We start from the raw sequence: 461,373 nt of genomic DNA on the forward strand, positions 1-461,373 counted from the left end.
TTGCCAGTCGTCAACCTCCCAATTTATTGTCCAATGTCGTGGATGCTCTGTCGTCATACGGTTACTGCTAACGGTCTGGCGATACACGCTGGACCGCCAAACCAACGTTTACCAAAAGTAAAAAATAATTATTAATTACCGAAAAAATTAAAATAGAATCAAGAAGTTGAAGGCGGTATGGCGTGTGTAGCCTGTTACTGATTCGTGATGCTGTTCCAACAAGTGAAAAATTTAAGGATGTAAAATTAAGTGCGACGCAAAGTTGAATATAAAGCCAAACAAGAGCGATATGAATTCAGAGTACAATCATTCTGGCGTCCCTCTTGCATCATGTGAAGTAACGGTCTGGCAGTACACGCTGCACCGCCAAGGGGAAGCTAACCAAAAGTAAAAAATATTTATTAAACAACCGAAAAAAATTAGGAGTAAAACCTAAAATTGATAGCGGTGTAGCGTGTAGTGCCTGTTAGGGTCACGTGATGCTGTCCCAACAAGTGAAACTTTTTAAACTGCCAAAAAAATCCGCTGCAATTTATTTTTAAAGGCCAAGCAATAGCGACATGAATGGAACCCAAAAGCTTTCTTAAAAAAATTCTTGCATCATGTGCGCTAACGGTCTGGCAATACACGCTGCACCGCCAAACGCATTTAAACCAAAAGTAAAAAATTATTTTTATAACCGAGAAAAATTAAAAGTAAAACCAAAAGATGATAGCGGTGTAGCGTGTAGTGCCTGTTAGGGTCACGTGATGCTGTCCCAACAAGTGGAACTTTTTAAACTGCCAAAAAAATCCGCTGCAATTTATTTTTAAAGGCCAAGCAATAGCGACATTAATCAAACAAAAATGCTATCTTAAAAAAATTCTTGCATCATGTGCGCTAACGGTCTGGCAATACACGCTGCACTGCCAACCGCATTTAAACCAAAAGTAAAAAATTATTTTTATAACCGAGAAAAATTAAAAGTAAAACCAAAAGATGATAGCGGTGTAGCGTGTAGTGCCTGTTAGGGTCACGTGATGCTGTCCCAACAAGTGAAACATTTTAAACTGCCCAAAAAAAATCCGCTGCAATCAATTTTTGGAAGCCAAGCAATAGCGACATTAATCGAACCACTAAGCTTTCTTTAAAATATTCTTGCATCATGTGCGCTAACGGTCTGGCAATACACGCTGCACCGCCAAACGCAAGTTGACCAAAAGTAAAAAATAATTTTTAAAAACCGAAAAAATTAAGAGTAAAACCTAAAGTTGATAGCGGGGTAGCGAGTAGTGCCTGTTAGGGTCACGTGATGCTGTCCCAACAAGTGGAACTTTTTAAACTGCTAAAAAAAATCCGCTGCAATTTATTTTTAAAGGCCAAGCAATAGCGACATGAATCGAACCCAAAAGCTATCTTAAAAAATTCTTGCATCATGTGCGCTAACGGATTTGGCATAGACGCTGCACCGCCAAATGTTTAGCAGCCAAAAATAGGAAATTAGTTTTTCATTACTAAAAAAATTAAAAGAGAATTATTCATGATGCCTGGTGGGGTAGAGTCTATGCCGTGTTACTGGCGGTTTATTTATTGCTCTTTGAAATTAATTAAGACTTTTTGAATTTGAATTACTTTCTAATTTTCCTCATATTTATCGTTACGTTGTGTTTTCTAAACCAAGTGATATCTCCATTTTCCATTATTTCGTAATACTCAATTCCATGATAATATTTAGTTTTGAATATTGTTTTATTAGCGTTTAAGAATTCTATTTCTTTATATTCCACGGCAGAATTTAAAAATCCAAAATAGTAATTTTCATTTTCATGTTTAAACATTTGGCATTTTTCACCTTCACCTCCTCTTGGGATTACAATATCATTGTAGCGTAATGTATCCCTTGGTGTAAATATTTGCCAAATACCTAAATTACTTCTATGCCCTTTTTCAAAGGAATGGAATCTATTCAACTTCAATAACAATTTATGGATATCTATTGTATCACTTAAATTCAATTGTAATTTATAGAAGAGATCATTTAAACTTATATTTTGGTAGTTATCATCTATATCAAATTCTTGGGTATACATTCCACTGATAAAGTAATTGACCAAATCGTTATACTCAATGAGCCCCGATTTAAAACCTTTCATTATTATTGGAAATGTAAATTTTTCCATATCCAAATATTTTGTATGTACCCAAATATATGAAGCAATATATCCATTATTTCCACTTCTTTTTGGATCTGGAAATCCGTATTTATTAATATACATACTTGCTAAAATCAAATTGCGCTCAAAAATTGAATCATGGTTTCCACCTTTTTGCGCCAGTGTTTGATCAATTTGGTACAACTTATCCCAAAAAATTTTGTGCTGTTCAGGTGTTTTTAACTTATTTATAATTAATTTTAGTTCAGTAGTATCATGGAACTGACTACGAACTAAATCAATGTTTATAGTTAAGAATAATGAAATAATAAAAAATTTACTATTCATGAAATAATTTTAATAAATCGCCAGTAACGGGTTTGGGATAGACGCTGCACCGCCAAATCATTAGCAGCCAAAAATAAAGATTAAGTTTTTCATTACCGAAAAAAATTAAAAGTGAATGACTTTTGATGCTTGGCGTTGTAGAGTCTATGCCATGTTGGCAGCAGATTTTATCCGCTTTCACTGTTTGATAATCATTCCAGTTTTTCGTGTTCTATTATTGCTCCTTACCTCATAGAAGTAGATACTAGGTGGCAAAAGTTCCGTATTTATTGTAGCGTAGTTTGTAAATATTTGATCTAAAACACACTTTCCCATTAAATCATAAAGAGTAACCCTTGTTTGTATGTTGTTTAAGAATTGGAATGTAAGATTATCGAAAAAAGGATTCGGAAAAACTTTCAAATTTTCAGAAGCAGTCTGATCGTCAACACCTGTAATAATTAAATTGCAGTCCTGGTGCCATGCTGAATCCCTATTTCTATAGTAATATTGGTTTTTATAAAGACCAAGGATACTATCTTTATAGCATCTTAAAGGTCCAATACCTAAGGTGTGATGGACAACTGGAAACATGCCATATGTATTACCGATTCCTTCAATTACAAATCCAGAAAATCCAATAAGCAAGTCGGATACTAAATAATCAAAGCGTTTTCGCTGATGCCCATTAATTGTAATTGTGTCAACAGATAAAACTTTTACTACTGGCTGGACGAGTGCCCCATGAAAACAATTCAGTACGAATGTATCACCTTGTTGTGCATTAAAGTCATATATTAAACACCAACTCGTGCCACTATAAAAATAAACCCGGTTGCTATCTGAATATGTGTATTGTTGTGAGGTGTCCGACCAACCAGGTCCATAGTGTTCAATTATTGTTAAGATCTTACAACTTTGTCCATCTATAACTGTATCTGCAACCGACTCAAATGTTGTGAATGTTGTATAATTGGGATTGATTGTACCTTGTGTGTAAGTCCATTTTGCACCAATTGGAGCCCATGTCTGGGTTAAGGCTAGGTTCGGTAGAATAAGAAAAAGTAGAAGCGACTTCATGGTAAATAAAATTAGTTTTATACGATGCCTGTTGTTTTAAGTTAAATTTGCTGCCAACGGATTAGTATACACGCGGTACCGCTGCTTGGAAGCAGCCAAAGTTACGGATTACTTTTATTTTTTTTGTAAGCCAAAAGTAAAAAAATAAATACGGATCGGCGGGATCGAGTGTATACTGTGTTAGTGCCAGTGCTTTCTATAAGTTTAAGAGTTGCTCAATTTCTTTTTCCAAATTCGGAATGTCACGAACAATGATTGACCACACAATATCTTCTGAAACGCTATCATAACCGTGGCTAATTCTATTCCTAGTATCTACAATTTTCCGTGTATTTGTCAATTGAAATTCTGGCTTTACTTTTAATATTCTGTTTACAGCTTCACCAATAATTTCAATATTTCGTTCTATTGCCCGTTTAGTTTTTAAATCCTTTTGAAACTTCAAGAAATTTTTCTTGTCTGGCTGGAATTGATAAATTTCTTGTATTGCTTGTTTAATATCGTTAAGCCAAACCTTAATATCATTTTCCATAGATAAGTACTTTAGTCTGATCTATTTCTTTTCTTAAGTAGGGATTTTTAATTGCTTTTTGTTCCAACAGATCAATATGTCTTTTGAACAGATTTTCAAGTTGTAATTTAAGGCTGAAATAATAGTCAGAATAATTAATAGGATCACTTTCGTCAATATCAACGACTAAATCAATGTCGCTGTCTAAGTTAAATTTGTCAGTTGTAACTGAGCCAAATGCAAAGAGAGCTTTTACTTTGTTGGAAAGGCAAAGTTTATTTATTTGATCTATATGTGTATTAATTTCTTTCATTACTAGTGCAAAGTTACGTATTTATTAGGATATATTATGGCATTGGCAGTAACGGTCTGGCAATACACGCTGCACCGCCAAACGCAAGTTGACCAAAAGTAAAAAATAATTTTTACAAACCGAAAAAATTAAGAGTAAAACCTAAAGTTGATAGCGGGGTAGCGTGTAGTGCCTGTTAGGGTCACGTGATGCTGTCCCAACAAGTGGAACTTTTTAAACTGCTAAAAAAATCCGCTGCAATTTATTTTTAAAGGCCAAGCAATAGCGACATTAAACGAACCCAAAAGCTATCTTAAAAAAATTCTTGCATCATGTGCGCTAACGGTCTGGCAATACACGCTGCACCGCCAACCGCATTTAAACCAAAAGTAAAAAATTATTTTTATAACCGAGAAAAATTAAAAGTAAAACCAAAAGATGATAGCGGTGTAGCGTGTAGTGCCTGTTAGGGTCGCGTGATGCTGTCCCAACAAGTGAAACATTTTAAACCGCAATATTAAATCTGCTGCAATTGATTTTTAAAAGCCAAGCAATAGCGACAGTAATCGAACCCAAAAGCTATCTTAAAAAAATTCTTGCATCATGTGCGCTAACGGTCTGTCTATACACGCTGGACCGCCAAACGAACGTTAACCAAAAGTAAAAAATAAATTTTAAATACCGAAAAAATTTAAAATAGAATCCGGGAGTTGAAGGCGCTATGGCGTGTGTAGCCTGTTACTGATTCGTGATGCTGTTCCAACAAGTGAAAAATTTAAGGATGTAAAATTAAAATCGACGCAAAGTTGAATATAAAGCCAAACAAGAGCGATATGAATTCAGAGCACAATCATTTTGGCGTCCCTCTTGCATCATGTGCAGTAACGTTTTCGGGCTTGGCGAAGGTGGCGATTTTCAGCACAAATGTTGATGCGGAGAACCAATGTTTGATTAACCACAAATGTGTTTGCGGAGCACTGAACCGCCACTTTTGCCAAACCCGTGTTATAGCCAGTGGTTCTTTCTCGTCCGTTAGTTTTCATTATATCCAAATTGTCTGCTTCGTAAAACTTCTTTCCACCAACTTTCTCTGTCAATTATGGTTTGGTCGTCTGTAGTTGATTTATAAATGTCAAGAATTGAGTATCTGAAATTTTGTTTTATATGATCAAATGCTAATGCTTTAAGTCCAATATTACCACCGTGTCCATTGTTTACGTAGGCTCTCCAACGTCCTAAAATCATATGTTCACCGTAGGCGGAACCAACATACATTTTTCCATTTGAAATGTCGGTCATTAGGTAAACACCTTTTTGGTTTTGAAGTGCAGTTTTCCAATTGTCCTTTTCGATTACTCTTCTTAACTCGTCCCAAGAAATATTTACCTTTTCATAACCAGGAAATAAGTCATTGTCAAAAGTGTCAGGTAAAATTTGAGATACATAACAGTCGTCAATTACTGATTCGGCATTACGAATCATTGTCTGTGCTTTGTTCTTAAATTTTACGATTAAACGACCAACATATTTTTTGTATTCGGGCAGGTCTTGATATTCATAGCCAACGCCATTGAGTATATTCAAGTCCTTAGTTACTTGTCCAATATGAAACAACAACCAAAAATCTTCATTTGGCTTTATCTTAACGAGTCCAACCGTGATTTGCCCCGCTTTGTATGATTTGTTTTTGTTGTAATTCCAATATTGCCCATCAAGCATTGTTGAAATGTCACCATTTTTAAAAAGTTCAATCGGATTCCAATTCTGGGCAAACATCAAATTGAAACGAATCTTAACATTATTAATGTTATCAAGTCGTAATAAGTCGTTTAATTTAATGCTGTCCATTTTCTACAATTTGTTGTTTCGCTTATTTTTATTCTTGGTCTGTTGGTATGTGTTTGTCCTTGCAATATTTTTCTACTTCTGTGTCGTTTGCAAAGTAGTCGTCACAAAATTCGTCAAGTTCTTTTTCTGCTCCGGGAACATACTTTTCGTCTGCGGTCATTAGTTTTTCTGTGTGCACAATAAATGATTTAAATTTCTCATTCATTTTACAAAGTTTATCTATGGTCTTGAAGTCCAAGTTGCGATACTTTGGTTGAAAGAGAACTTTGCTTTGATACGGATTTGCATTTAATTCAATAACTCCAATTCCAAATGCCTGATTTAATCTTTCCATTTCTTCGGTTAAACTGTCGCTAAATTCAAACGCAACTAAATACCCGAAGTTTGCCCAACTTGAATTCGAAACCGCTTGAAAAAATGCTTTTTAAGTTCGCTGTCGCTATTGATTTCTTTTTTTATTTCGTATGAGCTAATTTTAAAGGTGTCAACTTGGTTAATTGCTTTAAGAAAATTTTGACTTTCCTTCGTTTGTAATTTCAAAAAACGAATACCAACCATATCGGGATGTGTCCATATTTGATTGTTATCAATACCTGTTTTTGATTCTTCGTGAAATATGGTCTTTGAATAGATACCTGTATTTTTCAAATAGCTACTTAGGAGTTTATGTAAATCTCTTTCGATATAGCTCGCTGTTTTGTCTGTCTTTTTTGTTGATACTGTAGTTGTGGATACTGTTGCACCGCTTAAAACATCAAGTCCAATGGTTTCTTCATTTTTTGTTAAGTAATAACCATAGCCGCCTCCTTCTTGTTTTATTCTTTTTACACGAGTGTCGCCATTTCGGATATATTCACCTAATGATGCTGATATTGTCGCTGCAGGTGTTTTCGCTGCACCAAAGTCGAAATACTTTTTAGCAATAATGTTATTACATACTTCTAAGTAATTAGTTATTCCACCTAAGTCCTCAAGACTCTTTAAAACAGCTTCTTTTATTGTCATAATATTTCGATTTTAGTTGTAATGTTCATTTGTCCTACCATTGGCTATAACGGTCTGGCAATACACGCTGCACCGCCAAACGCAAGTTGACCAAAAAGTAAAAAATAATTTTTACAAACCGAAAAAATTAAGAGTAAAACCTAAAGTTGATAGCGGGGTAGCGTGTAGTGCCTGTTAGGGTCACGTGATGCTGTCCCAACAAGTGGAACTTTTTAAACTGCTAAAAAAATCCGCTGCAATTTATTTTTAAAAGCCAAGCAATAGCGACATTAAACGAACCCAAAAGCTATCTTAAAAAAATTCTTGCATCATGTGCGCTAACGGATTAGTATAGACGCTGCATCGCCAAACCTTTCGTAACCAAAAGTATAAAATAAAATTTTCATTACAGGAAAAAATTAAAAGAGAATGATTTAGGATTCCTGGCGGTGTAGAGTCTATGCTGTGTTAGTGGCAGCCGTTTGGTTTTTCATTATTTATTTACTAGGCTTTTTATTATGATTTCTAAATGATTTGTTTTCTTAATACTAAAGATAAACTCATCCGTTGCTTCATACAATAATATTTTATTTGAATAAGCGCGACGTTTGTTGTCATTTAAAAATAGAACTAGTTTGTCTTCTTTGTTGTATTCTTCCCAACAACCTATAGCTTTTGGTTTACTAATTCTGTAAAAATCATTGCCAATACAAGGAACTGTTCTAGTAATCGTAATTTCTCTAAAAGAAGTTGATTCGAAATTCAATCTTGGTTTTCCTTTGTATACAGAGTCAATTACAAAATCATAAGTGCATTCGAATATACCGGGTTCATTAGTATTACAAGTAATAACTAATACAGAGCCAGATACAATCAGAATACTTTCTTTGCACAACACTTCTAATGCGACTCTATTAATTTGAGCTGAGCAATAAGTTAGAAAATTAAAAAATGTAATGATTAATAAAAAGTTGCTTGTTTTAAATGAGCGCATTAATCTGATGGTTTTTCTTTACAAATATTTCCTATCATTAGGTTGCCGCTAACGGTCTGGCAATACACGCTGCACCGCCAAACGCAAGTTGACCAAAAGTAAAATATAATTTTTAAAAACCGAAAAAATTAAGAGTAAAACCAAAAGATGATAGCGGGGTAGCGTGTATTGCCTGTTAGGGTCACGTGATGCTGTCCCAACAAGTGAAACGTTTTAAACTGCCAAAAAAATCCGCTGCAATTGATTTTTAAAACCAAGCAATAGCGACATTAATCGAACCACAAAATCAGATTTAAAAAATTCTTGCATCATGTGCGCTAACGGTCTGGCAATACACGCTGCACCGCCAAACGCAAGTTGACCAAAAGTAAAATATAATTTTTAAAAACCGAAAAAATTAAGAGTAAAACCTAAAGTTGATAGCGGGGTAGCGTGTAGTGCCTGTTAGGGTCACGTGATGCTGTCCCAACAAGTGAAACGTTTTAAACTGCCAAAAAAATCCGCTGCAATTGATTTTTAAAAGCCAAGCAATAGCGACATGAATCGAACCACTAAGCTTTCTTTAAAAAATTCTTGCATCATGTGCGCTAACGGTCTGGCAATACACGCTGCACCGCCAAACGCATTTAAACCAAAAGTAAAAAATTATTTTTATAACCGAGAAAAATTAAAAGTAAAACCAAAGATGATAGCGGTGTAGCGTGTAGTGCCTGTTAGGGTCACGTGATGCTGTCCCGACAAGTGAAACATTTTAAACCGCAATATTAAATCTGCTGCAATTCATTTTTAGAAGCCAAGCAATAGCGACATTAATCAAACAAAAATGCTATCTTTAAAAACCTCTTGCATCATGTGCGCTAACGGTCTGGCAATACACGCTGCACCGCCAAACGCAAGTTGACCAAAAGTAAAAAATAATTTTTAAAAACCGAAAAAATTAAGAGTAAAACCAAAAGTTGATAGCGGGGTAGCGTGTATTGCCTGTTAGGGTCACGTGATGCTGTCCCAACAAGTGAAACATTTTAAGCCGCAATATTAAATCTGTTGCAATTAATTTTTAAAGCCAAGCAATAGCGACATTAATCGAACCACTAAGCTTTCTTTAAAATATTCTTGCATCATGTGCGCTAACTCGTTTATACACGCTACAAAATATCTTTTAGCCAGCAATAGTGGTTGGCTAAGCGAAGCTTTGTTGCGTCTTATACAAATATAGGCATTTCTATAAATCATCATAGGGCATCTTGATTTTGGATAGGCTTTGCTCACTGACATGGGTGTAAATCATTGTAGTTTTTGGTGAATTGTGGCCTAGCAAACTTTGAATGTATCTTATGTCGGTTCCGCTTTCTAATAAATGGGTTGCAAAACTGTGCCTTAACCAATGCAGCGTTACGGGTTTTTTAATTCGGGCCTGGATCAAGGCTTCTTTTAATACCAATTGTAAACTTCTTGCACTGTAGGGCTCACCAATTCGTTGTCCTTCAAATAACCAGGTTTTTGGTTTGTACATTTTGAAATATTCCCTCAGCTCTTCAATTAATTTTACTGTGATCGGGACATACCGGTCTTTTTTACCTTTCGCTTGTCGAATAATTAAAAAATTCCTTTTAGAATCTACATCACTCAATCGTAAATTTAATAATTCACCGCATCGCAATCCACATGCATAAATGGTAACCAACATCATGCGATGTTTTTGATTACGTAAACTGCTCAATAACTGCTTTACTTCTTCTTTGCTTAAGACATTCGGTAATTTGCGCTCTCTGAAGGGTCTCTGAATGCTTTCAATTTCCATGCTTCGGTGTTCCATTCGCTCAAAAAATAGTTTCACGGCATTGATAAGCTGGTTTTGATAGGATCCTGATAGTTTTTCTCCAATAATCTTTTTATGATTAAACCGAATCAAATCATCCTGACTAATTTCTTCAATGGGTTTTCCACACCATGTCAGAAATTTTTGAATAAGCAGACAATAGGTATTAATCGTATTGCTTGAATAGCGTCGCTGTTCTAAATAGATTTTGAACGAGTCAAGAAATTTAGCATAACTGGCGTCTTTGCGAACTTCATTCTTTAATTCCCCAACAGCTTCCGCTTCCTTTATCATGCCTTGTTTTAAATAGTCGGCATATTGCTGAGTAAAGCCTGAATAATCCGGATAAAACTTGTGTTCTTTTATATGGTTTACTAAGGTTTTAAACCGCTGTTCTTCAAACTTTAAATAATAACATGATTTGGTTTTACTGAATAGGATGCCATCTAAACTTCGGACAAAATTTCTAATACCGGTATCCCGTTCAAACTGAATTCCAATACAGGCCATCTCCCGATGTTCAAAAAAAATAAGTTTTATGCGTTTCTTTTGATCTGCACTGAGTTCATGGAAATAGTTCCACGAAAAATAAAATAAGGCTATCATAATTGTTAGGGTTCATCTTTCAGTTCTCATGCCTTTATGCCTTCCTGTCTAATATGGCTTCGCCGTACCCAGTCCCATCCAGAATTGAGCATATCGGTGTGTGTTTGGGTGTTATTTTTCAAGGTAAAACTAATAAATACCTGGAAATTTACCAAGGTACCTTTTTGGCTTGCCTGGTAGAGAAAAGAAGCAAAAAAGCAAGGAACTAAGGAAGCAAAAAAATGCAACAATTCCTCCTATCAACTATCACCTAACAACTATCAACGAATTGGATTTCTCGCGAAGATGTGGAGACGTGGAGAAGCAAAGAAGCAAAGAAGCAAAGAAGCAAGGAAGCAAAGAAGCAAAGAAGCAAGGAAGCAAGGAAGCAAAAAAATGCAACAATTCCTCCTATCAACTATCACCTAACAACTATCAACGAATTGGATTTCTCGCGAAGACCCGGAGACGTGGAAAAGCAAAGATGTAAAGAAGCAAGGAAGCAAAATGGTTAGCGGCTGGCTATTTTATTTTTCTGGAGGAATGATGTATTCGGAGTATATATACATTTCCCCTTTGTGTTTTATAAAATATTCTGTAGTTTCCTTCAATCAATTCGCGAATTGATGGGTCTTCTTTCTCGGGAACAATTCTACCCGATTCAGGAAAATTTTGTAATTGATCTACTCTTAAAACGATCTTACTAATATATTGATTTGCATAGAATCTTGAATCCAAAGAAATGTATTCATGTATTGATTTGAGATCTTTTGTGGCTTTTTTACCCCATTTTATTTTTGCCATCGATTAACCATTTTCTTTAATGATTCATGGCTAATGGTTTTTCCTTCTTTGATATCCTTCAATCCCTCATCAATTTTTTCTATTACAATTAACTTTTCAAGAAAATCCTCCAATACAAATTCTCTTGGAAAATCATTCAATGTTGTAAGAACAGCGGATTTTTTCATAGCCTCAAAAATACAAACAATTTCTAAGGGAATTAAAAAATAAATACCAGTGCTATTGCATTTTCGGTTCGCTGCAATTACCTAACAACTTTCATCTATTTAAAAATTACATCTTTCCCCATATTTCTTCAACCAGGCTTCTGCTTTTTGGTATTCTGGCATTACTTTTTCCACCACTTTCCAATAAGCTGCAGAATGATTCATGTGTATCAGATGGGCTAATTCATGGACGATGATGTAGTCGGTTATAAATTGGGGTGTCAATAACAATCGGGAGGAGAGATTGATCGTTTTTTTTGTGCTGCAACTTCCCCAATTGCTGAGGTTTAATTTTAAACGGACTTGTTTAACTTCTTTCTTAAAAAAGCGATCGTTGATTTCGTGTACGCGTTTTGTTAATTCCGGTAAAAACACATTCGATAAAATGCGACTGATGATCGTACTGCATACTTGCTGTCTTTGACTGGCATTGATGCCTGCGGGTAATTCAATTTTAATAACAGGTCTTTCCAGTTTTCCCAATGCAGATTTGCGATCTGATTTTTCTTTTATTTCTAATATAAATTCGCGTTCCCGCAATTGAATTTTTTGACCTGTTTGATAGTCTTTAGGAGTATATCGTTGGCGCAATACAGGATCTTGTTCAAATTTTTTAATCACCCAATTCCTGGCCCATTCCTGGTTTTTTTCTTTTTGTGCTGAGGTCAGGAGGAGTGGCTGTCGTAAAATTGCGTGGTGCTTTCCAAGGCTGATTCGTACAGATTTCCGGTGTTCGTAAATGGTTTCAAGCCGGAGCTTTAACTCATTATAGTGAATGATCGAAAATTCGGATGCAATCTTAAGATTAGGCATGCTTTAATTCAAATTCTTTCATAATCTCTACCAATGCTTCTACACTATCTTGGGTCAAAGCATTGTACAAAGAGGCTCTGAATCCACCAACAGAGCGGTGACCGGCCAATCCAACGCAACCGCCTGACTTACACATTTCTAAAAAAGTGGACTCGAGTTCTGGTTTTTTAGCTGTAAAAACAACATTCATCCAACTGCGGTCTTCAGGATTGACCGGAGAGATGAAACAGGTGTTGCGATCAATTTCAGCATACAGGGTTTCTGCTTTCTTGCGATTGCGGGCTTCAATGCTTGCTAAACTTTGTGCTTTGATCCATCGAAGGGTTAACAGGGTCACATAAATTGGAAAAACCGGTGGGGTATTGTACATACTTTCTTTTTCCATTTGAACCGCATAGTTTAAAATGGTCGGAAATTTCCGTTGGGCCCGGTTGAGCAACTCTTTTTTGATCACCACCACAGTGACTCCGGCTGCACCCATATTCTTTTGAGCTCCTGCATAAATCAATGAAAATTTAGAAAAATCCAGCCGGCGGCTGAAAATATCGCTGGACATATCACAAATCAAAGGGATAGGTGATTCGGGCCAGCTGTGGTATTGGGTTCCGTAAATGGTGTTGTTAGAGGTAATGTGCAGATAGACCGCATCTTTCTGAATTTGATAGTTTTTTGGAATGTGTCTGAATTTATCCTCTTCCGAACTGGCAAGTACATTCACCTTGCCAAAATTTTTAGCCTCTTTTATGGCTCCACTGGCCCAAACTCCGGTGTTTATGTAACAAGCAGTTTCATTATCATTTAAAAGATTCATGGGAATCATAAAAAACTGGCTACTGGCACCTCCGGATAGAAGTAACACCGCATATTCATCGCCAATACCCATGAGTTCTTTGACTAGGTGCTCAACTTCGGCTACCACCGACTCAAACTGTTTCGTCCGATGAGAAATCTCCAATAAAGACAGTCCCATGCCCATGAAATCATGCAGGGATGCAGCAGCTTCTTCAATGACTTCTTTCGGTAAAATGGCCGGTCCGGCGTAAAAATTATGCTTTTTCATTGCTGAATTTATGCCGCAAAGTTAAACGCTTCCGGGTACCTGTGAAAGATATTATACTTTGTTTTAATGTGAAGATTTTTAAACGGTAAATAAGGGAATTCATCCTTTTAGATTGTGGTTTAAGATAATTCGTTCCTTTTGCCTTGCCCACCCATTTATTTTTGAATCCGAAAACGGAAAACTTTAAAATTATGGACAAGACCATCGTACACCTTTATACCCATGACCGCCAAATCCAAAATTTGGTATTGTTGGTAAATCGGCTGAGTTTATTTGTAGTGTTTTTTTGGTTTGGCTTGCTAAAAGTTCTTGGCTTGTCACCCGCTGAAGCGCTGGTAACACATCTTCACAATGAAACCATTGGAAACTTGCTGTCAGCGTCTAATTTCTGTTTGATTTTGGGAATAGTTGAATGTACCATCGGAATCCTTTGGTTGTTTCCTAAACTCACAAAATTTGCATTCTTCTTGTTTTCTGCACAAATGTGTACAACGTTTTTGCCTTTATTCTATTTGCCCGGTGACACCTGGCAAAATGGATTTGCATTGACACTTACAGGACAATACATCATTAAAAATGTCGTGTTGGTAGCCAGCGCAATGACCATCTTATTTTATCATCGAAATCAATCTACTCTTTAACTCATATTTTTTAGCTCATGAAACTCAATAACTTAAATGCTTTTTTTCTAATTCTTGGATTTTGCATAGCACAACAATCTGCTTCTGCGCAGGGTTGTGTAGCAGTTCGCCAAATGGGTGGACTGAATATGTGCTCATCCAGTTCCTACAATATTCACAAAGGTGATTTTCAAATTGGAACCAATTATCGATATTTCCATTCATGGAGACATTTTGTAGGTACCGAAGAACAACCACATCGTCAAACAACTGGTGGTGGTCACGATGCAAACGGGAATGAACGTGGCAATGCGGTTAATATTTATTCTCATGCATTGGATTTTAATTTTTCTGTTGGCTTGACCAATCGCCTTCAATTGAATGCTACCATTCCGTACGTTCACAACGAACGCTCACAAGTATTGCGCCAAACAACTCCTGTAAAAGATACGTTCCGCTACAGTGTATTCGCTTCAGGAATCGGTGATTTCAGAATCGGTTTAAATTATTGGGTGTTTAATCCTGAAACCGCAAGCAGAGGCAATCTGATGCTGGGCTTAGGGGTTAAATTGCCTACAGGTCGCTACGATGATACCGATAACAAAGTGCCTCAAACCAATGGGACTACTTTAGATTTTGTGGTAATGGATCAGGCATTGCAGCCTGGTGATGGAGGTTTGGGAATTTCTGTTGAATTGCAAGCTTTCAGACAACTGTTTAAAAATATTTATGGCTTTGCAAATGGCTATTACCTATTTAATCCTAAAGAATCGAATGGCGCGTATAAATCAGATCCAAATTTATATGTAAAAAATCCATTAGACACTAAAGTAAATATGGACACCTTTTTAGGTTATAATATTTATGCTTGTCCAGATCAGTATTTTGTAAGAGCCGGTGTGATGACTTCATTATTGAAGAACAATAACCTATCCGTTTCATTGGCTGCAAGATGGGAAGGAATTCCTGCTTACGATGCCTTCGGTGGACAAAACGCGTATCGCCGTCCTGGATACGTGGTGTCTATTGAGCCGGGTGTTGCATATCGTTTAGGAAATCACAGTTTCTCACTTTATGTACCAAAAAACTTCATCCGCAACAGAATTCAAAGTGCCAACGATATTACTACAACCAATACGCAGCGCACATTAAAACCAGATGCTGAAGCGGCCCATGGAGATGCTGCCTTTGCTGATTATTCGATTAGCTTTGGATATACCTACCGCTTTCATAGAATGTAATTAAAAATATAGAGAAACCCTAAACCGATGCGCCCAATAGAAGCCTGAAAAACGTATGTGATTTCGGGCTTCTGTTTTTTTGCTGCGAATGGTTTCATTTGCCACAGCCACCCACACATCGAATCTGGTTTGAACAACAAGATGTTTATGAATTACAGTCTTTTAAACCTGATATTTAAAAGCGTTGTTCTAATACAATAGTCTGTAGTTATCTGTTGTAAGAATTGACAAATAACTAGCAACAATTAATTAGTCCAACGGGATTATTATTTTTAATTCTAGCAGAGCGTGTAACTTTGCTGCAAGCACAGCCCATTTGAAATGCCCAGGATATCAATTACTGTTAAAAATGCCTTCGTTTATTTCTTATTGTTGATACTGACTTCAGTATTTCTTGGATATTCCATTTACAAGGTCAGTTCTAACAAAATTATTGAAAATGCCACGTTGTCATTAAATCATAATAACGAACTGGTATTGATTCAATTTAAAACGTTTTTGGATGATATTAGAAAAGACGTTTTGTTTTTGTCTAAAGATCCTTTTTTATACCAGTTTTTAGAAGAACCGGATCATTTAAAATTAAAAGAGAATCTTTCCAAAGAATACCTGGCGCTCTTATCAACCAAAAGTCATTACCTTCAGTTGCGATTTATTGGTGTAGACCAAAATGGCAAAGAGATCATTCGTGCAGAAAAGTTTTCCGATCGAATCGGATTGGTATCGGATGAACACTTGCAAATTAAAGGAGATCGCGATTATTTTCAGGAAACGGTTCGATTGCCTAAGGATTCCATCTACTTTTCAGATATTAATCTGAATCAGGAATTTGGTAAAATTATTCTTCCGATGGTTCCAACCATGCGGGTTGCTAAATCTATTTATCACAACGACAGCCTCTATGGAATCATTATCATCAATGTGGATCTGAGTTTTGTTTTTAATGAATTGAAAAAAACCGCGGGCAATCCTTACACACTCAATTTAATCAATTCAAAAGGTTATTTTTTAATCCATCCGGATAGTTCAAAATTGTTTGGATTTGAATTCAACAAATTACCTGAACTTGATTTTAGTAAGGGCAAGCAATCTGTTGAACAAATTAGTTCAGCACGTGCCAATGAATTGTTTTCCGTAAGAACGTATGAATATCCAAGGCAAAATGAGGTTTTATATTTTACACTGAGTGCATCGAAAGACATTTTATTATCTGTATTTAACCAGTGGAAACGGGACCTGTTTTTGTTGACAGGCATCATGACCTTGCTATCGCTGCTGATCGCAATTTGGTGGACCCAACGGCAGACCAAAGAATTTAAATCCATCGCACAAACAATTACAGATTTCGGTCGAAATCCGGAAATGGTAAATCTGGACATTGACCGCGACGATGAAATTGGGGATTTGGTTAATTCATTTAAAGACATGTCGGGCAAGATAAACCAACATTTGGATGAACTAAAAATTGCGCGATCGGAGGCCATTGAAGCCAATAAAGCAAAATCAGAATTTTTGGAAAACATGAGTCATGAGATCCGAAATCCCTTGCAATCCATTTTGGGAATGACCGGCATGTTGGAACAAAATAAGCCTCGACCCGATCAACAGGTTTTTATAGATACCTTGAAGTTTAGTTCGGAAACTTTATTGACATTGGTAAACGACATCCTGGATTATCGCAAATTAATTCATGGTCAAATTGAATTGCAGTACCAGGATATTTCCATGTCTGATTTCATTGAAAAAATAATTAAAAGCCATCTATATGATGCAGCAAGCAATAAAATTAAATTAAAATTTCATCTGGATCCGGAATTGGAACAAAAAATGTTTCAAACCGATCCTGTGCGTTTGGCACAGATTCTCCACAATTTAATATCAAATGCCATTCGGCATTCGGTTTCATTTGGGGAGGTGATTCTTGATTTGAATCGCGTCGCGGAAAATCAAGTTCAATTTTCTGTTAGAAATTTTGGCCCGTCTATTAGTGAAGAAAACATTCAAAACATCTTACAACAAAAGCAGGTAACAGGTTCCTCCCGATTGACTCAAAATGTAGGACTTGGATTGCCCATTGTAATCAATTTATTAAAACTATTTGATTCAGAACTTAAAATTGAATCGAATGCACAAAAAGGCACGAGCTTTAATTTTATTCTGACTCGAAGCATTTCAAATGCAGATGCCGTAAAAGGGGTATCTTCCGAGCAGTACCTCGATTTCAGCGAATTGATTTCTAAGGTAGCCTGTATCGATGACGATGTACAAAATTTATTTTATTACGAACAGTTATTCGAGCGATTTAATATTAAGTCTCATAATTTTCATTCAATGAATGAATTTTTTGAAGGAAATCCAAAGGATTTCGATCTGATCATTACCGATTTAAATTTTCAGGAGGATATTGCAACAAACAGAATTCAGGAATTTACTAAGGCACTTTCACTAAATGGAATCTTGCTTTTAATTACAGCTGCAGATGATCTGGTTGGATTGTCCAATTCCAGAGGCTTTGACGCGGTATTACAAAAACCAGTACAGGGTATTAAATTTTATCGCATGATTGGCGAACAACTTTTCCTGAAAAATTACAACCGCCCTGTATTTGAAAATGTTTACGCCAATTACGATTTCGAACACGATAAAATTAAAAAAGCACTCGAACTCACCTTGTCTGAGTGGAAAGAAATGTCGGTCAAATTAGTAAGCGCTATAAAGAAAGTGGATATAGAATTATTTGATAAAGTATATCACCGCATGATTAATACCTTGCGTACGTTTCAACTAAACACATTTCAAAAATTACTTGACGACTGCAGGCTTCAAATGATTACACCAAATTTTAATTCCAAATCACAACTTCCAAAAATCAATTTTGGATTAAAATCCTACCAGCAAATACTTGAGGATGAAATTGGAAAAATGAGAAAAGGTTGAGGGAATTACGAATTACGAATTACGGATTACGAATTATGGGAGCTTAGCGTACATCCCGCATACTTGTGGAAATATTTTAAAATTAAAAATTGATAAAAAAGCTTAACAGCTTAACAGCCCAATAGCCCAACAGCCTAACAGTCCAACAGCCTAACAATCCAACAGACTAACAGTCCAACAGCCTAACAGTCTAACAGTCTAACAGCCTAGCAGCCTAACAGCCTAGCAGCCTAACAGCCTAACAGCCTAACAGCCTAACAGCCTAACAGCCTAACAGTCTAACAGCCTAGCAGCCTAACAGCCTAACAGCCTAACAGCCCAACACCAATCACCTATTCAAAGCTCCTGAATTCGATTTAACAAATCTGCTTTGTATTTTTCTCCGATGGGAATGTGTTTGTCTTTAATGACCAGGTCATCTTGGAGGATGATTTGAATTTTTTTAATATTTACAATAAAAGAACGGTGCACGCGAACAAATTCTGCAGGCAATTTTTCTTCCAGTTCTTTCATGCTTATGAGATTCATCGTTTGACTTTGTTCTTGTATGAAGTTGGCATAATTTCCTTCTGATTTAATATACAAGACTTCATCAAAATTTATCCGGACCAATTTGAGTCCGTCTTTGACAAAAATTGTTTTGTCTTTTGAATGTGTTTTTGGAGCATCGTGACTTTGCAAGTCCATTCTTCCAAGCGCTTTCATAAAACGGTCAAAGCTCAAAGGTTTTACCAGAAAATCCAGGACTTGTTTGTATTCATAAGATTTTGCGGCAAATTCAGATTCTGAGGTAACCATGATGACGGGTAATTCCGCTTGCATGAGTTCGAGAAATTCCTGTCCTTTCATATCGGGCAAGTTATAATCCAGGAAAATGAGATCCAAGCCTCCGGCAGCCAATAGTTTAAGACCATCGGTAGCATTTTCAGCCTGGATGCAAAAGCTCACCAAGTCTGTTTTTGAACAAAAGTGCTTGATGAGATCCCCGATAAGCGGATCATCGTCAATTACCAGACAGCGTAGCCCCATAAAATCATTTCATTTATGCCATCAGGAATCATGCCATGATTTCAGATCAAAAACAGGCATGTTTATCAGAAAAACGCGGTATTTCGTAAAAAATCTGGCTTAGATGGGGTGTTTCAGAATAAATTTGTGAGGTAATTAGATTAAAGGATACCAAAAGAGGCCCTTAATTACAATTCCGCCAGAATCTTGAAGTAGCTTTTGACGGCACAATCAAAATATCTTTCTGAGTTAGTTTTGGATAACAATCTCAGTCATTCAAATATATAAAGCGTTAAGCTTCATGGTATTGGTTTTTGGATGACTGAGAGTTTTTTTTACGAATATCTGAACCCTGAGTCGATAAAAACCGAAATATGATAAGACAAACTACATTTACGCTGATCATTTTAGTCCTTTTAGGTACGAGCCAATCGTTTAGCCAAACTAAGAAATCAACGATTTACCTTCATTCAGTTGCCAATCAATGGCTTGACATTGCACTGGAGGCCACAGCCAATGAGGTGGATCGGGTAGGAGCAAAACCTACTATCCAATCCAGAACGCTTGGTTTAGCAGTAACTGCTATGTATGATGCCTGGGCAGCTTACGATGCTAAAGCAGTAAGTACTTGTATGGGTGGTAAATTGAGAAGACCGCTTGCAGAACGTACCCGTAAAAACAAAGAAATTGCCATTAGTTTTGCCGTTTATAGAGTATTGCAGGATATCTATCCGGTAGATAAAGCTTTCTTTGACAAGGAATTTAAAGCCAGGGGCTTTAATCCGGCCAATTTTACAACAGATCGCACCAAACCGGAAGGAATTGGAAATATCGTGGCCGCTGCCATTTTAAAAGACAGACATCACGATGGTTCCAATCAATTGGGAGATGAAATTGGTGGAAATGGCTCACAATATTCAGATTATACTTATTACAATCCGATAAATAGCTATAAAAAAGTCATCAATCCGGATAAATGGCATCCGCTTCCTTTTGTAGATGGGAAAGGAGATACCTTCCTGGTTAACTTTTTAACGCCACATTGGTATCGGGTAAAACCTTTTGGATTAAAACATTCAGCACAATTCCGTGCACCAGAATACCCAAAATTTGGATCAGAGCAATTGAAAAAAGAAGTCGATGAAGTTATTGATTTCAATGCCAATTTAACTGCTGAGCGCAAAGCTACTATTGAGTTTATGCGCGATGGACCTAGATCCACCGGACAATCCGGCCATTGGTTGCGTTTTGCGCAAATGGTTTCTTTAAGAGATAAAAACGATTTGGATCGCGATGTAAAAATGTATTTTGCAGTTGGGAATACTGCCATGGATGCTTTTATAGCATGTTGGGAAACCAAACGCTTTTATGACAGTTCCAGACCCTGGACCTTGGTTAGACAATATTATGCTGGCAAACAAATAAAAGGATGGGGTGGTCCGGATAAAGGAACAATTGACATGCCTGCAGAAATGTGGCATCCTTATTCACCGGCTAATTTTGTGTCTCCTCCATTTCCAGCGTATGTTTCTGGACATAGTACCGTAAGTGGAGCGTGTGCAAAAATGTTGGAATTATTTACCGGCTCTGATAAATTTGGAGAAACAGAAATTCGCCGTCCCGGTATTATTACAGAAACACCCGGAGATCCGGTGTCTTTGCCATTACCAACCTTTACAGCCACCGCAGACATGGCTGGAATCTCCAGAGTTTTAGGAGGTTACCACATACAGGCAGATAATATAGCCGGTTTAAAAATGGGTCGCGACATCGCTCAGTATTTGTGGAAAGATGTAATTCAAAAGTACTTTGATGGTACGTATAAAAAATAAACGAACCGTATAGGTTCAAAAAATTAATTTCAGGTTTAACAAGCAATGGTAGACTTTTAACGTAAAGTCTACCATTCTTTTTTAAAATCCTTCTCAAAGGACCTGTTTCAATAAACACTATATAATGTGCAATGTGAATTCAATTCTGCAATGTTTCAATCCTGCAATTCTGCAATCTTTCAATGCTACAATTTTTTAAAATATTAAAAAGAACTACTTCAATATTCATTGAAAATTGAGCATTGTTTATTGATCATTAATTCACATGCTTTGAAGAAAAATTTATAATGTTCAATGAACAATTATCAACTTCCTCCTATCAACTATTCTTCAGCCTCTAGCCCCAAAATCAGTAGTCTGTAGTTAACAGTTAGTAGTCAGTGAATGTTGGACCTGCAAGATTGATGCTTTTAAGCTTAACCAAATTGCAGCATTGCAGCATCGAAAAATTGCAGCTTTTTTCCTCTAGCCTCTAGCCTCTATCACATGATTGATGCTTTTGAGCTTAACCAAATTGCAGCATTGCAGCATCGAAAAATTGCAGCTTTTTTCCTCTAGCCTCTAGCCTCTAGCCTCTAGCCTCTAGCCTCTAGCCTATCACCTATCACCTATCACCTATCACCTGCCCCCTATCTTTCCCGCTCTAAATGAATGGCCGCTTTAGGTCCAACCAGAATTGGTACGATTTCTTCTTCGACATTGGACATCTCCAATCCAAAATCTTCAACTGCAGGTAAGCTGAATTTTTTAATCATGCGATAGGTGCGAACTACCCATTGTTCGAAACCGGTCAATGAGGTATCGGCAGAGACGCGGGTATGCAATAATATAAATTTAAAATCTGCATCAATGTGATGCTTGCGTATAGATGGATATGGACTTTTTACACTGACTTCCCCACTGGCAACCATTTGGTCAACAATTTCGTGAAACATCGAATTCACGCGATGTTCTACTTTAAAGCCGAAGCGAAGGTGTACGAAAAAAACTTCTTTCGGTACAATCGTGTCAACATGATAAGATTTCGTGTACGGTTCATCTAAAATTTGAACGTGAACAAACCAATACACATCTGCTCGTTTTGGTTTTTTTCGAAGGATGGAATACATGATGTTGGAATCGATGTATTGTTTGTTTTCAGACATCGACAAATACACCAAATGACTGGAATCTTTAGAAACGGTATTATCATCCTGCAAATCTTTTAAAATCGGGACGTAATCTTTTAATTGGACAAAGCGCGTATGTTTATCGCGTATTTTTTGCGCATTGTATAATACAAATACCATAGTGGCAAAAACCAAGGTCAACAATAAGGTGAACCATCCCCCATGCCACAGTTTATCAAAATTTGAAATAAGAAAAATTGTTTCAAATCCCAGGTAAAATATCAATAAAGTTAAACCAAGCCAGGTTTTATGAAATCTGATTTTGTAATAATAACTAAGCAGCATGGTGGTCATCAGCATATTAATGATAATTGCTAATCCATAAGCCGCTTCCATATTTTCAGATGTTTGGAAGATTAATTGTACCGCAATACATCCAAGCATTAAAAACCAATTGATACTTGGAATGTAGATCTGACCCTTCATGGTCGATGGAAAATTAACCCGCATCCGAAACCACAGATGCAACTTCATTGCTTCATTGACCAGGGTAAAAACACCACTTATTAAAGCCTGACTTGCAATAATGGTCGCAATGGTGGCAACAATAATTCCGATCGGCAAAAACCATTCCGGCATCAACTGATAAAAAATTCGCTGACCTTCACCGATGGGTTGCCCATTTAAATTACTGAGTAGCCAGGCGGCTTGTCCAAAATAATTGAGCAATAAAGCGATGATCACAAAACTCCACCCAATCCGTATGTTTTGTTTTCCGCAATGCCCCAAATCAGAATAAAGGGCTTCTCCTCCTGTAGTACATAAGAATACCGCACCCAATAACCAAAAGCCTTCCGGATAATTTATTAATAAATTAATCGCATAGGAAGGGTTAAGCGCTTTTAATACTTCGGGATACATCTGGATATTATAAAATCCTAATATTCCCAACATAATAAACCAGCAAAACATTATTGGTCCAAATGTTTTTCCGACAGTTGCTGTTCCTACTTGTTGAAAAGCAAAAATGGCGATGATAATCCCAATTACTATGGGGACCGTTTGGATATTAGGATATAATATGGTGAGTCCCTCCACAGCAGCAGAAATAGAAATTGGAGGTGTAATAAACCCATCAGCAATCAGGGTAGCACAACCAATAATCGCAGGGTAAATAACCCATTTTGCATTGTAGCGTCTTACCAGGGCGTATAAGGCAAAAATCCCTCCTTCCCCTTTATTATCTGCATTCAGAGCAAGATAGATGTATTTAATGGTCGTAAGAATGATTAAGGTCCAAAAGACACAACTGACACCTCCCAAAACCAACTCCGGTGAAATGACTTTCCCTTTGGTAATAGCCTGCATAACATACAACGGGGAAGTCCCAATATCTCCGTATATAATTCCTAAAGTAATTAAAAGACCTGCTACACTGAGTTTGTGGTGTTGACCGGCAGAAGCCATTAGATGAAGTTAGAGTATGTATATTTCAAAACAACGGGTAAAAATACACTGGGATGCCAATTTTTTAAGAAAAAATAACAAAGTCTTGTTTTTTATTGAATTCAAGACAATTTTAGCCTTCAGTCTACTAATACATTTCACAAAGTTTTAACCAGTAAAACAGATCGCTTTGGATAGTTTTGTGGTTCTAATAATAAAAATATATGAAATACCTTCTTTTTACATTTTCGGGCTTGTTTCTGTTCAGTTCTTGTAATGCCCAATTTGGCAAACTGCTAAAGCAAGTTACCGGTCAGGATATCAGCACAGACGATGTAGCGAATGGCTTGAAAGAAGCCCTTTCCAAAGGAACCAACAAAGGCACCGAATTGCTTTCCCAAAAAGATGGGTATTTTAAAAGTATCTATAAAATTATGCTTCCGGAAGATGCAAAAAAGGTTTGTGATAAATTGCGTCCGGTACCAGGTTTTGCTTCCATTGAGGAGGATGTCATTGAAAAATTAAATCGCGCGGCCGAAGATGCTGCCATTAAAGCCAAACCAATATTTCTAAGCGCAATTAAATCCATGTCGATTGCTGATGCCTGGAATATTTTAAAGGGTAAAGACAATGCAGCAACACAATATCTCCAATCCACTACAACGGATCCCTTATATGCAGAATTTAAACCAATTATAACGGAATCAATGGAAAAAGTAGGCGCAATCCAAGTTTGGTCATCGGCTGTAAGCAAATACAACCAAATTCCATTTGTAAAAAAGGCCAATCCAGATATGACCGATTACGTGACGCGCAAAGCACTCGAAGGCTTGTTTAAAAAAATAGAGGAAGAAGAAAAAGACATTCGTCACAATCTGTCTTCACGTACCAGCGATTTGTTGAAAAAAGTCTTTTCAAAACAAGACAAGTAGATCAATGCTGCAATGCTACAATGCTGCAATTTTCCAATCAAATATTGCAGGATTGCATCATTGAAAAATTGGAACATTTCTTTCAATGTTCACTGGATGTAAAAAATTGAATATCGGGAAAATTTTCTTGAACCAATTTAAGGGTCCACGCAGATTCTGCTAAGAAAACCAGTTTGTCATCTTTGTCACGTGCAAGATCTTTTTTACGGCGCGCAATAAATTCATCCAGTTTTTTTACATCCTCGCATACAACCCAACAGGCTTTATGCAATTGAATGGCATCGTAACTGCATGCAGCACCGTATTCGTGTTCCATTCTGTATTGGATTACATCAAACTGCAAAACGCCTACAACTCCGATGATTTTTCGTTGGCTGTCTACTTTAATAAACATCTGCGCAACGCCTTCATCCATTAATTGATCCAGTCCTTTTGCAAATTGTTTAAATTTGGACGGATCGGTATTGTTTACAAAACGAAAGATCTCGGGTGAAAATCTGGGGATGCCTTTAAAATGTAATGATTCCCCTTCAGATAAGCTATCTCCGATTTTAAAATTTCCACTGTCAAACAATCCAACAACATCTCCGGGATATGCTTCATCAACAACTTCCTTGCGAGCTGCCATAAAAGAAGTTGGATTGGAAAATTTTAAATTGCGCTGCAAGCGGACGTGGTAGTAATTTTTATTTCGTTCGAAAACACCTGAACAGATTCTGAAAAAAGCAATCCGGTCACGATGTTTGGGATCCATGTTGGCATGAATTTTAAAAACAAAACCGCTCATTTTAGGTTCGCTGGGTTCGACCACACGCTCTTCGGTTTCACGTGCCAATGGAGTGGGTGCAATTTCAACAAAACAATCTAACAATTCACGAACCCCAAAATTATTTACAGCGGAACCATAGAAAACCGGACAAATTTTGCCAGACAAATAATCTTCGCGTTTAAATTCCGGATAAACTCCTTGAATGGTATGTAGCTCTTCCAAAAATTGTTTGTGTGGACGTTGACCCACGATTTCAGATAGCCTTTGGTCTTCAACGCGGTCAATAGACACACTGTCTTCTGTATCCTGCTTTCCATGTGGGCGAAAGTGGATGAACTTTTTTTCATACAGACTGTAAACCCCCTGAAAACTTTGACCCATTCCAATAGGCCAGGAAAGTGGGGTGACTCTTAAATTTAATTTCGTTTCAACTTCATCCAATAAATCGAAAGCATCTTTTCCTTCGCGATCGAGTTTGTTTATAAAAACGATAATTGGAGTGTGCCGCATACGACAAACTTCCACCAGTTTTTCCGTTTGTTCCTCTACGCCTTTCGCTACATCAATGACCACAATGACGCTATCGACTGCTGTTAAAGTTCTAAAGGTATCTTCTGCAAAATCTTTGTGTCCGGGAGTATCCAGGATGTTTATCTGTAAATCACGATATGGAAATGCCATCACGCTGGTTGCCACCGAAATGCCCCGTTGGCGTTCAATCTCCATAAAGTCTGAGGTCGCATGTTTCTTTATTTTATTGGATTTTACAGCACCTGCCGTTTGAATGGCACCCCCAAAGAGCAATAACTTTTCAGTAAGGGTAGTTTTTCCAGCATCCGGGTGTGAAACGATCCCAAAGGTTCGTCGCTTCTGTAATTCTTCAATTTGGCTCATGAGGGCGCAAAAATACTCCAGACCGCGTGCTGTAAATAGAAAACAAGCTTATTTATAAAGAGAATTCAATAGAATCGCTGCAATCAATGGATTTAATATGGATTTTCAAGGGCATTCTTAATATGTGCCAGGTGATGTCGTCCATGCCAGGAATACATTCCAATGGATTCCTGTATACTGATGCTTCGCTGATGTTCCGGATGAATGTAGATTCTGGTATATTCTTCGGGATCAAGTGATTTTAAAAAGACCGACCACCTTAAATGCAGGTTTTTAAGTAGTTGAAGCGAGGCTGTTACGGGCACAGTCTGAACATCTTCCAATGTTGCCCAAACGGATTCAAGATACGGATTGATGGTAGGCTCAACTTGGGTAATCGTCAATTTATGCCGGATGTACCCATTCATGTGGCTGTCTGGAATATGATGGATCACTTGTCGAATGGTCCAACCATCTGGCCGATACTTGAAAATCAATTGTTCGTCCTGTAGATCTTTTAATAGTTCATCCAGCTGTTCCGGTAATTGTGCAATGTCTTGAATCCATTCCCGGACTTCAGATTCCTGGTAAACCAATTTAGATTTCCAACGACCTATCGGAAATTTTAAAACTTCTAGATCCATAGCGTATCAGGGTAAATGGTGAATATTTATCAAGCTGATTCTCAAAATTAACGTCACAAAATGGAATTTGTTGGGAATTGTCAGACCAAACCTTTCGTTAACCACTCCAGACGCTCAGCCCTCCAGACCTCCAGCCCTCCAGACCACCAGACGCTCAGCCCTCCAGACCACCAGACGCTCAGCCCTCCAGACGTTCAGCCCTCAAGACGCTCAACCCTCCAGACGCTCAACCCTCAAGACGCTCAACCCACCAGACGCTCAGCCCTCCAGCCCCCAGACCTCCAGACGTTCAGCCCTCCAGACGCTCAGCCCTCCAGCCCCCAGACCTCCAGACGTTCAGACCTCCAGACGTTCAGACCTCCAGACGCTCAGCCCTCCAGACGCTCAGCCCTCCAGACGCTTAGCCCCCCAGCCCTCCAGACGTTCAGCCCTCCAGACGCTCAGCCCTCCAGACGCTCAGCCCTCCAGCCCCCAGACCTCCAGACGTTCAGCCCTCCAGACGCTCAGCCCTCCAGCCCCCCAGACCTCCAGACGTTCAGACCTCCAGACGTTCAGCCCTCCAGACGCTCAGCCCTCCAGCCCCCCAGACCTCCAGACGTTCAGCCCTCCAGACGCTCAGCCCTCCAGACGCTCAGCCCCCCAGCCCTCCAGACCTCCAGACGTTCAGACCTCCAGCCCCCCAGACCTCCAGACGTTCAGACCTCCAGACGCTCAGCCCTCCAGACGCTCAGCCCTCCAGACGCTTAGCCCCCCAGCCCTCCAGACCTCCAGACGTTCAGACCTCCAGACGCTCAGCCCTCCAGACGCTCAGCCCTCCAGCCCCCAGACCTCCAGACGCGCAGCCCTCCAGACGCTCAGCCCCCTAGTCGATCCTATTAAACATAAATAACAATTGATTTACTAAAAACCCTCATTCATAGGCTTAAATTTGTCCGAAATATTTCAATATGGAGGCATTTGATCTGATAAAAAAATTGGTGGGTCGGGATGAAATCAATCATCTGGCAAAATTTACCGGAGAATCTGATTTGATCTGCTCTAAAGCAATGGACAGCTCAATTGCCCTGATTTTAGCAGGCATTTCAGCAAAAGCAAACGATTCAACTAGTTCTATGAAAATCTGGAATCTGATCCGTTTGTTTTCAGGAACTGCAAATTGGAAAGATCAAACGCCTTTGTTGTTTAGCGGACAATTACCAGACAGTTTGCCAGGATCCACTGGATCAGATTTACTTGCAATGTTGTTTGGAGGAAATTCCAGCAGTTTAAAATTTATAAGTCAGGTAGCTGGATTTAAATCAGACAATGCAGCTGGAAAAGTACTTTCGATTGCAGCACCGCTGGTATTGCATGTTTTAAAAGAACAAATCAGCCACGGACAGATGGAGTTACCGGGATTTTATGCCTGGTTGGAAAAATCCAAAGAAAAATGGGATTCTATCTTGCCATCTGGATTCAGCAGTTTATTAAGTTTAACAAAAAAATCAAGCCATACCATAGAATCTAAAACGCAGGTTGAAACAGCTCCATCTGGTTCCTTGTGGTGGCTGTACCTTACAGGACTTGTAGCATTGATTGCAAGTTTGTTTATGTTGTTGCAAAAATGCAACCGGGAAGAACTGACTGATAAAGCAAATCGTGCAGTACAAGTGATGTCGGCAGTGGCAGATTCAGCAAAAATAAGAGCGGAATTGGCTGGAAAACAAGCTCAACAAATGTTGGATTCAACAGGTCTTCGGTTTAAAGAAAGTTGGAAATCACTCGGAAATCAAATGAACATTCGTTTGGGTGAATTTGAATTAAAACTTCCTGAAAAAGGAATTGAAATTAAATTATTGGATTGGATTCAAAGTAAAACCACCAAAGTGGATAAAACCACCTGGTTTAATTTTGACCGAATTCTTTTTGAAACCGGCAGTGCTACTCTAAACAATGTTTCATCAGAGCAAATTGAAAACATTGCTAAAATCATGAAAGCGATTCCTGTAGTTGAATTTAAAATTGGAGGCTATACAGATGCAACTGGAAATCCAGATGCAAATAAGAATTTGTCGCAAGCACGTGCAGAAGCTGTGATGCATGCACTTATCGAACAAGGAATTGATGCTTCCCGTTTATCAGCTGAAGGTTATGGCTCTGAATTTCCGGTTGCAGACAATAATACCCCGGAAGGAAGAGAACAGAACCGACGGGTGGCAATACGAGTTACGAAGAAGTAAATTTTATCAGGTATTATTCTGATTTAGTTTGCCTCCATTCCTGTAGAAGCTATTCTAAAATTATTTTTTGAAAATAAACGGATTTGCCATTCGAGCTTATTCGTGCCAAGAGTATTTTATCTTTTATAAAATTTAATGGAATTGATTCTGTTAACTGATTTAGTATTGATTTATAAATCAATTGACCTTGTAAGTTATAGAATTCAACAAAACTCTTGTTAAAATCAAAGTGATTGGGTAATTGAATATAAATAAAATCAGTCGCAGGATTCGGGTAAATGCTGAATGTCGAATTTACATCAACATGCTTATTTTGAACAATTTCATTGGAATACTTTGCAATATAAGCCCTGTTTGGAATGGAGTAATCTGAAAGTCCTGCGGTGCCGGTAACATAGTAATTTCCTGCTGAATCTAACGCCAGTTCATTATTTGAATTGCCTTCATGTAAGAAGGCTTTTTTATCTTCCCACAAGACGTCTCCGAATGTAGAGAGTTTAATAATAATTGAATTGCTAATAGGTCCTGTAATGTAGGATCCTTCTGTTCCAACGATCAAGATAACTGAATCGGATGATTCTTTTAAATCAGTAAATATTTTAAAAGGTCTACTTCCTCTACTTGGTTTCTCAGGTCTAAACGTTTTACGCCATTTCAACTGACCTGTTGTATCAAATTTACAAATAACTCCATAAATGGTAGAGTCCAAAGCATAACCCATTAAATAATATTCATTACGATTTGATAAAATTGCTTTTTGAAACGTTTTAAAGAAGGTATCAATGCGAATCGAAACTACGGCTGTGTCATAAGGAGCAGTAAAATGTTCAAAATACAAGCTGTCGTTTTTTCGAAGAGAATACATACTGTGATAATTAAAAAATCCTCCAATAGCTGTATATGGATATTTCAAATTTCCTTTAATATTTGAATAACTGTTGTTGTAAAAAGAGTATTCAAAATACAGCGTGTTAGCATCTGTGTTGTATCCGACGACGCATAGCGTATCGTGTTTTAAATAAGCTTGATAAATGGTTACAGGCTCCCAAAAATAGGTTAGAATATCCGCAAGGCTGGAATCTATTGAGTAATCAAACGGATTAATACGCATGAGTCTTCCATCATAGAGCAACAGGGCTATTTCTCCATTTGGCAGCACCCCCTGAAAAGCAACAGAACTTGAATAATTTCTATTTTCAAAAGTATATGTTTTTAAATGTTGGCCACTTGAGTCAAATAGACCACAGAATATTAAATTGGAATGTTCCATATACCCTGATACAATATAAACCTGATCCGAAACTTTGTTGATCTTATGTGCCCTAGATACCGTTTTGTAGGTATAAATCCAATCCAATTTTTGGCTATTCAGAGCGCTCTGAAAAACAAAAAACAATAGAATTAATAAGCAACAAGGTTTAGTGTACATAGTGAATAGCTTAAACGTATTTTTTAAATATCAAACCAAAGCAAAGCATGCAACGGATCAATTGAATGCCAAAACCTTACGAAATACTTAAAAAGGCTTAAAAAAAATTGATTAATTCAAAATAAAAATACAAAAAAGTTTGCAACTATTAAAAACTGTTTAAATTTGGGACAAATTAGTCTTAATTGATGTTCTGATATGCGCGCACTCTCAAAAGCCACTATATATTGCCTCCGGGCGCTCATGTACGTAGCATCAAAGAACGAACAGGACAATTATGTAAGCATTGGAGAAATCTCTGATGAACTGGATATTTCATTTCACTTTTTGACTAAAACCTTTCAGACTTTGAATCAACATGGATTGTTGGAGTCGCACCGGGGTCCACACGGAGGGATTATTCTGAAAAAACCAAGTAAGGATATTTATCTAATTGACATTGTGCATATTCTGGAAGGGGAGGATTTTTTTGATAAATGTTTGTTGGGTTTACCTGGCTGTGGCGAACGGGAACCTTGTCCTGTTCACAACTTTTGGAAAAATGTAAAGGGCAATTTGCAAATGGAATTTAAGAAGACTTCCTTGCAACATTTGGCTAAAGCTATAAATATGGGTAAAATGCGCTTGTAAGGAGGGCTATTTTTTTGCATCTAATTAAGATAAAATAGTCTTAAATAGATTAAAAACTTTAAATACTAATTTATAATATAAAAATTCATAAAATGGAATCAAACGGACAAAATGGCCAGGGAAGCAATGGTGCTTCAGCCACTAAAAATATTAGCTACATCATGAATACAAAAAATTGGCGAGGGCCGCTGATTTTTATATTGATTATAAGTATCCTGGGTGTAGGGATGATTGGATTTCAGACTTACATCGATGCCCCTCCGATGACTGGTTTTAAAGATGCAACCGGAGCCGTGGTGATCGATCAAAATACAATTGAACGAGGGCAAGAAGTCTTTCATAAAAAAGCACTGATGGAGTATGGCAGCTTTTTTGGTGATGGTGCGCAGCGAGGTCCTGATTATACAGCTGAAGCGTTGCATTGGATTACGGTCTACATGAATGATTATTATATCACTGAAATAAAATTTAAAACAGGAAAAGAGGTTGACTTGTATGAAGTAAAACAAATTAATGAAAAAGTTAAAGTCGAATTAAAAGAAAATGCGTTTAATAAGGCGGAAAATATTGTTTCACTTTCAGTGGCACAATCCTATGCCTTACAACAATTGAAAAAACATTACACAGATATATTTATTGATAAAAATTCAGGAGCAGGTTTTCCTCCTAAAAATTATATAGCCAACCGGGAGGATGTGGCGGATTTAGCATCCTTTTTCTTCTGGGGTGCCTGGGTGTGTGTGACCCAAAGGCCGGGCAGTTCGTTTAGTTATACCCACAATTGGCCCTATGATCCACTTGCTGGGAACACCCCAACGTCTCCTGTAATTTTGTGGAGTGTATTGGGCTTGTTGGCCTTTGTGTTGGCTTGTGGTGTGGTCCTATATTTTATTGGTCAGTACAATCAATTGCCCAATAAATTTTTCAAGCCTCCGAAAAGGGATTTATTTACTTTGGAACGTGTAGCTGCATTTAAACCTACAGCTACCCAGAAAGCTACCTTCAAATTTTTCTTTGTAGCCATCCTATTATTCTTTTTACAAGTTTCAAGTGGATTATTTACCATCAATGATTTTATAAACTGGATGTCTTATTTGGGCATTCACATTACAGAGGATCTACCGGTTACAATTTCCAGATCCTGGCATCTTATGTTGTCTTTGTATTGGATATCAACTTGTTGGATCGCTTCCTCTATTTTTATCTTGCCGATCTTAGCCAAGAAAGAAGTGCCTGGGCAATTGCGAATGATCAATACCTTGTTTGTTCTATTGTTTGTTTTAGTAGGTGGTTCATTGCTCGGTATGGTTTTAGGTCCTCTCGGATTGATGGGAAAATGGTGGTATTGGCTTGGACATCAAGGATGGGAATTTGTTGACTTTGGTAAAATGTACCAGGTTTTACTAATGGGTATATTTATCCTCTGGGGAGTGATTGTATATCGGGGAATAAAACCAGCTTTTATTGCAGGTCAGCCTTGGAATTTACCAAACTGGATTATGTATTCTGTAATTGGGATTCCCCTTTTATTTTTATCTGGATTTGTTGCAAAGCCAGAAACCAATTTTGTAATTGCTGATTTTTGGAGATGGATGGTGATCCACATGTGGGTAGAAGCATTTTTCGAGGTATTTATCACCGTGATTGTCAGTTACCTGATGGTGTTGATGGGATTGGTGAGTCGACAAGCTGCGATCCGGGTTGTTTATTTTGCAACTATTTTATTTTTAGGAACGGGCTTGCTTGGTATTTCACATAATTTTTATTGGAACGCCAAACCGGTGGCAACCATGGCATTGGGATCTGTTTTCTCCACCTTGCAATTTGTACCATTAATTCTGTTGACTGTTGAAGCATGGAGATTTAAAAACATGCCTAAGATTGCAGTGGGTGATGTTGATCATAAATCACTTCAAAATTTTGGGTTCCCGGAAGTTTTTAAATTTTTAGTAGCTGTCAATTTTTGGAATTTCTTTGGTGCAGGGGTATTGGGCATTATCATTAATTTGCCTATCATGAATTACTTCGAACACGGAACCTACCTCACTGTAAATCATGCACACGCAGCCTTAATGGGTGTTTATGGAAATATTTCACTGGCCGCTTTATTATTTGCATCCCGTTTATTGATAAAAAGTGGACGATGGAATGACCGGGTTGTAAATTTCTCCTTTTGGTCTATCAACGCCGGATTGATGTTGATGGTAGTCCTGGATTTATTTCCTGCTGGATCCATCCAATTTAAAGCAGTAGTCGAACAAGGATTGTGGTATGGTCGTTCGCATGATTTTGTTGATTATGGAATATTCAATTCACTCACTTGGATGCGGGGTATCGGTGCTTCTGTTTTCTTTTTTTGGAGGCGTCATTCCATTGACCTGGTTTATCGTGTCACGGGCAAATGCGCTGAAAACAAAAGCAACAGACATTAAACAAATGGATGAAGCAATTCATGAAGAAGTAGATGAAAAAGTATTGGAAGAAGTAGTTATGTAATTCAATAATTAATGGCATTCATGTTAACTTTTATCGCCACGAATGCACGAATTGAAGACGAATAAATTTCATTTTTTCATTATCATTCGTCCTCCACTCGTGCATTCGTGGCATTTCTTAATTCTAATTTGGCAATTAAGATCCTTATTTATAAATCAATAAATATTTAGCGATGATTAAATAAATAGAAGAAAAAAATTATTCTATTTAAAAATTAAATATTACAATTTTGTTATATATTTGAGATATAATTGTCTTAATAATAATTTGACTCTTCAATGGGTCAGAATAGAATTACTTTTTCAAATTTTAAATATGCCAGACTGGGTCATCAAACGAAATGGAGAATACCGTCCTTTTCAATTTAATAAAATTGAAGATGCGCTGCAAAAAGCATTTTTAGGACAAAACAAAGCCTTGAATTTAAAATGCTTGCGTACCATTCAAAACTATTTAAATACAAAAACCTGTTGGGCAGTTGAGGATATCCAAGATCTCATAGAAAAGACCTTATTTGATTTTATTGAATTTGATGTCATGCGGGCGTTTATGCTGCATCGGCACACACGTAAATTGCAACGGGAGCATGTACTTGGTTTAAACGATGATACCAGCTATATTGATTGTTCGCAAACTGTAAATGAATATGTTTACCAAACCGATTGGCGCATTAATGCAAATGCAAATACTTCCTATTCCAGTGCCGGATTAATCAACAATGTCGCCGGTAAAGTGATTGCTAATTACTGGTTGGATAAAGTATATACAAAAGAAGAAGGGTATGCGCATCGAAATGGAGATTATCATATCCATGATTTAGATTGTCTTACAGGCTATTGTGCAGGTTGGAGTTTGCGCATGCTATTAAATGAAGGTTTTAATGGAGTACGGGGCCGCGTGGAGAGTCGGCCTCCTGCTCATTTTAGAGAAGCTTTGGGTCAAATGGCTAATTTTCTTGGTATTCTTCAAAGTGAATGGGCCGGAGCACAAGCATTTAGTTCGTTTGATACTTATTTAGCTCCATATGTTTTTAAAGACCAACTCAGTTTTGCAGAAGTATTAAAAGCAATTCGGAGTTTTGTTTATAATTTGAATGTACCTGCCCGCTGGGGACAATCACCTTTTACGAATATAACCTTGGACTGGACGGTCCCAAAAGATTTACAAGATCAATTTCCAAGTCGCAAGGACCAGCATCTTTTTAAAGACATACAGGATGAAATTATTTTAGCTAAATCGAAAGATCGGGGTGTAAGCAAGCCAGATGAATTGTGTTACAGGCATTTCCAGGCTGAGATGAATTTAATAAACAAAGCGTATTATCAAGTAATGACAGAAGGCGATGCAAATGGACAGCCTTTCACCTTTCCCATTCCAACTGTCAACATTACAGAAGACTTTGATTGGTATGGTGAAAATACCGACCTCCTTTTTGAGAATACAGCAAAAATTGGTTCATCATACTTTCAAAATTTTATAGGGAGTCAATTTATGTTGGATGAACAGGGAATCCGGGTTGAAAACCCGAATGCCTACAAGCCCAATGCCATTCGCAGCATGTGTTGTCGACTGCAATTGGATTTGCGCGAATTATTAAAACGGGGTAATGGCTTATTTGGAAGTGCGGAAATGACTGGAAGTATAGGCGTCGTAACAATTAATATGGCACGCTTGGGGTATCTCTATCAAAATGATGAAGCCGCTTTAATGCTCCGCTTGGATCAGTTACTTGAATTAGCCAAGTCGAGTTTAGAAAAAAAGCGCGAATTTATTCAGGGTTTATTTGATCGGGGATTGTATCCTTATACGAAGCGCTATTTGAAAAACTTGAAAAATCATTTTGCAACCATCGGTGTAAACGGAATGAATGAAATGATCCGTAATTTTTCAAAAGATCGCCATTCCATTGCGGATGAATGGGGTCGTGATTTTGCACTTCGAATTTTGGATTTTATACGCAGTCGTATATTAGAATTTCAAGAGATCACCGGCAATTTATATAATTTGGAAGCGACCCCGGCAGAAGGCACTACGTATCGCTTTGCAAAGGAGGATAAAAAGCGATTTGAAGACATAATTCAGGCAGGTTTTGGTGATAATATTTATTATACGAACAGTTCGCAGCTCCCTGCACATTACACTGAAGATCCATTTGAGGCACTGCTCCAGCAAGATGAATTGCAATGCAAATACACAGGAGGTACCGTACTTCATTTATATATGCGAGAAAAAATTAGTTCGCCTGAAGCTTGCCGAAATCTGGTTCGAAAAGTACTTTCAAATTTCAGATTGCCTTATATCACAATTACACCGGTCTTTAGTATATGCAATACACATGGTTATTTAAATGGCGAACACAGTTATTGCCCAAAATGCGATGCACATATTTTACAATCGATTTTCAGTGAAACTAAAAACTAATTATATGGAAACCAAATTTAAAAATGGATCTGAATCAGAGTTTCTTGAATTGCATCAGGAAAAACGAAGCAAATGTCTTGTGTTTACCAGGGTAATGGGCTACCATCGGCCGGTTGAGAGTTTTAATATTGGTAAAAAGGGTGAACATACAGAACGAAAGCATTTTGTTGAAACAAGCCGTGACTAATTCCATCTATCATATCACACCCTTTACGTTATTGGATTTTCCACATAAGACAGCCTGTATTATTTGGTATGCAGGCTGCAATATGCGTTGCCATTATTGTTATAATCCTGATATCGTAAAAGGTAAAGGGACTATTTCACATGAGGATGCTTTTAAGTGGATTTCCAGCCGAAAGGGATTTTTGGATGGAGTCGTATTAAGTGGCGGTGAATGTTTGATGGATAAAAAGATTGAATCGTTTATTCAAAATTTAAAAGAACACGGTTTTCTGATAAAATTAGATACCAATGGGTCTTATCCAGTGCGATTAAAATCCTTAGTTCAAAATCAACTCATTAATTATATTGCATTAGATTTTAAAGCACTACCAAATCAATTTTATAAAGTAACCCAATCTGGTTTGTTTAATAAATTTCAACAAAGTCTTGAGTTTTTAATTAAAATCAATGCACCTTTTGAAGTCCGGACGACAATCCATTCTAAACTCTTGAGTCCGGATGATTTATTACAAATGGTCCACTATTTAGAGTCCAGAAATTATTCGGGAACCTACTACCTTCAAAATTTCTTTAACAATTGCAAAACCCTTGGTGAACTTCCAAACGATTACCAATTCATTAAACAAGGGGACTTCAGTTCGACTAAATTTGAGATCATCGTGCGGTCTTAAATTATAATTTAAGGTATTGAATGAAAGCCAGAAAAGGGCTTCGCTGCAGCCAAAAAACCTAAAACAAGCTAAAAAGGTCTTAAATAATTTAATTTTTTAAAAATTAAATTTAAAAGTTTTTTATAAACAGGTTCAACTCCTATTTTTGTATAAATAAGACAAACAACTCTTAAATAAATATTAAAATAGTTTTCTATGAAAATCTCGACACGTGTATTGTTTTTGGCCATCGTTTTTTTAGTGGGATCTACGATGTCCTGTAATAAATCGGAAAATACTTCTGGTACCGATGATCTCATGCAATCGCTTGACAATTCGGTGTATCACGAATGGGTTCAAGTGTTTATGGAATTGGACCGCTATGCAGCGTTTTTTAGACCTGGACCAGCTCCAAGAGCATTGGCTTATTTAGGCTTAAGTGCCTATGAAGCTAGTTTAGGAGGAATGCCGGATTACCAATCCCTGCAATATAAAATTGGTATTTCTGATATGCCTGCCATCAAAAAGAATTTGTATTGGCCGGAAGTCATCAATGCATCGTATGCATACCTGATGAACAAATTTTTTGAGGATGTAACTTTTAAAGATAGAAACGGAAATGTGTTGAATAAGCAGGATTATCTAAATATAATTGTCAATAAAGAAAAAGAACTGCGTGCAAAATATCGAAATGCAGCATCTGAAGAATTATTAAATAATTCAGAAGCGCATGGCCGGGAAGTCGCAACGGCTATTTGGAGATTTTCGATTTCGGATCCTATTGGTCACAATGCACATCTCAATCCTTTTCCTGTACCAGTAAATGCCCAAGGTTGTGAATGGATTCCTACGGATCCAATTACTGTTGCAGATCGTGGTTTGTTTTCTCAATGGGGTAAAGTGAGAAGATTTGCAGTAACACCTGGTGATATGGATGCATTGGTTTCTCCTTATACCTGTAATTCCGATACAAATTCAGTAATTTATGCACAGGCTTACGAAACGTATGTAGTTACAAATCTTGCACGCAAAGAACCTAAAGGGGACATGGAGCACATGGCCGAATTTTGGAGTGATGATCGGGTAGGTTGGACTTTTAGTCCGCCTGCAAGAATGGTAGCAATTGCGGATCAAATAGTCAATGAGGAAGATTTCAATTTGGAGAAAACTTGTTTATTATATGCCCAAATTGGGATGGCATTAAGCGATGCTGCCGTAATTTGCTGGTACAATAAATATAAATACAATGTGGAACGCCCCATTACCTATATCCAAAGAGAAATTGATGCAAAATTTACCATCCCTTGGTTGGGTTTTACACCACCATTCCCAGCTTACCCTTCAGGACATGCAACATTTGCGTTTTCTGGAGTGGGTATTTTAGAAGCTTTTGTAGGCGGCAGTTATCCGTTTACAGATTTTTGCCACCAACAACGAACAGATTTCAATGGACATCCTCGTGCCTATAATAGTTTGCGAGACCTTGCAAATGAAAATGCTTTCAGTCGCTTGCCTCTTGGCGTTCATTACCGCATGGATTACGAAGGCGGCAATTATTGCGGAATTTTAACTGCAAGACGTGTACTCCAATTACCCTGGAGAAGATAAAATTTTTTTATACGTAATTGGCTTAGAGGGCTGTCATACTGGCAGCCCTCTATTTTTAAAAATTCTTTGAACACAGCTCAATTATATCTTCCATTGAACATTGCAAATTGAGCATTGCTCATTGAACATTAAAAATCATGCTTCGAAGAAATAATGCTCAATACCAATAGAGGATTGCCACGAATGCACGAATGGAGGACGAATGGAAGAATGAAGAATTGCCACGAATGCACGAATTGAGGACGAATAAATTTTATATTTCAATTGAACATTGCTCATTGAGCATTGCTCATTGAACATTAAAAATCATGCTTCGAAGAAATAATGCTCAATACCAATGGAGGATTGCTACGAATGCACGAATTGAAGAAATAAGAATTGCCACGAATGCACGAATGGAGCACGAATTGAGGACGAATTGAAGAAGGAAGATTTGCCACGAATGCACGAATGAAGGACGAATAAATTTTATTTTTCAATTGAACATTGCTCATTGAAAATTGTACATTGAACATTAAAAATCATGCTTCGGGGAATAAATGCTCAATATTCAATGCTCAATGTTCAATGACTAATGAGGTCTATCTTGAAACATTGAACACCTACCACTAACAACTAACAACTATCAACTAACAACTATCAACTATCACCTAAATCACCTAAATCACCAATCCTTCCAACTGGTACACAGGATTCCATCTTACAACACACACATCCTTGGATTTTGGATCTTGTCTTAGAATTTTAGCAGGCATATCATTTGATGGTGGAGATCGTTTGATTCCATGGATTGCCATTGGATTTTGATTAAAGGGTCTTTTTACATGTTTCCAGTCAAATTTTAAACCACTCAACTTTTCTATTTCTTCCAATCGAACTTGATAGGTTTGACCATCCTTAAATTGAATGTGTTCAAAAAAATCATCGTCCGTCATTTTACAAAGTAATTTCGAATTTACAGTTAATGGTTTTTGTATGATACCATCTTCAATTAAAAAGGATTCCTGACTTTGTACAAAGCCAACAGCGTATGATTTATTATCAGATTTTTTCCATACAACCACCTTCCAAAATAAATTTGGTATTTGTATGTAATGATTATCAAGAGGTGTAATAAAACTTCCATCGGTAGGTGCTAATATAGGTCCTGTAAATACGCACACTTTTACATTCAATGTATCTGCACCTGTATGTAAAATATTTGCCTCTAGGTCGGCCCAAATATCCCTGTTTAATTTTTCATGCTGGGGCGCACAATTGGTAAAAATGAATGTTTGTGCGCCTGCTTTTAAACTGATTTCTTTATCGCCCCATTCCGGATCTTCCCTGCGAACCAAATGCCCTTTGTCAAATTTACTTTGTTCTGCACGATACAGTTTATTGCCAAGCTGCTCATGATTTGCGATTCTTTTCTCCTCTTTCCAGGATCCTTCTCTGGAATTGTTTTGCCAGCAGGATCCGTCAATATTTACAGCAGTAAAATACGCAAGCCTTCTGCTTTTACACATCACGACACTGTAATGAATATAATCTAATTTGTATTTCTTGCCTTCATATTTGATCATATCCTGTTTTTGGCTGGCAGATAATTTTGGAAGCGGGAGATAATACGCTCTTCCTAAAAATCGTGGGTTGTATCCAATATGTGAATCCATAGCTCCCTATTAAAAAGCTCCTGTATCAAACCAACCTGCTTTTACTAAAGACCAAATATCTTCGGCCAGTCTATTTTCAAAATATTTATAAGGCAACCAGCCATAGCCATCTTTACCCCATTCAGTTCCCCATGAATTTCGAATCATAAAGGCTCCGGTTGTTTTGGAATTATCATCTTTATTGACAATTACTTTTTTATCATCATATCCAATAGCAATCACTGCATGACCACCTACCACGGTATCGGTATTTTTTGGATAAGGAATTGCACCACCATTTGTGGTTGATTGATCCAAAACGCTTTGGTAACAGGTAAATCCGAACATGCTGGGCAATCCAGCGGCCATATTCTTTTTCATACTGGCAATCGCAGCAGTTGGTGTAGTGTTTCCAGAATCCAATCTGTAATATTTTAAGCCTTTATAACTTTGAGCAAATGAATAGCAAAATGCAGAAGGTTCTTCTTCAAATTTTGAAATCACATAGGGATAATATTTTTCAGGAGGTGTACCAAAAGCAGCTAGTGCTTGCATGGCTGTTCGTAAATAGGCACCGGTATCTCCGGTCCACATCAGTAATTTCCTCGAAACTTTATATAAAAACAATCGACTTCCATCAATGTATTTTCCATAAGCACGTTGTTCGAAATATTCTAACAAACCAATCGCGGCATGCGCAGTGCAGGCACCCAGACTTTTTTGATCTTCAATAGGCGAACAATAGGAACTTAGGTCAATAGAGATAGGAACCTTTAATGGCTTTTCTGTCTTTTTACTTCGTTTACTTAAATGTAAACCATGTACATTTTTTAGTTGGTCAACAACTAGTGGTGTTTCCGGAGTAAAGGCACGGCAATCTGGGCGAGCCGGTATCCAACCCATACCCTTTGCAATTAAATCCATATAACAATTTTAAAATGAACAATCGTAGAGGAAGCTTGATAAAAACGGATCGTATTCATTGAAAGTCCGGCTATCAGAATCCGGACACAAAATCGCACTTAAGATAGTAAGAACTTTTAAACTGAATCCAATAAAATTTACATTAATGAATTTATTTTTGCATGAATGCTTGTAAATCTGTTTATTAGATAGAATTTGGGTTTTTAAATTATAGTCCAAAAGGACCAACAGAATGCTTCTTTAGTAAAATAAACCTTCAATTCCCTTTAGTTAAATGGATTCTGTTCCAAATTTTATAATCGTTATAATCTCTCTATCTTCACCCTTGTAATGACTATGAAAAAATTATTTTTATTGGATGGCCATGCATTGGTTTACAGAGCCCATTATGCATTTATAACAAGGCCCCTCATCAACTCAAAAGGATTAAATACTTCAGCCATATCCGGATTTACCAGGACCCTGTGGGATATTATCCAAAATGAGAAACCAACACATCTCGCAGTTGCATTTGATTTGTCAGGACCAACCTTTCGGCACAAAGAATTTCCAGCATATAAAGCAAACCGGGAAGCACAACCAGAAGATATCAGTAAGGCATTTCCTTATATTGAAGAATTGGTTAAAGCGTTTAACATTCCAATTATTACAGTAGAGGCTTTTGAAGCAGATGATGTCATTGGTACCATTGCAAAACAAGCAGCCAGAGAAGGCTTTACAGTTTATATGGTTACTCCGGATAAGGATTACGGACAATTGGTTGAAGAACAAATATTCATGTATAAACCATCCCGTCAAGGAAATGGAGTTGATATTTTGGGTCCGAAAGAAATTACAAGTTCATGGGGTATTCAACGGGTAGATCAGGTGATTGATTTATTGGGATTGATGGGGGATGCAGTTGATAACATTCCAGGAATCCCAGGCGTTGGTGAAAAAACTGCGGTTAAATTATTGGAAGAATTCGACACGATTGAAAATTTAATCAAACACAAAGATCAATTAGCGGGTAAACTAAAAGAGAAAGTAAATGAACATGCTGATTTAGCCTTGCTAAGTAAAAAGCTGGCAACGATTGATATCCATGCGCCAATCCAGTTTGATGAAAAAATGTATCGGATTGAGGGATTTGATAAAACCAGATTGGCCGAATTATTTCGTCAGCTGGAATTTCGTACCCTTGCACAAACAATTTTAGGTACCGTAGAACCAGTGCAATCCAGCTTATTTGGTGAACCTCCTGAACAAAAAAGTGAAGTACCTGAAAAAGAATACAAAGTAGCAGATCATGATATTTCAAATACAATTCACACATATCATTTAGTTCAGACAGATAAACAAATTGAAGAATTGCTTGCATCATTAAATAAGGCCGATATCATTTCATTTGATACAGAAACCACTGGGATTGATGCCAATCAGGCAGAATTAGTTGGAATGTCTTTTTGTATAAAAGCAACGGATGCATATTATGTCCCGGTTCCGGATGATGCGAATCAAGCAAACGCATTGGTTAAAAAATTTAAACCATTATTGGAAGATAAATCTAAAAAATTTATCGGCCAGAATATCAAATACGATATGTTGATGATGCGCTGGTATGGTGTTGAAATGCCAGCTCCGGAATTTGATACCATGATAGCCCATTATTTATTGGAACCGGATCACAGACACAAGTTGGACTATTTAGCTGAGGCTTATCTCAATTATAAAATGGTTGCCATCGAAGAATTAATTGGCAAAAAGGGATCCTGTCAAGGAAGTATGCGTTATGTGCCTTTAGAAAAAATTAAGGAATATGCTGCCGAAGATGCAGATATGACCTTGCAGATATATAAAATATTAAAAGAGGATATCGTGAAAGAGAATCTTGAAAACTTAATTCATGATATAGAATTACCCCTAGTGTCCGTGTTATGCGAAATTGAATACGAAGGTGTTAAAATTGATGGTAAGTTTTTAAATGATTACAGTAAAGTACTGGAAACTCAGATTATTGATGCTGAAAAATTAATCTACAAGAAAGCTGGCGCGCATTTTAATATTGCAAGTCCGAAGCAAGTAGGAGAGATTTTATTTGATAAACTGAATATTCCGTACAAGTGGAAGAAAACAAGTACCAATCAATATTCAACCGATGAAGAAAAGTTAACCGAACTTTCAGAAGATTTTGAGATCGTAAACGATATATTAAACCATCGTAAACTTTCCAAATTAAAATCAACATACGTTGATGCCTTACCCTTAATGATTAATCCTAAAACAGGTCGAGTTCATAGTTCGTTTAATCAGGCACGCGCTGCAACCGGACGACTTGCATCTGAAAATCCGAATTTGCAGAATATTCCAATCAAAGATGAAGCGGGTCGAGAAATTCGTAAGGCTTTTGTACCAAGAGACGAAGGCCATGTATTGGTGTCTGCCGACTATTCTCAAATTGAATTGAGACTGATTGCAGAAATTGCACAGGAAGAAATGATGTTGGATGCTTTTATAAAAGGGCAGGATATTCACCGGGCCACTGCAGCAAAAGTTTACAATGTACCTTATGAAGAAGTTACTAGTGATCAACGCAGAAATGCAAAGACGGTAAATTTTTCTATTTTATACGGTGCCGGGTCAACCAATATTTCCAGGCAATTGGGAATTTCCAGAGGAGATGCTAAAACCTTGATTGATCAATATTTTAGTACCTATAAAGACTTAAAATCATATATGGCCAATGTCGTTGAAAATGCACGTACCAATGGATACGTTAAGACCTTATTGGGGCGTAAACGGGTTTTGCGGGACATTAATTCCAAAAATGCATTGGCGCGTACGAACGCAGAGCGCGTTGCGATCAACACGCCCATCCAAGGGACTGCTGCCGATATGATAAAAATTGCAATGGTCAATATTCACAAGCGCTTGCACAAAGAACATTTAAATACAAAAATGATTTTACAGGTGCATGACGAATTGGTTTTTGATGTCCCAAAAATGGAGTTGGATACCATTAAAGAATTGGTGAGCTACGAAATGCGTCACGCAATTCCAAATTTAAAAGTTCCAATTGAAGTTGGAATTGATTCTGGTTTAAATTGGTTGGAAGCACATTAATAATTAATATGAAATTAAGCAATCCAATTCCTGTAAAGCAACTGGCAGATCGATTTAATATGAAGTTAATCGGAAATCCGGATCAATTAATTTATGGGATCAATGAAATCCATAAAGTGATCTCGGGTGATTTGACTTTTGTTGATGTGGAGAAATATTATTCAAAATCGATTCACTCAGATGCAACGGTTATTTTAATTAATAAAGAAACGGATTGTCCCGATGGTAAAACTTTATTGATAACCCAAGAACCATTTGAGATTTACAATCAACTGGTTTTAGAACATAGACCTTTTATAATTCAAAATCATGCTATAGCTGAGACCGCCTATATTCATCCAACGGCTATCATTGAATCGCAGGTTGTTATTGGCCATCATGTAGTCATAGGTGCACACAGTCATATTCAAAGCAATGCAGTATTGGGTGAATACACAGTAATAGGCAACCATGTCACAATTCAATCTGGTGCGCTATTAGGTACAGATGCTTTTTACTTTAAGAAAACAGCTCAAGGATACCGCAAATGGAGATCTTGTGGTAGAGTCATTATTCACGATCAGGTAGATATTGGTGCTGGCTGTACAATAAATAAAGGAGTCTCAGGGGATACCATCATTGGAGAAGGAACCAAAATAGACTGTCAGGTTCATGTAGGACATGGTGTCGTTATCGGTAAACAATGCCTGATCGCTGCTCAGGTTGGAATTGCAGGTAAAACAAAAATAGGAAATCAAGTCACGATCTATGGTCAAGTTGGCATCGCACAAAATATTGAAATCGGTGACAAAGTAGTTTTATTGGCACGTTCAGGAGTTGGAAAGAATCTTGAAAGCGGTAAAACATATTTTGGCACTCCATGCGAAGAAGCTCGTAGCATGATGAGAGAAATGGCTACCGTTAAAAAATTAGTCGAAGAATATCAAAATAAAAAATAGCCTAACATCCTAACATCCCAACATCCCTCCAGCCCTCCAGCCCTTCAGCCCTTCAGCCCTCCAGTCCTCCCTACAGCCCTCCAGCCCTACATCCCTCCAGCCCTTCAGCCCTTCAGTCCTCCCTCCAGCCCTTCAGCCCTTCAGCCCTTCAGTCCTCCCTACAGCTCTCCAGCCCTACATCCCTCCAGCCCTTCAGCCCTTCAGTCCTCCCTCCAGCCCTCCAGCCCTTCAGCCCTCCAGACCTCCAGACCTCCAGACCTCCAGACCTCCAGACCTTCCCCCTTCCTTCAACTACATTTCCTTGCCACCAAATGACTTAGTTTTTCAATTAAAACAAAAAAGAAATAAGAAGCGATTACCACACAAGGAATCGCAAGTAATATCAGTTGGATGCGATTTTCATTGGGATAGGTTCTTAAACAAGCATCTATCATAGACCAACCAATCTGAAGATGTATTAAATAGAAGGAATACGATATTTTTCCAAGAAACTTAAGGGGTTGTATAGACAAGCTAAAAAACTTGATAAAAAATACGGCAAAAACAACTGCTGATAAATGATAGATGTCAAAACACCAATACGTTAAGATAAATAATAGGGTGATTGCAATCCAAAAATGTTTAGAAGTGATGGTTCCGATATGCGCATTAAAAAGGATAATGCCAAATGCAAAGTGACAACCGTAATACATTACCGTGTGATTCCATTCTAACCACCGACCGAGACAAAATACGAGCAATACAGAATAGCTGACCCATTTGTTTTTAAATAAAAGCAAGGGAAAAATCAAAGCCATTAATAAATAATATTGGATCTCAATGGCTAAACTCCAATAAATTCCTTTCATCCAGGCTTGATTTACAAAATCATTGATATGTAACAAATGATAGAAAAGATCTTTGAAATCAACGGTTATCACTTTGTCTTCATAATGTCTGAAAAAGGTAGAGAAATAGTCTATAATAAATATCAAAATAATACTACACCAATAGGGTGGCTCGATTCGGGCAAGTCTTTTTAACATGAATTTTCCGGATTGCCGTAAATCATAATGACTTTTGTACATGGTGTAGGGGATGACAAATCCTGAAATCACAAAAAAGATCTCGACCCCTAGATAGCCTCTGGAAAACAAATACCGGAAACTGCTTTCAAGTGGTAGAAAGCCTTCTGTAAAATGGTAGAGGCATACAAGCAATGCTACAATGCCCCTTAACATGTCAATAGAATCCAGATGCCTTTTATGCATAGAAGTCCTAAAGATAAAAGGGAAATTAATATGAGATCAAAGCTTATTTTTACGCAATGATGCTTTACCAGTTAAAACGATCTTTGTTTAAATGCATTTTCTTTATAGGTCTCTGTTATGTACGATTGTTGGGAGGGAAAGTAGATACGATTTCCATTCCAAGTGCAGCGATGAACAAATCCTTCAATGCCTTGGTTTTTCTTCCTTCCAATTATGAGCAGAGCAATAAATCGTATCCAGTGCTTTATTTATTGCACGGCCATAGCAGCGATCCTTCCAGTTGGTATTTTGTGATTCCTAAAATTCGTGAATGGGCAGATCGATATCAAATGATTTTGGTATGTCCGGACGGAGATTATGACAGTTGGTATCTGGATGGTCCAAATAAAACAGATCGTAAATTTGAAACCTATATTGCACTCGAAGTGCCGAAGTTTATCGATCAATGTTACAGAAGTCTAAAAGGCAGAGAATCCAGAGGAATTAGTGGAATCAGTATGGGCGGACACGGCGCTGTTTATTTGGCTCACAAACATCCCGATCAATTCAGTTGTATTGGAAGTAGCAGTGGAGGTCTGGATTTAATTCCTTTTTACAGAGAATGGAATTTATACAAGCTATTAGGCGATCCTATAAAAAACAGAACCCGCTGGGAGCAATCCAGTTGCTTATATCTTTTAAATCAACATGCTTTTAAAAATCAAAAACTGTATATAGATTGTGGAACAGAGGATTTTTTTTTGGAAGTCAATCGAACGTTTCATAAGAAATTAGAAGAATTACGCATCCTTCATCGCTACGTTGAAAGTAAAGGGGATCATAGCATTCCTTATTGGAGATCCGCATATGAAAAGCAAATCCTATTCTTTGATAAAAATTTGGCCAAAGGCAATTGATATTGAATTAACATAAGCAACAAATGAAGATTCCATATGCATAAGACAAAATCAAAGGCAAGATTATTATAGAAAAGCAAGAGAATAAATTTTGCTTTTTAAATTTTCAAATTCAAATAAATTATTTTTATTATATTGGGCTGATCTGAATTTATGGTTTTTTGAACATTATAATAATCAATTAAGGGATCGCCTGATTTAAAAAAATGGAAATGATTCGGTCATTGGCCAAAATGTGTAATGTAAAACTGAGTACATCTTACATTCATATGTTCAATTTTATCTTGAACAATGGCTATTCGTATTAAATTTGTGCATAAATTGACAAGCGGTATTTTGAAAAAAGTTTTAATCATAGACGACGAAGAAAAGTTAAAAACTTTATTAGCACGAATTATTAGTTTGGAAGGCTTTGAGGTTTTGCTAGCAGGTGATTGCAAATCAGCTTGGAAAAACTTAGAACAAAATGAAGTGGATGTGGTACTTTGCGATGTAAAACTTCCTGACGGCAATGGGGTTGAATTCTCAAAGAAGATTAAGGACGAATTTCCATTACTTGAAATCATTGTGTTGACAGCTTATGGTTCTATTTCTGATGGTGTGCAAGCCATTAAAAATGGGGCATTTGACTACATTACAAAAGGGGATGACAATAACAAAATCATTCCATTGTTATACAGGGCTATGGAAAAAGTGGTTTTAGCCAAACGAGTTCAGCTATTAGAAAAGCAATTAAGCAATAAATACTCATTTGACAAAATAATAGGCAAATCAAAGTCCATCCTAAAAGCCATCGAATTGGCTCATAAAGTGGCTGCAACCGACACCTCAGTTTTATTGACGGGTGAAACAGGGACCGGCAAAGATGTATTTGCACAGGCAATCCATCAGGAAAGCAACAGGTCTAAGTATAATTTTGTCGCTATCAATTGTTCTGCTTTTAGCAAGGATATATTGGAAAGTGAAATGTTTGGACATAAAGCAGGTTCTTTTACAGGAGCATCCAAGGACCAAAAAGGACTTTTCGAAGAAGCAAATAATGGAACTATCTTTTTAGATGAATTAGGTGAAATGGCTTTGGACTTGCAAACGAAATTATTGAGAGTTTTGGAATCTGGCGAATTCATTCGTGTAGGTGAAAACAAACCAATAAAAGTAAATGTTCGTATCATTGCAGCTACCAATAAAGATTTGCTAAAGGAGATCGAACAAGGTCATTTCAGGCAAGATTTGTTTTACCGCATTTCCGTTTTTCAAATTCATTTACCACCATTAAGAGAGCGGGTTGTTGACATAGAACCATTAGCTCTTGAGTTTTTAAACACATTTGCAATTAAAACCAATAAAAGAATTAAATCCGCTTCAAAAGACTATTTGGAAGCATTAAAGCAACATCAATGGAATGGAAATATTAGAGAATTGAAAAATGTAATTGAACGGAGTGTAATTCTTTCCAATGATGAATTGACAATCGATAGTTTGCCAATCGAACTTCAAAATTATTCTAAACCTGATAAAAACAATAAAACACTGTCTGCATTTGATTTGGCCAGTGCAGAAAAAATTCACATCCAAAAAGTGTTAAATTATACAAACGGCAATAAAACCGAAACTGCACGACTGCTGAATATTGCCACCACCACCCTTTACCGCAAGCTGGACGAGTACAAAATCGGTTAAAGTATAGCGAAACGCTATACCCAACCATTGCAAAATGCAACGGTTTTCCTTATCTGAATTTTAGCGTATACCTCTTAACGCATTATCTGCCAAGGGTTTCAATGTTTTACAGCACAATTGGAATGGCTGTTGCAATCCTTTAATGTAGAAAACAAGTAACACGATGACAAACAATAAAATTGATAAACATTGTCTTAATGCTTGTCTGACTATAAGTTAACTTTACAAAAATCAATAAAACCATGTTTACACTAATTCTAGTCACAGTCGGGCTGTTATGCTTCGGGCTGTTTTTTAAATCCATCAACTTCTTTGAAAAAATTTAAACCATGATAGCACTATTCATCGTCGCCATTTTCTTGTTCGGTTACATCGTTTATGTATTACTCAAACCAGAAAAATTCTAAACATGAGCAAAGAGAAAATAAAGCAAGTAATCGCTTTTATTCTCTGTGTGCTTTTTGCACTGTCCATGCTTTATATCGTTTACTGGAAAACCAAAATCCTATTCAAATTCTAAAACAGCAATTAAAATGAATACAGAAATTCTCGGAACAATCCTAATGTATGGCTTAGTGGTTCTATTTGCCATTCCGCTTGGCAGATACATCGGCAAAATTTTCAGCAATGAAGAAACATGGCTGGATAAAATATTCAATCCGCTTGATAAACTTTTTTTCAAACTCAGCGGCATTGACATTACCAAAGAAATGACATGGAAGCAACACTTAATCGCGTTGCTCACTATCAATGTTTTTTGGTTTCTCATTTCTATGTTCACGCTTACTAATATGAGTTGGCTGCCGCTCAATCCTGACAGCAACCCATCCATGTCTGCCGACCTTGCTTTCAATACTTCCGTGAGTTTTGTTACCAATACCAACCTGCAACACTATTCAGGCGAAAGCGGTTTGTCTTATTTGGGGCAACTCATTTTAATGCTTTGGCAATTCATCAGTGCTGCTTGCGGGATTGCTATTTGTGCCGTTGTATTTCTTTCAATGCGAGAACGGACAGCACCAACCCTTGGCAATTTCTATTTCTATTTCGTACGTTCTTCCACAAGAATTTTATTGCCCCTTGCTTTTGTAGTGGCTTTGCTTCTCGCTTTCAATGGCACACCCATGACTTTTGAGGGAAAAGATACGATCACCACCTTGCAAGGCGACACCGTTCAAGTAAGCAGAGGTCCGGTTGCTGCTTTTGTAGCTATCAAACAGTTAGGAACAAACGGTGGAGGTTTTTACGGACCCAATTCAGCGCATCCACTAGAGAACCCAAACTACTTCACAAACATCGTTGAAACCATTTCCATTCCTTTAATCCCTATTGCTATGGTTTTTGCAATGGGCTTTGTGTTGAAGCGCAGAAAATTGGCATGGACAATTTTCGGAGTAATGACTATCGGTTTCATGTTTTTAGTTATCCCTTCCATCTATTTTGAAATGCAAGGCAACCCAGCCATTTCCAATTTGGGCATCACACAAACTATGGGTAGTATGGAAGGAAAGGAAATCCGTTTCGGCTCTGCCGCCTCAGCCTATTGGGCAATCAACACTACTTGTACAAGCAACGGTTCTGTAAATGCCATGCACGACAGCATGACACCGCTCACAGGACTGTTCACACTTCTTGGAATGATGATAAACAGTTTTTACGGTGGCGTTGGAGTTGGCTTTCTCAATTTTTATGTGTTTATCATTCTTGCCGTTTTCATCAGTGGTTTGATGGTGGGAAGAACACCTGAGTTTCTTGGAAAGAAAATAGAAGCTAAAGAAATGAAGATTGCCATGTTGATTGCTTTGTTGCATCCGTTTCTGATTTTAACAGGTACAGCATTGGCAAGTTTTCTTTTCGCCAACAACCCCGAAGCATATTCAGCTTGGTTGGCAAATCCGGGTTTTCACGGCTTAAGTGAAATGCTTTACGAGTTCAGTTCTTCATCAGCCAACAATGGAAGCGGCTTTGAAGGACTTGGCGACAACACACCGTTTTGGAATATCGCATGCGGAATTGTGATGTTGCTTGCGCGTTATTTGCCCATCATTGGACCCGTTGCCATTGCAGGAATTTTAGCAAGCAAAAAATTCATTCCCGAAAGTAACGGAACACTCAAAACCGACACCGCCACTTTTGGTTTAATGGTGTTTGCAGTGATTGCGATTGTTGCAGCCCTTTCATTTTTTCCTGCACTCACCCTGGGACCGATTGCAGAATATTTCTCAATCTATTAAAATTCAGAACTCATGTCAATTGAAAAAAATACATCTTTGTTTCAGAAAGAATTGTTAAAAGAAGCATTGAAACAATCTTCCATCAAACTCAATCCGAAAACCATGTTCCGCAATCCGGTCATGTTTACCGTTTGGGTAGGAACTTTCATAATGCTTATTGTTTCTGTGTGGACTTTATTCGGTGCAAGCGGACAAGGTTCATTCGCTTACAATTTTATCGTGTTCAATGTGCTGTTGCTCACGTTGCTTTTTGCAAACTTTGCAGAAGCAATAGCAGAAGCAAGAGGAAAAGCACAAGCAGACAGTTTAAGAAAGACAAGAGAAGAAACGCCTGCTAAGAAAATTTCCGCTGTCGGAAAAATTCATTCGCACGAAGTGGAAATTATTCCTTCCTCACAGTTAAAAAAGGATGACCTATTTTATTGCGAAGCAGGCGACATCATTCCAACTGATGGAGAAATAATAGAGGGACTTGCCACCATTGACGAAAGTGCTATCACAGGCGAAAGCGCACCAGTTATTCGTGAAGCTGGTGGAGATAAAAGCTCGGTAACTGGTGGAACAAAAGTGCTGAGCGACAAAATTACTGTTTGCGTTACAACACAACCGGGCGAAAGTTTTTGGACAAAATGATTGCATTGGTTGAAGGCGCTTCGCGTCAAAAAACGCCCAACGAAATTGCGCTTACAATTCTATTGGCAGGGTTCACACTGGTATTCATTATCGTATGTGTAACGCTAAAACCGTTTGCTGACTATGCAAACACACCCATCACCATCGCAGCATTCATTTCACTTTTTGTTTGTTTAATTCCTACAACAATAGGAGGACTTCTTTCTGCAATTGGCATTGCGGGAATGGACAGGGCTTTGCGCGCCAATGTAATTACAAAGTCGGGCAAAGCTGTTGAAACCGCAGGTGATATTGATGTGTTGCTGTTGGACAAAACAGGAACTATCACCATAGGCAATCGTAAAGCGACAAATTTTTACCCCGCTCAGGGTGTAGATGAAAAACATTTCACCGAATGCGTTGTGCTTGGTTCTATGAGCGACAGTACACCCGAAGGAAAATCAATCATTGAGTTAGCTAAGGTAAATCCATTGAGTTTCAAAATTGAAAATCCACGCTTTATAAAATTTACTGCTGAAACAAGAAGTTCGGGTATTGATTTTGAAAACACTCGCATACGCAAAGGTGCAAGCGATGCAATCAGAAATTTTTGCGAGAAAGCAGGAAACCCTTTTCCAAGCGAAACCACTGAAATAGTAAACAGGATTTCAAGCAACGGAGGAACACCGCTTGTAGTTTCAGAAAACGAAAAAGTGATTGGCGTAATTGAATTACAGGACATCATTAAACCGGGTATTCAGGAACGCTTTGAACGGCTTCGTAAAATGGGAATTAAAACAGTGATGGTAACGGGAGACAATCCTTTGACCGCAAAATACATTGCCGAAAAAGCAGGGGTAGACGATTTTATTGCCGAAGCCAAACCCGAAGATAAAATGAATTACATTCGCAAAGAACAAGGCGAAGGGCGATTAGTTGCCATGATGGGTGACGGAACAAATGATGCACCTGCACTCGCGCAAGCCGATGTTGGAGTAGCTATGAACAGCGGAACGCAAGCCGCAAAAGAAGCAGGCAACATGGTTGACTTGGATAACGATCCCACTAAACTTATTGAAGTAGTAGAAATCGGAAAACAACTTTTAATGACACGAGGAACACTCACCACTTTTTCAATTGCAAACGATGTGGCAAAGTACTTTGCCATCGTTCCGGCTTTGTTTATTGCTTCAATTCCTGCCCTTCAAGGATTGAACATTATGAAGCTTCACTCACCCGAAAGTGCCATTCTTTCAGCAGTAATTTTTAACGCCATCATTATTCCATTGCTCATTCCGCTTGCATTAAAGGGCGTTACCTACAAACCTATCGGTGCAAGCGCATTGCTTCGTAGAAATCTTTTCATCTATGGTTTAGGCGGTGTCATTGTTCCTTTCATTGGCATAAAACTTATTGACCTTTTTGTTTCACTTTTCTTCTAAAAAATCAAATTAAAATGAAAGCAAATATTCTTCCAGCCATCAAACTCACACTAATATGTTTGGTATTCTTTAGCGGCATTTATACCTTGACCATTTTCGGTATTGCACAACTTGCACCCAACAAAGGCAAAGGCGAAATCATTTTGCACAACGGAAAAACATTTTACAGTAACATCGGGCAAAGTTTTACGGATGATAAATATTTCTCCTCACGCCCTTCGGCAGTTGCTTATAATGCAGCCGGGAGCGGAGGAAGCAATAAGGGTCCTTCCAATCCCGATTACCTTGCACAAGTGCAGGAGCGCATTGAAACATTTATAGTTCATAATCCCGGAATTGACAAATCAGAAATTCCCGCTGACTTGATAACCGCAAGCGGCAGCGGACTTGATCCGCACGTTTCCGTACAAGCCGCCACAGTGCAGGTAAAACGCATCGCTAAAATTCGCGGCATTTCCGAAGCCAACATTCATCAACTCATTATTTCCAACACCGAAAATCCTTTGCTCGGAATGTTCGGAACAGAACGTATCAATGTTCTCAAACTTAATATTTCTTTAGATAATCTTAAATAAACATCAATATGAAAACTTCTTCCAAAAACATCATTTCCTTTTTCATTCTCATCGTTCTCTTTTCAACTTTTAGTTTGCTGAAAGCACAAACAACTTTATCTGAAGCAGACCGCCGAGCCATTATTCTGCAGGTGAAAAATGAAGTGCTAGACAGTTTGAAGAACGAACCCACCAAACCAATCGGACAAATTTCAAAGGCACTTACCATCTCTGGCTACCTCGAAACTTATTACAGTTACGATTTTGCTAATCCCACAAACCATGTTCGCCAGCCCTTTGTTTATTCATACAACCGCCACAATGAATTCAATTTGAATTTGGGCAACATCAAATTGGCTTATGCAACCGATAATGTTCGCGCCAACATTGCACTTATGGCAGGAACATACAGCAACGATAACCTTTCAGCCGAACCTGGTGTGTTGAAAAACATCTTTGAAGCAAACACAGGTTTCAAAATTTCAAAAACGAAAAACTTGTGGATTGATGCAGGAATATTTGCATCACACATTGGCTTTGAAAGTGCCATTGGAAAAGATTGTTGGAACCTAACCCGAAGCATATTAGCCGATAATTCACCTTACTATGAAACTGGTGCAAGAATTTCTTATAATACAGACAACGGAAAATGGTTTGTAAGCGGTTTAATCTTGAACGGCTGGCAGCGTATTTACAGGCGCGATGGAAATAATTTTCCTGCCTTCGGACATCAACTCACTTTTAAACCCAATTCAAAAATTACGCTCAACAGCAGTTCCTTCATCGGCAGCGACATGCCCGACACCAATAGGCAGATGCGTTACTTCCATAATTTTTACGGACAGGTTCAGGTACATGAAAAATTCGGAATGATTATAGGCTTTGACATTGGTGCACAGCAGCAAAATAAAAATAACAGCACTTACAATACATGGTATTCTCCTGTTCTAATTCTGAAAGTTAGTCCTACTAATAAATTCAGCATGGCGGCAAGGGGCGAGTATTACAGCGATGCAAGCGGAGCAATAATTCCAACCGGAACTCCAAACAATTTTAAGATCTTTGGATATTCATTAAACTGTGACTATCTCATTCATAACAATTTTTTATGGCGTATAGAGGGAAGGGGATTTTCAAGCAAGGACAAAATATTTATACTAAACGATAAGCCAAGTAACAATAATTATTTTTTAACTACTTCATTTTCAGTTTCATTCTGATGGAAGAAACAAAAAAGTCAGCGGAAGAATTTCTTAACCTCATTAAAAAATCGAGGCGTGGAAAATTTAAAATCTACATCGGTATGAGTGCTGGTGTTGGTAAAACGTTCCGCATGTTGCAGGAAGCTCATGCGCTGATGCGCAACGGGATTGATGTAAAAATAGGATACATCGAAACCCATTTACGCAAAGAAACGCATGACTTGCTGGAGGGTCTTCCGGTTATTCCGCGAAGGAAACTATTTTACAAGGGAAAGGAATTGGAAGAGTTAGATGTGCAGGCAGTAATCAATCTTCGTCCGGAAGTAGTGATTATTGACGAACTTGCACACACAAATATTCAGGGTAGCAAGAACGAAAAACGCTGGCAAGATGTACTCGAAATTTTGGAGGCGGGAATAAATGTGATTAGTGCTGTAAACATTCAGCATATCGAAAGTTTGAACGATGAAGTTAAAGCTATTACGGGAATTGAAGTGACAGAACGCATACCTGACAAAGTGTTGGCTTTGGCTGATGATGTAGTAAATATTGATTTAACAGCCGGAGAACTCATCATCCGTTTGAAAGAAGGGAAAATTTATCAAGCGGAAAAAATTCAGGCAGCATTAATCAACTTCTTTAAGCCTGAACACATTTTGCAGTTGCGCGAATTGGCTTTGAAAGAAGTGGCTTCACAAGTGGAGCGCAAAGTGGATATTGAAGTGCCAAAGAATGTAGCGCTGCGCCACGAAAGATTTTTAGCATGCATCAGTAGCAATGAAAAAACTGCCAAAAAGGTTATTCGTAAAACCGCCCGTCTGGCAAATTATTATCACAGCAAGTGGTTTGTGTTATATGTTCAAACCCCAAATGAACGATCGGATAAAATTGCTTTGGACAAACAAAGGCATCTTATCAATAATTTTAAACTGGCCACAGAATTAGGTGCTGAAATAATTAAAGTTGAGAATAGCTCTCTTTCAAAAGCGATCATCGAACAAGCAAACGAACGAAAAATCACGACGATTTGTATTGGTAAACCACACTTAAATTTGTTCAAAATTATTTTGGCAACAAGCGTTTTTAATGAACTTCTTAAAAATCTTAGCTCAAATGATATTGATCTAGTAATTTTATCTTAAATGAGAATTAAAACAAAACTGACACTTGGTGTTGGGCTATTATTCTTTTTAATTATACTGCTAAGTCTTGTTGGGGCCAGGTATATTAATGATTTGAAAAATGATACCGAGAATATTTTAGTTGCTAACTACAATACATTAGAGTATAGCAGAAATATGTTGGTATCATTGGAAGACAGTTCGCTGAAGGCAATGCAAATTTTTGAAATTAACTTGATTCGTCAAGAGAATAACATTTCTGAAATTGGTGAAAAAGAAGCAACAGCTGACTTAAGATCCAAGTTTGAATCCTATAGGCAAAATTCATCCAACAGATTTGTTTCTGCTGAAATCAGAAAAAATATATTCAAATTAATGGATTTGAATATGCAAGCGATTCAAAGGAAAAGTGAGGTGGCCAAAGCAACCGCAGATAAAGCTGTTTTCTGGATTGCCATTAGTGGTACCATGTGCTTTTTAATTGCTTTCATTCTATTGGTTAATTTGCCAGCTAGCATTGCAAATCCTATTAGTGAATTAACGGAAAGTATTAAACAAATCGCCTCTAAAAACTATAAAAAGAGAGTGGACTTTGAAGGACATAGTGAATTTGGACAGCTTGCCAGCTCGTTTAATACCATGGCCCAGAAACTTGAAGAATACAACAATAGCAATGTTGCAAAATTGATGATTGAAAAATTGAGGGTTGAAACACTTATCAATAATATGCAAGATCCTGTAATAGGATTGGATGAAAATTTAACGGTAATCTTTGCGAATGAAGCAGCAATAAAAATCATTGGAATCAAGCAAGAAGAAATGATGGGTCATAATACCCAGGAATTAGCAATTAGAAATGACCTCATTCGAACCCTTCTTCAGGACTTAATGAATGGGGATAGCGAAAATGATACAAAATCCAAAACAATTAAAATTTATGCGGACAACAAAGAAGGTTATTTTGAATTAAAAATGCTACACATTTCAATTGTACTCACTGGCGAGGAATTAAAAAAACTCATTGGACATGTGATCATTCTGAGAAACATTACCGAATATAAGGAACTGGATTTTGCTAAAACAAATTTTATTGCAACCGTATCGCATGAATTTAAAACTCCAATTTCATCAATTAAAATGAGTTTACAGCTACTTGAAAAAGAGGAAATTGGAAATCTTAATACTGAGCAAAGAAATTTACTTGATAGCATTAAAGACGATGCAAGCCGACTTTTGAAGATTACCAGTGAATTGTTAAACATGACGCAGGTGGAAAGTGGAAACATACAGCTTTCAATCCTACCTGCAGATCCAAAGGAAATTTTAAGGTTTGCAATTCAGGCTACTCAAACACAAGCAGACCAAAAAAACATCAAGTTTGAAATTGAATGTCCTGCATCAATTTCCAAAGTTCAGGCTGATACTGAGAAAACGGTTTGGGTACTGACATATTTAATTTCAAATGCAATTCGATATTCCTATGAAAATGCGACCATTTACCTGATTTTAAAAGAGGTAAATAATATGATTGAAATTTCCGTTCGGGATACAGGACAAGGAATTGCCCCTCAATATATAGACAGAGTATTTGATCGTTATTTTAGGGTACCAGGTACAAAAAATGAAGGGACCGGACTGGGTCTTGCCATCAGTAAAGAATTCATGGAAGCACAAAACGGGAAAATAAAGGCCGAAAGTGAATTTGGAGCTGGAAGTACTTTTACCGTATCATTAAACTCCTTAACTTAAAATGATGTTTCAATTCTATATTAGAGAATAAAATCCATATTGTTTGATGGTATAGATGTTTGATCAAGCTTAATTTTCTTCAAGTACATTAATAAAATATATCAATATTTATTTAAGTAGCGTTTTATAAACCTATTTATAAATCTGACATCCACATTGTGTTTTTAAGCCCTTACCTACAGATTGCAGCATTTGGATAATAAAATAATGCAGTGAAATTAATCCTAAGAAATTGACTATATTCTTTTCATCAATTGCGGAATTTTAACCAAAGCTTACTATTACTCCTATATTCAATGAATCCATTATAATATTTTCAGTCTTCTGCTTACCTTCGCCACCCATAACATGAAAACAGTTCTACTATTTATAAGTATATTTTGTGTTCCTATTTTAGGAATTTCACAAGCATCTGATACAGATATTAATATAGGAAATAAAACCATGGGCTTAACTTCTTTGCATAAGGGAAGTTTTTATTTTTATTGGGGTTACAACAGAGAATGGTATACCAAAAGTGATATTAAATTCAATTCATCTACTTGTCATTTTACGCTCTCAGCGGTTCGTGCTAAGGATCGGCAATCCGGTCTGGGATTTAAAAACTATGTATATAACATCACCATTCCTCAATTTAATGTTCGGGCGGGATACATGTTGAGTGATCGATTTGGGATTAGTTTTGGTATGGATCATATGAAGTATGTTGTAGCACAAAAACAACAAGTAAAAATTAATGGTAGCATTGCACCAACTACGAATCAAGTCAAGTATGCGGGTGTTTATTTAGATGAGTTAATTAAAATTGATTCTCCATTTCTAAGATTTGAACATACCAATGGACTAAATTATATTTCTATGGATGGAGAATATTATTTAGAATGCTGGCACCGAAAAAATCATGCGCAATCCCTTGGATTAGTTGCCGGCTTATCGTTTGGACTGTTATATCCGAGAAGTGATGTCGATGTGTTTGATATTGAAGGTGTTAATATTTTTCATACTGCAGGTTTTGGAATCAGTGGAATTTTAAATGTCCGATTTCAAGTAGTAAATCATTTATTTCTTATGTTTCAAAACCGTTTCGGTGAAATTATTTTAAATGATATCTTGATTTCAGAGGGGTTTCAAGCAAAGCAACATTTTGGTTTTTACCAAACGGCATTTATGTTGGGTATAAATTTTAATTTATTCTAATCTTCCAAAGACTTCAAATAGCTTTTTTACTTTTTCCGGATCTGCCCGTTCTTCATTCCCAAGATCCATAATGGATTTCTCACTAATTTGATTGATACGAACCGATGCATGAAATCGATTTAAACCGCTTTCTTGCAGTATAAAACGTGCATTGGCGTGATCAATGCCTCCTGCAGCCATAAATTCTATTTGAGTTCCAAATTTCTGATTCCATTTTCTTAATGTGGAAATTCCTTCTGCTGCTTTTGATGCGCATCCAGAAGTTAAAATTCTATCAAATTTTAAATCAATGAGTTGTTGAATTTGGGATTCAGGATTTTTACATATATCAATTGCCCGATGAAAACTAAGTTTTTTTAAATTGCTGCATGTGCGTAGTTGAATGGCAAAAGATTCATCAATGGATGCTTCAACGGTCATTCCACCTGCAACCACGGTATCAATGCCTTCTGAAATAGCCCATTCAATATCTTTTAAGATGAGCTCTTTTTCTAAGGCATCGTACACAAAGTTTCCATTGCGTGGTCTAAAAAAAACGGCCATTTCTTTTCTAAAAATCGCTCGTGCTTTTTGAATAAGTGCATGACTGGGCGTTAATCCGCCATGATCCAGATCACAGCAAAGTTCGATCGCATCGGCATCATATTCATGTGCCAATACCACTGAATGAATGTTAGCACAGCACAATTCAATTATTGGCCGTTGATTCATTTAATAAAAAAATAATAGGAATTTATTTAAATTGATTGTAGCGTTTTTCTGCGTACTCCCAATTTATGACATTAAAGAATCCAGAAATGTAATCTGGACGACGGTTTTGATATAATAAATAATATGCATGTTCCCATACATCCAATCCAATGACAGGCATTCCACCACACCCAGTGTTTGGCATTAGAGGATTGTCCTGATTAGGGGTTGAACAAATTTCAAGTTTACCACCAGGATGCACACACAGCCAAGCCCAACCTGAACCAAATCTGCCGATGGCAGCTTGTGCAAATTTTTCTTTGAAAGCTTCAAGCGATGTAAAATCACGGTTAATTGCTTCACTAAATGAACCGTTTGGATTTCCACCACCATGTGGAGACATCATTTCCCAAAACATACAATGGTTGTAATAACCACCTCCATTATTTCGAAGGGGCATATTGCTCATGTCCAGGGTTCGTAAAATTTCCTCAATACTTTGGTTTTCCTGCGGCTTATCCTTTATTGCAGCATTGAGGTTATTGGTATAGGCTGCATGATGCTTCCCATGATGAATTTCCATGGTTCTGGTATCAATATGCGGCTCAAGTGCTTGGTGTGGATAAGGTAATTCTGGTAACAGGAATGGCATAAATTATTGTTTCAATCCGTAAATGTAAAAAACGAATCGTAATCTATAAGACAATTAGGATAATTAATTTGTTCTAAATCGATCAAATTTCTTTTCAAGATACGGATGTAACAAAACGCTTGTTAAAATAATAAATACACCAATATAAAATGGCAGGTTTAATTGTCGGTGTTCTTTTAAAACGGCAATGGCCAAAATAATCCCATAAACAGGCTCCATATTAAATGCGAGCATGGCAGTAAATGCACTTAGATTTTGCAAGGACCTGATTACAAAAACATAGGCAACGACGGTGCAGAAATAGGAAAGAAATAATAAATAGAACCAATCATTTCCACTGGGGAAAAATTTAAAATTCGGGTCGAATAAATAGACCACAGGCATTAAGAGGCTCATTAAGCACCAAACAGAGAAAAGTTCAATCCAACTTATTAGAATTTCATCAGAAGTTTTAATAAATTTCTTATTTAGTGTAGCAAATGCAGCTGAAAAAATAGCTGCTAAAATCCCAACACCAAAGCCCAATCGATAGGAAAAGTCAATATTTTGAAGAATCAGCCACATGCCGGGAAGTATTATGAGTCCTGTTCCGATATCCAGAGTTTTGATTTTCTTCTTTTGAAATAGGGCTTCAAAAAATGCCGTTGATAATGGAATAAATGCTAAACAAATCATTGCTACCGAAGAATTTGCCAATTTTATCGAACCATAAAAGCAAATCCAGTGGAGCCCGACCAATAAACCAATCCACATGAATCGTTTGAAGGTTTTGGCATCCATTTTTTGAAAACCCTGAACACGGTACATTTTAGGCAACATCAAGACCCAAGTAAGTAATGAACGCCACCAAACCAGGACTAAAGCAGGTAAAAGAATCATTTTACCTAAAATTCCAGTGAATCCGAACAAAAAAATGGCCAGATGGAGGAGGAAAAACGACTTTTTTACACTATCCATTTAAGATTATGAAAATTGAAACAAATATCTAATTTTGTGCCCTTAAATTTTTATACATGAGCAGTTTACATTTAGGTGAAAAAGCCCCCGGGTTTACCTTAGTTTCTTCAGATAAAACGGAAATCCGATTAGCTGATTTTCAAGGACACAATGTATTGCTTTTGTTTTTCCCATTGGCATTTACAGGAACTTGCACACAAGAAATGTGTCAAATGAGGGATGATATGACCCTTTACGAATCATTGGATGCCCAAATTTTAGGGATATCTGTAGATTCTCCTTACACTTTAGCTAAATTTAAAGAAGTAAACAAAATTCCATATCCATTGCTTTCAGATTTTAATAAAATTGTGTGTAAAGCGTATGACTGTATAGATGAAGTTTGGAATTTAGGACTTCGGGGTGTTGCAAAACGTTCCGCTTTTGTACTTGACAAAGAAGGACATCTTCGATATATGGAAATTTTGGATAATCCAGGAAATTTACCTAATTTCGAGGCGATAAATCATGTATTAAAAAATCTCAATTAATATCCTGCTTATGATGCAAAATAATCCGGGAACCTGGGAAGCTATCGAAGAAGATGTAATGGTTGAAGATCAATTGGGCAGTCTTTCTGAACTGATTGTTTATAACGATGATGTAAATACATTTGATTGGGTAATTGAAAGTTTGATGGATATTTGTAAACATTCCTTTGAGCAAGCTGAACAACTATCTATGATTGTTCATTTTAAAGGAAAAGCAATCGTTAAAACAGATAGTTTTAATATTTTAAGACCAATGAAAGATGCTTTATGTGATCGGGGCCTTTCTGCAGTTATAGAATCCATCAAAGTATAATTAATCTTGCCGGTTGCCTTTTTACCGGAATTTCCGCTGTACTTTCCCCATCCTTCTAAAGCAGATCGACACGGCTTGCTGGCCATAGGGGGCAGTCTCACTGCAGAACGAATCATTCTGGCCTATCAAAATGGAATTTTTCCCTGGTATAATTTAGGTGAACCCATTATGTGGTGGAGCTTAAGCCCAAGATTGGTCTTAGACCCAAAAAAGATTCACGTTTCAAAAAGTATGCATCGTGTATTAAACAACAAATCATTTTCTGTGACAGCGGATAAAGATTTTGAACAAGTAATGCGGAATTGTGGGTCAATAATGCGTCAAGGTCAAAATGAAAGCTGGATTCATGAAGAAATGATACAGGCATATATTAATTTGCATCAAATGGGAATTGCACATTCAATAGAAGTGTGGAAATCAGAAGAACTTGTAGGAGGTATTTATGGATTGGCAATTGGAAAAATGTTTTGTGGAGAATCGATGTTCTCTAAAATTTCGAACACTTCAAAACTTGCTATGATAAATTTGGCAAACTTTTTAAGTGTAAAAAAATTTGACTGGATTGATTGCCAGCAGGAATCGGATCACATGAAGCGCATGGGTGCTTCTATCATTCCACAAGCAGATTTTTTAAACTATTTAGAACAAAATAAGCGCAATTCACTGGTAACCGAAAACTGGTCAGGAGAATTTAACAATTTCTAACAGGAATGGACTAATTTTAGGTATTAATATTGAATTATGTTAAAAAATATCTTTCTCACTTTTACTTTGTCTGTTTTAGTGAATCTGAGCTTTGCACAGGAACAACCCGGACGCATACATTTAGATTCCAGCGCTCCGGTATTCATGCATTTGATTTTTAAACCCTTGCCAAATGTTTTTTTAGTTGAAAAAGCATATACAGAATATTATAAAGAACGTGAATTTGTTAAAAACTCCTACACACAATATTACAAATTGTGGATGCATTGGGCACAAAAGTTTATGGATACCAATGGAACCATTTATATCCCAACACCGCATGAAACATTAACTGAAGAAAGCATTCGATTGCAACTTCGAAAAAATAATTCAATCCATAGAGCACCTGCAGCCAATTGGAAATTTGTCGGTCCTTCAAAAACCTATCATACAGATGGAATTACAAAAGTGACCTGGCAAACAAATGTCTATTCAATAGATATTGCACCCAGCGATTCTACAATTTTGTATGCAGGTGGAGAAAGTGGTGGACTGTGGAAAACAACCGATCATGGAAAAAACTGGCAATTGACCACTTCCAGTATTTTGCATGATGCATTTGGAGCCGTTCGGATTCATCCAAAAAATCCTGATACGGTTTATGCTGCAACCAGCGGAAAAATTATTAAAACAAATGACGGTGGAAAAACCTGGGCAACGGTCTATTCAGAAAGTGGCTTATGGGTCAATGATCTTGCAATCAAACCAAACAATGGACAAATTATTTTAGCAGCGAGCAATAAAGGGATGTTGCAGTCTGTAAATGGCGGATTAAATTGGAAAAAAGCATTTACAGAAGAATGTTGGACAGTAAAATTTAAATTGAATGCACCCAATACAAGTTTTTGTGTTCGATTAAATGGCGTAATATCCGATTTTATGAAATCCACCAATGAGGGAGTAAATTGGTCAAGCGTTTCTCCAATTTGGTCCAACCCAGGAGCGGGAGAATCCGTTACCGGTGCCCACATTGCACAGTGTCCAAGTAACACAAAAAAAATCTACGTTTATTTATGTGGTACCGGCGGTACATTAAATGGGTATGTAGGTGTATTTGTTAGTTCGGATGACGGACTCATTTGGAACAATACAAATCCGTCGGGACTTGTAGGAGGGACCTACACCATTCCATCTCATACAAATTTGATGGCCAATAATGGAACCACAGGATTTAATCAAGGATTTTATGACATGGCGATCATCGTAAATCCAAAAAATGAAAATGAATTAATTGCAGGCGGTACCTCTTGGTTTAAAAGTACAGATGGTGGAGCAAACTGGAGTAGTCTTGGAGGTTATGTTGGTAACTTACCTTGGAGTCATCCAGACATTCAGTGTTTAGCTGCACGTGGATCTGATTTATGGATTGGGAGTGATGGTGGTATCAATTATTCAAAAGATTTTGGACTTAGCAGTGAAGCGCGAATGGATGGAATTTCAGGTGCTGACCTTTGGGGTTTTGATTCCGGTTGGAATGAAGATATTTTAGTTGGAGGAAGATACCACAATGGAAATATGGCTTGGCATGAATCCTTTCCCGCAAATACATATTACCGCATGGGTGGAGCCGAAGCTGCTACTGGTTATGTAAATCCGGGACCTGGACGCAAAACTTATTTTTCTGATATCGGAGGATATGCCCTGAAGTCCGGTTTACAAAATGGAGTTAGCTATTTTCCGGTTGGCCTTTTCCCAAATGAATCGTATGCCTATTATGCAAATAGCCAAATGACCTGGCATCCACAATGTTGGAATATTATTTACCTGGGAAGAGAAAATAAAATCTGGAAAAGCACAGATGGCGGTGCAACCTTTCAGTTGTTATATAGTTTTCCGGGAAACACTACAAACACTGTTTTTGAAATCGAAGTTTCAAGAAGCCATCCTGAGGTTATTTACTGTTCACAATGGGATGGAACAGATGATTCCATGTGGAGAAGTTCAGATGGTGGAATGTCCTGGAAAAAATTAGCTCCGCTTCCGTTACCTAATAATAACGACCGGGTTAAAATGAGTTTAAGTGCAAGCAATCCAAATGAATTGTGGGTTGCACTTACTTATGGTTCAAATGGCAAGAAAATTTATAAAACCATTGATGGAGGATTATCCTGGATCAATTTGACAACTTCGAAATTGGATAATGTTACCATTTCGGATATATTACATCAATTGGGTACACAAGGAGGAGTTTATCTTGGAACAAAACGCGGGGTGTATTATAGGAATGATCTCATGACGGAATGGGAAGCCTATTCAGACGGTTTACCTGTAAGTGCAGAAACAAATCGATTGAAACCCTTTTACAGAGATGGAAAAATCAGAAATGGTTGTTGGGGATTTGGAGTTTGGGAAACGGATCTCTATGAAAACTCCACTGTGATTCCACAAGCCATGGCAAATAAATTAGAATCTTTTTGCATTCGGGATACATTTTATTTTGATGATTATTCTAATGTGAATCATAACGGAGCAAGCTGGACCTGGAACATTGCTGATGCACAGTATCTGGCTGGACAAAATACAAGAACGCCTAAAGTAATTTTCAAATCAGTAGGTGTTAAGCAAATTATCATGAATTTAAAAACACCTTCCGGCACTTTTAAAGATACCATGTATGTAAGGGTAAACAATGAATGTGAAAAAGATAGTTTGCCAGGGCATGCTCTTTCCTTAACTGGATCAAATGGATATGCACAAATTCCTGCATTTGGAATTCAATCCAATACGTTTACCATGATGGCTTGGGTAAAATCAACAGCAACACAAAGTGATTTTGCTGGAATTTTATTTATGCGTGGTGGCAGCTCAACATCTGGTTTAAGTGTATTAACAAATGGAGACCTCCGATACCATTGGAATAATAATGGATACAATTGGGTTTCTAAAGCTCGATTAATCCCAGGAGTTTGGACGCATTTAGCTTTAGTTGTTACACCCAATTCACTTACGATTTACAAAGATGGAGTGGCCTATACCCAATCAGGCGTATTTGATCCTTCCAACTTTGATAGTCCGATTACTATAGGAGCTGATCTTAATGGTGGAAATCGTTTTTTTAGAGGTGAAATAGACGAAGTATGTGCGTACAATCGGAGTTTAAGCATTTCAGAGATTCGTGAAATCATGCACTTGAGCAGAACCCATACAGCAAATCCCGGAATGCTGAGTTATTTTCAATTCAATGAAGGACCTGCAAAAATTTTGGATAAAGAAAATTCATTTCACGGATCCTTGGGAGGCAATGCTATTTTAATTCCATCAACAGCACCAATTGGTCCGGGTACCAGTGTGCGTATGGATATTCGGTCTAAGGGAATTTATTCGTTTGGACTTACAGGCCTTACTGTAGAAACAGAAGACAGCGGCGTATTCCCAAATGGGGAATTGTGTGTAAGCCGCATAAATTACATTCCACCCTCAAACTTTAATCCTGACAATAGACCGGTAAGTAATTCATACTGGATCCTCCATAATTATGGATCGAATCTTTCGCACACCCCATTCAAAATCTTGAGTTTTGATCATATTGGTCTGGTTCGGGCACAAACCCAGGCTGGCGAATTAAATTTATTTAAAAGAGGCCCTAATGAGGACACCACAAGTTGGGTACTTGCAATTAATGGAAGTAGTTTGCAGTCAGGCCCAAACGCATCTGCTCAATTTACTAAAACGAAAGTGCAGGAAAGCAGCCAATTGCTCATCTCTAAAACTGTAGGAGATACCATGTTAGTCGCTGTTAAAAATCCGGTTCGAAATGTAAATGAAACGCTAATCGAAATTTCTCCTAATCCATTAAATTCACAAGATCCACTATCAATTAAAACCACCATGGATGGTGAAATTGTTGCAAAACTTATGGATGATCGTGGGCGGATTCTAAAAATTATTAAATTTAATAATAATTGTGAAACCCGGATTCCAGAATTAAAACCGGGAACATATTTATTGAGTTTTGAATCAAAGAATCAATTGGTATTTAAAAAATTATTGGTTATCGAATAAGCTTTTTGTTCTTTACATGAACTATAGAGAAACCCTTCAATACATGTATGATGCCTTACCTATGTTTCATAGACAGGGAAAAACGGCTTATAAAAAAGACCTTACCAACATTCGGGCCTTATGTGAAGCATTGGATAATCCGCAACAAAAATTAAAATGCATCCACATTGCCGGTACAAATGGCAAAGGTTCTGTATCACATATGATGGCAGCTATTTTGCAGGCGCATGGTTATAAAACGGGTTTGTACGTATCGCCTCATTACAAAGATTTTAGGGAGCGTATTAAAATCAATGGACGCTATATTTCGCGAAACTACATAACCCGTTTTGTAGAAAAAAATAGGGATTTGTTTAATAAGGTGGCTCCTTCTTTTTTTGAGATGACTGTGGCAATGGCCTTTTCCTATTTTAAAAAGCAAAAAGTTGACTTTGCAGTTATAGAAACCGGTTTAGGAGGGCGTTTGGATTCGACAAATATTATTCAACCGCTGTTGAGTATTATTACAAATATTAGTTGGGACCATAGCGACTTGTTGGGCGACAGTCTTGAAAAAATTGCTCAAGAAAAAGCAGGTATCATTAAAACGAATACACCGGTAGTAATTGGTAGAAAACAAATAGAATCAGAACCTGTTTTTAATAGTTTTGCAAAAGCGATGCATGCGCCCATTTACTATGCTCAAGATCATACAAAGATTGAAAGCAAAGAAGGCCCAAAGGGTCTGGATCGTATAAGCTTTGAATTAGGTGGAAACGAGATGGTTGTAAAGCCTTCCTTGAATGGCATTTATCAATTGGAAAATATTAATACCGTTTTATCAGCATGTCAGGTATTAAATGCGTTCAAAATTGTACAACTGGAATCTAGTAAAATTGCAATTGGCATCGAAAAGACCAGTGAATTAACCTGTATGGTTGGAAGATGGCAACAAATTGCAAGTGATCCGGATGTTTTTGTTGATAGTGCCCACAATGAAGATGGAATAAAATATTTAGTTCGTCAAATAGAAGGAATCCATTTCAACAAACTGCATTTTATTTGTGGTTTTGTAAAGGATAAACCAATTGATAAAGTACTTGTTCAGTTACCTAAAGATGCTTCCTATTATTTTGTCAAGGCTTCAATTCCAAGGGCTTTGGATGAACAGGAGCTTCAGCAACAAGCAAAAGCGTATGGCTTATCCGGAAGCTGTTATAGCAAACCAAAGCAAGCCTTACGTGCAGCCAGAAAGCATGCTGGAAAAGAGGATCTGATTGTAGTGAGTGGAAGTATTTTTGTCGTAGGTGAATTTTTATAAATTGTAAGATATGAAATTAGTAATTGCAATTGGAGGAGCAAGTGGTTCAATTTATGCAAGGTTGTTGCTCGACAAATTAATGGAAATGCCAGCAATGGAAATTTCAATGGTACTCAGTAAAAACGCAAGCTTTAATTGGGAATTAGAAAATGAAAACTACCCGCTTGGAAAATACCCTTTTCAGAGATTTGAAAATGATGATTATTCAGCTCCATTTGCAAGTGGTTCAGGAAAATACGATGCGATGATTATTTGTCCTTGTTCTGCAGGCCAACTTGGAAGAATTGCAAACGGATTGTCTGATGATTTAATCAGCAGGTCTGCTGATGTGATGCTCAAAGAAAGAAAAAAACTGGTTCTTGTTTTTAGAGAAAGTCCCTTAAGTTTAATCCATATCGAAAATATGCGATCGGTCACCTTAGCAGGCGGTTTGATTTGTCCAGCAATCCCATCTTTTTATTCTAAACCTGAATCCATGGATGCATTGGCAGCTACGGTAAGCAATCGGGCATTGGAATTAATAGGATTGGATACGAAGTCATTTAGTTGGGGAACCGCTTAAGTTTGATTGAATTTATAATGCCTATTTATCAACATATAAAAACTTTAAATGAATCAGATATTTATATTTGGAAAATTGAGGAACCTGCAACATTTTTCTTAAATGAAGTCTCTTGGGAAGAAAGGCAAATCAATTGGTTGGACACCATCCATCCTTCCAAACGCTTAGAGTATCTTGCATCCAGGTTTCTAATTTTTCATATTGCTGGAATACTTGATAGTCATTTATATAAAAATGAGGCTGGAAAAATTTATCTAAAAAGTAAACAACAACACATTTCGATTTCACATTCATCAAACTTTACAGCCGTTGCCTTATCGAAAAAAACCATCGGATTTGATTTACAATGTTATTCAGAAAAGATATTCAGAGTTGCACAAAGATTTTTAAGCAGACATGAATCTGCTGCTTTAAAATCTTTCGAAACAATTCAAAGTTTATCCTGTGCCTGGACTGTCAAAGAGGCTGTCTATAAGGCATATGGTCAAAAAGGGATTCATTTTGATAAACAGATAACAATTGATGTAATTGCTCCAAAGGATGGAATTCAAAAAACAAACGCGCGCTTGATCAATAATCAAATTGAAACACATTATGAAATCTATTCTCAAATTCACTCCGACTTTTGCTGGTCACTTGCTCAGGAAGTTTGATTGGTATTTTATAGTTTTCTCAGGAGTCTTTTTATTCTCTTGTAAAAACAGTCCAACTCGACCTGTTGATAGTCAGGTACAGGCGATCACGGGGCAAACTCAATTTGAGCAGCTTCCAGAATCCTTTAAGGCATTTTATATTAAATTTCATGAAGACAGTTTGTTTCAAATGGAACATATTGTTTTTCCTTTAGAGGGACTCCCGGATCATGCAGATCCTGAAGATGTGCAAGTCAATCCATTTTATTATACAATTGACCAATGGATGCTTCATAAATTATTTGATCCAAAGTCCAATACCATCGTTTATTTAGAATTAGGAGGTATCATCATTGAAGAGCGAATTACAGAAAAAAAGTATGGCTTAACCATTATTCGCAGATTTGCAAACTCATCAAGCGGCTGGCGATTGATCTATTATGGGGGTTTAAATAAATATGTAAGTAATTAATTTTTCTTTAGGACTATTGAAGGAAATTGGATTATTCAAGAACCTAATTGCTGCGTTTTAAGGGTATGGGATTTGAATAAGGTAGCGTTTGGTATTTATAATTTGGTCAATTTCTATTCAATTTGGGGAACTTTCCTCAATATTTCTGAATTTATATACTAGAAAACGAAGCTGATACAGATGGAATTTTAAAACAAAGTGTTTGACTTTGTGTTAGTTTGTTTTATATATTTAATGGGTGTTCAGAAAACTCTTCAGTCGGGCATTAAGTTTATTAAATTCCGAGTTTAAGGTTGTAAATGAGGTATTTAAGAAAATTTGGCGCTGTAAGTAGGTTTTTTATTAGAATTTCCCTCAAGCAATCAAAATCAGATAGAATATGAGTCAGGAACTAATGTTGTGGGGTGGGTTCGTGTTATTTATTGTTTTGATGCTCGCCTTGGATTTGGGCGTTTTCCACAAAGAAAATCACGAAATTAAATTAAAGGAAGCCTTGATGTGGACCATGTTTTGGGTCAGTCTGGCTTTGATATTTAATATAGGGATCTACCACTTCATGGGGAGTGAAAAGGCACTCCAGTTTCTTACAGGGTACCTGATTGAAGAGTCATTGTCTATTGACAATGTGTTTGTCTTTATGTTGATTTTTTCGTACTTTAAAGTCCCGCCAAAATATCAACATAAAATATTGTTCTGGGGCATTTTGGGTGCTATGTTGATGCGTATAACATTTATACTGTCTGGCATCCTTTTGATAGAAAAATTTCACTGGATCATTTTTGTTTTTGGAGGATTTTTAGTCATTACGGGCATTCGCTTAGCATTTCAGGATGAAATTTCAATTAAGCCAGATTCAAACCCGGTTATTCGATTATTTAAAAGATTTTTTAGAATCACAGATACCTATCATAAAGATAAATTTTTCATTCGTGAAAATGGGGTATTGCTCGCAACACCCATGATGGTTGTTCTTATTTTTATTGAAGTTTCAGATTTAATTTTTGCTGTAGACAGTATTCCAGCTATTTTAGCCATTACGTCTGATCCTTTTATTGTATTTACTTCAAACGTGTTTGCTATTTTAGGTTTGCGGTCGCTATTCTTTGCAATATCTGCAATTTCAAAATACTTTATTTATTTAAAATATGGTTTGGCAGCAATATTAACCTATGTTGGAACGAAGATGTTGGTTTCAGATTATTATAAAATCGATCCTCTTTACTCTTTATTGGTGATCTTAGCCATTTTATCCTTGTCAATATTTACTTCCATGCTTGCTGTAAATAAGAAATTGTAAAGCTTTTTTTTTGAGGGAAAGAACACTTTTTAAAATCCAAATTCAGATTCATCAATACAGTCAAGAGGAAATTCGAATCCTGTAGAATTAAGGCAAATTAACCTTCTAAATCCTGATCCCAGAATGATCATAGGGATTTGTAGTAATTAAATTGTAATAAGACAAGGCGCCCTGTAAGAAATTCGAGCAGCTGTGAAATAGAATATTCATTGAACACGAATTTCGAGTTAAGCACTGACTTTGAAGCTATTCCAAGTCAATATAAAACTCTAATGAACCTAATGAGTTGATGCAAGATGTATATTCATAGGCTTATTAGAGCTTCCCTTTAATTTTTTAAATTGCCTTTGAAAGCATACTGGATATCAGCTTGTCCTGCTTTTTTCCAAATAAAGCTTCCAGAAATTTCATGATCTTTAACTGTGCCGGTAAACTGCATTTCTCCTTCTGTACTGCTTTTTGTAGTTGAACTAAAGCTGTATACTCCATCTTTATAAGTGCACTGGTAAGGACTGGCAGAGAATCCATATTGATGGCAACTTTCAGAATCCATCGTATTGTTTTTAAATACAATAATATCCGGATCTTGTTTTTCAGGATGATTGATATCCCATGCACTTATTTGATAAGAGTTTCCATCCAAATTTTTAGTTGTGTTTTGAACACATGCGATAAAGTTTGACAAAATTACCAGGCAGATTAATTGAATTATTTTCATATAAAATTGTTTTTATTTAATTTTAAATTGTCTTGAATTGCATCAAAATTCCATTACTTCATAAACCCAAGTATCTTTTAAATTCGCTTAGCTCCCAATGAGCTTATTTACATTTCAATCAGTTTAAGCAATTCGCGATTCGAACTTTTAACATGAGGTTTAAATCCCTCATACCAAGCTTGCCAAGCTGGATCTTTCATTCCATTGACTAACATGTTTTCATATTCTGCTAAGGTATTGAATTGCATTTCAATAATTATCCGGTACGATTCACCTGTAAAGTCGGTTAGAATTTTTGTACCGGCCGCTGGAAATAGATTTTGGCTTATAGCAGCCCGTAAACCTGGAAGCACATTTTTAAAGGCTCCAAATTGAATGTGAAATGTGTCTCTTGCTATATACATATTGGTCTTTTTTAGTTTTTAATATTTATGCAAAATTGTGAAAGTATTGTCAAATTACAATCCCATAATTATGGGAAATTATCTAAATATATTTTTTCATCGACATTTTAGAAGCAGCTTCGGTTGCGGAATGTACCTGAAGTTTCTCATAAATTTTTTTAATGTGCGATCGAACCGTTTCCAGAGAAATGAAGCACTTTTCTGCAATCATTTTATAGCTAAAACCGGAAGTTAGCAAATCCAAAACTTCTTTTTCACGTGGACTGAGTCCAAATTGATCTTCAGCAGGTAATGTCAGCTTATGAAACAAGGTCAGTACTTTTTTCGCAATTGAAGGCGTCATCGGAGCTCCACCGTTTGCAAGATCCCGGATTGATTCAACGATTTTCTGCGTTGACGCACTTTTAAGTAAATAGCCTGAAGCGCCATGGCATATAGCTTCAAATATATTGTCATTGTCTTCAAAAACGGTCAACATCATTACTAAAGTTCCCGGAATATTTTTCCGGATCAATTTGAGTCCTTCCATGCCATTAATCCCTGGCATCCCAATGTCCATAAGCACAACATTCGGCCTTAAGGAAGTAATTTGTTCAACCACTTCATTGCAATTTTCAAAGGCTCCAACTACCTGCATGTCTTCAAGAAGGGCAAGGCTATCTTGCAAACTAGTCCGCAAGAATGCATTGTCTTCATAAATAACAAGGGTAATGGTTTGCATGCGTCAATCGATTGAATAAAGATAGATACTAAAAGCTAGATTTAAATCCCATAATCATGTGATTAGCGGAATCGTTAATTTTATGGTGGTACCATGCCCGGGAATTGATTCTATAGAAATTTTAGCGTGTAATCGATCGGAACGATCCTTCATATTTTTTATACCATTTCCAGTTGTCGGTTCTAATGAATTAAAGCCTAATCCATTGTCAGCAATTGTCAATTCAAATTGTTTTTTATTTACTGAGATTTCAATGTGAGCCAGACTCGCACTGGAATATATAGCTAAATTGTTAATTGCTTCCTTAAATATCATAAGCAAATCTTTTCTTTTGTCCAGGGGCAAATCAACGTTGCTAGTGAATTCCAAAACTTCAAATTTGAATGCAATTTCAGCAGCTTCTAAAATTTCAGATGCGTATTGTCTCATCCGGATAAATAACATATCCAAAGCATCATTTTTTGGTTGTACTGACCAGATGATTTCATTCATCATTTCAATTGCTTGTTTTGATGCAGATTGAATTCGATTTAATAATGAAACTTGCTGTGTATTTTGTTGCAATTGTTTTTCCAATAAATTACTATTCAGTTGAATGCTGCTGAGGGTTGATCCGATTTCATCATGTAAATCCCGAGCAATAGAATTGCGTAATTGCTGTAATTTTATAATCTGTTGAATTTTAATTTTATAATAAGAATAACCAAGACCAACAATTAATATACAACAAAGTGCTAAAAACCAGGCTGTTTTCCAAAATGGAGGGTGAACAATCAATTCAAGGGGGTCAATGACTGTGCTCCAAATTCCATCATTATTAGCAGCTTTAACTTTAAAAGTGTAGGTTCCTCCGGGTATGTTTGAGTAATTTGCAATGGAATTATTGCCACTGTAAATAAATCCATTGTCATAACCCTCTAATGTATAGGCAAATTTATTCTTAGTACTATTTGTAAAGCTTAGTGCAGCAAATTCAGCTGTAAATATATTTTGCCTGTAATTTATATGAATTGGTTTTAATTTATTTTTAATACGTTGCGACGGAACATCTTCTCCGTATACTTTTACGTTACTGATGTAAACCTTTGGGGGAATTGTATTTTTAATAAATTGGCCTGTTTGGCTCCAACTCATCATGCTGTTGGTAGAAAAATAAATACTTCCATCGGTTCCTGTATAACTGGCTCCATCCATTCGGTTCGTGGCAAGTCCATCCATTTGTACATAAACCTGGATGCTTCCGTTGGAACCGTTTAAAACTGCAACTCCTTGATTGGTTGTTAACCATAAGTTTTGATGCCTATCCGGAGTAATCGAACTTATATTGTTATTGGGCAATCCTTCGGATATAGTAATAATTTTCATTTTTTGATTGCTTGGATCCAAGCGGGCTAAACCATTTTCAGTTGCGATCCAAATAAAATTTAGATTGTCTTCATAAAGATCATAAACTGCATTATCAGGAAGAGACTGTGGATTGTTTTTATCATGTTTGTAATATGTGAAACGAACATCTTTTGCATCGTATTTACTCAAACCTGAGTTTTGGGATCCGAACCAAATAGTTCCTTTGTGATCTTCCAATATGCAAAATATTGCATTATCCTGTAAGGAATTTGTCGTATCAGGATTACTTAATAAATGATTACAAATTTCAAAGCTTGAGTCTAATTTATAAACTCCGGAAGTAGATGAACTAATCCAATAATTTTTATTTTTATCAATCTTTAATTTTCGGGCGTTTTCAAACTTACAGGATTTACTTGAATTCAATACAACCATGCTTTGATTTCTAAAATCATATTTAAGCAACCTGCTAGATTCCAATATTAATAATTCATTCTTATTAATAAATTCTAATTGATAAATCTTATTTCCGAAAATTCCATTAGGCCCAATGTATTTGCTTAATACTTGTTTGAATTCACGTGTTTGCTTATTGAAATTTAAGATTCCCAATCCAGGTATTGAAATTAAAAGACTGCGCTCTGGAATATCCTGCAAATTGGCTACAATGCTGTATGGATTTCGATAAATGGATATTTCATTATTTTGTAAAGGGATTTGGATTGTTGAAAATTGATGTGACCTTGGATCATATTTATTTACACCATCTTGTGTGGCAACCCAAATGGCACCTGCTTCGTCTTTAAACAGTTCATGAATATAATTAGAGCTGAGACTATACCCATTTCCAGGATCATGTTTTATACTTCGATAATACCTGCTGGTTTTAGGGTTATAAAAGGATATTCCAGCACCAAATGTCCCAATCCACCAACAACTATCATTTTGGATTACAATGCCTGTTACAATATTGCTTTTTATATCGATATCTTGCTTGGCATCTAAATGAATTGCTTTCAATTTTACATCGCTGTAGTTTAGTTGATTCAAGCCACCTAACCAGGATCCGACCAGTAAACTGCTATCATTAAATTTAACCAACAGTCTTTGCGTTGTTGTAGAACGAATTTCTTTTGAATGCCTTGATGCTATATTTACACTTTTCTGTACATCGGTACAAAGATTATATTGGATGACTTCACTTTGATTTGTACCAATAAATAAATTTTCGTTGATATCTAAATAGATTGATTTTATTACCAGATTATTTTTTTCAGAGGGGTGATAAGAAGCTTCCACATCAAATGAATCTCCTAATCGATGGACGGCGGTTTTGGTGGCAAACCAAATTCTTCCAAACGCATCCATCCGAATGCAATGCACTCTATATAAGTCAGATTTTTCCAGAGTTTGAGGAAGTTTAATTCTAACAAATCGGGCTATTTCATAATCATAGTAACAGATGCCACCATTCGTTGCAATCCAAATTCGGTTATAGGTATCAACTATTAAATCATTTATTATATTATTGGGGATGCTGGTGCTATCGCCTAATTTTGAATTGTAAAGTTTGAAGTTTTTGCCGTCAAATCGGGCTAATCCATCGGAGGTACCTAGCCAAATATACCCAAAATGATCTTGTGCGATTTTATAAACTGGTGCAGGGAGCCCCTTGGATTCTCCAAACCGTTCAAACGGAATTAGTACATCTTGGGTGTAAATTGGCTGCTGTAATAAGCAAAAACTAATAAACAACTGAACGCAAAAACTTTTGTATTTGGAGCCAGAAAATATTCTTGAAGAAGCTACATACATTCATCAAAAATATAAAAAAAGTAGTGAATGATCCAGACTGGGGGACCGAATTGCCTTTAATTAGATTCCGAAAACACTTTTTCTATATTTTTATCAGGAATAATCCACATCAAGGCTACAAAAACGAATAAGATTCCTGATAGCGGGGTGTAATAAAAAGCCAACACAATTGCTAAAATATAGCATACCAATGAAATTTTCCCTTTTACATTTTGCTTCTGATGCGCTTGTTGGAACGCTTCAGCATGCAAATGATGTTTTACAACCAATGTTTGAAGAATATAATATGCAAGTGCAGGCATCAGAAGTGCAACCCCATATAAGGAAACTGTAATCGGCGCAAAATGGTTTTCACCCATCCAACCGGTTGCAAAAGGAATTAAGGATAACCAAAAAAGCAAATTTAGATTTGCCCAAAATACCCCACTGGTAACTTTTGAAATTGAATGAAACAAATGATGATGATTTCCCCAATAAATACCTAAATAAATAAAACTCAATAAATACGAAATAAAAACAGGAAGCAATTCCAACAAACTCTCAATATCCGCCTTGTGTGGAACTTTAATTTCCAATACCATAATGGTTATAATAATTGCCAGTACACCATCGCTGAATGCTTCAAGTCTTGTTTTATTCATTCGGAATTATTTATTGTTGGCTGTATTTTTCGTTAAGTGCTTTTATCATTTCGTTTGTTATGTCCAGGCTGGGATCTGAATAAAATATATTTCCTTCACGGGCAACTGAAAAAATGAATTTGTACTTTTTAGTTGCATTAAATTCTTCCAGATAAGAAATCACTTTTTTATGAAGGGCTTCATTAAATTCAGCAGTTTCTTCAGCAAATTGTCCGGAAAGTTTTTCTTTACGTTCCATTAAATCACGTTCCATTCCACCAAGTCGCTTTTGAGCATTTTCCATTTCATTGCGGGTCATGTTTTCTGCATTTTTCTGTAACTTCTGGACTTCCCGTTGCATGGCTTCTTCCTTTGCTTGAAGCTCTTTCATCATGCTTTCTTGTTTTTTCTTAAAGGTAGCTTCACTTTCTTTGAAAAATTTTAATTGTCCCAGCAAGCTGTCTGAATAAAAAAATGCAGCCTGAAAATCACCAGGGCTCGCTGCTGCATCAGAATCCTTTTTTGTATCATTGGCTGCTTGACAATTTCCTGAGCATGAAAATTGTTTATATAGTAAAAATAAAATGGCAAGTAAAGACAAGCCATGTAAAATCCAATTGATAGGTTTCATTTAAATCATTTTTTTTTTAAAATTCAGCATTCCCGGGAAATCTTGGAAACGGAATAACATCCCGGATATTTGTCATTCCTGTTACAAATAATACAAGCCTTTCAAATCCCAAACCGAATCCTGCATGTGGACAGGAACCATATTTACGCGTATCCAGATACCAGTACATTTCTTCAGTTGGAATGTGCATTTCCTGCATGCGGGTTTCTAATTTTTCCAGCCGTTCTTCACGTTGAGAGCCTCCAACAATTTCTCCTATACCTGGAAATAGAATATCCATGGCTGCAACCGTTTTGCCATCTTCATTTTGACGCATATAAAACGCTTTGATCTCTTTGGGATAATCAGAGAGGATCACAGGCTTTTTGAAATGCTTTTCTACTAGGTAGCGTTCATGTTCCGATTGCAAATCGGTTCCCCAGTTTTCAACCGGGAACTGAAACTTGCCTTTTTTATTTGGATTGGAATTTTTTAATATGTCAATTGCCTCTGTATAACTAAGCCGTTCAAACTTATTTTCTACACAAAATGTTAAACGTTCCAATAAACTGAGTTCGTTTCGCTCATTTTGTGGTTTTTGTTTATCCTCCTCTTGTTCGCGATCATTCAAGAATTTTAAATCATCCGGACAGTCAGTCATAACTTTTTGAATCACGTATTTCAAGAGAGCTTCTGCAAGATTCATGTTGTCATTCAGATCAGCAAAAGCAACTTCTGGTTCGATCATCCAGAATTCAGCAAGGTGTCTGGGTGTATTTGAATTTTCTGCGCGAAATGTCGGACCAAATGTATATACTTTTGATAAGGCCATTGCAGCTAATTCTGCTTCTAACTGACCCGATACTGTTAAATTGGCTGGCCTTTCAAAAAAATCCTTTTTAAAGTTTATACTTCCATCATCATTTTTAGGAATGTTATTTAAATCCAAGGTACTTACCTGAAACATTTCACCTGCACCTTCTGCGTCTGAAGCAGTTATAATTGGCGTGTGTAAATAATAAAATCCTCGGCTATTGAAAAATTCATGAATCGCAAAAGACAAGGTATGACGAATTCTAAAAATTGCACCGAATGTATTTGTGCGAAATCTTAAATGGGCAATTTGTCTTAAGAATTCCAAACTGTGTTTTTTTGGTTGGAGCGGATAACTTGAAGGATCACAATCTCCAAGAATATTCAATTTAGTAATTTGCAATTCCATGGTTTGGCCACTGCCTTGGGAAGAAACCAAGAGGCCTTCTGCTTCAAGTGCTGCTCCAACAGAAATTCGTCGGATCAGTGATTCATCAAATTGTGTAAAATCAATTACCAATTGTAAATTAGCTTGTGTGGATCCATCATTTAAAGCAATAAATCGATTGCTTCGAAAAGCGCGTACCCAGCCCTGAACCTTCAATGGATGTCCAAATTCCTGAGAAGCTAATATATTTTTAATAGATCGAGTTACCATGGTTAAAATTAATCCGCAAAGATAAAATTTTAAACCAAATCATTGAGAATTTCGTATTTAATCCCTTGTAATTTAGATGGATAGCTCATCCAGCCGCGCGATACGTGCTTGCAAATCCTTCAGTTTTGTTACATCCTGGATTCCACTGTATTTCATCGCTTCTAACTGTTGAATTAGGTCTAAAAAGGATATTGGTTTTGTATCGTCCTTAATGATAAAATTTAAATACATTTTCGCTTCAGTCAAGGACTTAAAACGGGTATCCTTTTTAAATACCTTGTTTATCTTTTGAAGAAGTTGAATTTCTAATCCATCTAAATTTAATTCACCCGGATCGGTAGTTTGAAATTCAAATGAATCGGGATCCAGTTGCTTCTTTTTCAATCGGGTATTTCTAATCAGCCCGATACACAATAAGGCAATTGGAAAAAGACTGAGCAGCCATATTTTTGGATCATTGAATAAATAATCATGCCCGGCAATGAGTTTAGGGTGTTCGATAATTGGATCCAATATCGCATCTGGTGCATTGTTTTTTGCAGTTTCGTGGCCGGGACTTATCTGGAGTAAAAAACTGTCTTGCAAGTGAATGTATTTTTTTAATTCGGTATTAAAGTATACAAAGCCCGGTGCTAGTATAAATTGTCCGGATTTTTTTGGCAATAAGAGAAAGTCAAATTTTCGGGTATTTGTTAAACGGGGTTCATCAGTAACTTTAATGATATCTCCACTTTTGGAATCTGTAATTTCAAAGCTGGAATCCAATTTAATAAAATCCGGATTCAAGGTATTAAAGTTGGCATCTCCCTGAAGTTGAAGTCCTAAATGAATGGCATCATTTAATGAATAAGTCCTGTTTAAAGGACTGAATTGAATGGACATGGATCCCACTGCACCGCTATAATTTTCAGGAATGGGTTGAGGTAATTCTTTAATCAGAATTTCCAAATCATTTGTGGAAACATTGACAACTTCAGAACGAAACATAGATGTCATTCCAACTCCAAAGGGATCGCGTTCCCCTTTTACAAATCGATATACCGAAGGATCAATATGGATCCGACCGCTTTTGACTGGAAACAAAATGGTTTTAGAAAGAATTTTTGTTGTGTACTCCTTGCCGTTATAAATTTCACGCAAGGTAGGATTGTTCAACATATTAACAGCCTGGTCCTGAAATGCATCCAAATTAGGATGTGTTCCCATTTCCATATTGTCAATATTAACCTGGGTATATAATTTATAAGTCAAACAAATTTGTTCTCCAAGATAGGCTTCAGTCTTATCCAAAAAAGCTCTTACAATTATTTCGGCGCCATTGCTTGCATTGGCTTGCGCTTTAACAACCTTAATCGTAATGGGCTTGCTATAGAGAACTTTTCCATTAACTAAGATATTGGCAGGTTTAATAGTAAAGCTTCCAACTTGATTACATGCAAGTGTATATACATATCCTATGGAGGACGTCATGGCTCCATTGATAATACTGGTTTGCATCGAACGGGCCGGACCTGCAATTACCTGAAACGGACTAAAATCAGGTGCATTAAAATTCGATCCTTGTGCATTACTGAGTTTAAAACTCAACTGGAAACTACTGTTTTGTAAAACACTTTGAGCATCCGTGATGACTTCAAAGCTTACTTGCCCAAACAGAAGTAAACTAAAACATACAAATACAACAGTCAGATGTTTTTTCATCAGAGTTTGGTAACTTTTCTTTTTTCTTAGGCTCTGTTGATGGTACCGACTCTTCAGGTACAATGCGTTCTTCTTGTTTGGTTTTTGGGCGTTGCCTAATGCCTTCTGGATTTTGAAATACAATAATTTTTACCGGAGGTGTTTTGTAGGTTTTTTCTTCAGTTTGTAAATTTCCTGACTCAATTATAAATTCACCATCTGAAGGAGCTTCTAAATAATAAGTATATGAACTGGTCTGACTAACTTGTCCGTTCATAAACGAATAGCTGGACGCCGTATTTGGACCTGAAACAAGGTTCCAGCCTGAAAAATCAGGTGGTAAAAACTTGCCTGAACCATTTTTAATTTCAAATTTTACTTCCAGGTAATTTCCTAATAAAAGGGTGTCATTGCTTACAGAAACATTAAATTGCAATTCCTGTGAATGCACGAGTTGAATACCAACAAATAAAATAAAAAGAATTGTTTTCATGCCAATTGAAATTTAAAGTTTACCAATCTTTAACGCGTTTACGAGATTTACTTTGCATTTTTTGAATTCGCTCCCTTATTTTTTTATCCTGATCATCTACCATCCGCAGTAATTGTTCAGCCTGATCTTTGCTCATTTCCTTTGGTTCTTCACCGCTGGATGGATCCTTTTCTTCAGGTTTTTCATTCTTGTTTTCAGATTGTTCATTTTTTGAATTTTTTTGTTCCTGCTTTTTAGCCTGATCTTGCTTTTGTTGTTCTTGTTTGTCTTTTTGTTCTTGATTTTCTTGTTGCTGCTGTTGTTGTTGTTGTTGCTGTTGCTGTTGCTGCTGTTGTTGTTGAACTTGCAATTGTTTTTTAGCCAACACCAGATTATTTTTTGCTTCTAAGTCATTCGGGTTTCGCTTCAGGGATTCTTTGTAAGCTTCAATGCTTTTATCGTATTGTTTTTGATTAAAATACGAATTACCTAAATTGTAATAGGCTTTTGATTTAATAGCTTCTGAATTCGATGAACTAATACTTTTTTCGTAATAATCAGCTGCTTCTTTTGTGCGGCCTTGATTGTATAAACTGTTGCCAATGTTGTATTGATATTTAAATTCTGGCCTAAGTTCATTGGCTTTTCTGTAGGATTCTTCGGCTTCCATAAAAGCTGAATCTCTGAAAAATTTATCTCCTTTTAATGCAAATATTTTAGGATCCTGCGCATGGATCACGATTTGAAAGCTGGCAAAAATGAAAATAGGTACTATGTTTTTAACCATTTTTCCTCCTGATTGTAAGCGTTTCAAAAATTAATACAGCCAATGCCAAAAACAAAATGTATTGAAAATAAGATTGATACGTACTAAAAGATTGATAGGTTAGTTCTTTCTTAGCTAATTGAGCAAAGCGATTTTTTAGTTGGTTAAATCCATATTCGCTGTTTTCTAATTCCAACAATTCACCTTGTCCTGCTGTTGCAATTTCTTCCAGCAGTTTTCGATTGGGTTTAGTAATAATAAGTTGACCGGATTCATCCGTCCGGTAGTTTTCTCCTGCATTTCCAAAAACAGGCATAGGGCCACCTTGTTCTGTCCCTACAGGAATTGTGATTACGCTAATTCCTTTTTGTGCAGTTTTTTTTGCTGATTCGATCGCCTCGCCCTCATGATCTTCTCCATCTGTCAGGATGATAAGGATTCGATGAAAACCTTGTTCCTCTCCAAATGATTTTATAGCCAGTTCAATGGCATCAGAGATTGCAGTTCCCTGTGTTCCGATATTTTTGGGTCCGGCCATCGAGCTCATTAATTGAATGGTAGCCAAATCAGTAGTAAGAGGTGAATTTAAATAAGCACTGCCGGCAAATGAAATAAATCCAATGCGCTCACTTTTAAAACGATCCAAAAATTGTTTAATCCATACTTGAGCACGCGCCAACCGATCAGGTTTAATATCAGAACACAACATACTTGTAGAAACATCCAATGCCAGAAATACATCTACATTTTGTGATTTTACTTTTTCTTTTTTCTTTCCAAATTGCGGATTGGTCAAACTTACTACTGAAAATAAAATTACTAAATTAAATAAAATGAATTTGCGTTTAAAAAGTCTTCCAGAACCTAGCATGGATTGTTTCAAAGTATCTGCATTTCCAAGTTTACTCCAGGAATTTTCTAGTAATTTCTTGTAGTTAAGGAATAGCAAATAAAATACCGGTATTGCCAGCAGCAGTAATAAATAATATCCTGATTCCAATCTAAACATATTCAGATAGAATTTTCAGTTTAGTAAATTTTAAAAGCCACTCTATGCATAAGATTATTAAACCTGCTAATAAAAAGAATCGAAATTCTTCTTCATATCGTTTAACATACCGCACTTCTATTTTTGTTTTTTCAAGTCGATCAATTTCTGTATAAATTTCTTTTAATTTTTCAACGTTAACTGCTCGGTAATATTTGCCACCTGTAGCTGTTGAAATTTGATGGAGCAAGCCCTCATCAATGGTCACAGGAGCCATTCCAAATACATATTCTCCATGTTGACTTCGACCAATTGGTGAATACGCTTCTCCGACAGTCCCCACTCCAATCGAATAAATTTTTATTTGATAGGTCTTTGCAAGCTCTGCTGCTAATTGAGGTGAAATTTCACCTGCATTGTTTACTCCATCGGTTAGTAATATAATTATTTTACTTTTAGCTGAATCTTCTTTCAAGCGATTTATTGCTGAAGCCAATCCCATCCCGATAGCTGTTCCATCTTCCAGAAATCCGCATTTGAGTTCAGCTAATAATCCATTTAAGGCTTCGTGATCCGTTGTTAAAGGACATTGAGTAAAGCCCTCTCCTGAAAATGCGGTTAAGCCGATGCGATCATAAGGTCTTTTTGAAATAAAATCCATTGCTACGAGCTTACTAACTTCTAAACGATTGGGATCAAAATCCTGACTTAACATACTGGAGGATAAATCCATAGCAAGAAAAATCGCAATGCCTTCTGCATTAATTTTTTCTTCTTTCAACACCCAGCGAGGTCTGGCTAAAGCCAAAATAAACAAGGCGATGGCCAACAGTCGAAAATAGTTTAAAAATTGATAGTATTTTATCTTCCAATTGCTTTGTCTTTTGATTCGATTTAAACTAGGGTATTGTAACGCATTGGTTGTCCGTTCCGAGTTTTTAAATAAAAAATACCAGATCCATGGCAAGGCCAGTAACAGCAAAAACATCCATGGGGATTCCCATTCTAACCGATCCAATCCAATCCAACTCATTTAACTTCTTTGATTAAAATAAGTTTGTTATTTGGTGAAAGTGCGAAAATCCCTCTGGAAAAAATAGCTTCTTTTTTCCAAATACCTATTAATATCAAAAAGGGTAAAAATAAACTTATAAAAGGTAAGACAAAAAGTAATAACAGAATCTGTAGTATTTTAGAATTGGAAATATTTAAAAGACTGTGATGCCATCTATTAAAAGTCCCCGATTCTCTTAAATGTAATTTCAGCCAATCTTCAGGAATTTCAAATTGGTGTTTTATTAAAAGATTTTGAATTAATTCCAGTTTACCCATTCGCACGGAGCTGTAGGTTTGAATAAATGCATCTGGAACATTTTCATAGGGGTATTCAAATTGAGAAGCTTCACGTTCACCCATGAGGGCAATCCAATGAACTCGCTTTTCTTCTAATATTCGTTCAGATAATTCCTTGTTGTTTCTAATAAATGTAAAGGCAAATTCCATCCAATGCTCATTAGCTGTAAAATCAGGCATTGCATTTGCAAATTTTACATAATCGCTTTGTATAAAGCATTTTTTTAATTCATCTTTTTGATCTAAAACCAATTCAGAATTTGAAATAGAATCAATAATCTCAGAGGAGGTGGATTCTAATGCAGGCAATTTAAGTCCATTTGCAAGGTAGTCTCTCAATATATGATTTAATTCGTCATAATATTCCTTAACTTTATTTTGTTGCCACAACTTTTGTTCCTTCAATTGATATAATGCATCCAATGATTTTTCCCAAACCTTTTTTTCAGGCACCAGCTGAAAATTTATTGGCTTCATACGATCTGCTCTAAAAAAATGCCAAAGCACAAACAGCATTCCAATTAAAATCAACGAACCAAACACGATTAAATACAACAATCGATTGGGATTGTCTGTCTGTTCAATATCTTTTATCGGACGAAGCACTGCTAAACTGTCGGATGGGTTATTAACATAGAGATACAAGGGATTTCCAGCATACCCGCTGCTGTCAGGAATTCCTGGACCAAATAATACAGGAATGCGATAAGAGCCACTATCAAAAACAGTAAATAAAATACGGCGTTCGAAAAGTTTATCTTTTTGCTGCCAACTTCCTTTGTCCAATACTTGAAACCAAGTTAAGGTATCTAAAAATTCAAAAGCTTTGTCTCCTAAAGTAGCTTGATCTGTAATTAAACTAAGATGCTGTTGGTCTCCTATCAGCATCGCAGTTGAATCAAGCTTTTGCTGAAATACACTTTGAGCTTGCACATAGGATTGCAGGCAAAGCAATAAACACCATCCGATCCAATTGCTAAATTTCAAATCAAGTTCTTTTTTTGAAAAAATTTAAAAGTGTTTTTATATAGGAGTCCTGAATATCTAAAGTTAGAAAATCGGCATTTGCGCGATTAAATAATTGCTTGGTTTTTATTGATTGAAGTTTCTGTTCTTCTTCAAATGTTTTGAGCCAATTTTTATCAGAAGTGTCTATCAGGATCTCATCACCAGACTCTGCATCTTTTAATTGAATTAGTCCAATGTCTGACCATTTTTTTTCCAAGGGATCCAAAATTTGTAATCCAATGACATCGTGTCTCCGGGATACAATTTTTAAACTGGCCTCATGTACGGGATCATGAAAGTCAGAAATCAGAAAGCAAATATTTTTTTTAGTCTGAACTCGATTTAAATATTGCAGGGGAATGTCAAATCGGGTTTTACCTGAATCTGGTCGCAACACTAAAAGTTCACGAATCATTCGAAGTATATGTTGTTTCCCTTTTTTCGGGGGAACGTATAGATGAATTTTGTCACTAAATAAAATCATTCCAACTTTATCATGATTTTGAGTTGCTGAAAATGCCAGTACTGCACTGATTTCAGTCATCCATTGCATCTTGGTTTGATCCAGTGATCCAAACAACGTTGAACGGCTGATATCAACCAAAAGCATCAGGGTCAATTCGCGTTCTTCTTCAAAAACTTTAATTTGTGTTTGACCGGAACGTGCTGTAACATTCCAATCGATGTGGCGGATGTCATCACCAAATTGATATTCACGTACTTCAGAAAAGGACATGCCACGTCCTTTAAACGTACTGTGATAAGCACCAGAGAACAAGTGATGACTCAGTCCTTTGGTTTTTATTTCTATTTGTCTGACTTTTTTAAGAATGTCCTGCGTCTCCATATCAATACAACTTTCTTAAAGGGCCTGTTTTTCGGATGTGCTCTTGCAACAACGCATAGGGCACTATTATTTTCCGGATTCCATAGATAGAATTCCATTCGGAGGTAAAACAAAATCCTTCAGGTCGCAAGGTCCAGGGGCTAAAAAATTCCTGATCCATGTACATTTTAAATCGTCCTGAAGAATTGATAGACATCATTTCTTTCTTTTTCCAGCTGATGTATTCTGCGAAATATGCTTTGTAATCAAATTCTTTGTCAAATAATTCTTCAATACTGACAATTCGATTGAGTTTCCGGTCAAAATTGAAAGACAAACTTCGTTCAGCATCTGTCCAGGGTTCTGTAAATCGAAAAATACCACAAACCCAATCCGAACTGATCCAATCAATATCCATAGATGCATTTGCAGATTTTAAACCCCGGATGGGACCGGTTTGATAAAACGAAACCACTTGCTCTGTCCATTTTTGAATAAAATCATCGAGCCAGTTATCAAATTCCCGATCATTAATCTGGATATATTCCGCATGCAATCGAATTCCCGGATAACTTTGATTTTTACACTTGAAGCGAAATTTAGATTCTGCATTCCAAATTTCAGTAAGCTTGTATTTATCTTTAAAGTTTTCTTCTACCTGAATTTGATTTGGATTCAGAATACTTGTTTGCAATTCTTTATAACGTTCGCCATAATAATCATGTACAGTCAATACCATTTTTTCACAGACAATGTCATCGCAGGTTCCTGCAATTAAATAGCCACTCAATTTATCCGGCAAACTGATGCTGCCTAAAATCCGTTGATCATTTTCTTTCTTCAGCTGGACAAAAATGGGATTGCGATCCATAATACCATGGTAGGATTGATACCAAACCTCAGACGGACAATCAAAAATTTTAAAACCCTCACGACTCATTTTTTGAAATTCTATATATTCTCCTTTTTCTTTATTGTGATCCAGAATTTGGAGAAGAATTCCATTTGGCATGACCGTTCCCAAAAGAAATCCAACATGATCCAGGGTACTGTCAATCAATACCAATTTAATGTTTTCAAAATGATACGCTCCTTCAGCGGTCCAGTGAATGTTTGTCTGAAGGTTTTGAAGGATGGCACGGTATTCACGTCCATTATGCCCTAAACTAAAAATGTAAGCATCCCCATTCTTTGAAATTCCTGAATATTGTTGGACCCATATCCCCTGATGATTTTGGCCAAACAAATCCATCAGTTCCTGAATTTTTAATGAATAACTGACCGTTTGAGTGAAACTCACACCAAACGTAAAAAGCGAAAATAATATGCAGAGTAATTTATGCATTAAGGAACTTCAACCTTTGATAAAATGCGTGAAATAATTTCATCTTGATTGATATTTTCTGCTTCCGCTTCATAACTTAATCCGATCCGATGTCTTAAAATATCACGACACACATTTTGAATGTCGTCTGGAATTACAAAACCACGATGTTGCATAAATGCATGTGCTTTGCTAGCAAGTGCCATAAATATACTGGCACGTGGAGATGCACCATATTGAATCCATTGAGTAATTTCTTTCAATTTAAATTGTTCTGGCCTTCTGGTGGCAAAGACAAGATTAATAATATATTTTTCGATGCGTTCATCCATATAAATTTTTGAAACCGCGGTCCGTGCTTTCAAAATATCGTTTGGATGAATGATGGGTTCAATTTTTTCATCAATCTGTTTGTTGAGATTGCGACGCATGATTTCCCGTTCTTCATCTTGTGTGGGATAATCAATGAGTACTTTCATCATAAAACGATCGGTTTGTGCTTCCGGTAATGGGTAGGTTCCTTCTTGTTCGATTGGATTTTGGGTAGCCAAAACCAAAAAGGGTTCTTCTAACTTAAAACTTTCTTTTCCAATGGTGACCTGCTTTTCTTGCATGGCCTCCAACAAAGCGGATTGGACCTTGGCTGGAGCCCGATTGATCTCATCTGCTAAAATAAAATTGGCAAAAATGGGACCTTTTCTGACAGAGAAATTCTGATTCGCGGGATTGTAAATCAAAGTACCTATGATGTCGGCAGGTAACAAATCCGGAGTAAATTGAATTCTATTAAAACTTGCATCAATAGATTGTGCCAAAGTTTTGATAGCCAACGTTTTAGCTAATCCGGGCAAACCTTCTAACAGAATATGACCGTTGGTAAGTAAACCAAGAATCATCCGGTCAATCATATGTTTTTGACCAACCACAATGCGTTTTTGTTGCTCAATGAGTTTATCCAAAAAGGCACTTTCAATACCAATCTGTTGATTGAGGGATTCAATATCAAGATATTGCGACATAAGTAAAAAATATAAAATTAAAGACTATGAATTGTTGATTTTTGCGTTCTTATTGTATAGAATGCAAAAGCAAGGCTAAAAACGTAAAAAATAGAGAATCTGATTATATGAAATGGGGCTTTTATTATTTAATTAACATATTAGGACTGGTATCGATATGTGCACAGGACAAAGGGATCATATACAGGGATGGGTCCAGCATCCTTCAGTTAAAAAATTCAACACTATTGGTTTGTCTGGAATCCAATCAAAACAAGCTACTCCATTATGAAAAAGCAGCAAACGCGTCCGATTGCAATGCCAAATGTAAACAAAAAATAGCCGAAACCATTGCTGAAATAAAAACAAGCCGGGATCAATTTAATAAAGCATTTATTAAAGCCTTTAAAAACTATTATCGATTTAATCCGTATGCCTTTTGTTATGACAAAGATTTAGCGGATTTGAAAAAAAGTCGCTTTCAGGGAAATTATTTTCTGAATGATTCATTGATTCTTGAAAATCAACAAAAAATCAATCCGGACAGCTTATTTATATTAATTAAAACCACCAGCCCAAATGGGGGATCGGAAGTTTGGATGTTTCAGACTTCGGATGGGGTATTATTGGAGCATGGGTTTCCATTCATCAATGAAAATAATTTCAAATCAAATTTAACTCGGATATCATCATCTGATCACATTCAAAAGAATGTAAAAAATTGGTTGCGGCGTCTCAATAAAGATTTGTTTAAATTTTATAATAAAATTCAAATTAAAAATGCGGAAGCAGCTTTTGAATTTGAAAAAATGTAAATTGAGCTAATAAGCTAATAAGTTAACAAGTTAATAAGCTTAACAGCTAAATAGCTACTTACTTTAAAAATTTCTCGTATATCCAATCAACAGCTGCTCAATAAAATTTACCCGTTTACCTATGCCTTTGAAGCCGCCGACTGCATTGGAATCGCTGATGCTGTTTCGTTTGTCATCATCGTAATAGAGGTCTCCGCGAAGGCTCAGATTGAGTCCTTTGAATAATTCAATGCCAATGCTATTGGTCCAGACCACATCGATGTTTTGTGGTTTATCCAAATAATCTGAAAACAAAGAAAGTTCTGTGTTGAAATTTAATTTTTCAAAATACGTATTGCTGTATCCACCTTTAGCCAATGCACCCAAAGCAAATTTGGAAGTTTTGTATTCATTGGTACTACCATCCTTTAGTTTGGTTCCATGAATTCCTAGATTGGCAATATTTTGATCGCTTACGAATAGAATTTGTCCGGCAACAGGAGAAAGAAAAGCATAATATTTTTTTCCATGCGTGTATTTAACTCCTGGTGCCAAGGTAATTAAGGCAGGAGAAAATAGCTTGGAGACTAAATTTGTGTTGTATGGATTCACATGCAATTCTTTTAAATAAATTTTACTGCTTGCAGAATCTTGATGCGAAGAAAGTACTTGGGTACGCAAGCCCAAATCAAAAGAATATGCCCAGGGTGAAGCCTCACGGACTTGATAGGCAAAATTGCTGTTGAATGTTAATAGATCCAGTGCTTTTTCAAAGGGCAATTTATCATTTGAACCTGAAGCAATGGTTCCCGATCCGATGCGTTGGGTAGATAAACTAAACAACAGGTCATTAGACCAAGTGAATTTTGATTTTTTATATTGAAATTTATAGTTCACGGCACCACCCAATCCCAGACGGTTTGAACCAGATCCTACGTATGGGTTGATGTTGAGTAATTGACCCAGGTCCAATCCAATGCCAGCTTTCTGATTCCAACCATCAGCAACTTCCATTTTCATGGATTCTTGCATTTTTTCCATTCGTTTTTTTTCCTGTTCAGCATTTTGTTCGCCGGTTTGGGCATAGGATGTCATTTGACTTGAAAAAATGACAATAAAGATCATAACTAAAATAGGCGCATTGAATTTCATAAGAATTTGATTCGATTTGATGACTAAATGAATGAATGTAAACGGATTCTTGTAATTTTGGAACAAATTAGCAATTTGTAAACGTATTCATAAATTATAAAACAAAGAATCCATGCTTCGGTTTAATATTAAAAGTGCTGTTTGTTTAGTGTTCATTTGTAATTCAGTGATTTGCTTTTCTGTTAAAGCGCAAAATAATAGAGAAGATTCTTTATTCATCAAAAAAATATATAATCAGGCACTTGAGGAGCAGATTGCTTATAAATGGTTGTATTATTTATCTGAAACGATTGGGCACCGCATAGCAGGATCGCCTCAAAATATGGCAGCCATTGAATTTACGCATCAAATTTTAGACAGTATTGGTTGTACGAAAGTTTGGAAGCAGCCTTGTACTATTAATTATTGGTACCGGGGAACTCCGGAAGTCGTAGAAGTTATTAATCACCCTTTAGTGGGTACCAAAAAAATACATGCTTTGGCTTTGGGTAATTCTGCCGGAACTCCTGAAGTCGGAATGTCAGGAGATGTCATTGAGGTAAAAACCATTGAAGAAGTTAAAAAATTGGGAGACGCCCTAAAAGGTAAAATTGTGTTTTTCAACCGGGCGTTTCACGATGCCGATTTTCATACATTTACCAGTTATGGCTCTTGTGTAGATCAACGGGTTTTCGGACCCAATGCGGTTGCTAAATTTGGAGCAAAAGCATGTTTGGTTCGATCCATGACCGGTCGCAGAGATGACGTTCCACATACTGGAACCAGCATTTTTGATGAAGGCGTGGAGGCGATTCCATCATTGGCTATTTCCACCAGAGATGCAGATTTATTGAGTCAATGGCTTGCTGTAAGTCCAACTCTAATTTATATCAAAACGAATTGTGAGCAAAGAGGCCCAAAACAAAGTTACAGCGTGATTGGTGAAATTAAAGGGAGTGTAAAACCGGAGGAAATTATTGTAGTTGGAGGTCATTTGGATTCCTGGGATGTCGGTGGAGGAGCCCATGATGACGGAGCCGGTTGTGTTCATTCGATGGAAGTACTTCATTTATTTAGAAAATTGGGATACCAACCCAAACGAACCATTCGCTGTGTTTTATTTCAAAATGAAGAAAATGGCTTGGCAGGAGCGCGAACCTATGCACAAGTTTCAAACGATAATAAAGAGTTTCATTTAGCAGCAATCGAGTCAGATGCTGGCGGATTTACGCCGCATGGATTTAGTTATGATGCAGATTCTACCGTCATGGTTAAATATGAAAAAGCCTTAATGAAGTGGAAGGACTTGTTGTCAAAATTCGAACTCAAACTTCAAAGAGGCGGTTCCGGTGCCGATGTTGGCCAATTAAAAAGTCAAAAAGGCTTGTTACTTGGCTTAAGACCGGACTCTCAGCGCTATTTTGATTACCACCATACTGAAATTGATCGAATCGAAGCAGTACATCCCCGTGAATTGGCTTTGGGTTCAGCTGCCATGGCCAGTTTGGTTTATTTGATGGATAAATACGGGCTGGGTGATTGAAATTCAATTAGTTGACAAAAAATTTCAGCTGTTTATACCCAACGCCAGGATCCTTGACAAAATTGATGAGTTAGCCCAACAAATCAACAGAGCGTATTCCGGACAGCAACTTGAAATTCTTGTGTTGTTGGACGGAGCTAAAATGTTTGCCGATACCATTTTGCCACGATTAAAATTTAATTACAATGCACATTATCAGCAAGTTAAGTCATATCAAGGCATGCATTCAGGTGGAGCAATTCAGTTTGACAGGGAATTTTTAAACCAGTTTAAGGGTAAAAATTTGCTTATTTTAGAGGATATTGTTGATACTGGAAATACCTTAAAGCATTTGTCTACAGTTCTAATGGCTCAAAATCTGGAGCAGCTGGCGATCGCTACATTATTGTACAAACCCCGTCAAATGAAGCATTCAATCCCACTAAATTTCATTGGATTTGAGATTGGACCTGAGTTTGTAGTCGGATTTGGAATGGATTACAATGAGTGCGGAAGGGAATTAAAAGATATTTATCATTTAAAAAGCCAATAAAGGCCTTTCCAATTTAATAAAACTGCTTATTTTTGCCCTCCGTTTAGAAATTGACCCATGGTGTAACGGTAGCACTAGTGATTTTGGTTCATTCAGTTAAGGTTCGAATCCTTATGGGTCAACAAAATTCGAACGCAGACGATGCAAAGCATGTCTGCGTGCCGACATCCAAAGAAACAATATAATTTTAAGAGCAAGCCCGCTTGGATCGTCGGCATCCTTATGGGTCAACAAAATTCGAACGCAGACGATGCAAAGCATGTCTGCGTGCCGACATCCAAAGCACAATTATTTATTTTAAAGGATACATTCTTGGATCGTCGGCATCCTTATGGGTCATCAATCCAGTAAACAAATAAAGATATTAAGCTAAATACCTTAACAGTTTAATAGCTTAATAAGCCAAATAGGAGTAACAGGAACCTGTAAAAACATCTTATAATTAGGTAATCAATTTTTTAAACTTCTCATTGACAGGAGTAAACACGACGTAAAAAAATTGAAAGTCTCGTCTTAAGAGTTTTTAGAGATCCCTAAAAAATGAACTTGCATTTTCAGTCATAAAGTACAATTTTTTATTCTTTTACAAGCATTAATTGTTAAAATATATGTATTTTTAATTTTTAATTATTAGAAATGATTCGAAAGGAAAAAATAATTGCTGAATTAGAGCATTTGCCAGATCAGTTTCCCATTGAAGAATTCATAGAAAAATTAATTTTTCTTGAAAAGCTTGATTTAAGGATTTCAGAATCTGAAAATGATCAGGTGATAGATGAAGAAGTGGTAAATAAGGAAATAGAAGGGTGGTTCAAATAAAATGGCTTAAATCGGCAAAACAAGATCTAAGTGAAATTTATACATACATTTCATATGACTCTAGTAAGTATGGAAAGTTGCAACTTATAAAAATTCAAAATAAAATTAAGATCTTAAAAAAGAATATTATGATAGGAAAAGCTGTTCCTGAATTAAATAGACCAGATATCAGAGAATTAGTTGAAGGAAATTATCGAATCATTTATCGAGTTATTAATAGTTCATGCGTTCATATACTATTAATTCATCATTCAGCGCGTGACATCAGATCAAGAAAATTATAAAAAAAGGGATGCATTGTGCTTCCTGCCTTGAATATCCCCGAATTATTTTTTATTTCGATAGCGCAACGTCATTCCATGATAAACCACATTTTGATTAAACCATTCTTCATCGCTTAAGCCACTTTGGTTGTTAAGACGAATCAATGTATTATTAATTTCAATTTTTTTAATGTTAGCGCGTTTTAATTCTTCTGAAAAATGTCCGGCAACAATGCCATCCAGATTTGTTAAATTGACTTTAAAAGGTTCTCCTTCAATATAGACATCCCCAATAAATTCATATCCTGCAGTTGGGTCAATGCTGGAACTTAAGTCAACGATGAATTTGGAATTATCGCAAATGTTGTTTAAGGTGGCTTTATAAATAAAAATACTTTTGGATCCTGATACAGCATAACTTGTTTTATAGTCCGCACCATCAACCGTCATATCCAAAACTAAAAATTCTTGCCAGTTATGAGCATAGCAGTCAGCTAAAATTTCAGCATCACATTCATTGGTTCCATTGACATTGGTTTCTTCCTGGTCGCAGGAAGAGCCGATTGCTAGTATAAAAACAGGTAAAAGCAGTTTAAAAGTTTTCATATGCCGGATTCATTTATTTTAAAAAGACAGTCGAATATAGCATGATTTTAGCAATTTTCAATTTTTATTTGACTTGGTATGAAAATTCGTCCTTTGGCTGGATTCATATCATGGTTGACCATAAATAGTAGCTAGTAGGCTTAATCATGTAAAATTAAAGAATTATTAAATGCTTCCTAGACGAGGCAAGCGCATTATTTTAACCCCAAAAACTGCCATTGTAGATAAATTATTTAATATTGTGTTATGAATAAATTCCTAAGTAGTATTTTATTGTTTTTAACATTGCAAAATTTTGCACAGACAGTCGATACGTTTAAGATTCGCTTAGAAATTGATAGCCTTATTGAACTTAACCAATCATTCAGTAATACCAGAAAATTTGACCAGGCAATTGCAATCATTGAATTAGCAGAAAACAAAGCTTTGGAAACATTTGGTAAGTTTCATAGTATATATGTAGATTGTATATACAATCATGCAGCTACTCTTTATTCTATGCGCAAGTTGAGTAAAGCTGAAAATTTCTATTTATTATCAAAAGAAATTGTCGAAAAGTCAATGGAAGTTGAGAGTCCGCTTTACAGCAACATATTAAATAATTTAGGATTGATCTACTTGGATATGGGCCGATTTAAAGAAGCAGAAATGTTGCTTTTGAAAGCGAAAAATATACGTGAATCCAAATTAGGGAATCGAAGCAGCAAGTACATAGCAAGTCTCCAGAATCTGGCATACTTATATAGTGAAATGAATCGATATGATTTAGCACAAGCCTATTTTACAGAATCTTTAAAATTGCATGAAACAGCTTTTGGAAAGTTAAATTTGGAATACGCCGCCAATTTAAATAATCAGGCTTCTATGTATATGGATATGGGTCGCTACTTTGAAGCAGAAAAAATCTATTTAGAGGTGTTATCCATTTTTAAAATGATTAAAAAGGAGGATTCCAATGATTTCTGTATGACCTCCAATAACCTTGGAAATTTGTATAAAAAAATGGGCAGATATGAATCCAGTGAAAAATATTATCTGCTTGCAAAAAAGATCCGAGAGCAAATCAAAGAAACAGAAACCACTTCGTATGCAAATTCTTTAATCAACATCGGCACCCTAAAAGCTGAAATTGGGCAATTGGAGAATGCAGAACCCTTTTTGCTCCAGGCAGAAAGCATTATTTCAAAAGCAATCGGTAAGGCAAATCCACAATATGCAGGCTGCATTCGAAATTTGGGAATACTCTATAAAGGGTTAAATAACTATCCATTAGCGATGCAGTATTTTTTGGAAAGTAAAAAGATTATTGAAGATAAATTAGGAACTGAAAATTTGAATTATGCAAACGCAATTGCCAATTTGGCCGATATTTATATGAGATTATATCGGTTTGATTCTGCACAAATTTTGTATTCCAATTCCCTTGCAATTATTGAAAAGAAAAACAAGAGTAAAGGAAGTTTGGATTACATCAGAGGGTTATCCAATTTGGCTCTTTTGAAGGAAAAGATGGGATTTACTAGTGAAGCTGAACAACTGTATCAAGAAGGAATTAATTTGTTTGAATCTACTTTTGGAGAGAATAGTTTAGACTTTGTTTCAATTTTTAAACCATTTAAGTAACTTGTATTGGAAAATCGGTCGATTTGAAGATGCTTCAGAATTAATGCTGCGTTCCGATACTATTCAAAGAAGTTTACTTGTTTTGGGAACCAGGCATCTATCTGAAGCAGAATTGCTCCAATACAATGGACGATTTTTAAAACATATGGAGCAATGCCTATCTCTTTTGTATGAGCACCCGCAAGAAGCTGAACGTTTGCAATCCGTTTGTTATCATGATGCCGTCTTTCATAAGGGTTTTTTTCTAACTGCGAGTAAACGAGTTAAAAATCTAGCATTAAATGATTCCTTGCTTGCCGGCAAATACGAATCATTTAATTTATTAAACCGGCAATTGTTTAGAGAATATTCTAAAGGGAGAAAGGAACAAGATGCAGCGCAGATAACAAATTTGAAAGAATCCATCAGCATCCTTGAAAAGGAACTGGTTATTTTAATTGCAGGAAGCAAGACTGATTTCCAACAAATCGCTGTAGATCAAATTAAATTAAAATTGCATCCCAATGAAGTTTCCATTGAGTTTGTTAAATTTAATGTATACAGACCGGATCGAGCAGATCGAGTGATGTATGCAGCCCTCGTGCTGACTCCGGAAAAGGAACAGCCGGTATTTATTCCTCTTTTTGAAGAATCCCAATTGCAACAATTGTTAGCTGCATCCAATCGGATTGAGTCAATAAGTAATTTGTATGCAAGTCGAGGAGCCAATCCAATGAGAGTCTCTACTCCAACTGGATTGTATGAGCTGATTTGGAAACCTTTACTTGCTGAAATAGCTAATAAGAAGACAATTTATTATTCGCCAACTGGATTATTGCATCATATAAATTTTGAAGCAATAACAGTAGATCAGAAACAAATACTTTCAGACCAATTTGATTTGATTAGACTGGGAACCACCCGTGTAATTGCTGAGTGGGAGCCGCAAAAAGCACAAAAGACTGGAAATGCTTATTTGTTTGGTGGGATTGATTATGTTTCTTCTAACTCGCTGCCAATAGATGCGTTAAAACAAACTGAGTTTGTTAGTTCACATCACGATGAACTTAGTTTTTCGTATGCCGAAAGAAGCCAACAAGGAAACCGAGACTGGACTTACTTACCTGGCACTCTCAAGGAAGTTGAAAGCATTTCAAAAATACTGAGCAAGGCAAAAATTCCTGCAACTACATTTATAGGATCCAGTGCATCGGAAGCAGCATTCAAAAGTATTGGTCGAAGTATGAAAGCGCCAGGAATTTTGCATATTGCAACCCATGGTTATTTTTTTTCTGATCAAGTAAGTTCTTCCGGAGAAAAAAAGGCACTCGACAGTGTAAAAAACATGGAGCAAGTCAGCCCAATGGATGAAACTAAAAAAGCAGCATCCTCAAATTCAAAAGGGGAGTTCGAATCAAACGAACCCGTATTCAAAATCTCGGATCATCCTATGTTGCGTTCAGGATTGATACTGGCTGGTGCGAATGCAAGTTGGATGGATAAATCTAATTTAGAAAACGGAACAGAAGATGGGATTTTGACTGCGTTTGAAATCAGCCAAATGAATTTGTCAAACACAGAATTGGTTGTTTTATCAGCTTGCGAAACAGGCCTCGGAGAAATCAAAGGGCACGAAGGCGTTTACGGTTTACAGCGTGCATTTAAAATAGCAGGTGTAAAATATCTAATGATGAGTTTGTGGCAAATTCCAGATGTTGAAACAAAAGAATTCATGGTAAGTTTTTACAAGCATTGGCTGACAGACAAACACAGCATACCGGAAGCATTTAACTTGGCACAACAGGAAATGAGAATAAAGTTTGGTGAACCCTATAAATGGGCGGGATTTGTCTTGTTGGAGTAAAATGATATTTTGACATGGTTTGAAATTCAATTTTTTAACTTGGAATGCAAGAATTTTAAAAACGGCAGGGCATTTCAATCACAATTACTTGCAACCCATATCGTAAAGGATGCAATTGGCAGCATGTTTTGATCAGTTTTGAATTGCTTTCATTTTTTAAACAACATGTATATTTTAATGCAAGCATATTAGAAAGAGTAAAGCCATTTCTTCGAAATATGAAATTTTTATTCTAAAAAATTCAATTTCCAATTTCATTCAAATAATGTGTTCGAAGAAACGCTAATTGATGTGAATTTTACGCTATGCATTCTGGGAAAATAATCTATGTATTTTGGGAAAATACATTTAGAATGTGCTATAAAACATTTATAATCAATTAAATAGGTATTGTATTTATATATTATTATATATAGATATATATTAATAATTCTTAACAATTTTACAAACAAACGTTTTCTCGGAATTTTGAAGTTTTATGAGATACATGCCACATGGTAGTGTAGCTAAATTCAATACCGTTTGATTTGTTGGATTTAGAATCATTTTTTCAAATTGACAGCTTCCATTCAAATCAAAAAGTTGGATTTTAAGTGGCTTAACATCTTTACTTGATACGATATAAAGTTGATTTGTAAATGGGTTTGGCCAGATCTGCAATTTAGTTTTTTCAACAATTCCAGTGGAAGTTATTGGTTCACATAGTATGTTAATGTTTGTTAGAATGCTGTTTTTTGTGTAGGCTTCCAATGCAGTGATTGAGCTATTCATTTGCAAGGCATTGCACAGATCGCCGGATGATTTAGTTTTAAAAGTCAGACTGAAAATTTCTGCAGTATCCTGCATACTGATTCCTTCACCGGTTGGATCATACCAACAAAACGTCAAATAACCATCTTGTGCATATCGATTGGAAAAACTTGCGTCCGACATTCCAATTAACTTAAAATTTCCAACTTTAAAAAATTCCAAACGGTTGGTATCAAATTGAATGGTGCCCTGTATTCCAAACTTATTTTTAAATTCCTTTACATTCAAATCAAGAGTTATCAATTCATTTGATTGATAGGTTTGATCTTTGTAAGTAAAGTTAATCAGATCTGATTCAAATAGAGGAGGAGTATACTGTTCAGGCATAGAAAAGTCATTTACATCTCCCGTTTTCACCAATCTAAAATCAATGCTGCGTTTTATATTACCTCCCATCTAGAAATTTACAGAATCTTTAAAACCAGTAAACAAGGTGTCATTGTAGCGCACCGGAATGCAATACCAATCCTTACTGCTTTCCATACTGTCAATAGCATGGAGTATCAGGTTTTGGATGCGATTTAAGTCTGCCTGATTTATGGTATCATTGGGCAGTGCATCTGCCGCAAAATTTTGGAAGCGATTTGTAAACAATTCTTGCCCATTGAGATGTTGCTGAATCTTAATCAAGTCCCAACCGGAAACATGTTGATATGGGTCACCGTATTTAACACCTTTTAGCGTGTAGCTTCCAAAATCATGCAATCCTAAATAATAGCTAGGCCTGGCCCAATCATAGGCAATTTTAATATTGTGTTGGTTAATACATTGTACATCAACCCATGGCCCAGAAATTGAATCTCGGCCATTTGAAGAGATTAATATTTTACCTTCAATCGAACTTCTTGGAATCAAGTCGCAACAAAGTTGAAATACATCTTCGATTAAAATGCCAACTGGCATATAATCATAATTTCCGGATTCGTCAATTACAAAAAGTGCTTGGTTAAAAAAGTCAGTATAACAATCTTCAGATCTTAAGAAATCATCACAACAATAACTGATTACAGTATCCATTAACTGGTCACTAAATGAATACCGCAAATTGTTTTTTGGAGTACAATTATCAGACGCATCAAATTTTAATTGATTGGCATTTATTTCTATACATCTGGAAATTGGAATTTTAAAATGATGAATTTTGTATGGTGCATTGAAAATTGGACTTTGGCAATCCACAATTTCAAAAAGTTGACATATGGCCCCAACATTACCGCAACTATCTGTTCCAAACCAACAAATTTTATGGAGGCCAATTGGATACGTGCCATCAGCAAGTTCAGTTTGGTTAGAGTCCACTGCAAAGGGATTGTGTCTATGCAACGGAATAATACCCTTTTTATAATCTTCAATGCTTAAGGGTCCGACCTGGATATCGTAGCCATTATAAATCCCTATGTTGTCATAATAAAGATCAATTTTATATTCCAACTTAATTTGGTCGCTGGGAGTTTCATTGTCAGTAGCTTTTACATTCAGCTTAAAAAATCCTGCACAGCCACCTGTCAGGCTGTCAAATCTTGCCGGAGTGCAAGTTCCTAGTATAATTTCCAGAATTGGTTTGTCGGTGTCATTACAAGCGATGGATTCTTTTGCAAATACAGACATTGGATTAAGCTCTTGATAAAATGGTTTTAAGCCAAAAAGCAAGATGACTACTAAAATTGAAAACCGGTTTCTGTTGGGCAGTACGGGTAGGGTTTTCATGGTGAAGTGTTATTTACAAATCTAAGCATTTTATTGGTTAACCCAGATTTTCAGTTAAGTTTCGTAGTGAGAGTCAAAAGTCCAATAAAATCAAACACTCACGGAATATTTTTACCGCAGGCATAGTCTTAATTATGTTGAGGATAAAAATACGAGTAAGTGCTTGAGTTTGAAGGAATTTTGGCTGGGAACAGAAAATTAACTGAAAATCTGGGTTAAAATGCCTGATCCCGTTGTTTTATATGGTTAATGTCTGGGCTTTCCCAACAAAATCTTCAAATTTTTTATATAATTTTTCTATATTTGCAAGCGTTGGATTTCTTTCTATGGAGAGTAAAATCTGACATTGTAAACATTATTTATATATAAAGGTCTGTTTTACAAGAAATTGTAATTAGTCCGGGGGATATGTGGTGCTTGGTTAAAGGTTGTTTTATTAAAATCATAATAAATAGAGTTTTGTCATTATTCGCTAAATCTGAAAACACCTGAAGGGAAACAGAAAATGAAATGCCACAATCGGCAATTCTATGGCTGCATGACATAAAGCTTTTCTACCACCACATTCTGATGGCAAGACCTGCTTAAAACATATCAGAATGCAAGATGTACTTGTAGCAATTATTGGGGGCCTCATGGCCGGAATGGGAATCGGATATTTTATCGTTCACGCCATTCTCAAACGTTCCAATCAACGAAAACTAGAAGAAATTAACCGGATCAGTGATCTGGAAATTGAAAAAGCACGGGTAACCGCGCAACGCATGGTCTCTGAAGCTGAAATGAAGGCAGAGAAAATTGTCTCTAAAGCCGAACAGAAAAATGAAACCATCAAACAACAAAAAATTCAGGAGTCCCGGGATAATTTCGCCCGGCTGAAAGCTGATTTTGAAAGTTATAAAACTACACAGTCCGTTGAACTCAAAGAACGTGAGTTGAAAGCCGTGGCCATCGAAAAAGAAATTCTGGCTAAAACTCAGGATATAGAAAGTCGTGAGGGTGAAGTCAAAATGTTGCGTGAAAATCTGGATCTACAGTTAAAAATTGTCAACAAGAAAAAAGAAGAATTGGAATTTGCCAATGAAAAGCGCATCAAGGAATTGGAACAGATTGCACGCATGAATGAATCTGAGGCAAAAGAACATCTCTTGCAAGCGGTTAAAGCAAAAGCAAGCAACGATGCGATGATTATTGAACGAGAAGTCATCGAACAAGCCAAAACAAATGCAAATAAAGAAGCTAAGAAAATAGTCATCCAAACCATTCAACGGATGTGTGCTGAATACACCATTGAAAATTCAGTTTCTGTATTTAATCTGGACAGCGATGACATCAAAGGACAAATCATCGGACGTGAAGGCCGGAATATCCGTGCCCTGGAAGCTGCTACCGGAGCTGAAATTGTTGTTGACGATACTCCGGAAGCCATCGTAATTTCCAGCTTTGATCCGATCCGACGTGAAATTGCACGCCTTTCATTAAAAAGATTGGTGGCAGATGGAAGAATCCACCCGGCTCGTATTGAAGAAGTCGTTGCGAAAGTGAAAAAACAACTCGACGAACAAATTGTAGAAATCGGAGAACGGACTATCATTGATTTGGATATTCATGGACTGGATCCCTATCTGGTTAAAATGATCGGTCGGATGCGTTTCCGTTCGTCCTACGGACAAAACTTGTTAAAACACTCCTCAGAAACTGCAAACTTGTGTGCTGTGATGGCAGCTGAATTGGGTCTGAATCCCAAGCAAATTAAATTGGCAAAACGGGCCGGACTCTTACACGATATCGGAAAAGTTGCGGAAGAGGAATCTGAATTGTCACATGCTTTATTTGGCATGAAGCTGTGCGAAAAATACAATGAAAATCCAATCATCATCAATGCAGTAGGTGCACACCACGATGAGATTGAAATGAATAATATCATCTCTCCAATCGTGCAAGCCTGCGATGCAATCTCAGGTGCTCGTCCTGGTGCCCGTCGGGAAATTCTGGAATCCTACCTCAAACGGATTAACGAATTGGAAGAATTAGCGATGACGTATGAAGGCGTACAAAAAGCATATGCCCTCCAAGCCGGACGCGAATTGCGTGTAATCGTAGAAAGCGAAAAAGTAACCGACCAATATGCAGATGATCTCGCATTCATGATTTCTCAAAAAATTCAAGACGAAATGCAATATCCCGGTCAAGTAAAAGTGACCGTTATCAGAGAAAAACGGGCAACGGCGTTTGCAAGATAAATTCAATTACGAATTACCAATTACGAATTTGTGAATTTTATTCGTAATTGATAATTCGTAATTCGTAATTAATCCTTAAACATACCCCAGCCACCAATACGAATTCCGTTTCCGGTACTCGCTAAACCATTTGCAAAGAGGATATAAACTGATTACAACCAGGATCCATACCAGGTACACGATACCTAAAGAATAGCCTTCGCCGGAAACCATAAATGCAAAGGGAGGGCCATTGGGAATAATATCCGGTTCAGACCAGGCGTGACCTCGGGTAAAATATAAAACCCCTGCAATGAGGTGAATTAAATAAAAATGAAGAATGTAATAGAAGAACGGCACACTGCCGTATATGTTGAATATTTTAACCAGTTTATTCGATGATGCAATGGAAGCATTTATGGAATCGGTTAAACTGAGGACAATCAATGCCGGTCCGAGTGTAATGCATAAAAACAATAAGGAAGGCGGATATTTATTGATATTGAAAAAAGATAAGAGCGTATGTAGAAAATCATTCTGTGCACTCCAGGGAATTGGATCACCATAATAATTTGTCCAACGAAGTAGAATAAAAAACAAAATCAGTCCGATCCCTTTTATTAATAAAAAGTTTCTTCGAAAATCTACTGAAATCGTTTGCTCATATAATTTACCAAGGCAATAGCCAAGCATCATAACTCCCAACCATGGTAAAAATGGATACACAATCACCAAGGTGTGATCTTGGTTTATTGCATGCGCTGCAAAGTGCCCATTGTGTAAAACATCCCAGAAAAAACCCTGATGTGTTGAATTGATTCCATCCAACACATTGTGCAAGCAAACTATTAGCGAACCCGTAATTAATATTAAAATATAGGGTAAATGAATAAGAACACTCATAAATACCATGGAGATTCCAATTGCCCAAATAACTTGTAAGAAAAACATGGGAAACTGAAAATTAAAACTCCATAAGAAGCCCATTATAATAAATTCAACAAAAATCAACCAAAGCCCTCGTTTAAATAAAAATTTACTGAGATCAATTTTTGATTTTCTAAAACTTTGAAGATAGATCGAGACGCCAGACAGGAAAATAAAAATAGGTGCACAAAAATGCGTGATCCATCTTGTAAAATACAAAGCCAGACTGGTTGTTTCAATATCCAGGGGATCATGTAAGAATGCATCGTAATGAATAAAATCCCGGGTATGGTCTAATGCCATAATGACCATAATGATTCCACGCAAAAGGTCAATGGAATAAATTCGTTTGTTTAATTTAAGCTCAGCTGATTCCACCAGATTGTATTTTTTGTTAAAATTAGAATATTTGAACAAATTGGATAAAATAAATAATTTTGTTTGATCTAATGAGATCAATGTTGCACTTGTACATTCATGGCTTCATTACATAGCTTATACATGCTTAATGATTTAAACCAAATAAATTCCAAAACCAATTAGATAAACCATTGAACCACCCAAGCCAAATACCGTTTCAGGATCTTAAAAATCAACTTGCAGGCGAATTGCACACCGATGCACTGCATTTAGGAATTTATGCCACCGATGCCAGCAATTACCAAATTCTACCTTTAGCCGTTGCGCTTCCAAAAAATGAAGCTGATGTACTTGTAATTTTACGCTGGTCAAATTTGAATAGAGTTCCAGTGATGGCGCGTGGTGGTGGAACCAGTTTGGTTGGTCAAACAGTTGCCAGAGCCATTGTCATTGATTTTACAAAATACATGGATTCCATTCTGGAATTTAATCCGCAAGAACGATGGGCCTGGGTAGAACCCGGAATTGTGCGGGATGTATTGAATCAGAATTTGAGTTCATATCAACTGCACTTTGCACCAGATCCTGCAACCACTTCGCGCGCAACCGTAGGCGGGATGATCGCAAACAATAGCAGTGGGACCCGCAGCATACGCTATGGAAAAACACTGGATCATGTTATTGAATTAAAAATTGCCCTGGCAAATGGGAAGATCATTCAGTGTAAAAACCTAACCACTGTTGAATTGGAGGAAAAACTTGAATTGCAAGATGAAGAAGGCCATCTTTATCGTGAATTGTTTAAACTTATTCAGGAAAACAGAACAGAAATCGAAGCACGTTTTCCAAAAGTCATGCGACGTGTAGGAGGATACAATCTCGATGAATTTTTAAGCAATGAATGGAATCTCTGTGATTTAATTACTGGCAGTGAATGCACCCTTGCTTTGATTCTTGCTGCAAAAATAAATCTGGAGCCCACTCCAAAACATCAATGTTTGTGTGTAGTTCATTTTGAAGATTTTTTTGAATCCATTGCACATGTATCAGAAATTGTTGCATTCAAACCGGCTGCCGTTGAATTGTTGGACCACATGTTGATTGAACGCAGCCGTGAAAATTTAGAGACCAAACATTATTGCCATTTTATACAAGGAGATCCTGGGGTGTTTTAGTGGTTGAATTTTATGGTGAAACACAAGAAGAAGCCATTGAACATGCTAATGCATTGGCAAGGCATTTGCAAAATCAACAGAAAGGATATGCCTGGCCTGTTATTTCAAACAAGCAGGAAATCGAGGCAGTGTTTACGGTTCGTAAGAAAGGACTTGGTTTATTGATGGGCGTAAAAGGACATCGCAAACCCATTGCATTTATTGAAGATGCAGCCGTACCGCTCGAACATCTTTCAGATTACATCCGGGAAGTGTTTGAAGTATGTAAGTCAAATCAGACCCCTGTCGTTGCCTATGCACATGCAAGCGTTGGACTTCTCCATGTAAAACCATTATTGGATCTTCGGGATGGAGAGGATATCGAGCGTATGAAAAAGATTTCGTCGCAGGTGTTGAAATTGGTAAAAAAATACAAAGGGTCGTGGAGCGGAGAACATGGAGATGGATTGGCACGAAGTCCTTATAACGAAGAATTTTTTGGCAATCAATTGTACCGTGCATTTCAAACTGTGAAAGCCGTTTTCGATCCGATGAATTTATTAAACCCAGGTAAAATAGTAGATGCACCAGCGGTTGATTCCAATTTGCGTTATGGGACAACATACAAAGACCTGGAATTTCAATCCATGTTTCACTATCGCAATGAAGGTGGTTTTGCAGATGCAGTTCATTTATGCAACGGGGTTGGTGAATGCAGGAAGCATACCGGTGGAACCATGTGTCCAAGTTTTCGGGCTACTCTTGAAGAAAAGGATAGCACGAGAGGTCGCGCCAATGCCTTGCGCTTGGCTATGAGCGGACAATTGGATCCGTATGGACTGGACAGTCCTGTTTTACAAGAAGTTTTGGATTTATGTTTGTCATGCAAAGCTTGTAAATCAGAATGTCCCAGCAATGTGGACATGGCAAAATTAAAATCTGAAATCTTGAACGTACATGTGAAAAAGAATGGACTTTCAATATCAGATCGACTGATTGCATGGCAAGATTTGTTTGGAAATATGAATAGCGGTTTGATGGCTGGAATGGTCAATGGCACGATGAAATTAAAACCATTTAGAAAGCTGCTGCAAAAAATTTCAGGATTGGATCAGAGGCGCATTTTACCTGAATACACATCAAAACCTTTTAAAGCCCGATCCACTTCCACAACATCAAATCCATACAACAAAGTAGTTTTATTTGCAGATACCTATATGAAATTTCATGAGCCAGGGATCGGTATTTCGGCAAAAAAATTATTAGAGCAATTTGGATACGAAGTCATAGTCTACGACAAACAATGTTGTCAACGTCCGGCAATTTCTCATGGATTGTTAGATCAGGCGAAGACAAAAGGCAGTCAGTTGTTCAATGATTTAAAACCCTGGTTGGATCAAAAAATTCCAGTGCTGGTATGTGAACCATCGTGTGCATCTGCTCTAAAAGATGACATTCCGGATTTAATGGACTCAGAATGGGCCCGCGATGCATCGGAACACATCTACCTGATAGAAGATTTTATCAGCAGGGAAGATAAAATGTTAAGCCATTTAAAATTTAAAGAAGGGGATTATTTGTTTCACGGGCATTGTCATCAAAAAGCAATGTTTACAACAAAATCCATTCATTTATTATTTTACAATCATGCATTTTCTGAAATCAATTCCGGTTGTTGTGGTATGGCCGGTTCCTTTGGTTACGAGAAAAATCACTACGATTTATCAGAGCGTATCGCAAAATCCAGTTTAATTCCAGCCATAGAAAAATCCAAACCGGAAACACACCTTATTGCCAATGGATTCAGTTGTCGTCATCAGATCGAACATTTCGGAAATCGTAAATCAAGACATTGGTTGGAGTATTTGGAACTTTAAAAAATCATAAAATATTTTTTTAACGTTTTTTCTATTTTATTGGTTTTAGAAAATATGTACATTATTTAATTTGGTATAGCAATAAATATTTATTAACATTAGAAGTTAGAGCGTTATCAGGGATATCGAATGGAAAGTTAGGTGATTGATAATATTTTTCCATTACTGCAAGATCTAATTCGTCACTGGAAAATTTTTGTGATAGCCAGTTTTCAATTTTGGACTCACTGAAACTACCATTAACAAACCCTCGAACAGCAAAGAGCATAAGCTTTAATCCATTTGTAAACTCCATTACCCAAAAACTAAATGTATTGTAAGAGTCATAAACATCAACATCAATTGGTTCCTTAAAAAAACTTAATTTTTTGTCATAATCCCATTTTCTTTCTCTTTTGATTCCATAAATATTCAGTGTTTTAAGAATCATTAACTCTTGCTCTTGAAAATTTAATGTTGATGGAAAGGTTGGAGGCATATAGCACATACTTCCCATTTCAATAGGAGATATGTAAAAACCTAAGAAATTTATATCATCACTAACAATTTCATTAAAATAATATGGTGCTCCAGAAAGATTTATTTGAAATTCTTTTAGATCCTCACTCCTAAAATGCATAGAAACATCATCGAATACAAATTCGTTTGAACCAAAATTAAAGCTCATGCTTTTTCCATTTATGAAAAGCAATCTACTATTTAGTATTTTATTCAATTGAAAAATTTGGGTTTGATTGTATAAATAGGTAACTTCTAAAACCATAAATTATAATGGATTTAAACGAAATTAGAAATAAATAATTTATTAAAATTAAAACTTTGAAATCTACATAACTAAAAAGCCACCTTGGTTTCCCAAAGTGGCTAAAAGAAGTGTTTGTTTTTAAGCTGCTTTTTTAAATAGGCCACCTAATAATGAACCTGCTGATCCACCTAAAAGGGCGATGATGATATTTATAATATTGATTCCACCGCCGTCGCCTGCACTGTTTGCAAAAAGTCCCAGGGCGGTCGTAATCATAGGTAACACATTACCGCCGGCTGCACCTGCAATAAGGTTGCCAACCATACCCAGTCCGTTTTTCTTAAGCATATTGCCCAACCAGCCACCGCCTGCGCCGGCAATCGTGTTGATTAAAATTGAAGTTAAGTCCATGTTCGTTTGTTTTGAAGTTTAGAAAAGGTTTTACATTCCAAGGTAAGAATTGCGCTTCCAATTTGTTAATAATTATTATATAAATAAATATAATATATATAAATATCAGATAAACAATAATATATATTGATTATAAAATTAGTCTGGGAATGCTTAATTTCACAATTCAAACACCAGATACTGCATTTGTATGTCAAAAAATTTAAGCCATTTATCAGGAAGACAGGGACTCCAGAATAATCTGTTTGAAAACATCGGCAATCACTCTGAGCAATTGGGCCCCCTTTCTAAAGAAGAAATCGCAAAACTTGCAGATGATTTCCTTATGGGTACGTCTAGTATTTTTGGAACTGCAAGTTTTTATGATTTTACCAGGGAGAGTAATCGCGGTAAAAAAATTTATGTTTGCAATGGTTCAGCCTGTCTGACTGCTGGTACACAAAATGAGCTCATAGATAAAATTTCAGGCCATTTCGAAAAATCTGAAATTGGAGAAATGTGTTGTCTGGGTCGCTGTCATGAAAATGCAGCTTTTAATTTTGATGGCGCGAATTATTCTGGGAATGCAATCGAAGAATTAGAGCAAATCAAAAGAAGTTCAAAACGGATTCGGGATCGCTATCATGTCAAACACAAAGGGAAGCAAATATTAACAGGCGAACCTCCTTCTATTGATCAAATTAAAATTGATTTGACTAAATTATTTCAAACGCATCCGGATTCGGTATTGCAAGAGATAAAATTATCTGGATTGAGAGGACGCGGCGGTGCAGGATTTCCCATCGGCATAAAGTTAGATACCTGTTCGAAAGTCAGTGGAAAACAAAAATTTATTGTTTGCAATGCAGATGAAGGGGACCCTGGTTCATATTCAGATCGGTATATTTTAGAACAACAACCGTATTTACTTTTAATAGGAATGTTGATAGCAGGTTTTGTAACCGGCGCATCCAGAGGGGTTATCTATATACGAGCTGAATATCCAGAATCGGTGGACCGGATCAATGAAGCTGTAGAAGAATTTCGAAATGCTGGCTTGACGGGTGAGCAGATTTTGGGCAGTTCATTTCAATTTGAATTTAAAGTGATCAAAGCCCAGGGTGCCTACATTTGTGGAGAAGAAACGGCTTTGCTTTCATCCATCGAAGGCCAAAGACCAGAAGTGCGAGTGCGTCCGCCATTTCCTGTATATGAAGGTTTGTTTCGTCAACCCACTGTAGTCAATAATGTAGAAACACTTGCCAACCTTTATGATATCGCAATCAACGGAGGAAAACAATTTGCAAGCATTGGAACTGCAAAATCCAGCGGAACCAAGCTGATGTCATTGGATAGTTTTTTTAACAAACCAGGTATTTATGAGGTTGATATGGGCACTCCATTAAATGAAGTGGTTTATCAATTAGGTGGAGGCTTTCATTCAAAAGTAAAAGCACTGCACATTGGCGGTCCATTGGGTGGACTGGTCCCAATTCATAAAGTAGATGCATTGACTGTGGATTTTGAATCATTTGCACAAAATGGATTTATGTTAGGACATGCATCCATGGTTTCGGTGCCGGATAGTTTTTCAATGATCAGTTATCTCGAACATTTATTCGCCTTTACTGCCCATGAAAGTTGTGGAAAGTGTTTTCCATGCAGAATAGGCTCCACTCGCGGTAAAGAATTATTACAAAAAGCCCAAAAGGATTCTGATTATAAAATCGATTTGGAATTGCTGCGCGATTTGTTAGATACGATGAAACGTGGTTCGCTTTGTGCTTTAGGGGGTGGGATTCCATTGCCTGTATACAATGCGCTGGATTATTTTTATGATGAACTTAAATCTTACTTTTCAGAATCGAATATCTTAGCCCGATAATACGTTTATCAAATTAACTACTGATTTCTGACCACAAATTACGAACCACATGCAGGAAGCATATATTGTCGCTTATTCACGTTCCGCTTTTACTAAAGCAAAAAAAGGAAGCTTTCGCTTTACGCGTTCAGATGATTTAGCCGTATACCTTATTAAAGAGTTGATTAAAAAATATCCTTCCCTGGATTCTAAAATGATAGACGATGTGATCGTGGGTTGCGCCAATCCGGAAGGAGAACAAGGATTACAAATTGGACGACAAATTTCCATGAGAGCCTTAGGAAAAGAAGTTGCCGGAATGACAGTAAATCGCTACTGTGCTTCAGGTCTTGAAACCATTGCAATTGCAACAGCAAAAATCCGGGCAGGAATGGGACATTGTTATCTTGCCGGTGGAGTAGAAAATATGAGCATGATTCCTATGGAAGGTTACAAATTTGCACCCAGCTATGAATTGGCAAAAGAGCATCCAGATTATATCGTTGGGATGGGATTGACTGCTGAAGCAGTTGCAAAAAAATTTTCAATTAGCCGGGATGTACAAGATCAATTTGCATTGCGTTCGCATCAACTGGCGGCGAAAGCTCAAGATAATGGTTTTTATAAGCGGGAAATTACTCCAGTTTCCATCACAGAAGTTACAGTAGAAAACAACACTCGGGTAGAGAGAAGTTTAGAGATAGCCAAAGATGAAGGCATTCGAAAAGATACCAATCTGGAAGCTTTGCATGAACTTAAACCTGCATTTGCATTAAACGGATCCGTAACTGCGGGGAACGCGTCACAAACTACCGATGGTGCAGCATTTACACTGATCATGAGTGAATCGATGTTAAAACAAACCGGTCTCCAACCGATTGGAAGACTCGTTTCTTGTTCGGTTGCCGGTGTTGAACCGATTCACATGGGTATTGGACCCTGTGCTGCAATTCCAAAAGCATTACAACAGGCTACTATGAATCTGCAAGACATTCAATTAATTGAACTGAATGAAGCATTTGCAGCACAAGCTTTGGCTGTAATTCAGGAAGCAGGCTTAAATCCGGAATTGGTCAATGTAAATGGAGGAGCCATTGCATTGGGTCATCCATTGGGTTGCAGTGGGACCAGACTGACCATGACAATTTTAAATGAATTGGAATTGCGAAATCAAAAGTATGGAATCGTAACAGCATGTGTCGGTGGTGGTCAAGGAATTGCTGCTGTTATTGAATCAATTTCCTAAATTAGATGTTGATGATCATATGATGTACTGGAAATTAAAACATGCGCCAGTGTTTTTTTGATTTTAAGACTATATGAATTATTTGATTAACAAATTTATTTTTTTACTTTTTACAAATACACTGCTCCTTGTTTTATCGAGTCAGGATGTATTTGGACAAAATATAAAGCTTCGCGGTAAAATAGATTTTTACAGTAAAGCGCCCCAGGAAGAAATCAAAGCCATTTCAGATAAGTTGCATGGTTTAATTAATTTACATGAAAATAGTTTTGCATTTGTTGTGGATATTAATTCATTTGATGGTTTTAATAATCCACTTCAGAAAATTCATTTTAATGAAAATTATATGGAATCCGGTTTATATCCGCAGGCTAAATATTATGGTAAAATTATCGATCAGGTAAATTATGATGTTGTTGAAGATGAAGTCATTCGTGTAAAAGGGAATTTTGATATACACGGCACTGTTCAAGAACGAATTCTTACAGTTCATATATTCCGGAAAAACGGAATCTTGCATTTCGATTCTGAATTTTTTATTAGCCTGGAGGATTTTAAAATAAGCGTTCCAAGAATCGTACATCAAAAATTATCAAACGAAATCAAAGTTCATGTTAAAGGCCGGTTTAGCAAATAAATGGACTTTGTTTTTGTGCCTGTTTTGGTGCCATGCAGTATTTTCTCAAAATGGCTTGCAATCCATTCTGGTTAAACATCCTTTTCAAACCTTGACAGCTCGTACCAGCTATCAAAACATGTATCAAGATCAAAAGGGTTGGTTTTATGTTGCCACTTCAGATGGAATTATCATGTATGATGGAATCAATGAGTGGTTTATTCAACATTCTGAAGTAATTGCAGAACATCACATTAGTGCCATTGCAGAAGTATCAGATGGAGTGTTATTAATGGCCAGTTATGATGGGAACATTTACATGATTAATGACCGGGAATTTTCAGATTGGAAGCCTAAAAATTTTCCAATTAATGTGGCCATTTCGAAAATAGTTATTGATCAATTAAATAATGTATCACTCAAGTAAATATTCCTGGCTTGCCTCAGGAAGATCTTTTTCAAAACATTGTAAAATCAAATGATTCCTATATTGTTAATAGTCTATCAAAAGGACCTTTGGTATGGAGTCCAAATGAAAACAGGATTCGCAATTTATGGCCGGAATGGAATAAAAGAACCATTCTTAAAATTACAAATCAAGACAAGCTGACATTTTTTTTAACTGAAAAATCCTATGTTTTTGGATTGTCCGAAGGTGTTTTAACAGAATGTATGGATCCTGGTATCGCGTTCGAATCTGTGGAATCCATGTTAATTGACAGGATGAACAATGTTTGGATTTTACATAAGTCAAAAGGCTTGTTTTCTTTATATACACCTGTGTTACAGTATGACTTACCAAACATGAATGTGCAATGTTTGTATTTAGACACCAGCAGTCAGATTTTACTTACAGGGACTACCAAAGGTCTTTATGACATCGATATTTATACTGGCAAAATTCTCAAGAAATCTTTACTAGATTATAATTTAAATTCTATTTTTCCTTCTACTGAAGTCCCGTGGATTTGGCTTGCGAGTTACGGTAAGGGTTTAATCTATTACAATTATCAAAGCGGCCAACAAATTTCATTGACTAAAAAGCAGGGATTACCTGATAATAACTTGCTGCAAATAACAGGAAACGAAAAGTATATTTGGATCAGTACCCTTGGAGGAATCGTGAGACTGCCAAATAGGAGGCCGGATTCACGGAATTTACAAACAGAGATGCAGGTGTATACGCAATCTCAAAATTTACCGACAAATTTTATTTATCAAATTGTTTCAGATCCTTCTGATAATTTATATGTAGCCTCAGACGGTTATGGAATTTCTTATCTTGAATCCGGAAGCCAAAACTTTAAACCACTTGTTTCCGAATTAAAAGCTACCAGTATATTAAGTATCGAACAATTTCGAAAGAATCGAATGGTTGTAAATGCACCCAAAAAAGGCATCGGTATTATTAATCTTGGTATTGATACGATTCATTGGTTACAATCTGATTTGAGATATGGTGGTTTTGAAAGTAATTGTTTATTAAACGATTCGGTTTTGTTGGCAGCAAGTATTGGATACATTACACTTATAAATTTGAATTCAGAATACAGTTTGACATTGGATGAAGAATTAGGACTGTCAGATATGAGGCCTTCGGTCAATGCAATGTACAAGGACCCAATGGGAATCGCCTGGATTGCTTGTCAAAATAAGATCTATCGGATTTCACCCGAAATTGTGAATACGATTTTACCTCCTCAGTTTTCATTTAAAAAGATTCAACAATTTGAGAAAAGTGTTTCAATAGATCAAGACACACTATTTGAATCAGATCAAAACCAATTTTCATTTGAATTTGCAGCAATCCACTATTTGGCTACAGATCATCTTCAGTATAAGTATACATTGGAAGGATATGAAAAAGTATGGCATTATGCGAAAGAAGGCAAAGTGAGTTATTCGAATTTGAATCCTGGAAAATATAAATTGATTATTCAGGCAAGTACAGATAAGAGTTTTATTTGCAACAGTCAAATTCAGTATTCATTCTTTATTCAACCTCCATTTTGGAAACGTTGGTGGTTTCTTTTATTTGCAACTACGATCTTGGTTGCAAGTTTTAGATATGTATTGCATTTTAGAGAAAAACAACGGATTAAGGCAGAAGAAACGAAACGTAAAACAGCTGAATTAGAATTTGAATTATTAAAAAACCAGGTAAATCCACATTTTTTATTTAATAGTTTTAATTCGTTGATAGCTCTTATTGAAGAAAATCCAGCAAAGGCTATTGAATTTACAGATAAGTTATCTGATTATTTCAGAAATATGTTGTTTTACCGCGATCAGCCTTTGATTGAGTTGCGAGAGGAATTAAAATTGCTAAGAAATTATTTCGATTTACTAAAATTGAGGTTCTCGGAAAATATTTATTTAAAAGTAAGCGGGGAGGATTTCAATTGCAAAATTGCCCCACTAACTTTACAGCTTTTATTGGAGAATGCAATTAAACACAATGATTTTAGTAAATTTAAACCCATGTATATTTTTGTTGATATCAATGAACAACGCATTCTATTTAAAAACACTTTAAACAGGAAGAAATTGATGCGGGATTCAACGGGCTTTGGATTGGAAAGTATTCGGATCCGTTATCAACTATTGACTGAGAATTCCATTAGTGTTTCTCAGGATGATTCTTTTTTTACTGTTATTATTCCAGCTATAAATTAAAACCAATGCGAGTAATTATTTTGGAAGATGAAAAGTTAGCATCCGCCCGTTTGATCCGGATGCTTAATGAATTAAATCCTCAAATTGAAGTTGTTGCCAACCTCAGTAGTTTGGAAGAAGCTCAACAGTTTTTTGCCCAGAACAAGCACAGTCAGGCAGACATTCTATTCTTCGACATTCAATTAGGTGACGGAACTAGTTTTGAGTTGTTTGATCGATTTAAATTTGAATGTCCGGTAATCTTTACTACTGCTTATGATCAATTTGCATTGCCTGCAATTAAAGTTAGAGCAAGTGATTATTTATTAAAGCCAATTAAAATGGAGGAATTAGATCAGGCAATAAAGCATGTCATTGAATTAGCAGTTCACAAATTAGAAACCACACCCGAAAAGCAAGATGTTCGGAATTCCAGATTTTTAGTCAAAATGGGAAAATCGCTTAAAATTTTGACCCTGGAGGACATTGCATATTTTTATTCTGATCAGAAAATTACCCTTATTTATAATTGGGCAGGCAGAAAATTTCCAATTGATTTGTCATTAAATCGAATTGAAGAAATGCTACCACCTGAAACTTATTTTCGTCTTAACAGAAGATTAATAGTGCATCTCAAGGCAATAGATGACATGCAAGTGTATTCAAAATCACGAATTAAAATTAATTTAAAACCTGTTTTAGACGAAGAAATCCTGGTGAGTACTGAGAAAGCGGGATCTTTTAAGCGCTGGTTGGGTGGAACCATCCCTGGAATGGAATAAAGGAATGGTTGCCCTATGCCTTCGTTTTACCACTTCATCCAGCTTATTAGCCATTTTAGTTGCTCACCGCCTGATTGCCAGCAATTTCTGTAATAATTTTGTCGTATAGTATGGTGATGAAGGTGATTAGTATTGTTGTTTTAGTTTGCTTGGTTGCAACAGGAAGTTTGTTTATCAATGGCTGTGTTCATGATCCGGAGATTACAATCAACAATCCTGTGGATACAACAGGCAATCCAATTGATACCAATCCTTGTGATAGCACGAAAGTTTATTTTCAAAATCAAATTGCACCCATATTTTATTCCAGTTGTGCGTTAAGCGGATGCCATGATGCAATAAAACATGAAGAGGGCATTATTTTAGACAGCTATGAAAATATAATTCGAACTGGAAAAATCAAAGCATTTGATTTGAATAGTGGCGAACTATTTGATAAAATTATTGATTCGGATCCAAAAGACCGGATGCCGCCTCCACCAATGAATGCATTGACTACTGAACAGAAGAACCTGATTGCACAATGGATTTTGCAAGGTGCAACCAATGACAGTTGTTCGAATTCTAAAAATTGTGATACAATTGCTGTGAGCTATTCAAAAGAAATTGCTCCAATAATGAATACAAATTGTAAAATTTGTCATTCAGGCAATCCACCACTAGGGAATTTATCTTTGACAAATTATAATGAAGTAAAACGAATTGCTTTAGACGGAAGCCTGGTCTGTGTAATTAATTGGAGAAACGGCTGTGTCCGAATGCCAAAAGGTGGTAAAAAGCTGGATGCGTGTTCAATTTCAAAAATCGAAGCCTGGATAAGCCAGGGCCTCCTAAATAATTAATTCATGCTAAGAATACTGATTGGCTTTGCTGTCCTTATTTTAAGCCTGGAATCTTGTTTTTACGATTCAGAAGAGCATTTATACCCAAATCCTGCGCTTTGTGATACGTTAAATGTAAGTTATAATTCAGATGTGAATCCCATTCTACAAAATCGCTGTTATGTGTGCCATGGAAATAATAATACAATTTCCGTTTATGAATTTGAAGGATATTTGGATTTAGTAAATTTTATAGAGAAAGGAAAGTTTTTAGGTGCAATAAAGCGGGAAGGTGGATTTCTGGCAATGCCACAAGGAGCTGATAAAATGCCAGATTGTGAAATTAGTATATTGGAAGCCTGGATTAATCAAGGAAGAATGAATAATTAAATATATGAAGAAGTATTATTTGGGTATCAGTTTAATCATTTTTTGTATAGCAGGGTTTTATGTCTATAGTACATATAATAAACCGCACAAAAATCTATTAAACCAAAAGGCTGAATTTGTAGTCAAACCGGATGAATGGATTTTAGAGTTTGATACAGATGAAGTAAAGGCATTGAACAAATATCTAAATAAAATCGTTGAAGTAGAAGCTACCTTATTGGATGTTCAAACCATTGAAAACAAGACATTATGGACTCTTAAAACAGGAAGTGAACTGGTTAATATTCAATGTGAAATGGACCCACGATTTATAAAAGATGCAATGAAGCATGCTAAAAAAGGGGAGCGGGTAAGAATACAAGGACTTTGTTCCGGAAAACTGATGGACATCGTACTTAGTCAAGTAGTTTGTTTAAATTAAATTAAATAATAGATATGAAAAGTTTAAAAGTAATAGTAGCCCTTGTGTTGATTGTTCAGATTGGACAAGCACAAAAGTATTTTTCAAAAAATGCTGTATTGAAATTTCATTCGGATTCTCCCATGGAAAAAATTGAAGCAGTCAATTCAACCGCATCTACTGTATTTGATTTGGCAAGTGGAAAAATAGAATTTGCAGCATTAAATAACGCTTTTGTATTTGAAAAGGCTTTGATGCAAGACCATTTTAATGAAAATTATATGGAGTCTACAAAATTCCCAAAAACAGTATTCAAAGGCACTATACAAGATGTTGCAAAATTAAATCTAGCCGTTGCCGGCACGTATAAAGTCATGATCCAGGGTGATATGATTATGCATGGAGTTACAAAATCTATGACAGTACCCGCAGAATTTGTTGTCGATTCGAAAGGAATTCATGCAAACACTAAGTTTACTGTTAAGTGTAGTGATTTTGATATTAAAATTCCAGCTGTTGTTAAAAATAATGTTTCCAATGAAGTTGTAATTACTGTAAAAGTGGATTATAACCCGCTGAATCTCTAAAATGATTTTGCGACCGTTTCGCTGTATTTTAATTATTGGACTGTCCTGGGTCTTTTTACCCTTGTTTTCCCAAGAAGATTTATTGAGTTTATTAGGTAAAGATGCTCATACGTATTTAACCACTGCAAGTTTTAAAAGCACGCGGATCATCAACAGTCAAAGCATTGAAAATACTGCGCGCGGGGTGCTTGATATAAAAATACAACACCGTTTTGCATCTATAGAAAACGGTGTTTCCGATTTTTTTGGATTGGATGGAGCTTCCATCCGATTGGGTGTTGAGTATGGCGCAAGCAATCGACTGATGTTGGGATTTGGAAGATCAAGTTTGGATAAAGCACTTGATGCTTATTTTAAATTTAGAATTTTACGACAAAGTTCGGGTAAGAAGCAGGTGCCACTTTCTATTTCTGTTTTTTCATCTGTTGAAGTTAAAACCACTCCTTTTTCTGATACCAAAAGGAAAAATTATTTTTCAAGTAGATTGTATTACAGTTATCAGATATTACTAGCAAGAAAATTTTCTGATGGTTTCAGCTTACAGCTTATGCCTACTTTGGTACATCGCAATCTGGTAAAGTTGGAATCAGATCATAATGATATTCTAAGTCTTGGTGTAGGTTTTCGCCAAAAATTGACCAAGCGAACATCATTAAATTTAGAATATTTTTATATTTTGCCAAACCAGTTAGAACCCAATTTATATGCTCCTTTATCAATAGGCTTTGATATTGAAACCGGGGGCCATGTTTTTCAATTGCATTTTACCAATGCAACCGCAATGATTTATAAGGGCTTTATTACCGAATCACCGGATCGATGGTCCAAAGGCCAAATTCATTTTGGTTTTAATATCTCCAGGGTATTTACCCTTTCAAAGTAATCACAACTGTTTGTTCCCATCAACTGATTTTTAATCAATCACCCAGAAAAACCTGAGATTTTTTTTTGATATTTATATTATAACTTACCATTATGGAATAAAGCCTGATTTCCAAAATGCAATGCAATAGATATTGTTTTCATATCTTAATTGCTATGATGTATTCAATCATTCAATGGTCTAAATCAAATCAACTGAAATACAAATGACTGATTATTAATCTATTCCAACTTGTGATCTGGATTCCAGTGGGCTTTTATCGGAGTTCATCAATTATTTGCTACTGTTTATCCACAAATCAGGCGAATTGGAATAAGCTAATAAGTCATCCATCCTCCTGCATTTACTTTTACGCCTCTTTTAATGGAACTCGGATAAAAGCCTGCGAGCTCTTATTTGAATATTAGTAAATGCTTAAAATTATTTAAAATGAATTTTACTCAACCAAGATCATTTATAGGTATGCTATGCATACTTGTAAGCACAATGATCAGTTTGCCAAATTCAGGAACTGCACAAAGTCCAACGGATGCAGTCATGATGGAAGGAAAACGAATTTGTGTTGCCGGAATGTTTAACCAGGATAAATGGGATGAATATTGGGAAGGCACACTGCTTAGAAACAATGGCAACATTGGCGAATTAACCAGAAATACTTACAGCCTTATGGCCGCCGTGGGCATTACGGATAAGATTAATTTTTTATTCAATGTGCCTTATGTAACTACTGAACCTTCAGGAGGACAATTTAAAGGGGCAAAAGGACTACAAGACTTAGGCTTATGGGCAAAAGCAGAATTGTTTAAAAAACAAGTAGGACCTGGTATGTTTACTACACTTGGCGTATTGGGATTGTCTTTTCCAATTTCAAATTATTTGCCAGATTATGCTCCTTTTAATTTAGGCTTAGGTTGTACTGAAGGTCAGGCGCGTCTGATGCTTCAATATTTATTTGATTTTGGTACCTATGTGCGGGTAAGTGGAGCTTATTTTAAAAGAGGTACTTCGACCATAGAGCGCAATTATTATTATGACACACACGGAAATTATACCAATAAAGTAGATGTACCCAATGCTAACCATTCTATATTTACTTTAGGTCAATGGCTATTTAATAAAAGTCTAAAATTGGATGTGAGTTATGAGATTTTTAATACCATTGGCGGCTTTGACATCAGAAGACAAGACGCTGGTTTTATTTCAAATAATATGGAAGCAACCAGTTTTCAAGCACAGGTTCAATATTTTATTCCTAAAACAAATGGCTTTGGAGTAATTGCAAATTACGGTCAGGTATTAGAAGGCCGAAATGTTGGCAAATCAACTTCATTCATGGGTGGGATCCTCTACCAATTTGGAATTTGTAAATCTAAAAATGCACAACAATGAAAAATTTAAAAATACCTTTTTTAGTGACTTTGTTTTTTATGAGCTTTCTCATTTCATGTGATGAGGACATCCCTCAAAATGTATCATTTGATGCATATTCATTTGCTAATTCAGATAATGGCGCTGGTGACTGGAAAGCCATCTTGCTAACTGGAAACGAACAAATTGCAATTGCAGCTCCAAACGATGTTTCATCGACCGAATATAAAGCAGAATTGAATACTTTAAAAAGTACCACTTCCAATTTAACAGGAGATCAAAAAAACGCAGTTAAATATTGGACTAATAATCCGATTTTACGTTGGAATGAAATCGCAAGAGAATTAGCTGCTAAATACAACCTGGCGCCTGCACCCAATGCTGATGGAAGTTATCCTGCACCCAATTCGGCAACGCCTGATAAATATCCATTATTCCCATTTGCACATCCACCGTATTCCTGTCGTGCCTTTGCTTATGTGGCTGTAGCACAATTTGACGCATTGATTTCTTGCTGGCATTATAAATTTAAGTACAACCGCACAGAACCCGTTGTAAACGATGCAAGCATTCCTCAATTGTTGCCAAAAGCAAATATTCCCTCCTATCCTTCTGATGGCGCAACCATTGCTTCCGTATCGCAAGCCATGTTGGCGGCTTTATTTCCTTTGGAAAAAGAGTATCTAATTAGAAAAGGAGATGAATGCCGTAACAGCTTTTTATGGGCGGGAGTAAATGTGCAAAGTGATGTGGATGCAGGAAAATTATTGGGAGAAGAAGTTGCAAAAGTAGCATTAGACCGTGCAAAAACCGATGGAATGGGGGCCGCACAAACACCGAGACCCATATCCGATTCTTTAAAACAACTTGCATTCAACACCTTTGGATGGTCCTGGACCAATCAGGAAACCCCACCAAGACCTGTCGGTATTACACCGTATTTTAGTAAAGTAAAAACCTGGGCTGTTTCAAACATCGCAGCAATCAGACCTCCAGTTCCACCTAAACCAGGTTCAGCTGAATTTAATGTTGCAGCAGATGAATTGAGAAAAATTTCTGACGACTTAACAACCGATCAGCGCAAAATTGCGAATTGGTGGGCAGATGGCTTAGGAACATATACACCTCCTGGTCACTGGAATCGTTTTGCCTGCGATCAGATTTCCAGTGCCAAATTAAGTCCGGTTCGTTCTGCAAGAGTACTGGCTTATATGAATATGGCCATTCAAGATGCAGGAATCACCTGTTGGGATGCTAAATATTTTTATCACTATCCAAGACCTGTGGAAGCCATGCCAGGTTTTAAAACCATCCTGGGAACACCTAATTTTCCAAGTTATGTATCAGGCCATTCCACGTTTTCAGCAGCAGCTGCAGATGTGTTGTCGCATTTCTTTCCATCGCAAGCTGCAACATTTAATGCATATGCAAAGGAAGCTTCGGAGTCAAGAATTCTTGCCGGCATTCATTTTCGTTTTGATTGTGAAGCAGGTTTGGTTTTAGGAAAGAAAGTAGCCGAAGCAACACTCGCTATTGCTAAAGTTGATGGCGGCGAATAATTTTATAACCCAAAGAAACTCGTTTCATATTTAAGGCTTTTTATTTTGTAAGGGATTCGAATATTAGAGTAAACAAAAACCCTTGGTGTCTCTCCTTCACAGGAGGGACATTTTTTTTATATTGCAGTCTTTAAAGACTGCATGGAAATTCGAATTAAGCATTTTAATGAACTAAACAAATTGGAATTATATCGCATAATTCAATTTCGGATCAATGTGTTTATTGTCGAACAAAATTGCCCTTATCCTGAACTGGATGATAAAGATTTAGTGAGCTATCATGTGATGATCTGGGAAGGGGAAGCTTTAATAGCAGTTACACGACTGGTCCCACCGGGTATTTCATATACAAACTATGCTTCCATCGGGCGCGTTGCTACGCATGTAAATTATAGAGGCAGCGGACTGGGAAAATTAGTAATGACTGAAAGTATCAAAGCATGCGAAGAATTGTTTCCAGGATATAATATTAAAATCTCCGCACAAGCCTATCTCGTTTCATTTTATGAAGCGTTTGGATTTGACAAAATTGGAGCGGAATATCTGGAAGATAATATTCCACATCTGGCAATGATCAGACATTCAATTCAGCGCGCGTCAGGTTGAGGATCTGTTGTACTTCTTCCATATCTTTACCTTGCGCATAAATACGCAAAACAGGCTCTGTTCCTGAAGTCCGAATCATCATCCATGCATCGTCTTCAAAATAATATTTAGCTCCATCTAAATTCTCGAAGCGTTTAACTTGTAATGGACCCCAGTTCGTTTTTTCTTTTTTTAAAGCCTCTTTTATTTCTGCGATTTGTGGATCTGTTAAATGTAAATCAAGCCGATCATATGCAAAAGGCCCAACGATTGAATACACTTCTTCTATTAATTGGGTAATGCTTTTACCGGTTTCTGCCATAAATTGTAAAATGGTCAAAGCAATAAAAATACCATCTCGTTCCGGAATGTGTCCTTTAATTGCCAATCCACCTGATTCTTCTCCTGCAACTAAAACGTCTTCGGTAATCATGTATTCGGAAATGTATTTGAATCCGATTTTAGTAATAATGCATTTCATATTGTAATGGGCTGCCAGTTGTTGTAACTTATTGGTCACAGAAAAACTAACCACAGCTGCGCCATCCATTTTTTTAAAGCCTGCCAGATAATGCATTAATAGCAACAGTATGTGATGAGAATCAATCATGTTTCCATATTCATCCAACATGGCCAGTCGGTCTGCATCTCCATCATTTGCGATTCCAATGTATTGACCATGATTGCTTTGGAGAAATTTTTGGATTTCCAATAAATTTTTTAAGATCGGCTCTGGCGCTCTGTTCTGAAATCCCGGATTGTGCTCGCAATGAAAAGCTTTCATTTCGGGAAATAATTTTTTCATTACGTTTTGACCAGCGCCAAACATGGCATCGTACGCAATTTTATTTTTACTTCGTATTTGAGGAATATCAAATGACTTGTAAATGTGATCCAGATATTCTGTTTCCGCATCAATAAGTATCGGCTCTTTTAAATTGACATTGCCTTCGATGTTCGCTAAAGAGTTCAGCTCAACCCGATCGGGAATCATGGCTTCCAGTTCGGCAATATCTGCAGGGATTGTTGGTCCGCCATAAGAAGACTTTAATTTATATCCGTTGTAGCTTGGAGGATTGTGACTTGCTGTTATTACAATTCCCAGGTCTGCTTTGTGATTCACCACAGCCAATGAAACCATCGGAGTGCTGATAAAATTTTTATTGATCAAACATTCGATTCCGCCCTGCGAAAGAATGTTTGCAATTTCTTCCTGAAATAGGGGGCCACCGAAACGACAATCAAAACCGATGACCACCCGTTTATAGGCTCGCTTTTGCATCCAGGCTAAAGTACCAACAGCAATGCGGCGAACATTTTCAACGGTGTAATCTTTAGCAATGATGGCCCTCCAGCCGTCTGTTCCAAATTTTATTGAATAAACCATAAATCTTTAAAATGGGAGTACAAAGATTGGGAATTTCCACTGGAGTTTAATTCAAAAAACATATTAAATTAATATTATATATATTTGTTGCAAAATCAAAGATTTGGATAGTTACAGGCATAAGGGATTGCGAGCACAATTGGTGGCTGAATTAAAGCAAAAAGGCATTCGCAGCCAAAAAGTCCTGGATGCTGTGATGGCAGTGCCGAGACACCTGTTTTTGGACAAAGCCTTTGAAGAATGGGCGTATAAGGACAATGCCTTCCCAATTGATTGCGAACAAACCATCTCTCAACCCTATACGGTAGCAGTTCAAACTGAATTGCTGGATGTTCAGCCAAAAGATAAAATTCTTGAGATTGGATTGGGTTCAGGGTACCAGGCGTGTGTCTTATTTGAATTAGGCGCTAAAGTGTATTCTATTGAACGACACAAGCAGCTTCATGATAAAACAGCAGCACAGCTAAAGAAAATTGGATATGGCGCCATCCGTACCTTTTATGGAGATGGATTTATTGGACTGGAACGATTTGCCCCATTTGACAAAATACTGATTACGGCTGCGGCCCCTGAAATTCCACAAGCCCTTATAAATCAACTGAAAATTGGTGGAATTTTAGTAGTTCCACTTAATCAAGGCGCTAATCAAAAAATGATCCGTCTGATTAAACAGGATGAAAATAAACTGATCAAGGAAAAACACGGTGATTTTCGTTTTGTACCTATGTTGAAAGGGACCGAGTAAAGACCTATTTCTGTAGAAGCTTTCTATCTTTGAGCTATGTCAGAAGAACCGAAGGCAAAATTGGTCGAAGGAAAAGCAACTCCAAGAGGCAAATTTCCCCATATACGCCGGGCAGGCGATTTTCTATTTGTTTCTGGAACCAGTTCGAGGCGAAATGACAATAGTTTTGAAGGAGTTGAAGTAGATTCTTTTGGCACGACTTCGCTAGACATTAAGTTACAAACTCGGGCCGTTATAGAAAACATTCGGGATATCCTTCAATCGGTTGGAGCCGATTTGTCAGACATTGTTGATGTCACCACCTTCCTGGTGAATATGAATGATTTTGGAGGGTACAATGAAGTGTACAATAGTTATTTTGATTTTACAGGGCCCACTCGTACAACAGTTGCTGTTCACCAATTGCCACATCCACATTTATTAATTGAAATTAAAGTTACTGCATACAAACCCCTATGAGTGATCAAAAAAAATACAGCTCGATTCATTATACTTCTTACCTCCAATTGGAAAAAATACTGGATGCACAATCACCCAGAAGTAAAGAATTAGGCAACGAAGCGCACGAAGAAACCTTATTCATTATTGTACATCAGGTTTATGAATTGTGGTTTAAACAAGTATTGCATGAAATGGAATCTGTAATGAAACTATTTCAAACAAATAATGTAGACGAGAAAAATATTGACATTGCTGTTTCTAGATTAGAGCGTGTCAATGAAATTGTAAAGTTGATGATCCAACAAGTGCGGATTATTGAAACAATGACGCCCTTGGATTTTTTAGATTTCAGATCGTATTTATTTCCTGCATCTGGTTTTCAAAGTTTTCAGTTTCGCAAATTGGAAGTGATGTTGGGTTTAAGAAAAGAAAAACGAACCAGTTATACAGCCTATCCTTACTATCACGAATTCAGTCAAGAACAGCAAGATGAAATTTTGCGATTAGAGGCCAGTCCGAGCTTATTTGTATTATTGGAATCCTGGTTAGAACGTACGCCATTTATTGATATTCAGGGATTTGATTTTAAATCCAAATACATGCAAGCGGTTTCCAATATGCTCAATCGGGAGCGGGAAGCAATTGAAACCAGTGATTACCTGAGCGATCAGGAAAAGACCATGCGATTAAAAATGAATGGAGATACGGATACGTATTTTGCAAATATTTTCAATGCAGCATTTCATGAACAACAAATTGCAGAAGGAAAAATGCGTTTGAGTTTTAAAGCAACCATGGCTGCATTATTAATTCAACTCTATGGCACCGAACCATTATTACAATTGCCGTATCGTTTATTGAATGTAATTACCGAAATGGATGAATTGTTAACCAGCTGGCGCTACCGGCATTCTCAAATGGTGATGCGAATGTTAGGGCGTAAAACAGGAACGGGTGGTTCTTCGGGGCATTCTTATTTAATGGAAACGGTCATCAAACATCAGATATTTATCGATTTTCACAACATTTCTACTTTATTAATTCCACGTTCGGAATTACCCCCTTTGCCGCCAGAAATGAAGCAAACCCTTGGTTATTATTTTAATCATTCTTGACGTACTGATGAAAAAAATAGATATACATACACACATCATTCCGGAACATTTACCTAAGTGGGCTGAAAAATTTGGCTATGGTGGATTTGTAAACCTGGATCATCATACCAATTGCGCTGCAAGAATGTTGATTGACGATAAATTTTTTCGTGAAATTCAAAGCAATTGCTGGGATCCTAAAACACGAATTGCTGAATGCGATCAACACCAAATCCAATTGCAAGTACTAAGTACGATTCCAGTACTGTTTTCTTATTGGGCACAAGCTAAAGATGCCTGGGATGTTTCCCGTTTTTTAAATGATCACCTTGCCGGGGTAGTAAGAGAATTTCCAGATCGATTTATCGGACTCGGTACTTTACCCATGCAAGATCCACAGTTAGCCATTCGTGAAATGGAACGTGCATCTTCTACGCTTGGAATTGCAGGTTTTGAAATCGGGTCCCACATCAATGACTGGAATCTGGATGCAAAGGAACTCGATGAATTTTATGAAGCTGCAGAAGATTTGGATGTGTGTTTATTTGTACACCCCTGGGATATGATGGGCAAAGAAAAAATGCCAAAATACTGGTTGCCCTGGTTGGTTGGAATGCCAGCAGAAACTTCATTGGCTATTTGCAGTATGATCTTCGGGGGCATCTTTGAAAAATTTCCAAAACTTCGGGTTGCATTTGCACATGGAGGGGGTGCTTTTCCCGGATCCTACGGTCGCATCAAACATGGTTTTGAAGTAAGACCTGATTTAGTCGCAGTCGATAATCCAAATCATCCGGATCAGTATCTTGGAAAATTTTGGGTAGACTCCTTGGTGCATGATATTGACATGCTGGATAAATTAATCAGTTTATTTGGAATTGATAAAGTGGCATTGGGCAGTGATTATCCATTTCCATTAGGAGAATTAAATCCCGGCAAATTAATCGAATCATCCGGATACGATGCCGACGAAAAATCTTGGTTGAATTATCGCTCTGCAGAAGAATGGTTGATGGGAGGAATGGGTAGTTAAGTTATTTTTTACAAATCCATTTTTAAAACAGACTGGTCCGCACCATTTATGCGAATTGGAGATATGCCAGCTCATGAGGGCATGACTGCTCCTAGTGATGAAGATAAAAATAAAATCATGCACGTTGCAATCCAATCCTTGCTGGAATAGAAATTATGGCAACGGATACCCTCGAACGTATGGGGCATCATACCCTCATTGGAAATAACACAACGATCAATTTGGAACCAGACTCTAAAGAAGAAACCATTTACCGCTTCAATGCCTTGTCTGAGGGGGCTACAGAAATTGCTCCATTTCAAGACCAGTTTTGGGGGGCTCTTTGGGGTTGCTGTTTGAATAGATATGGCATCCGCTGGATGTTTAATTATGCTGAGAATAACTCCTAGCATTTTTTAAATAATTGGTTTTGGGTTTAAAACATATTTCAATGGTTAAAAATCTAAAATTATTAATGACTCAGTGTAGGAGTTCATCCAAATCCTAATAGATTATTAAAAGCCTGATTTTAAGCGTTCTATGTGCTATTTTCAAAACCGTCCTTGAGTGAAAACAAGCTTTTACATTTATGTTACATGGTTTTACAGCCAATATGAGACTCGCTTTTGGCTTGCCTGTACTTTTGGCTCATTGTTTAATTTAAATTTTTAGCCATGCAAATCCTTATGATCGCGTTTTTTTTCTTTTTTCAGTCCTTCCTTGTTAAGGTACAACAGCAGGAATGTAAGAGTCCAGTTGCTTCTAATATTATATACCAATCCAAAGATGGTGGGCGGACCTGGCAGGATATCAGCGCAGGTCTTCCTCCAAAATTCAATGCACAGGGTGTTTATACAGAAGAAGGCAAATTAATTTTAAGTTTTGATAAAGGTTTATACCGTTGTAATACCAATAATTCCATTCCAAATTGGACCCCGGAGACTTTTTTTAATCGCCCTGTTTCAAATGTTTATAAGTGCAATGGTGGACTTTTTGCACATAATTATGAAGAAGGATTATATCAAGAGATTGTGGGAGGAGGCATTTGGGTACCCGTATTTTCTAAGATGAATGGGAATCGTGTCAGTAGCATTATGAATGCACCGGATGGGAGTATGTTGTTAAGTACTGAAAAGGGTGTTTTTAAATCAAATGATAAGGGAGTTAATTGGAGACAAGTGTGTTCAGAGATCGGTGTATTTAAGATTATTTTGGGGGATGGCGTTCTGTTAGGAGCAACGAATAAAGGATTGATTCGCTCAACAGATTCTGGAGAACATTGGGAATTGACCCTTGAAGAAGGCCGCTCCATTCGGCAAACAAAATTTGCTGCCGGGCGATTTTTTGCAATAAGCAATTGGTCTGGTACATTTAAAGAAGTTATGGCAAATCCGGCTTTATACGGTAACAGACTGACAGTTTCTGAAGATAAAGGAAAAACCTGGCGTAGAATAGATGAAAATCTGACTCCTATTAGATTTACAATTACTCCGGATGAGGGTAAAATGCAAGCTCCATCCATCAACGACGTGGAGCAAGTTGGGGAATCCCTCTTTTGCAGTATGGACAATGGAATTTTCAAATCCAATGACCTTGGAAAAACCTGGAAAATGGTATTGCCAAATTCAGGAAGACAGTCATTTCGATTTGCGGTTTCTGGAAATGTAATCTATGCAGTCTTAGTATTTTCTGGTTGTTAAGAAAATCGTGCTAATTTTCGGGATGTTTTCTGTTCAACCTATTAATGCGTTCCAAATCTTCCTTTTTATTGGATTTCTTTTGTTGACTGGGTTTCCTGCCTTTGCAACATCAGAAAAAATGGAAGATTTGGATCCTGAAAAAGTCAACCTTGCACTGCGTCGAACTGCAGATGGATTGTTGCGAATTACAGGAGACAGTATCAGTAGAATCCCTGCAGTTGAGCAAGCAGGGCCATTAATCTGGCGGATTCGACTTGAACAAGCATTTCGATACGAATTGCTGCCGATGCTTTTACAAAACGCACTTGATTTATATGACATTCAGCGGGCTTATCAAGTGGCAATCAAACGATGTGAAGATGGAGGAATTGATTTGGGATACCATCAATTTGATTTTCTCCAAAATAAAAACGTTCCTTGTTCGGGCAGAGAACTATCAACAACTTGCCATTATATTGAAATTAGTTTTTTAAAAGCTGCCGGAGAATCCCGCTTGTGGTTAGCAAAAAGTGGATTTCTTTTATTGATTTTAGCAAGTGTCTTTGGATTTTGGTTTTTTTACAAAAGAAAATTAATCGATAGTAAATAATCCTACAGAATCAGAATACTTGAGTTTGGGAAATTCCCAACTTGATGTAAATGGCCAACAATTGATATGTGGTAAATTGCGCCAATCCCTGACATTTAGAGAAACAAAATTGTTGCGATTGTTTGCAAGCAGTCCGAATCAATTACTTGAACGCGATTTTATCTTAAGTCAGGTCTGGGCTGATGAAGGGGTTTTGGTTGGTAGAAGTATCGATGTGTTTGTTTCGAGATTGCGCAAAAAAATAGCAGCCGATCCCTCCATTGGCATTGTAGCCATTCACGGAATAGGCTACCGCCTGGAAACCGGAAAATTATAGAATCCAATATGGCTAAAACCCAAAAAACACTTCGTCCATGTTAAGCAGTAGGTTTTGGATACGGGAAGCAGGCAAACGAAATCCAAAACGATTCATGGAATTTTTAGATAAACATGCGACTACAATGCCACGAGTTACTTTGCGATATGCAGTTGAAAAATTAAATCCAAAATTGAAGGCCCATTATATGTCATTGGTCAACTAATTAATTGCTATATTAGTTTTTATAGAATAAATAGAGACAGGGCAATTCCGGGATAAATGAAACAATTACAAACGCCACCAATTGTAAGCTTTTCTGTTTGATAAATAATTAAGATCCTTTTCATAAGCATAGGCTTCCTGTTCAAAGCGGATATTAAAATAAGAAGTTCGTGGATTCATTCCTTTTCTTCGATTGCGCAAATAGTCGAATGCGTAAATAAAGTAAAAAAATATAATGAGGGTTTCTAATTGTTGTTTCAAATGTATTTTCTCATGATTTAACAATATTGGATCTTTGGTGTACCGTTGTTCGCGTAAAAATATAAAAGGCCATATCGTGATTGCCGATGCAAATTCACCAGTCAGGATACGTAAAATATATTTATTAACCAGGATCATGTAAAATTATCATAAAAGTAATTGGATAATCCGGATCTTTGGTTCTCTTAATTTTAGTTCAAGTTTATTTATGAAAATGCTTAAATACCTCCTCCTGATTGGACCTATTATTGTTTGCGCTCAGTCCACACCACCTGCTTTTGTTACCGACAGTTTGGAAATTTACGTACAACGTGCATTAAAGGATTGGCAGCTTCCAGGATGTGCGGTAGCAATCATTAAAGAGGGTCAAATTGTCTTGACACGGGGTTATGGTTTTCGGGATCTAGAGCAGCATCTTCCGGTAGACGAGCACAGTTTATTTATGATAGCCTCTAATTCAAAGGCAGTTACCGGGTTGTGTTTAGCAAAACTCGAACAAGAGAAAAAATTAACATTGAACGATAAGGTACAAAAATGGCTCCCATCTTTTAAATTGTATGATCCAAATGCCAGTGCGTTGGTGACTATAAAAGATGTGGTTTCACACCGAATTGGATTTGAGACCTTTCAAGGAGATTTTTGTCACTGGGCCACCAACACAAGTAGAGAGGATGTCATTCGCAGAATGGGATTAATCAAACCGGTTTATAATTTTAGAGATAAATGGGGTTATTGCAATGCAGGGTATGTGGTTGCAGGAGAAATTATTAAAAAAGCAAGTGGTTTAAATTGGGAAGATTACATCCAGGAAACATTTTTTAAGCCTATGGGAATGTCTGAAACAAAATCACTTACACGTGATTTTGAACAGAGTCCCAATCATTGTTCACCCTATACCTTATATTTAGATAGAGTAGTAAAATTGGTTGTGCCTCAAATTGATAATCTGGCACCTGCAGCGAGTATCTGCAGTTCGGTTTCAGATTGGGCTAAATGGGTCAAAATGATTTTAGATAAAGGGCAATGGAATGGACAGCAGATTTTACCAGAAGCTGCTATCAATCAGACGATGACACCGGTATCCATTCGAGGGAACTTTAAACCTCCATTCAATACAGGCCATTTTTCTATGTACGGAATTGGTTGGGATATCGTAGAATATTGTGGACGAAAAGTGGTTTCACACACCGGAGGTGCTGATGGATTTGTAACATCTGTAAGTTTAATTCCGGAGGAGCGACTGGGGATCATCGTCTTTACCAATTCCGATGCCAATGCATTTTACCAAGCATTAAAATGGGAAATCACGGACGCTTATTTAGATAAACCGTATCGAAATTACAGTGGGGTATATCTTAAAAATAATCTAAAAGCGCTTCAAAAAGATCGGGAGTGGCATCAAGCGGTCAGGGATTCCGTTTATAAAGCTGGAGATACACCCATTCCAATAAGAAAATATGCAGGTGTGTATCAAAATAGCGTATATGGAGAAGTGGTTTTAAAGACTGAAGGAAAAAACCTGCGGATGACAATGCAACACCATCCAAACCAATCAGCGTTATTGGAGTATCTGGGTTCTGATCGTTTTTTATGTACCTATACCAATCCAACCCTTGGAATCAAAGTATTTCCATTTGTAGTAAAGAAAAACAAGGTTAAATCGTTCACGTTGGCATGTGCAGACTTTGTAGAATTCACTAACTACGAGTTTATAAAGAAACATTAAAAATATTCTTTATCAATGCGTTTCAAATCCTCAAGTTTGTTTTAGATTTGTGCTACCCATGATCAGGGAGTAATCCCCATTTTTCAAAACTTCTAAATCAAGCTGTGAATTGTAACAAATTCATATTAGTACTGGTATATCTATTGGTGATCATTGGTAAGCTAATCGGTCAATCACTGGCGTCTGTCGTCAGGCCTGAAATTATTGGGGATCATTTTGATACCATCCGGTATATAAATTCAAATGAAAAGGAAGAATTTCACCTAATTAAGTCCACTTTATACAAACGGGTAGAAAAAATGCCCGTATTTGCCGGTTGTGAAACAGACCTGGATCCTGAAGAATGCAGTAAAAAACGATTGATCGACTTGCTATACAACCATATCAAGTATCCGGTAGATGCAAAAAAACAACGAATACAAGGAGTCGTTTATGCAAAATATGTAGTTCGTACTGATGGAAGCCTAACAGGAATTCGTATCGAACGAGGCATTGGTGGTGGCTGCGATGAGGAAGTTTTACAATTTATCAATCAACTACCCAGATATATTCCAGGCTACCAGGATGGCAAAGCAGTACCCGTTCAAGTCACCCTACCTGTCAAGTTTAAGTTGATGAAATAGGGGGAGGGAGAATTTTCCAATGCTGCAATGCTAAAATTCTGCAATCATGTAATGGTAAAATGCTACAATGTAGGAGAGAGTCTAGAGTCTGTAGAGAGGAAGTCTGGAGGCAGTATCAATAACCAACCCATTATCCCCTTATCAGCTTTATAGCTTAATAGCTCACTCCCCTCCGCTCCTCCTTTCCTCCGCTCCTCTTTGCCTCCTTTCAAATCATTCACTTTTTATTTAATATACCGTTTTCAAAATATGACAGGGAGCGCTTACCTTTGCAGCGATTTTAAAAAGGCCTTTCAAATTGGCTTATGAAGCAGATTAAAATTTTGTTTTTATTGGTATTTATTGGCATTGGCAAAATTTATTGCCAGGAAAATGGCCATAGCGGGACTAATTCTTCTGCTACTGGACATGAACATGCTCCCGGTGATGGGCACAACCACGGGCAAGAAGCTCAGATGGCAAGTCCAGGAGCTCCCGTTGCACATGCTGTAGACCATGGTAGTGCCAAATTTGATCCAAAAGCCACGGCTTTTCATCATATTTCTGATTTAAATGTGTACAGCATTGGTCCTTGGAATTTTCCACTGCCCTGTATTTTATATGCACCGGCAAAAGGTTGGTCTGTATTTTCTTCATCTAAATTTCATATTGACAATGCCCATCATGGATCTGGACATTTAGCGATTGAAGGGTATGTGCTCAATCATGGACGGGTAAATCATATAGCCGATCCGGCTTTTACTGAAAAAGAGGCAGCCATTCAGGAAATTATTACTAAAAAGCAAACAGTAGACGGAAAAGAAAAAGATCGTGACTTTGCAGTGATCAATGGGGTAGAATATGTTCTTGATAAGCCCAGTACTGCTGACGGCGGATTGTTTCAAGGTGGAATCAGCTCATTTTATGATTTTTCGATTACAAAAAATGTAATGAGTATGATTCTGGTATTTATACTTTTAAGTTGGGTCTTCATTTCCATGGCCAGACAATACAAAAAAGCTCCGGGTACTGCACCAAAAGGTGCTCAATTATTATTTGAGCCAATGATATTATTCATACAAGATGAAGTAGCTAAACCATTTCTAGGACATAAATGGCAACGTTTTTTGCCTATGTTGTTGGCTATATTCTTTTTTGTACTGGCTTTAAATTTATTTGGTCAAATTCCTTTTCTGGGTGGTTCAAATGTTACTGGTAATTTATCATTTACAATGGTAATTGCTCTGATCAGTTTTTTTATTGTCAATATCAACGGAAATAAACATTACTGGCAACATATATTTTGGATGCCTGGAATACCAGCTTGGGTAAAAACAATACTTACTCCGGTTGAAATATTAGGTGTATTTATAAAGCCATTGACTTTAATGCTGCGATTGTTTGCAAACATAACAGCTGGTCACATGGCAATTTTGATATTTATTAGTTTGATTTTCATATTTGGGAATTCAGGTGCAAACTTAGGCGCAGGTCTAGGAGCATCCATCGGTTCGGGTTTATTAACTGTTTTTATGATGTCTATTGAATTATTGGTAGCCGTCATACAAGCATTTGTGTTTACATTATTGACTGCTTCTTATATCGGAGCTGCAACAGAGGAAGCACATCATTAAACCAATTGAAAATCAGAAGAAAGATTTTAAAGAGTAACTATATAAATTTTTTATTATGGGAGGTTCAATTGCTGCAATTGGTATGGGTTTGGCTGCTATCGGCGCCGGAATCGGAGTAGGAACTATCGGTGGAAAAGCATTAGAAGCTATTGCACGTCAGCCAGAAGCATTAGGCGATATTCGCGCTAATATGATTTTGACTGCTGCTTTGGTTGAAGGTGCTGCATTGATTGCTATTCTTTTTGCATACCTCGTAGCCTAAACGAATTTGATTGGTATCCGGCGGTTGGCTTGGGTACCTTTCTTTTAAAATTTAAATGAAAGAAAATGCTAAATACGTTTCATAGTTTTTTTCTGGTTGATTTTTCACCGCTTAAACCTGATTTTGGTTTATTGTTTTGGTCCAGTTTATTTTTTATTTTATTCTGGACACTCATAGGAAAATTTGCTTTTAAACCAATAGTAAAAGCACTAAAAGACCGTCAAGATGAAATTCAAAATTCATTGGATGCAGCAAAAACGGCTCGTTCAGAAATGTCCAATTTAAAAGCTGAAAATGAACGTATATTGGCTGAAGCCCGTGAGGAAAAAATGAATATTATTAAGGAAGCCAAAGAATCAGCTACCTTATTAGTAACTGAAGCACGGGATAAAGCAAAAGAAGAAGCACAACGATTATTGCAACAAGCAAAATTGGATATAGAGACGGCCAAGAAAGCGGCTATGGTGGATGTTAAAAATGAAATTGGAGTGATGTCCTTGCAAATTGCAGAAAAAATAATACGCAAACAACTGACAGACCAAAAAGCCAATGTAGAGTATGTTGAAAAATTGGTAGACGAAATTAAGTTGAACTAGAATTAATAAAAATTAAGACACAGTATGTCGCAAATTCAAATAGCCGAACGTTATGCCAAATCATTAATTGAATTGGCACAAGAGCAAAACAAACTGGCTCAGGTCAGTGAAGATGTTTTATCTCTTGAAGCCGTTTGCAATCACAAAGAATTTGCAGCCATGCTTCAGAGTCCGGTAATCAACTCAGATAAAAAATCAGCCATTTTTAAACAGTTGTTTACTGATAATATGGATACATTGAGTTATCAATTTATCCAGTTACTTCTTTTAAAAGGTCGTGAATCTTTATTGCCTTCAATCTGTTCAGCTTTTATCCAACAGTATAGAACCATTCGTAAAATCAGAATCGCACGGGTTCTTTCAGCTACAGTTTTAAACGAAGCTGAATTGGTTAATATAAAGAACCGTTTTTCAGCATGGTTAAAACCAGGTGAAACGATGGAGCTTCACCAAAAATTAGAGCCAACTTTAATAGGTGGATTTATATTTGAAATGGGTGATCAGAATTGCAACGCGAGTATCAAAAGACAACTTGAAGAAATGAAAGAAAGTTTATACGATAAGAGTTATATCAGTTTAGTAGAAAAAAGATAATCAAAGTAAAAAACAAATCAACTCACTAACAACTAGCACCTAACAACTATCAACTATCAACTACCAACTATCAACTTCCAACTAACAACTAACAACTAACAAAAACAATATGGTATCAATCAGACCAGAGGAAATTTCAGCAATACTCAAACAACAAATTTCCGGAGCAAATAGCGCAGCTTCATTAGAAGAGGTAGGAACCGTACTGCAAGTCGGAGATGGAATTGCCCGTGTTTATGGATTGGCTAATGCACAAGCTGGTGAATTAGTGGAATTCGAAACAGGCGTGCAAGCCATTGTATTAAACCTTGAAGTCGACAACGTGGGCGTTGTATTAATGGGCCCATGGGATGGAATCAAAGAAGGCTCTAAAGTTAGAAGAACGGGAAAAATTGCATCTATAGAAGTTGGGGAAGGAATGGTAGGTCGTGTTGTAAATCCATTGGGTCAGGCAATTGATGGAAGAGGCCCAATCACGGGCACTAAATATGAAATGCCCTTGGAGCGCAAAGCACCGGGTGTAATTTTTCGTCAACCGGTAAACGAACCACTTCAAACCGGGATCAAAGCCATTGATTCAATGATTCCGATTGGTCGCGGTCAACGGGAATTAATTATTGGTGACCGTCAAACTGGAAAGACGGCCATTGCATTAGATACTATTATTAACCAGAAAGAATTTTACGATCGAGGCGAACCTGTTTATTGCATCTATGTTGCTTCTGGTCAAAAATCTTCAACAGTTGCTAAAGTTGCTAGAACACTCGAAGAGTATGGCGCAATGCCCTATACAGTAATCGTATCTGCATCTGCTTCTGATCCAGCTCCACTGCAATTTTTTGCGCCATTTGCCGGTGCAGCAATTGGTGAATTTTTTCGCGATACAGGAAGACCGGCATTGGTAATTTATGACGATTTATCAAAACAAGCAGTTGCATATCGCGAAGTATCCTTGTTGTTACGTCGCCCACCAGGACGTGAAGCGTATCCAGGGGACGTATTTTATTTGCACTCTCGTTTATTGGAGCGTGCTGCTAAGGTGATCAATAATGATGACATCGCACGAAATATGAATGACCTTCCAGATTCCTTAAAAAAAGCTGGAATTGTTAAAGGTGGTGGTTCATTGACTGCATTGCCTATAATCGAAACACAGGCTGGTGACGTTTCTGCTTATATTCCAACCAATGTGATTTCAATTACAGATGGTCAGATCTTTTTGGAATCAAATTTATTCAATGCAGGGATTCGCCCGGCAATCAACGTGGGAATCTCGGTATCACGGGTTGGTGGAAACGCGCAGATTAAATCTATGAAAAAAGTTGCCGGAACCTTAAAATTAGATCAGGCTCAGTTCCGTGAATTGGAAGCTTTTTCAAAATTTGGTTCGGATCTAGACGCTGCTACGAAGGCGGTATTGGATAAAGGTAAACGCAACGTAGAAGTTTTAAAGCAATCACAATACAGTCCTGTTTCAGTAGAAAAACAAGTTGCAATCATCTATTTAGGTACAAATAATCTATTGAAAGATGTTCCTGTTGAAAAAGTAAAGGATTTTGAAAATGTTATTTTAACAGAACTGGAACAAAGACATCCTTCCATTTTAGATAATTTCCGGAAAGGATTGATGAATGATGAGGATATTAAAACACTTCGTGGTATAGCAAATGAAATGAGTTCGCAATACCGCGATGCATAAGGATTTATTAAAAGCAGAATTTTAAAACATGGCAGCCAATTTAAAAGAAGTCAGAAATAGAATTAAATCTGTAATCTCTACACAACAGATTACAAAAGCTATGAAGATGGTATCAGCTGCTAAATTAAGAAGAGCCCAACAAGCAATTCAACAGTTCAGACCGTATGCAAATCGCTTGAATGTTACTTTAAGTCATATCATGTCTGGCGGGGATGCCGGTGCAGGATTGTCTTTTGGAAAATCAACAGATAAAAACAAGGTCTTGTATGTTGTAGTTACATCAGATAGAGGGCTTTGCGGCGCATTCAATTCAAATATCTTGAAGGCTGGCTATTCTTATTTGAAAGAACATTATACAAATCAGTTGGCTTCCGGAAATGTAAGTTTCTTATGTATTGGAAAAAAGGGATTTGAATATTACAGAAGACGCTTTCCCAATGCACATTTTATTACGGAATATCAACATTTATATGCGAATACAGATTTTGAATTGGTTTCACGTCTTGCAGATCGCCTCATGGTAGATTTTAATCAAGGCACATTTGATCAAATTGAATTGTATTATAGCCGTTTTAAAAATGCAGGCACACAGTTTCCGGAACGTGAACAATATTTGCCTGTAGCAAAATTAGCCACTGCATCCGAAACGGCTTCTCAGACAAGAGCTGATTATATTTTTGAACCCGATCAACAGCAATTACTGGAAGAATTAATCCCTTCTATTTTGCAATCGCAATTATATAAATGTATCTTAGACACACAAGCATCTGAACATGGTTCGCGTATGACTGCAATGGATAAAGCTACCGAAAATGCTGAGGAAATGTTGGGCGAATTAAAAATCAACTATAACAAAGCACGCCAGGAAGCAATCACCAAAGAACTTTCCGAAATCGTTGGGGGCGCTGCTGCTTTGGCAGGATAAGAAAGTATTCTGCAATCTTGCGATCATTTAATAAGTCCTAATATTCTTAGTAGCATTTTATCAATGGCATTGAAAGTTGAGCATTGGATATAGAGCATTACGCTACATGTTTCTAAGAAAAATCTATAATGTTCCCCACCTAAACCGCCTGATTAATATTCTAACTAAAATTATAAACGGATGTGCAGGCAAGTGAAAATTAGAAATGTTCAATTAAGAATCACAAAGCCTCAACATCTAGCCTTTAGCCTCTAGCCTTTAGCCTCTAGCCTTTAGCCTTTAGCCTTTAGCTCTAGCCTCTAGCCTCTAGCCTCTAGCCTCTAGCCTCTAGCCTCTAGCCTCTTGCCTATCGACTTTCACCTATCAACTATTTTTCATCTTACTCCTTCATCCATTTCATTGAAAACTCCGATTTGCCTTGCTGGAACTTTAAAATATAAATTCCTGCACTGGGAAGGACTATTTCAACCGTGTTAAATTTTTTGTATTTAGCAATGATTCGACCTTCCAGATTGTAAATGATACATTCATCTATTTGCTTTTCTGATCTAATTTCAACTCCTTGCTTTGTATTTAACATTTTTAGTGTTTGTGCAAATTCAGAATCGTTTGAACTTATAATGTTTAAAGAGCCTTTTTTAAATCGTATCGAATTATCATTTTGATCTTGCCAGCATAAATAAAAGTTACCTGAATGATAAGCTATATCTGGTGTAGTTTGTGTTCCATTGATGTCTTTATTAATTCGAATGGTATGTGTGATCAAATCAGAAGAATTGTTTCCAAGAAAATAACTGAAGAAAATATCCATAGTGTTTACCAATTCATTCCAAACGATTCCAATGGTATCATTCTTTCCAGCCATTCGTGGATAGTTTTGTTGGAAGTTTCGTCCCTGGGTATGATTCATGATTTGCAATCCTTCTATTTTATTAGATAGCAAATTGTATTTTGAATAAAAAACTTTTGAAATTCCTGTTCGTCCACTGGACCAGACACTGTGTAGTTGATCACCATTAAAAAATCCATCTCCCCCAGTAGACGGACAAGATTGTAAAAACCAATCCGCAGTGTCTAATTCCTGAGTAATGTCATAACTAATTCCATTATTGGTTGATATAGAAGCAGTCATATTTCGAATGTTATTTCGATTGTTGCGATAAAATACCACAATCTTATCTCCTTCTGTCTCCATGGATACCGGACAACAATCACAGGCTTCTCCTTTTAATTTGTCGGTTACTTCTGTAAATGCATCAAAACTGTCACCAAAATCTTTAGATCGGATACTTACATATTCAGGTTGGGACCAATCTGTTTTAAAACGCATATAACTTACTATCGGTTGTAAATCTTTATCAATGGCAATTCCTGGAAATCTACTGTAAAACCCATTGGGAATTACAACCGGAATCGGATCACTGAAATTTTTACCAAAATCCATGGATCGAACTAAATAAATTTTTCCGGTTTCAGCTGGATCTTCTTTGTAAATAATATAAACTACTTGATTTCTTCCTGCAATTTCGGTACTTGCCCAACTGGTAATAAATGCCTTGGACTGTTTCATGTTTATATTTTGGATTCCAGCTAGCGAGTCACCTTCCCAAAGAGCATAATGGATACTTTGACTCCGATCATTTCCCCAAACAATAATACCATGCTGGGGATCAAGCGCTAAAATTCTTGGACGAATGTTTGATCCAGAACCACCCGTAAGAATTTTTTGGTCTGCGGTCCAATTGATATCTTGAGCATGAACCACGATGGTGTAGATCTGGAGAAATATCAAAATGAGAATCAAGTGAAACCTATTGAACATGGTGATTGATTTATTTATTAGTAAATATAGCATAAAACATAGCAGAATCCCATCTCAATAAAAACCAGAGCAAAGCATTGGGTCCAACACAGTGATTTTAATCCTAATTTTAAACAATTCGGCCTGTTTTTTGCATGAGTACCATTCTATGAAAGCCATTATACCGGTTGCCGGAGCAGGAACAAAGCTCCGACCGCTTACTTATACCCAGCCGAAACCCTTGATTCCGGTGGCAGGTAAGCCAATTATCGGATATATTTTAGACCAGCTGGTCGAATCGGGCATTGAAGAATATGTGTTCATTTTAGGTTATTTGGGCGAGAAAATCAAAGAATTTCTAGAGGACTCGTACCCAAAAATTAAAAAACAATATGTAATCCAGTCTGAGCGGGAAGGTTTGGGTCAGGCAATTTACCTGTGTGGTGAATTTATTAAAGACGATCAAGAGGTTTTGATCCAGTTAGGAGATACCATTCTGGATATAGACATTCAGGTGTTCATGCATTCTAAATTCAATACGCTTGCAGTCCGGAAAGTTCAGGATCCACGCGAGTTTGGAGTGGTTGAACTCGATGAGCAAGGAATTGTCTGTAGAATGGTTGAAAAGCCACAAATACCCGTTTCAAATCTGGCCATCGTTGGATTGTACCTGGTCAAGGAATGGCCTAAACTGATCCATTGTCTGGAAACAAATATTAAAACCGGCAGAAAAACGAAAGGAGCTTTTCACCTTACAGATGGTTTGATGTGTATGCTGGAAAACAACAGCCGATTTGAAATCATGGAGGTTAAAAACTGGTATGACTGTGGCAAAAAAGAAATTCTTTTGTCAACAAATGCTACCATGCTAAGCCGAAGGTCTAAATCAATTGATTTCAACGTTCCAGGTTCTATTCTAATTCCTCCGGTAAGCATTGGTCAAAATTGTAAAATCAATCATTCCATCATTGGCCCAAATGTCTCTATTGGAGATAACAGCCTGGTAAATAATAGCATCCTGAAAGATGCAATCATTGGCAATTTTACCAGCCTGGATGACGTTGTATTACAGCATTCCATCATTGGCAATGATGCTGTTATAAAAGGGCGAACCCAAAGTTTTAATATTGGGGACAATACTGAAATTGACATGATCTAGTAATTGCTGTATTTTTGCCTTTCGTTCAAGCTAATCTTGCCTTTTGAGATGTTTTACTTAGAATTTAATGTATGATCCGACGTGTTTCAAAGCCAGTTTTCTTACTTTTAAATTGCCTGGTTCTAATCTTGGCAATTGCTTGCAATTCAAATGAAGACTGTCCGCCAAATCAACTATTGGGAAGGCTTTCGCTAAGCCAGGAGTCAAGACCTTTTTTACCCTATGAAAGCATTCATTATTTAATGTTTTTTGACAGTGCAGCCTTAGACACTGCGTTATTGATTAATCCACAAGGATTGGTTATTGATAGCAGTTGGACTGTTGTTGAAAATATTTGTATTGAAGATGAACTCAGAGCAGATAAATATTATTTATCAGAGCATCGGACGGCAGACTACTTTGATACTGATACCGCCCGGAAATTCAGAATCATTGGAAATTTGAATATCAACGAAGATTTTCTTTCCAGAAATTCAACTCCAGCCAATCCGGTACTTTATGATGAATTGAAACTTACAGTACACCGAACGAACCCAAGCATCAGCTCCGGAGTTGCGACTACTGAATTTGTTGCTGCCGACCGTGGTAATTCCGGAAATTTTAGTGACTCATTAAAATCGCGCGTTCAGCGATTTGCTCTAATACCTCAAATTACAATTCTTGATTCTACTTACCAAAATGTGTTTGAATTCAAGTATAGAGATACCGCAGTGTTCTATTTTAAATCAGGACGCGGAGTGGTTGCGTTTCGTGATATCAACAGCAAATGGTGGAATTTGCATAAAGCGTTTTAAAGAGGAGAGTCTGTAGAATGGAAGTCTAAAGGTTTTTGGATTTTAACTAACAGCTTTTTAGCTTAATAGCTTATCAGCTTTCCCACTAAATCGCATCAGTCTCTTCATCTTCATCTTCAATTTCTGTCAAATGAAAGACCTTACCTGCATTTATATAATTGCACCAATCACATTCTATTTTTCCACAACCCGGTGTAAACTCCCGGTTAAGAATTTTTGTATAACTAGTTTTTATTAAGGTTCCTAAAAATTCAAGATCCTCTGTGGTTGGATTAATTTCAATATGTTGAAACGTATCTTGCGCATCGGGCATTACAAAGTATAAGGTTGATGTGCAAGATGCGGTGGCTGTCTGAGAATAATTTTTAAGCAAAATGGCATAAAAGACAAGTTGCTGCCAATAATCTGAACCATTGGGATTTTTATCAGAAGGTACTTTGACTCTGTTTTTATTTGGTTTACCTGTTTTGTAATCCATCACTCGAATGCCCGAAGGGATCCAATCAATTCGATCCAATTTGCCGGATAATGGAACCCCCTGAAATTCAGTAGGAATTTTAAATTCTGTTTTAAAATCTATTGAACTCAACCAAGACGCAGCATGAAACGCTATAAATTTAGGCAATACGTTTTTACCTTCTTCAAGATAATTTTGAAATTCAAGAGTTGTAAAGTGGGATCTGTATTTTTCCATCCCTTTTTCGAAATATTTTATAACAGCATCAAAATTTCCTTGTTTAAGTAAGGCTCGGTTGTTCATATAATATTCAAGTGCAGTATGAACCGCATTTCCAAATCCGAGTGAAGGGGTACGTGCACTTGGTATTTGTAATACTTTTTCATAATAAAAGGCAAGTGGACATTCCAGAAATTTAGATAAGGCGGTTGGGTTCAGTCTGAATTTATGGATAAAACGTTCAAACATTTGATCTTCCAATTGTTTGTAGTCTTTTTTCATCGGACTCATGTCGATAATCATTTTGTCCAATAAGTCCGATTCATCAATTTGTACTTTTTGAGATGTTATGGTGTCTTTATGGATCATCTCAGTTACAAATTTGGATAGCGTATTTTGTTTTTTCTCTTTACTTTTATATTTATAATAACTTAGATACAAATGCAATTTTGCTCGGGTAACTCCTACATAAAAAAGTCTTCGACGATCTTCTTCTGAATCAATTTTTTCATTAATATAACCATCAATGAGTTTAAATCCACTTTGACGGGAAGGACTCCAGTATTCTTGTGAATTATGAATCATAAACACATGCTCATATTCCAATCCTTTGGCTTTATAGATCGTAGACAATACAACTCCTTGACGACTGCCAATAAATTGATTCAATGGCAGACTGATATTATTAATAATGTATTCATGAAGCAAATCGGTAAAATCAGATAAACTGGATTCCGGATGTTTTTGTGTTTCAGATTTAAGAAATTCGAAAAAGGTATTTAGAATTTGCAGGTATTGAATCTTGTCAACGCTGCCCAGAAGAAATGGCAACACATTAAAATCTTGTAATATTCTTTCCAAAGCAGTTTGTGGACTTAAATCCAAGACAGATTTTTTCAATTCTTGAATTTTATGGGAAAGTTCGAGAATGGCAATTGAATCTTGAATTCCAGATTTTTTAAGTTCTGCGTCGTTACCCATAAGTTCAAGAAGGGACAAGCTGATTTCCTTCAAAGGATCTTCTTTAATTTCGCTTCTTTTTTCTTGTAAATACCAGGCTAATTTTGAAATGTTGTCTGAAGTGATTGAAATAAAGGGTGCATGCAGGATTTTATATAGGAGATCATCGTTTTTAAATGGATCAATGAATTCATGACAAATATAATTCAGGATGTTAATTAAATGTTTAATGAGCGGCTCGTGGAGCACATTGATTTGCTTACTGGTTTGATAAGGAATTTTTTTGATTTCAAACCATTTAATAAATGGTTCGGCATCTGCATTTTTTAGAAACAAAATGGCGATTTGATTTCCTGGAATTTCTTGATCTAATAATAATTTGACTTTTTGACATATATAAATGATTTCATGTTCTTCAAATTCAAATTCATTAAAATGAGGTAAGGCAGTATAACTCTTTGAAATTCCAGATGCAATTAAGTTTTTACTTAACGCGGCATCCAAATTCACCATACGTTCGGTATTGTTATTTATTACTGCGTCAGCCGCATTTAAAATAAGTTGTGATGAACGATAATTTTCTGTCAACTGGGTGTGTCAAAATACGATAACAATTGACTCAAGACTTGATTTTGGGCTCCATTGGTATCTTGAAATTCATCAACTAAAATGTATTGATACAACTCCTGATATTTTGCCAATAATAAATCGTCTGTTTGGAATTTAGTGAGCACCCAACGGATCATGTCCTCAAACTCATAGCGTTCCAGTTGATCGAGTGCTTCCTGATACTTTGTGTATAAAGAAATGGCAGCTTTTGTTTTATCTAATTTCGCTTTCTCTTTGTCGTAGGCTGCTTGTTTAAAATCTCCAGGTTTATTAGTTCCTGAATTTCTTTTATAAATATAGTCCGGATTGTCTTTTTCTTTTTCTAAAAACAAATCAATATCCAGCAGCATTTGATCTGGATTCCAGTTTTCTTTTTAATTTTTCAAATAACTGGGGCAGCGCAAATAACTCACGTCGATAATTTCTGTTGTAGCGATAGAACAAATGGCTTCGATCCAAATCATCTAAAATATTTAATATCAGTTGATTTTTTTCTAAATAAGAAATGACTTCATAACTGCTGTACTGTTCAAAGCTCTCCGGATTTTCCCGGATGACCATATTGCAAAATGAATGAAACGTATGGATGGCAATTTCATAGGCTGTAGGGCCGATAAATTCCAATAAACGGTCCCTCATATTGATTGCTCCGGAATCTGTAAATGTAAGGCATAAGATATTCCTTGGATTAAGATCGGTATTGAGTAAAATATTACCGATTCGGATGGCAAGGATCTGGGTTTTGCCAGTTCCGGGTCCTGCAATTACCAATAAAGGCCCTTCAAGACTATCGACAGCTTGTTTTTGTTTAGCATTGAGTTTTTGATATGCGGACTCAAATGAAGGATTGTTTTTAATATGTTGCGTCATCGATCGATTTATTGTTTTGCGTTTGTGGATTAATATTTATAATCAAAAACTAATTCTATTAATTACAATTGTGCTTCTTGTTTAGTTTATTAAAATTATATGGATCCAATTTTAATAATTAGATATTTAGTAATGATTTAAAATTTAACAATCCAAACAACTTTAACAAAGTTATTGCCATAATAAAGTATAAAAACCGGTACGCCCAGGTTTCTGCATTGGGTATTTTATTTGCATAGTGAGCGGTCATCCAACCTCCCAATCCTTGTCCAATCGCAATGGTCAGTCCGATGGTCCAATTTACCATTCCATAAACATGAAAAATGCCAAGTGCAATCAGTGTATAACCAGAGACCATAATAATTTTAAGCGCATTTGCTTCCAGAATATTGTATTTCATAAACAACATCATAAATGCCAAAAGAAATATACCCATACCCATTTGTATAAATCCACCATAAAATCCAAAGCAAAAAAACACCAAACTATATATCCATGGAGATAAATAATTGGTTGCAATGTCATTTTTCCAGGCTTTATTTCCACGAATAATCATAAAAACAAACAAAGCCAACATCAAAAACTTGTATACCGTATAGAAAGATTGCGGGGATAAGTAAATTGCTGAAAAAGTACCTATAATGGCACCACCAACACCCCAGAGCAAGAATCTCCAGGAACTATCCAGAGGAAGTCGATTTGCTTTATGAAACGACGGCAGGCTGCTTAACCCTTGAATTACGATCCCTACTCGGTTGGTTCCGTTTGCAAGATTTACAGGGATTCCAAGTATTTCAGTTAAAAAACCAAGCGTAATCACTGAACCATTGCCAGCCAGTGTGTTTACACAGCCTGCAATAAATCCACCGACAATAGCATACGTAATTTCAAATGGACTCATCTAGAGGGATTTCCTGACAGAGTTCAATTAAAACACCGTGGCTTGATTTCGGATGCACAAAGCAAACCAGTTTGTTATCTGCTCCTCGTTTAGGTCGATCATTTAATAAAACGAATCCTTCTTGTTGGAGTCGGGTCATTTCGCTGTAAATATCATCCACTGCAATTGCGATGTGATGGATACCTTCTCCTCTTTTTTCAATAAATTTTGCAATGGCGCTGTCTGGATGGCTGGCTTCCAGTAATTCTATTTTATTGATACCCGTTTTAAAAAATGCGGTAACTACCTGTTCGGAGAGTACGCTTTCTGTTTTATATACTTTTTGATCAAGTAATTTTTCATAAAGGGCAGTAGCTGTTTCTAAATTTTTTACTGCGATGCCTATGTGTTCAATGTGTTGGAGCATGAGAATGTTTTATAACAATTAATTTATTTTACATTATACTGTAAAAAATCCTAGTATGACTGTAATGACAAGCGCTAATAATAAAAAGATACTGTATGTAAACATTAAGAATAACGATTTTATGAAAGTGCGAAATCTGCTTTGATCGTAGTTTAACCGGAGTGATTTTACGAGGTAGATGTATAATAGTAGAACTCCAGTTAAAAAGAAATAATAATCGAGTTCAATAAAAATATTAATTAAGAAAAGGATTCCCAGTACCAAAAACACGACAATGTGTAAGTGTAAGGAAAATATAAGGTATTCATAATAATTTCGTTTTCTTCGAAAATACAATAAGTACAATAAAAAACCAAAAATGGGCATTAAAAAGAAAAAGGAGCCGGAGGAAAATTTTATTATTTTTTCAGTCATCCGATGCACATAATCTTCCCCTCCATTGGCCAATTTCAGTGTTTGTTTTACTGCAATACGGTTAAAAAAATGAGGCTCTTGATTTTTACTGCGAATAAATGAGTCAATTAATTCATCTGATCCGGATTTTAATTTATTAAATTCACTTCTGGTTAAATCCAATTTAATATTTCCAATATTTATATTTACTGAATCCTGCTCGTTTTGCATTATTTTAAACAACGAATCCAGGCTTACTGGATAATTTTTAAATTCAATGTGTTTACGCTCAATTGAATCCAATTTTAATCTAGTTGAATCAATCAGTCTCCACTGCATTCGCCCCGTTTTTGTCAGGGAATCATTTATTAGAGTGGATTGTTTGCTAAAGCGTAGGGAATCTGTCCGGTATGTTAAGTAAGCACTATTTAATGAATCCAGATAAATTTGTAATTCTCTTTTAGATTCATCAAAATATTCATCTAATTCTTGTTTGTCAAGTTCTTTTTTGTTACTTGAATCATAAACATGGGGTGCCTGCAGACTGACAAAAAACACCAAACTCACAAACACATACAATCGAATGGGGGGCATGTAGCGGGCCCGTTTATTTTCATTGTATTCTTTGGTAATCAAGCCGGGATATCTCAGGATAACCCATATTGTATGAAAAAACTTTGAATCCAGATGTAGTAAGGTTTCAACCAATTCAACAAGATAGTGCTTGATGGGTTGATTAGGAGTATGGTTTTCTTGCCCACATTTTGGACAAAAATTTTCATCCTGACCAAAATAATGGCCACAATTAGCGCAAACTTGTTGTTTAATTTTATTTCGGGCCAAAGACTGCAATCGTTAAATTACTGGAAAATTAATTCATTTTCAGCAATTCCGACCCAAAGCATTCAATTGGAATCGTTTGTGAGTTGGCTTTATTTTTTTATTCCTAATTCCTTCCGGATTTTTGAAACATAATCCAGTTTTTCCCAGGTAAATAATTCTACCTGCATGGTTTTTTCATTGGGTTTGCCAGCATTGAAGGTTTTCGTAACGGTTTCATTGGTTCGTCCCATATGCCCATATGACGCAGTTTCAGAATACATGGGCGATCTTAATTTCAAACGTTGTTCGATAGCATAAGGACGCATATCAAAGAGCTTTTCAATTTTTTTAGCAATTTGACCATCTGTCAATTTTACCTTAGCAGTGCCTTTGGTATCAACAAACACATTGCAAGGTTTTGCAACCCCAATTGCATAAGAAACTTGCACGAGCACTTCGTCACAAAGTCCGGCAGCAACCATGTTTTTTGCGATATGTCGGGTCGCATAAGCAGCAGAACGGTCCACTTTTGATGGATCTTTGCCACTAAATGCACCACCGCCATGCGCACCTTTACCGCCATAGGTATCTACTATTATTTTACGTCCGGTCAATCCAGTATCCCCATGTGGACCTCCGATAACAAATTTACCGGTTGGATTCACATGATACGTGATATCATTGTTGAATAACTTTTTTATATGAACGGGTAATTTTCTTTTTACACGTGGGATTAATATGTTGATTACATCACTTTTAATTTGATCCAACATTTGAGCATCGGCTTTTTCCTGATTTTTTGAAGCCCTTCCACCATTAATAAATTCATCATGCTGTGTTGAAATTACGATGGTATCAATTCGGATTGGTTTATTGTTGTCACCATATTCTATAGTAACCTGACTTTTCGCATCGGGTCTCAAATAAGTCATAACCCGACCTTCTTTTCTGATTTTTGCTAATTCTTCTAAAAGTTGATGAGCCAAACTCAATGCAAGTGGCATATAATTATCGGTTTCATTGCTTGCAAAACCAAACATCATCCCCTGATCTCCAGCACCCTGGGCTTTTGCTTTTGCTTCAAAACTTTGAAGCTTTACTTTCCGATCCACACCCCGGTTGATGTCTGCAGATTGCTCGTGAATTGCTGAAAAAACACCGCAACTGTTGGCTTCAAACATATATTCAGAACGGGTATATCCAATTTTACGGATGACTTCCCGGGCGATTTCCTGTACATCCAAATAGGCTTTTGATTTAACCTCACCGGCTAAGACAACCTGCCCTGTAGTAACCAGCGTTTCACAAGCAACTTTTGAGTCTTTATCATAAGCTAAAAAATGGTCTATGAGTGCATCCGATATTTGGTCAGCTATTTTATCCGGATGGCCTTCAGATACGGATTCAGAGGTAAATAAATAAGACATAATGGGGTTTTGATAAATTAAAGGGCAAAGATAATCGACCTGATAAACTTAATTGCGTTTTAAAGGGCAACCTTAACCGGATTTTGTCCGTATCAACTTTAAATGCATTGTTAATATTATGTACTTTTACAAAAAATCCAAGTTATGGGAAGCATAAAACCTTTTTCTGGGCCCTTTGGTAAGCCCGAATTAATTCACCTACTTAGAAGAACCATGTTTGGGGTCAAAAAATCGGACCTAAATTTCTTCAAAACTAAAAATTTGGATGAAGTTTTACAAGTGCTGGTTCCTACAACCCCCAAAGCTCCAGAACCTCCATTGAGAGCCTATTACAATAATGTGGATCCAACCAAAGACAATTTAGATACTTTAGTTCCATTTGGAAAAACATGGGTTGACACCCCGGCACAAGCTTCGCAACCTGCAAATCCATCAGGAAGTAGAAGAAATAGCCTTAAGCAATGGATGACTGGTTTGCAGTTGCATCAAGATCGTTCCGTATATGAAAAAATGATCATGTTTTATCAGACATTGCTGGTAACAGAAGATGCTGTTGTAGAAAACTCTCATGCCATGTACAATACCCAAAGTTTATATCGAAAATATGCTATGGGCAATTACAAGCAATTGATTAAAGAGATCACCTTGGATGCAGGGATGCTTCGTTATTTAAATGGCGAACGAAATACCAAGTCAGCACCTGATGAAAATTATGGTAGAGAATTACAGGAGTTATTTTGTATAGGAAAAGGACCTGGCTCAGGATATACGGAAGACGATGTAAAAGCTGCAGCAAAAGTTCTGACAGGTTGGTATGTAATTTATAGTGAAAAAATAAATAATGTTACTACCAATGTAATTCCACGTAAAGCATTTAATAAAAATAACCACGACGTAAATCCGAAAAACTTTTCTGCGTTTTATAACAATGCGGTGATAAAACCAAATTTAACGATTACAGATCCAGCACCGTTTGCAACGATTGACGAACGAAGGGCATTTGATGAAATCGAACAGTTAATCACCATGATATTTGCTACAGATGAATTATCAAAATACATCTGCAGAAGGTTATGGAATTATTTTGTTTATTACGAAATAACTCCAGAAATTGAATCAGAAGTGATCGAACCATTGGCTGAATTGTTCAGGCAATATGTAGACCATCCAGACCAAATGTACTTTGTAGTTAATGCATTGTTGGGTTCTGATTATTTTTTCAAATCAGAGCATCGGGGTTGTATGATTAAAAGTCCGGCAGATTTTCATATTGGAATGGCCCGCACATTTGATTTTCCAATTCCAAGACAAAGTACAGACCCATCAAAAGATTATACGAATCTTGAAGCACAGTATTATATGTGGAATATATTCAGAACATATAATGTCAATGCCGGCCAGGATGTCAATGACCCACCCAATGTAGCTGGCTGGGCTGCATATTATCAAACCCCTTCATTTCATGAAATATGGATAGACACTGCCACATATCCATTTCGGAAAGGGGCTTATGAAGCCATAGGAAGGTCCAATTTTACACTAAAAGTGGCAAATACCTACGATGGAAAGTCAGGTTTTCTAAATAAGATGAATTTTGTGGATTTTGTTAAACAGTTTGACAATCCTTCCGATCCAAACGAATTAATAAGGGAAGCAGTTGAATTGATGTTTGGACCTCCTCTTTCACAATCAACAAAAGACCAGTTAAAAACCAATTACCTGTTGTTGGGGCAAGCAACAGATTATTATTGGACCGATGCCTGGGATGTTTACCTTGCAAATCCAAGTACAACGGATCCAGAATCGAAAAAAGTTCCTCAAATGTTACAGGATCTGTTTGTGTACTTAATGTCTGCTGCAGAATTCCATATTTGTTAATTCCATTAATCTCTTTTAATTAAAATTATATGAAAAGAAGATCATTTATACAATCTGTTCCGGTTGCAGTTGGAGGTATGACCGTTACGGCTCATGGTGCCAGTCCACTGTTGTCAGCATTGACCAATGCCTTGGGTGATACCGATCGGGTTTTAGTTATTATTCAATTGAATGGTGGTAACGATGGATTAAACATGGTGATCCCATTAGACCAATATGCGTCCCTTGCACAAGCAACCATTCGCCAAAATATACTATTACCAGAAGATAAGGTTTTAAAATTAGGAGGAACGAACAATGCAACTGGATTGCATCCTGCCATGAATCGTTTTTATGATTTATACAATGAAGGGAAAATGGCGGTAATTCAAAGTGTAGGTTACCCAAAGTTTAGTTATTCACATTTTCGCGCCACGGATATCTGGATGACAGGTGCTGATTCAACAGAATACCTTAACTCCGGTTGGGCGGGTCGCTACCTTGCATATGAATATCCTAATTATCCAGTGGGCTTTCCCAATACAGTAATGCCTGATCCGCTGTCAATTCGGGTAGGAGGAAATATTGTTTTAGGATTGCAGAATCAAGGAGTACCTATGGCAATTTCTATTTCTAATACGAATGATCCATTAAATTTAAATGGCAGTTTATTTCAGGATCCTGCTCCAGGAAATTACATGGGAAAAGAATTGGCCTATGTTCGCGAAGTTCAAAGACAAACTGATAAATTTGGAGATTCGGTTAAAAATTCTGCGGATAAAGGATCCAATTTATCAACACTCTATCCAAAAACAAATACTGAATTAGGTTATACACTGGGACAACAATTGTCTATCGTAGCTAAATTAATTTCAGGTGGAATTAAAACGAGAATATTCTGGCTCAGTACAGGTGGATACGATACGCACGCTGGCCAAGTTACAGCGGCAGACCATACTACAGGCGCACACGCAAATTTATTGAAAGGCTTGTCAGATGCGGTTGGTGCATTTATGAATGATATTAAATTATTAGGCCTGGAAGACCGTGTTATCGGAATGACTTTTTCAGAATTTGGAAGACGAATTATATCAAATGCTTCAGGTGGCACAGACCATGGAGCTGCACAACCAATGTTTGTGTTTGGTAAAAAAGTAGTTGGAGGAGTGGTGGGTGCAAATCCAATCATTGATCCAAAATCAACAGTTGGATCAAACTTACCAATGCAATACGATTTTCGCTCTGTGTATGCTTCCATATTAAGTGATTGGTTTTGTGTACCAGATCCAGATCTTCAACAAATTTTATTGCGCAATTATCAAAAACTTCCAATCCTCGATCCAGGAAATTGCATCCCAACTTCTGTTCATGATCAAAACAATCGATTGGGTGAGAACCTAGTTTATGCATATCCGAATCCATTTGTTCAAGCTACTAAAATAAAATTTGAAACGAAAGGTGGCCATACGCAAATTCAAATTATAAACAACGAAGGATCTGTAATAAAAACCCTTTTAGATCAAGATATGCAATCAGGAAAATATACCCTGGATTGCGATCTTGAAGATGCAGCTGCTGGAATCTATTATGTCAGACTTCAAAATGGAGTTTTACAACAAGTGAAGTCCATGATGAAAGTCAAGTAATAGCAATTACGAATTATTAATTGATTCGTTATTTTGCGATTAATATAAAGTCTCTAGCCTCTAGCCTCTAGCCTCTAGCCTCTAGCCTTTAGCCTCTGGTCTTTAGCCTCTAGCCTTTAGCCTCTGGTCTTTAGCCTCTAGCCTTTAGCCTCTGGTCTTTAGCCTCTAGCCTCTAGCCTTTAGCCTCTATTCCTTATATTTACCACATGAAGGCGATGCGGAATGATTTAATTTTTTATTTGATATTGCTATTGCTTGTGTTGCATTATATGTTCAATCCCTTTGAATTGCAACCAGTAGCGTTAAAAGTAATAAGTGCCGGATTGGTTATGATCTCTTTGTGGATTTTGGAATTAATCCCTATGCCTGTTGTTGCTTTATTGCCTTTGATTCTATTTCCATTGTGGGGTATTGAAAGCTTAGCGGAAACAGCCAGGAATTATGCAGATCCAATTATTTTTTTATTTATGGGTGGCTTTTTTATTGCACTTGCAATTGAGAAATGGAACTTGCACCAACGGATCGCATTGAGTATTTTGAAAAAGTCGGGTGGGAAGGGAAACCACATTTTACTTGGTTTTATGGCTTCAAGTTTCTTAATCAGCATGTGGCTGAGCAATACGGCTACAACCATGATGATGTTTCCCATCGCATTGTCTGTATTGAATGTTATGGGTTCAAATTTCAAAGGAACTGGATTTAAAAAATTCTCAACTTCTGTATTATTAAGTATAGCCTATGCATCAAATATTGGAGGCTTATCAACGATTATAGGTACTCCTCCAAATACCGCAATGGTAGGATTGATGAATGAAGAATATCAAATGAATATCAGTTTTTCAGATTGGTTTATAGTTTGTTTTCCCTTAGCTTTAGTAATACTTGCTTTGTTGTACTGGGTGTTTACACGGATTTTATTTATAAACAAAATGGAAAAAAATGAAGCAACGAAAGCATTTATTGATTCGGAATTTCACAAACTAAAAAGTTGGACAAAACCAGAGCGATATGTCCTTTATGTTTTTTTAGCTACAGCATTTTTATGGATTACAAAAGATTTATGGGTTCGATTTTTTGGTTTGCCATTGAATGATGCGCAAATTGCATTGGCAGGTGCCTTTGCTCTTTTTGTAGTTCCTTCCGGTATTAAAAATGTAAAACCAGACGATGCAGTTGATTTAGAAATAGAAACTTCTGATTATCAAAGTCCCCGATTATTGGAATGGAATGATACCCATAAAATGGCCTGGGGAATTTTATTGATGTTTGGAGGTGGACTGGCATTGGCTAAATCCATGGAATCCTCCGGAGTAATGAAAATGATCGGAGAAGGCATTGCAAACTATGCACCGCAACAACTTTTTTTCTTGATCGTATTGGTGACAGCGATCTCGATCTTTCTTAGTGAAATTATGAGTAACATCGCGCAAGTCATTGTGATGGCTCCGATCCTGAGTTCGGTTGCGATTGCAATGGGTATTTCACCAGTTATAGTTTGTTTGCCGATGACGCTTGCTGCTAGCTGTGCGGGCATGCTGCCCATGGGCACTCCACCCAATGCAATTGCTTATTCAAGTGGTAAAATTCCATTAAAAGAAATGATGAAAGCTGGTTTTGTATTGAATCTGATCAGTGTTTTAGTGATCAGTTTGTTTTGTTATTATTTTAGGATATCGATATAAGTCAAATTTCGCAATAGCTAATCGATCTGATTAAAAACAAAGGCCAACACTAAAACCAATTGGAAGAAAGAGTAGTTCAAGATTATCATATCCTGAAAAAGGGATACTAAAATAGACTCTAAAGTTGAATTTGTTGCGATCTATTGGTTGGAATCTATATCCTCCAAGGATATAGAATACAGAAGGTCTATTGGTTTTTCCTGATACATAAATATGCCCCAATCCTAATTCAAGATAATTTTTTGAATTGCCTAAATTTGCACTTACTGAAGTTGGAATGATGGTAAACTGTTTAGCGCTTGAACAAGGTCCAAAAACACAAATTTTAAATTCTTCATTATAGCCAATTCCAATTTTTCCTGCTAGAAATGATTTCCCGTCCAGGTCTTTTATACGTTCATAGATAAGAGCAATTGCTGAACCTTCCCCAATATTTAATCCAAAATTATTGAGAGGACGCATCGCATTATTTAATACCACATCCTGTCCTTTGAGTTGGTAAAGACAAAGTAAAAAAAACAGGATAGTCAAGCGCATTTATTCGATCTTCAAGTTTAAAGATACCAATTCCCATTCAACTATTTTATATTACAGACTTCATAAAATTGATATTTCTGGGTCGCTTGTAAAATGGGCTCCAAATGAGAATTGAGCTCATTTCCCGGATCCATTAAATTAGTGAGAAAATATTGAGTCTTGATAATTGAGGATGTATCCAAACTGATGTTTTTATAACGAATAAAATATCCATGCAAACTCCAGTCCGTCCAAAGATTTTTAGAAATTCCAATCGTGCTGCCATCATCTAGATAATTTCCAATACTATGAATATCATGTAGCATTTCAACATCTCTGCTCACTGCATGTACATTGGAGATGGATAGTAAGAGACCCATGCTAAAAGTAATAAGACTGATCGATGTGAACACTTTAAAGGAAAATGAATGTGTTTTTATTTGAAGAATCAAAAAATTTACAACTGGATAAATTAGGATTCCCATTCCCAAGGCAAAGGGTGAACGGGGGAGGTTAAAAAACCCCCGTTTTTAAAACCCCCCCCCCGGGGAAAGGGGGGAAAACCCCACCAAAAAAAAAGGGGGGGGTTTTTCCCCGTTAATTTTTTTTTTTCAAATTTTTTTTTTTTAAAAAAAACACCAATACCCCAAAAAAAAAAAAGGGGGTTTTAGTTCAAACCAACCGTGGGGGAAATAACCCCGGCGGGAACCGGCCGGTGAAAAAAAATTTTTTTGGTCTGAAATAAAAAACAAACAACCCCCGGCCGGGGTTGGGAAAAGAGACGGGGCCGGGGCCCCCACCCCCCGGGGGGGGGTGGGAAAGAAAAAAAAAAAAAAGAAAGGGGGGGGGGGGCGAAGGACCAAATGTATGTATGTATGTATGTATGTATGTATGTATGTATGTATGTATGTATGTATGTATGTGACCTTTTAAATAGAAATACAAGCTCAGACATGTAAAAATGCCCAGTGTATTTTCTAAGAGATTATTTGAACTGGACCATTGAACTAATGGGATCGAAAGCCATAAACACAATGGAATCCATGCATGTTGGAATGACATGAGCAACCAGATTCGGCAGATGATAAAACCGGTTAGGATCATGCAAAATAAGGAATAGATTTTTTCAGTAAAATGACTTGCTCCCAAAATTTTAAAAAATAGAGATTGAATGCCAAGGCCAAGCGGAGGATTTTGAAAAGGGGAAACATGTAGTGAAATTGCCAAAAGGTACCGGCCCCTTGACAAGGTTCTTGCTATGCTTGAATAAAACAGGCCATCAAAAAAGATGCCTACGGAAAGGGAAAGAAGAAGGGAAATAAGTGGAAAGATAAAAAAAAAAAAAAAACCAAGGTTTTAAATGCAGGAAGGGTTTCACTGGCAATTGTTTTGTGTGCTCAGGTTAATTTCATACAGGAGTCAAAGGCTGATTTGAAATTGAGTAGGGTGTATTTTGTTATAACGTATGCCAGGGTCCTGTTGTGTAGAATTTAATTTGTGAGATCTTAAATCTATTCTCGGTCATCGGATTGATTCTCCCCATTACTCGGCGTTGTTGCTGATTCATAAATTTCGGTATGTCTGATTTGACCACCGAGATATCCCACCCGAGCCATCACTGAAAAACTGAATAAGGAACATATCAATGCTATTTGAGCAATCAATCGCGCTTTTTCTAAGTTTTTAAAATTGAAAATTAAACCAAGAATGGCATTTAACCCTACCACTATTAAACTAATGAGCCCAAACAGAGCAGCTTCTTCATGTTCATGGATTCGATTCTTTGATACGCCTGGTATTTGTTCAACCAGCTCTTCGGCGGATTCTCCAGTCAAATAGGAAATGCCTACACCGAGTGCAGATATAATTAACAACAGATAAGATGCAGAAATCGTATGCGTACTTTTGGTATAAAGGCCATAGGCTAAAACAATTGCGCCTAAGATGGAACCAAAAACAGGTAGATGCGTAATGAGTAAATGGACATGAGCAAGGTTCATTGTTGATTTTTTTTTGTTATTATATTATAACAAGATTTTTAATTAATTATTTTAAGTTTTCATCAATTTATTATTGGCCACTGATAAAATCGTTTGAAAATCGATTGAGTGTTTCAATTCTTCTAATTTAAGGGGTAAAGCTGGGTTTATTATATATTCTTGAAGCGATTTTTGAAACCATTTGACATCATGCCAGGCTCCTGATTTGAAGCCAATGTTTTTAAAAATTCCAATTTCTTCAAACCCCAGGTTGCTGTGAAGTAATTCACTTTTCTTATTGGGTACAGTCACACCGGCGTACACATTATAGAACCCTTGAATGGTAAGCATGGACAGCAAGGTTTCATAAAGAATATACCCAATTCCTCTGCCTTGTATAGATTCGGTTAGATAAATGGTGGATTCTGCGGACCACTGATAGGCTGTTTTATACCGATGACGGCTGGCATATGCATAGCCTTCGATTTGATCGTTTTTTAAGCAAACCAACCAGGGATATTCATAAATCGTATCGAGAATTTTACTTTGAAATTCATTTAGCTCAGGGACTTTACAATCAAAAGTAATTGGAGTATATAAAACATAAGGCTCATATACCTTTAAGCATGATGCTGCATCTTGATCAGGAGAAATGAATCGTATAGAATAGTTGGCTTCCATGTTAATAATTCGATATTTTATTAAGCAAATAAAGGCAATTTGGGCATTCTGACAGCCTATTTAATTTTTTAATAATTAAATTCATGCAAATCCTTTTTGTAGTAAATTTGAAAATAGACATTTAATACCATTAAACCAGAAAAGACATGGAAACACAAACAATTTCAGAAACCCCGTCAATACAGATGGAACCAAAGTCTTGCAAACAGCAGCCTATTTGCTTAGGTGGTAGCGTTTTTAAAACGAACCTGGTTTGTGGTTGCTGTTTTTGTGAAACAGGATCCTGTCTGTGTGAATGGCATAAGGAAACAAATGGATTCTGGTCCTAATGTAAGACGAGTCAAAAAGATCCCTGACATTCGTTTGAATGTACTAACAAAGGTTCATTTTGGATTTCAATGCGTGCTGGATTCATTCAATTCTATTAAATAACTCATCAATTGACTCGCAGTTTCCAACACAGGACCTCCCATGGGATCTTGAAATAACTGATTGATAGGTCCTTGACCAAAATAAAGTCCATCAGAAACCAAAAAGCTTAAACGCACCTGACCGGTATCAGGATACGGCAATCGATCCTGATTCCAGGGACCAATTTGATTAATTACCTGATTGCTTTTTTCGAATAAAATTTGAATTAACTCGTTGGATTGTTCCTGGGAGTCTTCCAACAGGATTACTTTTTCTGAATAATTTATATAACGTGCTGTACCGTCATGATAGGCAGCCAGTACATCAAGACCTTCCTCCAGAGCAACTTCAATAACGACACCTAAAAGTTCTTTGGTTTGGATCTTTTCTCCATGTTTTCTTAATAAATAGTAGGCCAATAGTTTGGTTCGGCTTTCTAAAGACGGATCTTGTGTAATATTAAATAAATCAGCGGTATTTAAGGGATCAATTAGTAATATGTTCCAGGGATAAGTTGTATTTACATCGTTTGAATTATTAAAAATTTGTGGATTATCACAAAACAACAATTCATACAACTTGTTGATGGCCTCATTTTTAAAAGGAGGGTAAGCAGCTGAAGTATTGTCTGTGTTTTTCATAATGAAAATGTTTAAATTAAACTTGAGTATAGATTAAATTCAGTTTGATCAATAACGAGTGAATTTATGAATATTCAATCCTAGAACAAATGTAATTATTTATTCAAATTTAACCTTAATGCATATTGTATAAAAAGCTAATTATATGCATTATAGGCAAATCTAATTATTTAGAGGTTCCAAAAGACTCATTATATTTGTAAGAAATTGAAATCATTTGAATAGATTATAGAAAAGTATGAAGACTATTATAAAATTCCTTTTAATTGGATATGGGATTACGGCCGTTTATTTCTTATATCTCGCAGCAATTAATTTGTTTGTTTATTTTGCAAACACATCGAAGGGTTTTTATGAACCATTTTTACCTGCTGGAAGAAATTTAGCAATTGGAGTTATTTTTGCATTGATTACTGGATTTTCGTGGTTTTTATTGCGCCAGCCATCCTATCAAAAGGCAGGCACAATCCTTATATATTCACCGTTAATTCTTATTGGATTATTTATTTGTTGGTTTCTTATTGTGATGATATCTTCAGGTGGAAAATGGAATTAAAAGAATTATTATTACCTTAATTTAACCGATGGAATTTTTATCAAAAATATTGTACTTCGTACTTTTTGGGTTGACCTGTCTTCTGTGTTTGTTTTTTATTCTTAGTTCAATCAATGTTTTGATTGATGCCTATGGTAAAAAGTCAGAATCCATTATAATGGGTTTAGCAGGTATTTTGGTAGCTATAGGATTATACATAAGCTATCAAGCAATTAAAGATACGGATCGATATTTATATTGTAGCGGCATTTTAGGTATTACCTGGCTAGTAGTTTTAGGAGTCGTGTTGATTGGTCTACTCTTTTTTAATGGTCCCCTTCGCTGGCAATAAATGGCTTTTATTTTAAAATTAATTTATTATTGCCTTTTGGCCGGAACTGCAGTTTTGTCTTTTTTTTATATCTGGACAGCATTGTTTATTAAATCAGGAACTAACAATCCGTTTTATCTGAAACAATGGTTTGGATTTGTTTCTTTATTTGTACTAGCTATGTTATATAAGGCCTACTTAGCTGGCGAAGTAGAAGCTCGTTTTGGACAAGGTATTAAAATCATATTGGTATCCTGGGCTTTATGGGGCTTGATTGTAATTATATTTTATGGAATTGCAAAGTATCTTGGTAAAATCTAGTTGAATGCTTTGGGTGTCATTTTAATGATTTCTTACGTTTCCCAATACATAATTAATTTCACACAGTGTATAGATAGATTTAAGGGTATATCAAATGGTGCCGGTATAAATTACTCCTGAAGTAGGCGTTTCATTTAATTCAATTTTAATCAGTTGGGGTATTTGTGGTTTTATTTGATCCCAAAGCCAAATTGCAATTTGCTCGCAAGTTGGATTTTCTAAACCTGGAATGTCATTCATCAATTTGTGATCAATCGATTTTATAATTGGATCAATGGCTTTATTGATAGCAGCAAAATCCATAACCCAGTTTAAATGGGGGTCTAAACGGTCATCGATAAAAACGGTTAAATGATAGGTGTGTCCATGAATGTTTTTGCATTTGTGACCTTCTGGTACGTTGGGAAGAAAATGAGCGGAATCAAAGGTAAACTTTCTAAATATTTGCATTTCAATCAGAATTTGGAACTCTAAATGGGAAATAATAGATACATATCTGACAAAGGTACTATCTAATTCGATTTAATTTATTCTTGATTCTAATTTAGCTATATAAATAAGATGAGTTTCAATCTTTAATTCTGATTTTTGATATTTTATAGTGAAAAATTTTAGGATATTAAAGTTATTTGCAAATAACATTTCCTTTAAATACGTGGTCTCATGATAATAGACAAACAGACTGTTTTTGCCATCACTGCTGGTTTCATAGGCTGATGTTTCGTAGAGACCTTCAATGGTACTGAAATAAAATATTCCCCCACTGTGTAATAACCTTGACGCATCTTGTATTAGCTGTGCACATTCCAACTTTGATAAATAGGGCATACAGAAACCGACAAGAATTGCATCGTATGACGTACTTAGTTGATTCAAATTGCGGCAATCCATTAATTTAAAATGAACACTTGGGTTATTTATTTGTGCTAGCCGGAGCATGTTTGGCGAGGAATCGATTGCATCAATCATTAGATCAGGGCGAATTTCTCTAAGGTATTTCGTTATGTTTCCAGGACCGCATGCAATTTCCAAAATCTTTGGATTTTCTTTGTCTAGTAAATTGCAGAAATGATCGTAACTTTCATTGTAAATATTTAAATCCATGAATTTGTCCTGATAGCGTTGTGCAATATCATCCCAATTTGAAATGTTTGATTCTGGTGACTTCATTTGATTCTGGTTTTATATTTTTTTTAATATAAATAGGGATCTCCATCTATTTTGCTAAGTTGGAGTCATTAAATCGAACTATTTGATTCATTTGCTTTTAATGAGGGTGGTTTTCGAGTGTATCGCTTGATTGAACCAACCAATGTGTAAATATATAATGAAAAAAGCTGGATTATGAATTCAACCTGCTATAGTCAAGTTTGAATGAAAGTCCCCTATTGACTTTTTCGAGCCAAAATCCTATACTGATATGCGAGGCACTCAATTCCTCCACTGATACCCAGCTATGAAATAGCGCTTTTGGCGGTGATCAAAAAGTTCAATCAACTTGTTAAACAAGTGCATTGGAATCTTAGCATTGATTTTCTAATTATTAATTTCTTGTATTCATTCCGAATCAGTGTAATTTAATACCGGATGAAATTCAAAATGATTTGTAATATAAATTGCCTATAAAATTCATGAAAAAATTAGAAAACAAATTCAAATTCAGGTGATATTTATTGTATTTCCATTTTATTTATTTGATACGCAATGTTTGTAACTTGTATGATACATTTATGTCATATGTGAATAATGCAACAACTATTAGTATTCGTATAACTTTTATTAGAATTAAAGTATCAGATTTGTGAAGGAAATAATTCCGAATTAAATTAATTGAAAATGAATTTATTAAATATTAAACTGGGTGTAAAATTCATACCGGTCGCAATCATGGTTTTGTATTCCCTTTCAGGGTTTAGCCAACATGCAGAGTTTGGATTAAGGTTTATGCCAAATTTTACATCGGTTAATTTAAGAAACTCAGGAGGAGGTACCGTTACAGGAGAAGTCACTTTAGGTTATGGTTTTGGTGCTTTACTGGGATTTAATTTTACAAATCATGTAGGAATCCAAGGTGAGTTAATATACAATTCATTGTCTCAGAAATATCGTGAAAATGAAGTTGAGCACAATATAAAACTTCGCTATGTAAATATTCCGTTGTTATTGTCATTGAATACAGGCAAACAAAGCCTTGTAAGTTTTAATGTTGTAGCGGGCCCGCAAATTGGAATCAGCGTAGGTAGCAGATTAACGAGTACAGGAGGGGATGGTACTTCTACAGGAAAAGCAGTGCTTTCTGTAAAAAAGGGAGATCTGGGATTTGCTTACGGTGCTGGACTTGATTTTGGGATTGCGGCCGCTGGTATGCTTCGCTTGGGACTTGGATTCAGAGGCGTAATTGGACTCATTGACATAAGTGACAATAGCGGTTCTGTAACAACCAACTCATACTATATATTAGATCGCACACATATTAAATCGTATTCTGGATATGTGGGTGTTTCATACTTGTTTTAGTATGCCAATTGTTGAATCTAAAAAATTAGATTTAGTCCTAAAATTAGAAATTTAACCATGTGGCAATTATATAAGTTTTTATTGCAAATGTGCAATTAACTTGTTTGTAAAATTACCACCTTTATATTTGAAATAGAATTACCGGTGTACCTTCATTGGTATGTGCAAAGAAAGGTAGAGTTTATCCTGTATTCATTCTGCCTTTCTTAATTTCATTCTGGAGAAGATGCATTAAGTGATTTATAAAAACAGAGAGTTTAGATTAGTTTTTGCGCTTCCCTTGGCATTCTGAGGGAAGCATTTTTAATTTATATTCATAACTGATTTGTTCTTAGTTTATATTAATAATATTGAACGTTTTTTAAATGATCCTTTAATTAGATTTTATATGATGAATTCCGAAAAAATTGTAATTGGTATTTTATTTGGCTTAGCTGCAGGTGTTATTTTGGGTGTTTTAGTTGCCCCCGAGAAGGGATCTGAAACAAGAAAGAAAATTGTTCAATCACGCGACAGTCTTGTAGAAGAGTTAGAGAAAAAGTTAAATAATCTGATAAATCAATTGTCAGGTTCAGAAATAGATAAAAGCAAACTAACTGAAAACAATAATGGAAAAGCGAACCAGCAGCAGCAAGATCTTGCAGGTATGTATCCAAATGTTGTTAGTTGAGATTAGTAGAATCGTTTTATTTTTTATACAAAATTGTTTTTGATAGTTTATTTTAAATTTCATGGAGGCAGAAACTAATTTATTTGATATTCTGGTTGAAAAGATCGAGCGATATTTTTCTATTACTGTTGAATTAACAAAGCTTAAATCGCTTGAAAAATCTGCAATAATTGTTTCACTAATCTTATCCAGGTTGACAGTAATACTACTATTATTGTTTTTTACTGTATTTTGTAGCTTAGGATTATCGGTTTATTTAGGAGAATTATTTGGAAAAATATATTATGGATTTTTTATAGTAGGTGCAGCTTTTTTGGTTTTGGCTTTTTTAGTTCATTTGGTTTTATATAAATTGATTTTGAAGCCTGTGAGTAAATTATTTATAGAAAAACTTGGTTAATTCTAATTTATGAAAGACTCCCAGCATTTAATAAATTTAAGAGCCCGTATTTCTGCGTTGGAGATTCAGCAAGCAGATTCAAAAATAGAATTAACTCATTTTGTAAAGCAAACAATTGAAAAATTAAGTCCTTCAAATTTGTTGCAGTCAGTGTTTGAAGGCAACAAACAGGGCAGTGCCATTCCAGATGATGTCGCAAATGGATTTATAGGAATAGCAACAGGATTTGTTTCAAAACTGTTATTTCAAGGGACATCGCATAGTCCGGTAAGGCGAATAATTGGAACAGCTTTAATGTTGGGAGTTTCAGGCATTGTTTCTAGAAATCCAGAAAAAATAAAGGGTATTATAAAAGGAGGGTTTAATCTCTTGAGTAATTTATATAAAAAGAAATAGGTACTCAAATTCTTAGTAACCTGGTATAAATTTAAGTTTTAACAACAACATAAAGTTTATTATTGAATCCGTCGAGATTGTTTTTATTAACTGTGGTTAATTGATCTGATTTAATAGATTTATTTCATTGGTTCATTTAAAGCATTTCTAAATTTTGTTTTTTGAGTTTCGATTTATATTAATTCTAAAGTCTTATTTTATCATTTTACAAATTCATTTAACATTTGGAAGCCTCTATAAAAATTCCATTTTATATTAAGTTTGCTGGTTTAGTAATTGGCGCAACGGCCATTATCATGACTTTGTATCTTGGTGAATACCTTATTGTACCTTTGATATTTGCTTTATTATTTGCGATTCTCCTTGATCCGGTAATTGAATTTTTAAGTAGAAGAGGATTTAATCGAACCATAGCAATTACATTAGTTGTTGTAATAATTGTTTTGATTGGCTTGTTTGTACTTTATTTGATATTTGCACAATTTACTTTGTTTTATGATTCATATCCACTTTTAAGCAATAAATCTCAAACATTGTCTGTAAATTGGGTGCAGTGGATTTCCAGTCAATTTAAAATAAAAATTGAAATTATTAATGCGTGGATTTATAAAACTCAAATGGAGGCACTCAGTAATTTGGGTGGTTCAATAGGGTATACAGTCGAATTAATTAATAGTTTTCTATTTATAATGATTCTGCTTCCGGTTTATTTATTTTTAATACTTTATTATAAGGGTTTTTTTATTGAATTTATGAAGCGTTTATTCATAAGAAGGAATCAAGAAGATGTTTTTGAGTTTCTTGGCAATTCAAAAAATATTATTCAAAAATATCTGGTTGGATTATTACTAGAGGCTTTGATAGTTGCAGTTTTGAATTCTATTGGTTTATATATTATAGGAATTGAGTACGCGGTAATTTTAGGCATCAGTGGAGCAATATTAAATATTATTCCTTATTTAGGGGGAGTACTCTCAACCATCATTCCAGTGACCATAGCTTTAGTTACTAAGGATTCATATACCTATGCTTTAGAAGTAGTCGGTGTTTATTTAGTCATTCAGCTAATTGATAATAATTTTATTGTACCAAGGATTGTAGCGAGTCGGGTGCAATTGAATGCATTGGTTTCAATAGTAGTTGTATTACTCGGTGGTGCTTTGTGGGGTATTCCGGGAATGTTTTTATCAATCCCAATGACAGCCATTTTAAAAGTTGGCTTAGATCATGTAGATTCATTGAAAGCTTGGGGTTATTTGCTTGGAAATAAAGTGAATCCTAAAACTAACTAATCTAAATAATTCATATTTCAGTATTAATAACTTCCTTTTTTTATCTATAACCCAGGAGTTTTAATATCATAGTTTAATCATCTCAATGAATGTTGGAGATGTTCCAAATTGCAATTTATTAAATAACATATCTAATTTAACTATGATATTTAAATTGATTCGAATTATTTCGAGTTAACGCAATTTGTTAAGAAGCATTTATTTATTTGTTAAATGTATTGTTTGGATTTTATATATTTTTAATTTCATTGAATTATGTAATTGGTTTTCGTTGTTGTGTAATTTATTATATTATTATTTAGGCAGTTTTGTGATGTGAAAATTATTCACACATGGCCCGCCAGTTGCGGGTATAAATTATACACAATGAAATTCAAAACACTATTGAGCAAATGCGCTTTGATAATGATGTTTTTTACAGCGGCTTGCAAAAAGGATGATTTTACAGAAATCATCGGATTATGTCCGCTGGTAGTCTCCACGAATCCAACCAATGGAGCAACCAGTGTCCCTTTGGATCAAATTATTACAGTGACTTTTAATGAAGAGATGAATCCAAGCACAATTACGCTGAATTCAATTTCTATTAACGGTCCAACTGTAGTGACGGGTACAATTTCGTATTCTGGTTTGACTGCAACATTTACTCCCCTGTCCCCACTGGAAGCCAACACAATTTATACAGGTCGTGTTACCACAGATGTAAAGGATACAAGAGGAAATGCTTTGCAAGCAGATTATGTATGGTCTTTTAGCACAGGCTTGCTTATAGGTCCATTGATTGTAGTTACCAGTCCGACCAATAATGAAGTCAATGTGTTACTTAATAAAGTAATATCGGCAACATTTAACATGGCCATGGATTCATCTACAATTGATCAAACAAGTTTTATAATTAAGCAAGGATTTACTTCTACAGAAGGGGCTATTTCTTATTCTGGGAATACAGCCTACTTTACTCCTACGAATTTGTTAGAACCCAATACAACATATACAGGAATACTGACTACCAGAATAAAAAACCTGGCCGGTGTTTCTTTGGCGGCCGATTATATCTGGACATTCAAAACATTAAGCTTTCTTCCTCCTACAGTAATTAGTACGGATCCATTTGATAATGAAACAAATGTTATCCTTACAAAGAGAATTACGGCAAATTTTATTGTACCAATGATTCCAAACACTTTGACAAACTCAAGCTTTATTATTAAGCAAGGCTTGACGACGATCGCAGGTGTAGTAAGTTATTCAGGTACTACTGTGACATTTGTTCCCAATAGTTCTTTAGATGCAAATACAACTTATACTGCAACGATAACTACTGCTGCAAAAAATCTTGCAGGCACTCCTTTAGAGGATGATTATATTTGGACGTTTAGTACCGGTTCTATTTTAGTTCCTACTGTAATATCAACGGATCCTTTCAATCTAGAGACTGCTGTCATTCTAAATAAAGTAATTTCAGCAAGCTTTAGTGTGCCTATGAATCCACTTACTATAAATACAAATAGCTTTACTGTTAAAAATGGGAATACAGCTATTTCTCGTATTGTAAGTTATTTAGGGACAACCGCTTTTTTTAATCCTACAAGTCCATTAAGTCCAAATACTGTTTACACTGGAACGATTACAACAAGCGTAAAGAATTTGCTTGGTACACCAATTGCAACAAATTATGTTTGGACATTTACGACAGTCAATAATATACCACCTACTGTTATAGCAACGGACCCAATAAATAATGCAACCGGAGTTTTGTTGGCGAAAATTATAACGGCCACGTTTAGCGTGCCAATGGACCCATCAACAATTAATGCGAACACTTTTATATTACGTCAAGCTGGGGTAATGATTCCTGGTACGATACTCTATTCAGGGGTAACGGTTACATTTATTCCTTCTGTCAATTTGAAATCAAATACCAACTATACCGTTACGATTACCAACGCAGTAAAGAATGTTGCAGGAATAAATCTAGTTGCAAACTATGTTTGGACATTTACTACCCTTACGGTTCCTCCACCTACTGTAATTTCAACAAGTCCAGTTAACAATGCAACTGGAGTTGTCTTGAATAAAGTGATTACAGCAAGCTTTAGTACACAGATGGATCCAACGTCCATCAATACATCTAGTTTTATTCTTAAAGAAGGGTTAATCAGTGTTTCTGGTAATGTGAGCTATTCTGGTGTAACTGCAAGTTTCACTCCGACGCTTGCATTAAAAGCAAATACGCTGTACACGGCTACAATTACAACAATTGCTAAAAATGTTGCTGGTGTTGCTTTAGCGAGTAATTATGTGTGGACTTTTACCACGATTTCAAATCAACCCCCTACGGTCATTTCAACCGATCCTTTAAATAACGCATCAGGTGTATTATTAAATAAACAGATCTCTGCGAATTTTAGTACACAGATGGATCCGGCTTCCATCAACACATCAACGTTTACACTCAGTCATGGTGGAATTCCAGTAAGTGGAGTAGTTAGCTATTCCGGAATTACTGCAACATTTCAGCCAGATAATTTATTGTCATCCAATACAGTTTATACAGCAACGATTACCACCGGAGCCAAAAACTTAGCAGGAATTGCACTGGCTGCAAATTACCAATGGTCATTTACAACAATCGTTTTAATTCCACCATCCGTTGTTTCTACTGACCCTGTGAATAATGCATTGGGAGCGGAATACAATAAAACAATAACAGCCCTATTTAGTATTGCTATGGATCCACTTACAATTAATGAAACGAGTTTCCTTTTATTTAATGGAACTACTCCTATTGTTGGTACAGTTACCTATTCAGGTCTTACTGCTTCATTTAATCCGGTTGTTGATCTTTTACCAAATACATTGTATTCGGCAAGAATTACAACCGCTGCAAAAAATTTGGCAGGCACACCAATGGCGAATGATTATAACTGGAGTTTTACTACCAAACTTTCAGGTGGAGCACCGTTTGTTAATTTAAATTCTGTAGCTCGATTTGGAATTATTGCAGGCGCGGGTGTTAGCAATAATGCTGGTTTTAGTGAAATTCATGATATGGATGTTGGAATCAGTCCTGGTTTTAGATCATCGGTTACTGGATTTCCACCAGCGATTATTGTAAATGGTGCCATTTATGCCGCAGATGATGTCGCACCTCCCGGAGTAGCTGCAATGTTAATTCAGGCAAAAAATGATTTAACAGCAGCCTACAATTTTGCAAAAGGGGCAAGTGTTCCTGTTCCAATAGTTATATCAGGAGATCAAGGTGGCAAGACCTTAACACCTGGAATTTATAAATCTACATCCAGTTTATTAATTGCTGGTGGTGATTTAACATTGGATGCTCAAGGAGATCCAAATGCGGTGTGGATTTTTCAAATTGGTTCCAGCTTTACTACGATTGGAGGCGCTGGTGGTAGTATTATTTTAAGCGGCGCTGCACAACCTAATAATATATTCTGGCAAGTTGGCAGTTCTGCAACAATAGGAGATTTTACTTCATTTCAAGGCAATATCCTTGCATTGACTTCTATAACCATGAATTCAGGTGCAACTGCTGAAGGCAGAATGTTATGTATCAATGGTGCTGTTGTCTTAACCAGTACCAACATTATAAATAAACCTTAAAAATAAATATTATGAAATTTAAAATAATTCAAAACATGCTATCGAACCTTTCGAATGCATTATTTTATAGAGCATTTAAAAATAGCTTGCTAATTTGTGTGGTGGGTTTATGCTTACCGCTTGCTCTGAGTTCACAAGCTTTACAATATACAAGACCTTCCTGGTTGATCGGATTGGCTTCCGGAGCAAATTTTAATTTTTATCGGGGTTCAACACAAAAAATGAATGCAGATTTTACTGCACCGGTTCCATTTCACGATGGAACGAGTGTGGGATTGTATTTAGCTCCTCTATTAGAGTATTATCATCCTGGTGCAATTTTAGGAATTAGTCTTCAAGCAGGATTTGATAGCAAGCGGGGTTCTTTTGATCAGGTCATTACTCCTTGTAATTGTCCTGCTGATCTCAATACAAATTTATCGTATGTTACCATTGAGCCCAGTGTTCGTATTTCGCCGATGCGTTCAAATTTCTATTTATTTGGAGGACCAAGATTTGCATTTAATGTTGCAAAATCCTTCAATTATTCTTTGGGAATCAATCCTGATTTTCCAGAACAAGAGCCAACTCCTGATGTGAATGGTGACTTGAGTGATGTTAAGAAGACTTTAGTGTCTCTGCAAGTTGGAGCTGGATATGATATTTACTTATCATCACAAATGCATCGCACGCAGTTTGTCTTGTCTCCATTTATATCGTATCAACCTTATTTTGGACAATCTCCTCGAACAATTGAAACCTGGAATATTACAAGCTTACGAGTTGGTGCTGCAATTAAATTTGGTATGGGAACTAGAATTCCAACGCCATCTGAAATTATAGTAAATGATCCAGAAGTACGTTTTACCGTGATCGCTCCAAAAAATATTCCTGTTGACAGAAAGGTCCGAGAAATTTTTCCAATGAGAAATTATGTATTTTTTGATTTGGGATCAACTGAAATCCCGCAGCGATATGAGTTATTATCCAAATCACAGGTTAAAGAGTTTAAAGAAGATCAAGTGGAACTTTTTGTTCCCAAAAATTTGACCGGGAGGTCACAGCGACAAATGATAGTCTATTATAATATTTTGAATATTTTAGGCGATCGAATGGGTAAGAATACGCAATCAACAATTAATCTGGTAGGGTCTTCAGAAAATGGACCCTTGGATGGTCAAAAGATGGCCGAAGCTATAGAAACTTATTTAGTAGATGTTTTTGGTATTAATTCTTTGAGAATTAATACTTCAGGACAAGATAAACCAAATATTCCTTCTGAAAAACCAGGTGGGACCCGTGATTTAACTTTATTAAGAGAAGGAGATCGACGCGTTTCAATTGAAACGAATTCTCCGGATTTATTAATGGAATTCCAAAATGGTTCAAACTCATTTTTAAAACCAGTTGAAATTTTGGTTTCTCAGGAAGCTCCTTTAGATAGTTATGTATCATTTAATGCGAGTGGTGCGAATGTTGCATTTTCATCTTGGAACCTAGAAATTCGTGATGATAAAAATGTATTAAAAAGTTTTGGACCATTTTATCAGGATCAAGTCAGTATTCCTGGAAAATCGATTCTTGGCACCAGACTGGAAGGAGACTATAAAGTAACGATGGTAGGTTTGACTAAAGCCGGTAAAACAGTAAGAAGAGAAACCAAAGTGCATATGGTGCTTTGGAAAGCTCCGGAAAATATTGAAGGAATGCGTTATAGTGTTATATATGAGTTTGATGAATCAAAAGCCATTCAGATTTATGATAAATATCTGAAGGATGTTGTAATTCCAAAGATTCCAATAAATTCAAAAGTTCTAATCCATGGATATACAGATATCATTGGAGACGAAACTCATAATCTCAATCTATCCCTGGCTCGTGCAAATGATGTACTGCGAATTCTGGAGAAAGGATTGCAAAATGCAAACCGGACCGACGTTAAATTTGAATTATATGGCTTTGGAGAAGATCAAAATGTGTCACCATTCAATAATGAATTTCCTGAGGAACGATTTTATAACAGAACTGTAATCATTGATATAATTCCATTGAAGTAATCACAATTTAAATAAATTATAGATATGACATTAGATCTGATCACTATTGCTTTCAGAATTATTAAAAGCAAATCATTTTTGAAGTATATTGATTAATTGATTAAGCAATTATTTATAAATTGAATTATAATTTATATTTAATAATTTCTACAAAATAATTTAAAAGCCTACCTAATACGTATTAGGTAGGCCCTTTTTTATATTATAATTTAATATTGCATTTATAATTAAAATTAATTTCATGGTAATAGTGTAAAACATGTAATTTAAATAAGGTGATTAGCAATATTTAGTAATGAAATTGAACTAATTTTATTAATTATTAAATTATCATTTTCAAATTTAATGATTTAGATTGTTGGCAGTATTAATTAGGAACATACCCATGCAATATTGAGTAAAAGTTATGCTTAATTTTTAACTGATAAAGTTTAATATAACTTCAGATTGAATGTGAATTCTATTTAATATTAAGGAGTTGTTTAAATATAGCTTACATTGCACCACCATCTAAATCCTTAACGGAGAAAATCAGCATCCGCTGAGATGAATATAATATTATATTTAAAACTAAAAATTAAATAATGTACTACTATGAGCAATTTAGAATTAGAAAAGGGCCTCGCTTACATCACAGTGGAAATCATTGAGTATGTACCAAATTCCGTAGTTATAAAGACAATTTTGAAAAAATCTACGGGCAATATTAGCGTAATGTCATTTGACGTAGGAGAGGGGCTTACAGAAAAAACATCCCCATTTGATACCTTTGTTCAAATTATCGAGGGGCAAGCAAATATTGTGATAAATAATGTAGCCACTATATTAAAAACAGGTCAATCGATGGTAATACCTGCACATACCACCAATCATGTAAAAGCTAATGGCCGATTCAAAATGATCCAAACAGTCATTAAAAGTGGATACGAAGAGTAATTTATTTTGTTGTTGAAACAATTATAAATTTTCCAAATTGCTTTTGCGCTTTTGTTTTAATTTCTTAAAAAAGGAGGGAGATAAACCAGTGATTTTCTTAAACTGATTGGAAAGGTGGGCTACACTGCTATAGTGGAGTTTATATGATATTTCTGTTAAGTTTAATTCATCGTACAATAACAGTTCTTTGACTTTTTCAATTTTATTTAAAATTATGAAGTGTTGAATAGTTATGCCTTTAACTTCTGAAAAAAGATTAGAAAGGTAATTGTAGTCATAATTTAATTTATTGCTTATAAACTCTGAATAATTGACATCTGGTATTTCGTCCGAATAGTGGATCATTTCTGTAACAATATTTTTAATGCGTTCAATTATGATGCTTTTCTTGTCATCCATTAATTCCAATTCGGACCGCAACAGATTTATTTTTAATTGATCTCTTGTCTTATCTGTGATTTCTCCTGGAATATCAACAAATCCCAATTCAACAAATGTGTAAGGAATTCCCAGGTTTTCAAGTTCTTGTTTGACTACTAGTTTACAACGAAGACTAACCATATATTTTATATATAATCTCAAATAGTAATTTTAATGATGAAAAATAATAATTCCAGTATTTTAAAAATCTTGCTGTGATTTTTAAAAGGATAAACTTGAAAAGAATATTTTCTATTTAGGCTCTTTGGGAATTAGAGTTTTGATTTTAGCAAAACAGCATGGATCCATGTGATTTGGCAAGATTCAAAGTCAATATTTAATAAATACTTATTCCATGATGTAATTTACTATTAAATATTGACATTGTCAATATTTAATTTGTAAAACAGGAGGATAGTTTGCTTAAATGGTTTAAAGCGCGACAATCCTTATAAAATTCAATGAATTAGGGCAATTTTTACTGGTTTTGTCTTTTCTGTACTTAAAAAGTATATACCAGAACTTAATCCAGATAAATCAAGCCACTCACTGGAATTAATGAATTGTTTCTGTTTAATGAGCTTTCCATTGACATCTAAAACACTTAGGACGCTTGGAAATTTGGAAGCTGGAAGAATTAGGCGAATTTTATTAGCAACTTGATCAATAGCCAGAGAATTATCAAATTTCTCAATTGGATTTTCAGCAGCTGTAACCATACAAGTGCATGGGATGGGTTGGGTACTTATGACTAAATTATCAAAGGAACGCTCTTGGTCAACGGGTGATCCATTATTCCAGTAGTTTTCAAAGAAAATTGCATTTATATGCAGGTTATTGGGATTGGCATTCCAGGTGCTGTGCCAATCTAAATTTGTTGAAGAAGCTTGCAAGGTATCATTAATCCAAAATTCAAAAATACCATTTTTTTGTCCAGGTGTGTTTAATTTAACATGCCCAACGATGCAAAACCATTTGCCTGCATTATTTTCATGATAAATGGGTGTTTTACCGGCTTTAAAACCGAGCCATCTTAAATTATTAAAGTCGTTGTATTTAGTTGATTTTAAGCTTCCGTCAAGACCAATTCCACTAGCCGGATCCATGCCGAGATACCAATCGTTGGTTCCACCTGACCAAAGATGTGCCATCATTCCTTGTGCCCAATTGCTGTTTGCTAAACACATGGCTCTGCTCAGTTTTGCGGGTCCACCTCCGATCCATCCGGATTGAGATTTTACATCCATTCGCCAATAGATTTCATCAAAAGTTTCACCTGGATGAGCGGCATTTTTACCAATATAGGTATCCGGAGTTTTCCCAAAGGATTTTGAAAGAGAGCCGGCACCAACCTCTCCAGCTTGCCATTTAACGCGCATACCATAACTGCTGTCGCGACCTGCTTTTGCTAGTCTGATAAAATCTCCTCCATTGTTGTTGTATTCAAAATACTTTTGATTAAATGGAATGTCTTCTTCAAAGTCATCACACCAAATGGTACCAGCTGGAGCATTCTTGCAACTGAAACATTGACTGAAAACAGGATTTACCTGAATCTGGATAGTTAAAAGTATAATCCAAAAATAATTAGTAGTCGTCTTTCCCATTTTTAATTTTTAATTCTTAATCACTGTTGTCCGGTTAAAAAAGACGGGAATAATTAAATTCTCATCATAAGATGTATTTTGTTTGTTGTGACATAAACAAAAACAACGTGAGCAAAGATCAACTTTTTACCGGATAGTCGATAATATTTTCACAGTAATTAAATTTAGTAAAAAGATCAATTAGGTTGAGGATATCTCAAAGCTTTGAGTCAGGTAGGTATTATACGAAATTTACAACATCTAATCATTTGGATGCAATCATTAAAATCCCATTTTGGGAAGTTAAGTGCGTAGGCTCCCGTACGCAAGATCTGTGTGCGTACTTTGTTGGTATCATTTAAACTGGTTTCAAGAACCTTAGTGAGTGAATCAATTTTGAATAGATCCTGTGAATGGCCGGATTGCTATACTGTAATGCCAAAAGCTGCAATTAAAATGGTAGACTTCATGGTATTGGAAGTCTAAAATTACAACCATTTTAATTTTTTTGGAAGCTTTTAATGCCTAAGCATAGCTAAATAGCCAAGTATAACTTTGGGTATTTTAAGGGCAACTTTTGCAATCATATTAAGATAGTCAGTCTATCTTTTTCGTATGCCCCTTAAAATTTAAAAATAAATTCCAATGTTAGCAAATGTTGCTCTCTCAATGACAAGATTGAATTAAGTATTAGAAATGAGTCAGCTAAGTGGTTTACCAATACAAATAATAACCACAATAACTTGGATAGAAATCTATCTTCTGCTTGCTAACAGATTGATGATAGCCAATAAAGCAATGGCACCAATTGCAGCGGTTAAAATATAACCAAGATATCCGGAACCTAAATTTACCCCTAAGATACCAAGACCCCAGTAACCGATAAATCCTCCTAATATACCCACAACGATATTTCCTACTAAACCTAAACTAGAGCCTTTATATAATTGACCTGCTAACCAACCGGCAACGGCTCCTAAAATTAATATGATAATAATATGTTCCATGATTTGATTTTTATTGTTTTTTAAATATTTAATGCAATTTAATACATTTTCTTTAGAATAGCAAATTCATTTTTTGTAAAGGTTCTTTTTCCAGTTTAAATAATTTTTTCATTTATCTTAAATGAAAAGGAATTTAGGACTTAGAATTTAGAACATCTTTAAAAAAAGCAGCCGTTAAACGTGATATCTAACGGCCCTCTCGTGACTAAAGTGCTGCCATAATTGCTGTTAATTCTTCTTTAGTTTTACCAATCTTCTCTTGAATTTTAGTAAACATTTCGCTTTTCTTTCCATCTTCGTAAACCAAATCTGCATCGGTTAGAACTGAAAATTTTGCTTTTAATTTTGCTTTTTGCTCACTCCAGTTTACTTTTACTGGTGTTGGTGTTGCTACAGTTTCTTTCATTATTTAATAATTTAATTGTAATAGAACTATTACAATGCAAAATTGATTTAAATTTAAATGATCTACTTACAGTAAGCTATTTATTAATTGTAGAATTTACTTATTATAAATTTGATATAATGGTCTTTATTATAGAAAAAAAAATAGCAATACCAATTGTTTTGATATTGCTAATTATAAATGCATTTATAAGGCTTCGAATTAAAATATAGTTTCAATTATAGCATGAGTATTACATTCGGATTATAAATCGAAATGCTATTATTTATTATCGTATGTAAAGTTTTTTAAGGAAGCACCAAGTTTGTCCATGTCACTATTAAATTCTGTTTTAAACGTTTGCCACTTATCTTTACTGTCCGTTTTGTAATCTGCAATTTTTTGTTTCATTTCTGCATTTTTTTGTTCAAGTACAGTAATTTGCTCTTTGTATTCTGCTTTAATTGCTTTTTTACTTTTATCCATTTTTGCCTTTAATTCAGTAAGGCTTAATTCGTTAGCTGTAATGCGGTCATTTGTTTCCCTTTTAAAATTGGATACATCTTGTGCATATTCAGCTTCAGCTTTTGCTAAGTCTTCGTTAGCCTGAGTTACTTGATCTTTTGCCGCATCAACTTTTTGAGCTGGACTGGTGCAATTTGAAAAAGTTATCATAGTGATTAGAGTAAAAACTCCTAATATTAATTTGTATGGCATAATTATTTTGTTTAAAATGATTAGTTAAGAAATAGAATTGCGTGAATATATTTGCTTGAATTGCGATTCAAACATTAATATCCGATTATAAGGCAGAGATGATATTGTGCAATTCTTCTTTGGTTTTGCCAAGAATTTTTTGAAGTTTACCCATCATTTCATCTTTCTTGCCTTCTTCAAAAATCAAGTCGTTGTCTGTAAGCGTAGCATATTTTTGTTTTAGTTTTCCTTTTTGCTCATTCCAGTTTCCTTCAAATTCTGTAATATTCATAATGTTCGTATTTAATCCGCAACCTGCGGCAGTGCTGCAACTAAATTATTGCCCTACAAAATTAGGGTCAGCTTTTTTAAATAATTTATATAAGTCCTATTGCTTGTTACAGGTTTCACATATGTGCAAATTGCCATATATATAATGAAATTTATGGCTGTGGTAAGATTTTCCTATCGATCAATCATAATTGTGTGATTATATGACTGTAGGTATTAAGTATGCCTCTGTAAATAGTTAAAATTGTCTAGCTAATCTTCTTTTACAATCAAAGCTATGGCTGTATTTAAAATTCTAGTTTAGTATTGAACACAGTTTGGTTTTACTTTAGGGTCACTATTAGAGGCATTCAATTTTAAAAGGGCGAACCTGATTTAAAGCATCCTTATTTTTTAAGAATTTGGATTTTGATAATTCAACATCCAATTAATACCGTATTTGTCAGTAAATGAACCATAATAGGCACCCCAAAACATATCTTCCAAAGGCATATTGATATGTCCGCCTTCAGATAGTTCATCAAATAATCGTGTAGTCTCTTCTCGGGATTCTGGTTCGATATTGATATGCATGTTATTTCCGTATTCTAAATGAAATCCCATGCTTTCTGGTGCGTCTGTTGCCATCAGAGCATGTCCGCCTAATATGGTAAGTTCTGCATGAATTATTAAATTCTTATCGGCATCGCTCAATGGAGCTTCACCTTCTGGAAGTTCAAAATCACCAAATCGCTGCAATCCATGTCCGGTAAAATGTCCTCTAAAAACCTTTTTGTAAAAATTAAAGGCTTCCTCAGTATTCCCGGGAAAGTTTAAATAAGTTGTAACTCTTGGCATCTTTTTATTTATTATTCTTTAATTTGAATATTTCTAAGCTGAATTTAAATCATTTTATTAAGAAATTTATAAACTGTTGTTTAAAAAAATACATTTTTGATGATTTAAAATGCTAATTAAAGCAAAATTATAAAAACTGTTTAAATTAGACTCATGATTTTAGTTCATTTTGGATATTTAAGATTTATTCCTAAAGGTTTATTTAGATGTGAAATTATTTATTCCAGTAAAAGTATTTTCGTTTGCTCAATCTTTGTTCTGGATTGTACTTTTAAAAAGTAAATTCCTTTTGGAAATTCAGAAAAATTTAATTCAATAAATGCATGTATTGAATTTAATTTTTTAGAATAAATAGTTTTTCCATGACTGTTGCAAATAGTCAGAGCATGCATATTAGTTAAATTTGTTATAGTAAAAACTCCGGAACTTGGATTGGGGGTGATTTGAATCGAATTTATTCGATGAATATTTGAAATACTATTTGGCAATTGTGCTTCTTTTTTTCGAATTATAAAAACTCCAAATTTTGGAAATTGGGATGCAGGTATCTGATTTGAGCCTATCGGTTTAGCAAATGTATGCTGAACCATAGGGATTGTAAGCATTCCATCCAATGGAAATGTTCCAGTGATCACATCGGCATTGTAATCCATGACATTGATTAACTCGTAGGCATCTCCAGGCACTAGTCCGGTTTCAAAACAATTTATGTGGAGCGTTTCAAGACTGTCCCAATTGTAAATTACGATATGTGCTCTGCCTGCTTCATATTTATTCGGCACTATAAAATATTCAAGGCCACTGGTAGGTAACTCAGGGATAAATTCATTGTCTGGATAATCTGATGGACCAAATCCCCATAAGTAATAACCATAAACAGCCGGAATGCCGCCAATGAAATGGTTTCCTTTGATGGAAGCATCGAAAATTGGCGTGTTATTAAAACCAAGCCGGGTTTGGCAACTTAAATAATTACTATCAAGAATTAAATTTTTTACTCCATAATTTAATCCAAAAGCATTGACCGGTGGACGTGGGCTATTCAAACCAGCGAATGTATAATTGTGTTTAATAACTGTATTTACCAAAGGGTTGTTTGGTCCGTTTGATAATACAAAAAAGTTATGAGTTCGCGAATTATTTCCAACGCCACCCAGGTTTTCGGAAGCTGAACCTCCATTAAATAAAATATTATTGCGAATATCGAAATTTCCTATCGGAGCGGTTGTTGTAGTCTGCCAAATTTTGATCCCATTTCCAAAAGTGCTAAACACGATGTTATTGTGAATCAATTTGGTTCCAAAGGTGTCATTTTGTAAATACATTCCATGTCCGTGCCCTTCCCAATTGGTACCGTTTAAAAGGTTATTGCCAATATGGTATATTAAACAACCATATATTTCGGTATTCTTTGCTGTCTTCCAGGCGTCGATTCCACTACCTGTATCATGAACGATCATGTTAATAAATTTGATGTTTTCGGCGGTACAGGTAATGCCACCTAAAATATCATGGTTTCGATCCGTTGAACTTGAATTGAAGACTTCCAGTCCCCAAAACCAGGTATAACTGCAATTCCCCAATCCCGCAAAGATCGTATAAGATTTTGCACCATCAATCAAAACGTGTTCACCATTATAATTTCTAAATATAATTGGCGCGTTTAAAGTTCCATTGGTTTTGCAATTAAATGAAGTTTGTGCATCATAATCATTGGTATAAATACCACCGTGAATCCAAACGGTATCCCCGGGTCTTAAAGCAGCAGGATGATCGAATGCTTTTTGAAGCGTCCATGGATTTACTAAACTTCCATCCCCAGTGAGTTTAGCGGTATTGGTAACAAAAAAACTGGCTCCGTTTAAATTAATATTAATGAAAATGATCAAATAAATTAAGAATATAAATCTCATTCCAGAAAGTTTAAATTAAAAACCAATATTGTTACTAAGATACTAAATTTTATTCAACTTCCAATAGGCTTTGTAAACCCTTGTGAAAACTGGGCATAGCGGTTTCCATATGTCCTAAATTTGAAAAAAGTGTTGAATGGTATTTGATTTTATATCTTAATAGTTCATCAAGCGTTTTTATAACAGTATCTGATCTAATTATTTCATGATCTTCCTGATCTTCCAAGCCGCCAAATGTCACAAATAGTTGGGTCCGTTTGTTTGGTATAAAGTGATTGTGTTTATAAGTTTCTAAAATGTAATTGTTATTATAATGGCAGGAAGGACTGGCGGCTATATAACCGTTAAAAAATACGTCATTTTGTGAGAGATCATGGAGTAGTGCAAAAATTGTAAAATAACCACCCAGGGAATGACCCATCAATATTCTTTTGAAAGTATCTACAGAATATTCCTTTTCAATTTTTGGATTCAATTCTTTTTTAATGAATTCCAAAAATATTTTGGCACCACCACTTGTTGACATTTCATAATCTGTCAATGCTTGTGGATAGGTATAATCTCTGCACCTGAGTGAATCCATAGTATGCAAATTATTATAACCAATTCCAATTAATATCAATGGTTTTATCAAGCCGACATCATTGTATTTTTTGAGCATTTCATAAACCATGCTAAAATAGAAGTTTGCATCAAGTAAGTATACCACTGGATACGGAGTGTCTGGTAAAGAACCGATACCTTCAGGCAGACCAACAAATATTGTAAATGTATCTTTAACTTGTTCAGAATACAATTTAAAAATCTGTTGATTTTCCAATTTTGGTTCAACAGCTTGTGTTGAACTTACATTTTGCTTTTTACAACTGATCAGGATTGTAAAAAAAAAAAGGATATGGATTAACTTTATCACGAGAATGAAAATATTATTTGTCTATTTGCATGATCCAGGACCCAATGATTTTAAATAACTCGTCTTTATGGTTTGTTAAACCTTCTGTTGAATAAATTTTAACCATTTTTCTTCCATCTGCATAGTCGCCTTCCAGTAATTGGCTTTTATGTGATATGTTGTTGCCTGTAGGAAACACTAACAGGACATATTCTTGTTTATTTAAATTTACAACCAGCAGATCGCGTTTGTATTCTTTGGGATTAAAAGCGCGCATTTCTCCATTAAAATAGAAACTTAAAGAATTCCATTTTATGTGTTCGCTGATTTCAGGAAATCTCGTTAATATATGGTGTCGCAATTCCAACAGGACCCCTTTCAATGGATGCTCCAATTTATCCAAATAGTCGTTGACATCATCAGTTTTTGACTGCTTTATCGTTTTTGCCATTGACTCTTTTTTTGTATTATTTTCATTAACTCTGAAGGCAACTATGCGGGCAATCAGATCATAAGGTATGGCCTGGCTTAATGGAAATTGTACAGATCCTTTTCCTTGTTTATAAAGTGATAGTTCTTTTTCAAATGATGAATGGCCGCTGGGAGTCGCATAAAAGCCAATATGATTTTTATATCCTCCAAAGTAAACCAAAGGTTTTCCATTCAATTTATAAGCCGGCATACCATAACTGATGCCCTCTGTAGCTCCGCTTGCCTTCGTTTTAACTGTCTTCCGTATTTTTTTAAGTATTTCTTGTGTGCTTTTGGGCAAGGAAGCAATGTATTCATCCACGGTTTTAAAATCAGTATTCATTTTTTCTCATTTAGTATTCAAAAAAATAAGTATAAAATTGATTTTAAAATTTAAAGCCATATTCCAGATTTAAGACAAATTTGCGTGTCAAACCATCTGGCCGATTGTCTCTCACTACAAATGGGACGCCGGCGCTCAGTTGAACATTATGTTTTGGACATAGTTCATAGTCAACAAATAAATTGCCATTCAAAGTCAGACCTTTTGATCCTTCTATTTCTAAAGTGTTGTTAAATGCATTGTTGTATTCATCATTTGCGATGTGATATATTGCTAAAACGGCAGGTGTAATTTTAAATTTATTTAAAGGCGAATATGGGTAGGCCACCCTCAACAATACATCACCTTTGCGCCTGTATTGATTCGTAGATTGAAAATCGTTTAATACATTCCAGGTAGGGTGGTTTTCTGCTAAAAATTCGTTCTTGTTGTTGGTTAAAGCTTGTTCGTAGCCTGCTGCTAATTGAAATTTTTTAACTTGGAAATTTAATCCCAGAATTAAATCAAAAGTACCTAAGCTGGATTGATAGTCCATCGGCAATGAATAATCATCCTTTATTTTATTTGCGTTTGAAAGAGGGATTTTAATACCTGCAATTAGTTTAGTATAGTTATTTAGTAAGAAATTTGAAGTAAAATAAATATCCGATAGATTAAAATTTGATATGTCGTTTCCATCCTGGCGAATGCTGGTGATTTTACTGTGTACTGAAAATTTACCGGTAATGCGCCGACTGTATTCTAAGTAATTTCCAATAATTGAAATATCATGGTCTGCTTTTGCCAGGCTTCCACCAATTGTCAAATTGTTTTTATCGCCAGTAAGGGTATCAAATGTTCCAGGTTTTATGCCAGACACCGAACAAAATCCGGCATCACTGCAACCTTGACTGAAAGTTTTATCCTTGATCATTATTGAAAGAATCAGAATAAGTAAGGTGCTAAAATTTGTTTTCAAAATTTAATATTTGATGGTAAAAATAACGTATTTATGAGTGTTTGTTTAAATTTTTATAAAAAAATAGATTAAGCAAAAAAGATCTGCTTAAATTTTTATTTAAAATTGATGCTCAAATGAAATCTTTATAATGAATATTTTTAAATTTGATTGGTATTAGCGATTTAATACTATTTTATATCTGTAAATGATATCGTGATTTTCTTTTAATACAAGGATATAGATTCCTGGTTGAAGATCGGCTAGATTCAATTTTATTTCATTTTCATTGTTTAAATTCAATTGTTTGCATAAAGTGCCATATGAATTGTATATATAAATAGTGGCTTCATCAACTTTGAAGACTAATTTCAAAGTTCCCGAGCTAATCATTGGATTTGGGTAGAGTAGCATGCTATTTAAATTCTCTTTTAGCTGATCAAAGCTTACGGAAATTGAAGAGCAGATGGAGTTGGAATGAATGGGAGTTGAAAAATTTGTAGTGGTGCTAGTTCCGGAACCAAGCTGACCATAATTGTTTCTGCCACTGGCCCATACTTGTCCGTTATCAGTTAAAAAAAGAGAATGTTCTCTACAGGCTTCTGCATGAATAATTTTAAGCTGTCCCCACGATGAAATTACCGGCACCGGTTTATTTCGATCAATTGATGTTCCATCTCCTAATTGTCCGTCGTTATTTCCTCCACTGTTTAATCCACAAGCAAAAACATAGCCATCAGCATTTACAAATACAGAATGAATGCCACCTGCTTCAGCTTGTACAATATTATCCAAATCAGGAATGGGTGAAGCAAGCCAATTATCAGTTTGTGTTCCATTTCCTAATTGACCATATTGATTTCTTCCACTGGAATATACAGTACCATCTTTTTTTACAAAAAGAGAATGCCATTCTCCGGCAGTTATTGAAATAATATCAGTAAGACCTATTATTTGAACCGGTATTTTGCTGGAACCATTTGTGCCATTTCCAAACTGACCAAAACCATTATGACCGCAAGCCCACACGCTGCCATCCATTTTTAAAAATAAGGAGAATTCAGCACCTGCTGCAACTTGAATTACATCAGTTAATCCATTTACAGCAACCGGTTCCATTTTGTTTAATGTAGATCCATCACCCAATTGTCCAGCTGCATTTGCTCCGCAAGCCCATACAGTATGGTCTCTTTTTAAAAACAAGGAATGTTCTCCACCTCCTGAAGCTTGAATTACATCGGATAACTTACTCACTTGTACCGGTATGTGGCGATCGGTGCTGGTACCATCTCCTAAGGGTCCAAGTTTATTTCTTCCACAAGTCCAGGCTGTGCCGTCTTTTTTAATGAAAATAGAATGAAAGAGACCTCCTGCTACAAAAACAACTTCTGAAAGTCCAATCACTTTCACTCCACTGTATTGTTCGGTAATATTGCCATTGCCTAATTGACCATATCCATTGTAACCCCATGTTTGTGCGGTACTATCTTCGCAAATAGCCAATGTATGCCGACCTCCGGCAGAAATATGCTGAGCCGTTGAAGACAATGACATCAAAATTGGGATGCTGAGTAAAGCAAAAAATAAATATGATTTCATTAATTGGAATATTTTAACAAACATAAAATCGTCTTCTTAAAATTACAGGCTTGATCTTTTAATAAACATTATAATTTTAGATAAATAGAATCCGCTTTTTGAACATTTACTTAAAAGCTAAATGGAACTTATTTCACCAACAAATAAATTATCACAAGATACTTTAAAATTAAGTTCACTCAAATTAGCATAAGAATAGGGCCAAAATTTTTTCAATGGATTGTCCATGATATTAAATTGCAATAAAAAAGGGGTACCCCGTTCACTGGTACCCCTTGGCTCCACAGATAGGAGTATATCGTATCCATGGCAAAAGCTTCGTAAAGCTAAGACGCTTTTATTCACTAGTTTGCGGCTCCTAAAAATATTTGCAATTCAGGGTTAGTTATTATAATTTCTTTTCCAATATATATAAATTGTTAATGGATAAGACTCTTTATAATAGGATTTTAACTTAAGTTTAAATGACTATTTTACTAAGAATTTGATGTTAAAAAATCAGTAATTCACAGATTTACAAAGACTTAGTCTTCTTGTTGGTTCTTTGCGTATTTTGATGAGAAAATCTGCGTATTTCGAGGAGGGTTAAGCCAAAGTTTCTATACATTTGCCCTTAAATCAACTCATTATGTCACAAAGTCATGAAATAGATTACAAGATATTTGGTGAAGAAATGCAATATGTGGAAGTCGAACTCGATCCGGGTGAAACGGCCATAGCTGAAGCGGGTTCATTCCTAATGATGGAGGATGGGATTCAAATGGCAACGATCTTTGGCGATGGCACCAATCAAACAGGTGGTTTTATGGGTAAACTCTTTTCCGCAGGAAAGCGCCTGCTTACTGGGGAATCTTTGTTTATGACCACTTACACCAATCAAGGAGGTGGTAAAGCGCGCGTGAGTTTTGCTTCTCCTTATGCTGGAAAAATCATCCCTTTGAATTTGATGGAGTTGGATGGAAAAGTAATTGCCCAAAAAGATGCATTTTTATGTGCCGCCATGGGGGTTTCAGTAGGTATAGAACTCCAGCGTAAGCTTGGCACAGGAATTTTTGGAGGAGAAGGTTTTATAATGCAAAAACTTGAAGGAGATGGAATGGCCTTTGTGCATGCAGGAGGTTTTGTAAAAGAAATGGAACTTGGAGTTGGCGAAACACTTCGAATCGACACGGGTTGCGTTGTTGCCTATACATCCAGAATCGATTTTGATATCGAATTTATACGCGGGGTTAAAAACATGGTTTTTGGTGGTGAGGGCTTATTCTATGCAGTGTTACGGGGTCCTGGCAAAGTTTGGATTCAAAGTTTACCTATAAGTCGATTGGCCGCACGAATCATGCAATATGGTGGGATGAATCGTAAAGAGGAGGGCAGCATCCTGGGTTCTCTTGGCAATATTCTGGATGGCGATAGATAGAATAATTACGAATTGCGAATTACAAATTACGAATTGTGAAATGGAATTTTATTTAATAAATTTTATTTTCAAATCCAATCCTTAATCCGTAATTCGTATTCCGTAATTCGTAATTGACTTCGTAATTTGTAATCCGTAATTTGTAATCCGTAATTTGTAATTCGTAATTAACCTCATGCCTCTCATCTTACCGGTATTGGATAAAAGTCCTACATTTGGAAAGCAATGTTTCATTGCTGAAAATGCAACCATTGTTGGGGATGTACAAATGGGTGATGATTGCAGTGTTTGGTTTCAAGCTATAATTCGTGGAGATGTCAATGAAATTCGAATTGGAAATGAAGTAAATATTCAGGATGCTGTAGTTATTCATTGTACCTATCAAAAGGCTGGTACGTATATTGGAGATCGTGTTTCCATAGGTCATAGAGCGATCGTACATGGCTGTACGATTCATTCCAATGTCTTAATAGGAATGGGAGCTATCGTGTTGGATCATGCAATCATAGAAGAACATGTCTTAATTGCTGCAGGTGCTGTTGTATTAGAAAATTCCAGATTGGAATCGGGTTTTATTTATGGAGGCATCCCCGCAAAAAAAATTAAAGCATTGGATCATGAAACGTTTCAATTTAATATTGAGCGGACAGCAAAAAATTATCAGATGTATGCATCTTGGTTTACAACGCCAAAATAAAAAACTTAAAATGCATCTTTGTGATGCTCTAATTGATAACTGCCATCTTTATTTAATATAATAGCGATTATGTCAAATCGAAATTCCCAGTCGTGATTGATGGTTTCCATGTAATACGATCCTGCTTCATGAATTAATACTTCTTTGTATTCACTTACAAAGGATTCTGGTGGACCAAAATAATCATAGCTTCTCGTTTTAACTTCAATAAAAACCAATACATCATCATCTTTCGCAATTAAATCAATTTCCGATTTACTGTATCTGTAATTTTGCTCCAAGATTTTATAATGAAGTGAAATCAAATAGTCTTTAGCAATTTGTTCGCCCAGCATACCAGTTTCCTGATTTGAATTAGGAGGATTCATTGGTGTTTGTAGTAAAGATGTAATTGTAAATTATCAATTGTTAATGGTAAATGTGATAGATGGTAAAACGTTGCGTCTCTGCGTCTTAGCGAGAATATATTTAAGTACTAGTTGTAATTTAATTTTTAGTCCATTCCTCTAGCCTCTAGCCTCTAGCCTTTAGCCTTTAGCCTCTAGCCTCTAGCCTCTAGCCTCTAGCCTCTAGCCTCTAGCCTCTAGCCTCTAGCCTCTAGCCTCTAGCCTCTAGCCTCTAGCCTCTAGCCTCTAGCCTCTAGCCTCTAGCCTCTAGCCCTCTAGCCTCAAGCCTTCTTCTCCTTCCCATTACGAAGGAAATGCTTCCCTCCAGGCCAACATTCCACCTAATAAATTGCGAACTTTTGTAAATCCTGCTTGTTCGAATAGTTGTTTTGCAATTCCGCTTCGGTTACCACTACGACAATATAAAATGATCTCATTATTTTTTTGATCTGCCATGGATTCAATCTTTTGTCCCAATTCACTTCGCAGAGGAGCTAATTCTCCCCCAATATTAAATTCATTGTGTTCATAGACTTCCCGAACATCAATTAAAATAAAATTTTCTTTTTCTTCTAATTTTTTCCTGAGTTCTTGTACGGTGATATCTTCCATAGTTAATTAATTACAATGTTCTGGTTTAAGTTGTACAATGGTTATTTTAAACGAACTGCCCAATTCAATGGTTTGTCCTTCCTGTGCTTCCGGAATTTGTTTTATAATATAAGCGGTTTCCGGATCAGTAATTTCCCCTTCTTCAAGGATGGATCCTAATTCTAATTTAGACGAACTCAATAAAAATTTTGCGGCTGCCAGTGTTTGACACATTAAATCTGGAATAGGTACTTCGCCACCTGCTTTGGTAGATATAACAAACTGAAGGGTATCTCCTTTTGATATGGTGATATCGGATCTTCGTTCATTCCCATTAAGCAGCAATTGATCGCGATAATAAACTTCTAATATATGATTTTCAGGTCCCGGGTCAAATTTGACTGCTTTAATTTTTGAGTATAACTCAAACAGATTAAACAATTCAGTTCTTTTGAATTCATATTTTTTACCATAAAGTACCGGTAAGAGATCAGATTGAAAAGATTCAGCATGAAATTTAGTAAGTGTTACATAAATTTTACGTCCACGCTTTACCTGTGAACCAGGAACTGGAATTTGTGAAATAATTATTCCACCCGGTTTTCCTTTGACGTACAAAGAATCAGACACAACGATTTCATAACCTCTGGGTTCAGCATGTTTTTTTGCATTTGCCAGGGTAACGCCGACATATTTTTGTAAGCTGAGTTTTTGTCCGTGATTGGTATAAAGATTTAGAAAAAATGCCTGAAGTATCCATAAGATGATTAAAACCAGGAATAAGCGGATTATAGTGTGTAGCAACAACTTGCTTTTTAAAAAAGCAGGAAGTTCAGAGAATTTGAATGGGCTTGGTTCTTTAGACACAACTAAGGCTTGAGTAGAACGATTTTACCATTTTCAGAAACAACTAAGATTCCGTGATTCCTTTTTTTATCTTCTTTTAGTTTTAATAAGGCTATTTTTAATCCTTCATAAATTTTATTTCCTAATTCTGAGTATTTTAATTTTTGTTCCATTGTGAATTTAATTTATTCCAGACAAGAGAATTATAAACTTGAGGTTGATTATTAATTAAACCTTCTCCAACAAAGTTAAGCGTAATATTAGAATTGTCAAATAGTAACCATCTATCAACGATTTTAAGATATAAATTAAAAAAATTATCAAGACCTTAGTAATAGCGCCTTGCAATTACAAACTCTGGAATTGCATGACCACCCTCCAAGATTCGATTATTTACTCGTTGAATTGCCAATTCAGGAGAATCTAAATAGAAGAACACTAAAGTTACATAATATTGTAGCTTTTGAGCTTTGGAAATTGTGTTTATAAATGACTTTGAAGCTAAAGTGGTTTCAAATGCAAAATCAAGCCTATTGGACAACAATTCATCAATTCGGTTTAGCATCAATTTACCTGCTTTTATGGAAACAGAGTTTGGATTAAAAGGTGAAAGTCCTCGAGCTATTTCATCTGCATTCACAAATTCATTTACTCCAAGAATACCTGGTAATATTGAAAAAGAGGCAGTTGTTTTCCTTCCCCCATTAGGGCCTGCAATTATGTATAATTGGGTCATAGTTAAAATACAAAGATATTCATTCAAAGTAAGGCAATCTTTTCATGTCAAGTGATAAATTAACAATTTTGTTTGAAACAAGTTAATGTATTATGAATAAATTTAATATGTTTTATCTTTACCATGAAATTCAGTCTTTATGAGCTCAAATAAAATTCGTGTTGGGATCCTGTTTGGTGGTAAATCAGCTGAACATGAAATATCCGTGCAATCGGCAAAAAATATTTACCAAGCCTTAGACAAGAATAAGTACGAGGCGGTTTTAATGGCTATAGATAAAAGTGGCAAATGGGTCAGTCATCAAGATGCGATGTGGTTATTAAATCAGCAAGCGGTATTGCCAAATTTGAATCAGCCCGAATTAATGGAGATAGCTCTTCATCCACAAAGTGGTGGGGTAGTTTCTGGATTGGGTGCTAATGAAATGAAACTGGATGTCGTATTTCCTATTTTACATGGTCCTTTTGGAGAGGATGGAACTGTCCAAGGATTATTAAAACTCGCAAACATCCCATTTGTAGGTCCCGGTGTATTGGGTTCAGCAGTGGGGATGGATAAGGATGTGATGAAAAGGTTGCTCCGGGATGCAAACATACCAATCGGTAAATATGTATCTATTATTGGAATTGAAAACGCACCGGATTTTAATACGATTCAATCACAACTGGGCACACCCCTGTTTATTAAACCTGCAAACCTAGGCTCATCCGTTGGAATTTCTAAAGCAAATTCAGAAACCGAGTATCAGGCAGCGCTTGAGCTGGCTTTTCAGTTTGATAACAAAGTAATTGTAGAAGAATTTATAAAAGCACGCGAAATTGAATGCGCTGTTTTGGGTAATCAAAACCCAATGGCTTCAATTCCCGGAGAAGTCATCGCACAAAAGGACTTTTATTCTTATGATGCCAAATACCTGGATTCCCAGGGAGCCCGGACTGAAATTCCTGCAAATTTGGATCAGGAGACAATAAAACGAGTCCAGGAATTGGCTGTGAAGAGCTTTAAAGTGTTGTGTTGTGAAGGATTGGGTAGGGTAGATTTATTCCTTACGCCTGATAATCGATTGTTAGTCAATGAAATAAATACAATGCCGGGCTTTACCAAAATTAGCATGTATCCGAAAATGTGGGAATACAGTGGCATTCCATATCCTGAATTATTGGATCGACTGATTGGTCTGGCTCTCGAACGGTTTGAACAAGAATCCCGACTAAAAACAAGTTATTAAAAAAGTTCAGAGACCTTATTTTCGACTGAATGTTAAATTTTGTTGAAATAGGCGGGTATTTATTTTTAGCTTTTTCAAATAATTAACTTAATAATTATCAATATTTTAGATAAAAATTTGTGCTTTTAGAAGCATACTGCCTGACATTCAGCTTAAAACATCCATAAAAAAGTTTAATAAAAGTTTTGTTATTAAAATTGAATAGGCTAAACTTGCAGGGTTTAAACTCTTTTTATTCACGAAAAACTTACGCAAGTATGAAAAAACAACTTTTACTGTTCGTTCTGTTTTTAGGTCTTATGAGCACAGGTGCTCAGGCTCAGGGCAAAATGTTTCTAGGTCTTGATTTAGGATTTAACAGCAATGATGCTGGTTATAATGGAAATCATGAAGTGAGCCAGTTCAATTTAGGCCCATCTTTAGGATATTGGTTGAATGATAACAGCGCAATTGTCGTTGGAATCAATTTCAGCAGCCATGATAACAAAACGGATGACATCAAAGATACCGGCTTTGGTATTGGTGCTGAATTCCGCTATGGCTGGCATTTTGGAGATAATGTATATGTATATTTGGCTCCAGGCATTGGTTTTAATTCTTACAAAACTGATGACAGTGGTACTGAAACTAAATGGACTCAGTTAGACATTGGAATTAGCCCAGGTGTATCTTATATGTTAGCTGACAAATGGTCTATCAATGCTTATTTTGGTGGATTGGGATATTCTTCTCAAAAACCAGATGGTGGTGATGCTGTAAATGCTTTCGGTTTAAGTCTTGATATGAGCTCTTTAGGTTTCGGCCTTTGGTACCATTTCTAGGTCTTAAATAAAAAATTTATAAAAGCCTTTCAGTTTACTGGAAGGCTTTTTTATTTATTGCAATTTACTCTCAAAATGGTAAAAGTAGATTCTGGAAAGACAGCTGTCTGGATTCAAAGGATCTATTTCAAAATTTCCGTTCAAAAATATAATTTTAAAATTCGCAAAGAAATTCCAAAAGAAAACCCGCAATCATTTTTTAAAAAATGTAGATAGTTTATTTCGTTTTAAGCTAGCTTCTCCAAATTCCTGGAACTTCAAATTGTAATTAAATAAAATCCATTCGTAAAGAGTTTCCGCACTCGAACTGTTAGTCCGTTATACTAATCCTTAATTCTTAATTTTTAATTCTTAATCCTTAATTCGTAAATGACCATTCGTAATTCGTAATTGTCTCAACTCCTTCCAAAACCATTTACCAAAAACGAACACTAGAAGTGGGAATACAATAAAAGAGAGTTTGTTGTAATTCCAGGCAGTTGAAAAATTAAAATGCAGGAGATGCATTATCGCGCGGGTCATGCCGCATCCATAACAAGAATAACCTGATAGCCGGGTAAAAAGACAGATGGGCGTACCCGTATCAAAAAAATCGGCAGGCAACAGCATCAATGAAATGATCAATATGCTAAAGCCTGCCAATTTAATCGTACTAAAAACGTACGGCTTTTTAATCAAAATTTAATATTAAAGCGTTTCAGTATAATCTCCATTTTTAGGTTTAAGATCACCGGTTATAATACGAATTAAATCGATTAATGCCCAGATGCCGCATCCACCTGCTGTTAATAATTGAATGATACCAATGGTGGTATATCCCAAATAAAAACGGTGAATCCCTAAGCCACCTACAAAAATGCATAATAATAAAGCAATCAATTGACTTTTTCCTCCACCTGCTGGATGATCATCCAAATCAGCATTGCTTAGCTGGGCTTGTTGTTGGTCTAATTTTTTTAGCTGCTTTTCGATAACTTTTTTAGCAACATAAAGTTTCGCTTTTTCCTTTAAACTTAGTTTTTGATGCACTTGAGCATTTTCATTAGAAGCGGTTCCAACTGATTTTGCTTTGGTGATCGAATGAGAAAATTCAGGCAGTATAATTTCATTGGATGTAGAAGCAGTAAGCCCTGAAATAGAAGGAGCTATTTTGTCAATACCTTCAACTGCAATTGGTTCATTGTAAAATCCCTGAACAGAATTGTTTTTTGCAACGTTGCGGGTGCTTGGTTTATGTTTAGCATGTGATTTGTGTGTTTTAAGAAAATCAAAACTGATATCAAAATTTCTTTTTTCTTTAAAACTTGGACACGTCAAATCACGTGATTTGCTACAAGAGCCAAAAACAAGTACAAATCCAATAAGGAGTAAATAATAGAATTTTGCTTTCATAATAAGAGTTTTAGGTTAATTAAATTCAATCCTCAAATATAGTTTTTATTTTTACTTTTTGAAACCATTCGAGTCAAAATTAAAAGTATCTAAGATGAAATTTTTATTGGTATCAATAGTATCCTGCATGTTTTGTTCTTTGACTCAATCCCATGCTCAAAGTCTTTATTTTCCACCATTAAGCGGAGATCAATGGGAAACCATTCGCCCGGAGTCACTTGGATGGTGCACAGATAGTATCAATGCATTATATAATTATTTGGATGCGGAAGAATCTAAAGCATTTATAATTCTTAAAGATGGCAAAATAGTACTTGAAAAATACTTTGATCAGTTTAACAAAGATTCCCTTTGGTATTGGGCATCCGCAGGCAAAACATTGACTGCTTTTTTAACAGGGATCGCTCAATCCGAATCAAAATTAAATATATCAGATACCGTTTCAAAATATTTAGGTACAAATTGGACCTCTTGTAATCCTGATCAAGAACAAAAGATAACAATCCACAACCTGTTAACGATGACCAGTGGATTGGATGATGGAGTTTCAGACAACCACTGCACAAAACCGGAATGTCTTAGCTATAAAACCGATCCTGGAAAACGATGGGCCTATCACAATGCACCCTACACCCTCATTCGGGATGTATTGGAACAAGCGACGGGTATGAATGAAAATCTATACATCCAGTCTAAATTAAAATCAAAAACGGGAATGAACGGATTGTGGATTACTTCCGGATACGATAATGTATACCTCAGCAATGCCCGAAGCATGGCACGATTTGGATTGCTTATTTTGAATAAGGGAAATTGGAATTCAAACGATTTATTGAATGATCCTTTATATTTTGAAGATATGGTGCATCCATCTCAATCAATTAATAAATCTTATGGATACCTCTGGTGGCTAAATGGTCAAGCTTCGTTTATGTTGCCGGGATTGCAATTGGTTTTTCCAGGGGCCTATTGTCCGGAAGCACCCAACGATATGTTTGCCGCAATTGGAAAAAATGGGCAAATCTTGTGTGTGGTTCCCAGTCAAAATCTTATAGTATTGCGTATGGGTGAAGCTGGTGGATTGGGCAATGACGATGTCCCCATTGTGCTTTGCAATCAAATGTGGTTGCGAATCAATCGTTTAAATTGTCAGCCGGTTAGGGTCATAGAAAACATTCCAATACCCTTGAACTTAGTACCAAATCCGGCAGGAGATCTGCTCAGCATTACAAATATTAATAATTTAAATATGTATAAAGTTAATATTTATAATCAATTAGGAATAAAAATGCCAGTTACTTGGCAAGGACATCAATTACAACTTGGTTCGTTTCAAGCTGGGGTCTATTGGCTTGCTATAGAATTAGAAGGCCGACAACATGTTTATAAATTTATTAAATCAAACTAAAAGATCAGACTACCATTAAATACCAAATAAATAAAATGCATATTCAATCTGTGTACACAATAAGGATGGCTAAATAGGCAAAAGGCAAATACGACTTTTATAGATTAGTTTAGTATAAGTATCTTTAAAATAAATATTTACACATTATATAAAAATATATATAACTACAATTTTTTAAATTATGCAAAAAATCACCTGTTTAGTCTGGCTTGGAGCTTCAAAAAAATTAGTTAATACCCTAATAATCTGTGGAATCTGTGTAAATTTGCATTCCATTTTTGAAAACGTTCTTTTATGGGTGCGTTAAGAGAATATATTATCCCCTTGAGAAGCCTTCAAAGCGGAACTCACCAATTTAATTGGTCAGTAGGTTCTGAGTTTTTAAAACAATTTGAAGGAAGTATCATCACGGATGGTCAATTTAACGTAAAAATGCAATTGGATAACCGGGACGATGTTTCAGTTATTTTGATACATTTTACTGGGAGTTATGCTTCAAATTGTGATCGCTGTCTTGCAGATATTGAAATTCCAATTGATAAATCGTTTACGATTTATGTGAAAAATGGAACCGAAGAATCTGAAGATCCGGAATTGATTTTTCTTCATCCGGAAGATCATGAATTAAACATGGCGCCTATCGTTTATGACTATTTGATTCTGTCTTTACCATTGATTCAAGCGGTGGATTGTGAAAATATGGAAAATCCTCCTTGCAACAACGATGTTCTTGATAGAATTCAACATGAAGAAGGCCTCCACTCTGATAATTCAGTTTGGGAAAGTCTTAAAAATTTAAATACTAATTGATTAAAAAAAGCGGATTATGCCAAATCCTAAATGGAGACATTCCAAACAAAGAAAAAGAAAGAGAAGAACGCATTATAAAGCGGAAACTCCACAATTGACTACCTGCAAAACAACGGGAGCTACTCATATTATGCACCACGCACATTGGTATGACGGCGCATTATATTATAAAGGCAATGTGGTAATTCAGGGAGCAGCCAAAGAATCAGCAGAAGCCTAATCCCTTTAAAAAATAAATCTAAAAAGCTCCCATTGATTGATGAGGAGCTTTTTGTGTTTTACAATCATTCGCATACTATGAAAAAAGTAATTTTAACAGAAAACGCACCACAGCCAATCGGTCCTTACAGTCAGGCCATCCAGGTCGGTCAAACACTTTATATTTCAGGTCAGATCGCATTGGACCCCGAATCCGGGGAACTCCAATTGAGGACTATTGAAGAAGAAACACATCGTGTACTGGATAATATTCAGGCTATATTAAAAGCAGCTGATATGGATTTTAGTCATGTTGTTAAATGCAGTGTTTTTGTAAAAGACATTAAACAGTTTAATGCAATCAATGCCGTGTATGCTACGTATTTCCCTAAAGCGGATCCTCCTGCTCGTGAATTAGTTGAAGTAGCCAATCTTCCAAGGTTGGTCAATGTTGAAATTTCTTGTATTGCATATCAATAATCTTTAATTCCCATGACTGATTCAAAAAAAATTATACTGAGTGGTATTCAACCAACCGGAAAACTCCATTTAGGAAGGTATTTTGGAGCAATTGAAAATTGGGTTCGTTTGCAACAAGCGTATGATTGCATTTATTGCATTGTTGACTACCATGCAATTACAATGCCCTACAACCCAATTAAGCTAAAAGAAAACGTTTGGGATCTTGCAACCAATTTATTGGCTTGTGGAATTTTACCCGAGAATTTATTTATTCAATCTATGATTCCAGAACATGCAGAATTAGCCTGGATCCTGGGTTGTAGTTGCAGTTATGGCGAACTCAGCCGCATGACCCAATTTAAAGACAAATCATCACAGGTTAAGGAAAAAGCAAAGGATGAATTTATTTCTGCTGGATTATTTACCTATCCGGTTTTGCAAGCTGCAGACATTCTCATCTATCGCGCAGATTATGTACCGGTTGGAAAAGATCAGGATCAACACCTGGAATTGACCCGAAATATAGCTGACCGATTTAATTCAGTTTGTGGTAAAAACTATTTCAGATTACCAGAACCTCTATATACAGAAGTATCAAAAGTGCTTTCTACAGCGGATCCTAACCGTAAAATGAGTGCCAGCGCTGGAGAAAAACATTATATTGATGTCTTCGGATCAGAAGAAATGATTCGCAAACAAATTCGTTCAGCAGTTACCGATACAGGTGAAACCAAAGCCGGTGAAATGAGCCTGGGAATTAGCAATTTATTCAGCCTGTTAAAAGCAAGTAAATCTCCAGATTATAGCGAACTTCTGAATCGGTATGAGCAACAACAGTTACCCTACAGTGAATTAAAAGAAGCTGTAGCGGATTCGGTAATAAAAATGGTATTGCCATTGCAAGAGCGAAAAAAAGAACTTCTGGAAGATCGTAAAGCAATTAAAGATTCATTAAAACAATCAGTCGGTAGAATTCGAGCTCGTGCTGCAGAAACGGTTCGTGAAGTAAAAATGTTAACCGGTTTAAGTAATTAATGTGATTTTTTTTAATTGTTAGAAGCACGATTTCTAAATCACAGTTTATAATTTTCATTAATAAGCGAATGTCTAAATCATGAAAATATTTTGCATAGGCAGAAATTATTCCGATCACGCCAAAGAACTTAATAATCCAGTACCAACAGAACCGGTCGTATTTATGAAACCGGTAACCGCATTATTGCAAAACAATAAAGCTTTTTATTATCCGAATTTCACAAAAGACTTGCATCATGAAATTGAATTGGTTTATAAAATCGGAAAAAAGGGGCGCAGCATTCCAGAAAATCTTGCACTAAATTATATTACTGAAGTTACAGTCGGAATTGATTTTACAGCAAGAGATCTGCAACAAAAATGTAAGGAAAAAGGCTTGCCATGGGAAATAGCAAAAGCCTTTGATCATTCCGCAGTCATCGGTAAATGGATTTCACTAGAAAATTTAAATCTTGAAAATTTGGAGTTCAGTTTAATTAAAAATGATCAAACAATTCAAACTGGTAACAGCCGGGATATGATTTTTTCAATTCAAAAAATTATACATTTCTTGTCTCAATACTTTACACTCAGCTTGGGTGATCTTATCTTTTCCGGCACCCCTGCAGGTGTTGGTCCTGTACAAATTGGTGATCAGTTAAATGGCGTTCTCAATGGCGCAGAATTGTTCCAAACAGCGATTAAGTGAAGGAGTCTATAGGAAACACACAACAACTATCAACTCTCAACTCTCAACTACCAACTATCAACTAATTTTCATCTTCTGCCTCTAGCCTCTAGCCTCTAGCCTCTGGCCTCTAGCCTTTCTTCTTCCTCCATCCTCTATTTCTTTATCCCACTCAATATTTTCAAATCGTTGTTTGCCTTTTCATCTTTTGGATCTAAACTTAATACCAGATTGTAATAATTTTTAGCCATCTCGTATTCTGAGATTTGTACATTGTATACAGCCAGATAGGTATACGCATAAATCAATTTGGTTTTGTTTTTTACAGGATCCACTGAAGCAAGTTCAATGTATTTTTCATAGTATGGTTTTGCTAAATATAATTTCTTCGTAGTTGAGGTATCAATTAAATCATTGATTTGTGCGCGTGTCAACCAACCAAAATCATATTTAGGACTCAGGGTAAGTACAGTGGCATAGGTACTATCTGCTTTTAAAAGTTTATTTTGATTTTTTTGTGTTAGACCAAGATAGACCAATTCACTAACAGTCAAGGGTGCTTGCATTGATTTTTCAAGGTACCAGAATTCAGCTTTTTCAAATTTCTTAGCATCGTAAAATGCTTTAGCCAATAAACCAGTAATTTCAAGTTTGCGTTCAGGTTGTAATTCAATTACTTTATTGTAAAACATAGCCGCAGTATCCATTAAATTTAATTTAGCAGCGGCTTTAGCTGCAAATTCATAATCGGAAGGATAGGATTTACGCTCTAAAGTATCTTTACTAATGCCATTAAAAAGTAAATAACTTTGATTTAATGAGTTTTTAGCATCATTCACTTCAAAATAAGACCAGGCTAACCAACGGTGAATGGTATATTGTTCCGGATTGCTTTCAATAATTTTAGTACCTTCTTCAATGGCACGATTGTAATCTTTTGCAGTATAACATAAGAATTTTACCAAGCGAACTTTTGCATCGATGTCAGAACCGGATAAAGCCACATACTTTTCAAGGATTGGGACTACTTTTTCAAATTTGCGGGTTCTGATATACAATTCATAAAGATCTTTATAAGCCAATGCATAATCCGCTTTGATTTTAATTGCATTTTCAAGTCTTTGGGTTGCAAGGTCAACTTGTTGTCCCGAAGCCCAAATTCTGGCCATTTTTACATAGATTTCTGGATCATTTACATCTTTTTCTATTGCTGTTTCATAAGATGTCATGGAATTACCCAGATCTCCTTTTGCCTGATAGGCATCCCCCAAATAAATCCAGTATTTGGATTGTTTTGGATTCAAATCTCTGGCTAAACTTAAATACTTAAGGGCAGTTTCAGCATTGGGTTTTGTATTATACAAGTAAGCCGCACCAACTAAAGCCTGAATTTGGTGGTTTTTTGAATTCCCTTTTAATGCAGTTTCAAAATGTTTTTTAGCCGCTTCTGCTTTGTTTTCATCGATATCCAACCTTCCAAGGCCTATATGGCATTGATCGCATTTTGAACTGATGCTTAAACCTTTATCATATGCTTTCCGGGCTTCTGATTTTTTATCAAGATTGTAATAGACTTCCCCGATATAGTAATAGTAAATCGGGTTTTTTGCATCCGAAACGGCAAGTTTATTGAAAGTCGCTAAGGCGGCTGTAAAATTCTCGTTTTCCAATTGTTTGATCCCTTCTTGCAGATTTTGGGCCTTTCCAGCCATAAAAATGCAAATAAAGGCAATTGCAAGAGACAGACTCTTTCTCATGTTCAAGCTGATTTTATCAAAAATGAGCGCAAAAATAAGATTTTTCATTGTTTCAGTTTTTTCTAATTTCAAGAGATACATTTCCCTTTCATTTGGTTTGACGTTAATTCAGCTCCAATCGTTCGATTGGCTTAGTTAAATTTTGATTAAGAAAATTATTCGACTACTTTAAAAGGACTCGATTTTAGTTCAATCCAACGATCTGTCTGATATAAAGGCAATAAACCTGCCTTTAATAGAACTTTTTGACCAATTTCACCGGTGACAAAAGAGGCAAAACCAATACCAAGGTCAGATTTACCTGAAACACTGATAAAATAAAGCGTGCGGGTCAAAGGGTATTTTTGATCCTGAAAAAGATATTGGTCTGGTAGTAAATAACCCATTTGGATTGAATCTTTTGGCCTACTGATAGCTAAACGTTTCAAACCCTGAAGACGCTGCTGTTGTTTTCGGTCATCTGAATCACTGAATTCTGACCAATCCACGATTGCAATAATTCCTGGATCCTGGGTCAAATAGGTAAAGAGTGCATCTTTATCCTTTAAAGTATAGACGTTTTTGCCAAAACTGTCCAAATTAAATTTTTGCAACAAGTAATGGGCGATTCCAGAACCGATATCTTCGATAACAATCGAATGGAACGGAGCATTTTTAACTGAAAGTCCTTTGCAAATGGATTCAAACGTTTCATACTGAATGATAGTATCTTTAGCATTTCTATTTATTAAGAGCGCGACTGCTCCTACAGCAAATGGAAAGAGTCGAGGATGCACCTGATTTTTAATGAAATAGTTGGTCTCAGCTTCAGTAAGTGGACGGCAGCTGATGGCGGTAGTCATGCTATCCGTTCCAAGCCGTTTAAATACCTCTGTTTCATTAAAATAATTTATATCTAACTCGGCATATTTATAATTTAACTCAAAAATATCCTCCTCCTGGCTTATAACATATTTTAAGTTTTGATCGCATAACAAGCGCTCATATCCGATCGTTGGTTGACTGATCTGTGTTTTTTGTTTACAGGATAATAAAACCAATACAGATAAAAAACAGACGGAATAATTCACATGCTTGTACATACACGAATAACTTATTTTAAAAAAACTTCCAGTCCGCCACCATCCGGAGTATTATGAGAGAATCTGACTTGATCAAAACTTCTGAGCAATTTTTCAACTTCGGCTTTTAGTATTCCCTGACCTTTTCCATGGATAATTTGAATATAACCAACTCTTCTTTGCAAACTAAATTCAATAAATTCTTTACACTTTTGAATTTGGAATTCGAGAATGTTTTCATGTGGCGTACCCTGAAACCGTTCCGGAGCAAGTACATTGTAATGTAAATCAATAACATGGCTGATTGCCTTTTGTTTCTGCAATGGCTGAAATCCTTTCACTGGCTCAGACTCTAAATTTACCAGTTCAATGACGGGTTCAGGTTCCACATACAATTCTAAGTCATCTGCGCTAACCAAAATAATTTCATTGTTATAATTTAAACGTGCTTTTCCCGAAGCATCTTCCCCTACAAATCGTCCAATGAGGTCTTTCGATATCACGCGTAATTGATCACCAATCCAATAGTCTTTTAAACTCATTTAAATCGTTTTATTAGGATAGGTTCAATGGATTGAACCCATATATAAAAATCGTATTATATAAATAGTGTTGCAAGCTGGTGTTTATGTGTCAGCAAACCTAAAAAGACGCTCTAAATTACTAGGAAACTTTTGAAGGATCAAAAACTTAACTAAAATATTCTGCGACTCGGCTTACTCGTTCTGGCAGGTTCCTTGTTGAGCATTTCAGATGCCATTACGAACTAAAATCGGTACCATTTCGCTAAAATTCAGTTTCTCCATATTTTCTTTGAATATCCCTCTTTTATTGCTTCATTGCTTTATTTTTGTGGATTCCAGTTCAATAATACATGAGAAATTTTATATATTTATTATTCAGCTTATTTTTTATAAATCAAGAAGTATTGGCTGATCAGTATTTTAATGTCTTCTCGCCAGATAAAAAGCTTCAATTGAATTTTTACTTATCCCGGGAAGGGATTCCTTATTACTCTTTGAATATGGATAATACAAGCATTTTAAAGAGAGGTCGATTGGGGATTCAAATTGCATCCGGTGATTCTTTTGATGAAGATTTTGAATTGGAACGGATTGATACCATATCAAAGAGCGAGCCATGGAGTCCGATTTGGGGAGAAGAAAAGCACATTGCTTCAGAATACATTCAAATGCTTGTGAGTTTACGTCAAGCTAAATATCAGAATCGACTTTTTCAGATTGAATTTAAATTATTTAATAATGGCTTAGGATTTCGTTATCTTTTTTCTGACAGTACGGTATTAAATAATTTTATTATTTGTGATGAATTGACCAGTTTTCCTTTGAGTGCTGACCACAAAGCATTTTGGATTCCTGGAGATTATGATACCAATGAATTTGTTTATAGTTATACAAAACTCAGTGACATTCATTGTTTAAAGGAGCGAAAGGAAAATGACATTTCATTTAAATCGCCAATCAGCGACAGCACGGTGCAAACGCCATTCACCATGAAAGCAAAGGGATCTTATTTTATAAGCATCCATGAAGCCGGACTCATAAACTACCCTGCGATGAATCTGGATGTTAATCGAAGCGATTTTACTTTGAAGTGTAATTTAGTTCCGGATCCTCATGGAAATAAAGCTTATTTGCACAGTGGGGATCGAAGTCCCTGGCGCGTAGTTTTATTAGCCCGTAAAGCAGGAGAATTATTAACCAACCGGGTTATTATAAATTTAAATGAACCGTCCAAATTGGTTCAAACAGACTATATCAAGCCTGGAAAATTTGTCGGAGTCTGGTGGGAAATGCATGTCGGTAAGAGTAGTTGGTCTTATTCAAATAAAATAAATTGGAACCATGATTCGGATATATTGAATCCATCCGGAAAACATGGTGCAACCAATGAGAATGTAAAACGATATATAGATTTTGCATCTCAAAATAAACTGGATTATGTATTGGTTGAAGGCTGGAATCGCGGCTGGGAAAATTGGTATGGTTCCGGTCTAGAGCATGTGTTTAGTTTTACAAAATCGTATCCCGATTTTGATATGCAACTCATGAGTGATTATGCCAAATCGCGAAATGTAAAATTAATCATGCACCATGAAACTTCAGCAGCAGTTACAGATTATGAATGGCAGCTTGAAAATGCGTTTCAATTAACAAGTCGCTTTAATTACGGAGCAATTAAAACCGGTTATGTAGGTAAAATTATTCCAAGAGGGGAGCACCATGACGGACAATGGATGGTAAACCATTACAATCGGATTGCAGCAAAAGCCGCTTCATATAATTTAATGCTCGACGTTCACGAACCTGTTCGACCAACAGGATTGCATCGAACGTATCCAAATTTAATGGCTTGTGAAGCAGCAAGAGGTAATGAGTTTAATGCATGGAGTCTTGGAAATCCACCGGATCATGAAACCATATTGCCGTTTACAAGATTATTAGGAGGCCCTATGGATTACACACCCGGTATTTTTGAAATTAAAATGAATGTATACGATCCCCAAAAAAACGAACAGGTTCATACCACCTTATGCAAGCAGTTGGCACTTTACGTCACGATGTACAGTCCCTTACAAATGGCAGCGGATTTAATTGAAAATTATGAAAAACGGATGGATGCATTTCAGTTTATTAAAGATGTACCTACAAATTGGGATACAACAATTGTATTGGATGCTGAGCCCGGAGACTTTTTATATATGGCGCGAAAAGAACGGAACCAATCAAATTGGTTTGTAGGTGCCATCACGGATGAAAAACCCAGGGAGTTGTCGATAAATTTTTCTTTTTTACATTCAGATAAAAAATATCAAGCTACTATCTATAGAGATGCTGACAAAGCAGATTGGAAAAACAACCCAATGGAATATAAAATAGAGCAAAGGAAAATAGGTTCAACTGACAAAATGAAAATTAAACTTGCACCTGGTGGAGGTTGTGCAATAAGCCTTATTGAAATTAAAAATTGAGTAATTATGAATAATTAAGATATTTGCAATTATTGTAATTCGTCTTTAAAGTGGAAAGGGATTTTCACGACGAACCAAAAATCCTCAATTCGTCATTCGTCATCTGTAATTCGTAATTGACTTTGTAATCCGTAATTGAATTTATTCTTTCACAAATCGAATGCCTTCAAAAGGTAAAAATAATTTGGAAGGCAATGCAATTCGTCTCCTGCAATTTCCAAATCGATTCCTTTAAAACTCACTTGGATCAAGCTTGGATTTAATTCAACTTCAAAATAAGTATTACTATTTTCAACATCTTTTATTTTAGAAAAAATATCAGGATACAAGTTATGTTGTAAAAAAATACTATCAATTGATGGTTTGTCGATTTCAATTATACCGGAGTCATCACTAAAATATTCAGTTTGTTCTTTTCCAACAAAACAAGCCGCGCGAATGTGTTTCAATAAATAGGGGTTTGGAGCTATTACCTGAATGCGGTAGTTTTTGGATTCTTGAGACTGACTTTTAATATTAAAATCTTTTCCGGCTTCTTTTGTACTCTTTAGAATTATTTTAGTTCCTTCTATTGTATAAGTTCCTTCTGCATTCCGGTCAATTGCACCATAGGCATAATAGAATCGAAAGTGGCCTTCCTTATTAAATTCAAAAGCAGCCGCCATTTCGCGAATTCCCCGAAGGGAGTATACACCAGATAATGTATTTTGAGAAACTAATTTAGAGTTCATGCTAAGCATAATTAATAAATAAAAAAATGATCGCGTTTTCAAAAATTGGTATTTAATTATATTATTTTTTAAAATAAATAGGTATCAAGAGATCGGATTGATATTTGTTGTTGTAAATTTCTAAAGAATCTTCAAAATAAGAAATGGGATTATAGCATGGCCATTGATCAAAAGCTAAAAGTCCATGCTTTTGATACGCTTGTTTGATTGAAATAGATGAAATTCGTTTTCTGATACCTGAACCGGCAACTTGCCATTCCATGTCTAATAATTCTGAACATTTGAATAAGGTATCGCAAATTACAAATTGAGTATCTCTTCCTATGAGGTAAGAAAAGCAATTTCTGTTTTTAATTCTGATCGAATCTTTAAGTAGGGTATAGTTGGTTCCAGCCTTGTAGGTTTTGTAAATTAAGCTATCTAAATCTGAATTTGTAAAATTGATTAGAATCAGTTCGAACCCTGGATTGTTACAATCTTCACGAAAGCAGGAATAATTTAATAAGCTGCAAAAAATAACCCCAAATAATAGGATTTGTATGCGCACCAATAGTGTTCTTTAATTGAGTTGATTTAGATTTCCTTTTCGGATTTTAACACACACTACTTTAAATTCCGGACACTTGGCAATGCTATCGCTCACATCTGAAGTAACTATGTTTACAAACAGTTCCGGAAAATGAAAGGTCGTACTAATGACCCCTTGTTTTACTTCATCTGTTAAATGTGCTTTTATACTTATCTGTCCACGGGCAGATTCAATTATAACAGGATCGTGTTCGGAAATGTCGTAAACTTCAGCATCCTTCGGATGGATTAATACGATGTCTTCATGAATGATTTCAACATTCCCCGTGCGACGGGTCATGGTGCCTGCATTGTAATGTTCTAAAACACGATTTGTAGTCAGTATAAATGGAAAACCATCCATGTTTTCTATAATTTCAGGAGATTCTACATATTCTTTAAATTCAAATTTTCCTTTACCGCGTTTAAATGTATCAATATGTAAAATTTTTGTGTCTGTGCCATCTGGCAAAACAGGCCATTGCTTTCCGTTGTCACCCAATTCATCCCATTTTACTCCTGCAAAAAATGGAACGATCTGACAAATTTCTTCCAGTAATGGTTTAGCTGCATAATCAGCTTGTTTATACCCCATGCGATTCATGAGATCAACAATTATTTGGCCATCAACCTTCGCCTCGCCTATGGGTTTTACAACTTGTTGTACTTTTTGAATTCTGCGTTCTCCGTTTGTAAAGGTTCCTTCTTTTTCTAAAAAAGATGCACCTGGCAAAACAACATGGGCCAGTTTTGCAGTCTCAGTCATAAAGATTTCTTGAACGATTAATAAGTCTAAAGATTTAATTGCCTTTATAACTTTATTTGTATTTGGATCTGATTGAACCAGGTCATCACCCATGATCCAAAGTGCTTTAAACTCTCCTGATAATGCGGCATTATACATTTCCGGAATTTTTAAACCAATTTCGGAAGGAACCGGAGCACCATAAAATTTACTAAAGCGCTCTTGAATATCCGGTTGTGTAACATCAAAATAGCCTGCAGTTTGATACGGTTGAACCCCCATGTCTGCCATGCCCTGAACATTGTTTTGTCCACGCAAAGGATTTACACCACAACCGGGTTTGCCAACATTCCCTGTGATCATTGCCAAATCTGCAATCAACATAACGGTATAGGTTCCTTGATAATGTTCAGTAACACCTAATCCATGAAATGCCATTGCAAGCGGTGCAGTAGCATAAGCAATTGCTGCTGATCGTGCTTGCTCGCGCGGTACACCTGAAACCGCTTCTAATTCATCTATGGGGAGTTTTAAAATATTTTCTTTGAAATCTTCAAAACCTTCGGTTCGGGTATCAATAAAATTTTTATCAACTAAATTTTCCCTTACAATATAATACAACATCATATTTAGGACAGCCACATTGGTCCCTGGGCGTAATTGTAAATGATGTGTGGCATATTTAGCAATTTCAGTGCGTCTCGGATCAATTACAATGGTGGTTTTTCCTTTCATTGCATGTTGTCTCAATTTCGATCCGGTAACCGGATGGCCTTCAGTTGGATTTGCACCTATGATTAAAATGGCTGATGTTAATTTTAAATCTTCAATTGAATTGGTTGCGGCGCCAGTTCCAAACGTGCGTTGCATACCTAAAGCTGTCGGAGAATGACAAACACGGGCACAGCCATCTATATTATTCGTCCCGATAACAGCGCGGATAAATTTCTGCATTAAATAGTTCTCTTCATTTGTGCAGCGAGCAGATGAAACGCCTCCAATAGCATTTGGGCCATATTGTGTTTTAATTTCCGTCAATTTGTTTGCTATGTAATCATAAGCTTCATCCCAACTTACCCGTTCCAGTTCTCCATTTTTACGAATCATAGGAAATTGCAATCGCTCCGGATGATTATAAAACCGAAACGCATAGCGGCCTTTTAAGCAGGTATGACCTCCATTAACTTCTGCATTGTATGGGGCTTGTATGCTTAATATCTTTCCAGATTTCACACTCACTTCCAGATTACAACCAACACCACAATATGTGCAAACTGTTCGCACTTTATCTTGACCTACCAGGGCTTTGGATTGAAATACATCCGATATCGCGGATGTCGGACAAGCTTGTGCACAGGCACCACAGCTCACGCAATCTGAATTCATAAAAGATTGGTCCATGCCTTTTATAATCTGACTATCAAATCCTCGCCCCATCACAGACAAAACCAATTGGCCCTGTACTTCGTCGCAGGCACGTACGCACCGGTAACACATAATACATTTTGAAAGATCAGAAGTCATATAGGGATGGCTGAGATCTTTGGTTCGATCGAGGTGATTTTTTCCTTCAGGATACCGGACTTTCCGGATGCCAACGCGTGCAGCAACATCTTGTAATTCACAATTGCCATTGACCTCACAGGTTAAGCAATCCAAGGGATGATCTGTCAACACCAATTCCAAAATATTTTTACGTAACTTTTGGATAGATTCTGATTCTGTTGTTATAATCATTCCTTCTTCAACCGGAGTATGGCATGCTGCAACGACTCTGGATTGACTTTGTCCCTGTCGGGATACTTCCACACTACAGACTCTGCAGGCTCCAAAAGCTTCAAGATTTGGCGCATCACATAAGGTTGGAATAAATTTGTAGTCAAAATATCTTCTTGTAAAACTTAGAATGGTTTCACCGGGCTGAATTTCAAAGGATTCCCCATTAATACTGGCTGTTTTTGTAAGCGTTTGTTGGAATAGATCGGGAGTCAGAAATTCAGTTTTCATAGCAAAAGCATTTGGTCCGAAAGACAAATTTAATTAAAATAAGCATACTGACTATCAGTTAGTTCTGTTTAAAATTTTAAATCCATACATAAATTGGTTTAAACCAAAATGAGGGTATCTGAATTAATTCCTTAATGGTTTGTTGTTTTCCAACATAAACTGAATTCGTTCCAGGGTTTTTGGTTCAGAACATAAACTCAAAAACGCTTCCCGCTCTAAATCCAGTAGATAGGTTTCGCTTACTTTTTGAGAATAACTTAAATCGCCTCCGCACAGCACGTATCCAATTTTTTGAGCAATTTTAATATCATGATCGCTTGCATATCCTCCAAGTTTCAACGTGTGAGCTGCTGCATAAAGAGCTGCTAATCCCGTCCTGCCTAACACGTGAATATCCTGTCTTTGGGTAGGTTTGATATAATTGGTTGCCAACTTCAATACGTTTTGTTTTGCTAAATGAATTTGTAAGCCATTGTATAAACAAACGGTATCCCTGTTTTTATTTAGATAACCCAAATCATAAGCTTCAAATGCTGATGTCGCAACCGCTGCAGTAGCAAGTGTTCTGAATCGTTGAATCAATTGAGGAATTTGTACATCTGTTTCTTTTAATTCGTCACTAAGTCGAACGGCAAATTCTTTTGTTCCACCACCACCCGGTAAAAGTCCAACCCCCATTTCAACTAAGCCAATGTAAGATTCTGCAGTGCAAACTGATGCGTCGCAATGCATCAACAACTCCACGCCGCCACCAAAAACATACCCTTGTGTTGCAGTAACTACAGGGATGGTTGAATAGCGACATCTCATGGACGTTTGTTGAAATAAACGTACAGCCATATCCAATTGATCAAATTCTTGTTGAAAAGCGAGCATGCCAATCAGCATTAGATTAGCACCGACTGTAAAATTAATTGCATTGTTACCAATAACCAAACCCTTCCATTGTTGATCTTCTGCTATGTGAATGGATTCTTGTAAGCCTTTTAGAATGCCTTCACCAATAGCATTGTATTTGCTTTTAAATTCTGCGCACAGCACGCCATCACCTATATCAATCAAACTTAGTTCGTCATTTTTATAAACACATTTATTGGAACTATAGTAGTTTAATCTTATTTCGTTTTCCTGACCTTTTGGTTTATAATAATTGCAATTTTCAGGATCTAAAACCAAAAGGGTTTCATCCTCATTTTTATAAAATTGCATTTTATTTTCTGAAAGCATTTTTAACACCCAGGGTGCAGGAGTTTGTGAAACTTCTTCAATTAGTTTTATACCAGCTTCTAAACCGATTGCATCCCAGGTTTCAAAAGGTCCCAGCTCCCAACCAAAACCATTTTTCATCGCATCATCAATAGATTCTATCGTCTTTGTGATTTCAGGAATTCGATGGGATGCATAAGCAAATAAAAATCCCAGGGATTTTCGGATCAATTGTGCACCCGCATCTTGAATTTTAAGCAATGCATTCAGACGTTTTGGAAGTGACTCAATTTGTTTTGAAATATTGATGCTTTCAAGCTTGCTTTTTGGATCCAAACGATAGTCCAGATTTATTAAATCTAAACTTAAAAATTTTACTTTTCCTTTTTCGTCTTTATCATCAGATTTTAAATAAAAACCTTTTCCGGATTTATTACCAAACCATTTATGCTCCACCAGAAAATTAATAAAATCAGGCACACATATGTTTTGAATGATGATATCATTCGGACAATTCTTTTTTAAACCATTAATAACAAAAACAGCCGTATCCAAACCAACTAAATCCGTTAACCGAAATGTCCCTGATTTAGGTCTTCCAATTGCAACACCGGTCAATTTATCAACATCTGAAATGCTAAGATTTAATTCTTCGGCCAATTCAAACATTTTGGCCATACTGACGACACCAATTCGATTGGCAATAAATGCAGGGGTATCATTGCATAAAACTGTTTTTTTACCTAAGTATGTTTTTCCAAAATCAAGTAAAAAATCAATTACCTCCTTTTTAGTAAATTGAGTTGGAATAATTTCAAGCAGTTTCAAGTATCTGGGTGGATTAAAAAAATGGGTACCTATAAAATGCTGTTTAAAATCATCAGAACGATCTTCCAATAACATATGGATCGGAATTCCCGATGTATTTGTACTAACTAAACTTCCTGGAATCCGATGTTCTTCTATTTTTGAATATAATTGCTTTTTGATTTCAATATTTTCAACAACCGCTTCTATAATCCAATCGCATGTTTTTAGTTTATTTAGGTCGTTATTAAAATTCCCAATTTGGATTCGTTTGATAAATTGTTTATCATAGATAGGTGTTGGTTTAGAGGTCAGACATTTATCAAGTGCTTTTTGAGTTAGTTCATTTTGATTTTGTCCTTGACTTGCTAAATCTAAAAGCAGGACATCAAAACCACATCCTGCCAGATGAGAAGCGATTCCTGAACCCATTAATCCTGAACCCAAAACAGCTATTTTGTTTATTCTGAACATTCGTTTGTTATTTTTACAATTTTAAGGATAATTTGAAACTAAAACAATATTATATTAAATTCTATTCTGTTAAAGGGCAGAAATTTTGATTTTTTTGAATATATTAGCAATATGAAAAGAATTTGGAAACATTTGGTAAGAAAATATAATATATTGGGTATTGAGAAGGCCGAAAGTGATTCATCTGCACGAGCACGCTACGAACTTGCAAAGTATTTGATTGAATTACGTATCACAACAATTAGCTATTTCAGAGATTTTTGCTTGATATTATTAGGGATATTTTCTGCTGCTTTTGGGGTGAAAGGATTTTTATTGACCAATAAATTAATTGATGGCGGAGCAACCGGAATTTCCTTGTTGACAAATGCAGTGACCGGGATTCCACTTTGGATCATGTTAATCTGTATCAATATCCCATTTATCGTACTTGGTTCAAAGATTGTAGGTCGAGAGTTTGCTATCAAAACCGCTATGGCAATTTCTGTTTTTGCTTTAGTAATTGCAACCGTTGAGTTTCCAAATGTTACAGATGATAATTTATTGGTAGCAATTTTCGGTGGATTTTTTCTAGGTGCAGGTATTGGACTTTCAGTTAGAGGTGGGGCTGTCATAGATGGAACAGAAGTATTGGCAATATATTTAAGTAGAAAATTTGGCACCACCATTGGAGATATTATTGGTGTTATTAATATCATTATTTTTTCTGTAGCTGCGTATTTCTTGTCTATGGAAATTGCGCTGTATTCTATGATTACATACTTATCTGCTTCTAAAACGCTTGATTTTGTAGTTGAGGGAATTGAAGAGTATATGGGGGTTACCATTGTTTCATCACATAGTGAAGACATTGCAAAAATGATTATAACAGACATGGAGCGAGGCGTAACCGTTTATAGTGGTAAAAGAGGTTACGGAAAGACTGGTGAAACAAAGGAAACCAATATTATTTATTCAGTTATTACCCGTCTTGAACTAAATAAATTAAATACAGAAATTAAAAAAATTGATCCCAATGCATTTGTAGTAATCAACAGTGTTAAAGATACACACGGTGGAATGATTAAAAAACGACGCCTAAAACATGAAGAAATTTGATTGATTGAGAAGAATCATGCGCTTAATGGATTCAATTAGAATGATTAACTTTGACTTTGAATTATTTTAAATCGAGCTTCTCAGATTTTATTCATAGCAAAATAGGATGTTGTCACAAATCCAATCTTACAAAATGCCTTCAGTTTTAAAGTTGGCTTTTAAAATTCTAATTTCTATACTGATTATCTATATAATTAGTAAGAATGTGAATATCAGCAACATGCTTGAATTCGTTGTAAAGTCTAATGGTTTATTAATTGGATCTGCGACGGTCTTGTTTATTGCATCCAAAATAGTTTCAGCAGTGCGATATCAACTATTTTTACAAGGGGAAGCTGTAAATGTACGTTTCAGTGAAAACCTGAAGTTATATTACCTTGGAATGTACTATAATTTATTACTGCCAGGCGGAATCAGTGGAGATGGTTATAAAATTAAAGTACTCATGCAGAATTTTAATAAGGATTTAAAGCTTTTAGTTAAGCTTACACTTATGGATCGTTTTTCGGGAGTATGGGCATTAATGCAAATTTCACTTGGACTGTTACTTTTGTTAAAACCATTAGCGAGTTATTTCTGGCTAATTGGTTTGCTATTAATAGCAAGCTTTGGAATTCCTTGGGCATTAAACCGAATTTTAAATGGATGGACTCAAGATCTTATGGAAGGATCCATTTAATTTCTTTAGGAGTTCAACTATTGCAAACTGGGAGTGCAATCTGTTTAATTATTGCACTGGGGCAAAAGTTGCATTGGATTCCATATAGTTTTCTTTTCTTGATTTCTTCCCTTGCTGCTATGTTACCTATTACATTTGGTGGGGCAGGAGCCAGAGAAGTCACATTTTTATATGGCACACAATACCTTCAAACTGAAGCTGAAAGTGGGGTGGCTATTGCTTTTTTATTTTATTTAATCTCCACCATAGTATCCTTTTTCGGAATTATTTATAGTTTTAAGCCTATCAAATTTAGTAATAAAGAAAAATGAACATCCTTGTTACCGGAGCCATCGGATTTATTGGATCGCATTTATGTGAACAACTGCTCAAGCAATCTCATAAGGTCATAGGCCTGGATAACATGGATCCTTATTATGAAGTGCAAAAGAAGCAAGAGAATTTAAATCTTTTGGAGTCTTTGAATGGATTTAAATTTATTTATGGAGATATCAGAAATTCTTTTTTAATAAATGAAATCCTTGCTGCGAATCAAATTCAATTAGTAATCCATTTGGCTGCGAAAGCAGGGGTGCGTCCTTCCATTTCAAATGCCTCTGATTATATGGATGTTAATTTAAATGGATTGGTGAATTTATTAGAGGCTTGCAGGAATTGCAAAATTAAGCGGTTTATATTTATATCTTCATCTTCTGTTTATGGGAACCAACAAAAGCTTCCATTTTCTGAAACCGATGACGTGAGTTTTCCAATTTCACCCTATGCTGCTACTAAAAAAAGCGGTGAGTTGCTTTGTTATACCTATCATCATTTGTACAAGATTGAAACAGCTTGTTTGCGATTATTTACAGTGTATGGTCCACGTCAACGACCGGATCTTGCGATTCATAAGTTTACTCAATTGGCAATCGAACAACAGCCAATCGAATTATACGGAGATGGCTCCAGCATAAGAGATTATACCTTTGTTTCTGATATCGTCGATGGAATCTGCGGGATTGCTTTTCACCCGGAGCTCAACTACGAGATATTCAACTTAGGAAATGGAAAACCTGTAAAGTTGATTGAAATGGTCGAAGAATTACAAAATGCACTTCAAACCAAAATTGAAATTAAATTTATTGAAAAACAAGCTGGGGATGTTGATCAAACACACGCTGACATAGCAAAAGCAAATGCTTATTTCGGATACCAACCCAAAGTTAGTTTTAAACAGGGTGTAGCTGAATTTGTGAATTGGTTTAAAAAAAGGTAGAAATATATATGCTGCAAATTGAGTTCAAAAAGAAATCCTTACTTACAAACAATTAAAATCAATAGGATCTGTTAACTAACAACTAGCAACAAATTTTTTTCACGCAAAGCCGTAAAGAAGCAAAGAAGCAAAGAAGCAAAGAAGCAAAGACGAACTACCAACTATCAACTATCAACTAACCTTTAGCCTCTAGCCTCTAGCCTTTAGCCTTTAGCCTCTAGCCTCTAGCCTCTAGCCTCTAGCCTTTAGCCTCTATCTAGCCACTCCACACACATTAAGCCTACTCAAAGAAATTTCTTACCCTGTATATTTTCTTTCCTTGGGATTCATAATATGTCCGTACCTGCATTTCAGCTAAAATTCCTAAAACAATGAGTTGAAATCCAGCCATGAGCAGGATGGTTCCTAGAATTATAATTGGCCTGCCCCAGATATCATGACCAACTATTTTTTGGAATAATAAATAAGCCATAATCAAGGCACCGGATCCACTGAGTAATACTCCCCAACCGCCAAACAGGTGCATGGGTTTGTTGCGAAATTTTTTTAAATAAAGGATTAACAAAAGATCACTAAACACGCGCATCGTGCGGTTAATTCCATACTTCGATTTGCCAAAACTTCGAGCATGATGTTTGACAGGCGTTTCATCCATTCGGGCGCCTTCAAGATCGGCAAGGATGGGAATAAATCGATGCAATTCACCATAGATCCCAAGACTTTTGGCTAAATCTGATTTCATAACTTTTAAAGTACAACCATAATCATGCAAATGAACTCCAGAGGCATTTCGAATCATCCAATTTGCAATTTTACTAGGTATCTTTCGAAGTATAAATCCATCTTGTCGTTTTTGGCGTATTCCTGCCAAAAGATCCAGCGATTCTGCTTCAGCTAATTTTAACATTCGGGGAATATCATCTGGATCATTTTGTAAATCCCCATCCATCGTTACAATCCATTCGGCTTGTGCATATTCAATTCCGGCAGCGAGTACAGCACTTTGTCCATAATTTCTTCTGAATTCAACAATTTTAATGTTTGGATTCTTATGATTTTTTAAATTGACTAAGGTATTATCTGTCGACCCGTCATCTACAAATACCATTTCATGGTCAATGCCTTTTAATGCAATTGTTAAACGTTCTATTAAAGGAATTATATTTTCTGCTTCGTTGTAAACACAAATGACAATACTTAATTTTCTATTCATCGATTATTCGTTTTCATTAGATAGATAATTTGCTTTTTTTCTAAAATTAATGAGTCAACCAGAGTTCCTGGAAAACCAGGATACAGCTTAAGATCTACCAAATATAAGGCTTCAGGTTTGTTGGTAAGGTAAGATTTTCGGATAATCTGATTGCTAAAAACAGAAGTATAAAATCGAGCAACCTGATGTGTCTGGGTTTGGCCATAAATCAACAATTGTTTATTTGGAAATAATGCTGCGATTCTTTTGCAATCTTCTTTGCATGCGTTTTCAGTAGAACTTTTTTCGCGAATGGGTAAAACAATGCCATTGAAAATAATTCTAAAGCAGAGCAATGAAATACAGGTCCATAATAGTATTTGAGAATTGGATTTGAATCCGGAATAAAGGAAGAACGTCATTGCAAACACGCCAACAATCCACAATAACCACCAATAAGAAATCGTGCGGCTCTGACCAATAATTGGAAAAAAAAGTATACAAACAGCGACTAAACAAATTGTAAATAAAAAGATCCATTTAAAAATTCTTGCTTGCTTTTGATGAATCGATTCCCATTGTAGCAAGCAATACACTCCACATAAATTAAATAGTGGAATAAACATTAATAAATAACGTGGATAAACTTGCACCGAAAACCAATATACTGGAAGATTGGCTACAAGCATCCAAAAATTGAATCTGATAAATTCATGTGAATGAATCCATTGCCAAAATTTTTTATGAAAGACAACAACTATTAAAAGTGACCAGGGTAAAAAATGATAAATTTGTTCAAATGGAAATGTAATTACGTGCAACAAGGTTTTACCAATTCCATGGTGTGTCCCGGTTCGTTGCATGGATTGATCAAGTAATACTGAAAACACTTTTGACAACGGCACTTTTGATGCATAGAGCACATAATATAAAACTGCGGGCATTAAACCAAGGAGTGCACCTGTAAAATGTGGGATCTTAAAAAATTGTTGCTTAAATTGTCTAAATAAAATTAAACAACTTGTAATTGAAATTGCCTGAAATACAAGAGCTGGCAAACCTTTTAGCATAAAGGCTACTCCACATAAAAAATAAGATCCAATAAATAAATAAAACCAATTGCCCTTTTTTCCCAAAAAATAAAGGAGCATGAAATTTAAATAAATGATCCAACAAAAGCAAATATCGATGAGACCTACCATGCTATCCCAAAATAAAATGCGGCCGCTGGTCAATAACATCAATGTAACAGTTGCTGCGATTGCCTGATCAAAGACTTTTCTGGTAAAAAAGTAAATGGAATAAGCAAATAAGGCCAAAAAACTCAAACTAACCAAACGCGTAGGCCATTCACCATAATATCCAAATGCTTCTGAAATAAAATAAATAAACCAATTGTAAAGGGGTGGTTTATTAAAATAGGCTTCTCCATTAAGCGTGGGAACAATGAAATTACCTGACAGTTTCATTTCAAAAGCGACCAACGAACGAATGGCCTCGTCTCCAATAAATGCAACCGAACCAAGATTCCATAAAAAAGCAGGAACGGACAATGCGATGCCAAGCCAAAGGATCTGTGTTGTGGTAATTGATTTGATAATTGAATTCATGTTGAGCGCTTTCAAAATGAAAACTAAAGCGCAAAACTAATTAATTCAAGAGCTTTTAGGATTTTAAGCAAATGAAACTGTTGGACTACTTTGAAAATACCTTTTCATAAAGCTCATTCAAGGTTGCCAAGGGTACTATTTTAATTTTATATTTTTCGGGATCCCAACCTTTTAAATTATATTTTGAAATACAAATGGCTTTAAATCCAAGTCGCATTGCTTCTTGCACTCGTTGTTCAATTTTAGAAACTGCTCGGATTTCACCGGATAATCCAATTTCACCGGCAAAGCAAATCTGTCTGTGTAAAGCATTGTCTTCGAGGGAAGAAATAAGAGCAGCCACCACCGCAAGATCCAATGCAGGATCATTGATTCGAATTCCTCCTGCCAAATTTAAAAAGACATCCTGCTGTCCGAAGAAAAAACCACAACGCTTTTCTAAGACAGCCAATAATAAAGACATTCTTTTAGAGTCAAAGCCGTTTGCAACGCGTTGTGGTGTAGAATATACTGCCGAGCCAACCAATGCCTGAGCTTCTATTAAGAGGGGACGCTGTCCTTCCATGGTAGCAGCAATTGCAGAACCACTTAATTTTTCTTCATGTTGTGATAAAAGCAATTCGGATGGGTTGGTAATCGGACGCATTCCGGTAGATTGCATTTCATATAAACTCATTTCATCCGTAGAGCCAAATCGATTTTTTAAGGTTCGGAGCATCCGGTAAGCATACAATCGGTCCCCTTCAAATTGAAGCACCGTATCAACCATATGTTCAAGTAATTTTGGTCCGGCAATGTCTCCTTCCTTATTGATATGTCCAATTAAAAAGACCGGTACCCCATGTTCTTTTGCATACCGAATGATTTGATGACTGCATTCTCGGATTTGCGATATGCTTCCTGGTGCAGATTCCAATTCATCGGTTATCAATGTTTGAACTGAATCGATTACAATTAAACCGGGTTTAAGTCTGGCAGCTTCTGCAAGAATGAAAAGGATTCTGGACTCAGCATATAAATAGCAATTCTTTTGTCCTCTTTGGAGTCTTTCAGCACGCAGTTTAATTTGTTGTTCGCTTTCTTCGCCGGAAACATACAGCACCTTGTCAACGACAGCTGATAAGGCCATTTGCAAGAGGAGGGTCGATTTACCAATACCAGGCTGTCCGGCCAACAAGGTAACTGATCCTCTCACCAAACCGCCACCCAAGGCACGGTCTAACTCTGGGTCTCCAGTTCGGATTCGATCTATATGTTCAATTTGAACATCCTCAAGGATGGATGATTGTGGTTTGGAGGACCCTGCCGCAAGATCTTTCCATGCATTTTTTATAGAGGGTTCATCTCGTGCGATGACCTCTTCTACGTAACTGTTCCATTCATTGCAGGAGGTGCATCTTCCCATCCATTTCGGACTGTTTGCCCCGCAATTAGAACAGATGTAAATAGTTTTTAATTTGCTCATTTTCGTGTTATTGAAGACAAGATAATGATTCCAAAGTGATGTGTAAATGAGATTTATTGAACGCCGAACTGAATTTACAAAAAATTAATATCAAATTAAAATATAATATGTAACTAATTGAAAAATAAATGTATAAACATTAAATTATAATTTAATATAATTTAATTCAGCTTTTAGGAAAAATAAATTTATTAAATCAAGCGAACACCCATCAACGTCAGGCGTGGATTTTTGATTTTATCTATCCCTATTTCAACCAACTTTTAATCAATTTACTTGTTATTCCTTTCCTATTGGTTTGCGAGAACTAGTTTGCTGCCAAATATTCGCCTAATTTTGCATTATGAATTCAAATCCATACCTGCCGGCCGTTGAGAGTTTACTATTTGTTTCACCTCAACCCATTACTAAAGCGGACCTAAAATATTGTATTGAAAACAGTCTTTCAGTAAGTTTGGATCCTGAAATTATTGAACAAGCAATTGATCAAATTACCAATCGCTATTTGAGCGATGATTTTGGAATCGAATTGAAAGAAATTGCTGGTGGGTATCAGTTTTTATCAAAACCTGCACATTTTCAAGTGGTCGCTGAGCATATAAAAATGACCAATCGGAAAAAATTGTCAAAAGCAGCTATGGAATCTTTGGCAATTGTTGCCTACAAACAGCCGATTTCCAAATCTGAAATTGAGCAGATTCGCGGTGTAAATTCAGATCATTCAGTTCAGAAATTGATGGAAAAAGAATTAATCGAAATTGTTGGCAGATCAGAAGGCCCTGGAAAGCCATTTTTATTAGGAACCTCCCAACGGTTTATGGAATATTTTGGATTAAAAAGTCTTACAGATTTACCTAAATTAAAAGATTTTACACTGGCTGATCAAGAAATTGGTGAACCTGCACCCATTGAAGAACTCAGTACTTTGGATTTATCAGCGCTTTCAACGAGTTCCGAATCTAGTCATGAATAACAATGAATTGTTAGTAAATCGGGTAAACCAAAGTAGTTTAGTCACACTTAAACTGGAAGACTTGTATCCTGAATCTGAAATTTTTGAATTTGATTTAAAAGACTATCTTTTTCATGGATTAATCCTTAAAGAATTAGACTTTAGAAAAGCCCTGAAAGAGCATAACTGGGAAGCTTATAAAAATGGATATCTAGCTGTTTTTTGTTCGACGGATGCTATCATTCCAACCTGGGCCTATATGCTGGTTGCCAGTCATGCCGGTGGATTTGCAACAGATGTTGTTTTTGGTACTAAATCTGAATTTTTACGCAATTATTTTCATCAAAAAATTAAGCAAATAAATCCTGAAGAATATCGGGATGCAAAATTGGTTATCAAAGGATGTAGTGAAAAAGAAGTTCCTGCTTCAGCTTATTTAGATATTACCCAACATTTAAAAAACGTCGCTTCCAGCATCATGTTTGGAGAAGCTTGTTCTACAGTCCCGGTTTATAAAAGGAAATTGGGAACGTAATTTTCCAATTCTACAATGCTGCAATTATCCAATTAAATGATGTAATTATTTTGTCTTACAATTATTTGGGATTAACACAACACTCTCATCATTTATACAACGATTATGCAGGAGGTTTACTACGCACCAATTAATCTTCCATTCGTACCGCCATTACGAGGGATGTCCACTACGTTCCCATAATCCGTAATTCGTAATCCGTAATTCTTAATTGACTTTCTCCACCCGGTACCCCGCCTTTCTCAATAAATGAATTACACCCCGTTCGCCGGCCAAATGTCCAGCACCAACTGCAAAAAAGCAGGCCGCCTTTTGCATTTCTGTTTCCATTTTAGGAATCCAGTTTAAATTTCTTTTATAAAGTAATAGATCTAAATGATCTGACAAAGGTTCATCTTCTTTAGTAATGGTTTCACCCAATGCTTCTAAATTTTGAGATTTGTATTTTTGATACATTTCTTGCATGACCTGCTCATCTGCTTGTGCAGATTTAAATGAAGCCATTAACATCTTTGCCTGAACTCCATATGGAATATTATCAAAGATGGAAATTTGAAAATCTAAACTTTCCAATCCATCCGTTTCAATTTGATATTTTTTTGCAAGCTCCGCCAATTCAAATTCATAAGATTTTAAACTACCATCCTGTAAACCAAATGGATTTCCCTGACTGCCTACTAAAACACTTAAAAACATGGGTTTCAATCGTTCGAAAAAATTCAAGGGAATTCCCAGGTTATTAAAAAACGTATCAAGTTGTTTATATTCTTCCGGACTAATTAAATCAACGAGGCTGGTATCATTTTTCATAAATAATTTATCCCCCACACCCATTAAATTACCCATATCATTCATGCCATCGATGTCGACTTCCATAAATACTTTTTGAGTCTCTTGCAGACTTTTTTCAAGATTTTTAGGTAGAAAAAATTCTGTTGCAGGAATTAAGTGGATCGTCCCAAATAAATAAGAAGCTTTCTTTAATTCCTTTCCTTCAATTTTCCAAAGCAAACTGTTTTCAAGGGGCTTATAAACATCTTGCGCTTGAAGTGTTTGAAGACCTAGTAAAAGAGAAAGGACATGCAAAAGGTGTTTCATAAACTAAATTGGGTTCTAAAGAATTATAAACACATTTAGTTGGTTTCCGGTTCATTTTCTTTCTTTGGGTTCATTTTGGTTTTGTAACATCCATTCATAGAAAAATATTCCTGCCGCAACCGATACATTGAGCGAAGCGATACTTCCTATCTGTGGGATTTTAGCCAATTCATCGGCTTCATTCAAAACCTCTCTGCTGACTCCCGTCCCTTCAGAACCGAGTACAATTGCTATAGATTTATTTAAATCGAGATCCCTTATATTTTTATCAGCCTTTTCTGAAGCACATAGGATGCTGAGCCCCATTTTTTTAAATTGTTTTAGTGAATGGACTAAATTTTTCTCCCGACATACCGGCAAGCTCAATAGGGCACCGGAGGATGCTTTTATGGATTCTGAATTTACTGGAGCACTGTCTTTTTGAGGGATGATGATCCCATGCAAACCAAATATTTCAGCTGACCGAGCAATTGCTCCAAAATTTCGAACATCTGTAATTCCGTCCACACACAAAGTGCTGGATTTTTTCCATGAAATAAAATATTGTCAACAAGGCTTTGACTTTGATAAAAGGGAATGGCTGAATTTAGTCCTATGACCCCTTGATGGTTGCTGCGACTCAATCGATCCAGTTTTTGCTTGGCTACTTTAAGAATCGGAACCTTGTGTTGATGTGCAAGCTTTAAGAGCTCTTTGGTATCCTCCTTATCAAGGGTTTCTGAAATAAAAATTTTCTGAATCCGTATTTCAGCAGCAAAAGCTTCTCTCAAAGCGTTCTTTCCTAATATTAAATCTTTCTTGTCCATTACACCAATAAAATTATTATTAATTTCGCAAATTCAAATTATTTCCACATTTATGAAAATCAAACTATTTAATTTATTAGTAATCAATGCTTTATATTTTTCAGTAGCACTTAAAGCACAAGTCCAGTCAAAATTAGACCTTGCATTAAGAGCTATTGAACAAAATGCCAAGGTCTGGGGACTGAATCCGGACGATATTTCTGATTTAGCTGTTTCAGATATGTATACCTCAGATCATAATGGTCTGACACATATCTATTTGATTCAACGTTATCAGGGAATTGAAATCCATAATGCGATCACATCTGTCCACATTACCCCAAATGGTAAAATTTATGACAGCCCATCCCGGTTTATTGATCAGATCCGTGCAAAAGTAAACACCACCAAGGCGCGTCTTTCACCTATTGATGCATTGAGTGCTGCAGTTATCCAAATGGACATTCCTAATGCCCTGATTCCATCCAATGTTTCAAGGACCAAAGATGGTAAGATGGAGATTATGAAAACCAACTTTACCAATATTAATATTCCAGTGAAGCAAGTTTATTGTTTGGATCAAAATGGGTCTTTAAGACTTTCCTGGGATTTAACAATGGATTTAACCAGCGGCAGTGATTATTGGTCTGTTCGAGTTGATGCACAAACAGGTAAAATTATTGACAAGCAAAATCTTTCAATCAAATGTAATTCCGATCATCCAGGGCACAGCAAGTGTTTGGATCATCAAAAAGCATTCAATCCGGGATCTGTACCAGTAAAAGAAGCATTGGCCATAATAAATCAGCCAACTCCGGCTGCTCCAAACACATACAACGTAGTGAGTTTACCATCCGAGAGCCCAAAACATGGCAACCGCCAATTAGTAGTTAATCCCGCAAATGCAACCGCATCTCCATTTGGTTGGCATGATACAAATGGTGCAAATGAGGCAGAGTATCAAATTACAAGAGGAAATAACGTGCATGCTTATTTAGATCGAAACGGCGATAATGCTTCTGATGGAGGCGAACCGAATGGTGGAACAGACTTGATTTTTGATTTTCCATTTGACCCAAATACTGAGCCTGGCGCTTATACAAAAGCTGCTACTGTTAATTTGTTTTATCTGAATAATATGATGCACGATGTATTGTACAATTTTGGATATAATGAAGTCGCTGGCAATTTCCAATCAAACAATTATAATAAAGGAGGAGCTGCAAATGACCAAGTACTTGCTGAGGCCCAGGATGGAAGTGGCACAGACAATGCAAATTTTGCAACACCTGCAGATGGAGGAAATCCAAGAATGCAAATGTTTTTATGGTTGTCTTCTGGTGTGGAAACCTATATTTCAAAACCAGATTCTTTAATTGGTGCCTTTGAATCCCGCCGTGCAAGTGGATGGGGTGGTGCTCCGCCCCCAACGAGAGAGGCTGAAGTGGTCATCGCAAATGATCATTCACCGAACCCTACCTTGGCTTGTTCAAAAGGTATGCGTAGAAGTGAAATTCAAGGTAAAATTGTATTGATAGACCGAGGAACCTGTGAATTTGGTGTAAAAGCATTAAATGCACAGGACTCCGGTGCTGTGGCAGTTGTCATTTGTAATTTTGAAGATGCATTTATAACCATGGGTGCAGGTGCTGTTGGAAATCGCGTTACAATTCCTGCTTATTTTACTACAAAAACCATTTGCAATCGTCTCAAACTTCAAGTCAAAAATGGTGGCTTGAGAATTGAAATCAGAGAACCTGGTGCAACTGCTGGACCTGACAGTTTGGATGGTGATTTTGACAATGGAATCATTGCGCATGAATATGGTCATGGTGTATCCAATCGGTTAACAGGGGGTCCTGCAAGAGCAAATTGCTTAAATAATGCAGAGCAAATGGGAGAAGGTTGGAGTGACTTTTTAGCTTTGATTATGACTGCAAAACCAGGGGATGCAGGTCAAAATCCACGTGGAATTGGAACCTATGCGTTAAACCAAGCAACCAATGGACTTGGAATTCGCCGTCGGCCGTATTCTACAGATTTTAGTTATAATGAATTTACTTATAAAAATATTGATGCGGAATCCCATAATTTAGGAGAAGTTTGGACAACCGTTTTATGGGATATGTATTGGGCATTGGCAAATAAATATGGCTACGATCCGGATTTTAAAAACAAAACAGCAGGAAATAATATTGCCATCCAATTGGTAATGGATGGAATGAAATTACAACCCTGTTTACCTGGATTTATCGATGGAAGAAATGCCATCCTTAAAGCAGATACTATAAATAATGCAGCAGCAAATGCTTGTTTGCTTTGGGAAGTTTTTGCTCGTCGGGGATTTGGATTTTTTAGTAAACAAGGCTCCAGTAATTCAGTCGGTGACGAAACAGAAGATTATCTTCCCGCATTAATTTGTATCAATAAATTGTTAGTAAATAAAAGGGCAGGCTACTATAAAGATGCAACCACGTTTATAAAAAATGATGTAGTAAAACCAGGCGACCAATATAGTTATACCCTGGAAATTAATAACTATAAACCGGGTGTTGCAAATAATGTAGTCGTAACCGATAATTTACCCGCAGGCTGTACCTATGTTGCAGGATCTGGAAATCCAGCTCCTGTTGTAAATGGCACCCAATTAGTTTGGACTTATAGTCAATTAAAATCACTGGAATCAAAAACAATAACTTATAAAGTAAAATCAGATCCTGCCATCATGTCAACAACGCTTTGGTATGATGATATGGAAGCAGGCGAAGACAATTGGGATATCGATATTTCAAAGGGAACACAACTTTGGTATCGGGATCTTGATTGGGGAGTAAATCAATCCTATGCCTGGATAGCAGAAGAAAAGGAAGGCGTTTCCAATGATTATTTCCTTTTTACGAAAAATCAGTTCCAACTTAGCGGAGCTGACCCCTCTTTGTATTTCTATCATTTTTTCAATACGGAAAAAGCATTTGATGGTGGGATGATTGAAGTATCTACGGATGGTTTTTTCTGGCTACCAGTTAAACCGGAACAATTTAGTCTTAATGGCTATACCGGATTGATTAATTATGAAACGTTTGTCATTCCAAATTCATCTGCGTTTTCTGGACAGAGCACAGATTTTATTCCAACTGTATTGAGTCTTAAGGATTACGGTACAAATAAAATTCAAATTAGATTTCGATTTGGAAATGATAGTTTAAATGTAAGTCCAAATACAAATACCATTTTAGGTTGGGTTATTGATAATGTAGAATTCATTTATCCTAAATTTTACAATGCTGAAGTTTGTGTCGCAACGGCTGAAGGGGATCTTGTTTGCACTTCCGCTCCAGGAAAGGGAACGTTAGCAGATTCTGATAAAATTATTGGAACCCAATCCGAGAAAACAAAAAGCAGTTTTAAAGTCTATCCAAATCCTGCCAGTAATTATTTTCTATTCAGACAGGATGCAGAAAAATCAATTCATACCTTAATCATCCGATCCGTAAATGGTCAAGAGCTTAAGCGGGTTTCTTTACCTACTGATCTGAGTTTTGTTAAAATCAGTACAGACGATTTACCAAAAGGAATCGTAATTCTGGAAGGAATTGGCAAAGGGAACCATTCTTACTCAAAAATTGTTATTAAATAACATAATAAAATTAAAGGTTAAAAAAGAGCAAAAGCCAGTCAATTGACTGGCTTTTGCTCTTTTTTTCTTTTTGGATCGTTGTTGGGATTCATTAATAATAATACCTAAATAGCCTTAAGTCCTCTTTAGTCCAACGGACTATGCTCCCTTGGCCTATGTGGTCCTATGGCCTATGTTCCTTTAGTCCTATGGTCCTATGGTCTATGGTCCTATGGTCTATGGTCCTATGGTCTATGGTCCTATGGTCCTATGGTCCTATGGTCCTATGGTCCTATGGTCCTATGGTCTATGGTCCTATGGCCTATGGTCCTATGGTCTATGGTCCTATGGCCTATGGTCCTATGGTCTATGGTCTATGGTCTATGGTCCTGTGGTCCTATGGTCTATGGTCCTATGGTCTATGGTCCTTAGTCATTGTGCCTCCTTCGGCTCCCTCATTCAACTATTTCTCAAAAACCTGAACCTTGGTGGTTACTTCCACAAATTCTTTTGTAAATTTTCCTTCATAGCGTGTGGCACGTACTATGTGATTGTCGATCCAGTGATAATTGCCACCACGGGGTTTGTTTAGTAATAAGAAGTGATATTTAAATCCACATTTTAGGAGCCAGTTTTCAGTAATTAATTTATGGGCGTCTGTACGGGAAGTAAAAAACGTAATAATATGTCCTTCCTCATACCATTGATTAATTACTTTAATCGCATCCGGATAAGGTTCAACAGTTACCATGCGTTCTGGTTCTTCATTTGGAATGTCATCGCAAATAGTACCGTCAATGTCCACAAGAAAATTCTTTACATGTTCGGGTAATAATGGCGAAGCCAATTTACCTTCCTGATCAAAATGCTTTTGTAGCTTTAATTCTTTCTTGACATTCATATTTAGAAATAGCCAACTATTATTCTTCTTCTTGGGCAGTCCCTGGATCCAACTCCAAATTGCTTGATTCAGGCGGCGTTTCTTCTGTTTGATCAGGCAGGATATTGGGTTCCTCAGTTTGTATTTCTTTACTTGAAGCTATCGTTTCGGAATCTGGAGGAATTACTTCAGTGGTTTTACTTTCTGCTTTTTGCTTTTTTGGCTTTTTGGCAATTTTAATTTCTTCAGCCGCTTTTTCTAGTTTTTCTTGCAATTCTGCAGGAACATGCTCCTGGGCCTGGTGAATTGAATCAGAAATCTTTGCTTTAATTTTTTCTTTTTCTTCTTCTACTTTTTCTTTACGTTCTGTGCGCTTCTTTTGCTTGTCATCCCGCTTTTTGACTTTTTCAATGATGAGTTCTAATTTTTCTTTAGTTGCTAAAAGTTCTTTTAATTTCTCTTCTTTTGACTTCATACGTTCCTCAATCATTTTGATTTTGGCAACACGTATTTGAGCTTCTAATTGTCCGCTGGTAGTAGCAATCCGTCTGTTTTCAAAATCTATATTTTTCTTTTCGAAATTTATGGATTGTTCAAATTTTTGAATTGCAACCAACAAACCTTCATATCTGCGGATCAGTCGGTCTGCTCCTGAACCTTGTTGATCATTTCCAGATTCTCTTTTTTCTCTTTTTTCACGGATGCTTCTAAAGGATTCATTTAATTTTGAAGAAATAGACTCGCGATGGTCTTTATGAATGGATTGCGTTTTTAGATCAGACTGAATTTTCACCAATTGATCAAACAATGGTTTTAAAAGGGATCCGCTTTCAATTTTCTGTTCTATTTCAGAAAGCGCGTTCATGATTTGATCATAAACTTCCTTAGATTTTGATTTAAATTCTGAAGCTAAACTTTGTTTTAACTTTTTTAATTCATCAAACAGCGCATTGGATTTTTCACGCAATGAATCTGCATGGTCTCGTGAAATATTTTTTTCAAATATATGTTGTTGAATGTTAGACCAGGTTTGTTTAAGTTCTTCCCATAGGGCATGATTAAACGATTCTAATCGTTTAATCTTATCATGCAGGTCTTCTAATTCTGTTTTATAATTTTTATAAAGCTTGTTAGATAATACAATGAAATGCCATTCAATCTGGGCGCGCTGGATCACATCTGATTTCTCAACTTTTAGATCTTCTGGCAAAATGCCATCCGCCATGGTCAATTCTGTAATCCGATGCTCCGCGCTGGTCGGCATATTTAAATCCAATCCTTCCCGCCATTGGCTCATCAGCTTGTTGTAAAACTCCTCCGGGATATCCGCTTCAGGAATACTCCAGATTTCAACTTTGTTTGCTTCAGCATTTAATGAAATGGCCATCAAGACCCTTTCTTCTTTGACATTAACTCCCCAAACCACTAATCTGGTTCTCATGTTCTAGTATTTAATTATTTAAATCTGTTTTCCTCTCAAACAGAGGCATTTGTAAAATGATGATTTCCTATCTATAACGTTTAAATTGTACAAAAATCAATCCAAATATCATTTTTTATAAATTAATTCCTGCCGACCAATTTTTGATCAATGAGATAAGCCGCTATTTGTACGGCATTGGTAGCTGCTCCTTTACGCAAGTTGTCCGCAGTCACCCATATATTGAGCGTGTTAGCCTGTGATTCATCCCGGCGGATTCGACCTACTAATACTTCATTTCTGTTTTTAGCTTGCAAGGGTGTGGGATACTCAAAATTTTCTGGATTATCCATTAAAATGATTCCAGGAGTGGAAGCCAATAAATTTGAAACGGCCCCTAAATCAAATTCATTTTTTAATTGAACATTGATGGATTCAGAATGCCCCCCGTTTACTGGAACGCGCACTGCAGTTGCCGTAATCCGAATTGCAGGATCTCTTAATATTTTACGCGTTTCATGGACCATTTTCATTTCTTCTTTGGTGTAAGCATTCTCTAAAAAAGTGTCGCATTGAGGAATGCAATTTTCGAAAATGGGGTGGTGATAGGCTCTTGGTTCTTCGACCGTTTTTCCATCCCGTTCAGATTCATATTGGCGGACCGCTTTCATGCCGGTGCCAGTAAAAGATTGATAGGTTGAAATCACAAGCCGATCCAAACCATATTTTAAATGAAGTGGATTTAATGCCATCACCATTTGAATGGTTGAACAATTTGGATTTGCAATAATTTTAGTGCCTGCATGGATTGTGTCAGCATTAATTTCCGGAACTACCAACGGACATGTTGGATCCATTCGCCAGGCTGAAGAATTGTCAATCACAAAACATCCAGATTGCGCAAATCGAGGTGCCCATTCCAATGAGGTGGAGCCTCCTGCTGAGAATATGGCAATGTCGGGTTTTGATGTTACTGCATCCTCCATTGAAATGACGGTATGATTATGACCATTCCAGGAAATGATTTTACCAACCGAACGCTCAGAAGCAACAAAACTAATTTTATCATAGGGAAGTTTGGTTTCATTCAATAAATCCAAAACTACTTGTCCTACTAAACCCGTGACGCCAACAACTGCTAAATGCATACGCAAATTTTCACAAAGTTACATGTTAGCTTTTGAGATTGGCGATTCTTTGGATTATTAATAATTTCTTAGGATTTGATATCAATAAAAAAACTTGGATATTTTAATTTTTTTTACCTTAGGGCTACTATGAGAACATATATGACCCTTATATGCCTGTTTGGCATTTCTGGGCTATTCGCCCAATGGAGTGATTCGTTTAGTCAATCACTCGACCCTGCCTGGAAAGGCGATGTCCATAACTTTAAGGTTAATTCCCAAATGCAACTTCAGTTAATGGCCCCATCAGCGGGCAGTTCAGCGCTGTTTCGATCGTTTCAATATGAAGACAGTTTGGTTTGGTCATTCTATATTAAATTGGATTTCAGCCCATCAGCTACTAATAAACTGGCAGTTGTTTTAATTGCCGATCAAATGCCATGGGATTCTTCGAAAGCGTTTTATATTGAAATTGGTGAAAATGGAACCAACGATAACTGGAAATTTTTTTATAAAGATGCTTCGACAAAGCAACTTTTGGGTTCTGGAGAATTGATGCAGCTTGCTTCAGATCCGGCAATGGCCAGGTTTAATATTTCATTATACCAAGATTCTATTTGGAATTTTAAGGTAAATTATACTGGAGAATACCCATTGAATCTTGAACGAACCTTGTTTAAACAAATTCCATTTAAGAAGGACTCCTGTTTTTTGAATTTATTTGTACGTACACAGATTCGCGTAAAGATCGATACTATTTTGATGATGTAAGCATTGTTAAGTTTGCTAAAGATACGCTCACTCCTTTTGTTCAATCCGTTGAGACCTTGGATGAACATCGTTTGGAACTTCAATTTACCGAACCACTAAATATTCAATCTTCGTTTATAAAAATAAATTTTGAAATTGTTCATGTTGGTTTCCCGGATTCAATTTACTCGATGAACTCAAATTCTTGCGTACTGCATTTTAAACAAAATCTAACATTCGATTCCAATTATGTATTGAAGTATAAAAATATATCAGACCTAGATTCAAATATCAATTCAGGATCGATGTTTGAATTTAAAGCGATCTTTTCTGTGCACCCGGAATACCATGATTTAATTATTACCGAAATCATGGCAGACCCTAGTCCGCCGGCAAGTTTGCCTGAACGTGAATACATCGAAATTAAAAACACAAGTCCCAATATACTCAATTTGCAAGATTGCATTTTGTCAGATGGTTCTACTGAAGTTTATTTTGGAAAATGCTCGATCAAACCAGATTCATTTTTAATTCTTTGTGCAGCAAGAGATACAGATTTATTTAAAGGGTATGGATCCGTGTATGGTTTAAATGGATTTCCTTCTATAAATAATGCTGCTGAGGTAGTGCAATTATACAATGCTGATTTTGAATTGATTGATCTTGTGCAATTTGATGACAGTTGGTATGGTTCAGAAATTAAAAAAGAAGGTGGCTATTCATTGGAATTAATGAATGAAGGCGATTTATGTCTGGGTAAATTAAATTGGACAGCCAGCCAGCATTTTAGCGGAGGCAGCCCTGGACGCGAGAATTCAGTTGCTTCTCATGCAACGGTAGATTCAACGTTGCATCTAACCAGTTTACATGCTTTAAGTGAATGGGAAATTAAAGTCAGTTTCAATAAAAATTTAGATTTTAATACCATTTACCATCTTGAATGGTTTAAAATTACGCCCAATCGGTCATTGGCTACTGTGTCTTTTATAGAACAACGAACTAACGAACTGCTGATTTTATTAAATGAACCTTTAGATAAGGGTATCAGCTATACCTTGTACTTTACAGGGATTCAAAATTGCATACAGCAAAAATTTAATTTTAATTCTAAAGCCTTCAATGTGCCTGCAGAACCTGAGATGGGTGATTTGACTTTTTCTGAGGTTCTTTTTAATCCAAACAGTGGCGGACAAGATTTTATTGAAATTTATAACAAGAGCAATCAATCGTTGAAATGTTCCGCACTGATGATTTCGAATCCGCTTACATCCAATACCTGGATGAATTTAAATACAGATCAAGTTATTTTACCAGGAGGATATTTAGCATTTAGTTCCGATCCCGAAAATTTGATAATTCAATATCCTTTTCATGATTCCTTACGAATCGTAAAATCTGATCTTCCATCAATTTCTGATGAAGGAGGTATTTTAATTTTAGCAGTCAGGGATCACAATACGCTTCGAGTTTTAGATAGTTTTCAATTTGATGAATCCTGGCATCATCCCTTTTTAAAGGATCCTGAAGGGGTTTCACTTGAAAAAATTCATTTAGAATTGGCATCTGACAATAAACAGAATTGGCAATCTGCATCCAAAACCTATTTTTTTGCAACGCCAGGAATTAAAAACAGCCAATGGCAAGATAGTTTAAAAAATTCTGAGCAATTTATTCCAAGTTTGTCATCGATTTGGATAAGTCCGAATGGTGATAATTTAATGGATTTCCTTGAAATTAAATTTCATCTGCCTAAATCCGGATTTAATTCAAGAATTGAGGTATTTGACCTTTCTGGGTATCGGGTCAAAAAGTTGGAAAGTCAAATTCTCGCAACAGATGATTTTGTAATTTGGAATGGTGATTCTGATCAAGGAACCCGATTGGCCAGGGGGAATTATATAATTCGGATGGAATTACTTCATCCAGATGGAGACATACTCCAATTTAAGAACAGAATTATTGTAGATTATTAAATGCAAGTATAAAAAATTGGAATCTGATGTAACAGTTGAAAACTCAAATTAAGCATAAGATAGGATTAAGTTATACCCTTGCTTTAATCTGTTTAAATGGATCGTTGATTCGATCATTGCAGGAAAAGGAGTTCTAAGAAGGCTTTTTGACTGGGCAACAATTTTAAAAACGTTGAAATTTTGACTTAAAATGAAGCTTTTATAGGATAATAGACCAACCCTTATGAGTTTTTAGAGCTTCCTTATAAATTGTAAAGTGCAATCATTAATTTTGTACATAGGATCAATAGAAATCAAATTTATTAAAACACTAAGCATATACATACCAGAAAAAATTCAGTGGATCTTGATTGCAATGATCTTGGGAATTTCCATATTGTTTATATTTCCACCAGCCTTTCTGTTAATTTATAGGTTTTCCGATTATGCAATTCATTGGATGCTCTTGTGCCTGTTAATTGGCATCGTGTCATTGTTTATTGGAAATGAAAAGTTTTTATACAGTTGTTTTTTCTCTTCGGGAATCCTTGCTTTTTTTCTGATGAATTCTTTCAATACGGATTTGAGACTGGTTAGTTTAAATAATCCGGCCTCAATTAGTTTGTTATTTGTGAATCTGACATTTACAAACGATGACATTAATTCTTCTCTTCAGTCTATTTATAATATGGATCCGGATATTCTCGTATTGGAGGAGTTATCGCCGGATAATATAGAAAAACTACAATCAACACGAGCCAGATATCCTTATCAAACCATGTTGCCACGTATTGATCCTTTGGGAAAGGCCGTGTTGTCAAAATTTCCTTTTTATGAAGAATCCAGTTTTGGAATATTTGGAAATCCAATTTTGAGCCTTGGATTGACGAACCAATTGAATGATAGTTTTAAAATATTTGTTTCAAATTCATTGCCAATGGAAACATCCAATTCATTTAGCAGAATGAATGAATTTTTAGATTCTTTGAGTGTTAAAATCAAAAAAGATTTTCCAAATGTGATACTTTCCGCCAATTTTAATTTGGTTCCCTGGTCGCGTGACTTGCGTAATTTTAAGATAAAAACAGGATTGATGGCCAGCCGGAGGGATAATAATGAAGGAATTTCGAATACCAGAACGCTCAGTATATTAAATACTCCAAATAATGAAATATTTTATACCAGGAGTCTGGAATGTTCCTATTTCAAAGTGCTTCTAGATAGCGAGGGAAATGAATTAGGTTTGTATGGAAGGTATCAAAAAAGAGTCGCTTTTTAATTGGGGAATGCTCTAAAGATCCTTAATATTTCGATAAGCAATTTTTAAATTCCTCATTTACATGGTAAATTAGGAGTTTTGAAAAATGCAGGCTTTCCCGTAGTCGTTTTAAGAGTTCCACATAAGCGGATTTGTTGTATTTTTAATTTCAAATTGCTTTTAGAGCATATGGCCTTACGATCTAATAGTATATGTAATCGTTTGTTTTTACTTTTATTACTTATCCATTTGTTTGGAGTAAGTATAGCAAATTCGCGGGAAAACGAGCAACTAGCTGGCCGAAGTATCCGTTTGCCATTTAAATATGTTCAGTCATTTATAATCGTTGAATTGAAATTAGAAAACCTGATTCCGGTTAATCTGATATTTGATACCGGAGCTGAACACACAATCTTGTTTGAAAAAAAATGGACGGATTTGTTTCCAAATGTATATCAAAGAGAAATTAGAGTTATTGGTTCCGATCTGCAGCAAGAGATTCCTGCCTATGTTACCAGTCCATTGGGACTGTCTTTTGGAGACCAATATTCAATTAATACTCCACTAATAGTTTTAAAGGAGAAGATCAATGACATTTCGCAAGTGATTGGTGAACCAGTTCATGGGATTCTAAGTGCCGCCATTTTTAATTCCTACCAAATAGAAATAAATTACAAGCTCCGATTGATCATGTTGCATCCGAGTTCAAAAAAAATAAGTGCTTCCTTTACTGCAGTTCCAATTCAGATCTATAAAAACAAGCCTTACCTTAGTACAAGAATTTGTATTTCTGATACGCTTTCTCACTCATTAAATTTATTGTTAGATACCGGTGCAAGTTTGTCATTAATGATGTATTCAGATTCTACAGGGAACCTGCAATTGCCAGATAAAATGATTCCGGGTTATTTAGGAAGTGGTCTTGGAGGTGTTTTAAATGGATATGTCGGTAAAATCAATTTACTTCAATTTGATACGTTTAAAATACAACAAGTGATAACCCATTTTTTAAAAATTCAAACGAGTATTGGACGAACGGAAAGTCAAAGTAAAGCAGGTTTAATTGGGAATCATATTCTGGATAAGTTTCAACTTATTTTTGATTACAAAAGTGAAAAATTGTATCTAAAAACAACAAAGAGTTACAAAAAGAAAATAGATTATGATAAATCCGGAATGATCGTAATTTCTGGTGGATTGGATTTAAATTCCTTTTATATTGCGCATATATTACAAGGAACACCTTCGGCAAATGCAGGCCTTATGGAAAATGATCAAATTTCAAAAATTAATTCATGGCCGACATCTTTCTATTCATTGTCAAAGATTAATCGGTTGTTACAACAGAAAGCTGGAAAAAAAATAAAATTGGTAGTTTGAAGAAATGGTCAAAAACTTAAATTTGAATTTTACTTAAAGCCCTTGATTTAAATACGCTTAATACTGGATATCTTGTAATTTTACGGTTCAATATCTTAACTGTTTATGAAATCAATGTTTGAAATGATCCAGGCCTTCCCATCTCAATTGGAGCAAGCCATCCAAATTGGATTAAATGCTTCAATTTCTGGTCATTCCAAGCGCATCCAACGGATATATGTTAGTGGAATGGGCGGTTCAGGCATTGGCGCCGATTTTGTTGCCTCATTTATTAAATCATATGCAGAGGTACCCTATATCGTTGGGAAAACGTATGATGTCCCTGCATTTGTAGATGATGAAACATTGGTAATCATCTCATCCTATTCGGGAAATACCGAGGAAACCATCGAGAGTTTTAGTAAAATTATTCCCAGAGGTTCAAAAATAGTTTGTATTGCTTCAGGAGGAGAAGTAATGCGTATGGCAAATCAATTTCAGTTGGATTATATTCAATTACCATCTGGTTGGTCCTCTCCGAGAGCTTGCCTGGGATTTTCACTGGTGGCGCAGTTATTTGTCATCCATAAATTGGGAATTATTCCGGATCATTTTATTTCGGAATTGAATTTGTCAATTGAAAAAATGAACCTTGAATCTAATGCCATCATTGAAAAGGCAAAACACCTGGCTTCCTATCTGGAAGGAAAAATCCCCGTAATTTACTGTGCAGATACTATTGAACCGGTTGCAGTGAGATTTAGACAACAACTCAATGAAAATAGCAAAATTCTTTGTTGGCATCATGTAATTCCAGAAATGAATCACAATGAGTTGGTAGGATGGCGATGGACTCAAAATGCTTTAGCGCCTGTTTTTATAAGAAATGCAGGTGATCATCCACGCATTCAGGCTCGTATTGAATTGACAAAAGAAGTTGTATCTCATTATACTCAAAATTTAATAGAAATTTATTCTTCAGGAGATTCAATTATTGTTCGTTCAATTTACTTAGTTCATTTATTGGATTATGTATCCGTTTTTCTGGCAGATTTTAATCAAATAGATTCAGTTGAAGTTCGGGTTATCGATTTTTTAAAAAGCGAACTTGCAAAACTATAGTCAATAAAAAAAACAGGGCAAGCACACTAAATATCAAACAAACGTAAGCAATCAAATCGCCTGTTTTAGAATAAATTGTCTCATAGCTTGAAAATGCCATTGAGTTTGTAATGCTTCCTTGTGTTCCATATGCAAGTTGATGGCTGATATCTCCGCGAGCATTTACAAAACAGGAAATTCCCGTATTTGCACATCGGGCGATTGGTCTTCGGAATTCAATGGCACGCAGAGCTCCAAAAGCAAGGTGTTGTTTATGTCCTGGTGTATTATCCCACCACCCATCATTTGTCATAATAAAAATCGCTTGGGCACCTTTCCGGATATAGTCGCCTACAAAATTTCCATAAATAGATTCATAACAGATAACGGGTGCGATGGAAAGCGATTGATTGTTAAATACAGAACGCTCTTTTTGAATTCCTAAGCCATGTACAGAACCACCAAGTTTATCTACAATAGGCTTTAGAAAAGGTAATAATTTGCGATAAGGGAAGGTTTCAACTCCAGGGACTAATTTAGATTTTACATAAACAGGAATTTCACTTGAATCAGATTGTAATTGGATTGCACTGTTTTGAATTTCATAATATCGTGGAAATCCACCGCGTTTATTTTCTCTGGCAGCTGCAGTCAAGGGCTCCCCCTCCTTAAATGGTTTAAGCGTGGTCAATCCTGTAACCAGGCACATGTCAGACCCCTTGCCAATAATTTCTTTCATTCGCTGTATCCGCCAGTCGGTATCAAAATGATCGATTTGGATATATTCAAAACTGGTTTCCGGCCAGATTAGATAGTTAGTATTGGAGCTACAGGCAGTTTTAGATAACGCTTCAAACCGTTGCATTTGTTCTCGTTGATCGATGGAGAATTTTTCAAAATGGGGTTCATAATTGGGCTGAATGATCCCAACCTCAATATTTTTTCCATTTAAATTGACCCGATCGTATTTATAGTATCCTATCCAAACAGGAATTAGAATTAATAAGATCGCGCCAGGGATATAAGCCCAATTCCATGTATTATTTTGATATGATTTAGAAAATAGAAGATTGACTAATAAAATCCACAAGCTGCCCCCAAAAGTGCCTGTGCAATCATACCACTGAATCCATTTTGGATAAAATGCAAAGCCATTTCCAAGGCTTAACCAAGGCCAGGAAATCTCCCAACTTTGATGCACCCATTCAAAACTGATCCAAAAAAACAGTAATGAAAATCCTATTATTTTTGGAAAATACCTTTCAAATACAACCGAGGCGCACCAGGGAATGGTCATAAAAAAGCTGTTTAGCAAAATGGCAACAAAACCCGGAATCAATGCAGCATTGGCAACCCAATAGGTGGCACAAATATTCCAGACCATAAATGCATTAAATGCATAGGCTCCATGGATCAACAGCCTGGGTCTTATAGCTCGGTTTTCAAGATTTGATTTTAATAGCAATAGTGGAATGAAACCAATAAAAAGTAGCGGACTGTCATAAACAAAGGCCTTTCCTAATAAAATTCCCGAAAGTAAACTCAGCCAAATCCCGGATTGATTTTGAAACAGCGACTTCGAATAGATAAGCAATCCAAAAATTATACTAAACCATAATGGAAGGATTAAGATTAATGGGAAATTGCCCCAAAAGGTATGCCCAATCATAAAATTGGCTGCAAAAACCACCAGAATGATGGAGCTTACTAATAATATACCGATTTTAAATTTTGAAATATGCATAAATTCTTGCGCGGCAAGTTAATACATTTTGAAAATTATGCGATTATTAATTGATTATCAATAAGTTAGAATAAATTCGGTCTTGAAAATCTAAATTCTTTCTTTAAATTCAAGGATAAAATGTAACTTTGCATTCCAAATTTTCAAAAAATGAAAAAAGATATACATCCGGCTGGTTACCGATTTGTGGTTTTTAAGGACTTTTCTTGTAATGAAGCCTTTTTAACCCGCTCTTGTACTGCAACAAAAGAAACCATCGTATGGGAAGATGGGAAAGAATACCCTTTAATTCGTTTGGAAATTAGTTCTAAATCCCACCCGTTCTTTACCGGTAAAATGAAGTTCATTGATACTGCTGGACGGATTGACAAATTCAATAAAAAATTTGCAAGCACAAAATTCGCAAAAAGTTAATAATTTAAACCCCGCCAAAAGCGGGGTTTAAAATTTATGGACACTAGGAATTTAATCTTTGTTGAACCCGATCATCGGGATAGTTTGAAACCATTTTCATGGGCCAGACCTGTTTCCAGTTTTAGAATTGGCATTTTAACCATTGCTGAAAAATGGGAACGGAGCTTGAATGCAAAATCGTCCAATTTTATTCCAGGATATTTGCAGGATAAATTTAAATGCCAGATTGAAGCTGACAATCTATTAATCAAATCACATTGCATTCCAAATCAAGCCCTGCTTCAATTAGTAAATCAATTGAAAACCGGAGAATCCATCCGTTGTGATGAAGATTGGATAGCCGCTCGATTGTCTGATCATCAATGTGAAGATTTTTTAAACAATCCGGATTCCTTCAATTTATCTGGATCCATTGCAGCATCTGAGCAATTAAGTTTATTGATGAATCTTTGGGAGATTTTTCAATGGAACGATACCGAATTAAAAAGTGATTTTAATTTAATATGTAATGGACGCAAATCTCAATCATTGGATAATTCCAATCGATTGATAGGAAATTCAATTTTTATTGAAGAGGGAGCTGTGATATCCCACAGTGTGATCAATACAAATACCGGACCGGTATATATTGGAAAGGATGCTGAAATCATGGAAGGATGTATGATACGTGGAAGTTTGGCCGTATTGGAAAAATCTCAGCTTAAAATGGGTTCAAAAATTTATGGAGCAACTACCATTGGTCCGGAATCAAGAGTTGGCGGGGAGCTCAATAATGTTATAATTCAAGGATTTTCAAATAAAGCACACGATGGATTTTTAGGAAACAGTGTCATAGGGGAATGGTGTAATTTGGGTGCAGACAGTAACAATTCTAATTTGAAAAATAATTATGAAGAAGTAAAAATCTGGAATTATTCAACAAAACGCTTTATTAAAACGAATTCATTATTTTGTGGATTGATGATGGGCGATCATGCTAAATGTGGAATCAATACGATGTTTAATACAGCTACTGTAGTTGGTTATGGAGCGAATGTATTTGGAGATGGATTCCCAAGACAATATATCCCTGAATTTTCATGGGGAGGCGCATCCGGTTTTTCAACGTTTAAACTAGAGAAGTTTTTTCAAACAGCGATGGCTTCCATGAGCAGACGTGTACAAGAGTTTAACGAAATTGATCAGAATATTTCTAAAGAGATCTTTGCTTTAAGCCAATCAGTCAGAACATGGGATAAACAGGATTGACCATAAGCGCAAAGAACCGATTTTAATATTGTAGCAATTATTAGAAATTAAATCATGTTTAAATTAAAGTACTACTTAAGTTTTTTATTTGATGTACTGCTTGAACAACATGAAACTCCTATTAATCCGGTTTTAAAATTATATCTCTCTCAAGGACAGCTTAAATTGGTATCATCAAATGCCGTTTATTCTTATGGTAATCATTACTATAATTTCAGAGATAGCTTTTCCATTATGCATTTAGACCAGTTTGATTTAAAAGATATACTTATATTGGGTTTAGGTACTGGAAGTATTTTACAAATACTCGAACAAAAATTTAAGATACATGCTGCATTTGATGCCGTTGAAATAGACCCGGTAATCGTTTCTGTTTTTGAAAAGTACAAACACGAAATTTCTAATAATTCATGTAAGATCTATTTGAAAGATGCTTTGGAATTTATGAATTCAAATCATAAGACATACGATTTAATTTGTATGGATATTTTTAATGACCGAACTGTTCCTGAACAATTTGAAACCATTGATTTTTTAAATTCATTAAAAAATTCATTAACAGATCGAGGTATATTAATTTATAACCGAATCAATTATAACGGAATGGATCAGGATAAAAATGAACTATTTTTTAAATTGTTTGAAGGGGTATTTCCAAATGCAGGGATTATTAAATTGGATTTTAACTGGATGTTTGTTGTTAAACCTGGTGACTTATTAAATTAAGACGAGAACCCAATTGAATATTAAAGCTTGAACGCATTCTATACTGCAATACATGTTATCGATTAAAATAGGCAAATGCTATTTAAAAGTTAGTATAATAAAAGGGTATAATTGGATCATAGCATACAGCAATAGCCCATTCTTTACCGTTTTGAATTCCGATCAGCTTAAATGGAACACATAGTTCAATTAAACTGAGGGATGTCAACAAAAAAGATAGTTCCCGAGAATATTAAATGATTTTACAATTTACTGTAAGTGGTTCCTATGAGATGTAAAAGAAAATTGCAATAGAAAAATAGCAGGATGCTATTGAATGTTATCTAATTTCAATTTCCCCAACAAATAACCAGGCTTTATGTCCTGCACCATTTTGATTGCCTTCTATCATTCCGTGATTTCTAACTTTGATCTGGATATAACGTGCAAATACATGTTCTAATGGAATAAAGGGTTGAATGTGTTTTGATTCCGTTTCATTGATTTGATAAAATACCGGAGTACTAAAATGGACACCATCCAGGCTGGTTGAAATTTCCAAATCTTTTGGTCTGTAGATCCATGCAGTCGGGTCGTGGTAAAATTGAATTTTTACAGATTTAAGTGAGTCAATTTTATCTATATCAATAAGTGCTGTAAAATCTTGTCCTTCAAGCCCAACCCACTCGGGTCCTCCATACCGTTTGTGAGGCGCTTCGATTCCATTTACCAGGCATTGAGTTCCACCTTGAAAATATTTTAATGCAGGTGTTTCGGTTAGCTTGATTGTTTTACCACAAGCCATATGATTTTTAAAATCAATTAATAAGGGCTTTCCGAGTGATTTGTTAGTCAACTGATACCATGCTTTAAATTGAATGTCTTTATTTAAAACAAAGCTATCTTGTTTTAAATATTCAGCAACTTTGTCTCCGCCACGCTCAGACTCAACCAGTATTTTTCCTTCAATAGGTGGTTTTTGAAATATCAATACAACCCCATTTTGTGACGGAATGGTAGTATAATCGATATCGAGAACGCCCTGTGTGATCGTCATGTTTTTACTTTTAAACCAAGGGACATGAAATTGCAAGCGGTTTAAAAAACTACTGTAGTTTTTGGTGGTTTCAGCACTCCAGTTTACTTCAGCTAATGCCAGCGCTCTGGGATAACTCATGTACAAAACCTGATCTTCTGTTGGCATATATTCAGTCCACACATTGCCTTGAGCTCCTAGAATGTAATTTTTATCTCCAGGTTTCAGACTATCCGGTATTACTTGAAAGGAATAGGTTTTCTTAAGAGAGGTATATCCACCTATCGCTAAGGGTTCGCTCGATTGCATTGATTGATAATGATCAAAATAACAATGACTTCCTGGGCACATAATTACAGGATGCTTTTGCTTTGCAGCTGCAATTCCACCTTCAACTCCCCGCCAAGACATAACGGTTGCATTTGGAGCAAGACCGCCTTCCAAAATTTCATCCCAACCGATTATTTGTTTTCCTTTAGAATTGATAAATTTTTCAATTTGACGGATGAAATAACTTTGGAGCTCTTCTTCTGATTTTAGATTATTTCTACGTTTTACTGATTGGCATTGTTCACAGGCTTTCCAATTTTCTTTCAGACACTCATCGCCACCGATGTGGATGTACTTTCCTGGAAATAAATCGCAAACTTCATTTAATATTTCTTTTAAAAACCATAAACTGGTATCTTTTGTACAATAAATTCCCGAATCAAATACTCCCCAGGAATTAGCAACAGAAGACGGGAGCCCTTTACAACTATATTCAGGATATGCAGCCAATGCAGCTGCACTGTGTCCTGGCATTTCAATTTCAGGAATTACAGTAATAAATCGTTCTTTTGCATATTGAATAATTTCTTTTACCTGGTCTTGTGTATAAAAACCACCATAACGGCTTGTATCAAATTTTTGAGGACGATCTCCAGGTTTTCCAATCAGGGTTCCTTTTCGATATGCACCAACGTCTGTTAAATTTGGAAATTTTTTTATTTCAATTCGCCAACCTTGATCATCGGTCAAGTGCCAGTGAAAATAATTGTATTTAAATCTAGCCATTAGATCCAGATAATTTTTAACAAAAGATACTGGAAAGAAATGTCTTGAAACATCTAAGTGCATTCCTCTGTATGGAAATCGAGGTTCGTCTTCTATAATGCAATAAGGTAAAAGATTGGCATCTCGATTTGTATTTTCATTCAATTGTACAATTTGATTTAATGTTTGTAAGGCATAAAACCATCCCCGATCTTGACTTGCTTGAATCCAGATACCATTTTTAGTAATATGCATTTTATAATATTCCGGTTTATCAGGAATTGAAATCAGACTGAGCGTAATACTTTTGGATTTTTGAACGATGGTCCCTTTGACCTTTTTTACTGGCAATTCCGGTAATCCCAATAAATTTTGAATTCCTCGTCCAATTTTAAGTGCATTTTCGGCTTTTGAAGGGATAATAATTTGCTTAAGTGAGGATGCTTCAAAATAACCACCTACGATCTGTTCTGATTTTGGTTTTGGAATTAGAGGAAGTTCTTTTATTGCGCCTACTTGGGCATTGATAAAGACTAAATTATAAATTAGAAAAAAGTATAATGTGAATAGATAGTTCATGACTAAAAATAGGACTGCGAAATTAGGACTTACAACTCAAGAAAAATCAATTTATTGTGTAATTCTACATTCCGAAACGCAATTTTTAGTTTAAAGAGCTATTGTAGGGAGTGCGGATAGTGCCCTGAAGAACGATCGTAAATGCCTCTAGTCTTATTATTTGCTCATATTTTAAGGGAAATTTTACCATCTCAGCGGAATGTGTGATTGGATTCGATTTTTAGAGTGCTAGATTTATTCATAGTATCTAGCTAAGCAATTTGCTTTTACCTTTGCAAGCCCAAACCAGTTAAATTTAGAATACATGTTTACAATCAATATATATCTAAAATTTGCATTGATTGCATTGTTTTTGGGCGGCGGTATTTTGTTAGCCTTTACAATCAGCTTTTGGTATGCATTGCCTTTAATCCTTATAGGCCTTGGCTTATTAGCCAGTTATATTTTTCTGGGTACAATTCAGTCAGCAGCTTTAATGATGCAAAAAATGGATTTTGATGCTTGCGAACAACGATTAGCCCTAACGTTCAAACCAAATTGGTTGTATGTAACCAATCGTGCTTATTATTTTTTAATAAAAGGTTCCATCGCAATTCAACGCAATCAAGCAGAAGATGCAGAAATGTGGTTTAATAAAGCACAAAGTCTGAAATTACCCTCTGATAATGAGCGCGCCATGATACTCATTCAAATGATTAATATTCATTTAACCAAAAATAGAATCACACAGGCTAATAATGCGTATCGTGAATTAAAAAAATTAAACCTGACCACCGATATGTTTAAAGATCAAATTAAAATGATCGATGACGTAATGAAACAACAAGGCCGTATGAAAATGGCAGGTCAAATGGACCAAAGAATGATGTTTCGACCTGGTGGAAAACGAAAAATGCCACGAATCAGATAGAATTAATTACGAATGACGAATGACGAATTACGGATTACGAATTACGGATTACGGATTACGGATTTCGAATTGCTGATTTCGAATTCAATTCGTAATCCGTAATTGAAAATTCGTAATTAACAACCGGCATTTCCTTGTACACAGAGTCGCAACGCCCATTTTCAATATTAAAATCAAAAAATAGGATCTTACACGATTCGTTTTTAAAAATTCCAAAAAGCAAGATAATCAGATAGAATTAATTACGAATTACGAATTACGAATTACGGATTACGAATTGCTGATTTCGAAATCAATTCGTAATCCGTAATTGAAAATTCGTAATTATCAATCTCCCTTCCTCTTATGTTTCCACCTCCTATGTGTCCATAACCAATTACCTGGTGCATCTTGAATGTTTTGCTCTACCGCAGCCATATACATTTGAGTCAATTGTCCGGGAGCTAACAATTCAGCTTGTTCAGTTAATAAAGAAAAGCTCATAGTATAATATCCTTTCTTAATTCGCTTGATTGATCCAAAAATTACAGGTAACTTATACTGTTTTGCATATTTTTCTATGCCATGCAAACAGGCCGTTTCCTGATTTAGAAATCGAGTCCATATTGCATCTTTTATGTTCGAAGGGTTTTGATCACCCATTAAAAGTATTATTTTTCCTTTAGGAATTTCTTCAACAATGAGACGCGTTTCTCGAGTTGATAAAAGTTGAATCGTTGATTTAGCTCGAAGTGTGTTGATGTAGTGATTTAAATAATCATTTTTTATTTGTTTATAGATTCCAATGCTTTTGTTTTTGAAATAATAACCAAATTGCAAAACGGCCCATTCCCAATTTCCAATATGTCCATTGGCTACAATTACAGATTGATTGTTGTTGATATATTTTAATATTAGCTCTGCCTGTTGAAATTTAAATCTTTCGTTTAAGCTTGCTTCATTAAAACTTAGTCCCTTGATACCTTCAACCGTAATTTCAGTTAAATTTCGATACGTATCTTTTGTAATTGTATCCAATTTACTCTTTGATAAACCAATGTAACTATTGATTAGGTTATTTTTAACTACCGTACGTCGATATCTAATCAGATAGTATAAAATAAAATACAAGACCTTGCTAAAAATATAAATTGCATTATAAGGAATTAAACTAAAAACTTGAATAATTGATCTTATGACTAAGTAAATGGGTCGCCGCATATGGATGTAAATTTAGTAATAAAACGGGTCTTTGCGCTCATGTTAAATTGGGTAAATTTTATCGATTGTCAATGAAATAAACAAGCCAAGCTTCTAAGATTGAAAATACATTCCAGATTGACTTATATTTGAGAATCCAATTGGAAATAAAATAAATTCGTGAATGAAAAACACAATGGGACGTTTTGATTTTGCATGCAGGTTGAGATTGATTAGTATCTGCCTCTTTGCAGTATGTTGGGTCACTGATGGCCATGCAAAAAATCAATTCACATTTAGAGTGGGTCATCTTTCTGCTGATACTTCTAAAAGCAAAGTCACGAACTTAAAAAAGGCATCCGGAGTTATTCAAGATTATGCAGCATGGGTCAATCCATTTGTTGGAACAGGAGCCCATGGTCATACCTTTCCGGGTGCCGTTTATCCTTTTGGGATGATGCAGTTAAGTCCAGATACCAGACTCGAAGGTTGGGATGGATGTTCGGGTTATCACGATTCCGATTCTTTGATTTATGGTTTTAGTCATACCCATCTTTCTGGAACCGGAGTTCCTGATTATTGTGATGTATTATTTATGCCTGGAACAGGAACACCTGTTTTTAATAATGGAGCTGATGGACAAGCAGGCTATGGATCTGCTTTTAAAAAATCCAGCGAGAAAGCAAGCCCGGGTTATTATAGTGTTTTTTTAGATAAGAATAAGATCAAGGCAGCGTTTACGGTTGGAAAACGCACCGGTATTCATCATTATACTTACCCTCAGCCAACTGATCAATGGGTTATCATAGATTTAAAACATCGTGATAAATTATTTAGTGGAGGTTTCACAAATTCAAGCAAAAACTCAATTGAAGGATTTAGAATTTCAATTGGTTGGGCACGAAAACAATATGTTTATTTCAAAAGTATTTTTAGTAAGAATATTAAATGGATTCAGTATAGTCCGGATTCATTAAAAGCCATTGTTCATTTTGAAGAAAATGGGACAAATGAATTGTATGCCCAAGTGGGAATTTCAGCAGTAGATGCTACCGGTGCAGCCAAGAATCTTGAAAGTGAATTTGATTCGTTCAATTTTACTAAAATGCTTACTAATACAAGAGATCAATGGAATAAGTTGCTCGGTAGAATCCAAATTAATGATCCGGATTCAAAAGAGAAACATGTTTTTTATACTGCTTTATACCACAATTTAATTCACCCAAGTTTGTTTCAGGATAGTGACTTGCGCTATCGGGGGATGGATTTAAATATTCATTCAACGCAAGCTGATGATCAGTTTACCGTATTTTCATTATGGGACACCTACCGCTCTACACATCCTCTATATCAATGGATTTATCCAGAATACAATTCTAAATTTATTAGAACCTTTCTACGGCAATATCAGGAATGCGGTCATTTACCTGTTTGGGAATTGGCAGGAAACGAAACCTGGTGTATGATTGGAAATCATTCAATTCCGGTCATTGCAAATGCTTTTCACCATAAAGTATTTGATTTTGATACAATCCTTGCAAAAGAGGCTATTCAAAATACCTTACTCAATGGAACCAATACAGGAATTCAGTTTATGACTAAAGGATTTATTTTATCAAATGAGGAGTCTGAATCCGTTTCAAAAACCATAGAAAATAGTTTGGATTTTGCAGCTGCAGCTTCAATCCATTGTAAAGGGCTGGAACGTTATAATGAAAATTCATATAAAAATTTATACAATCCGGAATCTGGTTTTTATCAAGCTCGTTGGAATAACCAATTTATAAAACCCTTTGATCCCCTTGAAGTCAATCATCATTATACAGAAGCCAATGCCTATCAATATCTTTTTGGTGCACACCACGATATTGAAGGGATGAAGCAACTTTTTTTACTTTCTGATAAAGATGAAAATAAAGAACGCGTATTGTTAAAACGACTGGATGACTTATTTTATAATAAGGCAGAAATGACTGGTAGAGTTCAACCGGATATAACCGGATTAATAGGTCAGTATGCCCATGGCAATGAACCCAGTCATCATTTGGCTTATTTATATAATGATGCAAATGCCTCGGAAAAAGCACAAGACCTCATTAAGCAAATTAAAGAAGAATTTTATAGTAATACACCGGAGGGTTTGATAGGCAATGAAGATTGCGGTCAAATGTCTTCGTGGTATGTTTTTAGTGCTTTGGGATTTTATCCGGTAAATCCTTTTAATGCAAGCTATTCAATAGGCTTTCCTAGTTTCAAAAATGTTAGCATTCAAATTCCAAATCAGAAACCAATTTCAATCAAAACAAGTTCTTCGTCAAACCCAAAATACGTAAATAAACTTTTAATTAACGGAAAACCTGTATCAGACTATTTCAAAATAAATTCCGGAGATCAAATGCAATTTCAACTAGGTGAAAAACCTTACCAAGTAAGGAATCAACGAACCAAGCAAGCAGTTACAGAGTATTCAATAAGACCCTATGTGTATTCTGGCCAACGCGTTTTTAAAGACAGCACCCATGTGCAACTGGTATCAATTGACAGGAAACCCATAGAATATTGTTATGATACGACTACCGGTCAACGATTTAAATTTTTAAATGATTTGATATTCCATTCTGAGACGCGGCTTTACTTCAGAAATCAATCAAATAGTCAAACAACAGAATGGTTGTATGCAGATTTTATCAAAAAACCTCAGGGCATGCAGCTTAAATTGAATGCTGAATATGCAAACCAATATGCAGCAGGAGGCAATGATGCACTGATTGATGGTTTGCAAGGTAGCATGGATTTCAGAGATGGACTATGGCAAGGATATCAGGGAAAAGACATTCATCTGGTGTTGGAATTTTCAGAAGAGCGAAATTTAAATTATTTGGGCATTCGTTTTTTACAAGATCAGGGACCTTGGATTTTTATGCCTTCTCAAGTGGAGTTTAAAATATCAGAAGACGGTAAACATTATGAAACCCTTGATCTGATTCGAAATCAAATTTCACAAAAAGAAGAAGGATCTATTTTGCATGAATTTAAAACCAGTCAAAATTTTAAATGTAGATTTATTCAAGTAAAAGCAAAAAATGCTGGCCCTTTACCGGATTGGCATCCTGGAGCAGGTGGAGCTTCCTGGTTATTTATGGATGAAATAATAATAAGATAGTCATGTTTAATCGTCGCACATTTTTAAGTTCAACTGCCATTGGAATGGGTAGTTTGGGTTCCGTTGATCATTTGACAGATTTGTTTGCAGGATTTGGAAAAGTTCGAAAGCCTGTTGTCATTGCTACCTGGAATAATAGGAAAGCTGTAGAAGCAGCATGGAATGTTTTAAATTCTAGAGGAAAAGCATTGGATGCAGTGGAAGCCGGAGCCCGGATTCCGGAAAGTGATCCGGAAGATACTTCAGTTGGATATGGCGGGTATCCGGATCGGGATGGATTTGTCACGTTGGATGCCTGTATTATGGATGAATTGGGCAATGCCGGTTCTGTCGTTTTTTTAGAACATATCATGCATCCTGTATCCGTCGCACGGCGGGTAATGGAAAAAACACCCCATGTAATTCTTGCAGGATCCGGAGCTCATCAATTTGCAATCGAACAAGGATTTAAAGAAGAGAATTTATTGACTGAAAAAGCACAAAAAGCCCTGGAATCCTGGCGTATAAAGGCAGAATACCAACCAAAAATCAATGTCGAGCGGCATGACACTATTGGGATATTAGGCTTAGACCAATTCGGGGATCTTTCAGGAGCTTGCACCACCAGCGGATTGGCATTTAAAATGAGAGGAAGGGTGGGCGATTCCCCAATTATTGGCGCGGGTCTCTATGTTGATAATGAAATAGGGGCCGCAACGGCAACCGGTTTAGGAGAAGCCGTGATTAAAAAAGTCGGATCATTTTCAATTGTAGAAATGATGCGACAAGGAATGCATCCAGAAAAAGCTTGTAAAATGGCAGCTAAGCGCCTATTAGGGATTAAAACAAAGGATGAATTTCAAGTCGGATACATTGCAGTAAATAAAAAAGGGGAAATTGGGGCATTTGCGCTAAGACCAGGTTTTGAAGCAGCAGTGATCACTCAAGAGGGATTCATCTTACTAAAGGCAAACTCCATTTTATAAAAAACAGAAGATTCAGAAATAACATTAGAATTTAGATTATAAGGTAGTTAAAGTTTTATCCAATTGCTCCGAAGGCAAAACAAGACAGTATATTTAACCCTTCAAATACATACTGTTTCCCTAAAATGATAATTTATTACCAATGAAACTTTTATATTCCATCATGGCTAAGATAAATTGCTTGATTATTCTGCTTGCATCAACCTTGTTTTTACCTAAGGTAATGGGTCAAACAGGAGGTACCCTAGATAACAGTTTTGCTACGGTAGGGTTTACGTCCTTTGGATTTCCTCAAGCCAATGCAACATGCAGTGCGGCTGCTTTACAAACAGACGGGAAATTGATTTTAGCAGGTCAATTTATCACAGGCACTACAGGTACAGTTGCAGTGGTCCGTCTTTCTAGTGTAGGTTTGCCAGACAGCACTTTCGGAATTAATGGACAGGTATTGATCCCATTTTCTAATGTGAATGTTGAAGCCAGTACCGTGCAAATTCTTATTGATGGGTCCATATTAATAGCAGGAAAATCCAACAATTTACCTCTTCTTCTCAAACTGAACCCAATAGGAGGATTAAGCAATAATTTTGGTACAGGGGGTATTTTGAGTTTTGATAATGGATTGAGTGGAATAATTGATTTGATAGTATTGGAAGATGGAAAGATTTTAGGCTGCGGAAAGAAATCAGATCAGTTTTGTGTTTTTAAACGTTCGGAGAATGGTTTAGAAGAACTAAGTTTTGGAATAGCAGGATTCGCTTGCATCGATGCAGGCCCACTTTCCGCTCTCAACCGGATGACAATGCAAACCGACGGTAAAATAGTATTAACCGGAAGTGTAAATTCTACAGCTACTAAAAATGATATAGTGGTTATGCGACTTACAAAAAATGGTGCGTTAGATAATACGTTTAACAATACCGGAACTGCCGTATTGGCCTTGGGTAATGCCGGTACAGATGAAGTTGGTAATGCAATTCGTGTACAAAAAGATGGAAGAATCGTTGTTGCTGGAAATTTTGTAGATTCTTCAAAAACTAAATTTATAATTACCAGATTATTGCCTGAAGGTATTATTGATACTTCGTTTGCTTCTACCGGATCCGTGATTGTTACATTCAATACTACTAAGGATGAAGCCAGGGATTTAGTAATTCAGGCCGACGGGCGTGCATTGGTTTGCGGAACAACTGTTACACAGGGCAACGGAAGCAATGTAGCCATGGTTCGATTTAAAACGGATGGTAAACTCGATCCTAATTTTGCCGGACTTGGCAAGATTAGTTCCAAAATTGGGAATCGTGCAAATGGTGAAGTCGTCTTATTGCAACCGGATAATAAAATTATTGTCGCTGGCTTTGCCAATTTTTCGAATCAAAATCGCTTTATGGCTGCACGATACAATCCGGGTATTGTAGTTGGAACAAAAGGAATTGCTGAAAACAAATCATCTGAGATCGTGCTTTGGCCAAACCCGATTCATTCAGGCAATAGTATATATGTACAAGCTAATTTTACATCCTCTGAAGAGCTTAGAATTAAATTGACGACCCTTGATGGGAGACAAGTGCATAACTGGGCAGTTCGTGCCCCACAATCTGAAAATCAAGTGATTGAATTGGAACTGCCAGCGGACCTTTATCCTTCTGCTTACTTGATGAATTTTTATTCAAATTCAATTTCAGGTGGGAAATTAATAGTAGTAGATTAAGCACGATATCTTGTATATACTGCTGATTATCAATAATTTATATTTGACTTAGCCTTTTAGTAAATCCATTGTGATGGACTGAAATCCTCTTAACAGGATGCTTGAGGTTCAATGGATATCCCACCCATTAATTAGAAAACCATTATTCAGATCAAGCTTTGTTTTCAATTGGATGCGCTCTATTCAATCATTTGGGGGCTTTCATTCATTAAAAAATGACTTCACAAAACCCTGGGTTTAAACCCAGGGTTTTGTGAAGTCATTTTTTGAATGCGAGCTTCGTTTTAAAAATAACCAAGAAAAATAAATTTAAATTATAATAAATTGTATGTATTAATTACTAATAATCAATAGTATATAAGTATAATATAAATCGTATTTAATATTAAATTAAAATCAAAGCTATACATATTATAAAAAATTGGCATATGTTTTGTTGTGATTAAGCGGGGCATTAAAAATCCTCGATTAAACGACTAAACATCTGCTTATGAATCTGCATTGCTTTACTCAAAAAATTAGCCTGTACTGTTTGTGTATGCTAATCATCCCTTTGATCAGTATGGCCCAACCGACCAACTGTGTTGAAGATTTTAACAACCAATCCAATTTAGGTCCTGTTACCCAGGCTGGAAATTGGCATTCTGTTTTATCTGATCTGTATTTTCTAACTGACCCATTTACATTTAGTCCTGTCTTAAGTGCCAGTGACGCTTCTGGTGCGTCATTTATGAGCAACATTACTGATTATGATTTGAATTGGTATGCACGTTATGGTGGATGCCAATTTTGCTTTGATATCAGATATGATGAAGGCACAATTAATCCTGGAACAGGTGATAGACCAATTACAATATTTCAAAATGGACCAGTAGGGAATCTAAATCCAAATTTGGCTGCAATTTCAGCTACCTTCAAAGTGAATGTTGGAATTGGGAATTCATGGGTTCGTGTTTGTATACCTATTGATAAATCAAGTGGTGGAAATTTACCTTCCAATTCGTATGGAACCTGGGTTGGACCCAGTGCAGCGCAGTGGGATAATTTAATTCAAAATGTAGATGGAATTTCAATACCAGTAGATTTTGCAGGTGTTTCCAGTCCTACTGAAAAAATTTATGTAGATAATTTTTGCTTTGATCGTTGTCCGCTTCCAACCTTAGCGTGCGATGATCACGTAAATGTCTCTTTAGATAGTACCTGTTGTGCAGTAATTACACCAGCCATGGTATTGGAAGGCAATTATCCTACAAACTGTTTAAAAGTAGTATTAAAAGATAAGTATGGCAATGTAATCCCAACAAGTCCGAAGATATGCGGACAGTATATCAATCAAACCATCACGTTTGAGTTGATCGATACGTGTACAAAAAATAAATGCTGGGGAACATTAATAGTAGAAGATAAATTAGGTCCAAAGATTGAGTGTCAAAATCCGGATACGGTATTCTGCAACAACACAGGATATAATTGGACAATTCCACCGGGTGTAGATAATTGTGGCGGTGTTGTAAAAACAATAGTGCTGTCGGATGAAACTACAAAATTACCCTGTGATTCATTTTGCATAGCCCGTCGAAGGATTACATATTATTATCAGGATCAATACGGCAACCACAGCGATACCTGCGTAAAAGAAATATGCTTTAAGAAAATAGAATTTAAAGATATCGTATGGCCAAAAGATACCGCCTATAGTTGCGAGGTATGGGATACAATTCCACCTCCTTACGTATCAGGAGTACCTACAGCAGGAGGCTATCCATTATATCCGGATTGGTTTTTATGCAAAATGGCCGTTACGTATGAAGATCAACTGATTCCAATCTGTCCAAAAACATTTAAAGTATTGCGTACGTGGACGGTGTTGGATTGGTGCAAGAGATCCCCTGAAAATGTATATAAACATTATCAAATTGTAAAAGTGCTGGATGAGAAAGGACCTAAATTAGATTGTCCTGAAGATGTAACGGTAAGCACCGACGTATGGAGCTGTACTGGAACCGTCATCATTGCACCACCACACGTTTCTTGGGAGTGTTCAGATAGCGTGTACGTAACAGTAGAATATAAGATCACTGGAAAAAATGGACAGTTGACCTACGAAGGAACAGACAAGAATAATATTAAAAAATTACCGAATGGATATTTTTCAATCACCGGTTTATCAATGGGTTTAAATCTGGTTACATTTTATGTAACAGATCAATGCGGTAATACAAGTACATGCACAACCGAAGTTACTGTTGAAGATCATATTCCACCAGTAGCAGTATGCGACCAAAAAACAACGGTTGCACTGACAATAGATGGAACTGCAAAAATTGAAGCCTACACCTTTGACGATGGTTCGCATGATAATTGTGGAATCGATTATTTTGAAGTAAAACGAATGGACAATGGATATCCATGTGATACAATCAGAGGAAAAGAATGGGGGCACTATGTGTATTTCTGTTGTGAAGACATAGGCAAAACAATTATGGTAGCGATGAGAGTTTGGGATCGTGCAGGAAACAGCAATACCTGTATGGTAGAAGTAGAAGTTCAAGATAAAATACCACCGGTAATATTTTGCCCACCACATATAACAATTAGTTGTGAATACGACTATCCGGATCTGAGTGTATTTGGAACCGTAGTGTCGGATATCAGTAAACAAAAAGCAATTGTAATAAAAGATCCGAAAGTAAAATTCAGCAGTCAAGCGATCGATGGATATGCATACGATGGTTGTGGAGTCACTGTGGTTGAATTACCGCCGGTATATGCACTTCCATGTGGAAAAGGAACAATTACCCGCACTTGGGAAGCTACGGATCCAAGAGGACTTAAAACGAGATGCAGTCAGGTGATTACAGTCGTTGATTACAATCCTGATAATGTTACTGTGGTGTGGCCAAGAGATACATTTAGTACCAGTATATGTACTAGCAAACCGGATTTTGATGCAGACCATTTAGGGAAACCAAAAGTATACGGAGCTGATAAATGCAACACGATTATGATCAATTACACAGACCAGATATTTACATTGGAACCGGATGCGTGTATAAAAGTATTAAGAAAATGGACGGTGATCGATTGGTGTATTTATAAGCCAAATGATCCACAAACAAAAGGATATTGGAGCTGGATCCAGGTAATCAAAGTAAATAATTTTATTGCACCAAACTTTACAACATCCTGTAAAGACAGAACAATAGCCGTATTCGGACCAGGCTGTGGCGGACAAGTAGATTTAAAAGCACAGGCAACAGATGATTGTACAGATTCAGCTGATTTGGTATGGTATCATGAAGTGGATTTATACAATGATGGATTGTCACCAGGAAATGAATATTTACATTCAGGCTCAGGAGCAGATGCATCAAATTATTATCCGATCGGTACTCATAAAATTACATTTAGAGTAAAGGATGCCTGTGGAAATGAAAGCTGGTGTGTGTTTTTAATAAAAGTAATTGATGGAAAATTACCAACACCTTATTGCATTGGAAATATTGTGACAACCATTATGCCGACAACAAAAAGCATTGCGATATGGGCAAAAGATTACAACCTCAATTCAGAGGATAATTGTACACCAAAAGATAGTTTAAAGTATTTCTTTTTGGTAAACAATGTTTTGGTTCCATCACTTACATTGGATTGTTCAAATATAGGAATCAATAAATTAAGAGTCTATGTACGCGACGAGGCAGGCAATTTAGATTACTGTGAGGTAAGCCTTGATTTACAAGATCCGAATCATGTATGCGGTACTAGCAATCTGGGCTTAAGTGGAAAAATTACTACTACCGACAATCGTACGATGAAAGATGTAACAGTTATCATGGAAAGAAATAATCCAGCTGGAATCAATCAGAGTTATACAGATAGCCAGGGAGGCTATAGTTTTAGCAATCTGACCAAAGGAGCGGATTACCAAATCAAGGCCAGTTACAATCAGAATCACATCAATGGAGTAAGTACCCAAGATATTGTAATGATCCAAAAACACATTTTAGGAATTCAGTTGTTTGACAATGCATACAAATACATTGCAGCTGATGCAAACAACAGCAATACAATCACTGCAGCGGATATTGCCGAAATACGGAAACTGATATTGGGAATTACCAATCAGTTTACTAAGAATGAATCATGGAGATTTGTACCAAAACAAACAGTCTTTAATGATCCAAACAATCCCTGGCCATATACAGAACAGATCAAACACCAGGAGTTGTTGACTTCAAAAGCGAATGATGACTTTTATGCAGTAAAAATTGGAGACCTGAGTGGAAATGCAACTCCAACTGGTTTCCTGGGAACCGCTTCAAGATCAAACGAAAGCTATACAATAGCGATTGCAGATCATACTTTTACAAAAGGACAAGCATTAAGAATACCTGTATTTGCAACAGAGCAAATGCTGGTGTCTGGAATGCAAATGGAATTAGAAGCAAATGCGAATGGAACAATTAGTGGTATAGAATCTGGTGTATTTAATCTTGCAGATGATAATTATTTGATCCATGACAATCGCATCAAAATCAGTTATACATGCATGCAGGACCAGCTTATAAAATCTGGTGATGTTTTGTTTACGATCCTGGTACATGTGAAGCAAAATGGAAGCATAAATCAAATCATTAGCCTAAATACCAATACGATAGCTGCTGAACTTTATGATAATAAGATTCAGGCCAATCGATTGAAACTTGATTTTGATACAAACTCAAATGAACAGACTGGTTTGAAACTGTATCAAAATGCACCAAATCCATTTGATGAAAGCACGAGCCTGCGATTTGAATTATTGAAAGCGGATGAAGTTCAATTGAACGTATACAATCTGTCAGCTGAGTTAGTTTACTCAATGAGAGTTGGATTTACAGCAGGAAAACATGAAATTCAATTAAATCAGAATCAATTAAATGGTTCGGGAATATTCATTGTACAAATGAAGACATCTGATTCCAACCAGACCCAGAGAATTATAAGAATTCAAAAATAAAGATTGAGTATTTGCAGTGTTATTGCCTGATCATGGAAACATGGTCAGGCTTTTTTTATTTTAGGGATCATTAAATGGTCGGTTTTTAGCTGAGGTTTTTTGTCTTTATTAAACTGCTTCTTGTCTCTAAGATTAATAAACATGCGTAAAAAAGCCATTAATTTTTTCATTTTCAAATGTGAATTTGTAGGGATTTCCAGTTTAATATTAAGGCAAAGTACCATGTATAATTAATTGAATTTTGCAATCATTACACCTGAAACACAATACTGATATATTGATTTTAAATTTATTTTTCAATCATCATATTACATTTAATTGCCATGTATAAAATATTTATTATTAGCCCTTTAGTCAATTTTTGTCGAATGTAATTGTATGATTTTCAAGGGCTTATAATGACTCCTGCTCCATTTTTGGCACTTATTTTGCTTAATCATAATATGTTCGACGAATTACCAGGAAGTACACATGGATAGGATACGTTATGTGGTAGCAGATGACCATCAACTTTATGTTAAGGGATTTAACCTGCTCCTTCAACGGATCAAAACCAGATTCCCCTTAGAATGCATAGGCGAAGCATTCAATGGTCAGGAACTTCTGAGATTGATCAATCCGGATTCTGTGGATCTTCTGTTTCTCGATCTGAACTTGGCAGATAATGATGCCGCCCTTTTAATACCTAAACTCAAAGAATTGCATAGCAATCTGAAAATTTTATGCATCAGTATGTATACCGATGATAAAGTGGTTCGGGAAGCGTTGCGAAAAGGTGCCGACGGGTATCTTTCTAAAAATACAGACCTCGATGAATTATCCAATGCAATCGATGCAGTAATGGATGGTGAAATGTTTCTCGGATCAAATATCCGAATCACCAATCCGGAACGCAAAACAGTGCAGGCAAGTCAGAGTATTAATCGCTTTAATGCAAAATACCAACTGACCAAACGCGAACGTGAAATTCTCGAACTCATTGCAAAAGGTAAATCCAATAAAGACATTTCTGCTTTATTGTTTATCAGCAAAGACACGGTCAGTGTTCATAGAAAGAACCTCATGAGAAAACTGAATGTAAAAAATGCATCCGGTTTAATCAAAGTCGCCTACGAATTTAATTTGATTTAACCCCCGCTTAAGTCTTGATAAAAACGTGTATGCCTGTTTTGCAGGGATGCATTATTTATAAATAACAAACATGTATTACTTCAATCCTTTAAACCGAGTAAAAAAATGAAAAAGGAAATTTTTACAAATTATTTAAAAAACGGAAGTCACGACTTCATACGGATCCTGATGGTTTCCGTTATGATGTTGTTGGCATTCGTTCAATTCAGCTATGGGCAATGTCCTCTGGCCTGCGACAATTTAGTCCAGGTTTCTTTGGATGAAAGATGTAAGGCTGTAATTACACCAGACATGATCCTGGAAGATATGGGTCCGTCTCCTTGTATTTACACTGTGGTTGTATTTGGAACGAACGGACTTCCATTACCGAATGCTACTGTAACCAGTGCACATATTGGTAAAACACTTACTGTCGCAGTTTACCTGGACAATAATTCTTGTTGGGGATCTATCTATGTTGAAGATAAATTACCTCCTACAATTATTTGTCCTCCTGACGATACTGTATTTTGTAATCAGACAAAATATGTTTTATTGCAACCAACAGTTTTTGATAGTTGCTCAGGAGTTACCAAACATTTGGTTTCTGATGTCATTACAAAATATCCTTGTGATTCTGCATTGGCTGGAAAACGAACTATTACGTATTATTACACGGATGCAAGTGGAAATCATTCCGATACATGCAATCAATGTGTGTATTTTAGAAAAGTGGATCCACTTGTTGACTTAGTGTGGCCAAGAGATACCATTTTTGGAAAAGACACCATTCTTTGTTTGAATGACATTCCATTACCGGATATAACAGGTGTACCTAAAGTTGCAGGCGAACCCTTGTATCCAGATTGGTCTGTTTGTAAAATTGGTGTAACATACGAAGATCAATTAATCCCGGTCTGTCCTTATACCTTTAAAGTATTGCGTAAATGGACCTACATCGATTGGTGTAGACCTTCCGGTCAAAATGTATATACACATTATCAAATAATCAAAGTACTTGATGAAAGAGGCCCAGTAGTTTCTTGTGGTCTGAATGTAACTATAAGTACGGATATTTGGACTTGTACTGGTACGGTTGTATTGCCAATTCCAACCGTTATTAAAGAGTGTTCCAAAACTACCGTACAAGTTGGTTATAAATTAGTTAGAAATGGAGATACAGCCACTTTGGATGGAACTTCAACAAATGGGGTTACTAATTTGGGAAATGGTTTTTACAGTGTTACCGGCTTGCCTCTTGGATTAAGCTGGGTTATATTTAGAACTACCGATGAATGTGGTAATTATACAGATTGTGCTACTGAAGTTTTAGTAGAAGACAAAGTTCCACCAACTCCGGTTTGTGATCAAAAGACTGTAGTTACCTTGACTATTGATGGTACAGCTAAAGTTGCTGCTGAAACGTTTGACGATCGTTCGCATGACAATTGCGGTATTGATCGTTTTGATGTGAAACGGATGGACGATGGAGTTCCTTGTGGTACTAAAAATGGCGATCAATTTGGTCCTTATGTATATTTCTGTTGTGCGGATATTGGAAAGACATTAACAGTAATCCTAAGAGTATGGGATATCCATGGAAATTACAATACCTGTATGGTAGAAATCGAAGTTCAGGATAAATTACCTCCTGTGATTGTATGTCCTCCTCATATTACCGTTTCTTGTGAATTTGACTATACTTCATTGGATGCATTCGGCACCGTTCGTGACAATGTCGCAAATCGAAAACCGATTACTATAAATGACAAGTATAAAAAATTCAGCGGTCCAGCAATTGATGGATATGCATACGATGGATGTGGTGTAACGATAACGGAAGCAGTTACGAACAACACAAAATGTGGAAAAGGAATTATCCAAAGAAGATTTACAGCAACCGATCCTGGTGGTTTGAGTTCATTTTGTGACCAATTTATCACGATTGTGGATTCAACAGCTGATAATGTAAAAGTTGAATGGCCGGTAGATTATTACAGTTCTACGATCTGTATGGACAAACCGCATCTGACACCGGATATTACGGGTAAACCTAAAATTACTGGTGCAGATAAATGTGCAAACATTATTCAAACCTATGATGATCTGGTATTTACATTAGATCCAGATGCATGCATTAAAATATTAAGAAAATGGATCGTAATTGATTGGTGTGTATTTGATCCGAATCTGAAAAATTCTCCGGGTTATTGGAGTTGGACACAAGTTATAAAAGTGATCAATACCGTAGCACCAACTTTCTTATCGAATTGTAATAACCGCACCGTGGATGTATTTGGTCCAGGTTGTGCCGGACAGATTAGTCTCATCGCATCTGCAAAAGATGATTGTACGGATTCTACATTACTAGCTTGGACCTATCAAATTGACTTATACAATGATGGTTCGACAGATATCAATGAATCAGGAAAAGATGCATCTGGAAATTACCCAATTGGAACGCATAAGGTAACTTTTAGAGTACGAGATGCTTGCAATAATGAAGCCGTATGTACATTCCTATTGACAGTACGTGATGGCAAAAAACCAACACCGTATTGTCTCGGACATATTGTTACAACCGTGATGCCAAGCACACAAAGCATAACAATTTGGGCAAAAGATTTTAATTTGAATAGTGAAGACAATTGTACAAAGAAGGAAAATTTAAAATATTACTTTTTATTGAATGGACGCTTTGACAGTTCAATGGTTTTTAATTGTTCAAATATTGGTAAAAATATTTTGAGAGTCTATGTTGTTGATGAAGCAGGTAATTCAGATTACTGTGAAGCCACTCTTGAAATTCAAGATCCAACGCATGCATGCCCTACGGGTTTAACTATCCATGGGAACATTCAGACGATTACCAATAAACCGGTAAAGGATGCTTATGTATCTTGGGAACGTTCAAATCCTGCGGGTAGCAATTCTACTTATACAAATGACAATGGTGAATTTAGTTTCCCAAGTTTGACATCTGGAATGAGTTATACGATTAAATCCGAAAAGAATTTTGGCTTTATTAATGGAGTTAGTACGCTTGACATCGTGTTGATCCAAAGACACATTCTTGGAACGCAATCATTTGATTCACCTTTTAAATATCTGGCCGCAGATGTCAATGCAAGTTGTACCATCACAGCCGCTGATATTTCGGAAATCAGAAGATTGATTTTAGGAAAGATCAATGCATATGCGCAAACACCTTCCTGGAAATTTGTACCACAGAGCAGTTTATTGCTAGCAAATACTCCTTGTGGTTTTGAACATATCCTTGAATTTAATCTGATCAACCGGAATCATATGGATGCTGATTTTTATGGTATAAAAATGGGTGATATCAACATCGATGTAGATGCTGGAAATGCAATTAATGCAACAACTCGTAGCGATAAAAAAATTCAGTTATTTGTTCAGGATGTTGAAACGACTACTGAAGGAATCAATAAAGTTGCAGTTTATGCGTCTGAAGTAATTGGATTTGAAGGGATGCAAGCGTCTTTTGCTTTTGATGCAGATTATATGCAAATTGAAAATCTGGAAGCAGGACAATTAAATGTGAATGCTGATTTCTATTCAATCCGAGGCAACAAATGCTTTGTTTCATTAAGTGGACAAAGTGGTATAACCATCGATCCTACCCAGCCTTTATTTTATATGAATGTACGGGCAAAACAAAATGCACGTTTAATTGATCACATTCGATTGAATGACGATTTATTAAAAGCAGAATGGTATGATGAAGGATTAAATATATACAGTTTGCAGTTTAATGCTAAAAATCCAAATGCAAAGCCAGGTGAACTTACAACGGTGCTTTACCAAAACAAACCAAACCCATTCAACGAATCAACCCTGATTGGATTTGAGTTGGCAAGCAAACAAGAAGTAGAATTCATATTTTATGAAACCAATGGAAAAGTAATTTATCGTAAAACTGGTACATACAACAAAGGTTATCATGAATTTGAAATTAAAAAATCAGAATTAAATACATTCGGTGTTTTCTTTATGCAGATGAATACCAATGATTTTACAGATACAAAACGAGTAATTCTTATCCGTTGATAAGGATTGAGTAAATGCAGTGTTATTGCCTGATCATGATTACATGGTCAGGCTTTTTTGTTTTATAGAGCAGTTACCGCAGTCCCACCTGCTAAAGCAGTTACCGAAGGCCCGCCTGCTATAATCAATTTTCAAAATTTTTAGAGTCGGGCAGTCGTCCCTACCGAGGTTAAAGGGATGTAGAACTATAGCAGTTACCGAAGGCGTCCCCGCCGAGGTTAGAGTGATGCAGAATTTTACATGATATAAAAGTTATTAAACGAAGTTTCTTTTTAATTTTCGTTATCCATTGATCCCCCCTTCAGCCTCGGCGGGGACGCCGTCGGCAACTTGTCGTTGCGAACTAATTTTTTTATTTTTTTAAAAAAGCAGTTACCGAAGGTCCGCCTGCCAAAATTCAACAACAAATTTAGTAAGGTCGGGCAGGCGTCCCCGCCGAGGTTAGAGGGATGTAGAACTATAGCAGTTACCGAAGGCGTCCCCGCCGAGGTTAGAGTGATGCAGAATTTTACATGATATAAAAGTTATTAAACGAAGTTTCTTTTTAATATTCGTTATTCATTGATCCCCCCTTCAGCCTCGGCGGGGACGCCGTCGGCAACTTGTCGTTGCGAACTAATTTTTTTATTTTTTTAAAAAAGCAGTTACCGAAGGCCCGCCTGCAATAATTAATTTTCAAATTTTTTAGAGTCGGGCAGGCGTCCCCGCCGAGGTTAGAGGGATGTAGAACTATAGCAGTTACCGAAGGCGTCCCCGCCGAGGTTAAAGTGGTGCAGAATTTTACATGATATAAAAGTTATTAAACGAAGTTTCTTTTTAATTTTCGTTATTCATTGATCCCCCCTTCAGCCTCGGCGGGGACGCCGTCGGCAACTTGTCGTTGCGAACTAATTTTTTTATTTTTTTAAAAAAGCAGTTACCGAAGGCCCGCCTGCCAAAATTCAACAACAAATTTAGTAAGGTCGGGCAGGCGACCCCGCCGAGGTTAAAGGGATGTAGAACTATAGCAGTTACCTAAGGCGTCCCCGCCGAGGTTAGAGGGATGTAGAACTATAGCAGTTACCGAAGGCGTCCCCGCCGAGGTTAGAGTGATGCAGAATTTTACATTATATAAAAGTTATTAAACGAAGTTGCTTTTTAATTTTCATTACCCGTTGATTCCCCCTTCAGCCTCGGCGGGGACGCCGCCGGCAACTTGTCGTTGCGACCCAAATTTTTTAAAGCATGTTAAAGAAGTGTCCTTAAGCTTAGGTTCCAGGAGAGACAAAAGACTAAAAACCTCTTAAAACCTTATTAAAATTTGAGAAACAGCCTATCAAGAGACAGGATCGCCGCGCCACTCGAGAAAAAGCCTGAAAATAGGCACCCATTTTTTGGCCGAATTATTGCTGTAAATCGCATAAATAATTGTATATTTGCATAGAAGACCCACAAATTTCAATAGTTTTCAATCAAAGCCACTCAAAACCTATTGCATCCGGGAATAAAATTCCGGGTAAAACTTAAAATCTCCTGAAAATGGGGTATTGTATTATGAAAATTGATAATATTCATTAAAAAGATTATTAAACACATACTAAATTTGTTCCCGGTTTGGAATCCAATTTCTGCCCAAATCCAGTAAACTATGAAAAAATACATAATTTCTTCTTTCATCTTCTGTACGGTGCTACTCGCGCAAGCACAGGTGAATTTTCAAATTGCCAGTGTTTCAGGTAATAAAAATGACACCGTATCCGTAGCGGTTACTACTACAGGTTTCAATAATGTAGTGGCTACGCAGTATTCCTTGAATTATGATTCGCTGGTACTGGCTTTTGTCGATATTACGAAAACAGCCAATTATGACGTGAATTTTGCTTCTCATGTAGGAAGTGCTTCCGTTAAGAATGGTCAATTGGGCTTTACCTGGGATGCCCCGGGCGGGGTTGGTAAATCCCTGGCAAATGGAACCTTGCTCTTTACTATTAAATTTAAATTGATTGGCAAAGAATGTGATTCATCCTTTATAAAATTAGCAAATAAGCCTACTTCAATTGAAGTATTGGATGGAAATTTTAACAATCTCACCTTGACGGCTCCTGATGGAAAAGTAAAAATTAATGGAGCGGGTTGTCAGGGGGGTGGTCCACCGCCAGATACATCTGGATTGCAAATCATCGCTTCTACAGAAACGACCCCTCAGGGGATTGTAAAGTGCATAAAAGTGACAGCTAAAAATTTTAAAAATATACAAACTGCCCAATTCACAATGCATTGGGACAAAGCTATTGCAACCTTTGATACCTTAAATTCAGGGGCAATGACCCTCTCATGGGGTCAGAATTATGCAGCCTTACCCGATCGCTCGGGTGTAGGAATCAATTGGGATGCAGGAGCCAATCCGGTGACGTTTGCCGATGGAGTGACCCTGTTTGAAGTTTGTCTTAAGCCAGTAGGGGCTCCGGGAACCAGTACCAATATTACTTTTGATGGAACACCGGTTCTCGTCGAAGTTACTGACGGTAATGGGAATGTGGTTCCACCAAAATTTACTACCGGTAAACTCAGCATCACCAGTCCTCCAGCTGCAAATATTAATTTATATGTACGAGATACCACGGTAGAAGAAGGTGGAGAATTCTGCATTCCAATTCGCGTAGATGGATTTAAATGTGTTCAAAGTTTTCAGTTCAGTATAAAGTTTGATAATACCAAATTGAAATTCAACAAGATTTCTGGAATTGGAACAGCCCCATTAAGCTTGGGAGGAAACAATTTTAATATTGTTAAAGATTCAATTCGGGTTACCTGGGATGCACAGTCGGGACCTGTTGACCTTCCAAATGGTGGCATATTATTTTCTGTTTGCTTTGAATCAATTGCCGCAACGCACCCTTTTGATACAAAACTACTTTTTACAGATCTTTTAGGGAGTCCACTTGAATTTTCAGACTGCAATAGCAATAATTTTGGAGTTACAAAAGGCGAACCGGATTGGACAGTTGCTGGTAGAACGGTTGTGACTCACGTAACCATAGTCGGTGGAGGATCTACAGTTCCAGTAAAATGTTTTGACGATTGTAATGGTTCAGTTACCGGACTTTCTTTAAAAGATGGTAAAGGACCTTTTGAATATGAATGGAGACTGCAACCTTCCGGAGTAGTTGTTTCAACCATATTAACTCCTACTGACCTGTGTGCAGGAAAATATAAACTTTTTGTAATTGATAGAGGGGATAACAACTACACCACTTCTACACCTGAATATGAGATTACAAGTCCGGAAATATTAGCATGTTCGGCAACAATCACCCACGTTTCAAGCACAAGCAGTGGTAAAATTGACATCACTATTAGTGGAGGAACGCCTCAATACTCCGTCATGTGGTTTAATCAATCCGGAACCAAAATTTCCTCCAATGAGGATATTTCAAACCGATCTGCAGGAACCTACACGGTGATGATTACAGATTCTAAAGGTTGCGTGAAGAATGACACGTTTGTTATTAATCCGGCACCCTTGTTTCTTGATCGGTTTACACTTTTAGATTCCAATAAATGTTTTGGGGATTGCCGCGGAAAAGTTACTGTATCCATTGGTGGTGGTAAAATTCCTTACACCTATTTATGGAGTAATGGCGACAAAACAGCAACAGCAGATTCAATTTGCAAAGGCGACGTTACAGTAACGATTACGGATGCTTCAGGAGCAACCCTCGTAGAAACCTATAAAACAATTAATGAGCCAGATAAAATAGATATTACTTTAGATAGTATTAGAAAATCCAATGGCACCAATGGAGGTATTTTTGTAACAATTAAAGGAGGAACACTTCCTTATAAAACCTATCAATGGAAAAATTCTGCAGGTGATGTTGTGAGTAATGTTGAGGATTTGATAAACGTGCCTTCAGACACGTTCACACTTTGTGTCACTGACAAAAACGACTGTGTTCAATGTGTCAAATACTTTGTCAGTGCAGAAAACTCAACACCACCCACCATTACAGTCGATCTAAAAATTGAAGCCAAAGCAAATGGTCAAGCCATCAGTTGTAAAGGACGATGCGATGGAAAATTAGTAGTAACCGTTACCCATTCAGATCCAAGGCCTCATACCTATCGCTATAAATGGTCACATGATGCAAATTTAAATTCTAATGTAGCAACTGGACTTTGTCCTGGATCCTATTCAGTTACAGTAACCGATGAGGCAGGCAATTCAAAAGTTTCAAATAATATAACTGTACAAGATGCACCTTCCATCAGTCTGACTGCAAAACGCATCAGTTGTGCCTCCACCAATACAGCGTCTGATGGAGTCTATGAAGCCATTGTAACAGGTGCTTCACAACCTATATCGTATTCATGGTGTAGCGGTAGCACTTTAGTTAGAGCAAATGATTTATCCGCTGGGGAATGTACGCTTACAATTACGGATGTAAATAATTGTACAGCAACTGAAACCTTTACTGTCTGCGTTGGAAATGAACCTGAAGATTGTTATAAAGGCCGTTTGGCGATTTCACCCAATGGGGATGGATACAATGAAGTGCTTGAAATTACCTGTGCAAGTTTGAATAATAATGTTTTAACCATCTTTGATCGTTGGGGCAATCAGGTTTACACAAAAATTAATTATGTAAATGATTGGAATGGAAAAGACGAAGAAGGAGACGATTTGACAGAAGGAACCTATATGTGGGTACTAAAAGTCAAAGAACCGGGTAAAAATGATGCTTATTTTAAAGGCACCGTAACCATCGTACGTTAATGTTTAACGCATACAAAGTAAATATTATGAAAAAATATAATATATTAAGTCTTGTAATTATGATTCTTGCATTTGGTAGTCTGAATGCTCAGGATTATGCAAAAGCCTTGAAAACGCAAGCGGTTTATAACCATTATTATGCAAATCTTTTTTTGGTTAATCCGGCAAATACAGGGTTTAATGGTACGTCCAACTTGCTTTTTAATTTTAGAAATCAATGGGCTGGTTTTGATGGTGCACCTAAAGGCCTAACCTTAGGAATAGATGCCAGTCCGGCGAACAATATGGGACTTGGAGCCATGATTTATTCTGAAAATTATGGAGTTGCCAATCGATTTCAAGGTCAGATAAATTACGCTTACAATTTTCGCCCTAGCGATAATATGCGGATGTCTTTCGGACTTTCCGGGGCATATATCCAATATAACCTAGATAATGAGGCGATTACAGATCCTTTGCATGAAAGTCCGGATCCATATATCAACAGTGCCGTCAATGGCGAGAAGTATTTTGGTGCAGATTTTGGATTCTATGCTGAAATCCAGGATAAATTCCGCATCGGAATCAGCATTCCTCACTTGGTGGAAACGCGATTGGACAATTCTAATAAAACAACCACAGGTCCAAAAGAGGATAAACCGGTGAGTTTTACTGGTTTCTTAGGTGCAATTTGGAGATTGCCTGAATATCGTATGGTTATTGAGCCATCAATAGGATTGCGGAAAATTTCGGATGTACCCTTTGGTACGGATTTAAATGTATTAGCTAAAATGCTGGACGACAGATTGTTCGCTGGTTTTACCTATAGTTATAATCCATCCTGGCATCGGATTTCACTCCTTGGTGGGGTAAAAATCGACCGGTTTAGTTTCATGTACTCCTACGATCAGTCCTATTTGGAATTTCAAAACTTTAATAATGGGTCTCATGAACTTACACTTGCCTTCGAATTGTACAGGGCCAAGCCTAAAGCTCCCAAAATGGATGAAGGTATGAGTAAATCAGAACCAGAAGCAGTTCCAACAATGGAAGAAAAGAAGTAAGGAATTTCAGATTTTATAAATAATTTTGCATCTCCATAAAAAGCTTGCCTTAAGGTAGGCTTTTGTTTTTTAAACCTGATATTAAATAAATTCATCATATCTGTTTAAATACAGGATTTAAATAATAGATGCCGCATGAATTAGGGGATTCTGAATAATTATTTAAATGCATGTTCCAGATAATGAATTTATTAAATTAATTAACCTGGATCTCATAAATCTGAATTGAACCTATTCCTAATGCTAAATCTTCCCATTATATTCAATGATTTCAAAAGCTATGGAAGCTACTTGCTATTATTAATTGTTTGTTCTTTCCATCTCAGCTGTTCTAAATCATCTGAATTTAAAAAAGTTACTTCAGATCCATTGTTTGTGTTTCGAGATTCCTCGCAAACCAATATCAATTTCATCAATTATGTGGAAGATGGAAATGAAATTAATATGTTTAATTATGAGTATTTCTACAATGGAGGTGGAGTAGCCGTTGGAGATATCAATCAAGATGGCCTTGCCGATCTGTATTTTAGTTCGACTATGGGTTTTTGTAAACTGTATTTGAATCTGGGCAATTTTAAATTTAAAGACATTACCCAAGAGGCTGGTGTTGACGGTGGGCTTGGTATTAAAACCGGTATTTCTATGGTTGATTTAAATGGGGATGGCCTATTAGATATTTTTGTAAGTAAGAGTGGTTTATTTGACCCCATTTATAGAGAAAATATTGCTTACATCAATAACGGTAATTTAACTTTTACGAATCGCGCCCCGGAATACCATCTGAATGATCAGAGTTTTTGTACGCAAACTTATTTCTTTGATATGGATCTGGACAATGATCTGGATGTATTTATGGTAAACCATCCAGTGAGTTGGCAGGATATCAATAATATTTATATTTATCAAGATGAAAAAGGCAGGTATTATTTACCAGAAGATACAAGTCGAACCTATATTAGTAATCGACTTTATGAAAACTTAGGCAATGGCAATTTTAAGGACATTTCTTTAAAAGCCGGGATTGGGCATGTAGCGTTTGGTTTAAGTCTATGTGTTCTGGATGCAAATCAAGATGGTTATCCGGATTTGTATGTATGCAATGATTACCTTCAACCGGATGTCTTATTTATCAATAATAAAAATCACACCTTCACAAAATCATTTGAAAAATATTTCAGCCATCAATCACACTCATCGATGGGTTCAGAAATTTTTGATTTAAATAACGATGGCAATTTTGATTTGATGACCGTCGACATGAAGCCAGAGGATAATTTGCGCCAGAAAACCTTAATGGACGATCAGAACTATGATCGTTTCTATAAAATGGTAAAGTATGATTTACAAGCGCAATTTTCAAAAAATTGTATCCATTTAAATAATGGAAACAAGTCATATAGTGATATTTCTTTTTTGTTGAATGTTGAACATACGGACTGGTCATGGGCTCCCATTGCTGCAGATTATGACAACGATGGGTTTGAAGATCTTTACATTACCAATGGGTATCGCAGGTATGTAACCAATATGGATTATAAGAAATTCACACTCGATTCATTGATGAAAGCAACAGGTGGTCGCGGTGCAATTTCATTTCCGGAATGGAAAAAAGTCTGTCCTGAAGGAAAAATCCAAAATTACTTTTACAAGAACAATGGTAATTTGAATTTTTCAAAGGTTAGTGATGAATGGAATGCCGGTCCGGATTCCTACTCTAATGGAGCAGCTTATGTCGATCTTGATAATGATGGTGACTTGGATATTGTCACAAATAATATTAATGATCATGCTTTTGTATTGGAAAATAAAGCCGCTCAAAAATTCAAGCATAATTTTTTGAAAATCAAATTAAAAGGATCAGGAAAAAATACAGGGGGAATAGGTGCAAAAGTGATGTTGCAGTCAGCTGGTGGAAAACAACAATTTAGATATGTTAATCCAGTTCGCGGATTTATGTCATCTGTTGACCCGATAATACACTTTGGCTTAAAGGACATCGCAAAAGTTGATTTTGTAGAAGTACATTGGCCAGACGGAATAAAGAAACGTTACAATACAATCCAAATAAACGCAATCAATACATTAGATAGTAAAGATGGAACGGTTATCCAGGATTCAAAAAACAAACAAGACCAAACGGCTCGGTTTATTGAAGCATACGATGCAGGTATCAATTTTGTCCATCGTGAAGACTACTTTACAGATTTTAAGAGAGAGCCAATCATCCATTTAAAAAATTCAACGGAGGGTCCGGCTCTGGCTATTGCTGATGTAAATAAGGATGGTACTGATGATGTTTTTTTAGGAGGAGCTGTAGGACAGGAAAGTGTCATGTATTTTCAAAAGGAAGGTTCATTTAAATTATCCACCCAAACTGCATTCAAAACCGATTCAAGTTATGAAGATGTATCTGCTGCATTTATTGATATAGATCAGGACCAGGATTTGGATTTGTATGTGGTCAGTGGTGGCTATTTGTGGGACAAAGGAAATAAAATGTATCAGGATCGTTTGTATTTAAATGATGGCAAAGGCAATTTTTCCAAATCAGATGGACTCATCCCACAAGAATTTCAGAATGGATCTATCGTAATCGCTTTTGACGCAAATGGAGACGGTAAACAAGATTTATTTGTTGGAGGAAGCGTATCACCTGCAGCATATCCTTTTGCTGAACAATCCTTTTTATTAATTAATAAAGGAGGAAGTTTTACTAATGAAACAAAATCCTGGTTTAATAAAGATACTTTATTTGGCATCATTAAGGATGCCGTTACCTGTGACCTGAACGGCGATGGAAAATTGGATTTGGTCGTTTGTGGAGAATGGATGCCAATAACAGTTTGGATCAATACAGGAACTGGATTTGAAAACAAAACAAAAGAGTTCAATTTAAATGGAACGGAAGGATGGTGGCAAAGTTTGCAGGTTGATGATTTAGATGGAGATGGTGATCTTGATTTGGTTGCGGGTAATTTAGGACGCAATTCAAAATTTAAAGCAACTGATTCTGAACCGGTCGAAGTATTTGCGGCTGATTTTGATAACAGCAAAACCATGGATGCTATTTTAAGTACCTATGTTTTAGGAACTTCTTATCCTGTGGTTTCCAGAGATCGTTTGCTTGAACAAATGACCTCGCTTCGTAAAAAATATTTGAGATATGCCAGTTATGGAATCACACCAATGAATAAAGTTATTGCAGAAGATAAATTGCAAAAAGCCTATCACTTAAAGGCCTATGAAATGTCGAGTTGCATTTTTTGGAATGAATCAGGTAAATTTAAAAAGCAATTATTGCCAGCGGAAGCTCAGGTTTCTATGGTCAAAGGAATTATTATCCGGGATGTTGACAAAGATGGAAAAAAGGACCTGCTCACTTGCGGTAATTTTTATGATACGGACGTTGATTTTGGGCGTTATGATGCTTCTGTTGGCTGCCTATTACTTCAAAAGAACCAGGAATCAGTTGCTTCTTTTCAACCGATGCCAGTTTCGAATACTGGTTTTTATGTTCCGGGAAATTTACGCAGAATGAAATTTATTAAAGTAGCAGATTCAAATAGCATATTGGTTACTGAAAACAATGGTAAAACCAAGTTATTAAAAATCAGAAATAATTAATGGGATGAATAAATTATTATTTATTATTTTAATAACTGCACTTGGAGCTTGCACTCACAAAGAGCAATCTGCTACAATTGATGAAACTTTTATTCATTATTGTACAGATAAATTATTGGATATAACCATGGAGGATATCTATTCTCCTCCTGTAGCTAGTCGTGTATTTGTTTATCCTTATATCACATGTTATGAAGTAATGGAAAATGGTTCTGGGCGTTCTTTTATGAAGTATATTTCAAAGGAATGGAATCCAAAACCTGATTTTGATACATCAGGAATTTCATATCCTTTGGCTGCCCTAAAAAGTTTTTGCATTGTTGCAAAGGGGATGGTTTTTAGTGAATACTTGATGGATTCAGTATCGGCCAGATTTGATCTAAAAATCAAGAATGTGCCAATAGAAATTCGACAAAAATCAGAACAGTATGCTGAGTTTATTGCAAAACAAGTAAAAGCCTGGATTTCAAAAGATAATTATGCCTTCGTTAAATCTGCTGCACAATATACAATCCCAATTTCAGACAGTACCTGGACCATCACACCTCCAAATTATGATAAAGCACTTGAGCCCAATTGGAAATCCTTGCGATATATTTTATTAGATTCTATTAATCAATTTTTTCCACCAGCACCGCCAACATTTAATAAAGATAAAAATTCACTCTTTTATAAATATGCTAAAGCAGTGTACGATACCAATAATTTAAAAAATAAAGAATTTCAATTATTAGCAAAATACTGGGATGACAATCCAAATGAATATTTTACTACTGGGCACAATACCTATTTTACGCATCGGATCAATCCACCGGGTCATTGGTTAAACATTACCAAAGAGTTTTGCAAAAAAAATAATTTAAATCTGCACGAATCCTCAAAAATTTATGCACACGTTTGTCTGGGTATATTTGATGGCATTATAAGTTGTTGGAATGTAAAATATACTTGCCAACTCATACGTCCAATTACTTACATCAATCGATACATTGATCCAAAATGGACTCCATTCATTCAAACTCCTCCGTTTCCTGAATATACCAGTGGTCACAGTGTAATTTCAGGAGCTGCTTCAGAAATATTAATTCATTTTTTTGGTGACAAACCATTTGAGGATTCAACCATTGTTCGTTGGGGATTTGATGTAAGATCTTTTAATTCTATTTCAAATGCTGCGCAAGAAGCTTCCAGAAGTCGTTTTTATGGAGGCATTCATTATGAGTTTGGTATCAACGAAGGATTGATTCAAGGACGAAATATAGGCCGGCATGTCATTAATAAACTGGATTTATTGTTAAAAAATAATTCAAACAATGAGAATTCAAAATAAATTGAATTCAACTGAAATAAACATGGATTTTAATATGCTTAAGTGGACGTACGATACTGTTTTAAATTTTTATAAAAGATCGTTTCAATTGATTATTGGAATTGGGCTATCGTTTTTACTGACTGATTGCACAACAAAGAATACTCAGGCAGATCAAAAAACTGATCAAGTAGTTTTCGAACTAATGGATTCTTCAAAAACGGGCGTTTTGTTTAGGAATGATATTGTAGAATACGATAGTTTTAATTATTTTTATTACGATGAATTCTATGAAGGGGCAGGCACCGGCATTATTGATGTCAATAATGATGGCTTGCAGGATTTATTTTTTGTATCAAATCAGGGTCCTGAAAAATTATATTTAAACAAAGGAAATTTTCAGTTTGAAGACATCTCAAAGAAAGCAGGTATTGAAGGTGGAATGGAATGGTCTAACGGAGTAACCGTAGCCGATGTCAATGGGGATGGGTTCCAGGATATCTACATTTCATGCCGATTATCGGATATAAAGGAATACCGAACGAATCGATTGTATATCAACAATAAAGACAACACGTTTACAGAGCGAGCAAAAGAATATGGAATTGATGATGCTGGCTATACAGCACACGCAAGTTTTTTTGATTTTGATTTAGATGGGGATTTGGATTTATATGTGGTCAATCAACCTCCAAATAGCCGGAAGTATAAATTTGAAATGACGGGTAAAGTAGATTTTCAATATACAGACCATCTTTTTGAAAATGTTAATGGCCGTTTTATTGATATCACTAAGAAAGCAGATGTAACAAATTATGATTATGGACTAAGTGTGATGATTGGAGATGTATCAAATGATGGCTATCCGGATATTTATGTGGCAAATGATTTTGATCATCCTGATATTTTATTTCTAAATAATCAAGATGGTACTTTTAAAGATATCACAAGTATCAGCCTAAAACACATGAGTACCTTTAGTATGGGAGGTGATATTGCAGATATGAATAATGACGGATGGTTGGATTTGATTGTTGTGGATATGGTTGCAGAAGACCATTATCGGAATAAGACCAATATGAGTGGAATGAATCCTAAAAAATTCTGGGATCTTGTTAAACATGGTTATCAGTATCAATACATGTATAATTCATTCCAATTAAATCAAGGCAATGGCTTATTTAGTGAAATTGCATTGATGTCTGGTATTTCAAATACAGACTGGAGTTGGACAACCTTACTAACTGATTTTAATAATGATGGAACTAAGGATGCATTTATAACAAATGGACTTTTAAGGGACGTTCGAAATAAAGATTTTAATACAAAGTGGTTTGAAAAATTGGGTGGAGATATTTCTAGTATGAATCCGAAAAATGCAAAAAAAGGATCTGTCATGGAAATGATCAATATGGCTCCTTCATACCGGATTAAAAATTATATGTATTCAAATACCGGGGATCTAGTATTTAAAAATGTTACTGATTCCTGGAATGTAAACCAATTGTCATTTTCCCAGGGAGCATCAAGTGCAGATCTAGATAACGACGGCGATTTGGATTTAATAGTTAACAATATGAATGATGTTGCTTTTGTATATCGCAATAAAACATCAGATCTGAAATTGCAGAATTATTTTCAAATTAAATTGGAAGGGCCATCAGGTAATAAAGATGGTTTTGGTGCCCGCGTTAAACTATTTATAAAGGATCATTTTCAAATGTTGGAGATGACCAACGTACGAGGTTATATGTCAACTTCTGAACCTTTATTTCATTTTGGTCTGGCCGCTGATTCTAAAATTGATTCCATTATACTGAGATGGCCGGATGGAACACATCAAGAGTTTAAAGATGTAAATGTAAATCAACGTATGGTTATAAAATATACTGAAGCAAATCAAAATAAAATTGAGCAATTGGATTTTTCTACAAAAAATGTATTTTCTGAGGAAATTACAGAGCAATGTGTTCCAGGAATCAGCTATCAGGATAATGAATACGATGATTTTCAAAAAGAAGTTTTAATTCCTCATAAAATGTCCACTTTAGGACCTTGTTTGGCAACTGCTGATGTAAATGGTGATGGTAAGGATGATTTTTATTTAGGAGGCGCTGCAGGGAAAAGTGGTCAGTTATTTTTGCAAAATGACATGCAGGCTTTTGACCTAAATTCAAAAGAACCCTGGACTTTGCATAAAGCACAAGAAGATTTGGATGCCTTGTTTTTTGATGCAGATGGTGATGGGGATCAGGATCTTTATGTGGTTTCTGGCAGCAATGAATTTGAAGAAAATTCCCAGCTTTATCAGGATCACTTGTATTTAAATAATGGAAAAGGAGCCTATCAGGATGCAACAAAAAATTTGCCGCCAATGCTCAATAGTAAATCCGTTGCTAAAAGTGGCGATTTTGATGGAGATGGAGACCTGGATTTATTTGTTGGCGGGCGACAAGTTCCTATGAAGTATGGATTATCAACAAGAAGTTACATCTTAATTAATGAAAGAGGAGTTTTTCAGGACCAAACAGAACGAATTTGCAGCGAATTGGCTGGCTCATTTGGAATGGTAACGGATGCTTGGTGGTTGGATTTGGATAATGATAGAGATTTAGATTTAGCAATAGTTGGTGAATGGATGCCTCTTACTATTTTAATAAATGATGGAGGTAAATTAACTAATAAATCAAAGGATTGGAAAACAGATCAATCTGAGGGATGGTGGAATACATTGGCATATGTGGATATCGATCAGGATGGCGACATTGATTTGCTAGGAGGTAATTTAGGTTTGAATTCTAAATTTAAAGCATCCTTAGAAAAACCCTTCCATGTGTATTTAGGTGACTTTGATAAGAACGGAACCCATGATACCTATCTGGGAAGTTTTGACAAAGATGGCAAAGTATATCCAGTAAGAGGTCGGCAATGTTCATCTGAACAAATGCCATTTATAAAAGATAAATTTAGGACGTATAATGAATTTGCATTAGCATCTATCGACCAGGTTTTGGAAGGAAAGTTAGATGATGCAGTTATTAAAAAAGTATACGAATTTCGATCCGGTGTATTTGTAAATAAAGGAGACCATTTTGAGTTTCAAGCATTTCCAAATTATGCACAGATTGCTCCAATTTATAGTTTCGGTTTACTTGATTTAAACCGAGATAAAAACATTGAAATTATATATGGCGGTAATTATCACAACCGAGAGGTTGAGACAACACGAAGTGATGCAGGTGTTGGAGGTATATTGTTAAATAAAGGCAATTTGAAATTGGAATCCGTTCCAAGTAATAAGACAGGCTTACTTCTCAATAATGATTTAAGAGAAATGCGATTAATATTACTTGGTAATTCTCCTGTATTGTTAGTTGCTAACAATAATCAAAAGATGCAAGCAAATAAAATTTTCATTTATTAATGGTTAAACAAATTTCGCATTTTAACTTTTTATTAATACCGGATGGATTTGGTAGTATATATTTTTGTAAGTTTTAAGATCAAAAGATGAATAAATTAAATTTTCAAATTTTCTTTTTTAGTGTAATTGGATTTATTAGCTGTAATAAATCAAAAGATTCCGCGGTTGAAGTAGGTTCGGTTTATAAATTAATGGATTCGAAAGAAACAGGTATTAAATTTGAAAATACAATTCAAGAGACAGAGCGGCTAAATTATTACTATTACGATGGAATCTATCAAGGAGCTGGAAGTGCTGTACTTGATATCGATAAAGATGGCTTGATGGATGTTTTACTTGTATCAAATCAAGGCCCTGAAAAGTTATATTTAAATAAAGGAGATTTTAAATTTGAGGATATATCAAAAAAAGCCGGCATTGAAGGAGGTCCTGAATGGACCACAGGTGCTACGGTAGCAGATGTAAATGGTGATGGATGGGATGATATTTATATTAGTTGCTTTTTATTGGAAGAAGCTGAATTGCGAAGAAATAAATTGTATATAAATAACAAAAACAACACGTTTTCAGAGCGTGCTCGTGAATTTGGATTAAGCGATACTACATATACAATTAGTGCAACTTTTTTTGACTATGATTTAGACGGTGATTTGGATATGTTTCAAGTGAATCAACCACCAAACATTGTTTTAAGAAGACTTTCTTCAAAATTATGGGAAGCCAATCATTCATGTAAGTTGTATAGAAATGATAATTTTCATTTTACAGATGTTACTAAAGAGGCAGGTGTATTTACATTAGGATATGCTCTTAGTGCAGTAGCCAGCGATGTTAATAATGATGGGTATCCGGATTTATATGTTACAGTTGATTATAAAGAGCCTGATTTCTTGTTTTTAAATTTAAAGAATGGAACATTTAGAGATGTAGCAAAATCGGCAATGAACCATTTTTCTTTATTCAGTATGGGTTGTGATGTTGCAGATTTTAATGATGATGGATTATTAGATATTTTTTCAGTAGATATGGTTGCGGAAGACCGGTTTCGAAATAAAACGAATATGGCTGGAATGGATATTCCTAAGTTTTGGAAAAATGTAGAGCTCGGTTTTCATTATCAGTATATGTTTAATTCTCTCCAACTAAATCAAGGTATTGGTTCTTTTAGTGAAATCGCTCAATTAGCGGGTATTTCAAAAACAGATTGGAGTTGGTCCGTTTTGTTGGCAGATTATGATAATGACGGAGCAAAGGATTTATTTATTACCAATGGGTTAATGAGAGATGTTAGAAATCGGGATTATCAGGCAATGTTTGAAAGGCCTTTTGATTCTATTAAAAGCACGCTTGAATTAGTTAAAAAAGCACCTTCGGAAAAAATTATCAATTACATGTATCGCAATGTAGGTGATTTAAAATTTAAAAATGTAATAGATGATTGGGGTATGGCTCAGAAGAGTTTTTCAAATGGAGCTTCCTATGCAGATTTAGATAATGATGGAGATTTGGATCTCATAGTAAACAATATAAGTGATAACGCTTTTTTGTACAAGAATACAACCAGTGATAAAAAGGCAGCAAATTACCTTCGATTGAATTTAGAAGGTCCAGAATCAAATTACCGTTCTTTTGGCGCTCGTGCTGCCATATATTATGATGAAGGAAAAATGCAAATGCTGGAATTATCCAATGCTCGCGGTTATATGTCAACTTCAGAACCCATTATACATTTTGGCTTAGGTTCAATAAGTAAAGTTGATTCATTAATAGTACGATGGCCTTCAGGTAAAATTGTACGAAAATTAAATGTAAAATGCAATCAGACATTGACTTTAAAAGAAAAGGATGCAAATGATGTAGCAAGCAATCAATTGTTTGAATTAACTGGAATTGCATTTACAAAAGATGTTACTCAAGAATTGATAGGAAATATCCAAACGAAGGAAAATTATTTTGACGATTACAAAACAGAAATATTAATTCCACACAAGATGTCAACCTTAGGTCCTTGTATAGCAACAGCTGATGTTACAGGAGACGGGAATGATGATATCTATATAGGGGGTTGTGCCGGTACAAGTGGTGTATTGTATATTCAGCAAGTTGATGGTACATTTTTGCCATCTGCTTCAAATCCCTGGAACGCCCATAAATCATCTGAAGACATTGATGCAATTTTCTTTGATGCAGATAGTGATCGGGACATGGATTTATATGTTGCAAGTGGATCCAATGAATTTGCAGTTGGTTCACCGCTTTATAAAGACAGACTTTATATAAATGAAGGTGGGGGTAAATTTAGCGATGGATCCAATCGGATTCCTGCACTAACATTTAGCAAAGGGGTCGTCCGTGCAGCAGATATTGATGGAGATGGTGATCAGGATTTGTTTATTGGGGGAAGACAGGTTCCAGGATATTATGGAAAATCTGAACGTTCTGCTATATTGATTAATGACAAAGGAAAATTTGTTGATCGAACGAAAGAGGCGTGTCCTGAAATGTCAACCGCAATTGGGATGATATCAAGTGCGACATTTGTTGATTTGGATAAAGATCGGGATCTTGATTTAGTAGTTGTAGGCGAATGGATGAGTCCAATGATATTTGTTAATGAAGCTGGAAAATTTAAAAACGAAACTTCTAAATTTGGATTGGAGAATTTAAGAGGTTGGTGGAATGTAATTGTATCAGAAGATGTTGATGGCGATGGTGATCAGGATTTAATAGCTGGTAACCTGGGAATGAATACTAAATTTAAGGCAAGCATTGAAAAACCATTTAAGGTTTTTTTAAAGGACTTTGATGATAATGGAAGCTGGGATATTTACCTGGGTTCTTATGATCGGGATGGAAAATATTATCCGGTACGAGGCAGACAATGTAGTAGCGAGCAAATGCCTTTTATAAAAGAAAAATATAAAACCTACAATGAATTTGCATCGCATTCAATTGATGATATTTTAGAAGGCATGAAAGAAGGTGCAATTATTAAGGATGTTACGGAATTCCATTCTGGTATATTTATTAATGAAGGCAATGCGTTTTCGTTTAAACCCTTTAATAATATGGATCAGATTGCCCCGATTTATGATTTTATAGTGTACGATGTAAATAAGGATGGTTACAAGGATATAATTTATGGTGGAAATTATTACAATCGGGAAATTGAAACCACCCGAAGCGACGCTGGTGTTGGCGGCATTTTATTAAATGATGCTAAAGGAAATTTTAAACACGTACCATCAAAACAAACCGGTTTAAAATTGACCCAAGACTTACGCAAATTGCGATTTGTCAAAAGTGGTCCATATGATCTAATGCTTGCAGGATTTAATAATTCAAATTTGAAAGCATATTTATTGGGTCAACAATAAGGATATTTTAAAGTAAAGAAAACACATGAGATTGGATTTATTATACTTGATTTTTGGTGGGTTCATGACCTTGACTCTAGGTCAGTCCTGCAAAAATGACTACTCCGATTTGAAAGAGGGTACAACAGATCATGGCTACCATTTTTTTTGGGCTCGAAATGAGAAAACGCCTGTGGTAAAACCAGGTGAAGTTTTATTTTTTAATGCAGAACTCTATGTAGGGGGTGTATTGGAACGGCGATCTCAGGATTTAGGCCGAACTATGAAAAAACTCTTAGAACCAAAGGACAGTTTGCTGGTAGGAACTAAAAAAGTACCCATTGACAAGTTTTTTCCGATTGCTGAGGTATTTTATTATGTTTCTAAAGGAGATAGTATCATTATAGACAAAACCGGCATGTATAAACCAGAAGACAGTTTAAAAACAAAAGAAATAACTTGGAAGCTTTCGATATTGGATATTAAACCATTAAAAGTCGTCGAAGAAGCTGAAAAGAAACGACTGGAAAAACTTGAAAAAGATAAAGAGATTTGGGAAGGAACCCGCAGGGCAGTAGAAACTAATTTTGGTCTCTATTTAAAGGACATCGAAGAAGGAAACAAATTAGGCTATACCAGTTATACAAAAAGTAATGTGAAGGTGGTAATTTTAAAACCAGGAAACGGTTTAAAACCCGTACTAGGGGAGAAGGTTCGGTTTCATTATTATGCTCATCATGCGAAATTGGGACTCGTTGAAGAATCTTACTCAAGAGGAATCCCTGAAAAGATCATTGTAGGAGCTTTTGCTTTAAATATAGGAATTGAAGAAGGGTTATTGGAAATTCCAAAAGGAAGCAAAGCCATGGTGTTTATTCCATCAAAAATTGCCAACATCTCTTCCAAAATTCCAAGTGCAATCCCAGAAGGCACTAACCTTGAAATCTTTATCGATTTGTTGGAAGACGAGCCGGAATATTAAATGTTTCTTAAAAGTAAGTTAAAATTTTACGTATTAAATATAAATCGAATATGAAAATTACCATTTTATTGGTAATGCTAGCTATGTGTCGATTTCTATCTTTGTGCATTCACTGCCCTGTTGTGGGTTGTGATGAATTATAAATAAACCAAACTCAAGACTTAATCTACACGGACGAAGCAATCCCCACTAGTATAAGTCTTTATTTAATGATGTGATTTTAATCAGGCTGTAAATGGCATTGGTAAATCATGTTGTTGTATTTAAATGATCATTTGATTGTGAGAGCAATCTGATGAGCTGATTTGAAACCATAAGGGTTTTGATGCATAGTAGTATGCTTCAAGACTTTTTTGATAAAGATTTTTTTAACTTAATAACCAAAACTAATTCTCATGAAAAGAACGAATTTGAGACTTTTGGAAAAAGTTGGATCTGCAGGCTTTATTCTTTTATTTATCCTTGCTTTTCAATTTTCTTCAATAGGTCAAACAGTGAACTTGGCGAATGCCCCTTTGCCATTTCCAACGTTAAAAGACCGGGTTAGTGCGATCAACACGATCGATCAGGAATTCCAGACTTATCAATCCTATAAGTCAGGTGCCTTGAACGTGGGTGATCCACAGTCTTTTATGTTACGTGCTCGGATATTATCCCGCCTTCGCGAGATAGCTCAATCCAATGCGAGCATTTCTACGTCATCTTGTTTGACGGAAGTATTTTTTGACACCAATGTAGGGTATACTACCAACCAAAGTATCAACAGCTTTTATGCTGGAATTTGGCCGGATGAATACAAATATGTGGTTAACCTCCTGAAACGTTAATCAAAAAATGGCTGTCAATAATCAATTTAAAAAATCTTAAAAACAATATCTCATGAAAGATGTCTTGACATTAATTTCAAAATTCCCCCGGATCGGCTTGCTACTTATGGTAGCTTGTTGGGGATTGAATGTGCAAGCTCAGACGTTTACATTTCCAGGCGGTTTTACCGTTAATGATAACACATGTACGTTTGCGGCTGCCATGAAGTCCACAACCACGGCTTCTGGTTTAACTAATTGCCACCGATTGGCAAGAGTTACTTTAACTTATACCATGGACTGGCAGACGGACGTTTATTACGGCCTTCAGGCACCAGGTGGTAGAAGAATTTCACTATTCACCGGTTCTGGTTGGATTGCGGGAGGTACACATACCTTCAATTTTAATGATACCGCTTTGCAATCAGCAACAGATGCAGGCTTTTTCTTAAATGCAAATCCTTACAAACCAGATGCCCAAATTGGTTCTAGTTCTTGGTCTTCAAGAAATGGAGTTGGTTGTAGTACTGATTTTAATCCACAATTTTGCTCATTAAACGACCTTACCAGTACAACAGTTGCTGGAGATCGTATTGGTGATGTAGCAAATTTGAATGGTACCTGGACCATGGTTGGTTATGATACCTGGGCTGGAAATGCAGGAACGTTTGTTACTGGTAACGTAATATTCGAGCAAGCAGCAAACATTGTAGGTTCACCTACACCAATTATACTTCCTTTAGCTCCAGGATCTTGTTCTCCTGCACCTATACAATGTATTGCTTCTACAGGTTGTGCTCCAACGCAGCCAGTTCGTACGGAATACAGTCTAACTCCAGTTAGTGCAACATGTTTTAGTTCTTTGTCAGGTTTTATACCTTGTCCTCCTGGTGGCGTAGTAATCGGTCAAGCTGGTACAACCAGATTGTACTGGAGAACTCGTGCAGGGAGCGTCGATGATACAGCTTCTCAAACCATCGTGATCGCAGATACAGAACCTCCGGTATTTAACCCAGCTTGTCCTAAAGGCGGCCGTGTTAACTTAAACGCAGGTCCTGGCGAATGCGAAGTGGCTTGGAATGCTCCGATGTTTATGGCGATGGACAACTGTCCTTATCCATTGGTATTCGGTCAAAACGTAGGTCTTATCGGTTGTAACTCTTATGGTCAGAATTTCTGCGGGATCAACGCTTGTGGTGACTCCGGTGGTTATTTCTTTGATATTAGAAATAAGAGTAACTGTCCAATGTATATCCGCGGTTTTGCAAGTGCATTTACCAGTGGTGCCAATACTACAGCTGGTACATTCGAGGTTTATACCCGTAATACTGCAAATACATCTTGGAGAGCAGCTCCTACAGGTGGTTGGCCAGCAGCAGGGCAAACTTGCTTAAACAACATGCCTAAGTCTGCTTGGACTCTTTTAAAAACTACTGGTCCAGCTGACTCAGTTCGTACCTATGCTTGGACGAATGGTGCTGCATTCCAAAAAGATACTATCTATTTGGCTAAGCCAGCAGCTGGTACACGCCAAGGCCCTATTTGTAATGCGAGCAATATAACTCAAACTGCAAGTGGCAATGGGGGTATCTTATTGAATCCTGGTGAGATCAGAGGTTTTGGTATCTTAGGTACGATCAACTCTGGTATGAGTATGAACTTACCTGGTTTTGGTACTTGTGTTGGTACATTCCAAGATAGTATCATTGCAATCAATCCAGTTCACAATTCTCCAGCAGGTAGTGTCGGTGTTATTTCTGTTAACTTAGCAGGAGCTAACTTCGGTATTGCTTGTAGTCCATTTGGATTCCCAGGTGAGGTATTGTATTCAAGAATCGATCCAGCAGGATTAGGTATGGTTCCAGTTATTCAAACTTGTGGACAGCCTTACGGTCCTGGATCTTATTTCCCAATTGGTTGTCGTTCATTATGTTATGAGGCAGTTGATGCTTCAAATAACCGTACTGTATGTAATTTTGAAGTGTGCGTTATTCCTTATCCAAATACAGTTACAGCTTTAGCATGTCATGATGAAATTCAAGTGAGCTTGGATGAAAACTGCTTTGCTACAATTGGTGCTGATGAAGTATTATCCGGTGGCCCATACCGTTGCTACAATGATTATACTGTAGAGATTCGTGATTGGATTACCAATACCATCATCGATCGTCAGCCTAATGTAACTGGATCTCAGGTAGGTAACCAAGATATTGGAAGAGAATTAAAAATTACAGTTCGTGACCCACAAACTGGCAACAGCTGCTGGGGACATGCTACAGTAGAAGATAAATTACCACCAATTTTAACTTGTGCAAGAGATACGTGCGTTCCTTGTTATTCTGAAACAACTCCGTTCTTTACAGGTACACCTGGTGTGCGTGAAAACTGCGGAAGCTATACAATTTCTTATAAAGACAATGTAACTCAAGGTTCTTGTGCAATTGGCAACGACCGGGTTATTAGACGTACTTGGACTGTTATTGATGCATCTGGCAATAAAGCTACTTGCGTTCAGACAATTACAGTTGGTTTAGGTTTATTAACAGATGCTGTTGTGCCTTTAAATTATGACAACATTGAAAATCCAATGTTGAATTGTAATGAGAAAATTTATGATAAAGACGTTACGCCACACTACTTGTCATACCCATATTGTGTTGATGGCTACTTGTTAGACTCTGCACATTGGTTTGCAACTGGTGGTTTCTTACCAAGTCCTAATGGTGACTTAGCTGGAGAGCGTTTACCTAGAGTATTAGGTTGGAATTGTTTGGATTCAGGTCCATACCAAGGCCACCCAAATCCTTACCCAGTGTATTACCCTGCACACCCAAGCTGGAGAGCAAATAATCCAGTTTGTTGGGGACCAGATGAGGTAGTTATGTGGCAAGGTACAGGATACCCAGGTGGTATCAACTGCCGTAACTTAGGTGTTACTTACAAAGATATCGTTATTGACTTGGCTCGTCCAGGTTGCGATGCAGGACCAGTAGGTTGTTATAAAGTATTAAGACAATGGACTGTTTTGGATTGGTGTACCAGCTTAGTAGGTGGTCATAACCAAATCATTAAAGTTGCTGATGCTTTTGGACCAGAAATTCTGTATCCAGATACAGTTAACGTTAATATGGAAGTTTGGACATGTACAGGTCGTTGGGAAGTTCCACCAGCCTGGTTGAGAGACAATTGTTCAAACGAAATTCACTATACAGTTGAAGTTGAAGATGGTACTGTTTTGGGTGACGAAAATGCTGGATATGTTGTTATCAACATGCCGGTTGGAATCCAAAGTGGTTATATCATTGCTGAAGACTGCTGTGGTAACGTAACTAAGAAAAGAATTGCATTAAACGTATTTGATAACGTTCCTCCAATTGCTGTTTGCGAAGCTAAAACAGTAGTTAGCATCAATGGAAATCAATCTCCTGGTGAAAACTTTGCAAAAATATTTGCAGAATCATTTAATCAAGGAAGTTTTGATAACTGTGCACCTCATATCTTCTTCAAGGCAATCCGTATGGAGCATTTAAGAGGTACGAACAACGGTAGCAATGCAAATCAAGCTGATAACGGAACAAACTGCTCTGGTATCAATGGCGATGACAACTCAGTATTAGATGGTAACCAAATTTATTTTGATGACCATGTTAAATTCTGTTGTTCAGATGTTGGTAAAACAGTAATGGTTGTTTTCCGTGTGTACGATCGCGATCCAGGCGCAGGCCCAATTGCACCAAATCGTATGAATCCAGGTGGACCATTATTCAACCGTTTCAGCGATTGTATGGTTGAAGTTGAAGTACAAGATAAGAGTGTACCTACCGTAGTTCCACCACCAAATATCGTGGTAAGCTGCTGGTTCTGGTTTGACGTTGACAAAATTGACGATCCAAACGATCCTACATTCGGTCGTGTAGTTACTGACTTGTCTCAAAGACATAAAGTAGTTACCAATGACTTAGTATGTTACAAATACTGCGTGCGTAATGATTATACTGGTTACCCAGGTTATGTACCTGGTGCACCACCATCAAACCCACCAGCTTGGAACAGAGCTTGTGATTACTACAGAAGCTTGTTTGATACAGCTCATTATGACAGAAAATATGAATTGGTTTGGGGATTTGACGGATACGTATTAAGCGCATGCGGCAATACACCAACCATCAGTGTAAATGATAACAGAGAGTGCGGTCAGGGTCAAATTACCCGTACGATCGTAGCTCGTGGACCAAATGGTATCAGCGTTACAGGAACTCAAATTATTTGGGTTGTTGATTGCGATCCATTCTATATCAACGGAGCAGACAATTGCGATCCTGATGATGACATTACCTGGCCAGGAAACTGTACAGGTCAGGCAACTACAATTGATGGTTGTGGAGCTGATATCAGCCCAGACAATCCATTATTAGGAAGACCTGTTGTAGAAAACGGAGCAGATGATCTTTGTGCATTAATCAGTATCGAGTATGTGGATGAAATATTCACAATCGAACCAGATGCATGCTTCAAAGTATTACGTCATTGGACAGTAATTGACTGGTGTCAATACGATCCAAGCATCGATCCAGAAAATGGTCGTTGGGAATATTTACAGATTATAAAAGTACATGACACTGATAAACCAGTTGTAAGTATCAGCGTAGGAGACTGCGAACCAGCAGTTAAAAATGCAACAGACAACATTTGTTATGGTCACTTGAGCATAACTGCTGATGCAACTGATAACTGTAGCCCATTGGATTGGTTATTCTATGACTATAAAATTGATTTATTCAATGATGGTATTGGAGTTCATTCAGGCTATGACTATAAAGTAGGTCCATTAACTCGTAAAGAGTTTGCTGCAGGTCGTACGCCATTATTCCACCATAACCCAGCTGCTGACGATGAAAACAATCCATTCGATGCAAGTGGTAACTATCCAGTTGGTATCCATAAGATCTGTTGGTTTGTAGAAGATGGTTGCGGAAACATTGGTACATTATGCCAATTATTTGAAATCAAAGATTGCAAAGCACCAACACCATATTGTTTGACCGGAGTAATTACTGTACCAATGCCAGCGAGCAAGTGCGTAACAATCTGGGCGAAAGATTTGGATAGAGGCAGCTATGACAACTGTACAGATCAAGATGACTTATTATTCTATTTCAATGGAGATCCAAATGCAACAAGCATTACAATATGCTGTGACGATTTCGTAGCAGCAGGAGCAAATGACGAGTTGTTGGTAGATGTTCAAATGTGGGTAGAAGATGAAGAAGGAAATACTGACTACTGCAAAACAGTAATCATAGTACAAGACAATCAGGATATCTGTCCTAATACAGGATCATTCGGTAGAATCACTGGAGACTTGAAAACAGAAAACGATGATCAGACTGAATTATCTAATGTTGAATTATTAGTATCTTCAAATATGATGAAGAGTATGATTACCAGCAACGATGGTAAATACTTATTCGGAGATTTGAAACCTAATACATACCGTGTTAAACCTAGCAGAAATGACGATCCATTGAATGGAGTATCCACTAAGGATATCGTTAAGATTCAAAGACATATTCTTGGAATTGAGACTTTAAACAGCGGATACAAAATGGTTGCAGCAGACGTAAACAACAGTGCCACAATCACTGCAGCAGACGTTTCTGAAATCAGAAAGTTAATCTTAGGTGTTAACAGCACGTTCTCTAAAGTACAATCATGGACATTTATTCCTAAGGCGTATGTTTTCGGAAGCAATCCATTCATTGCACCAAGAGAATCTAATCAGGTTATTACTGCTCAAGAAAACTTAACTGAAAACTTTGTAGCTGTTAAAATGGGTGATGTAACAACTGACGCCAGAGGCCACAACGTTGCAGGAAGCAGCAGCAGAAATAATGGTAAATTACATTTAGAAGTTGACAACAACGTAACGGTTGCTGGTGAGCTTTATAAAGTAGCTTTCAAATCAAGTGACTTTACAAATATCGCTGGATACCAGTTTACATTGAAATTCGACCGTCAGGCATTAGCATTCGAAGGAATCGAAGCAGGTGCATTGAATGTTGATGAGTCAAACTTTGGAACAACTCAAGTAAGCAAAGGTATTTTGACTACTAGCTGGGATAGCAAAGTAGCTCAAAGTGTTGATGCAAATGCAACCTTATTCACAGTTGTATTCCGCGCAAGTAGCCAATCAAACATTGGAAGCTTGTTAGCAATTACAAGTGATGTAACTACAGCAGAAGCTTATGATGCTCAATTGAGCTCAAAAGACATCAGCTTAGGCGTACGTACAGAAAAAGGTGTGGTAGAAAGTGGCGTATTCGAATTGTATCAAAACAGTCCGAACCCATTTGCTAAAGAAACTGTAATCTCTTACAGACTTCCACAAGCAGGTGCTGCTAAATTGAGTATCTATGACGTAACCGGCAAGGTATTGAGAGTATTTGAACTCAATGGCGTAAAAGGAATGAATACTGTTAAAGTACAGAAATCAGAATTGAACGCTACTGGAGTATTATACTATCAGTTAGATGCCGCTGACCATACAGCAACTAAAAGGATGGTAGTGATCGAATAAGATCACTACTTTCCCAAAATCCTCTTAGTTAGCGATGATATATTATCGACGATTGAGAAAAAGTTAAATCGGTTTTTGGGATGGCCTCTTCTCGAGTGATCGGGAGGGGGCTTTTTTTTTGGGGTAAACTCATTTTTGTATGCTCCGAGTTTTATACAAAGAGCATAATTCTAACTAACTAATAATAAACCTCTTCTCGTTGATCGGGAAGAGGTTTTTTCGTATAAATTAGATATCAAATTAAATATGCGTGTCAGGTTACTTGGTTCGGGGAATTCTCAATGGTAAAAACACCCATTCAAATAGGTCCAATTTAAAGGAGATTAACCTAATTTCACAAAAGGTCCTATAATGAAAAGCCCTTGGTGAATTGGATTTTATAAACACGAAAAGAAATAACTAATTAAAAATGAGCTAATTGTAAACTAGTTTTATATATAGGAAATAAAAATATTAAAAATACCCAAGCAATTGTATTACAGACTAATAAACATTATATAATTTTGTAATATGAAATGAATTCCATTAGCGAGTTTATTTGAACATCCCTTTTTATCCCACCCATACAGTTTTATTTTATCCCATAACGGTAGCCTGTATTCCAGACTTACACACAGAGGTTTATTCCTCAAATTTTACATTGACCATTCAGGTAAGACATAAAGTTGCTTCGGTTTTCCCAACCGGATCAACTTGATTTTGGATTTAGCAAATTTCAATTTTATGTGCACCGTAAACTCTTTAGCAGCCTATTGGCTTTGTTTTTTTAGAAATTCATCCTGTCGGACTGTCCTGATTGCCTACCTTGTTTGTTGGGGTCTGGACAGTTCGAGTGCACGTGCAAACAGCACGCCGAGTTTGAATTTTCAATTGGTGGCGCCTCCAGATATTACCATTCAAATAAAGAGGCCTCAAGCATGTGATACCCTGTTTAATATGCCTGCAGCAAGCGTGAATTATTCAGGTGCATGTCCAACATCAATTACATATACAACTTCCAATGTTTTTACTGCTCTAAATACCAATGGAGGAATCCTGTTTTTTACTACAGGCGTTTACAAAGTGGTATATACGGTTACTGATCATTGCGGCATGACAGGAAGAGATTCTACCTATGTAACAGTTTACGATGCTTCAGTGCCCAATTTGGTTTGCAACCCACAACAAACCATAAATTTACCAAGTCCTGGCTTTGCAGATATACCAGCTACTGTTTTTGATGCGGGTTCTACTGATAATTGTGGCCATGTTTATTTCAAAATAAAACGGATGTTTAATCCATCCGGGTATTCATGTTCAAATCCAGGAAATCCGGCAAATCATTTTGATGATCTGATTCGTTTTTGTTGTCAGGATGTTGATTCATCCAGTATCCGGGTAATTCTAAGAGTTTATGATGTCTATCCGGGTGATGGTCCGGTTTCAGATTCTTTGCATCGTGGACATTATGTAGATTGCATGATTGAGGCAATTGTACTTGATAAAATTGCTCCTGATATAACCTGTCCTTATAATGTAACAGTAAGTTGTGGTGCAGATTTGGACAGCGTCCTACTCACAATGGGTGCTTTTATAAGTGATAATTGCGCATTGTTATCAATTGATACAATTATTGACAATCAATTGGATGCATGTGGTTCTGGTGAAATTAGAAGAACATTTATAGCTACAGATATTCATCGGCAACAAAGTTCCTGTACCCAAATTATTACCGTATTAAAAACAATAACATTTAATGGTTTAGATCCAAATCAACTCAAATGGCCAGAACATAAAATTGTATATGCATGTCGCATAGATTCAGATACAATAAATGCGGGCATACCTATTATAAATGAAGATGCTTGTGCAAGTGTTCAGACATCCAAAAAAGATGAAAAATACAATTTTGACCGGGGCGGTGTTTGCGCTAAAATTTTAAGGTATTGGTATGTAATTGACTGGTGTCAATACAATCCAAATCTTAAACCGAATCCAAACATTGCAGCGAATGGATACTATTCTTATATCCAGGAAATTAAAATAATGGATACCGTTGCTCCTGTACTGATAGGACTCGTGGATACACTAGTTTTTATTCAGTCTCCTGTTTGTCAACCTGGACAAGTAATCTTGCCAAATATTATTGCATCTGATTGCGGATCAACATCCAATTTAACCATACACTATACAATTGATTTTAATGGGGATGGGCAAATTGATGTTCAACAAAATGGAAATAATGCCAGTGGCATGTACCCATTAGGCAGACATTTGATTTGTTTTTATGCAAATGATTCATGTCATAATACAGGTATATTAAAAACCATCATCGAGGTTCGCGATGGGAAAGCGCCAACAGCAACTGCGATTTTCGGACTATCCAGCAGTTTGATCCAAATGGCTGCCGGACCTATGGTATCAATTACCGCAAGAAGTTTTAATTTAAAAAGTACAGATAATTGTACTTCTGAATCTGATTTGCGATTTTCATTTTCTCTGGATATTAATGACACCCTGCGCATTTTTACCTGCGATAGTATTGGTAAACGCGATATCCATTTATATGTATGGGATTTAGAAGGAAATGTAAATAATGTAACAACATTTATTGTAATTGATGATGTTAATAATTTGTGCCCAACCAGTTTTCAGAATGTTAGCATATCAGGATTGGTGCAAACAAAAACCAATCAACTTGTTAAATCTGCATCAGCAAATTTAATTGTAGATAGCAAGGCATACGGTGTTGCAGCCGATAAAAATGGGTACTATTCTTTTAGCAACATCCCAGCAAATAAATTTTTCAAATTAGGAATGGTTTCTAGTCAACCAGATCCTTCAGGGATTTCTACAGCTGATATCATTAAAATCCAAAGGCATATTTTGGGAATTGAATTACTTGAGCAAGTTGAAGAATTACTCGCAGCAGATGTCGATTTGAGTAAGTCAATATCAACAAAAGATGTAGCATACATGCGTAATTTAATTTTAGGAAGAGTCACAGAATTTCCTTCTCACAAAACCTATCATTTCGTAAATAAGGACTACAAATTTTTAAGCCCAAACGATCCATTTGAAGAATTGGATGCCAGTTTGGAAATTAAGGAAATTGCCAGCAATGATATGCAGCATTTGGATTTTATTGCTATTAAATTGGGGGATGTAAATCAAAGTTATCAAAGCTCTAATTTTAAAACAAATTATATTTCATCAACAGGATTTAATGTTGTTACGACACCAGGCTTTATAGAAATTTCTCCTTTGTGGAAAGAATTGATTTATGGATTTCAGTTTGAGTTGGATGTAAAAAATTTATGTTCTGACTTTGCGACGAAATTGGAGTCAAGTCTACAGGATTTTAATGAATCCAATTATCAAATTACTGGAAATACAGTACGGGTTTCGTATGCGTCTGTTAATCCGTTTTCTCCTGAATTTAGTATACGTATTCCAATAAACAACGAGAATCAACATTGTCAGGCAAATTTAAAGTTGAATGAATATTTTTTAAATGAAGTATATGGAATAAATACTACCATACGCATTGATAATCTATATTATAATTTGGCTGAAACAAAAGCAGAAGTATCATTATATCCCAATCCAATCTCTGATCGATTATTTGTTGGCTTGAAGCATTTTGAAAACACAGAAGTATATATTGAACTGTTTGATGTAACAGGAAACCGTGTTGAAAGTCGGAATTTTAATATTCAGGATGTTTTTGAGACAATTGAGTTTAACGATAGAGATATTTTAAATAAAGGAGTATACCTGGTAAAAATTTCGAATAAGTCATTCTCAAATTACTATAAAATAATTGCTGAATAATAGTTGTTTTTCGTCAATTGATAAATGCAAATTATGAAAACTACATTTTTAATAAATCCCATCCCAAAATGTTTGAAAAGTGTACAACGTATTAGGACACTGTTCATTTATTCCGGTTTATTATTCTGTTTAGAGTTGAAGGCCATTCCAGAAGATTGGCCTTCAGCAGACAGATTGGAAAAACCACTATCAGTGCAATCTGTCGATGTACAAGCTATAACTTGCATAGGGAATTTGCAAATTTCCTTAGATTCACTTGGCAAAGCATTATTAACCCCTCAAATGTTGCTGGTAGGCTATTATCCTTCCTATGCTAATTTTAAAGTCTTGATTAATCAAACAAGTAGCAATATTGTTACATGCAATGACATAGGTAAGAAACTATCTGCAACTGTAATTGATACAACCAATGGCATGATGTGCTGGACTCAAATATTTGTTGAGGATAAGTTAAAGCCTGTAATTACATGTATTGCTGATACCATTTCATGCGCAAATGACCCATTTACATTTGACTATACACCTTTTGTGCAAATTTCTGATAACTGTGATCCAGATGTTGATAGTTATTATGATCTTACGTTAAGTTTATTTGATTGTTCGAATACACGTTATTCTGCTGTGGTACATTTAAAATGGACTGCAATTGATAACTATGGAAATACAAATAGTTGCATTCAGGATATTTATTTTAAGAAAGCTTCGGTTGACAGTGTTAGTTTTCCAGCGAATGATACCGTGTACTGTCCTAATCCTGATTTAAGTGGAACTGGTGTTCCGTTGATGTTTGGTGACACAGTAAGTCATTTATGTAATTTGATTGTAACGCATGCAGATGATTCAATAATAGTTTGTGGTGGCATGATGAAAATCAGAAGACTTTGGTCTGTGATGGATTGGTGTACGCAAGCCATTCGTTCGCAAACGCAGGAAATACTTGTATCTGATACAACAAGGCCTGATGTGATTTGCCCAAGAGATACGATTTTATTTTCAGGGTATGCAAGTTGTAAAGTAAATTACACCATTCCTGTTTTTAAAGCAAGTGATGCATGCAGTCCATCCAATTTGTTGATACTTGTTGTTCGATTGGATAGTAGTATTTTATTAAGACCTGGCCAAAGCATTTTACTTGATTCAGGGAAACACAGTTTAAATTATATAGCAATTGATCCATGTGGCAATTCAGATACTTGTACTTCATATGTGTGGGTAAAAGATCGGATTACACCATCGTTGGTGTGTCCCCCTGCATTGGTAGTTTCATTAGACCCCAGAGGACAGGTAATACTATCTGCTGAACAGGTTGCTTCCAGAGGCTTGGTTACAGACAATTGTTGTATTGATACCGTATTAATTAGAAGAATGACTGCTTCATGTGGCTACCCGCAAGATACCTTGTATAGCGATGAAGTCCATTTTTGTTGTGAAGATATTCGGGATACGATCATGTTGGTTTTGAAAGCAACAGATTGTAGTGGAAATATGAATTTCTGTATGATTCAAATTTATGTCCAGGATAAAAATCCAGTAGCACCACCGAGTTGTCCAAATGATATCACTATATCTTGTTCAGTAGATTATACTGATTTAGGTGAAACAGGTGCCTACTATGTGGTTACTTCTTGTTTGGATTCTATTGCAAGTACTTTTAGAGATAGCCTGGCAATAGATAGTTGTAAAAACGGAGAAGTATATCGTAAATTTTATTTGACTTATCCAGATGGCAGTTCCGATAGCAGTTGTACTCAGATTATCAGTATATTAAATAATTATCGGTTTAGTCCATCTGATATTATTTGGCCAAGGGATACGATAGTCCCGGAATGTGTAAGCCATAATCCAAATGCGTTGGGATTTCCAAAAGATCCATTAGACAGTTGTGGTACTGTGTATTTTAGTTATTCAGATCTACAACTTCAGTTTACTGCAGATAGCTGTGAAATTACCGACAGAGTTTGGTCTGCTTATTCTGCCTGTACAAAACAAACAGTAAAAGATACCCAACGGATTATTTCAGTAAGTTTAAAAAGGTCTAAATTAAGTGTCGCAAGAGATACGACCTTTGCAAATGGACCGGATTCTTGTTATAAATATGTAAATCTTGTCGCAGCAAGTTTAAGTGGCTGTGCCCGTTATGCAAAGATTACCAATTCATTCAATAACGGAGGTGCCAATGCAAGCGGAATTTATCCTGTTGGAACTACGCATGTCATTTTTACAGCTAAAGATTCATGTGGAAGTATAAAGGATACCACAACAATCATTGTATTGGATCTTGAGAACCCACGCATTAGTTGCAAGGTATTGTTTTTAGATATGAACTCCAACGACACCATTCAATTGACTGCCCGGGGTTTGCTTAATAGTTATGTAGACAACTGTACTACTCCTAGTCAGTTAAAAATTTCCTTTAATGCTTCTAACCCGAATGATACCATTAAATACATTACATGTGCGGATCTGCAAACCATTCCAGATACATTTGATTTTGCTGTATTTGTAAAAGATTCATCAGGAAATGTTGGAAGTTGTACGGCAAAGGTGCATGTAAGGGATCCTAACTTCTATTGTACGACAACGGTCAGAATTGGAACAGTAAGTGGACTCATCAAGTCGCATACTAAAGGTGCCATGAAAGAGGTTGAAGTATTCTTGGAAGGTTATAACAAGCAAGTAGAAACCGATGATTTAGGTAATTATTTATTTTATAATATTATCACCAATCAAGAGTATATCATCAAACCACAATCAGATAAGAATTGGCCTGAAGATTTAAGCACCCTTGACATTGTTAAAATTCAAAGACATATATTGGGCATTGAAGAATTCAGTTCGCCCTTGGAATGGATCGCGGCAGATGTAGATCACAATAGTAGAATTACGACAGCTGATATAAGTTGGTTGCGTAAAATTATTTTAGGTAAAGTCAATGCGGTACCTGGTAATAAATCCTGGAGATTTATTCGCGATAATTATGCATTTAGGGATCCGGAATACCCTCTTGAAGAATTGATTGACGAAAATATCTCATTGAAGGGCAGATGGCAGGATACTGTAGTTAATTTTAAAGCTATAAAAGTTGGAGATGTCAGTGGTATTAATTCCTATCAATTACTGGAATCCAGATTACGAAATACAGATTTAATTATTGACAACAAAGCGTATCAAGAAGGGGAGTTAATCCAACTGGATATTCGATTAAAGAAAGAAATGGAAGTTGAAGGAATACAAATTGCTTTGAATTTGGATGCAAGCTCCTTAGAGCTTTATAGAATTGATGAATTTTTAAGTGCAGAAACTGGGAGGGCATTACATCAGGATGAGTATGTATATGATGGCAAGAATCTACGCTTTGTTGTGATAAACTCCGATTCAAAGTCAGCAACCAAAGCTAGTAAACTAATCCGTCTGGTATTTAAGGCGCTAAAAAAGAATACCATTTCAAATAGTATACAATTAAATATACAGGAAAGAAATGAAATTTATCCCAGTTCAGATGTACCGTTAAAAGTCATTTTGAATTATGGAGATGTATTCGATAGCAATGAGCCTTTGACAGATTGGCAAATTGATCCAAATCCATTTAAGGATAGGATTTGGATAGGCTTTAATTCAAAATCAGAACAAACCGGAACATTTAACTTATATGATCTAACAGGAAAGTTAGTTCTTGATAGAAAGCTGGCGATTCAAAAAGGTTCGAATGGATTCATACTTGAATCAAAAGAATTGCCACAAACAGGAACTTATATTTATTCTATCAGAGATAATCAAAACAGTTACAACGGGAAGATTATCTATATAGAATAGCCAATGAACACCAGTAGTATGATTTAAATCAGTAAAAAGGGGTTCTCATTCCAAAAACGCTTACCCCAAGGCAAGGTAACGCATGATTAAAAATTATTAATCATAAATAATTGATTAATAGATAAATATACATTATATTATTTGATAATATTAAATATCACCGTATTTGGGTATATAAAATCTATAGCTATCAAATACCTTTGCCATTGTATTACAACAAATAGCTATTTGTAATTGCTTGAAAAAAAATAATTAACAAATAGTTGTAAGTTTGAATATAATTTCTACCTTTGTTGTGGAAATTGTCTTTCCAACCCCAGAAATAATAAAGATCCTCTCTTTAAAGCATACGTTTTAGCGCGTATTTTTTTCTCAACCCAACAATGATTCTAGACCTTCTATTCTGTATTTAGGTTTATTATATTTTAATAAACTTTTCATACAGGTTCTCTGAAGGATTTTTTTCACCTGTGCGCATTGCATGGGGACTAACTACGTATTACTTATTTTTTAACAATTAAATAGAGGATCTCATGGAGAAAACGAATATTACGTTTGACTTCCGCAGATTAAAAAGTTTTCAATTATTTTCTATCTGCCTTTTGTGGCTGGTTTCGACGCTTCATACCAGTTCACTAAACGCCCAATGTTCACTTGCTTGTAATGGTTTAATCCAGGTTTCACTGGATCAAAATTGTCAGGCAACAATTACACCGGCAATGATGCTGAATGATACGTTTACAAGTTGTAGAGGTGGTCAATTCAGTGTTCGTGTTTTAAAGTATGACAAGTTAATTCCAGGTTCGCCTGTAGTAACTGGTTTGTACATTGGTGAAACATTGAAAGTTGAAGTAACGGATAATATATCCGGTAATCGTTGTTGGGGTTATGCCAAAATTGAAGATAAGCTACCACCGGTAATTGAATGCACCTTGGATACCATTCCTTGTTTTGTTGCATCAGCTTACATACCGTATGCTTATGATAATTGTGCATTTGATAAAGTCGTCTTAGTAGATGAAATTATCACTCCAATTACTTGTAATGCAAATGTTATAAAGGAAGTAATCAGGAAGTATGTTGCTTATGATAAGAGCGGCAACAAATCAGCAGTATGTGCTGATACAACCTATTTAAGAAGGTTTGATACTGCAAAAGTAAATTGTCCAAAAAACTGGACACTTGCTAACAATTGTCCGATTTCCTGTAAAGATATTTATTATAGCAGAATCCCACTCGATAAGAATGGCCATCCCCACCCGAGCTATACAGGAGTTCCAACATATACAGATACTGTTACTAAAAATCCGGTAACTACACAAACAATTGATTTGTGGCCTGTTCGCGATATTTATTGCAACATAGCTGTAACTTATGAAGACATTGATCTTGGAATAATAGGTTGTGTTCATAAATACATGCGTATGTGGACCATTCGGGAATGGTGGTGTAACACTGAACGCGTACGTATTTGCATTCAGATTTTAGAAATTGTAGATCGTGAAGCACCCTATGTACATGCTCCTTATGATTTTGATGCAACCACAGATGGCGGTTATAAATGCCAAGCTACTGTAGTCATTCCACCTGCTGTTGTTTTTGATAGCTGCGGTGGTCCGGTGCGTGTAGATGTAGTTTATCCCGGTGGAATTCTTTCAAATAAAAATGGAGGTGTTGTTGTCCTTCCAGTTGGTGACAATGTAATTGAATACAGAGTTTATGACCAGTGTTACAATTCAAGTTCAGATGTTATGACTGTTCACGTATTGGATAAAACTGCACCTGTAGTTGTTTGTGATAAAGAAACAGTTGTTGCTTTGTCAATTTACGGTACTACCCATGTTTATGCTAAAACATTTGACGATGGTTCATATGATGATTGTCATATCGATTCATTCCTTGTAAGGAGAATGGATAATGGCGCACCTTGTGGACAAAATGTTTGGTGGTTTAGGCCATATGTTGAGTTCTGTTGTGCTGATGTTGGTAAATCAATAACAGTTGTATTCCGTGCAAAAGATAAACATGGTAATTACAATGATTGCATGGTACAAGTTGAAGTACAGGATAAAATTAAACCTACCTGTTATGCTCCAATCGATTTGACAGTTGCATGTGACTTTCATTTTGATATCAAAGACCTTTCAATCTTTGGTTTGATTCAAACGGATTCATTGTATTTCAATAAAAAACGCTCAATCACCTTTAAAGAATATAAAGGTTTGAGTAAAACGATCAACTTCCACGATGGTTTTGCACACGATAATTGTGATTTCACCATCGAACATTCTTTTGTGGATAACAGAACCCAATGTAATGTAGGAACAATCGTACGTACCTGGGTAGTTAAAGATAAAAACGGTTCCGATACCTGTCGCCAGGTGATTACATTTTACAATTATTCACCTTATGATTTTAAAGATATCTGGTGGCCGGCTGATACCACACTATACATGTGTTTAGACTTGGCAGCATTAACTCCAGAAGTACTTAATAGTAAACCGACTTTGCATAATGAAGACAAATGTGACTTGGTAGGTTTAAGTTCTGAAGATCATGTATTCAGAATTGTACAAGGTGCTGACGCTTGTTATAAAATAATCCGTAAATGGAAAGCACTGGATTGGTGTCAGGGTTATTATGATGCAACGGGTTTCCACTATCCATTTGCAACCCACGAGCAAATTATTAAAATACATAATCTGGATGATCCATTAGTTAATGTAATACCGACTAAAGATACGACTGTATGTACATTAGATTCATGTACCAATGGCTATATCAGTTTACTTGGTTTTGGTTCCGATTTATGTACACCAGGTAACGAACTCGCATGGGAATATTTAATCGACTATTATAACAATGGCACATTTGATGTTGTACGCAGCGGAGTAGGAGATAAAATCGATGCCAGCGGACGTCATCCACTTGGTAAACACAAAATCAAATATGTATTTGAAGATCGTTGTGGAAATAAAACTGCAGTTGAAAAATTCTTTACAATAATAAATTGTAAAGCACCAACACCATATTGTATTAATGGTGTATCCATTGATTTGATGCCAATTGACACCAATAGAGATGGTAAGATCGATTGGGGTATGATCGAAGTTTGGGCAAGCGATGTTGATTTAGGAAGCTATGGTGCTTGTAAAAATCCGATTGTACTAAGTTTTTATAGTGATACCAATATTCGTTCACGGGTTTTTGATTGCAGGCATTTAGGTCAGCAAACAGTTGAACTTTGGGTTACAGATAGACTTACAGGAAATCAAGCATTCTGTCGCACATTTATTGAAATTCAAGACAATAATAAAGCTTGTGGAAGAACATTTACAGGTGGAACTATTAATGGTTTGATCTCTAATAATACGGATAATAATTCAATGAATGATGTGGAAGTAGTGTTGGTTGATAATGCAACACCTACTAAGCAAATCATGTCAAACATTCGTACTATAGGTGATGGTAAATTTGCTTTTGCAAACATGCCATTTACGAATGGTAACTATAGCGTTGCACCTGGAAAGAACAATGATCCTTTGAATGGAGTTACAACTTCTGATATTGTGAAGATTCAAAGACACATTCTTGGAATAGAAACATTAACGAGTCCATATAAAATCATTGCTGCAGACGTTAATAACGATAAAAAATTACAACTAAGGATATTACAGATCTTAGAAGATTAATCCTGGGTGTAACAGATCGATTTGCAAACAATGAAAGCTGGGCTTTTATTGATGCTAAATATAACTTTATTAACTCGGATGAGAATGTATTAGGTGAAACTTACCCAAGAACCTATACAATCAGTCCGTTCAATAAAGATGTAAATGGAATTGACTTTAAAGGCGTTAAAATTGGAGATGTTTCAGGGAATGCATCCGCAGGTCTAGGTGCTGGAATTTCTTCACGTACCGGATCAAATGAGATTTTATTTATCGCAGACGATCGTGAATTTGCGAAATCTCAGGTAGTGGATATCCCGGTATTTATTGACAAGAAAGCCAATTTGGTTGGATATCAGTTTACTCTGAAATACGATCCAAGCAGATTAGAATTCGAAGGTGTTGAAGCAGGTTTGTCTAATGTTAATCTGGATAATTTAGGTCTCTCCAGATCAAATGATGGATATATCAGCTTTAGCTGGAACTCAAATAAGAATATCGAATTCACTGAAAGTGAAGCAATCTTCACGCTCAAATTCAGCGCTCTTTCACAAGGTCAAGTTTCAAACGTACTACAATTAAATTCAATAATAACTTCTGCGCTCGCATTTTCAACTGAGGCGGAAGATATGGATATCAGTTTAGGTTTTAGAAATTCTAAAGGAGTTATCGAAAGTAATTCCGGACTTATTCTGTATCAAAATCAACCCAATCCATTCTCAGATTTCACAACTATTGGCTTCGAGTTGTCTCAAGCAGCTCCTGCAACACTTACGATTTATGATCTTAATAGTAAGGTCTTATTTAAATCGGATCTAAAAGCGGTAAAAGGATACAATAGTATAGAAATCGCAAATGCGCAATTAGGAGTAACCGGAGTGTTATTCTATCAAATTGATGCAGCCGGTTTTACGGCAACCAAGAGAATGATTGTTATCAAGTAAGGCTAAATTCGTTTTGTTCTAAAGAGTTTACTGTTTTTGGGATGGGACCCCTCTTCGCAAACGTTGCGAAGGGGGTCTTTTTTTTATTAAACAATTTCGACTTAATTTTGCTTTATAGCTATGGGTAGAATTGTAGGCATTGATTATGGACTGAAGCGAACGGGTTTATCTGTTACTGATCCGCTGTGTATCATTGTCAATGGTTTGGATACGGTGCCCACTGCAAGTTTGTTGGCTTATCTGCAAGACTATTTAAAGAATAACGAAGTTGATAAACTCGTTTTAGGGTATCCAACTACAAATTCAAATCAGGTCAATCAAATGGGTGAACTTGTTTTAAAATTTAAGAAAACCTTAGAAGATCGTTTTCCGACAATTCAGGTAATATTATTTGATGAACGAAAAACTTCAGTCCAGGCAATGGAAATTATGTTTAAGTCTGGAATGCGAAAATCACAACGTAGAGACAAATCGACAATAGATAAACTGAGTGCAGTTTTAATTTTGCAAAAATATTTAGGACATATTTAAGAAAAATGGTACTTCCAATATATTTATACGGGAAACCTGTGCTAAAACTCAAAGGACAGGACATTCATAATGATTATGAAGAACTTCCAAAACTGATATCAGATATGTGGGAAACCATGTATTTTGCTAAAGGTGTTGGGTTGGCTGCTCCTCAAATAGGGTTAGCGATTCGATTGTTTGTAGTAGATTCTACTGCATATTACGAAAAGGAAGATTCTCTGAAAGGGATTAAGAAAGTTTTTATAAATGCACAGATTTTGGATGAGACTGGAACTGTCTGGGGATTTGAGGAAGGTTGTTTGAGTATTCCTAAATTGAACGCAGAGGTAAACAGACCTTCAAATGTAAAAATCAGGTATATGGATGAGCATTTCCAGGAACATATAGAAGTGTATGATGATATGAATGCACGGATTATTCAACATGAATATGACCACATTGAAGGTATTTTATTTATCGATAAAATCAGTCCGATTCGACGAAAAATTCTCCAAAAAAAATTAGACAAAATCCGAAATGGATTGGTTTCAACCTCATATCCCGTTAAAGCTTGATCGGATTCGTATTTTAGAATTCAGCGGTTTATCTTTGTGGAAATTGCAAACTTATGAAATGTAAATTATTATTAATATTAAGCATAAGCTTAATTTATAATTTATTAGCTACTAGCCAATTAAAAGAAATTTTAGTATTAAACGAGGGTTCTTATGATTATACTTCTGGAAAAATATTGGTTCCAGTAACCGTTGGAGTATATGATTTGAATTCAAATAGTTACCAACAATTAAATATTATTGAAAATGCGCGATTTGCTTCAGATATTATTTTAGATCAATCGAATTATTGGGTAGCTGCAGATCAACGGATTTTGAAATTTGACTTACTGAATCGGCAGTTGCTTGCTTCAATGGATCTGGTAGGTGTTAGAAAATTAGCAATTTATAAGGACTTGTTGATTGTAACCCGGGGCGAGTATCTTAAGAAATTGGATGCATATGTTCAGATTTATAATAAAAACTCTTTCAAATTATTATTTGAAATTCCAGCAAGTGATTTGCCACACACAACTGAATCCATTGTTATAAAAGATAACAATGCATACATTGCAGTGAACAATGGATTTGATTTTGGAAATGAAGTTGGTAAAATTATTAAAGTGAATTTGAATTTACTACAAGTTGAGTCTGTTGTTGATTTAGGCCTGGAAGGAAAGAATCCTGAAAATCTAATGTTAAAAGATCATTTGTTATTGAGCCTAAATAACAAAAGTTTCAACGGCAGTTCAGTTAGCTTAATTGATTTGAAAAATTCCGGAGTGGAGACTTATAATTTAAATAATGTGAATTCATTGTGCGGGACTTCTGTTTTAGCGGGTGAATCCATTATATATCAAGAAATTAATAAAACAGATGTCGGTAAATTTAATATTGCATTTAAGCAATCAGGTTTTTTTAAAGATCTTGGTCGTAGTTTTTATGGAATGAGTTATGATCCAATAACAAAATTAGTGTGTGCGGGTGAAACAGATTTTAAAACATCTGGAAAAGTACATGTATATGATGAGCAATTTGATGAAAAATATCTTTTGAAGCTGGAGTAACTCCGGGTTATTTTGCTTTTGTTGATGCTTCCTTAGTGGCAAGCAAACAAGTTCGTCCTTTAGAATTTGAAGTGAGTCCAAATCCGGTTGTAAATAAGATTCGGGTAATTTGTCAGGAAGCCATCGTAGAAAACCAAATATTGGACTTATATGGAAAGACCTTATTGAAGAGTCAACAAAAATCACTTGATTTGGAATCTTTGCAAGCTGGCGTATATGTTTTAAGTGTAAGAACCAGGGATCAGATCGGATACAAACGATTTGTTAAACGATCCAATTAAAAGGGTACACTCAAATTGGTTGCAAAGAATAGGATGCTGTTATAGAAATTAGTTATAATTTTGCGGTTCTGGAAGGTTGCAAGAGCGGTTTAATTGGCACGCCTGGAAAGTGTGTGTACTCCAAAAGGGTACCCAGGGTTCGAATCCCTGACCTTCCGCAATGAAAAATTGGGTTTCAAACAAGATTACATGTAGTATTTGTATTCTGATGTAATGTTCAACGAACGTGCGAAAGCAGTTGCAGTTAAAAAATTGAGTTTTCTTAATTTGACGATTGCCTTCAAAAAAGTAGTAATTTATCATATTTAGGGCAACCGGATGTCATCAATAAGATTAAGACTTAAATTATAGTGATCTTAATGATAATTGAATTATCCTTGTATATATTATTGCATAAGTTGAATTAATAAATTGAATTGTTCTTGGTTTTTATAGTTTACATTTTGTAATCACCTACGTCTGATTATTATTATATTGGACACACAAATAATTTGAAACAAAGAGTTCAACGTCATAATTCAGGGGTAGAGAATTTTACATCAAAATATATTCCATGGAATTTAATTTGGTATGGAGAAAAGAACACGAAATCAGAAGCTTATAAATTGGAGCAAAAGTTAAAAAATTTGTCAAAAAAGCGGATATTGGAATTTATAAAAAAATATGAGTTGCGCGAATCGATTGCTGACGATCCGCAGATAGATTTAGATAATAATTAGTCATAGTTAAAACGGATGTCAGCATGCTGACAATTGCCGAAACATTTTTATCCAATTTCAAAATTATTATGGCAATTCGTCAGCATGCTGACGATCCGCAGATAGATTTAGATAATAATTAGTCATAGTTAAAACGGATGTCAGCATGCTGACAATTGCCGAAACATTTTTATCCAATTTCAAAATTATTATGGCAATTCGTCAGCATGCTGACGATCCGCAGATAGATTTAGATAATAATTAGTCATAGTTAAAGCGGATGTCAGCATGCTGACAATTGCCGAAACATTTTTATCCAATTTCAAAATTATTATGGCAATTCGTCAGCATGCTGACGATCCGCAGATAGATTTAGATAATAATTAGTCAAAGTTCATGCGGATGTCAGCATGCTGACAATTGCCGAAACAATTTTATCCAATTTCAAAATTATTATGGCAATTCGTCAGCATACTGACGATCCGCAAATAGATTTAGATAATATTTAGTCATAGTTAAAGCGGATGTCAGCATGCTGACAATTGCCGAAACATTTTTATCCAATTTCAAAATTATTCTGGCAATTCGTCAGCATCCCTGACCTTCCGCATAGAATTTTTCAAAAATAGACAAGAGTTTACTAAATGGAAACATTTCTGAATGCACATTCAATGAATGTGTTCTCGTACATATTTGAATAATAAATTTCTAGCCCCAAGGTTTATGTCGATAAAAAATAAGCTTAGTATTTGTGATTCAAAGGAATGTTGTCGTATTGATTTAGCTACTATACGAAAGATCTTTTAATAAGAGTTTTTTTTAGGCAATTGGATAGTTCTTGAAACTGAAAAGACCTTCTGCATTTTCAGTTGTTTTGATTGCGATAGATTCAAGAGAAAGATCAAGTATTTCAGAAATTTTTTCTGCAATGATTGGTATGTAAGATGATTCATTTCGTTTTCCTCTAAAAGGTACTGGACTTAAGAAAGGGGAATCGGTTTCTAAAACAAGATGTTCTAATCCAATTTCAGCAATAATATTTTTTAAGTCAGAATTTTTATAAGTTACAACCCCTCCAATGCCTAAAAGAAAGCCTAAATTTATAATTTGTTTGGCTTGTGCAAGGTCTCCTGTAAAACAATGAAACACCCCCTTTAATCTGCCATCCTGTTGTGCTGATACCAATTGGATATTTTGAGGAATACTTTCTCTTGAATGAATTATTATTGGAAGTTGCAAGTTTTTTGCCCACTCAAGTTGTCTGTTAAAAGATTTAGTTTGATTTTCCCAAAAACTCAAATCCCAATAGGCATCTGTGCCGGTTTCTCCAATGGCAATAAATTGCGTATTACTTAATTCGAGTTCCATAGAATCAAGAATTGTCATGTAATTTTCTTTCACATCACATGGATGCAATCCAAGGGTAGGATAGCAAATTCCTGGAAATTCTTTGGAAAGATTTAGTTGATCCTGATAACTGATAAAATCAATATTAGGTAAAACAATTTTGGTTACTTTTGATTCTAAAGCCCGTTGAATGATTTGAGTTCGATCTTCACCAAATTCCTTCAAATATAAATGTGCATGTGTATCAATAAATTCCATCAGTATTAAATGGCAAAATCTAAAAAATATTATGTTGTATGGCATGGGAATCAACCGGGAATCTATGATTCATGGTCAGATTGTCTTGCTCAAGTTAAAAATTTTCCAAATGCAAAATACAAAGCTTTTCCAAGTAAATCGCAAGCAGAGGAGGCTTATTTAGGTGCATATGAAGAACGACCTCAGCTAAGGAAATCTAAAGTAAGTCAGGGCAACTGGCAAAATGAAATAAATCCAGGTAGTGTTGTCGTGGATGCAGCATGCAGCGGAAATCCTGGTGACTTAGAGTATCAAGGAGTCAATCCATTTAGTGGCGAGAAATTATTTCATGTAGGCCCGCTTGCAGAGGGAACCAACAATGTGGGTGAATTTTTAGCAATTGTACATGCATTGGCCTTATTGAAGAAAGCTCAAAAAGATCAAACAGCCATTTACTCAGATTCGAAAATTGCAATCAACTGGGTAAAACTTAAACATCCAAATACTAAGTTGGTCTTTTCGGTAGAAATCAGATTTTATACGATTTAATTCAAAGAGCAATTAAATGGTTAAATGAAAACAAGTATAACAATCCCATATTAAAATGGAAGACAGAACAATGGGGGGAGAATCCTGCAGATTTTGGTAGAAAGTAAACTTATTTTTTGTAATCTGCGGCAGATCTTAAAAATCGCATGGTCAAAACTCCAGACAATGCTTCTTTAATTATATAAATATTCATTTTAGATTTTCCTCGAATACGGTCTGGAAACTGAATTGGTATTTCTTTCATTTTAAAACCAAGTCTATGTGCAGCGTATTTCATTTCAATTTGAAATGCATACCCAATGAAACGAATATTATCCAGGTTGATTGAATTTAATACGTGTCGAGAATAACATACATAGCCTGCCGTTGGATCTTTTACGTTCATACCGGTTATTATACGTACGTAGATAGAAGCTCCTTTGGATAGATAGAGTCTTGATTTGGGCCAGTTAATAACTCCGCCTCCTTTAACATAACGGGAACCAATACTTAGGTCAGCTGATTTTGAAGTACAAGCTTCATAAAGTTCAATTAATTTATCTGGTGGATGCGAAAAATCGGCATCCATTTCCGCAATGTATTCATAATTGCGCTCCAATGCCCATTTAAATCCTGCAATGTAGGCTCTTCCTAAACCAGATTTTGCAGTTCGTTCAAGAATGTGAATCCTGTTAGGAAATTGATTTTGAAATTTTATGACTGCAGCAGCAGTTCCATCCGGTGAACCATCATCCACGACCAATACTTCAACGGGAATCTCTAATTGCATAATGGTTTGTAAAATCGATTCAATATTTTCGATTTCATTATACGTTGGAATTATTACCAATAAACGATTTGTATGATTTGGTTCCTGCACGCAGTCTAATTATCAATTGAGTAATTGGAATTTATTCTGGATAATTTGATGGATCATATTCATGCATCATTTTTAAAACAGTTTCAATTATATCTTCAACACCTGGTTTGGAAAAATAATCTCCGGCACTTCCATAGGGTGATCGGTGATCTCTTCCGGTTATTGTTTGAGGTGGACTGTCCAAAAATTTAAAACCGTTTTGTTGTTCTAATATTTGTTGTAACATGTAAGCACTGGCTCCGCCTGGCACATCTTCATCGACTATAAGTAATTTATTGGTTTTCTTAAGTGATTCTGAGATAGTTCCGCTGCGATCAAATGGCAGCAAAGTTTGGATATCAATTAATTCAATTTCAATTCCAAATTCTAATAATCTTTCAACAGCTTTTTGTGCAACTCGAATACATGATCCATAAGTGACCAGCGTAATATCTTTACCTGTAGTAAGTATTTCAACTTTGCCTAATGGCAGTGTAAATTGGTCTAAATTATCAGGAAGTTTCTCTTTTAATCGGTATCCATTCAAACATTCAATGACTAAGCCTGGATCGCCACTTTTTAGAAGCGTGTTATACATTCCTGCCGCTTGTGTCATATTTCTTGGTACACAAATATATATACCGCGAAGTGAATGCAATAACATTCCAATTGGTGAACCGGAGTGCCAAATACCTTCTAAACGATGGCCTCTGGTCCGTATTATAACGGGCGCTTTTTGTAAACCGCCGGATCGGTATCTAAGGGTTGCCAAATCATCCATTAAAGGGGAAAGTGCATAAACGATGTAATCCAGGTATTGAATTTCTGCTATGGGTTTTAAACCCCGCATGGCACTGCCAATGGCTTGACCAACAATGGTCCATTCACGAATGCCTGTATCAAAAACCCTGTTAATTCCATGTTTTTCCTGTAAACCCATAAAACCTTGGTTTACATCTCCAATTTGCCCAACGTCCTCACCGAAAGCCAGAATGCGATTATCTGAAGCTAAACAATTATCAAAAAACTGATTAAGAATTTGATATCCATTTACTTCTTTTGATTCCGATGAAAAAATTGGTTCAACTTCTGCAACTTGGATTGCTGAATCAGTTGTCTGAGAATATAAGTTTTTATGAAAAACAACATCCGCTTCTTTAAATTGCTTATCAATCCATTCTTTCAGTTTAATTTTTTGACTTTGATTTGAAGCAGTCAGATGTGTATTTCTGGCAAGTTCAACCAATTCATTCCATCCGGGTTCTTTGATTGAATTTAATTCGTCATAAGCTTGTGTTAATTGATTTTCATTGCAAATTTCAAGAAGCTCATTTTTTAATGTTAAGATGGGTTGCAAATAATTTTGCCAGGCCTTTTGTCTTTCTTCTTTTACATGTTGTTTTGCCAACTCTTTGAGTTCTTCTAATTTGCTTGCATCCAAAATATTTTTAGACAACAACCATTCACCCATAATTTTAATACAATCATTTTCTACTTCCCAATCCATTCGGGACTTCGATTTATAACGTTCATGTGAACCCGAAGTTGAATGTCCTTGAGGTTGGGTCACTTCTTGAATATGAAATAATGCGGGCATATGATGGGTACGAACATATTCAATCCCATTTTTATAGGTGCTAACCAGATCAGCATAATCCCAGGCTTTCGCTGTAAAAATTTTTATTCCTTGTGCGGGCCCATCCGATTCAAAACCAGCAACCGCTTTTGATATACTTCCTTTAGTTGTTTGTAATTCAATGGGTACCGATATCCCGTACCCATCATCCCATACTGAAACAGCTAAAGGAACCTGTAAAACGCCAGCTGCATTAAGCGTTTCCCAAAACACTCCTTCAGACGTGGATGCATCGCCAATGGTACAAAAAGAAACTTCATTTCCTGATTTGGAAAAATTGGAATTTTGAGAAAGTTCAGGATGTTGTCTATAATATTTGGAAGCAAATGCCAGTCCAAATGCTCGAGCCATTTGGCCACCAGTACTTGAAATGTCAGCTGAAATATTAAATCGTTCGGTATGGTTTAACCAATCACCCTCCGAATCAATTAATTCAGAAGCAAAATGGGCATTCATTTGAAGGCCTTTGCTGAAGGGATCATTGTAGGGATCTGCATACAGTTGGGCAAAAAAATCTTTAATGGTACATTGCCCGATAGCCATCATAAAAGTTTGGTCCCGGTAATAACCTGATCGAAAATCACCTTTTTGAAATGCCCGTGCCATCGCAACTTGTGGGACTTCTTTTCCATCACCAAGAATTCCAAATTTAGCCTTTCCTGTTAGCACTTCTTTCCTTCCTGCTATAGAACATTCCCTACTTACTTGACAAATCCAAAAATCTTTAATCAATTCCTGTTTAAAATCGGCATATTTTCCTTTGACGGAATTAAGTAAAGCTTGAATGGGTTCCAGAATGTGCATATCCTTGGTTTCGGCTACAAAAATAATCCAATAAACGAAACAAGCGATCTGGGGATTTGAGTATGATGCAAGGGTATTTAATTTTTATTGACAATTGAGTCCTTTTTGCTGTTCGAAACGAGGTCGATATTTTGGCTTGATCTCAGCTTTAACTTCGTTTTAAGGAATGTAAAAATCTAGGATTAATGCTTGATTTACTGTTATTTGAATATATGATAAAATTCGATAATTCATATTTAACACGGACTTAACACACAATTTTGGTATTTTTGTAACTAGATACGGTATGAATATCGTTAAATTTGTAATCAATAAAAAAATTAAATACATGAAAAACATTTTAACTCTTATTGCGATGGTTTTCTGTGTAGGATATCTGTCTGCTCAGACTGCAGCTCCAGCATCTAATACAACACCAGCAAAAACAGGAGGGCCACATCTTCAATGGGAGGCAACTGTAATCGATTACGGCGAAATCAAAAAAGGATCTGACCCATTACGTAAGGCTTTATTTACTAACACCGGAACTGAGCCTTTAATCATTAAAAGTGCTCGTGGAAGTTGTGGTTGTACCGTTCCAACTTGGCCAAAAGATCCAATTATGCCTGGTGAAAAAGGAGTAATTGAAATCAGATATGACACGCAGCGCGTTGGTCCAATCAACAAATCTGTAAGCGTTTCTACAAATGAAAGTGATGAAGAAACCCGAGTTACCATTAAAGGAAATATTTCTTCAGATGAAGAACAAACACTTCCTAAAAGTGAAGGAAATGTGTTAACCCCAAAAGGTTAATTCAATTCCAATCAAAAAAAAATCCTACCGGATTCCGGTAGGATTTTTTTTTGCACGTTATCGAACACCTTAAATATTCATATTCAAAATGATCTCATCACCAAATTCACTACATTTTAATAAATGTGCACCTTCCATTAAACGATGAAAATCATAAGTAACTCGCTTTGTTCGAATGGATTTTTCTAATCCTTTTACAATAAGCTGAGCAGCTTCGTTCCAGCCCATATATTCAAACATCATAACTCCAGACAGGATCACAGAACTTGGATTAACTTTATCTAGTCCGGCATATTTAGGGGCAGTTCCATGAGTAGCTTCAAAAATGGCATGCCCTGTTGTGTAATTAACATTTGCACCGGGAGCAATACCGATTCCTCCGACTTGAGCGGCTAAAGCATCTGAAATATAATCTCCATTTAAATTTAAGGTAGCAATAACATCGTATTCTTCCGGACGCAATAAAATTTGTTGAAGAAAAGCATCTGCAATGACATCCTTAATGATAATTCCATTGGGTAATTTCATCCAGGGCCCTCCATCTAATAATTCTGCGCCATACTCAGTTTTCGCCAATTCGTAACCCCAATCCATAAAACTGCCCTCAGTAAATTTCATGATGTTTCCTTTGTGTACAAGGCTAACAGATTTACGTTTATTATTAATTGCAAATTCGATGGCAGCGCGTACTAAACGAAATGTTCCTTCTTTCGAAACTGGTTTGATACCAATGCCAGTAGTTTGTGGAAAACGTATTTTTTTAAATTTATCTGGAAAATTGGTTTTTAACCAATCCATAAATTTTATTGAATCTTCTGTTCCTTCCTGAAATTCAATCCCTGCATAAATGTCTTCTGTGTTTTCACGATAAATGGTCATGTCAACTTTTTGAGGATCTTTCACAGGTGACGGAACTCCTTCAAACCAGCGTACCGGACGAACGCAAGCATATAAATCAAGCTGTTGACGCAAAGCCACATTTAAAGAACGGATTCCGCCACCGACGGGAGTTGTCAAGGGTCCTTTTATTGCGACAAGACATTCCTTAATTACATCCAAAGTTTCTTCGGGTAACCAATTTTTTGTTTGATTAAATGCTTTTTCACCAGCTAAAACTTCTTTCCAACTGATTTTTCTCGTTCCCTGATATGCTTTGTCAACGGCAGCATCAAATACACGGACAGAGGCAGCCCAAATATCCTGGCCCGTTCCATCTCCCTCAATAAATGGAATAATTACATGATCCGGTACATTCAATTTTCCATTTGCAATCGTAATTTTTGTTGCGTTCATATTTTTATATAATTTAGGCGACAAAAATAGCTAAGATGGTCTTTAGATTCAGAATGGAGATGGCTATTAGCAAATTATTAAAGACATAATTTAGCTTGATTCAGGGTGTTATTGGCATTTGCCTGTTGAAAACTGTATTTTTGCAGAAAGTTTAGGAGAAAATCACGATGCGTAACCCAAATCTGGATGGAGATGCCCAAAATCTAAATATCGATGACAAGCAAGTCGAACGAGCTTTACGTCCAAAAGAATTACTTGATTTTACAGGACAGGAGTCGGTTGTAGATAATTTAAAAGTTTTTATTGCAGCAGCTAAATTAAGAGGTGAGGCTTTAGATCATGTATTGCTGCATGGTCCACCGGGTTTAGGAAAAACAACCTTATCGCATATAATTGCCAATGAATTGGGATCTGATTTAAAATTGAGTTCAGGTCCGGTACTCGAAAAACCTGGAGATTTGGCAGGATTGCTGACAAATCTGCAAGAAGGGGATGTCCTATTTATAGACGAAATACACCGTTTGAATACCGTAGTTGAAGAGTATCTCTATTCAGCCATGGAGGATTATCGGATTGATATCTTAATAGATACAGGTCCAAGTGCACGCTCCATACAAATTAATGTGAATCCATTTACTTTAATTGGTGCTACAACGCGGGTGGGAATGTTAACCGCCCCTCTTCGTTCTAGATTTAGTATAACATGCCACCTTGATTACTACAATCACAAGCAATTGGAAATTATTTTGAGACGTTCCGCCCAGATTTTGCAAATTTCATTTGAAGAAGAAGGCATCCAGGAAATTGCTCGCCGAAGCAGAGGGACTCCTCGAATTGCAAATGCTTTATTGCGTAGGATACGCGATTTTGCACAAATTAAAGGAAATGGTAGCTTAACTGCAGAAATCGCATCTTTCGGATTAAATGCCCTAAATGTTGACAGCTTAGGTTTGGATGAAATGGACAATCGAATTTTAAGTTCAATTATTGAAAAATTTAGTGGGGGACCGGTTGGTTTATCCACTATAGCCACTGCTGTTGGGGAAGAAGCTGGAACGATTGAAGAAGTTCATGAACCCTTTTTAATAATGGAAGGGTTTATACAACGGACCCCGAGAGGTCGCATCGCTACACCAAAAGCCTTTCAACATATGGGTTACCCAGGAGGATCTAGTAATCCTGGGCTTTTATTTTAATGGTCTCCCTAATAAAACCATCCAAATGCTGTGAATTTGTTTAAATTTCTGATCTACCTTCTTAATTTAAGTAGATGGAAAACGTTGGAACTAAATAGTATCGTTTTTTGGTCCCGGCCTATTAAGCTTGAGCAGTAGGCGTATTAAATGACATAGGTGGCATCATTTGAGGTTCAGGATCAAGGATTACACCATATTGATTTTCATACTTTGATAAATTATCATTGAGTGCTTTTAAAAGTCTTTTAGCATGCTGCGGTGTGAGCACGATGCGCGATTTTACTTTTGCTTTAGGCACATTTGGCATCAACCGAATAAAATCAACTACAAATTCGGAATGAGAATGTGAAATAATGGCTAAATTCGAATAAATACCTTCTGCAATATCTTCGGTTAACTCAATATTTAGTTGGTTTTGGTTATTTTGTTCTTCCATGATTTTTAATTTTAGGCAAATTTAATGAATTCAGTGTATGACAGAGAAACGGTTTTTAGATCAAGCTTATTTTGATGAAAATAGTGAATCCTGGGATAAGCGCGTCGCAATACATGAAAAGTCATCATTCTATGACCTAAATGGATTTTTAAATGGGAATAATAGTCTAACTGAGATAGAACAAACAGAATTAGGAGATGTTTCGGGAAAGCGTCTTTTGCATCTTCAATGTCATTTTGGAATGGATACGCTTTCATTAAGTCGCTTGGGTGCCGATTGTGTTGGAATTGATTTTTCCAGAGAGGCTATTTTAAAAGCTCGAATTTTAAATGAACAATTAAAATTAAATTGCAGTTTTTATGAATCGAATGTACTCGATATTTTAGACCTAGATCTTGGTTTGTTTGATCTTGTTTTTACAAGTTATGGTACGATCTCTTGGTTACCGGATTTAGATCAATGGGCTTATGTAATTGCAAAATCACTCCACAAAAATGGCATGTTTTATTTTGCAGATTTCCACCCATTGCTTTATTTGTTTGATTTTAATTCCAAAGAAATTAGATATTCTTATTACAATTTAAAAAAACCATATACCGAAATAGAAACAGGAAGTTATGCAGATGTGAATGATCAAACACTATTTAAGTCGCATTTTTGGTCGCATTCAATCGATGAAATCATTGGCGTTTTATTGAAAAATAAACTTGAAATCAAACAATTAAATGAAATAGATTATTCTCCTTACAATTGCTTTCCTAATTTAAATCCAATTGGTAAGAATAGATTTAGATTTGAATTAGAACATACAAGCCTTCCGCATGTTTTATTAATTAAAGCTTTTAAAAAGTAACATGGATTCAATAACTCAGGTAATTCTTGGCGCAACTTGTGGAGAAGCCGTATTAGGTAAAAAAATAGGAAATCGCGCCATGATTTGGGGAGGGATTGCTGGAACGATACCTGATTTAGATGTTATCGCCAATTTGGTTGCAGACCCATTGACCGCATTAGCATTTCATAGAGGGCCCATGCACTCATTGTTATTCGCTTGTATTATGCCCTTTCTTTTAGGTCCCTTAATTAAAAAATTGTATGACAGGAATTGGCCTGAACTACGTGCATGGAAAATAACCGGATATTCTATCGGACTTTTACTTTATGTTTTTGTAAGCGTCCTCATCACATTACTGGCCAATTTATTAAAAGGGGGGATTGCGTGGAGTAGTATTTTCTTTTTTAGTAGCCTGGGGATCCTGTTCTTCTACTTTAGATACCAACAAGTTTTTAAAAAATCCAATGAGGTTGACCAAGCCACAAAATGGGAGTGGATCCATTTATTTTTCTGGGCTATATTCACTCATCCCATTTTAGATATGTTTACAACCTTTGGCACACGGCTTTTTTGGCCATTTAGCGATGTCCGGGTAGCAATTTCCAGTGTATCCATTGCTGATCCTTTCTATACAATACCGTTTGCTGTTTTTTTGTTATTAGCTGCTTTACAAAACCGACTGAGCATTTGGCGAAAGTATTTTTATCGGACAGCCGTAATCGTTAGTTCGCTTTATTTTATTTTTACCCTATACAACAAACAGAAGATTGATACATTATTTGAGAATAGTTTAAAAATGAATCAAATTGAATGTGAAAAGTACATGACGGTTCCTACCATATTAAATAATTTCCTCTGGTTTAATATTGCTAAAAAGGGGGATCAGTATTATTATGCATACTATTCTATTTTTGATCAAGCCGATACGATAGGTCCATTGGCTACTGTTAATGGGAATCATGCGCTCTTTAATCCTTACAGGGATCAAGATGTTGCAAAATGCCTTCCCTGGTTTAGTAATGATTTTTATAAATTATCTGCTAAAGACTCTGGAACACTAATTTATTATGATTTAAGATATGGTGCTACAGGCAACAATTTGAATTCTGATGACGATATCGTTTTTAAATTTATACTGAAAGATAGCTCCGGAAAATTAATGATGGATAAATCACAACCTCAACCAGAAAATAATCGGGATCAAATCGATAAATTTAAAAGGCGTATCGTTGGAATTAAGGATTAAACCCAATTCCTTATTCTGCTTTTAAAGGAGCTCTTAATTATACAGGATGATCAATTTCCTGCCAGCGATCTCCAGATTTAGGAATATGAAGTTCATTTTCCCATTTGCCTACGACAGCTGTAGCTAAACAATTTCCTAATGTATTCACAGCGGTACGGGCCATATCCATTAATGCATCAATTCCTAGAATAGCTGCGATGGGCCAATCAGGCAAACCAAAACTGGCAGCCATTCCTGCAAGAATTACCAAAGATGCACGTGCGACACCTGCAACGCCTTTACTAGTTAGCATCAAGGTGAGCAACATAATAATTTGTTGACTAATACTCAACTCGATTCCAGCTGCTTGTGCAACAAAAATAGTTGGCAGCGCTAGATAGAGTGTTGAACCGTCCAAATTAAAACTCAGACCTGTTGGTAATACAAAGGCAACAACTTCTCGTGAGACTCCAAATTTTTCCATGTTTTCCATCGCTACCGGTAAAGCAGCTTCAGAACTGGCTGTTCCAAATGCAATGGTAACCGGTTGTGCAGCATGTGATAAAAAGCGCTTGATAGGAATTTTAAAAAACAAAGCAATTGGGAGCAAAACTCCGAGTACAAAAACAAACAATGCACAATACAAGGTTGCAAGCAACAAGAGCAGGTTTTTTAAAACATCAATACCCATATTGGAAATGGTATAAGCAATAGCGCCTGCTACAGCAAACGGTGCTAAATACATAATCAAATCTGTAACTTTAAACATGACTGCTGAAAGGGATTCAGCAAAATCCAACATGGGTTTTCTCTTTTCTTGTTTTATTTTCATCAATGCAACCGCAAAAAGAACACAGAATACTACAATCTGCAACACTTGACCTTCAGCGATTGATTTAATAAAATTTTCAGGAAAAATATGCATTACAATTTCTTTCCAGCCCTGTGCTTTTGCAACTTCAGGAAGTTTTTCGGAATTGTTTAATGCTTGAATACCAACTCCGGCTTTACTAATATTGATCGCAACCAATCCAATGATAAGTGCAAGTGTTGTTACAACTTCAAAATAGATAAGCGATTTTAAACCAAGCCGTCCCACTTGTTTAGTATTTGAGTGTCCGGCAATTCCAACAATCAAAGTCCCAAATAACAAGGGTGCAATAATGCATTTAATTAATTTAATAAAAATCTTGCTAAAAATATTTAACTCGATTCCGATTGCCGGAAAGTCATAACCAATTTCAGCACCAATCAACATGCTGACAAAAATCCAAAGAGTCAGACTTTTTTTAGGTAATGCATAAAGAATCAATGCGCAAATTCCTAACCACCGTAAAGATCCTGTAACTTGATCGGGAATATCCAGATCTATAAAAAAAAGAATACAGGAGCCTAATGCGCAACCACCGGCAATCCATAAAAATAATTTTTGGAATTTACTAAGTGTAGAAATCATTTTGTTGCTATTTTTTTGAATGTATCCATGCAGAAATTAAACCGATTAACATGGGTAAAACAGATAGAATCAGAATTGCTAAAACTATAATAGAGAAATTTTCTTTGACTACAGGAATATTTCCAAATAAATAACCAACCCCAACAACAGGAATTATCCATAACAATGCACCTACCACATTATACACTGTAAATTTATACGAATCCATTTGACTAATGCCAGCAACAAAAGGAACAAAAGTTCTTATAAAAGGAATGTAGCGGCCTAGAATCAGTGCTTTTCCACCATGTTTTTCATAAAACAAATGTGTTTTGTCCAGATAATCTTTACGAATGTATTTTCGATCTTTCTCAAAAATTCTGGGTCCAAAATATTTTCCAATTGTAAAATTGAGTTGATTTCCCAATACAGCACCAAGAATACAGATTAAACACAAAACAAAAAGGTTCATGTTACCTGTAGCAGCCATGGTTCCTGCTGCAAATAATAAAGAATCTCCCGGCAAAAAAGGTGCTATAACTAATCCTGTTTCACAAAATAAAATTAGAAATAAAATAATATAGATCATGATCCCATAGGTCGCTACGAGTTCCGACAAATGACTATCTATATGTAAAATAAAATCAATCAACTGATTTATCCACTCCATACTGCACAATTTAGGCTGTAAAGATAGACACAATTCAAGCCCAGCATAAATTATTAAAAAGTATATATAAAGGATGCAGATTTATAAGGTCTTGATTTTAAATTAAATATATTTATAATTTGTAAAATATTGGTTATCAATAATATATTATAAATTTAGTAACTTTGTAGCTCCCAATAATCTTGATATGGAACAAGCTGTTCAAACACTAAAAAATCTTCGTAAGGGACTTATACAGGAGCCCTCCAAAGACTTGCTCTTAGCATTATTAATTGCAGTCATTGGTTTGACTGGCAGTTACCTTGTTTTAGGTAAATCCATCCTTTCACCTTCTGATACTAATTTTCAAGGGAATTCTCAAGTCGATTATAGTAAGTTAAAGGCAAAGGATCTATGGTTTGAAGATGTACAGAAGAAGGCAGACGAGTTGCATATTGAAAATCTAAGCATTCAAGGAAATATGACCGTAGGAGGTATCATAAGAATAAATAATCTCGCATTTGATGCTCAAAAAAATTATAGAATTGATTTTGGGAATGGGATTCAACATCAAATGACATCTCAAGTCATGAGCATGCGATATACCAGTCCAGGTATTTATCTTGTACAGTGTTATTTACAACAGGAAAATCAGTGGCTGTTGATTTCTGCAACCAGTATAAATATAAAAGAAGATAAAAACAGATCTTACTAAAATGCTTCTTTCCTAACAAGCATTCGAATTTTTTATAGGTTTAAGTTTCTAAGGATATTCTGAATTATACAAGTGTTATTGTATAAAAACATATTGAATAATATTAGCTCCCATACGAAGCGCTTGTATTCTCTTTTCTTCAGGATCTTTATGCACTTCAGGATCTTCCCATCCATCTCCTAGATCACATTCATAACTATAAAAACAAACCAATCGGCCTTTGTATATCAATCCAAAGCCCTGGGGTGGTTTTTTATCATGCTCATGAATTTTTGGTAAACCGGCAGGGAAATTAAATTTTTGTTGATAAATAGGATGACTAAAGGGTAATTCAATAAAATCAAGTTCGGGAAATACTTTTTTCATACTTGGCCGAACGTATGGATTCATTCCATAATTATCATCGATATGTAAAAAACCACCTCCTATTAAATAAGTTCGTAAATTTTGAGCATCAAAATCACTAAATACCACATTGCCATGGCCTGTCATGTGGACAAAAGGATAATTAAACAATTCAACACTCCCAACTTCAACAGTAGCATAGTTTTGATCAAAATTTGTATGCAATTCTTTGTTGCAAAATTTTGCAAGATTTGTCAGAGAAGTGGGATTTGCATACCAGTCACCTCCGCCATTGTATTTCAGCAATGCAAGTTTTAATGGCAATGAATTTTTTGGTGTAAAAGACATGAAACCTGTAGTAAAAAATAGTGCAAGTAGGATTTTAAGTAAATGTATCATTTATTACGAATTGTTTGTAAAATTTGTAGGGCACTTAATCCAGCTGTTTCTGTCCGCAGTCTATAGTCTCCCAATGAGACCGGGATAAATCCGGTTTCTTTTGCCAACAGAATCTCATCCAATGTAAAATCTCCTGCAGGTCCGATTAGAACGACTGCGTCAACGTGTGCATTGTATGTGTTTCCTAAAAATATTTTTGAGTCCGGTTCGCAATGTGCAATAAAACGTTGGGACGATGAGACGCTTCCTTCGACAAATACTTTAAAATCAACCAGTTCATTTATTTCAGGTCGCAATGGGCGCAAGGTTTGTTTTGCTGAACTGGTGATGATTTTGTTTAAACGATCAAGCTTTATTTTAGTGTTTTCAGTTCGTTTACAATGGATCGGCACGATTCGATGTACTCCACATTCTACAGACTTTTCAACAAACCATTCAAAACGATCCATTTGTTGCGTAGGACTAATTGCTATTGTGATTCGATGTTCACCGCTTTCTTCTTTTTTATAGATGGATTTAATTGAAATAAAGGCATCTGTTTGGTTAATTTCAGTGAGTACACCCTCAAATATTAATCCGCTAAAATCGGTAACCAATACCACGTCTCCTGATTTGTGCCTGGTAACTCTGATGCAATGATGATATTCGTTCTCCTTGAGAACAAATTGACTTTCAGATAATTTCGTTCCTACAAAAAGATCCATATTATTTAAATGCAGCTTGTAGAATCTCTTGCAATTGTGCATCATGGATTTTTTTAAATCCAACAGCTGAAGAAGCACTGGCTGGTCTGCAAATCAACTCCAAATTATTTTTGTTCAGGTTTACCTGAATATAGCTTGCAGCACCCATATTGGCTGGTTCTTCCTGTACCCAACTGAGACGCGCTGTTTTATACTTATTAAGAATTTTATCTAGCTGAACTTGTGGGAATGGATAGAGTTGTTCGATGCGTACAATCATGCAATCATCTAATTTTAATTCTTCACGTTTTGATTTTAAGTCATAATAAATTTGACCGGAACAAATTAAAATTTTATTTACTTCTGAGGATATTTTATCCACAATAATTTCTTTGAATGTACTCCCTGTTTTAAATTCATCCAATTGTGAATGACAATCAGGGTGTCGAAACAAAGATTTTGGTGACATCACAATAAGTGGAATTCGAAAATTCCAAAGCAATTGACGTCTTAGAAGATGGAAAAAATTGGCAGGGGTACTCACATTTACCACAACAATATTTTGTTCAGCACAATTTTGTAAAAACCGTTCAAGTCTGCCTGAAGAGTGTTCGGGGCCTTGACCATCATATCCATGAGGTAGCAATAAGACCAATCCACTCATTCGATTCCATTTACTCTGCGCTGTTGTAATAAACTGGTCTGTAATTACTTGTGCGCCATTAGCAAAATCGCCAAACTGGGCTTCCCAAATCACCAATTGATTTGGTGATGCCAAGGAGTATCCATACTCAAATCCCAACACACCAAATTCAGATAATAGCGAGTTATAAATAAAAAAATGGGCTTGTTGATCAGACAAATTAGATAATCTGTTGTAATCTTCATTTGTGATCGCATCAAATAAGATGGCATGTCTATGTGAAAACGTACCTCTTTTAACATCTTGGCCACTCAGTCGCACATTTTTTCCTTCAACCAATAAGCTGGCATAAGCCAATAATTCAGCAAGCGCCCAATCCGTTTTATTAGCGGCTATGAGTTGTTCCCAATTTTGGAAGAGTCGTTTTATTTTTGGTAAAGGGTTAAAATCTTTTGGAATTTCAAGCATGGATTTTAAAAGAGACTTGATTTGTTCCATAGAAATTCCAGTATCTGGATTTTTATCAAAATCTTTGGTTTCTATCTTATTCTTCAAACTTCTCCAGGCCAGTTCAGGCTCTTGATAGGTATAAGGTAAAGTGTTTTGTTTTACTTGGTCCAGTCGTTCTTGAAGCAAATTCCAAAAGGTTTTTTCCATATTCTGGGCCAGTTGGGCTTGAAGATCTCCACGTGTTTCCAAGTCTTTGATGTATAGTTCACGTACGTTTGGATGTTTACTAATAATCTCATACATCCCCGGTTGCGTAAATTTTGGATCATCACCTTCATTGTGTCCGTGTCTGCGATAACACACCATATCAATAAAAATGTCCGAATTAAATTGTTGGCGATATTCTGTTGCCAATTTTGCAGCATAGTAAACTGCTTCAGGATCATCGCCATTTACATGAATAACAGGTGCCTGAATAACGGATGCTACAGAACTTGAATACGTCGAAGAGCGTGCATCGTCAAAGTCTGTTGTAAATCCAATTTGATTGTTAATTATAAAATGGATCGTGCCACCCGTATAGTATCCAGGTAATTGAGACATTTGGATCGTCTCATAAACTATGCCTTGACCAGCAATTGCAGAATCACCATGAATCAATATTGGAAGTATCTTATCATAGTCAGAATGGTACAATATATCAGCTTTTGCTCTGGATAAACCACATGCTACAGGATCAACTGCTTCAAGATGCGAGGGATTGGGTGCAAGTTTTAATTGCACCATTTTACCGGAATCTGTTTGGATCTGCGAAGAAAAACCTAAATGATATTTTACATCGCCACTTCCAAAGCTAATGTCTGGAATGGCATTACCTTCAAACTCATTGAAAATTTGTTCATACGTTTTGCCAATAATGTTAGCCAAAACATTTAAACGACCTCGATGCGCCATACCTATTATTAGTTCTTCCACACCAAGGGAAGCGCTGGTTTCAATAATGCAATCCAATGCGGGAATGGTGCATTCACCCCCTTCTAGTGAAAATCGTTTTTGGCCGACATATTTTGTGTGCAGAAATTTCTCAAAAATGACAGCTCCATTTATTTTTTCTAGAATGCGTTTTTTAGTTGTAAGATTCAGGCTAAAATCGACAACAGGAATGCGTTCTTCAATTTTTTGCTGAAACCAATTTCGCCTTTCAAAGGATTCAATGTATGTAAATTCATATCCAATTTTGGCACAGTAAATGGATTTTAATTGCTCTAAAATTTCTGACAAGGGTGCATTTGGTAAATTGAGATGTTTTCCTGCTTCAAAACGGACATTTAAATCATTCGAGCTCAATCCAAAATCTTCCAAATCTAATTGTGCGTTTCGATCCTTTCTTTTTCGAATCGGGTTCGTATCAGAGAGTAAGTGGCCCCGTGATCGAAAAGCTTGAATTAATTGATAAACTTGAAGTTCTTTTTCAAATTGGTTTTTACTTTGCTGGCTTTCTCCATCGGGATTGTGCTGTTTTGCAAAATCAAATCCTTTAAAAAATGCCAACCAGGAAGGATCCAATGCTTCTGGATTGTTCAAATACGTTTGGTATAGTGAATCAATAAAATCAGGGTTTGCATTATTTAAATATGAAAAGTCCGTCATAGGTGAACATAACAATTAAGGATACGCAAAGTTACCAGGAGGAGGGTATTTTAGTTTGGATATCCTCTTGAAAGATCCTGGTTCCCACAGGTTCCCACTTATTTAGTTGAAAATTTGAGAATAAAGAAAAGAACTATAAGCAACCAAAACCTTGGTGTGAAAGAGTTCAACCTAAATTCAGACAGATATATGTGAATAAATCATATTTGTTTATTGCCTATTTCAAATATTTTATATATTTTTATATAGCTAATGTATAAAATGTGAAATATTAAACACCTATATATTATGATTAAAACAAATCTAATTGCTTGATTTTCAATAGATTCAATATTATGGAGTTTAATTGTTGATTATCAAGGGAATGTATATTAAAAAAAAAATTATTTTTTTTGTGGCAAAAAGTGGTAAAATGTGGAAATTGTTTCTACATTTGTACCAAGGAAACCAACTGAGCTAAAAAAATGTACAATCTAAGCGGTGAGTACGAAGTCAGATTAGACGAAAAGAGCAGACTGCGGCTGCCCACTGCTTTGAGCGCCCAAATAGGTGAAAGTCCATTAAAGCTTGTTGTTAACCGAGGATTTGAAAAGTGTTTGCTCCTGTACCCGGAGTCAGTCTGGGTCGAAAAGACGAAGGAAGTCAATCAACTTAATCAATACGTAAGAAAAAACAGAGAATTCGCCAGGTACTTCTTTAGAGGTGCTACGCAATTGTTGACCGATGCGTCTGGACGTGTCTTGATTCCAAAGCTCTTGCAAGAGCATGCTGGAATAAATCAAGATGTTGTTTTGTTAGCGTATCATCAACATGTGGAAATCTGGTCCAGAGAATACTATCTCAAGATGGTAGCAGAGGAACCAGAGAATTTTGGAGAATTGGCAGAAGATGTATTTGGACATAAAGATGTCTGAGCCGGATAGATCATATCATCACATCCCGGTATTGCTCAAAGCATCGGTGGATGAATTGGTAACAGATCCTGATGGTGTCTATATAGATGTAACTTATGGTGGTGGAGGGCACAGCAATGAAATATTAAGTCGCCTCAGCAAAAAAGCTAAACTGTTTTCTTTTGATAAAGACCCCAAAGTTGCAGAACATTTACCGGCTGACAAGCGGTTTGAATGGATTTATTCTGATTTCAGGTACTTAAAGAAGTACATGGATTATTTTGAAATAAAACAAGTGGATGGAGTTTTAGCAGATCTTGGGCTTTCTTCGCATCATATCGATGAATCAGATCGCGGTTTTTCTATTTTTTCGGAAAAACCATTTGATATGCGAATGAATACCCGGCAAACACGCACAGCCTATCATATTTTGAAAACGTATTCCGAGAATCAATTGGAAGCAATGATCAAAAATTATGGTGAGTTGACAAATGCAAGGTTACTAGCTAAACAGTTGGTCATTGCAAGGTCTAAATTGAATTTTAATTCTTGTAAAGAAGTTTCAGATTGGGCAATGGGTTTTGCGTATGGAAATAAGATAAAATTTCTTGCACAATTTTTTCAGTCTTTTCGGATTGAAGTGAATCGTGAAATTGAATCTTTGAAAAACTTGTTAGATCAGGCATCCACAATTATTAAACCGGGAGGTCACATGGTGGTAATAAGTTACCACTCATTGGAAGATCGTTTAGTAAAACATTGGTTTAAAAATGGAAAGGCAGAAGATACTTTTGAAGTAAATCAAAATGCACCTTTTGTACCAAAATATAAACATGCGATGCTGCCGGATGAACATGAAATTAAATTGAATTCACGCGCTCGTTCTGCAAAAATGAGAGTAGGAATTAAACAATAAAATTATAAACATGAATCCAATAAATACAACTGAAACTGGCAGGAAATACGGGACTGTAAGCAGTATGATTTTTTGGAAGAATAAAATGTATTTTCTCTTTTTACTGGGCATTATGTTGATGTACATTGCAAATGTTCAATATTCAGAATTTCGTATTCGCAAAGCGCAAATACTTGAAAAAGAAATAACTCAATTGAAGTGGAATTACTGGACTATGAAATCAGGAATGATCTTCAATGGAATGGAAGAACAAGTCGGGAAAAAAGTTTCCGAAACGGAGTTAATAATAAAAGATGAAGCTCCAAAAATATTAATCCAGCAAGGACAAAAAAATTGATGGATCGCCGGAAAGAATTTTTAATCAGAGTATATGTTGTATTAGCAGTTTTTGCGCTAATAGCAGGCGTACTGATGTGGAAGGCGTTTACAATCAATGTGGTCCAAGGTGACGGGTGGAGAAAGAAAGGAAAAGAATTGTATTTTTCTTTAATGCCGGTCAAAGCGGAACGCGGAAAAATTCTTGCTGAAGATGGAAGTCCATTGGCGACTTCCCAACCGATCTTTGAAATCAGGATGGATACTAGAGCATCCGGTCTAACACAGGAACTGTTTAATAAACAAGTTGATTCTCTTGCAGACAATTTGCAACGGTTTCTGTATCCAGAAAAATCGAAACAGGCAATTAAAAATGTGCTTGTGTCAGCTAGGAAAAAATCAGACCGGTATGTATTAATAGCACGAAATTTGAATTATGACCAAATGGTCACTGTAAAAAGTTTCCCTTTATTTAGGTTGGGTCCAAATAAGGGAGGTATGATTACGATAACAGAAAATCGTCGGGAAAAACCATATAAAAATTTCGCTAGCCGAACGATCGGATTGGATCGTGAAAATGCAGAACCAATTGGCTTGGAAAAATCGTTTGATCATTTTCTCAAAGGGCACGAAGGGCAACGAGTCATGCGTAAAGTGGGTCCAAATATTTACATACCAGTAAATGGCTTGGAGGAATTGACAGCAAAAAAGGGGAATGATGTTGTAACTACTTTAAATCCAAGTATTCAAGAAATTGCAGAGTTAAGTTTAGCTGATGCGATCACAAAGCATCATGCAGAAGAAGGATGCGCAATTGTAATGGATGTAGCAACTGGTGCAATTAAAGCAATTGCAAATTTATCTTGGAATAATACAGGCGAATTGGTTGAAAATTACAATTATGCTATTGGAAAATCAAGCGAACCGGGTTCCACATTTAAACTAGCAAGCTTGATTGCTTTGCTCGAGGAGCAAACCGTCGATACAAGTACTGCAGTAGATTTAAATGGAGGGGCTTGTAGATTCTATGATCGGATCATGAAAGATTCCAAAATGCACGGAGTTGGTAAATCTGATTTGACCTATTCTTTTATTCAGTCTTCTAATGTAGGTATCTCTAAAATTGCAGCCTCTGTTTTTGAAAATAATCCAGCTCGTTTTGTGAATTACCTGAAACGATTTGGTCTGAGTACAAAAACAGGCATTGAACTCGACGGCGAACCGTCACCTCTGATCAAAGATCCGCAAAAGAATAAAAACACATGGTATGGTACAACCTTACCCTGGATGTCGGTTGGATATGAGTTGCAACTCACTCCATTACAAATTTTAAACTTTTATAATGGAATAGCAAATAGAGGTCGGGTAATGAAACCCTATTTAGTAAGTGATATTTTAAATGGCAATCATACTGTTAAACATTTTGATCCGGTGGTACTTCGAGATTCAATCATTTCTGAATCCTCACTAAACAAAGTGATCGAATTAATGAAACAGGTTGTGGATAAGGGAACTGCTAAAAACATTAAAAGTGATGTGTATTCAATTGCCGGAAAAACGGGTACTGCAGTTTCAAATTATTTTGAGAAAGGCTCCGAGAAAAAAAATTACCAATCATCGTTTGCAGGTTTTTTTCCTGCTGATGATCCTAAATTTTCTTGCATCGTGGTAGTATATAATCCTCAGGAAGCTGGATTCTATGGTTCGGAGGTTGCTGCTCCGGTTTTTAAAAGAATTGCCGATCGATGCATGCGAACTGTTTTTACAAAAACAGCAGCTATAAACTTGATTCCGAAATCAACACCAGTCAATGAACGATTGCCTGTAGGAAATAAGGGATTTGCAAGAGATTTTGAAATGGTTTTTAAACACATTGGTTTGCCATTGCATCAAAAAGAACAGTCAAAATGGATAGAAACGAGTACAGGTGAAGACGGAGTTTATAGTGTAGATTGGAATTTCGATGGGAAGCTTATGCCGGATTTACGTGGAATGGGTTTGCGTGATGCAATGTATGTGATGGATGGCTATGGTGTAAAATTAATACCACATGGAATTGGAAAAATTACGACACAGAGTATCAGTCCTGGTTTGCAAATTAGTAGCAAATTAGTTGAATTATATTTAGAATAAAAAAATGTTCTTTGAAAAGTTTGGGAAATCTTCTATCGGGCATTGCAGGTTTTGAATTAAAAGGTCCTGTTGATAAAACGATTGATGGATTTGAGTTTGATTCAAGGCATGTAAAAAGAGGAATTGTATTTGTTGCCCGGAATGGAGTTCAATTTGATGGTCATGATTTTATAGAGTCAGCCATTCATCAAGGTTGTGAAGTAATCATTTGTGAGCAGTTTCCAGCAAATTGTATTGAAACCATTTGTTACATAAAGGCAAATTCGATACCAGATTTGTTGGCTGAATTAATGCACAGGTTTTTTGACTTCCAATTACATGGAATTCAATTGATAGGTGTTACAGGTACCAATGGAAAAACAACGATTGCAAGTTTACTGTTTCAATTGTTTACAAAATTGGGATTTAAATGTGGTTTGTTGTCAACGGTTGAAAATATTTTGGTTGATGAGATTATACCTGCAACACATACAACACCTGATCAAATACGCTTGTATGAATTGTTGTACAAAATGGTTCAAAAACAATGTGCATATGTTTTTATGGAAGTGAGTTCACATGCTTTGGATCAAGGTCGGGTTACAGGTTTGAATTTTTGTGCCGGGATCTTTACAAACATTACGCACGATCATTTGGATTATCATAAAACATTTAAGGCGTATATAGCTGCTAAGAAATTGTTTTTTGATCGATTGCCAACCAATTCATTTGCTTTAATTAATTCGGATGATCCGAATGGAGGGGTCATGGTTCAAAATACAAAAGCACGAAAAGTTAGTTATGCCTTGTCAGGATTAGCAGATTACAGAGCCAGAATTCTTGAAAATGGTTTTGACGGCTTGCATTTAAAGTTTAATGAGCAAGAATGGCATGCCAGATTGGTTGGAGAATTTAATGCTTATAATCTTTTAGCTGTTTATGCATGTGCTATAGAACTTGGTTTTGCAGGAGAAGATGTGTTATTAAAAATGTCAGAATTGTATCCTCCGCAAGGTCGCTTGGATTGGATCCGTAATGAACATACTGGTAAAATAGGCATTGTGGATTATGCACATACGCCGGATGCTTTGGAAAAAATATTAAAAGCAATTAAGAGTATCCGGAAGGCGGATCAAAAAATAATAACTGTAATAGGTTGTGGAGGTGACAGAGATACAAAAAAAAGACCCGTCATGGGAAGTATTGCTTCTGTTGAAAGTGATTTGTTGATTTTAACATCAGATAATCCGAGGTCTGAAGATCCGGATCAAATAATAAAACAAATGGAATCAGGTATTCCTGAAGATAGAAAAATGATCTATTTGATAATTGAAGATCGTTCCCAAGCAATTAAAACAGCTTGTGCTCTTGCCGCAGCAAATGATATTATTCTGGTTGCAGGAAAGGGACATGAAAATTATCAGGATATCAAGGGCAAAAAGTTTGCTTTTGATGATAAACAAATTTTGAAAACATATTTGTTAAACTTATAAAAGAAAATAGAGTAGGTTCTATTATCATTCTCAGGTTGGTTTTAACAGATACAGCAGGTGATTGTGACCAACGGGATCAGATCCCTGCTGTACTGTTAATCTTAATGGGATCAAATGGTGAATTAAACGACAGTCGTATTGAAATGAGAAAAGGCATTTCTGAATTAATTGTCGTTTAATTTAACATGAATTTTTATTTATATTAAAATTATTATAGCATATTGGGAAATCCCAAACTAATAAATAAGGAATGTTATATTACTTATTTCAATTTACAGAAAAATTATTTCACCTTCCGGGTGGTAGGCTCTTTCAATATATTTCTTTTAGAGCTGGACTTGCAATAATTTTATCCCTTATAATTTCAATGGTTTTTGGTAATCGGATCATCCGGTTGTTGAGAAAATTACAGATAGGAGAAACAGTTCGCGATCTTGGATTGGATGGTCAAAAGCAAAAGGAGGGAACGCCTACTATGGGTGGTATCATTATTATTCTAGCCATTTTAATTCCTTGCTTGCTTTTGTGTAAATTAGAAAATGTGTACATCCAGGTAATGTTATTTACTACAATCTGGATGGGTTTGATTGGATTTGCAGATGATTATATTAAAGTATTTTTAAAAGACAAAGAAGGTTTAAAAGCCATTTTTAAAATTCTAGGTCAGGTTGTTTGTGGATTAGTCATTGCTTTGGTCATGCTTTACCATGAAAAGGTATTGGTCAGAATGCCTAAAGCCGAAGCTTTAAAAATGAAATATACCGTCGAAGAAGAGTTTACCACTTGGGATGCTATTCGAAATCAAACACATGAATATGTTTACGTAAAAACGCAACTTACAAACGTTCCATTTCTGAAAGGGAATCGCTTTGACTATTATTGGATTTCAGAATTTTTTGGAGACAACAATCATCTTTGGATGTGGCTGATTTTTATACCAATTGTTATATTTATTGTTACTGCAGTTTCAAATGCTGCCAATTTAACGGATGGATTGGATGGCTTAGCCACGGGTGTTTCTGCAATCATTGCAATTACGCTGGCCGTTTTAGCTTATGTTTCTGGAAATGCAATTGTTGCAGATTATTTGAACATTTTTTATCTGCCTTATAGTGGAGAACTGGTTGTGTTTTCTGCAGCTTTCCTTGGCTCATGTATTGGTTTTTTATGGTATAATTCATTTCCGGCAAAAGTTTTTATGGGGGATACAGGCAGCCTTGCAATTGGCGGGATCATTGCAGCTCTTGCAATTTTACTTAGAAAGGAATTATTGATTCCTTTGTTCTGCGGTGTATTCTTTGTAGAAAATCTTTCTGTTGTTTTGCAAGTGAGCTATTTTAAATATACTCGTAAAAAATATGGAGAAGGTAAACGTATTTTTCTTATGTCTCCTTTACATCATCATTTTCAAAAAAAGGGAATGCATGAAGCAACCATTGCTGTTAGATTCTGGATCATTACCGTAATCTTATCTGTGCTTACAATCATTACATTAAAAATCAGATAAGAAATGTTGTTAATAATAGGAGCGGGTGAAAGCGGAATCGGAGCAGCATTGCTGGCAAAGAAGTTAGGAATGATCGCATTGGTGAGTGATGCAAATCTCATTCGGGATTCGTTTAAAAATGAATTGATTTCAAATGAAATAGATTTTGAAGAAGGAGGACACCAAATGGCTTTTGAAATTACACCAGAATTTGTGGTTAAAAGTCCAGGAATTTCCGATCAGACCGAAATTATTGAACATTTTTCAAAAAGTGGAATTGAAATTATTTCTGAAATTGAATTTGCATTTCGCCATTGCAACGCACATATAATTGGAGTAACCGGAAGCAATGGAAAAACTACAACTACGAATCTGATATATCACATATTAGTTACAGCTGGAAAAAATGTAGTGAAAGCAGGAAATGTTGGACACTCATTTGCAAGGGCATTGAGTCAGAAAAACTGGGATTTTGTTGTTTTAGAACTTAGCAGTTTCCAATTGGACGGGATTAAAAAATTTAAACCGGATATAGCAGTCCTTTTAAATATTACTCCGGATCATCTGGACAGATACCAAAATAGTTTTGAAAAATATGTAGCTTCTAAATTTAGAGTCACCTTAAACCAGGATTCAGAAAATCATTTTATTGTATATGGAAATGATGAAGCGATAAAAAATTATTTACTATTACATCCAACGAATGCTAAGACACTAAACTGTATTCCGGAATTAACAGAATCTGAGGTTTTGTTGGAAAACAGTTTGCCAATTTTAGATTTGAGCCATTCAAGTCTAAAAGGAAAACACAATGCAATTAATGCTTTGTGTGCGGTTAAGGCAGCAAAGCTTTTAGATATAGCTGATGAATCGATTCAAGATGCGGTAAATAGTTTTGTGAATGACCCACATCGCTTAGAGTTTGTTGTTTCTATAAATGGAGTTGATTTTATTAACGATAGCAAAGCAACCAATGTCGATTCGGTTTTTTGGGCACTGGATGCAATGAAAAAACGGGTGGTGTGGATCGCAGGGGGTCAGGATAAAGGAAATGATTATACCGTGTTGGAACCATTAGTAAAGAAGAAAGTCAGTTCATTAATTGCGATGGGTGTAGATAACCGCAAGTTACTGGATGCATTTGGAAAGATAATCCCTACGATAAGAGACACTCATAACTTAGATGATGCTGTTAAAAATGCAATGGACTGCGCTCATGAAGGAGATGTAGTCTTGTTGTCACCTGCTTGTGCAAGTTTTGATTTATTTAAAAACTATGAAGATAGAGGTACACAATTTAAAGAAGCTGTTAGAAAACTGAAAGTTCTGCAATTATGACATTGGATATTAGTGAATTAAAAAATAGAATATTAAGTCCAAATTTTATCTGGACTTTGATTTTTTTCCTGGTAGCAATATCATTGGTTGCAGTATTTAGTGCGTCTGGAAGTATTACAAAATATGATTCAGATAACACAAGCTTTTTTCTTGGAAGACACGTTAGTTTTATCCTGGTCGGATTATCCATGATTTGGCTATTTAGTAAAATTGACTATCGGTTATTTAATCGATGGGCACCTGTGTTATTAATTTTAACCATTGCATTACTGATCCTTACTTTTTTTATTGGAGTTAATGTAAATGATGCAAAAAGATGGTTGAATATACCCATCATCAATATGACGTTTCAGGTTTCTGATTTAGCTAAATTAGCATTGATTCTATATCTGGCCCGCTCTATTTCTGATAAACAAGATGTTATAAAAGGTTTTAGATCGGCATTTGTCCCTATTATGTTACCTATACTTATTGTTTGTGGTCTCATAGCGCCTTCAAATTTAAGTACTGCTGCTGTTTTATTTGCAGGATCTATCGGGATGATGTTTGTAGGTCGCATTGATATGAAATATATTTTAATTCTGGCAGGCTTGGGTATTTTGTTGTTGGTTATTTTATTGTGGATAGAAACCGTTTTTCCTGGTTTAACCCGAGCAGAAACTTGGGTGGCTAGAATTACCCGATTCTGGTATGGATCAGAAGATGACTATCAAATTGAACAAGCTAAAATTGCAATTGCAAACGGGAACATCCTGTTGCCAAATCCTGGAAAAAGTTTATTGCGAAATTTTATACCATATTCGTATGCAGATTTTATCTATCCGATTATATGTGAAGAATGGGGTTTGTTTCTTGGTGCATTCGGAGTAATTATAATTTATCTTTTATTGCTATTCCATTGTGTTGGAATTGTTAGTAATACCACACGAGCGTTTGGCGCATTGCTTACAATTGGGATAGGAATTAATATGGTGACTCAGGCATTTGCAAATATTGCAGTGGCACTGGGATTGGTTCCGGTCACGGGATTGCCACTGCCATTTATAAGTATGGGTGGAACGTCTCTGGTTTTTACAAGCATCTCATTAGGAATGATTATAAGTGTTAGCAAACATATACAAAATTTGAAATTGGAATCTGAATCTGGCGATAAAGCAGAATATATGTGGCAGGATCAGGAGCTTAATGAAATTCAAAATGAAGTTGCTAATTAGTGGTGGCGGTACTGGTGGACATGTATTTCCTGCAATAGCGATTGCGGATGCAGTTAAATATTTAAATCCAGAAGTGGATATTTTATTTGTTGGTGCATTGGGGAAATTAGAAATGAAAAAAGTACCTGAAGCTGGATATAAAATAATTGGACTGCCAATTCGTGGATTTAATAGGAAGTTAAGCATAGAAAATTTAAAATTTGGATACCGTTTAATAAAAAGCATGTTGATGGCTTTTCAAATAATTAAAAATTTTAAACCCGATGTGGTTCTAGGAGTGGGTGGCTATGCCAGCGGACCGGTTTTACGGATCGCCTCATGGCTTGGAACCACAACCATGATTCAAGAACAGAATTCATACCCGGGTATTACAAATAAAATACTTTCGAAAGCTGCATCTAAAATATTTGTTGCCTTTAGTGGAATGGATAAATATTTTGATAAAGCTAAAATTATTTTAACGGGAAATCCAATACGGAAAGATCTCATTCGTGTGAAAGATAAATCAGAAGGATTGAGTCACTTCAATTTAGAACCTGAAAAAATTACAATTGGTGTTTTAGGTGGAAGTTTAGGTGCAGGTGCTATCAATCAAGCGATGTTGAATTGTTACGAATCAATTCTAAAAAGATCAGACATTCAGTGGATTTGGCAAACGGGTGAATTGTATAAGGATAAAATAGCACAGCATCAGATTTCAGATTGCAAACAGGTAAATGTATTTGCGTTTATTGATCGAATGGATTTATTTTATGCTGCTTGCGACATCGTGGTATCTCGTGCGGGAGCTTTAACGCTGGCTGAACTGAGTGTACAAGCTAAACCTTGTATATTAATCCCATCTCCAAATGTTGCAGAGGATCACCAACGAAAGAATGCACGTGCATTTGTTGAGACCGGAGCTGCTCTAATGATTGAAGATTCCGATTTGTTAAATAAATTTTGGGCAGGTATAGTGAGTTTGACTGAAGACCCAGGAAAAAGAAAACAAATGAGTGAGCGACTCTTGAATATAAGCAAGCCTATGGCAGCACAAGAGATTGCAAAATATATTGTTGATTCTAAAGCGGTTTAGTTTGTATAAAAATTTATATTTTATAGGAATTGGCGGAATTGGCATGAGTGCCCTGGCTCGTTATTTTAATCAGCGGGGTGTAGTAATTTATGGTTATGACAAAACAGAAACAGAATTAACACGCCAATTGGAACTGGAAGGCATGTCAATTCATTATGAAGATCGGCCGGACTTAATACCTCAGGCATTGGATATGGTCATACTAACACCGGCAGTGCCAAATGATTTAAAAGAATACCAAACGATTCTTGAACGAAACATCCCCTATCTAAAGCGTTCACAGGTTTTAGGGCAAATTACAGCAGGAAATAAAAACATTGCTGTTGCAGGAACCCATGGGAAAACTACAACCAGTTGCTTGTTAGCCCACTTGATTTATTGTGCCAACATACCTATGACAGCATTTTTAGGTGGAATTGCGGTTAACTATCAATCGAATTATTTGGATACAGGGGATGATTGGATGGTAGAAGAAGCAGATGAATACGATCGCTCGTTTTTACAATTAAGTCCAGACCTAGCTGTGATTGGATCATTGGATCCCGATCATCTTGATATTTATGGGACACATGAAGCAATGATTGAAACCTATCTGGAATTTGCAAGGAAAATCAAACCGAATGGTTTGTTGCTTTTAAGTGATACCATACCAAAACAAGTTCAAGATCAATTTAGAAATCAACTTCAATCTTTAAGAATTAAAACGTATGGAATCGGTCAATCTGATCTTCGTTTTGAAGTAATTGGAACTGATTCTGGCTGGATGCTGTTTAATTATATTAGAAATAATTATAATATGAGTAACTTGCGCCTTCGAATGCCTGGAAATCACAATCTTAGAAATGCAGTTGCAGCAATTACCCTGGCCGAGGAATTAGGGATTTCTCAGGAAAGCATTCGAATGAGTCTTGAAAACTTTAAAGGCATAAAAAGAAGATTTGAGTGGATTGAAGAATCAAATGGGCGTGTATTGATTGATGATTATGCGCATCATCCGGAAGAATTGAGAGCAGCAATTGAAGCCTGTCGTTCAATTTATCCAGGAAGAAACATTACAGGAATATTTCAGCCGCACCTTTACAGTAGAACCAGAGATTTTTTGCATGAATTTGCACATGTTTTGAGTCAATTGGATCAAGTGATTTTAGTCGAGTTGTATCCAGCAAGAGAACCGGCTATTTTAGGTATCAGTTCTGAAACCATTTACAATCTGCTGACAGTAGATTCAAAATATTTAACCACAAAGAAACAGTTACCGGAATTGTTGCGCACACTCCAGTTGGATGTCGTGATGACACTGGGAGCTGGTGATCTGGATATGATGCAAAATGAAATTAAACATGCAATTTTTGAGAAGGCAGCCATAACTAATTTACTATGAATGGGAGATTAAAAGGCTTGTTGATAATTTGTGTAAACCTGACCATCGTGTTAGCAATTGCTGCATTGTGGATGCAGGCTATTCGTAAACAAAGAAATGAACGATCTGAAGGAATTCGGGTGCAAATAATTTCAGAGACATCAGCAGACACTTTAATTTCTACAAAAGAAGTTTATAGTTGGTTATATACTTTTTATAAAAAAGATCCTCGGAAAATGCCGGTACGAAGTTTAAACCTGGTAAAGCTGGAGGAATTTATAAATAGTCAGGATTTAGTAAAGAGATCTGATATTTATTTGGATAGCAAAGAGCATTTGAATATAGATATTTATCAACGACATCCAATTATACGGATCAGTGATATCCAGGGAAATCAATATTATTTGGATGAAGATGGTTATAAAATTCCAGTTTCATTAAAGTATACCTCTCGTGTAATTGTTGCAACCGGCAATTTGTCTGTGGTGTCTGGAAAGTCGCTTGATAAAAAAACGAGAAGTTATTATTCAGGACTTTTGGATGTTGCGAAAGCATTGAAGAAGGACACATTTGCAAATTCATTGATCGAACAAATTTATTTAGATGAAAACGGTGAATTTACATTGATACCTAAAATCGGAAATGAACGGATTTTTCTTGGAAATTCAGAAATACTTGAAGATAAATTGATGAGATTAAAATTGTTCTATAAGGAGAATATGGGCAGGCAAGGTTGGAATGTTTATCAATTAGTCAATCTTAAATTTAAAGGGCAAGTCATAGGAAAAAAATTACAGCAAGAGAGCTGAACTTATATTAATAAATTAAAATTTGTATTATGGAAACCATACTCAATCCGAATCCTGAAATCGTAGTTGCACTGAACATCGGTTCAAACAAAGTGCTTGCAATTGTCGGCAAGAAAAACATCCTCGGTAAAATGGAAATATTGGGTTCAGGAAAAGCACCCTGTGATGGAGTTGTTCGTGGAGTTGTAACCAATATTGATAAAACAGCTAAAGCAATTGGGGATGCAATTGATCTTGCTGAGAAAAAATCAAAGCAATTGATTGAATCTGTTTTTGTTGGGATTGCAGGAGATCACATAAAAAGTATGCACCATCAGGGTGTTTTATATCGGGACGATCCTAAAAAAGAGATAACACAAGAAGACATTGACCGACTCAGTCAGGATATGTATAAAATTCCATTGGCACATGGTGATAAAATTTTACACGTCTTACCACAAGAGTTTTTAGTAGATCATAATGATCCTTGCATGGACCCAATTGGAATGTCTGGTTCTAGACTGGAATCAAATTTTCATATCATAACAGCAAATTCAGATGCCTTAGAAAATTTGATGCGTGCAGTGGATAAAGCGGGCTTAAGTGTATCCGGATTCATATTGGAATCTTTGGCTACTGCGGATGCGGTTTTGTCAAAAGAAGAAAAAGCAGGAGGCGTTGTATTGGTTGATATGGGGGGAGGAACTACTGAAGTTTCAATTCACCTTGAAGGAATTATCCGATATACATCTGTGATTCCTTTAGGATCCAATGTAATTACGAAAGATATAAAAGTTGGATGCAGTGTGTTGCCTGAGCAAGCTGAAAAATTAAAAGTTCGTTTTGGATCAGCCTTGGCTGATGAAATAGTGGATAACCGTGTGATTACAATACCAGGACTCATGGGGCGCGAGCCAAAAGAAATTTCAGAGAAAAATTTAGCACGAATTATTCAATCTCGCGTAGAGGAATTATTTGAATATGTAATGTGGGAAATCAGACGCAGTGGTTTTGAAAACAGTTTGATTGCCGGTATGGTATTGACAGGAGGAGGTTCAAAATTAAGAGATATTGAATTGTTGGCCGAATTGCAAACCGGTCTTTCTACCCGGATTGGCGAACCACTTGAAAATAAAATTTCCTTGTTTGACCAGGAATATGCACATCCATCCTATGCAACCGCGATTGGGATTTTGTCGGATGCCCTTAAAAGAGTCACTCCACATCTCCCGGTAGAAATACCCGAACGAAAGTCTACCGCAGAGATTATGGATCTCCAGGAAGATGACGAGCCGGTATTTGCCGAATTGGAACCCAATACAAACCAGTCTAAAGAACTCAGTTGGATGGGAAAAATCAATACAAAAATCAAAGATTCCCTCTTTACCTTTTTCAAAGAGAACCCGGACAATGAGTTTTAATTTTAAAAATAAATTATATATAAAAAAAAACAATAATTTATTTTTATTTTTAATATGTAATTGTATATCTTTACACCACAAACAGATATTGAAAAATATAATATGAGTATCGGTTCTATCATCAAAGTCATCGGAGTAGGGGGTGGAGGAACAAATGCCGTTACGCATATGTACAGCCAGGGAATTCGTGGGGTCGATTTTGCAATCTGCAATACAGACCAACAGTCCTTGGATATCAGTCCGGTACCTGTTAAAATTCAATTAGGACCTTTATTAACTGTCGGACGGGGAGCTGGAAACAATCCCGAAGTCGGCAAACAGGCTTGCCTTGAATCTGTGGAAGACCTGAAAACATTCCTGCAAGGGGACACTAAAATGCTGTTCATTACTGCTGGAATGGGTGGGGGTACTGGCACAGGTGCTGCGCCCATTTTGTCAAAGATTGCACGTGAATTGGGCATTCTTACGGTTGGGATCATTACATTGCCCTTTTTATTTGAGGGACCCAGAAGGGGAAGATTAGCCCATGATGGCCTTGAGCAATTGAAGCAAAATGTTGATGCCCTTATAGTAGTATCTAATAACAAACTTCGGGAAATGTATGGCAATTTGCCAATGTCCAGTGCATTTAGTCATGCAGACAATGTACTTGCCATTGCAGCAAAAGGAATTGCAGAAATCATTACGGTTCCAGGTTATATCAATGTAGATTTTGAAGATGTCAATTTTGTAATGAAGGATAGCGGAGTAGCTATCATGGGTTCAGCAGTTGCTGGAGGAGAAGATAGAGCCCGCAAAGTGGTAGAAAGTGCATTGAATTCACCGCTTTTGGAAGATAATGACATTCGGGGAGCGAAACATATCTTATTAAATATAACTACCGGCAGAAATCCAGAAATTACAATGGACGAAGTTGGAGAAATCACTGAATATATTCAACAAGAAGCTGGCTATGAAACCGATTTGATATGGGGTTCTTGTGTAGATGACAGTTTGAATGACCAGATCAGTATTACCTTAATTGCAACAGGTTTTGGAGCCGGATACAAAGACCGGAATTCACAATCGAATGCACTAAAAATAGATTTAGATCAAGAAGAACATGGCGCTTCAGAACTTTTTGAAGATGTTGCCAGCGCACATGTTTTTGATTTTGAAGATTCAGATGATTTGCAAACTAAAAAAAATAAACTCGCCTTCTTTATTTGATATGGGTGCAAATTCCTTCAATCATTTTAAGAAGAAAGAAGAACCTGTAAATCCTATATTAAACATAAGAAATCCTGGTTACAATAACCAAAGACCTGCGTTAACAGATGTAAAAAATTTGTCAGAAGCAGAAAACATTCCAGCATACGAACGAAGGAACGTACGTCTGGATAATTTGAATCATTCCTCTGAACTCAACACGTCCAGAATTAAAATGGTCATGGATGAGGACAATAAGCCGGAAATCCGGGAGGAAAATTCATTCCTTCACGATAATGTCGATTAAAGATGCTTCGTCTTTTCATACCTTTTCATGAGATTGGTTTATTGGTCCGGATGCTAGTCCGGACCTTTTTTTTTGTAGAAAATTCAAGATTTTAGCAGGTTCAAAGCAACCTTTTCTGGCTACCTTCGTAATCTATATTGACAAGTTTATATTATTTAAAATTTCATTTATGAAGCACTTAAAGACCTTATTTTTAGTACTGATTTCATCTTTTACCTTATTTAGCCAGGCCCAGGTTTATAAAATTGTAGGGACTGTCTACAATACAAATAAAGAGGTAGTCGCTGATTGGCCTGTAGTAATTATTGATGCCAGCGGGGTTGCTGTAAAATTACAAACGGATCCAAATGGCAATTATGAGTATAAATTTGAATTAAACCAAAACCGCTTGCAGGTTTACCAAATTCAAGTGGTAGATCCGTGCCAGCCTCAGGCGCTGATCCAAAAAGCAGTTGCCAAAGTGGGTGAAGAGCGTTTTGATTTTGTGATCTGTGCAAAAAACACTCCTGGAGGAACTCCCTGTGATGGTAAATTCACTTTTTCGGTAAATCAAGATGGTTGGACAGAATTTCATGTCACCACGCTATACAGTGATGCAAAGTATTATTGGGATTTTGGAGATGGGCAATCCGGAGAAGGAGCTGACATAAAGCATCAATACGGTCGCCCAGGTACTTACGAGGTTACATTAGTAATAGCAACACCAACTTGTAAGTCAAGAATTAGTCTGAAAGTAGATGTTAAATTTCCAGTACCTCCCAATCCAACTACAAATTGGACAAATAACTGTTGTGGAAAGGTCAATATTTCAAGTATCCCAAATCCATCAGGTTCAAGTCCAAATAGTTTTATTTTTAATGCAGGTTTTGATTTTAAAGCAACCGATATCCGTTGGGATTTTGGTGATGGTACCGGCGAATCAGGTATCGATGTAAAACATACCTATGCCCGGGAAGGAAAATACCTGGTAACTACAACAATTAAGGGTGAATTGTGCACGGTTATACTTAACACTTGGATTCATGTAAATGGCATCGTTACACCACCGAATCCATGCAATATTGATTTTGTTTTTTCAACGGATAATTTGTCAGCTAAATTCCAAGCAGATCTAAAAGGAGCTAAAGCAGATAAAATTTCATGGGATTTTGGTGATGGAAGCAATGCATCAGATTTAGTTACTTCACACACCTATGCAAAAGAAGGAGAATATAAAGTAACCTTGTATGCCTCAATAAATGGGGTTGTTTGTCAAATTACAAAAGTTATTAAAGTTGGAACCAGAATAAATCCAAATCCTTGCAACATAGATTTTAATTTTTCAACGGATAATTTGTCAGCTAAATTTCAAGCAGATCTAAAAGGCGGTAAAGCAGATAAAATTTCTTGGGATTTTGGTGATGGTAATTATTCTTCAGATTTAAATACAAGTCACACATATAAAGACGCTGGTGAATATAAAAGTCACGTTGTATGTTTCTATAAATGGGATTGTGTGTCAAATCACCAAACTTGTAAAAGTAGGATCAAGGGTTGATCCAAATCCTTGTAAGGTAGATTTTAAATTTTCAATAAATAACCTGACTGTTAAGTTTCAGACTGATTTCAATAACGCAAAACCCGATAGAGTGTATTGGGATTTTGGCGATGGTACGAACTCAACTGATTTGAGTCCGGTGCATACATTCGGAAAAATTGGAGAATATACGATCACACTTAAAGTTTCGATTAATGGTGCCGTTTGTACGATAACTAAAGTAATTAAAGTGGGTACACGGATTAGCACACCCGGAAATGCACTGATCGTTATTTATGATGTAAGTCCAAATCCAGCAGTAGAAGACATCATGGTTTCTATTAAAAGTAATATTAAAGCTTCTACCACATTGGTTATTGCAGATTTAAGTAACAATAATCTTGTGAAGGCAGCTGCAGCTTTGGAAATCGGTGACAATAAAATACCAATGGCGGTAAAAGACTTGAAAGCGGGTACCTACGTGGTGTATCTCTACTATAATAATAAAATAGTCTCCCGGTATAAATTTGAAAAAATTTAGAGTTTAAATAAATAGATTAAATCAAAGAGCTACCCGCTAGGTAGCTCTTTTTTTTTCTGGTCATTTATTGGAATGCTCTGTACGCTAAACACTTTACTTATAAAAGTGTTAGTTGCAGTGTATGGCAACTAGACAGAAAATTACTAAAGAAGGATTTTTAAAATCTTATCGCATTTTGCGATTTATAAAACCATATCGATGGTATTTTATCATTGGGATGGTTTGTCTGGTCATCAGCAGCTCTATGTTTATGATTTTTCCGGCTGCAGCTGGCGAAATGGCAAACACAGCCATTGGTAAAGGGACTTGGAATATACCCGTGAATCAGTTTGGATTAATTTTTCTAGTAATTTTAATAATTCAAGGGGTACTTTCTTATTTTAGAACAACCTGCTTTGCTGTTGTCAGTGAAAAAGGCATTGCAGATGTTCGATTTGCACTATATGAAAAGCTTATTTGTCAGGATCTCAGTTATTTTGAATCTCACCGTGTTGGTGAATTAACCAGCCGACTTACTGCAGATGTCGAGCAGCTTCAAGCAGCTTTTTCAATAACGCTTGCAGAATTTATTCGCCAATTGGTTGTTTTAATTAGTGGCGTTTTTATTTTGGCCTGGATGAGTCCGAAATTGGCTCTGATCATGTTGTTGAGTTTCCCTGTAATCGTGATTGCAAGCATTCTGTTTGGAAGGTATATCCGGGGACTATCCAGAAAGCGGCAGGATAGTTTGGCAAATACCAATATCATTGTAGAAGAAAGTTTTCAATCATTCCAGACAGTTAAAGCGTTTACAAATGAATTTTTTGAGATAAAAAGATTTTCAAATTCAATTTCAGAAATGATTGCTATTTCAATGAATTATGCACGAATGCGTGGTTTGTTTTTCATATTTATCATAACGGTATTGTTTGGAGGTTTGTTTTTTATTTTGTGGGAAGGTGCCATGATGGTTGAAAAGGGTACAATGCCTGTTGGTGATTTGTTTTCATTTATAATTTATACCGGGATCATTGGAGGTGCCATAGCGGGACTGGGAAATTTATATACGGCACTTGCAGGATCGATTGGGGCAACTGAGCGTATTCAAGATATTTTAGATCGTCATCAGGAAATTAATATAGAGGATCAGCAATCCATCGAAGAACTGAGATTTAAAGGCGATGTTTCATTTGAAGATGTTTGTTTTTCATATCCTGGAAGACCAGATTTTCAAGTATTGAAACACATACATTTCGATATTAGCAGTGGTCAACGCATTGCACTTGTTGGGGCCAGTGGTGCTGGAAAATCAACTTTAATCCAGCTGTTAATGCGGTTTTATAATACCGATAAAGGAGTGATCAAAGTAGATGGCAAACCAGTTTCAGATTATAATTTAACTGCCTTTAGAAAAAATCTGGCAATAGTACCTCAAGAAATTTTACTTTTTGGAGGAACGATTCGTGAAAATATTTTATATGGAAAACCAAATGCATCTGAGGAAGAATTAATGGAAGCATGCAGAAAATCAAACTCTTTGGAATTTATTAATTCATTTCCAGATAAATTTGAAACCATTGTTGGTGAACGAGGGATCAAGTTAAGTGGTGGTCAAAGACAACGTGTTGCAATTGCGCGTGCAATTTTAAGAAATCCTTCTATTTTAATATTGGATGAAGCAACCTCTTCCCTGGATGCAGAAAGCGAGCGACTCGTGCAGGATGCACTTGATAAATTAATGGAAGGACGAACATCCATCTTAATAGCACACAGACTCTCTACAATAAAAGATGCGGATTGTATTTATGTATTAAAAAAAGGACAAATTCAGGAAAGCGGCAGCCACGAAGCTTTATTACTAAAACCAAATGGAATTTATAAGTCATTGGTAGAATTGCAACTTGAAACGACAGATGTATAAGGCTTTTTATAAATTTGAGCATGCATTCATTAAAAGAATATAATAGTTTTGGAATAGACGCAGTAAGCAAGGAATTAATTATAATTAAAGATTTAAGTGATATTATTCATACAGATTTTTCAAAACCTTACAAGATTTTAGGTGCAGGAAGCAATGTGTTGTTGTTAAGTAATAGTTACGATCGGATTCTGGTCAATGAGTTGAAAGGAATCCAAATAGTAGATGAAACAGACCAAGATGTTACCATTCAGGTTGCATCAGGTGAAAACTGGCATGAATTTGTAATGTGGTCGGTATCGAAAAATTTTTCAGGGATTGAAAATCTTAGTTTAATTCCAGGTACGGTTGGAGCAGCACCTGTTCAAAATATTGGCGCCTATGGCGTTGAATTAAAGGATGTGTTGCTGTCAGTAGAAGGATATTTTTTACCACAGAAAACTAAAAAAGTATTCAGCATTCAGGAATGTGACTTAGGATATAGAAGCAGCCTGTTTAAAACAACATTAAAGAATCAGTTTTTTATAAGCGGGATTACTTTAAAGCTTTCTAAAATTCCAATCTTTAAATTAGAATATGGAAATCTTAAAGAAACGCTTGCTAAAAAGGGTATTTATAAACCCACAATACAGGATATAAGTATGGCAGTGATCGAAATCCGCCAATCGAAATTACCGGATCCTAAAAAAATTGGAAATGCAGGTAGTTTTTTTAAAAACAGTTCCATCCCTAAAATTCAGTTTGATATTTTAAAATCTAAATTTCCCGAAATGCCGGGTTACCCTGACCATACGGGTTTGGTTAAACTTTCATCCGGATGGCTTATTGAACAATGTGGCTGGAAAGGCAAGCAGTTGAATCAGGCCGCTTGTTACGAAAAACAGGCATTGGTATTAGTTAACTTAGGTCAGGCAACCGGACAGGACATTCTCCAATTGGCAAATAAAATTCAAGGGGATGTTTTTTTAAAGTTTGGTCTGCATTTGGAGCCGGAAGTGAATTTATGGTATAATTGATTTATTTAACACATACTTCCCATAGGAATTCATTTGCGAGCCAAATTAACTTCACGACTAAGGCTATGAAATTCAAATTCAATGGATTTTTAATTCACCTCAGTTCGAAATTCTTGCAAGTTGTAATAAGCTTATAGTGTTTTTGAATCTTAAACGATCTCTGGGTGCAATTTTGAATTAATAAAAATATTTTATTATAAATCAATGAATTATATATTAAATAAAATATTCATTTATTTGGTCCCTCTTTTTTGGGATTTCAAAACCTATTCAATTTATTGACATTTTAGTCAAGTTCAATAGAAAATTTGGCTTGCGTGTTGAATATTCTAATTAAATTTACTGAATTAAGGCTTGTTTAAGTAATTAATGCCTTGGTATCATTAGAATTAGTTTCGTCATAAATAAATGCAGATTGTCACGCTTTTTTATTGGTTAATGGCTTTTTGGTCATTTCCTATTTCAGTACAGAAAGGAGTTATACCCGCTGAATCTACAATTGCTTGTGCTTGCAACAGGCAAGCCGATTCCTTGATTCTCGTTGAATTTTATAATGCTGCTGGTGGATTGAATTGGAGTAATACCTGGCAATTAAATACACCTGTAAGCCAATGGTTCGGGGTAAGTTTAAATGCCATAGGTTGTGTTCAAAGCATTAACCTTCCCAACAATAATTTAGAGGGTGAGATTCCATTCAATATGGGAAATTTAAGTGGCTTGCGATTGCTTCATTTATTTGGAAATAAATTAACTGGAAATCTACCACCCAGTTTAGGCAATTTATCGAGTTTAGAAGATCTTGCTTTGGAAGATAATCTCTTCAATGGGGAGATTTCAACTGAATTGGGCAATTTGGGTTCTTTAAGATTTTTAGCACTTGCAAAAAATAATTTTAAAGGAAGCATTCCATCCAGTTTGGGAAATTTATTGAACCTCATTTTATTAAATCTGAGTTTTAATGAACTCTCAGGAACGATTCCGGTTTCATTGAGATTTTTAACCAAACTATCTATTTTAGATCTTCATCAAAATAAATTAGAAGGGGTTGTTCCTTCTGCATTGGGTCAATTGGTTAATCTTACAGAATTGTATTTAAACCAAAACGTATTAACTGGCGAATTGCCAGCTTCTTTTAGCAACATGACAAAATTGAACCATGCTTGGTTTAGTGATAATTTATTTGTTGGTTTAGTACCAGACTTGCGTGCCGCACCTTTAAATAGTCTAAGGCTTGAAAATAATGGATTTGACCAAATACCGGATTATAGTACGGTAACCAGTTGGGGAAATCAATTGCCCTTTGGATTTATAATTTACGGAAATAAATTTACGTTCGATGACTTAATCCCATTAAGTAAAATACATAAAAGATATTATTATTCATTTAAACCCCAGGATCCTATCGAATTGGATTCTGTAATTTTTGTGCCTTCTGGAAATACGTATGTTATTAATACAGGTGTTGATCCGGGATTGTCAGATAATAATTTTAAATGGTTTAAAGATACCAGCATTGTTTATATAAGCAACCGAAATACATATGAACTGATTCAGGTTTCAGAATCAGATGAGGGTTATTACAGTGGACGTATTACCAATCCAATCATCAATGATTTTGAATTGGAAATTGCTCCGTTTCGTGTGGTAGTTTACAATCCAGCACTTTGTGATAAGCCGTTGGCTGCAGGTTCATGTAAAGATGCACCCGAATTTTGTAGCACGCTTGGTTTAAATAGTTATTGCGGTTCTTTGACTTTAAAAGATACCAATGCCCAGGTATTTCTTTGTGATTCTTTTGGATTCACTACGAATGCCAGATGGCTTTCATTTATTGCGCCATCAGATACCATTGAATTTGAAATTTTTCCTATGAATTGTTTAGGTATCGAACTAAACGGAGAAGAATTTATTGGAATGCAGGCCAGCATTTGGGCAAGCTGCGGTGGAGATCCTGCAAATATTGTATCATGTACACCTACCTGTCACGAAGCGCATTTTAAAATTGGGGGAACTAATTTTAAAATTGGCGAGAAATATAGTTTGGTATTGAATGGTTGTATGGGCGATTTATGTGATTATTTAATAAAGCTTAGAATTGGCAAGAAGAATTTTGAATTGGAAGAACCCGGCGTCATTAGTGGAGATCAATCTTTTTGTCCAGACAATCAGGATCATATTTTTTCAATTAAACGCATTATCGGAGCATCTGGATATTTATGGTTTATCAATGATACCCTGTTTCAAACAACGACCGACAGTTTTATAAACATTCAAAGTCTAAAACCAGCAATCTATCAATTAAAAGTAAAAGCAATCAGCATATGCGATACCACAAACAGTTCGTTTTTGGTTTTTCAGATTACTCCGGCTTTAACCTTAAGTGATGAACTCATCCATAAAATAAAAATTGATTCAGCATATTCTGTAAGTTTTAAAGTGAATGGAGGTGTACCACCTTATTCAGTCACCAAAGGTCGCGGTAAAATTGATTCAGCAACTTCTAGTTTTGTTTCTGATACTTTTTTATGTCGTTCTGGTTATGATTTTGAAATCACGGATTCCAGAGGTTGTACCGCAAGTTTTAGTGGTACTGAAAATTGTGGTTGCAATTCACAAGCAGGAGCCATGCCAACAGATTCAATTCATATTTGTGAAGGCCAGAATTTTACTGTAAAATTTAGTGGACCTGAAATTCAAGACCCGGGAGATGTAGGTGTTTATATTTTATTTTCCAATCCAATCAACCCAAAAGCTTCTATACTTAAAACAAGTACCAATGGATTGTTTCCATTTGATCCTGCCAAATTTAAATTTGAAATTCAATATTATGTTTCACGTGTGGTAGGCCGGGCCTTACCAAATCGCGATGTTAATTACAATCATCCCTGTTTGAGTTTTTCGAATTATCAACCGGTGAAATTTCATGCAAGGCCTTTGGTTTCTGCAGGACCGGATTTAAGTTTTTGCGGATTTGAAGGATCGATTTCCAGTTTTGGAAATTATGCTACAGGCGTCTGGAAAAAAGTTAGTGGACCGGGAAGGGTTTCTTTTGAAAATCCTTTGAGTGATCAAACAAAAATATCAGTTGATTCATTTGGAGTTTTTGTAATCAGTAGAGAGGTTAGCAATGGATATTGTATTAATAAGGATGAAATCAAAATTAGTTTTACAGAAACCCTTAAACCAGTTATCGATGGATTTTATTTTGTGTGTTCAGGTCAGACCACACGTCTGGATGGTGGCCCGTATGCAAAATTTAATTGGTCAACGGGTGATACCAGTAAAATACTAAACATAAGCAGTTCTGGAACATATTGCCTGACGGTAACAGATAATAGTGGTTGTACAGGATCCACTTGTATTGCAGTTAGCAATTCAACTGCCCCTTCTCCGGTTTTAATTGGTCCGGATACAGTTTGTACTGGTGACTTAAAGTTTATTCAATTATCTCAAACTTTTTTGGCTTATAAATGGAATACAAATGATAGCACCAGCATCTTACCGATCGATACAGGGGGTACGTATTGTGTAACGGTTACTGGTTCGAATGGATGCCTTGGTACAGATTGTATTTTTGTAGGTTCAAAATCAAGATCCTATTCCGTGAGATTCGATACGGTATGTTTTGGAGAAACATTTTCTTTGAATGGTCAATTCTTTGATCAACCCGGAGTTCATGATGTAATTATTGATGGGGGTGCAGGCAATTTATGCGATAGCGTCGTGAGAGTTCATCTCAGCTGGCGGCCTCAGATAATAGTTAAAGATACTACCATAATTAAAGACGATGGAACCAATAGCGGTGCAATCAGTATTGTAATCAATGGAGGTTCTCCGCCTTATAATTATCTATGGAGTACAGGATCAAAATCTTCAATCATAACAAATTTACGGACGGGATCGTATAGTGTAGTCGTTACAGATTCCAGAAATTGCAAAGCAAGTTTTGTATTTAATGTTCCTCGACTCACGGCAATAGATCAATATACAATTAAAAAGAAATTGGTTACGGTATTTCCAAATCCAATGCGTGTAAATCAACAATTAATTGTTAGAAACGAAAGCAGTTCGGGTAATTTATTCATAAATATATATTCTCTGGATGGTTCCTTATACTATAAGACGGAATGGTTAACCCGGAAAAATCAGGATCTACTTCAGTTGGACGTTTCCATGCCTGCGGGAGTTTATTTTGTTAAAGTTTTTAATTCAGAGAATAGCTCTGAAGTCCAACGACTTGTAATTCAAAATTAAAATAGAACACATATGAAACAATTCTTTGCAATTTATTTTGCATTGTTTATTATTATTAATATAACAAAAGCTCAAAATGGAATTCGCGTAAGCAAATACATAGGCGGTGTTACTGCACCCGTTGGGATGGCTCACTGCAATGATGACAGATTATTTGTTATCGAACAAGGGGGTAAAATCCGAATCATTGAAAATAGTAAATTGGTTGATTCCCCTTTTTTAGATATCACAACAAAAGTTAGATTTAGTGGTGAACAAGGATTGTTGGGTTTGGCTTTTCATCCAAAATATGATTCCACAGGATTTATTTATGTGAATTATATATCGAGATCCTCTCCTGCACAGACCGTTATAGAGCGTTATACTGTTTCTGCAACCAATAAGAATAGGATTGACCCAAATTCCGGACAAGTAATATTGACAATTACCCAACCTTATGCGAATCATAATGGCGGTTGTATAAAATTTGGGAAAGATGGCTTTTTATATATAGGCATGGGTGATGGTGGAAGTGGAGGTGATCCTCAGAATTATGCACAAAATAAAAAGTCTTTATTAGGTAAAATGCTGCGCATTGATGTGGATACCAGTATGCGATATAAAATTCCTGCTTCGAATCCATTTGTAAATGATACAGCTTATTTGCCTGAAATTTGGGCAATAGGTTTAAGGAATCCATGGCGTTTTAGTTTTGATAGGCTTACACAGGATTTATGGATTGGTGATGTAGGGCAAGGAACTTGGGAAGAAGTAGATTTTGATGCGTATGGATTCCCGTTTGGAAAAAATTATGGCTGGAAATGCTGGGAAGGAAATAAAGAAAATAGCACTACCGGATGTTTACCTAAAAATGCCTATACCTTTCCAATTCATCAATATGGAAGAGATCCCGGAGTGAATTGTGCATCGATTACTGGAGGGTATGTGTACAGAGGATCGGATTATCCATCCCTGTATGGAAAGTATTTCTATGCGGATTATTGTGTTGGTAAAATTTGGCTTATCAACAGAACATCGGATACCTCGTATTCAAATCAATTGGTGTATAATTTTACAGACAATGCATTAGCAAGCTTTGGGGAAGATTCGAAAGGTGATTTGTATTTTACAGACGTTACAACGAGCAGTATTTTTAAAATTTCGGATACCTGCAATTTAAAAGTAAATGTAATCACAACGGATCCGATCTGTTTTGGAGAAGCCAATGGGCAAGCAAAATCGAATGTTCCGGATCCATTCAATACAAAATTTAAGTGGTCAACTGGAGATACCCTTTCAGAACTAAAAAATCTCAAAGCTGGAACCTATCAATTAAGTGTTTTATATAATGGTTGTTTAGCAAATTCATCATTTATAATAAATAATCCACCGGCCAATATTACTCAACTTGAACGGTTTAGTTGTGATGTAAATGGATTAGGTTCCGATACCATCGTTTTTGCTACGCGAACCTGTGACAGTATTGTGATCGTAACAACCAGCTTGAAAGTTCCAGATACTTCTTGCATAACCACTCCTTTTATTACCTCTTTTTGTAAAGGGGATTCTGCACTTTTGATTGCTTGTGATCCAGTGGGAGCTGTTTCCTATAAATGGTATCGAGATGGTATTCCAATAGCTAAATCGAATATAAAGAGACTCTGGATTTATGAACCTGGAAATTATCAATTTACCTACATAGATAGTATAGGATGTGAATCTTATTTATCACCAGCGATTAATATCACGGTATACCCGATTCCTGAAAAGCCTTCTATAACTTTGAGCAATGATACCTTGATTGCTACACCGGGATATACAAGTTACAGATGGTTTCTAAATGGAAACCTGTTGGGTGGTAGTATTCTAAATACCTGGATTGCTACGAAAGAAGGAATTTATCAGGTAGAAATTATTGATTCAAATCAATGTCACAGCGTATTGTCTGACACCATTCGATTTATAGTTACAAAAAACAAGGACGTATTTAATAAAATTCGCCCCATTGAACTGATCCCAAATCCGGTAGCTTCACAACTTTTGATAAAACTCAATGCATTTCATGAATCAGCAGTAAACTGGAAAATATTAAATGCACAATCAGAAGTTGTACTTCGAGGAAACGGTCAAGCTATTCGTAATTCGTTAATTGTTGATGTTCAAAATTTGTTGGCAGGTTTTTATATTTTTATAGTAGAGCAGGAACAGGTTAGATCCATAAAATATTTCCTAAAAATTTAAAACAAAATAAGAAAGCAACATGTCCAGCTTGTAAATGCTGGTGGGTGTTGGCAGGCTCGAACTGCCGACCTCCGCCCTGTCAAGGCGGCGCTCTGAACCAACTGAGCTAAACACCCATTATCAGGCTGCAAATTTAAAGTTATATCTGTATTCTCCAAATAAGTTTGTTGGATGAACGGGATAGTCCAATATAAACTGGCTTTTTTTTGTATGAAAGACGGAGGTTTGATCTATTTTTGACCGTTTATCAGATTATTCATTAAAAATTAAAATTTTGATCGATGTTTGAAATACCTGATTTTGGAAGTTTCGAGATTATTATGAGTTTTCTCACCCTGACTTTTTTAGAAATAGTGTTAGGTGTTGATAATATTATTTTTATATCGATTACTGCTGCCAGATTAAATGATGAAGATAAAAAGAAAGCGACCCGAATTGGTCTTTTGGCTGCTATGGTTCTAAGGGTTATCTTATTATTCGGATTAAGTTTTTTAACGGCGATGCAGGAACCATTATTTATAATAAATCAAACATGGTTGCATGCAGGATTTTCAATCCAAAGTTTAATATTAATATTAGGGGGTATTTTTTTAATGTATAAAAGTGTTACAGAAATCCACCACAAGCTGGAGTCTGATAATGATATGGATCATGCCGGAAGTGGTATAAAAAAAGTGAGTTTAACAAATGCAATTATTCAAATTTCTTTGATCAATCTTATATTCAGTTTGGATTCAATTTTAACAGCTGTTGGAATGACCAATGGATTGCATGGTGCATTGTGGTTGATGGTCATTGCTGTAATCGCATCCATTTTGATAATGATGGCTTTTGCTAGTCCGGTTGGTAAATTTGTAAATGAGCATCCAACCATCCAAATGCTGGGACTTTCTTTTTTAATATTGATCGGGTTTATGTTGATAGCCGAAGGCTCACATCTTGCGCATCTCCATGTTGGTGAAAGTGAAATTGGTACCATACCTAAAGGATATCTATACTTCGCAATTGCATTTTCGCTGCTTGTCGAATTTTTAAATATGAGATTGCGTAAAAAAGTGCGGCCTGTTCAATTGCATGGCATTGAAAAGGAGGCTAAAAAATTGGGTTATTTTAATAAAGAAAAACAATAGAATGTTCACCTTAAATAGAGATTTGATATTTTTTGACGTTGAAACAACCGGATTGCATGTTATAAGAGACCGTATTTTACAAATTGCAATGATTAAGTATTTCAAAAGTGGAGCACCTCCAGAAGAATTATCAATGATTATAAATCCTGGAATTCCTATTGCAGCGGAAGCATTGGCCATTCATGGCATAGGTCCGGAGCAAGTAGCCAACCAACCAAGCTTTAAAGATGTGGCCCAATCGCTTTATGATTTTATTGGCGATGCGGATTTAGCTGGATATAATTCAAATCGATTTGATATTCCAATATTGGCCGAAGAATTTGCACGCTATGGATTTGATCTTGACTTAGATAAGCGCAGACAAATTGATGTTCAGCGAATTTTTTATAAAATGGAACCTCGAACCCTCAAAGCAGCGTACCAATTTTATTGCAACGAAGAATTAATAGATGCACACGATGCATTGATTGATATCAGAGCCACCGTTCGTGTTTTGGAGGGTCAGTTAGAGCGATATGCAGGACAAGATTATAAGGGAGACGATAATGAATTTATTGCCGCTCCTGTAAAACCTGACACGCAAGCTTTGCATGATTTTACCAATGATCTGAAAACATTGGATGCCACGCAACGGTTACGTTATAACGAACAAGGTGAAATTGTATTTAATTTTGGAAAATTTGTTGGTCAAACTTTTGAACAAGTATGGCTAAAGGAATCAAAATATTTTTATTGGATTTTGGATAAGGAATTTTCGTTTCAAGTAAAGGCCATTATTAAAAAATACATTGAATCGAAGAAAATTGAGAATAACCAACAATGATTTGATAAATATCATGCTTATTTTGAAAGATTTCGCCTTATTTTGATCAACTAATTGCTTGACTTGTTCGTTATAAGAATATAATAACATGGAATGAAAAAAATAAGCTTGCTTTTGGTATTCTTGCTTTCTTTTATGTCTTGCAGCGATGAGCGGGATTTAAGTGGTTTCGGAACCCTTCAAATTGTAATAAAGGCAACGTATGGTGGAATACCCTTGTTTCTTGGCAATTCATACGACTATTTTGGAAACGGTTCCATTAAATTTACTAAAGCTGAATTTTTTCTAAGTGATTTGACTGCAATCGCAGAAAGCAGTTCCGTAATTTTTAAAGACGTGGATTATGTGTCAATTTTAGCTCACAATTTGACTTTACAAGATGCTATTGATGGACTCACTTTGAGTTATTTAGTGCCAGGAGGCCATTACAAAGGCCTTTCTTTTAATATTGGTGTGAATCCAGCTCAAAATAAAACAAAACCAGTTGATTACAGTCCATCGTCACCGCTTGGAGAAGGTACCCATTATTGGGCTGGCTGGAATTCCTATATTTTTTCTAAAACGGAGGGGGTGTTGAATAATGGCAACTCCTTTAGTTTTAGTTACCATTCCGGTTTTGACATTGCTTTGCGCAACATTTCAAGTGTACGAGATTTCTACATTGAAAATTCAGAAACTGCGACACTTTACATGGATATTGACTTTAAAAAAATCTTTGAAATCAATGGTACAGGAATGGATATACCCAGCAACCCACAAATCCACAATTCCAGTGATATCATGACAGCATTTGTTGACCGATATAAAGCTGCAATTCAAATCAGGTGAGCCGTTTTATAAAATTAGCTTGTGTCCTTGCGGGCTTTTATTGGTTTAGTGCCTGTAAAGATGATCCGGTTGCAGGAATGGATAATCTTAGCCAAATTCCATACTTACCGGAGGCCTACGCAAATGAAGTACCCAAGGGCCTGCCCCAGCTCCCTTTTACTACAGACGATCCCCTTACAAAAGAAGGGGTCCAGTTAGGAAGGCATTTGTTTTACGATCCAATTCTTTCTTTAGATAGTACCATAGCGTGTGCAAGTTGTCATGATCCACGAAAATCATTTACAGATAATCTTGCGGTCAGCCCAGGTGTTGGAGGCAGTCTCGGAACCAGGAGCAGTATGACCATATTAAATACGGCCTATTTCTATAAAGGACTCTTTTGGGATGGACGCGCGGCGTTTTTAGCAGATCAAGCGGCTCAACCAGTTGAAAATCCAGTAGAAATGCATGAAATGTGGCCATCCGTAATTGATAAACTGAAACGCCATCCAACATACCCAAGCATGTTTCGGAAAGCATTTGGGATTAACTCCAAATCAGAAATCAGTAAAGAATTAGCAACCAAAGCCATAGCTCAATTTGAGCGGATTCTTCTTTCAGGGGGTAATTCCATTTACCAAAAACAAATACGGGGTGAGCTGTTTTTTGATGCGGATCAACAAGAAGGACATGATCTCTATTTTAATGTGGATGTTCTGATCCCTGATGCAGAGTGTTTTCATTGCCATGCGGCTCCCTTGATGATGGCAAATGAGTTTTTCAACAACGGGATAGATACAGTCCAAAGCCTGGATGATTTTAAAGACACTGGACGAGGAGGAATTACCGGAGTCCGGTTTGACAAGGGAAAATTTAAAGCACCCACACTTTACAATATTGCATTGACAGCGCCATACATGCATGACGGACGGTTTAAAACACTTGAGGAAGTTATTGAACATTACAATTCGGGAGGTCATTTTGCAGAGAACAAAGATGGCTTTATCAGAAAACTGGGGCTGAATCGTCGCCAAAAGCAAAGTCTGATTGCTTTTTTAAATACCCTAACAGACACATCCTACCTTCAAAATCCGGATGTTTTAAGTCCGTTTTAATTTATTTTCATTTTTTTTTAGTTAAAAATGACCTTAAATCAAGTCATTTTATATTTTTTTATAAACTTTTTAAGACAATTATTTGCATCGTGATTATTTATATAGCTAATAATCAAATAGTTAGAATTTAAAATCGAACATATATATATAATTGTTATATGACAACGGCATTTTTTTGTACTTGTACAGCCATTCAAATCATCGGATACTTGTATCGTGATTGTTTAACAAAGGGAAAGAATACAATCAGAATGCCGGTAAACGTATCGGCGACCGTATAAAAATCGGATATGTTCATGGGATTAAAATTTGTTAATAGGGAGCTTGGCTCCCAAAAGTCAGGCTCCTATTAACAAATTAATCTTGAACCCCCCAGTAATTTGAAATTCGTCTTTTCTATATTATAGAAGCTATTTTGGATATGTTCATGGGATTATCAGCCGGTTGATGAAAGCAGCCGGCTCTTTTTTAAGAATATAAAATGTACTTTCTGATAAATCTATTTCAAAACGAAAAACAGAAAAGGTCCTGCTGAAGTGCAGGACTTTTTTTTTGTGGTATATCCATCTTTCTTTGGATAAATCTGCGACTTACCGGATTACGGTCAAATCTCCTGATTTTTTAATGATACTGCCATCCGGCAAACGAATGCTGGCATGCCATACATAAACTCCCGGTAAGACAAACTGATTATTAGCAGTCCCATTCCATCCTTGTTGTTGATTATTGGCTTGAATCGTGTGGGTTTGCCATAGCAAATTGCCCCAACGGTCATAAATACTTAGCCAATCTATTACTGCTTGTGATCCAAAAATATATAGATTAAATCGTGCATTTGAACTACTGTTAAGATTGATAATATTAGGGTAATATATTTCAATCTCTTTATTGATTTGCAACACCAACCAATGGATAGAATCACAACCTAAACTTGATTTAAAAGCTTCACGATAAATCCCTGATTGGGTATATGCTTGTTGATTTACATCCCAGATATAAGGATTTTCTTGTGTAGTTACACTATCTGTTTTTTGAATTTCTGGACGAATTCTCAATTTTAAATTAAGTATCGAATCACAACCTGCAATTGATTTTAAATTAAAATTATAATCGCCAGATTGTTTGAGTATTTGTTGCGTAGCAGGCCAAAAATATTGCGTACAAACAGCAGTATCTATGAATTGTACATAACTTGGTTGAAGTTTTAAGTTCAATAAGAAAATTGAATCACATCCGAATTGATTAACTAGTTTTTTCTCATAAATTCCGGATTTTAAATAACTGGAATCATTAACTGGCCAAATGTATTGGTCACATGCTTCCACCGAATCGGATTGAATTTGCGATAGGGTAGTAAAGTGTATCGTTAATAACGAATCGCAGGATTGTGCATTTTGCAATGGAAATAAATAATCACCGCTTTGTTTAAGGGTTTTTCCAAGAATGGCCATTGAATCACAAGCGGAAATACTTAGATCTGCTTTTGAAGCTTGGTTTAGTTTAAGTTCTAATGTCACAATACTATCACACCCCGCATGGTTTTGAGTTTTAAATGGATAGGTTCCAGCTTGGGTTATTTTAGTCCCATTCCAAGTTAAAGAATCACAAGCTGTAATTCTGATTAAATTGGAATCTGATTTTAGGATTGTAAGTTGTAAAATCGCCAAGCTGTCGCAGCCAGCTGCATTTCTAGTAGTAAAAAAATAGCGTCCACTTTGAGTATAACTTTGATTATTCCAATAAATGGAATCGCAAGTGTTTACGATACTTAGAGATTGGGACGAAGCATTTAGATCCAAATCGAGTATAGCCACGCTGTCACAAGCATTCGTATTTTGCGTATGATAGAAATAGGTGCCATCTTGAAAATAGCTTTGCCCATTCCAAAAAAATGAATCACAAGCAACAATCTGTTGAGTCGATCTACTTGTTTTATAAAGATCAAGATTTAAAATTGCGATGCTATCACAGCCAAACACACTTTTAGTTTGAAAACGAAATTGTCCACCTGTTGTATAAACCGTGTTATTCCATAAAAAGGAATCACAGGCTGTTACCGCGGTCAAAGATTGAATTACGGAATCGATATGTAAATCAAGAATAGCAATGCTGTCACAGGAAAACTGATTTATAAATTTATTAATATACCTTCCACTTTGTTTATAATACCTGCCATTCCATTGAAACGAATCGCAAGCTGCTTGAACCCATCTTGTTGTATCCGGATGATGAATAGTTAAATCAAGGATTGCTATGCTGTCGCATCCATCCACATTATGACTAGAAAACATGTATTTACCGCTGCTGTAATAGCTTTGATGATTCCATATGAAGGAATCACAGCGAATAGTCTGCTGAAAAGATGTACTGGATTTCAACAAACTAAGATTTAATAGCGTAGTACTATCACAACCCAATTGATTGAGATGAATTGCAGTAAACATACCACTGGAATCCAGTCGAACTCCATTCCAAATGAGCGAATCACATGCTTTAGCATTAATTATAGAAAGAGTTGTATCGATTAACCGTAAATCCAAAATGCTTATTACACTATCACAACCAATTCTGTTTTTTAAATTATGATAATACATGCCGGCTTGTTGTAAAGTCGTGTTAAAAAATACAAATGAAGCGGATTCGCAAATACTGGTATCTATTCGCTGAATGCGGGGAAGTTCTGTTGAACTATATATATTATCTGTAAAATCACATTCTGATGAGAAAAAATCATTTGAGGTAAAGCTGCCCGAACCCAATCTTTTGGTATTGACAACCATAAAAAGCTGCTTGAGATTGCTTGCAGAGAAACTAAAACTTAATTGGATTAAACTATCACCTCTAACCAGTTTTTTTGTAGTGTAATAAATGCCCAGTATGTTGCCTCCGGATTCCGGATTGCCATTATAAAATGCAACAGGTATTCCAGTATCAGCTGCTTGCGAAGCATCTGGCTTATTGTAAAGATTAAAGTATGCTGTGTATAAATCAGTAATTGGATCGTAATTTATACAATCTAGGTTCCCATACAAACTTGCTGCAGGTTTCCGGTAAATTCCATTGGAATCAAGTAAAGACTCCTGCACATAAAAGTTATTGTATCGTCCATTTTTATAAGTCGCATTATTTTTTTGAACACGGGGCACGGTCAAATCATCATTGATATTGAGTACATGATAATTGTATTGATTCCAAATGCCTCTGGCAGGTGCCCAGGGAGCTGAGCTGTCTGCTGAACCAAAGATGGTGAGTTTGCCTGTATTGTCATAGGGAATAGATCCACAACTTACACAAATATTTGATTGACCTGAATTTCTTATATCTCCTACTATTGGCATTTCACTCCAGGTTCCAGATAAGCATGGAATGCTTGCGATAATTTTAGGTGGGAAGCTAAATCCATCAATTATGTTTAATGATTTCTCATCTCTGTGAACAATTTCTAGAATTCCATCATAATTAAAATCAAAAGCAGTTATTCCGGTTGTACCTGATGAATCGGCTGTTGGTAATACCCATTCTAATTTAAAAGTAGAACTTCCATCGTATCGGTAAGAAAATAGATTTTTAACCCGATTAAATAAAATAGAAGGTGATCTGGAAGGTCCTAAACTACAGATTAATGGTGGACCTATATAATCAATTGTTCCAGGAGGATAAGCTTTGGCACTTAAGGCCGGGTTTCCATTAGAAAATGTATAAGCATAGACCAATGCTTCATTATTTAAACCTGGATAGGTAACAATCAAATCAAGCATATTGTCAGCATTAATATCAGCAATAGAAGTATATCCATCAAGAAAGGAATTATCGACTTGAATGTTAAATGGCACCATTGAATTACCAGCCATCCCATTTGGATTTGTAATTATTATTTTATAAATAGTATACCCAGCAGCCAATTCTAAGTCTGTTGTGTCGCCGTCCAGCTGTCCGGCAATTGTACTTGGAAAAGGATTGTAATTTGAATTTTGCTTCATTCCAATTCCATTAGTTCCGCCTTCAATAAGTTTTAAACCTGTCTGAGCATTGAAAATTTTATTTTGAATATAAACTTCCGGATAGCCGTCCTGATTAAAATCAGCCAATGCTAAACTGCCTCCTTTTTCATCTAGAAAATTTTTGTCAACTCTTTGATCAGAAATCCATTTAACTGAACCATTGGAATTATAGCATATTATTCTATCTTTAATATTTGCAGGATTAGGCCCAAAACCATTAGCTTTAATTACGATATCTATCCAACCATCATTATCAACATCAGCTACTAAAAGGCTGCCATTAAACCATTCTATTATTGGAGTATTTATTTTTAATTTCGTTTGTCCAGTATATGAATCAATTATTAATATGCCATTAAAAAGATCATTTACTGCAATTAATTCAGGAATACAGTCTTGATCCAAATCGGCCAATAGGGGTGTTAAATAAATTGAGACTGCATCCTGGCTTTCTAAATTTTTGGCAAATGAAAAAACTGATTTCGAGAACATTTCATTAGCATAACAAAAGCCGGAATCAAATTCAAAACATTTACTATTTTGACTGTAACTAATTTGTAATAAGAGTAGAAGTATTAGTGTAGAAATATTCCCTAAAACGTTTCTCTTTATAGACATTAATACAGTATTGATTTTAATTAAAATATTCCAATTATAATTATTAAAATCTAGAATACTAATATTTAATAACTTTTGAGAAACATTCTTTCCCTTTTCTGTTTTTATATTTTATAAAGTATAACCCTTGAGGTAGCACTAAATCAATTTTAAAGCTAGGTCCGTTAATATTTCCATGCCAAATAACTTTTCCATCAGCTGAGAAGAGGCTTATTGAGGTATTTTTTAACTTTGAAGTAAATTGAATTTCATTGGTACTAATAGGATTTGGAACGACTATTAAATCTTGCATTTCTTGATTTTTTGAGTCATCGACATGTAAATTCCTAAATTCCAAATTTTCACAATCGGGATTAGGAATATAAATAAGTTTAAAGCAGCTTAAATCACAGGAACAATCATCTGAGTTACAAGTTGAAATGATTAAATAAACATCTTCATCAAACGGCCCTAGTGGATTATTCAAATTATCATGATAATAATTTGAATTAGAAGTATTGCCAGGGTCACTTACCGCGAAGCTGCTATAACATACATAAGATGAACCTGATGCAAATACATTTAAGTAAACATAAAATGTAGCGTTTTCTTCATTACAGAAAATTGAGTCTAAATATACTTCCAACTCGCAATTTTCATTGTCAGAACAAGGTTTTGGCGGACAGATCATCAGGAAAGCTTCACATCCTCCAGGAGCTGACAATTTTATCTCTACACATTCTAATCCAATGGTTCCCGGAACATAATAAGTATGAGTTGTATTATAACTATAAGATCCAGATCCATTAATTGAGTAGGATCCTCCAATTCCATTTACTTTAATTTGAAATGACCAAGAATCATCGCTTACAGAAGAAGTAGAATTATTATAGCACATGACATTGCTTATTTTTGCACTATTAAACAGAATACAGTTGCCTGTACCAGAACAAAAATGAGGGGCTGATATATTAAAAGTATCTCTGCAGTCTTCATGAGAAAAAATAAGTTTCCAATCTCCTTCCTGTATAAAAAAGGGGCCTAGATTGTAAATACCATCGGCAGTATCAATTAATAAATCATAATGGCCAGTCTCATTGGGGTAGGGGTCATCCAGCACACGTTCGATTAGAAAACTATCCCCTTCAATAAACTGATCCAAATCAACTTGTACATAATAATAATCATCAGACAATAAACTTGTAGTGTTATTATTTTGGCAAGATCCGGTGACAACTGTAAGTTCATATTCAAAACTGATTGGACAAACTTCAATGGTATTGGAATAAACTGGATCCAGGATTTGTGTATTCGAACTAAAATACAATTTTAAATAAATTTCTGTACAGCTATCGTAGGTAAAATCAGCAAGCGCAACTTTAAAACAATATTTATTATTGGCTGTATCGATTGATAAAGAATAAAAATTAAAGTCAACTGGTAATATAGAATCCAATTTCCAAGCACCGCAAATAGCAGGTAAGGTATAGGATCCACAGATTGTTAACGAATCATCTCCACATGGATCAAAATCTATTCCAAGACCCTCTTCATTGAGTGGCTGTTGATACAAGGTACCAGACCCAAATGCACTGCCATCGCATAGTTCACAAATACCATCAATGTATGCATAAGTAAAATGGCCACCTTCACCACAATCAGCTGCAGTTATTTCTAAAGTTGCAATACTGTCTAACATGTTTAAAGGGATTTTAAATGTATGACAAGCCCAATTTACCAATTTGATGGTATCAAAAGTGCAAATGGAATCTAGGAAGATATTATAACATTCAATTTGAGAGGCATCAAAACATAAATTATTGGCAGGATCCCGATCACAGGATATGCTAAACCAAGGTTGTTGATCACGATGTCCATTTGGATTTTCCAATATTGCCGCATACCAAACTGTAAAATCACGTGTTTCAGGAGTTACTTTAAACCGTTTTACTATTTTATTTACATCATAATGACCACTACAAGTAAAACTAAAATGGCCATAACGGTTATTTAAAAGCAAGGATTTATAACCAAACTTGACTTTATTAATTCCGGTTAAAGTATCGGGTCCATTGTTTACAATTTCGAATCTTCTAAATGCCGGAATTGATATGGCATTCCAAGTTATGGATGAGTCTAAATACAATGGGGTACAAATATTACCACCCAAGCGATAACTATCTGAATATTGACCTGTATAGTAAGTTAAGCCATCCTCAAAACCGCCATTATCACAAACCAAGGTATCGGCACTTTGGCTTTTTGAAATACTTGGTAATAATAGCATGTATAAAATTAAAATTGGAAAATAATGAATATACTTTCTGGAATCAGAATAAAATATGCCCCCCCCTCAAAATATTAGTATTTAATTTTGAAATTAAATTTAATTGCCGATTGATAATAAATAAAAATTTCATAGGGCAGTATTTTCGATGGGTGATAAATAATTACCAAATATACACTATTTTTATCAAATACCCAAGAAATAGTATTTTGAATATTGAGTTTAGTCCTGTATATTTATTATCTCCGCTGAATATTTCGCAATTTTTCTATTGCACTTTAATTTTCGATAATGGCTTACCAAACTCATGTATATTTCTATTTTAATCGGTTTATTCCATAATTGATAACCAGAGGAATTATACATTAATAATTTTCCCCAAACTCCAACGAGCTCCTGCTAAAAATAAGAAAGATAGGCTCGTACATAGGATTGGTGGTAAAAAAGTAAACACCCACATCAAAATGGCCAATACACCAAAAAAGATTAAATAGATATTTAAAATACCCATCATGATGATTTTTGAAATGGGGTGTTTCAGTAAATACCATAATAGCACCGAAGCAAATAAACACAACAAACTAAAACAAGCACTCAGTGAAAAAAACAGTTGTGCAAAGGTCCGGTGAAAACCAGCCCCCATGTCCATTTGGTAAGTGTCCATGGTTTGAATGAGCTGTTTTTCAATTTCATTTGATGCAGCTGGTTCGACAAACAAACTAATCGAATGAAGCGCACCCGATAAGAACAAACAAATAATAGCAGCCCAACTTAATCCAATATAAAGTTTCATTTTTAAATATTTAGATTAAAGTTAAGCCCATTTTATAAATCATTTTAATAAAAAATGGCCTGCATATTTATGCAGACCATTGTAAAATGATGTATTGGTTAGGGTCTCCTAAATTTTATAGCGACAAGCAACTACTAAATTTCTTCCGGCACCACTGATACCTGATGAAAATACCCGGTAATAACTATCCAGAATATTTTCTAATCCGACTTGTATATTCAATTTTTCAGTAAGTGCATATTTTGCATTGACATTGATAATTGTCCAGGATGGACTTCCATTGCTGGAGGCATAAATTAAATTATCTTCTCCAATCTTATTGTAATTTTTGAGTCGCTTCCATCCGTTGTACAATGCGGCTGCTTCAATTTGCCATTTGCGATTTTTCCAGTTTAATGCAGTTTTTCCGGTAATTGGAGAAATGTGATCCAATGGATAATCTGTTGTGTCGGTTTGGATACGTCCAAATGAATAATTAAGAACCGAACTAAAATTCCATTGATTGCTTAATTTAATATTCAAACCCCCATTCAATCCATAAATAAAAGCTTTCCCTGCATTGGCTTGGGTAAAGACTTTACTAAGGGTTCCTAAATAATCGATGCTGTCTTGTCCGTTATATTGTGCATTTTGAACTGTAATCACATCTTGATACCAGGTATAAAATCCATTCAAAGTAAAACTACTTCCTCTCATAAATTCCTTCCGAACTCCCAGATCGAGACTTAGCACTTGTTCGGGTGTTAACTCCGGATTGGGTACAATGAGCCGACCCGCACTGGATTCAAATACTTTAACCAGATCATCTACATTGGGTGAACGATATCCACTTGATAAATTGGTTTGTATTTGAAATGAATTGCACAGTTTATACACTAAACCCAAACTGCCATTAAAGGCCGCATGTTTTTGTTCAACATCCTTAAACGGCAAATGAAAAAAACTAGTGTCTTTAAATTCGGATTGTAATGTGTAATAATTGAAACGCAATCCGGAATGTACAATCAATTGTTCAATGGGTTTCCACTGATGGGATATATAAAGTCCATGATTGCTGGTTTGAGAACCCCCATCCGGATATCGGGTATCTAAAGCAGTAATTTTACCTGTTTGGATATTTTCCCGGTTTGCCGTTGAACTGACATCATTGTAATTGCTTTCCAATCCGTATTGTAAAATCTGGCGTCGCCAGTTTTTAGTAAAATCCAAGTTGATACTTCCGATGCTTACATTTTCAATTCGATGATTTAAATTATTGCTTCTAAAATTTCGGTTGTGACGACTTTCTTCAATTTTTTGGAATGCAGGAATTAGTTGTACTTCATCAAAGAATTTATAATTGCCGGATTTATTGAGTTGATAAGATATTAAAAGCCTGTCCTGCGGACCATAATACCACTGTGCACTTCGCAGAACGCCATTGCCATCTGTTTCTGTCAGTCGATCGTATCTTGGTATATCGCTCGAACTCGACCATTGTAAATTCAGTTTGTGTTGAGTGGATTCATTTGGTTTCCAAGCAAGTTTTTGTAGTAGATTGTACTGTTTGTATCCACTTTGTTTTTGAATGCTGGGATTGTCGTTGACAAGCATGCTGTCTCGACCATTGATGCGTTCTGCATACGTCAGTCGTTTTCCCCAATTTCCAGAAAACGGATCCCGAACGGCTCCCTGCCTTAAGTCTCCAAAATCTGAGTAACCAAAGCCGGTATAGGATGCCCATTTTCCTGAAGCAATGTTCAATCCAAGACTGGTTGTTTTTTCTTGATTGGCTGTTGCATATTTTACCAAAGCATTTCCTGAAATCAACGAATTGCTTTGATTTCTAAATTGAGCGTTTCGGGTAATCAGGTGAATGACTCCACCCAATGCATCGCTTCCATAAATAACAGAAGCAGGTCCAAAAACAAGTTCTGCTTTTTCTAAAAGCAAAGGATCCACTGTGATGACATTTTGAAGATGTCCGCCACGGTAAATGGCATTGTTCATGCGGACGCCATCAATAACCAGTAATATTTTATTGGCTTCAAAACCCCGCATAACCGGACTGCCGCCACCTTGCTGACTTTTTTGAACCATTACGGATCCCGATGATTCCAGTAGATCTGCTGTAGTAGAAGGCAGCTGAAAATCTATTTCAGAGCGATTGAGTTGTAAAGTTTGCACAGATAAATCCGAACGGGTTCGATCCGTTCTGGATGCGGCCACCAAGACCTCATCCAAAAGATTTGTTCTGGATTTTAGTAAAACGACAAATCCATTCTGTGCAAGTTCTTCTTTTGAAAGGAATAAACTTTCAAAGTCCGGGTGCATGCAATGAATGCTTGTAAATTCTAGCTCATTGGCTAATGTCAAGCTACCATTTGGATCGGATATAAATTCTTGCAGTCCGGGTTCTAATTTGATGTGCACTTGTAAAATCGGGAGCATGTTTTGAGCATTCAAAAATTGAATGCGTTGTGCGTTTACTCCAATGGTAGTAATTGAAAAAAATAGGATGAATATTTTATAAAATGATTTCATATTTAATTTTTAATAGTTGACAATTCACCATTAAAAATTCGAATGGGTATTTATTAACCCTTAAATTTTTAATGCCGATTACAACAGGACCTGTTAATTACAATAGAGTATTTCAATTTGCAGAACACAGCAATAAGGTTTGTCAAGCCGATGTAGTTAAAACAATTGATTGCACAAATTCAATGTTGAATCAACGAGCTATTTGCCTGGAGAAACGAAATTGATTTCCAATTGAAATTAAACGAATTGAATAAAAAGATTTTTAAACTCGGGGAGGTGGTTTAATTACAAATTTTGTCAATGAACTGTAGGTTTCCTGTTTTAAATCATAGGATGCAATATCACATTGCCAGAAAGATGAAATAAATTGAGCAGGCAGGTATAGGTGGATTTCATAGTGCAGGGTGCTGGTATTTGAATTTGAATTACCGGAATGATCAGAATCAATTATCCGGGAGAGCATTTGTTTTTCTTTTACATCCTTATACACTAAAAATGATACAGAACCATCTTCGTATATTTTTTTATCTACCACATCATACCAGGTATCATTCATAACAAATTCATGATCTTCAATCCAATGAATGGATTGCAAGGTTTTTGAATTAAAACATAAGGCGATCAGATCCTCGTGTTTTTTAAATTTACCTAACACAGCATGAATTTGGGATTGATGAATTTCCTTTATTACTAAATAGGAAAACAGGTTCAGGGACAACAAAAGAATCAAGGTCCAATGAAGCAAGCGGTATTTTTGTAAAGTAGGCATCAAATTACTTACAAATATAGTAAGCAAAGCGCCGAATCAGGCAAGAGCTTGATTTGTTAAAAAAAATGAGCTTAAAAACGAATGAAATCTATTGACCTGGTCCGGCAGGTTGATCAGCCGGTGGTTGAGCCGGTTGTTCGGTTGGAGTTTCTTCCTGCTGTTGACCATTGCCAATATTTCCTCCGGCAGAAGCCATTACAGCAGCAACGACACATAGGGCAATGAGGATTCCAGCAAGCCACCAGGTTAATTTTTCCACAAAATCAGCTGATCGGGCAGCTCCAAACATTTGATTAGCACTTTGTCCACCAAAGGTTGAATCGACACCTCCTCCCTTAGGATTTTGGATTAGGATCACTCCAATTAATAAAATACAATCCAATGCAATCAAAATCGTAAGTAAAGTCAGCATAGTGCTTAGGTTTTTAATTTTTCAATAGCGGTCGCAAATGTACTGCCTTTTTCGGGAAATTTTAGCATCAATTTTTCATACATCGCGATCGCTTCTTGTTTATGGCCCTGCCTGGCCAGCAGTTTAGCCAGGGTTTCAGAAATGACCTCTTCTTTTAAAGTCAGACTGGATTCAATGACTTTCCGGGTTTCTGAAGCTGGGCTGGTTTCGGTTTTTAGTGGCAACTTGGATTCTGTTGCTGTTTTTTGCCTCTTGACTGTTTTTGGGCCGGAATGTAATTCTTCTAGCCACTGGTAAAAGTCCAAATTTTTTGAAATTCGCTTGCTGTTTAAGCTTGATACAGGATCAGCAGATTCGTCATGCACCGTTATCGGGGATTCAATGGCTGTGACTCCAGGCATCGCTTCTATGGGTTTGTGTTGAGTTCGTTTGATCGATTGGCTAGCTTGTTTTGCTTTAGCTTGAGGGAGTTCGGTAATGGATTCTGTTTCCAGTGCTTTGTTTTCAATTACAACCTTGGGAGTCGGTTCTACTTCAATGGGAATGGCTTGGATGTTTTGTATAGCTGGTATTTCTGAAACTTTGATGTAATCAACCGAATCATTGGATTTTAATGAACTTAATTTTTCCTTTTTCATATAATCCGACCAGTTTTTTGAATCTGCAAATGCAGGATCTGGGAGTCTATAAGAAATATGCGCTGGTTGATCTGTTGAAGCCAACCACAAAGCAGATGACAAGGGTTGGGATTGTAACAGGATTTTAGCATCCTCCGGATTCAGTTCATTGATTCGTTTCATAATTACCAATTGGTAAAAGCTTTATTAAAAATATCATCCACCAATAAATTATTGATTTCTTTTGTTAGCTGTTGTTGAATTGTACTAAAATTTGCATTCGCATCAAAATCCTGATATCTGGCAAATCCGGTTTTCCAATTTAATTTAGCATCTTTTGCATTTATCATTTCAACTTCAACCGTAACGTTTAATCGATTGATTGCTGAACTTGCATTTGCCTGTGCAGCCTGACTCGATACATTAAATTGTGTTATTTTACATATAAACTTGATATCGGGTTCGCGGTCATTTAATGTAAGTCTGGAATCTTTTCTGATTTTTGATAATAAGGTTTCATAAAAATCCAAGGGATAGGTTGCAGGAGCTTGATAGGTTTGATCAATCACCTGTTCCAATTTAAAGGTATTTACTTCAGCTGGAATGCTGATTCCTTTAAAACTATAGCAACTGCAAAAGCAAGTACATATTAATAAAAAGAGTGTCAAGAATCTCATGTGTCTAAGCCGTATTGTTTAATTTTTCTGTAAAGGGTACGTTCTGAAATTCCCAATTCTTCTGAGGCATCTTTTCGTTTTCCATTAAATTTTTTCAATGCCTTGTTGATCATGTCTTTTTCCATATCGTCCAGAGATAAGGTTTCTTCCATCACTTCAACTGTTTCAAAATTCTTCTTATCCGTGCTTAATAAAATTGGACCTGTGTGTGATTCCTGCCCGTGTTTATTCAAGGGTTCAGGATTCCAATTGGTATTGACCGGATTTGGATAGGAAAGACTCTGTCCGGGAGGATACGCGGATGCAGCATTTTCCATAGCTGCAGGCATTTCAAGATCATTGGTATGTACCAATTGAAAGAACATGTTTTTCAATTGATTTAAATCTTGTTTCATATCAAATAACAGCTTGTACAAAATTTCCCGCTCATGAAATCCACCCTGTTGTTCTACTTCAGGAATTGACATCGGCAAATTACGATTGTTAATATTGGGAATGATACGAGCTAAATCATGTGCATGAATGACTTTTTGATCAGATAAAACTGATAATTGTTCAACTGCATTTCTGAGTTCACGAATATTACCTGGCCAGGAATAATTTTCCATCAAGCTGGCACTGTGTTCGTCCAATTCAATGGGGGTGGTTCTATATTTTTCAGCAAAATCCTGTGCAAATTTTCTAAACAAAATTTGTATGTCTTCGCGGCGTTCTTTTAAACTCGGAACCCGAATCGGTACCGTATTTAAACGATAATAAAGATCTTCTCTGAATTTACCTACACGAACCCGATCCAATAAATTCACATTGGTTGCTGCAACAACCCGAACATTGGTTTTTAATGTTTTTGATGAACCCACTCGGATAAATTCTCCGGATTCCAGAACCCTCAATAAAAAGGATTGCGTATCGTGTGGCATTTCGGCAATTTCATCTAAAAAAATTGTCCCGCCATCTACCGTTTCAAAATATCCTTTGCGATCTGCAGTTGCACCTGTAAACGAACCTTTTTCATGACCAAATAATTCGCTATTAATGGTACCTGCAGGAATTGCTCCACAGTTTACCGCAATAAACTGATTGTGTTTCCGTGGACTCAGGCTGTGAATTATTTTTGAAAATATTTCTTTTCCGGAACCACTTTCTCCGGAAATCAAAACCGTTAAATCGGTACCTGCAACCCGAATGGCTGTATCCAATGCCTGATTCAGGGTTTCTGATCGGCCGTAAATTCCAAATCGCTGTTTAATTGCTTGTACTGATTCCACAATTAATTTATTAGATGATGTCCAATTAATGTTGCGCTGTTTACACGGATCACAGTGACAGTAACATAGTCACCAGCTTTCACTTCAGATTGTGGAGTAAATACGATGACTTTGTTTTGTGAATTGCGACCTCGCCACTGATCATCGGATTTTTTAGATTTACCTTCAACCAAAATGCTAAATGTTTTATTTAAGTCTTGCTCATTGTGTTGTAATGACAATTGACGTTGCAATTGAATGATTTCATTTAAGCGTTTTTTCTTAATGCTTTCAGGAATATCGTCCTTGTATTTTTTTGCAGCCAGTGTACCGGGTCGCTCGGAATAAAAAAACGTATAGGACATGCTGTATCGGGCATATTCCATCAAACTCAGGGTATCCTGATGTTCTTCTTCAGTTTCCGAACAGAATCCGGCAATCATATCCGAAGAAATTGCGCAATCCGGTAAGATGGAATAGATTTCATCTATCTTATTGATATACCATTCCCTGTCATAGGTGCGGTTCATCAAATTCAAGATGCGGCTATTTCCTGATTGACAGGGAAGATGAATGTACTTACAAATGTTGTCGTATTTTGCAATCGTAAGAAGTACTTCAGTAGTAATATCTTTTGGATGTGAAGTGGAAAAGCGAAGTCTTAAATCCGGATGAATTTGTGCAACCCATTCTAATAAATTTGCAAACGAGACAATCTGATTTGTTTCAGGATGTTCCCATTTATATGAATCCACATTCTGACCAAGTAAGGTAACTTCGCGATACCCCCGATCAAATAAATTTTGAGCTTCTGCAACAATGGTAAAAGCATTTCGACTCCGCTCTCGTCCGCGTGTAAAAGGAACCACACAAAACGAACACATATTATCACAACCTCGCATGATGGAAATAAAAGCGGTCACGCCATTGCTATCCAATCGCATCGGGGCGATGTCTGCATAGGTTTCTTCTCTGGATAAAAATACATTGACGGCTTTAGAACCTTCATCTACAGTTTGAATCAAATTAGGTAAATCCCGGTAAGCATCTGGTCCAACGACGATATCAACCAATTGTTCTTCAACCAGAAATTTATCTTTTAAGCGTTCAGCCATGCAGCCTAACACACCGATTAATAATTCCGGATTTGCCTTTTTTAAACCTCTGAATTCTTTCAATCGTTTTCTTACGGTTTCTTCTGCTTTTTCCCGGATGGAGCAGGTATTTAAAAAGATCAAATGGGCTTCTTCCAAAACCTTTGTTGGAGCCATACCTTGTTCAGCTAGTATCGAAGCTACAATTTCAGAATCTGAAAAATTCATCTGACAGCCATAGCTTTCCAAATAAAATTTACGGCTACCAACTGAGCTATCTAATTGATAGTCAAAAACTTCTCCTTGTCTGGTTTCTTCAAGTACTTCGTGTCCGTGCTCTCGGGTGGAATTGTGCATTGCTCAAAATTGGACCGCAAAATTACTACAAATTAAGCAATCTGACAAATTGGCAGAAAAGAGTTGTTGGGAAGAATAGCTTGTATTCTTCGTGGACTTTGTGGTAATAGATTTTCACACAAAGATCACTGAGGAGTGACACGGAGGAAGAGGAGACTTACTCTGTATTTCTCCGTGTGTATTTTCTCTGTGTACTTTGTGATAAGAAATTTTCACACAAAGATCACGGAGGAAGAACACGAAGGAAGAGGAGATTAACTCTGTATTTCTTAGTGTGTATTTTCTCTGTGTACTTTGTGATAAGAAATTTTCACCAAGAACACGGAGGAAGAACACGGAGGAAGAGGAGATTAACTCTATATTTCTTAGTGTGCATTGTCTTTGTGGACTTTGCGATAGATTATATTCAACCCAAACGACCCAATCAAGTACATGTTCAAGAGTCCATTGATTTAAATCATTCCAATAGCTGATCGAAAACATCGATTGTATTTATTAGAAATCCAAACTTTGAGCAAATTTTAATGCATGCCTTTATATCGTCAGGCTGGACAGATTCCATCCAAACGGCACATTGTGTTTAGAAATTCAAATGGCGCTCTTTTTCATGAGGAGTTATTTGGGACAGAAGGATTTAGTGGGATGTCTTCATTGGTTTATCATTTGTATCCACCAACACAAGTTAAACAAAGGGGCACTCCTTATTCTGTCCGCCCTAAAATTGCAATAGAAGATAATTTGCAAGCAAGAAGTTATTTAACTTTTAATGCGGTACCGCAATCAGATTATATCAAGAGTCGAATTGTTTTATTTGTGAATAATGACATGAGCATCGGAATTGCTGCACCCAGTAGCAGCATGACGGATTACTTTTATAAAAATGCGGATTCTGATGAAATGATATTTATCCATGAAGGCAGTGGAGTATTAATAACCATGTATGGTAACATCCCGTTTCAGTATGGTGATTATTTGATTATTCCTCGCGGTACGGTGTACCAACTCGATTTTAATAATTCGCATAATAAATTGCTGATTGTTGAATCTCATGGTCCGATTGAAACTCCTGCACGATATCGAAATCAATACGGTCAGTTTTTAGAACATTCACCTTTTTGCGAGCGGGATTTAAGAGGTCCGGAAACTTTAATTACCCATGATGAAAAAGGTGATTTTCTAATCAATATAAAAAAGCGCGGTCTTATATATCCTTATGTTTATGAAAATCATCCATTCGACGTGGTAGGATATGATGGATGTTGTTATCCCTATGCATTTTCAATATTCAATTTCGAACCCATAACCGGTCGCATTCACATGCCACCACCGATCCATCAAACCTTTCAAGGCAGAAATTTTGTGATCTGTTCTTTTGTTCCAAGACTGTATGATTATCATCCACAGGCCATCCCAGCACCGTATCATCACAGCAATATTGACAGTGACGAGTTGCTCTATTATGTTGACGGTGATTTTATGAGTCGCAACAACATTCAAAAAGGACAGATCACATTACATCCGGGAGGAATCCCTCACGGTCCGCATCCAGGTGCAATTGAACGAAGTATTGGAAAAAAGGAGACCAACGAATTGGCAGTGATGATTGATCCGTTTAATCCGGTAAAAATTACGGAAGCAGCGGCGGGTATTGAAATTCCGGAGTATTATCAAAGTTGGATGAAAGACAATTAATAATTAATAATTAATAATTAAAAATTATGGGAGCGTAGCGTACATCCCGCGTACTCGCGGGAAGAATTATGGGAGCGTAGCGGATATCCCGCGTGCCCGCAGGAATAATTAAGAAAGGTTTCGTTCATCCCGTGTAATTGTTCGAAATATTTAAATTTTTTTAAATTAATTAAATTGATATGAAAGATTTAACAGCTGTAAAAAATTATCAATATGTTGAAACGGAGAAAATCTTTAAACAAGCTCAGGATTTTTTACCGATTTTAGGAACGGATTATGTAGAATTGTATGTTGGCAATGCAAAGCAGGCTGCGCACTTTTATAAAACGGCATTCGGTTTTCAGGAATTAGCATATGCTGGTTTGGAAACGGGACTAAAGGACCGCTGCAGTTATGTGTTGCAGCAAGGAAAAATCAAATTGGTGCTTACAACACCGCTCACTCGCGACAGTGAAATCGCACAACATGTCAGAGAACACGGAGATGGCGTAAAAGTAATTGCTTTGTGGGTTCAGGATGCGTACAAAGCGTATGAAGAAACCGTAAAACGTGGAGCAAGGCCTTATTTAAATCCGATGGAATCGAAAGATGCTAACGGCACCGTGCGTATGAGTGGCATCCATATTTATGGAGATACCGTACATCTTTTCATTGAACGCGGAGGATATCGGGGAATCTTTTTACCTGGTTATGAAAAATGGGAAACAGACTAGCGTCCTGCACCCGTCGGTTTAAAATACATCGACCACATGGTTGGCAATGTAGGTTTAGGTGAAATGAATGTCTGGAGTAAATTTTACGCGGAGGTTATGGGATTCTACAACATGATCACCTTTGATGATAAAGACATTTCAACTGATTTTACTGCCTTGATGAGCAAAGTAATGACCAATGGAAATGGGTATATTAAATTTCCAATCAACGAACCGGCTCCTGGTAAAAAGAAATCTCAGGTACAAGAATACCTTGATTTTTATTACGGCCCCGGTTGCCAACACATTGCCGTTGCAACGGATGATATTGTATTCTCAATTTCTGAAATGAAGAAACGAGGCATTGAGTTTTTATATGTCCCGGGAAGTTATTACGATACGGTCAAAGACAGGGTAGGAATTATAGAAGAAGATTTAGAAGCATTGAAAAAACTCGGCATCATGGTTGACCGGGATGAAGAAGGATACTTGCTGCAAATATTTACAAAACCAATAGAAGATCGTCCCACATTATTTTTCGAAATCATCCAACGCAAAGGAGCCAAATCTTTTGGCAAAGGAAATTTTCAAGCATTGTTTGAAAGCATTGAAGCCGAACAAGCAAGAAGAGGGACTTTGTGAATTGAGCCTAAGAATGTTTTTTAGTAGTATTTAACATTTTTTAATAAAACTGAGCTGTGCAAGGATTTAAACTTTATATTAAAGTACCATGTTTTATTTATTAATTTATGCAATTTGAAGAATATTTTCCGTAATCAAGTTGTTTAATTTAATAACAGTATTCTTAAATTAATTTTAAAATTTATTAATTCTTATCAAAAATTTTATTTGCAATGCAATAATAGATTAATTCGTAAGCATTGTTCGTATTCGTCTTTTTCATCAATTTCGATCGATACTCATCTACAGATCTTTTGCTTTTATGGATAATCTTCCCAATTTCTTCAGAAGTCTTACCATCTCTAATAAACTCCAATAATTCCATCTCGGTTTGACTAAATGAAGGGAGATTGTTGTTTCCGAAAACCTCGATTTGATGCTTTCTTATTACATCCGATGCAATGATATTTTTTACCTGTTCACTATAATAATTTTCACCATTAATAACAGTTAGTATGGCTTGATGTATTTCACTGGCTTTTGAGGACTTCAAAAGATAGCCGTTGGCTTTAGCATCAATCGAATTGGTAACGTAACTTGGTAGTTCATGCCCAGTCAACATGATAATTTTAATATCATGATTTGATTCTTTTAGTGTCTTAGTGATATCAATCCCATTTTTATTGGGTAAATTTATATCCATGAGTATTAAATCAACTGGCTGATTATTCATGGCATAAAGCAAATCATTGCCATTTTCTACGTTTATAACAATATCCAATTCATTGTAAATACTAAGATGAGTTATTAGGCCAGTACGAAATAACTCATGGTCATCCACCACGCCAACTTTTATTTTATTAGATTTTGTTTGGGTACTCATCTATTTAGATTAAAGGTATATTTAAACTCACTTTCTGAATATCACTATTTTCCACTGTATCGAATAGTATTTGGCCTTGGAGCAAACTGATCCTATGTTGGATATTCTTCAACCCCAGAGCTCCATTGCTTTGAAGATTTTTTAAATAGTCTACATTCAAAAACTTAATTCCGTTATGGTATATAAATAAACTCAATTGATTGCCATCCTTTTTTAGTACTAAATCGATTTTTCTTGATTTGCCATGAATTATTGAATTATAAACAATTTCTTGAATTACTCTAAAAAGCATTAATTGCTTAAATGCATCCAGTGGAATTGAGTCAGTCTTATTTTCAATAACAAATTTACATCCCTGAGAGCTATTAATTATTGCACTAAAGTCTTCAATTCCATGCAAAAATCCAAAGGTTTCAACTGATGCAGGATGAATTAAATGAGAAATATCACGAATTTTACTAATCGCTGATGAAATATTATTTATAGTAAATTGCAATTTAGTGCCAAGGTTTAGATCCTTATTGTCCATGAAAGCGTTTAAGTCCATTAAAGAAAGATAAAGAATTGGTGCTACTTCTTCATGCAAATTTTCACCAATGATTTTACGTTCTAATTCCTGAGATTTAATCATTGCTTCCGCTAACCTTGCTTCCTGAACTTTTTCTAAAAACAATTTTTCCTTTTCCAATCTGATAAACCTTCTTTGTTGAATCACAATAAAGGCAATCACAATGATGACTACAAAAAGCACCACGGAAGTAAGTAAAATAATAACTACTTCAATCTTCATTTCCTGGATAGCATAAAACCGGTTGCAATCATAATATTCTTAAGAATTGATAATATATTTTGATAATTCCAAATATAATTAAATACTTCTTTATCAACAGCAAATATTTTTGCCCCAATTAATACAATTGAACTGCATCCATAGTAAACAATACATGAGGCCACAAACCAGAAAAAAGGCTCTCTCAAAATATCAGAATACCTTGCCGCCCTTAATTCATCATGAAAGGATATCAATCCAAGGACGAAAAGTAGTAGGCCTTGAAAAATGCCACTATAAGGACTAATACTCTTTGTGCTACTTAGAAATACCAATATCTGAAGCAATATGACGTAGACCGGGATAAACAATTTTAAATAGGGTATACTTCCTATTGTTGCCGAAACGGATTTAAAATACAGCAACAATAAAAACGTCTCAATCCATACTAAAATATAGTATAGAAAAATATTCGGAATCCCATTTAAGGCTAATGCATTTGTAAATATTTCAATAATTGCATCAGCTAGGCAATATATCACAATCCATTTAATAGGATTTGAATTAGAAAACTTAAAAGAACCGTAAATGGCAAGAGCAACAGTTGAAATAAATGAAGTTAAAATAAATCCGTTCAATTAATTGCATTAGTTGGTGCGCAGTTTGGTGGACACGGATTTGAAAATTCTAAAATATAACCACTAGTCATATCATTTCCAAATTCATCCACCCCAACAAATATAAGTCTTCTTTTTGAATCGTAATAGCCATTATAAGCACGAATTCCATTGCAACCGGTTTGATCCAGAATGTCTTGAATCCGGTCTATTCCAAATGCGTGTGCTTTAGGATTTGCTTCATTGATGCTTATTCCTAGATTACCTTGTAAAGTGATCCAGTCGGCAACCATGTCTTGTGCTTGAGTGAGAGTAATAAATGAACCGGTAGTTGTGCTAAATGAATCTGGCATAAAGTGAAATTTAATTGGTTAGTTATATGTTGCAGCAAAGATGGCGGGAATTTTAATTTCCTACTCCCAAATTGGTTTCATTTCATTTAATTTCTTAAAAAAATGGTACATGTTGCAATTGATATGCAACATAGTGCAGTTTTGTTTTGATTTTGAGGCTTCCTTAAAAATACCGTATAAAGTGCAGTCAGTTTTGGTATATGTTGCAAATCTTATTGTAATATATTTGTTTTAATTATTGCACTAATTCAAGTCAGCTATTTTTCAATATAATTTTATAATCAATCGTTTAGGGATTATTAATGTATTCAAGTTATTTAATAAATGAATTGATTTAATTTCATTTTGGTTTATCAATTAACTTTCTCAATTAATCTCTGAGTTCTTATTGAATGGAAGCTCAATAAGTTGCATATTTCAAACTATTCATAACTTTAAAATCCAACAACATGGAAACACAAAATCTTACTCCACCTGACAAGTCAGGGCTGAATGAAAGCCAAAACTGATTTTTCTGATTATCATTTGTTTTGTTTCTTCCTAAATCGTTAAGGATAAAGCACTGATCTACTCTTAGGAAAGACTCCTGCGTAAAGAATTAGAAAACCTGCCAGACATTCAGCCATTTTATGAAACTTATTTTTTATTGGGTCATACCTCAATTGATGATCAGATTATTTATGTCAATTAGATATAAGCTATTTCTTTAATAAATCATAATTCAACTAACACATTAAAATATTTACTATGAAAAAACTGTTATGCTTATTAGCTGTAATAATCAGCTTTTCGATGCCTTGTCTTGCCACTATTTATATAAATAATCAAACACTGGGCAGCACTTCCGCTCCAACAACTTATACTAGCGAAACAATAAATGTAACAGGATATCTTAGACTGGTTGGGACAATTACATTTAATAGTTGCACATTTATTATGAATACGTTTTCGGAGATCATAATGACAGAGCCAGCGGCAATAGTTGGACCTCCGCCAAGCGGGCTTACAACCTATGTGAATAATATTGCAACATTTTCAGGTTGCACTTTAGATAGAGCTGGTTCTTCAGGAACTTGGAGGGGAATTAATGTGGCTTATTACAGTTTTTTATATTTTCAAAGCAACTCAGTTCTTCAAAATGCATTAATTGGAATAAATTGCGCATATGGATCTTATCCTTCAATTACACAGTGTACAATTGCATATTGCCAAAATGGGCTTAATATACCAAATCTGGATACCAGGTTTAATACGCATCCAAACGCGCTAACAAGTTGGAGAGCTTTTTATGGTAATTTAATTACTAATTGTTCACTCAATGGCTTTAAGATCTCTAATGTTAAACAAAATATTAATATTGGAAAATCTTCGCAAGCTGAGAATAACTTCACGTATTGTCCAACGGGATTAAATATTTTGAATTCAAATGTTACTATAACTTTAAGTAATTTTTCAAACAACAATACTGGTGTCAATGTTACGTCTTCCACAGGCAATAAAGTATCTTATAAGTGTGAAATTAATGGATCAGGTTCAAGTAATAATACTTTTAGCCAAAATACTGATAATGATATTTATGCAACGGGTGATTATCAACGATTGATTGTTAAAAACTGCAGATTTTACTTGCCGAATGAATATGGAATTAAAATTGAAGATTTAAACAATGGTTTTTTTAACATTGATAACAATGAGTTTACTTACACAAACAAAACTCAAGGAGTTCCCATCGCGGTTCTAAAGTCTAAAGATTTGACGGATGACCCGACAAGTAGGTATTATCCGACTACTATTAAAAATAACAAATTCAAATTTGATTATGCAAATGTATATTTAATTCTCTTATCCCAAGTATCGAGTATTTCGAGTACTAGTATACAAGTTAAATATAATACTGTCCGTGCGGTTAATAATACTGATGCCTGTGCTCATTTAAACTGTAATTTTCACCTCATAGCATGTGATCGTATTTGGGTAGGCTATAATAATCTTAAGTTGACTGGAAATGGACTGTACGGTTTGCACCATCAAAGCGGTATGAATGTGGCTTTCCAAACCAACGATGTTATATCAACAGCTCCAACCACAAGAAGAGGAATCGCATTGGATAATGCAAATTCAGATGCTGTTTGTAATAATACAATAGAAAACGAACAAGGCGCTATTGAAATTCAAAGTGAATGCCGACCTCTTGAACTTAGCAGTAACATTCTAAAAATGGAAGCTTCCGCTAGTGGTTATTCAACAGGTAATCCAAAAGGGTTAAATTTTCTTGGAAAAATTCCAACTCAAACCCATAGAGCAAATCAATGGGTTGGAGCTAATTTTTTATGGGAAGTGTTTTATGGATCTACTTTAAAGAATGATGATGAATTGTTAAATAGAATTATTTCAAGGGTAGACAATTACGGTACAAGCTTAAAATACTGGCCTTCAGCTACAAAAGTAAATAGAACAGGCTTTATCATAAATAGGGACGGTTCACTTAATGGATGTGGGCAACCAAATGAAACAGGAGACCCTAATAAATATCTATCGGATACGAGCAATCGAACGAGTTTAACTAAAGGTGAATTATGGGATAATGATTTTTATTTCTTTGATTATTATTCTAAAAATTTGGACTCCTTAGTTGAAAATGATCAAATTGATCTCTACGATTCTCTGAGTAATTCTAATTTTGTGGATTTCTACAACTTAGAAAATTCAATTTTACACTTTTATGATTTAGATACTACGGTATTCAATGTATTAGCTACTTTACAAGCCGCTTATGATACATTTTCCTTTCAATTAGATACTCTTGCATATTCCGTCATGCAAGGTGATACTATGCTTATGTATGATAATACTCAGATTAATCACTTAGTAGATACTTCAAGTGAAATAGAGGATTCAATAGATTTCATCATTCATAGAATTGATTCATTGAGATCAGTAAAATTGGATTCATTATTTAGTGATTATAACAATTTATCTTACAACAATTCCTACGATAGCTTATATAAAAAATTATATTATGTTCTCCTTAAAAGATTAAATAATGATACATTGACAACCACTGAATATGATTTTCTTTACGATCTTTCAAGAGAATGTCCTGATGAGTATGGGATAATCACAAATAAGGCAAATGCAAATTTAAATCTAGAGGATCAATTAGAAGATTTATTAGATAATTGTCCGAGTCCAATAATTTTAAAATCTTCTAATTTAGAAGACGAACACACTTCAATACTATATCCAAACCCTGTTTCAAATGAATTTACAATCATAACAGATCATTCCATAGATAAATGTTATATCTCAGATATTTATGGTAAAAATATTATGAGTATTGAAGATCTTCAAACAGAAGATAATAAGACACACATCAAAATTAATGAGTTAAACTTAGCTGCAGGTGCATATTTCTTGCATATTGCCTTCTTAGATAGAATGGAAGTAAAAAAATTAATAATTAAGAATTGATTCTATATTTGCGATACAATTTAAGGTTATTATGAGGATAATAGTAGTTTCTCTTTACTGTCTTATTAGCATTTTAGGATATTCGCAGAAATACGGGAATGCATGGATAGTTGGATATAGCAATGATAGCACATTTATACCCAAAATAGGTAAAACTGTACTAAATTTCTCAACAGGTAAATTAGAATTTGAATATACGTTTGGTCAACGAAAGCCAGATCTTGGTTTTACTAATGCATCATTGGCTACAATTGATGGCAAATTAAAATACTTTACAGACGGATATAACATTTATAGTGGTGATCAAAACGTAATATCAAATGGTGATTCAATAAACTTTGGCCCTATCTGGGTAGATTATGATGTAGGTGGATATCCTACTGAATATAATCACGTCTTTCTTCCTATGCCTGGCAAGGAATCAACTGAAACTATTTTATTACATTTCAATTTAGATTATTATGATCCTCCGCTCACAGAACGGTTTACAATTACCCCTAATTTTAAAATGTCTAAAATTAGATGGGACACTGTAACCGGACGTGATGCAGTTTTGTTTAAAGACTCTATCATCCTTAAAGGGGATTTTATTCAAAAACACATGGCATGTACCAGACATGCAAATGGACGGGATTGGTGGATAATTATTGAAGATTATCTAACTAATAACCATAGAATGTTCCTGCTTGATCCAACTGGAATTCACCTTAAGTCCATCCAGAAAATAGGAATTCCCGCAGATAGTTCCGATTGGACAGGTAATTCTCTATTCACTCCAAACGGAATGCAATACATAAAGTATTTAAGAGGATATCAAATTAAAATATTTGATTTTGATAGATGTTATGGAGAACTTAGTAATCCTCAAGTAATTATTAATGATAAGACTTCTACTTCTTCTGTTAATTAATATCTTGAAGTAAGTTTTAATAACAGATTTCTGTATTTAAATTCTGATTCCATAATTTGGCAATATGATTTGTTTGCTAACGATATTAAAGGAAGCGAAACAATAATTGGGGTTTGGGATGGTTATTATTTTATGGGGCAATTAAATACTGATTTTCATCAAATGTCTCTTGGAACTGACGGAAAAATATATGTGTCCTGTCGATCTAGTACTAATTTAGGGCATGTTATCAATAATCCAAATGAGAAAGGAAGCAATTGTAACTTTCAATTACGAGGATTAGAAATTCCCGCATATATGTTCGGCAATTTTCCAAAATTACCAAATTTTAAGTTAGGAGCCTTAATTGGTAGTACATGCGATACTATTATAACTTCTGTAAAAAACGAATCTGCTTTGCATGATAACCATGTGCTAGTTTACCCTAGTGAGACCTCATCGTATATTAGTGTTAAAAGTATTAATGGCAAAATCAATTCCAAAATTAGAATAAAGTTAATTGATATATCTGGGAGAATACTTTTTTCAAATGAGTATGAGAACTTAAATAATGAAATACATATTCCTTTGTTTGAGTATGTAGAAGGTTTGTATTTAATTGACATTAAAGATAATAATGGCAACCATTGGTTAAAGAAATTTATTAAATTATAATTTTATTCTTGTAGTAATTGCACTAAAAGGCCTGCTAGGCTTTCCATCAATCATTAACTTCAAATAAATCTTGAAATTCGGAAGATTAATAAAATCCTCAACATCAAACTCAGGATACATCTCCTTTGTCAATATCATTGCATCTTCAGTGCCAATTCTAAATGAAATAATAGTTCCGACATTACCTAATACGGCACTTTTAATATTATTATCCAATTGATTCATGTATTGATGGGCTAATGTCATTCCAACTTTAAATTTGCGAAACTCGGAAAACATTCCAATTAAAGATAAAGTAGTGAAATTATGAAATTCATCTACAATTACACCGGATTTTCCACGTATCCGTCCTACCAAGTGCACTTATCTGATAAGCTAAACGCTAGATGTATCATTTGAATTTTTCCAATTCTGAGGAAGTAATAACGATGGTATTTACCGTAAACAAATTGTAACTAATGACCTTATCCTCTAGACGCAAGGCAGCATTCTGACCAAAATGAACTCTTTAGCACGAGAAAAGTTAAATAAGGGAAGTGCCGAATACAATCATGAAAGCTGATCGTTTAATAAATTGTTTAGAAAATATTTATCAAAATATTTTGATTTCAGAAAAGTAAGGTATAAATTTGTGTTACGAGTAGCAAAGCAACCAAGAGGTGTAGACAAAAGAAGTTTAATAATTTCGTAATAATATGTTTTTTTCTCCCATTTCAATCCGTTTTATTTAGTGACAGTCAATCAATTCATCATTTTGAATTATTGTATATATTTTATTCTTTAACGAAACCCATTTATTATGAACACAACTGATCTCAATCCACCTAGCTTTAATGGCTGATTTAATTGACACAGGCAGATTACTTCTCTCAAGAACTCCGTAACCGGTTGCATGACGCAAGAGCCCTTCGAAAGAAATATAAAGCGTCCCAAAGACAATTACATCAGCCCATAAAATTTTATTTTCTACTTTTTTTTGTTGGAAAAGCACTCTTATCTCATAAATGTATGGAGATACTATTGCATATACTTTGCTTCAAATTATTTATTGCCAATATATTATTTAAGATGAAGATAGCATTATTTGTTTTAACGTAGTCTTAATATACGTAAGTGTTAAATAAATTAAGAGTGGAATACAATCAAAAATTCTAAACGTTTCATAAAGTAGTTTGAGAATTTTTAATAAATATCTTGCATAGTAAATAAAGGGAAATAGATTTGTCAAACATTGGATATTAATTAATGTTTGAAATTTATAATGTATTCAATTTAATCAGAAAATAAATGCAATGAAAAGTTTAGATTCAATCTCAACTGGCTGCACTTGCTAAAAATCTTTGTAAAGATTTAGCCTAATTGAAAAAGGTTTTTAATTCTTCTAGCTAATTGCATATGGTAAAAATCATATTGCCATATAAAACAAAAATAAGACGTAAATCTGAATACGTTAATCAAGACACTTCATCCAAATAAAAAATTAAATATGAAAACATTAATTTATTTTAAAAAACTATTTATAGCGTATTGATCTCATTGACTTTAATTTTTAGTGTTCTGATATCATGTACCAAAAATGAAAAGTACGAAATTAATGCAAAGAATACTACTTTAACTCCTAGGAGTGTTATAGCCGAGGAGTATGTTTATGATGGAATACACTATATTCTCTATTTTAATGCCGAGGATACTTCCGGTGTCCCAAATAATACATCTACTGCAGATTCTTTAATTTATGCCATTGGTGATTCTGATATTTTTATTGAGTATGATTATGATTATCCGGACATCATTTTTATTAATAATATTCCGACACCTGAGGAGATAGATTCAACTGAAGGTGAAGCGATTCCAACAGGTCTCTGTTTATACGCTCAGTTTTATGAACACATTAATTTTACAGGTGAATCATTTTGTGTAGATCCATCGCCAGGATTCGAAGCTGATACAGAAAAGAAAGATGAGTTTAACTATGTATGCTCTAGAGCTTGGGGTGAATCGGATCTAGGAGACAGACCTTATGGAATGAGTGGAAATTGGAACGACAGAATATCATCTTTTAAATTATTTAAAGATGGTGCTTCGAAAGATAAGTATAATGAATTTGAGTTTACAGGTTATCATTCTAGTGTAAAATTAACTCTTTATCGTGATTCTTATTATTCAAATGGTTCAAATAAATACAAGACGTGGACTATGCATGATATGTCATACTTAGACGAAGCGCCATGGGAAATTCCAAATTTGAAAAAAGAAAGGTGGGTTTGGTGGAGTACGAATATGAATGATTCAGCTGGAAGTATATCTTTAATAGGTTGTAAAACCGAACCTTGTAACGGACGTTGCTTAAATCCATTTGATGCAAAAGAATTTTTTAAATAAAATATTTTAATTAATGGATAAATTATTGGTAGGATTAGTAGTTTATTTTCTTGCAAGTTATAATTCTGTGTTTGCACAAGTTAATTTGTCAGTATCTGTGGGAGTAAATTATTCAAATTTTGATCTTAGTTTATTTCCACATGTTTCTCAAAATGAAAAAGATCTGTATCATTATACTTTTGCATTTGGATTTCCTTTTTCTAATCTTGGCATTGGAATAGAGTACAGTTTAAATAGTATTTCGCTTTACTCAGGTTTAAAATTGTCTGACAGAGCTTCGAGTGACTATTCAACTGGTTTTCCTCCACACTATGATCATTTGGTTTATACTTACACTTTCCTGGAGTTGCCGGCCGTAGTTGCATGGAAAATTAAGAAAATGAATTTAGAATTAGGTATTGGTATTAATATTAATCATAGACTCGGCTCAAATTATGTTAACCAAAATGATGAAACCAAACTTTGGGGAATGGACCTAAGAGCAATGATAAAGTATAATATTAATGAAATATTTTATATTAATTTTACATATACACAGGGTAATATTGATAAAGCTATATATGCTTACGAAAATGTATATATGTTTAATGTATTTAGCTTAAATGTTGGCTATAATTTTTGGAGGATTAAATTGAGAAATACACCATCAATTTAGATTGTACAATAAATTTAAGTATCAAATTTCATTTTTGTTTCTTTATACTTTATATGAAATACAATATAGCGCAGGTAGATAAGCAAGGAAGGAGTCGCAGGTAAGGTAATTATCTTATGCTACGATCATCGGTTATTCTTTTGCAGTTCACCTTATGGAATCGGGACACCAAATAACGGAAGTATATAAGTTACCTGAAAACCCGGAGCTTAATATTAGAAATTATTTACTTAACGGTTTGTAAGTGTATTGAATTTTAATTATTCATTTTACATTTCAATTAAATCATGGATTTACATTGAGTTGGCCAATTAGCACCTAGTCAACTTAATGTTTTTCCAACCATTATACATAGTAGGAAAATGTTATTGCACTAAACGGTCTACTTGGCTTCCCGTCAATCATAAGCTTTAAATATATCTTGAAATTCGGAAGATTAATAAAATCCTCAACATCAAATTCTGGATACATTTCCTTTGTCAATATCATTGCATCTTCAGTACCAATTCTAAATGAAATAATAGTTCCGACATTTCCTAATACAGCGCTTTTAATATCTGGATCAAGTTGAGCCATATATTGATGTGACATCGTCATTCCTCCTTTAAATTTGCGAAGCTCTGAAAACATACCTAGTAAGTACAAGGTTGTGAAATTATGGAATTCATAAACAGGCAGGAATATTTGTAAGTAATTGGAAAGAATCAAAAGTTACAGATAACACTGTTTCAGTAGGTATCTCTAAGCCTGGATTTGAGTTTTCAAACAGTGGTAGTTCTTTGATTCAATGCAATACTTCATCTAACGGAAGCCGTGGAATGTTATTTAATATTTCACCAGAGAATGATATTGTAAATAATACTTGCTACGCCAATAGAAATGGTGTATTTTTTTCTGGGAATTGTGGTGGAGCAGGAGGCGCATTCATTGGTTATAACCACTTTAATAGTAGTATCAATGAAGGATCATTATATAATAATAATGCCATAACTGGAATTCAGCATCATGATAAGTATAATTCATGGTCTCCGGTTGTGAGTACTAGAAAAGCTTGGCATCAAAATATAGGATTAGCTGCACTTTGTCAATTAGCTTTTCCACTTGGAGCTCAATCTCCATCATTACATTTTCCAAACTGCTATCCTCCGAGCTTAATATTTCCTGAATATTTACCAGCAGGCCTTGAGCAAGCTTGTTCCATGGGTACTGGCAAAGATGATTACCTTCAGCATCATTCTAATCCATATAATACTGGAGAAACCTATAATAATTTGCTGAGTATTAGTGGTGTTTTTGATGAGATGTCAGTTCCATTAATTACTAGCACCAAGCAATCCATTTATGAGTTAATTCTTGCAAATCCAACATGGACCAATGTCTTTAGCAATTTGGCCAGTGTTTACTCTTCTAATCAGAACAATTTTGTTGGATTGAGTTCAGTATTAAGAAAACAATTTGCAGATTTTGAACAAACATTATTAGCTCAAAGTCAAGCATTAAGTGCTTTATATGCTCAATATGATATCTTGGGTTTACAATTGGAAAGTTTAAATCAACAACTTCAAATTGAAACAGATCCAATTATCATTCAAAGCTTACTCACTCAAATGGATGCGATTGAACTCCAAATGGAGAGTATCATCCAAAGCATTAATAACCAGCAATTGTCAAATCAACAAATTAATCTTGGTATTTTAAATGCTCTACAAACTTTAAATGACAATTTACCAGTTGTGAACTCAGAAGAAATAAACGAGAAGAAAATTAATACTATTATTCTAAAAATATGGATGAATGAAGCTATTTTACTGGCAGACTTTAACGACTTGAGATCAATAGCACAAATGTGTTATGCATATGGAGGAAGAGCGGTATTTGATGCACAAAATCTTTGCATGACATTGCTGAGTGAGTATTACACGCAAGACGATTGCACCAATGGTTTTGCAAATGAAAATCCTAAGTTAAGGTCCAATTCGGTATTTAAAGTGATTGTAAATCCAAATCCAGTATCAGAAGAATTATATGTAACTATTTCTAGCAATACCAAATCAGAAAATAAAATACTATTTGAGCTTACAAATAACCTGGGTGTGACTTTAAGCCCAGAGTTTGAAAAACTTAGTGAGAATGAGTTTAAGCTGAAACTTAGTAAGATTCCAAACGGTCTTTATTATTTATCAGTCAAGCGAGGTGATAATAAAGAAACATTCAAGATTATTGTTAATCATTAAATTAGCTTATATTTGTAAAAGGGGTCAGTTTAATTGACCCCTTTTATAAAAATCTGCATCATGAGAGGGGTTATTCGCATTTTTGGAATTATATTATCTCTTTTTGCTGCATCAGCACAAGCTCAAAAAATTAATTTTGATTGGGCCAAATCATTTGGCGGAGATGATTTTGAAGCCTCAAGATTCATGAAAGTAGATACACAAGGTAATGTATATTTATCTGGAGAAACATCTTCCACTTACTTCAAAGTTGATGGAAAATATCTATTCAATAATTCAATCAATAATGTTACAAAAGCTTATTTATTCAAATATTCTAACAGTGGTGAATTGTTGTGGTCAAAGCTCTTATTTAATGATATTGGAGTGGAAGTATTAGGATTAGACATTGACATTGACCAAAACATAATACTTACAGGATTTTATTATGGAAGCTTTCTTAATGTTGATTCCTTAAAATTAAAAAGAACTGATATTTTTAATAGTAATATATTCATAATTAAATTAACTCCAACAGGAAGTATAATAAATCACAAAATTTGTAGTGCATTATCCACTATAACATCTTTTGGTGGCCTAACACATGATAGTAAGAATCATTATTACTTAGCTGGAGCAACAGATGGAAACATGTTCGATCAAAATAGTGACACTATATTTAAAAGAGATCGAAAGGATGGAAATATCCTTTTATTAATGAAAATGGATAGCCAATTAAATATCCAATGGATTAAGTCTTTTGGTGGTAAAGGTGATCAAATATTTGATGTATTTTGCGATCAGGAAGATAATTTAATTGTATATGGTTGTTATCGTTTCAGAACACTATCTATTGATTCATTGATGGTAAATAATTATACAAATCATTATGGCCCCGGTCCCGGATATGGAGATCATGAATTATTTATTTCTAAATTAGATTTAAGTGGTAAAGCTCTATGGTTAAAAACTATTAGTGGCGCAAAAGTAGAGTTTCCATCATATAATGACATTACCCTTGATAATGAAGGTAATATTTATCTAGGGGGTATATTCCAAAGTGATACATTGTTTATTAATGAAAATGTTAAACTAATAAGAACGAAAAATGCATTAGACTACTTTGATTTGTTTTATGCGAAATTTGACAAAAATGGAGATTGTAAATGGGCAAAAAAAATCATCAATGGGAATGATCTTATCGATGACATGTCAATTCATTTATTGAAAAATGGAAATCTAATAATTACTGGCAATTATGATAGCACTGCATTTAAAACAGGACCGGTTATTTTACCGAATAATGGCCATGGCGATTGTTTCGTACTATTATCAAATAATGAAGGGGAAATACTTAGTGGCACATCATTTGGAGGAGAAGGCCTGGAGTGGGATCAACAGATTGCTTCTTACGATACCAGTATATATATTTTTGCAGGTTTTACAAGTAAGGAATTAAAAATTAGAGATGAAGTATTGGTTGATGAAACTTCAATTGGAGATGGATTGTTTATCAAACTACATATAGACTCTCTAACTTCTCTAATTGAATTTAAACCTGCAAGTCAAAATATTATGGTGTATCCAAATCCTGTTCAAGATGTTTTACATTTTCAATATCCTAAAAATGAATCAAATTTAAGATATATCATATATGACATGTATGGTCGTTCTGTAAATAGTGGAACCTTATATAGGTCGACAAGAGTAATTAATGTAGAATTAATAAAAGCTGGAGTTTATTTCCTATATGTGTTAGGTGAACAAGGTAGAAGCTATAATTGTAAATTTGTAAAAATGTAAAAATTTTAGTGATTTGAATTTTGCAAAGATTGAGAAAATAAAATTGCTAACTATTAAAATCCACTTATGAACTAAAATAAATGAAGGTAATCATGTTTTTAATTGTATTTTTTGAAAAAAATTATTAATTTATTTGCATTTGCCATTGTTTTTACAATGGTTTTATCTTGCTCGCAAGATTCTGATCAACTAAATTCTAAATTTATTGAAATGAAATTGCTAGCTCAAAGAGATGGTGATTATTTCGTTGGCGATGATTGTCCTGATGAATGTTGGGATGGAGATCTTGATAAGGATTGCGAATCTCCTCCGACTAATTGCGCAGTAATTTGTGGAACCAGAGCGTCTAATCAGTATTATACTCAATTTACTAATTCAGTGTTAAATGATACTATAATTAGTTTTTACGCAAACGGGAACGGTCAAAACGTTATCCCTCTTACAATGACTGCTTATTCGGATATTGTTAATGGTAATAAAAAGTTTTACCTAATTACTGCTTCATCTAGTCCAGTTAAGTATGGAATTTGGTAACAAGAATAAGTGCCAGGTGTTTTTTGTACATCTGACATTTTTTATTAACTTCTTTTTGGTCTCAATCTTTATTTCTTGCCAAAGCAATATAATTATGAAGGATCTATTTGTCAGAGATAAAACTTATTTATTAAGATCTTCTGATGAAATCAATCCGTACAATTCCACTTGTATACAAAAAGATAGTCAATCATATTTTTGTTATTACGATGCAAATAATCATGTCCTAAAAATATATAAGAAAACAATTAACAATGAGTACTTAAATGATAAATCCATAAAAATTAATGACAATTTCAATAAGGTTATCGTTCATAATTTGGATTCGATTATACTGATTAATTCAAAATTAGGTGAAATTGTAATGATAAACTTTAAAAATGATACCATAGATTCATTTTTAATTTCATTATTATTAAATAATATAAAGTATAAAATTGTGGTTCATTCTTATGGAGCGCTGGCAATAAATTCAGAAGAAATTGTATTTACCATTTTTCCAAGTGTGAGTTTAGAGAAATTTTATAATTTTAATTATGAATTGGAATACTCATTTCGATCTCGAAAAATAATCAGCCATTTTTTAACTTTTCCTTTAAATTATAGATACACTCACTGGTGGGGAGGACTTGGAAATTATTATGAAAAGTGCAAAAATGTTGAAGGCGACATTATATATTCATTTCCGATGACAAATAATTTATTTATGTATAAAAGAAATATTTTGACTGAAATTAAAGTAGAAAAGTCTAAATATCTAAATAATTTTCCTCCCAAACAAATTGAAACTGATTCTTTAATGTCGTCAAAATATGTAATCAACTTTGCTAATACTACTGGATTCTATAAATCTTTATACTTTGATAGTTATCATAACTACTATTTACGAGTCGTTAGTCATGAGCAGTCAGCATTCAAAATGGATTCACAAGGATATAAAACTCAAAATCTTTATAATGATAGAGATTGGTCTATAATGATTTTTGATCTTAACTTCCATTTAATTGGTGAGCAAATATTTAAAGGTGGAGAATTTAATTTTAAGTCAATTTACATAATACCAGAAGGAATAATGTTGGCTAAAATCAATGAAAATGGCGTAGATAATGAGAACTTCATTAAATTACAACTTTTTAAATATAAAATTGATGAAAACTAGTTTAAATTTTATTTATTTTGGTTTAATAATGCTACTATCTGCTTGTAAAGGTCAAAATAATAATTATTCATCTAGTAATGTTAAATCTGATTTTCAAGTTAAAACATATTCAATTAATAAAATATTAGCTGATATAGATACCAATATAGTTAAAAAAGAGTATGTTTTAATAATACCCAAAAATTCTTGCGAAAAATGCAAAGAATATACTTTTGAAGTATGCGAAGAAATAATTGCCAGCGGCAAAACGGCGATGATTTTTATTGGCAATTATCCTGTAAATGAAATTACATGTAAAAATAATATTATTAGAATAGCTAGTGGCAGAATTGAAAGGCAAATTGAGATTTATGGAATCACCTTAATGCACTTAGTGGGAGTAGATGAATATAAACTAACTTATATAAACCCAACAAATATTGAATCTCAATATGAATATTTGAGAAATTAAATATTGTTTTTATTTCCTGATAATAGATTTACACAAAATTATTTAAAGGACCTCTTTTTATTTTGGACAAGTCTATGATCTATATGGAAGAATTGTTTACTCTTCAAAGGAATCTATAAACATTTCTGACTTTTATTACTTACCTTTACCAAGTGGAATTTATTTAATAAAACATGAAAACAGTATACTTAAAATTTTTAAAAAGTAAAATTCATCTTTTATTTTTATTCACTATTATTTATCCAAGTAAAATCTTCTGTCAATTGATGGAAAATTTTACTTGGATTTTAGGTAGTGACCTTCGATTACAAGACTCCAATGTGATATAAATAAAATTTAATAACGATTCAATTGTGCATATTGGAAATTATAAAAGCCAAGCAACAATTTATACTGATGTTGGTGCAATATGCGATGAAGATGGGAATATAAAAGCAATCGCAACTAATTGTAATGTCATGAACTCATTCTTAGATACAATTACTAATTCTACACTTTTGCACAATCGGAAGCTAGATTATTGCAAAATTAGCGGAGATTGGCGCTTTTCGCAATCAAGTATAATACTCCCTTATCAAAGAAAGAAATTCTGGCTAATATACATGGATGCAGAAATTATTGATTTTACTATAGATAGTCTCAAAGCACCCTTAATTGGTACTCTTTATCAATCTATTATTGATTTTTCATCTGATCCTAACGGAATTCTTACAAATATTGGAGTAAAAATTTCTAATGATACCGTTACATGTTCCGGCCTGACAGCGTGTAAAATGATTGACAATGAAGGCTGGTGGCTAATAGCTCCAATAGATGGGAAGCCATGTTATAATATTTATTCCTGTACAAAGGACAGAATTGATTTGTACAATTCTCAATGCATTGGAAGTAGTTTTTTTAATGAATTTGATTTTTTTGGCCAAGCCAGCTTTAGTCCTGATAAAAATTACTATGCTAGATTTAATTTAAGAAATGGACTACATCTATTCAGTTTCGATGCTAAAAATGGCAAATTGAATGATCCAGTTAACATTCACCCACCAATAAATGAAGATAATTATTATGGCGGTTTGTGCTTCTCTCCAAATTCTCGATTCCTATACTTATTTTGCGATAAATCTATATTTCAATATGATTTACAAAGTCAAGATATTAACAATTCTGCCGTTTTAATTGATACTTTAAATTTGCCTATTGGAAGGGAATATACTGCTAATTTTAATCATGGACTTATTGCCCCAGATGGGAGAATTTATATATCAGGCATAGGAAACCATAAGTATCTTCATGTTATTAATGATCCGGATTGTAAAGGATTGGAATGCAATTTAACACAACTGGCCATCAAATTACCCTCAATAAACTCTTGGGGTATCCCAAACTACCCATATTTTAATGACTGGAAAAATATTGCAAATTGCCAGCCGAATAGAGCATTTAAAACTGAAAGCAATGAAAATATTTCATTAAAATTTACAGATGACGGGATTCTTTATCAGAATAATAATGGTGATTCTTACAGATTAAATATTTTTGATATGAGCAGTAGACCAGTGCTAAATACTTTTTTAAATATTATTAAAGGAAAAATAGAGATAAATGATTTACCAGTTGGTGTTTATATTATAACTATAATTGGAAAAAACAGGCATTCTGTAATTAAATATTTTAAAGCATGATCTTTGTTTGATTGAAGAATAATCAAACTTTTCAATTCAATTTTAATTTTATTTTGGAATAAGCAGAATGAAATTAAAATCCAATTTATCCAAACGATAAATTTATAAGCTTAATTAAGGTATTGAGGTTGGAAATCAAGTCCAATGTTGCTAATTATTATTAGATATATTTGAAATATTATTTTAAATTAATGGAAATTAGGTATCCGTCTAAGTAAGTACATCTTGCCTGATCCTTAGCCACCATATAGCTTTGCTGAAAATTTAATTTATGACAAACCAAGAATTTGAACAGCTGAATATTGAATTGGAATCAAGCGGCATGTCGCTTAAAAGTTTTATGGCAATCAGGGGGTTTCCAATACATCAATATCATTATTGGAGAAAGAAGTACAGTTTAAAGGATCCATCAAAATCAAAAAATAAATTTATTCAAATTGGATCGATCCAGCCACCAAATTCAATAATACGTTTGGAATATCCAAATGGAGTGGTTATTAATTTTCAATCAGATCCGGGATCGGAAACATTACTCAAACTGATCAATGCCAAAAGTTGATTCCGTTTACTAGTGGCCACCGGTATTTCATATACACCGGGATCACTGATTTTCGAAAAGGTTATGATGGACTGTTTGGAATGATAAGAACAATTATGCAATGCAATCCATTGAATGGAGATTTATACATATTCACAAACAAACGACACAATCAATTGCGAATGATGGTTTATGATACAGGTGGTTTAGTATTATTGTGCAAGCGATTAGAAAAAGGTACTTTCGAAATTATTAAATCTGAATCCAGTAGCATTAAAATGAATATCAGCTGGACTCAACTAATGTGCATCATGCAAGGCATTAAATTAAAAAGTATTCGATACAGAAAACGGCACAATATTGTTGAAAATAAATTGGTAAATAATTTTGTAAATTAGAAATAAATTGCGATCTTGTTGTTGTGATACAAGATTCAAATAAAGAAATTTCAAATGAACATTTACTTGCACAAAATGCAGAATACAAAAATAGAATTGTATTTTAGAACATGAAATATCACAACTTAAGCGATTAATATTTGGTGCAAAATCAGAACGGTTTATAAGCAATGAGCCACCGCTTCCGCCAAATACATTATTCTCACAAGCACACCAGGACGAACAGCCATTAGAAAATTTAACTCAAGAAATAACATATACCCGTGATAAGCCAATTCATAAGCGTGGAGGAAGGAAAGAACTGCCAGCCCATTTAGAACGTAATGTGATTGAATTAAAACCACAAGGATACACTGATGATATGAAGTACATTGGGATGAATGTTACTGAAGAACTTGAATACAAACCTGGCCAAATGTATGTAAATCGATATGAAAGACCCAAATACATAGATCCAATCACAAAACAGATACTCATCGCTCCAATGCCATCCAGAGTAGTTGATAAATGTATTGCAGGACCAGGCATGATGGCACATGTGATCATTAGCAAATATTTGGATCATTTGCCTTATTACAGACAGCTTCAACAATTTAAAAGAATGCACCAGGTAGATATATCCAAATCTACTTTTGGAGAATGGGCTTCTCAATATGTTACTGTGTTAGAACCAATTTATAATGCTCATAAAAAGGAAATATTATCAAATGGTTATTTGCAAACAGATGAAAGCTATATTGAAGTCCAGTCAGATGAAGTTGAAGGCAAATGCCATAAAGGATACATGTGGGTAAGCAGAGATCCACAAAATAATTTAGTTTTGTTCACCTATCAGGAAGGCCGTTCTGGAGAAAGTTTAATAAATCATATCCACGGATTTAAAGGAAAATTGCAAGCGGACGGTTATGGAGCATACGAAAAATATAAAGACAACCCGGATTTTATTTTATTCAGTTGCTGGGCTCATGCCAGAAGATATTTTGAACAAGCGCTTGACAATGATAAAGAGCGATCGGAATTTATTATAACACAAATTCAAATCCTGTATGAAATAGAGAAATCAGCTAAAGAACACAATTTAACCAACGAAGACAGACAAAAATGGCGACACAAATATGCCGCTCCAGTATTAAATACTATTAAAGAGTATCTTGATAAAAATGCTGAATTAATTTTGCCGGCAAGTGCAATTGGAAAAGCTTTTGGATATACTATAAAAAGATGGGATAAACTAGTTGCATATACGATACATGGCGAAGTAGAAATTGATAATAATCTAGTTGAAAATTCCATCCGGCCTCTAGAATTGGGAAGGAAGAATTATTTATTCGCAGGTTCCCATGAATCTGCTCAGCGATCGGCTGTAGTCTATTCGCTACTTGGAACTTGTAAGCTTCATAGTATAAATCCGTATGTGTGGTTAACAGATGTATATCAAAGAATCAAGGATCATCCAATCAATCGAATTGCAGAACTACTACCACAGAATTGGAAAAATTCAAATGATACATCTAGCGTTTAGCTTATCAAATAAGTGCACTTGGTAGGACGGATACAAAAGATCTTTATAGAGAATACCGTATTTATTGCGATTATAGCGGTCATCGCTTCTGTTCTCTAAGAACATTCAGTGATAGGTTGCGTGCTATGGGTTTTGTTATTGAGCGGAAAATTTTTGGAAATACATTATTTATTAAGAAAGATCTTTAATATAACCTTAATCTAATTTTGCTTTAATTTTCGCAATTAATTGTTCAAAAGCTTTGAAAAATATAATAAGAGCAAAAATTGGCAGTAACCAAACTACGCGACTCTGATATCTATCAAGTACGTTGGAAAATGTACAACAGATATATGCATTAGAAAAAAGATAAATTACAAGTACTAAAATACTCATTTTAAACCTTTCATCTTGAAGGATTAAATTATTAAAGACAATAATAAAAAGTGACACGATAGACAAAAATATAGTTATTATTTGAATATGGTTTAAGCTTTTAAAGTCAATCTTTTCTAATACTTGACGAGAAACCAAAAATTCTCGCATCTCGTCATTAAAATACTTATTAATTTCAATTTCTGATGGTTTGGTCATTTCACCCGAGGGAGCATCGCCGGTACTAAAACTAAAAAACTGCTTGAAAGTTTGATGGAAACTCTTCAAGAAAAACATTTTTGAATATTTATATGTAGTTAAAATGTCAATTAGGATTTCATTATCTTCATGTTTATATTTATTCCAGTCTCCATCCTTTGTTATTGGACTTTTAGAATCCCAAATAAGGTCCCATGGTAAATTATCTTTGTAATCACAAATATAATATTTATTCTTTTCACAGTTTTCTTGTAAATAGGGTTGAAGTATCGAATCGTCATGCATCTTGTGCATTAAAAACACATGTGTAGCTTGGGAGAAAATAAATTTTTTATCAATTAAATAATTCATTATTGGAAATAAAACAATTGATAAAATAAAAAGCGATAGCAATGAAACAAATCGATTAAAACTGAAAGGGAAATTAATTATTATTCTATTTCTTAATGCAAACAATAACAATAAAATGCCTAAAACTATGAATAATATAAAAAAATGAGAATTGTGTGTAAAGAGACTAAAAATGAAAATTATAGATATAACTACATTCTCAAATTTTGAAAGGTTTTTTCCAAATAAAATTAAATAAAATGTAATAAATAAAAACGAGGTAAAAATATCTGGAGTAAGCATGCTTACATTAAATGAGATACCAGTTGTAAAAGTTAAAATAAATAAACTTATTAAATAATAAATACCAAATGTATTTTTACTAAAAAATTCACGAAACAATAAGTAAATTAGAAGGGATAAAATAATACTTTGAAAAAAAATTACATACCATAGCGATGACATAAGGCTAAGATATTTAATAAAAATTCCATAAAAGATTGGTCTATCAATTGGTATTTTCATTTCAAAGCCAGATCGAATATATGTTCCAGTATCAGGGTATACAAAGGCATAGCTATTGTAAAAAGCAATAAAAAGAAGAATGATAGAGCCAAAAATAATTAAGATAAAATTTTTAATTGAACTGCGCATAATTGCTTAATTTTGAGCTTTATAATTCACAAAACTAATTAATATCATGAAATTCTTAAAATTTTCTCTGTGTACTTCATTTTATACCTTTTCTATTTTGATGCAAATTGGGTGCGATGGATTCGAAAAGTCCAAGAGCAATAGTAGTGTAAAAAATGACTTAACAAAGCAACTTTTCGTAAATATTATAGACTTCAATAATAAATTTATTTGTGCAGATGAAGCCAAAAGTGATACTTTATTTGCAAACAGAACTCAAGCTAGTGCTTGGGAAAAATTCACTTTTATATATTTAGACAGTAATGTGGTTGCATTAAAATCAATTAAAAATAAGTATATTTCAACTGATTCAGCTTCGGGATATTTTCTATTGGCTAACAAAAATACGATTGAAGAATCAAGTAAATTTGAAATTTTGAAACTTGAGAATGAAGATTTTGCATTCAAGACTATTTTCGGAACTTATTTATGTTCGGATCAAGATATTTACGGTAAATTAATTGCTAATAGGCATGCAATTGGTAAATGGGAAAAATTTAAAATTATTAAAATTCTAGAGTAGGCATTGAAATTTACAGCAATTCGAAATCTTGTTTTATGTGTGCTTGGACCTTGGGAAGTGTTCAATTTTGTTTAAAAAATTCCCATATTTCAATTTTATTAAATATCTACAATTGTATTACATATTATATAACTTTGAAATTGAAATATGGGAATTGTTTATTGCATTAAAGCACCATAAGCAATTTATTGTAATGTCATTTATGAACAAGAACTTTTTTTACAATTAATTTTGAATTGTCGTATTTTATTTTTATTAAGTAAATGCCAGGCAGTGATATGTCTTCTTCGTTAATGTATTCAGTTGCTGATGACAATCGGATGTTTTTTGAAAGCAGACGACTTCCGTTAGAATTATATATTTCAACAGAAACATCTTTGTCCTTTAGGCTTTTGTCAACGCTTAAAAAGAGACCGCCTCCAGTAGGATTTGGAAATATTTGAACTAAATTTTCACTATATTTCATTCTTACTTTTTTTCTAACTTTTAAGTCAGGTTGATAATGTGTGCCACAACCGGTATCTTCATCATAAAATATTGTTTTACGTGTGGTAACATGCATGGCAGAGGTATCGCAACTGCTCCTGTTAAATGCTGTTAAAGTAACAATGTAGCCATTTCCATCATTTAGAGCATTTGAGCCAAATCCATTAAGTATAATGCCTGAAAGATTGAAATCGCCTGATTGACGTAGACTAGTAATTTGCTCTTGATTATTTATTACTTGAGTTACAATTGGGTGTGGAGTGCCCTTTATTTTTGCAATGCTAATTTGTGCTTTGAAATTGCAAGATCTGAATTCAGGGGACCATATACTAACATTTACATTGGGTTTATATTTAATTGTGTCTTCATTTGAGTATCCATCTTCACAATATTCACCATATAATGTAAAATCTGAGTTTGGATTGCATTCATTTATGTGAATTATTTTACTAGCTGTAATAGTTGTATCATTATAGCAATCATTAATTTCTAAGATTAACTTGTAGTATCTATTGCATTCCAGATTAAATCTGTCTGTATCCCAAGTCAAAACTTTATGGTATAGATCAAAATCACCTTGATGAAATTTATATACAAGTTTACCAGGTTCAATTTCATTTGATGGACTGTAAAATCCCTCTGAACTTTGAAAAATTGCCCACGTCGATGAATCAGTAAGTTGATCTTTAACCCGGAAAATATAATCACATGAACAGAATTCAGAATAAGTTGCATCAATCTCAATTGGTTCACCAAGGTCTATTGTCACAGTATCTTCTTCTAAAAAGCCATTTAAGGAAAATTGTGCATTAATAGTGCATCCCGCAAATTTTATTAATTGAACTTTCTCTTTCCATGTATTCAAAGATCCAGTTGCCAGTTTTATTCTATAATAACATCCTGGTTCAAAGGAATAAGTACTTCCATTATCAATATTGGGTTTTATCCAAATTGAGTCGATATTTATATAAGGCAATTGTTCAATAAGATCATTTGTTAACCATAGAATTTTTTCTATGTATGTGCGCCCTCCAATGGAATCAGATTTTTCAATAGATATAAAATAATCGTTTTCACAGGTTTGAGTTCCTGTAACATCCATAATTATTCTAGACTTACCATGGTTTTCTCCAAAAACTATTGGATCCAAGCATTCAACAAAGCTTGACGTATTTTGACATGTAGTATTTATTCCATTCAATTTAAATTCTACTTTCCTATTGCAATCAATGATTTTAAAGTAATTGGTTTCATAATCTCCATATTCCTGAGCTCCGCAGTAATTTGGTGTACATTGTAAGTTTTTACAATTAGGAGCAATTGCACCAATGGTTACCTTGAAGCAATCTCCTGTATCTGTCCAATCGCAGGAAAAAATTTCATTTAAATCAAATTCATAAATATTTGATAGAACAAATGTATCATTGCGGCAATCAGAAGGGCTAACTTGTAAATTTGAAGGCGGCTTTATCCAATAGTAATAACTGAATAATGGCGATGTTGTGTCACATGCTGGATACATCGTGAATTCAATGTAAAATGTGTGTAATGGTATATAGGCATTAGTTAATTCAATTTTGATTTTGGCACATGGTTCCTGGGCTTGAATTAAAACTGGATTTGACGCATATTGACCTTTTTTACCATTAAGATAAAAATCAACATTGCCGAAGGTATCATTTCGCTGATAGACATTCAAATCATATACTTGCATTATGGAACTATCTAGTTTTGGTAGGTAATTTAATACTGGTGTATATCTTTCGATTTGATGGTTTAATATAATTGACATGGGCAAATCTGGTATCACATGATTATCTATTATTCCACTTGCACCTTCTATATCAGTCATTATTTTTACGGGTATTCCATTGATATACCAAACAACTTTATTTTTATCCCATCTTAAACCGTATAATACAGGCTGTGCACTAAAGACTTGGCCTGGTAATGAGTAATTCCATTTCGCACGAGCTGTTCCGAACCCAGTTGCATTCAATTCTTGACTAGTATGTACAGTAACATCACCTACTCCATGCTCCATAATATCAATTTCATTATATCCAGCCGCGCCTCCAACGCCCCCAAAGAGCCAAAAAGCAGGAAAAACACCTCTTGTGGTTGGCGTTTTAATTAAAGCTTCAAAATAGCCATATTTATATTCTCCATCGAACTGATGAATCATTCCTCCTGAAAAATCGCTAGTATAACCTAATTTAGGATTTCCATTCAAGTAACACTCTACTGGATTCAAAGGATCAAATTTAGCACACAAATTTAACGAGCCATCACAGTTAACATTTTCTTGAATCATTACGCAAACATCGCCGTGTCGCTTGCAATTCCAACCGTAATCAAACATAAATTCAGCACTTAAAGCATCTAAACTGCATGGATTAAGATATTGGCGTACTAAAGTATACATACTTTTCCAAGTAGTATCGCCATTTTTATTTAAGTCAATATTGGCAATTTTATTAATTTGGGTTGTGCCAAAATTGTTGAATGAAATAATTGCAATGCAAATTTGAATTATAAGTATATAACTGGTTTTATGATTAACCGATATACTCATTGAATAAATCGGAGTAAGTAAGGCATTAGAATATTTAAGTTTCATAAATTTAATATTTAATTGTAAATTATTAATTATTTTCTTATCAAATTCGGATAGGCATCTTTATAAGCTTATATTTTCAATCTAATTAATGTTGATTCTAGAATAGATTTGAATGCGATTATTTCACTATTATTGATTTGAAATTAATTTTCTGATTAAAGAATATTGTAACAAATTATGTTTGCCTATTAAGTAATTTAACCACAATAAATTCATTTTGCATAAATTTATCTTAGTTATTAAAGAGATAGATATAAGTTGCATTTTATTCTTAGAAGTAGTAACTCAGATATTTTAGATATAATTAGAGCTATTATGTATTGTGTCTATTATCTTTTTAATAAAATTGAACCCCATCATTCTCATTTTATTTTTTATTGCATTTTGTGATGAGCATGACTTAATGAGGAGTGACTTCTTCGAATATGAATAATTCAGCTTGGTAACAGCAATTATATGGCAGTTAGCATATAATGCAAATCTTACCATCCATGGATTTGAAATAAAGTAAAATTCGAAAAGTGAATCTAATAATGAAGCTTGATTAGTAAATTCAATATTTGTCATGACCTAAGTTTTTAATTGATTAAATTCAATTGCAAACCTAAAAGGCTAATCATATTTGTCCAAGCGACAAATTAAGACAAATTGAACCAAACCAAGTCAATTAAAGACAATTGAGGACATTAGTATATCACTCTGCTTTTCTGAGAATGAAATCAACTTTATAAACTAAATTTTATAACCTAAATAATTAGTTTTAATAAGGAACATGTTCAATTTACTAAATAAATTATAATTGATTTGATAATCATGTCTTAGCCTCTAAAAGACTGGACAAATATTGAAAATCAATTTAGTCACAGTAATTTTAGGAAAAATGACAAAACAAAGAAGACAATTTACTCCGGAAGAGAAGCATAGTATCTTACAGGAGGCAGAGCGTTTAGGCCACACAGAGACTTGTAGAAAATACAGTTTGTCGTCGTCCTTAATTTATAATTGGAGGCGTAAATATTTAGCAAAGGGAAAGGGAAGGCTTAAAATCTGAATACAGACTGGTAGATCCACAGGTACATCTATTAGAGGAAGAAAATGCAAAACTTAAGCGGATCATTGGTAACCAAGCCCTTGAGCTGGAATTTAAAACAGAGCTTTTAAAAAAAAGCGATGCCCATTATCACAAAGAAAGGAAATGATAATTAGGTATAAAGCACGAACAAGTGTTGAAAATCTTTGCAAATGGGCTGAAGTGGCAAAGAGTAGTCAATACTATAAAGCTCATCCGAGTCCAAGAGGAATGAAACCTAGCACCCACACACCAATTGGTAAATGTGGGATGGTAGAGAACACATTAGTTGTTGATCAAATACGTGCAATTCTTTCAATGGATTATTGCGTTTATGGTTATGCAAAAATGACTTGTGAACTTCGAGATTTAGAATATCTGATTAATAAGAAGAAGGTTTATCGTTTGATGAAAGTGAATCATTTATTGAGTGGCAAAAGAATAAGCGTACAAGGAAAACGAAAATGGGTGAAGCACCGTCGGATCGATGCAAAAAGGCCTATGGAATATCTATGTCTTGATATAAAATATGTTTGGGTCCAAGGAGATAAACGCTGGTATTATCAACTTGCAATAATGGATGTATTCAGCAGAAGAATTTTATGCTGGATCTTTAAACCCAGTGTCAGGCAAACAGATGTTGTCGCATTGATGAGATGGTTGGATTTACGCTTTGGATTGAAAGGAGTTATCATACGTAATGATAATGGCTCACAGTTTTTAGCAAACAGCGTACGCCAAACATTAAAAGAATTGGAAGCAAAACAGGAATTCACACATGTATCAACACCAGAAGAGAATGCATACATCGAAGCATTTCATTCAATTGAGCAAACCGAATTGATCGACAGATTTATATTTTCAAGTTATTACGATGCAAGACAACATATCCAAAAATACATGTACTGGTACAATTATAAAAGAAAACATGGCGCAATTGGAAATATAACTCCGATGCAAAAATGGGAACAAGGTTTATCCTGTTCACCTGTTAGGCAATCATTTGAGCCGGCTTCGGTGGACATGTCAAGGTCGGACAGCGAAGGCTTGCGCAATGAGTCCGCTCCGTTTAACCTTGACTTGTTCAACGAAACGGCCTATCTTCGCCTGGCAGGTGATCAGGATAATGATGATTTAGTACAAAACTGTTTTAGAAATTCCGTCCAGTTAATTGGGGGTTAAGACAATCAGGAATAGATTATCCTACAAGTAGAAACAGACAACCTATAAGTTGAAATCCATGATTAGTGCAGTCCAAATAACCGAGTTTAATTTTAATTTCTCTTTGTTCCATTGGAGATAAGAAGCCCCTTTTTAGTTTAAATCCTTTTTCTTTTAACTTTCGAGAGAAAGTTTTAATATTTAAACCTAATTCTTGTGAGAATTGTTTTTTTGATTTATATTCAGGATGTTCCCCTGAGGGGTCATAAGGAAGAGGTGGTGAAGTTATCATAAAGAGTTGTTTAATGAATTGTCATATTGATATTTGTTACATAATTTGTAATTTAAGTTAGGAAAATAGTGTAAATCCTTGGTAGCTGGATTTAGCCTATTATAAACGTAAAAATTTGAATATGAAAGTATGGAGTGGAGAAATGAAGAACAATAATACAAAAATTAATATAGTTTGTCAACGAAAATAAGAATAATTTCGATGAAAAAGTAGAAAACCAGAGATTGCGTGGAAAATCCGGTGTAATTGACCACCCCTGTCTGGTTTAAGCTGTAGATGGAATTGGAATTGATTCAATTTTTGGGATCTGTCTAGTAGGAGACCAGACATTTTATCAATGTGATAGTACGTTTGTTGACACAGATGATAAATCATCAATTAATGATTATGCTTTGTACTCAAATCCACTTTCTGAATATTTAAATATTCGGATTCAAGATATAGACAGCCCCCTTAATTGCGAGATATTCAATCAAGCAGGCATTTTAGTTTCTAAATTTAAAATTGAAAATCAAAGCCAAATAAGAATTGACACTCATGACATGTCCATTGGTATTTATTATATCAAGTTAAATTATAAGTGTGGTAGTAAAATTAAATCGTTTATTAAAATATAATAATATTGGTTTATTTCAATAAGCAATTTTTAAATTTGATGTAAGATTTCTACTTAGAGTGGAATTGGAACTGTTTAAACTTCAATTTGAACTTATTATCTTTTTAAAAAGTATGCATTCAATTTGGTTTAAATTTATACCATAATTTAAGAAATCGCTTAGCTAAAAATAGTACTAGTCGCATTCATCAAAATTGGACCATATTATTTGTACACTCGACTTAACAAATTGTATCTTTCCATCTATGCCACAATTTGGACTTCTTGGCAAATCCCTTCAACACTCCTTTTCAAAATCTTATTTTGAAGAAAAATGGTTGCAGGAAGGCTTGTCAAATCACGAATACAGATTATTTGAATGGGATCCCGGCAAGGATTTAAAAGCATTTTTTGAAAGCAACAGTCAATTGCAAGGACTTAATGTGACTGTACCCTACAAATCAATGGTCATTCCCTATTTGGATGAATTGACACCAGAAGCCCAACTCATAGGAGCTGTAAATTGTATCAAACATAGTCAAGACCGCTGGATCGGGCACAATACCGATAGTTTGGCGTTTATGAATAGTTTGGCTTCCTGGTTACCACCTGGCTTTAACGCACTGGCTCTCGTGTGTGGCACAGGAGGCGCCTCTAAAGCCGTCCAGCAAGCCTTAAATTGCCTTGAAATCGGTTTTAGCTGTGTTTCTTCCTCTGGAAAGGGGATTTCTTATGGCCATTTGCAAGAATTATGGGATCCAGATTGGAAATTAATTATAAACACAACACCCCTGGGTATGTACCCGGATCTGGATTCAAAACCTGAAATACCTTACCAAAAACTGGATTCTTCTTTCCTTTTATATGATTTGGTTTATAATCCTGAAAAATCCCTATTTTTGAGGCTTGGAGCCAACCAAGGCGCCCGGGTCAAAAACGGTCTGGAAATGTTACATTTACAAGCGGATTTATCCTGGCAATTCTGGAACCAATAAACTGTATATGGAAGAAACCGACGAGACGCTTTTGGATTTTGGAAATACCGAAATAGCCTTTTCTCATAAAACGGATAGAGAGCTTAAAAATACGTATCGGCTATTTAAATTAATGAATAACCCAAGTTTGGTACGCATCGGTTCGTTTTTTGGAAAACTGGCCGCAAAAGTTCCTTTTCATTTAATGGATCCCCTCATTAGGGAAACCATCTTTAATCAATTTTGCGGTGGCACCAATTTATTGGAATGCCAACGGGTCGTAGATCGACTTTATCACAAAAAAACCATGACCATATTGGATTATGGGGTAGAAGGCCGCGAACACGATGAAGATTTTCAAAATACGCTGGAAGTCAATTTGAAAGCACTCGAATTTGCTTTTAGCAACCCAAACATCCCGGTCATCAGTACCAAACTTACCGGCTACATTCCAATCGCTGTTTTAGAAAGAATCCATGCCAAAGAAAGTTTATCTGCATTTGACCAGCGTGCCTGGGAACGCCTGGAAGAGCGATTTGTAATCCTTTGTAAAAAAGCAGCTGAATTAGGAGTCGGAATTTTTATAGATGCAGAGGAATCCTGGATCCAGGACCCGATCGACCAATTAGTAGATAAGTACATGCCGGTTTTTAATAAAGAAAAACCAATTATCTACAATACCTTTCAAATGTATCGCAAAGGTCGATTGGATTATTTAAAATCAAGTTTTGAAGCTGCTCAGAATGGAAATTACATTTTTGGTGCAAAAATTGTACGAGGTGCCTATATGGAGAAAGAGCGGAAACGCGCCAAGGAAAAAGGATATGAAGATCCGATCACGGCAGACAAGCTGGTAACTGATTCACAATACGATGATTCCATTCGGTTTTGTGTTCAATTTCCAGAGCAAATCAGCTTGTGCAATTCAACCCATAATTGGAATAGCTGTTTATTGCAAACGGAACTCATGGCTCAAGCCGGAATTCCAAATGATCATCCGCATTTAAACTTTTGCCAGTTGTTAGGTATGAGTGATAACATCACGTTTAATTTGGCTGCCAAAGGATACATTGTTGCAAAATATGTACCTTATGGTCCAATTAAAGATGTGGTTCCCTATCTCGTGCGGCGTGCTGAAGAAAATACCAGTATCACAGGCGACATGAGTCGGGAATTGAAATTATTGAATGAGGAAATGATGCGCCGCGGATTAAAAAATGCTTAACCCAATCGATTTTAAACAATAAATAATTTTTTATGAAAAATTTCTTAGGAATTGTACTTGTGTTTGTGAGTCTTCAAATTTCTGTAGGACAAACGATCTGGCATGTAAAAGCCATTGCCCCACAAGGAAAATTTATGGATGTCAAAGCATTTGACAAACAAAACAATGTATATGATGTAAAAGCAATTTCTGTGGATGACAATACCCAATACATGGATATCAAAGCTTTAAAAAATGGCAAGCAAATGGCCGTTAAAATTTTATGGAGTCAGGATGTATTTGCTCCAGTCAAAGCCATCGATGAAAATGGAATGGTCTATGATATTAAAGCCTTTTCTGCAGACAATGTAAAATGGGACGTAAAGGGAGTAGGTCAATCCGGAAACATCATTCACATTAAAGCCATTAGTCCGGATGGTGATTTTTATGCGATTAAAGCGATTTCACCAGAAGGAAAACTGCATGATGTGAAAGGTGTGAAATTTACAGACCAAGATGTTGAAACTAAAATTCATGGAGTAGAAGTATGGGCGCATGTTAAATCGTTGCCACAGGCAAATTATCAAAATACAGATTTTGTTTGGAATATCAAAGCAGTTCACCCCAATGGTCAACTCATTGATGTCAAAGCCATGGATGATAAAGGGGGTATTTATCCGGTAAAAGCATTGGAAGAAAATGGCAATCTGCATTTGATGAATGTGAAAGCATTTGTTGGAAATAGAAAATTGGCAGTGAAAGTATTGGCAGGAAATGAAAAATATGGTCCTGTAAAAGCAATCGGCGAAGATGGTACCATCTATAATATTAAAGCAATCACAGCTGATAAAAAAATAATGGATGTAAAAGCAGTAAGTCAAAATGGCAGAATATTAAATATAAAAGCAATCGCAGCGGATGGATCCTTTTATGGAATTAAAGCAATATCACCCGGTGGTCAAATGTATGACATTAAAGGAATTGAATCTGAAGAAACCATGATGATTCAAGGAGTTAAAATTAAAGCACACATTAAAGCGATTCCACAAGAATAAAATTGAAATACTTTTTAAAATATAAAAATTAACCAAACATGAAAAACATTTTTCTAATTTTCATCTTCCTTTGGACAATCTCTGCCACTAATGCACAAAAAGTGTATGCATGGATGGATGCCGGAGTAAAAGTTGGATATGGACTTACCGGTATGATCAATTCCAATTTATTTGATGATAAACTTTACGAACATCATCTTTCAACAGGTGCAGGGATCGGAGCTAAATTGGGCCTCTACATCGGATTGTACAATGGGATTACTGTAGATTTTATGCTTTCAAACAGCAAGCAAAAATTTGATTTTCTACGAGATGCTAAAACATATTACCATACCATAAAATGGAAAACCTATGATCTTGCCCTTTTGTACCGAAACCAAAAAAATGGGGTGTATGTCGAATTGGGTCCACAGTTTTCATTTGTAAATAAAGTAACGCAACAAGATGATTACAATCAACAATTGACGGATGTAAAAAAGTTTTATGCGAAAAATTACATTTCTGGAATTTTTGGTGTGGGTGGATATTTGTTGAATTACGAAAACTTCACCACCATGTTGGGAATCAGATTGGGATATGGTTTTACAGATATGATCAGTGATGAAGGTAAAAATTTTACACCCAATGCATTTCCAAATCCTTCGGCAGCAAAACATTACGATTCGTATAAAAAGACGAATCCTGCATTTGTACAGTTAAATATGGAATTCAATTTTGCATTGGGGTATTATGGTAGATCCTCTTGTAGTAAACGCGCTACCTTATTTAGTTTTTAATTGATACAAATAAATCGTATTTGAAGCATCAAAATTTCAGTTTAATTTTTAGAAAATTAGTTGCAGAATATCCCAAAGATTCTAAGCAATCGGCTGTATTTAAATTGCAAAAGCAAGGGCTGAACTATCTTAGAATCTTTGGGATATTGCTTTTATATATTGGATTTAGTGTGATAGGAATTGCACAAGAAAAAGGAGTTTCTCCATTGGCTACAAGTAATAAATCGGGTTTCACGGGCAAGCTTTATGCCGTAGTGGTTGGAATTTCTGATTACCAGGATGCGGGTATTCCTGATTTGCGTTTTGCAGAACGCGATGCAAAATTATTCTATGATTTCTTAAAGGGCAAAGCTGGTTATTCCCTGAATGAAGATCAAATTCAATTGCTCACAAATAAAGAAGCAACACAGGGAAAAATTGTTGCTGCATTGGATTGGATGATGACCGAATGTAAAGAAGGCGATCAAGCCATCATATATTTTAGTGGACATGGGGATGTTGAACGAAAAACCATTTCCCAACCTGGGTTTTTATTGTGTTGGGACGCACCTTCAAAAGTATATATGTCTGGTGGTGCATTTGCACTTGGTTTTTTGGAAGATATTGTCAATACACTTGCCATTGAGAAAAAGGTAAAAACCATCGTAATTACAGATGCGTGTCATTCCGGAAAATTATCCGGAAGCGCTATCAATGGAACTCAAGCCACTGCAGCGTATTTAGCCAATCAATTTGCAAATGCAATTAAAATTATGTCCTGTCAATCAAATGAGTATTCATTGGAAGGCGAACGATGGGGTGGTGGAAGAGGCGTATTCAGTTACCATTTAATTGAAGGCCTCGTTGGATTGGCAGATCGCAATTCAGATGGAAAAGTTGCATTGGGTGAGTTGGACCGATACCTTGAAGACAATGTCAGTAATGATGTTAAACCAAATAGTCAAATTCCTTTACTATTGGGAGATAAATTGGCAGTCATCAATTCAGTCAACAAGGAAAGTTTGGCGCAATTAAAAAAAGAGAAAGATGGTGCAACGGTTGCATTTGCACCTGCTGAAAACAGGGGCTTGGAAACTGAAGTGCTTGCAAAGGCCAGTCCGGAGATTCAGGAATTTTACAAGCGATTTAAAGCGAGACTTGAGCAAAAATTATTTTTAAGTCCTGCAAATGATTGTGCAGATTATTATTATATAAAATTGGAGGCGGATACCAGTATTCAAAAATTGCATAATTCCATGCGGTTTAATTATGCTGCGATCTTACAGGATGATGCACAACAAGTTTTAAATCGTTTCCTTAACTCAGATTTAGGAGTTTTAACACAATCCAAACGAGATGCTTTAAAAAAATTCCAGAAGTACCCAGAATACCTGGAACGAGCTGCGAATTTATTAGGAGAGAAACATTACATGTATCCGGTATTGCAAGCACGGAAATTATTTTTTGAAGGGTTTTTTGTTGCAAAGACAAATCGTAATCTGGATAAAGAAACCGGAACTAAATCATTAAGTTATTTAAATCAAGCATTGCAATATCAGGAAAATATGCCGCAGGTTTATTGGCAGATGAGTTTTATCTATGGCTCTAATTTATTACAACAGGATTCTGCAGAATATTATGCAGAGAAAGCAACTACACTCGTACCATCCTGGCAATTGCCTTACGCTGGCTTAGTTTTTTTATATTCTGACAAAATCAGGAATTATTCTAAAGCAAAATACTACCTCGATAAAATAAATAAAATCGATTCAAATTCTTTGGTTGCACACTATTCAGCTGGAATTTATTATGAAACCCAAGGTGCATTTGATCTGGCGGCGTCTCATTATAAAAAAGCACTGGAAATTGATTCCACATTTATTTATGCGCAATCAAATTTGGGTAATACTTACCTTAATACAGGAAACCTTCGAGATGCCGAATCCCAATACCAGCGGGCCATTGAATTGGATGCATCCTATCCAATGGCTCATGGAAATGTTGGGATCGTATATTATTCGACCAATAGAAAGGAACAAGCTGAACAGTCTTTTAAGCGAGCCTTGGAATTGGATCCCAAAGATCCTTCTTTTAATTATAATATTGCGTGTTTCTATTACGGACAAAATGAGCCTGAGTTAGCTTATCAATTTTTGAAGAAAGCGCTTGAGTTTGGTTATAACGATTATAAAGGTTTACAGGAAGATCCGTCCTTACAAACAGTGCGTGAAGATCCTGTAAAATGGAATGCACTGATGCAGCAGTTTTTTCCGGATAAAAACAAATAAGAAGTTTAGATAGGTATCAAGCCATCTGGTTATTTGCAAAGTGCATTATTCCAGGCCATACGGCTTTCAACCATATTTTTATAGTGAAAATTTAACAACGACGATAACTCATTGAGTATGGTAAGAAGATTCGACAATTCATCCAAGGCCTGATTATTTACCATAGGGTGGCGAATCTTATTTAATTCGTCGAATTGTGTTTGGAAAGATTCCAAATCAGTTGAACAATTAGTAGTAAATTTTTCTAACTGTGTATTAATTTTTTCAGAAGCCAGTTTTAATTGATTCATGGCATTTTGAATTTGCTCACACGAATTATCCAATTCATTCGGCACTACAAAATCTGCATTTATATTGATGGTTGATTCACGTGCATTTGCCATTTCAAACTGATAGCTTCCCTTGTTTTAGTTAAGTCACCAAGTTGACTCATGACCGTTTTATCAATTGTTGATGGAGCTGATAACGAAAAACTATTATTTTCAGATGCACGTTCAATAAAAGCAGTTGTTGCATCCAGTCTTTCAGAAAACGATTTGATTTCGCCACCGGGAGCCCATGCTTTCGCGCGATGAAAAATTGAATCATTGTCTAATGTTTCTGTCTCCCACTCCAGTTCCGCTGTTTTAAATGCATCTTCACAATTCGTTGCGGCAATCGGAAGGCTTTTAAATAATTTATTAATATTTTGTGTGTGCAGGATTACTGGAATCAGTAAGGTACATAGGAAAGCTATCGATTTCATAATTTTATTTTAAAAAACCATGTTTGAACAAGCCTAAGGGAAAGTAAATTTAGCCAATGTTTTAGTATTGCCCAGTAGAAAGTAAGACCAGGGTACAAGACGTTTCAGTTTGAATCCCATGCGCTTGAGCCAGTTGCAGTAATTCAGGATTTTCTGTTCCAGGATTGAAAATTATCCGACGGGGATGGATGCTGAGTAGGTAAGGATACCATACAGATTGTTTGTCAGGACCCACGTAGAGACTGATGGTATCAATGTTTGTGACCAAAGGCTTATCTGTTTGGATGTCGATCCCATCGATGGTACCTGCTTTGATCCCCAGGGCAATGACTTCATGATGCTTTGAATTTAGTAACTGAACCGCCTGATAGGAAGCACGCTCCGGATTGGGGCTTGCGCCGAGTACAATTGTTTTTTTGGAAGCCATTTGTTTATAACAGGATTAGGGCAAATAAGGTTCTATTGTTTTCAAGATTCATTTGAGGAGAGATTCCGTTTTAACAAAAGATAGTATTTTAAAAAGGTACCATAACTTGAAATGCTGCAAATTTGAAGACCCCGCCATCCATCTAAGAATCCCCGTTTTAGAATGTATGATTTTATAAAATGAAGGATTGGGTTAACGATCATGTGAAACCAAGCATATTTTTTATGACTTGAATACATTTCAGTGGATGCAATTTTTGAGAAATACTTCATTTGTTTAATATGTTGCGCAACACTGGAATAACTGTAGTGAAGAATATTGCCATGTAATACTTCGGTATCATTTGAGCCTTCAATCAATTCATATCGGTCATGTGGATTCATACCTGTCCATTGGCCTTTTGTTCTATTAAACAAACGCATTTTCCGATCCGGATACCAACCACAATATTTGACCCAATAACCGCAATAATTATTAAAGCGATTGCAATAATAGCCATCCCGGTTCCAATTTGACTTTACTAAAAGGATAGATTTCTTTAAATTTTCATCCAGGGCTTCATCCGCATCAAGTGATAAAATAAAATCAAAACGAGCTTTCGTAAGTGCATAATTTTTTTGTTGAATATGGCCTTCAAAAGGATGTTGAAAAACCACGGCTCCTTTGGACTGCGCGATTTGAACCGTATCATCGGTACTATATGAATCGACTACAATAATTTCGTCTGCCAGCTCCTTTACAGAATCTAAGCAACGACCGATTTGAAGCGATTCGTTAAAACTTATAACAACAACTGAAATTTGAATCATGGCAGAATTGAATACAAAGAAATAAAGCAATTCTGGAATTCTTGTTAATTTTCGGAATGAAGATTTTAATGGTTTGTCTGGGAAACATCTGTAGATCGCCGATGGCTCATGGATTTATGCAGGGATTGATTGAAGCGCAGCAATTGGATTGGACGGTTGATTCAGCAGGTACAAATGGATACCATGACGGTGAGCATCCCGATCCAAGGGCCATTCAGGAAATGAAATCCCATGGCTTGGATATCTCGAAACAGGTCAGTCGCAAGATTCAGAAGCAGGATTTGGAAACATTTGATTTAATTCTCACCATGGATCATGAAAATTTAGGCTATGTTAAAAAACTTAGCAAGGATTTGAATGTTTCCTATAAAATTCATTTGCTGCTGGAGTTTTCTGGCAATAAAGAAACGGAAGAGGTTCCGGACCCATATTATGACAATCGGTTTAAAGAGGCAGGAAAATTAATCCAGGAAGCTTGTAAACAAATTGTAACTAAATATTCTTAACCTTATAGTTAAAAAATTGTTGGTAGTAAAAATGAGAATTTATGTTGGATAAAAAAATGGAATTGGCATTAAACAACCAACTTGAGAAGGAAGCCTTTTCAAGTTATAGCTATTTAGCAATGGCAGTTTGGTGTGATCAAAAAAGCATGGAAGGTTGTTCACGTTTTTTTTACCGGCAGGCGGAAGAAGAACATTTGCATATGATGAAAATTCTGGCTTATTTGATTGAGCGGAATGGTCAACCTGTTATTCCTGCAATTAAAAAACCAAAGGCAGATTACAAAAGCATCTATGACATTTTTAATCAAACATTTAAACAAGAAAAAGAGGTTACCCAATCGATTCATGATTTAATCAATGCAACGCAAAAACTCAATGACCATTCCACACAAAATTTTCTGCAGTGGTATGTTTCGGAACAGCGGGAAGAGGAAGCAGTTGTTATGAAAATTTTGGATAAAATTCAATTGATTGGTGAAGGACCTATGTGTTTATATTATATCGATAAAGAAGTTGAAGCAATAAATAATCAAATTGTTATAAACGAAGCAAAAGCTTAAGTGAGGCGTGAGTAGGTCCTAGCAGTTCGGCGCACTGTTTTTTTTTATTCCCCTGAAATAGAGACCAGCAATCACTGCATTTAAAAAACAATCAAGATGTAGCTAAAGGTTTTTTTTGAGATCTGCTAAATTGAATCAAGAGGGCAATCTAAGTGGATATCCATTGTAGCCATTAAAATCTGTTTTAAAATATAGGAATCAAGGATTAAGGGATCAGCGATTCCTTAATAAATAATCTACATTAAGTGAAATTAACTCGGAGCCCGACCTCCTGAAGTACACATTATAAAATAAAAAATGTGTAATATATTAATTAATAATTAAATATGCATTAGTTAATTAATTATTTACTGCAGATTCTGGCAATTAGTCAATTGATTCGGAGTCTTTAGTATTTTTATCTTTTAAAATTTGATTATGAAGTATGGAATTGGAATTATAATAGCCCTTTTTCTAGTGAATGCAGGTCAGGCTCAAAAGATTACGCCTACGGTTTTAAGCAGTGCAGGAGCTGTTATGAAAGCAAACAATTTGAGTATTGAATGGACTTTAGGTGAAATCGCCACGGAATCTCTGATTAAAGCAGGGAATATTATAACTCAGGGCTTTCACCAAACCAATCTAACCATTGTTTCTACTAAGAATCCCGAAATTGAAGGATTGAAAATATATCCCAATCCATTTATTTCCCAGTTGACTATTGAAAACCAAACAGGTGTTCGCTTGAGTTTTCATTTAGTAGGCATTCAGGGAGCATGCATTTCGGAATATCAATTGGAACCTGGTGTGCATTCTTTAGAATTAGATTTTCTGCCATCCGGATCTTATATTTTAGAGACGAGCGAAGGGAATCAAACGCAACAATTTATTCTTGAGAAATTAAAATAATGAATTTATAAAATTTTACAAAATGAACAAGATATTTACAATACTCATTTGTGTTTTTACTATAGCCATTGGTTTTAGTCAAAGTCCTGCTTTTAAATATCAGGGTGTGGCCCGTAATGCTCAAAATGCAAGTTTGAACAATCAGGCAATTGCCTTGCGTTTGACGATTTTGAATGCTGGCAATTCACCTGTATATTCTGAAGTACATACCGTGACTACCTCTGCCATCGGTTTATTTAGTGTGAATGTGTGTCAAGGAACTACTCCTACAGGTTCTTGTTCAACAATTGATTGGGCCGCAGGCGGTTTCCAGTTAAAAGTTGATATGGATGTTACAGGAGGTGCGCAATTTGCCCCTATGGGAGTTTCTCCTATTCTTGCAGTGCCGGTTGCTGCGTATGCAATCAAAGCACAATCAGCTGTACAAGGGGATGCAGATTCAAACCCACAAAACGAGTTGCAAAATTTAACATTTACGCCTGCAACAAACATGTTGGCGATATCTCAAGGAAATTCTGTGGATTTGACCGGTTTAAAAAATGATGCCGATTCAGATCCTGCCAATGAAATTCAAACTTTGGTTTTAGATACTACTACCAACCAACTTATTTTAAGCAAAAATGGCGGTATCGTAACATTGCCTACTGGAGGTGCAAGCCTTTGGACTAAAAATGGCAATCTACTCAGTTATGTAGATGGAAGTCAAAGCATCGTTTTTGATCCTAAAGGTGGCGCACCAACCAATCAGGCTTCATTGGCTTTAAATTTCCGTCCCAATGCAATCCATCGCACCGTTTCCGGTCCGACGGATTGGTTCGAAGAATTTTGGACAAAACCTGCAAATGCATTAGGTAAAGAAATTGCCTATGGTTCTTATGTAAAAGAATATCCAACTACGTTTGCTCAACATTACTTGCGTTTTGATAAAGACACATTCCAACTTGGTAGAATTACCAATACCTTGAATGGCAGTTCAAAAAGCAGCGTAACCAATGAATTTGTATTATTAAATCAAGGATATAATGGTGCAACTGCCGTTAAAATTTTAGGTGTAGTAAACAGTGCATTTGACGGAGTAGGCCAAATCTACAATGCAGTAGGTGGCAGACCAGGGGGTGTCATCACAGCAGCCAATGTAAATAATACCGTTGTACCTTATGTAGGCGTGTTTAATCCAAATAATGCAAGTCAATTAATTGGTGGAATTTATGTAAGCGGAACACAATCCGTTATTGCAGCCAATGTTAAGAATTTCTGGATGGATCATCCAAAAGATCCAACTAAAGAAATCTGGTATGCATCCATTGAAGGACCAGAAGCAGCAGCCTATGAAAGAGGAACTGCTCAATTGGTAAACGGTGAAGCATTTATACCATTTTCTGAGCATTTTGAATTGGTAATCAATCCATCCACAATGACAATAAACCTAACTCCAGGTTCAGCTTCTTCTGAAGGCATGGCTGTAATAGAAAAGTCAGCTAAAGGAATTAGAGTAAAAGAGTTGCGTCAGGGTAAAGGAAATTATAGTTTTGATTGGGAAGCTAAAGCTGTACGTAAAGGCTATGAAGATTATAAAGCTGTACGCATAAAAGGATTGGAAACTCCAACTCCGGTAAGAATTCCAAGTTCAATTCCAGAAATCAATCAGGCTTTCGAAAGACAAGATTAATCTCATTCTATTATAAATTTAATTAAAGCCTTTGGAGCAATCTGAGGGCTTTTTTTATTTAGAGCTGTTAAGCTGTTAAGCTGTCAAGCTGTTAAGCTGTCAAGCTATTAAGCTATCAAGCTCTATTTAGTCTATAGCCTGTAGTCTGAAAAGAAAAATCTGTGGAAAAAACTTTGCGTCTTTGCGGCTCTGCGTGAAAGTATTTTAGTTGGTAGGTGATAGTTGTTAGTTGTTAGGAAAAACTTTACGTCTTTGCGACTCTGCGTGAAAGTATTTTAGTTGGTAGGTGATAGTTGTTAGTTGTTAGGAAAAACTTTGCGTCTTTGCGTGAAAGCGATTAAGCTGTTAAGCTAATAAGCTTAAAAGTTCTATTTAGTCTTTAGTCTGAAGGGGGAAAAAACTTTCAGTTGTCAAGACGCTCTCCTCCATTTTAGTATTGCAGCATTTCAACATTGTAGTATTGCAGCATTGTACCATTTCCCTTAAGACTTCCTCTCTACAGACTAATTAAATCAGGAGTCAGCAGTCAGTAGTCAACAGTCAAAAAATTATAAATTCCCCCTTAATTCTTGTTCGCGCTCGATGGCTTCAAATAGGGCTTTAAAATTTCCTTTACCAAATGATTTGGCACCACGACGTTGAATGATTTCAAAAAATACGGTCGGTCTGTCTTGGACAGGTTTGGTAAATATTTGAAGCAAGTAACCATCTTCATCGCGGTCAACTAAAATATTAAGTCGTTTGACTTCTTCCATGTTTTCGTCAATATGTCCAACGCGATCCATTACGGTTTCATAGTAATTGTCAGGTACATAGAGGAAATCAACCCCATTTTTACGAAGTTGGTCAACCGTTTTCAGAATGTTGTCTGTTTCAATCGCAATATGTTGTACCCCGGCTCCACGGTAAAATTCAATGTATTCTTCAATTTGTGATTTTTTACGACCAGCTGCCGGTTCGTTGATTGGAAATTTAATGTAGCCATTGCCATTGGAGACCACTTTACTCATCAAGGCAGTAAATTCCGTTGAAATATCTTTATCGTCAAAGGTGATTAACAATTTAAATCCCAAGACATCCTGATAGAATTTAACCCAACGATTCATTTGTCCCAATTCAACATTGCCAACACAATGATCGACATAATTCAAACCAGTTGAAACGGATTTTAAAAGACTTTCTTTTTTAACAAAGCCTGGTAAGAATATGCCCGAATAATTTTTTCGTTCGACGAGGGTATGGATGGTTTCACCGTAGGTTTTAATTCCTGCCATTATGACTTCGCCATGATCATCTTTTAATGAAATGGGCTCAAAAGCAGATTCAGCCCCTCTGGATAGAGCGGTTTCGTAGGAACTGCGAGCATCTTCAACCCATAAGGCCAAGACCTTAACGCCATCTCCATGTTGTTGAAAATGTTTATTGATTTCATGATCAGGAAATAGAGACGAAGTCAGGACAAAACGAATTTTATTTTGTTTCAAAACGTAGGAACAAAATTCACGATTTCCAGTTTCAGGTCCTTTGTATGCAATCAATTCAAATCCAAAAGCTGTTTGATAATAATGAGCAGCTTGTTTTGCATTGCCGACATAAAATTCAATAAAATCAGTACCCAAAATTGGAAAAGCATCGGTTTGCGTTTGAGATTTTATTTCAGTGAGTGTTTGCATGATTTTAAAGTTTTGAAATTGTATAGAGCTGCGAACGAATTGCGATTAGTTTATTTTTTAATTAAATGCAGACGGGTGTAAAAAGTTTAGGAAGTAATATCATTAAGTTGCATACCCGCATTGGATGAACCAGCATCCAACCAGGACTTATAATAGGCACCATCTTCGATCCGTACGGCGTGTTCTGTCATGAGCAGGGGTTTAAACGTATCAATCATAACAGCCAGTTCGCGGGTTTCCTTTGCGCCGATACTTTTCTCTACGGTACCAGGGTGAGGGCCGTGTGGGATCCCTCCTGGATGTAATGTGAGCATACCCCGTTCGACATGTTTTCGGCTCATAAAATCGCCATCTACATAATAGAGGACTTCGTCACTGTCGATATTGCTATGATTATAAGGTGCCGGTATGGCGAGCGGATGGTAATCAAACAGGCGAGGCACAAAAGAGCATATTACAAAATTGCGTCCATCAAAAGTTTGATGTACGGGAGGCGGTTGATGGACCCTTCCGGTAATTGGTTCGAAATCGTGAATTGAAAATGCAAAGGGATAGACAAAGCCATCCCAGCCTATCACATCAAAGGGATGATTCAGATAGTGATATGGATAGATGTTGTCTTGTTTTTTAATATAGAGCAGAAAATCGCCTTTTTCATCGTGTGTTTCCAGCAAAGAAAGTTTACGAATATCCCGCTCACAAAACGGAGCATGCTCCATCAATTGTCCAAAACTGTTTCTATATCGGTTTGGAAACGTAATGGGTCCGGCGGATTCAATAATTAATAAACGATTTACAGGCGTATCAAAATGCATTTGGTAGATGGTGCCCCTGGGGATCACCAGATAATCACCATACGCAAATCGAATCTGGCCATACATTGTTTTCAGTATGCCGGTACCTTCGTGTACAAAGATGACTTCATCCGCATCTGCATTTTTAAAAAAGTAGCCACTGCTACTTTCTTGTGCTGCAGACAGAATAATCTGGCAATCATTATTAACCAGAATGGGTTTTCGACTTTTCAGATAATCCGGTTCTGGATCGATTTGAAAACCTTTCAGACAACGATGTTTCAGTTGTTTATCATGAATGGTTTTAGCTTTTACAGAATAGGGATCCTCTACTTGTACAATTTGAGTAGGTGCATTGCAATGATATAAGATGGAATATAAATCTGAAAATCCCTCTGTTGAAAACAGTTGTTCGTGATAGAGTGCGCCATTGGATTTCCGAAATTGGGTATGGCGTTTGGGAGGGATGTTACCCAGGTGATAATAATGCATACAGGATTACTAAATTTGGAGTTTAAAGGTACGATGAAATCATGAAACAGGTAGGTTGGCATTGGAAGATTCGGGGAAAAGTACAGGGAGTCTGGTACCGGGTATCTGCAAAGCAAGAGGCAGATCGCCTTGGCTTAAAGGGGCATGTTAGGAATGATCCAGATGGATCTGTCTGCATTTCAGTTTATGGCAGTGAAGAAGACATAAAGAAATTTAAAATCTGGTGTTGGAAAGGTCCTTTAAATGCAAAGGTTGTGTCAATAGAAGAAGAGGATCTACCGGTTATCGTATTGTCGGATTTTACAATACACAAATAAAACCTTATCAAACCCTATAAAAAAAATGCCGGTACGATTGACCGGCATTTGGTGTTCTGATAGTGTTGGATCTGAATTTGAAAATCAGATCGCGATAGGATTAAGAATAAAACATAGATCAAAATAATTACTATTTAATGAAGGAAACAAATAAATTCAATTGAATTTATTAAATACTGTTATTAATTTATTTAATAAGGCCTTTGGTTTATTAGATCTTAAAAAATATAAAAAACTCTTTAAATTTCTGATTTTGATTGAACATGCTGTTTGAATGATTGAATACAGCGGTTTGTTTATTAAGATAGAAAATGAATTTTAAAAGATGCTAATAAATAAATTTATCTAGCAAGAAGCCACGATTCGCAATAGGAATTTTAAGGAATCCAATTTATATTTGTTAGTGCGAAAGCTAAAATCCAACATGTCAATAAAGAGTATAATTTATTCTGGAATAATTATATTACATAATTTAATAAGCATAATAATCTCCAAGTTACATTAATTGATAAATCTGTATTGCCTGTATCTGAATCTCGCAGAGAAGAATTATTATCTCTATACGAAAAAATTTAATGTTTGTTATTTTTGTAAAATCTGCCACTGAAGCACGCTTCTTCTTCATGCCAGGTTTTTATAGCCATATTTGAGTTATTAATAAGCTCTATAATTTCATTTTTATAATATCTTTTGGCGTTGCTTGGAGAATACCAATCAAAATTTGTAATTTTACTTAATTCAAAGCCCCAATCATTTTTCCAAAAACATTTTAAAAAGTTCCAATAAATAAATCTTTGAATGTCGTATTCTCCTCCTTTGATATTTAATAATGGTATATCGGGTGCTTTAAACGTTACATTTAATTCTGATAATGTTTTCCCAAGTATTGTTAATTGTTCGGATAACTCCCACATTTCTTGATCAGGTATATTGTGGGTTTTGATCCGAAAATAATCGTCAATTAATTCTCTTGGCAGTGCCTTTTTTCTGTAAAAGTAGCAAGCAAATTCTCCATTAGTAGAGGTAATTTCTGATAGATGTAAAAATGTTTTTTCAGGATTTTCTGTATGCATAATTACTTGATCGCAAACCACAAAATCACATATATTTTCTTTGAGATGCGAATTTGAAATATCAGCCTTTAAAAAAAACAAGTTTGGTATATTTAGGTAATTTGATGCTGCAATATTTATAGAGTCAGAGATGTCAATTCCAATTACAGTGGCGTGCGGTGCTAATTTACTTAACCAATAAGATTTATAACCTAATCCACAGCCAGTATCTATTATTAAGTTTTTATCTTGTAGAAAATTGGCAAGATTATTTTCATCATTAAAACCGTATAATTTTAGAAACCATTCATATTGAAAATTATAAAGTCTATCTAAATCACTAATATTATTAGTATGATTCCATTTGGAGCTAAAGGATTCTGTGGTTTGACTTTGGTTTGCTTCTAAAATATCGTTATTTTTATTTATATAAATTCGATTTTCAATAATTGTTATTGGTGATTTAAAATAGGTTTGTAACATTTTATTTCAAGTTTAATATTTTAAAAGGTCAAAATTAATTATATTGTATAATTATTTTATGTATTTTCAATATATTTACACTCCTATTTATAAATTTAAATAGGTTTTGTGTTACCTTATGTTTTAAACTTGAGTGTTAGCTGGTTTTTTATATTTAATGTTCAATTCAATAAAATACATATTTTGTAATATATATTTAGTAACTTAATTAAATGGATTTTTATCGAATCAAGCTAACAGTACCAGAAATAATTGAATTTGACTGATTAAAATGTTTGTATTGAATTGTATATGCAAATACTGCTGGGGACATTTTAGCTGAGTTAAATTGTCCATTCCAACCTTTTTCTACATCTTTAGACTCGAATACCATATTGCCCCAGCGGTCGAATATTTGTAGTATATAATTTTCAGGAGGGCAAGTAAATATTGGCATAAAAATATCATTGGATTGATCGCCATTGGGTGTAAATGCGTTTGGTACAAATACGGTCTGGGATTGTTTTGGCAATTTAACATTTACTTCTAATGGGAGACTGCATATTTTATCGGAAGTAACGGTTAATTTAATTGTACCATTTGATTTGAGTCTGACCTTGGAACAGGGAGGATCAAGACACTCAATTTTATCGGCAGGCGTCCAGGTATAGTTAGCACTGCCGGAAAGACTAAGGATGGTTTCCTCGCAGGGGTTAATTATAGGATCTGCGATCAGAGTGGGCTGTGATGGGGGTTCAATGGTGACCCAAATGCTATCAATTTTAGAATTGCATTTTTCGACAGAACTAAGATAAATATAATGGTTAAAAGTCGATTTAGGATAGTAATACGTGTTTAAATTGTGTATATCTGAAAATACACCACCGGTAGAATTCCAATTTGTAGGTCCTGCCCCATTATAAAAGCCATGTAGAAGAATCGAATCCGATTCACAAATGCTTATATCCATGCCTGCATTTAATGTATAATTCGTTTTAGAATCAATATGAATATAGGATAAGACAATGCTGTCACAACCCTTTAAATTGGTATATACTACTTGCACTGTATCGGATTTGGTATAATACTTCCCGTTAAGAAAGAAGCTATCGCATTCAGTATAATGGATCTCGGTTAGATCATTAGTATTAATTAATAAATTAAAATTAATCGTACTATCACATCCATTTTTGCTGGTAAGGAGTTGAGTATATTTACCGGATTGAGCATACAAGATATTGTTTAAAGTAAAGTTTTCACAAGCGACAAAACTGGTATCAATGGTTGTCTTGGGATAGACTTGTATCCAAATACTGTCGAAATACATTGAACAGTTGTTTTCAGCACTTATGTAAATAAAATGGTTGGTTTTAGTGTTTGGATAATAAACTGATTGTGGATTTAAGGAATTATTAAATGAACCAAAATTTGATCTCCAATTAAAAGTCGCTGAGCCATTAAATTGTGCATTTAATTGAATGCTATCTCCTTCGCAAATGCTTAAATCGCTTCCTGCTTCAAGAAGATATGAATTACTTAAATCGATGGTAACATCGGATATTATTATACTGTCGCATCCGGCTGCATTAATAAAATTAGTAGCATATTGACCAGATTGATAATAAACTGTATTATTGATTCTAATAGAATCACAGCCAGTAAATTTAATTGTATCGATACTTGATTTGTTTATAGTAAGTTTGAGATTGACGATACTGTCACATAAATTAACGGAAGAAAATAGTTGAGTATATTGACCGGATTGAGAATATAATTGATTATTCCACAAATAGGGATTGCATGAACTAATTGAGGTGTCAATAGACTTTTTTGGATTTATCTGAATCCAAATACTGTCTTTTCCGGTAGAACATTTATCGGTGGTTGAAATAAATATAAAATGACTTGATGATTGATTGGGTATATAAAGAGCATTTATATTATTTGGAGCACTAAAAGTCCCAAATTGAGATTCCCAATTTATAGTACCGGCCCCGGTATAATTTGCATTTAATTGAAGCGTATCCCCTTCACAAATGATACGATCCATTCCAGCATCAAGTACCTTCGTTGTACTTGAGTCAATTTGTATATTTAAAACAATGATACTATCACAACCAGCAGCATTAGTTAAATTGAGAACGAATTGACCCGATTTATAATATGTGTTGTTATTTATAGTTACAGAATCACATGCTTGAATTGCAATGCTATCTATACTTGGTGGCACTATTGTTAAACGAAGTGAAATGATGCTATCGCAATTTAAACTAGATTTTAATGTTTGAACATATTGACCAGAGCTTGTATATACTTGATTATTCCAATTGTAAGATTTACAACTACTAATTGAGGTATCTATTTTAATTAGTGGAATTACCGAAATTGAAATTGAATCAGTAGTCGTGCAACCGTTGGCGTTTGTAACTTTTAGTATATAAATTCCTGAATTTTTACTGGTAATATTATTAATTATTGGATTAAGATTTGTTGAAGTGAAGGAATTTGGGCCATTCCATTGGATGGTACCGTTATTGACAGTGGATAGGAATATTTGTTCTCCTTCACAAAATGCATTAGCTGCTAATATAATCGGAGTATCAGGGGGATCAGGAGCTTTTAAAGTAATACATTGCTTGCAACCAATATTGTTGTTCAATGTATAACATATCATATGATCTTTTCCATCAGGAAAAAGATTCGTAAGACTTATTTTCAAAGGATTGGTAGCCGGTAATGAATAAGATGCACTATGATTTCCATCAATCTCAAAATTAAGGGTTCCCAATTTGTTTAATTCCAGAGAATTTATAAATAAATTTATTGTATAATTGTTTATACTATCGGTACATTCAATTATTTGACTAGTCAACTGACTCTGCGGACAACAATCCGGTAAACCTAAGTTTAAATACACCCCATCCCATGTAAAGCTTTCATCATCATTGTGCTCAATCTCAATTGTACGTAAATTAGGTTGGAAATTATTAAACAAAAGAATATCCCCATCTCCTAAGTTATTTTGATCGTCTGCAATTAAAATTATTTCTTTTTGTTGATAAGTTACCTGAGTCGTACTTAAATTATAGATGCTTGGATCTCTGAATAGTTGTTTAATGCTTGCTACGTCTAATTGGTTATTAAATCTGTCATAGAAACGCAGTTTATTATATTGTGGGCCATTGAATCCTTTTTTGGAATTAGGACATGAAGCAATGTAAAATAATAGGCTATCAGGATTTTTAATTTTAGCAAGATCAAAGCGATGAATTAAAGTACCAATGCCATTTCCTGGCATGAAGGGTGCAGGCATTCTTGTTACAATTTTCGGTTGATACATATTGCTGAGAAATTCGAGATCGTATAGTCCTTTTAAATCTGATTTCATATCACAGTTTAAATAGGCGGTATCTCCAGCTCCATTTACTCCTTGGTATTGATGATTATTAGACAAGGACCAACTTAGCCATTTAATTTTTGTACAATTCATGTAAGACGGTGGATTTTGTACAATTGCAAGCGCCTGCTGACTTATAGAAATTGATGCTTTGTCTTTAATTAATTTAGGCAGTGGAGTTGGAATTGCAAAAAGGTTCATTATGCTTGCTGCATAGATTAAAATTGCTGTTCCAATTTTTCTATTTTTAAGGATCTGAATGAATTGATCCATTTTCACTTTTAGAATTTGCTCTAATATAATCAAATTGGAATTAATTTGCAAGTGAAGAGCAGGTTTGTAATCATATATTATTATTAAATATATGTATTATTAATTATAAAACAACTAATTACATAAAAAACGTAATTACTCAAATTCTAGTTCTTATTTTGTGTTAATGAAAATATTGGTAACTGGCGCTTCTGGTTTAGTCGGAAGTCATTTAATTAAGAAATTAGCATCTTTTGGTTACGAAGTTGAACGCTTACACAGCAGCAAATCCTCCACTGTTGATTTTACAAGTGATTGGAATTTTGACCAGGTAAATTCAATTCCTGATTGCATTATCCATTTAGCTCAGAGTCCTGATTTTAGATTATTTCCAGAGAAAGCAGTTGATATTTTTCATGTTAACACCCTAAGTACGTTGAAGTTAGTAGATTGGGCACATAAAAATTTAGTTTCAAAGTTTATTTTCGCATCTTCTGGTGGTATCTATGGATTTGGCCCAGAATTAAAAACAGAATCAGCACCTATCCAGTTTGATGCAGATCTTGGTTTTTATCTTACTTCCAAATATTGCAGTGAACTAATACTGGATAATTATAGTTCGTTTTTGACAATAATTCAGTTGAGATTATTTTTTGTTTATGGCATGGGACAAAGAAAGGATATGCTTATTCCAAGATTGATTGAAAATGTTCGGAGTGGCAATCCAATAACTATTCAAAATAATGGAGGAATGCAAACCAATCCAACGCACGTGAGTGATGTCGTAAATGGAATTTTTTCAAGCCTGAAACTAAGTGAAAGTAACACAATAAATTTAGCAGGGCCAGAAACACTTTCTATTCAACAGATGGTAACTATAATTGGAGATAAATTAAACTGCAAACCAACTATTGAAGTTGAAGACAAGGAAAGTACCCATTTAATCCCAGATTTAGTTAAGATGAAAGAAATCCTCGGTGAATCTCAAGTTAAATTTGAGGAAGGAATTATTGATTGTATTTAGTTTATTGTTGCCTTAAATTTATGAAAATTCTTTTTGCACCCTATAATATAGCTTCAATGCCTGCAATCACAGCGAAGGCATTGAATCAGCTTGGTCATGAAGCTGTTTGTATTGATTTTGCCAAGCATCCTTATAAAGAATCAAATCAATTTGTTATTGATATTGATTGCGATCAAGCATCAAGAAATGTGTTGAAAATTGTTTATTATAAACTTAAGTTTTTATTCGTACTAATTAAGTTATTGTTGTGGTGTGATGTTGTACATTGGACTTGGAGAAGTATACTTCCGTTTGGATTCGATTTATACTTGGTCAAATGGTTTAGAAAACCTCGATTTATAGAGTGGGTTGGAAGTGATATCCGAATTCCTGAAGTTACTAAAATCGAGAGCCCTTGGTATTGGGAAGCTTATAACAGTGGTTATGAATATAAGCATATAGAATCCTATCGACAATCTAAAGCCACACAACAGGTATTTTCTAAACTTGGATTTGTCCCCATCTTAACCCCAGAAATGCAGCTCTTTGTACTTCCTGATTTGTTTCCTATAGTCTACCCAATTTTTTATAGATGTTTTGAGAAAGAAAGGTATTTAATAAGTAAAAATAAACCTTCCAGTTCTACTAAGATAAGAATCCTTCATTCACCTTCTGCGAAATTTGCAAAAGGTTCAAACTATATTTTGCCGGTAATTGATGAATTATCAAAATTATACCAAATTGAATTTGTCATTCAGAATAAAGTACCTAGACATGAAGTTTTAAAGGCAATGCAGGAATGTGATATATATATAGATCAAATCGTATTAGGGAGTTACGCTTCTGCGGCAATAGAAGCAATGGCATATTGTAAGCCGGTCGTAGCTTATTTAATGCCAAGGGTTTTTGAAAAAGGAATTCCTACAGATTGTCCAATTATAAATGCAAATCCTTCCAATTTAAAAGATAAACTGATTGAATTGATTGAAAATAAAGAATTTAGAGATCGAAAAGGAAAAGAAGGAAGAATTTATGTTGAGAAATTTCACGATGCTGAAATAGAAAGTCGAAAGCTTATAACAATTTATAATTATAGCATTGACAAACTATAAATTTTAATTGCATTTCATCATGTACTTATTTGAATTGTAACGTTGTAAAAAATTCCCCAAAAAAAAATCCGCCAAAAAGCGGATTTCTATGTAGCCCGTAGGGGAATCGAACCCCTCTTACCAGAATGAAAATCTGGTGTCCTAACCCCTAGACGAACGGGCCGTTAAAAAAGGACTGCAAATATATAAAAGCTTTCTAGTTTAGATGAACCTTTTTGTTCGTTTTCTATTTTATTTGTACGCAATCTTAGTTACATGAAACGCATCGCTATTAATGGTTTTGGACGAATTGGACGACTGACTCTCAGGCGTTTATTACTTAATCCGGAGGTTCAGGTCGTGGCCATTAATGATTTAACGGATATCCCTACATTGGCTCATTTGTTTACTTATGATACCGCGCACAGGAAATTTCAAGGTACCGTAGACTACAATGAACACGCATTAATAATCAATGGTCAGGAAATTAAGGCCTTTATGATCAAGGATCCGCTTCAATTGCCCTGGGCTTCTTTACAAATTGATCTGGTGTTGGAATGTACCGGAATCTATTTAAGCCGCGATACAGCCGCCGCTCACCTTACTGCCGGTGCAAAAAAAGTCCTGCTTTCAGCTCCTCCCAAGGATGACAGCATTCCAACCCATGTATTGGGGGTAAATGATGATCAAATTGCTGATAATCAAACGATTATTTCTAATGCTTCTTGTACTACCAATTGCCTGGCTACGGTTATCAAAGTGTTGGATGATGCTTTTGACATCCAGTTCGCTACCATGAACACCATCCATTCCTATACCCAGGATCAACGACTTCAGGATGCACCCCACAAAGACCTCAGAAGGGCTCGCGCTGCGGCTCAGAATATTATTCCGACTTCCACAGGAGCTGCTAAAGCTGTTGAAGCCGTTTATCCTGCTATTAAAGGGAAACTGATGGCTTCATCATACCGGGTACCGATTATCACAGGTTCGATCATTGAGCTGGTTTGTAAAGTTCAAAAACCAGTATCGCGCGATCTGGTAAATTCAACTTTTAATGCGGCTTCCAATAATCAATTGAAGCATATTCTGGAGTATGCCACAGCTCCTTTAGTTTCTTCTGATATTATCGGCAATACGCACAGCGCAATTTTTGATTCGCAGCTTACAGAAGTAAATGGTGAGTTTGTAAAAGTTGTAGCCTGGTATGATAATGAAGCAGGGTATTCCGCACGATTCGCTGAGATGTGCGCTAAATTTGCATAATAAGTAAATCTCATGTTGAAATCATTTCAAGTAAACGACCGGAATGTTCTCCTCCGGGTAGACTTTAATGTCCCTATTAAAAATGGAGAAATCCAGGATGAAACGAGAATTGTGAAAACATTACCAACCATTCAGTATCTCATCCAACAAGGAGCTCGAATTATCATATTATCTCATTTGGGTCGACCTTTAAAAGAATTAATGCCTGACGGTTCCATTAATTATGGGAAATTTTCTTTGCAGCCCGTTGCCACCAAATTAGTGGAATTATTAAATTGCAACGTGTTGTTTGCTAAAGATTGTGGTGACACGGATACCCTGGCTAAAGTTCAGGAATTGCATTCCGGTGAAATTTTACTTTGTGAAAACACACGGTTTTATAAACAAGAAGAAAAAGGGGATGTCGATTGGGCTAAAAAATTAGCAAGCTTTGGTACATTTTATGTAAATGATGCATTTGGAGCGGCACATCGTGAGCATTGCAGCACTGCTACCATTGCGCGTTTTTTTGATAAGGATCATAAAGCCTTCGGATTTTTAATGCAAAAAGAAGTTGAAAATGGATTGCGGGTACTTAAAAATCCACATCGACCGCTTACGGCTATTATTGGTGGTGCAAAAGTTTCTGATAAAATTCAACTCATTTCAAGTTTGATGGATTTTTGTGATGCAATTCTTATTGGCGGTGGAATGGCTTATACCTTTTTAAATGCATTGGGCTTTCGCATTGGAAATTCTTTGTGTGAATTAGATAAACTGGATTTAGCAAAATCCTTGATTGAAAAAGCAAATGCAAAAAGCATTCAATTTTTATTACCTGAAGATTCTGTTGCGGGTCAAAGTTTTGCCAATGATACAAACATTCAAATAAGTCCGGACCAAAATATTCCGGATGGCTATATGGGTTTGGATATCGGTCCAAAGACGATTAAAACATATACACAACACATACTTAACTCAAAAACAATTATCTGGAATGGTCCAATGGGCGTATTTGAAATGGAGCATTTTGCAAACGGGACCAAAACCATTGCTGAAGCTGTTGCAAAAGCTACAGATCAAGGTGCTTATTCTTTAATTGGTGGAGGTGATTCCGTAGCGGCCATTAATAAATACGAGCTACAAGATAAAGTAAGTTTTGTCTCAACCGGCGGCGGTGCGATGCTTGAAATGCTGGAAGGAAAACAATTGCCGGGTGTAGAAGCAATACTAAATTAATTTAAACGGTCAATTAATAAAATCAACGATAAAATTGCTGTTGCCTGTGCAATAGAATCGGCAACTACCTTAGCCCAATCAACATCTTTGTGTTCTTTCTTTTCTTTTTGAAGCTTTGCATCTTTATAACCTACATTTATAACCGAACCTTTGTAAACTTTTGGATAGGTTCTGAAAAATAAAACCCGCCGGGTCCGTTCAATTTTTCCATTGGCGTGCTCAACCGTAATCTTTTTAGGATCTCCATTTCCTGAAATGCCGGCAGCATAATGATCAACATAGTATTTTGCATTTTTTCCTTCAAAATATGCAACAGAAATCGTGTTGTTATTGGCTAATAATTTATCAGGATATAAATCTTTCGCATTGGTAGCTCCTGCAATTCGAACCAAATCTTTTTGTTTTGGCACATTGATCTGATCATTTTCTTTCAATATAAAATCAAATCGGGAATCCGGTTTTTTCATTGCATCTTTTAAATCCAACACAACATATCCAATGCTGTCTTTGACCCGATACAAGGTAGCACCTTCCGGAAATGCTTCCAGGGTTAATCCACCGGCACGCTGTATGATATCTGAAATTTTTTCATTGGGATTTAATAAAGCATAGGGTCCGGGATATCGCACTTCTCCTTCTAAATAAACCATTTGCTGAAATTGGAATTCCGGTTGACTGCGTATCACAACAATATCATACGGATCCAATTGAAAATCTGGCAAGGCATTCCGTTCATCCATATCTCTGGCGGATACAATCGATTTTACAATGGTTTTCGTTGGTTCGTTGTTTTTTATAACGACTCGAAAAATATCAATTTTATTAGATGCCGCATAATATGTAAAACCTTTTGCCAAATTGATCAAATCATTGGCTGACATTCCTGAACCATAGGGATATCGACCGGGTTCTTTGATAGCACCTGAAATTTCAACATACGCCTGATCGGTAAAACTGGATTGCGATAGGACTACCAAACTATCAAATGCTTTTACAAAAATATTCTGGTCGGATTGCTGATTTTCCATCACATCTTTTATGCCGATCCGAATGATTTCATAATCTTTGGTATTATTGGATTTCATTCGAAATAAAAACGCATATGGAAATGCTTCCTGTTTGAGTCCTCCGGACAATAAGACCAGATCACGAACGCGGATATCATCATTCGGATTCAAATCAAATTTACCGGGCAATCGCACGGCACCGTCTACGTTTACATGCGTGCGGTCTGCATAAAATGATTGTTTGTAAATGGTCAATACATCTTGTGCTTGTAATACTTTATCTGCGTTGGCATCGCCTCGTAAAATTGCTTCAAGATCTATTCGTACCAAAGAGTAGGTTAAATTCGGATTGCGTCTTTTTAAAAATGCAAATTGTACATTGGATTGCGGTGTAAATTCAACGCGCTTGAGCAAATCGGATAATTTTAAACCGGGTTTAAATTGGTACGATGCTTCAGCACGAACTTCACCGGAAACAAAAACCACATCTTCTACCTGGGTTTTAATGGAGAATACCGTCAAACGATCTCCTTTTTTTAATATAAAATCACCTCCTTTTGCTAAAATTTCCTGATACGGGATGTCAATAATTATTTTGCGGTCATTCTGAATACGTTCCAATTGAATGGTTTTAAGAATGGCATTTTCCTGCAATCCTCCGGCATATTTTATTAAATGATTTAAATCTTCAGTTGCCAATAATTCATATTGAAACGGACGATTGATAGCGCCTTCAATTCGAACGACTTTATCAGCTACCGGTACCTGAATGATGTCATTGTTTTCAAGATAGTAATCTTTATCAGCTCCCGGATTTTGCATGAATTTATAAACATCTATCGTGCTGCTCTTTCCATTGCGAATCAGTTTAATACGACGTACGGAGCCTAAATTATTCGGACCACCCGCAGCAATCAAAGCATTAAAGGCAGTATTGATTGCAGGAATGGTAAAGCCACCGTATTGATATACTTCACCAAAAATATTGACATTGATGGTTCTGGAATAATTTAAACTGACATCAAATTGATTATTGGTAAATCGATAAAAACGCTTGAAATAATTATTCAACATGGTTTTCGCACGACCCAGCGTCACGCCTTTTAAAAAAATGCGGGGCATGCGTGTAGGTAAAATATAACCTTCTGCATTGAGTTCATACGTTTCGTTTAGTTGACTGTAGCCATAAATGCTTACCGTAATTTGATCTCCAACTCCCAATACATACGATGAAGGCGGTTTAATATCGTTTGCCTGGCGATAAAGTGCCAGACTTTTATTTCTGAATATATGTTGACCCCAAATTGCAACAGTATCCTTGATGATTGGAAGTTTTCCTTCCTGATCTTTCAAACTATCCAACTGAATACCGCCAACTTTATTTGGGATAACTGAAGGTTCTTGCTGTTTGTTTTTTGCCTGAATCCGATTTTGAATTTTATGGTCATCAATGGCAGTGGGTGCTGTTTTAGTTCGGTTTTCAGTTTTTTTCTTTGCTTCCAATTCTTTTACAGCAGTTTCAATTTCTGCTTGCAGCTGGATGGCTTGTTCAGCAGATAAGCAATTTGCCTGATCAATATCAATTCCTTTTTCTAGCAAATAGTCCCGAAGTTCTTGCTCGCTGATACCGGTTTTTTGTAATTCAGCAAGGGCTTGATTTTCCATTAACTTTCGTTGCTGAGCCTGAACCGTAGAAGGTAATTTGCCAATACCTAAAATAAAAACAAAACCCAATAGGATTGTTCTGTATGTCATAAACCGGAATGGATTGATGGCTGCATTCAGAAAAAGATCCATACGCACGAACTGGTTCATTTGTTGAGTTTATTAAACGCGTTGCAAATAATGTTGCTCATAGTATTTTAAATAATCACCTGAACTCACTTTTTGTAACCATTCCGGATTGTTTAAATACCAGTCAATGGTTTTTTGAAGTCCATCCCGCAATGAACAGCTAGGCTGCCAACCGAGTTGGTGTGTTAGATAACTAAAATCAATTGCATAGCGCAAGTCATGTCCCGGTCGATCGCTTACAAATTGAATGCGACTGGCCGAACTTCCTGCCGGTCTGCCCAATTTTTCATCCATCAATTCACAGAGTAACAAGACCAGGTCAATGTTTTTCATTTCGGATGCACCGCCAATGTTGTAAGTCTGTCCGGGTATGCCCTGATGAAATATTAAATCAATAGCAGCTACATGGTCTTCAACCCACAACCAATCCCGTACATTTTCTCCTTTTCCATAAACAGGTAATGGGTTTTGATTGAGGATGTTGTTAATAATTAATGGAATTAATTTTTCAGGAAATTGATTGGGTCCATAATTATTCGAACAATTTGAAATTAATGCGGGAAATTTATAGGTGTGAAAAAATGATCTTACTAAATGATCTGATCCGGCTTTAGATGCAGAATATGGTGAACGAGGATCGTAAGCGGTCTTTTCAGTAAAATATCCTTCAGTCCCCAGGGAGCCATAAACTTCATCCGTGCTTACATGATAAAAACGATTTGCTTTCGTGGGATCTGTCCAAATGGCTTTAGCGCACAACAATAAATTAAGCGTACCCAATACATTGGTTTTAATAAATGCAGTCGGATCTGAAATGGAACGATCGACATGGGATTCAGCGGCAAGATGAATTACCGCATCCGGTTGTATGGATTCAAATAAAGTTTTTAAATTATCAAAATCAACGATATCCGCTTTTACAAAATGATAAGTGGAGGCATGCTGGATGTCTATTAAATTTTCAAGATTTCCGGCATAACTCAATACGTCTAAATTGTAAATCGTGTAATCAGGATATGTGTTAACAAAACGTCGCACCAAATGCGAACCAATAAATCCGGCACCTCCGGTTATTAAGATCGTTTTTTTAGTAAAGGCCATGAAATTAAACGACAACTTGTTTAAAATATTCGTAGGTCATTGCTAAACCTTCTTTTCGACCTACTTTGGGTTCCCATTGCAATACCTTTTGTGCGATGCTGATATCGGGCCTTCTTTGTTTAGGATCATCTTCCGGTAAGGGATGGTAGGCGATCTTTGATTTTGTGCCTGCAACTAATTTTAAAATTTCTTCTGCAAATTCTTTCACAGTAATTTCTTCCGGATTTCCAAGATTTACCGGATAACTGTAATCACTTAATAGAAGTCGATAAATTCCTTCAACCAAATCGTCAACGTAACAAAACGAACGCGTTTGTGATCCATCGCCAAAAACACTTAAGTCATTTCCTTTTATCGCCTGACTAAAAAATGCGGGCAATACCCTTCCATCTTCAACCCGCATGCGGGGTCCGTAGGTATTAAAAATTCGCACAATGCGCGTTTCCAGATTGTGGTAGCGATGGTAGGCCATGGTAATCGCTTCCTGAAATCGTTTGGCTTCGTCATAAACGCCGCGTGGTCCGATTGGATTTACATTCCCCCAATAATCTTCCCGTTGCGGGTGTACCAGGGGGTCACCATAGACTTCAGAAGTAGAGGCTATCAGCAAACGAGATTTTTTTTCTTTTGCCAAACCCAGTAAATTATGAGTTCCCAATGAACCGACTTTTAAAGTTTGAATGGGCATTTTTAAATAATCGATCGGAGAGGCCGGCGATGCAAAATGCAGGATATAATCCAGCTTACCCGGTACATGGACAAAACGGCTCACATCGTGATGATAAAATTCAAATTCTTTTAAGCGAAACAAATGTTCAATATTGGCCAGATTGCCGGTTATCAAATTGTCCATTCCAATAACCTGATAGCCTTCTTTAATAAAACGGTCAGAAAGATGCGAACCGATAAATCCTGCCGCTCCGGTGATTAATATTCGTTTTGTAGCCATAGCTGCCACAAATATAAAAATTCAGAATGAAATAGTTGATAATCAATGAAGAATACAATAAATAAAATATATATGTTATTTTTTATATATACTTATTAAGCTAAATATTAATAAATTATAAATAATAAAAGCTGGTATTTGAATCGAAAAATTGAGCTGGTTACGCCTAAATTTTACACCGGAAGAATTCAATTCTCCGTGATCTTAATGGCAGTCCTTTTAAAAACTGAAATCGGGAAGCCACATGGAGCTCGAATGTCAGATAGATTTAGGGATTGGAGATCTGCTCGCGAGGGCAATGATATACGAATTTACACCGAGATTTAATAAGCGCAAACACCACGTTTATGGTGTTGCTCTAGCATTTGTAATAAATGGAATCAATCTGTTCAATTCGATTGTCATCTGGTTGCAAAGATTTCTTATTTCATCATTTTTAATTATTCCGATATTCCTTACAACTGTAAGCATCGTATTGGCGTCAAAATTATTGTTAGCGGCTTCTTGTGAATCTAATGGGAAATGGGCCGAGGCATTATGGAGATTAGCAAAAATCATATCTTTAGATGTTTTTAAATTATCGATTTTAAATAACTTAAAAAACGCCCCAGCAGCATATATAGAGAATGTTACACTTTCGCTTGCTGCTATGTTTGGCCTTTGTGCAATAAGAGCGTATGTATTACCAGACATTAAATGTAAATCCCTTTCTAATTTCAATAATCTTTCTTTATGGGTCTCATAGTCCTTTTTTTGTTCTTCGTATTTGTTTTTATAGGCCTCCTCAAAAGATTCGATATTCTTCTCGATAACTTTAAGAAAATAGGAAAATCCGACGATGGTTAGCACAACAAATATTAGCGACATATACATAATCATTCTGTCAGACTCCCTATTCATCATATCTGCGAAGGATTGTCTTTCATTATTTATATTTTCTAATTCTAATAATAAGCTATCGTTTTTAGTAACCAAATTCTCATTGAGTTTGACTTGATTGGAAATAACTTTATTGCTTGTAATCAAGATATTCACTTTAGATTTTAAACAAGCCATTTCTATAAATGCTATGGTGGCTAAAGATGTCGCAATGAACACAAAATAGTCTTTCAAAAATTTAAGCATAATAGCATAATTTCCTATTTATCAACAAATTACATACCAGTTTAAAAATAGTGTAAATTTAATCTCAAAAATATTTGGAAATCTCAATAAATGAGCATAAATTTACACCATGAAACAATCGAACATGATAGGCGAATTTAAAACGATCTTTGATTTAGCTAAGGCTTTCCCAACAGAGCAAGACTGTTTAAATCATTTAGAATCAATACTTTGGGCTGATGGTGTAGTTTCTCCTTTTGATGCAACTAGTAAGGTTTACAAATGTGCTGGTGGTAAATACAAATGCAAGAACACAGGTAAATACTTCAATGTTAAAGTTGGTTCCATTTTCGAGGACACTAAAATCCCTATGATTAAGTGGTTTATGGCTTTATTCATATTTTCAAGCCACAAAAAAGGACTTAGCAGCCACCAATTAGGTAGGGATATTGGAGTTACTCAAAAAACTGCTTGGTTTATGTTACACCGTTTACGCTATGCTTTTGACCACCCAGCTTTCAAAGAAATCATGGGAACAAATCCTGTAGAAATAGATGAAACTTACGTAGGGGGTAAAGAGAAAAACAAGCATTTCCATAAAAGAAACAAGCAAACTGGAATGAATGACAAAGCCCCTGTATTAGCAATTTTGGAAAGGGAATCTCATGTAGTAACTGTAACCTTGCCAATAGGTCAGTCCAATAAAAAGACAATCAGACCAATTATTGAAGAAGTTGTAAACGAAAATGCTGTAATTGTTACGGATGGGTTTGGAGCCTATACAACGTTAAAAAATGACTTTGCAGCTCATTTCGTAGTTGACCATGAGAAAAACCAATACACAATTGGCGACATGCATACAAACACAGTAGAGGGCTTCTTTTCACATTTAAAAAGAGGTATTTACGGAATTTACCACCACGTTTCAGATCAGCATTTACAGAAATACGCAAATGAATTTGCTTTACGTTACAATACCAGAAAACAAACTACAAATACCAGATTTAACCTAATTTTGAATAACATTACCACCAGAGTAAGATACCAAGACCTTATCAATCATGGAAAATAAAAAGACCAAAAAATTTAAAGATACCCTCCCAGTTGAAGGGAAAATAAAGGCAGAACCGATCAAAAAAAAGGACTTTGATAAAACCCTTTCAGCTCTTTTGAAAACGCCACCTCCGCAAAAGAATAATTCCTAATAGTTAATTCTTTGACTTGAAAATAAACTGGCTATATTGGATTTTACTTCTGGTGACTTTGGTCACAATAAAACTCCTTTATGGTTGTGATGCTGAATGCATAAATAGAGTAAGCATTATTGGAACAGGAGCAACAATTGCGGGTTTGTTATTTGTATTTATTGAACAGTTTAAGATAAAATCAAATTTAAAAATATTAAAGACAACCACTTTTCAGAATCATTTAATGTATGGGCTGCAAATTATAGAAATTATAGAGTGGCAGCTAAAATCTTCTCAAGACTATTTACTTATAGAGCATCTTTTTAAAAAAGTAGTCGAAAATATTAGTGAATGTAAAAAATGTTGTGCAGAAGCAGATAGTAGAGAGATTAATGATTTGTCAGAAGAGGCAGCTAAATGGAATTCACGAATAGCAACAAAAGTATTTGTTGCATCGAGTCGATTTAATGATGTAAAATTTAATAATTATTTAAGAAAACTTAGATCTTTTATAATATCAAAAAGGCCTATATATGGAAATGTCAGATAAAGAATATTTGGAAAAAAGAATTGAGTTAACCCAAAAGGGTTTAATGGATTGGGAATATAGCCCAGATCAAGAGTGTTTTTCATCAGGTAGCTCAGATGTTTTTTGTGCAATATGTGAAGCCGAGACAGAGAACGGAACAAAAGCATACGTTTATTGCGATACCGACGAGAATGGACTTTTATATGAAGATCCAATTAAATGTAAAGATGGAGACGCAAACTATGAAATAATACACCAATTATTTGATGTTGCTAAACAAAGTGCAGAACACAAAAAACCATCGGTTAGTAATCATTCTTAAAATTGAAACCCTTCAGTGTAAATTCGTATATCATTACCCTCGCGAGGGGTTTTATGTTATTACCGAGTTCCTAAGAAAAAGATATTAAAAATGAATTGAGTACAAAGATTATTCTTGGAAAAAACAAGGATTAAATTTTTAAATATTTAATTACAGTATGACTGTTTTTTCCAATTAAAATTAGAATGTAAAAACCAGCTGGTAATTCATTTGTTTCTATTTTATCAATAATTTTGTTTAGTAAGTTATTTAGTACAGGTCTGCCGCCCATATCGAAAATAGTTAACCTGGAAGAACAAAAGTAATATAGTAAAAAAGTATAGGCGATTTTAATTAACATGTAATTACACCAGAAAGTACATGTTGTGAACAAAATTTCTTAAGCTACATTATTATTTAGTACCGTTACTTTAAATGAAAATTACTTATATTAATACTGCTCAACAGTTAAGGTTATTTTTGGGCATTCAGGATCAGATTGAGAAGGATCGCTGTAATTTGTTGCAAAACATCTCGGAGCACATCGAACTACTTCCGGGCAACACAAATTTGGATTCGATACTGTAATATCGACAAGTGAAATAGATACGTACTCTCCACAGTTAAATAAAGGCGGAAATAATTCTTCTAATAAGTATTCATTGTCTAACTCCATACATTCTTTAAAATCGCATGGATCATCATAAAACCAATTAAGATTAATTGAAGTATATGAATAGTAATCTTGTGGATTCAAAGGACATTGAATCGTGCCCGATGAAGTACAAGCTTGAAATGTAATATAGCTATTATCAGAGAGATCTGTTAATTTAAATGTTGGGTTGGTTTCCCCATTTCTTAAAATGCATTTTATGGTAATTCCTCCGCAAGCATCCCTCTCAGTTAGACTTATTTGCTTATTTGAATTTTCAATAATAACTGAATCTTCTTTACAGCAGAAGATTAAAATAAAATTAAACGAAAGGAATAATAAAAGCTTTTTCATAAATAAATTATTTTAAATAAAATTAATAGCATCAATTAAAAGTTACTATTTGAAACATATCTTGATTAATTGGAATTGTTTTACAAACATATTACAATTTGAATTGCAACATATACCAAATCGTACTTCACTTTATACTGTTTTTTTTTTTTTTTTGTAGAGATAAGTACTAGAAAGTAAGCTGCGCTATATTACATTGCAACTACAACATGTACCATTTTTTATTTAAATTTGAATAAAATGAGCCTGTAAATTGGTTATGACATAGAAATTGATTCCATATTTGCCGGGATTTTAAATTTTAACCAACCAATAAATATTTACATTATGCCAGATTCATTTAGTACAACTACCGGTTCATTTATTCCCCTTTCTCAGGCCGAAGATATTGTCTCTGACTGGGTGGCCCTTCAAGAGGGAACTATATTTGTATTGGGACAAGTGCAAAGACAATATAATTACCAATTAAATTTGGTTTTTATTTTAAATACGATATATATGACCTGTATTTTATAAATTCGCAGTCTTTATTTGTAATCAAGCCAAAAGTTATAAAATTATGTCTAAAAAGTATTTCCCAGTGCTTTTGTCAAAAGAAGGTGAGTTGTTAGCCTTAGCTCGGCTAGAACAAATTATAAAAAACAACATTTCTCCAATAATAGAAGTATCCAGATATATTCATTGAAAACCAAGAAATAAATAGAGCAAAGAGCAGGCAAGAGAGAGAGAAGAGATTAAATAGGGTTATCACTCCTCGAAATGTAACATTAAAAAACCCTTTGGAAACAATGCTTACAACACATTGGCATTTCGATCAAAATCAAATATTATTAGATTTTAAACATTGGACCAAGATCTTCAAACTATGAAGAAAAGGTAAAGTTTGAAGGCAAATTCATTGACATAGTTAAGATGTCGGTGAAGGACGCTGAAAAGAAGGCCAAAAAGCCAGAATAAAAAAAATGCACCCCATTTTTATAATCAAAATACCTTGTCCCAACACATATATAGTTCCCCTTGCTATCCATAGGCACAGTTGAATTAGCTATCAATGGAACTGATTTATTTTATTTTCATTACATAGAAAAGAATTTATTTAATAGCTCAAGCAATAGTTAAATAAAAAAAACCTATCTAGATAATATTTATCTTGATAGGTTTTGTAATTAGTCTTCCCAAGTCGTTTCTTTATTTTTATTAAACTTCTTTTGACCAAGTTTGGCAAAATATACGACCAAAAACCCAAGTAAAACCCAATAAAGCAACTCGCGAACGAACTCAAGAAATAGAGAATACATAAAAGTTATTATTTAATTATTACTAAGAAATATATCTTAAAAGATGTTAACATATAATTATTAAGTAATCAATTAATAATATTACCTTTATCAGGTTTAATAAAGTAAATTAGTCTATTCTTAAAGAATTAACTAATTCTTCAACAAGAATTTTATTAGTTAATTTTAAATCTATAAATTGAATAAAGCTTGTATTTATAGAATTAATTTTAAGACAATTAGTTGTATAATCAATTGTAAGTTTATTTCCCCAAGACCAAAAAGTCATAGGTATTTGAATTTCATAATATAATTCGTTGCTACTTTTTTTCTTATTCAGTAAATAATAATTATGAATGTTAATATAAGTATCAATTTTCTTTTCAATACTTAAAAAGTCATAGTCAGTCGATATTAAAGCTTTTGTGAATAAGAACGATCTAGCAAATTTAACAGAACCTTTAAAAAAAAGACTAATAAGAAATATGATTCCAATAATGATTAATGTGATTATTAACGAATTGTAATTTATATCTGTTTTATTTGTATTCAATAAATATTCTAATCCCAAAACCGATAGTGAGCTTACTATTATATAAAAAATAAATTTCATATATTTTATTAATTCAATAATTATTCACCAAATGCGTTGTTCATAGAATTGCCTAGAGCTCCCGTAGTGGCACCTGCGGCTGCTCCAGCTGGCCCAAAAAACGCACCTCCAAGTGCGCCACTCCATGCTCCAATAAAATCAGATTTCAAAATTAAAGCCCATCTCGGGGTTCTGGTTTCAAAATTTCCTTGTAATTCAATTAAATCTTCAGTTAATTCCAAATAACCTGATCCACAACCCGATTCTGGGTACCAAAGATAAGTTGAATATTTAATAGTTGCAAGTCCAGAAAAGTATAATATTGAATCAAGTGAATTATTAAATGAGGGTGGGTTATTTTCCAAATCTTTATACGCATCAATACGGTCTTCCAAACTAAGCTCAGAATCATGTATTTCGACTATGTCATCATGCAAATCATCAAGATAAGTTGCTCTATTTGAAACAGTTACTTCAGGAGAGGTTAAATATATTGAATCTAATTTATTGCATGTTATATTAAAAGTTGAAGGAAGTGAAAACCAATTTGGAAGATAAGTAAATGTATAATCCAATGCTAATTCGCACAACATTTCATGAGAAAATGATGAAATGTTGTTATTAATGAAGGAATCGACTATATGCATTATATAGTAGTTATGAAATACTCCAACACAATCAAGTAAAATATTGATTGCTATTAATTTGGCATTTCGATGAATTCTACTGCATTAGCCTTCTTGTTCAATCAATTGCTTAACCGATTTAACTGAGAATGCCTACCAGATCCTAGGATATTTGAAAGTAATGACTAAACTGTTGCCACTGGAATCGTTTCCAATAAATCTGATTCCTCTATTTATCAAGATTTTGACAGAATCTATAAGGTAATATTGAATAAATTTGAAACGAGAACACCGCCCTTAAATCACAATAATTCCATTTTAAACGTTTTTCTGGTAATTTTGAGCGATATGAATCGGATCATACTATTTTTTTGCTTTGCATGTTGGCTTCAATCCAGTGAACTGCTTGCCCAGGAAAAGCCGGCTTTATTATTGGATTTTAATTATGGAATCGGGCTTCCTTTACAAGATTTATCGGAACGATTTGGGAATCATCTGGTTCTTGGAGCCGGAGCTACCTATCAACCCACCAGAAATTGGATTAATTTTGGAGCCAAGTTTAGTTACTTTTTTGGCAGTCAGGTAGATGAAAATGTACTTAAGCCCTTTCAAACTTCATATGAAGGTTTGTTGATTGGTTCAGACCAGTATTTAAGTGAACTGAAACTTCGGGAGCGTGGGTATTTTATCCAACTGTATTTTGGTGGTCTGGTTTCCATCGGGAGTCAGGAAAAAGCACGACAAAGTTTAAAAGTGCAATTGGGTGCTGGTTTTATTCAACACCACATTCGGTTTGTCGATGATGCGCGGGCACTGAATCAATTCACAACCGATTACCTGCAAGGTTTGGATCGATTGAGCAATGGATTTGCAATAATTCCATTTATTGGTTATGAATACATTTCAAGAAAAAACTGGCTATCGTTTTACAGTGGGATAGAACCCGTTTTTGGATTTACAAAAAATCAAAGGAAATTAAATTACGATACCAATCAATCAGAATATGGCATCAACCGAAATGATTTTTTAATCAATTTCAAAATGGGTATTTATTTGCCATTTTATTTGGGAAATACCGGTGAGGAAATTGAATATTAATTTATATGCAGGGTAAACGATTTATTATCTTAATTCATCCTGCAAGTAAGCAGGATGTACGCAGCGCCCTCATAATTCGTAATTCTTAATTCTTAATTCTTAATTCTCCACCTTCCACCTTCCATGTACCTTCTTTATCGCCATCTAATTCCAGTTTATTTTTTAGTGCTGCGCATGGCAGCCTGGTTTAGAACAGATGCTAAGGAATGGGTTGAAGGACGAAAAAATTGGAAGCGCGATTTAGTTCAATTTACAGAAATCAATCCGTTGCCAAATTCCAAACGCATTTGGATGCATGTAGCATCTTTGGGTGAGTTTGAGCAGGGCCGGGTTCTTTTAGAGTCTATTCGTTTAAAACATCCGGAACACCAGATTGTATTGAGTTTTTTTTCACCATCGGGTTACAACAAACAAAGCAAGTACGACAAAGTAGATTATGTGTGTTATTTCCCATCAGACTGTTATTGGGAAATTCGTGATTTTATAACATGCTTAAACCCAACATTGGTTTTGTTTGTAAAGTATGATTTTTGGTTTAATTGTCTCGACGTACTTCATCAAAGAAAAATTCCATTTTGCTTTGTGTCCATGATTTTGAGACCGGATCATTTTTTATTAAATTCATTAAATGCTTCTTTGTTAAATAAACTTAAGCCGGCCCAACAATTGTTTTTACAAAATGAAGAAACCTATAATTTATTAAAGGACAAATCATTTTCAAACATCCAAATAGCAGGAGATACCAGATGGGATCGTGTGGATCAAATTGCCCGGGAAAATAAACCCATACCTGGGATGCATTTTTTTGGTGAATCAGAAAAAATTTGGATAGCTGGGAGTATTTGGTCACATGATTTAAGCATATTACGCGAGGGTATGTTTGAATCCATTAAATCCGGATGGAAAATTATTTTAGTTCCCCATAAAACGGATGAAGAAAGTATTCAATTCATTGAAACCAATTTTTCAAATCAAACGATTCGATACAGTCAACTGAATTTTAAAACAACAGTTCCGATTCTCATTATGGATCAAATCGGATATTTAGCTGCTTTGTATCGCTTTGCGCAATTCGCCTATATTGGAGGTGGATTTGGCGCTGGAATTCACAACATTCTGGAAGCATTAATTTATAAAATACCTGTTTGTTTTGGACCAAAATTTCACAAGTTTCCGGAGGCTGGTCAAAGTATAAAAAGCGGAATGGGTTTTGTAATTAATTCATCCAGGGATTTTGTTGAATTTGTCCATAGTCAAGCCCAGCAAAAAAATGAAGACAAGACCCATTTTGATGCTTATTTTGTGGAAAATCTAGGTGCTAGCACGCGCATTTATGACTATTTGAAAGAAAATGAACTGGTTTGAAAAAGTTTGAAATTGAAATCGGTCAAATGCAAAAAGACCATAAAGACCTCCATATTTTAGTATTGGGAGATATTATGATCGATCGCTACATGAGGGGTCAAGCCACCCGAATTTCACCAGAGGCACCGGTTCCAGTGGTCTTGTGGAAGGAAACGGAAAACAAATTGGGAGGTGCGTCCAATGTCGTAGCCAATTTAAAATCTATGGGTTGTAAAACCAGTTTGATGGGTCTTTGTGGGGAAGATGCGGATGGCTTAATTCTGGAGGGTTTATTGAAAGCAATTGCCTGTGACCAATTGTATTTAGTAAAAGATCCAAAAAGGCCAACCACCGTTAAAACCCGAATCGTAGCAGACCAACACCAGATTGTACGGGTAGATCAGGAGACTGAGGCAGAAATTGGAAAAGACATCCAGGAACATTGTTTACAATCCTTGTATTCAATTTTAAAAAACCAGGACGTTAAAGTATTGATATTACAGGACTACAATAAAGGATTTTTAAATAAGGACTGGATCGCTCGAATTATTGAAATGGCACGCTTGCAAGGGGTCAAAGTGGTTGTCGATCCTAAAAAAAATCATTTTTTTGATTACAAAGGGGTTCATTTATTTAAACCCAATTTGAGGGAAGCCGTACAGGCAACGGAATGGGTCTCCAAACACCATGACGACCTTCCTCATTTATCTAAATTCTTGAAAAACAAGTTGTTATGTGATAAAGTGATGATCACATTGGCAGCTGATGGCATTTGGATTGATGGAAAAAATAAAGGACAGATTTACAAAACAAGGCCCCGGAAAGTTGCGGATGTCAGCGGAGCTGGAGATACTGTCATCAGCCTGGCAGCGATTTGCGCTGCTTATTCGTTATCAGATGAGTTTATGGCAGTTTGCTGTAATATTGGCGGAGGTCAGGTCTGTGAGCGGTCGGGTGTGATTCCAGTTCGGAAAGACGAATTACTAAAAGAACTGGAAGAGATTATCTGCTAAAAATCGACCAATTATATAATACGGTTTTATATATTTGTGGGCTTTTTTGAAAAAAATTTATTCACAATCATCAATTTTCAGAATTTATGCAAAAAATTTTTACAATTTTATTTTTATTAGGACTTAGCGTAAGCTGGATAAACTCCCAGATCTTATGGGGAGGACCTAACGACCCGAATTCCACGTTTGCTGGTGGATTTAACGGTTGGACAACCCAGGGTTTAAGTTCAGACGACCCTGCAAAAGCGGACAGTGCACGCTGGTATTATAGTGCTGCGGCATCTGCAGCAGGCGGTGCATATTATGGTCCAAGAGGTGCAATCAACTCGCCTTCAAGAGCAAATGGAGCCATGGTTTTCAACTCCGATTTATTAGATAATGCTGGAGTTGTCGGAAATTTTGGCGGTGGCAAATGCCCTTCATTGCATTCAGGTGTTTTAATTAGCCCTGTAATCAATTGCTCCGCTTTCAGTGGTGCTGCAGTGAAGTTTAATCAGTACTATCGGAATTTTAATTCTACTTGTTTTGTAGATGTTTCCAATGACGGTGGCGCAAACTGGAATAGCTACCAGCTAAATCAGGATATCGCAAGCAATGCAGAAACGCCCACAAACAGTAGCGTTTTAATTGACATTTCTTCAGATGTAGCAAATCAAGCGAATGTTCAAATTCGTTTTCGTTTTGATGGCGAATATTATTTCTGGATTATAGATGATGTTCAATTGGTTTCAGTACCAGAATATGACTTGGCATTAAACAGTCATTTTTATACACCTGCTGCCTACAGACAGCCTAAAGCAATGATTTGTACAGACAGCTTTTTATTTCAGGCAAACTTAAATAACAAAGGTTCAAAAGCACAAACCAATGTGGTTTTAAAAGGAGAAGTTATTGGTATTGATCGCAAGACAGTCGTTTTTGCAGATTCAGTTATCATTGATCGTTTGGAAACTACAGATGATGATACCGCATTTAATGTTGCTAATTTATTTGTGCCAAACAATTTAGACTTCGGTAAATATTTCCTGCGTTGGTCAGTTTACAGTAAAGATGCAACGGTTGCAGACTTTAACAGAAACGACAATACCCGTGTTGACTCTTTTGAGATTTCCTTAAATGAGTTTGCTAAAGCTCCCAGAGCAACCAGTGGGGTTCGCTCAGGTGGTGGTGCTGCGTATGTTTTTGGTAACCAATACCGCACTTCAGATTGTTGGAATGACAATGACAAATGGTTGGCTAAACAAGCTAAATTCAGTATGGTAACCAATGCAGGGGGAACTCTGGATGGATATGCAGTTTCTATCTATTTAATGAAAGTTAAAGACGATGTTGATGGTGGATTTACCAATTTTGATGGATCAGGCGGAATCGCTTCACCTTCCGTAGATATTTTATCTGCAGAAGCATTTAGCGGTACTACCGAGAAAAATTACGACCCAATCACTGTGGATCTTACCGATTTCAATACCGGTGACAATGGTGTTTTATTACAAAAGAATTCTCGTTATTTCATTGGTGTGGATCACCCTGCAACGCCAACAGGCGCAGTACCTGTATTCCATTCAATCAGCAATGAAAAATCCTACAACTCTCAACCATTTTCAACTTTTGTAATTGATCAGGCTGGGGAATGGTTTAATGGATTCCAGGGTATTAATACTCCGATCTTGGAATTAATCCTTGAGTTTGTTACTAAAACAGACGAGAAACCTTTGGCTGACAATGTAATGAGTTTATATCCAAATCCAGTTGTTAATGACAATTTGAATGTTGGTTTGAATTTCGCTAACCCAACAGATGCTAACTTAACAATTGCAGATATCAATGGAAAAATCCTGAATTTTGAATCACACAAACAAGTAACTAAAGATGTATTTACAATCAGTACATCTGCATTAAATGCAGGTTCTTATTTGATTCGTGTTTCAACCAACGAAGGAACAAGTACAAAACAATTTACAGTTGTAAAATAATATTAAATCAAATTATTTTGATGAAAAACCCGGGGCCAAAAACTCCGGGTTTTTTTATTTACCAAGAATTGTATTGCAATAAAAACCATCTAATCAGCATAATAGCTTAATAGCTTAAGAGCATTCACGCGGAAGCGCAAAGACGCAAAGTTTTTTCTTTCCCTTCAGACTAAAGACTATAGACTAAATTGAGCTTAACAGCTTAATAGCTTAATAGCTTAACAGCTTAATAGCCTAACAGCCTAACAGCTTAACAGCTCTCTTCTTCTATTTAATCGTTGCTGCATCCAGCAAATCATTTCGGATGGCATATAAAATCAATCCTACAATATTTTTAGAATTGGTTTTATCCAAAAGATTTTGGCGGTGTCTTTTGACTGTAAGGGGAGAGATGAAAAGTTGTGCGGCGATTTCGTCGGTAGTAAGTTGTTGACAAATGAGTAAAAGGATTTCAACTTCCCGTTCGGAAAGCAATTCTTGAGGATCTTTGGGAGCTTGTAATTTTTCATTGATTAAACCGTGAATAACGGTAGCGCCTAATTCGGCTGAAAAGAATTGATTTCCTTCCAATACATGCACAATGCCCCGTTTTAAATCTTCAAGCGAGGTATTTTTTACCAAGTAACCTTCTACTCCGATTTTATACAATTGTAAAAACAATTCTTTGTCATTATGAAACGAGATCATGATAATGCGAATTTCCGGATGATTTTTTTTGAAGTATTTGGCCGTTTCCACCCCATTGAGATAGGGCATTTCGATGTCCAGAAGGATCAAATCGACTTTGTTGGTTTCAGCAACGGCTATGGCTTCATTGCCATTGGATGCTTCATAGATATGATCTGTTACAGGTAATTTGCGGACGATGTTTTTCATACCAGTCCTGAAAATGGTATGATCATCACATATCAGAATATTGATTTTCTGTTCACTCATATCAGTAATTTAGACGGCAATTTAATCATACATTGGAAGCCTTCCTGCATTTTACTTTTAAATTGTACTTCCCCTTCCAACAGGGTGACCCTGGATTTAATACTCAACATGCCATGACCGGGTTTTAGTACATCTGTCCCCATCCCATCATCCGAATAATGGATTATAATTTCTTTTTTAGGTCCCAGCTGACTCGTGATCAGTATGTTTTTACAACGGGCATATTTTAAAGAGTTATTGAAAAGTTCGAGTAAAATCCGGTAAACAGACAATCCGTTATCATCTGAAATATGGATGTTATCGTCAAACTGAAAATCTATTTTAGGGGCTTGTTCGACGGAGGCCATTTGCTTAAAGAAATTTTGCAATGATTTTTTCAATCCCAAATCTTTAAACAAAATTGGCGAATTGCTGTGACAGATTCCGCGGATTTCAGAAATGGATTGTGCCAGGATCCCGGTAAGTTCCTTTTTGTGTTCTTCCGACTCCTCCGATTCCGGATAATCAAACGACTCCACCTGCAATTTAGAAATCGCAATCAAAGGAATGACCTGGTCGTGTAGATTTCTAGACAACTCCAGTTTCTCCCTTTCGCCCGCATCAATCACCGCTTTAAACATCTCATTGTTTTTACGGATCATGTTTTTATTGTATTTGTAAATCAGGTAGATGAAAAAACCTACGAGGAATACAAGGGAGAAGGTGGCTATGATGACAGGATAAATCGATTCTTGAAGGTGCATATAAATACATAAGAATAAAGAAAGTTACAAAAAATATTTAATGCTCCATGAACATCCCAAATTTGTTCATATAGTTGAGGATTGATATCGTAAGCACTGTCAGGGAATAAACTGTAAACAATATTTGAGGCTGTACTAAAAATTAATAATGTTGCGGAGATCCACAATAAAGGTTGTGAAAATAAATTATCGATATCACCATTTGTCATTTTTATGAGCGTTATTGATGCCAATGACATTAAAATGAAATTTGTAAATATCATCAAATCATTATCCAATATATAAAAATCTTTATTTATAAAAATAATAAAAGAACATCCAATACAATAAAAACATAGTAGAATATAATACCAGTTTACTCGTAAGGTTTGAGATTTTCTAAATAAGATTAGAAACAGTATTCCACTAATTAGCGTATAAAAATTCATAACAATACCATTAGGCATTTTATATTCCCATAATATGATGTTTATTATTTCAGAAAATGTACCTAGTAGAATAACTATAAAAAACAGTTTAGTAATTTGATCCAATTTATTCTTTATATATGAATAAAACCCAATGATAAATGGAAATATTGCAGAATAAGTTGATAAGTCTATTATACTCAAAATTACTTAATAATTTCAGTTCTTAGTCAACTTTACAATATGGCGGGCATGGACGGCCATGTTCAGCAACTCCAATTACTTCTTCTGTGAAGCCAACACTTATGCCTAGGCTAGCAGCTGAAATTCCTAAAAGATTGGGTTTTAAATGTACAAGTGTTTTGCCATTTTCATCGATACCCATGACAATTAAACGATTTTGTTTTTTTTCACCTTCCGTTTTAATCGCATTATATATTCGGATTCCTTTACAACGGGGGTGATTTAAAATATTTTTTAAGGATTCTAAATCAAAATATTCTGAGGCTAAGAAGTCAGCATCGGAGCCATGTTCTAATTTATATGATTGGATCATTTGTTCTGCAGAAGTAAGATTAATACAATTTGGATTTAAGGTTGACATTTTATTTTGTTTATTATTGTTATAAAATATTATTTTTTTAATGTTACCATAATAACTACACAGCTTATGTAGCTTTTTCTTTTGGCAATTAAATATTGTACAACTCCATCCTCTTTCATGGCTGTTTCTAAATCGCCGCCATATATATCATTTACAATATCTTGCAATGATTTTATTCCTTTAAATATTCGAAATCTGCTATTTTTATTTGTAATTTCCCTATTAAGTCTTTGATAAAACCTGGATCAGTAAAAGATTCAAATTCCATGAGCTCATATTCCAGCAACTTTTCACGCAGTGAATGTATCGAACTTTTAGGATCATTGTATTTAGCTGGGATTCTTGATTTTTCCAAAAACGATGAAAGTTCTGATTTGAAAGTAGTCCATTGTTTAATATATTTATTAGCTACGTCATTCGTAATCATTGTTCCACCACTTAAGCTTAAATTTCCAACATTTGAAAGTTTTAATGCACCAACTTGAGGTGAATCTAACAAGATATGACTTTTGGTTGTGTCTTTTGAAGCAGCACTTGAATAGGAATCAATTAGATCTGACATTGTATTTTATTTATTGGTTATTGAAAAATGGTTTAACGATTCCAAATATAGCTATAAATTTTTGGGATTGTAATCTAAGTAATTTTACATATATTTAATTATAATATGTAAAAACTTGTCAAATTGCAGACTAAGTAAATTAAGAACTTATAAAATACTCCTAAAGGAGTAGTACAATTGGTCCATTTGGACTAAAATAGATTTCTCAAGTTAAAAATGAAAAGCAAATTGGGAATTAATGTCTTAATAGCAGCTTAATATGATTTTTGATTAAATATTCAAAAGGATCCAAGCATACTCCTAAATAACCATTTTGAAAATTGGGCCTTTTTACCGATTGTTTTCTGTTTGCATTCGTACAATCTTTGTAAGGTAATTAATCAAGAAACACCAATCTCACAGATAAGAACTGTAGAGCACCCTAAACAACATAGAAAGGACTTCTGAAAAAAGGAGTCCTTTTTTTTTAAAATTACGAATTACGAATTAGATCTAAAGTATATTAATAGAATATTTCTATTGAGAAATATTCTATTTTTATAAATTCGTAATTCGTAATTCGTCATTCGTAATTGATTCCAGCCTTTCTCTCAAAGCAATCAATCTACTCTGTCCGTCTTCTAATTTTTTGCGTTCTTTTTCTACCAGGTCTTTTGGTGCAGATGCAACAAAGCGTTCATTTTCTAATTTTTTGAGGACGCTGTTTATAAATCCTTCCTGATAGCTGATCTCTTTTTGCAATTCAGTTTTTTCAGCTTCAATGTCTAATTCAACGGGGAGTTGTACAAAATACTTTTGACGTATGCCCATAAAGGATTGGGCTGCTTCTATTTCCTGATCGGTTTGGAGGATTTCTGTTAATACTGCCATCTTTTTCAATAAACGAGACGCTCCGGAGATTGCTAATAAATTGGTTTGGTCGTTTTTCATGATGTGCAAGGGAACGGAGATATTCATTTTCACACCGTATTTATTTCGCAATTCGCGAATTTGACTGAGGACGGTTCTCAATTCTGTCATGTTTGCAAGCAGTTCCCCTTGGATTGTTCCGGAGTCTGGCATCGATGCTACAATACAATCTTCTCCCTCATTTCTAATTTTCAATCCGTGCCAGATTTCTTCGGTAATGAATGGCATAAACGGATGCAGAACGATGCAGATTTTTTCATACACCTCAATGATTTTAGTGTACAGTTCCCCAGAAATGTTTTCTTGATTGGCAGGCTTTGCGGCCTCTAATAAAAATCCACAAAAATCTTCCCAGATAAAATTGTAAAGGGTTTTAATTGCTTCTGATAATTTAAGTTGTTCGAAATACTGCTTTTGTTCTAGCAGCACGGCATTCAACTTGCTATCCATCCATTCCATCAAAAGTTGATCTCCATCATTTACTTGTTTTGAATTATCCGGAGTCCAGCCTTTAATCAGTCGAAGTGCATTCCACATCTTGTTGGAAAAATTGCGCCCTTGTTCGCACAGTTTTTCATCAAACAATAAATCCCCTCCTGCAGGCGAACAAGCCAACATTCCAAAACGCACGCCATCGGCACCAAAATCTTCAATCAGTTGCAAAGCATCGGGTGAATTTCCCAATGACTTACTCATTTTTCTGCGCAGTTTATCGCGTACCATTCCGGTAAAATAAACTTTGTGAAAGGGCAATTGTCCTTTCCATTCATATCCGGCCATAACCATCCGGGCTACCCAAAGGAAAATAATATCCCAACCGGTCACTAATACAGAAGTTGGATAATAGTATTTAAAATCCTCCGAATTATGATGTCCATCAAATACAGAAATGGGCCAAAGCCAGGATGAAAACCAAGTATCTAACACATCTTCATCTTGACGTAAATCGGAAAGTTGAAGCGATAAATTGCCAGTCTTTTGTTGAGCCTGGGCCAATGCTTTTTCCGCGGTTTTTGCAACGAAGACCTCTTCTCCATAATACCATGCTGGAATCCGATGGCCCCACCACAATTGACGTGAAATGCACCAATCGCGGATGGTATCCATCCAATGTCGATAGGTATTTTTAAAATGTTCGGGAGTAAATTGGATGGAATCGTCCATGACTGCATCCAGTGCAGGTTTGGCCAATTCACTCATTTTAACATACCACTGCAAACTCAATCGCGGTTCGACTACTGCATTTGTGCGTTCACTGCGACCGATGCTGGTGGTGTAGTTTTCAATTTTAATTAAGACACCGGCTTCTTCAAGCAGCGGTTTTATTTTTTTACGTGCAACAAAGCGGTCCTCACCGACTAATATGATTGCTTCTTTGCTTAAGGTTCCATCTTCATTTAAACAATCAATGACCTCCAATCCATGACGCAATCCAATTTCATAATCGTTGGGATCATGAGCAGGAGTCACTTTAAGTGCTCGGTTCCAAATTCACGATCAATATACGTGTCTGTTATTACTGGAATGGCTTTATTTAATAAAGGTAAAATCACTTTTTTGCCATGAAAGGCAGTGTATCGTGGATCATCCGGATGCACACATACAGCAGTATCTGCCATGATGGTTTCTGGACGTTGTGTTGCGATCACAATTCCTTCCGTATCTGAGCCTTCTAATTTATAGAGAATGTGAAACAAACTTGCTTGTTCGTCATGATGCAAGACTTCTTCACTTGATAAAACGGTTTTCGCTTCCGGGTCCCAGTGTACCATGCGTTTGCCACGGTATAGTTTTCCTTTGTTATATAGATCGACAAAAGCACTGATTACAGCTTCTGAGCGCACAGGATCCATGGTAAATGAAGTGCGATCCCAGTCGCAGGATGCGCCTAGTTTTTTTAATTGTTCGAGTATGATGCCACCGTATTTTTCTTTCCATTCCCAGGCATATTTCATGAACTCATCTCTGGTAATATCAGATTTTTTGATTCCTTTTTCGCGAAGCATTTGGACTACTTTCGCTTCGGTTGCAATGGAAGCATGGTCGGTTCCAGGCACCCAACAAGCATTCATTCCATTTTGACGGGCTCGCCGTATCAAGACATCTTGAATCGTATTGTTGAGCATGTGACCCATGTGGAGCACTCCCGTAACATTGGGAGGTGGGATCACTATTGAAAACGGGACCCGGTCATCTGGTTTGGATGAAAAATAATTCCGTTGAAGCCACCAATCATACCATTTTGATTCAATGCTCCCCGGTTTAAATCGGGTTTCTAATTCCATAAAATTTTTATTAACGGACCTTGTAGGTACAAGTTTTCCACAAAATACCCTGTTTCCGATCTCGCTGAATCAGGATCATTTTATCAGATCGATTTGTACTTATGTCCATAGTTAACTTAGATTGCGTAATACGCTCAAATATAAGGCCAACTGTTTCCGGATGAACCATCACCATGATTGGATAGGGTGATAAATTCGCTATTTCTTTTATAAGTACCTGAATATCAGATTGATCGTAATATCTTGGTTGGGTTTTCTTGTAATCCACCAGAGGCTGCAAGGTGAGGATGTTATTGCGAAATGGGGTTGTGAAAAATGCGCCAAACTCAATGGTTTTCATGATGCGCAACAAATTTATTGCACGCCAGCGTCCTTCGGTTGATAAGCCGGGATCCAAGCCAATCGTATCTTGTTCGGCATGAAAGAGCAATACAATTAGCTGTTTATCGGGATCCAAAACCATGGAATCTCCATTTTCAAATTGAAATCGTTGATTTTTAAATTGTAAAAGTCCGGTGACTGTTTCTTGTGCGGAAAGCATATTCAGAAACAAGCACAGCAAAGCGGAAAGTAAACAATTGGTTTTATTCATGGACTTAGAGAATCGTTTACAAAAGTACCGGTCTAAAAAAACTAAAAGGGTAGGAATCCTTCATTTAACAGGAGATTAACTCAGCAAATTGTTTGTGGACTTTGCGATAGAAGAGTTTCACACTAAGATCACAGAGGAGGAACACGGAGGAAGAGGAGATTAACTTTGTATTTCTTCGTGTGTATTTTCTTTGTGGACTTTGTGTTAATGGATTTTCACGCAGAGGCGCAGAGGCGCAAAAAAAATGCATTGTTCTTACTATCAACTGACAACCAACAACTATCAACCAAGATATTTCACACCAAGATCACAGAGGAGGAACACGGAGGAAGAGGAGATTAACTTTGTATTTCTTCGTGTGTATTTTCTTTGTGGACTTTGTGTTAATGGATTTTCACGCAGAGGCGCAGAGGCGCAAAAAAAATGCATTGTTCTTACTATCAACTGACAACCAACAACTATCAACCAAGATATTTCACACCAAGATCACAGAGAAGGAACACGGAGGAAGAGGAGATAAAGCAGCGTGGAATAATAAATTACGCTGATGAGGTATCAGGTTCTTTTTTGAATGGCTTTCGAATTGTAAATTGTTCATCTGGTTTTAAATATTGGATGAGGTTAGGAACTAAATGATTTACAATTCGATTGCGATGTGTCAAATAGCATACAAGATCCACGGGTACCGCACCGACCGAACTTTTAATTTCAATGGCAGTTCGCGCAAGATTGATTTCTTTAAATTTCCCTTGAATGGCAATTTCAATAAATTTAATTAAGATATTAAAGTAAACCTGATAACGCAGGTTATTCTCTTTCATCGTTCCGAGAAAATGACCAAGAAGTTGTTGGCCATCATCAATCAAGGAATAAAATGCAATGAGTTCGTTGTCATGGAAAAAACCAAAGATGCGATAACGAGTTCCCAATTGGCGTTTCAACTCAAGAAAATAATTTGGATTCAATTTTACCAAATTAAAATCTGCGCCATCAGCTGTGTTTAAATAGAGTTGGTATATGGCTGAATGATAAACAGCAAGTTGTTCGAGATCAAATTCTTTATGAGTGAGCGACGCTCCGGCCTGAAGCGCTTTCTTAATACGCAGTCTGTATTTGGATTGCAATGCTGCAATGTAATCGTTAAGTGATTTCCATTCAGCATTTAAATGAAGCATCATGGAAGGTTGGATCAGGAATGGATGTAAATTTGAAAAACAATCTTCTGCATTGGTGTTAAAAGCTTGTTGGGGTGGCAATTCTTTTAACAAGCAGAGATTGGCATAATCAATGTGTTCGTGTTGTTTAAAAAGTACCTGTAAAAGTGAATCAAAGATTTGTTGAAATTCAGAATTAGCTAAATCAGGGTGTAATTTAAAACCATACGGGCCGGTTGATAATAAATTGCCATTGATCAGTGTTACAAAATCGACTTGTTTGGCAACGAGTTTTTTGATTTGCGTATAAAAACAAGAGCCCAAACTTTTTTTAGGTGCATTTTCCATTTTTAAGCGGTCTGCTGCTTTAAATGGTACAATTTGAAAATAGAGGCAGGCCACCAATTTGGAGCTTTTATAAACCAAAACATAGCGGAATTTCATGGAATCCGGGGGAAACTTCTCGAGGATATCCAGGTACTCCGAACTTAGAAGTCGACTGGTTGCAGGAATTTGATCCCAAATAGCAGAAATGCTTGATATGGCATCAAACATCTTAAATGTATACGGGGATTTAGTTAAAACAACTTCCAAGCATTCTGTATTTTCAATACAAATTAACTGAAAATGAAGGGAATAGTTCATACTGATGATTATGAATGTCAAAAAAATTAGCCTAAAGCTGGTAAATTTGTGGGAACATCCGCTAATAGCTTATGTATTCCAGACTATTCCTTTTATGTGCAGGATTGAATTTTTGGGCTTGTGTATCAAGTTCTCGCTATCATTCAGTACGATCTGACCGGGATCAGTTAGCAATACAACTCAAGGAAAATCAAATAACCAAGGATAGCTTTGAAGTAATTGCTCAGGATCTTGAAACGACCAAGCTTCAATTGCAAAAAACAGAAAATGTATTGATTGAATTTTATTTAAAGTACAACCAAGGTTCTGAGAAATCAGATTCAGTAAGCAAAACCAATCAATTAGCTAACGAACAACAAGAATCCACCATTCAGGAAAGCCAAATGCTTGAGATGAAGCGTCTCAATGACCAGTTAGTTCAAGCAAGAACGAATTATGAACAATTGAATGAAAAGTACGAAAAACTGCTAAAATCAAAAGAACCTAAGAAGTCAACCGCTAAAAAATTAGACAGTTTAAACAAAGAAATTGTTGCATTAAAAAATGCAGTTGCAAAAGAAAAAGCAAACCAAGTTATACAAGATAAGAAATTGGCAGCATCCAATAGTATGATGGATTCAATGACTTCACAGATTCAGTATGGGGAAATCCGGATTAAACAATTGCAATACGAATTGAATGAAGTAAAACAAGAATCGGAAGCATTGAATTCATCCAAAGGTTTTGATCAAAAATTACAGGAATCTGAATTAAGGACTGAAATCAATCAATTGAAAGCGGGTTTGGATGAACTGAATCGCCTCAATGCACAAATGCTTGAATCCGTTCAATTGAAAGATAAGGAAATTCAAAAATCGCAGGAAGCACTGGCGGCGCTTAAAACTGAAAACGAACAAACCCGACAAGAATTAAAGAATTTAAAAGTTAAGGAATCGGCTTCAGTCAATGAAGCAACGTTGAAATCCGTTCAAGAAGAACTTAATCAACAACTTAACACGATTAAAGTCTTAAATGAAATCATAGAAGATAAAAATCAACAAATTCAAAAACAAAAGACCGATCGTGCAGCATTGGAAAGCAAATTAAATAAAGCAGAAGCACAAATTCATGCAGCATCAAACAAATCCATTAATTTGGAGCAATCTGATTCAATTAGGAAAATCCAGGAGATGGATTTAATAACATTAAAAAGAATGAATCAAGACTTGATTGATAAAATGGAAATCCTTGCGCAAGAAAAAGAGCAATTGCAAAATCAACTCAAGCAATTGAAACTAGAATTAAAGCCATTAGATCGGATGAAGGACAGCATTCAAATGCAACAAGCTGAATTGCTTCGCTTGAAGAAAATGCATTCAGAAGAATTAAATATAGCCAATTCGAGATTAAAAAACAAACAATCCAGTCTGGATAGTTTGAATGTAAAAATCAAGACGCTGCAGGAGTCGAACAAGCAATTGCAACAGCATGTTGCTCAACAAACCACCACCAGCAGTCAAACTGAGGCAGCTCCCCGGGTTGAAGCAAGGCAAGAAAAAAAGGAAATTCATTTTAATGAAGTGGAAAAACAGCCCAGTCAGAAATCGACCACGGATGGAAGTAAAAAGCGATTGAGTGAACCCGTTATAGCACAACTAAAAGCATTGGCCAAAAACCATACAAAGCTTGAATTTGAAACCACGGCCTCTAAAGAACAGGGATTTATGCAGATTCCATGGGCTGACTTATTTGATTCTGGCAGTTATGCCATAAAGGAATCAGGCGCTAATCTCATGGCTCTTTTTAGTTCGACTGTTAAGCAAAACAGGAAATTACGCGTTTCATTTGTAAAGGGAACTCAAAGCCCAACTGATTTCGTTTCAGCGGAAAAAAGAATTCATACTTTAAAAAAGTTAATGCAGGTTTATGGCGTATCCCAAAATCAATTCAATGAAAGTTCAGAGATTCCAGTAAGTTCAAAATGGACTACAAATACCGATCAGGTCGTTCTGATCGTTTATACTGAATAACACGCAGAGATGAAAAGCTGGGTCTGGATATTTTTATTACTCGTTAATGGTCAAGCAGCGGATTGCCAACGTTGTGCTGCTTACAGTTCCATTTATAAACCTGTAAACAATTCAGATCAATTTTATAATTTTCAATTTAGGGAAGCCTTGCAATGCAAATTGGTTTTCCATGTGTTTTATTCGTCTCCTGAAGAAAAGTTAAGCAGCCTTCAGATCTATTCACAAATGGAAGTATTGAATCGGTATTTTCATGAAGCCGTGAATTTGGAGGATTTTAACATTCCCGAACCATTCAGATCTTTAAAAGCAAATCCAAACATCCAATTTTGCCTTGCAGACACCACTCCAACTGGAGAAAACACGATTGGAATCGAATGGATAGCAATAAATGATTTATCTATTGCCTGTAAATCAGAGTTTGGAAAACGCAATTTGATGCATAAAAATTTGGGTGGTGTTGACGTTTGGGATCCAAAAACGTATATCAATATTTTTGTGATCAACAGAAACCAATGTCCTGTATTGGGTGAAGCCATCTATCCCTGGGATGCAACTGCTGATGAGGATGGAATTATCATCGATTATCGAAGCATTGGGGCAATTGGCAGTGCTCATCAAAACAAACCTTTTCATCAAGGGAAAACCTTGGTTCATGAAATGGGCCATTATTTTGGTTTGTTGCATTTGTCAGGGGATCAATCAGATTGTACCGGAAACGATGGTGTATCGGATACACCGGCACAGGATCTTGAATATTATGGATGTCCAAGGTTTCCACAAACACGTTGCGGACAAACGAGCCAATTCATGAACTTTATGAGTTTAGTCGATGATGCATGCATGCATTTGTTTACAAAAGGACAAGTAAACAGAATGCACGAACAAATCCAGTCATTTCGCCCGGAACTTGGCAATATGAATTGTTCTGTTAGTTCACAAACAGGATTAGAGCAGATTTATTTACGGCAGAATCAACTAGATTGGCAATTGCTGACTAAAAATCGCAAACTTATTGATTGCAATCTTGATTTGTATGATATGAATGGCCGACTTCGTTGGAAGCAAAAGGTGCAAGCGGCATTAAGCATTAGCTTGTCTGCGGAAATTTTAGGTGTAAACCCTGGTGTATATTTTTGTTAGTGTCAAATAAGGAAGAGACTCTATGTTACAAATTAATATTAGTACGATGAATTGGAATGGAATTCGTTATGGTGTATTTTGTTTAATTGCTTTATTTGGCTTGAATGCCTGTAAAAGCGCTAAAGATGCGGTAAAACCTAAGCATGTTGAATTGAAACATTGGCTTACCCTTCAAAAATATCCATGTTTTGGACATTGCCATGTTTACAAATTGAGTATGTATCGCAATGGATTAGTGATACTGGAGGGGAAGGAGCATTTGGAAAAAACCGGTGTGTATTTTAGTCAGTTGAGCCAAGATAAGATCAGAAGTTTCAAAAGAATGAGTGATGCATTAAACTGGGCCAGCTATCAGGCAGAATATTTAATAAACATTCCGGATCTACCCCTTACAGAACTTACTTACTTTGATGAAAATGGAGCAAAGAATAAATTTATTAAAAGCAATTCAAATCTTCCGAATCCATTGGATGAATTGACAAAAACCATGGCAGCATTGATTAAATCTGAAAAATGGACTCAAATACAAAAAAAATCGGATCTGACTAATCCAGAAATCATCAGCGATGAGTTTATTGTTGATATGGATAGCACCTTGACAGCAACGCAATTGGAAAATGAATTTTATTTGTATGATTTAAAATCAAAAAAGAGGCTGTCCAATGAAATGAATTTATGGAGTTTTAAATACGATGAAACAAAAATAAATCGCTATGAAATGCTCATTATGTTGCGGATGCGAACAGGAATACGGAGTGTTAATAATAATTTGAAAATACTACCGAGAGAATAGTTCACTTAGTTGTGTTTTAATATTCTTTAATGTGATGGGATCTGTGGAATTAATTTGAATTCCGCTAAGTTCCTTCCTAAACCAGGTAATTTGCCGCTTTGCATAATTGCGGGAATTTTGTTTGATGAGTTCGATGCAACGATCTTTAGTAATGCGTCCATCGAGATACTCATACGTTTCACGATAGCCTACTGTATTTAATGCTTGGCACGAACGATATTGTTCAAGAGATTTTGCTTCATCAAACAATCCAGCATCGATCATTTGATCAACTCGATTTTCAATTCGTTGATATAATAGGCTTCGTTCAGGAATCAGACAAATTTCTTTAATATCAAAGGGTTTGGGAATGTTTGGTTTATTCAAGAAACTTGAGAAGGGTTTGCCACTTTCAAAATAGACTTCCAATGCTCTTAAAATTCGTCTTGAATTGTTTAAATCGACTGTCGCGTAATATTCAGGATCCACTTCTGCCAACATGTTGCGACAAGCTTCTATGCCCTTTTCATCAAAGAGTGTTTGGCTTTGTAATTTAACTTCTGTTGAAGATAAAGGAATTTGATCTATCCCTTTTAGGATTGCTTTTATATAAAGTCCGGTTCCACCACACAGAATCAAGACCGGATGTTGTTTAAATAATTCATTCAAGAGCACATGAACTTCCTGTTCATAGTGACCTACACTGTAAGTGCCATCAATTGGGATATGATTAATGAAGTAGTGTTTAACCGATTGCAGCATTTCATTAGATGGTTTGCAAGTGCCAATCGTGACATCACAAAATAGTTGCCGGCTGTCTGCAGAGAGGATCGGACAATTCAGTTCGATTGCCCATTGGTATGCTAAATCCGTTTTGCCAGCTGCTGTTGGGCCATCTATTACCAGTAAAGTATTCTTCATGTTCTGCCGTCAAAAGTAAACAATTGTTTATTTTTACAGATTCCAATTAATGAACATTCAGTATGTTTTATAAATTACTAAAGGTCTGGGCGCATCTTGCATTCAGATTGTACTTCCGACGGATGTTCATTATTGGCAGGGAACGCATACCAAATAAGGGACCTGTAATTTTTCTTGTAAACCATCCGAGTACTTTTTTAGAAGCTTGTATCATAGCCTCTAACCAGCACCGTGATTTGCATTTTTTGGTTCGGGGTGACATGTTTGAAAAGAAATGGCTCTTGCCTATATTGCGATCAACCAACCAAATTCCTATCTATCGATTTAAAGATGGATTTGGAAAATTGCGCAACAACAAAAGCACATTTGATCAAAGTTTTGAAGTGTTGGCACAACAGGAGGTCGTACTGATGTTTCCCGAAGCGAGTTCGCAATTGGTAAAATATTTGCGACCCTTACAAAAAGGAGCAGCGCGATTGGCGATTGGAACAATTGAAGAGAAGAACGTAGATGAACTTTATGTAGTGCCAACCGGTATCTATTATATTGATCCAACCAAGAGCCGGAAAGATGTGTATTTGGAATTTGGTGAACCGATTAATGTTGTGGATTGGTATCGTTTGAATGAACAGGCAGATGACAAATTGGGTTTATTAACCAATTTATTTCAAGAAAAAATGCAAGTAGTGGTGCCATCCATTTCGCATCATCATCAGGAGGGGGTTTATAACCTTACATTTGAAATGATAGAAAAACAATTAAATCCTTACAATGGATCAGGTGTTTTTTATCATAAGGCTCCGCATCAACAATTGTTAAAATTTATAGCAGCACTCAATAACAAACCAACGCATGCTTTGACAGAAATTAATGACGCAATTCATGCTTATGTACCAAAAAATTTCAATTTTAAATCGTTTGATGCAGCTGTTTATTTTAATAGGGCAGAACGAATGAAGCAATTTATGGCATGTTTTATCTGTTTTCTAATTGGATTACCGGGAATAGTGGCTTTTGGGATTCCTTTAGTACTTGCTAAGTCATTTGCTAAACGCAAAATTAAGAGTTTAGAGTTTTATCCACCGGTTCGTCTGGCAATCACCATGGTTTTTCATTTTATATTTTCAATACCAATTGTGTTTTGGATTCATACCTATTTTAATTGGATTGAAACCTTCCTGTTATTTGGATTTTTGTTGCTTTCATTGTATGTATTTGGACTGTTTATGGATTTTGCGGCCTATTTAAAAGTGCCTTTTTTAGCCAAGTTCAATAAAAATTATAAAATGCAACGGGAGCAGATCGTCCAGCGTATTTGGAATTGATATCTTAAACCATTTATTTTTTAAAAAATTGATCAATTCGATCACAGACAATCAGTACATCAGATTCTGTTAGATAAAAATGCAAAGGCAATCTTAATAAGCAAGATTCAAATGAATCGGTGTTGATCAAATTTTGATTTAATTTATTTTTATAAAAACTGCTTCTGTGCAACGCTCTATAGTGGGTTGTGGTTTGAATGTTTTGAGATGCAAGCATTTGTTGCAATTGACTCCGTTGCGATTCATTATTTAATACAATGTAAAATTCACTTCCATTTATATGTGCATAATCGGGTACATTGGGTAAACGCAACATGCCTTTTACATGTAATTCATTTAGATTTTGTTGATACAGATTCCAAAGTTGCATTTGATGGTTAATAACCATTGGGAGTTCTTCTAATTGAGAAAATAACACAGCTGCTTGAAATTCTGACATGCCGTACGAAGAACCGATGGTTTGCCATTCATAAAAACTGGTTTCATGATGTTGAAATGCTTTTCGGTTGGTTCCTTTTTCAAATATAAGCTCTGCTTGATTTAAGTAAGATGCTTGATTGACGAGCAGTGCACCTCCTTCGCCACAATGAATTATTTTAGATGGGTGGAAAGACAAGCATCCCAGAGGAGCTATACTTCCTAAAAATTTATCTTTATAACGCGCACCGATGCATTGCGCAGCATCTTCAATGACTAAAATGTTATGTGCATTCGCAAAAGCAAGAATCGGATCCATATCGATGGCTATGCCAGCATAATGTATTAATACAATTGCTTTCGTTTGTGCAGTTACGTGTGGTAGAATTTGCTCTAATTCAACATTTGGTCTTAATGACGAGGTATCTGCAAAACGGATCGTGCATCCGCGTAGTAAAAAAGCATTTGCAGTAGAAGCAAAAGTGTAGCTAGGTAGAATAATTTCATCTCCGGATTTCAATCCAGCAAGCAATCCTGAAAATTCCAATGCATCGGTACAAGAGCCGCACAGAAATACATTTGAAATTTGTTGATTTTGTTTAAACCAGCCTTTGCATTTTTGGTGGAAGTCACCATCGCTGGCAGAATTATTTAACTTCAATACCTCATTCAGATAGTTCGCAGCACGCGTCGATTGATAGGCTCTGTGAAATGGGATGTTGTGGGCGGACTGCATTTCCAAATGATTGCTTACTTTCGCTGTAAATGTAAAACATTCTAAACGGATCTGGGTTTTGTAAATTAATTCATTCATACTATTTTCAAAGAGTCCATGGAATTTATCCGCAAACAAAGCCTTCTCAGTTCTATTATCCAGATTGCAGGTGCCGTTTTAGGTGGACTCAGTACGATTTTTATTTATCCAAACGATCTTAGATTGTACGGTCTTTATGGATTTTTAACCAATACGGCTTCCTTGTTGGTTCCATTTATTAGTTTGGGATTTGGAACGGTTTTATTGCGGTATTATCCACATTTTAATAGTACAGAAGAAAATTCATCCCGATTTTTTAGTTTTATTTTTTCTGCATATTCCCTGGGGATCCTTGTATTTGCATGTTTGTTTTTAATGTTGTTTCCATGGATTCAAAACCTTTTAAGTTCAAATGATGCTTATATAGTGCCCTTTGTAATATTTATTTTGCCTATAGGGATTTTGTACGTTGTATTTGATTTGTTTTCAATTCTATTTATCAATTTTAAGCGACTGGCTTTACCCGCGCTTCTCGTTTTTTTAATGAAATTATTTTTACCATTTTTATTTATCCTGAGTTTTAAGGATTATATCAGTGGCATTCAATTTACCTGGTTGATTTGTCTTTATTATCTATTTGCTATTGGACTTTTATATTATAAACTATCGAGCACGATTCAGTTTAAATTTCCTTTAAAGCAATTTGTGTTTCGTATCCAACAACGTGATGCGATGATTCGTTTTGCTTTGTTTTCCATATTAGGTGGAGCCAGTGCAATTTTGGCCTTGAGGATCGATTCGATTTTAGTGACTTCGTTTATTGGTGCTAAGGCAAATGGATTGTTTACTCTGGCTGTTTTTATCAGCAATGTAGCTTTTATACCTGCCGCTGCCCTGACCGATGGATTGAATGCAATGGTTGCTGCGCATTCCAAGGAAAAGAATCAGCAGGATCTTAAGGCAGTATATTCAAAATCATCCGTAAATATGCTCATTCCAACGGTATGGATCGCATTATGCATCTACACGGGATTCATTTATTTGAGTCAATTGATGCCTAATCCGGATGAGCTGATAAAAATCGAGCGATTGTTAGCCTGGCTATTGCTGGCTCGTATTGTAGATGCTGCAACAGGAATCAATCATTACATTTTAGCCTATTCAAAATACTATGTGTTGGAATTGTATTTATTGGTTTTAATGGCTGTGCTTAATATCGCATTTAATTTCTGGCTGATTCCACAGTTAGGGATTGAGGGAGCTGCATTGGCAACCTTTTTGTCGGTTGCGATTTATAACATTTTAAAAACGCTGGTAGTCTATTTGAAAACAGGCATGCAGCCATTTTCTCGATCCTGGTTAAAGCTGGTATTGCTGATTGGCATTTGTTATGTATTGATGTCACAAATCCATCTTGATTTATTCCCTTTGTGGTCACTTGCAATTCAAAGTGTACTCACAACGATCGTTTTTTTAGGATTGGTGTATTTTTGTAATATATCCTATGATTTAAATCAATTGATACTTGAATTTACGGAAAAAACACAAAGATTGTTTTCAACCAAACGGAAAACATAATAGAAATACAAATTCATTGAAACTACCTTCGGGCTCCTGAAAACGATTGATTGCTTGGCAATCTTATAAACTCTAGCGAGCCTGGTTTGACGCCTAGCGTAAAGGAATAATAACCAAATTGGGGAGACCAATCAAATTTCATTAACCAGCAATGTAAATCCCGTTCAAGCCCAAAGCTTGGATATTGAATTCCATTTTTATCAAAATTATAACTGATGTTGTTGATGTTGATTCTCCATTTATTGGTAAGTGCAATGCTCCCAGACAAAGTAAGGTTATGCAGCGTTCGTTCGAAAGTATCTTTTCCGGAAGCTAAGCGGAGATGTCTGAAATTAATAATATGCTGTATGTTAAAATTGTAAAATAATTCAGGCAAGGCTGTTTGTCCATTGTCTTTTTTATTTAAAATTTCTTTATTAAACAGTCCAATTAATTGTCCAATATTGATATTTGTATTTATATTAATAAATGAACTGGTTAGATACACAAGTTTTTTATTTAAATTTAGGGCATATGATTGACTCCGTATTTCCTTTCCATTTAGTAAGGTCCGTCCATAAGGATCCATCGTAATTCCATAATATAAGGTGGTGTATCCTTTAAAAATGCGACTGCTTCCGCTACCAGATATCAAGCTAAGTTTAAAGGAGTCTGCAAACACATTGTAATTGGCTGAAAAGTTAAAACCTTCTAGCAATGCAATTTTTTTGGCGGTGGAATCTTTTTTGGAATAGTATTTTAATTCAACCCGATTGCCAATGTTGAAATTTAAATTAAAATTTTCTGAAGGCACAGACGACGTTCCAAATGGACTTTTAGCAAAAACCAAGTATTCATACCTTCGGTTAAATGAATCACGTAAATCAGAGTCAACTTGCTTAAAATAATTGAATGGGTTTTTATGATAGTCAGGTGCATAACTCATTGAAATGGTTGGAGTCACCTGGTGTCGTAAGCCTCTAAACCAGGATTTAGAAGATTGGATTTGCCCAAATAACTGTGTTCCCAAACTTGCACCCGTGCTGAACGTCCGAAATGGATAAAATCCCGATTTATAGGTCGTTTGTTTTAGTCCGAACAAGGAATCAACTCCCATGGTATCTTTTAATATCGTGTCTTTCAAAAACAATTCTTGTTTATGAAAGAAAAATTCTTCATTGTAATTGATGCTCGGTGTAAGATTAAAATATTTTAATACTTTGAATGTTGCATTGATATCAGCACGGTGTTTTAATCCATAAATTAAATCTTTCTCAAAGCCCTTTTTAAATAAACTGGTATCTGTTGTATTTAATGTGTTTTGAAATTGAGCTCCATAACTTAAGTTAATCCGGTCATACCATTTTTCAGTTTGAGATATGCGATTTTTATTTTTAAAAGGATTGATGGTACGCATTTGCACATTTAATTCAGGAAGTGTCAGATTTAATTCGTGGGTAATTAAATTCTGAGAGTGGCTCATTGCAGCAGATAAACTAAACGGACTGTTTGGAAATGTATAGCCGTAATTAAAATTTGAACGCAAGACATTTTGTAAGGACTGTCTGGTATCTGAATAGACTGTTTTACTAAAACCTTTGGTTTCGATGTTCATGCTGCCGCCAAACGTTTGATATGGATGTGCACCGGCTTCCTGATTGTGACTCCAACGAAGACTTATTGGACGGTTTATATTCTTTTTATAGTCGCCGGAAATTTCTTGAATCCGATTTTCAAACTGAAGCGAAAAATTGCCATTGTAACGGTAACGCCATTTGTAATTCCCACTGACATTTATTTTAAATGAACCTTTAAAAAAGATATCCGTTATAAATTTCAAATCAACATGATCATTCAAAGGCAAATAATACCCGATACCGGCTAACCCAAAACCGCGTTCATCGTATTGATATTCTTTGGGAAATAAAATTCCGGATTGTGCATCTCTGGAAATTGGAAAAAAACCAAAAGGTAACCAGATGGGCGTTGGAATTCCTTCAATTTCAATATTGGAAGGACCGACCACCACCAATTTATTTGGAATAATTTTTTGACGGGTACTTGCAATGCCAAAATGAGGTTTTTCTGCATCGCAGGTAGTAATTAATGCATGTTTATTGTAAATGATATCATCCCCCTGGCTGCCGCTACTTTGTTTAGAGATAAATTTAGTTTGACTGCCATGAATGTATAAATCTTCTTCATGGGTTACCACTTCCTCAATCAAGCCTTTTTTTGATTTAAAATTGTAGGTAATTTTTTTAGCTTTAAAGGATTGGTCTGTTTCTTTAAATTGAGGAACTCCAGTTAAATTTCCGCTGGAATCTGTTTGGGGTAAGGCGATTGCAAGATTTGTATTCAATTCAATGCGAATGTAATCTGCCCGAATGTCCATGGTTTTATAATGGATGAATGCATTTTTGTATAAATGAATGACCCGCTCTTTGTAGTCAAACCGCACCCGGTCGTCTGCCCCATAATCCACTGGAACATCGATGCTGTCAGGCGAAACCAGATATAAAGCGCCATTTCGAATAATCAAGGAATCAGATCCTGTAATACCAAGGGCCGGCCGGTCCGGATTGGGCAAACTGTCCAGAATCTGGGCTGGTAAATTATAGTGTAAACTATATATTATAAAAATTATAAATACTTTATTCAAAAAAAGATATAAATTTATATATATTAAATTATTTAATATGTATATTTGTACTAAGAAAACTCAAAATGCAAAACTACGATAACAGGGCATGCCTTGCAATGCAATTTATTGTCTATAATTTAATAAGCTTAACGCTTTATTTTGGTCCGGTTATATCCAGGGCTCAAAATTTGTCTACGTACGGTGGACCGACCATCGTTTTAGACCCCGGACACGGTGGTCAGGACGACGGGGCAAAAGGGAAGGATTGTACTGAAAAGCAAATTACCTTGGCCGTTTGTAAGAAAGTGCAGGGTATATTGGCTGAAAAACTTCCCCGAGCTGCTATTTATTTTACCCGGGAATCGGATGTCTTTGTTGCCTTGCATGAACGCGCCCGGATCGCGAATGACCTTGATGCTGAACTGTTTATTTCTGTTCATTGCAATGCAGTGCCATCAAATCAGTCGAAGGTCAGGGGAACAGAAACCTATGTGATGGGATTGCATAAGGCCAAGGAAAACCTGGAAGTAGCTCGAAGGGAGAACAATGCAATTGCTTTGGAACATGGCAGTGATTTTCACTATAAAGGCATTGATTTCGAATCGCCGGAGTCCTTTATCGTACTAAATCATATCCAGGATCAACATTTGCAAAAAAGCATTGCTTTGGCAAAATCCATTGAATCCGAGTTCGATTTAGAGCATCCTGGGCATAGCAAAGGAGTCAAACAGGCAGGATTTCATGTGTTGCATCAAGTAAGTATGCCTGCAGTTTTGATCGAGTGTGGCTACATGACCCATCCGGAGGAAGTATCCTATCTGTGCTCTGCGAAAGGTCAACAGGAACTCGCCGAAATGATTGCCCGAGGCATTGTGCGGTATTTCTCTGTAAACCCGGTATATCCAAGCATTGCCATGCAGGACATTCAATCCAAAGCAGCGGTAAAGTCTGTTTCAGAGGAATCCTTGGTTATTTATAAAATTCAGCTTGCTGCTGCCAAGAACAAACCGGCCCAGGGATCTGTTTGGTATTCGGATCCTAATTACGAAATTCTTCAGGAGGAGGGTGCATACAAATTGGTTTATGGTAGTTTTATAAGCCAGGAAGATGCAAACGAGGAAAAGGAACGAATGAAACAGCAAGGTTTTAAAGATGCTTTTATCATTAAGTTTAAAGAAGATCAGAAACAAACTAAATAGTCTGATATTGCCCCGTTGTCCCCTGATATAAAATACGTAAATTAGCACCTCTTTTTAAAAAAATAAATTCAGAGCCTTGCGCAACGAAGTTAAAGTCGGATTATTAGGTATTGTTACCCTTGCCTTGTTGATTTTTGGTTATAAATATTTAAAAGGCAGCAATTTGCTGGATCGCTCCAAAACCTATTACATAAAATATCCGGATGTTGGACAAATGGATCCCTCCTCTCCGGTATTAACCAGAGGATATAAAGTGGGTACAGTTACTAAACTGCAATTGGATCCGGACAATCCTAAAATGATCCTGGTTACCATTGAAGTTAAAAATGAAATCAACATTCCTAAATCTGTTAAAGCTATTTTAGTAAGTCAGGGATTAATGGGAGGGAAAGCAATTGTACTTCAATTTGAAGAGTATTGCACCAATGATTGTTTAGCTAATAAATCCATGATTACAAATGCAGAAATCGCGGGCACACTCTCCAGCATGTTTAGTAAAGATGAATTAAAAGATTATACCCAAACATTTGGTGAAGAATTAAATCATATTTTGGATACGAGTAGTTTAAATCAAAATGTTCAGGTCGCTGCAACTGTAAAAAATATTCATTTCATATTAGATAATCTTGCTAAGGCTACTAAAAGTTTAAATCAATTGCTAAATGCCTCAACGGTGCATTTGGATAAAACACTTTCAAATCTGGATGTATTGACTACGAGTTTAGCAAGCAATGCAAATTCAGTTTCAAAGACCTTGCAAAATATTGAAAAAATTTCTGCCAATATCAATCAATCGGATCCGGGTAAATTGGTAAAATCAACGGAGGAAACCATGCAAGAGCTCAATAAAACGCTTCGAGATAGTAAAGCGAGCATCGCTACATTAAATTCTATATTAACCGAAGTACAATCAGGCAATGGCAGTCTTACTAAATTAATTAAAGATCCTGCCTTATACCAAAATCTAAACAATACCTCGCATAACTTAAGTCTGTTGATGCAGGATTTACGCCTCAATCCAAAGCGTTATATTCACGTTTCAGTATTTGGAAAGAAAGCAAAAGAATACAGCTTGCCTGAAAATGATCCGGCAGAGAAACGTTAATATACGATGCATTAACCCTTTCTTTTGGATTAATTCCTCATAACATTTGAAAAAATAATTGGGCTAAATTTTAATCGAAGCCATTCATTTAATAAGTCGGGCATTCATTTTAATACGATTTCTGAATTTAAGTGTCCGCCGGTCAATTGAAAATCGCACTGGGTCAATTCTTTAACTGTAAATGGATTTTTATTGACTCATTATTTTAGTAATTTTACAAGGAATGTCAACTCATGCTAAAGTAAACCCCTTTGTAACCTTATGGGTATTACTAACAATGGGTTTGCTGAGCTCCTTTAATTTGGCGGGTCAACCACATCGACTCAGTTTCCAACACTTAAATATTGAAAATGGACTCACCGATAATTCAATAAATTGTGCAACACAAGATGATGAGGGTTTTATTTGGATTGGTGGGGATTATGGTTTATCAAAATTCAATGGGTACAGTTCCCGTTTTATAAAAGCTTGTCAAAAAGATGCACCCGAAGATAGCAATTCGCGAATCGCTTGTGTCTTTAAAGATAGCAAAGGTAGAATGTGGTATGGGTCTGTTGGTTTGATTTTATTTGATCCGATTTCAATGGATTGTAAAATGTTTCGGCATGAAAAAGGAAATGTCAACAGTTTGCCTCACAACGATGTGTTTGTAATTGTTGAAGATGAGCACCACACGATTTGGGTAGGTACCAGAAAAGGTTTATTGAAATACAATGAGCAAACGCATGATTTTATAAATTACGTTCATGATACCTTAGGGACTGCTTCAGAAATTCATGCTAAGAATCGCATCATCGATATGGTGGCCGATCAAAATGGGTCTTTATGGATGACCACATTATCTGGATTATATCGTTTTTCAATTTCGACAAAAACCTTTGATGAATACCTATTGGATCCAAAAAACAGGACTTCTGAAATTGAAAACCACAGTACATTTTTAAGCCTGGATAAAAAGGGAAAACTTTGGATCAATTATTATTCGAAGGGAATCTATTTATTTGACACTGTCCGAAAGGACTATGTACGCATTCAATTTCCAACGATCGCAATGCAAAATGCGGCAAAACGGATCAGTGATCTATTTTGTGATTCGAATGGAAATACCTGGGTAGCCACTACGTTTAATGGGGTTTTGTTTTATAATACTGATTTAAAAGACTGGCAACATTATACGCACGACCCATTCAATATAAATAGTTTGTCTGATGATAAAACGACTTCAATATTTGAGGATCATGCAGGAATGATTTGGATTGGTACTTCGAGTAGGGGTATTGATCGAGTAAATTTATCAGGCGAACCTTTTGACCTGTATGTCTTGCAGCCTGGAAAGCAATTCTCCATGTGTGAAAATGATATCACCAGTTTTTGTGAAGATAAAAAGTCAAATTTATGGATTGGAACTAAAAATGGTTTGATGTATTTCGATGTGAAATCAAATGCGTTTAGCTGTTTCAAACATAATTTGAATGATCGAAATTCGCTTTCAGATAATTACATCTATGCTGTTGATATGGATTCTTCAGAAACGATCTGGATTGCAACAGAAAATGGACTTAATGCATACAATCCAAAAGCTAAAATTTGGAAGCGCTATTTATATTCAGAAAGCGATCCGAATTCATTGCCGGGAAGAGTCGCCTTTGATGTTGAAGTTCGTAAAAATGGCGAAGTTTGGGTGGCAAGCAACAGTCTGGTTTGTCGACTAAAGTCCAAGCAGGGAATTTTTGAAAATCGCTACAATAATCCAATCATTGAAAAGTTGCGGCATTCCTTTTATATAACAATCTTTGAGGATAGCAGAAAAACGCTTTGGTTATCCACTGCACGTGCCGGAATATTAAATGTGGATGATTCATTTAAAATCCTTTATTCGCGTTTCCATACATCCGATTTTAAAGCAAGCACCGTGCATCAATTTACGGAAGATTCGCTCGGAAATATCTGGATGGCATCTGATAGAGGAATATATATTTGGATTAGATCCAGTGGAAAAATAATGCCTGTCGAAACCAATGATCCCATTTTAAAAGGGGACATTCGATCCATCGTCTTAGCAAGCAATTCAACCCTTTGGCTAGGTACGCATCAAGGATTATATCAGGTCAAAATGCTACCAGATTATACCATGGATACGTTTACGAGATTTACCAGGAGTGATGGGCTTCAAAGCAATGCGTTTAATACGTTTGCAGGAATCATATTAAAATCAGGAGCCCTTTGTTTTGGTGGGATAAATGGTTTCAATATTTTTAATCCGGAACATATCCTAACCAATCAATACATACCTAAAGTACAAATTGAATCTTTTAAAATAGGAAATCAAGCGTATGACATAGTAAATAAAAATGGCCTGACTGAGTTGAACTTGAATCATACTCAGAATTCATTTTCTTTTGAAATGACTTCCTTTAATTTCAATCATCCGGAGAAAAATCAATATGCCTATCAATTGGTGGGTTTTCATGAAAACTGGGTGCATACAGGTACCTACCGCTTCGGAAGTATCAACAATGTACCTCCTGGAAAATATACCTTGCATGTAATCGCCTCAAATAATGACGGGATATGGAATAAACAAGGCCGCCAATTGCACCTAACGATATCCGCTCCCTATTGGAAAAGAAATTGGTTTAGGTCAATGCTTGGTTTACTTT

General features: G+C 35.7%; 375 protein-coding genes, 4 tRNA genes and 9 pseudogenes (2 of these 388 cut by a window edge). 230 read left to right on the forward strand and 158 right to left on the reverse strand.

Annotated elements, in window-relative coordinates; translation table 11 throughout:
• Positions 1-57: the start of a hypothetical protein gene (locus tag IPK91_13570; protein MBK8298276.1), read on the reverse strand. The gene continues 723 nt to the left of window position 1, outside the view; only the first 57 of its 780 coding nucleotides appear in the window; its start codon is at positions 55-57; its stop codon lies beyond the left edge, outside the window.
• A gap of 545 nt (positions 58-602) precedes the next feature.
• Between IPK91_13570 and IPK91_13575 the strand changes: the two genes are divergently transcribed.
• Both IPK91_13575 and IPK91_13580 read left to right on the forward strand, forming a co-directional pair.
• The gene (locus tag IPK91_13575) at positions 603-740 is read left to right on the forward strand and encodes a hypothetical protein (GenBank protein ID MBK8298277.1); all 138 of its coding nucleotides are present in this window, start codon (positions 603-605) and stop codon (positions 738-740) included.
• 132 nt (positions 741-872) lie between these two features.
• The gene (locus tag IPK91_13580; protein ID MBK8298278.1) at positions 873-1,010 is read left to right on the forward strand and encodes a hypothetical protein; all 138 of its coding nucleotides are present in this window, start codon (positions 873-875) and stop codon (positions 1,008-1,010) included.
• A gap of 597 nt (positions 1,011-1,607) precedes the next feature.
• Here IPK91_13580 and IPK91_13585 read toward each other — a convergent pair.
• The 4 genes from IPK91_13585 to IPK91_13600 form a co-directional block, all read right to left on the reverse strand.
• On the reverse strand, positions 1,608-2,480 hold the full coding sequence (locus IPK91_13585; GenBank protein ID MBK8298279.1) for a hypothetical protein: 873 nt from the start codon (positions 2,478-2,480) through the stop codon (positions 1,608-1,610).
• A 177-nt stretch (positions 2,481-2,657) separates the two neighbouring features.
• A complete protein-coding gene (locus IPK91_13590) occupies positions 2,658-3,539 on the reverse strand; it encodes a T9SS type A sorting domain-containing protein (GenBank protein MBK8298280.1) in 882 nt (293 codons plus the stop codon).
• A gap of 196 nt (positions 3,540-3,735) precedes the next feature.
• The gene (locus IPK91_13595; protein MBK8298281.1) at positions 3,736-4,071 is read right to left on the reverse strand and encodes a DUF86 domain-containing protein; all 336 of its coding nucleotides are present in this window, start codon (positions 4,069-4,071) and stop codon (positions 3,736-3,738) included.
• Entirely contained in the window at positions 4,061-4,363 is a 303-nt protein-coding gene (locus IPK91_13600) for a nucleotidyltransferase domain-containing protein (GenBank protein MBK8298282.1), read from the reverse strand. Before IPK91_13600 ends, IPK91_13595 begins: the two co-directional genes overlap by 11 nt.
• A gap of 311 nt (positions 4,364-4,674) precedes the next feature.
• Here IPK91_13600 and IPK91_13605 point away from each other — a divergent pair, with 311 nt between their 5' ends.
• Entirely contained in the window at positions 4,675-4,812 is a 138-nt protein-coding gene (locus IPK91_13605) for a hypothetical protein (protein ID MBK8298283.1), read from the forward strand.
• Positions 4,813-5,374: 562 nt separating this feature from the next.
• On the opposite strand, the gene IPK91_13610 is transcribed toward IPK91_13605, so the two are convergent.
• The 8 genes and pseudogenes from IPK91_13610 to serC form a co-directional block, all read right to left on the reverse strand.
• Positions 5,375-6,190 carry a GIY-YIG nuclease family protein gene (locus IPK91_13610; protein ID MBK8298284.1) on the reverse strand — a complete coding sequence of 272 codons (816 nt, stop codon included), beginning with the start codon at positions 6,188-6,190 and terminating at the stop codon, positions 5,375-5,377.
• 28 nt (positions 6,191-6,218) lie between these two features.
• Positions 6,219-7,195, reverse strand: a pseudogene (locus IPK91_13615) (hypothetical protein).
• A gap of 472 nt (positions 7,196-7,667) precedes the next feature.
• Positions 7,668-8,168 (reverse strand): hypothetical protein, encoded by a 501-nt coding sequence (locus IPK91_13620; protein MBK8298285.1) that lies wholly within the window; start codon positions 8,166-8,168, stop codon positions 7,668-7,670.
• A gap of 1,222 nt (positions 8,169-9,390) precedes the next feature.
• On the reverse strand, positions 9,391-10,593 hold the full coding sequence (locus IPK91_13625; GenBank protein ID MBK8298286.1) for a tyrosine-type recombinase/integrase: 1,203 nt from the start codon (positions 10,591-10,593) through the stop codon (positions 9,391-9,393).
• Between the two features lie 501 nt (positions 10,594-11,094).
• Positions 11,095-11,376 (reverse strand): type II toxin-antitoxin system RelE/ParE family toxin, encoded by a 282-nt coding sequence (locus tag IPK91_13630; GenBank protein MBK8298287.1) that lies wholly within the window; start codon positions 11,374-11,376, stop codon positions 11,095-11,097.
• Positions 11,364-11,543 carry a hypothetical protein gene (locus IPK91_13635; GenBank protein MBK8298288.1) on the reverse strand — a complete coding sequence of 60 codons (180 nt, stop codon included), beginning with the start codon at positions 11,541-11,543 and terminating at the stop codon, positions 11,364-11,366. Before IPK91_13635 ends, IPK91_13630 begins: the two co-directional genes overlap by 13 nt.
• A 99-nt stretch (positions 11,544-11,642) precedes the next feature.
• Positions 11,643-12,395: a M48 family metallopeptidase gene (locus tag IPK91_13640; protein ID MBK8298289.1), complete on the reverse strand. Its 753-nt coding sequence runs from the start codon at positions 12,393-12,395 to the stop codon at positions 11,643-11,645.
• On the reverse strand, positions 12,388-13,455 hold the full coding sequence (gene serC, locus IPK91_13645; GenBank protein MBK8298290.1) for a 3-phosphoserine/phosphohydroxythreonine transaminase: 1,068 nt from the start codon (positions 13,453-13,455) through the stop codon (positions 12,388-12,390). Before serC ends, IPK91_13640 begins: the two co-directional genes overlap by 8 nt.
• A gap of 191 nt (positions 13,456-13,646) precedes the next feature.
• On the opposite strand from serC, the gene IPK91_13650 reads away from it, so the two are divergent.
• The 3 genes from IPK91_13650 to IPK91_13660 all read left to right on the forward strand — a co-directional run bounded on the left by IPK91_13650 (position 13,647) and on the right by IPK91_13660 (position 18,253).
• Positions 13,647-14,096: a hypothetical protein gene (locus tag IPK91_13650; protein ID MBK8298291.1), complete on the forward strand. Its 450-nt coding sequence runs from the start codon at positions 13,647-13,649 to the stop codon at positions 14,094-14,096.
• Between the two features lie 17 nt (positions 14,097-14,113).
• A complete protein-coding gene (locus tag IPK91_13655) occupies positions 14,114-15,316 on the forward strand; it encodes a hypothetical protein (GenBank protein MBK8298292.1) in 1,203 nt (400 codons plus the stop codon).
• A gap of 321 nt (positions 15,317-15,637) precedes the next feature.
• Positions 15,638-18,253, forward strand: a complete 2,616-nt coding sequence (locus IPK91_13660; protein ID MBK8298293.1) for a hypothetical protein — start codon at positions 15,638-15,640, stop codon at positions 18,251-18,253.
• A 336-nt stretch (positions 18,254-18,589) separates the two neighbouring features.
• Here IPK91_13660 and IPK91_13665 read toward each other — a convergent pair whose 3' ends face one another.
• Positions 18,590-19,282, reverse strand: a complete 693-nt coding sequence (locus IPK91_13665; GenBank protein MBK8298294.1) for a response regulator transcription factor — start codon at positions 19,280-19,282, stop codon at positions 18,590-18,592.
• Between the two features lie 353 nt (positions 19,283-19,635).
• On the opposite strand from IPK91_13665, the gene IPK91_13670 reads away from it, so the two are divergent.
• A complete protein-coding gene (locus tag IPK91_13670; protein ID MBK8298295.1) occupies positions 19,636-21,093 on the forward strand; it encodes a vanadium-dependent haloperoxidase in 1,458 nt (485 codons plus the stop codon).
• A gap of 629 nt (positions 21,094-21,722) precedes the next feature.
• Here the strand turns inward: IPK91_13670 and IPK91_13675 are convergent.
• Positions 21,723-23,669: a KUP/HAK/KT family potassium transporter gene (locus IPK91_13675; GenBank protein ID MBK8298296.1), complete on the reverse strand. Its 1,947-nt coding sequence runs from the start codon at positions 23,667-23,669 to the stop codon at positions 21,723-21,725.
• A gap of 203 nt (positions 23,670-23,872) precedes the next feature.
• Here IPK91_13675 and IPK91_13680 point away from each other — a divergent pair, with 203 nt between their 5' ends.
• A complete protein-coding gene (locus IPK91_13680) occupies positions 23,873-24,580 on the forward strand; it encodes a DUF4197 domain-containing protein (protein MBK8298297.1) in 708 nt (235 codons plus the stop codon).
• An 82-nt stretch (positions 24,581-24,662) separates the two neighbouring features.
• Here IPK91_13680 and IPK91_13685 read toward each other — a convergent pair whose 3' ends face one another.
• Positions 24,663-26,243, reverse strand: coding sequence for a peptide chain release factor 3 (locus IPK91_13685; GenBank protein MBK8298298.1), 1,581 nt, complete (start codon positions 26,241-26,243; stop codon positions 24,663-24,665).
• A 92-nt stretch (positions 26,244-26,335) separates the two neighbouring features.
• Positions 26,336-26,866, reverse strand: coding sequence for a putative metal-dependent hydrolase (locus tag IPK91_13690; GenBank protein ID MBK8298299.1), 531 nt, complete (start codon positions 26,864-26,866; stop codon positions 26,336-26,338).
• 947 nt (positions 26,867-27,813) lie between these two features.
• Between IPK91_13690 and IPK91_13695 the strand changes: the two genes are divergently transcribed.
• Complete coding sequence (locus IPK91_13695; protein MBK8298300.1) at positions 27,814-29,085, forward strand: OmpA family protein; 1,272 nt, start codon at positions 27,814-27,816, stop codon at positions 29,083-29,085.
• Positions 29,086-29,134: 49 nt separating this feature from the next.
• Here IPK91_13695 and IPK91_13700 read toward each other — a convergent pair whose 3' ends face one another.
• The gene (locus IPK91_13700; GenBank protein MBK8298301.1) at positions 29,135-30,442 is read right to left on the reverse strand and encodes a T9SS type A sorting domain-containing protein; all 1,308 of its coding nucleotides are present in this window, start codon (positions 30,440-30,442) and stop codon (positions 29,135-29,137) included.
• Positions 30,443-30,712: 270 nt separating this feature from the next.
• On the opposite strand from IPK91_13700, the gene IPK91_13705 reads away from it, so the two are divergent.
• The 6 genes and pseudogenes from IPK91_13705 to IPK91_13730 all read left to right on the forward strand — a co-directional run bounded on the left by IPK91_13705 (position 30,713) and on the right by IPK91_13730 (position 38,505).
• Positions 30,713-31,144 (forward strand): Rrf2 family transcriptional regulator, encoded by a 432-nt coding sequence (locus IPK91_13705; GenBank protein MBK8298302.1) that lies wholly within the window; start codon positions 30,713-30,715, stop codon positions 31,142-31,144.
• Positions 31,145-31,236: 92 nt separating this feature from the next.
• Positions 31,237-33,640 (forward strand): annotated as a pseudogene (locus tag IPK91_13710) (cbb3-type cytochrome c oxidase subunit I).
• A gap of 315 nt (positions 33,641-33,955) precedes the next feature.
• A complete protein-coding gene (locus tag IPK91_13715; protein ID MBK8298303.1) occupies positions 33,956-36,061 on the forward strand; it encodes a ribonucleoside triphosphate reductase in 2,106 nt (701 codons plus the stop codon).
• A 4-nt stretch (positions 36,062-36,065) separates the two neighbouring features.
• A complete protein-coding gene (locus IPK91_13720; protein MBK8298304.1) occupies positions 36,066-36,248 on the forward strand; it encodes a hypothetical protein in 183 nt (60 codons plus the stop codon).
• Entirely contained in the window at positions 36,229-36,918 is a 690-nt protein-coding gene (locus IPK91_13725; GenBank protein ID MBK8298305.1) for an anaerobic ribonucleoside-triphosphate reductase activating protein, read from the forward strand. The genes IPK91_13720 and IPK91_13725 overlap by 20 nt, the downstream gene beginning before the upstream one ends.
• A 195-nt stretch (positions 36,919-37,113) precedes the next feature.
• Positions 37,114-38,505 (forward strand): vanadium-dependent haloperoxidase, encoded by a 1,392-nt coding sequence (locus tag IPK91_13730; GenBank protein ID MBK8298306.1) that lies wholly within the window; start codon positions 37,114-37,116, stop codon positions 38,503-38,505.
• 659 nt (positions 38,506-39,164) lie between these two features.
• Here IPK91_13730 and IPK91_13735 read toward each other — a convergent pair.
• A complete protein-coding gene (locus tag IPK91_13735; protein MBK8298307.1) occupies positions 39,165-40,160 on the reverse strand; it encodes a DNA/RNA non-specific endonuclease in 996 nt (331 codons plus the stop codon).
• Positions 40,161-40,169: 9 nt separating this feature from the next.
• A complete protein-coding gene (locus IPK91_13740; protein ID MBK8298308.1) occupies positions 40,170-41,063 on the reverse strand; it encodes a cysteine protease in 894 nt (297 codons plus the stop codon).
• 330 nt (positions 41,064-41,393) lie between these two features.
• On the opposite strand from IPK91_13740, the gene polA reads away from it, so the two are divergent.
• Complete coding sequence (gene polA, locus IPK91_13745; GenBank protein ID MBK8298309.1) at positions 41,394-44,165, forward strand: DNA polymerase I; 2,772 nt, start codon at positions 41,394-41,396, stop codon at positions 44,163-44,165.
• Between the two features lie 8 nt (positions 44,166-44,173).
• Positions 44,174-45,103: a UDP-3-O-(3-hydroxymyristoyl)glucosamine N-acyltransferase gene (locus IPK91_13750; GenBank protein ID MBK8298310.1), complete on the forward strand. Its 930-nt coding sequence runs from the start codon at positions 44,174-44,176 to the stop codon at positions 45,101-45,103.
• Positions 45,104-45,390: 287 nt separating this feature from the next.
• Here the strand turns inward: IPK91_13750 and IPK91_13755 are convergent, their stop codons facing one another.
• On the reverse strand, positions 45,391-46,353 hold the full coding sequence (locus IPK91_13755) for an acyltransferase (protein ID MBK8298311.1): 963 nt from the start codon (positions 46,351-46,353) through the stop codon (positions 45,391-45,393).
• 56 nt (positions 46,354-46,409) lie between these two features.
• On the opposite strand from IPK91_13755, the gene IPK91_13760 reads away from it, so the two are divergent.
• The 10 genes and pseudogenes from IPK91_13760 (at position 46,410) to IPK91_13805 (ending at position 59,040) form a co-directional block, all read left to right on the forward strand.
• Positions 46,410-47,249 (forward strand): prolyl oligopeptidase family serine peptidase, encoded by an 840-nt coding sequence (locus IPK91_13760; GenBank protein ID MBK8298312.1) that lies wholly within the window; start codon positions 46,410-46,412, stop codon positions 47,247-47,249.
• 336 nt (positions 47,250-47,585) lie between these two features.
• Positions 47,586-48,929, forward strand: a complete 1,344-nt coding sequence (locus IPK91_13765; protein MBK8298313.1) for a sigma-54-dependent Fis family transcriptional regulator — start codon at positions 47,586-47,588, stop codon at positions 48,927-48,929.
• A 329-nt stretch (positions 48,930-49,258) separates the two neighbouring features.
• Positions 49,259-49,336 (forward strand): K(+)-transporting ATPase subunit F, encoded by a 78-nt coding sequence (gene kdpF / locus IPK91_13770; GenBank protein MBK8298314.1) that lies wholly within the window; start codon positions 49,259-49,261, stop codon positions 49,334-49,336.
• Between the two features lie 126 nt (positions 49,337-49,462).
• Positions 49,463-51,163, forward strand: a complete 1,701-nt coding sequence (kdpA, locus tag IPK91_13775; protein MBK8298315.1) for a potassium-transporting ATPase subunit KdpA — start codon at positions 49,463-49,465, stop codon at positions 51,161-51,163.
• 12 nt (positions 51,164-51,175) lie between these two features.
• Positions 51,176-53,217: pseudogene (kdpB, locus tag IPK91_13780) on the forward strand (potassium-transporting ATPase subunit KdpB).
• Between the two features lie 14 nt (positions 53,218-53,231).
• Positions 53,232-53,792, forward strand: a complete 561-nt coding sequence (locus IPK91_13785) for a K(+)-transporting ATPase subunit C (protein MBK8298316.1) — start codon at positions 53,232-53,234, stop codon at positions 53,790-53,792.
• A gap of 8 nt (positions 53,793-53,800) precedes the next feature.
• Positions 53,801-54,991: a porin gene (locus IPK91_13790; GenBank protein MBK8298317.1), complete on the forward strand. Its 1,191-nt coding sequence runs from the start codon at positions 53,801-53,803 to the stop codon at positions 54,989-54,991.
• Entirely contained in the window at positions 54,991-56,115 is a 1,125-nt protein-coding gene (locus IPK91_13795; GenBank protein ID MBK8298318.1) for a universal stress protein, read from the forward strand. Before IPK91_13790 ends, IPK91_13795 begins: the two co-directional genes overlap by 1 nt.
• Entirely contained in the window at positions 56,116-57,843 is a 1,728-nt protein-coding gene (locus IPK91_13800; GenBank protein ID MBK8298319.1) for a HAMP domain-containing protein, read from the forward strand.
• A gap of 348 nt (positions 57,844-58,191) precedes the next feature.
• Entirely contained in the window at positions 58,192-59,040 is an 849-nt protein-coding gene (locus tag IPK91_13805; protein MBK8298320.1) for a hypothetical protein, read from the forward strand.
• Here the strand turns inward: IPK91_13805 and IPK91_13810 are convergent.
• The 3 genes from IPK91_13810 to IPK91_13820 all read right to left on the reverse strand — a co-directional run bounded on the left by IPK91_13810 (position 59,032) and on the right by IPK91_13820 (position 61,339).
• Positions 59,032-59,751, reverse strand: coding sequence for a hypothetical protein (locus tag IPK91_13810; GenBank protein MBK8298321.1), 720 nt, complete (start codon positions 59,749-59,751; stop codon positions 59,032-59,034). The genes IPK91_13805 and IPK91_13810 overlap by 9 nt on opposite strands.
• Before the next feature lie 22 nt (positions 59,752-59,773).
• Positions 59,774-60,382: a superoxide dismutase gene (locus IPK91_13815; protein MBK8298322.1), complete on the reverse strand. Its 609-nt coding sequence runs from the start codon at positions 60,380-60,382 to the stop codon at positions 59,774-59,776.
• 63 nt (positions 60,383-60,445) lie between these two features.
• Positions 60,446-61,339: a DMT family transporter gene (locus IPK91_13820; GenBank protein MBK8298323.1), complete on the reverse strand. Its 894-nt coding sequence runs from the start codon at positions 61,337-61,339 to the stop codon at positions 60,446-60,448.
• Positions 61,340-61,395: 56 nt separating this feature from the next.
• On the opposite strand from IPK91_13820, the gene IPK91_13825 reads away from it, so the two are divergent.
• The 9 genes from IPK91_13825 (at position 61,396) to IPK91_13865 (ending at position 71,191) form a co-directional block, all read left to right on the forward strand.
• Positions 61,396-61,869: a redoxin domain-containing protein gene (locus IPK91_13825; GenBank protein MBK8298324.1), complete on the forward strand. Its 474-nt coding sequence runs from the start codon at positions 61,396-61,398 to the stop codon at positions 61,867-61,869.
• A 10-nt stretch (positions 61,870-61,879) separates the two neighbouring features.
• A complete protein-coding gene (locus IPK91_13830; GenBank protein ID MBK8298325.1) occupies positions 61,880-62,182 on the forward strand; it encodes an ATP-dependent Clp protease adaptor ClpS in 303 nt (100 codons plus the stop codon).
• A gap of 6 nt (positions 62,183-62,188) precedes the next feature.
• Positions 62,189-62,887 (forward strand): leucyl/phenylalanyl-tRNA--protein transferase, encoded by a 699-nt coding sequence (locus IPK91_13835; protein ID MBK8298326.1) that lies wholly within the window; start codon positions 62,189-62,191, stop codon positions 62,885-62,887.
• Between the two features lie 36 nt (positions 62,888-62,923).
• Positions 62,924-66,928, forward strand: coding sequence for a hypothetical protein (locus IPK91_13840; protein MBK8298327.1), 4,005 nt, complete (start codon positions 62,924-62,926; stop codon positions 66,926-66,928).
• 16 nt (positions 66,929-66,944) lie between these two features.
• Positions 66,945-68,228, forward strand: coding sequence for a bifunctional folylpolyglutamate synthase/dihydrofolate synthase (locus IPK91_13845; GenBank protein MBK8298328.1), 1,284 nt, complete (start codon positions 66,945-66,947; stop codon positions 68,226-68,228).
• 10 nt (positions 68,229-68,238) lie between these two features.
• On the forward strand, positions 68,239-68,790 hold the full coding sequence (locus tag IPK91_13850) for a UbiX family flavin prenyltransferase (GenBank protein MBK8298329.1): 552 nt from the start codon (positions 68,239-68,241) through the stop codon (positions 68,788-68,790).
• A 2-nt stretch (positions 68,791-68,792) separates the two neighbouring features.
• A complete protein-coding gene (locus IPK91_13855; protein ID MBK8298330.1) occupies positions 68,793-69,443 on the forward strand; it encodes a 4'-phosphopantetheinyl transferase superfamily protein in 651 nt (216 codons plus the stop codon).
• Positions 69,385-69,894, forward strand: coding sequence for a hypothetical protein (locus tag IPK91_13860; protein MBK8298331.1), 510 nt, complete (start codon positions 69,385-69,387; stop codon positions 69,892-69,894). The genes IPK91_13855 and IPK91_13860 overlap by 59 nt, the downstream gene beginning before the upstream one ends.
• A gap of 379 nt (positions 69,895-70,273) precedes the next feature.
• Complete coding sequence (locus IPK91_13865; protein ID MBK8298332.1) at positions 70,274-71,191, forward strand: TerC family protein; 918 nt, start codon at positions 70,274-70,276, stop codon at positions 71,189-71,191.
• Positions 71,192-71,519: 328 nt separating this feature from the next.
• Here IPK91_13865 and IPK91_13870 read toward each other — a convergent pair whose 3' ends face one another.
• The 16 genes from IPK91_13870 to IPK91_13945 all read right to left on the reverse strand — a co-directional run bounded on the left by IPK91_13870 (position 71,520) and on the right by IPK91_13945 (position 88,333).
• Positions 71,520-71,909: a hypothetical protein gene (locus IPK91_13870; GenBank protein ID MBK8298333.1), complete on the reverse strand. Its 390-nt coding sequence runs from the start codon at positions 71,907-71,909 to the stop codon at positions 71,520-71,522.
• Positions 71,910-72,016: 107 nt separating this feature from the next.
• Positions 72,017-72,313, reverse strand: coding sequence for a hypothetical protein (locus IPK91_13875; protein MBK8298334.1), 297 nt, complete (start codon positions 72,311-72,313; stop codon positions 72,017-72,019).
• Between the two features lie 82 nt (positions 72,314-72,395).
• A complete protein-coding gene (locus IPK91_13880) occupies positions 72,396-73,034 on the reverse strand; it encodes a response regulator transcription factor (protein MBK8298335.1) in 639 nt (212 codons plus the stop codon).
• 54 nt (positions 73,035-73,088) lie between these two features.
• Positions 73,089-76,196, reverse strand: a complete 3,108-nt coding sequence (locus IPK91_13885) for a hypothetical protein (protein MBK8298336.1) — start codon at positions 76,194-76,196, stop codon at positions 73,089-73,091.
• A 56-nt stretch (positions 76,197-76,252) separates the two neighbouring features.
• Positions 76,253-76,837: a DUF1211 domain-containing protein gene (locus IPK91_13890; protein ID MBK8298337.1), complete on the reverse strand. Its 585-nt coding sequence runs from the start codon at positions 76,835-76,837 to the stop codon at positions 76,253-76,255.
• A gap of 10 nt (positions 76,838-76,847) precedes the next feature.
• A complete protein-coding gene (locus tag IPK91_13895) occupies positions 76,848-77,447 on the reverse strand; it encodes an OmpH family outer membrane protein (protein MBK8298338.1) in 600 nt (199 codons plus the stop codon).
• A 16-nt stretch (positions 77,448-77,463) separates the two neighbouring features.
• Complete coding sequence (gene asnS, locus IPK91_13900) at positions 77,464-78,897, reverse strand: asparagine--tRNA ligase (protein ID MBK8298339.1); 1,434 nt, start codon at positions 78,895-78,897, stop codon at positions 77,464-77,466.
• A gap of 72 nt (positions 78,898-78,969) precedes the next feature.
• Positions 78,970-80,598: a protein BatD gene (locus IPK91_13905; GenBank protein MBK8298340.1), complete on the reverse strand. Its 1,629-nt coding sequence runs from the start codon at positions 80,596-80,598 to the stop codon at positions 78,970-78,972.
• On the reverse strand, positions 80,561-81,070 hold the full coding sequence (locus tag IPK91_13910; protein ID MBK8298341.1) for a BatD family protein: 510 nt from the start codon (positions 81,068-81,070) through the stop codon (positions 80,561-80,563). The genes IPK91_13905 and IPK91_13910 overlap by 38 nt, the downstream gene beginning before the upstream one ends.
• A gap of 19 nt (positions 81,071-81,089) precedes the next feature.
• On the reverse strand, positions 81,090-81,863 hold the full coding sequence (locus tag IPK91_13915) for a tetratricopeptide repeat protein (protein MBK8298342.1): 774 nt from the start codon (positions 81,861-81,863) through the stop codon (positions 81,090-81,092).
• Positions 81,829-82,824 carry a VWA domain-containing protein gene (locus IPK91_13920; GenBank protein MBK8298343.1) on the reverse strand — a complete coding sequence of 332 codons (996 nt, stop codon included), beginning with the start codon at positions 82,822-82,824 and terminating at the stop codon, positions 81,829-81,831. Before IPK91_13920 ends, IPK91_13915 begins: the two co-directional genes overlap by 35 nt.
• Complete coding sequence (locus IPK91_13925; GenBank protein MBK8298344.1) at positions 82,817-83,836, reverse strand: VWA domain-containing protein; 1,020 nt, start codon at positions 83,834-83,836, stop codon at positions 82,817-82,819. Before IPK91_13925 ends, IPK91_13920 begins: the two co-directional genes overlap by 8 nt.
• A complete protein-coding gene (locus tag IPK91_13930; protein ID MBK8298345.1) occupies positions 83,833-85,143 on the reverse strand; it encodes a hypothetical protein in 1,311 nt (436 codons plus the stop codon). The genes IPK91_13925 and IPK91_13930 overlap by 4 nt, the downstream gene beginning before the upstream one ends.
• Before the next feature lies 1 nt (position 85,144).
• Entirely contained in the window at positions 85,145-86,011 is an 867-nt protein-coding gene (locus IPK91_13935; GenBank protein ID MBK8298346.1) for a DUF58 domain-containing protein, read from the reverse strand.
• A 1-nt stretch (position 86,012) separates the two neighbouring features.
• The gene (locus IPK91_13940) at positions 86,013-87,335 is read right to left on the reverse strand and encodes a hypothetical protein (GenBank protein ID MBK8298347.1); all 1,323 of its coding nucleotides are present in this window, start codon (positions 87,333-87,335) and stop codon (positions 86,013-86,015) included.
• Positions 87,335-88,333, reverse strand: a complete 999-nt coding sequence (locus tag IPK91_13945; GenBank protein ID MBK8298348.1) for an AAA family ATPase — start codon at positions 88,331-88,333, stop codon at positions 87,335-87,337. Before IPK91_13945 ends, IPK91_13940 begins: the two co-directional genes overlap by 1 nt.
• A 107-nt stretch (positions 88,334-88,440) precedes the next feature.
• On the opposite strand from IPK91_13945, the gene IPK91_13950 reads away from it, so the two are divergent.
• Positions 88,441-89,127, forward strand: coding sequence for a hypothetical protein (locus IPK91_13950; protein MBK8298349.1), 687 nt, complete (start codon positions 88,441-88,443; stop codon positions 89,125-89,127).
• A 63-nt stretch (positions 89,128-89,190) separates the two neighbouring features.
• On the opposite strand, the gene IPK91_13955 is transcribed toward IPK91_13950, so the two are convergent.
• Positions 89,191-90,258: a DUF3078 domain-containing protein gene (locus IPK91_13955; protein ID MBK8298350.1), complete on the reverse strand. Its 1,068-nt coding sequence runs from the start codon at positions 90,256-90,258 to the stop codon at positions 89,191-89,193.
• Between the two features lie 112 nt (positions 90,259-90,370).
• Between IPK91_13955 and IPK91_13960 the strand changes: the two genes are divergently transcribed.
• From IPK91_13960 to IPK91_13980, 5 genes are all read left to right on the forward strand, one after another.
• Positions 90,371-91,780, forward strand: coding sequence for a M28 family peptidase (locus IPK91_13960; protein ID MBK8298351.1), 1,410 nt, complete (start codon positions 90,371-90,373; stop codon positions 91,778-91,780).
• Entirely contained in the window at positions 91,773-92,312 is a 540-nt protein-coding gene (locus IPK91_13965; GenBank protein MBK8298352.1) for a hypoxanthine phosphoribosyltransferase, read from the forward strand. The genes IPK91_13960 and IPK91_13965 overlap by 8 nt, the downstream gene beginning before the upstream one ends.
• Before the next feature lie 51 nt (positions 92,313-92,363).
• Positions 92,364-92,434 (forward strand) — tRNA-Gln (locus tag IPK91_13970).
• A gap of 514 nt (positions 92,435-92,948) precedes the next feature.
• The gene (locus IPK91_13975) at positions 92,949-93,131 is read left to right on the forward strand and encodes a hypothetical protein (GenBank protein MBK8298353.1); all 183 of its coding nucleotides are present in this window, start codon (positions 92,949-92,951) and stop codon (positions 93,129-93,131) included.
• Complete coding sequence (locus IPK91_13980) at positions 93,119-93,415, forward strand: type II toxin-antitoxin system RelE/ParE family toxin (GenBank protein ID MBK8298354.1); 297 nt, start codon at positions 93,119-93,121, stop codon at positions 93,413-93,415. Before IPK91_13975 ends, IPK91_13980 begins: the two co-directional genes overlap by 13 nt.
• A 42-nt stretch (positions 93,416-93,457) precedes the next feature.
• Here IPK91_13980 and IPK91_13985 read toward each other — a convergent pair whose 3' ends face one another.
• On the reverse strand, positions 93,458-94,000 hold the full coding sequence (locus IPK91_13985) for a hypothetical protein (protein ID MBK8298355.1): 543 nt from the start codon (positions 93,998-94,000) through the stop codon (positions 93,458-93,460).
• A gap of 246 nt (positions 94,001-94,246) precedes the next feature.
• Between IPK91_13985 and IPK91_13990 the strand changes: the two genes are divergently transcribed.
• A complete protein-coding gene (locus IPK91_13990) occupies positions 94,247-95,623 on the forward strand; it encodes a tetratricopeptide repeat protein (protein MBK8298356.1) in 1,377 nt (458 codons plus the stop codon).
• A 1-nt stretch (position 95,624) separates the two neighbouring features.
• Entirely contained in the window at positions 95,625-97,466 is a 1,842-nt protein-coding gene (locus IPK91_13995; GenBank protein MBK8298357.1) for a CHAT domain-containing protein, read from the forward strand.
• A 423-nt stretch (positions 97,467-97,889) separates the two neighbouring features.
• On the opposite strand, the gene IPK91_14000 is transcribed toward IPK91_13995, so the two are convergent.
• Complete coding sequence (locus tag IPK91_14000) at positions 97,890-98,672, reverse strand: T9SS type A sorting domain-containing protein (GenBank protein ID MBK8298358.1); 783 nt, start codon at positions 98,670-98,672, stop codon at positions 97,890-97,892.
• A complete protein-coding gene (locus IPK91_14005) occupies positions 98,673-99,983 on the reverse strand; it encodes a hypothetical protein (protein ID MBK8298359.1) in 1,311 nt (436 codons plus the stop codon). It lies immediately after the preceding gene.
• Positions 99,984-100,582: 599 nt separating this feature from the next.
• On the opposite strand from IPK91_14005, the gene rny reads away from it, so the two are divergent.
• Complete coding sequence (gene rny, locus IPK91_14010) at positions 100,583-102,226, forward strand: ribonuclease Y (GenBank protein ID MBK8298360.1); 1,644 nt, start codon at positions 100,583-100,585, stop codon at positions 102,224-102,226.
• A gap of 75 nt (positions 102,227-102,301) precedes the next feature.
• On the opposite strand, the gene IPK91_14015 is transcribed toward rny, so the two are convergent.
• A complete protein-coding gene (locus IPK91_14015; GenBank protein ID MBK8298361.1) occupies positions 102,302-103,444 on the reverse strand; it encodes a DUF1624 domain-containing protein in 1,143 nt (380 codons plus the stop codon).
• A 239-nt stretch (positions 103,445-103,683) separates the two neighbouring features.
• Here IPK91_14015 and IPK91_14020 point away from each other — a divergent pair, with 239 nt between their 5' ends.
• Positions 103,684-104,667 (forward strand): FAD-binding oxidoreductase, encoded by a 984-nt coding sequence (locus IPK91_14020; protein ID MBK8298362.1) that lies wholly within the window; start codon positions 103,684-103,686, stop codon positions 104,665-104,667.
• Entirely contained in the window at positions 104,631-106,523 is a 1,893-nt protein-coding gene (locus tag IPK91_14025) for a 4Fe-4S dicluster domain-containing protein (GenBank protein ID MBK8298363.1), read from the forward strand. The genes IPK91_14020 and IPK91_14025 overlap by 37 nt, the downstream gene beginning before the upstream one ends.
• Positions 106,524-106,584: 61 nt before the next feature.
• On the opposite strand, the gene IPK91_14030 is transcribed toward IPK91_14025, so the two are convergent.
• Positions 106,585-107,286, reverse strand: coding sequence for a hypothetical protein (locus IPK91_14030; protein MBK8298364.1), 702 nt, complete (start codon positions 107,284-107,286; stop codon positions 106,585-106,587).
• A gap of 120 nt (positions 107,287-107,406) precedes the next feature.
• Positions 107,407-107,679, reverse strand: a complete 273-nt coding sequence (locus IPK91_14035) for a hypothetical protein (protein MBK8298365.1) — start codon at positions 107,677-107,679, stop codon at positions 107,407-107,409.
• 190 nt (positions 107,680-107,869) lie between these two features.
• Here IPK91_14035 and IPK91_14040 point away from each other — a divergent pair, with 190 nt between their 5' ends.
• The 14 genes from IPK91_14040 to IPK91_14105 all read left to right on the forward strand — a co-directional run bounded on the left by IPK91_14040 (position 107,870) and on the right by IPK91_14105 (position 121,435).
• A complete protein-coding gene (locus IPK91_14040; GenBank protein MBK8298366.1) occupies positions 107,870-109,543 on the forward strand; it encodes an NAD(P)H-dependent oxidoreductase subunit E in 1,674 nt (557 codons plus the stop codon).
• A gap of 49 nt (positions 109,544-109,592) precedes the next feature.
• Entirely contained in the window at positions 109,593-110,768 is a 1,176-nt protein-coding gene (locus IPK91_14045; protein MBK8298367.1) for a thiolase family protein, read from the forward strand.
• 73 nt (positions 110,769-110,841) lie between these two features.
• Positions 110,842-111,405 (forward strand): YceI family protein, encoded by a 564-nt coding sequence (locus tag IPK91_14050; protein MBK8298368.1) that lies wholly within the window; start codon positions 110,842-110,844, stop codon positions 111,403-111,405.
• Complete coding sequence (locus IPK91_14055; protein ID MBK8298369.1) at positions 111,380-111,811, forward strand: hypothetical protein; 432 nt, start codon at positions 111,380-111,382, stop codon at positions 111,809-111,811. The genes IPK91_14050 and IPK91_14055 overlap by 26 nt, the downstream gene beginning before the upstream one ends.
• 11 nt (positions 111,812-111,822) lie before the next feature.
• Positions 111,823-114,060 carry a histidine kinase gene (locus IPK91_14060; GenBank protein ID MBK8298370.1) on the forward strand — a complete coding sequence of 746 codons (2,238 nt, stop codon included), beginning with the start codon at positions 111,823-111,825 and terminating at the stop codon, positions 114,058-114,060.
• Between the two features lie 5 nt (positions 114,061-114,065).
• Positions 114,066-114,821, forward strand: a complete 756-nt coding sequence (locus tag IPK91_14065; GenBank protein ID MBK8298371.1) for a response regulator transcription factor — start codon at positions 114,066-114,068, stop codon at positions 114,819-114,821.
• Between the two features lie 116 nt (positions 114,822-114,937).
• The gene (locus tag IPK91_14070; protein ID MBK8298372.1) at positions 114,938-115,663 is read left to right on the forward strand and encodes a hypothetical protein; all 726 of its coding nucleotides are present in this window, start codon (positions 114,938-114,940) and stop codon (positions 115,661-115,663) included.
• A gap of 3 nt (positions 115,664-115,666) precedes the next feature.
• Positions 115,667-116,032 (forward strand): hypothetical protein, encoded by a 366-nt coding sequence (locus tag IPK91_14075; GenBank protein ID MBK8298373.1) that lies wholly within the window; start codon positions 115,667-115,669, stop codon positions 116,030-116,032.
• Between the two features lie 4 nt (positions 116,033-116,036).
• A complete protein-coding gene (locus tag IPK91_14080) occupies positions 116,037-116,453 on the forward strand; it encodes a hypothetical protein (protein ID MBK8298374.1) in 417 nt (138 codons plus the stop codon).
• Positions 116,454-116,467: 14 nt separating this feature from the next.
• Positions 116,468-117,019 carry a YceI family protein gene (locus tag IPK91_14085; GenBank protein MBK8298375.1) on the forward strand — a complete coding sequence of 184 codons (552 nt, stop codon included), beginning with the start codon at positions 116,468-116,470 and terminating at the stop codon, positions 117,017-117,019.
• 25 nt (positions 117,020-117,044) lie between these two features.
• Entirely contained in the window at positions 117,045-117,902 is an 858-nt protein-coding gene (locus IPK91_14090) for a hypothetical protein (GenBank protein ID MBK8298376.1), read from the forward strand.
• Between the two features lie 429 nt (positions 117,903-118,331).
• On the forward strand, positions 118,332-119,291 hold the full coding sequence (locus tag IPK91_14095) for a transporter (GenBank protein MBK8298377.1): 960 nt from the start codon (positions 118,332-118,334) through the stop codon (positions 119,289-119,291).
• Positions 119,288-120,829, forward strand: a complete 1,542-nt coding sequence (locus IPK91_14100; GenBank protein MBK8298378.1) for a phosphatase PAP2 family protein — start codon at positions 119,288-119,290, stop codon at positions 120,827-120,829. Before IPK91_14095 ends, IPK91_14100 begins: the two co-directional genes overlap by 4 nt.
• Positions 120,830-120,970: 141 nt before the next feature.
• Positions 120,971-121,435: a GNAT family N-acetyltransferase gene (locus IPK91_14105; GenBank protein ID MBK8298379.1), complete on the forward strand. Its 465-nt coding sequence runs from the start codon at positions 120,971-120,973 to the stop codon at positions 121,433-121,435.
• Here the strand turns inward: IPK91_14105 and IPK91_14110 are convergent.
• Complete coding sequence (locus IPK91_14110) at positions 121,404-122,801, reverse strand: phosphoglucomutase/phosphomannomutase family protein (GenBank protein MBK8298380.1); 1,398 nt, start codon at positions 122,799-122,801, stop codon at positions 121,404-121,406. The genes IPK91_14105 and IPK91_14110 overlap by 32 nt on opposite strands.
• Before the next feature lie 94 nt (positions 122,802-122,895).
• Here IPK91_14110 and IPK91_14115 point away from each other — a divergent pair, with 94 nt between their 5' ends.
• The 9 genes from IPK91_14115 to IPK91_14155 all read left to right on the forward strand — a co-directional run bounded on the left by IPK91_14115 (position 122,896) and on the right by IPK91_14155 (position 128,903).
• The gene (locus IPK91_14115; protein MBK8298381.1) at positions 122,896-123,546 is read left to right on the forward strand and encodes a protein-L-isoaspartate(D-aspartate) O-methyltransferase; all 651 of its coding nucleotides are present in this window, start codon (positions 122,896-122,898) and stop codon (positions 123,544-123,546) included.
• 36 nt (positions 123,547-123,582) lie between these two features.
• Positions 123,583-124,005: a RidA family protein gene (locus tag IPK91_14120; protein MBK8298382.1), complete on the forward strand. Its 423-nt coding sequence runs from the start codon at positions 123,583-123,585 to the stop codon at positions 124,003-124,005.
• Positions 124,002-125,102: a hypothetical protein gene (locus tag IPK91_14125; GenBank protein ID MBK8298383.1), complete on the forward strand. Its 1,101-nt coding sequence runs from the start codon at positions 124,002-124,004 to the stop codon at positions 125,100-125,102. Before IPK91_14120 ends, IPK91_14125 begins: the two co-directional genes overlap by 4 nt.
• Positions 125,103-125,109: 7 nt before the next feature.
• Entirely contained in the window at positions 125,110-126,114 is a 1,005-nt protein-coding gene (locus IPK91_14130; protein ID MBK8298384.1) for an amidohydrolase, read from the forward strand.
• Positions 126,115-126,269: 155 nt separating this feature from the next.
• On the forward strand, positions 126,270-126,503 hold the full coding sequence (locus IPK91_14135; protein MBK8298385.1) for a hypothetical protein: 234 nt from the start codon (positions 126,270-126,272) through the stop codon (positions 126,501-126,503).
• 264 nt (positions 126,504-126,767) lie between these two features.
• Positions 126,768-127,793, forward strand: coding sequence for an exo-alpha-sialidase (locus tag IPK91_14140; protein ID MBK8298386.1), 1,026 nt, complete (start codon positions 126,768-126,770; stop codon positions 127,791-127,793).
• Between the two features lie 22 nt (positions 127,794-127,815).
• Positions 127,816-128,382 (forward strand): hypothetical protein, encoded by a 567-nt coding sequence (locus tag IPK91_14145; GenBank protein ID MBK8298387.1) that lies wholly within the window; start codon positions 127,816-127,818, stop codon positions 128,380-128,382.
• Positions 128,372-128,698, forward strand: coding sequence for a response regulator transcription factor (locus IPK91_14150; GenBank protein MBK8298388.1), 327 nt, complete (start codon positions 128,372-128,374; stop codon positions 128,696-128,698). Before IPK91_14145 ends, IPK91_14150 begins: the two co-directional genes overlap by 11 nt.
• A 37-nt stretch (positions 128,699-128,735) precedes the next feature.
• Positions 128,736-128,903: a DNA alkylation repair protein gene (locus IPK91_14155; protein MBK8298389.1), complete on the forward strand. Its 168-nt coding sequence runs from the start codon at positions 128,736-128,738 to the stop codon at positions 128,901-128,903.
• A 65-nt stretch (positions 128,904-128,968) separates the two neighbouring features.
• On the opposite strand, the gene IPK91_14160 is transcribed toward IPK91_14155, so the two are convergent.
• The gene (locus IPK91_14160) at positions 128,969-129,301 is read right to left on the reverse strand and encodes a hypothetical protein (protein MBK8298390.1); all 333 of its coding nucleotides are present in this window, start codon (positions 129,299-129,301) and stop codon (positions 128,969-128,971) included.
• 70 nt (positions 129,302-129,371) lie between these two features.
• Between IPK91_14160 and IPK91_14165 the strand changes: the two genes are divergently transcribed.
• From IPK91_14165 to atpG, 8 genes are all read left to right on the forward strand, one after another.
• Positions 129,372-130,889, forward strand: coding sequence for a serine hydrolase (locus tag IPK91_14165; GenBank protein MBK8298391.1), 1,518 nt, complete (start codon positions 129,372-129,374; stop codon positions 130,887-130,889).
• Between the two features lie 104 nt (positions 130,890-130,993).
• Positions 130,994-131,512 carry an energy transducer TonB gene (locus IPK91_14170; protein MBK8298392.1) on the forward strand — a complete coding sequence of 173 codons (519 nt, stop codon included), beginning with the start codon at positions 130,994-130,996 and terminating at the stop codon, positions 131,510-131,512.
• Positions 131,513-131,817: 305 nt separating this feature from the next.
• Positions 131,818-133,125 carry a F0F1 ATP synthase subunit A gene (gene atpB / locus IPK91_14175; GenBank protein MBK8298393.1) on the forward strand — a complete coding sequence of 436 codons (1,308 nt, stop codon included), beginning with the start codon at positions 131,818-131,820 and terminating at the stop codon, positions 133,123-133,125.
• 55 nt (positions 133,126-133,180) lie between these two features.
• Positions 133,181-133,387: an ATP synthase F0 subunit C gene (gene atpE, locus IPK91_14180; GenBank protein ID MBK8298394.1), complete on the forward strand. Its 207-nt coding sequence runs from the start codon at positions 133,181-133,183 to the stop codon at positions 133,385-133,387.
• A 65-nt stretch (positions 133,388-133,452) separates the two neighbouring features.
• A complete protein-coding gene (gene atpF, locus IPK91_14185; GenBank protein ID MBK8298395.1) occupies positions 133,453-133,983 on the forward strand; it encodes a F0F1 ATP synthase subunit B in 531 nt (176 codons plus the stop codon).
• 24 nt (positions 133,984-134,007) lie between these two features.
• Positions 134,008-134,577, forward strand: coding sequence for an ATP synthase F1 subunit delta (gene atpH, locus IPK91_14190; GenBank protein ID MBK8298396.1), 570 nt, complete (start codon positions 134,008-134,010; stop codon positions 134,575-134,577).
• A 109-nt stretch (positions 134,578-134,686) separates the two neighbouring features.
• Complete coding sequence (locus IPK91_14195; protein MBK8298397.1) at positions 134,687-136,276, forward strand: F0F1 ATP synthase subunit alpha; 1,590 nt, start codon at positions 134,687-134,689, stop codon at positions 136,274-136,276.
• Between the two features lie 28 nt (positions 136,277-136,304).
• On the forward strand, positions 136,305-137,201 hold the full coding sequence (gene atpG / locus IPK91_14200) for an ATP synthase F1 subunit gamma (GenBank protein ID MBK8298398.1): 897 nt from the start codon (positions 136,305-136,307) through the stop codon (positions 137,199-137,201).
• A 379-nt stretch (positions 137,202-137,580) separates the two neighbouring features.
• Here the strand turns inward: atpG and IPK91_14205 are convergent, their stop codons facing one another.
• Positions 137,581-139,023 (reverse strand): T9SS type A sorting domain-containing protein, encoded by a 1,443-nt coding sequence (locus tag IPK91_14205; GenBank protein MBK8298399.1) that lies wholly within the window; start codon positions 139,021-139,023, stop codon positions 137,581-137,583.
• A 148-nt stretch (positions 139,024-139,171) separates the two neighbouring features.
• Between IPK91_14205 and IPK91_14210 the strand changes: the two genes are divergently transcribed.
• Positions 139,172-140,161 carry an NTP transferase domain-containing protein gene (locus IPK91_14210; GenBank protein MBK8298400.1) on the forward strand — a complete coding sequence of 330 codons (990 nt, stop codon included), beginning with the start codon at positions 139,172-139,174 and terminating at the stop codon, positions 140,159-140,161.
• A 71-nt stretch (positions 140,162-140,232) separates the two neighbouring features.
• Positions 140,233-140,955, forward strand: coding sequence for a hypothetical protein (locus tag IPK91_14215; GenBank protein MBK8298401.1), 723 nt, complete (start codon positions 140,233-140,235; stop codon positions 140,953-140,955).
• An 85-nt stretch (positions 140,956-141,040) separates the two neighbouring features.
• On the opposite strand, the gene IPK91_14220 is transcribed toward IPK91_14215, so the two are convergent.
• The 7 genes from IPK91_14220 to IPK91_14250 form a co-directional block, all read right to left on the reverse strand.
• Positions 141,041-143,179, reverse strand: a complete 2,139-nt coding sequence (locus tag IPK91_14220) for an ATP-dependent helicase (GenBank protein ID MBK8298402.1) — start codon at positions 143,177-143,179, stop codon at positions 141,041-141,043.
• Entirely contained in the window at positions 143,176-143,550 is a 375-nt protein-coding gene (locus IPK91_14225; GenBank protein MBK8298403.1) for an ATP-dependent helicase, read from the reverse strand. The genes IPK91_14220 and IPK91_14225 overlap by 4 nt, the downstream gene beginning before the upstream one ends.
• Positions 143,534-144,070: a UvrD-helicase domain-containing protein gene (locus IPK91_14230; GenBank protein ID MBK8298404.1), complete on the reverse strand. Its 537-nt coding sequence runs from the start codon at positions 144,068-144,070 to the stop codon at positions 143,534-143,536. The genes IPK91_14225 and IPK91_14230 overlap by 17 nt, the downstream gene beginning before the upstream one ends.
• A 118-nt stretch (positions 144,071-144,188) precedes the next feature.
• Positions 144,189-144,971 (reverse strand): sulfite exporter TauE/SafE family protein, encoded by a 783-nt coding sequence (locus IPK91_14235; protein ID MBK8298405.1) that lies wholly within the window; start codon positions 144,969-144,971, stop codon positions 144,189-144,191.
• Positions 144,958-145,377 carry a methylmalonyl-CoA epimerase gene (gene mce / locus IPK91_14240; GenBank protein MBK8298406.1) on the reverse strand — a complete coding sequence of 140 codons (420 nt, stop codon included), beginning with the start codon at positions 145,375-145,377 and terminating at the stop codon, positions 144,958-144,960. The genes IPK91_14235 and mce overlap by 14 nt, the downstream gene beginning before the upstream one ends.
• Before the next feature lie 33 nt (positions 145,378-145,410).
• A complete protein-coding gene (locus IPK91_14245) occupies positions 145,411-146,613 on the reverse strand; it encodes a DUF3667 domain-containing protein (protein ID MBK8298407.1) in 1,203 nt (400 codons plus the stop codon).
• 89 nt (positions 146,614-146,702) lie between these two features.
• On the reverse strand, positions 146,703-148,019 hold the full coding sequence (locus IPK91_14250; protein ID MBK8298408.1) for a methionine adenosyltransferase: 1,317 nt from the start codon (positions 148,017-148,019) through the stop codon (positions 146,703-146,705).
• A 144-nt stretch (positions 148,020-148,163) separates the two neighbouring features.
• On the opposite strand from IPK91_14250, the gene IPK91_14255 reads away from it, so the two are divergent.
• The 3 genes from IPK91_14255 (at position 148,164) to IPK91_14265 (ending at position 153,204) form a co-directional block, all read left to right on the forward strand.
• Positions 148,164-149,897, forward strand: a complete 1,734-nt coding sequence (locus IPK91_14255) for a DUF1800 family protein (GenBank protein ID MBK8298409.1) — start codon at positions 148,164-148,166, stop codon at positions 149,895-149,897.
• A gap of 29 nt (positions 149,898-149,926) precedes the next feature.
• Entirely contained in the window at positions 149,927-151,522 is a 1,596-nt protein-coding gene (locus IPK91_14260; protein MBK8298410.1) for a DUF1501 domain-containing protein, read from the forward strand.
• A gap of 269 nt (positions 151,523-151,791) precedes the next feature.
• Positions 151,792-153,204, forward strand: a complete 1,413-nt coding sequence (locus IPK91_14265) for an anion permease (protein MBK8298411.1) — start codon at positions 151,792-151,794, stop codon at positions 153,202-153,204.
• A gap of 30 nt (positions 153,205-153,234) precedes the next feature.
• On the opposite strand, the gene IPK91_14270 is transcribed toward IPK91_14265, so the two are convergent.
• The 4 genes from IPK91_14270 to IPK91_14285 form a co-directional block, all read right to left on the reverse strand.
• Entirely contained in the window at positions 153,235-153,741 is a 507-nt protein-coding gene (locus tag IPK91_14270; GenBank protein MBK8298412.1) for a hypothetical protein, read from the reverse strand.
• A gap of 41 nt (positions 153,742-153,782) precedes the next feature.
• Positions 153,783-154,100: a hypothetical protein gene (locus tag IPK91_14275; protein ID MBK8298413.1), complete on the reverse strand. Its 318-nt coding sequence runs from the start codon at positions 154,098-154,100 to the stop codon at positions 153,783-153,785.
• Between the two features lie 1,131 nt (positions 154,101-155,231).
• Positions 155,232-155,720, reverse strand: a complete 489-nt coding sequence (locus IPK91_14280) for a hypothetical protein (protein ID MBK8298414.1) — start codon at positions 155,718-155,720, stop codon at positions 155,232-155,234.
• Between the two features lie 51 nt (positions 155,721-155,771).
• On the reverse strand, positions 155,772-156,380 hold the full coding sequence (locus IPK91_14285; protein MBK8298415.1) for an N-acetyltransferase: 609 nt from the start codon (positions 156,378-156,380) through the stop codon (positions 155,772-155,774).
• Positions 156,381-156,526: 146 nt separating this feature from the next.
• Here IPK91_14285 and IPK91_14290 point away from each other — a divergent pair, with 146 nt between their 5' ends.
• A complete protein-coding gene (locus IPK91_14290) occupies positions 156,527-156,709 on the forward strand; it encodes a hypothetical protein (GenBank protein ID MBK8298416.1) in 183 nt (60 codons plus the stop codon).
• A 66-nt stretch (positions 156,710-156,775) separates the two neighbouring features.
• On the opposite strand, the gene IPK91_14295 is transcribed toward IPK91_14290, so the two are convergent.
• A complete protein-coding gene (locus IPK91_14295; protein ID MBK8298417.1) occupies positions 156,776-157,432 on the reverse strand; it encodes a hypothetical protein in 657 nt (218 codons plus the stop codon).
• 238 nt (positions 157,433-157,670) lie between these two features.
• Here IPK91_14295 and IPK91_14300 point away from each other — a divergent pair, with 238 nt between their 5' ends.
• The 3 genes from IPK91_14300 to IPK91_14310 are packed head-to-tail and all read left to right on the forward strand — an operon-like array spanning position 157,671 to position 158,619.
• On the forward strand, positions 157,671-157,988 hold the full coding sequence (locus IPK91_14300) for a hypothetical protein (GenBank protein ID MBK8298418.1): 318 nt from the start codon (positions 157,671-157,673) through the stop codon (positions 157,986-157,988).
• 28 nt (positions 157,989-158,016) lie between these two features.
• A complete protein-coding gene (locus IPK91_14305) occupies positions 158,017-158,319 on the forward strand; it encodes a hypothetical protein (protein MBK8298419.1) in 303 nt (100 codons plus the stop codon).
• Positions 158,320-158,619 (forward strand): hypothetical protein, encoded by a 300-nt coding sequence (locus tag IPK91_14310; protein MBK8298420.1) that lies wholly within the window; start codon positions 158,320-158,322, stop codon positions 158,617-158,619.
• A gap of 90 nt (positions 158,620-158,709) precedes the next feature.
• On the opposite strand, the gene queD is transcribed toward IPK91_14310, so the two are convergent.
• Entirely contained in the window at positions 158,710-159,069 is a 360-nt protein-coding gene (queD, locus tag IPK91_14315) for a 6-carboxytetrahydropterin synthase QueD (GenBank protein MBK8298421.1), read from the reverse strand.
• A gap of 72 nt (positions 159,070-159,141) precedes the next feature.
• A complete protein-coding gene (locus IPK91_14320; protein ID MBK8298422.1) occupies positions 159,142-159,789 on the reverse strand; it encodes a class I SAM-dependent methyltransferase in 648 nt (215 codons plus the stop codon).
• A 666-nt stretch (positions 159,790-160,455) separates the two neighbouring features.
• On the opposite strand from IPK91_14320, the gene IPK91_14325 reads away from it, so the two are divergent.
• The 8 genes from IPK91_14325 to IPK91_14360 all read left to right on the forward strand — a co-directional run bounded on the left by IPK91_14325 (position 160,456) and on the right by IPK91_14360 (position 170,490).
• A complete protein-coding gene (locus IPK91_14325; protein ID MBK8298423.1) occupies positions 160,456-161,136 on the forward strand; it encodes a PorT family protein in 681 nt (226 codons plus the stop codon).
• A 391-nt stretch (positions 161,137-161,527) separates the two neighbouring features.
• Complete coding sequence (locus IPK91_14330) at positions 161,528-161,806, forward strand: YtxH domain-containing protein (protein MBK8298424.1); 279 nt, start codon at positions 161,528-161,530, stop codon at positions 161,804-161,806.
• 61 nt (positions 161,807-161,867) lie between these two features.
• The gene (locus tag IPK91_14335) at positions 161,868-162,206 is read left to right on the forward strand and encodes a hypothetical protein (GenBank protein MBK8298425.1); all 339 of its coding nucleotides are present in this window, start codon (positions 161,868-161,870) and stop codon (positions 162,204-162,206) included.
• A 9-nt stretch (positions 162,207-162,215) separates the two neighbouring features.
• Complete coding sequence (locus IPK91_14340; protein MBK8298426.1) at positions 162,216-162,602, forward strand: hypothetical protein; 387 nt, start codon at positions 162,216-162,218, stop codon at positions 162,600-162,602.
• 224 nt (positions 162,603-162,826) lie between these two features.
• A complete protein-coding gene (locus IPK91_14345) occupies positions 162,827-163,894 on the forward strand; it encodes an AI-2E family transporter (GenBank protein ID MBK8298427.1) in 1,068 nt (355 codons plus the stop codon).
• A gap of 366 nt (positions 163,895-164,260) precedes the next feature.
• Positions 164,261-167,518 (forward strand): Ig-like domain-containing protein, encoded by a 3,258-nt coding sequence (locus tag IPK91_14350; protein MBK8298428.1) that lies wholly within the window; start codon positions 164,261-164,263, stop codon positions 167,516-167,518.
• 11 nt (positions 167,519-167,529) lie between these two features.
• Positions 167,530-169,554 (forward strand): outer membrane beta-barrel protein, encoded by a 2,025-nt coding sequence (locus tag IPK91_14355; protein ID MBK8298429.1) that lies wholly within the window; start codon positions 167,530-167,532, stop codon positions 169,552-169,554.
• A gap of 594 nt (positions 169,555-170,148) precedes the next feature.
• Entirely contained in the window at positions 170,149-170,490 is a 342-nt protein-coding gene (locus tag IPK91_14360) for a cupin domain-containing protein (GenBank protein ID MBK8298430.1), read from the forward strand.
• A gap of 21 nt (positions 170,491-170,511) precedes the next feature.
• On the opposite strand, the gene IPK91_14365 is transcribed toward IPK91_14360, so the two are convergent.
• The 12 genes from IPK91_14365 to IPK91_14420 all read right to left on the reverse strand — a co-directional run bounded on the left by IPK91_14365 (position 170,512) and on the right by IPK91_14420 (position 181,867).
• Positions 170,512-171,051 (reverse strand): helix-turn-helix transcriptional regulator, encoded by a 540-nt coding sequence (locus IPK91_14365; GenBank protein MBK8298431.1) that lies wholly within the window; start codon positions 171,049-171,051, stop codon positions 170,512-170,514.
• A 317-nt stretch (positions 171,052-171,368) separates the two neighbouring features.
• Complete coding sequence (locus tag IPK91_14370) at positions 171,369-172,517, reverse strand: T9SS type A sorting domain-containing protein (GenBank protein ID MBK8298432.1); 1,149 nt, start codon at positions 172,515-172,517, stop codon at positions 171,369-171,371.
• A 734-nt stretch (positions 172,518-173,251) separates the two neighbouring features.
• Positions 173,252-173,503, reverse strand: a complete 252-nt coding sequence (locus IPK91_14375; protein ID MBK8298433.1) for a GlsB/YeaQ/YmgE family stress response membrane protein — start codon at positions 173,501-173,503, stop codon at positions 173,252-173,254.
• 205 nt (positions 173,504-173,708) lie between these two features.
• Positions 173,709-173,909 carry a general stress protein CsbD gene (locus tag IPK91_14380; protein ID MBK8298434.1) on the reverse strand — a complete coding sequence of 67 codons (201 nt, stop codon included), beginning with the start codon at positions 173,907-173,909 and terminating at the stop codon, positions 173,709-173,711.
• Between the two features lie 261 nt (positions 173,910-174,170).
• Positions 174,171-174,605, reverse strand: coding sequence for a hypothetical protein (locus IPK91_14385; GenBank protein ID MBK8298435.1), 435 nt, complete (start codon positions 174,603-174,605; stop codon positions 174,171-174,173).
• A gap of 85 nt (positions 174,606-174,690) precedes the next feature.
• Entirely contained in the window at positions 174,691-174,876 is a 186-nt protein-coding gene (locus IPK91_14390) for a CsbD family protein (protein MBK8298436.1), read from the reverse strand.
• Positions 174,877-175,268: 392 nt separating this feature from the next.
• The gene (locus IPK91_14395) at positions 175,269-175,712 is read right to left on the reverse strand and encodes a VOC family protein (GenBank protein ID MBK8298437.1); all 444 of its coding nucleotides are present in this window, start codon (positions 175,710-175,712) and stop codon (positions 175,269-175,271) included.
• Between the two features lie 218 nt (positions 175,713-175,930).
• On the reverse strand, positions 175,931-177,625 hold the full coding sequence (locus IPK91_14400) for a T9SS type A sorting domain-containing protein (protein ID MBK8298438.1): 1,695 nt from the start codon (positions 177,623-177,625) through the stop codon (positions 175,931-175,933).
• A 49-nt stretch (positions 177,626-177,674) separates the two neighbouring features.
• Positions 177,675-178,538, reverse strand: a complete 864-nt coding sequence (locus tag IPK91_14405; protein ID MBK8298439.1) for an alpha/beta hydrolase — start codon at positions 178,536-178,538, stop codon at positions 177,675-177,677.
• A gap of 13 nt (positions 178,539-178,551) precedes the next feature.
• On the reverse strand, positions 178,552-179,331 hold the full coding sequence (locus IPK91_14410) for a DUF1801 domain-containing protein (protein MBK8298440.1): 780 nt from the start codon (positions 179,329-179,331) through the stop codon (positions 178,552-178,554).
• A gap of 43 nt (positions 179,332-179,374) precedes the next feature.
• Complete coding sequence (locus IPK91_14415) at positions 179,375-180,289, reverse strand: hypothetical protein (GenBank protein ID MBK8298441.1); 915 nt, start codon at positions 180,287-180,289, stop codon at positions 179,375-179,377.
• Between the two features lie 156 nt (positions 180,290-180,445).
• Positions 180,446-181,867, reverse strand: coding sequence for a T9SS type A sorting domain-containing protein (locus IPK91_14420; protein MBK8298442.1), 1,422 nt, complete (start codon positions 181,865-181,867; stop codon positions 180,446-180,448).
• Between the two features lie 628 nt (positions 181,868-182,495).
• Here IPK91_14420 and IPK91_14425 point away from each other — a divergent pair.
• Together IPK91_14425 and IPK91_14430 are read left to right on the forward strand one after the other, a co-directional pair.
• Entirely contained in the window at positions 182,496-183,284 is a 789-nt protein-coding gene (locus IPK91_14425; GenBank protein ID MBK8298443.1) for a TIGR00266 family protein, read from the forward strand.
• Positions 183,285-183,459: 175 nt separating this feature from the next.
• Entirely contained in the window at positions 183,460-183,981 is a 522-nt protein-coding gene (locus IPK91_14430) for a gamma carbonic anhydrase family protein (protein MBK8298444.1), read from the forward strand.
• Positions 183,982-183,986: 5 nt separating this feature from the next.
• Here the strand turns inward: IPK91_14430 and IPK91_14435 are convergent, their stop codons facing one another.
• The 5 genes and pseudogenes from IPK91_14435 to IPK91_14455 form a co-directional block, all read right to left on the reverse strand.
• On the reverse strand, positions 183,987-184,316 hold the full coding sequence (locus IPK91_14435) for a YraN family protein (GenBank protein ID MBK8298445.1): 330 nt from the start codon (positions 184,314-184,316) through the stop codon (positions 183,987-183,989).
• A 354-nt stretch (positions 184,317-184,670) separates the two neighbouring features.
• Entirely contained in the window at positions 184,671-184,979 is a 309-nt protein-coding gene (locus IPK91_14440; GenBank protein ID MBK8298446.1) for a rhodanese-like domain-containing protein, read from the reverse strand.
• 6 nt (positions 184,980-184,985) lie between these two features.
• A complete protein-coding gene (locus tag IPK91_14445) occupies positions 184,986-185,762 on the reverse strand; it encodes a PASTA domain-containing protein (protein MBK8298447.1) in 777 nt (258 codons plus the stop codon).
• 65 nt (positions 185,763-185,827) lie between these two features.
• Positions 185,828-185,977, reverse strand: coding sequence for a hypothetical protein (locus tag IPK91_14450; GenBank protein ID MBK8298448.1), 150 nt, complete (start codon positions 185,975-185,977; stop codon positions 185,828-185,830).
• Positions 185,962-186,540: pseudogene (locus IPK91_14455) on the reverse strand (zeta toxin family protein). Before IPK91_14455 ends, IPK91_14450 begins: the two are co-directional and overlap by 16 nt.
• Positions 186,541-186,679: 139 nt before the next feature.
• Between IPK91_14455 and ddlA the strand changes: the two are divergent.
• Complete coding sequence (gene ddlA / locus IPK91_14460) at positions 186,680-187,768, forward strand: D-alanine--D-alanine ligase (protein ID MBK8298449.1); 1,089 nt, start codon at positions 186,680-186,682, stop codon at positions 187,766-187,768.
• 257 nt (positions 187,769-188,025) lie between these two features.
• Positions 188,026-188,589, forward strand: a complete 564-nt coding sequence (locus tag IPK91_14465; protein ID MBK8298450.1) for a porin family protein — start codon at positions 188,026-188,028, stop codon at positions 188,587-188,589.
• Positions 188,590-188,940: 351 nt separating this feature from the next.
• Here IPK91_14465 and IPK91_14470 read toward each other — a convergent pair whose 3' ends face one another.
• Both IPK91_14470 and IPK91_14475 read right to left on the reverse strand, forming a co-directional pair.
• Entirely contained in the window at positions 188,941-189,267 is a 327-nt protein-coding gene (locus IPK91_14470) for a DUF2752 domain-containing protein (GenBank protein ID MBK8298451.1), read from the reverse strand.
• 9 nt (positions 189,268-189,276) lie between these two features.
• Positions 189,277-189,981, reverse strand: a complete 705-nt coding sequence (locus IPK91_14475) for a TM2 domain-containing protein (protein ID MBK8298452.1) — start codon at positions 189,979-189,981, stop codon at positions 189,277-189,279.
• Between the two features lie 127 nt (positions 189,982-190,108).
• Between IPK91_14475 and IPK91_14480 the strand changes: the two genes are divergently transcribed.
• The 6 genes from IPK91_14480 (at position 190,109) to IPK91_14505 (ending at position 194,582) form a co-directional block, all read left to right on the forward strand.
• Positions 190,109-191,389, forward strand: a complete 1,281-nt coding sequence (locus tag IPK91_14480) for a serine hydrolase (GenBank protein MBK8298453.1) — start codon at positions 190,109-190,111, stop codon at positions 191,387-191,389.
• 294 nt (positions 191,390-191,683) lie between these two features.
• Positions 191,684-192,199 carry a DUF177 domain-containing protein gene (locus tag IPK91_14485; protein MBK8298454.1) on the forward strand — a complete coding sequence of 172 codons (516 nt, stop codon included), beginning with the start codon at positions 191,684-191,686 and terminating at the stop codon, positions 192,197-192,199.
• Between the two features lie 16 nt (positions 192,200-192,215).
• A complete protein-coding gene (gene rpmF, locus IPK91_14490) occupies positions 192,216-192,419 on the forward strand; it encodes a 50S ribosomal protein L32 (protein MBK8298455.1) in 204 nt (67 codons plus the stop codon).
• 77 nt (positions 192,420-192,496) lie between these two features.
• A complete protein-coding gene (locus IPK91_14495) occupies positions 192,497-192,877 on the forward strand; it encodes a RidA family protein (protein ID MBK8298456.1) in 381 nt (126 codons plus the stop codon).
• Positions 192,878-192,889: 12 nt separating this feature from the next.
• A complete protein-coding gene (gene trpS / locus IPK91_14500; GenBank protein ID MBK8298457.1) occupies positions 192,890-193,894 on the forward strand; it encodes a tryptophan--tRNA ligase in 1,005 nt (334 codons plus the stop codon).
• A gap of 79 nt (positions 193,895-193,973) precedes the next feature.
• Positions 193,974-194,582 carry a fumarylacetoacetate hydrolase family protein gene (locus IPK91_14505; GenBank protein MBK8298458.1) on the forward strand — a complete coding sequence of 203 codons (609 nt, stop codon included), beginning with the start codon at positions 193,974-193,976 and terminating at the stop codon, positions 194,580-194,582.
• A gap of 134 nt (positions 194,583-194,716) precedes the next feature.
• Here IPK91_14505 and IPK91_14510 read toward each other — a convergent pair whose 3' ends face one another.
• The 3 genes from IPK91_14510 to IPK91_14520 all read right to left on the reverse strand — a co-directional run bounded on the left by IPK91_14510 (position 194,717) and on the right by IPK91_14520 (position 197,921).
• Complete coding sequence (locus IPK91_14510; protein ID MBK8298459.1) at positions 194,717-196,366, reverse strand: tetratricopeptide repeat protein; 1,650 nt, start codon at positions 196,364-196,366, stop codon at positions 194,717-194,719.
• Positions 196,367-196,473: 107 nt separating this feature from the next.
• A complete protein-coding gene (locus IPK91_14515) occupies positions 196,474-197,400 on the reverse strand; it encodes a substrate-binding domain-containing protein (GenBank protein ID MBK8298460.1) in 927 nt (308 codons plus the stop codon).
• 11 nt (positions 197,401-197,411) lie between these two features.
• Positions 197,412-197,921 (reverse strand): Smr/MutS family protein, encoded by a 510-nt coding sequence (locus IPK91_14520; GenBank protein MBK8298461.1) that lies wholly within the window; start codon positions 197,919-197,921, stop codon positions 197,412-197,414.
• Positions 197,922-198,253: 332 nt separating this feature from the next.
• Between IPK91_14520 and IPK91_14525 the strand changes: the two genes are divergently transcribed.
• The gene (locus IPK91_14525; protein ID MBK8298462.1) at positions 198,254-200,371 is read left to right on the forward strand and encodes a glycoside hydrolase family 97 protein; all 2,118 of its coding nucleotides are present in this window, start codon (positions 198,254-198,256) and stop codon (positions 200,369-200,371) included.
• 149 nt (positions 200,372-200,520) lie between these two features.
• Here the strand turns inward: IPK91_14525 and IPK91_14530 are convergent, their stop codons facing one another.
• From IPK91_14530 to IPK91_14545, 4 genes are all read right to left on the reverse strand, one after another.
• Positions 200,521-201,102: a hypothetical protein gene (locus tag IPK91_14530; GenBank protein MBK8298463.1), complete on the reverse strand. Its 582-nt coding sequence runs from the start codon at positions 201,100-201,102 to the stop codon at positions 200,521-200,523.
• Between the two features lie 61 nt (positions 201,103-201,163).
• Positions 201,164-201,652 carry a hypothetical protein gene (locus IPK91_14535; protein ID MBK8298464.1) on the reverse strand — a complete coding sequence of 163 codons (489 nt, stop codon included), beginning with the start codon at positions 201,650-201,652 and terminating at the stop codon, positions 201,164-201,166.
• Between the two features lie 9 nt (positions 201,653-201,661).
• On the reverse strand, positions 201,662-204,421 hold the full coding sequence (fdhF, locus tag IPK91_14540; GenBank protein MBK8298465.1) for a formate dehydrogenase subunit alpha: 2,760 nt from the start codon (positions 204,419-204,421) through the stop codon (positions 201,662-201,664).
• A 123-nt stretch (positions 204,422-204,544) separates the two neighbouring features.
• Positions 204,545-206,908 carry an enoyl-CoA hydratase/isomerase family protein gene (locus IPK91_14545; protein ID MBK8298466.1) on the reverse strand — a complete coding sequence of 788 codons (2,364 nt, stop codon included), beginning with the start codon at positions 206,906-206,908 and terminating at the stop codon, positions 204,545-204,547.
• A 111-nt stretch (positions 206,909-207,019) separates the two neighbouring features.
• Between IPK91_14545 and IPK91_14550 the strand changes: the two genes are divergently transcribed.
• From IPK91_14550 to IPK91_14565, 4 genes are all read left to right on the forward strand, one after another.
• Positions 207,020-208,006 carry a YitT family protein gene (locus IPK91_14550; GenBank protein MBK8298467.1) on the forward strand — a complete coding sequence of 329 codons (987 nt, stop codon included), beginning with the start codon at positions 207,020-207,022 and terminating at the stop codon, positions 208,004-208,006.
• Between the two features lie 133 nt (positions 208,007-208,139).
• On the forward strand, positions 208,140-208,685 hold the full coding sequence (locus IPK91_14555) for a flippase-like domain-containing protein (GenBank protein ID MBK8298468.1): 546 nt from the start codon (positions 208,140-208,142) through the stop codon (positions 208,683-208,685).
• Positions 208,652-208,996 carry a flippase-like domain-containing protein gene (locus IPK91_14560; protein ID MBK8298469.1) on the forward strand — a complete coding sequence of 115 codons (345 nt, stop codon included), beginning with the start codon at positions 208,652-208,654 and terminating at the stop codon, positions 208,994-208,996. The genes IPK91_14555 and IPK91_14560 overlap by 34 nt, the downstream gene beginning before the upstream one ends.
• Entirely contained in the window at positions 208,993-209,940 is a 948-nt protein-coding gene (locus IPK91_14565) for a GDP-mannose 4,6-dehydratase (protein MBK8298470.1), read from the forward strand. Before IPK91_14560 ends, IPK91_14565 begins: the two co-directional genes overlap by 4 nt.
• A gap of 280 nt (positions 209,941-210,220) precedes the next feature.
• On the opposite strand, the gene IPK91_14570 is transcribed toward IPK91_14565, so the two are convergent.
• From IPK91_14570 to radA, 3 genes are all read right to left on the reverse strand, one after another.
• Positions 210,221-211,153, reverse strand: a complete 933-nt coding sequence (locus IPK91_14570; GenBank protein MBK8298471.1) for a glycosyltransferase family 2 protein — start codon at positions 211,151-211,153, stop codon at positions 210,221-210,223.
• Positions 211,150-212,742, reverse strand: coding sequence for a glycosyltransferase family 39 protein (locus IPK91_14575; protein ID MBK8298472.1), 1,593 nt, complete (start codon positions 212,740-212,742; stop codon positions 211,150-211,152). Before IPK91_14575 ends, IPK91_14570 begins: the two co-directional genes overlap by 4 nt.
• A gap of 85 nt (positions 212,743-212,827) precedes the next feature.
• A complete protein-coding gene (radA, locus tag IPK91_14580) occupies positions 212,828-214,207 on the reverse strand; it encodes a DNA repair protein RadA (protein ID MBK8298473.1) in 1,380 nt (459 codons plus the stop codon).
• 343 nt (positions 214,208-214,550) lie between these two features.
• Here radA and scpB point away from each other — a divergent pair, with 343 nt between their 5' ends.
• A complete protein-coding gene (scpB, locus tag IPK91_14585) occupies positions 214,551-215,180 on the forward strand; it encodes an SMC-Scp complex subunit ScpB (GenBank protein ID MBK8298474.1) in 630 nt (209 codons plus the stop codon).
• Positions 215,173-215,694 carry a DUF2480 family protein gene (locus IPK91_14590; GenBank protein MBK8298475.1) on the forward strand — a complete coding sequence of 174 codons (522 nt, stop codon included), beginning with the start codon at positions 215,173-215,175 and terminating at the stop codon, positions 215,692-215,694. Before scpB ends, IPK91_14590 begins: the two co-directional genes overlap by 8 nt.
• Positions 215,695-215,901: 207 nt before the next feature.
• Here the strand turns inward: IPK91_14590 and IPK91_14595 are convergent, their stop codons facing one another.
• Genes IPK91_14595 through IPK91_14605 form a run of 3 tightly spaced genes read right to left on the reverse strand, consistent with a single transcriptional unit; the run spans position 215,902 to position 217,598 of the window.
• Complete coding sequence (locus tag IPK91_14595) at positions 215,902-216,792, reverse strand: TraB/GumN family protein (GenBank protein MBK8298476.1); 891 nt, start codon at positions 216,790-216,792, stop codon at positions 215,902-215,904.
• Between the two features lie 51 nt (positions 216,793-216,843).
• Positions 216,844-217,299: an RNA methyltransferase gene (locus IPK91_14600; protein MBK8298477.1), complete on the reverse strand. Its 456-nt coding sequence runs from the start codon at positions 217,297-217,299 to the stop codon at positions 216,844-216,846.
• On the reverse strand, positions 217,194-217,598 hold the full coding sequence (locus tag IPK91_14605; protein ID MBK8298478.1) for a hypothetical protein: 405 nt from the start codon (positions 217,596-217,598) through the stop codon (positions 217,194-217,196). Before IPK91_14605 ends, IPK91_14600 begins: the two co-directional genes overlap by 106 nt.
• Positions 217,599-217,650: 52 nt before the next feature.
• Between IPK91_14605 and IPK91_14610 the strand changes: the two genes are divergently transcribed.
• Positions 217,651-221,214, forward strand: coding sequence for a M36 family metallopeptidase (locus tag IPK91_14610; GenBank protein MBK8298479.1), 3,564 nt, complete (start codon positions 217,651-217,653; stop codon positions 221,212-221,214).
• A gap of 442 nt (positions 221,215-221,656) precedes the next feature.
• Here the strand turns inward: IPK91_14610 and IPK91_14615 are convergent, their stop codons facing one another.
• The 3 genes from IPK91_14615 to IPK91_14625 form a co-directional block, all read right to left on the reverse strand.
• The gene (locus IPK91_14615) at positions 221,657-222,094 is read right to left on the reverse strand and encodes a phosphoheptose isomerase (GenBank protein ID MBK8298480.1); all 438 of its coding nucleotides are present in this window, start codon (positions 222,092-222,094) and stop codon (positions 221,657-221,659) included.
• Positions 222,095-222,113: 19 nt separating this feature from the next.
• Positions 222,114-223,514 carry a hypothetical protein gene (locus tag IPK91_14620; protein MBK8298481.1) on the reverse strand — a complete coding sequence of 467 codons (1,401 nt, stop codon included), beginning with the start codon at positions 223,512-223,514 and terminating at the stop codon, positions 222,114-222,116.
• A gap of 122 nt (positions 223,515-223,636) precedes the next feature.
• On the reverse strand, positions 223,637-224,641 hold the full coding sequence (locus IPK91_14625) for an aspartate-semialdehyde dehydrogenase (protein ID MBK8298482.1): 1,005 nt from the start codon (positions 224,639-224,641) through the stop codon (positions 223,637-223,639).
• Between the two features lie 129 nt (positions 224,642-224,770).
• On the opposite strand from IPK91_14625, the gene IPK91_14630 reads away from it, so the two are divergent.
• From IPK91_14630 to IPK91_14650, 5 genes are all read left to right on the forward strand, one after another.
• Positions 224,771-225,391, forward strand: a complete 621-nt coding sequence (locus IPK91_14630) for a hypothetical protein (GenBank protein ID MBK8298483.1) — start codon at positions 224,771-224,773, stop codon at positions 225,389-225,391.
• Positions 225,392-225,447: 56 nt separating this feature from the next.
• Positions 225,448-227,343: a lamin tail domain-containing protein gene (locus IPK91_14635; GenBank protein ID MBK8298484.1), complete on the forward strand. Its 1,896-nt coding sequence runs from the start codon at positions 225,448-225,450 to the stop codon at positions 227,341-227,343.
• Between the two features lie 445 nt (positions 227,344-227,788).
• A complete protein-coding gene (locus IPK91_14640) occupies positions 227,789-228,601 on the forward strand; it encodes an endonuclease/exonuclease/phosphatase family protein (protein MBK8298485.1) in 813 nt (270 codons plus the stop codon).
• Positions 228,602-228,769: 168 nt separating this feature from the next.
• Positions 228,770-229,960, forward strand: coding sequence for an aspartyl protease family protein (locus IPK91_14645; GenBank protein MBK8298486.1), 1,191 nt, complete (start codon positions 228,770-228,772; stop codon positions 229,958-229,960).
• A gap of 105 nt (positions 229,961-230,065) precedes the next feature.
• The gene (locus IPK91_14650; GenBank protein MBK8298487.1) at positions 230,066-231,061 is read left to right on the forward strand and encodes a bifunctional phosphoglucose/phosphomannose isomerase; all 996 of its coding nucleotides are present in this window, start codon (positions 230,066-230,068) and stop codon (positions 231,059-231,061) included.
• Here IPK91_14650 and lnt read toward each other — a convergent pair.
• The gene (lnt, locus tag IPK91_14655) at positions 231,024-232,784 is read right to left on the reverse strand and encodes an apolipoprotein N-acyltransferase (protein MBK8298488.1); all 1,761 of its coding nucleotides are present in this window, start codon (positions 232,782-232,784) and stop codon (positions 231,024-231,026) included. The genes IPK91_14650 and lnt overlap by 38 nt on opposite strands.
• A 150-nt stretch (positions 232,785-232,934) precedes the next feature.
• Between lnt and IPK91_14660 the strand changes: the two genes are divergently transcribed.
• The 3 genes from IPK91_14660 to IPK91_14670 are packed head-to-tail and all read left to right on the forward strand — an operon-like array spanning position 232,935 to position 235,172.
• Entirely contained in the window at positions 232,935-233,198 is a 264-nt protein-coding gene (locus IPK91_14660; protein MBK8298489.1) for a type B 50S ribosomal protein L31, read from the forward strand.
• Positions 233,199-233,234: 36 nt separating this feature from the next.
• Positions 233,235-234,446, forward strand: a complete 1,212-nt coding sequence (locus tag IPK91_14665; protein ID MBK8298490.1) for a glucose-1-phosphate thymidylyltransferase — start codon at positions 233,235-233,237, stop codon at positions 234,444-234,446.
• A 54-nt stretch (positions 234,447-234,500) separates the two neighbouring features.
• Positions 234,501-235,172 (forward strand): fused MFS/spermidine synthase, encoded by a 672-nt coding sequence (locus IPK91_14670; GenBank protein MBK8298491.1) that lies wholly within the window; start codon positions 234,501-234,503, stop codon positions 235,170-235,172.
• 319 nt (positions 235,173-235,491) lie between these two features.
• Here IPK91_14670 and IPK91_14675 read toward each other — a convergent pair whose 3' ends face one another.
• Positions 235,492-237,801, reverse strand: coding sequence for a beta-N-acetylhexosaminidase (locus IPK91_14675; protein MBK8298492.1), 2,310 nt, complete (start codon positions 237,799-237,801; stop codon positions 235,492-235,494).
• 304 nt (positions 237,802-238,105) lie between these two features.
• Between IPK91_14675 and IPK91_14680 the strand changes: the two genes are divergently transcribed.
• The gene (locus IPK91_14680) at positions 238,106-238,711 is read left to right on the forward strand and encodes a hypothetical protein (GenBank protein ID MBK8298493.1); all 606 of its coding nucleotides are present in this window, start codon (positions 238,106-238,108) and stop codon (positions 238,709-238,711) included.
• A 327-nt stretch (positions 238,712-239,038) separates the two neighbouring features.
• Here IPK91_14680 and IPK91_14685 read toward each other — a convergent pair whose 3' ends face one another.
• Complete coding sequence (locus tag IPK91_14685) at positions 239,039-239,911, reverse strand: lysophospholipid acyltransferase family protein (protein MBK8298494.1); 873 nt, start codon at positions 239,909-239,911, stop codon at positions 239,039-239,041.
• 163 nt (positions 239,912-240,074) lie between these two features.
• Here IPK91_14685 and IPK91_14690 point away from each other — a divergent pair, with 163 nt between their 5' ends.
• From IPK91_14690 to IPK91_14810, 25 genes are all read left to right on the forward strand, one after another.
• A complete protein-coding gene (locus IPK91_14690; GenBank protein ID MBK8298495.1) occupies positions 240,075-243,053 on the forward strand; it encodes a GH92 family glycosyl hydrolase in 2,979 nt (992 codons plus the stop codon).
• Positions 243,054-243,055: 2 nt separating this feature from the next.
• On the forward strand, positions 243,056-244,018 hold the full coding sequence (locus IPK91_14695; GenBank protein MBK8298496.1) for a N(4)-(beta-N-acetylglucosaminyl)-L-asparaginase: 963 nt from the start codon (positions 243,056-243,058) through the stop codon (positions 244,016-244,018).
• Positions 244,019-244,160: 142 nt separating this feature from the next.
• Complete coding sequence (locus IPK91_14700; protein MBK8298497.1) at positions 244,161-245,729, forward strand: hypothetical protein; 1,569 nt, start codon at positions 244,161-244,163, stop codon at positions 245,727-245,729.
• A 562-nt stretch (positions 245,730-246,291) separates the two neighbouring features.
• A complete protein-coding gene (locus IPK91_14705; protein MBK8298498.1) occupies positions 246,292-250,731 on the forward strand; it encodes a T9SS type A sorting domain-containing protein in 4,440 nt (1,479 codons plus the stop codon).
• Between the two features lie 471 nt (positions 250,732-251,202).
• On the forward strand, positions 251,203-251,862 hold the full coding sequence (locus tag IPK91_14710) for a response regulator transcription factor (protein ID MBK8298499.1): 660 nt from the start codon (positions 251,203-251,205) through the stop codon (positions 251,860-251,862).
• A 105-nt stretch (positions 251,863-251,967) separates the two neighbouring features.
• Positions 251,968-255,912 (forward strand): HYR domain-containing protein, encoded by a 3,945-nt coding sequence (locus IPK91_14715; protein ID MBK8298500.1) that lies wholly within the window; start codon positions 251,968-251,970, stop codon positions 255,910-255,912.
• Positions 255,913-257,539: 1,627 nt separating this feature from the next.
• A complete protein-coding gene (locus tag IPK91_14720; GenBank protein MBK8298501.1) occupies positions 257,540-260,668 on the forward strand; it encodes a gliding motility-associated C-terminal domain-containing protein in 3,129 nt (1,042 codons plus the stop codon).
• A gap of 26 nt (positions 260,669-260,694) precedes the next feature.
• Positions 260,695-261,711 (forward strand): PorP/SprF family type IX secretion system membrane protein, encoded by a 1,017-nt coding sequence (locus tag IPK91_14725; protein MBK8298502.1) that lies wholly within the window; start codon positions 260,695-260,697, stop codon positions 261,709-261,711.
• Between the two features lie 291 nt (positions 261,712-262,002).
• Positions 262,003-265,335 (forward strand): VCBS repeat-containing protein, encoded by a 3,333-nt coding sequence (locus tag IPK91_14730; GenBank protein ID MBK8298503.1) that lies wholly within the window; start codon positions 262,003-262,005, stop codon positions 265,333-265,335.
• Positions 265,336-265,339: 4 nt separating this feature from the next.
• Entirely contained in the window at positions 265,340-266,665 is a 1,326-nt protein-coding gene (locus IPK91_14735; GenBank protein ID MBK8298504.1) for a vanadium-dependent haloperoxidase, read from the forward strand.
• Entirely contained in the window at positions 266,649-270,068 is a 3,420-nt protein-coding gene (locus IPK91_14740; protein ID MBK8298505.1) for a VCBS repeat-containing protein, read from the forward strand. The genes IPK91_14735 and IPK91_14740 overlap by 17 nt, the downstream gene beginning before the upstream one ends.
• Before the next feature lie 86 nt (positions 270,069-270,154).
• Positions 270,155-273,445 (forward strand): VCBS repeat-containing protein, encoded by a 3,291-nt coding sequence (locus IPK91_14745; protein MBK8298506.1) that lies wholly within the window; start codon positions 270,155-270,157, stop codon positions 273,443-273,445.
• Between the two features lie 25 nt (positions 273,446-273,470).
• Entirely contained in the window at positions 273,471-274,406 is a 936-nt protein-coding gene (locus tag IPK91_14750) for an FKBP-type peptidyl-prolyl cis-trans isomerase (protein MBK8298507.1), read from the forward strand.
• Between the two features lie 395 nt (positions 274,407-274,801).
• Positions 274,802-275,233 carry a hypothetical protein gene (locus IPK91_14755; protein ID MBK8298508.1) on the forward strand — a complete coding sequence of 144 codons (432 nt, stop codon included), beginning with the start codon at positions 274,802-274,804 and terminating at the stop codon, positions 275,231-275,233.
• A gap of 52 nt (positions 275,234-275,285) precedes the next feature.
• Entirely contained in the window at positions 275,286-281,789 is a 6,504-nt protein-coding gene (locus IPK91_14760) for a T9SS type A sorting domain-containing protein (GenBank protein MBK8298509.1), read from the forward strand.
• 723 nt (positions 281,790-282,512) lie between these two features.
• Positions 282,513-285,602 (forward strand): T9SS type A sorting domain-containing protein, encoded by a 3,090-nt coding sequence (locus IPK91_14765; protein ID MBK8298510.1) that lies wholly within the window; start codon positions 282,513-282,515, stop codon positions 285,600-285,602.
• A 33-nt stretch (positions 285,603-285,635) separates the two neighbouring features.
• Positions 285,636-289,415 carry a T9SS type A sorting domain-containing protein gene (locus IPK91_14770; protein ID MBK8298511.1) on the forward strand — a complete coding sequence of 1,260 codons (3,780 nt, stop codon included), beginning with the start codon at positions 285,636-285,638 and terminating at the stop codon, positions 289,413-289,415.
• A 533-nt stretch (positions 289,416-289,948) separates the two neighbouring features.
• Positions 289,949-293,107, forward strand: a complete 3,159-nt coding sequence (locus tag IPK91_14775; GenBank protein ID MBK8298512.1) for a hypothetical protein — start codon at positions 289,949-289,951, stop codon at positions 293,105-293,107.
• A 287-nt stretch (positions 293,108-293,394) separates the two neighbouring features.
• The gene (locus IPK91_14780) at positions 293,395-294,030 is read left to right on the forward strand and encodes a T9SS type A sorting domain-containing protein (GenBank protein ID MBK8298513.1); all 636 of its coding nucleotides are present in this window, start codon (positions 293,395-293,397) and stop codon (positions 294,028-294,030) included.
• A 120-nt stretch (positions 294,031-294,150) separates the two neighbouring features.
• Positions 294,151-294,561 carry a Holliday junction resolvase RuvX gene (gene ruvX / locus IPK91_14785; protein MBK8298514.1) on the forward strand — a complete coding sequence of 137 codons (411 nt, stop codon included), beginning with the start codon at positions 294,151-294,153 and terminating at the stop codon, positions 294,559-294,561.
• 5 nt (positions 294,562-294,566) lie between these two features.
• Entirely contained in the window at positions 294,567-295,115 is a 549-nt protein-coding gene (gene def / locus IPK91_14790; protein MBK8298515.1) for a peptide deformylase, read from the forward strand.
• Between the two features lie 53 nt (positions 295,116-295,168).
• A complete protein-coding gene (locus tag IPK91_14795; protein MBK8298516.1) occupies positions 295,169-296,161 on the forward strand; it encodes a hypothetical protein in 993 nt (330 codons plus the stop codon).
• Between the two features lie 35 nt (positions 296,162-296,196).
• Positions 296,197-296,442, forward strand: coding sequence for a T9SS type A sorting domain-containing protein (locus IPK91_14800; protein ID MBK8298517.1), 246 nt, complete (start codon positions 296,197-296,199; stop codon positions 296,440-296,442).
• 70 nt (positions 296,443-296,512) lie between these two features.
• Positions 296,513-296,600, forward strand: a tRNA-Ser gene (locus tag IPK91_14805).
• Between the two features lie 333 nt (positions 296,601-296,933).
• Positions 296,934-297,161, forward strand: a complete 228-nt coding sequence (locus tag IPK91_14810; GenBank protein ID MBK8298518.1) for a GIY-YIG nuclease family protein — start codon at positions 296,934-296,936, stop codon at positions 297,159-297,161.
• 798 nt (positions 297,162-297,959) lie between these two features.
• On the opposite strand, the gene IPK91_14815 is transcribed toward IPK91_14810, so the two are convergent.
• Positions 297,960-298,745 carry a TatD family hydrolase gene (locus tag IPK91_14815; GenBank protein ID MBK8298519.1) on the reverse strand — a complete coding sequence of 262 codons (786 nt, stop codon included), beginning with the start codon at positions 298,743-298,745 and terminating at the stop codon, positions 297,960-297,962.
• Positions 298,746-298,754: 9 nt separating this feature from the next.
• Between IPK91_14815 and IPK91_14820 the strand changes: the two are divergent.
• Positions 298,755-299,380 (forward strand): annotated as a pseudogene (locus IPK91_14820) (ribonuclease H family protein).
• A 2-nt stretch (positions 299,381-299,382) separates the two neighbouring features.
• Here IPK91_14820 and IPK91_14825 read toward each other — a convergent pair.
• Positions 299,383-300,132: a polyprenol monophosphomannose synthase gene (locus tag IPK91_14825; GenBank protein ID MBK8298520.1), complete on the reverse strand. Its 750-nt coding sequence runs from the start codon at positions 300,130-300,132 to the stop codon at positions 299,383-299,385.
• Between the two features lie 31 nt (positions 300,133-300,163).
• Positions 300,164-302,551: a transketolase gene (locus tag IPK91_14830; protein MBK8298521.1), complete on the reverse strand. Its 2,388-nt coding sequence runs from the start codon at positions 302,549-302,551 to the stop codon at positions 300,164-300,166.
• A gap of 328 nt (positions 302,552-302,879) precedes the next feature.
• Here IPK91_14830 and IPK91_14835 point away from each other — a divergent pair, with 328 nt between their 5' ends.
• The gene (locus IPK91_14835; protein ID MBK8298522.1) at positions 302,880-303,344 is read left to right on the forward strand and encodes a DUF1573 domain-containing protein; all 465 of its coding nucleotides are present in this window, start codon (positions 302,880-302,882) and stop codon (positions 303,342-303,344) included.
• A 69-nt stretch (positions 303,345-303,413) separates the two neighbouring features.
• Here the strand turns inward: IPK91_14835 and icd are convergent, their stop codons facing one another.
• Positions 303,414-304,637 (reverse strand): NADP-dependent isocitrate dehydrogenase, encoded by a 1,224-nt coding sequence (gene icd / locus IPK91_14840; GenBank protein MBK8298523.1) that lies wholly within the window; start codon positions 304,635-304,637, stop codon positions 303,414-303,416.
• A 167-nt stretch (positions 304,638-304,804) separates the two neighbouring features.
• Here icd and ruvB point away from each other — a divergent pair, with 167 nt between their 5' ends.
• Positions 304,805-305,833, forward strand: a complete 1,029-nt coding sequence (gene ruvB / locus IPK91_14845) for a Holliday junction branch migration DNA helicase RuvB (GenBank protein ID MBK8298524.1) — start codon at positions 304,805-304,807, stop codon at positions 305,831-305,833.
• A gap of 121 nt (positions 305,834-305,954) precedes the next feature.
• Here ruvB and IPK91_14850 read toward each other — a convergent pair whose 3' ends face one another.
• A complete protein-coding gene (locus IPK91_14850) occupies positions 305,955-306,269 on the reverse strand; it encodes a DUF3467 domain-containing protein (GenBank protein ID MBK8298525.1) in 315 nt (104 codons plus the stop codon).
• Positions 306,270-306,306: 37 nt separating this feature from the next.
• Between IPK91_14850 and IPK91_14855 the strand changes: the two genes are divergently transcribed.
• Positions 306,307-307,122 carry a methyltransferase domain-containing protein gene (locus IPK91_14855; protein ID MBK8298526.1) on the forward strand — a complete coding sequence of 272 codons (816 nt, stop codon included), beginning with the start codon at positions 306,307-306,309 and terminating at the stop codon, positions 307,120-307,122.
• A 1-nt stretch (position 307,123) separates the two neighbouring features.
• Positions 307,124-308,350 (forward strand): metal-dependent hydrolase, encoded by a 1,227-nt coding sequence (locus tag IPK91_14860; GenBank protein ID MBK8298527.1) that lies wholly within the window; start codon positions 307,124-307,126, stop codon positions 308,348-308,350.
• A gap of 37 nt (positions 308,351-308,387) precedes the next feature.
• Here IPK91_14860 and IPK91_14865 read toward each other — a convergent pair whose 3' ends face one another.
• Together IPK91_14865 and IPK91_14870 are read right to left on the reverse strand one after the other, a co-directional pair.
• A complete protein-coding gene (locus IPK91_14865; GenBank protein MBK8298528.1) occupies positions 308,388-309,785 on the reverse strand; it encodes a cation:dicarboxylase symporter family transporter in 1,398 nt (465 codons plus the stop codon).
• A gap of 7 nt (positions 309,786-309,792) precedes the next feature.
• Positions 309,793-310,434: a DedA family protein gene (locus IPK91_14870; GenBank protein ID MBK8298529.1), complete on the reverse strand. Its 642-nt coding sequence runs from the start codon at positions 310,432-310,434 to the stop codon at positions 309,793-309,795.
• 187 nt (positions 310,435-310,621) lie between these two features.
• On the opposite strand from IPK91_14870, the gene IPK91_14875 reads away from it, so the two are divergent.
• Positions 310,622-311,128: a hypothetical protein gene (locus IPK91_14875; GenBank protein MBK8298530.1), complete on the forward strand. Its 507-nt coding sequence runs from the start codon at positions 310,622-310,624 to the stop codon at positions 311,126-311,128.
• A gap of 75 nt (positions 311,129-311,203) precedes the next feature.
• Here the strand turns inward: IPK91_14875 and IPK91_14880 are convergent, their stop codons facing one another.
• Genes IPK91_14880 through IPK91_14890 form a run of 3 tightly spaced genes read right to left on the reverse strand, consistent with a single transcriptional unit; the run spans position 311,204 to position 315,298 of the window.
• Positions 311,204-311,872 carry a DUF4159 domain-containing protein gene (locus IPK91_14880; protein ID MBK8298531.1) on the reverse strand — a complete coding sequence of 223 codons (669 nt, stop codon included), beginning with the start codon at positions 311,870-311,872 and terminating at the stop codon, positions 311,204-311,206.
• Entirely contained in the window at positions 311,869-312,576 is a 708-nt protein-coding gene (locus IPK91_14885) for a 16S rRNA (uracil(1498)-N(3))-methyltransferase (protein MBK8298532.1), read from the reverse strand. The genes IPK91_14880 and IPK91_14885 overlap by 4 nt, the downstream gene beginning before the upstream one ends.
• A gap of 1 nt (position 312,577) precedes the next feature.
• Positions 312,578-315,298, reverse strand: coding sequence for a 2-oxoglutarate dehydrogenase E1 component (locus IPK91_14890; protein MBK8298533.1), 2,721 nt, complete (start codon positions 315,296-315,298; stop codon positions 312,578-312,580).
• A 464-nt stretch (positions 315,299-315,762) separates the two neighbouring features.
• Between IPK91_14890 and mraZ the strand changes: the two genes are divergently transcribed.
• From mraZ to IPK91_14995, 21 genes and pseudogenes are all read left to right on the forward strand, one after another.
• The gene (gene mraZ, locus IPK91_14895; GenBank protein MBK8298534.1) at positions 315,763-316,212 is read left to right on the forward strand and encodes a division/cell wall cluster transcriptional repressor MraZ; all 450 of its coding nucleotides are present in this window, start codon (positions 315,763-315,765) and stop codon (positions 316,210-316,212) included.
• Entirely contained in the window at positions 316,205-317,107 is a 903-nt protein-coding gene (gene rsmH / locus IPK91_14900) for a 16S rRNA (cytosine(1402)-N(4))-methyltransferase RsmH (GenBank protein MBK8298535.1), read from the forward strand. Before mraZ ends, rsmH begins: the two co-directional genes overlap by 8 nt.
• A 10-nt stretch (positions 317,108-317,117) precedes the next feature.
• Positions 317,118-317,444, forward strand: coding sequence for a hypothetical protein (locus IPK91_14905; GenBank protein MBK8298536.1), 327 nt, complete (start codon positions 317,118-317,120; stop codon positions 317,442-317,444).
• The gene (locus IPK91_14910; protein MBK8298537.1) at positions 317,444-319,555 is read left to right on the forward strand and encodes a transpeptidase family protein; all 2,112 of its coding nucleotides are present in this window, start codon (positions 317,444-317,446) and stop codon (positions 319,553-319,555) included. The genes IPK91_14905 and IPK91_14910 overlap by 1 nt, the downstream gene beginning before the upstream one ends.
• 11 nt (positions 319,556-319,566) lie before the next feature.
• On the forward strand, positions 319,567-321,027 hold the full coding sequence (locus IPK91_14915) for a UDP-N-acetylmuramoyl-L-alanyl-D-glutamate--2,6-diaminopimelate ligase (GenBank protein ID MBK8298538.1): 1,461 nt from the start codon (positions 319,567-319,569) through the stop codon (positions 321,025-321,027).
• Positions 321,028-321,062: 35 nt separating this feature from the next.
• Entirely contained in the window at positions 321,063-321,206 is a 144-nt protein-coding gene (locus tag IPK91_14920) for a hypothetical protein (GenBank protein MBK8298539.1), read from the forward strand.
• Positions 321,207-321,277: 71 nt separating this feature from the next.
• Complete coding sequence (locus tag IPK91_14925; protein MBK8298540.1) at positions 321,278-322,534, forward strand: phospho-N-acetylmuramoyl-pentapeptide-transferase; 1,257 nt, start codon at positions 321,278-321,280, stop codon at positions 322,532-322,534.
• A gap of 3 nt (positions 322,535-322,537) precedes the next feature.
• Positions 322,538-323,851 carry a UDP-N-acetylmuramoyl-L-alanine--D-glutamate ligase gene (gene murD, locus IPK91_14930; GenBank protein ID MBK8298541.1) on the forward strand — a complete coding sequence of 438 codons (1,314 nt, stop codon included), beginning with the start codon at positions 322,538-322,540 and terminating at the stop codon, positions 323,849-323,851.
• On the forward strand, positions 323,848-325,065 hold the full coding sequence (locus tag IPK91_14935) for an FtsW/RodA/SpoVE family cell cycle protein (GenBank protein MBK8298542.1): 1,218 nt from the start codon (positions 323,848-323,850) through the stop codon (positions 325,063-325,065). The genes murD and IPK91_14935 overlap by 4 nt, the downstream gene beginning before the upstream one ends.
• Positions 325,037-326,140, forward strand: coding sequence for an undecaprenyldiphospho-muramoylpentapeptide beta-N-acetylglucosaminyltransferase (gene murG, locus IPK91_14940; GenBank protein MBK8298543.1), 1,104 nt, complete (start codon positions 325,037-325,039; stop codon positions 326,138-326,140). The genes IPK91_14935 and murG overlap by 29 nt, the downstream gene beginning before the upstream one ends.
• A 1-nt stretch (position 326,141) precedes the next feature.
• A complete protein-coding gene (locus IPK91_14945) occupies positions 326,142-327,521 on the forward strand; it encodes a UDP-N-acetylmuramate--L-alanine ligase (protein MBK8298544.1) in 1,380 nt (459 codons plus the stop codon).
• Positions 327,518-328,309, forward strand: coding sequence for a hypothetical protein (locus IPK91_14950; GenBank protein ID MBK8298545.1), 792 nt, complete (start codon positions 327,518-327,520; stop codon positions 328,307-328,309). Before IPK91_14945 ends, IPK91_14950 begins: the two co-directional genes overlap by 4 nt.
• A 29-nt stretch (positions 328,310-328,338) precedes the next feature.
• Positions 328,339-329,709 carry a cell division protein FtsA gene (gene ftsA / locus IPK91_14955; protein ID MBK8298546.1) on the forward strand — a complete coding sequence of 457 codons (1,371 nt, stop codon included), beginning with the start codon at positions 328,339-328,341 and terminating at the stop codon, positions 329,707-329,709.
• Positions 329,710-329,811: 102 nt separating this feature from the next.
• Positions 329,812-330,918 (forward strand): cell division protein FtsZ, encoded by a 1,107-nt coding sequence (gene ftsZ / locus IPK91_14960; protein MBK8298547.1) that lies wholly within the window; start codon positions 329,812-329,814, stop codon positions 330,916-330,918.
• A gap of 1 nt (position 330,919) precedes the next feature.
• On the forward strand, positions 330,920-331,204 hold the full coding sequence (locus tag IPK91_14965; protein MBK8298548.1) for a hypothetical protein: 285 nt from the start codon (positions 330,920-330,922) through the stop codon (positions 331,202-331,204).
• Positions 331,205-331,373: 169 nt separating this feature from the next.
• Positions 331,374-332,741: a PKD domain-containing protein gene (locus IPK91_14970; GenBank protein ID MBK8298549.1), complete on the forward strand. Its 1,368-nt coding sequence runs from the start codon at positions 331,374-331,376 to the stop codon at positions 332,739-332,741.
• Positions 332,629-332,931 (forward strand): annotated as a pseudogene (locus IPK91_14975) (PKD domain-containing protein). Before IPK91_14970 ends, IPK91_14975 begins: the two are co-directional and overlap by 113 nt.
• Before the next feature lie 451 nt (positions 332,932-333,382).
• The gene (locus IPK91_14980; GenBank protein ID MBK8298550.1) at positions 333,383-335,161 is read left to right on the forward strand and encodes an ATP-binding cassette domain-containing protein; all 1,779 of its coding nucleotides are present in this window, start codon (positions 333,383-333,385) and stop codon (positions 335,159-335,161) included.
• Between the two features lie 20 nt (positions 335,162-335,181).
• Positions 335,182-336,174: a UDP-N-acetylmuramate dehydrogenase gene (murB, locus tag IPK91_14985; GenBank protein MBK8298551.1), complete on the forward strand. Its 993-nt coding sequence runs from the start codon at positions 335,182-335,184 to the stop codon at positions 336,172-336,174.
• A gap of 408 nt (positions 336,175-336,582) precedes the next feature.
• Positions 336,583-340,428, forward strand: a complete 3,846-nt coding sequence (locus IPK91_14990; GenBank protein MBK8298552.1) for a T9SS type A sorting domain-containing protein — start codon at positions 336,583-336,585, stop codon at positions 340,426-340,428.
• Between the two features lie 12 nt (positions 340,429-340,440).
• Positions 340,441-342,648, forward strand: a complete 2,208-nt coding sequence (locus IPK91_14995; protein MBK8298553.1) for a PQQ-dependent sugar dehydrogenase — start codon at positions 340,441-340,443, stop codon at positions 342,646-342,648.
• A 38-nt stretch (positions 342,649-342,686) separates the two neighbouring features.
• Here the strand turns inward: IPK91_14995 and IPK91_15000 are convergent.
• A tRNA-Val gene (locus IPK91_15000) sits at positions 342,687-342,764 on the reverse strand.
• 165 nt (positions 342,765-342,929) lie between these two features.
• On the opposite strand from IPK91_15000, the gene IPK91_15005 reads away from it, so the two are divergent.
• The 4 genes from IPK91_15005 (at position 342,930) to IPK91_15020 (ending at position 346,523) form a co-directional block, all read left to right on the forward strand.
• Positions 342,930-343,778 carry a TerC family protein gene (locus IPK91_15005; protein ID MBK8298554.1) on the forward strand — a complete coding sequence of 283 codons (849 nt, stop codon included), beginning with the start codon at positions 342,930-342,932 and terminating at the stop codon, positions 343,776-343,778.
• A 1-nt stretch (position 343,779) separates the two neighbouring features.
• Positions 343,780-344,601 carry a 3'-5' exonuclease gene (locus tag IPK91_15010; GenBank protein MBK8298555.1) on the forward strand — a complete coding sequence of 274 codons (822 nt, stop codon included), beginning with the start codon at positions 343,780-343,782 and terminating at the stop codon, positions 344,599-344,601.
• A gap of 93 nt (positions 344,602-344,694) precedes the next feature.
• Positions 344,695-345,429, forward strand: a complete 735-nt coding sequence (locus tag IPK91_15015) for a hypothetical protein (GenBank protein MBK8298556.1) — start codon at positions 344,695-344,697, stop codon at positions 345,427-345,429.
• Positions 345,426-346,523, forward strand: a complete 1,098-nt coding sequence (locus IPK91_15020) for a cytochrome C peroxidase (GenBank protein ID MBK8298557.1) — start codon at positions 345,426-345,428, stop codon at positions 346,521-346,523. The genes IPK91_15015 and IPK91_15020 overlap by 4 nt, the downstream gene beginning before the upstream one ends.
• A gap of 590 nt (positions 346,524-347,113) precedes the next feature.
• On the opposite strand, the gene IPK91_15025 is transcribed toward IPK91_15020, so the two are convergent.
• The 10 genes from IPK91_15025 to miaB all read right to left on the reverse strand — a co-directional run bounded on the left by IPK91_15025 (position 347,114) and on the right by miaB (position 361,897).
• Positions 347,114-351,016 carry a VCBS repeat-containing protein gene (locus IPK91_15025; protein MBK8298558.1) on the reverse strand — a complete coding sequence of 1,301 codons (3,903 nt, stop codon included), beginning with the start codon at positions 351,014-351,016 and terminating at the stop codon, positions 347,114-347,116.
• A 184-nt stretch (positions 351,017-351,200) separates the two neighbouring features.
• Positions 351,201-353,408: a T9SS type A sorting domain-containing protein gene (locus tag IPK91_15030; protein MBK8298559.1), complete on the reverse strand. Its 2,208-nt coding sequence runs from the start codon at positions 353,406-353,408 to the stop codon at positions 351,201-351,203.
• A 358-nt stretch (positions 353,409-353,766) separates the two neighbouring features.
• Positions 353,767-354,201: a hypothetical protein gene (locus IPK91_15035; GenBank protein MBK8298560.1), complete on the reverse strand. Its 435-nt coding sequence runs from the start codon at positions 354,199-354,201 to the stop codon at positions 353,767-353,769.
• A 108-nt stretch (positions 354,202-354,309) separates the two neighbouring features.
• Positions 354,310-356,724, reverse strand: a complete 2,415-nt coding sequence (locus tag IPK91_15040; GenBank protein MBK8298561.1) for a TonB-dependent receptor — start codon at positions 356,722-356,724, stop codon at positions 354,310-354,312.
• Between the two features lie 262 nt (positions 356,725-356,986).
• Entirely contained in the window at positions 356,987-357,493 is a 507-nt protein-coding gene (locus tag IPK91_15045) for a hypothetical protein (protein ID MBK8298562.1), read from the reverse strand.
• A gap of 88 nt (positions 357,494-357,581) precedes the next feature.
• A complete protein-coding gene (gene secG, locus IPK91_15050) occupies positions 357,582-357,905 on the reverse strand; it encodes a preprotein translocase subunit SecG (protein ID MBK8298563.1) in 324 nt (107 codons plus the stop codon).
• A gap of 5 nt (positions 357,906-357,910) precedes the next feature.
• Positions 357,911-358,705, reverse strand: a complete 795-nt coding sequence (locus tag IPK91_15055) for a hypothetical protein (GenBank protein MBK8298564.1) — start codon at positions 358,703-358,705, stop codon at positions 357,911-357,913.
• Positions 358,706-358,707: 2 nt separating this feature from the next.
• On the reverse strand, positions 358,708-359,199 hold the full coding sequence (locus tag IPK91_15060; protein MBK8298565.1) for a hypothetical protein: 492 nt from the start codon (positions 359,197-359,199) through the stop codon (positions 358,708-358,710).
• Complete coding sequence (locus IPK91_15065; protein MBK8298566.1) at positions 359,196-360,470, reverse strand: sigma-54-dependent Fis family transcriptional regulator; 1,275 nt, start codon at positions 360,468-360,470, stop codon at positions 359,196-359,198. Before IPK91_15065 ends, IPK91_15060 begins: the two co-directional genes overlap by 4 nt.
• The gene (gene miaB / locus IPK91_15070) at positions 360,470-361,897 is read right to left on the reverse strand and encodes a tRNA (N6-isopentenyl adenosine(37)-C2)-methylthiotransferase MiaB (protein MBK8298567.1); all 1,428 of its coding nucleotides are present in this window, start codon (positions 361,895-361,897) and stop codon (positions 360,470-360,472) included. The genes IPK91_15065 and miaB overlap by 1 nt, the downstream gene beginning before the upstream one ends.
• A 528-nt stretch (positions 361,898-362,425) precedes the next feature.
• Between miaB and IPK91_15075 the strand changes: the two genes are divergently transcribed.
• Together IPK91_15075 and hppD (IPK91_15080) are read left to right on the forward strand one after the other, a co-directional pair.
• A complete protein-coding gene (locus tag IPK91_15075) occupies positions 362,426-363,589 on the forward strand; it encodes a homogentisate 1,2-dioxygenase (GenBank protein ID MBK8298568.1) in 1,164 nt (387 codons plus the stop codon).
• 179 nt (positions 363,590-363,768) lie between these two features.
• Positions 363,769-364,923, forward strand: a pseudogene (gene hppD, locus IPK91_15080) (4-hydroxyphenylpyruvate dioxygenase).
• A gap of 184 nt (positions 364,924-365,107) precedes the next feature.
• Here hppD (IPK91_15080) and IPK91_15085 read toward each other — a convergent pair.
• The 3 genes from IPK91_15085 to IPK91_15095 all read right to left on the reverse strand — a co-directional run bounded on the left by IPK91_15085 (position 365,108) and on the right by IPK91_15095 (position 367,524).
• Complete coding sequence (locus IPK91_15085; GenBank protein MBK8298569.1) at positions 365,108-365,785, reverse strand: response regulator transcription factor; 678 nt, start codon at positions 365,783-365,785, stop codon at positions 365,108-365,110.
• 4 nt (positions 365,786-365,789) lie between these two features.
• Positions 365,790-366,575 (reverse strand): hypothetical protein, encoded by a 786-nt coding sequence (locus IPK91_15090; GenBank protein MBK8298570.1) that lies wholly within the window; start codon positions 366,573-366,575, stop codon positions 365,790-365,792.
• Between the two features lie 613 nt (positions 366,576-367,188).
• Entirely contained in the window at positions 367,189-367,524 is a 336-nt protein-coding gene (locus IPK91_15095) for a hypothetical protein (protein MBK8298571.1), read from the reverse strand.
• A 747-nt stretch (positions 367,525-368,271) separates the two neighbouring features.
• On the opposite strand from IPK91_15095, the gene IPK91_15100 reads away from it, so the two are divergent.
• The 3 genes from IPK91_15100 to IPK91_15110 all read left to right on the forward strand — a co-directional run bounded on the left by IPK91_15100 (position 368,272) and on the right by IPK91_15110 (position 372,559).
• Positions 368,272-370,995 carry a T9SS type A sorting domain-containing protein gene (locus IPK91_15100; protein ID MBK8298572.1) on the forward strand — a complete coding sequence of 908 codons (2,724 nt, stop codon included), beginning with the start codon at positions 368,272-368,274 and terminating at the stop codon, positions 370,993-370,995.
• 31 nt (positions 370,996-371,026) lie between these two features.
• Positions 371,027-371,905: a hypothetical protein gene (locus tag IPK91_15105; protein MBK8298573.1), complete on the forward strand. Its 879-nt coding sequence runs from the start codon at positions 371,027-371,029 to the stop codon at positions 371,903-371,905.
• Positions 371,906-371,974: 69 nt separating this feature from the next.
• Positions 371,975-372,559 carry a T9SS type A sorting domain-containing protein gene (locus IPK91_15110; GenBank protein MBK8298574.1) on the forward strand — a complete coding sequence of 195 codons (585 nt, stop codon included), beginning with the start codon at positions 371,975-371,977 and terminating at the stop codon, positions 372,557-372,559.
• Here IPK91_15110 and IPK91_15115 read toward each other — a convergent pair.
• Positions 372,554-372,916, reverse strand: coding sequence for a hypothetical protein (locus IPK91_15115; protein MBK8298575.1), 363 nt, complete (start codon positions 372,914-372,916; stop codon positions 372,554-372,556). The genes IPK91_15110 and IPK91_15115 overlap by 6 nt on opposite strands.
• A gap of 1,170 nt (positions 372,917-374,086) precedes the next feature.
• Here IPK91_15115 and IPK91_15120 point away from each other — a divergent pair.
• Both IPK91_15120 and IPK91_15125 read left to right on the forward strand, forming a co-directional pair.
• Entirely contained in the window at positions 374,087-374,941 is an 855-nt protein-coding gene (locus tag IPK91_15120; protein MBK8298576.1) for a hypothetical protein, read from the forward strand.
• Between the two features lie 13 nt (positions 374,942-374,954).
• The gene (locus tag IPK91_15125; GenBank protein MBK8298577.1) at positions 374,955-375,596 is read left to right on the forward strand and encodes an outer membrane beta-barrel protein; all 642 of its coding nucleotides are present in this window, start codon (positions 374,955-374,957) and stop codon (positions 375,594-375,596) included.
• A 345-nt stretch (positions 375,597-375,941) separates the two neighbouring features.
• On the opposite strand, the gene IPK91_15130 is transcribed toward IPK91_15125, so the two are convergent.
• Positions 375,942-376,172: a hypothetical protein gene (locus tag IPK91_15130; GenBank protein ID MBK8298578.1), complete on the reverse strand. Its 231-nt coding sequence runs from the start codon at positions 376,170-376,172 to the stop codon at positions 375,942-375,944.
• A gap of 242 nt (positions 376,173-376,414) precedes the next feature.
• Between IPK91_15130 and IPK91_15135 the strand changes: the two genes are divergently transcribed.
• The 10 genes from IPK91_15135 to IPK91_15180 all read left to right on the forward strand — a co-directional run bounded on the left by IPK91_15135 (position 376,415) and on the right by IPK91_15180 (position 385,893).
• Positions 376,415-377,830 carry a T9SS type A sorting domain-containing protein gene (locus IPK91_15135; GenBank protein MBK8298579.1) on the forward strand — a complete coding sequence of 472 codons (1,416 nt, stop codon included), beginning with the start codon at positions 376,415-376,417 and terminating at the stop codon, positions 377,828-377,830.
• Positions 377,831-377,890: 60 nt separating this feature from the next.
• Complete coding sequence (locus tag IPK91_15140; protein MBK8298580.1) at positions 377,891-379,612, forward strand: T9SS type A sorting domain-containing protein; 1,722 nt, start codon at positions 377,891-377,893, stop codon at positions 379,610-379,612.
• 111 nt (positions 379,613-379,723) lie between these two features.
• Positions 379,724-380,146 (forward strand): hypothetical protein, encoded by a 423-nt coding sequence (locus tag IPK91_15145; GenBank protein ID MBK8298581.1) that lies wholly within the window; start codon positions 379,724-379,726, stop codon positions 380,144-380,146.
• A 94-nt stretch (positions 380,147-380,240) separates the two neighbouring features.
• A complete protein-coding gene (locus IPK91_15150; protein MBK8298582.1) occupies positions 380,241-381,305 on the forward strand; it encodes a hypothetical protein in 1,065 nt (354 codons plus the stop codon).
• Entirely contained in the window at positions 381,295-381,756 is a 462-nt protein-coding gene (locus IPK91_15155; protein MBK8298583.1) for a hypothetical protein, read from the forward strand. Before IPK91_15150 ends, IPK91_15155 begins: the two co-directional genes overlap by 11 nt.
• 91 nt (positions 381,757-381,847) lie before the next feature.
• The gene (locus IPK91_15160; GenBank protein ID MBK8298584.1) at positions 381,848-381,964 is read left to right on the forward strand and encodes a hypothetical protein; all 117 of its coding nucleotides are present in this window, start codon (positions 381,848-381,850) and stop codon (positions 381,962-381,964) included.
• A gap of 145 nt (positions 381,965-382,109) precedes the next feature.
• On the forward strand, positions 382,110-383,435 hold the full coding sequence (locus IPK91_15165) for a T9SS type A sorting domain-containing protein (GenBank protein MBK8298585.1): 1,326 nt from the start codon (positions 382,110-382,112) through the stop codon (positions 383,433-383,435).
• Positions 383,436-383,706: 271 nt separating this feature from the next.
• A complete protein-coding gene (locus IPK91_15170) occupies positions 383,707-383,994 on the forward strand; it encodes a hypothetical protein (GenBank protein ID MBK8298586.1) in 288 nt (95 codons plus the stop codon).
• Complete coding sequence (tnpB, locus tag IPK91_15175) at positions 383,991-384,371, forward strand: IS66 family insertion sequence element accessory protein TnpB (GenBank protein ID MBK8298587.1); 381 nt, start codon at positions 383,991-383,993, stop codon at positions 384,369-384,371. The genes IPK91_15170 and tnpB overlap by 4 nt, the downstream gene beginning before the upstream one ends.
• Before the next feature lie 100 nt (positions 384,372-384,471).
• A complete protein-coding gene (locus IPK91_15180) occupies positions 384,472-385,893 on the forward strand; it encodes an IS66 family transposase (GenBank protein MBK8298588.1) in 1,422 nt (473 codons plus the stop codon).
• 195 nt (positions 385,894-386,088) lie between these two features.
• Here IPK91_15180 and IPK91_15185 read toward each other — a convergent pair whose 3' ends face one another.
• Positions 386,089-387,450: a hypothetical protein gene (locus tag IPK91_15185; GenBank protein ID MBK8298589.1), complete on the reverse strand. Its 1,362-nt coding sequence runs from the start codon at positions 387,448-387,450 to the stop codon at positions 386,089-386,091.
• 46 nt (positions 387,451-387,496) lie between these two features.
• On the opposite strand from IPK91_15185, the gene IPK91_15190 reads away from it, so the two are divergent.
• Positions 387,497-388,012 carry a hypothetical protein gene (locus IPK91_15190; GenBank protein ID MBK8298590.1) on the forward strand — a complete coding sequence of 172 codons (516 nt, stop codon included), beginning with the start codon at positions 387,497-387,499 and terminating at the stop codon, positions 388,010-388,012.
• Positions 388,013-388,208: 196 nt separating this feature from the next.
• Here the strand turns inward: IPK91_15190 and IPK91_15195 are convergent, their stop codons facing one another.
• A complete protein-coding gene (locus tag IPK91_15195; protein MBK8298591.1) occupies positions 388,209-391,118 on the reverse strand; it encodes a family 16 glycosylhydrolase in 2,910 nt (969 codons plus the stop codon).
• An 880-nt stretch (positions 391,119-391,998) separates the two neighbouring features.
• Between IPK91_15195 and IPK91_15200 the strand changes: the two are divergent.
• A pseudogene (locus IPK91_15200) lies at positions 391,999-392,317 on the forward strand (transposase).
• Entirely contained in the window at positions 392,314-393,369 is a 1,056-nt protein-coding gene (locus IPK91_15205; protein MBK8298592.1) for an IS3 family transposase, read from the forward strand. The pseudogene IPK91_15200 and the gene IPK91_15205 overlap by 4 nt, the downstream one beginning before the upstream one ends.
• 16 nt (positions 393,370-393,385) lie before the next feature.
• On the opposite strand, the gene IPK91_15210 is transcribed toward IPK91_15205, so the two are convergent.
• Positions 393,386-393,640 (reverse strand): hypothetical protein, encoded by a 255-nt coding sequence (locus IPK91_15210; protein ID MBK8298593.1) that lies wholly within the window; start codon positions 393,638-393,640, stop codon positions 393,386-393,388.
• A gap of 392 nt (positions 393,641-394,032) precedes the next feature.
• Between IPK91_15210 and IPK91_15215 the strand changes: the two genes are divergently transcribed.
• From IPK91_15215 to IPK91_15240, 6 genes are all read left to right on the forward strand, one after another.
• The gene (locus tag IPK91_15215) at positions 394,033-394,257 is read left to right on the forward strand and encodes a T9SS type A sorting domain-containing protein (protein MBK8298594.1); all 225 of its coding nucleotides are present in this window, start codon (positions 394,033-394,035) and stop codon (positions 394,255-394,257) included.
• A 244-nt stretch (positions 394,258-394,501) separates the two neighbouring features.
• Positions 394,502-395,230 (forward strand): shikimate dehydrogenase, encoded by a 729-nt coding sequence (aroE, locus tag IPK91_15220; protein MBK8298595.1) that lies wholly within the window; start codon positions 394,502-394,504, stop codon positions 395,228-395,230.
• A 112-nt stretch (positions 395,231-395,342) separates the two neighbouring features.
• Positions 395,343-396,434, forward strand: coding sequence for a proline dehydrogenase family protein (locus IPK91_15225; protein ID MBK8298596.1), 1,092 nt, complete (start codon positions 395,343-395,345; stop codon positions 396,432-396,434).
• Between the two features lie 32 nt (positions 396,435-396,466).
• Entirely contained in the window at positions 396,467-397,468 is a 1,002-nt protein-coding gene (locus IPK91_15230) for a hypothetical protein (GenBank protein ID MBK8298597.1), read from the forward strand.
• Between the two features lie 38 nt (positions 397,469-397,506).
• A complete protein-coding gene (locus IPK91_15235) occupies positions 397,507-398,244 on the forward strand; it encodes a hypothetical protein (protein ID MBK8298598.1) in 738 nt (245 codons plus the stop codon).
• Positions 398,245-398,264: 20 nt separating this feature from the next.
• Positions 398,265-400,511, forward strand: a complete 2,247-nt coding sequence (locus IPK91_15240; GenBank protein MBK8298599.1) for a tetratricopeptide repeat protein — start codon at positions 398,265-398,267, stop codon at positions 400,509-400,511.
• A 29-nt stretch (positions 400,512-400,540) separates the two neighbouring features.
• On the opposite strand, the gene IPK91_15245 is transcribed toward IPK91_15240, so the two are convergent.
• The 4 genes from IPK91_15245 to IPK91_15260 all read right to left on the reverse strand — a co-directional run bounded on the left by IPK91_15245 (position 400,541) and on the right by IPK91_15260 (position 402,492).
• The gene (locus tag IPK91_15245; protein ID MBK8298600.1) at positions 400,541-400,894 is read right to left on the reverse strand and encodes a hypothetical protein; all 354 of its coding nucleotides are present in this window, start codon (positions 400,892-400,894) and stop codon (positions 400,541-400,543) included.
• Complete coding sequence (locus tag IPK91_15250) at positions 400,861-401,256, reverse strand: hypothetical protein (GenBank protein MBK8298601.1); 396 nt, start codon at positions 401,254-401,256, stop codon at positions 400,861-400,863. Before IPK91_15250 ends, IPK91_15245 begins: the two co-directional genes overlap by 34 nt.
• A 61-nt stretch (positions 401,257-401,317) precedes the next feature.
• A complete protein-coding gene (locus IPK91_15255; protein ID MBK8298602.1) occupies positions 401,318-401,683 on the reverse strand; it encodes a CoA-binding protein in 366 nt (121 codons plus the stop codon).
• Positions 401,684-401,724: 41 nt separating this feature from the next.
• The gene (locus IPK91_15260; GenBank protein MBK8298603.1) at positions 401,725-402,492 is read right to left on the reverse strand and encodes a glycosyltransferase family 2 protein; all 768 of its coding nucleotides are present in this window, start codon (positions 402,490-402,492) and stop codon (positions 401,725-401,727) included.
• A gap of 56 nt (positions 402,493-402,548) precedes the next feature.
• On the opposite strand from IPK91_15260, the gene IPK91_15265 reads away from it, so the two are divergent.
• The 4 genes from IPK91_15265 (at position 402,549) to IPK91_15280 (ending at position 406,115) form a co-directional block, all read left to right on the forward strand.
• Positions 402,549-402,998: a low molecular weight phosphotyrosine protein phosphatase gene (locus tag IPK91_15265; protein MBK8298604.1), complete on the forward strand. Its 450-nt coding sequence runs from the start codon at positions 402,549-402,551 to the stop codon at positions 402,996-402,998.
• 41 nt (positions 402,999-403,039) lie between these two features.
• Positions 403,040-403,558: a ferritin gene (locus IPK91_15270; protein ID MBK8298605.1), complete on the forward strand. Its 519-nt coding sequence runs from the start codon at positions 403,040-403,042 to the stop codon at positions 403,556-403,558.
• Between the two features lie 417 nt (positions 403,559-403,975).
• On the forward strand, positions 403,976-404,446 hold the full coding sequence (locus IPK91_15275; protein ID MBK8298606.1) for a T9SS type A sorting domain-containing protein: 471 nt from the start codon (positions 403,976-403,978) through the stop codon (positions 404,444-404,446).
• 22 nt (positions 404,447-404,468) lie between these two features.
• Complete coding sequence (locus tag IPK91_15280) at positions 404,469-406,115, forward strand: hypothetical protein (protein MBK8298607.1); 1,647 nt, start codon at positions 404,469-404,471, stop codon at positions 406,113-406,115.
• 548 nt (positions 406,116-406,663) lie between these two features.
• Here the strand turns inward: IPK91_15280 and hppD (IPK91_15285) are convergent.
• Both hppD (IPK91_15285) and IPK91_15290 read right to left on the reverse strand, forming a co-directional pair.
• Positions 406,664-407,788 (reverse strand): 4-hydroxyphenylpyruvate dioxygenase, encoded by a 1,125-nt coding sequence (gene hppD, locus IPK91_15285; GenBank protein ID MBK8298608.1) that lies wholly within the window; start codon positions 407,786-407,788, stop codon positions 406,664-406,666.
• An 86-nt stretch (positions 407,789-407,874) separates the two neighbouring features.
• Complete coding sequence (locus IPK91_15290) at positions 407,875-409,074, reverse strand: homogentisate 1,2-dioxygenase (GenBank protein MBK8298609.1); 1,200 nt, start codon at positions 409,072-409,074, stop codon at positions 407,875-407,877.
• Between the two features lie 41 nt (positions 409,075-409,115).
• On the opposite strand from IPK91_15290, the gene IPK91_15295 reads away from it, so the two are divergent.
• Positions 409,116-409,391 (forward strand): acylphosphatase, encoded by a 276-nt coding sequence (locus IPK91_15295; protein ID MBK8298610.1) that lies wholly within the window; start codon positions 409,116-409,118, stop codon positions 409,389-409,391.
• Between the two features lie 572 nt (positions 409,392-409,963).
• Here the strand turns inward: IPK91_15295 and IPK91_15300 are convergent.
• Both IPK91_15300 and IPK91_15305 read right to left on the reverse strand, forming a co-directional pair.
• The gene (locus tag IPK91_15300; protein ID MBK8298611.1) at positions 409,964-410,926 is read right to left on the reverse strand and encodes a class I SAM-dependent methyltransferase; all 963 of its coding nucleotides are present in this window, start codon (positions 410,924-410,926) and stop codon (positions 409,964-409,966) included.
• A 220-nt stretch (positions 410,927-411,146) separates the two neighbouring features.
• Positions 411,147-414,575 (reverse strand): gliding motility-associated C-terminal domain-containing protein, encoded by a 3,429-nt coding sequence (locus tag IPK91_15305; protein ID MBK8298612.1) that lies wholly within the window; start codon positions 414,573-414,575, stop codon positions 411,147-411,149.
• A gap of 166 nt (positions 414,576-414,741) precedes the next feature.
• Here IPK91_15305 and IPK91_15310 point away from each other — a divergent pair, with 166 nt between their 5' ends.
• Both IPK91_15310 and IPK91_15315 read left to right on the forward strand, forming a co-directional pair.
• Positions 414,742-415,578: an NAD(P)-dependent oxidoreductase gene (locus IPK91_15310; protein MBK8298613.1), complete on the forward strand. Its 837-nt coding sequence runs from the start codon at positions 414,742-414,744 to the stop codon at positions 415,576-415,578.
• A 20-nt stretch (positions 415,579-415,598) separates the two neighbouring features.
• Positions 415,599-416,669: a hypothetical protein gene (locus IPK91_15315; GenBank protein MBK8298614.1), complete on the forward strand. Its 1,071-nt coding sequence runs from the start codon at positions 415,599-415,601 to the stop codon at positions 416,667-416,669.
• Between the two features lie 91 nt (positions 416,670-416,760).
• Here the strand turns inward: IPK91_15315 and IPK91_15320 are convergent.
• Positions 416,761-416,832, reverse strand: a tRNA-Glu gene (locus tag IPK91_15320).
• Positions 416,833-416,924: 92 nt separating this feature from the next.
• Between IPK91_15320 and gap the strand changes: the two genes are divergently transcribed.
• A complete protein-coding gene (gene gap, locus IPK91_15325) occupies positions 416,925-417,914 on the forward strand; it encodes a type I glyceraldehyde-3-phosphate dehydrogenase (protein ID MBK8298615.1) in 990 nt (329 codons plus the stop codon).
• 12 nt (positions 417,915-417,926) lie between these two features.
• Positions 417,927-419,132 carry a phosphoglycerate kinase gene (locus IPK91_15330; protein MBK8298616.1) on the forward strand — a complete coding sequence of 402 codons (1,206 nt, stop codon included), beginning with the start codon at positions 417,927-417,929 and terminating at the stop codon, positions 419,130-419,132.
• Here the strand turns inward: IPK91_15330 and IPK91_15335 are convergent.
• The 4 genes from IPK91_15335 to IPK91_15350 all read right to left on the reverse strand — a co-directional run bounded on the left by IPK91_15335 (position 419,129) and on the right by IPK91_15350 (position 425,096).
• Entirely contained in the window at positions 419,129-421,954 is a 2,826-nt protein-coding gene (locus IPK91_15335) for an SLBB domain-containing protein (GenBank protein MBK8298617.1), read from the reverse strand. The two genes, IPK91_15330 and IPK91_15335, sit on opposite strands and share 4 nt — an antisense overlap.
• A gap of 12 nt (positions 421,955-421,966) precedes the next feature.
• On the reverse strand, positions 421,967-423,034 hold the full coding sequence (gene rfbB / locus IPK91_15340; protein MBK8298618.1) for a dTDP-glucose 4,6-dehydratase: 1,068 nt from the start codon (positions 423,032-423,034) through the stop codon (positions 421,967-421,969).
• A gap of 4 nt (positions 423,035-423,038) precedes the next feature.
• Positions 423,039-423,983, reverse strand: a complete 945-nt coding sequence (locus IPK91_15345) for an SDR family oxidoreductase (GenBank protein ID MBK8298619.1) — start codon at positions 423,981-423,983, stop codon at positions 423,039-423,041.
• 345 nt (positions 423,984-424,328) lie between these two features.
• A complete protein-coding gene (locus IPK91_15350; GenBank protein ID MBK8298620.1) occupies positions 424,329-425,096 on the reverse strand; it encodes a hypothetical protein in 768 nt (255 codons plus the stop codon).
• A 136-nt stretch (positions 425,097-425,232) separates the two neighbouring features.
• On the opposite strand from IPK91_15350, the gene IPK91_15355 reads away from it, so the two are divergent.
• Genes IPK91_15355 through IPK91_15370 form a run of 4 tightly spaced genes read left to right on the forward strand, consistent with a single transcriptional unit; the run spans position 425,233 to position 427,125 of the window.
• A complete protein-coding gene (locus tag IPK91_15355) occupies positions 425,233-426,159 on the forward strand; it encodes an IS1595 family transposase (protein ID MBK8298621.1) in 927 nt (308 codons plus the stop codon).
• Complete coding sequence (locus tag IPK91_15360; GenBank protein ID MBK8298622.1) at positions 426,149-426,292, forward strand: hypothetical protein; 144 nt, start codon at positions 426,149-426,151, stop codon at positions 426,290-426,292. Before IPK91_15355 ends, IPK91_15360 begins: the two co-directional genes overlap by 11 nt.
• 16 nt (positions 426,293-426,308) lie before the next feature.
• Entirely contained in the window at positions 426,309-426,824 is a 516-nt protein-coding gene (locus tag IPK91_15365) for a hypothetical protein (protein ID MBK8298623.1), read from the forward strand.
• On the forward strand, positions 426,808-427,125 hold the full coding sequence (locus tag IPK91_15370; GenBank protein MBK8298624.1) for a hypothetical protein: 318 nt from the start codon (positions 426,808-426,810) through the stop codon (positions 427,123-427,125). The genes IPK91_15365 and IPK91_15370 overlap by 17 nt, the downstream gene beginning before the upstream one ends.
• Positions 427,126-427,255: 130 nt before the next feature.
• Here the strand turns inward: IPK91_15370 and IPK91_15375 are convergent, their stop codons facing one another.
• Together IPK91_15375 and IPK91_15380 are read right to left on the reverse strand one after the other, a co-directional pair.
• Positions 427,256-427,396 carry a hypothetical protein gene (locus IPK91_15375; protein ID MBK8298625.1) on the reverse strand — a complete coding sequence of 47 codons (141 nt, stop codon included), beginning with the start codon at positions 427,394-427,396 and terminating at the stop codon, positions 427,256-427,258.
• Between the two features lie 159 nt (positions 427,397-427,555).
• The gene (locus IPK91_15380) at positions 427,556-428,110 is read right to left on the reverse strand and encodes a hypothetical protein (GenBank protein MBK8298626.1); all 555 of its coding nucleotides are present in this window, start codon (positions 428,108-428,110) and stop codon (positions 427,556-427,558) included.
• A 327-nt stretch (positions 428,111-428,437) separates the two neighbouring features.
• On the opposite strand from IPK91_15380, the gene IPK91_15385 reads away from it, so the two are divergent.
• Positions 428,438-428,626 carry a hypothetical protein gene (locus IPK91_15385; GenBank protein ID MBK8298627.1) on the forward strand — a complete coding sequence of 63 codons (189 nt, stop codon included), beginning with the start codon at positions 428,438-428,440 and terminating at the stop codon, positions 428,624-428,626.
• An 891-nt stretch (positions 428,627-429,517) separates the two neighbouring features.
• On the opposite strand, the gene IPK91_15390 is transcribed toward IPK91_15385, so the two are convergent.
• The gene (locus tag IPK91_15390) at positions 429,518-430,000 is read right to left on the reverse strand and encodes a hypothetical protein (protein ID MBK8298628.1); all 483 of its coding nucleotides are present in this window, start codon (positions 429,998-430,000) and stop codon (positions 429,518-429,520) included.
• A gap of 20 nt (positions 430,001-430,020) precedes the next feature.
• On the reverse strand, positions 430,021-430,626 hold the full coding sequence (locus IPK91_15395) for a hypothetical protein (protein MBK8298629.1): 606 nt from the start codon (positions 430,624-430,626) through the stop codon (positions 430,021-430,023).
• 327 nt (positions 430,627-430,953) lie between these two features.
• On the opposite strand from IPK91_15395, the gene IPK91_15400 reads away from it, so the two are divergent.
• From IPK91_15400 to IPK91_15415, 4 genes are all read left to right on the forward strand, one after another.
• Complete coding sequence (locus IPK91_15400; GenBank protein ID MBK8298630.1) at positions 430,954-431,703, forward strand: hypothetical protein; 750 nt, start codon at positions 430,954-430,956, stop codon at positions 431,701-431,703.
• 123 nt (positions 431,704-431,826) lie between these two features.
• Positions 431,827-433,068 carry a hypothetical protein gene (locus tag IPK91_15405; GenBank protein MBK8298631.1) on the forward strand — a complete coding sequence of 414 codons (1,242 nt, stop codon included), beginning with the start codon at positions 431,827-431,829 and terminating at the stop codon, positions 433,066-433,068.
• The gene (locus IPK91_15410; GenBank protein MBK8298632.1) at positions 433,065-434,060 is read left to right on the forward strand and encodes a hypothetical protein; all 996 of its coding nucleotides are present in this window, start codon (positions 433,065-433,067) and stop codon (positions 434,058-434,060) included. The genes IPK91_15405 and IPK91_15410 overlap by 4 nt, the downstream gene beginning before the upstream one ends.
• An 86-nt stretch (positions 434,061-434,146) precedes the next feature.
• Entirely contained in the window at positions 434,147-436,033 is a 1,887-nt protein-coding gene (locus tag IPK91_15415; protein ID MBK8298633.1) for a T9SS type A sorting domain-containing protein, read from the forward strand.
• A 267-nt stretch (positions 436,034-436,300) separates the two neighbouring features.
• On the opposite strand, the gene IPK91_15420 is transcribed toward IPK91_15415, so the two are convergent.
• The 7 genes and pseudogenes from IPK91_15420 to IPK91_15450 all read right to left on the reverse strand — a co-directional run bounded on the left by IPK91_15420 (position 436,301) and on the right by IPK91_15450 (position 444,870).
• A complete protein-coding gene (locus tag IPK91_15420) occupies positions 436,301-436,969 on the reverse strand; it encodes a response regulator transcription factor (protein ID MBK8298634.1) in 669 nt (222 codons plus the stop codon).
• The gene (locus IPK91_15425; GenBank protein ID MBK8298635.1) at positions 436,966-437,712 is read right to left on the reverse strand and encodes a hypothetical protein; all 747 of its coding nucleotides are present in this window, start codon (positions 437,710-437,712) and stop codon (positions 436,966-436,968) included. The genes IPK91_15420 and IPK91_15425 overlap by 4 nt, the downstream gene beginning before the upstream one ends.
• Positions 437,713-438,345: 633 nt before the next feature.
• Entirely contained in the window at positions 438,346-438,723 is a 378-nt protein-coding gene (locus IPK91_15430) for a hypothetical protein (GenBank protein ID MBK8298636.1), read from the reverse strand.
• A 172-nt stretch (positions 438,724-438,895) separates the two neighbouring features.
• Positions 438,896-439,285 carry a hypothetical protein gene (locus IPK91_15435; protein MBK8298637.1) on the reverse strand — a complete coding sequence of 130 codons (390 nt, stop codon included), beginning with the start codon at positions 439,283-439,285 and terminating at the stop codon, positions 438,896-438,898.
• A gap of 537 nt (positions 439,286-439,822) precedes the next feature.
• Positions 439,823-442,479 (reverse strand): annotated as a pseudogene (locus IPK91_15440) (valine--tRNA ligase).
• Positions 442,480-442,489: 10 nt separating this feature from the next.
• The gene (locus IPK91_15445) at positions 442,490-443,071 is read right to left on the reverse strand and encodes a hypothetical protein (protein ID MBK8298638.1); all 582 of its coding nucleotides are present in this window, start codon (positions 443,069-443,071) and stop codon (positions 442,490-442,492) included.
• Positions 443,072-443,610: 539 nt separating this feature from the next.
• On the reverse strand, positions 443,611-444,870 hold the full coding sequence (locus IPK91_15450) for an N-acetyltransferase (protein MBK8298639.1): 1,260 nt from the start codon (positions 444,868-444,870) through the stop codon (positions 443,611-443,613).
• Positions 444,871-444,941: 71 nt separating this feature from the next.
• Here IPK91_15450 and IPK91_15455 point away from each other — a divergent pair, with 71 nt between their 5' ends.
• The 3 genes from IPK91_15455 to IPK91_15465 are packed head-to-tail and all read left to right on the forward strand — an operon-like array spanning position 444,942 to position 448,812.
• Positions 444,942-446,879 carry a hypothetical protein gene (locus tag IPK91_15455; GenBank protein MBK8298640.1) on the forward strand — a complete coding sequence of 646 codons (1,938 nt, stop codon included), beginning with the start codon at positions 444,942-444,944 and terminating at the stop codon, positions 446,877-446,879.
• Positions 446,880-446,888: 9 nt separating this feature from the next.
• Positions 446,889-448,019 (forward strand): hypothetical protein, encoded by a 1,131-nt coding sequence (locus IPK91_15460; GenBank protein MBK8298641.1) that lies wholly within the window; start codon positions 446,889-446,891, stop codon positions 448,017-448,019.
• A 22-nt stretch (positions 448,020-448,041) separates the two neighbouring features.
• A complete protein-coding gene (locus IPK91_15465) occupies positions 448,042-448,812 on the forward strand; it encodes a hypothetical protein (GenBank protein MBK8298642.1) in 771 nt (256 codons plus the stop codon).
• Here IPK91_15465 and miaA read toward each other — a convergent pair.
• A complete protein-coding gene (gene miaA / locus IPK91_15470; protein ID MBK8298643.1) occupies positions 448,798-449,712 on the reverse strand; it encodes a tRNA (adenosine(37)-N6)-dimethylallyltransferase MiaA in 915 nt (304 codons plus the stop codon). The genes IPK91_15465 and miaA overlap by 15 nt on opposite strands.
• A gap of 62 nt (positions 449,713-449,774) precedes the next feature.
• Between miaA and IPK91_15475 the strand changes: the two genes are divergently transcribed.
• Complete coding sequence (locus IPK91_15475) at positions 449,775-451,037, forward strand: 1-acyl-sn-glycerol-3-phosphate acyltransferase (protein MBK8298644.1); 1,263 nt, start codon at positions 449,775-449,777, stop codon at positions 451,035-451,037.
• A gap of 13 nt (positions 451,038-451,050) precedes the next feature.
• Here IPK91_15475 and rffA read toward each other — a convergent pair whose 3' ends face one another.
• Entirely contained in the window at positions 451,051-452,268 is a 1,218-nt protein-coding gene (gene rffA / locus IPK91_15480) for a dTDP-4-amino-4,6-dideoxygalactose transaminase (GenBank protein ID MBK8298645.1), read from the reverse strand.
• An 18-nt stretch (positions 452,269-452,286) separates the two neighbouring features.
• On the opposite strand from rffA, the gene IPK91_15485 reads away from it, so the two are divergent.
• Positions 452,287-453,786: a polysaccharide biosynthesis protein gene (locus tag IPK91_15485; GenBank protein MBK8298646.1), complete on the forward strand. Its 1,500-nt coding sequence runs from the start codon at positions 452,287-452,289 to the stop codon at positions 453,784-453,786.
• Positions 453,787-453,808: 22 nt separating this feature from the next.
• Here the strand turns inward: IPK91_15485 and IPK91_15490 are convergent, their stop codons facing one another.
• Positions 453,809-456,427, reverse strand: a complete 2,619-nt coding sequence (locus IPK91_15490) for an LPS-assembly protein LptD (GenBank protein MBK8298647.1) — start codon at positions 456,425-456,427, stop codon at positions 453,809-453,811.
• A gap of 65 nt (positions 456,428-456,492) precedes the next feature.
• Here IPK91_15490 and IPK91_15495 point away from each other — a divergent pair, with 65 nt between their 5' ends.
• From IPK91_15495 to IPK91_15505, 3 genes are all read left to right on the forward strand, one after another.
• Positions 456,493-457,608, forward strand: coding sequence for an N-acetylmuramoyl-L-alanine amidase (locus IPK91_15495; GenBank protein ID MBK8298648.1), 1,116 nt, complete (start codon positions 456,493-456,495; stop codon positions 457,606-457,608).
• A 76-nt stretch (positions 457,609-457,684) separates the two neighbouring features.
• On the forward strand, positions 457,685-458,713 hold the full coding sequence (locus IPK91_15500; GenBank protein ID MBK8298649.1) for an MCE family protein: 1,029 nt from the start codon (positions 457,685-457,687) through the stop codon (positions 458,711-458,713).
• 223 nt (positions 458,714-458,936) lie between these two features.
• Positions 458,937-461,373 carry the 5' portion of a histidine kinase gene (locus IPK91_15505; GenBank protein ID MBK8298650.1) on the forward strand. It continues 728 nt past the right edge of the window, so 2,437 of the gene's 3,165 nt are visible here — the first part of the coding sequence; it begins with the start codon at positions 458,937-458,939; the stop codon falls past the right edge of the window.

The sequence above is a fragment of the Saprospiraceae bacterium genome (assembly GCA_016712145.1).
GTDB lineage: Bacteria > Bacteroidota > Bacteroidia > Chitinophagales > Saprospiraceae > Vicinibacter.

Excerpts from the sequence above, each read along its gene's own strand:
- IPK91_13575 (MBK8298277.1), top strand. The coding sequence starts at position 603 with ATGTGCGCTAACGGTCTGGCAATACACGCTGCACCGCCAAACGCATTT.
- IPK91_13580 (MBK8298278.1), top strand. The coding sequence starts at position 873 with ATGTGCGCTAACGGTCTGGCAATACACGCTGCACTGCCAACCGCATTT.
- IPK91_13585 (MBK8298279.1), bottom strand. The coding sequence starts at position 2,480 with ATGAATAGTAAATTTTTTATTATTTCATTATTCTTAACTATAAACATT.
- IPK91_13590 (MBK8298280.1), bottom strand. The coding sequence starts at position 3,539 with ATGAAGTCGCTTCTACTTTTTCTTATTCTACCGAACCTAGCCTTAACC.
- IPK91_13595 (MBK8298281.1), bottom strand. The coding sequence starts at position 4,071 with ATGGAAAATGATATTAAGGTTTGGCTTAACGATATTAAACAAGCAATA.
- IPK91_13600 (MBK8298282.1), bottom strand. The coding sequence starts at position 4,363 with ATGAAAGAAATTAATACACATATAGATCAAATAAATAAACTTTGCCTT.
- IPK91_13605 (MBK8298283.1), top strand. The coding sequence starts at position 4,675 with ATGTGCGCTAACGGTCTGGCAATACACGCTGCACCGCCAACCGCATTT.
- IPK91_13610 (MBK8298284.1), bottom strand. The coding sequence starts at position 6,190 with ATGGACAGCATTAAATTAAACGACTTATTACGACTTGATAACATTAAT.
- IPK91_13620 (MBK8298285.1), bottom strand. The coding sequence starts at position 8,168 with ATGCGCTCATTTAAAACAAGCAACTTTTTATTAATCATTACATTTTTT.
- IPK91_13625 (MBK8298286.1), bottom strand. The coding sequence starts at position 10,593 with ATGATAGCCTTATTTTATTTTTCGTGGAACTATTTCCATGAACTCAGT.
- IPK91_13630 (MBK8298287.1), bottom strand. The coding sequence starts at position 11,376 with ATGGCAAAAATAAAATGGGGTAAAAAAGCCACAAAAGATCTCAAATCA.
- IPK91_13635 (MBK8298288.1), bottom strand. The coding sequence starts at position 11,543 with ATGAAAAAATCCGCTGTTCTTACAACATTGAATGATTTTCCAAGAGAA.
- IPK91_13640 (MBK8298289.1), bottom strand. The coding sequence starts at position 12,395 with ATGCCTAATCTTAAGATTGCATCCGAATTTTCGATCATTCACTATAAT.
- serC (MBK8298290.1), bottom strand. The coding sequence starts at position 13,455 with ATGAAAAAGCATAATTTTTACGCCGGACCGGCCATTTTACCGAAAGAA.
- IPK91_13650 (MBK8298291.1), top strand. The coding sequence starts at position 13,647 with ATGGACAAGACCATCGTACACCTTTATACCCATGACCGCCAAATCCAA.
- IPK91_13655 (MBK8298292.1), top strand. The coding sequence starts at position 14,114 with ATGAAACTCAATAACTTAAATGCTTTTTTTCTAATTCTTGGATTTTGC.
- IPK91_13660 (MBK8298293.1), top strand. The coding sequence starts at position 15,638 with ATGCCCAGGATATCAATTACTGTTAAAAATGCCTTCGTTTATTTCTTA.
- IPK91_13665 (MBK8298294.1), bottom strand. The coding sequence starts at position 19,282 with ATGGGGCTACGCTGTCTGGTAATTGACGATGATCCGCTTATCGGGGAT.
- IPK91_13670 (MBK8298295.1), top strand. The coding sequence starts at position 19,636 with ATGATAAGACAAACTACATTTACGCTGATCATTTTAGTCCTTTTAGGT.
- IPK91_13675 (MBK8298296.1), bottom strand. The coding sequence starts at position 23,669 with ATGGCTTCTGCCGGTCAACACCACAAACTCAGTGTAGCAGGTCTTTTA.
- IPK91_13680 (MBK8298297.1), top strand. The coding sequence starts at position 23,873 with ATGAAATACCTTCTTTTTACATTTTCGGGCTTGTTTCTGTTCAGTTCT.
- IPK91_13685 (MBK8298298.1), bottom strand. The coding sequence starts at position 26,243 with ATGAGCCAAATTGAAGAATTACAGAAGCGACGAACCTTTGGGATCGTT.
- IPK91_13690 (MBK8298299.1), bottom strand. The coding sequence starts at position 26,866 with ATGGATCTAGAAGTTTTAAAATTTCCGATAGGTCGTTGGAAATCTAAA.
- IPK91_13695 (MBK8298300.1), top strand. The coding sequence starts at position 27,814 with ATGGAGGCATTTGATCTGATAAAAAAATTGGTGGGTCGGGATGAAATC.
- IPK91_13705 (MBK8298302.1), top strand. The coding sequence starts at position 30,713 with ATGCGCGCACTCTCAAAAGCCACTATATATTGCCTCCGGGCGCTCATG.
- IPK91_13715 (MBK8298303.1), top strand. The coding sequence starts at position 33,956 with ATGCCAGACTGGGTCATCAAACGAAATGGAGAATACCGTCCTTTTCAA.
- IPK91_13720 (MBK8298304.1), top strand. The coding sequence starts at position 36,066 with ATGGAAACCAAATTTAAAAATGGATCTGAATCAGAGTTTCTTGAATTG.
- IPK91_13730 (MBK8298306.1), top strand. The coding sequence starts at position 37,114 with ATGAAAATCTCGACACGTGTATTGTTTTTGGCCATCGTTTTTTTAGTG.
- IPK91_13735 (MBK8298307.1), bottom strand. The coding sequence starts at position 40,160 with ATGGATTCACATATTGGATACAACCCACGATTTTTAGGAAGAGCGTAT.
- IPK91_13740 (MBK8298308.1), bottom strand. The coding sequence starts at position 41,063 with ATGGATTTAATTGCAAAGGGTATGGGTTGGATACCGGCTCGCCCAGAT.
- polA (MBK8298309.1), top strand. The coding sequence starts at position 41,394 with ATGACTATGAAAAAATTATTTTTATTGGATGGCCATGCATTGGTTTAC.
- IPK91_13750 (MBK8298310.1), top strand. The coding sequence starts at position 44,174 with ATGAAATTAAGCAATCCAATTCCTGTAAAGCAACTGGCAGATCGATTT.
- IPK91_13755 (MBK8298311.1), bottom strand. The coding sequence starts at position 46,353 with ATGCATAAAAGGCATCTGGATTCTATTGACATGTTAAGGGGCATTGTA.
- IPK91_13760 (MBK8298312.1), top strand. The coding sequence starts at position 46,410 with ATGATGCTTTACCAGTTAAAACGATCTTTGTTTAAATGCATTTTCTTT.
- kdpF (MBK8298314.1), top strand. The coding sequence starts at position 49,259 with ATGATAGCACTATTCATCGTCGCCATTTTCTTGTTCGGTTACATCGTT.
- kdpA (MBK8298315.1), top strand. The coding sequence starts at position 49,463 with ATGAATACAGAAATTCTCGGAACAATCCTAATGTATGGCTTAGTGGTT.
- IPK91_13785 (MBK8298316.1), top strand. The coding sequence starts at position 53,232 with ATGAAAGCAAATATTCTTCCAGCCATCAAACTCACACTAATATGTTTG.
- IPK91_13790 (MBK8298317.1), top strand. The coding sequence starts at position 53,801 with ATGAAAACTTCTTCCAAAAACATCATTTCCTTTTTCATTCTCATCGTT.
- IPK91_13795 (MBK8298318.1), top strand. The coding sequence starts at position 54,991 with ATGGAAGAAACAAAAAAGTCAGCGGAAGAATTTCTTAACCTCATTAAA.
- IPK91_13800 (MBK8298319.1), top strand. The coding sequence starts at position 56,116 with ATGAGAATTAAAACAAAACTGACACTTGGTGTTGGGCTATTATTCTTT.
- IPK91_13805 (MBK8298320.1), top strand. The coding sequence starts at position 58,192 with ATGAAAACAGTTCTACTATTTATAAGTATATTTTGTGTTCCTATTTTA.
- IPK91_13810 (MBK8298321.1), bottom strand. The coding sequence starts at position 59,751 with ATGAATCAACGGCCAATAATTGAATTGTGCTGTGCTAACATTCATTCA.
- IPK91_13815 (MBK8298322.1), bottom strand. The coding sequence starts at position 60,382 with ATGCCATTCCTGTTACCAGAATTACCTTATCCACACCAAGCACTTGAG.
- IPK91_13820 (MBK8298323.1), bottom strand. The coding sequence starts at position 61,339 with ATGGATAGTGTAAAAAAGTCGTTTTTCCTCCTCCATCTGGCCATTTTT.
- IPK91_13825 (MBK8298324.1), top strand. The coding sequence starts at position 61,396 with ATGAGCAGTTTACATTTAGGTGAAAAAGCCCCCGGGTTTACCTTAGTT.
- IPK91_13830 (MBK8298325.1), top strand. The coding sequence starts at position 61,880 with ATGATGCAAAATAATCCGGGAACCTGGGAAGCTATCGAAGAAGATGTA.
- IPK91_13840 (MBK8298327.1), top strand. The coding sequence starts at position 62,924 with ATGTTAAAAAATATCTTTCTCACTTTTACTTTGTCTGTTTTAGTGAAT.
- IPK91_13845 (MBK8298328.1), top strand. The coding sequence starts at position 66,945 with ATGAACTATAGAGAAACCCTTCAATACATGTATGATGCCTTACCTATG.
- IPK91_13850 (MBK8298329.1), top strand. The coding sequence starts at position 68,239 with ATGAAATTAGTAATTGCAATTGGAGGAGCAAGTGGTTCAATTTATGCA.
- IPK91_13860 (MBK8298331.1), top strand. The coding sequence starts at position 69,385 with ATGAAATCTATTCTCAAATTCACTCCGACTTTTGCTGGTCACTTGCTC.
- IPK91_13865 (MBK8298332.1), top strand. The coding sequence starts at position 70,274 with ATGAGTCAGGAACTAATGTTGTGGGGTGGGTTCGTGTTATTTATTGTT.
- IPK91_13870 (MBK8298333.1), bottom strand. The coding sequence starts at position 71,909 with ATGAAAATAATTCAATTAATCTGCCTGGTAATTTTGTCAAACTTTATC.
- IPK91_13875 (MBK8298334.1), bottom strand. The coding sequence starts at position 72,313 with ATGTATATAGCAAGAGACACATTTCACATTCAATTTGGAGCCTTTAAA.
- IPK91_13880 (MBK8298335.1), bottom strand. The coding sequence starts at position 73,034 with ATGCAAACCATTACCCTTGTTATTTATGAAGACAATGCATTCTTGCGG.
- IPK91_13885 (MBK8298336.1), bottom strand. The coding sequence starts at position 76,196 with ATGTATGTAGCTTCTTCAAGAATATTTTCTGGCTCCAAATACAAAAGT.
- IPK91_13890 (MBK8298337.1), bottom strand. The coding sequence starts at position 76,837 with ATGAATAAAACAAGACTTGAAGCATTCAGCGATGGTGTACTGGCAATT.
- IPK91_13895 (MBK8298338.1), bottom strand. The coding sequence starts at position 77,447 with ATGAAACCTATCAATTGGATTTTACATGGCTTGTCTTTACTTGCCATT.
- asnS (MBK8298339.1), bottom strand. The coding sequence starts at position 78,897 with ATGGTAACTCGATCTATTAAAAATATATTAGCTTCTCAGGAATTTGGA.
- IPK91_13905 (MBK8298340.1), bottom strand. The coding sequence starts at position 80,598 with ATGAAAAAACATCTGACTGTTGTATTTGTATGTTTTAGTTTACTTCTG.
- IPK91_13910 (MBK8298341.1), bottom strand. The coding sequence starts at position 81,070 with ATGAAAACAATTCTTTTTATTTTATTTGTTGGTATTCAACTCGTGCAT.
- IPK91_13920 (MBK8298343.1), bottom strand. The coding sequence starts at position 82,824 with ATGTTTAGATTGGAATCAGGATATTATTTATTACTGCTGCTGGCAATA.
- IPK91_13925 (MBK8298344.1), bottom strand. The coding sequence starts at position 83,836 with ATGAGTTGGATTGGATTGGATCGGTTAGAATGGGAATCCCCATGGATG.
- IPK91_13935 (MBK8298346.1), bottom strand. The coding sequence starts at position 86,011 with ATGGAGACGCAGGACATTCTTAAAAAAGTCAGACAAATAGAAATAAAA.
- IPK91_13940 (MBK8298347.1), bottom strand. The coding sequence starts at position 87,335 with ATGCATAAATTACTCTGCATATTATTTTCGCTTTTTACGTTTGGTGTG.
- IPK91_13945 (MBK8298348.1), bottom strand. The coding sequence starts at position 88,333 with ATGTCGCAATATCTTGATATTGAATCCCTCAATCAACAGATTGGTATT.
- IPK91_13950 (MBK8298349.1), top strand. The coding sequence starts at position 88,441 with ATGAAATGGGGCTTTTATTATTTAATTAACATATTAGGACTGGTATCG.
- IPK91_13955 (MBK8298350.1), bottom strand. The coding sequence starts at position 90,258 with ATGAAATTCAATGCGCCTATTTTAGTTATGATCTTTATTGTCATTTTT.
- IPK91_13960 (MBK8298351.1), top strand. The coding sequence starts at position 90,371 with ATGCTTCGGTTTAATATTAAAAGTGCTGTTTGTTTAGTGTTCATTTGT.
- IPK91_13975 (MBK8298353.1), top strand. The coding sequence starts at position 92,949 with ATGATTCGAAAGGAAAAAATAATTGCTGAATTAGAGCATTTGCCAGAT.
- IPK91_13985 (MBK8298355.1), bottom strand. The coding sequence starts at position 94,000 with ATGAAAACTTTTAAACTGCTTTTACCTGTTTTTATACTAGCAATCGGC.
- IPK91_13990 (MBK8298356.1), top strand. The coding sequence starts at position 94,247 with ATGAATAAATTCCTAAGTAGTATTTTATTGTTTTTAACATTGCAAAAT.
- IPK91_14000 (MBK8298358.1), bottom strand. The coding sequence starts at position 98,672 with ATGGGAGGTAATATAAAACGCAGCATTGATTTTAGATTGGTGAAAACG.
- IPK91_14005 (MBK8298359.1), bottom strand. The coding sequence starts at position 99,983 with ATGAAAACCCTACCCGTACTGCCCAACAGAAACCGGTTTTCAATTTTA.
- rny (MBK8298360.1), top strand. The coding sequence starts at position 100,583 with ATGCAAGATGTACTTGTAGCAATTATTGGGGGCCTCATGGCCGGAATG.
- IPK91_14015 (MBK8298361.1), bottom strand. The coding sequence starts at position 103,444 with ATGGTCATTATGGCATTAGACCATACCCGGGATTTTATTCATTACGAT.
- IPK91_14030 (MBK8298364.1), bottom strand. The coding sequence starts at position 107,286 with ATGGTTTTAGAAGTTACCTATTTATACAATCAAACCCAAATTTTTCAA.
- IPK91_14035 (MBK8298365.1), bottom strand. The coding sequence starts at position 107,679 with ATGGACTTAACTTCAATTTTAATCAACACGATTGCCGGCGCAGGCGGT.
- IPK91_14040 (MBK8298366.1), top strand. The coding sequence starts at position 107,870 with ATGTCAAAAAATTTAAGCCATTTATCAGGAAGACAGGGACTCCAGAAT.
- IPK91_14045 (MBK8298367.1), top strand. The coding sequence starts at position 109,593 with ATGCAGGAAGCATATATTGTCGCTTATTCACGTTCCGCTTTTACTAAA.
- IPK91_14050 (MBK8298368.1), top strand. The coding sequence starts at position 110,842 with ATGAATTATTTGATTAACAAATTTATTTTTTTACTTTTTACAAATACA.
- IPK91_14055 (MBK8298369.1), top strand. The coding sequence starts at position 111,380 with ATGTTAAAGGCCGGTTTAGCAAATAAATGGACTTTGTTTTTGTGCCTG.
- IPK91_14065 (MBK8298371.1), top strand. The coding sequence starts at position 114,066 with ATGCGAGTAATTATTTTGGAAGATGAAAAGTTAGCATCCGCCCGTTTG.
- IPK91_14070 (MBK8298372.1), top strand. The coding sequence starts at position 114,938 with ATGAAGGTGATTAGTATTGTTGTTTTAGTTTGCTTGGTTGCAACAGGA.
- IPK91_14075 (MBK8298373.1), top strand. The coding sequence starts at position 115,667 with ATGCTAAGAATACTGATTGGCTTTGCTGTCCTTATTTTAAGCCTGGAA.
- IPK91_14080 (MBK8298374.1), top strand. The coding sequence starts at position 116,037 with ATGAAGAAGTATTATTTGGGTATCAGTTTAATCATTTTTTGTATAGCA.
- IPK91_14085 (MBK8298375.1), top strand. The coding sequence starts at position 116,468 with ATGAAAAGTTTAAAAGTAATAGTAGCCCTTGTGTTGATTGTTCAGATT.
- IPK91_14095 (MBK8298377.1), top strand. The coding sequence starts at position 118,332 with ATGAATTTTACTCAACCAAGATCATTTATAGGTATGCTATGCATACTT.
- IPK91_14100 (MBK8298378.1), top strand. The coding sequence starts at position 119,288 with ATGAAAAATTTAAAAATACCTTTTTTAGTGACTTTGTTTTTTATGAGC.
- IPK91_14105 (MBK8298379.1), top strand. The coding sequence starts at position 120,971 with ATGGAAATTCGAATTAAGCATTTTAATGAACTAAACAAATTGGAATTA.
- IPK91_14110 (MBK8298380.1), bottom strand. The coding sequence starts at position 122,801 with ATGGTTTATTCAATAAAATTTGGAACAGACGGCTGGAGGGCCATCATT.
- IPK91_14120 (MBK8298382.1), top strand. The coding sequence starts at position 123,583 with ATGTCAGAAGAACCGAAGGCAAAATTGGTCGAAGGAAAAGCAACTCCA.
- IPK91_14125 (MBK8298383.1), top strand. The coding sequence starts at position 124,002 with ATGAGTGATCAAAAAAAATACAGCTCGATTCATTATACTTCTTACCTC.
- IPK91_14130 (MBK8298384.1), top strand. The coding sequence starts at position 125,110 with ATGAAAAAAATAGATATACATACACACATCATTCCGGAACATTTACCT.
- IPK91_14135 (MBK8298385.1), top strand. The coding sequence starts at position 126,270 with ATGGCAACGGATACCCTCGAACGTATGGGGCATCATACCCTCATTGGA.
- IPK91_14140 (MBK8298386.1), top strand. The coding sequence starts at position 126,768 with ATGCAAATCCTTATGATCGCGTTTTTTTTCTTTTTTCAGTCCTTCCTT.
- IPK91_14145 (MBK8298387.1), top strand. The coding sequence starts at position 127,816 with ATGTTTTCTGTTCAACCTATTAATGCGTTCCAAATCTTCCTTTTTATT.
- IPK91_14155 (MBK8298389.1), top strand. The coding sequence starts at position 128,736 with ATGTTAAGCAGTAGGTTTTGGATACGGGAAGCAGGCAAACGAAATCCA.
- IPK91_14160 (MBK8298390.1), bottom strand. The coding sequence starts at position 129,301 with ATGATCCTGGTTAATAAATATATTTTACGTATCCTGACTGGTGAATTT.
- IPK91_14165 (MBK8298391.1), top strand. The coding sequence starts at position 129,372 with ATGAAAATGCTTAAATACCTCCTCCTGATTGGACCTATTATTGTTTGC.
- atpB (MBK8298393.1), top strand. The coding sequence starts at position 131,818 with ATGAAGCAGATTAAAATTTTGTTTTTATTGGTATTTATTGGCATTGGC.
- atpE (MBK8298394.1), top strand. The coding sequence starts at position 133,181 with ATGGGAGGTTCAATTGCTGCAATTGGTATGGGTTTGGCTGCTATCGGC.
- atpF (MBK8298395.1), top strand. The coding sequence starts at position 133,453 with ATGCTAAATACGTTTCATAGTTTTTTTCTGGTTGATTTTTCACCGCTT.
- atpH (MBK8298396.1), top strand. The coding sequence starts at position 134,008 with ATGTCGCAAATTCAAATAGCCGAACGTTATGCCAAATCATTAATTGAA.
- IPK91_14195 (MBK8298397.1), top strand. The coding sequence starts at position 134,687 with ATGGTATCAATCAGACCAGAGGAAATTTCAGCAATACTCAAACAACAA.
- atpG (MBK8298398.1), top strand. The coding sequence starts at position 136,305 with ATGGCAGCCAATTTAAAAGAAGTCAGAAATAGAATTAAATCTGTAATC.
- IPK91_14205 (MBK8298399.1), bottom strand. The coding sequence starts at position 139,023 with ATGTTCAATAGGTTTCACTTGATTCTCATTTTGATATTTCTCCAGATC.
- IPK91_14210 (MBK8298400.1), top strand. The coding sequence starts at position 139,172 with ATGAAAGCCATTATACCGGTTGCCGGAGCAGGAACAAAGCTCCGACCG.
- IPK91_14215 (MBK8298401.1), top strand. The coding sequence starts at position 140,233 with ATGATCCGACGTGTTTCAAAGCCAGTTTTCTTACTTTTAAATTGCCTG.
- IPK91_14225 (MBK8298403.1), bottom strand. The coding sequence starts at position 143,550 with ATGCTGCTGGATATTGATTTGTTTTTAGAAAAAGAAAAAGACAATCCG.
- IPK91_14230 (MBK8298404.1), bottom strand. The coding sequence starts at position 144,070 with ATGACGCAACATATTAAAAACAATCCTTCATTTGAGTCCGCATATCAA.
- IPK91_14235 (MBK8298405.1), bottom strand. The coding sequence starts at position 144,971 with ATGAGTCCATTTGAAATTACGTATGCTATTGTCGGTGGATTTATTGCA.
- mce (MBK8298406.1), bottom strand. The coding sequence starts at position 145,377 with ATGCTCCAACACATTGAACACATAGGCATCGCAGTAAAAAATTTAGAA.
- IPK91_14250 (MBK8298408.1), bottom strand. The coding sequence starts at position 148,019 with ATGTCTTATTTATTTACCTCTGAATCCGTATCTGAAGGCCATCCGGAT.
- IPK91_14255 (MBK8298409.1), top strand. The coding sequence starts at position 148,164 with ATGGGAAGCATAAAACCTTTTTCTGGGCCCTTTGGTAAGCCCGAATTA.
- IPK91_14260 (MBK8298410.1), top strand. The coding sequence starts at position 149,927 with ATGAAAAGAAGATCATTTATACAATCTGTTCCGGTTGCAGTTGGAGGT.
- IPK91_14265 (MBK8298411.1), top strand. The coding sequence starts at position 151,792 with ATGTTCAATCCCTTTGAATTGCAACCAGTAGCGTTAAAAGTAATAAGT.
- IPK91_14270 (MBK8298412.1), bottom strand. The coding sequence starts at position 153,741 with ATGCGCTTGACTATCCTGTTTTTTTTACTTTGTCTTTACCAACTCAAA.
- IPK91_14275 (MBK8298413.1), bottom strand. The coding sequence starts at position 154,100 with ATGGGTCTCTTACTATCCATCTCCAATGTACATGCAGTGAGCAGAGAT.
- IPK91_14280 (MBK8298414.1), bottom strand. The coding sequence starts at position 155,720 with ATGAACCTTGCTCATGTCCATTTACTCATTACGCATCTACCTGTTTTT.
- IPK91_14285 (MBK8298415.1), bottom strand. The coding sequence starts at position 156,380 with ATGGAAGCCAACTATTCTATACGATTCATTTCTCCTGATCAAGATGCA.
- IPK91_14290 (MBK8298416.1), top strand. The coding sequence starts at position 156,527 with ATGGAAACACAAACAATTTCAGAAACCCCGTCAATACAGATGGAACCA.
- IPK91_14295 (MBK8298417.1), bottom strand. The coding sequence starts at position 157,432 with ATGAAAAACACAGACAATACTTCAGCTGCTTACCCTCCTTTTAAAAAT.
- IPK91_14300 (MBK8298418.1), top strand. The coding sequence starts at position 157,671 with ATGAAGACTATTATAAAATTCCTTTTAATTGGATATGGGATTACGGCC.
- IPK91_14305 (MBK8298419.1), top strand. The coding sequence starts at position 158,017 with ATGGAATTTTTATCAAAAATATTGTACTTCGTACTTTTTGGGTTGACC.
- IPK91_14310 (MBK8298420.1), top strand. The coding sequence starts at position 158,320 with ATGGCTTTTATTTTAAAATTAATTTATTATTGCCTTTTGGCCGGAACT.
- queD (MBK8298421.1), bottom strand. The coding sequence starts at position 159,069 with ATGCAAATATTTAGAAAGTTTACCTTTGATTCCGCTCATTTTCTTCCC.
- IPK91_14320 (MBK8298422.1), bottom strand. The coding sequence starts at position 159,789 with ATGAAGTCACCAGAATCAAACATTTCAAATTGGGATGATATTGCACAA.
- IPK91_14325 (MBK8298423.1), top strand. The coding sequence starts at position 160,456 with ATGAATTTATTAAATATTAAACTGGGTGTAAAATTCATACCGGTCGCA.
- IPK91_14330 (MBK8298424.1), top strand. The coding sequence starts at position 161,528 with ATGAATTCCGAAAAAATTGTAATTGGTATTTTATTTGGCTTAGCTGCA.
- IPK91_14335 (MBK8298425.1), top strand. The coding sequence starts at position 161,868 with ATGGAGGCAGAAACTAATTTATTTGATATTCTGGTTGAAAAGATCGAG.
- IPK91_14340 (MBK8298426.1), top strand. The coding sequence starts at position 162,216 with ATGAAAGACTCCCAGCATTTAATAAATTTAAGAGCCCGTATTTCTGCG.
- IPK91_14350 (MBK8298428.1), top strand. The coding sequence starts at position 164,261 with ATGAAATTCAAAACACTATTGAGCAAATGCGCTTTGATAATGATGTTT.
- IPK91_14355 (MBK8298429.1), top strand. The coding sequence starts at position 167,530 with ATGAAATTTAAAATAATTCAAAACATGCTATCGAACCTTTCGAATGCA.
- IPK91_14360 (MBK8298430.1), top strand. The coding sequence starts at position 170,149 with ATGAGCAATTTAGAATTAGAAAAGGGCCTCGCTTACATCACAGTGGAA.
- IPK91_14365 (MBK8298431.1), bottom strand. The coding sequence starts at position 171,051 with ATGGTTAGTCTTCGTTGTAAACTAGTAGTCAAACAAGAACTTGAAAAC.
- IPK91_14370 (MBK8298432.1), bottom strand. The coding sequence starts at position 172,517 with ATGGGAAAGACGACTACTAATTATTTTTGGATTATACTTTTAACTATC.
- IPK91_14375 (MBK8298433.1), bottom strand. The coding sequence starts at position 173,503 with ATGGAACATATTATTATCATATTAATTTTAGGAGCCGTTGCCGGTTGG.
- IPK91_14380 (MBK8298434.1), bottom strand. The coding sequence starts at position 173,909 with ATGAAAGAAACTGTAGCAACACCAACACCAGTAAAAGTAAACTGGAGT.
- IPK91_14385 (MBK8298435.1), bottom strand. The coding sequence starts at position 174,605 with ATGCCATACAAATTAATATTAGGAGTTTTTACTCTAATCACTATGATA.
- IPK91_14390 (MBK8298436.1), bottom strand. The coding sequence starts at position 174,876 with ATGAATATTACAGAATTTGAAGGAAACTGGAATGAGCAAAAAGGAAAA.
- IPK91_14395 (MBK8298437.1), bottom strand. The coding sequence starts at position 175,712 with ATGCCAAGAGTTACAACTTATTTAAACTTTCCCGGGAATACTGAGGAA.
- IPK91_14400 (MBK8298438.1), bottom strand. The coding sequence starts at position 177,625 with ATGAGATTTATATTCTTAATTTATTTGATCATTTTCATTAATATTAAT.
- IPK91_14410 (MBK8298440.1), bottom strand. The coding sequence starts at position 179,331 with ATGAATACTGATTTTAAAACCGTGGATGAATACATTGCTTCCTTGCCC.
- IPK91_14420 (MBK8298442.1), bottom strand. The coding sequence starts at position 181,867 with ATGAAATCATATTTATTTTTTGCTTTACTCAGCATCCCAATTTTGATG.
- IPK91_14425 (MBK8298443.1), top strand. The coding sequence starts at position 182,496 with ATGTCACAAAGTCATGAAATAGATTACAAGATATTTGGTGAAGAAATG.
- IPK91_14430 (MBK8298444.1), top strand. The coding sequence starts at position 183,460 with ATGCCTCTCATCTTACCGGTATTGGATAAAAGTCCTACATTTGGAAAG.
- IPK91_14435 (MBK8298445.1), bottom strand. The coding sequence starts at position 184,316 with ATGCTGGGCGAACAAATTGCTAAAGACTATTTGATTTCACTTCATTAT.
- IPK91_14440 (MBK8298446.1), bottom strand. The coding sequence starts at position 184,979 with ATGGAAGATATCACCGTACAAGAACTCAGGAAAAAATTAGAAGAAAAA.
- IPK91_14450 (MBK8298448.1), bottom strand. The coding sequence starts at position 185,977 with ATGGAACAAAAATTAAAATACTCAGAATTAGGAAATAAAATTTATGAA.
- ddlA (MBK8298449.1), top strand. The coding sequence starts at position 186,680 with ATGAGCTCAAATAAAATTCGTGTTGGGATCCTGTTTGGTGGTAAATCA.
- IPK91_14465 (MBK8298450.1), top strand. The coding sequence starts at position 188,026 with ATGAAAAAACAACTTTTACTGTTCGTTCTGTTTTTAGGTCTTATGAGC.
- IPK91_14475 (MBK8298452.1), bottom strand. The coding sequence starts at position 189,981 with ATGAAAGCAAAATTCTATTATTTACTCCTTATTGGATTTGTACTTGTT.
- IPK91_14480 (MBK8298453.1), top strand. The coding sequence starts at position 190,109 with ATGTTTTGTTCTTTGACTCAATCCCATGCTCAAAGTCTTTATTTTCCA.
- IPK91_14485 (MBK8298454.1), top strand. The coding sequence starts at position 191,684 with ATGGGTGCGTTAAGAGAATATATTATCCCCTTGAGAAGCCTTCAAAGC.
- rpmF (MBK8298455.1), top strand. The coding sequence starts at position 192,216 with ATGCCAAATCCTAAATGGAGACATTCCAAACAAAGAAAAAGAAAGAGA.
- IPK91_14495 (MBK8298456.1), top strand. The coding sequence starts at position 192,497 with ATGAAAAAAGTAATTTTAACAGAAAACGCACCACAGCCAATCGGTCCT.
- trpS (MBK8298457.1), top strand. The coding sequence starts at position 192,890 with ATGACTGATTCAAAAAAAATTATACTGAGTGGTATTCAACCAACCGGA.
- IPK91_14505 (MBK8298458.1), top strand. The coding sequence starts at position 193,974 with ATGAAAATATTTTGCATAGGCAGAAATTATTCCGATCACGCCAAAGAA.
- IPK91_14510 (MBK8298459.1), bottom strand. The coding sequence starts at position 196,366 with ATGAAAAATCTTATTTTTGCGCTCATTTTTGATAAAATCAGCTTGAAC.
- IPK91_14515 (MBK8298460.1), bottom strand. The coding sequence starts at position 197,400 with ATGTACAAGCATGTGAATTATTCCGTCTGTTTTTTATCTGTATTGGTT.
- IPK91_14520 (MBK8298461.1), bottom strand. The coding sequence starts at position 197,921 with ATGAGTTTAAAAGACTATTGGATTGGTGATCAATTACGCGTGATATCG.
- IPK91_14525 (MBK8298462.1), top strand. The coding sequence starts at position 198,254 with ATGAGAAATTTTATATATTTATTATTCAGCTTATTTTTTATAAATCAA.
- IPK91_14530 (MBK8298463.1), bottom strand. The coding sequence starts at position 201,102 with ATGAACTCTAAATTAGTTTCTCAAAATACATTATCTGGTGTATACTCC.
- fdhF (MBK8298465.1), bottom strand. The coding sequence starts at position 204,421 with ATGAAAACTGAATTTCTGACTCCCGATCTATTCCAACAAACGCTTACA.
- IPK91_14545 (MBK8298466.1), bottom strand. The coding sequence starts at position 206,908 with ATGTTCAGAATAAACAAAATAGCTGTTTTGGGTTCAGGATTAATGGGT.
- IPK91_14550 (MBK8298467.1), top strand. The coding sequence starts at position 207,020 with ATGAAAAGAATTTGGAAACATTTGGTAAGAAAATATAATATATTGGGT.
- IPK91_14555 (MBK8298468.1), top strand. The coding sequence starts at position 208,140 with ATGCCTTCAGTTTTAAAGTTGGCTTTTAAAATTCTAATTTCTATACTG.
- IPK91_14560 (MBK8298469.1), top strand. The coding sequence starts at position 208,652 with ATGGACTCAAGATCTTATGGAAGGATCCATTTAATTTCTTTAGGAGTT.
- IPK91_14565 (MBK8298470.1), top strand. The coding sequence starts at position 208,993 with ATGAACATCCTTGTTACCGGAGCCATCGGATTTATTGGATCGCATTTA.
- IPK91_14570 (MBK8298471.1), bottom strand. The coding sequence starts at position 211,153 with ATGAATAGAAAATTAAGTATTGTCATTTGTGTTTACAACGAAGCAGAA.
- IPK91_14575 (MBK8298472.1), bottom strand. The coding sequence starts at position 212,742 with ATGAATTCAATTATCAAATCAATTACCACAACACAGATCCTTTGGCTT.
- radA (MBK8298473.1), bottom strand. The coding sequence starts at position 214,207 with ATGAGCAAATTAAAAACTATTTACATCTGTTCTAATTGCGGGGCAAAC.
- scpB (MBK8298474.1), top strand. The coding sequence starts at position 214,551 with ATGAATTCAAATCCATACCTGCCGGCCGTTGAGAGTTTACTATTTGTT.
- IPK91_14590 (MBK8298475.1), top strand. The coding sequence starts at position 215,173 with ATGAATAACAATGAATTGTTAGTAAATCGGGTAAACCAAAGTAGTTTA.
- IPK91_14595 (MBK8298476.1), bottom strand. The coding sequence starts at position 216,792 with ATGAAACACCTTTTGCATGTCCTTTCTCTTTTACTAGGTCTTCAAACA.
- IPK91_14605 (MBK8298478.1), bottom strand. The coding sequence starts at position 217,598 with ATGGACAAGAAAGATTTAATATTAGGAAAGAACGCTTTGAGAGAAGCT.
- IPK91_14610 (MBK8298479.1), top strand. The coding sequence starts at position 217,651 with ATGAAAATCAAACTATTTAATTTATTAGTAATCAATGCTTTATATTTT.
- IPK91_14615 (MBK8298480.1), bottom strand. The coding sequence starts at position 222,094 with ATGAATGTCAAGAAAGAATTAAAGCTACAAAAGCATTTTGATCAGGAA.
- IPK91_14620 (MBK8298481.1), bottom strand. The coding sequence starts at position 223,514 with ATGAGAACCAGATTAGTGGTTTGGGGAGTTAATGTCAAAGAAGAAAGG.
- IPK91_14625 (MBK8298482.1), bottom strand. The coding sequence starts at position 224,641 with ATGCATTTAGCAGTTGTTGGCGTCACGGGTTTAGTAGGACAAGTAGTT.
- IPK91_14630 (MBK8298483.1), top strand. The coding sequence starts at position 224,771 with ATGAGAACATATATGACCCTTATATGCCTGTTTGGCATTTCTGGGCTA.
- IPK91_14645 (MBK8298486.1), top strand. The coding sequence starts at position 228,770 with ATGGCCTTACGATCTAATAGTATATGTAATCGTTTGTTTTTACTTTTA.
- IPK91_14650 (MBK8298487.1), top strand. The coding sequence starts at position 230,066 with ATGAAATCAATGTTTGAAATGATCCAGGCCTTCCCATCTCAATTGGAG.
- lnt (MBK8298488.1), bottom strand. The coding sequence starts at position 232,784 with ATGCATATTTCAAAATTTAAAATCGGTATATTATTAGTAAGCTCCATC.
- IPK91_14660 (MBK8298489.1), top strand. The coding sequence starts at position 232,935 with ATGAAAAAAGATATACATCCGGCTGGTTACCGATTTGTGGTTTTTAAG.
- IPK91_14665 (MBK8298490.1), top strand. The coding sequence starts at position 233,235 with ATGGACACTAGGAATTTAATCTTTGTTGAACCCGATCATCGGGATAGT.
- IPK91_14670 (MBK8298491.1), top strand. The coding sequence starts at position 234,501 with ATGTTTAAATTAAAGTACTACTTAAGTTTTTTATTTGATGTACTGCTT.
- IPK91_14675 (MBK8298492.1), bottom strand. The coding sequence starts at position 237,801 with ATGAACTATCTATTCACATTATACTTTTTTCTAATTTATAATTTAGTC.
- IPK91_14680 (MBK8298493.1), top strand. The coding sequence starts at position 238,106 with ATGTTTACAATCAATATATATCTAAAATTTGCATTGATTGCATTGTTT.
- IPK91_14685 (MBK8298494.1), bottom strand. The coding sequence starts at position 239,911 with ATGCGGCGACCCATTTACTTAGTCATAAGATCAATTATTCAAGTTTTT.
- IPK91_14690 (MBK8298495.1), top strand. The coding sequence starts at position 240,075 with ATGAAAAACACAATGGGACGTTTTGATTTTGCATGCAGGTTGAGATTG.
- IPK91_14695 (MBK8298496.1), top strand. The coding sequence starts at position 243,056 with ATGTTTAATCGTCGCACATTTTTAAGTTCAACTGCCATTGGAATGGGT.
- IPK91_14700 (MBK8298497.1), top strand. The coding sequence starts at position 244,161 with ATGAAACTTTTATATTCCATCATGGCTAAGATAAATTGCTTGATTATT.
- IPK91_14705 (MBK8298498.1), top strand. The coding sequence starts at position 246,292 with ATGGCCCAACCGACCAACTGTGTTGAAGATTTTAACAACCAATCCAAT.
- IPK91_14710 (MBK8298499.1), top strand. The coding sequence starts at position 251,203 with ATGGATAGGATACGTTATGTGGTAGCAGATGACCATCAACTTTATGTT.
- IPK91_14715 (MBK8298500.1), top strand. The coding sequence starts at position 251,968 with ATGAAAAAGGAAATTTTTACAAATTATTTAAAAAACGGAAGTCACGAC.
- IPK91_14720 (MBK8298501.1), top strand. The coding sequence starts at position 257,540 with ATGAAAAAATACATAATTTCTTCTTTCATCTTCTGTACGGTGCTACTC.
- IPK91_14725 (MBK8298502.1), top strand. The coding sequence starts at position 260,695 with ATGAAAAAATATAATATATTAAGTCTTGTAATTATGATTCTTGCATTT.
- IPK91_14735 (MBK8298504.1), top strand. The coding sequence starts at position 265,340 with ATGAATAAATTATTATTTATTATTTTAATAACTGCACTTGGAGCTTGC.
- IPK91_14740 (MBK8298505.1), top strand. The coding sequence starts at position 266,649 with ATGAGAATTCAAAATAAATTGAATTCAACTGAAATAAACATGGATTTT.
- IPK91_14745 (MBK8298506.1), top strand. The coding sequence starts at position 270,155 with ATGAATAAATTAAATTTTCAAATTTTCTTTTTTAGTGTAATTGGATTT.
- IPK91_14750 (MBK8298507.1), top strand. The coding sequence starts at position 273,471 with ATGAGATTGGATTTATTATACTTGATTTTTGGTGGGTTCATGACCTTG.
- IPK91_14755 (MBK8298508.1), top strand. The coding sequence starts at position 274,802 with ATGAAAAGAACGAATTTGAGACTTTTGGAAAAAGTTGGATCTGCAGGC.
- IPK91_14760 (MBK8298509.1), top strand. The coding sequence starts at position 275,286 with ATGAAAGATGTCTTGACATTAATTTCAAAATTCCCCCGGATCGGCTTG.
- IPK91_14765 (MBK8298510.1), top strand. The coding sequence starts at position 282,513 with ATGTGCACCGTAAACTCTTTAGCAGCCTATTGGCTTTGTTTTTTTAGA.
- IPK91_14770 (MBK8298511.1), top strand. The coding sequence starts at position 285,636 with ATGAAAACTACATTTTTAATAAATCCCATCCCAAAATGTTTGAAAAGT.
- IPK91_14775 (MBK8298512.1), top strand. The coding sequence starts at position 289,949 with ATGGAGAAAACGAATATTACGTTTGACTTCCGCAGATTAAAAAGTTTT.
- ruvX (MBK8298514.1), top strand. The coding sequence starts at position 294,151 with ATGGGTAGAATTGTAGGCATTGATTATGGACTGAAGCGAACGGGTTTA.
- def (MBK8298515.1), top strand. The coding sequence starts at position 294,567 with ATGGTACTTCCAATATATTTATACGGGAAACCTGTGCTAAAACTCAAA.
- IPK91_14795 (MBK8298516.1), top strand. The coding sequence starts at position 295,169 with ATGAAATGTAAATTATTATTAATATTAAGCATAAGCTTAATTTATAAT.
- IPK91_14815 (MBK8298519.1), bottom strand. The coding sequence starts at position 298,745 with ATGGAATTTATTGATACACATGCACATTTATATTTGAAGGAATTTGGT.
- IPK91_14830 (MBK8298521.1), bottom strand. The coding sequence starts at position 302,551 with ATGCACATTCTGGAACCCATTCAAGCTTTACTTAATTCCGTCAAAGGA.
- IPK91_14835 (MBK8298522.1), top strand. The coding sequence starts at position 302,880 with ATGAAAAACATTTTAACTCTTATTGCGATGGTTTTCTGTGTAGGATAT.
- icd (MBK8298523.1), bottom strand. The coding sequence starts at position 304,637 with ATGAACGCAACAAAAATTACGATTGCAAATGGAAAATTGAATGTACCG.
- ruvB (MBK8298524.1), top strand. The coding sequence starts at position 304,805 with ATGCGTAACCCAAATCTGGATGGAGATGCCCAAAATCTAAATATCGAT.
- IPK91_14850 (MBK8298525.1), bottom strand. The coding sequence starts at position 306,269 with ATGGAAGAACAAAATAACCAAAACCAACTAAATATTGAGTTAACCGAA.
- IPK91_14855 (MBK8298526.1), top strand. The coding sequence starts at position 306,307 with ATGACAGAGAAACGGTTTTTAGATCAAGCTTATTTTGATGAAAATAGT.
- IPK91_14860 (MBK8298527.1), top strand. The coding sequence starts at position 307,124 with ATGGATTCAATAACTCAGGTAATTCTTGGCGCAACTTGTGGAGAAGCC.
- IPK91_14865 (MBK8298528.1), bottom strand. The coding sequence starts at position 309,785 with ATGATTTCTACACTTAGTAAATTCCAAAAATTATTTTTATGGATTGCC.
- IPK91_14870 (MBK8298529.1), bottom strand. The coding sequence starts at position 310,434 with ATGGAGTGGATAAATCAGTTGATTGATTTTATTTTACATATAGATAGT.
- IPK91_14875 (MBK8298530.1), top strand. The coding sequence starts at position 310,622 with ATGGAACAAGCTGTTCAAACACTAAAAAATCTTCGTAAGGGACTTATA.
- IPK91_14880 (MBK8298531.1), bottom strand. The coding sequence starts at position 311,872 with ATGATACATTTACTTAAAATCCTACTTGCACTATTTTTTACTACAGGT.
- IPK91_14885 (MBK8298532.1), bottom strand. The coding sequence starts at position 312,576 with ATGGATCTTTTTGTAGGAACGAAATTATCTGAAAGTCAATTTGTTCTC.
- IPK91_14890 (MBK8298533.1), bottom strand. The coding sequence starts at position 315,298 with ATGACGGACTTTTCATATTTAAATAATGCAAACCCTGATTTTATTGAT.
- mraZ (MBK8298534.1), top strand. The coding sequence starts at position 315,763 with ATGTACAATCTAAGCGGTGAGTACGAAGTCAGATTAGACGAAAAGAGC.
- rsmH (MBK8298535.1), top strand. The coding sequence starts at position 316,205 with ATGTCTGAGCCGGATAGATCATATCATCACATCCCGGTATTGCTCAAA.
- IPK91_14905 (MBK8298536.1), top strand. The coding sequence starts at position 317,118 with ATGAATCCAATAAATACAACTGAAACTGGCAGGAAATACGGGACTGTA.
- IPK91_14910 (MBK8298537.1), top strand. The coding sequence starts at position 317,444 with ATGGATCGCCGGAAAGAATTTTTAATCAGAGTATATGTTGTATTAGCA.
- IPK91_14925 (MBK8298540.1), top strand. The coding sequence starts at position 321,278 with ATGTTATATTACTTATTTCAATTTACAGAAAAATTATTTCACCTTCCG.
- murD (MBK8298541.1), top strand. The coding sequence starts at position 322,538 with ATGTTGTTAATAATAGGAGCGGGTGAAAGCGGAATCGGAGCAGCATTG.
- IPK91_14935 (MBK8298542.1), top strand. The coding sequence starts at position 323,848 with ATGACATTGGATATTAGTGAATTAAAAAATAGAATATTAAGTCCAAAT.
- murG (MBK8298543.1), top strand. The coding sequence starts at position 325,037 with ATGAAATTCAAAATGAAGTTGCTAATTAGTGGTGGCGGTACTGGTGGA.
- IPK91_14950 (MBK8298545.1), top strand. The coding sequence starts at position 327,518 with ATGAATGGGAGATTAAAAGGCTTGTTGATAATTTGTGTAAACCTGACC.
- ftsA (MBK8298546.1), top strand. The coding sequence starts at position 328,339 with ATGGAAACCATACTCAATCCGAATCCTGAAATCGTAGTTGCACTGAAC.
- ftsZ (MBK8298547.1), top strand. The coding sequence starts at position 329,812 with ATGAGTATCGGTTCTATCATCAAAGTCATCGGAGTAGGGGGTGGAGGA.
- IPK91_14965 (MBK8298548.1), top strand. The coding sequence starts at position 330,920 with ATGGGTGCAAATTCCTTCAATCATTTTAAGAAGAAAGAAGAACCTGTA.
- IPK91_14970 (MBK8298549.1), top strand. The coding sequence starts at position 331,374 with ATGAAGCACTTAAAGACCTTATTTTTAGTACTGATTTCATCTTTTACC.
- IPK91_14980 (MBK8298550.1), top strand. The coding sequence starts at position 333,383 with ATGGCAACTAGACAGAAAATTACTAAAGAAGGATTTTTAAAATCTTAT.
- murB (MBK8298551.1), top strand. The coding sequence starts at position 335,182 with ATGCATTCATTAAAAGAATATAATAGTTTTGGAATAGACGCAGTAAGC.
- IPK91_14990 (MBK8298552.1), top strand. The coding sequence starts at position 336,583 with ATGCAGATTGTCACGCTTTTTTATTGGTTAATGGCTTTTTGGTCATTT.
- IPK91_14995 (MBK8298553.1), top strand. The coding sequence starts at position 340,441 with ATGAAACAATTCTTTGCAATTTATTTTGCATTGTTTATTATTATTAAT.
- IPK91_15005 (MBK8298554.1), top strand. The coding sequence starts at position 342,930 with ATGTTTGAAATACCTGATTTTGGAAGTTTCGAGATTATTATGAGTTTT.
- IPK91_15010 (MBK8298555.1), top strand. The coding sequence starts at position 343,780 with ATGTTCACCTTAAATAGAGATTTGATATTTTTTGACGTTGAAACAACC.
- IPK91_15015 (MBK8298556.1), top strand. The coding sequence starts at position 344,695 with ATGAAAAAAATAAGCTTGCTTTTGGTATTCTTGCTTTCTTTTATGTCT.
- IPK91_15025 (MBK8298558.1), bottom strand. The coding sequence starts at position 351,016 with ATGTTCTCGAAATCAGTTTTTTCATTTGCCAAAAATTTAGAAAGCCAG.
- IPK91_15030 (MBK8298559.1), bottom strand. The coding sequence starts at position 353,408 with ATGCTATTATTACCAAGTATTTCAAAAAGCCAAAGTGCCGATACCTTG.
- IPK91_15035 (MBK8298560.1), bottom strand. The coding sequence starts at position 354,201 with ATGAAACTTTATATTGGATTAAGTTGGGCTGCTATTATTTGTTTGTTC.
- IPK91_15040 (MBK8298561.1), bottom strand. The coding sequence starts at position 356,724 with ATGAAATCATTTTATAAAATATTCATCCTATTTTTTTCAATTACTACC.
- IPK91_15045 (MBK8298562.1), bottom strand. The coding sequence starts at position 357,493 with ATGCCTACTTTACAAAAATACCGCTTGCTTCATTGGACCTTGATTCTT.
- secG (MBK8298563.1), bottom strand. The coding sequence starts at position 357,905 with ATGCTGACTTTACTTACGATTTTGATTGCATTGGATTGTATTTTATTA.
- IPK91_15055 (MBK8298564.1), bottom strand. The coding sequence starts at position 358,705 with ATGAAACGAATCAATGAACTGAATCCGGAGGATGCTAAAATCCTGTTA.
- IPK91_15060 (MBK8298565.1), bottom strand. The coding sequence starts at position 359,199 with ATGAGATTCTTGACACTCTTTTTATTAATATGTACTTGCTTTTGCAGT.
- miaB (MBK8298567.1), bottom strand. The coding sequence starts at position 361,897 with ATGCACAATTCCACCCGAGAGCACGGACACGAAGTACTTGAAGAAACC.
- IPK91_15075 (MBK8298568.1), top strand. The coding sequence starts at position 362,426 with ATGCCTTTATATCGTCAGGCTGGACAGATTCCATCCAAACGGCACATT.
- IPK91_15085 (MBK8298569.1), bottom strand. The coding sequence starts at position 365,785 with ATGAGTACCCAAACAAAATCTAATAAAATAAAAGTTGGCGTGGTGGAT.
- IPK91_15090 (MBK8298570.1), bottom strand. The coding sequence starts at position 366,575 with ATGAAGATTGAAGTAGTTATTATTTTACTTACTTCCGTGGTGCTTTTT.
- IPK91_15095 (MBK8298571.1), bottom strand. The coding sequence starts at position 367,524 with ATGCCAGATTCATTTAGCACAACTACCGGTTCATTTATTACTCTCACT.
- IPK91_15100 (MBK8298572.1), top strand. The coding sequence starts at position 368,272 with ATGAAAAAACTGTTATGCTTATTAGCTGTAATAATCAGCTTTTCGATG.
- IPK91_15105 (MBK8298573.1), top strand. The coding sequence starts at position 371,027 with ATGAGGATAATAGTAGTTTCTCTTTACTGTCTTATTAGCATTTTAGGA.
- IPK91_15125 (MBK8298577.1), top strand. The coding sequence starts at position 374,955 with ATGGATAAATTATTGGTAGGATTAGTAGTTTATTTTCTTGCAAGTTAT.
- IPK91_15130 (MBK8298578.1), bottom strand. The coding sequence starts at position 376,172 with ATGGCTCAACTTGATCCAGATATTAAAAGCGCTGTATTAGGAAATGTC.
- IPK91_15135 (MBK8298579.1), top strand. The coding sequence starts at position 376,415 with ATGTTATTTAATATTTCACCAGAGAATGATATTGTAAATAATACTTGC.
- IPK91_15140 (MBK8298580.1), top strand. The coding sequence starts at position 377,891 with ATGAGAGGGGTTATTCGCATTTTTGGAATTATATTATCTCTTTTTGCT.
- IPK91_15150 (MBK8298582.1), top strand. The coding sequence starts at position 380,241 with ATGAAGGATCTATTTGTCAGAGATAAAACTTATTTATTAAGATCTTCT.
- IPK91_15155 (MBK8298583.1), top strand. The coding sequence starts at position 381,295 with ATGAAAACTAGTTTAAATTTTATTTATTTTGGTTTAATAATGCTACTA.
- IPK91_15170 (MBK8298586.1), top strand. The coding sequence starts at position 383,707 with ATGACAAACCAAGAATTTGAACAGCTGAATATTGAATTGGAATCAAGC.
- IPK91_15185 (MBK8298589.1), bottom strand. The coding sequence starts at position 387,450 with ATGCGCAGTTCAATTAAAAATTTTATCTTAATTATTTTTGGCTCTATC.
- IPK91_15190 (MBK8298590.1), top strand. The coding sequence starts at position 387,497 with ATGAAATTCTTAAAATTTTCTCTGTGTACTTCATTTTATACCTTTTCT.
- IPK91_15195 (MBK8298591.1), bottom strand. The coding sequence starts at position 391,118 with ATGAAACTTAAATATTCTAATGCCTTACTTACTCCGATTTATTCAATG.
- IPK91_15205 (MBK8298592.1), top strand. The coding sequence starts at position 392,314 with ATGATAATTAGGTATAAAGCACGAACAAGTGTTGAAAATCTTTGCAAA.
- IPK91_15210 (MBK8298593.1), bottom strand. The coding sequence starts at position 393,640 with ATGATAACTTCACCACCTCTTCCTTATGACCCCTCAGGGGAACATCCT.
- aroE (MBK8298595.1), top strand. The coding sequence starts at position 394,502 with ATGCCACAATTTGGACTTCTTGGCAAATCCCTTCAACACTCCTTTTCA.
- IPK91_15225 (MBK8298596.1), top strand. The coding sequence starts at position 395,343 with ATGAATAACCCAAGTTTGGTACGCATCGGTTCGTTTTTTGGAAAACTG.
- IPK91_15230 (MBK8298597.1), top strand. The coding sequence starts at position 396,467 with ATGAAAAATTTCTTAGGAATTGTACTTGTGTTTGTGAGTCTTCAAATT.
- IPK91_15235 (MBK8298598.1), top strand. The coding sequence starts at position 397,507 with ATGAAAAACATTTTTCTAATTTTCATCTTCCTTTGGACAATCTCTGCC.
- IPK91_15245 (MBK8298600.1), bottom strand. The coding sequence starts at position 400,894 with ATGGCAAATGCACGTGAATCAACCATCAATATAAATGCAGATTTTGTA.
- IPK91_15250 (MBK8298601.1), bottom strand. The coding sequence starts at position 401,256 with ATGAAATCGATAGCTTTCCTATGTACCTTACTGATTCCAGTAATCCTG.
- IPK91_15255 (MBK8298602.1), bottom strand. The coding sequence starts at position 401,683 with ATGGCTTCCAAAAAAACAATTGTACTCGGCGCAAGCCCCAATCCGGAG.
- IPK91_15260 (MBK8298603.1), bottom strand. The coding sequence starts at position 402,492 with ATGATTCAAATTTCAGTTGTTGTTATAAGTTTTAACGAATCGCTTCAA.
- IPK91_15265 (MBK8298604.1), top strand. The coding sequence starts at position 402,549 with ATGAAGATTTTAATGGTTTGTCTGGGAAACATCTGTAGATCGCCGATG.
- IPK91_15270 (MBK8298605.1), top strand. The coding sequence starts at position 403,040 with ATGTTGGATAAAAAAATGGAATTGGCATTAAACAACCAACTTGAGAAG.
- IPK91_15275 (MBK8298606.1), top strand. The coding sequence starts at position 403,976 with ATGAAGTATGGAATTGGAATTATAATAGCCCTTTTTCTAGTGAATGCA.
- IPK91_15280 (MBK8298607.1), top strand. The coding sequence starts at position 404,469 with ATGAACAAGATATTTACAATACTCATTTGTGTTTTTACTATAGCCATT.
- hppD (MBK8298608.1), bottom strand. The coding sequence starts at position 407,788 with ATGCAAACACTCACTGAAATAAAATCTCAAACGCAAACCGATGCTTTT.
- IPK91_15290 (MBK8298609.1), bottom strand. The coding sequence starts at position 409,074 with ATGCATTATTATCACCTGGGTAACATCCCTCCCAAACGCCATACCCAA.
- IPK91_15295 (MBK8298610.1), top strand. The coding sequence starts at position 409,116 with ATGAAACAGGTAGGTTGGCATTGGAAGATTCGGGGAAAAGTACAGGGA.
- IPK91_15300 (MBK8298611.1), bottom strand. The coding sequence starts at position 410,926 with ATGTTACAAACCTATTTTAAATCACCAATAACAATTATTGAAAATCGA.
- IPK91_15305 (MBK8298612.1), bottom strand. The coding sequence starts at position 414,575 with ATGGATCAATTCATTCAGATCCTTAAAAATAGAAAAATTGGAACAGCA.
- IPK91_15310 (MBK8298613.1), top strand. The coding sequence starts at position 414,742 with ATGAAAATATTGGTAACTGGCGCTTCTGGTTTAGTCGGAAGTCATTTA.
- IPK91_15315 (MBK8298614.1), top strand. The coding sequence starts at position 415,599 with ATGAAAATTCTTTTTGCACCCTATAATATAGCTTCAATGCCTGCAATC.
- gap (MBK8298615.1), top strand. The coding sequence starts at position 416,925 with ATGAAACGCATCGCTATTAATGGTTTTGGACGAATTGGACGACTGACT.
- IPK91_15330 (MBK8298616.1), top strand. The coding sequence starts at position 417,927 with ATGTTGAAATCATTTCAAGTAAACGACCGGAATGTTCTCCTCCGGGTA.
- IPK91_15335 (MBK8298617.1), bottom strand. The coding sequence starts at position 421,954 with ATGAACCAGTTCGTGCGTATGGATCTTTTTCTGAATGCAGCCATCAAT.
- rfbB (MBK8298618.1), bottom strand. The coding sequence starts at position 423,034 with ATGGCCTTTACTAAAAAAACGATCTTAATAACCGGAGGTGCCGGATTT.
- IPK91_15345 (MBK8298619.1), bottom strand. The coding sequence starts at position 423,983 with ATGGCTACAAAACGAATATTAATCACCGGAGCGGCAGGATTTATCGGT.
- IPK91_15355 (MBK8298621.1), top strand. The coding sequence starts at position 425,233 with ATGATAGGCGAATTTAAAACGATCTTTGATTTAGCTAAGGCTTTCCCA.
- IPK91_15360 (MBK8298622.1), top strand. The coding sequence starts at position 426,149 with ATGGAAAATAAAAAGACCAAAAAATTTAAAGATACCCTCCCAGTTGAA.
- IPK91_15370 (MBK8298624.1), top strand. The coding sequence starts at position 426,808 with ATGGAAATGTCAGATAAAGAATATTTGGAAAAAAGAATTGAGTTAACC.
- IPK91_15375 (MBK8298625.1), bottom strand. The coding sequence starts at position 427,396 with ATGGGCGGCAGACCTGTACTAAATAACTTACTAAACAAAATTATTGAT.
- IPK91_15380 (MBK8298626.1), bottom strand. The coding sequence starts at position 428,110 with ATGAAAAAGCTTTTATTATTCCTTTCGTTTAATTTTATTTTAATCTTC.
- IPK91_15385 (MBK8298627.1), top strand. The coding sequence starts at position 428,438 with ATGCCAGATTCATTTAGTACAACTACCGGTTCATTTATTCCCCTTTCT.
- IPK91_15390 (MBK8298628.1), bottom strand. The coding sequence starts at position 430,000 with ATGAAATTTATTTTTTATATAATAGTAAGCTCACTATCGGTTTTGGGA.
- IPK91_15395 (MBK8298629.1), bottom strand. The coding sequence starts at position 430,626 with ATGCATATAGTCGATTCCTTCATTAATAACAACATTTCATCATTTTCT.
- IPK91_15400 (MBK8298630.1), top strand. The coding sequence starts at position 430,954 with ATGAATCGGATCATACTATTTTTTTGCTTTGCATGTTGGCTTCAATCC.
- IPK91_15405 (MBK8298631.1), top strand. The coding sequence starts at position 431,827 with ATGTACCTTCTTTATCGCCATCTAATTCCAGTTTATTTTTTAGTGCTG.
- IPK91_15415 (MBK8298633.1), top strand. The coding sequence starts at position 434,147 with ATGCAAAAAATTTTTACAATTTTATTTTTATTAGGACTTAGCGTAAGC.
- IPK91_15420 (MBK8298634.1), bottom strand. The coding sequence starts at position 436,969 with ATGAGTGAACAGAAAATCAATATTCTGATATGTGATGATCATACCATT.
- IPK91_15425 (MBK8298635.1), bottom strand. The coding sequence starts at position 437,712 with ATGCACCTTCAAGAATCGATTTATCCTGTCATCATAGCCACCTTCTCC.
- IPK91_15430 (MBK8298636.1), bottom strand. The coding sequence starts at position 438,723 with ATGTCAACCTTAAATCCAAATTGTATTAATCTTACTTCTGCAGAACAA.
- IPK91_15435 (MBK8298637.1), bottom strand. The coding sequence starts at position 439,285 with ATGTCAGATCTAATTGATTCCTATTCAAGTGCTGCTTCAAAAGACACA.
- IPK91_15445 (MBK8298638.1), bottom strand. The coding sequence starts at position 443,071 with ATGAATAAAACCAATTGTTTACTTTCCGCTTTGCTGTGCTTGTTTCTG.
- IPK91_15450 (MBK8298639.1), bottom strand. The coding sequence starts at position 444,870 with ATGAACTATTCCCTTCATTTTCAGTTAATTTGTATTGAAAATACAGAA.
- IPK91_15455 (MBK8298640.1), top strand. The coding sequence starts at position 444,942 with ATGTATTCCAGACTATTCCTTTTATGTGCAGGATTGAATTTTTGGGCT.
- IPK91_15460 (MBK8298641.1), top strand. The coding sequence starts at position 446,889 with ATGAAAAGCTGGGTCTGGATATTTTTATTACTCGTTAATGGTCAAGCA.
- IPK91_15465 (MBK8298642.1), top strand. The coding sequence starts at position 448,042 with ATGTTACAAATTAATATTAGTACGATGAATTGGAATGGAATTCGTTAT.
- miaA (MBK8298643.1), bottom strand. The coding sequence starts at position 449,712 with ATGAAGAATACTTTACTGGTAATAGATGGCCCAACAGCAGCTGGCAAA.
- IPK91_15475 (MBK8298644.1), top strand. The coding sequence starts at position 449,775 with ATGTTTTATAAATTACTAAAGGTCTGGGCGCATCTTGCATTCAGATTG.
- rffA (MBK8298645.1), bottom strand. The coding sequence starts at position 452,268 with ATGAATGAATTAATTTACAAAACCCAGATCCGTTTAGAATGTTTTACA.
- IPK91_15485 (MBK8298646.1), top strand. The coding sequence starts at position 452,287 with ATGGAATTTATCCGCAAACAAAGCCTTCTCAGTTCTATTATCCAGATT.
- IPK91_15495 (MBK8298648.1), top strand. The coding sequence starts at position 456,493 with ATGCAAAACTACGATAACAGGGCATGCCTTGCAATGCAATTTATTGTC.